This is a genomic window from Microbacterium nymphoidis, from assembly GCF_021044885.1.
GTDB classification, from domain to species: Bacteria; Actinomycetota; Actinomycetes; order Actinomycetales; family Microbacteriaceae; genus Microbacterium; species Microbacterium nymphoidis.
Genome location: NZ_JAJNOD010000001.1, coordinates 396,250 through 857,622, shown reverse-complemented (window position 1 = coordinate 857,622; position 461,373 = coordinate 396,250). Strand labels below are relative to the sequence as shown.

Sequence of the window (461,373 nt, the reverse complement as noted above, 5' to 3'; positions counted from 1 at the left end):
GCGGAGCGGCGCGCGCTGGGCTACTCGCCTCTGCCGGCGAGCCTGGATCACGCGCTGGAGTACATGGAGGAGTCGGAGCTGGTCGCCGAGACGCTCGGCGAGCAGGTCTTCCAGTACGTGCTGAACAACAAGCGCAAGGAATGGGCGGACTACCGCGCTCAGGTCACCCCGTTCGAGCTGAAGACCAACCTCGAGATGCTCTGAGGCCGCTGTGGAGCGGGAACGCGTCCTGTCACTGACGGAGCTGGCCCGACGCGGCTTCACCGAATTGAGCGAGGCGCGCGACGCGCTGGCGGAGCTGTCCCGGCTCACCGGGATCGACACCGTGGATCTCGCCGCATCCGCGGGCGTCGCGGCGGACGCGGACGCCGCGCTCCGCGGCTTCCTGCGCGTCGCGCGTCGTGACCCTGAGGCCGCACGCCGCGCTCCGCGCACACCGGAGCGGATCGAGGCGCTCTGGCGGGTTCTCGGTGCCTCGGAGGGGCTGAGCGACTTCGTGTTCCGCAGGCCTGCGGAGTTCGCCGGTCTCGCCGAGGTCCCCGAGCGGCTCCCCACCGCCGATGAGCTGCGGGACGAACTGCTCGACGCCGTGGGTGCTGTCGACGGGTTCGCTGCTCGCGGCGACGAGTCAGCATGGATCGACCTGCGAATCCGCTACCGCCGCATGCTGGCTCGCATCGCCGCCTTCGATCTTGCGGCCCCCGACGCTGTCGCCGTTCTCGACGACGTCGCCGCAGCCCTGGCCGATGCGGCCGCCGCCGCCCTCGAAGCATCGCTTGCCGTAGCTCGCACCCGCGTGAGCGGCGGATCGTTCGCGGCCTTCAGCCATGACCAGATCGCCGCGACGCGGCTCGCGATCGTCGGCATGGGAAAGACCGGCGCCCGTGAGCTCAACTACGTCAGCGACGTCGATGTCATCTTCGTCGGCGGCACGAGCGACGAGGACGTGATCTCCGAACCCCGGGCGATCGACGCCGCGACGCGGCTGGCCGTGGAGACGATGCGCGGCCTGTCCGGAACCGAGGCGGAGCCGGCGCTCTGGGAGGTCGATGCGAACCTGCGCCCTGAGGGCAAGCAGGGCGCACTCGTGCGCAGTCTCGAATCCCATCTCACGTACTACGAGCGCTGGGCGAAGAGCTGGGAGTTCCAGGCGCTGCTGAAGGCTCGTGCGATCGCCGGAGATCTGGAGCTGGGCGAACACTACGTCTCCGCGCTCGCACCGCAGGTGTGGAGCAGCGCGGCGCGGGAGAACTTCGTCGAGAGCGTGCAACGGATGCGTGAGCGCGTCATGGAGCACATCGCCGCCGAGGACCAGGGCTACCAGCTCAAGCTCGGCGCCGGGGGGCTCCGGGACATCGAGTTCACGGTGCAGCTCCTCCAGCTCGTCCACGGGCTGAGCGACGCGGCCGTGCGTCAGCGCGGAACCGTCGCGGCCCTGGACGCACTCGTGGCCGAAGGGTACATCGGCCGCGAGGACGCCGCCGCGTTCGCTCGCGACTATCGCGTGCTGCGGGTGTGGGAACACCGACTGCAGCTGCATCGTCTGCGTCGCACCCATCTCATGCCGCGCACCGCCGAGGGCCTGCGCTTCCTCGCCCGTGCTTCGCGTCTCGCCGAGACCGGCGAGGAGATCCAGTCGATGTGGGAGCAGCTGGGACGGCAGGTGCGGGAGATCCACGTACGCCTGTTCTACCGGCCGCTGCTGAGCGCGGTGGCGGGGCTCAGCGCCGACGAACGTGCCCTCACCGCCGATGAAGCACACAGCCGTCTGGCTGCCATCGGCTTCCGTGATCCTGCCGGAGCGCTGCGGACCATCGGCGCGCTCACCTCAGGGCTCAGCCGGAAGGCCACCATCCAGCGGCACCTGATGCCCGTGATGCTCCGCTGGTTCAGCGAGGGGATCGACCCCGACTACGGGCTGCTCGCGTTCCGGCGGATCTCGGAGCGGCTGGGCGACACGCCCTGGTTCCTGCGCATGCTGCGCGACTCGTCCCAGGCCGCCGAGCACCTGACGCGCGTGCTGACCTCCTCACGGTACGCGGGCGAGCTCATGGAGTGGATTCCGGAGTCGGTCGCGTGGCTGGACAACCCGGAACTGCTGCGCCCGCGCTCGGGCCAGGCTCTCCTGGACGAAGCACGCGCCATCCAGGACCGGCACAGCACGAGCGAGGAGGCGATGAAGTCGGTGCGCGCTCTGCGCCGGCGGGAGCTGCTGCGCACCGCGATGGCCGCGCTGCTCGATGTCACCACCATCACGGAGCTGGCCGAGTCCCTCACCGCGATCACGGAGGCGACCATTCAGGCGACCCTCCGGGCGGCCCGACGTGAAGTCGTGGCCATCGAGGACGCATCGCTGGACTTCTCCGTGATCGCGATGGGCCGCTTCGGCGGACGCGAGCTCGGCTTCGGCTCTGATGCCGACATCATGTTCGTCTACGACCCACAGGGGCTGCCCGGCGAACGTGCCACTCAGCTCTCGCTGAAACTGGTGTCGGAGCTGCGCCGGCTGAGTGAGGATCCGCGGGTTCCTCTCGATCTGGACGCGGACCTGCGCCCCGAGGGGCGCAACGGACCGATGGCGCGCTCGCTCGACGCGTACGGCGAGTACTACGGGCGCTGGTCGCATCCCTGGGAGGCTCAGGCGCTGTTGCGGGCGCGGGGAGCCGCGGGCAGCCGCAACCTGATCGATGCGTTCTTCGCGCTGGCGGACGAAGTGCGCTACCCCGAGCGGGCGGACCCGGCAGCCGTCCGGGAGATCAAGCGGATCAAGGCGCGCGTCGAGAACGAGAGACTGCCGCAGGGCGTCGATCGCAAGCGGCACCTGAAGCTCGGCCCGGGATCCCTCAGCGACGTCGAGTGGCTGGTGCAGCTGTGGCAGCTGCAGTTCGCACATCGCGTGCCAGGCCTGCGTACCACCTCGACGCTCGACGCACTGGAGGTGGCACGGGCAGAAGGCATTGTCACCGATGCCAACGCCGAGCGTCTGCGGGCAGCCTGGCTGCTGTCGAGCCGGTTGCGCTCCGCGAACACGCTGCTCACCGGGCGCACCAGCGATGTGCTGCCCGTCGACCGCCGCCAGCTGGACGGGATCGCCCGTCTGCTCGGGTATCCGCCGAGATCAGCTTCGCAACTGGAGGAGGACTACCTGGCCGCGACCCGCCGCTCCCGCCGGGTGTTCGAGAAGCTGTTCTACGGGTGAGGGGCGCCCGTTCCCACCCACCGACCGAGGAGAGACGATGACCACGCTGACTGCCCGGGGCTTCCTGTTCGACATGGACGGGACGCTGGTGGACTCCACGGCCGTCGTGGAAGCGGTCTGGGCGGAACTGGCCGCGCAGTACGGGCTGGACCTCGCCGAACTGCACGCATTCGGTCATGGGCGCCAGTCCCGGACGACCATCCACCACTTCCTCGCCGACCGCGGGGCAGATGTCGCTGCCGCAGCGCTCCGGTTCGTCGACACCGAAGAGGAGACCCGTCTCGACGGCGTGGTGGAGATCCCCGGTGCCGCAGCGCTCCTCGGTGCACTCCGGGAACAGGGAGCGCCGGTGGCTCTGGTGACGAGTGCGAGCCTGCCGCTGGCTCTCGCGCGCATGGGCGCGGCGGGTGTGCCGATGCCGGACGTCATCGTCACCGCCGAGCGGGTCGAGCACAGCAAGCCGCACCCCGACGGCTACCTTCTCGGGGCATCACTCCTCGGGCTTGCCGCCGAGGACTGCGTTGGTTTCGAGGATGCCGATGCCGGGGTCGCCGCGGTGCGGTCGGCGGGCGCTCAGCTTGTGGTTGTCGGGGAGACGAACCTGCGCTCGACGGTGGACGCCCCGCGCGTCGCGGACCTCAGCCGCGTTCGTGTGACGGCGGGGGAGGCACCGGGCACCTACACGCTCTCGGTGTGAGCGAACATCCTCACGTCTCGTAGAACCCCGCAGCCTCCAGCGCCGCGACCGCTTCGTCACGCCCGTCGACGCCGAGCTTGCGATAGACGGCGAGCGCCTGACTCTTCACGGTGCTGGGCGAGACGAACAGCTCCTGAGCGATCGAGGGGAAGCTCAACTCCGTGCGGAGATAGTGCGCCACCACCTTCTCGCGCTCCGAGAGACGGGGAAAGGAGCCGTAGGGCGACTGGGCACCGCCGGAGCGGGCCAGGGTGAGACGGAGCTGGGCGGTGTCGACCACGTCCGGCATCGTCGCATCGATCGCGTCCAGGAGCTCTGCCACTTCATTGCCCGGCAGGAACGAGAACATCACGGACAGATCCGCGCGGCGTCCGTACGCCGCAGCCGCTGCTGCTTCACGGAGCCCGGCCAGAGTGTTGCCCAGCCGGACGTGCGCGATCGCCCGGCAGAGGAGCACGAGCGGCAGCAGCCAGAGGTTGTGCTCGAGTCGGCGTTTCACGCAGTCACCGGTGTCCCGGAGCGCCGCGCGATAGTCGCCGACGGTGATGTGCGCCACCGCACGGAGACTTCCCGGGCAGATGAGGTGGAATTCACCCGCTTCCATGCCCTCCAGGACGCTCAGCGTACGAAGCGGCTCGCCCATGCGCAGCAGGATGAAGGCCTGCAGAAGCCTGCTGTACTGCGTGACGAGTCTCGGTCCGTTGGGGAGGGAGATCCCCTGGGCGACGCGCGTGGCTATCGCCATGGCGGTATAGGGATCGCCGTTGAGCGCCCAGGAGAGGCTCTCCATGACGTCCGCGAGGGAAACGGTGATCGGCTCGAGTCGCGACAGGACGCGCAGGCGTCGCGCCACACGGGAGGCTCGTTCGGCATCCATCGACATGAGTGCGAGGATGCCCTCGGCGACACCGCCCATGTAGTCGGCGCAATCCGGATCCCAGCCCTGTTCCGCGATGAGCGCCGTCATGCCCGCGAGCGCGGCCTCGGCCTCGTTGTGATCGCCGTTAAGTGCTGCGGCCGCCGCCAGGAGGCCCAGGGTGCGGTAGCGCCACTTCGGCTCGGCGGAGAGATCGAGTTGCGCGAGAGCAGAGGAGTGCCGCAACGACTCCGACGGGTTACCTGCCGCGAGGTAGGCCTCCGCGAGCGCAGATAGGACGGGAATCGCTGATCGCGCGGTGAGCGGGCCGTTGGCGGCAAGGCGAAGGTCGGTCTCCAGTCGCTCGGCCGCAGCCTTCGCGTCTGAGACGTGGCCGAAGCGCGAGAACGTGGTGAGGCGTGCGCTCTCGACGAGCCGACGGGAATCTCGGTCCAGCGCGGCGATCTGCGCGGGTGTGGCCGCCCTCACGATCTCGTAGTCCTGGATCGAGGCGGGCGGCGTGTCGACCAGCATCGCATCCACGATCGCCGTGGCTGACGCACGCAACATCGTTACCTCCTGCGTCCACGCGCCGTCGGATGACGCGAGGGAAGTGTGCGAGACGGGTCGGGTCCGCCTCCCAAGTGGAGGTCAGTCTATGTGGGTGGATGATCCCTTCCCGCACGATGCCGCTCTCCCGCTTCGCACGGCCTGCTCGTCAGACGGTGCAGCGCTGTGGGGGAGCGATAAGTGCGGGGCGGTCGAATGTCGGGTGGAATATTCCCGCTCCGCTCGCTCTCGGTCGCGTCGAGGGTTGTCGGCCGCGGTCCGGGACGGTATGTTCAGTGGAATCGATGTGTCAGGGGTGGCAGATCGATGTCCTTTCCGCGTCGACCCGAGACGTGGGAATTGCTCGTTCGTCCCGACTTGCGAACGCGAACTCCTTGGGGGGAGAAAAATGAAAACTCGTCACACACGCCGTGCCGTCGTCGCTTCCGCGGCCGTCGCGCTCGCCGCGGTACCCGTGCTCGTCTCCGTGCCCGTGAACGCTGCGGAATCCGATATCTCGGTGACCTACAGCACCCAGAACGCGGATCCCGCGCCGATCGACGGCAGCTACACCGTCCATGGCCGCGTCGGCCAGACCCGTGACGACATGAAGGTGGTCTACACGATCCAGAGCGACGCCGTGGCGTACCCGATGCCGGTGATCGACTACACCGGTGACTTCACCGACACCGCCGATGCCGTCTACACCTTCCGGTTCGATTGCGACACCACCCTCGATCCGGTGGCCTGTGAGCGCTACGCGCCGATCATCGCCGCGATGAACGCGGAGGCGTCGGCGCTGGATGGCCATTCCATCGCGGACTTCACCACAGACGTCGAGCCGATCATCCTGCAGTACGGCGGATCGGTGCCGCGCGGCATTCGGGGCACCGTGACGGTGTCCGTCAACTCCGATGTGCCGGGCGAAGGGCAGCTGTCCTTCTACCTGAAGGAGGGCACCGCCGCCGATGCGCTGCACCTGTCGCCCACCGCGGTGACGCCGCTGTCGATCACCCGGCCCGAACTCGAGCTGGCCTTCTCCGGCGAGTTCTGCGGGGCGGATCTGACCGAGTACGAAGAAGACGGCTACCGGTACACTCCCACGGACTTCGGGCGCGATCTCTTCAACCTGACGGCCTGGGTCCGTGACGACGGCATCCTCCCGGACGACGTCACCCCGGTGGGGTCGGACCCCAGCACGATCACCGTCTCCGTGGACGGGGCGACGCCGGGAACGGCCGACGCAGCGGAGACCGCGGTGCTCGCCGCTCCTGCCGGCGCGAGCTCCACTCTGGTGACCGAGTACACCGCGCCGGACGGTGTCGCCGCGCTGCCCGTGACCACGGTCATCCCGGTGCTGCCCGCATCCGACGAGCGCTGCTGGACGAAGACCGCGATCGTGACGCCGACGCCGACCCCGACGCCGACGCCGACGCCGACGCCCACTCCCACTCCCACTCCCACTCCCACGGTGACCCCCGAGCCCACGCCGACCGTGACCCCCGAGCCCACGCCGACCGTCACGCCCGAGCCCACGTCGACCTCCACCGCGGTGCCGCCCGTCCCGCGCCCCACGGTGTCCGTCGCACCTCACCTCCCGCAGACGGGATCTGAGGATGCTTCCGGCGCTGCGGGCGTCGCCATCGGCATCATCGCGGCCGGCGTGCTCCTGGCCGGTGTCGCAACTGCTCGACGTCGTTCGACTCGCTCGTGAGAGAGCGCCGCAAGGCCAGCACCGTCATCGCGGTGCTGGCCGCAGCAGCGAGCCTGCTGATCGCCCTGCTCGTGCCCACGGCCGCCGTTGCGGCGCCGACTGGCGCGTTTCAGTCCGTGCAGTTCGACAACGTCGCCGACGGCTTCTCCTTCACGAACAATCCTGTGGACTCCTCGAACGACAACGGCATCGTGGCTGTGCGCGATCTCGTCGAGTTGCGCATCCAGGCCACCACGACGGATGCGGTGGGGGAGTCCACCATGACCCTCACCAAGCCGCCCTGCTGGCTGTGGGATGGGTCTCTGGACAGCGCCCTCACCTGGAATCTGGACGGCGGACAGTCGACCGGAGCCGTCTCCCACCCGGACGCCGACACCATCCGGGTGACCTGGTCACAGGCGCCGAGTGGCACCGTGCGGGTGTCGTTCAAGGTGAAGGCCGGCGAAGGGTGCGCTGATGGCAGCACCTGGGCGCCCAGCCTCCAGGTGACGGACTCCGCGGGGACTCACGCGTATGACGTCACCCCCATCACGGTGCGATCGGTGGCGAGCGCGGACATCTCCATCCAGGCCGTTGGTCAGCCCACTCAGGAGCCCAGCTGGTGGTTCAGCGGTGGCGCGACTGAATGGGGCGGCACAGGAGGCGCCGGACCAGCACTCGCACAGCGCTGGGATGTGGCTCTGCGCCCGGACACGATCGCCAAGACCGGCTATGCCGATCCGCAGGGCAACATCACCTTCACGGTGGCGTACACCGGCCCGCGATCACAGTTCCAGATGCCGCGCACGGGTTCCGGTACGCCGAACGTCCAGGGCGCGGGGTGCTGGGTGTACGTATCGCCGTCGGCGACGAACAACAACCAGTACTACCCGTCGTCCTCCGCGCAGACGGTCACCATCACCATGAAGAAGAGCCCGGCGTGCGACGCGATGCTCGCGGACAACGGCAACAAGCTCGTGATCTACTCGTACACGCCGCAGCAGGTGCTGGCCGACTCCTACGGATGCAGTGCCGATCTTCGCGCGACTGTCGCACCGACGGCCGGTTGGCAGGACGGCCAGGGACGTCCGATCGCGGACTCCGATCCCACCAACAACACCGCCGCGGTTCATCTGGCGTGCCAGAGCGTGGTGTACGACTCGAACTGGGGATCGGCGTACTTCACGCCCCAGACACCGACCGCTTCGCTGAGCGCGGCCTACCCCGAGAACAGCACGGGCCACCCCATCGTGGCATCGGCATCCCAGAACGATTGGGCATTGCTCTCCACCGGTACCGGGACATCAGGCGGGTTCATCGGTGTCGGTGGCTCCTTCACCAGTGAAGCGGCTCTCTCTCCGTCGGCACCGACGCTCACCGACCTGACCAGCGTGCATCTGTGGAATCCCGCGGTGCAGCGCATCGACACGGCTCACCTCGACGGTGCCGTGCTCGGCGCGATGCGCCCCGCGAGTTCTGCACCCGCATCGCGTGCCCTCGATCCGTCGACGTACTCGCTGATGTGCACCACCGACTACGACGGGACGAACGCGACGTCCACCGCGACGATGACCTGGGCGGATTGCGCCACGCTCGATCCGGCGCTCATCAGCGGTGCGCGGTTCCTCCGCCCTGGAGTGTTCACGGGCGAGAACTTCAATGCGAACTTCCCGCAGTCCAGGCTGATGTTCTCCCAGGTCCCCATGCTCGTCGTCGGGCAAGTGGGCGACGTGCTGCCCACGCGCACCATCTGGCAGGCGACGGAACTGGCGAAGACAACGACCTACGACGTCGCAGCCACCGTGATCGGCAACGTGCTGCGGATCGCGAAGGACGCACAGCAGTCCCAGGTGATGCCTGAGGGGACGATCGACTACGTCATCCAGCCCACGGTCACCACCCCCGCGGGTACCTTCCTGCCGGGAGAGGTCCCTGACCTGCATGTGGTCGACCGGCTCGACATCGGAGTGGTGGGGGTGGACCTTTCCTCTCTGGACCCGTTCTGGACGGTGACGCAGACGCCCGCCGACTATGGCCCGGATGCTGTCCCCTACACGGCGGACGACGTGCGCGGGATCACCCTGGACTTCACGCCGGCATCCGCCATCACCAGCGACGCCCTACTGCCGCCGATCGCCTATGCCGCGACGATGGGGGTGCTCCTGCCACCGCCCGGTGACCCGTATCGCGCCACGGTGACCAACACCGCCACCGTGACGGCCACCGGGTCTGATCCGGAGGTGGGCGCCGGAGTGTTCCCGAAGAGGCACTCGGACACCGCGACCGTGGTTGCCACGACCCCGGAAGCCGCGTTCTTCTCGAAGCAGCTGATTTCGGACCCCGAGATCGAGGTCGAGGACGAACCCGCCGCGTGGCGGGTGCAGTGGGTCAACTACAACAACTACGACCTGGGGCAGGGAACCTTCGTCGACGTGTTTCCCTATGACGCCGATGGTCGTGGCTCCGCATTCCACGGCTCGGCGCAACTCGTCGGGCTCGAACGCCTGGGCTCGGCTCTGCAGCCGGGAACGCGGGTCCAGCTGACCACCGCGCCGCCCGCCACCGTGGGTGCGGCGCCGGCCAGCGGGGTCACCTGGACGACGGTGAACCCCGCGGACCCCGCGTCCTGGCCCGCAGGTGCGACCGCGGTGCGCGTGATCGTTCCGAACATCGAGGCGAGCACTCAGGGATACGGCGCCATCGACCTCCGGTTCGCGGTGTCGGGACAGCTGAAGGGCGACGAGTACCACAATGACGCATCCGGGCTGGTCTATGACCCGCAGCGCGATCAGACGATTCCGCTGGGGGTGCGCACCGCGGACCCCGTTCGCGTGGTCGCCAGCTCCATCGCCGGTCTCGCGTGGATCGATGCGAACGCAGACGGCGTCAGGCAGGCGGACGAAGCGATCCTCGCGGGAGTGCAGGTGAAGCTCTACCGCGACGGTGACACCGCAGCGTTCCGCACCGCGGTGACCGGACCGGATGGTCGCTACCGCTTCGATCAGTTGCACAGCGCGGACTATCAGGTGATCTTCGACCGGGATGATCTCGCGGCGAAGGGGTATCGCATCACGGATCCGCTGGTCGGGGACGACTCCGCCACCGACTCGGACGCCGACCCCGCCACCGGCGCAGTGGCACCGGTGGGTCTCGCACGGAGCGAGGACATCGGAGCTCTGGACGCGGGGGTGATTCCGGTGCGGATGCAACTCGTCGTCGACGCGCAGGCGTCGCTCACGCGGACGTTCGCCTGGGACATCGCCAAGCACGTCACCACGCCGGCGCCGATCCGTCCCGATCCCACGTCCGGTGTCGCGCGAATCGAGTACGAGGTCGAGACGACGGCCACCACGGTGCGCGATACCGACGCCCGCCTGGGGGGAACCATTCGTGTGGTGAACCCCGCAGACGCGGTGACCCGCACCGTGACCGTGACGGCGGCGACCGACGGCGCCGGTCTCACATGCACCGTCACGGACGGCAGCGATCGAGTCATCGCCGCGGGGGAGGAGCTCGTGCTCGACTACTCCTGCGCGGGATCTCCGGGGTCTGACCTCGACCGCACGGTGACCGCGACGGTGTCGTCCGGATCGGCGTCCGAATCGGGCTCGGACGATGTCGTCTACGGCATCACCGAGATCGGTCGTACTGCGACGGTGACCGACGTCGCCACGGCGGACACCGTCGCGATCGGCGATCGTTCGTTCGGTCCGTACACCTGGGCTGAGGGCGCCGAATTCACGGAGAACTACACGCTCGACGTCCCCGTAGGTGCCGGTGAGTGCGTGGCGGTGAGCAACACGGCGCGCCTGGACTCCGGGGCCGACAGCAACACCGCGACGCGCGTGTGCGCCGGACCGGAGCCGACCCTCACGCCGGAGCCCACCGTCACGCCGGAGCCGACCGTCACGCCGGAACCGACCGTGACCCCGGAGCCGACCGTGACCCCGGAGCCGACCGTGACCCCGGAGCCGACCGTGACCCCGGAGCCGACCGTGACCCCGGAGCCGACCCTCACGCCGGAGCCCACCGTCACGCCGGAGCCGACCGTCACGCCGGAACCGACCGTCACGCCGGAACCGACCGTCACATCCACGCCCTCGCGGCTCCCACAGACCGGCTATGACGCGAGCGCGTCGGCCGCGCTCGGTGGCGTCGGCATGGGGGTGCTCTTGCTCGGCATGATGGTGCTGCTGGCACGGCGACGTACACAGGTCTGATCTGGAGACAGGAGGCGCACGCGGCGAGAGCTGCGTGCGCCTCCTTTGCGCCCGCCGGAGGTGCCGATGCGGTTTGCCGCCGGACATGCGACGGCGAAATGTCCGCAGGGGATGTGAGGGCGAAGCGCCCGCAGGGGATGTGAGGGCGAAGCGCCCGCAGGGGATGCGAGGGCGGAACGTCCGCAGCAGGATACGACGGCGAAGCGTCCGTCGGAGAGGTCGCACAACGTGTCCGCTGGAGGTGCAGCGCGACTGGTTCGAAGGAGTGTCAGCGCACCTTGCTCGAACGAGGAACCAGGTTGCTCGAACGAAACGTCAGGGCACGTTGCTCGACGGGGAGGCTCGCGGGAAAGGGATGCCAGCGCCGGGCACGGGGGCGTCTCGGCGCCGAGGAGAGGGCGTGTGCGCCTGAGAAGAGGTGGAGGGCTCGGCGCACACGCCATCGTCCGTCAGGTGTTCCGATACACCCTGGTGCACTTCCCCCGAAGCGGCACCCCCCTATGATCCCCCCGGATCAGGTTTCGGACTCCTTCATCCTATGAGGTGCAACGGGCGGATATCCCTGATCGGGAGTCTTTTCCACCCGCGCCTCGACCGGCTGCGAGCAAGCCTCCCACTCGAGGGCGCGCGAGCGCAATCGCTCCGTCGGTGCGGCGGGTGAGCGGCCCGTCAGCCGGGACGTCGAGCCCCCTCGGTGCGGTCCCCGTAACGTGCACAGCCGTGGCGTCGCGAGCGACAGCCGTCGGTTGACGGGATAGACGAGAACCCGCCTCGGCGCGATGCCGAGGCGGGTTCATCTGGGCTCGTCGGGCGGACCCAATGAGTGCGTGCTGGCGATCAGACGCCGTAGTAGAGCTCGAACTCGTAGGGGTGCGGGCGAGCGGCGATCGGCTTGATCTCGTTCTCGATCTTGTAGTTGATCCAGGTGTCGATCAGCTCCTGCGTGAACACGCCGCCCTCCAGCAGGAAGTCGTGGTCCTCGCGGAGGGCCTCCAGCGAGTCCAGCAGCGAGTTCGGCACCTGCGGGATGTTCGCGGCCTCCTCGGGGGGAAGCTCGTACAGGTCCTTGTCGATCGGCTCGAGCGGCTCGATGCGGTTCTTGATGCCGTCGATTCCGGCCATGAGCTGGGCCGCGAAGGCGAGGTAGGGGTTACCCGACGCGTCCGGGACGCGGAACTCGATGCGCTTGGCCTTCGGGTTCGAGCCCGTGAGCGGGATGCGGATGGCGGCGGAGCGGTTGCCGGCGGAGTACGCCAGGTTGACCGGAGCCTCGAAGCCCTTCACCAGGCGGTGGTAGGAGTTCAGCGACGGGTTGGTGAAGGCGAGGACGGCGTTGGCGTGCTTGAGCAGTCCGCCGATGTACCAGCGGGCGATGTCGCTGAGCTGGCCGTAGCCCTTCTCGTCGAAGAAGAGGGGCTTGCCGTCGAGCCAGAGGGACTGGTGGGTGTGCATACCCGAGCCGTTGTCGCCGAACAGCGGCTTCGGCATGAACGTGACCGTCTTGCCCCACTCCTCGGCGGTGTTCTTCACGATGTACTTGAACTTCAGGATGTCGTCGGCCGCGGACACCATCGTGTCGAAGCGGTAGTTGATCTCCTGCTGTCCGGCGGTGCCCACCTCGTGGTGCGAGCGCTCCAGCTCGAACCCGGCGTCGATGAGACGCAGCGTCATGTCGTCGCGGAGGTCGGCCGTCTTGTCGACGGGAGCCACCGGGAAATAGCCGCCCTTGAAGGGGGTCTTGTTGCCGAGGTTTCCGCCCTCTTCCTTGCGTCCGCTGTTCCACGCGGCTTCTTCGGAGTCCACCTTGTAAAAGCTCTCACCGGCGGTGATCGAGTAGCGCACGTCGTCGAAGATGTAGAACTCCGCCTCGGGAGCGAAGTACGCCGTGTCGGCGATCCCGGTGGAGGAGAGGTACTTCTCCGCCTTCTTCGCCACCTGACGCGGGTCCTTGCTGTAGATCTCGCCGGTGCGCGGGTTGTAGATGTCGAACACCATGACCAGAGTGCTCGCCTCACGGAACGGGTCGATGTACGCCGTCGTCACATCGGGGATCAGCTGCATGTCCGACTCGTGGATCGACGCGAACCCCCGGATCGAGGAGCCGTCGAAGAGCTGGCCGTTGGCGAAGAAGTCCTCGTCCACGGTGGCAGCGGGAATGTTGAAGTGCTGCTGCACGCCGGGGAGATCGGTGAAACGGATGTCAAGGAACTTGACGTCGTTCTCCTTGATGTAAGCCAGTACCTCGGATGGTTCGCGGAACATGCGCACTCCAGATTCGTTTTTTCGAGCGGCCCTGAGAGGGGAGCTGAGGATGAAGTTAGCGGCACGGGATTGCTCACGCGTATCCCGGATGTTTCCGGCTTGTTACAGAGCGCTTCATAGACTGGTGAAGTGAGCGCTTCTCCCCAGACCTACCCCGGCGAACGCCTCGGAATGCCGCAGCAGGGACCGGGCAGCATCGCTCGTGCCGGGCGCCGGCTCGTGGCGCTGCTGATCGACTACCTGTGTGCGGTCATGATCACGATCGCGTTCTTTCCTCCGCTGGACAGAGGGGCCGGCGTCGAGCCGATCCCGTTCCTCGACTTCAACCCGTCGATCGTCATGGCGATCTTCGCTGTCGTCCAGATTCTCTTCATCCCCACGCTCGGCGGCAGTCCGGGACACCGGGTCATGGGCATGCGCCTGATCCGCGCTGACGGCGCCTGGACGGGCCTCTGGCGCCCGATTATCCGCACGGTCCTGCTCGTCCTGGTTATCCCCGCGGTCATCTGGGATGCCGATCAACGCGGTCTGCACGACAAGGCAGCCGGAACGATCCTCATCTGCACCCGCTGAGGTTCCAGGCATACGACGAGGCCCGCACCACATGGTGCGGGCCTCGTCGTATGCCTGGAACCTCAGCGCGGTCGGGGTGCGCGCACCTTGGTGGGATCGATGCCCTTCGGGATCGGCATCGAGGCCAGACCCGTCTGCATGGACGCCAGCCGCTGGATGACCGCCACGCGCGTGGCCTTGTCGGTGGATTTGGGCAGGGCCTTGATCGCCTTCGCGAGATCCTTGAGCGCGAGGCCCTCCTCGTCGTGACCGACGTAGAGCACGTGAACGGGAACGTTGTGCGCAACGCGGTCCGCCTTCTTGCGCTCCTCGTTGATGAGTCGCGTGAGGCGTGAACGGCTGCCCTCGCCCACGAGCACGATGCCACCCTTACCGACGGTGCGGTAGACAGCCTCCTGCGTCTTGGCGTTGACCTGCACCGGCTCATCGCTGGCCGTCCATGAGCGGCCGAGGCCCGTGCTGAGCACGTGCCCGGTGGCGCCAGGGACGCCCTCGAGCTTGCGGTACATCGCCTGCGTGGCGAAACGGGTGAGGGTGATCATTGCGCCGAGCACACCGAGCATGAGGCCGGTGATGCCCCAGAGGATGATGCTCCAGATTTCTGCCGGCGGGATCAGGAAGCCCACCACGACGCCGAGCGCGGCACCGAGGACCAGGATGCCGATGAGAACCCACGGCAGCCAGGGGAAGACGTCCTTGGTGAAGGTGAAGAGCGTCTTGATCTGGGAGAAGAAGCCCTGACGTTTCTCAGGGGCTGTGCTGCGTGCGGCCATGCTCCCAGAATACCGGGCGACGGCACCCGTTCCTCCCCACCCGTATGCCCGGTCGCGTTCGTGCACGACGCGCAGCACGGCGCAGGAGCCCGGGAGCGCCGACGCGCACAGTGGGGCGATGATGCAGAACCCACTGGACAGTACTTACCGGCCGATCCGCCGCATTGCGCCACCGGACGTCCCGATCGCGGGCGTCCTCGCCGCGCAAGGCGAGAATACGGTGCTTCTCACAGACGTGGACACCGTGCCCACGCAATGGTGGCGAGACGCGCCGGCGGCACATCTGCTTGCACCCCGCGATGTGGCCCGGCGTGCGGACGGTCACGATGCGGTGCTGCCGTGGTGCGTGGTGACCGTCGGATCGTATCTTCGCGCCCGGGCGGATGAGCCGTTGTCCGGGGGAGAGGGGGTCACTCTGGCGGTGAGTCTCATGCGCGGATGCGCCGAGGCCGCTCTGCCCGCGCGATTCGGTGACGACCCCATTGCGGTGCCGCACGGCCGATGGTGGCTCACGGACCAGGGCAAGCCGCTGTTCGCGGTCGGAGAAGGCGCGGCGGCGCGAGAGGAGACGGCGGAGCTGCTGGGCATACTCGCGAGCACCTGTGCGGATCGCGTCGTCGCCCGACTGGCCACCGAGGCAGCGGATTCCATTCGGGTGCGTTCGCCGGTCGCCGTTCTTGTCCGGCTCGAGGAGAGCATGTTCGAGGCGTGTGCGCCCCGGCCTCTGCTCGTCCGTATCGCGGATCCCCTGACACTGCGCCCTCTCGGCGCGCGGGAGCTGAGGCCGCAGGGGGAAAGCGACGGTGAGGTCACCGCGCCGCGATTCATCGGTGCCGGCGAGGGACAGCAGTCTCGCTCAGGCTCGGCGGCGCGCTGGTGGGACGGGGCGCGGGCGGCGGGGACGCGGTTGCTTCACCGCGGGGATCGACGAAGAGAGCCTCACCAGCGCTCCCGTCGCACGCCCCTGCTGGTCGGGGCGTCACTGGCCGCCACGATCCTCGCCGTCGGTCTGCTGTGGCCGCAGCCAGATGGCGACAGCGGTGAGAACGCGGCTGCAGCGGCCTCGGCTCCGCCCTCTGCGGGGCCAGGCAGCACTGCTCCGGACGCATCGCCGGCGGAGCCGCAGGTGACGTCAGCGACCGTGATCGAGGGCGCAGAGGGCACGCCCGGCGGCGAGGGCCGCCCGACAGACGGCGCTTCGGCATCCGAAGCCGAGCCGACAGCGATTGTGCCGACGGCCCCCGAGCCGGCGCCCTCGCTGCCCGCGGAAGATGGTGCTGGCTCGACATCGTCCCGGGATGCGGAAGTGGTCGCCACCGCGGCGGCACTCCTCGCTGCTGTCGCAGAGTGCCGCCCGCAGCAGAGCTGTGGTCCGCTCCTTGCCGAAGGCGTCGATATGGCCCGGGTGCCGGCGGGTGGCGAGATCCAGCTCCTCGAGGACTTCGGCGGCGTCGCCGTGCTGCGCGTGGTTGCGGATGACGCGGTGGCGAGCCTGATCAGCATCGAGCGGGTGGATGGGGCATGGCGGGTCAGGGAAGCGACGACCGTGACGGGGTGACCGCCTCCGCCGCTCCCGCGGCGAGACTGTCCGCCCGGCACGGTTACGGCGGCGGGTGACCCGTGGGGGATAACCCCCGCAAGTGTTCCGGGTTCCCGGGCTGTACGGGGACGGCGTGCCGCCTAGCGTGGAGATATGAAGAAACGACTCGCGCAAGACGCGCTGGCCGCGGGCCACCTGGCCGCCCTGGGCTTGATCGGACCCTTCGTGCTCGCTCTGTTGGGCGTGTTCGTCGGCTTCGGCATCGGATTCCTGCTGGTCCTGGGTATCGGGCTGTTGTTCCTCGCGCTGTTCGCGGTGTGCCTTCCCGGGGTGGCGCGCTTCGAGGAACTGCGCGTCAGCGGGCTGTACGGCTTCGACCTGCCGCCGCGGGCTCTGCGCCGTTCGCCGCGGACCGACTGGCTGCGGGTGCCCCACACGTTGTGGCTCCAGGTCACGGACGGCCGCAACTGGCTCGGTCTCCTGCACTTCCTGATCATCACCTTCCTCGGCGGAGTAGCCCTCTGGCTCCTCGGCGGTGTGGCCTCCTACCTCGTGTACGCCATCCGTGGGTCCTTTGCCGCTGATCCCCTCATGCTGCCGAACAGCACGCTCTTCCCACCGACCTGGGCCGCCGCGCTCATCGGCATCGGTGCGATCCTGGTCTGCCTGGCCGGGGTGTGGGGTCTGACGCGGGCTCATCGCGGGATCTCCACTGCCATGCTGGCACCGTCGCGTATCCATGAGCTCGAGCGCACCGTCGCCACGGAGACACGGCGCCGTGACGACGCGGTCAGCGCAGCGAGCATCGAGCGCACCCGCATCGAGCGGGATCTGCATGACGGTGTCCAACCGCGGCTGGTGTCCATCGGCATGACCCTGGGCCTCGCTCGCACCAAGGTCGAGTCGGACCCGCAGGCCGCGATCGATCTGATCGATGAGGCGCACACGTCAACGAAGGCCGCGATGACCGAGCTGCGACAGCTGGCACGGGGCTTTCACCCGGCGGTGCTGGAGGATCGTGGATTGGATGCCGCGCTGTCTGCGCTGGCGGCGCGCAGCCCGATCCCGGTCACGCTGGACGTTCGCGCACCACACCGCTACTCGGCCCAGGTCGAGTCCGCGATGTACTTCGCGGTGGCCGAGAGCATCACGAACATCGCCAAGCACTCCGGTGCCACCCAGTGCCGTGTCACGGTGCTGGAGCGGCCGGGCGGGATGCTCTGGGCGCGCATCGAGGATGACGGTCGCGGTGGCGCGCGTCGTGTGCCTGGCGGTGGCATCGACGGCATCAGCGGCCGGATCGCCGCGGCCGGGGGAGTGCTCACCCTGAGCAGCCCCGTCGGAGGGCCCACCACCATAGATGTGAGCCTGCCGTGCCAGGCATGATCCCCTCCATCCGCATACCCTCAACCGGAGAGCAGCCATGCGCATTCTGATCTGCGAGGACTCGGGCCTCATCCGCGACGGCCTGATCCGCATCCTCGAAGACTCCCAGCACACCGTGGTGGCGGCGCTGGCCGACACGCACGGCCTCGATGACGCTGTGGTCGATGGTGCCCCGGATCTGGTGATCCTCGACGTCCGGCTGCCGCCCACGTTCACCGACGAGGGCATCCGCGCGGCCATCAGCCTGCGGGCACGCGATCCGCGGCTGCCGATCCTGGTGCTCAGCCAGTACGTCGAGGAGCGCTACGCGACGGATCTGATCGCTTCCAGCACCGGAGGGCTGGGGTACCTGCTGAAGGATCGGGTCACCGATGTCGCGGACTTCCTCGAGTCCGCGGCGACGGTCGCCGCGGGCGGGACCGTTCTCGACCCAGAGGTCGTCTCCCAGCTGCTCACCCGCCGCCGTCAGGACAGCAGATTCGACCGGCTGACTGACCGAGAGCGTGAGACTCTGGCCCTCATGGCCCAGGGACGCAGCAATCAAGCCATCGCTCGTGCCCTTCACATCTCGGAGGGTTCCGTCGAGAAGCACATCTCGGCGGTCTTCACCAAACTCGACCTCGACCAGGACGCCGCGGGCAACCGCCGGGTCCTCGCCGTGCTCGCCCATCTCGACGCCACCTCCTGAGGAGTAACACCATGACTGATTTCCCGGCCAACCCCACACCGCCCGCTCCGGGCGGACACACAGCACCGGCGCCTGCCGGCCCACATCGCGGCCGTGGTGTCGCGATCGGCATCGGCGTGGTGGGCGCGGTCATCGTCGCCGGCGCCATCGGCACCAGCGCGGTGGCGGCCGTCGCCTCCCCGGCGGGCCCCGGCGCGTACTCCACCAGCAGCGCGGTCGATGGCGTCGAAGAGGTGGACATCGAGATGAATGCGGGGACGGTGAGCGTGCGCTTCGACGACGTTCGCGAAGCCACGCTGGACGTCTCCTCCAACGGCTCACGCGCCGCTGACGGATGGCGGATGCACGTGCGCGACGGTGAGCTCGTGATCGCGCAGGACGACGGGTGGCGTGGCTGGCGCTGGTTCGGCTTCCGCAACGACGGCGACGTTCACGCAGACATCGTGCTGCCCCGATCGCTGGAGAGCCAGGTGGACGCGTCCGTGACCCTGAACGCCGGCCGGGCCACTGTCACGGGCGAGTTCGGTGAGCTCGATCTCACGGTCAACGCCGGCGAGCTCACGTACGATGGCTCCTCGCGGGACCTGTCGACGACCGTCAATGCGGGAAGCGCGAAGGTGGCGGTCAACGATGCGGACGCGCTGGACTTGTCGATCAGCGCCGGGCGCCTCGTCGCGGACGTCACGGGGACCGTCCCCGGTGAGACGAGCGTGAGTGTCACCGCGGGCAGTGCCGAGGTGCGCATTCCTCGCGGAACTTACGACGTGGAGCGGGACGGTGCGTTCGGAGATCTGACGGTGGATGTGGACACGTCCGACTCGTCACCCAACTCGCTGCAGCTGAGCGTCGCCGCCGGTGACCTCACGGTCGGATACGCCCGCTGAGACGACGGAAGGCCGGCCCGTTCTGCACAGAACGGGCCGGCCTTCTGCGTTGGCCGCGATGAATGGGCTTCCTCGCGAACAACGAGAAGGGCCCCGTGGCGGATCGCCACGGGGCCCTTCTCGTTGCTCAGATGCCGAGGTCGGCCGCGAAGTTCGCCTCTTCGAGGCGGGCCTTCACCGCGCCCAGGAAGCGCGCCGCGTCGGCGCCATCGATGGTGCGGTGGTCGTACGACAGCGCGAGGTAGACGTACGAGCGGACCGAGAACGCGTCCTTCCCGTCCACCGTGACCACGCCGGGGCGCTTGACCACGACGCCGGTGCCGAGGATCGCAGACTGCGGCAGGAACACCACGGGGGTGTCGAACAGCGCACCACGCGAACCGGTGTTGGTCAGCGTGAACGTGCCACCCGACAGCTCGTCCGGCTTCAGCTTGTTCTCACGGGTACGACCCGCCAGATCGGCGATCTCGTGCGCGATCTGGGCGATGTTCTTGTCCCCCGCGTCACGCAGCACCGGGGTGAGCAGACCACGCTCGGTGTCGACGGCGATGGAGAGGTTCTCCGTAGCCGGGTACACGATCTCGTTGTTCTCGTTCACCGTCGAGTTGATGATCGGGAACGCCTTCAGCGCCTCGGCCGCAGCCAGAGCGAAGAACGGCAGGAACGACAGCTTGTCGCCCGTCTTGGCGACGAAGTCGCCCTTCACCTGGTCGCGGTAGTTCGCAAGCTTGGTGACGTCGACCTCGACCACCGTGGTCAGCTGGGCGGTCTGCTGCATCGATGCCACGGCGCGCTCGGCGAGCACCTTGCGCAGGCGGCTCATCGGAGCGGTCGTGCCACGCAGCGGCGACGCCTCCAGCTTGACGGCGGCGGGAGCGGCTGCAGCCGGGGCTGCAGCCGGGGCGGCCGGAGCAGCCGCTGCGGCGAGCACGTCTTCCTTGCGGATGCGTCCGCCCACGCCCGTGCCGGTGACCGACGCGAGGTCGACACCCTGCTGCGCAGCGAGGCGGCGCACGAGGGGAGTGACGTACACCTTCTCATCACCCGACGAAGCCGGCGCCGCGGGTGCCGGAGCAGCAGCAGGCGCGGGTGCGGCGGCGGGTGCCGGAGCGGCGGCGGGTGCCGGAGCAGCAGCAGGCGCGGGTGCGGCGGCGGGTGCCGGAGCAGCGGCGGGTGCCGGAGCAGCGGCGGGTGCCGGAGCAGCGGCGGGTGCCGGAGCAGCGGCGGGAGCCTCGGCGGCAGGAGCCGGAGCAGCGGGAGCCTCGGCGGCAGGAGCCGGAGCAGCGGGTGCGCCGCTGCCGACGAGGGCGAGCACTGCGCCCACCTCGACGGTCTCGTCCTCGTTCACGAGGATCTGCTGCAGCGTGCCGGCGACCGGCGACGGGATCTCGGTGTCGACCTTGTCGGTTGAGATCTCCAGCAGCGGCTCGTCCACGGCCACATCGTCGCCGACCTGCTTCAGCCAGCGGGTGACGGTGCCCTCCGTGACGCTCTCGCCCAGTTCGGGCAGCTTCACGGGCGTGGCGTCACCGGCGGGGGCAGCCGCCGGAGCCTCCGCTGCGGGAGCCGGTGCCTCCGCCGCGGGGGCGGGTGCCTCCGCTGCGGGAGCCGGCGTTGCGGCGGGCTCCTCGGCGGCGGGTGCGGGGGCAGCGGCCGGTGCGGCACTGCCATCGCCGATCTTCGCCAGGACGGCGCCGACCTCGACGGTCTCGTCTTCCTGAACCAGGATCTCCTCGATCACGCCGCTGACGGGCGACGGGATCTCGGTGTCGACCTTGTCGGTCGAGATCTCCAGAAGACCCTCATCCGCCTGGACGGTGTCGCCCACCTTCTTGAGCCAGCGGGTGACCGTACCCTCAGTCACGCTCTCACCGAGAGCGGGGAGGACGACGGATGTGCTCATGTCGATTTCTCCTTCAGAAAATGCAGAACGTCTATACCCAGCTTAGTGATGCCCTGGTGCAGTCGGCGACCATTCACAGCGCGTGGAGCGGTTTTCCGGACAGCGCGAGGAACGCCTCTCCCAGGGCTTCGCTCTGGGTCGGGTGCGCGTGCAGCAGCGGTGCGAGATCCTCGGGGAACGCCTCCCACGCCACGGCGAGCTGTCCTTCGGTGATGAGCTCGCCGACGCGGTCGCCGAGCAGATGGATGCCGATCACCGGGCCATCGACCTCGCGGATGACCTTCACGAATCCACCCGTCCCGATGATCTCGCTCTTCGCGTTGCCGGCGAGGTTGAACTCATAGGCGCGGATGCGATCGGCTCCGAGCTTGTCGGCCGCCTGCGCCTCCGTGAGGCCGACGGAGGCCACCTCGGGGTGCGAGTACGTGACCTTCGGCACCTGCGAGTCAGGCACGGCGACGGGATCGAGTCCGGCGATGCGCTCCGCGACCGCGATGCCCTGCTGGAATCCACGGTGTGCCAGCTGCAGGCCCGGGGTGATGTCGCCCACTGCCCACACGCCGGGCACGTTGGTGTGCAGACGCTCGTCGACGATCACGAATCCGCGATCCAGCGTGATCCCGGCCTCCTCGATGCCGAGGTCCGCGGTCGCGGGGCCGCGGCCCACGGCGACGAGCAGATAGTCGCCGTCCAGCGTCGTCCCGTCCTCGAGGGTGACCGTGACGCCCTCGTCGGACTGCTGTACGGACTGGAAGCGCACCCCCAGCTTCTGGGCGATGCCTCGCTTGCGGAACGCGCGCTCCAGGCCCTTGCTCACGGCCAGATCCTCGTTGGGAACCAGGTGGTCGAGCGCTTCGATGATCGTCACATCGGAACCGAAGGAACGCCAGACGCTGGCGAACTCGACACCGATCACCCCGCCGCCCAGCACGAGCACCCGCTCCGGGATCACCTCGAGCTCCAGTGCCTGCTCACTCGTGAGCACACGCCCGCCGATCTCGATGCCCGGGAGGGTCCGGCTGTAGGAGCCGGTGGCCAGGATCAGCTCGGTGCCGGTGTACAGGTCATCGCCCACGCGCACCGTGCGCTCGCCTTCCAGTCGGCCCGAGCCGCTCACAGTGGTGATCTTGCGGGCTGACAGCAGCCCTTCCAGCCCCTTGTGCTTCTTGGCCACGATCCCGCGGCGATAGGCCGCTACCCCCGCGGGGTCGATCGCGTCCAGCTGCGCCGTGACACCGTACTGGGTCGCTTCACGTACCGTATCGGCCACTTCCGCAGCGTGCAGCAGGGCCTTGGTCGGGATGCAGCCGCGGTGCAGACAGGTGCCGCCGACCTTGTCGCGCTCGATGAGGGCGACGGTCTTGCCGAGCTCGGCGAGGCGCAGCGCGGCGGCGTATCCGCCGCTCCCGGCGCCGAGGACGACGACGTCGAAGGTGTGGGTTGTCATGGGATCTCCAGTTCGCACTCGCGCGGCTTGTGGCTAGCGCGAGATCAGCTCGAGGATCGACCGGACGGTCGCTCCGGTGACGCCCTTGTCGGTGTAGCCGAACGGGGCGGAGTCATTCAGGGACGATGCAGCGATGTCCAGGTGTACCCACGGGATGCGAGGCGCGTCCTCTTCGTCGGACACCGGACCCACGAAGCGGCGCAGGAACAGCCCGGCAAAGAGCGCTCCTCCGTTGCGGCTGCCCATGTTCGCGTTTCGCATGTCGGCGATCGGGGAGTCGAGGTCGCTCTCCATGAAGTCCGGGAGCGGCATCGGCCAGGCGTCTTCGCCCGCGGCGGCAGCGGCATCGAGGAACGCCTCCACGGCCTCGTCATCGCCGAACACACCGGTGTGGCGGTTGCCGAGCGCCACCATGATCGCTCCGGTCAGCGTCGCGACATCGATGATCAGGTCCGGGTGCTCCTCGCTGGCGGCCACCAGGCCGTCGCCCAGGACGAGGCGTCCCTCTGCATCCGTGTTGAGCACCTCCACCGTCTGGCCGCCGTACATGCGCAGCACGTCACCGGGGCGGATGGCGCGGCCGGACGGCATGTTGTCTGCGATGCACATCCAGGCGGTGACACGGGTGGACAGCCGCTGCTGCGCGGCAGCGCGGATCACGGCGAGCACCGTGGCCGCACCGCACATGTCGTCCTTCATGCCCACCATCGACGATGCGGGCTTCAGCGAGAGTCCGCCGGTGTCGAAGGTGATGCCCTTGCCGACGAGGGCGACGTGACGCGTGGCGTCCGCCGGCGAGTAACTGAGCCGCACGAGGCGGGGCGGGCGGTCGGAGCCCTGACCCACACCGAGGATGCCGCCGAATCCTTCTGCGGCCAGGCGCTCCTCGTCCCAGACGGTCACCTCGACCGGCAGCCCGTCGACGGCGGCGAGGGCCGACTCGGTCAGCTGCTGAGGGCTCTGCCACTCCGCGGGGGTGGTGGTGAGGTCCTTCACCAGGGCGACGGCCTCCGCGATGCTCACCGCTGCTGCGGTGTCCACCTGCTCCGTCGTGTGAACGGTGATGCTGGTGGCACGCTCCGTGCGACCCGACGTCTTGAAGGAGTCGAACGTGTAGGCGCCCAGCAGTGCGCCCTCGGCGGCGGCGGTGGCGGTGCCTGCGGGCGCGGCGTCCAGGTGGACGTGCACGGAGGAGAAGCCGGTCAGGGAGCGCACTCCCGCGCCGACTGCATCACGCACGCCTGCAGCGTCCGTGCGATCGCCGAGTCCGACCACGGCGAGGGGCTTGTCGGTGAGCGACAGCAGCGGCACACGCGTGAAAGCTGCGAACGATCCCGAGAAGCCGATCGCCGTGAGGGCATCGGCGAGTCCGGGCCAGGCGGCGAGGGCATCGGGGGCCGGCAGCGCCGGGACGAGGACGAGAGTCGCCTCGGCCTCCGGTTCGAATGACAGGGACGAGGACAGCTGAATCTCGGGAACCGACATGCCCCCATCCTAGGGAGAGCACGGTCTCGTCGCGTCGGTGTGTTCGCTGACAGCGGTCGGGGCACCGGCCCTCGGTGGCCGTGGTCCTCGTAGCATGGAAGGATGCCCCAGCCCTCCGAGATCTTCGAACGCGTTCTTCCTCCGCGTGCCGTTCCGGCCGGCCTTCCGCTGGTCGTTCTGATGACCGGCTTCACGGATGCGGGCGGCGCCGTGGCGGGCCTGATCAACCGCTTCCGTGAGGATGGCACCGCAGACGTGCTCGGGCGCTTCTCCAACGATGTGCTGCTGGACTACCGGGCGCGTCGACCGATCGTCACCTTCGTGCGCGATCACCTCACCGACTACCGTCCGCCGCGGCTGGAGCTCTCACTCGCCCACGACGTGCTGGGCCAGCAGTTCCTGCTGCTGTCCGGCTACGAGCCGGATTTCGCCTGGGAGGCGTTCGCCGACGTGGTGCTGGACCTCGCCGCCGAGCACAGGGTGTCCGGTGTCACGTGGGTGCACGCGATCGGCATGCCGGTTCCGCACACGCGGCCCATCGGTGTCACGGTCTCGGGGAACCGGGAGGATCTCATTGCCGCGCTGTCGGTCTGGCAGCCCGAGACGCAGGTTCCCGCCACAGCGGGACACCTGCTCGAGTACCGCCTCGCAGAGAACGGCACCTCGATCGCCGGGCTCGTCCTCCTCGTTCCGCACTATCTGGCCGACACCGAGTACCCCGGTGCGATGCTGGTCGCACTGGAGAAGATGACGGCCGCCACCGGACTGGTGTTCGCGACCGATCCGATCGTGGAGGCGAACCGCGACTTCCTGGGCAAGGTGGAGGAGCAGATCGCCGACAACGAGGAGCTGCAGCGCATGATCGCCGCTCTCGAGGTGCGCTACGACGCGTATCGAGCGGGTCAGTTCCACGAGATGGAGCGGGGGGAGTACACCAGCGAGACGCTTCTGGACGGTGCTCCTCTTCCGAGCGCCGACGAACTGGCGGCCGAACTGGAGCGATTCCTCGCCAACCGGCCCGGTGACGAGGACAAGGGTGCTTCCGGTCTGGGCTGAGCCCCGACACGCCGCAGCATGACCACGATCCCCGGGAATACCGGGGACCGCGAACGCGTTTTCCTGAACGCGTCGATTGGTGTTTCCCCGCGCCGACGTGTGAGACAATAGGGGACCGACCCGTTGTCGACCCCACGAGCTGAAAGGCTCAGGGACTTGACAAGGGTCTTACGTGTGTGTGAAACATCCGGAGCACGCCGGTGAAAGGTGAACCGTGACCCCTGCCACGACCAAGACCACGCGGACCGCAGCGAAGGACACCGAGACGGACGAGACCGCCACGGCGGCCGCAGCCAAGCCCGCCGCCAAGCGCGGGGCGGCTGCGAAGACGACCGGAAAGGCCGCCGCGACGCCTGCGGCCAAGAAGCCTCGCGCGACCACCGCGAAGGCGGCCGGCGGACGCAAGAAGAAGTCCGAAGAGGACGAGCCCGACGAGGACGATGCGGAAGACGTCGACGTCGAGGCGGAGATCGTCGACGACAAGTCGGATGACACCACCGAGGAGAAGGACGACGAGGAGGGGGCGACCAAGCCCGTCGCCACCGAGCCGCTGCCCACGGGCGCCATCGTCATCTCCTCCTCCGACGAGGACGATGTCCCCGTCTACTCCACTCAGATCTCCGGCGCCACCGCCGACCCTGTCAAGGACTACCTGAAGCAGATCGGTAAGGTCCCGCTCCTGAACGCGGAGCAGGAGGTCGAGCTGGCCATGCGCATCGAGGCGGGCCTGTTCGCCGAGGAGAAGCTGTCCAAGATGTCCGCGGCGGAGAAGTCCAGCCAGCTGGGCCTGGACCTGCAGTGGGTCGCCCGCGACGGTCAGCGTGCCAAGAGCCACCTGCTCGGCGCCAACCTCCGACTCGTGGTCTCGCTCGCCAAGCGCTACACCGGTCGTGGCATGCAGTTCCTGGACCTGATCCAGGAGGGCAACCTCGGCCTCATCCGCGCCGTGGAGAAGTTCGACTACACCAAGGGCTTCAAGTTCTCCACCTACGCCACGTGGTGGATCCGCCAGGCCATCACCCGCGCCATGGCCGACCAGGCTCGCACCATCCGCATTCCGGTGCACATGGTCGAGGTCATCAACAAGCTCGCCCGCGTGCAGCGCCAGATGCTCCAGGACCTGGGTCGCGAACCCACGCCCGAGGAGCTGTCGCGTGAGCTCGACATGACCCCCGAGAAGGTCATCGAGGTGCAGAAGTACGGCCGCGAGCCGATCTCGCTGCACACGCCCCTCGGTGAGGACGGCGACAGCGAGTTCGGTGACCTCATCGAGGACACCGACGCGGTGGTCCCCGCGGACGCGGTGGGCTTCACCATGCTGCAGCGCCAGCTGGAGAGCCTGCTGGACTCGCTGAGCGAACGCGAGGCGGGCGTGATCCGCATGCGCTTCGGCCTGGGCGACGGTCAGCCCAAGACCCTGGACCAGATCGGCGACACGTTCGGTGTCACGCGCGAGCGCATCCGTCAGATCGAATCGAAGACGATGGCGAAGCTTCGCCACCCGAGCCGCTCACAGTCGCTCCGGGACTACCTGGAGTGATGGGAAAGAGCATGGCAGAGGCGAACGAAGGCAAGAACCTCCTCATCGAGGTCGACGGCGAGCAGTTCCAGCGGCTTCCGATCAAGACGCATGTCGTCATGCCGGGAGACGACCTGGATGCATTCATCCAGCAGTACGTCACCGAGGGCACCCTGGTGCCCGGCGACACGCTGTTCGTGACCGAGAAGATCGTCGCGATCACGCAGGGGCGCTCCTACCTGGTGGAAGACATCACGCCGCGAAAGCTGGCGCACTTCCTTTCCAAGTACGTCACCCGCACCCCGTACGGCATCGGTCTCGGCATGCCCGAGACCATGGAGATGGCGCTGCGCGAGTGCGGCACCCCGAAGATCCTGTTCGCTGCGGCCGTCGCCGCAGTGACCAAGGCGTTCGGGCGCAAGGGCGACTTCTACCGCATCGCGGGAGACAAGGCACGAGCGATCGATGGGCCCACCAGTGGCACCATCCCGCCCTACAACAAGGCCGTGGTCCTCGGACCGGAGCGTCCGGCCGAGGTTGCGGCGCACCTCAAGGCGCTGCTGAAGACTCCGGCCGATGTGGCCGTGGTCGACATCAACGACCTGGGTGGCAACATCCTGGGCTCCACGCTGTCGAAGGCGGGGGAGCAGCGCCTCGTGCGCATCCTCAAGGACAATCCGCTGGGCCAGGGACACCAGTCCACGCCGCTCGGCGTGATCCGCAAGGCCTGAGAACGCAGAAGGGGCTCCGTCACTCGTGACGGAGCCCCTTCTGCGTTTCTCGGTGCCTCAGATACCTGTGGCCGCGCGATAGCGTTCGCGGTGTCCGGTGCGGATGCCGCTCACGCTCGGCTTGTTCTCGTACACGCCGGCCGCCCAGTTGCCCTCGATGACGACAGGCCCGTTCGGGGTCACCACGATGTCCCAGCCCACGTAGGGGATCGACGGGATCACGCGCGCGATGCGGTCCACGTACGCGACGACTTCATCCCACATGGGCAGCTGGAAGTCGGCGATGCGTTTGTGGGTGTCGGGGTGGAGTTCGTGGACGTTCTCGTGCGAGTCGTAGCCGGCGCTGCGGGCGTGACCGTTGTCGTCGAGCATCGTGTAGAAGCCGCCGAACGACATCTGGTCACTGACCGCGCCGCGTCCGAACTTCTGGGCCGCTGCGAGGATGTGGGTCTTGGTGCCGTCGAAGTACGCCGTGACGCGGGTCGTGTTCACGGTTCCGGGGCAGTACGCTGCGATGTCCTCGTGCTGGAGGATGACCTCCTCGATCAGCAGCTCACCGCGTCCGACGAGCTCCGCAGTGAAGGCCTTCCAATCGGACACCTCCGCGGCCTGGTAGCGGTGCACCCCGAGACCTGCGGAGCCCTGCGGGGTCTTGGCGATGAACGTGGGGTGGCGCTCGGCGAACGCCTGGAGCGCGTCCGTGTCCGACGCGGGGTTCTCACCCAGCACGAGCCACTCGCGGCCCAGGTACGGTGCGAACGCGCGGTTGAACGCGATCTTGTCGTGGAACGTTGCGCGCCCCTCCGGCTTGTCGAGCAGCTGCGACATGCGGTTCGAGATCGGGTGCGTCATGTAGGTGGCGCGCTCGGCACGGCTGAGGATCGCGAAGTCGTAGTCGACGTAGTCCTGGAAGCCGACGTCGTGACGAGCCGCGGACCACAGCATGTCCAGCACCACGGCGGGGACCGCACGGTGGTGGTGCGCGGCGGTCTCCTTGGCGCGCGCGATCAGCGATCCGGTGTTGATGCGCAGCGCGCGATCGACCGCGTACTTGACGCGCACCGGGAGGGATGAGGCAGACGAGGCCATGGTGCTCCTTTGATTTCTCGCCCTCAGTTTACCGGCGGGTATCGCGCGCCCCTGAGCATCCGGGCAGGATCCACAGGGGCTGCGGAGCGGTGGCGACTAGGATCGACGGCGGTGTCCGCACGGCGGATGGACCGGAGATCCGCCATTCGGCGCCCGGTCCCGAAGCGCATCCGAAAGGCTCCTATGCACGACAACGCCCCCTCCGAACGCACGGAAGGCCGTATGCGATGACCTCCGCGCACGACCTCATCGGCCGCACCCATCCCATCCTGCGCGTGTCCCGCTCCGCCGTGGCCGCGAACCTCTCCGGTCATCCCCGTGAGGTGTACGCCGACGCGCGCCACGACGGGTGGGGACTCGGCGCCGAGCTGATCACCGCCGTGGCTCGGGAACAGTCGCTGGCGGGCATCGTGGATGACGCAGGGCCCTCGGCCTTCGCGGGTGAGGTTCCGCCCACCTTCGCTGTGGTGACGGCGGCCGTCGCCGCGGGAGCCCTCCCGCAGACCCGGCCGGCGGTCACGCTGAGCGGCGACGTCCTGGGTGTGAAGGTGTTGCGCGCGGGTGAGAGCGTGTCCTACGGCTACACGTTCACGGCGTCCGAGGACACCCGGGTGGCGCTGGTGACCGGCGGCTATGCGCAGGGCATCGTGCGCTCGCTCGGCAATCGCCTGGCGGTCACGGTGAACGGTGACCGCCGCCCGATCGTGGGGCGCGTGGCGATGGACGTCTGCGTCGTCGACGTCGGGGCGTCCGATGTCGCGCCGGGCGGCGAAGTCGTGTTCCTCGGCGACCCGGACCGCGGAGAGCCGGCCTGGGCGGAGTGGATCTCCCTCACGGGGCTCGGTCTGGAGGAGCTGTTGCCGGCGATCGGCAACCGGGCGCGTCGGGAGGTCGTGGCGTGAGTGCAGAGTTCGTGGTCGATCTGGCGGCGCTGTCGGCCAACATCCGCACCGTGCGGGAGCGCGTTGCCCCGGCGGAGGCGATGCTCGTGGTGAAGGACGACGCCTACCGGCACGGTCTCGACAGCGTCGTGAGCCGCGCCGTCGCCGAGGGCGTCACGTGGTTCGGCGCTCTGGACGTGTGCACGGGTGTGGCCGTTCGCGCCCTGGCGCCCGACGCGCGCGTGTTCGCGTGGATGCTGGCGGGACGGGACGATGTGGCTGACGCACTGGGGGCGCGTCTGGACATCGGGGTCGGCTCCGCCGCGCTCCTGGAGGATGTGGCTGCTGTCGCTCAGACCCGGGCCGTGACCGCAGATGTGCATCTGAAGATCGACACCGGGCTGCACCGCAACGGCGTGCGGCCGCAGGAGTGGCCCGTGTTCGTGGATCGCGCGGCCCAGCTGGAGGCCCTCGGGCTGGTACGGGTCGTCGGCATCTGGTCGCACATCGGCGAAGCCTCGGATGCCGATGACGACGACGCTCGGGCGGTGTTCGATGCTGCCGTGGCTCAGGCGCGTGCTGCCGGGCTCGCCCCGCAGAAGCTGCACCTGGCGGCGAGCGCCGCCGCCTTCGCCCGCCCCGAGTTCCGATATGACATGGTGCGCATCGGTGCCTTCCACTACGGCATCCGCTCAGCCGACGGTCCGTCGGAGGCCGAGCTGGGGCTGGCGATCGTGGGATCGCTCCAGGCGGAGGTTGAGAAGGTCGGCCGCAAGGACACGATCATCGGTGCAGGCTACGTCACCGGGCTCATGTCGACAGCTGCCGGGGTGCTGACCGCGGCGACCCCGGGGGGACGGCTCCCCGTGACGGAGATCGCGGCCGAGACGCTGCGCATCCCGCACTGGGACAACGCGGAGGCGGGACAGGTGGTCACGCTGTTCGGTACGGCGCCGGCGGATTCCGCCACCGATCTCGCGGAGCGTCTGGGCACGATCGGCGAGGAGATCGTCCTTCGGCTCGCATCGGACCTTCCGCGCACCTACCGCGCATGAGCATCCGGATATGAGAAAGGGGCTCCCGCCGCAGCGGGAGCCCCCTTCTTCGTGAGTCAGTTGGCCTCGGCGAGACGCGCGGTCTCATCGTGCCAGGACGTGGCGACCTCGCGGAGCTTGGCCTCGTACTTGCGCCCGTGGTGGGCGCAGAAGAGGAGCTCTGAGCCGTTGACCTCGGCGGCGATGTAAGCCTGGGCGCCGCACGAATCGCAGCGGTCCATCGCGGTGAGCCGGTAGACCGTCGGCTCGGCGGGGGTGAGCGTGGTGTTCATCGCGGGTGCCTCCTTGATCGGGTGCGCGGCTGAAGACTGCTTTCAGTCAACCACGTGCGGCGTCTGCGGGGCCCGTCCGGCCGCGTGTTTCGCTCACCGCGTACGCGTCGTTCCGCGGGAATACGCGGGCGCGGCGCAGATCCGCGCGCCTGGCGGGCGGCGTCGGCGGTGCGAATTACGATGGGGATCGTGACTGCCGAGTACTCCGCTCATCATCTCCAGGTGCTGGAAGGCCTCGAAGCCGTCCGCAAGCGCCCCGGCATGTACATCGGATCCAACGGATCGCCGGGGCTCATGCACTGCCTCTGGGAGATCATCGACAACGCGGTCGACGAAGCGGTCGCCGGAAACGGCGCCGACATCGATGTGATCCTGCGCGATGACGGCAGCGTCGAGGTCCAGGACCGCGGTCGCGGCATCCCCGTCGATGTCGAACCCCGCACCGGTCTCACCGGCGTTGAGGTCGTCTTCACGAAGCTGCACGCGGGCGGCAAGTTCGGCGGCGGCTCCTATGCCGCCTCCGGTGGTCTGCACGGCGTGGGTGCGTCGGTCGTGAACGCGCTGTCTGAGCGACTCGACGTCGAGGTGGACCGCGATGGCAAGACCTACGCGATGTCGTTCCGCCGCGGCGAGCCCGGCACGTTCGCCGACGCGGGGGAGCCTCGCCCCGACGCCCCGTTCACGCCGTTCGCGGACGGCAGCGAGCTGCGTGTGGTGGGCAAGGTGCGCAAGGGCGTCAGCGGCACGCGCGTGCGGTACTGGGCGGACCGTCAGATCTTCACGAAGGACGCCGCCTTCCAGCTCGCCGAGCTGGAGACGCGTGCGCGACAGACCGCCTTCCTTGTCCCGGGGCTGGGCATCCGCATCGTCGACAAGCGCGCCGAGGGTGGCAACGAGTCGCTGCACCGGTACGAGGGCGGCATCTCCGAATTCGTCGAGTTCCTCGCCTCCGATGCCCCCATCACCGACACCTGGCGGCTGCAGGGGTCGGGCACCTTCCACGAGACCGTCCCCGTGCTTCAGCCGGACGGCTCCATGCAGGCCACGGACGTCGAGCGCGAGTGCTCGGTGGACATCGCACTGCGCTGGGGCACGGGCTATGACACCACGACGCGATCGTTCGTGAACATCATCGCCACGCCCAAGGGCGGCACGCACCAGCAGGGCTTCGAGCAGGAGCTCCTCAAAGTGATCCGCGCCCAGGTCGCCGCCAACGCGCGGCGCCTGAAGTCCGGCAGCGACAAGCCGGAGAAGGACGACGTGCTGGCGGGCCTCACGGCGGTGCTCACCGTCACCGTTCCGGAGCCGCAGTTCGAAGGACAGACCAAGGAAGTCCTGGGGACGCCCGCCGTGCGTCAGATCGTGGCGCGCGTGGTCGCGAAGGAGCTCGGAGCGCGGTTCTCGTCCACGAAGCGCGACGACAAGAACCAGGCCTCGCAACTGCTGGACAAGGTGGTCTCCGAGATGAAGGCGCGCATCTCCGCGCGCGCACACAAGGAGACCCAGCGGCGCAAGAACGCCCTGGAGTCGTCCTCCCTCCCGGTCAAGCTCGTCGACTGCCGCTCCAGCGATGTCTCCCAGTCCGAGATGTTCATCGTCGAGGGCGATTCGGCTCTCGGCACGGCGAAGCTCGCCCGTGACTCCGAGCACCAGGCGCTCCTGCCGATCCGCGGCAAGATCCTCAACGTGCAGAAGGCCTCCGTCTCGGACATGCTGGGCAACGCGGAGTGCGCTGCCATCATCCAGTCCATCGGGGCCGGGTCCGGGCGCACGTTCGATATCACGCAGGCGCGCTACGGGAAGATCATCCTGATGAGCGATGCCGACGTGGACGGCGCGCACATCCGTACGCTTCTGCTCACCCTGTTCTTCCGGTACATGCGCCCGCTGGTGGAGGCGGGCCGGGTGTACGCGGCCGTGCCGCCACTGCACCGCGTCATCGTGATGAACCCCGGCTCCAAGCCGAACGAGACGATCTACACCTACTCCGAAGCGGAACTCCATGGCCTGCTCGCCAAGCTCACCAAGGCCGGCAAGCGCTGGCAGGAGCCGGTGCAGCGCTACAAGGGCCTCGGCGAGATGGACGCGGATCAGCTGGCCACCACGACGATGGACAAGCGCGGCCGGCTGCTGCGACGGGTGACGCTTGCCGATGCCGACGCCGCGAACCAGGTGTTCGAGCTGCTGATGGGCAATGACGTCGCCCCCCGCCGCGAGTTCATCATCGACTCGTCGGATCGGCTGTCTCGCGAATCCATCGACGCCTGATCCGCGTTCATCGCGCGCGAATGGCGCCAATTCGGCGTGTTGAGGAGCCAATCGCGCGCAATGAATCCAGATCGGCGGGCGATACGGTGGAGGCGTGACTGAGATGACGCGCCTGCAGCTGGACCGTGACGGCTGGTTCTGTCTCATCGATCCGCACGCTTTCGCGTCCTATGTCAGTGAGGCGCCGACGCTCGCCGATCAGCTGACGCGATATGCGGCCGAACGGCAGCACGAGCACGGGATCGTGATGCACCTCGGCCCCGGCGCCGCGCTGGACGTTCTCGCACCGGCGGAGAGCCGTCCGGATCGTCCGATCCGCACGTTCACGCATACGATCGTGGCCTCCCACGGCGTTCTCGCCGTTCCCACGTTCAAGGAGCTCACCGGTGCCGCGGGGTTCTCGGGCCGACGGCTCGTGACGGAGGCGACGCCGCGCATCGGGCGCCCACCGGGACGGTACCTCGTGGTCGTGGCCCAGTACCAACAGTCGCCACGGATCACGCTGTCGATCGCGCCCGCCGTACGCCCCGCCGCCGACCCCGCCGTCCTGGCGAACATGGTCCCGTGGATCTGAGCCCGGTCCATTGTGCGCACCTTGCTCTCATTCGATGAGGATTCGAGCGATGTGCGCGCGATGAAGCAGCGTCAGGCGATCGCGGTGCCGACCCAGGCGATGGCGGACTCCAACGGCACACCGGACCCGTCGCGCTTGGCGCCCCCGGCGGGGAGCTGACGCACTGCACCATCGGCGCCGATCGCCCGCGGGTCTTCGCCCACCCATGCCAGGGTCAGGCGATCCTCGCCCTTCAACAGTGCCTGGGAACGCACGCCACCCGTGGCGCGTCCCTTGCCCGGGAACTCGGCGAAGTCGCTCACCTTCGCCCGCCCCGCGTCGGTGCCGGCGAGCATGGCGTCAGAGCCGGAGACGGTGACCACCTGTGCGGCAGCTCCGGGAGCCACCGCGCCGAAGAAGATGACGGATGCACCCGCGCCGAGCTTGATGCCCGCCATACCGCCCGCGGGGGCACCCTGAGGCCGCACGCTCTCGGCGGGGAAGTGCAGTAGCTGCGTGTCACTGGAAACGAGCACGAGCTCCGCGTCGTCGGGTGCTGGAACGGCGCCGACGACCATGTCCTTGGTCTTCAGCGAGATGATCTCCAGCTCCGGACGGACGGGGAGTGCGGAGGGGATGACGCGCTTGACGACGCCGTCGCGGGTGCCGAGCGCCAGGGGAGTGTTGTCGTCGAAGCGGATGAGCGCGAGGATGCGCTCGGCCTTGTCGGTGATGCCGAGGTAGTCCTTGAGCGCCACACCCGCGGCGAGCTGTACCGACGCCGGCGGCACCGAGGGCAGGTCGACGGGGGAGAAGCGCAGCACACGCCCGTGGGAGGTCACCGCGCCGATCTCGCTCCGAGTCGTCGTGTGCAGGCGTGCGAGCACCGCATCGTGCTTGCTGCGTCGCGTCGGCGGCGTCAGCGGGGTCTCGCCGTCGCCGTCCACGCGCACCGCGCGGCCGGACGCGGACAGCAGCAGCAGCGTCGGCGCGTCCGCGAACTGCAGGTCGGCAGCGGCCGCTGCCCGTGCCGTGCGGGCCTTCGGCGGTGCGGCGTTGAGCAACAGCGTGCGCCGTGGCGTCCCGTAGGCTTCCGCGGCAGCGTCGAGCTCGCGCGCGACCTGGCCGCGCAACAGCACCGGGTCACCGAGCAGGCGTTCGAGCTCTTCGATCTCGGCCGTCAGCTTGTCCCGCTCGGTTTCCAGCTCGATCCGGGAGAACTTCGTCAGGCGCCGCAGGCGCAGCTCCAGGATGTACTCGGCCTGACGCTCGGAGAGATCGAACACCTGCTGAAGTCGCGAACGAGCCGCATCCGAGTCATCGGAGGTCCGGATGACCTGGATGACCTCGTCGATGTCGAGGATCGCGATGAGCAGGCCCTCGACCAAGTGCAGACGTTCGCGTCTCCGGTCGAGGCGGTACTGGCTGCGCCGTGTGACCACTTCGATCCGGTGGTCGAGGTACACCCGCAGCAGCTCTTTGAGCCCCATCGTCTGGGGCTGACCGTCCACCAGGGCGACGTTGTTGATCGAGAACGAGTCCTCGAGCGGTGTGAAACGGTAGAGGGCCTCCAGCACCGCGGCGGGATCGAACCCGGTCTTGACGGTGATCACCATCCGGAGACCGTGGTTGCGGTCGGTGAAGTCGTGGACGTCGCTGATGCCCTGCAGCTTCTTCGCCGTCACGGCGTCCTTGAGCTTCTCGATCACCCGCTCGGGACCGACCTGATAGGGCAGCTCGGTGACGACGATGCCGGTCTTGCGCGGGCCCAGCGACTCGATCGACGTCTTGGCGCGCACCTTGAACGCGCCGCGCCCGGTGGCGTAGGCGTCCTTGACGCCGTCCAGACCCATGACGATGCCGCCGGAGGGGAAGTCGGGCCCCGGCACGAACTCCATGAGCTCTTCGGTGGTGGCCTCGGGGTTCTCCAGCAGGTGGACCGCCGCGGCGACGACCTCGATCAGGTTGTGCGGCGCCATGTTGGTGGCCATGCCCACGGCGATGCCGCTCGCGCCGTTCACGAGCAGGTTCGGGAATGCGGCAGGCAGCACGGCCGGCTGCTGGTACTGACCGTCGTAGTTCGGGATGAAGTCGACGACGTCCTCGTCGAGGCTCTCCGTCATCGCCATCGCGGGGGGCGCCATGCGCGCCTCGGTGTACCGGGAAGCGGCGGGCCCGTCATCGAGGGAGCCGAAGTTGCCGTGACCGTCCACCAGCGGGACCCGCAGGGAGAACGGCTGCGCGAGACGCACCAGGGCGTCGTAGATGGCTGAGTCGCCGTGCGGGTGCAGCTTGCCCATGACATCGCCGACCACGCGCGCGCTCTTGACGTGGCCACGGTCGGGGCGAAGGCCCATCTCGGCCATCTGGTACAGGATGCGGCGTTGCACCGGCTTCATCCCGTCGCGGGCATCGGGCAGAGCGCGAGAATAGATGACCGAATAGGCGTACTCGAGGAATGATCCCTGCATCTCCGCCGAGACATCGACGTCTTCGATGCGCTCGACGACGGGCTCGATATCGGTCGACTTGCGTGCCATGCGGTGTGGATCTCCGGAGACTCGGGTGGAGGGAAACGCCCTGACAGCAGGGGTGCATCGGGGAAATGTGCGAGACTGGGCCCCGATGTCCCTCATGCTACCTGCCGCGCCCGCGCACGCTCGGAGCATCACCGGGGTGGCGTCGGATGTCCTGGAATCGCTGGGGAGCGAGGGACGATTCGGTTCCGCACGCTCCGGGGTGCTCTGTGTCGTCGACGGTCTCGGCGCCCTGCAACTGCGGGCCCACACCGGGCACGCGCGGCGCCTCGGCTCGCTCATGCGGCGCCGGGATGTGGCGCGGTCGGTCTTCCCATCCACCACGGCGGCCGCCCTGACCTCGCTGCTCACCGGATCCGACCCCGGGCAGCACGGGCTCGTGGGCTACAAGGTCCTCGATCCCGGCTCCGACATGCTGGTCAACCAGCTCAGCGGCTGGGAACGCGAAGGTGTCGATCCGCGCACCTGGCAGCGCAGCGAGACCGTGTTCGAGCGCGCAGCGTCCGAGGGACGTCCGTCGTTCGCGGTCGGACCGGGGGAGTATGCCGACTCCGGCTTTACGCGCGCCATTCTGCGCGGGAGCGAGTACGTGGCTGTCGACAACATCTCCAACCGGGTCTCGGTGGCTGTGCGCCTTGCCGCGCAGCACGAGGGTGCACTGGTGTATTGCTACCTGCCGGAGGTTGACAAGGCCGGCCACAAATTCGGTGTCGCCTCGCCGCAGTGGCGCGCGGCTCTCGAAGACGTCGACGGCGCCTTCATGGTTCCGATTCCGGACGACATCGGTCTCGTCATGACGGCTGATCACGGCATGATCGACGTGCCGCGATTCCGCCACGTGCTCCTCGGGGAGGACGACCCGCGCTGGGACGGGGTGGCGCACGTCGGCGGCGAGCCGCGGATGCTGCACGTCTATACCGAATCGGGCGCCGACCGGTCTCGCGTTCATGCCCGCTGGGCGGCCGATGCGCAGAACACGGCCGATGTGATCACGCGCGACGAGGCGATCGCGCTCGGTCTGTTCGGCGAGGTCCATCCCGAAGTCGCGCCGCGAATCGGTGATCTGCTCGTGGTCAGTCGCGGGATCTGGGCCTACTACGACGATCGCGGAACCGACACCCGTCCCCAGAAGATGGTCGGCCAGCACGGCGGCATCACGCCGGAGGAGACGATCGTGCCGCTCATCCGCGCCGGAGCCTTCGCGGTCTGAGCGCGGGTCAGTCCTCGGTACGTGCGCCGAAGACGATCTCGTCCCAGCTGGGCATCGACGTGCGTCCGCGCCGCCCCTTGCCGTTGTCACGCTCGGCGGCCGCCTGCTTCTCCGCGACGATCTCGGCGTCGTCCCCGGCCTCCACCGGGGCGGGCGCCGGCGCGGGTGCTGCCGGAGTGGCATCGATGCGGGCCAGCGGGGCGGGTGCTGTGACCAGTCCCGGACCGGCGCCCTCGTCTTCCAAAGCGGGTGCGGGCTCGCGCTGACCACGGCGGCGCCGTAGCGCTTCCAGAAGGTCAGCGGTGTCGGGGTGCGTGGGGCGGTCGGGCTCCGGGGCGCGATTCATGGCGGCGTCCACGGCCGTGCTGGGCCGCTGCGGGGTCTCGGCGCCGTCCCCGGCGTCGGACGGTGCAGGATCGGGCAGGCGCCGGGGGCCGAAGGCGCCGCTGTCGAAGCGGGACTCGTCCTTCCATGGCGTCGCTGTCGTCGCTGCCGCCGTTGCGGGCGTCGTGTCCAGCGCCCGCAGGCGGGGGATGAGGCCCTCGGGGAGCGACCCCTGACGCGACAGCTGCGTCGCGGCGGAGTTCTGCGGGGACAGCGTGCTGCGCCGCGGATCGAAGCCCCAGCGTGCGTCGTGCTCGACCTCTCCGGAGACGAACTCGAGCTTGACGATCCAGCCGTCCTCGCCCTTCCAGCTGGTCCAGCGCTCACCGGAGGCCTCCGCTTCGGCGAGCTTGGCCCGGATGGCCATGCCGAAACTCAGCGTTCCATCGGGTTCGACTTCGCTGCCGACCAGCACCGGGACCGCCAGCGCCTGGCTCACGATGTGCTCGCGTTCGGCCAGCACCGGGCCTTCGTAGCGCTGCACTGCCTCCACGGTGGTGCCCAACAGCTCCGCCACCTCTGTGGTGGACAGACCGGCGCGGATGTGGGTCTGGATGTCGCGGGGGCTCGCATGCGGCGCCTCCGGGGCGGCTTCCCGGCGCGCGGCCTTCTTCAGCTCGGTCCGCAGGACGTCATCGATGGCGAGCGCATAACGGTCGCCGGCCTCGGTGACCAGGACGAGTCGTTCGCCCTCGGTACCGATGATGGTGAGCTGTTCCATTTCGCCACGCCTCTTCCGCTGTGTGGGTTCGTTTCATGCTCCCACGCGCACCGGCAGAGGCGGGGAATACCGCGGGCGTGCCGCGAGTTTGATCGGCTGCGAGGGATGCATGGCGAAGCTGGGAAAACACCCATTTGCGAAACTTCCCACGGTCATGCAAACTATCGCCGCCTGTTCACACAGGTGACCCCCACATTTACGGAAGAAGAGATATACCCGTCATGGCCACCGATTACGACGCACCCCGCAAGAACGAGGACGAAAGCGAGTCGATCGAGGCCCTCAAGGAACGCGTACCCGACAAGGCGTCCGGGTCGATCGATTCCGAGGATGCAGACAACCCCTCAGGGTTCGAGCTCCCCGGCGCCGACCTCTCCGACCTCGAACTCGACGTCGTCGTGCTTCCCCCCCAGGAGGACGAGTTCACCTGCGTGAGCTGCTTCCTGGTCAAGCACCGTTCCCAGCTGGACCACGAGACCGCTTCCGGTCCTATCTGTCGGGAGTGCGCTGCGTAAGCTGCGCAGCGACGATCGCCGCAGCCAGGCGATCCGGTGTCCGGGAGGACACCACCCAGACCGGCGTCGGGTCGGCGGGATCGATCACGGGAATCGTGACGATGCCGTCGATCCCGCCCCGGATCAGATGCCAAGCCCGCGCATCGAGGCCCTGACCTCGAGCAGCGCGGGCTTCGTCGTTCACGGCGTGTGCGGGAGTTCCCAGCAAGTCCACGGGAATGTGAGCGCGACCCGCGCGCAGCTCGCCGCCGGAGATCTCCACGCGAGGGGAAAGCGCGATCAGGGCGCAGATGATGGCGAAGCCGACGGCAGCTCCGATGGCCAATGCGATCGTCGGCTCCACGCGGACGAACACCAGCGCCACCATGGGTGCAACCACCGCTGCGGACAGCAGGATCCAGAGGGAGGGCGTGAGACGCTCGCGGTAGGTGGGGGTGGAGGTCATTCTTCGCCCTGCATTCTGCATTACCCTCGTGGGGTGACCGATTCCGTTGACGTCCTCATTGTCGCATCCGAGCCTCCGAGCTACGCCCACCCCGGTGACGCCGGCGCCGACCTGCGCTCCGCGGTGGCTCTGCGACTGGAGCCGGGTGAGCGGGCCCTCGTTCCCACCGGCGTCTCGATCGCCCTGCCTGACGGCTATGCGGCCTTCGTGGTTCCTCGCAGCGGTCTTGCTGCCAAGCACGGGATCACGATCGTCAACTCGCCCGGGACCGTCGATGCGGGCTATCGCGGCGAGATCAAGGTCTCCCTGCTGAACACCGATCGCAAGGCCGCGTATGACGTGGCCGTCGGCGACCGGATCGCTCAGCTCATCGTCATGCCGGTCACCCGTGCCACCTTCATCCCCGTGGCGGAGCTTCCCGGCTCCGCGCGAGGCGAGGGCGGATTCGGATCCACCGGTTACGGCACACAGACAGGAGTGAACGCATGAGCGACGAGACGCCCACGTCGGCCGAGAAGTCCGCACCCGAGGACCGCGCCACCAGCGGCCCGTTCGACGAGTCGGAGGCGAACCCGGTTCGCCCCTACATCGATCTCGGGGGCATCAAGGTGCTGCCGCGCGAAGGGCTCAACCTGCGCCTCGAGGTGGAGGAGCAGAGCAAGCGGATCGTCGCGGTCGGGCTCGACTACGCCGACTCGTCGCTGCAGGTGCAGCCTTTCGCGGCGCCGCGCACCACGGGACTCTGGGAGGAGACCCGCGCGCAGATCAGCGAGCAGGTGCGCCAGCAGGGCGGGCGAGTGGAGGAGCGGGAGGGGCCCCTCGGTCCCGAGCTTCTCGCCGAGGTGCCCGTCGTGGCGGGCAGCTCATCCGAGATGCGGCTGGCTCGGTTCGTCGGAGTCGACGGCCCGCGCTGGTTCCTGCGCGGTGTCATCGGCGGTGCTGCCACCAATGACACGGCGGCGGCCGAGCAGGTCGAGGACCTGTTCCGCTCGATCGTCGTGGTGCGCGGCGGCTCGCCGATGCCGCCGCGCGATCTCATCCCGCTGAAGATGCCGGCAGCGCCGGGAGCGGCGTGACCGACAAGCAGGGGAGCGGCTCCACGTCTGACGGCGGATCCACCGCTGACAGCGAGGGCACCGCGCTGACGCCGCCCGAGCCCTCCGCCTCGGACCTGCTGAGCGCCGCGCTCGGCAATGCGGCGCGCCAGGCCGGTCTTGATCCCTCGCGGCAGGCATCCACCGGACACGTGGTGTGGGCGGCCATGGGGGGCTGGCGCGGGATCGCCGAGAGCGTGCTGCCGAGTCTCGCCTTCATCCTCGCCTTCACGCTGTGGACCGGCGACAGCATGCAGAAGCTCATCCCGGCCCTCATCATCTCTGTCGGCCTGGCGGTCGTTTTCACGGTGCTGCGGCTGATGGCGCGCTCCACGCCCACGGCGGCGATCGGCGGGCTGATGGCTGCGGTCGTCGCGGCGGCTCTGGCGCTGTTCACCGGCAATGCATCGAACAACTTCGTCCCCGGACTCATCACCAACGCCGCCTACGGGCTGGCGCTGCTGGTCTCCGCGCTGATCGGCTGGTCACTCATCGGGCTGGCAGCGGGGTACCTGATGGGAGAGGGCACCGCGTGGCGACGTTCCAAGCGCAAGCGGCGAGTGTACTTCTGGCTCGCCATCGCCTGGGCGGCGCTGTTCTTCCTGCGCCTGGCCGTGCAGTTCCCGGTCTACCTGGCGTCGCTGCAGCCCGGAAGCGAGTCCAGCGCGGTCGCGCTGCTCGGCACACTGAAGCTCGTGATGGGGCTGCCGCTGTTCGCCCCGCTGGTGGCCGTGACGTGGCTGACCGTCCGCGCCTTGTACCGTCGCGCCGATGCCGGATCCGCCGACGGCCCCGCCGCTGCAGCGCCCGCCACGGACTGATCCGACGGCGACACGCCGCAGTGGGTACGACCGGTCGGTCGCACCCACTGCGGCGTTGTGGCGTGGCTGCCGAGCGGCGGCCCGCATCGTGATAGATTTATCTTGACGTCAAGATAAATTCCCTGCTGTTGCGAGCGGCGTTCGCGGCGCACACTGGTTAGGCGGGCCTTGCTAGCCCTGATCGGTTCGGCGCTCCAAGATGGAACGCAGCGGTGACGAAAGACGCTAAGGAGAGAACCTCGTGTCAACGGTGAACAGCTTCGGTGCACAGAGCACCCTGACGGTCGGCAGCACCGACTATGAGATCTTCCGGATCGATCAGGTCCCGGGTTACGAGAAGCTCCCCTTCAGCCTGAAGGTGCTGCTGGAGAACCTCCTGCGCACCGAGGACGGCGCGAACGTGACCAAGGAGCAGATCCAGGCTCTCGGCTCCTGGAACCCGGATGCCGATCCCGACACCGAGATCCAGTTCACGCCGGCCCGCGTTGTCATGCAGGACTTCACCGGTGTGCCCTGCATCGTGGACCTCGCCACCATGCGTGAGGCTGTCACCGCCCTCGGCGGCGACCCGAGCAAGATCAACCCGCTCTCGCCCGCCGAGATGGTCATCGACCACTCGGTGATCGCGGACCTGTTCGGCCGGCCCGACGCCATCGAGCGCAACGTCGAGATCGAGTACGAGCGCAACGGCGAGCGCTACCAGTTCCTGCGCTGGGGCCAGACCGCCTTCGATGACTTCAAGGTCGTTCCCCCGGGCACCGGAATCGTCCACCAGGTCAACATCGAGCACCTGGCGAAGGTCATCTACGACCGCAACGTCAACGGCGTGCTGCGCGCCTACCCCGACACCTGCGTCGGCACCGACTCGCACACCACGATGGTCAACGGCCTGGGTGTGCTGGGCTGGGGCGTGGGCGGCATCGAGGCCGAGGCCGCCATGCTCGGCCAGCCCGTCTCCATGCTGATCCCGCGTGTGGTCGGCTTCAAGCTGACCGGGGAGATCCCCGCGGGCGTCACCGCGACGGACGTGGTCCTCACGATCACCGACATGCTGCGCAAGCACGGCGTGGTCGGCAAGTTCGTCGAGTTCTACGGTGAGGGCGTCGGCTCGGTGCCGCTGGCCAACCGCGCCACCATCGGCAACATGTCGCCGGAGTTCGGCTCCACCGCGGCCATGTTCCCGATCGACGACGTGACGCTGGACTACCTGCGTCTCACCGGTCGCGACGAGCACGCCGTGGCTCTCGTCGAGGCGTACGCGAAGGAGCAGAAGCTCTGGCACGACGCCGCGAACGAGCCCTCGTACTCCGAGTACATGGAGCTGGACCTGTCGACGGTCGTCCCGTCCATCGCCGGCCCGAAGCGTCCGCAGGACCGCATCCTGCTGTCCGAGGCCAAGACCCAGTTCGAGCAGGACATCCTGAACTACGCCGAGGCCACGCCCGTGGACGTGGCGGACGCCGGATCGTTCCCCGCCTCCGACGCTGGTTCGGTCCCGGGTGAGGAGGTCGAGATCGAGGCGGCCGTGACGGCGCCCAAGGTGCTCGCGTCCTCCGCGGCCCCGCAGGCCTCCAACCCGGTCGAGGTCACCACGCCCGAGGGCCAGAAGTACATCCTCGACAATGGCGCGGTCACCCTCGCCGCCATCACCTCGTGCACCAACACGTCCAACCCCTCGGTGATGATCGCCGCGGGTCTGCTCGCACGCAAGGCGCGCGAGAAGGGCCTGAAGCAGAAGCCGTGGGTCAAGACCACGCTCGGCCCGGGCTCGAAGGTCGTCACCGACTACTACGAGAAGTCCGGACTCGACAAGGACCTCGAGGGTCTCGGGTTCTACACCGTTGGCTACGGCTGCACCATCTGCATCGGTAACTCCGGTCCGCTCATCCCCGAGGTCTCGGGCGCCATCAACGACCACGACCTTGCTGTCACGGCCGTGCTGTCCGGCAACCGCAACTTCGAGGGTCGTATCAGCCCCGACGTGAAGATGAACTACCTGGCCTCGCCGCCGCTGGTGGTCGCCTACGCTCTGGCCGGCTCGATGCACTTCGACTTCGACAACGACGCGCTCGGTGTCGACGGCGAGGGCAACGACGTGTTCCTCAAGGACATCTGGCCCGCCCCGGAGGAGGTGCAGGAGATCATCGACTCCTCCATCTCGCGCGAGCAGTTCATCACCCAGTACGCCACCGTTTTCGACGGCGACGAGCGCTGGAAGAGCCTGCCCACCCCGACCGGTCCGGTCTTCGAGTGGGACGCCGATTCGACCTACGTGCGCAAGGCGCCGTACTTCGACGGTATGACGATGGAGCTCACCCCGGTGACCGACATCGTCGGCGCGCGCGTGATGGCGACGCTGGGCGACTCGGTCACGACCGACCACATCAGCCCGGCCGGAAACATCAAGGCGGGTACGCCCGCCGCGCAGTACCTCACCGAGCACGGTGTGGCCCAGAAGGACTTCAACTCCTACGGCTCGCGCCGTGGAAACCACGAGGTGATGATCCGCGGCACGTTCGCGAACATCCGCCTGAAGAACCAGCTGGTGCGTGCGGTCAACGACGGCGCCGAGGTGGAGGGTGGCTTCACCCGCGACTTCACCCAGCCCGGTGGTCCGCAGTCCTACATCTACGACGCGTCGCAGAACTACCAGGCACAGGGCACGCCCCTCGTCGTCTTCGGCGGCAAGGAGTACGGTTCGGGTTCGTCGCGCGACTGGGCTGCCAAGGGCACCAGCCTGCTGGGCGTCAAGGCGGTCATCACCGAGAGCTTCGAGCGCATCCACCGCTCCAACCTCATCGGCATGGGTGTGGTCCCGCTGCAGTTCCCCGCCGGTGAGAGCTGGGCATCGCTCGGCCTCGACGGCACGGAGATCGTCTCGATCGAGGGCCTGGAGGCGCTGAACGAGGGCGTCACCCCGAAGACGGTCAAGGTCACCGCGACCCCGAGCGAGTTCTCGCCCGAGGGCAAGCAGGAGGTCGTGTTCGACGCCGTGGTGCGCATCGACACCCCCGGTGAGGCCGACTACTACCGCAACGGCGGCATCTTGCAGTACGTGCTTCGCGGACTTGCCGGTAGTTGAGTTTCTGCTCGCAAATGAGTCGGCCTGAGACGCGGTAGCTTGCTGCTTCGTTAGTTGTTCCAGAGTCTCGCACGTGTGCGTCGCCGAACCTAGGTTCGGCGACGCACACGTGTGTACGAGGCCGATTGAATCGGCCTCACGTCGGCCTCCAACGGTTCCAGGTGGATCAAGACAATTCGGCCTGCGGTGTGTCGGACTGTGGCGGTGGCCCCGTGCGAGCGGACAATCGCGTGCGATCGACGAACGGACCACACAATGATGATCCCGTCGATCAGGTCGGTCTCGTCATCCCGACGGTCATGGTGATTCCGAAGCCTGACGTTCGACGGAGGGGACTGCTGCACGGATAGGTGACATCTGATCAAGCTTGCCCGGAGTGTGTAAGTCGATGTCGGAGCGGGCATGTATTGTCCTGCCTATGAGCACGGAGCGTCCCGGGGAGCATCGCGACGACGAAATCGACGGCGGTGATCGCATCGAACTCGTAAGTGACGGGGAGAACATTCTCGTCGTTGGGGCTGATCGAGGCATCGTGCAGCGGGCTCTGGACGCCTACGGGCTCATGAAGGGTGCCAGCGAGGTGGGCCTCGAAAGGCTCTCACCGATGATCCAGGTCGGTGCTTCGCTCGCGCAGGAAGCGACGAAAGCGGCCGGTGGGTTCGGCATGTGGCTCAAGGTCACGCCTGAGTCCGCCAAAGCGATCCAAGACGCTGGCCTGATCGACACGGGTGTCAAGGGTGTGAAGTACGCCATGGTTGGCGTGCCGGGGAAAGTGCAGTCCTGGGTCTCGGTGGAGACCGGCGTTGGGGCATCGCCCACCAACCCGGCGGTGCTCGCCGGTGCCGCGGGCGTCCTCGCCCAGGCCGCGCGGCAGCGGGAGGTCGCCCAGCTCAAGGCGTTGCTCGAAACGATCGACGGCAAGCTCGATGCGGCGCTCCGCAACCAGCGCGACGAGCTTCTGGGCGACCTCGAAGGCATCGAGGACGAACTGCGCGAGGCTTTCGTCATCCGCGACCGTGAGGGCCGCGCGGACGAGATCGCCTGGTCGAAGGTCCAGGGCGAGTCGTCGGCCATCAAGAAGACGCTGAGGAAGGCGTTACGCAGGCTCGGCGGACTGGCGGAGGACCTCGAGAGCAAGAAGAGACTCAAGGACATCTCCGTCAGCATCCCAGCCATCCAAGGCGAAGCCGAGTGCTGGCTGTCGGTCGTGGTGCGCTGCTTCCAGCTCCAGGATCAGATGGCCGTGCTCGAGGTCGATCGAGTGCTTGAGATCGATCCCGGCAACGTGAACAACCGTCGTTTGTCCCTTGAAGAGTTCAGAGACGAGCACCGAGCCCAGGTGTTCGAGACTGCGTCGGAGCTCATACGGCGCATGGACGCGGCTGCGACGCGCGCAGACCGGCAGGGGATCTGGCATAAGAACAAGGCACTCGCGGCCGTACAGGCGATCGATGTGACCAAAAAGTCGATCACCGGCTTGGTGAAATCCATCGGCGTGGAGCTGGCGCTGGACGTGATCCGGAGCACCGACTGGAAAGAAGCGTTCAAGAGCAAGGAACATCTGAAGGCGGCCGGCAAGGAAGCGGGAATCACGGCGCTGAAGGGCCTCGGCGCGGCAGCCGTCACTGTGGTGGCCCTCGTCGTATCCAAGGACAAGGTGGGAGACCTCCTCGGCGGCAAGGGATCCTCTGCGTGAGTGCCCGGCCGTGGTCTCCGACCTGACCCGAGCGTCGCGCCAAGACGCCGGAGGCGTCACTGGCACCCGTGGTGCGTAGAGTGCTGACCTGGGCACACTCCTAAAGGGGAAGTGTTAAGTACCTGGTACTTATCACTTTCTATCGGGAGCACTTGATGAGTGCCTTCTCTCAAGTCAGTCCTCGGTGCGCGCGTGCGCGAGATCCGGCAGGCCCGCGGGCAGACGCAAGAGGCCCTGACCGAGCATCTCGGGGTCACCCAGCGGTACCTCGCCGGCATCGAGCGCGGCGAGCGGAACCTCACGCTGGACTCGATCGAAGCGCTGGCGGCGCAGCTCGGGGTCGGCGCAGCGTCGTTGCTTCTGCGAACCGAGTGAGTCCGCACGACTAACGCCGCCGAGGTCTGCGGAGGGTCATCTCTTCCGGCGATGTGCGTCGCAGATGATTGCTTATCGCGCCACGACGGAAGCCTGACGGCGACCTGCCGCGTCATCCAGGGCTCGGACGTACTGACTGACGATCTTGATGGCTTTCGGCACCGTCCCCTCGGTGCAAATTACCTTGTCACCGTCCGCGTACGCGCCTAGCTTCCTCTCGAAATCGGCTAGAAGGGAGAGCTGCTTGGCGAGGCTCTTTCTCTGCAGATGAGTGATTCTGCCGCCTCCGTGGGCGATCGCATTGCGCAGATCGACGATCAGATCGAAATCCTGCGAGACGCTCTGCCCGGACAGGGCGACGCCGAACGTGTTCAACCACTTGCGTCGCTCGGACCAGCTCTGGCGCAGTTGGGTGCCCACGAGATCCGCCACGGCGCGTTCGAAGGTCGTCGTGTCGCTGAGGTGTCGGGAGGAGAGCGCTTCGAGGAGTTCGTCGATGTAGACTTCGGCGATCGAGCTGACGCGCAGAATCGCGTATTCGGGCTCCGCGGTCGAGTCCGCGTCCGCGATGCCGATCAGCGCCCGCTCCGCGAACTCGCTAAGCACCGGGGGCATCGGCTTTGCTTCCCCATTCGTGCGCTGCCTTGAACAATGGTGACGCGCCGATGATCGACTTCGTCAAGCTGGTGCTTTGCGATGCGCCTGAGCGCCCGAGCGCCGCGGCCAGTCCAGGTCTGGTGATCCGGGTCGCGCGACCGAAGAGGTCCCCGAGGTGATGTTCTGGCAGCGAATCCCAACCCGCCAGAACCCAGGCGGCTTCGGCTCGCACGATCTCGTGCTCGTCTTTGAGCTGTGCGACGACCCAGTCTCGCAAGGCGGTCCACTCGGCAGAGTCGTCGATAATCGATGCCTCCGCTGCGCTCAGGAGCCAGATCTTCCCCCACGGGCTCTGGCGTTCCATCGCCGCCAGTTTAGCCAGCGACTTCAGATTCTCTACGGCTTCGTCGCTTCGCCTGCTGAAGTAGGCGATGATGCTGCTGAGCTTGAGCGGATCTATCCAGACCATCTGCGCCAGCACGTCATCGTTGATTCGTGTGCTCGCCGGGCCGAGCGATCGGATGGCTTTGGAGACCAGTCGAGGAGGGACGCCCGAATCCCTTGGGTCGGTGGTCCAATCCAGGAGGAGCCGGCGAAACGCCTCGTGCAGCGCCTCGGGCTCGGTCGGCTCGATCTCGATCTCACCCGGCTCGCCGTACCAGTCCATCACGTCGTCGAAGACGGTGAGGTCAGCCATCGCTTCTTTGAAGTACTTTTCCACCAAGGCCTGCAGCGCATCTTCGTCCTCACGGAGGGTCGACGCGAGTCTCACCGTGGTCTTTTCGGACGACAGCACGAGCCCGATCGACCGAGCGGCTTCAGCGGCGTGTTCGATGATCCGGTGCGCTTCGCCCCAGGACTGCGCGAGGACGCGGAAGTCATCGGCGTAGCGCGCCAGCTCATACCCTTGCCGAAGCAGCTCTCGTTCCAGTATCCCGAGGTAGACGTCGCCGAGAAGGTCGCTTGACGAGGTCATCTGAGGCAGCCCCCGAGCGAAGCCGAAGGCTTCTCCGAGAAGATCGATGATCGCCTCGACGGACGGGCGGTCGAGCGTTTGCACGAGCAGCTCGCGCTTGAGCACTTGATGGTCCACGTATTCGTACATCGATGCGATGTCGATGGACACGACGTACTTCGGAGAAGCCTCGTCCTGGGGGAGTCCGAACTTGCTGAACGCGGCCCAGTTCTCCGTGCCTCGCGACTCCGACGGCAATGCGGGACGCAGACGGTCCACCAGGGCATCGAACAGCGCGCGGTCACGCCCTGACAGCACGGTCACGGGACGTGGGCCAAACCCCTTCCTGGGCATGCTGAAGGTAGCGGAGGAGACCCGAGTACCAGAAGAGAAGTCGGCGTTGACGGAACCCGCGAGCTTGCCTGTCGTCTCGGTGAGCGCCCGCTCCGAGATGAGCACGGGGAGGCGATCCAGGCTCTTGGTCGTCACCTGAGCGGCTGCCTCCTGCAGCTTGAGGCTCTTCAGCAGGTCGGGACTCAGTTTCACGGATGCTCTCCCAAAGACGGGCGACGTTCTCCAAAGGAGATGTCAGCTCTTGTAGTGGTCGTTTGCCCAATCGGCGACGCGGTTGACCCTGCAATCGGCGGTGTCTGCCGGCTGCGGCTCTGCTCAGTCGTCAAGGCCGAACTCGTCGGTTACCTGCTCGATGGTGAACTTCTGTCGCAGTTTCGCCGCGGTGTTCTGGTTCGCGAACATCCCGTTCTTCCATACCGCCTGCTCGCGTGGCACCGTCCTCGTCCATTTGACGGGCACGACCCACTCCGCACTCTCGTCCTCAATGTCGCCCTCGTGGCGATAGTTGCCGATGAGCGGGAGGCTCTGCAGCGGGCTCTCGACGCCGTCGACATCGACCAGGGACTCGTCGAAGCGGCGGGCCTCGCCGATCACGGTCCCGACGCCGACGTAGCCGGCCTTGGGGATGTGGACGAAGACGCGCGCGCCGATCGGTAGGTTCTTCAAGGTCCGGGAGAACCACGCGCCGCCGCCGCCCGAGACGAAGCCGTACTTCTGCCCGTCGGCCCACTGGCGGGTGCCGCTGTCCTCGCCGAACGCGACGTACCAGTCGCTGCCGTTCCATGCCTCGCGGGTCTTTGGCTGCCGGGCGAGAGCCGCGCCGGGAGCCTGCTGGCCCTCGTTCTCGACCAGCCAGGTGCGGGCGAGGTATTTCGCCCCGTTGTCTTCGAAGTGGCGGAAGAAGACGACGTTGATCGGCACGGCGAATCCCTCGTTGAGAAACCGGACGATGCGCTCGGTGGCCGCGTCGACGCTCGCGGCGACGATGGTGAACGTCTGTGTGCTGTTGACCTCCTCGGGAGGGTCTCGTTGAAGCACTCCGCGAAGGCTTCCTCGAGCGCGACCCCGGGCTTGTACGCCTCGAAAATGGCCTGGATCTGGGAGCGGCCTAGCCCCGCGACCCAGGATCCGTAGTCCAGAGCCTGCGCGGTGACGTCGCGCGGAGTCTTGTCCCGCTTGAGCTCGATGACATGCACCGCGGCGGTCTCATCGAGCGCGAGCAGGTCGATGAACCCGCCGAAAGCTGTGGGGACCTGGCGGCCGATGATGAGCAGCGCATCGCCGAGCATCGAGGGGTCGGACTCGATGTAGGTCTCGAGCTGTGACTCGAGTCCGATCGAGGTCGGGACGATGCGGCTGAGCCGACCGCCGTCCGCGCGCCACAGGCCCATTTCAACTGCCACGATTACTCCGTTCGACCAGTTTCTGCTCTACCCGGTCATATTCGTAGTCGACGATCTCGCCGGACATGATCATGGCAACGGCTTGGTTCACGACGTTGCGCGGGACAACGAACCACTCCGACGGATCGTAGTCGTGGCCCTTCCGGTCGATCTGCGTCAAGTCCAGCCGCACGTCGGCGAACACGCGGTGCAAAAGGTTCTCGAGAGCCGAAGCCTTGATGTTGTAGACGCGATAGTCCGCGACGATCTCGACGGGGGCCATCAGGTACGTCGGTGACGTCGACGCCCCCTTCACACGTTGCTCCACGCTCGTCGTCGAGAAGCCGATCTTGTGCAGGTCCGTGATGTTCGCGATCACCGGATCCTCCGAGAGGGACTGCAGGACGTAGATGTGACCACTCTCGATGTCAGCGTCCAGCACGTCACTCACATCGTGCCCTGTCCGCGCCAGAACCTGCCCCTGAGCCTCGTAGAGGCGCGTCATGAGGCTCTGCCGATACATGGCCGATTCCGTGCCGTTCTCGAACACGACGCGGAGCCGCTGCTTCTGCGTGCGCTTTCCGCCGACGACGAGATCGACGTTCTCGCCGACTTCGGCGACGAAGCACATCACTCCGCTCAGCACGAAGAACACACCCTCACGGATCAGATCCATACCCGTGAACGGCCTGAGCGTGAACGTTCCGTCCTTCAACTCAGCGTGCTTCGCTTTGAACAGCGGCTCAAACTGCTCGAAGTCATTCGCCTTGACGCGCTGGGCCACGGAGTCCGCTGATTCGGGGCGCTTGATCACTGGCAGGTCCGACACATCGAGGATCCCTGCGTCGTCGTCCAAGAGCTCGTCGAGGTCGTCGCCCTCCAGCAGGTCGTCAATGGACGCCGGCGCGGCAGGGGCCTCGAGGAGCCCGAACTCGTCGAGGTGCTTGACGGCCTCAGCTTTCGCTTCGTTGGCCAGGAATCCGTCCAGGCGAGCTCCAAGCTTGCGCTCGGCGATCTCGCGCGTCTGCGAGCTGGGTAGCCGCCCCTCGGTGCGTCGGAACTCCTGGATCTCAAGGAAGGCTCGTTCCAAGCGATCTGACGAGGTGAGCTTCTTCGGCTTTTCAGGCGCATTCAGCATCTCGTCGTCGAGAATGTCGTCAAGGGTGATGACGAGATCCTCGTTGGACGTGAAGTCGACTGGCGTCATGACGGTTCTCCTTTCTCCGTCGCAGCTTTCTCCGCCTTGCGCTGTGCTGCCAACTTCTGCAGGAACAACAGGGCCGCGGCCAGCCGCTTCTCGGTGGGATCGTCGGAGCGGATATCCGGGTTCTTGCCGTGTACCTGCTTCCAGGTCTTGATCTTCGGGAACAGCGCCAGGGCCTCTTCCTCGGAGAACTCGATCTTCGTCGACGTGATTGTGTCCTGGATCAGGCGCAGCACTGACGGCGTGACCGACTTGGATAGCACCTCGAATGCGCGCTGGAATGGGTTCACCGAGTCGATGAGGTTGATGTTCAGCTCGTCGATGTTCACGAACTTCTCGGCCATCTTGATGAACCGCTGGTCCCCAACAGGCCTCACTTCGCTGTTCTTGATCACCGAGTCCACGACGACCTGCTGGCGCACCTCCTCGACCTGCTCCTCGGAAAGGTCCGGGTATTTCTCCCGAATGATCTTCGGGATCAGCACCTTGTTCGTCGTCTCGGCATCGACCGACCCCGCTGCGGCCCTGGCGAACGTGTCGTCTTGCAGGATCACCGCCTTCAGGTCGTTTAGGTCTGTCGCGACGATCTGCTTCACGCGATCACTAGTGGGCTCCTTAAAGCCCTTGATCTTCAGCTCGCCCTTCTTTGCGGGCTCGTCGTCGAACTTCTTCGTCTTGAAGTTGAAGTTCGGCGCGAGGACCTGCTCCATGAGTAGCGAGGCGGTGATCGCCTTCAGCATGTTGTTCACTGACACCTTGACCTCGCCCTGCGAAGCATCCGGCTCGGCGATCAGGTTCGTGAACTGCGCATGCGACTTGCCGGGGCTGTCACGGGTGACGCGTCCGATTATCTGGATGACTTCGGTGAGAGACGCACGGTAGCCGACCGTCAGAGCGTGCTCCGCGAATGGCCAGTCGAAGCCCTCCTTCGCCATGCCCAGCGCGATGATGATGTCGACGCCGTCGCGCTCCTTCGATGCCGTGTGCGACAGATAGTGCAGCGTGTCGCCGCGCTTCTTCTGGTCGGTGTCGTCGACGAGGTCCGCGACCCGCACGATCTCCCCGGTGTCCTCGCGGCGCACGCTGATGATGCCCGTCTCGGGATCGGTCGACTCGACGTGGCCGATCGCGTCGATGATGCGGCCGACTTCCTCGATCTTGTCCTTCGTTGACTCGCCGGAGTTCACGCTCGGGATGTGCACGATCGTCTTCTTGTTGAGGGCGAGCACCTCGTGGATCGCGTCGGTGTACCGGCCCTGGTAGAAGTGGTGCCCGATGCCGAGCGACCGCAGGTGCTCGTAGCCGTTGAGCTGGTCGTAGTAGTTGAACGTGACTGGCGTGAACTTCGCTTCATCCTCAGGCGACAGTACCGGCACCGAGTCGCCGCGGAAGTACGAGCCGGTCATCGCCACGATATGAACGTCCGACCCGTTCATCACGTCGCGGAGTAGGGCTCCCAGTCGTGACGTCTCCGTGTCGGCAGAGACGTGATGGAACTCGTCGATCGCCAGCACGGTGCCGTTGAACGATTCCGGAGCCAGCTTTTCGAACGCGAAGCGCAGAGTCGCGTGGGTGCAGACGAGCACCGCGTCGGGGCCCTCGAGGAACTCGATGAACGCGTCGACCTTGCCTGCCGATGAGCCCGCGTCACACAGGTTGTTCTCGTCCTTGATCTCCCAGTCCGCCCAGAATCCATGCTTGGTCAGCGCCGTCGACGCGAATGACGCACCGATCGAGCGTTCCGGCACCGCGACGATGACCTTCTTGCGGCCCTGGTTGTAGAGCTTGTCCAATGCCACGAACATCAGCGCGCGCGACTTGCCTGACGCCGGCGGGGCCTTCACCAGCAGATGCTGGGCATCGCGCTGCTCGAAGACGCGCTGCTGCATCTCGCGCATTCCCAGGGCGTCGGTGTTCACCGAGGCCTTCGTCTGCGCGTACGTGACGTCGACGATGTTGACGGGCTTGTTGATCGCGTTCACTTCGCAGTCCTCCGGGTCTTCTTCGCCGGGGCCTTCGCGGCCTCCTCGGCAGTCATGCGCTCGTACATGGCGAACAGGTCCGACAGCCGCTGCTCGTCAGTCTCATAGGGCTTCTTCGAGTAGATCGAGTCGACCACCGCATCTACCGCCTGGTGCGCTTGACGGAGATCCTGCGGCATCTTGTCGGGGTCGTAGAGCTCGGCCAGCGTCTGCTCGCAGTGGTACTCGCGCACGTCGAGCACGCGCAGAGCCGCGACCGTCAGCTTCTCCTTCATTGCCTCCGACAGGGGTGGGACTGGGAAGTTGTTGTAGACGATCGTGTTGGAATACCGATAGTCGGTTTTCATCTGGCCGCCGACGGCCGCGGTCCAGGCCATGTGCATCTTGGACGTCAGGAGACTGAAAAGCCAAGGTTCAGCGTCGTACACCGCGAAGGCTGCATTTGAGATAACTGTGTCGGGGCCGAGGTAGCCAATCGGGATGTACTCCCGCCGAGCCGAGGAAACGCTCGGTACGATGATCGAGTCAGTCGGCTTGTAGCTGATCTGTACAAACCGATGAGGCTGGGCTGCGAACGCCACTGTGCTCGACGCTTTGCTTTCGGATCGTTCATCGGCCACGCGTCGAAGCCGCGCCGCCACAGAAGGAATCTTACGTGCGGTCGCGGCTTCATGATCTGTGATCCACAGACAGTACCGTTCGCCATCGTTGATTGCTTCAGACGAGCCGACGTATCGCTTTATGAACGGCTCGGCTTCGGGATCACCCGCCAGCAACTCTGCCCGCTCGCTCGGCGATAGGATGAGCCCACCGCCGTCACGGGGCATCGAGCCGAACGCCATCTCGGGGAGTGGACCGAGCGGCGTCTTGCGTCTCTCGATGAAAATCATCGCGCCGTCCGCGAGATATCCGTTGATGGTGCGCGCCGCGATCTGCAGATCATCCGTGTAGATGTACTTCGGATCCGCCGACGTATTCCGCAGGCCGATGACCGCAACAGTCACGCCCGCGTTGCGCTTCGCGTTGTTCTCCCATTTGAATGATGTATAGGCGAATCCGATCTCGATGCCCTTGGCGAAGATCATCGGGAACATCAGCGCGACGTGCTCACCCTGCGCCACCGAGTTCGTTGTGACGAACGCCAAAGTGGCAGATGTGCCTTCGATGTAGTCGCTTCCTTTGACGAACCAGAGAGCGATGTAGTCGAGGTTCTTCGAGTGCGGGCGACCCTTGAACACGAAGTCGTAGTCCGCCTTCTGCTCTTTGGTCTGAGTCTTCGCCCCCGCATACGGCGGATTGCCGATCAGGTAAATCTCCGACTCGCCGTCGTTCGGGCAGACGTCGTTCCAGTCCACGCGCGTTGCGTTGCCGGCCTTGATCTGCCCGGTCTCCTTCAGCGGGATCAGGGGGATCTCGACGCGGAACTTCTCGCGGAACTCGCGGTTCATCTGGTGCTTCGCGATCCACAGCGACAAAATTGCCACCTCCACGGCGAAGTCGTCGATCTCGATGCCAAAGAAGTTCTCGATGCTGATCGTCGAGTCGGCCCAGAGCACCTGGTGCGACGGGCTGAGCTCGGCGAGCCGCTCCAGGATCGCGTGCTCCAGCTTGCGCAGCTCCTTGTAGGCGATGACGAGGAAGTTGCCCGATCCACACGCAGGGTCGAACACTTTGATATCCGTGATGCGGTCGAGCAGGCGCATCAGCCGCCGCTCGCTGTCTTGAGCCTCGTTGAGCTCGGTCTTCAGGTCATCGAGGAAGAGCGGCTCGATCGTCTTCAGGATGTTCGGCACAGAGGTGTAGTGCTGGCCCAAGTCACTGCGCTTGCCCGGCGTCACGATCGCCTGGAACATTGAGCCGAAGATGTCGGGGTTGATGTCGCGCCAGATGAGCGTGCCTGAGGCGATGAGCTCGTCTCGCGCCTGCTTCGTGAAGCGCGGCACGACCTGATCGTCTTTTACCGTGAACAGTCGGCCGTTCACGTAGGGGAACTCGGCGAGGTGCTTCGGCTTGTCAGCCGTGTTCTCTGTATCGAGTGCCTTGAATAGGTCGGTCAGGAACTCAGCGAGGTCCGAGCCATCGGACTGCGTCTGGGAGCCGATCGCGTTCGTGAACTGGTTGTCGCCAAAGATGCCCGTGTCTTCCGCGAAGAAGCAGAACAACAGACGAGTGAAGAAAATGTTGAGCGAATGACGACCTCGCTCGTCGTCGAAGATGCCGGGGTTGGCCTGCAGCAGCTCGTCGAACAGCTTCCCCATGCGCTCGGCGGCTCTGACGTCAGCGTGAGACTCCGCCACGTACTGTGCCTTCTCCATGCCGGCCCACGGCAGGAAGAAGGTGAAATGCTGGTCAAGTTCGCGGATCGGAAAGCCGATCGTCTCGTTCGTCTTGATGTCGTGAGCGACCAACTCGGCGTAGTCGGTGACAATGACGAAGCGGGTGCTGAAGCGGACCACCGCGGGACTCGACTTGAGATCTTCGATGACCTCGAGCGGGTCGCTGGTCGTCTCCTTGAAGTAGACGACGTTCTTCTGTGCGACCTCAGTCGACGGATCGATGGCCACGTTGAGCGAGCCGTTGCGCAGCCTCGTGACGTTGCCCTGGGGCTTCCCGTATGCGAGCAGCAGGTCGAAGATGAACTCTCGATCGTACGTCTCTCGGGCGGCTAGTGGAGCGACGCGCTCCTCGACAGCCTTGAGGCTGAGTCTCGCCATAGGGATGTCCTACTTTCACGCATATCGCGTCGGGGAAGCCATTTAGGGCACTTTCTGCCCTCCCCAGGTCCCAGGCATCGGTGCGTGTTTATCCTATCGACGGGGCACGACGGCGTACCTGGTCGGCACGCTCGCGGAGTATTGATGGCGAGTCGGCGCGGACCTCATCTGAAGTCGCTGAACGGGTCGACCAGGCTCTGACCCCGTGCTCGGGGCCCACGAACGCGATCGTCGCGCCCGTGCCGTCGGCGCTCAACGCATTGTCCGGCTCGCAGTCGCTTCCGCATACCGAGCATGTGCGGTAGCCGTCGCTCGCAGGCACGCGCATTGGCACGCCATCGACGTCGCCGAGGTCCTCGTAATCTATGACTTTGAGTCGATGCGTGGTGACCTGTGCCCCGTCAAGCGTTCTGCTTCCGCCGCTCACGTAGGACTTTGGCCTGAGCATCGGCAGCGGCCGACCAGCGTGCGCGGACCCGGATCAGTCGGCCTTCCCGCGCCTCTCTGCCACCCAGGTGTCGAACAACGCCCGCACCTCCGGCTCAGTGAGCGGGCGCGCGGTGCGCGTGACGTAGTAATCAACGAACCTGCGCACGTCGGACGGGTAGTAGACGGGGCCGTCCGGTCCCATGGCGTGGGCCTTCATCATTATGTAATCGTGAAACTGCAGCATGTGCTCGCCGAGGACATCAGCGAGAAGTTCCTCCGAGTACCCGAGCTCATGGTCGGGCTCGGGGAGCGGATCCGCATCGTGCATTGCCATGGTCCAATTCTCGCTTTGTCTACCGACTCTCGGGAGTGCAGCGTGGGACCGAGCGGCTCTGCCCGGAGGTAGAGCCGCTCGGCCTCCAGCTCGATGCTGCGCCGCTGTGTCGACGGGGGTCCCGTGTGTCCTGGAGGCCGTGAGTCCGTGTGGAGATGCTGCCTTGGCGGTACTTGCCCGTCGGATCGCCGAATCCGCATGTATACATGCTGCGGTAGCGGTAGTTCGTCTTGGGTTAGGAATTATCGCTTGACCTGGAATTTGATGATGCCGAGGTTATTCCTGAGGGCCCAAATGCTCGAACTTGCGTGTGTGGCGGCATCTTGCAGTACGTGCTGCGTTCGCTGGTCTGATCTCGCTCGTTCGCAGGCCCCCGGTGCTTCGGTGCCGGGGGCCTCGTCGTTGCCTCGGTGGGATCCGGCGACGATCAGTCGTCGTAGGGGGAGACCCAATCGGTGACCAGATCCGCATCGAGCGTCAGGACATCGCCGGGCTGGATCTCACCGGACGGATAGCCGTTGAGGGTGCCGAGTGCGATGCCGTTGTAGATGCAGAAACGGTCGCCGATGATGTCCAGGACGTCGCCGGGGGCGACGGTGTAGGTCGCCGGGCGGCCTTCGCTGTCTGTGGCGGCCTCGCCCGTCGCGAACTCCCGCACGCCCCTGTCCACCAGCTCGGCGCCGAGCATCTCGGCGTGCATGGGGCCGCCGTCGATCGAACCGATCCAGATGTACGCCGGTTCCGCACAACCCTCCGGCCTGCCTGCGGGGATCAGCATTCCGTTGCCGAGGTTGACGAAGTCCACGGGACCGTCGGTGACTTCTTCGGGTGTTGGCCCGGGGGTGGGCGGAGAGCTGAATGCGGGGGTCTGCGCCGGCTGAGATGTGGTGACCGCGGTAACGGTGTCCGGCGTCTCGGAGATGGGCACAAGCAGGGGCGTGACGGCGAGCGCGCACAGGCCTGCGACAACGACGCCGGACAGGACGCACGCGACCACCGCGGGTGTTCTCATCGCGCCAGCCTCCCAGACTCCCGTCTCCATCGCCACCATGGCACCGCGAAACATGCGCGTTCCCAGACGCGGACGGGAGCGCCCGCTTAGACTGGGAGGATGCACGGGACGCTTCCTGCGTCCCGAGAAGGAGTGAAGCATGGCGATCCTGCCCTCCATCTCCGGACCTCGTGATCTGGACCGGCTGAGCCCACGCGAACTGGCCCAACTGGCGGCCGAGATCCGTGAGTTCCTGGTGCAGAACGTCGCGCGCACGGGCGGGCATCTGGGACCCAACCTGGGTGTGGTGGAGCTCACCATCGCGGTGCACCGGGTGTTCGACTCCCCGCGTGATCCGATCATCTTCGACACGGGACACCAGTCCTACGTGCACAAGCTTCTGACGGGCCGCCAGGACTTCTCCGAACTGCGTGCCCGAGGCGGTATCGCGGGGTATCCGCAGCGTTCCGAGAGCGAGCACGACGTCGTCGAATCGTCTCACGCGTCCAGCTCGCTGAGCTGGGCCGACGGTATCTCCCGCGCGTTCACCCGCACGGGTCGCGCTGACCGTCACGTCGTCGCGATGGTGGGCGACGGCGCCCTCACGGGAGGCATGACGTGGGAGGCGCTCAACAACATCTCCGATGACAACGATCGCAACCTCGTCATCATCGTCAACGACAACGGCCGCTCCTACGCTCCGACGATCGGCGGGATGTCGCGCTATCTGAACCGGGTCCGCACCGCGTCCGCCTACAAGGACCTGCACCGCAAGTCCGATCGGTTCTTCCGCGCATTCGGGCCCGTGGGCCGCGCTGTCTTCCGCGGTGTCCGCGGCGGCACTCACGGGTTCCTCTCCCGCTTCACCAACAATGTGGCGCTGTACTCGAATCTCGACATCAAGTATCTCGGCCCCGTCGACGGGCACGACCTGCCCATGCTCATGGAGACGCTGGAGCAGGCGAAGTCCTTCGGCGCTCCGGTGATCGTGCACGTCATCACCGAGAAGGGACGCGGCTACGCGCCGGCCCGCAACGATGAGGCGGACCAGTTCCACGCCGTCAACCCGATCGACCCGCGCACCGGAGCGGCGCTGAAGCAAGCGCGCACGGGGTGGACGGACGTGTTCTCCGAAGAGCTCGTGAACGTCGGCCAGGAGCACCCCAACGTCATCGGGATCACGGCGGCGATGCTGCGTCCCACCGGCCTCGCGGCCTTCGCCGAGCGCTTCCCCGACCGCGTCTACGACGTCGGCATCGCGGAGCAGCACGCGGTGGCTGCGGCCGCGGGAATGGCCTACGGCGGCTTGCATCCCGTCGTCGCGCTGTACGCCACCTTCATGAACCGCGCCTTCGATCAGGCCCTGATGGATGTGGCACTGCACAAGGCGGGTGTCACCTTCGTGCTGGATCGCGCCGGCATCACCGGACCGGACGGCCCCAGTCATCACGGCATGTGGGACCTGGCGATGCTGCAGATCATCCCGCACATCCGCATCGCCGCCCCGCGGGACGCGGAGCGCCTGCGTGAGGCGTTGCGGGAGGCCGTCGCGATCGATGACGCCCCCACCGTCATCCGTTTCCCCAAGGGAGCGGTGGCCGAAGACCTGCCCGCCGTGGAACGACTGGCCGATGGCGTGGATGTGCTGGCGCGCCCGGAATCGGAGGATGTGCTGCTGGTCGGCATCGGCCCGTTCGCCCACCTCGCGATGGAGGTGGCGGACCGGCTGCGTGCTCAGGGCATCGGCGCAACGGTGATCGACCCGTGCTGGGTCGTTCCGGTTGCCCCATCGCTGGTCGATCTGGCCGCCCGTCACCGACTGGTGATCACGATGGAGGATGGAATCCGCGTCGGTGGCATCGGAACCCGCATCCGTCAGGTGCTGCGCGAGGCAGGCATCGACACCGCGGTGGACGAACTGGGCGTGCCGGATGAGTTCATCGACCACGCGACGCGTGAGCAGGTGCTGGAGGACGCCGGCCTCACCGCCGCGAAGATCGCCCAGGACGTGGTCTCCCAGGTGCTCGGGACGCGCGTGCCGATGGCGCGGCCGCATCCGGACGGCGCGCTGTGGACGGGTCAGATCACCACCCAGACCGGCTCCACCGGCATCGTCCGCTGATCAGCGCAGGCTCGGCAGCATCGCGGAGGTGAGCGCAGCGGAATCCTCGCCGCGCTCACGCATCGCCGTCGCGAGCAGGTAGCCATCGGTCAGGGCATCGCCGGTGACCATCACGCGCAGCAGCTCGATGCCGCACTCGGCGCGCACGCGTTCTCTGCATGCGTCCACCACGGCGGGCGAGAGCAGCTCGTTGACCGGGAGGGCGTGGCCGGGAAGGCTTCGCACGATATCGCGCAGTGCGGCACTGACGATGTTGCCGGCTCGCTCCTTGACGCTGACGACGTCGAGCTCGAAGACTCTGAGGTCGTGACCCGTCGGGAGCGGACGCCAGTCGAAGGAAGCGTGCACGCGGTGCTGTGAGCCATCGGCTCCCGTGAGCTCGCGCACCGGGAGATCGGTCGAGCGGGTCCGAACGTCGATCATCCGGTACCACCACAGCAACGGGAACGCCGCGTGGCTGCCGGGGGAGAGCACGACGACATCGCCCGCGGAACCGCGTCGCGTGTCGGTTCGGCGGATGATCGGCTTGCCGTTGCGGGTGCGAATCGCCGCGGATCCTTCGTCCACGGTGACGAGGAACAGCTTGATGAGCGCGGGGATGACCAGCAGGGTGCCGGCGATTGCCGTTCCCGTCTTCAGGAGAGTGGCCACTCCGCTTCCGGAGAGGAGTCCGTTCAGTGCGTCGAACATGCGGTGTCCTGGGGGATGGGCTGCTGCACAGCACCATCATGTCGGCTGGGGTAGTACCGCCGACGCGTGACTCGTGTGTACGAGCCAGCGTTCACCTGTGGTTGGTCGAGTGTTCGCTCACTCGCCGAGCTCGGCCACGTCCGCCAAGAGGGGGAGGAGCGCACGTCGCACCGGCGGGAGCTTCAGCGCCGGCAGAGCGACGGCGAGCAGGCGTGTGCCGTTGTCGATCAGGCGGCGAGTCCGCGCCCGTCCCGGAGACGTGTCCTGCACCCAGGCGAGGGTGAGCGCCAGATAGATGCGGTAGAGCGCCTGCGGTGCCAGCTCGGCGACCTCCGCGGGAAGACGATCGGCCGACCCCTCCACCGTTTCCCGCAGCAGCGCGATCACGCTCTCGCGCGCTGTGCTCGACTCCGGTGAGAGCGGACTCGCGTCCGACCCCGGTGCTAGTGCTGCGAGGGCGAACTCGCTGGCGTGATCGCCGAATGGTTCCAGCTGGTCGAGGCCCGTGTGCAGGAACGCTCTGAGGCGCGGTGCGAGCTTCGTTTCCTGTGCCAGCAGAGGCGCCGCTGCAGCGCGGTGATCGGCCTGCACCTCGACATAGAGCTCCTGGATCAGGTGGCTTTTGCTGGGGAAGTGGTAGTAAGCGCTGCCGACCGACATCCCGAGTTCGTCGGCGAGGAGGCGGATGGTGGTGGCGTCGAAGCCGCGCTGACGGAACGACGCCATTGCCGCATCGCGGATCGCAGCCCGCGTACGCTCGCTCTTCGGGGTGGACATCATGATGCTCCTCGGGAGGCGTTTGCGAGGGGCCCCGCGCGCCGTGAATCGAACATGTTCGAAAATATCCCGGTCCGCGCGTTCACCGCAAGGAGCGGGCCACGCCGACGTCGGCGCGCCGGATTCGGAACGCGGTCGGCGCCCGGCACAAGCCCGGATCAGGGTGTGAGCGATGCGAGCGTCTCGGCGACCAGCTCCACGACGGCGGGGGCGGCGGCGTCACGGTCGGCGGGAACCAGTCCGATGCGGGTGCGGCGATCGAGGACGTCATCGGCGGTCAGCGCACCTTCGGCGCGCACCGCGAATTCGACCTCGGCGCGCAGGACATCGACGCCGGGCACGATCATCGATGACGGGTTGCCGAGTTGTGCCATAGCGAGCACGGTCGCTGCATCCGCGCCGAAGCGCTGCCGCAGCTGTGGTGGTGTGTCGCCGGGAGTGGCGCCCGTGGCGCCGACGAGCGGCAGTGCTGCCGTGACGCTCGGCCCCGCCGCGAGCCCGAAGGTGTCGCGCGCGAGGTCGACCGCTTCCTCCGCCATGCGTCGGTATGTGGTGAGCTTGCCACCGAGCACGTTCACGAACCCGGCGGGCGAGAGGGTCACCATGTGCCGCCGCGAAATGTCGGCGCTCGCACCTCTGGCGCCGCTGTCGATGAGAGGACGGAGTCCGGCGAACGCGCCGATGACGGCCTCGCGCGGCAACGGGCTGCGAAGCGCTGGATTGATCGTCGCGAGGAGGAAGTCGATCTCCTGCTCGGTGGGCGTCGGCGTCGCGGCGACGGGTCCGGGCGCGTCTTCGTCGGTGAGCCCGATGATGACTCGTCCGAGCTGGGCGGGCAGGGCGAAGACGAACCTGCTCAGTGAGCCGGGGTGGGGGACCATTACGGCAGCGCTCGGATGTTCGAGGCTTGCCGCACTCACCACCAGATGGGTGCCGCGACTGGGACGCACACGGATACTGTCGTCGATCGCGCCGGCCCACACGCCGGTGGCGTTGATCACCGCTCGCGCCCGGATCTCCAGACGCTCGCCGGAGAGCTGATCGATCGCCACGGCACCGTCACGATGCAGGTACTCTGCGCGGGTTCGGGTGATGATCGTGGCACCGTAGGCGGTCGCGGTCCGGGCGGCGGTGACGACGAGGCGGGCGTCGTCCACGAGCTGGCCGTCGGCGCCCAGCACGCCGCCGCGCAGGTGTCGCTCATCCAGGGCGGGGGCAAGACGGCGCGCCGTAGTCGCGCGGACCATGCGGGGCCGGGCCAGCACACTGCGTGGTGTGCCTGCGCGCACGCGCAGCAGATCGCCCATCGCCATGCCGGCCGTTCCGCCGAGTCGCTGTCTCCAATCCACGGCTGTGCCGAACGGAATGAGCTGGGGGAGTGAACGGATCAGGTGGGGTGCGATCCGGGTCATCAGCAGATGGCGTTCGTGCGCGCTCTCCACCGCGGTCGCGAAGTCGCCCGTCGCGAGGTAGCGCAGTCCGCCGTGCACGAGCTTGGAGCTCCACCGACTCGTGCCGAAGGCCAGGTCCTCGGCCTCGATCAGCACGACGCGAAGCCCGCGCGCGGCAGCGTCCAGGGCCACGCCCACCCCGGTGATTCCGCCTCCGACGACGAGGACGTCCCACATGCCGTCTGCGGCATGTTGCAGCGCGCGGCGGCGGCTGCCGGCGTGGGGCAGCGCGGAGGATCCCCGGCGGTCTGTCATGGCCGGAGGTGGCCGTCCAGGGCGAAGCGCAGCTCGCGTCGCCATGCCGCGGCATCGAGGAGGACCGAGACGGTCCCATGGGAGAGGATCGCCGACTGCGTGATGAGGAGCAGCATGGTGGCGATCTCTGCGGGGTCCCCCGAACGCACCGAGCCCTGTTCCTGGGCGCGGGTGATCGACTCGGCGAGCCAGTCCAGAATCGCAAGCTGGCTGCTGCCGAACCGCTGCAGCGTGTAGCGGGTGAACACTTCGGGCTCGCGCTCGAGGAGCGCCGTATACATCGCGTCAGCGCGGAAGCGTCTCGCGAACTCCAGCACATCGGCCACCAGTTCCTCGCGCGTGGTGGCCGGGGTGAAGCCGGAAAGCAGATCCAGGACGCGCCTCAGCAGCGCCGCCCGAACCACATCGTCCGCGCCCTGCCAGCTGCGGTACACCGTGGGGCGGCTGAAGCCCGACGTGCGAGCGAGCTCTGCGATGGTGAGCCCGCCCACACCTCGCTGGGTGATCAGGAGCTCGGCGGCGTCGAGGATCTGCAGTTGCGTCTCGTCCCAGCGAGCGGTGCTGCGTTCGAGAACCGGTTGACGTTTTTCCATGATGTGTCACACTGTAACGCGTGAAGCAGAGTCGCGAAACCACCCCCGACGATCCGCAGATGCTCTGGAACGGGTGGGGCGATCCTGCTCGGGCCACCGGCCTTCCTCTCGCCGTCCGGGCACTCCTGCCTGCGCTCCTGGGCCGCCTGCAGCGGCCAGACGCGGCACCGGAGCTGGCGGACGTGGCGGTGGAGCCGTCGCGGTTGTCGCCCGAGCAGCGCGTCGCGCTGGAGGGGATCGTCGGCCCGGGCGGCGTCGATGTCACCGCTGAGGCTCGACTGCGTCACGCGGGTGGTCGTTCGACACCCGACCTGCTGCGGCGTCGAGCGCGCGCGCAGCGTGTCCCCGACGCGGTGGTTCGGCCGGCGGACCACCCCGAGGTCGCGCGGCTCGTGGCTGAAGCTGCGAACATCGGCATCGCGGTGGTGCCGTTCGGCGGGGGAACCAGCGTGGTGGGCGGGCTGGATCCCGAGCGGGGAGTGCACTCCGCTGTCATCGCGCTGGATCTCGCTTCCCTGAGCGGGCTCATCGCCCTGGACCCCGTGAGCCGGGAGGCGACCTTGGGCGCCGGTACGCGCGGCCCTGAGGCCGAGCGGCTGCTCGCCGCGCACGGCTTCGAGCTCGGTCACTATCCCCAGAGTTTCCGCTACGCGAGCATCGGCGGCTTCGCGGCTGCGCGCTCGTCGGGGCAGAACTCGGCGGGATACGGGCGCTTCGATGCGATGGTCACCGGGCTCCGCGTCGCCACGCCGACGGGCGAGCTCACCCTCGGGCGCGCACCGGGGTCGGCCGCGGGGCCCGACCTCATCCGTGTTTTCCTCGGCTCCGAGGGGGCGTTCGGCGTCATCACCGAGGTGCGTGTCCGCGTGCATCCGATACCTGCCGAGCGCATCGTCGAGTCGTGGACCTTCCCCGACTTCACCACCGGCGTGGAGGCGCTGCGCCGGGTGGTGCACAGCGGCGCGCAACCCACCGTCATCCGCCTGTCGGACGAGGCGGAGACCGGCGTCAGCCTCGCACAGGTGGGCAAGATCGGTCGGGTGCTCGCTCGTGGTGCCAGCGCCGTGACGGTCTTCGAGGGGGAGGACAGTGACGCCCAGCGCGAACGCACCGCTGCCGTTCTCTCCGCAGCCGGCGGCACCAGTTCGGGCCGGACCGCCGCTCAGGAGTGGCTGGACGGCCGATTCGACGGCCCGTACCTGCGTGACTCGCTGCTGGCGGCGGGGGTCTTCTGCGAGACGCTGGAGACCGCGACGACCTGGGCGAACCTGCATCGCCTGCGCGATGCCGTCACCGCCGCGCTCCGAGAGGGGTTCGCCGCCGCGGGGGCGAAGAGCTTCATCATGTGCCACATATCGCACGTCTACCCCACAGGCGCCTCGCTGTACTTCACGGTGCTGGCGGGCGTGCGCGGTGACCAGCTGGCGGTCTGGGAGCCCGTGAAACGCCGGGTCGGTGACACCATCATGTCCGCCGGCGGCACCATCACGCACCATCACGCCATCGGCCGCGATCACGCCCCCTGGCTGGTGGATGAGATCGGCGAGACCGGTGTGCGCATCCTCCGGGCGATCAAGCGGGAACTCGACCCCTCCGGGGTGCTGAACCCCGGCGTCCTGGTCGCGGATCGTGACTGAGCCCGCTCGCCGGGTGGCGGTCCTCGTCAACCCTCACTCGGGCAAGGGCCGCGGCGCAGCCATCGGAGATGCGGCGGTCGCACATCTGCGTCGCCGGGGCGCGCTGGTGAGCGAACGACGTGGCGACGATGCGTCTGAGGCGCGACGGTTGCTGATCGAGCTCCTGGCGGACGCGCCGGACGCAGTGGTGGTCATCGGCGGGGACGGGACTCTCTCCGCCCTCGCGGAACCCCTGGTGAGCGACGGCACCCCCGTCGTCCTGGTGCCGGCTGGCACCGGAAACGACCTCGCTCGCGCGCTGGGCATCCCGCGCGATTCGCCTGAGAATGCGGCGGACGCGGCGATCAGCGGCGCCCCGCGGCGGATCGATGTCGGGGTGATCGAGGCGGTAGACGGACAACGCCTCTTCCTCACCATTGCTGCGCTCGGCTTCGATGCCAAGGTCAGCGAGCGCACGAATCGGCTTCGATATCCGCGCGGGCGGGTCCGCTACTTCCTGGCCATCGCCATCGAGGTGCTTCGCGTGCGCCCCATGCGGTTCCGCCTCGGCATGAACGGCGAGACGGTGACCGAGCAGCCCGGCACCCTCATCGCCATCGGCAACACCGCGAGCTACGGCGGCGGGATGCCGATGTGCGTCGGTGCTGACCCGGCCGACGGCGTGCTTGATGTCGTGCATGTGGCACCGCTGTCGATGTTGCGCCTGATCCTGCTGCTGCCGCGGCTGCTGGCAGGCACTCACCTCGATCGCCCGGAGGCCCATCGCTGTCGGGCGCGCGCGATCGAGGTGTCGGCGCCCGATCTCGTCGTGTACGCGGACGGCGAGAGGATCGCGCAGGGCGCGTGCCGGGTGAGCGTCCTGCCGGGCGCCCTGACGATGTTGGTGGGGAAGGAGTCGAGGTGACCGAGTTCGATGAGGACGTAGTCGTGATCGGTTCGGGCTTCGGCGGGGCGGTGAGCGCGCTGCGATTGTCGGAGAAGGGCTATCGCGTCCGTGTGTACGAAGCGGGTCGCCGCTTCGCGGACGAAGATTTCGCGAAGACCTCGTGGGACGTGCGTCGATACCTCTGGGCACCTCTGCTCGGCTGCTTCGGGGTGCAGCGCATTCACCGGCTGCCGCACGTGATGGTGCTCGCCGGCGCAGGTGTCGGAGGCGGATCACTCAACTACGCGAACACGCTCTATCAGCCGGGGCCGGCGTTCTTCGCCGATCCCCAGTGGCCGGCGGGACGGGACTGGGAGGCCGAGCTGCACGCCTCGTACGAGACGGCGCGACGCATGCTCGGCGTCGTCGAACACTACCCCCATACCGGCGTCGTGGAACGCATCATGGCGGGCGCTGCCGCGGACCTCGGCGTGGCCGACACCTTCCGGCAAGCGCCGGTGGGCGTCTTCCTCGGTATGCCCGGCGTGCGGGTACCCGATCCGTACTTCGGCGGAGACGGACCGGATCGCACCGGGTGCACGCTGTGCGGCAACTGCATGGTCGGCTGCCGGGTGGGCGCGAAGAACACGCTCGTGAAGAACTACCTCGCCCTGGCGGAGCGTCGCGGTGCGCGTATCGAAGCGCTGCGGACCGTGGTCGACGTGCGTGAGGACTCCGCAGGGGGCTTCCTCGTCACCACACAGCGCACCGGGGCCTGGTTCGCTCGGGAACGCCGGACGATCCGGGCGGAACACGTGGTCGTGTCCGCGGGGACCTGGGGGACTCAGCAGCTCCTGCATCGTATGAGAGCCGCGGGCTCGCTGCCGCGGTTGTCGGATGCGCTCGGCAGGCTCACGCGGACGAACTCCGAAGCGCTCGACGGCGCGGTCGCCACACGCGTGCCGGAGGGCGCGGGCCTTGCCGACGGTGTGGCCATCACGACCTCCTTCCATGTGGATGAGCGCACGCACGTGGAGAACGTGCGCTACGGGCCGGGCTCCAACCTGATGGGCATGCTCGCCACGGTACTGGTGCCCGGGGACCGGAACCTGGCGGGACGCATCCTGGCGCTGGCGGGGAAGGTGATGCGTCATCCGATTCGTGAACTGCGCCTCGCCTCGCTCCACCGCTGGAGCGAGCGGGGGATCATCGCCCTGGTGATGCAGACAGCGGACAACTCGCTGACGCTGTCGCTGCGCCGGCGGTTCGGCCGCTTCGTACTGACGAGCCGGCAGGGACACGGCCAGCCGAACCCCTCGTATCTGCCGGAAGCTCATCGCGCGACCGAAGCCATCGCGGCGCAGATCCGCCAGCACACCGGTGCACCCGCGGCTGCGCGAGGCAGCTGGCCCGAGGTGTTCGGGATTCCCCTCACCGCGCATTTCCTAGGCGGCGCGGTGATCTCCTCTTCCCCGGCAGAGGGCGTGGTCGACGAATATCACCGCGCGTGGGGGCACCCCGGCCTGCTCGTCGTCGATGGTTCGGCGGTTCCGGCCAATCCGGGAGTGAATCCGTCGCTCACGATCACCGCACTCGCGGAGCGCGCCATGTCGTTCTGGCCGGACAAGGGCATGCCCGACGAGCGGCCGCCGCAGGCTTAGAGCACGTCGGCGGCCACAGCCGCCCGCAGCTCCCGCACCAGGGCGTGGCGAGCATCACGGGGGAGTCGTTCGGAGACGACCGCACTCAGCTGCAGCGTCCCGGGGGATGCCAGTCCCGGTACCGGGGCGAGTCCCGGCTCATGGCGGTGGGATCGGGGAAGCGCTGTCATGCCCTCGCCTGCGCGTACGGCCATCAGGAGGCCGGTCAGATCGATGCTCTCGCGGACGAGATCGAGCCCGCGCGCCACGGGGGAGGCGAGCAGCGTCTCGCGCACCAGGCACGGCGCCGTGAATGCGACGAGCGCATCCGTGCGCGGGTGGGCGGCGGAGGTGAACCAGTCCAGCTCGACGCGGCCGATGGGCACGCTGTCCGCACCGAACCGGCCGTAGCCGAGCACCACATCCGCTGTGCCGGCCCGGGCGAACCCCTCCAGATGCACGGTGCGATGGAATCGGACGGAGACACGCTGCCCGGGAGCATGGGCGGCGAGCACACGAGAGACCGTGCGGAGGGTCCCGACTCCGGCCATGTTCGTGGACGCGACGACGAGATCTGAGCCGATGCGTCCGCGGGCGCGATCCAGGGCGTCGTCGTGTGCCGCGATGATCCGGTAGGCATCGGCGACGAGAGTTTCGCCGGCCGCCGTGAGGGCGATGGTGCGGCCCCGGCGGACGATCAGCGGTGCACCCACCTCGGCCTCCAGACGTCGCAGGTGTCCGGTGACGGCCGGCTGAGACAGGTGCAGCGCCTCTGCGGCGCGTCCCACGCCGGCGAAGGCGGACACCGCGAGCAGACTTCTCAGTTCCGGAATGCCGAGGACGCTCATCATCCCAGTGTGATGCCGGAATCCCGACTCGGCGGCGATCCATCACGATTCGTGATCCGGATTCGGCACCGCAACGCTGTGGGCGCACCGTCGAAGCATGCTCAAGCCCTCAGTGCTCGTCGCGGCTGCTGCGACCATCGTCCTATACGCGCTCAACTACGTGCTGAGCGCCGTCGCGGTAGGCGCCGTCGCTCCCTTCCTCGTGCTCGCCCTGCGCTGGATCGTGATCGCGATCGTGCTGTGGACGGCAGTGCTGGTCATGCGTATCCGTCTTCCGCGCGGGCGCGCGCTGCGCGATGTCATCGGTGTGAACGTCCTCACTCAGGGTGCGCAGTTCATCGCGTCCTATTGGGCGCTCGGCCATGGCGCGGGTGCGGGCATCGTCGCGCTCGTGATCGCCATGAACCCCGTGATGACAGCGGTGGCGACGTCGGTGATCCTGCGGCGGCGGCAGGGCGCGCGCGTGTGGTGGGCCGTTGCGGTCGGGGCGGCGGCTGTGACGAGCGCCTGTGTCCCGAAGATCGTCGCGGACGCGCGGGTGGGTTCCGCTCTCGCGGTGGTGATCCTGGCGCTGCTGGGACTGTCGCTCGGCTCGCTCTGGCAGGGAGAGCGACTACGCGCCGAGAGTCCGATCGCGGTGAACGCCATCGGAGCATGTGTGGGTCTCCCTCTCCTCGTCCCGTTTCTCCTCACCGCACCGCTGCAGATGCCCGCGGGCGGCGACGTCTGGGGGCTGATCGTGGTCATCGGACTGATCGGCGCGGCCGGCACGACCTGCTACTCGTGGCTGGTCCGTGCCGTCGGCGCGGGGGAGGCGTCGATCGTGTTCTCCATGATTCCCGCCGTCACCGCGGTGATCGCCTGGGCGGTCATCGGTGAGGAGATCACGGCACCGGTGGTGGTCGGCCTCGTTCTCGGGGCACTGGCGTGCCTGCTGCGGGTGCAGCCCGCGAAGCGCGTGGCGACGGTGCCGGCAGCGCGCTGGCGGTGACGGGGGTGTTCGAGATGGCGGTGGGATGCTGCGCCCGGAAGGGGAGTGCGGCCCCTGATCCGGGGATTACCCCGCCGTTCGTCGTCGGGTTTGGGGCTCGGTCCGCGATCTCCGCGTATCGCCGGACGCGGGATCACATGCTCTTCTCATGTGGATAACTCGAACAAAGCTTCGAATCTTGAGACAATGGATCATGCTCACATCGACCGCCACGACACCGCCCGCGGAGGAACTCGCCGGGGTGAAACCGACCCTCGATGTGTCCGCGATGCTGGTGCGGCTCTCGGGCGTGCGACCTGCTGCGGATCCTTCGGCGATGTCTCCGGCATCCGATGCCGCGGCTGCCGACCTGGCGCGCATGCTGGAGCAGGCGCGGCGTCTGCAGCGGGTGATGGCGATGCTGGCCGCGACGCAGGCGACCCTGCTATCGCAGGTGTTGTGCCGGGTGGTGGGTCCGGAGGCGTCCGGTGATCACTCCTCGGCGTCTTCCGAGTTGGCCGTACGCTCTGTTGCGGCGGAGTTCGCCGCTGCTCTTCACCTCAGCGATGCGCAGGTCCAGCGCCAGTTGAGCGATGCGTACACGCTCGTGACTCGATTCCCCGCGACGCATGCCGCGTTGGATGGCGGATCGATCACGGCCGCGCACGTGCGGGTCATCGTCCAAGCGGGGGCGGCGATCTCAGACGACTCGGCTCGGGCGAGGTACGAGGCGGCGGCGGTGGAGCAGGCCCAGTCCACGACCCCGTGGCGACTCAAGAACTCCCTCGCCGTGCTCGCCGAAGAGGCCATGCCCGTCTCCGTGAGCGATCGTCATCGTGAGGCGCGTCGGGCACGATGCGTCACCGTCACAGACGATGCCGACGGTATGTCGCGCTTGGCAGTGTTCATGCCCACCCTCCTCGCGCATGGTGCGTTTGACCGCATCATGGGAATGGCCCGCTCCATCAAGCACGATCCCGCGGGCCAGGGCTCTTTCGGAGATCCGGCGGCACCTGACCTGGGACAGAGCAGCACAGGCGCATGTTCTGGGTGTGCCGGGCGTCCGGGGTCGTCGACGGGCCCTGCCGGTTCGTTCGCGAGATGTTCTGATGGCTCTGCGCCTGGCGGACGGCCCCGAACGGCGAGCACCGCAGGCGCGATCCCGGATATGCGTACGCTCCCGCAGATCGCCGTCGATGTGCTGTGCGATCTGTTGCTCGGCGCCGCACCGACGACAACGTCGCAGGCCGTTGCCGCGATCCGTGGTCGGGTGCAGGTGACGGTCCCGGTGGCAACGCTTGCCGGACCTGACGACACGGGGGCCACGCTCACCGGAGTGGGCCCGATCGATGCGGACAGCGTGCGGGAGCTCGCTGCACATCAGCCGGGATGGGATCGCCTCGTGACCGATGCGGTCACCGGCGATGTGCTGGCCGTCGATCGGTACACCCCGTCAGCGGGGATGCGTCGCTTCCTCGCCGCACGGGATGAGCGCTGCCGCTTCCCCGGATGTCGACGACCCACCCACCAATGCGATCTCGACCACACGCTGGCGTGGGACGACGGCGGCGAGACTCGCATCGACAACCTCGCTCACCTCTGTCGCCGACACCATGTCCTGAAACACAACTCCGCCTGGAAGGTCGAGAGCCTCGGCGGCGGGGTGCTGCGCTGGACCAGTCCCCTCGGTCACGAGTACATCGATACCCCACCTCGCCACGCCGTGAGCTTCACTCCCGTGGCGTCGGATGTCGCCTCGCCGGTACCCAGCTCGACGGACGCCAGAGCGGCGACCCACGTCGCCGTGAACCACCTCCCGGGTCTTTCCCCAGCCGACCCGCCGCCGTTCTGACGGACGAACTCTCCCTGATGTTCTTCATGCGCCCGGTGCCGTAGCGCGATTCTCACCTGACCGATGCTGTGGCGCGGTTCTGTCGGGACTACGACTTCGCGCATGCCGCCGGCCACGTACCGACGGGAACGAACGAGAGGGCGACGGCCATCGCGGGTCGCGTCGCTGAGGACGAGTAGCTATTGCGCCGGCATCCCGCTGAGACGCACCGCAGCTCGCCCGGACCCGGCACTGCCGCTGAGAACAACGAGGCGGGCGGCCCCGAAGGACCGCCCGCCTGCGCACGATGTACGATCAGCGATTCCCGATGCCGCGGATCTCCGGGGAGTGGAACGCGCCGCCCGCGGCACGCTGCGAAGCGCCCTCGCGGTCCAGGTAGGGCGTGATTCCGCCATCGATGAACGGGTAGCCGGCGCCGAGGATGAGGCAGAGGTCGATGTCCTGCACCTCGGGAACCACCTCGGTGTCGAGCATGATCCGGATCTCCTCGGCGAGGCCATCCTGTACCCGGCGAAGAATGGTCGCTTCATCGGTCGGGGTCTTGCCCACGGCGGGCTTCAGAACCTTCTCCGCAGCCTTCGTGAAGCCGGTGACGCGGCCGCCCTTGTCCTTCTCCACGATGTCGGACAGCTCCGCCAGCTGGTGGAAGTTCTCATTCGCATAGAAGCGGTCGGGGAAGGCGCGCACCATCGTGTCCTGCACGTGGGCTGCCACCTTCCAGCCCACCAGGTCGATGAGCTGGAACGGGCCCATCGGCAGGCCCAGTGGGCCGAAGGCCTTCTCGACCTTCTCGACCGGGGTCCCCTCGTAGACCGCCCGCGCAGCTTCGCCCATCACCTTGGCGAGGAGCCGGTTCACCACGAAGCCGGGGGCATCGGCGGTGAGCACAGCGTTCTTGCCGAGCCCGCGCGCAACGACGAACGCGGTCGCGAGCGCCTGCTCGTTGGTGGTGTCCGTCTTGACGATCTCGATCAGCGGCATCACCGCGACCGGGTTGAAGAAGTGGAACCCGACGAGCCGTTCGGGGTGAGCGAGCTTCGCACCGATCTCGGCGACCGACAGCGATGACGTGTTGGTCGCGATGATCGCGTCCTCGGCGATGATCGGCTCGATCTCGGCGAACACCTGCTGCTTGACGCCGACCTCCTCGAATACCGCCTCGATGACGAAGTCGCAGTCCGCGTACTCGCTCTTGTCCGTGGTGCCGTGGATCAGGCCGCGCAGCTTGTTCGCGGTGTCGGAGTCCAGACGACCCTTGGTCTCGAGCTTCGCGATCTCCTCGTGGATGTACGCCAGGCCCTTGTCGACGCGCGCCTGGTCGAGGTCGGTGATGAGCACCGGCACCTGGAGCTTGCGGACGAACAGCAGGGCGAACTGGCTGGCCATGAGACCTGCGCCGATGATGCCGACTTTCGTGACCTTCTTGGCCAGGGCCTTGTCTGGTGCGCCGACCGGACGCTTGGCGCGCTTCTGCACCAGATCGAAGGCGTACATCGAAGCCGCGAACTCGTCGCTGGTGATGAGTTCGGCCAGAGCCTCGTCCTCGCGCTCGAAGCCCTCAGCCCGCGTGCCGGATTTGGCCTTGTCGAGAAGTTCCAGAGCCTTGTACGGCGAGCGGGGCATGGTGCCGATCTTCGACTCCAGCATCCCCTTGGCCATCTTGATGGCGATGGGCCACTTGGTGAGACGCTCGATCTTGCCGGGCTCATTCTTGCGCTCCACCGTGATGGAGCCGCTGAGCACTCCGTCTGCCCACACGAGGGAATCCTCGAGGAAGTTCGCGGCGGGGAAGATGGCGTCCATCATGCCGAGCTCGAACGCCTGCTGGGGCTTCAGCATGCGGTTCTGCTTCAGCGGGTTGGAGACCACGACCTCCAGCGCGTTCTCGATACCGATGAGGTTGGGCAGCAGGTAGGCGCCGCCCCAGCCCGGGATGATGCCGAGGAACACCTCGGGAAGCGCGATCGCCGCTGCGGAGGCGTCGACGGTGCGGTAGTGGGAGTTCAGCCCGATCTCCACGCCCCCGCCGAGAGCCAGACCGTTCACGAAGGTGAACGAGGGCACGCCCACCTCAGTGATCGAGCCCAGCACCTTGTGACCCAGCTGCGCGATCAGCAGCGCGGCTTCGCGGTTCGGGATGTTCGCCACCTCGGAGAGGTCGGCGCCGGCGGCGAGGATGAACGGCTTGCCGGTGATCCCGATCGCCTGGATCTCGCCCCGTGATGCGCGATCCTTGAGCCCGGCGAGAGTTTCGCCGAGCTCGGTGAGAGAGACGGGACCCAGCGTGTTGGGGCGGGTGTGGTCGCGACCGTTGTCCAGCGTGATGAGGGCGAGCACCTTGCCAGAGGGCAGAGTGACGTCGCGCACGGGGGAGTGCGTGACGACCTCATCGGCGGCGAAAGCCTGCAGGGGCGAGAAGTCGATGGCGTCGTAGTTGGTCATCGGGTCACTTCTTTCCGGTGTAGTTCGGGTTCTCCCAGATCATCGATCCGCCCTGGCCCAGGCCGACGCACATCGCGGTCAGGCCGTAGCGGACCTCCGGATGCTCGGCGAACTGCGCCGCGAGCTGGATCATCAGGCGCACGCCGGAGGCTGCCAGCGGGTGACCGAGCGCGATCGCACCACCCCAGGGGTTGACGCGCGGGTCGTCATCGGCGATGCCGTAGTGATCCAGGAACGAGAGCACCTGAACCGCGAACGCCTCGTTCAGCTCGAATGCGCCGATGTCGTCGATCGTCAGTCCGGCCTTGTCGAGGGCCTTCTGGGTGGAGGGGATCGGGCCGATCCCCATGACCTCGGGCTCGACGCCGGCGAAGGCGAAGGAGACCAGGCGCATCTTCGGCGAGAGTCCCAGCTCCGACACCGCGTGCGATCCGGCCAGCAGGCTCATCGTGGCGCCGTCGGTGAGCGGCGAGGACGTTCCGGCCGTCACGCGCCCGTGCGGACGGAACGGGGTCTTGAGCGTGGCGAGCCCCTCCATCGTGGTCTCGGGGCGGCGTCCCTCGTCAGCGGTGGCCAGACCCCAGGCACCGTTCGCGTCGCGAATGGCGACGGAGACCAGATCCGGCTGGATCTTGCCGGCCTGATATGCGGCCTCTGCCTTGAGCTGGCTCTGCATCCCGAAGCGGTCGGCGCGCTCCTTGGTCAGCTGCGGGAACCGGTCGTGCAGGCGCTCGGCCGTGATGCCCATGTTGAGCGCGTCCGCGGACACCAGCTTCTCGGTGAGGAAGCGGGGGTTGGGGTCTGCGCCGACACCGAGCGGGTGGTGCCCCATGTGCTCGACGCCGCCGGCAAGGGCGAGGTCGTACATGCCGAAGCCGATGGAGCCGGCCATGGTGGCCACCGAGGTCATCGCCCCGGCGCACATGCGGTCGATCGCGAAGCCCGGTACCGACAACGGCAGGCCCGCCAGGATGGCGCCGGTCCGTCCGAGAGTGAGGCCCTGGTCGCCCTGCTGGGTGGTCGCTGCGATGGCGACGTCATCGATGCGCTCGCCCGGTACCTGCGGGTTCCGCTCCATCACACCCATGATCGCCTTGACGACGAGGTCATCTGCGCGGGTGTTCCAGTACATGCCCTTCTCGCCGGCTCGCCCGAAGGGCGTACGCATGCCGTCGATGAAGTAGACGTCCGAGTTCTCGGCCACTCTGCCTCCAATGTCGTGAGATTGAGTCCAGCATATTGTGGAACTCAGGTTCACCGGAAGCCGTTGGGGTGTTTCTACGAATCGGCTTCCAGCTGTCCTCTGAGCCTTGCACGCTTTCGACAATCACGGGCCGGTGCCGCGTGAACGAGAGCGGAACGCCGTCCACGAAAGGCGGACGGCGTTCCGCTCGTGCGGTGAGGGTGGGCGGCTCCGGGGAGGGCCGGGATGGACGCACCGGCGATCAGCCGTGCGGTCTGGCCCGCATCATTCGGCGGCGGCGGTGGCGGTCGCCGACGGCTCGGCGGGAGGACCCGCGATGAATGCGGCGGAGATCAGCGGTGCGGTCTGCTCGATCTGCCACTCGCGCGCGCCGAGGGCGCGCAGCGCTGCCGAGATCGAGGCGACGTCGTCGCCCGGATGATCCCACGACACCCGCCGGAGGAAGTCGGGGGTGAGCAGGTTCTCGTTGGGCATCGTGAGCTCGCGCGCGTGCTCCTCGAGGACCGGGCGCGCTGCCTTGTAGCGCAGATCGGCTGCGGGATTGCGGTCCGCCCACGCCCGGGGCGGCGGGAGCGTGTCCGAGGCCACGCGATCCGGCGGGAGCTCGCTGGTGGCGCGCCCGGCCTCGATCGCAGACCACCAGCGGTCCAGCTGCGTACGACTGGCGCGGCCGGTGAACTCCTTGAGAGACGCGAGCGCTTGCTTCGTGGCGGGCTCCGCGCGTACCGCCGCGACGATCGCCCGATCCGGAATCAGGCGTCCGGGCGCCACGTCCTGCTCCTGGGCGTAGGCTTCGCGGGCCTCCCACAGTGCGCGGGCCACGGCCAGGTTGCGGCGGCCCCGGACGGTGTGCAGGCCACTGAGGCGGCGCCACGGGTCTTCGCGCAGCGGCTTGGGGGCCTTGTCGCGAACCGCGTCGAACTCCTCGCGAGCGAAGCGGGTCTTTCCCTGTTCCTCCAGCTCGGCGACGAGCTTCTCCTGCAGGTCGATGAGGTGCAGCACGTCGAGCGCCGCATACTCCAGCCAGGACTGGGGGAGAGGCCTCGTGGACCAGTCGTCGGCGGAGTGCGCCTTCTCCAGCGTGATGCCCAGCTCCTCCTCGACGATCGCGCCGAGACCGACGCGCTGGTGTCCGAGCAGACGCGCCGCGAGCTCGGTGTCGAAGAGGGTGGCCGGGTACAGGCCCAGCTCGTGCAGGGATGGCAGGTCCTGGCTCGCGGCGTGGAACACCCACTCGACCTCGCCGATCGCGTCCTGCAGTGCGCGGAAATCGCCGATGGGCGGCGGATCGAACAGGAAGACGCCTGAGCCGCGCCGGTACACCTGGATCAGGTAGGCACGCTGCGAGTAACGGAACCCCGAAGCCCGTTCCACATCGACGGCGACGGGGCCCACGCCGACGCGCAGCCGTTCGATGGCGGCGTCCAGTCCCGCCGAGGTGTCGATCACCTGGTACTCAGTCACACTCACTCCGCCGTGCTCCGCATATGCCGTGCTCCGAAAATCTCGATCTGCTCCGAGCCCGGCGGGAGTCCCGCGAGCATGCAGACCAGCTCAGCCCATGCTCGCACGTGTCCGTCCACCGCTCCGGACGGCGACCAGGAGGCGCGCAGCTCGATCTGTGCGCCATCCCCTTCCGCCGCCAGCGATCCAAAGCCGGTGGAGATGGTCTTGGTGGCCGTGCCCGAGACGGCGTGAGCCTGCGCCTCGTGCGACGTCAGTGCATCACGCAGCCAGGACCAGGCGACGCTGGCCAGGAGCGGGTCCGCGCCGATCTCCGGCTCCATCGGGGCCTGCGCGAAGCACACGATCCGCCACGGCCCCTCCCAGGCATCTGGAGACGACGGATCGAACAGGAGCACGAACCGGCCGGTGCCGTATGCCGACTCACCCTCCTCGGCGGGGCGGACGTCACCGGCGAGCGCGATCGCGTACGGGGCGAGGCCCTGGGGTGCGGGAATCTCCCGGACCGAGAAGTCCTCGCGGAACGTCACCGCGCGCAGCAGTTCCTGCGCCTGCGCGAAGATCGCGTCTACTGGTGAGTCTCCCGTCACGCCGACAGACTAAAGTGAGTGGGCGATGAACACTCCCAGGCGCGCCGTCCCAGCCGGTACCCTCACTGTCCTCCGCATACTGATCGCGGTCCTCGCGGGGACGCTGGCAGTGGTACTCGGTGCCCTCTTCGCGCTCGTGCGCACCGTCGCGCGCCGGGTGGTCGTGCCGGCGAACCGGGAGAACGACACGCGGATCGTGCGCTTGGACCTCAAGGCGCAGACCATCACGCTTCAGAGCACCCCGGACACCCGCCTGCCGGGTCGCTACGGGCTTTTCACGACGGGAACCGTCGACTACATCAAGCTCGGCACCATCCTCGCTCAAGACGAGCACACCGTCACCCGCAAGCTCCTCACCGAGGTGGACGGCGCGATGCGGCTCGGTCGCGACGCCGCCTTCAGCGGCTGGTACTTCGACGCGCCCGATCAGCTGCAGTTGCCCTATCAGCCGGAGCTGATCGGCACCGCAGCCGGCCCCGCCCCGGCCTGGATCTTCCCGGGCGGCGACACCTGGGTGATCCAGGTGCATGGGCGCGGAACGCGGCGGGCCGAGTGCCTGCGCGCCGTGCCGGTGTTCCACGACGCCGGGATCACGTCCCTCATCGTGTCCTACCGCAACGATGGAGAGGCTCCGCGCAGCCGCTCGGGAATGTACGCGCTGGGGGAGACGGAGTGGCGGGACGTTGACGCAGCGATCGGCTACGCGAAGCGTCACGGGGCCGCCCGCGTCATCCTGATGGGATGGTCTATGGGTGGGGCCATCGTGCTCCAGGCGGCGACGCGCTCTGCCTATCGCGAGCTGATCGCCGGGATCGTGCTGGAATCGCCCGTGATCGACTGGCGGAGCGTGCTGACCTATCAGGCGCAGGAGAACCGCATTCCGGCACCGCTCGGAAATCTCGCGGTCTCCTCCCTGCAGGGCGGGTGGAGCGCACGCGCGATGGGTGCCGGGGCCCCGATTCCCTTCGACCGCCTGGACATGGTGGCCGGCGCGGACAGGCTCCATGTCCCGGTGCTCATCCTCGCGTCCGACGACGACGGCTTCGTCCCGTCCGACGGGGCGCATGCGCTGGCCGAGGCGCGGCCCGACATCGTGCAGCTGGACGTCTTCTCCGTCGCCCGGCACACCAAGCTCTGGAACTACGATCAGAGCCGCTGGGACGGCGACATCCGCTCCTGGCTGGCGGAGCGCGGCTTCACGGCCTGAGCGCTCTCAGCGCTTCTCGCGAACCTGACGCTTCGCACGCATGAGCATGCCGGACACGCTTCTGATATCCGAGGACGAATTCGCGAGTTGATCGGGGTAGATTCCCCGCCGGATGTGCTCAGCGCTTTTCGCGAACCTGACGCTTCGCACGCATGAGCATGCCGGACACGCTTCTGACTTCCGAGGACGAATTCGCGAGTTGATCGGGGTAGATTCCCCGCCGGATGTGCTCAGCGCTTTTCGCGAACCTGACGCTTCGCACGCATGAGCATGCCGGTCATTCCCGCGATCCGCAGGGGCGAGACCGCGCGGGTGAGTCCGATGGTCTGGGGGAAGTCATCGGGGATCGCCAGGACCTCGTCGGCGGTGAGACCGGTGATGCCCTGCGACAGGATGCTGGCGAACCCGCGTGTGGTGGGTGCTTCGGCCGGTGCGGTCGCGTGCATCGAGACCACGCCGTCCTGATCGACGTCGACGATGATGTACACCGGCGACTGGCACTCGATCACGCGCTCAGCCAGCTCGGGATGTCCCTGGTACTCCTCGGGAAGATCCGGCAGCTCGTTGGAGAACTCCAGCAGCAGCTCCAGGCGATCGGACTCGTCGAGCTCGAGGAACTCGTCGCGGATCTCGGCGAGTGTGGCGGGAAGTTCTGCAGCATTCATCCCCTCCATCCTCCCACGCGGTGGCGCACTCGGGTCCGCGTGCGCAGGGACGACGATGCCCCGCGGGCGAAAGCCGGCGGGGCATCGGGAGACGAAGGTCAGCGCGCGGGGATCTCGCCCGGCTCGGTGCCGGTGACGATGGGCACGCGCACGGCGCTTCCCCACTCGGTCCAGGAACCGTCGTAGTTGCGCACTCCCTCGAAACCGAGCAGGTAGGTCAGCGCGAACCAGGTGTGCGCCGAGCGCTCGCCGATGCGGCAGTAGGCGATGATGTCGTCGCCATCCTTCAGACCGGCACCATCGCGGTACAGGGCGTCCAGCTCGGCCCGGTTGCGGAACGTGGCGTCCTCGGCGGCGGCCTTCGCCCACGGCACGCTCTGCGCCGACGGGATGTGGCCACCGCGAAGCGCGCCCTCTTCGGGGTACGCGGGCATGTGAGTGCGCTCGCCGCTGTACTCCTCGGGGGAGCGCACATCGATCAGCGGCTTGCCGAAGTGAGCGAGCACGTCCTCCTTGAAGGCACGGATGCTGGAGTCGTCGCGCTCCACCACGGGGTACTCGACCGCCTCACGGACCGGCTTGTCGGTGGTGAGTTCACGACCCTCGGCGATCCACTTGTCGCGGCCGCCATCGAGGAGGCGGACGTCCTCGTGACCGAACAGCGTGAACACCCAGAGGGCGTATGCAGCCCACCAGTTGTTCTTGTCGCCGTAGATGACGATGGTGTCGTCGCGGGAGATGCCCTTTCCGCCGAGCAGCGCGGCGAACTGCTCACCGGTGAGGTAGTCGCGCACCACCGGGTCGTTGAGCTCGGTGTGCCAGTCGACCTTCACGGCACCGGGGATGTGGCCGGTCTCGTACAGGAGCACGTCCTCGTCGGACTCGACCACGACGAGTCCGGGCTCGTCGAGATGCGCGGCGAGCCAGTCGGTCGTCACGAGGCGCTCGGGGTGTGCATACTCGCTGATCTTCTCGGACGACGTGTCGAATTCGACGGCCACGGGTTCTCCTTCGTGCGGGCGGGCTGGGTGCGGACGGCGTAGGGTATTCACCGTCCCTTCCAGCCTATTGCGGGTTGGGGACGGGAGAGCCGTTTCGTAAGACAACGACATGTCCGCTCTTCACCGCCCAGTCCTCGACGACACAGACACAGGAACCCGATGACGTCCGCCGCGAGCAGCACAGTCGTGCACCTCACCGACCGCAACCCTCAGCTCACCGGCGACGAGATGGTAGCGAGCCTCGTGCCGCCGCCCCAGTTCGACGGCGCGACGTTCGAGACCTATCGCACCGACGACGCCTACCCGTCGCAGCGTGAGGCGAAGGAACTGCTGATGGCCTTCTGCGCCCCGTCCTCGACGGCCAAGCGCGGCGGCCTCTTCTCACGTCGCAAGGCGCCGAAGGAAGCCGAGCTGAAGCCCGGCGTGTACCTGGATGGCGGCTTCGGAGTCGGCAAGACCCACCTGCTCGCGTCCGTCTTCCATGCGTTCCCCGCCCGGCGGAAGTACTTCGGCTCATTCATCGAGTACACCGCTCTCGTCGGTGCGCTGGGCTATCGCAACGCGGTCGACCTCTTCCGGGGCACGGGTCTTCTCTGCATCGACGAGTTCGAGCTGGACGATCCGGGCGACACGATGGTGATGACCCGCTTCCTCGGCGAGCTCGTCGCCGGAGGCACACGGATCACGGCGACGAGCAACACGCCCCCCAACGCGCTCGGTGAGGGACGCTTCGCGGCGCAGGACTTCCTGCGCGAGATCCAGGCGATGTCAGACAGCTTCCAGACGGTGCGCATCGACGGCGTCGACTACCGTCAGCGCGCGCTCGACGGCACGGCTGTGACCCTCGATGATGCGGCGTACACGGCAGCGCTGGCCGCGGCCGGCACCGCCTCCGATGACGATTTCGACGATGTGATCCGCCACCTGGCCAGTGTCCATCCTTCTCGCTATGTCCGGCTGGTGACCGGACTCGACGCCGTTGGCCTGCGAGACGTCCGCCAGCTCACTGATCAGTCCGAGGCGCTGCGCTTCGTCGCACTCGTCGATCGGATCTACGACGCCCAGATCCCGATCCGCGCCACGGGGCTGGCACTCAACGACGTCTTCAGCGAGGAGATGGTGGGGGGCGGCTACCGCAAGAAGTACCTGCGCGCGGTGTCACGCCTGAACGCTCAGACCCACAGTTGAGCGCTCCCGGAACCGTGCGGCGAAACACGCTGTTCACATAACGAGCGCATTCGTAACCTGCGTGTCACGAGGTGCGTCATCGGCGGAAACGCCGATCCATCATCGTGGGGGAATCCGGCGCGAACGCTGCCGGCCCTCACGAACGGAGCCTCGAATGGACAGCGGCAACCTCGCGTGGGCGCTCACCGCCACCGCACTGGTCCTCTTCATGACGCCGGGCGTCGCCTTCTTCTACGGCGGCCTGGTGCGTGCGAAGAGCGTCATCAGCATGATGATGATGAGCTTCGGAGCGATCGCCCTGATCGCCGTGCTGTGGATCCTGTACGGCGCGAGCATGAGCAGCGTGAGCTCGCCGTGGGAGTTCGCAGGAAACCCGTTCGGTGACCTGGGGCTGGCCGGTGCGGACAACGACCGGCTCGTGTCGACCGCGTTCAGCGCGACCTTCGCGATCATCACCGTCGCGCTGATCTCCGGGGCCATCGCCGACCGCGCGAAGTTCGGCGCCTGGATGGTGTTCGTGGGAGTCTGGTCGACGCTCGTGTACTTCCCGGTTGCCGCGTGGGTCTGGGGCGGCGGCTGGGCGATGAAGCTCGGCGAGATGCTGGGCCTGGATCACACCGTGATCGACTACGCCGGTGGCACGGCGGTGCACATCAACGCCGGTGCCGCAGCGTTCGCGCTGTGTCTGCTGCTGGGCAAGCGCGTGGGTTTTGACCGCAGCATCAACAAGCCCCACAACGTTCCGCTCGTGCTGCTCGGTGCCGCGATCCTCTGGTTCGGCTGGTTCGGCTTCAACGCCGGTGCCGAAGGCACTGCTGGGCTGCTCGGAACCGGTGACTCGCGGGCCGGTCTGATCATCATCAACACGATCGGCGCGACCGCAGCCGCGATCCTCGGCTGGATCGTCGTCGAGAAGATGAAGGCGGGCAAATCCACCAGCGTCGGTGCCGCATCCGGTGCCGTCTCCGGACTCGTCGCCATCACCCCCGCCTGTGCCGACCTCACGCCCGGATGGTCGCTGCTGCTGGGCCTGCTGGCCGGTGTCATCTGCTGCTTCGCGGTCGAGCTGAAATGGAAGCTGGGCTATGACGACTCGCTGGATGTGGTGGGCATCCACCTCGCCGGTGGCATGCTCGGAACGCTCTACCTCGGCTTCTTCGCGACCGGCACCGGTGTGTTCGTCGGGGGAGACCTGTCGCAGCTGTTCATGCAGTTCGTCACCGCCGCAGCCGTTCTCGTGTACTCCTTCGTCGCCGCGTATGCGATCGGCTGGGTGATCGATCGGACCATGGGCTTCCGCATCACGAAGGAGGACGAGATCGCCGGTATCGACACGGTCGTGCACGGCGAGGAGGGGTACTTGCTGGACGCGCGCGTCTGAGCTGAGGAACGGATACAGCGGGTCGACGATGGCGTCGGCCCGCTGTGTCGTGCGGATAGGGTGGCGTGGTGAGTTCTGGACGCGGGTTTCTGGTCGAGGTGGCGAACGTGGTCGGGCAAGTGCTGCGAGCACTGCTGCTGAACCGCGGCGGCGGGAGCGTCACGAAATCGGAGCGGTCCTCGCGTCCTTCATCGGCGGAGTCTCCGCAACCGGCGACGAAGCGACCGACCATCAGGACGCAGCCGTCGACCTCCGCCCGGACCCGCTCCGGCACCGCGGCCACACGACCGGCGACCACGAGTCAGCGTCCGACCGAGAAGGCCGCGCCGCCCTCGGATGAGACGTTGTCATCCGCACGACGCGCCGAGCTGGCGGCGCGCGAGCGGTTGCTGGAGGGGGAGCCGAGCCCGGGGCAGTTGGGCGCAAGCGCGACATTCGAGGTCTCGCACCGGAGCGTGGGCGCGATCACGGTGTCTTATTCCCCGGAGAAGGACGGCGCGCCAGACGCTGGCGAGGTCGTCTGGACCTGGATTCCCTACGAGGAGGCTGACGGACGCGGTAAGGATCGTCCCGTGCTCATCATCGGCCGGCGGGATGCCGAGCATGTCTACGCCGTGCGGCTCACCAGCAAGTCCCACGATGGCGAGCGCGACTTCATCTCCATCGGCAGCGGGGATTGGGACGGGCAGGGTCGCGAGAGCTGGGTGGATGTCGATCAGCTCTACGAAGTGCATGAGCGTGGTCTTCGACGGGAGGCGGCCGTGCTTGATCGGAGGCGGTTCGGGGATGTCGCCGCGGTGCTTCGCGAACGGTACGGGTGGAGGGTGTCTGTGTGAGCTCGCCGGCGACGACCGACGGGCGATGGGTGGGCACTGCCGTGCGCTTTGGGTCTTCCTGGACGACGGGCCGCGCGTTCACGATGCGTGTCGTCCTCAGTGTCATTGTCATCGCCCTCTTCTTCTGGGCGATCGCCGTATGGCGTCTGAGTGACGACGATTCCGCGGGGATCCTCGGCCTCGCCGCGCTGGGGCTCGTCGTGATCGCGTTGCCGTACTGGATTCCGCTGGTGATGCATCGCGGTGACACCGAGGTTTCCTTCGTCGATGGCCGTGTGCGGGTCCGCGTGGGCGACCGTGAGCTCCTCGACATGGCGCTCTCGGAGATCCGGGAGGTGCGTTTCGCGCGCACGGGCGCGGCCTCGCGACTCACCGTGCGCCCCGCGCGCGGTACACGCGTCGTGTGCTCGATCGGTGAGCTTTACCGCGAACACCGGGAAGGCAACGTCCCGATCGAGCGCATCGCACCGGTGCCGGCCGAGGTGATCGCTCAGTTGGAGTCGGCGGGGTTATCCGTGCGCAGCTGGCGCAAGCGTGTCGCGAACGTCACGCTCGCGAGCCGCTGACCGTCAGGACGCGGCCGGGCTCGCCCGAGAAAGCGCCGACGCGAAGATGATGATCGCGGGTGTTCATGCCCCCAGCGCGTCAGGTGAACTCTGCTGTGCCATCCACTGCTCGCGGGTGATCTCATACTGGCGATAGTGCGACGGCACGCCGAGGAACCTGGCATCGTCGCCGCGCCGGAGGAACCTCATCCCCGACTTCTCCAGAACCCGAACCGACGCGCTGTTGGCCTCGACCGCCTCGGCCCAGATCCGCTCGAGCCGCAGGCTGGTGAAGCCGTGCTTGAGCGCGGCCCGCGCGGCGGCCGTGCCCAGCCCCCGACCCCACAGAGACGACGGCGCGATCGCATAGCCGAGCTCTTTCTCCTGCGCATCGTCGCCCTGAAAGTCGACGTAGCCCACCGGGTCATCGCCGACGAAGGCCATCACGCGGACCAGGTCGTCGGAGGGAGCATCGGCCAGGCGCTCGGCCCACGCGAGCATCCGGTCCGGGTCGCTCGGATACGCCCATCCCTCGTGCGCGCAGTAGACCTCATCCAACGCGTACGAGGCGAGAATCGGCGCGTGCTCGCGCGAGTACGGACGGAACTGGATCTCGGGGCTCATGATCCTCCATGCTCGCACCTCGTTGCAGCGTTGAGGACCCCAGCGGCCAGCAGCAGCTGTGTCTTAGCACGTTCGGCCGGGGCTTGTCAGCGGAGGGGCGCAGGCTCCGCTCGCTTGCCATGATGTCGCAATGACGACACGTTCTTGCAGTCGGGGTCCGAGACGTCGATCACTCGGCGTCCTGATCGTGGTCGCTGGGGTCCTGGCGTTGGTGGGGTGCGGGATCACGGTGCCGGCAGATCCGGAGGGCACCCTGGATTCTGTGCGGGGAGGAGAGCTTCGCGTCGGAGTGAGCGCCGATTCCGGGCTCGTCGAGACACACGGCGACGGGGCGTCCGGGCCGCTGGCCGAGCTCGCCATGGAGTACGCCGCGTCGCTGCACGCGAAGGTCCGCTGGACGGCGGGCAGCGAAGAGACGCTGGTGATGTACCTGGAGGAGCGCAAACTCGATCTGGTGATCGGCGGGATCACCGACCAGACGCCGTGGCTGGATCACGTGGGAGTCACGCGCGGGTACGCCGGTATCGAAGGTGCGGACGGTCGCAGCATCGTGATGCTGGTCCCACCGGGGGAGAACGCGTTCCTCTCCGACCTCGAACGCTTCCTCGACGAGGAGGTCGGGTCGTGAGCTCGCATCAGTTCGGCAGGCGTGATCTTCCCGCGCAGCAACAACACGCGCTGCGGCTGGCGGTGCGCTGGGAGATCTTCACGATCTGCTACACGGCGGTCACGATCGCCGTCGTGGCGTTCGTCGTCGGCAACTCACAGGCGATGCGAACGGCGTGGATCGAGGACATGCTGTCGCTGATTCCGCAGATCGCGTTCCTCACAGCGCTCATTTTCGTGAGGCGCCGGCCGACCGTCGCTCACCCGTATGGCCTGCACCGGGCGATGGGTGTGGGGCACCTCGTCGCCGGCGTGGCACTCCTCGCCGTCGGCGTCAACCTCGCCGTCGAATCCGCGGCAGGGCTCATCGCGGGTGAGCACCCGACGATCGGCACGGTGCAGGTGTTCGGGCACACGGTCTGGCTCGGGTGGATCATGATCGCCGTCATGGCGGTCATCGTGGTGGGACCGGTCTTCATATACGGACCGGCGAAGGCGAAGCTGGCGCCGGTGCTGCACAACAAGCTCCTCTACGCCGACGCTGACATGGCGAAAGCGGACTGGCAGACCAACGCCGCATCGATCATCGGGGTGCTGGGTATCGGACTCGGGATCTGGTGGCTCGACGGTGCCGCCGCGGTGTTCATCTCGCTCGGGATCATCGCGGACGGGCTGCGAAACACCAAGGGCGCCATCGTCGATCTGATGGACCAACGTGCCCGGACGCACGACGACAAGCGCCCGCACCCGCTCGCCGGGCAGATCGTTCGTTACCTGAATCGGCAGTCATGGGTGACAGAGGCGGCGGTTCGGATGCGAGATCAGGGGCAGGTCTTCCACGTCGAAGCGTTCGTCGTGCCACGCCGGGGCCGCGTTCGAGTCGCCGACATCGACTCCGTGTCGAAAGGCATCGCCGCGTTGGACTGGAAGATCCAGGACGTCGTTGTCGTCCCGGTGTCCGCTTTGCCGCAGGAGGCGGATCGAGTCTCGTCAGAGCCGGGTCGCGCAGCGACAGCTCTCTCCCGATAGCGGGCTGTCCGCTCCCGATCACGGGCGTGTCCAGGGATGCGTTTTCCATGCTCGCCCCACGTTTGCCCCACGCCGACGGGAGGCAACGAAGAAGCCCCGTCAGGACTGTCGTCCTGACGGGGCTTTCTCTCTGTGGGCGATACCGGACTCGAACCGATGACCTCTTCCGTGTGAAGGAAGCGCGCTACCAACTGCGCCAATCGCCCTCATGCTCTCGCGAGCACTCTTCGATACTAGCGGATCATTTGGGGCACTTTTGACCAAAACGGGCGACACGCGCGAACCGGTTCCAGTTTGGTCTGCGCGCGGGTCTCGGGTAGTGTTGTCCGAGTCGCAAGGGCAACCGAGCGGCAACGCGGATGTAGCGCAGTTGGTAGCGCATAACCTTGCCAAGGTTAGGGTCGCGAGTTCGAGTCTCGTCATCCGCTCGAGTGGGATGGATCCTGGAGGATCCGCTCACGTGGCTTGAGCCACATGGTGACATGGCCGAGCGGCTAGGCACCGGCCTGCAAAGCCGTTTACACGGGTTCGAATCCCGTTGTCACCTCGATCACAACTGAACAGCCTTCGGGCGCGATTGGCGCAGCGGTAGCGCGCTTCCCTGACACGGAAGAGGTCACTGGTTCGATCCCAGTATCGCGCACAGAAGACGAAGCCCCCACGGGAGATCGTGGGGGCTTCGTCGTTTCAGCGCGGTGCGTCCGACTCACCCGGGCGGGGCGCGTGTTCGGTGGTCGGCTGATCGTCGGGTAAAGTGGAGGAGTCGTCGCAGGACGGCATGCGGATGTAGCGCAGTTGGTAGCGCATAACCTTGCCAAGGTTAGGGTCGCGAGTTCGAGTCTCGTCATCCGCTCGGCGGGAGAGATCCCCCATAACTGAACAGCCTTCGGGCGCGATTGGCGCAGCGGTAGCGCGCTTCCCTGACACGGAAGAGGTCACTGGTTCGATCCCAGTATCGCGCACAGACGAAAACCCGCAGATTTCTGCGGGTTTCTTCGTTTATGCGCGGGAAACGCGCCTGGGTAGAAGAAGCGGGGAACATCGTTTTGCCTCCTGTTCGGTACTTTCAGGCAAGTCTCAGACGTGGCTCGTAGCCGCAACACGCGGATTGAGGACGGGAAGTCGTTGGTTGCTAGGATGCGCTCATCGGATTAGAGGGAACCTTGGGGTCGGGCTCCTGGCGCGACGGCGATACCGGGGCTCAGGCAGAGGCAACTCGCCGAGAGATTCGGCGTCACCCCTCGCTATCTGGCGGTGCTGGAACGCGGCGAGCGGAGCTTAACGCTCGACGTCTTCGACGAATACACGAAGATTTTTGGCCAGGACACGCGCTCTCGGTTGAGGGGAGAGCTGTGTCGCGAGTTGTGGTAGCAGAGGGACCGACCGGCTGACGCAAACCCGAAGGCAGTGCCGGACGCCCATCGGACACCAGCGCCACGGTCCGGTCGCACAGCTAGCGGCGCCCTAGGCCGCCGGCTGCCCGAGCTGTAGGATGCATGTACTCGCATAGGGCATCACCAAAGGCGGAAAATGCAGCGTTTCTCGGACTACTTCAACCTTGGCCTGACTCAATCATCGCTGGACTTCGTCAACATAGATGTCAGGGAAGACTCTCCGGTATACATCGACCCTCATGCCATACGAACTCAGCAGGGTGAGTGGATCGCTTCCTGCCAGGTATCGATCACTACCTACTTTGATTCTCTGCTCGATGCAGTTAGAAAAGGAGATTCCGCCCGAGTTCGCGAGCTCATCGTTCCGCTCTCTGAGCCCAACGAGACGCATCTAGGGGAAAGTGAAGGCAAATCTCGCGGTAGATCGCTCGGTAGTGAGAAAAAGGCCCGGGAGCTCATTGCTGCGCTCCAGCGGAGCCGCGCGATCAAAAGCGGTCTTCTGGCGGATCTTGAGGAGAGCATCCTCTTCGTCGATGGCATCGGTGTCGATATCCTGAGCGACATAACGACATGCCTCATCCGTACCGAATTGATCGTCTATACGAAGAACCAGTGTGAATTTCATGGCGTCAAGACTGAGCTGCAGATCTCCGACCCAACCTGGGATGTGACCGCTCGCGCGTGGCTTCCCGGTGCGGAACATGATCTGCCTCGCGGCCCTGATGGCGCTCTCCTCTTGGTCCCGAGGTCGATCGTAAGGATAAAGCCGGAACTGGACAAGGACAAGTTCTTCAGAAACTACATCCGCCCATTCTATGTTGACTCGGAACTGAGGAAGGGTGTTGCTTCTGAATTCGTGAAGCTCGTTGCTGCAGGAAAACCGAACGCGCACCTGAAGGTCAAGCTCGGAGAGCTAGAAGGTCACCTGGGCACGTCTAAAGCAGCTATTGCGAAGCATGCGGAAGTGTATCCCGAGGGTATGGAGAACTACCGTGCCAACAACACCGAACCAAAGGTCGGTCTCGACAACGCCCAACTGTCCGAGCGGGTGGGCGATGAAGTCCCCGATCTGAACGAGTTGTTAGATACCGTTCGCGCAATTCAGCCAGGGAGAGCCGGGGCCACTCCCTACCATCGCGCGGTAGCGGCGCTACTAACGGCCGTTTTCGCTGCGAGCCTCGGCAACGAACGTCTTGAGACTCCGCAGCACGGCGGACTGAAACGCATTGATATTACCTACGACAATGTCGCTGGTGATGGCTTCTTTCGGTGGCTATCGCTCAACTATCCCAGTGCTGTTATCGCCGTCGAGTGCAAGAACTACGAAGAGGACCCCGGAAACCCGGAGGTCGATCAAATCGCTATGAGGCTCGGGCCGAGCCAAGGCAAAGTGGGGTTCCTTGTAGCGCGGAGTATCGGGGACCGGGCGCGCATGGATGCTAGGTGCAGGAACGTGTCTGCTGATCAGCATGGATTCGTCATCGCGCTCGACGACGAGGACTTACAGCAGATTGTTAACGACGTTCAAGAGGCGCTAGATAGTGGTCGAAACCCTCGTGAGTTTCCGCTACTTCGGACCCGGTTTGGCCATCTGATTGGTCAACGATAACGAGACTCACGCCCTCGGCACCGGGTATGCTAGTTCGCCCCTACTGTTGAATGTGAGCAGGCACTGTCGGCTGGTCAATCTAGTCAGCTATGCCCACATTCGGTTCGGTGTGATCCAAGCTGGATTTCCAGCAGAAGGACGTGTGAACGCCGTGCCCGATGGGAGCCTGAGTAATCCATCCGCCGGGCAAGTTCGCTGCTCTACCAATGGTCTGCGCATGGGGGGAGTTGGTTGAGACCCCGGGCGCAGCTATGCACCAAGGTGTGCACACCCTTCAGCTCCGGCGCGCCGATGCGGTGCGTGGTTCAGACGTGGCCCGGCGCGGCGGTGCGCATGTGAGCGATGGGCGCCGGGCCTGCTGCGCGTTTGGGTGAACGCTGGGAGAACGCCCGGCAGGTCTCTTCCGTGAATCGCGTTCCTCTCCTACGGTCGGAGGCAGGTCGTGCCTGTCTCGCAGCGGAGCGCGATCGTGCACCGATCGGTGCGCCCACCGACCATGGAGGAACACGTGAACCACCCCGAAACGGGCGACGTTCGGCGTGCGCTGGAAGCGCCGCCGAGTCCACGCCACCGACGCCTGACCCTGTTCGCCGCCGCCACCGTGACCGCGCTCGTGGCCGGTCTCGGTGGCGGCCTGGCCGCCGGACCCGCCCTCGCTGCCGACGCAACGCACACGATCGCGGAGGTGCAGGGCACCGGAAGCGCGTCGCCGCTGAGCGGTCAGACCGTGACCGTACAGGGCATCGTCACCGGCGACTACCGCCAAGGCGGCTACCGCGGCATCGTCATTCAGACGCAGGGCACCGGAGGCGACACCAAGACGGCGGGTGCCTCGGACGGCATCTTCGTGTTCCTCGGCAACAACGCTGTCACCCTGGAGCGCGGTGACCTCGTCTCGGTCACGGGCAAGGTGAGCGAGTACTTCGAGCAGACGCAGATCTCGGTGACCTCTTCGGCCGGCGTCGAGGTGCTCACCCCGGGCGTCGGTGTTCCGGCTCCGGTCACCCTGACCGACGCGGTTCTCGGTGCCGACCGGGAGGAGTACGAGAACATGCTCGTCGCTCCGACCGGGACGTACCGGCTGACCTCGAGCCACGAGCTGTACAACTACGGCACTCTCTGGCTGAGTGCGGGGGAGGACCTCGCGGTCAAGTCCACCGAGCTTGCGCGCCCGGGAACGGACGCGACTGCGATCACCGCCGACAACGCCGCGCACCGCATCCTGCTCGATGACGGCTGGTCGGCGCAGGTGACCAACGCATCGCACCCCGGAGAGCAGCCGTACTTCACCCAGGACGAGGTCGTCCGCAACGGCGACGCGGTGCAGTTCCCGACCGAGGGTCTCATCCTCCAGTACGGATTCGACAAGTGGCGCCTGCAGCCGGTCGTTCCGATCGATGACAGCAGTGACGCGTCGCACAAGCCGACGTTCGTCTCGGCGGGTGAACGTCCCGCCTCCCCGCCGAGCGTGGGAGGAGACCTCACCGTCGCCACCTACAACGTCCTGAACTACTTCACCACGCTTCGCAGCGAGGACTCGAACGCCCGGGGTGCAGCCACCCCGGAGCTGTTCCAGATCCAGCGATCGAAGATCATCGCCGGTATCCAGGGGCTCGACGCCGACATCGTCGGACTGATGGAGATCGAGAACGGCATCCGTTTCGGCAAGCCGGTCGACACCGCCGTGGCCGACCTGGTCGCGGGCCTGAACGAGGCCGCCGGAGCGGACGTGTGGGCCTACGTCTCCACACCAGCGGCACTGCAGGATCCCGCGATCACCGATGTGATCACGACGGCCATCATCTACAAGAAGGCGTCGGTTACGCCCGTGGGTGACAGCGTGACCGTCCCGGTCGACGAGACGGTGTGGGGCAACGCCCGTGAGCCCATCGCGCAGACGTTCCAGGCGCAGGGCAAGACGTTCTCGGTGATCGTCAATCACCTGAAGTCCAAGAGCCCGCCGGACAAGACCACCCCGGAGCCGGCAGACGAGCAGGGCTTCTTCAACGCCGATCGCGTCGCACAGGCCCAGCAGGTTCTGCAGCTGGCCAGCGCGGTCGAGGCGGCGTCGGGAAGCTCCGACATGCTGCTCCTCGGTGACTTCAACGCCTACGCTCAGGAGGACCCGATCCGCGTGTTCGCGGACGCGGGATGGACGGACCTCGTGCCGGCCCTCGCTCCCGGGCAGCACACCTACACGTTCAACGGCGAGCTGGGGTCGCTGGATCACATCCTCGCATCCCCGTCGTTCGCGGAGTCGGTCTCCGGCGCAGGCGTGTGGAGCATCAACTCCCCGGAGTGGGGCGACCGCGCATACAACTACGCGGCGACCGACGCGGGCACGCCGTTCCGCTCCAGCGACCACGATCCGGCCCTCGTCGGCCTCACTCTGGCATCCGCTCCCGCGGAGCCGGTCGACATCCAGGTGGCCACGATCAACGACTTCCACGGCCGGATCGAGGCCGGCGGTGCGTCCGCCGGTGCAGCGTCCCTCGCCACAGCGGTGAAGGAGCTGCGCGCGGAGAACCCCAACACGATCTTCGCCGCTGCCGGTGACCTCATCGGGGCCTCGACGTTCACGTCGTTCATCCAGAAGGACGAGCCCACCATCGACGCGCTGAACGCCGCGGGCCTGGACGTCAGCGCCACCGGAAACCACGAGTTCGATCAGGGCTGGGCGGATCTTCGCGACCGCATCCAGGACCGGGCTGACTGGGAGTACATCAACGCGAACGTGTTCCTCAAGGGCACCGACGACCACGCTCTGGCGCCCAGCTGGGTGAAGGAGATCGACGGCGTCAAGGTCGGGTTCATCGGAGCGGTGACCGAGGACCTGCCCACGCTCGTGAGCCCGGCCGGCATCGCCGAGCTTGACGTGCGCGACATCGTGGACTCGGTGAACGCGGTGGCTGCTGATCTCACCGACGGTGATGACAGCAACGGGGAGGCCGACGTTCTCCTCTTGCTGGTGCACGAGGGCGCAACGACCACCGACGTGTCCAGCATCACGCCGGAGTCCGCGCTCGGGCGCATCGTGTACGGTGTCTCGCCGGCCGTGGACGCGATCGTGTCCGCGCACACCCACCTCGCCTACAACCACGTGATCGACGGTCGCCCCGTGATCTCGGCCGGCCAGTACGGCGAGAACATGGGTGTCATGCAGATCCAGGTCGACCCCTCGACGAAGGAGCTGCTGTCGATCACCAACGAGGTTCGACCGCTGACGAAGGACGGTGCGCCGATCGCAGCGCCGGATCCCGAAGTGCAGAAGATCGTGGACGACGCGAAGACGGAGGCGGACAAGCTCGGCTCGGTCAGCGTCGGCGCCATCACGGGCGACTTCAACCGAGCCGTGCGATCCGACGGCACCAGTGAGAACCGCGGCGGGGAGTCCACCCTCGGCAACTTCGTGGCGGACGTCCAGCGGGAATCGACGGGCGCCGACATCGCCTTCATGAATCCCGGTGGACTGCGCACGGACTTGCGCTATGCCTCCAGCGGCGCGGGTGATGCTGACGGAAACGTCACCTATCGCGAGGTCGCCACGGTCCAGCCGTTCGCCAACACGCTCGTGACCCTGACGCTCACCGGGGCCCAGGTGCGTGCGGTGCTCGAACAGCAGTGGCAGCCCGCGACGGCGTCCCGGCCGTTCCTCAAGCTGGGCGTGTCGAAGGAGCTGACGTACGTGTACGACCCGGCGGCACCCGCCGGCGCGCACATCGGCGAGATTCTGCTGAATGGCGAGAAGCTCGACGAATCGGCCAGCTACCTCGTCGCGGTCAATGCCTTCCTCGCCTCCGGGGGAGACAACTTCACCGTCTTCGCCGAGGGCGCAGGCGCCGCGGACACCGGGCGCACAGACCTGCAGTCGATGGTGGACTGGTTCGCCGAGAACAAGACCGCCACGCCGGACCTCGCCCAGCGCGCCGTCGGTGTGACCATGCCCACGGCTCCCGCCGGCGGGTACCTCCCGGGAGCGACGTTCGACATCGCACTGTCCTCCCTGTCCTTCAGCACGACCGAGACGAAGCCCGCCACCGTGCAGGTCTCACTCGGAACCACAGTGGTGGGAACGGCAGAGGTGGATGTGACGCCGGTCGACGCCACCGACGAGGTCGGGCGCGCCAACGTCACGGTGACCGTCCCCGCGGGCGCGTCCGGAACGCAGGAACTCGTCGTCACGGCTGGTGACACGGTCTTCACACTGCCGGTCGAGGTGGCTGCGGTCGCCCCGGCTCCGGTGCTCAGCCTGAGCGCAGCGGAAGTGCGAGCGGGGGAGTCGGTCACCGTCAACGGCAGCGGTTTCGCCGCGGGTGAGGTGGTGGCGCTCGAGCTGCACTCCGAGCCGGTCGCACTGGGCGAGGCCACCGCCGATGCGGCGGGCGCGTTCAGCGTCGACGTGACGATCCCGGCGGAGACGAGTGCCGGCGATCACTCGATCGTGGCACTGCGCGCTGATGACACCACGGTATCCGTGCCGCTCGTCGTCCTGGCCGCGGTGACGCCGACGCCGACTCCCACGCCGACGCCGACGGAGACGACAGGCCCCACGCCCACGCCGACGCCGACGGAGACGACGGGACCGACGCCCACGCAGACCGCGGGCCCTGCTCCGACGTCGACCGGCGCGCCGACCGCGCCGGTGCCGGTTCCCTCGGCCACAGGCTCGCTGCCGACCACGGGAACCAATCCGTACCCGGCACTGGCGATCGGGCTGCTGGTGCTCGCCCTCGGTGCGGGGATCATGATGGCTCGCCGTCGCGCGCAGCAGGGCTGACCGCTGCCCGGGTGATGCCCCGTCGACCTGGTCGGCGGGGCATCACCCGTTGCTGGCGCGACACGCTCGGCGTCTCGGCGATGTCCGCCTCACCCGGCGGGATCGGGTAAGCTAGGGATGTCGCCGCGAGGCGGCGTGCGGATGTAGCGCAGTTGGTAGCGCATAACCTTGCCAAGGTTAGGGTCGCGAGTTCGAGTCTCGTCATCCGCTCAGTGAAAAGGCCCCTCGAATGAGGGGCCTTTTCCCGTTGGCATCGGAGCCCACGCGACGCGGGAGCTCAGAGCAGGAAGATCGATGCGATCGGAAAGGCTCCCGCTGCGACCACGCCCGCACCCGCGGCATAAGGCACCCAGCGCGGCACTGGCCGGAAGCTCTCCCACTTCTGTGCCGCGACCGCGGTGGCGGCCGGGGTCGCCAGATGCGCGTGGCCGTTCCACCAGGCCGAGACCTGCATCCGGCTGCTGACGACGACAGCGTCCACGAGAGCTCGTCCGCTGGAATCCGACGGCACCGCGCGGCTGCTGAGTCTCCGATACTCCTCGCGCACCCGCTCCACGTCGGTCACGATGACACGCGCGATCTCCGCGGCGTGGCGCTGCAGTCCCAGCCGATCCCGCTTGGGCAATGTGAGGTCGTTGGACCGCGCCTGCTCGTCGAAAGCCTGGGTGAGCAGCGCCGCCAGCTGATCGTGGTAGTGCCTGAGCGCATCCGCGTACAGGCGCCCATGGCGGGCGTGCGCGAAATCCGCCTCGTGCTGCAGCTCGCGCAGCGCGTCGTCGGCGGCGAGGAGCTCACCGTGCTGACTCATGCCGCCATTCTACGAAGTCCGTGAGGCCGTGTCTCCCGATCGGGAAGCTCCGCACGATCTCCTCAGCGTCGGTCCCCGCGGGAGAGGAACAGATTGATCACGGCGCACAGCAGCACGAGGACCGCCGCGACGAATGGCGCCCACTGTGCCAGAGCGGTGCCCTGCTCGTCCGCGAGCACACCCACGATCGCGGACGACGAAGACTGGCCGACGATCACGCCTGACCCGACCATCGTCATCAGGGTCGCACTGCGTCCCGCCGGGGTTCGCAGGGCGGCGAAGGTGTAGACGGTCACGATCAGCGGCCCGATGCCGATGCCGGTGACTGCCAGCGCCCAGATCATCTGATCCACCGTGCGCGCCGAAGCGATGAGCGCGGCGCCGCCCACGAGAATGAGCGCGAACACGAGCCAGCGGTAGCGGGGCGTGAAGCGGGCGGGGAACACCGCCACCGCGAGCGCGAGGATCGCTGATCCGACACCCATCACGCCGTAGAGGAGGCCGGCAGCCTCCTTGTTTCCTGCGTCCACCATGAAGGAGGTGAGGGAGGTGAGGGTGGAACCGAAGAAGAAGCCGATTCCCAGGACGCCCGCTACGAGCACCAGAACCCGAGGATGGAACAGCTCGCTCACCGGGGCCTGCACGAGCGGAGCGTCGGCGTCGACATGCGTGGTGGTGCGTCCCGACGGATGCAGCGCGAAGGCACCGACGAAGACGAGGGTGAGGATCGCAGCGCCGATCATCGGTGCGGCCGGATTCAGCGTGGTGGCGAGCAGTCCCACCAGCACCGGTCCGAAGACGAACACGATCTCGTCCGCCGAGGACTCGTAGGCGAGAGTCGCAGACAGGGTCTTCGCGCGGCGATCGCGGGCGATACGGCGATCGATGATCGTGACCAGGCGGCTGCGCGACATGGGGGACACCTGCGGGGCGGTGGCGCCCACGAGGATGGCGGTGGCCAGCACCCACGCATCGGCCACGGGGGCGAAAGCGACCCAGGCCATCAGCAGGAGGGCGAGGCTGTTGCCGATTCCGGCGGCCAGCAGCACCGGCCGTTGACCGAAGCGGTCGGCGGCTGCTCCGAGCAGCGGGCCGATGAGGGCGGTGCCGAGACCGACCGCTGCGGAGGTCAGCCCACCGAGAGTGAGGGAATCGCGTGCGGCCACGACGAGGGTGAGCACACCCACGACGTTCATGGCGAACGGAAGGCGGGCGAGGAAGGCGACCGGGAAGTAGGCCAACCCGGCAGCGCGGATCAGGCTGGGGGCCGGGGCGGTTGCATCGGACGGCGCGGACGCCGGCTGAGCCGTGTCTGACATCGTTTCTCCTGGGAGTTTCGGCGCGGCTTGTGCCGCCGTGCCGCCGTGAGCGGAGGTAGATACACCGGGTGTCAGGTTGCATGGCCGCGGAGGATGCAACGGCACCAGTGTACCGGGTGCGCTCTGTGCGGCTGCCCTGCGGGGGATCACGCCAGTACGCTCATCCTGTGAGAACGCGCATCCGTGCCGGCTGGCGCTGGCTTCGAACCGCCATCGCCGAACCCAGCCTGCAGCGCATCGAGGCGATCGCCCTGCTGGCCGCCGCGATCGGCGGTGTGATCGCCGGCCTGCTGGCTCTGCTCACCTTCGCCTTCCGCAGTGTGTCGATCGCCGGCGCCGGATCGATCGGTCAGTTCGCTGCGGCGACGTCGGCCGTGGTGGCCGTCCTGGCCTTCGCCCTCGCGTCCTGGCTCGGGTACCTGCGTACCCGTGAGCGCCCGAAGTTCCTCGATGTGGTCGATGGTGCCGCCCTCGCGCTGGCCTACGCCGTGATCTCCGCGCTGTCGTGGTCGCTCGTCGCTGACATCCTGGCCCGCGGGTTCGTCGATGCCGACGTGTACACGGTGCCCTCCGCACTGATCGCCGCGTCGGTGGCGGCGATCACCGGGTACGTCGTCTTCATCTCGGCCTCGCAGCTCGATCTCACCCAGTTCGCCCTGATCCTCGCCGTGTTCCTGGTGCAGGGGGTGCTGGCCGCCACGCTCTCCGCCGACGATCCGCACTGGTGGCAGGACAACCTGTCTGCGCTGGGCATGGTGGGGGAGACCTCCTCCACACTGTTCAACCTCACGGTGATCGTGGCGGGGATACTGGTGACCGCTCTCGCCCGCTACGCGACGCGGGAGCTCTGGGTGCGCGACCCGCGCGGCACGCGGAACGTGCGTGTCGGGCTGATCGTCATCGGGTGTTGCCTGATGGTGGTCGGCCTGGTGCCGGTGAACGTGTCCTTCCTGGTGCACACCGGCTTCGCGAGCGGAATGCTCGTCGTCTTCGCGGTCATGATCGTGATGATCGGGCGGTGGGTGCCGGGGATCGCACGCTCGTTCGTGGTGCTCGGCTGGACGTTCCTCGCCATCAGCGCGGGGCTCGTGCTGTTCTTCCTGGTGGGTTACTACACGCTGACCGCGGTGGAGATCGTCGCCGGGGCTCTGGTGTTCACCTGGATTCTGCTGCTGATCCGCACCATCGATGCGCTGGTGCGCGACAACGCGCCCGACGCGCCCGACGCGCCCGCGCTGGAGTCACTGGCGTGAACGGTGCCGAGCTCGCTGCGGTGATCACGTCGGCGCTGCGCGCCGAGGCCGACCCCGAGCGCGCCCCCGGGCAGCAGGCCTACATGAAGTCGTCGTTGCCGTTCTTCGGCGTGCCAGTGCCGCGTGCGCGACGGATCACCACGGGGGCGGCGCGGGGCATCCGCGACTCGGGGACGTTGCGGGACGCCGCCGTTCAGCTCTGGGACCACGCAGTGGCGCGCGAGCAGTGGTACGCCGCACTCGCGCTCCTCGCCCTCCGACCGCATCGGGGAGATCTGGCGCTGCTTGCCCTCATCGAGCGGTTCGTGCGAAGCGCGCAGTGGTGGGACGTCACCGATGAGCTCGCGCATCGCGTGGCGGACCTGCTGGACGTGCATCCCGTCGCTGTCTCGGCGTTCGTTCGCGAGTGGATGACGGACGAGAACCTCTGGATGCGCCGGCTCGCGATCCTCAGCCAGCTGGGCCGGAAGGACCGGGTGGATCGGGCACTGCTCACCGAGACCATCGAGGCGAACCTCGGCGATCGCGACTTCTTCATCAGGAAGGCGATCGGGTGGGCGCTACGCGAGGTGGCACGGACCGACCCCGCGGGAGTCCGGCACTTTCTTGACGAGCACCCGGCCCTGAGCCCGTTGAGCGTGCGCGAGGCATCCAAGCACCTCACGCAGTGAGAACGGCGTGTACAAAAGAGCAGCGTGCCGAGGAGGCACTGCGTGCACGGTTGTGATCACAACGGGATCCTCGCCGGGCTGAAACCGACGCAGACTCACCGAATTGCCCCGTGTCGGCTTGCGCGGTGACCTCACGGAGGCCACGATGTTCGCCGGGAGGGGACGCATGAGCGATCACACTGAGGGTTTCTACCGGCACGGACTGAGCCGGATGTCGGGACGCAGCACCACGGAACACGGGCGAGTCGCATCACCGCTGGAGCTGTTGTTCGACCTGGTCTTCGCGGCCGCGTTCGGCGTGCTGGGAACGCAGTTCGCTCACGGCATCGCCATCGATGAGGTGATGCCGGCGCTGGGCGCATTCCTGTTCGGTGGCGCTGCGATCATCTGGGCCTGGATCAACTACTCCTGGTTCGCCTCGGCCTTCGACACCGACGACTGGGCGTTCCGCCTCATGACCATGCTGCAGATGGCGGGGGTCATCGTGCTGGCGATCGGGCTGGCGCCCATGTTCGCGTCGCTCGAGCACGGCCAGCCGATCGACAACCAGGTGATGGTGGCGGGCTACATCGTCATGCGCGTGGCGATGATCGGCCAGTGGCTGCGAGCCGCCAGGAGCTCCGTCCACCGTCGCACGGCGCTGACCTACGTGGTGTGCATCGCGCTGGCGCAGGTCGGCTGGGTCATCGTGGCGTGGGTGCCGATGACGCTGTCCGGCACGCTCATCGCCGCGGCGCTGTGCTGGGTCGTGGAACTGCTCGGCCCGGTCATCGCCGAGCGTCGCTCCGCCACCGGAGGCACCCCCTGGCACCCGCACCACATTTCCGAGCGATACAGCCTGCTCGCCATCATCACCCTCGGCGAGACGGTGATCGGCACGATCGCCGCCGCTCAGGAGGTGACCGCGGAGGAGGGATGGAGTGCGAACTCCATCGTGGTGATCGCCGCGGGCATTGCGATGACCTTCGCCCTGTGGTGGACCTACTTCCTCCTGCCGTCGGCACCGATCCTGGCGGCGCACCGCAGCCGTGCCTTCGTGTGGGGGTACGGACACGCGGTCATCTTCCTCGCGATCGCGGCGGTGGGGGCAAGCCTCCACCTGATCGGGTACGTGTTCGATCCCGAGGTGCACATGCCCACGGTCACGGTCATCACCTCGCTGGCCGTGTCCGTGATCATCTACAGCCTCGCGATCTACGCGATCCACGCCTGGCTCACCCGGGAACCCACGAAGAACATCGCGCTCCAGCTGCCGAGCGTGCTGCTGCCCGCGCTGGCCATCGTGCTCGCGGTCGCCGGACTCCCGCTGTGGCTGTGTCTGCTGGTCGTCCTGGCTGGGCCGGTCGGTGTGGTCCTGGCATACGAGACAGGCGGATGGCGGGGAATCGATGCGCAGTTGCACCGCGCAGTGACGGCGGGCAGCACCACCGGGGCGTAGACTCTTCGCATGGATTTCGCCCGGCTGACCCGTACGAGCGACGACACCGTCGTACTCGCCGTCACCGGCACGCGAACGACCCAGGCCTGAGCGGGCGGGGCGCGCGAGCGTCCGAAGCTGAGTTGCCGACATCCATTGCTAACTGGAGAATCTTCGTGTCTGAGAACCCCCAGCCGTCCTATCCCTGTGACGGATTCGCCCTCTTCACCGATCGTTCCGTCGTCGCCATGCACGTGAACGGGCAGCAGAAGGACCTCGCGACCATCGTCACCGAGACGGACGTCGTGGAGCCGATCACCGTATCGAGCCCGGAGGGTCTGGCGATCCTGCGGCACTCGACGGCGCACGTGCTGGCTCAGGCCGTGCAGAAGCTCAATCCGCAGGTCGATCTGGGCATCGGCCCGCCGATCACCGACGGTTTCTACTACGACTTCGGCGTCGAGAACCCCTTCACCCCTGAAGACCTCAAGGTCATCGACAAGGAGATGCAGCGCATCATCCGCGAGGGACAGCGCTTCGTGCGTCGTGTGGTCACGGAGGACGAGGCGCGCGCGGAGCTGGCCGATCAGCCCTTCAAGCTCGAGCTCATCGGTCTGAAGGGCGGGGGTGCCGAGGGCGCCGACGTCGAGGTCGGCGAGGGCGAACTCACCATCTACGACAACGTCCGCAAGGACGGTGAGGTGGCCTGGAAGGACCTCTGCCGTGGCCCGCATGTGCCCAGCACCCGGATGGTCGGCAACGGCTGGTCGCTCACTCGCACCGCGGCGGCGTACTGGCGCGGCTCGGAGAAGAACCCGCAGCTGCAGCGGATCTACGGCACCGCCTGGCCCACCAAGGACGAGCTGCGCGCCTACCAGGAGCGCCTCGCCGAAGCGGAGCGTCGCGATCACCGCAAGCTCGGTGTCGAGATGGACCTCTTCTCCTTCCCGGACGAAATCGGATCCGGGCTCGCGGTGTTCCACCCCAAGGGCGGAATCATCCGGTACGAGATCGAGGAGAACCTGCGCAAGCACCTGCTGCGCAACGGGTACGACCTCGTGAACAGCCCGCACATCACGAAGAAGGACCTCTTCATGACGTCGGGTCACCTGCAGACCTACGCGGACGGCATGTTCCCCCCGATGCACCTCGACGAGGTCGTCGACGAGGAGGGCAACGTCACCCGCCAGGGCCAGGACTACTACCTCAAGCCGATGAACTGCCCGTTCCACAACCTGGTCTTCCGTGCCCGGGGTCGTTCCTACCGCGAGCTGCCGCTGCGCCTCGCGGAGTTCGGCACCGTCTACCGCTACGAGAAGAGCGGCACGCTGTCCGGGCTCACCCGGGTGCGCGGACTCACCCAGGATGACGCGCACATCTACGTCGCCCAGGACCAGGTGCGCGAGGAGCTCGCCACCAACCTGAACCTGGTGCTGTCGCTGCTGCGCGATTACGGTCTCAACGACTTCTACCTGGAACTGTCGACGAACGAGGAGGGCAACCCGAAGTTCCTGGGTGAGCCCGAGCAGTGGACCACCGCCATCGAGACACTGCGTGAGGTGGCGCTCGAGTCGGGTCTCGAGCTCGTGGCCGATCCGGGCGGAGCGGCCTTCTACGGCCCGAAGATCTCGGTGCAGGCTCGTGACGCCATCGGCCGGACCTGGCAGATGTCGACCATCCAGCTGGACTTCAACCAGCCGGAGCGTTTTGAGCTGGAATACACCGGACCGGACGGTGCCAAGCACCGCCCCGTCATGATCCACCGCGCCCTGCTGGGATCCGTCGAGCGCTTCTTCGCCATCCTGCTCGAGCACTACGCCGGCGACTTCCCGCTGTGGCTGGCCCCGGCACAGGTGGTCGGCGTCCCCGTGGCGGAGCAGTACGCCGACTACCTCGACGAGGTGGTCGCGACGCTCAAGGCCGCGGGCGTGCGTGCGGAGGTCGATCACTCGGATGACCGGATGCAGAAGAAGATCCGTAACCACACCACCGCGAAGGTGCCGCTGATCCTCATCGCCGGCGAGCAGGACCGGGCGGCGGGCACGGTCTCGTTCCGGTTCCGCGACGGCACGCAGCTCAACGGTGTTCCCGTTGCCGACGCGGTTGCTCGCATCTCCCAGGCGATCACCGATCACGCGCGCATCATGACGGAGTCGGATTTCGCATGAGCGATGATGTGGAGCTCGGACTGGCGGCCGACTTCGCCGGTGTTCCCGACGAGTTCCAGCGGCTCTGGGTCCCGCACCGCATGGTGTACATCGAGGCGGGACCCGAGCCGCACGTCGCCGACTGCCCGTTCTGCTATGCCCCCACCCGGCCGGACGAGAAGACGCTGATCGTCCACCGGGGCAAGACCGCGTACGCACTGCTGAATCTCTTCCCCTACAACTCCGGACATCTCCTGGTGTGCCCGTATCGCCACATCGCGATGTACGACGAGGCGACCGAGGAGGAGGTCGCTGAGATCGGATCCATCACTCAGACCGCGATGCGGGTGCTCCGCGACGTGGCGCGCTGCGACGGCTTCAACCTGGGCATGAACCAGGGCGCGATCGCGGGGGCCGGGGTTGGCGGTCACCTGCACCAGCACATCGTGCCGCGATGGGGAGGCGACGCGAACTTCCTCCCGATCATCGCGAAGACCAAGGCTCTGCCGCAGCTGCTCGGCGAGATGCGCGACACGATCGCGCTGGGCTGGCCCGAGGACTGACCTTCCCGCCACCCCCGAGAACCTCGTGCGCGAGGTCTTCGGGCGGTAGATTCGTAGCGCGCGGACGACCCGTGCGAGGACGTCAGGGGGCGCCATGTCAGAGCGTGATCAGACGCCGGGGCAGGAACCGGCATCAGGGCAGAACGGGACGCCGGGGCAGGCGGGGGAGCAGCCGTCTTCCGGGGCCGATCTCAACCCGACCGAGGCTCAGCCGGATGCGCGCCAGGCGTATGCCCCGCAGTCGGAGCCGCAGGTGCAGTCCCAGCCGCAGTCGCAGGTGCCGTCGCAGCCGCAGCCGCAGCCGCAGGTGCAGTCCCGGCCGCAGCCGCGGGTGCAGGCCCAGTCGCAGGTACCGTCCCCGCCGCAGGCGCAGCCGGAGCCGCAGGTGCCGTCCCAGCCGCAGTCTTCGTGGTCGGCCTCCGCTTCGATGAACGCGCCGGCGCTTTCTCAGTCGCCACACCAGCCGCCGCCCGCGGGGCAGCCTCAGCCCGGTTCAGCGCACGGATATCCGGCGTCCCCTCAGCAGGCACCGTCCGGTCCGGGGCACCCGACGGAGGGATTCGGGCAGGCGCACGCAGCTCCGGGGTATCCCCAGGCTCCGGTCCAGGGTCAGGGATACCCGTCTCAAGGTCAGGGATACCCGTCCCAGGGGCAGGGATACCCGCCCCAGGGGCAGGGATATCCGCCCCAGGGGCAGGGATACCCGTCTCGCCCGCCGCAGGGCCAGGTGCAGCGTCAGGCGCACCCACCGCAGACCCCGGTGCAGGCTGCGGGATACCTGTCGCGCCCGCCGCAGGGTCAGGCGTCTCCAGCCCAGGGCTATCCGCAGGCGTCGGTACCGGGGTATCCGCAGGCTTCGGGCCCGGGATACTCGCAGGCTCCCGCACCGGGGTATCCGCAGGCGCCTGCACCGGGCTATCCGCCGTCTTCCGGCCCGGGGCACTCGCCGGCTTCCGGCCCGGGGTATGCGTCGGTCGTGGCCAGTGCGTCCGGTGCGCTGGCAGCACGCTCCCGCCGCATGGTGTGGCCGTGGCTGGTGGGTGGCGGCGCGGTGCTCGTCGTCGCTCTGATTGCCGTCTTCACTATTCCGCCACTGCTGGCCACGCCCGGTCAGCCCATCGCGGCGACCCCCTCTGCTTCACCGCTGCGAAGCGAACCGTCTCCGGCCACACCGAGTGACCCCGCGAATACACCGACGACGTCGGAGCCGGATCCGACGGCGACCGCGGGTGACCTGGAGGGGGTGTTCGCGGAACGCGACGCCTTCTTCGCCGCCCAGCAGCAGCCGATGGACGGGTCCGAGCTCACGCCGAAGACCGCGGAGCAGAAGGCGTTCATCGCCGATCAGACGGCGTGGGTCGAGCAGAACGGCGGTGCCGTGACGTCCCAGGCGGTGAGCATCTGGCTGGCGCTGGCCATCGACGGATGCGAGACCGCCATCCTGAACGCACATGACGTCGATTCCTCGATCTTTGCCATGCATGTGAGCACCTCGCCCCTGATCAGCACTCTGGTGGCTCAGTCCGAGAACCCGGACGCGGAGGCGAACCTCGCTCAGACCATGGTGTTCGGAATGGGGTACATCTGCCCGAGCGACGGGGAGCAGTGGTCGGCTCTGTGGGACGAAGCCTACGGCGGATGATCAGTGCAGTACGGCCAGCAGGACGCCGACCGCGATGAAGAGAGCGCCGAAGATCCGGTTGAGGGTGCGCTGCCCGCGCGCCGTGCGCGTGAAGCGCCGGAAGCCCTGAGCGGCGACGGCGAAGAACCCCCACATCACGGCGATGTCGACGACGACGCAGGTGACCGCGACGATCACATACTGCGGCAGCTGGGGGAGGTCGGGCTTGACGAACTGCGGCAGGAAGGCGAGGAAGAACACGATCGCCTTCGGGTTGAGCAGATTCACCCACAGGCCGCGGCGGAACATCGCCCACCGCGACTCCGTCCGCGCTGCGGCGGGCGTCTCCGCCGCATCGTCCGCGGGGTCCGGCTCGACCTTCGCCAGAATCTGCCGGATCCCGAGGTAGACGAGGTAGGCGGCACCGGCGTAGCGGATGATGGCGAAGGCGATCGGGGACGAGGCGACCAGGAGCCCGACGCCGGCGGCGACGATCGCGATATGGATGACGAGCGCAGCCTGCTGTCCGAGGATTCCCCAGATCGCGCGACGGTGCCCGTGGTTCAGGGCGTTTCCCATCGTATTGATGGCGCCGGCGCCCGGAGTGAAACTGATGACCAGACAGGCCAGCAGCAGGGTGATCCACAGCGAGAGCTGCACGTCGGGGTCCGTTCAGCTCGCCGCAGCGATGGCTGAGACGAGATCGGAGATGAGTGCAGCTCGCTCATCGCGATCGAGCTCGTGCACCGTGAGACGGAGGTGGTGCGACGGCGCGTCGGGCACGAGGCGGAACTCGTCCCCCGTGCGCGCCAGCCAGCCGCGGCGCATCAGCTGCTCGGCCGCCGCGCGAGCGGGCACCGGAAGGGGGAGCCAGACGTTCAGCCCGTCCGACGCGGCCACCGGAAGACCGGCGGACACCGCAGCATCGGCGAAGGCGCTGTTGCGAGCGGCGTAGTGGGCGGCTGCGGCGTGGATCTCGGCGAGAACGTCGGGATTCGTCACCAGCCCCACCACCAGCCGCTGGAGGATGTGGCTCACCCAGGTGGTTCCCGGGCTGAGACGCAGGCCCAGACGCGCGGCCGTGTCCGGATCTGAGGCGGTGACGGCCAGGCACATGTCGGGGCCGAGGAACTTCGACATGGAGCGGACGAGGGCGAAACGGCGATGTCCTGGTCCGATCAGTGACTCATAGGGCGTGCGAGACAGCATCGAGAAGTGGTCGTCCTCGACGATCAGCACATAAGGATGATCTGCCAGCACGGCGCGCAGAGCGGCAGCACGGTCGGGGGAGAGACTCGCCCCCGTGGGGTTCTGAGCCCGGGGCGTGACCACGATGGCCCGGACGCCCGCGTCCAGGGCTGCACGCAATCCCGAGACGGTCATCCCTTCATCGTCTACGGGCACCGCGATGGCGCGGTAGCCGCCGAGGCGCACGGTGTGAATGCTGGCGAGGAAGCACGGGTCCTCCAGGGCGACGGCGTCGTCACGCACGAGGGCCTGGGCGAGCAGGCGTTCCACGGCATCCACCGCCCCGCTCGTGATGGTGAGTGCGAAATCGCTGGGCTGCAGGTCGGATCCCATCCACTCGCGCGCCCAGCGTTCGAGATCGGGATCGACCACGGCTTCGCCGTACAGGATCGGGCGACCGACCGCGTGTGCGAGGGCGTGTGACGGGTCGGGGATGCGGCCCGGGTCGGGGTTTCCCGACCCGATGTCACGCAGCACGCTGTCGGGCGCGAATCCCTCCTGAGCGGAACGTGCGGTGCCGGTGACGCGAGTGCCCGCCCGGCCACGAGACTCCACGAGTCCGCCGCCAGCCAGCTGGCGGTAGGCCGCGACGACCGTGTTGCGGTTCATTCCGAGGAGGTCAGCGAGCGCCCGCACCGGGGGGAGCGCGACGCCGGGAGCGAGCGTCCCGCGCTCGATGAGCGTGCGCAGCTCGTCTGCGAGCTCGGCTGCCGTGGTTCCCTGCAGGCCGCTGAAGTGGTCGTCCATCGGCTCGATCCTATCGTCCGGCCACCATCGACGTATTGGCCTAGGTCAAAACGTGTATTGTCTTGATCGTGCGGCGAGAGGCGCCGCGAGAGGAGCCCCCATGACCGAGAATCGCACGGCAACCACTCGCGTGAAGCGAGGTCTCGCCGAGATGCTGAAGGGCGGCGTCATCATGGACGTCGTCACCGCGGAGCAGGCCCGCATCGCGGAGGACGCCGGCGCGAGCGCGGTCATGGCGCTGGAGCGGGTGCCGGCCGACATCCGGGCCCAGGGCGGGGTGGCACGCATGAGCGATCCCGACCTGATCACCGACATCCAGGCGGCCGTGTCGATCCCCGTGATGGCGAAGGCCCGTATCGGTCACTTCGTGGAGGCGCAGGTGCTCCAGAGCCTCGGCGTGGACTACGTCGACGAGTCGGAGGTGCTCTCGCCGGCCGACTACGTCAATCACATCGACAAGTGGAACTTCGAGGTGCCCTTCGTGTGCGGTGCCACCAATCTGGGTGAGGCGCTGCGTCGCATCACCGAAGGCGCCGCCATGATCCGCTCGAAGGGCGAAGCAGGAACCGGAGACGTTTCGGAGGCGACGCGTCACATCCGCACGATCACCGCGGAGATCAACGCGCTGAAGGCCAAGACCACTGACGAGCTGTACGTCGCCGCCAAGGAACTGCAGGCCCCGTACGACCTGGTGCGCGAGGTCGCGGAGACCGGGTCGCTTCCCGTCGTCATGTTCGTCGCCGGAGGCGTGGCCACGCCGGCCGACGCCGCGATGATGATGCAGCTCGGCGCGGATGGCGTGTTCGTGGGCTCCGGCATCTTCAAGTCCGGTAACCCCGCTGCGCGCGCGGCCGCCATCGTGAAGGCCACGACCTCGTTCGAAGACGCCGCCCTCATTGCACAGGTGTCCCGCGGCCTCGGTGAGGCGATGGTCGGCATCAACGTCGCGGACGTGCCCGCACCGCATCGTTTGGCCGAGCGCGGCTGGTGAAGCGGGAGACGCGATGACCACCATCGGGGTGCTGGCCCTGCAGGGTGGCGTGCGCGAGCACGCGACGATGCTGCAGGGACTCGGAGCGACGGTCCGTCTCGTCAAGAAGGCGAGCGATCTGACGGGGCTCGACGGGCTGGTGATCCCCGGTGGGGAATCGAGCGTGATCGACCGGCTAGCCCGGTCCCTCGGGCTGGCCGATCCGCTCCGTCTCGCGATCCGCTCCGGTCTTCCGGCGCTCGGCACTTGTGCTGGCCTCATCCTCTTGGCCGAGCAGGTGGAGAATCCGGCACCGGGTCAGCAGACGTTCGGCGGCCTGGACGTGACCGTGCGTCGTAACGCGTTCGGGTCGCAGCGGGATTCGTTCGACGCATCGATCCCCGTCGCGGGAGTCGAGGGGGAGGTCGACGTCTCGTTCATCCGCGCACCCATCGTCGTCTCCCACGCTCCGTCGGTGGAGGTCATCGCGCGCACGCGCGGTGCCATCGTCGGGGTTCGCCAGGGATCGGTGACCGGGCTGTCCTTCCATCCGGAGGTCACCGGCGATGATCGGATCCATCGGCAGTTCCTCGCGGGGATCGCGAACCGCGGCGGTTAGCGTGTGAGGATGCGACTTTCCATCGGATCCGTGGACGTCAGCGCCAGCGGCGGCCGCATGCAGCTCGTCGGGCGCCGTGGTGAGGGGTGGCAGCAGATCGCCGAGTCGCCGATCACGCTGGCCGAAGCCCTCATCCGCCTGCGGCGCGACCGAGATCTGGACGCTCATGCCGACCCGCTGGCCCACGATTCGGTTGTGTCGGGGGAGGAGAACGCCCCGCGGTTCCGGACCGGGGAGAGCATCCTGTGGCGCTACGACCGCTACATCGAGGCCGTACGAGTGATCCGCGACGACGAAAGAGCGCTCGTGGTGTGGATCCCGTCCGGCTCCGCACGGCTGGAGGCGGCTCCGGCGGACGGGAGGCGGGTGCGGGACGTTCCCATCGACGAGCGCTTCAGCGTGCCGTGGCGGATGCAGGAGTCCACCTGGCGCGGACCGGGGGTGGTGCGCGTGGCGCCGACCGGCATGCCGTGGTCGCTGTGGTTCTTCCGCGGAGCGGACGGCTCGGCCGATGGCGTATATGTCAACCTCGAGCTCCCGCACCGTCGCGCGGTGGACGACGACGGGACCGGCGCAGTGTTCACCCGCGACCTGGTGCTGGACCTCTGGATCGACGCGGAGCACGTCGGCACCGAAGACGTCTGGCTGAAGGATGCGGACGAACTCGTGGAGGCCGTGCAGCAGGGCAGGTTCACCCCGGAACAGGCGGACGCGGTGCGCGCTCTCGCCGATCTCGCGCACGAGCAGTTCATCGCGGACGGCGCGTGGCCCCTGGACGAGGGATGGGGGATCTGGGTCCCGGACGTCGAGATGGATGTGCCGGTCCGGCTCCCCGAATCGGCCTCGATCGCGGCGGCGCGAGCGCGATCGGGGCGCACCAGCGGCGAGGGCTGAAGCGGGTTCCGCAGGTCGGGACTCGAAAACGCGTAGACTTGAGGGCGCAAAACGCGCGAAACGAGCGGGAGACATATGTCAGGGCATTCCAAGTGGGCCACCACCAAGCACAAGAAGGCCGTCATTGACGCGCGTCGTGCGAAGTCGTGGGCCAAGCTCATCAAGAACATCGAGGTCGCGGCGAAGCTCGGCGGAGCCGACCTCGCCGGTAACCCGACACTGTTCGACGCCGTCCTCAAGGCGAAGAAGACCTCGGTCCCGAAGGACAACATCGACCGCGCCATCAAGCGCGGCGCCGGGATCGGCGGCGAATCGGTCGAGTACACCTCGATCATGTACGAGGGCTACGGCCCCAACGGCGTGGCGCTTCTCATCGAGTGTCTGACCGACAACAAGAACCGTGCCGCAGCCGAGGTGCGCACGGCCATGTCGCGCAACGGCGGAAACATGGCCGACCCGGGCTCTGTCGCATACAACTTCTCGCGCAAGGGCGTGATCGTGGTTCCTGCCGAGGGCACCACCGAGGATGACGTGATGATGGCGGCGCTGGAGGCCGGTGCCGAGGAGGTCACCAACGAGGGCGACACCTTCGAGGTCATCACCGAGGCGACCGATCTGGTCGCCACCCGCACCGCGCTGCAGGAGGCCGGCATCGAGTACGACTCGGCCGATGCGGCGTTCGTCCCGAACCTCAAGGTCGAGATCGACGCGGAGACCGCCCGCAAGGTGTTCCGCCTGATCGACGCTCTGGAGGACAGCGACGACGTGCAGAACGTCTACAGCAACTTCGACCTCTCCGCAGAGGTCCAGGCCGAGCTCGAATCCGACGAGGACTGAGCCACGCACAGGACGAAGCCCGCATCCTCCGAAAGGATGCGGGCTTCGTCGTTTTCCGTGTCGTCGGCGGTGCGGAGCGCGCCTCGTGGTGGGCGGCGTAGCGTGGACGGGTGTCTGGACTGCGCGTACTCGGAATCGACCCCGGCCTCACCCGCTGCGGCGTCGGCGTCGTCGATGTCGCTCGCGACCGCTCCGCGCGCCTGGTGCACGTGGGGGTGGTCCGTTCCTCCCCGGATGAGCAGCCCGGAATGCGCCTGGCCCGAATCGCCGCGGGCATCCGGGAGGTGCTCGATGCGCATCGGCCCGACGTGGTGGCCGTCGAGCGTGTGTTCGCTCAGCAGAACCGATCCACGGTGATGGGCACAGCGCAGGCCTCGGGGGTGGCTCTCATGCTGGCGGCCGAACGAGGGCTGCCCACGGCCACGCACACGCCGAGCGAGGTCAAAGCAGCCATCACCGGCTACGGCTCTGCGGACAAGCTGCAGGTGCAGACCATGGTGGCACGGGTCCTCCGCCTGGATGCGCTGCCACAGCCGGCCGATGCCGCTGACGCACTCGCCATTGCCCTGTGCCATGCCTGGCGCGGGGGCCCGGTGGCCGCGGGCGCACCGGAGCGTGCGCTCACTCCGGCTCAGCGTGCCTGGGCCGAGGCCGAGAAGCGCAGCCGCCGATAGGCGGGGGAGTGTCGCTCGAAACTTTGTACGATGCCCCCGCTAGGGTGGGATGGTGATCTCCTCCCTGCGTGGCGCCGTGCTCCACATCGGCTCCGAATCTCTCGTCGTCGAGGTGGGCGGCGTCGGCTTCTCGGTGGCGGTGCCGCCGGATGTCGCCCGCACGACCCATCGCGGCGACACGATTGCGCTGCACACCCACCTCGTGGTGCGCGAAGATGCGCTGAGCCTGTTCGGCTTCGCCACGCGCGAGGAACTGGAACTGTTCACGATCTTGATCGGCGTCACCGGCGTGGGTCCGAAGTCAGCGCTCGGCATCCTCTCGGCACTGACGGTCGACCAGATCGCGATCGCCGTGGCGAACGACGACGACGCCCCATTCCGGAAGGTTTCCGGCATCGGCCCGAAGACGGCGAAGCTCATCTCGGTGCAGCTGGCGGGCAAGATCGCCCCGCCGTCCCCGGTAGCTGTGGTGGGAGGCGCCGTCGCGCCCGATGTCACCACGCAGGTCGTCGCCGCGCTCACGGGTCTCGGGTGGAACGAGCGCACAGCCGCGGATGCGGTGGCGCAGGTCGCCGGCTCCGCCACGGAGTCGGAGCGCTCCAACGTGCAGGCGCTGCTGCGGCGGACTCTGGCCGCTCTCGGACCGGGAGCGGCCCGTGGCTGACGAATTCCCGCTGGATGCGGCACCACAGGACGCCACCGAACTCGCGATCGAGGGTGCACTGCGGCCGCAGTCGCTTGAGGCGTTCATCGGTCAGCAGAAGGTCCGCGACCAGCTGCAGCTCCTCCTGGAGGCCGCGCGCATCCAGCAGCGGTCGGCCGACCACATCCTGATGTCGGGCCCTCCCGGGCTCGGCAAGACCACGCTGGCCATGATCATCGCGCACGAGAGCGGCCGGCCATTGCGCATGTCGAGCGGACCCGCGATCCAGCATGCCGGTGACCTGGCGGCCCTGCTCTCGAGCCTCATGCCGGGAGAGGTGCTCTTCATCGATGAGATCCACCGCATGGCACGCTCCGCGGAAGAGATGCTGTACCTCGCGATGGAGGACTTCCGGATCGACATCATGGTGGGCAAGGGTGCCGGAGCCACCAGCATCCCGCTGGAGCTCGCACCGTTCACTCTCGTGGGAGCGACCACGAGATCGGGAATGCTCCCCAACCCACTGCGTGACCGCTTCGGTTTCACGGCGCATCTCGAGTACTACGACGCCGCCGAGCTGGAACAGGTCGTCGAGCGATCGGCGCTGGTGCTCGGCGTCGAGCTGTCGAGTCAGGCGCTCGGGGAGATCGCCCGCCGCTCCCGTGGCACCCCGCGTATCGCCAACCGTCTGCTGCGCCGTGTGCGTGACTATCTTCTGGTGAACTCCGACACCGCGGACGTCGCCGCCGTCCGCGCGGCGCTCGAGCTCTACGACGTCGACCCGATCGGCCTGGACCGGCTCGACCGCGCGGTCCTCGACATGCTGGTGCGGCGCTTCCGTGGTGGCCCGGTGGGCTTGAACACCCTCGCGGTGGCCGCGGGGGAGGAGCCCGACACCATCGAAAGCGTCGTGGAGCCGTATCTCGTGCGCATCGGGTTCATGGGACGCACGCCCCGTGGCCGCATCGCCACGCCGGAGGCCTATGTGCACCTCGGCATCCCGCATGCCGACGTGGCGCTGAGATTCGATGACTTGTGATCCCGTGGGTGAGTTTGTGATTTCGTGGAGGACCCGCCTGTCTGTACCTGGGTATGCCGCATGCCGACGTGGCGCTGAGATTCGATGACTTGTGATCCCCTGGGTGAGTTTGTGATTTCGTGGAGCACACGCCTGTCTGCACCTCGGCATCCCGCATGCCGACGTGGCGCTGAGATTCGATGACCTATAATCGCTGAAGACCTCCGGGTCTCCTCTTCGCGCCTCGCGCACCCCACCCCGAAAGGTTGTCTGCCTCATGCCCATGGACATTCTTCTGCTCGTCGTCCTTGCGGCGCTCGTCGTCTTCATGTTCTGGAACTCGCGCAAGCGCATGAAGAAGATGAAGGAGGAGCAGGAGGCCAAGGCGCGTCAGACCGTTCCCGGCGTCGAGGTGATGCTCAACGGCGGCATCTTCGGCACCATCGTCAGCTACAACGCAGACGACCTGGACGAGCCTGCCCAGATCGAGGTCGCGCCCGGCGTCGTCATCCGCGTCCACACGCAGGCGATCGCGCGCATCATCACGCCCTCCGACGTCGAGCCCGACGAGACTGCTGAGGTGGAGCACTACGAGGACGTCGAGGTCCCGGACGACGCCTCCTCGCTGACCCCGCCCGCCGCCGACGGCGAAGACGCTCCGCGCATCGAGACCGCTGAGGAGACGCGCCGCCGTCTCGAAGGCAACGACAAGCACTGATTCCGCCGCCTCAACGACTGAGGCGTTTCGAGAAAGCTGACCCGACTCCGTGGCCACATCAACGCCCGTCCGGCACGCATGGCGTGCACTGATCGGACTCCTCGCCATCATCGCCGTATTGTTCGGCATCAACTCGCTGGGCGTCTACGCCTTCGAGAAGAGCTCGTGGACGCCTGAGCTCGCGCTGGACCTCCAGGGCGGTACGCAGGTGATCCTCAAGGCCAACACCGAAAGCGGTGAGCCGAGCTCCGAGCAGATGAACCAGGCCGTGACGATCATCCGCCAGCGTGTCGACGCGTCCGGTGTGGGTGAGGCCGAGGTGACCACCGAGGGCAACTCGAACATCGTGGTGGCCGTGCCCGGCAAGCTCGATGACGCGCAGCGGGCCCGTATCGAATCGAGCGCGCAGATGGAGCTCCGCTCCGTGCTGCTCGCCACCGGCGCCGCAACGACCTCCATCGGTGAGGACGGCAAGGCAACGCCCGATCCGGCCGACCCCACGCTGGAGGCGACGCCGACGGCCTCGCCGACCGACGGCTCCGACAACAGCTGGATCACGCCGAAGCTGCAGGCCGAGTTCCTCGCGTACGACTGCTCCAAGCCGGCCGACCTCTCGAACGCGCCGAAGGACCAGCCGCTGGTCACCTGCGACGTGGCCGACAAGGACGATCCGGTCGCGGTCGCCCAGCAGCAGAAGTACATCCTCGGACCGGTGGAGCTCACCGGAAACGAGATCACCGACGCCAGCAACGGCTACGACCAGCAGCGCGGTCTCTGGATCGTCCAGCTGAACTTCAACGGCGACGGCGCCAGCAAGTTCGCCGAGGTGAGCAAGCGTCTGTACGGATACACCACCGCGGGCGACACTCAGCGCAACCGCTTCGCCTTCGTGGTCGACGGTGAAGTGATCTCGGCTCCCACGATGAACGGAATCATCTCCGACGGCCGCCCCCAGATCTCGGGCACCTTCACCCAGGAGACCTCCAAAGTCCTCGCCGACCAGCTGAAGTTCGGTGCGCTGCCGCTGTCGTTCAGCGTCCAGTCGAACCAGGTCATTTCGGCCACGCTCGGCACGCAGCAGCTGCAGATCGGCCTGATCGCCGCCCTCATCGGTCTCGGCCTCGTCGCGCTGTACTCCCTGCTGTCCTACCGCGCTCTCGGCTTCGTGATCATCGCATCGCTGGCCGTGATGGCCGTGATCACCTACATCGTGCTGTGCATCCTGGCCTGGCGCATGGGCTTCCGCCTCTCGCTGGCCGGTGTGGCGGGTCTGATCGTCACGATCGGATTCACAGCGGACTCGTTCATCGTCTACTTCGAACGCATCCGAGACGAGCTGCGAGACGGCAAGTCCGTCACCGCCGCCGTGGAGGACGGCTGGGACCGCGCCAAGCGGACCATCTACATCTCGAAGTCGATCAACATCCTCTGCGCCGTGGTGCTGTACATCCTCGCCGACGCCACGGTGAAGGGCTTCGCGTTCACGCTCGGTCTGACCACTCTGATCGACATCCTGATCTTCGTGCTCTTTACGCACCCCGTCATGCAACTGCTGGCCCGCACCCGGTTCTTCGGCAACGGTCACACCCTTTCGGGCATGAACTCCGAGGCGCTGGGCGCCGTGTACGCGGGACGCGCGCAGTTCAAGGCGGTTGAGACCACCACCTCCGTGCGTGGCAAGGCCGCGCGCGACGCGAAGAGCAGGGGTGAGGCCGCGCGCCGGCAGACCATCGCCGAACGCAAGCAAGCGGAGGCGCTCGCCGCCCGAAACGGCTCCGACTCGAAGGGAGGCGACGCCTGATGGCCTCGATGAACCAGCTCGGTAACGATCTCTACACCGGCAAGACCAGCGTCCCCTTCGTCGGCAAGCGGAACCTGTGGTTCCTGGTCGCCGGACTCCTGGTGCTGGCGTCCATCCTCGTGGTGTTCATCCGTCCGCCGCAGTTCTCGATGGAGTTCACCGGTGGCACGCAGTTCACCGTCAGCGGAGTGGCCGCCGAGAACCTCGACCAGGCCAAGGCCACCGAGGCGGTTCACTCCATCGCGGGTGACGTGGCCACGAAGGTCACCACCGTCGGATCGGACGGAATCCGTGTCCAGACAGAGGCGATTGATGCGGAGACCACCGACGGCTCGTCCCCGGTGAACCAGATCAGCGCCGCGCTGGCGACTGCCTACGGAGTGGACGCCGGAGAGGTGTCCTCCTCGACGGTCGGCGCGAGCTGGGGTGCGGACGTCACGCGTCAGTCGTTGTGGGGCCTGGGCATCTTCCTCGCCCTCGCCTTCGTGATCCTCGCCCTCTACTTCCGTACGTGGAAGATGTCGGCCGCGGCGATCATCGGTCTGCTCGACGTGCTCGTGATCACCTTCGGCGTGTACGCGCTGTGCGGCTTCGAGATCTCGCCCGCGGCCGTGATCGGCTTCCTGACCATCCTCGGCTACTCGCTCTACGACACCACCGTCGTGTTCGACAAGATCCGGGAAACCACATCCGAGCAGGGATCGGCCTCGCACCGCACGTTCGGCGAGTCGGTGAACCTCGGTGTGAACCAGACGCTGATCCGCTCCATCAACACCTCGGTGGTGGCGGTCCTCCCGGTGGCTGCGATTCTCTTCATCGGTGCTCTTGGCCTCGGCGCACAGACGCTCGCCGACATCTCACTGTCGATCACGGTGGGAATCATCGTGGCGGCGTACTCGACGCTGTTCGTGGCTGCGCCGCTGTACTCGCTGTTCCGCGAGAACGAGCCCAAGATCAAGTCGCACGACGCGAAGGTGGCCCGCGCGCGGGAGCGCGACGCAGACGTCGCCTGATCGATACACAGCACTGCCTACGGCGTGCGCGGCTGCAGCCGCGCACGCCGTAGGATTATCTGAACGCAGCAGGAGGTGAGCAGGTGACTGAGACGCTTCCCCCTGCATCGCATCAGCCGGGCAGCCTTCGATGGATGGTTCCCCGCATCTTCTCCCGGTCGGTCCGTCGTGACGACCTCGAGCATCTGCTGCGTACGGTGCGATCACATCATCCGCGCGGAGACCTCACGATCGTCGAGCGCGCCTACACGACCGCCACGAAGTGGCATGAGGGCCAGAAGCGGCAGAGCGGCGAGCCATACATCACGCACCCCGTGGCCGTGGCGCAGATCCTCGCCGAGCTCGGCCTCGGGCCCCGCGCCGTCGCGGCTGGCCTGCTGCACGACACCGTTGAGGACACCGGCTACAGCCTGGAGCAGCTGACCGCCGACTTCGGTGACGAGGTGGCCCTCCTCGTGGACGGCGTCACCAAGCTCGACAAGGTGAAGTACGGCGACGCCGCGCAGGCTGAGACCGTCCGCAAGATGATCGTGGCGATGTCCAAGGACATCCGGGTGCTCATGATCAAGCTGGCAGACCGCCTGCACAACGCGCGCACGTGGGGGTTCGTCCCGCCGGAGAAGGCCGCCAAAAAGGCGACCGAGACCCTGGAGATCTACGCACCGCTGGCACACCGCCTCGGAATGCAAACGGTGAAGAGCGAACTCGAAGACCTCTCGTTCGCCGTCCTGCACCCCAAGGTGTACGCGGAGATCGAGGGCCTGGTCAAACAGCGCACGCCGCAGCGTGAACAGTATGTGCGTCAGGTGATCGCCGCGGTCGATGAGGACCTGCGCGGTCTGCGCATCAAGGGCAAGGTCATGGGCCGGCCCAAGCAGATGTATTCGATCTATCAGAAGATGATCGTTCGCGGCCGCGACTTCGACGACATCTACGACCTCATCGGCATCCGTGTGCTGGTGGGTACGGTGCGTGACTGCTACGCGGTGCTCGGCGCGATCCACGCCCGTTGGACTCCGCTTCCCGGCCGTTTCAAGGACTACATCGCCACGCCGAAGTTCAACCTGTATCAGTCGCTGCACACCACGGTGATCGGCCCGGGTGGCCGTACGGTGGAGATCCAGATCCGTACCCACGAGATGCACGAGCAGGCCGAGTTCGGCGTCGCCGCGCACTGGGCGTACAAGGAGCGGATGAGCGGCGGCAAGGGTGATGTCAAGGCGAGCGACGCCGACATGGCCTGGATCAAGCGGATCTCGGACTGGGAGGCCGAGACCGCCGATCCGGGCGAGTTCCTGGACTCGCTGCGGTTCGAGATCGGTGCCAAGGAGGTCTACGTCTTCACGCCGAAGGGGCGCGTGATCGGCCTGCCCGCCGGTGCCACGCCGGTCGACTTCGCGTACGCCGTGCACACCGAGATCGGCAATCGCACGATGGGTGCGAAGGTCAACGGGCGCCTCGTCCCGCTCGAGTCTGAACTGCACTCCGGCGATGTGGTCGAGGTCTTCACATCCAAGAACCCCGACGCCGGGCCGAGCCAGGACTGGCTGACCTTCGTCAAGTCTTCCCGCGCGCGCAACAAGATCCGCGGCTGGTTCACGAAGGAGCGGCGCGAGGAGGCGATCGAACAGGGCAAGGAGGCGATCGCCCGCGCGATGCGGCGCCAGAATCTTCCCCTGCAGCGCCTGATGAACCAGGAGTCGTTCGCCGAGGTCGCGCGCCTCATGCGCTACGAGGACGTGTCCGCGCTCTATGCCGCCGTCGGTGAGGGGCACATCTCCACGCAGTCCGTGCTGGAGAAGGTGACGGCGCTCATCAACGCCGACGACACCACCACCGGGCCCATCGAGCTCCCCACCGTGGGGCGCCACCACCGCGCACCGCGTAACGCCGATTCCGGCGTCCTCGTGCGCGGCGCCCCGGACATCCTCGTGAAGCTGTCCAAGTGCTGTACGCCGGTTCCGGGAGACCAGATCGTGGGATTCGTCACGCGCGGCAGCGGCGTCAGCGTCCACCGGGCCGACTGCACCAACGTGAAGTCCCTCATGGCCGACAAGGACCGTCTCATCGAGGTGGAGTGGGCACCGACGACGAAGAGCGTCTTCCGGGTGCAGATCCAGGTGGAGGCTCTCGATCGCTCCGGGCTGCTCTCCGACGTCACCCGCGTGCTCAGCGAGCACCACGTGAACATCTTGTCGGCCACGGTGCAGACCACCACGGAGCGTCTGGCGCTCAGCCGGTTCCAGTTCGAGATGGGCGATATCGTGCACCTCGATCGGGTGCTGAACGCGGTTCGGCGCATCGACGGCGTGTACGACGTGTACCGCGTGACCTCGGGCTGACCCGATCGACGTGACCTCGCGCTGACCCGATCGGCGTGACCCGATCGGCGCTCAGGCCGCGTGGCGGAGCAGCGCGCGAGCCGCGCGGATGCCGGGCCGGTGAGCGTGGGTGTCCAGCCAGGTGACCGCGGCGTGCAGCGCCGACGGGTACTCGGCGACAAGAGCCGTGAACGCAGGATCCTCCGGCGCCTCGCGTGCGAGGTCTGCGATGGTCCGGGCGACGGAGGACACCGCGACGTCGCCGAAGACGTCGAGGTCTGCGGACGGGATGCGAACATCGCGATAGGACAGGCGACGTGAGGGGATGATCTTGCCTCGTCGCGCGCTGCGTCGCTGCACCTCCAGTCGTACCGGGGGAGTGTCGATCACACCGTGCACCCATGCCGCGGTCCTCAGCGTGGCGGCGAGGTCGGATCCGAGCACCGGCGCCAGAGAACGAGCCCGCATCCAGGAGGTCTCCGGAACATCCGCGGGGATGTAGCCCTCGCCCACGGCGACGAGGTGACCGTCCAGGCAGGCCGCGCTGAGTTCTGCGGTGCTCAGATCGTCGCCGGGGAAATAGTGGAACCGTGGCATGTCCCGAGTGTGGCGGGCGAACGCGTCGCGATTCGCTCGGCGTCCACAGTGTCGCCCTGGGGAGGAACGATGAAGCCCTCGCGCCGGGCGCGAGGGCTTCATCGTTCAGATCGTCGGTCTCAGCCGCCGATGGCCTTCAGCCATGCACGGCGCGCCTCCAGCGCTTCGCGGGCTTCAGCGGCCTTCTTGGTGTTGCCGGCTGCCTCTGCTGCGGCCACCTCGGACTCGAGCTTCTCGATGGCATCGAGCAGCTGACGGTTCATGCCATCTGCACGAGCCTGGGTCTCCGGGTCGTTCTTCTTCCAGTCGACATCCTCGCGAGCACGCAGCGCCTGCTCGATACGACGCATCTCATCGTCCAGCTGACGCTCCTTGTCGCGCGGGAAGATGCGACCGACCTCATCCCACCGGCGCTGAATGCCGGTGAGAAGCTGGCGGGCCTTGCGCAGGTCGGATTCGTCCGCGACGGCCTTCGCCTCCACCAGCAGCGCCTGACGCGCTTCGATGCGGGGCTGCGACTCGGCCTGCTCGGCGGCGTCTCGCTCGCTGCGTGCGCCGTAGAGGGCGTCACCGGCGGCCTTGAAACGGGCCCACAGTGCGTCATCCACCTTGCGACCGGCACGGCCGGCGTTCTTCCACTCGTCCAGGAGCGCGCGGTAGGCGGGGATGCCCTCTTCGCCACGCGCCACCAGGGCCTCGGCACGCTCGACCAGCTTGGTCTTGCCATCGCGAGCGGCCTTGTGCGTCTCATCGAGCTTCGCGAAGAACTCGCGGCGGTGCTTCTCCACCGTGCTGCGCGCGGTGCGGAATCGCTTCCAGAGCTCCTGGGCGGTGTTCTTCGGCAGGCGCGGGCCGTTGGCCTGCTGAGCCTGCCACTCGTCGAACAGCGCGGACAGGTCTGCGGAGGTCTGCTTCCACTGCACCGTCTGCGGGTCGCGGGCGGCCAGCGCTTCGGCCTTCTCGACGACGACCGTGCGGTCGGCGATGGCCTGAGCGACGGCTTCGCGCTGCGCCTTGGCCTCCTCTGCGCTGGCCTCGCTGAGCGCGGCGATGAGTGCCTCCAGCCGGCCGGCGAGACCGAGGAGGTCACCGACGGCGTCTGCCCCGCGCACCTCACCGAGCAGGTGGCGCGACTGGCCCGTGAGCTCGGATGCAGCGGCGCCGCCACCGGCGTGGCGCTGCTCGAGGTTGCGGACCTTGAACTCCAGGTCGTCGAACTTGCGACGGAAGTAGGCGAGGGCCTCGGCGGGCGTCCCGTCGGGGTACTGACCCACGACTCGCCACTGGTCTCCCTCGAGCACCGAGACGGTTCCGTCCGCCTCCGCGCGACCGAACTCCGACGAGTCGGAGCCCGCCGGAGCGACCGGGCGCGGGCGGATCGATGCCGGGGACGGCACAGCGCGCGGTCCGGGTGCGGGTGCGGGGGCGGGGGCCTCGGTCCCCGCCGCGTCCGCTGCCGGGGCTGCATCGCTGGAGGACGAGCCCTCCGTGGGTGCGGCGTCCTCGGTGGGTGCGGCGTCCTCGGTGGGTGCGGCGTCCTCGGCGGGTGCGGCGTCCTCGATGGGTACTGCGGCGTCGGCGGGAGCTGCGTCCTCTTGTGCGGGAGCTGCGTCCTCGGCGGGCGCTGCGTCCTCTTCCGCGGGTGTGGCGTCCTCGGCGGGCGCTGCGTCCTCTTCTGCGGGAACTTCGGCGGCAGGGGCGGCAGCTGCCGCATCGGTGTCGACGGTCTCGGCCTGATCACCTGCTTCGAGCGGGGCGTTCTCCAGCGAAGCGTTCTCGACAGAGGCGTCGGCGGCTTCGGTGGCCGGGGTCTCGTTGTTGGCGGAATCTGTGGCAGACACGTGAAACTCCTTGCGCGGCTGTGCCGTGTGGAGGCGGAAAGGACCACACCAGCCTAATACGAGCATCCGCTCGCGCACAGTGCGCTGGGCGCGTCGGAACGAACCGGCCCATCGCGTCCGTGGCTTTTCATGCGCGAGTTTGTATCAGTGCCGGCCCCCGACGGGTGCAACCGACGCATCGTGACGGCGCCCGACGACGATGTCCGTGCGGTTTCGTCGGCGAGCTCTTCGTGCCGACGTCGGCGGCGAGGTCTTCGTGCCGACGTCGGCGGGCAGGCCTTCGTGCCGGTTTCGCCGGCGAACTCTTCGTGCCGACGTCGTCGGTGCGGTGGCGGTGTTACTTCGTCGGTGAGGGGCTCGCGGTCGGCTTCGGTGATGTCGACGGAGCGGGCGTCGAGGACGGCGTGGGGGCGGTCGTCGGCGAAGCGCTCACCTCTGGGCTGGCGACGGGTGTCGGCTCACCGCTGGGAGCGGGCGAACCGCTGGGAGCGGGCGAACCGCTCGGAGCGACGCTGGCGGTCGGTGACGGCGTGGGAACCGGTGCGCCCGGGCCGGCGACGAAGTACGCGGCCTGTGAGCCGAACACTCCCAGCACGATCAGGCCGCCGACGATGCCGGCGATGATGTTGTCGCGGCGACGGCGGGCAGCACGCTGCTGGTGGACCTGAACACGCGCCTCGTAGACGCGAGCGCGCTCCCGTGCCGCACGCTGACGGTCGCGCTCCTCACGAGCAGACTTGCCTCCAGACGCCACGCGCCACCTCCTGTAGACGGCGCCCCGGCGGGCGCACTGGGCATGAGCCTACTGAGTGGCACGGCGGGGCGGCAAAACGCCGGTGCGTCTGCTCGGGACGGGTCGGCCGGCGCCGGCTGCCGGGCCCGGTGTCGGTGACCCGGACTAGCCTGGGAGGATGAACCGACCCACCGCGCTGCACCAGGGGCAGACGCCGCTGGCCGTGCGGATGCGGCCCACCTCGCTGGACGAGGTCGCCGGCCAGCAGCATCTCCTGCGCCCGGGCGCCCCGCTGGTGAAGCTGGCCGACCCGGATGCCAGTCCAGGCGCGGTCTCCGTGATCCTCTGGGGGCCTCCGGGCACCGGGAAGACCACGCTCGCGCAGGCCATCGCGCGCTCTTCCGGCCGACGATTCGTGGAGCTCTCCGCCATCACCGCCGGGGTGAAGGACGTTCGCGAAGTCATGCAGGAGGCGCTGGACCAGCGCGACCTGTACGGTCGCACCACCATCTTGTTCCTGGATGAGATCCACCGCTTCACCAAGGCGCAGCAGGACGCGCTGCTGCCTGGCGTCGAGAACGGCTGGGTGATCCTGATCGCAGCCACGACGGAGAACCCGTCCTTCTCGATCATCTCCCCGTTGCTCTCGCGCTCTCTGCTGCTCACTCTTCAGCAGTTGACCGACGAAGACCTCGCCGTCCTCGTGCGCCGCGCCGTCACGGACCCCCGCGGTCTGGCGGATGCGGTTCGCATCGAGGATGACGCGGTGGCCGCCCTCGTACACCTCGCCTCGGGAGATGCCCGTCGCGCGCTCACCGCGCTGGAGGCTGCTGCCACGGTGGCCGAGGTGGGAGAAGACGGCACGGCCGTGGTCACCGCCGACGTGGTGGCGCAGGCAGTGGATCGGGCGCTGCTGCGGTACGACCGCCAGGGCGACGAGCACTACGACGTGATCAGCGCCTTCATCAAGTCGATCCGGGGGTCGGACCCCGACGCCGCCATCCACTACCTCGCCCGCATGATCGAGGCGGGGGAGGACCCGCGCTTCATTGCCCGTCGTCTCGTGATCTCCGCCGCCGAGGACATCGGCCTCGCGGATCCGCAGGCACTGCAGATCGCGGTGGCCGCCGCCGATGCCGTGGCGTTCATCGGCATGCCCGAGGGGCGTATCCCGCTCGCGGAGGCAACCATCTACCTCGCCACCACCGCGAAATCAAACGCCGCGTACACGGCGATCGACGCGGCCATCGCCGATGTGCGCGGGGGCGGTTTCGGGCGCGTGCCCCTGCATCTGCGCGATGCGCACTATGCCGGTGCGAAGCGTCTCGGACACGGCAAGGGCTACGTGTATCCGCACGACACCGAGGTGGGGGTGGCCGCCCAGCAGTACCTTCCCGACGAACTCGTGGGGAAGCGCTACTACAACCCGAAAGCCCTCGGCGCGGAGCGGGATGTGCAGGCGCGTCTCGAGCGCATCCGGCGCATCCTCGAGGGATGACGGCCCCTGCCGACGCCGTAGCAGGCGTTCTCGATCTGGTAGAATCGATCGGCTCGATCTACCGATATCGGGCATCCCCTTCCTCTGCATCACCGTATGGCGCGCCCCGGCGTGCGCACCAGGCGGGCGAGGGAGTGGAGATACGTCCGTGAGTCGTGAACGTCACGACCACGTCCCAGGAAAGGAGACTTCGTGTCGACGAAGTCCCGTACCCGTAGCAAGGCGCGCCTGTCGCGCTCGCTCGGCATCGCCCTCACCCCGAAGGCCGCCCGTATCCTCGAGAAGCGTCCCTACGCTCCCGGTGAGCACGGCCGCACCAAGCGCAAGGCTGACAGCGACTACGCCGTCCGTCTGCGCGAGAAGCAGCGTCTGCGTGCCCAGTACGGCATCCGCGAGAAGCAGCTTCGCATCGCCTTCAACGAGGCTCGCCGCATCGAGGGCCTGACCGGTGAGAACCTGGTCGAGCTCCTCGAGGTCCGTCTGGACGCGCTCGTGCTCCGTGCCGGTTTCGCCCGCACGACCGCACAGGCCCGCCAGCTTGTCGTGCACCGTCACATCCTCGTCGACGGCAAGCTCGTCGACCGCCCGTCCTTCCGCGTGAAGCCGGGTCAGACGATTCACGTCAAGGCCAAGAGCGAGGGCCTCGAGCCGTTCCAGGTCGCAGCCGCCGGCGGTCACGCCGACGTCCTGCCCCCGGTTCCGGGCTACCTCTCGGTGGAGCTCGACAAGCTGCAGGCGAAGCTCGAGCGTCGCCCGAAGCGTGCCGAGGTTCCCGTGACCTGTGAAGTCCAGCTCGTCGTCGAGTACTACGCAGCTCGCTGATCACAGCACCTTCGAAGGGGCGTCGGGATATCCCGGCGCCCCTTCGTCGTCCGTGGCCCCATCGCCGTCTACGATGGAGGGATGCCGCGGGTCACCCGCTCCTCGTGCCATCGTGCACGGACGAACACATCGAAAGGCGAATCATGAAGAAGCTGCTCTGGTTCCTGGTCGGAATCGCGGCGGGCTTCGTCGCCGCGCACTTCGTCAACAAGGATCCCCGCGGGCGTGAGGCGCTCGCCGAGCTGGATGCCCGGATCACCGAGTTCACGGAGCGCATGAGCGAGGCGTACCGCGAGCAGGAGGCGGAGCTCGTGGCCATCGTCGACGAGGCCAAGCGCAACGCGGACTGAGCCGGCTCCGGCCGATGCAGACATTCCCACTGAAGAACTAAAGGACGAGCCCTTTTCCATGAAGACCGCTGAGATCGCCCAGCGCTACCTCGACTACTTCGAGCGTCAGAACCACACCATCGTTCCGTCGGCCTCCCTGGTGAGCGACGACCCCTCGATCCTGTTCACGATCGCGGGCATGGTGCCGTTCATCCCGTATCTGACCGGAGTGGTTCCGGCGCCGTACCCGCGCGCGGCCGACGTGCAGAAGTGCATCCGCACGAACGACATCGAGGAGGTCGGCAAGACCGCGCGCCACGGCACGTTCTTCCAGATGCTCGGCAACTGGTCCTTCGGCGACTACTTCAAGGAGGGCGCGATCCGCTTCGCGTGGGAGCTGCTCACCTCCGCCGAGGAAGACGGCGGTCTGGGCTTCGCCCCGGACTCGCTGTGGGTGACCGTGTTCGAGACCGATGACGAGGCCGCTGAGCTCTGGCAGAGCATCGCGGGACTCCCGCCAGAGCGCATCCAGCGCATGGGCAAGGAGGACAACTACTGGCACACCGGTCAGCCCGGCCCCGGTGGTCCGTGCTCGGAGATCTACTACGATCGCGGTCCCGCATATGGCCCCGAGGGCGGTCCGCTCGTGGACGACACGCGGTACCTGGAGATCTGGAACCTCGTGTTCATGCAGGACCTCATCGCCAATGTCCGCTCCAAGGTCGACTTCGACATCGTGGGCGAGCTGCCGCACAAGAACATCGACACCGGCATGGGCCTGGAGCGTGTCGCCTTCATCAAGCAGGGCGTCGAGAACATGTACGAGACCGATCAGGTTCGTCCCGTGCTCGACAAGGCGGTCGCGCTGAGCGGCCGCGCGTACGGCGCCTCGCACGAGGACGATGTCCGCTTCCGTGTGGTGGCCGACCACGTGCGCTCCGCTTTGATGCTGCTCTCCGACGGCGTCACGCCGTCCAACGAGGGCCGCGGATACATCCTTCGCCGCCTCATGCGCCGCACGATCCGCTCGATGCGCCTTCTCGGCGTGGACGGCCCCACCTTCCCGGAGCTGTTCCCGGTTTCGCGGGATGCAATGAAGGCCGGGTACCCGGTGCTGGAGAGCGACTGGGAGCGCATCTCGACGTACGCCTACGCGGAGGAGGAGACCTTCCTGCGCACGCTGGCTGCGGGCTCCGCCATCCTCGACGAGGCCGTCGCCGAGACCAAGAACGCCGGAAAGTCCGCTATCGCGGGCGACGAAGCCTTCCTGTTGCACGACACCTACGGGTTCCCGATCGACCTCACGCTGGAGATCGCGGAGGAGGCGGGCCTCACCGTGGACCGCGGCGCCTTCGACACGCTCATGCAGGAGCAGCGCGCCCGCGCCAAGGCGGACGCGAAGTCACGCAAGCGTGCCATCGCCGACGTGTCGGTGTACCGGGAGTACCGCGCCCAGGGCGAGACCGTCTTCACGGGCTACACCGAGATGGAGACGGGCTCGCGGGTGCTGGGCATCCTCGTGGACGGGCAGAGCGTCGACCGCGCCTCGGCCGGCCAGATCGCCGAAGTGATCCTCGCAGAGACCGCGCTCTACGCCGAGTCGGGCGGACAGGTCGCCGACAAGGGCACCATCGTCGGCCCCGGCTATGAGCTGGACGTCCTGGACGTGCAGAAGCCGGTTCCCGGTCTGATCAGTCACACGGTGGAGGTCGTCAGCGGCGAGGTGTCGGTGGACGCCCCCGCCACCTCGGTCGTGGACGCGCTGAATCGTCGTGCCGCGCGACAGGCGCACTCGGCCACCCACCTCGTGCACGCTGCGCTGCGCGACACCCTCGGCAAGTCGGCCACGCAGTCCGGCTCGCTCAACCGTGCCGGCTACATGCGCTTCGACTTCTCGTGGAGTCAGGCCCTCTCCGCCGAGACGAAGACGGAGATCGAGGAGATCACGAACAACGCGATCAGCGACGGGCTGGAAGTCACCACGCGCATCATGTCGCTGGACGAGGCCAAGGCTGCCGGTGCGATGGCGCTGTTCGGCGAGAAGTACGGCTCCGAGGTGCGGATGGTCGACATCGGCGGTCCGTGGTCTCGCGAACTCTGTGCCGGTACTCACGTGTCCAACAGTGCCGAGATCGGGCTGGTCAGCCTCATCGGCGAGTCCTCGGTCGGTGCTTCCAACCGTCGCGTCGAGGCTCTCGTCGGGCGGGATGCCTTCCGCGAGCTCACGGCTGAGCGCGCTCTCGTGGCTGAGCTCACCAGCACGCTGAAGGCGCCCCGCGATCAGGTTCTCACCCGGGTCGCCGAGCTGTCTGCGGGGCTGAAGGCCGCCGAGAAGAAGATCGCGGCCTTCGAAGCTCGCGCTCTCGCCGACCGTGTTCCGGCGCTGGCGGAGACGGCGACGACGGTGGGATCGTATCGCGTGGTGACCGCCGATGTCGGTGCGGTCGGCTCGGCGGACGATGTGCGTGCGCTCGTGAACAGCGTGCGCGAGCGTCTGGGTGCCGCCCCGGCGGTCGTCGCGCTCGGCGGCATCGCGGGTGATCGCCCCGTCGTCATCGTGGGTACCAACCAGGCCGCACGCGACGCCGGCGCTCGCGCAGGCATCCTCGCGAAGGCGGCTGCCGGTGTACTCGGTGGTGGCGGCGGCGGGCGTGATGACCTCGCACAGGGTGGCGGCACCGACGCTTCGGCACTGCCGTCCGCGCTCCAGGGCATCCGCGACCAGCTCGGGCGGGCATGACCGGCTTCCGACGCGGCGTACGCGTGGGCGTCGACGTGGGCAAGGCCCGCGTCGGCGTCGCGCGCTGCGACCCAGACGGCATGCTGGCCACCCCGGTGGAGACCGTTCCTCGCGACGAGCACAGCGTGTCGCGTGTTCTGGCCATCGCCGACGAACTGGCCGCGATCGAGATCGTCGTCGGGCTCCCCTTGAACCTTCGCGGGGAGGACACCCCCTCCACCGCGGATTCACGGGAGTTCGCGACCGCGCTGGCCGCCGGTGAGACACCGGTGCGTCTTATCGACGAGCGTCTCACCACGGTGACCGCGCACAGCCAATTGCGCAGTTCGGGTCGCAAGCAACGTGACACCCGTGGCATCGTTGACCAGGTCGCCGCCGTCGTGCTGCTGCAGCAGGCGATCGACACCGAGAAGCGCTCCGGCACTCTTCCCGGCTTCCCTGTACCCCGTCCCCAGGAGTCTGTGTGACCGATCCGGCTGGCCACGAGCCCGAGTCCGCCCCGATGTCGCGTCGTGAGGCGCGCGCTGCCGCGGCCCGATCGCAGAGCGGATCGGAGGGCCAGCCCGCGGGCGAAGCGCCGGTGCCGATGACGTCCGGCCCCTCCGCTGGCGATGCGGCTGCTCCTGCAGACCCGCAGTCCGGCGCGCCCGCGGCACAGCCCGGGGTCCAGCCTGGGACACCGGCACAGCCCGGGGCACAGGCACAGCCCGGGGCACAGGCACAGCCCGGGGTATCGGCACAGCCCGAGGCGTCGGCACAGCCCGAGGCATCGACACAGCCGACACGGCGCGCTGCTGCCGGGACTGCGGATACGCGGGACGGCCTCACCGACATGGCAGACCTGTTCGCGGCGGAGCCCGTTCCGGCCGCGGATGTGAAGCAGAAGCGTCGCAAGCGCCGCCGCGGCTGTCTCGTGGGCCTCATCGTGATGCTCGTCGTACTGGGAGGCATCATCGCGGCGGGCGTGACCGTGTACAACGTGTTCGGCGATCAGATCCGCGATGCGCTCGGCATGAGCGAGCCCGCGGACTTCGAGGCCGGAACCGAGGGCGAGCCCGTGATGATCAGCATCGGCGCGGGAGAGACGGGCCTGGACATCTCCAGCACGCTGTACAACGCGGGCGTCACGAAGACGAGCGGGGCGTTCTACGACTACGTGCGCGGCCTGTCGAACCCGGAGGAGTTCTACCCGGGGCTGTACGAGCTGAAGAGCCACATGACGTCCCAGGCCGCCTACGAGGCTTTGATCAACCCGGAGAACAAGCGGGAGAACACGCTGCTGATCCGCGAGGGTGAGCCCACCGCACTGATCTACGAGGAGCTGGCGAGCGTCCTGGAGATCAGCGTGGATGAGGTCAAGGCGGCCGCGGCCGACCCCTCGCAGTTCGGCGTGTCCGCCGCGTCGCTGGAGGGGTGGCTGTTCCCGGCGACGTACACGCTGGAGCCGGGCACCTCGGCGCACGACGCCATCCAGACCCTCGTGAACCGCATGGTCCAGGCCCTCGACGAGGCTGGCGTGCCGGCGGAGAAGCGCCAGGAAATCCTGACGATCGCGTCGATCGTGCAGCGAGAGGGCCGCACGGACGACTTCCCCAAGGTCGCGCGCGTCATCTACAACCGCCTCGAGCCGTCGAACACCGAGACGCATGGACTGCTGCAGATGGACTCGACTGTGCAGTACGGCGTCGGGAAGCTGACCCTTGGGGTGGTGTCCACGAGCGATGCGGATCGTGAGAACGACAACCCCTACAACACCTACCTGCACCCGGGCCTGCCAGCGGGTCCGATCTCCAGCCCCGGCGATGCGGCCATCGCGGCAGCGCTGAACCCGGCCGAGGGGCCGTGGTTCTACTTCGTGACCGTGAACCTCGACACCGGCGAGACCCTGTTCGCCACGACGTACGCCGAACAGCAGGCGAACGAGGAGAAGTGGCACCAGTGGTGCGAGGAGAACCCCGACAGCGGGTGCTACTGATGCAGCGCCTCGAAGTCTGGGGTGACCCCATCGCCCACAGCAGGTCTCCCCAGTTGCACCTTGCCGCATATCGGGCGCTGGGCCTGGACTGGGAGTACGGCCGTCGACAGGTGAATGAGGTGAGCTTCGACCGGGAGCTCGTGACGGCGCGCCGGGAGCTGCGCGGTCTGTCGCTCACGATGCCGCTTAAGGAGTCGGCGTGGCGGACCGCGGGATCGCGGGACGCCCGAGCCATGCGCACCGGCGTCGCCAACACCCTGCTGCTCACCGGTGATGAGCCGGCCGCCTTCAACACGGACATCGGCGGCTTCATCGGAGCGCTGCGCGAGAACGGCGTCGAGGCGCCTGAGCGGGCCCGCATCATCGGGGCCGGTGCCACTGCGGTGTCGGCCGTGATCGCGCTGGCCGAGGCCGGCGCGCGGGAGCTGGAGATCGTCGCCCGACGCCCCCAGAAGGCGGCTCCGCTTGTGGATCTGGCCGCGGACATGGGCCTGTCGGTTTCCGTGCGCCCGCTCGACGCCCACGCCGGCCTCGGCGACGTGGACGCGACCATCGCCACGCTGCCGGGAGGCACGCACATCGACGATACGATCGCCGGCCTGCTCGCCCAGCACGGTGGTGCGCTCGTCGACGCCGTGTATGCCCCGTGGCCCACGCAGCTGGGGGAGGCCTGGATGACGTTGGGGCTCCCCGCCGCGTCCGGGGTGCAGATGCTGCTGCATCAGGCGCTGCTGCAGGTACGGATCTTCGTCACCGGTCAGGTGGCCGAGCCACTGGAGTCGGAGAGCGTCATCTTGGACGCGATGCGCTCGGCGCTCATGGGAGACTAGGGGAATGCTTCGCGTCCTCACCGCCGGTGAATCCCACGGTCCTGAACTCGTCGCCATGATGGAGGGCCTGCCCGCGGGCGTCCGCATCGATCTGGACGACATCCGCGGCGACCTCGCTCGCCGCAAGCTCGGCTACGGCCGCGGTTCGCGCATGAAGTTCGAGGCGGACGAGTTGCACCTGTCCGGTGGTGTTCGTCACGGCTATTCGCTGGGCAGCCCCATCGCCGTGCGCATCGGCAACACCGAATGGCCGAAGTGGACCGAGGTCATGAGCCCTGAGCCGGTGGAGCTCACCGAGATGTCACGGGGCCGCGGCGCCGCGCTCACCCGTCCGCGTCCGGGACACGCGGACCTGGTGGGCATGCAGAAGTACGGCTTCGACGAGGCGCGTCCCATCCTGGAGCGCGCGAGCGCACGCGAGACGGCTGCCCGGGTGGCCCTCGGCGCGATCGCGAAGTCCTTCCTGTCCGATCTCGGCATCCGTCTCGTGAGTCACACGCTGTCCATGGGGCCGGTCCGCGTACCCGAAGGGGCCGCCCTGCCGACGCCGGACGATGTCGCCGCCCTCGACGCGGACCCGTTGCGGTGCTTCGATGCCGCGACCTCCGAGCGGATGGTGGCTGAGGTCGACGACGCCAAGAAGAAGGGCGACACGGTCGGCGGCACCGTCGAAGTGCTCGCCTACGGTCTGCCGCCGGGCCTGGGCTCGCACGTCCAGTGGGACCGCCGGCTCGATGCGAAGCTGGCACAGGCGGTGATGAGCATCCAGGCGATCAAGGCGGTGGAGATCGGTGACGGGTTCGTCACCACGACCCGCCGTGGTTCAGCCGCTCACGACGAGCTGTACGCTGCGCCCGACGGCATCACCCGGAGCTCCGACAAGGCCGGTGGGGTCGAAGGCGGCATGTCGACCGGCACCGTTCTTCGAGTGACGGCAGGCATGAAGCCCATCGCCACGGTGCCGCACGCTTTGCACACCATCGACGTGACCACGGGTGAGGAGTCCTCGGCCCACCACCAGCGCTCGGACATCTCCGCGGTGCCGGCGGCAGGAGTCGTCGCCGAGGCCATGGTCGCGATCACTCTGGTGGACGTGATCCTCGAGAAGTTCGGCGGAGACTCGGTGGCGGAGACCCGCCGCAATCTGGACAGCTACCTCGCCGCCGTCCCGGAGAACCTTCGTACCGCGGGCGTCAGCGACCCGTCGCTGGCCGGCGGTGTCTGAGCCGACGCCCCGCGCCGTCGTGCTGGTCGGCCCGATGGGGGCCGGGAAATCCAGCATCGGCAAGAAGCTGGCGAAGGTGCTGGAGCGCACGTTCACCGACACGGATGCCGTGATCGCGCGCGAGCACGGGCCCATCCCCGACATCTTTGCGGAACACGGCGAGGCGCACTTCCGGGAACTCGAACGCCTCGCCGTGGCCGCGGCCGTGGCAGGGGGTGGCGTGGTGGCGCTCGGGGGCGGAGCCGTCCTCACCGCCGCGACGAGAGAACTGCTGGGCGAGCACGACGTCGTGCTGCTGACCGTCGAGCCGCGCGTCGTCGCGGGCCGGATCGCGGGAGGCGGACGCCCGCTCCTGGCCGGTGAGGACCCGATGCAACGCTGGCTGCGCATTCGCGACGAGCGCCGGCCGCTCTACGAGGAGGTCGCCGACGTGACCTTCGACACCTCGACGGGGCGTATCCAGGCCGTCGTCGAGCGCATCGCCGACTGGGTGAGAGGAAACCGTTCATGAGTACCACCACGATCCACGTCTCCGGTGAGCCCGGCTACGACATCTCGATCGGTGAGGGACTGCTGGCCGACCTCGGCACGGTGCTGCCGCCCAACGCCCGCAAGGTGCTCATCATCCACCCGCCGACCCTGGGCGCCCAGGCCGAGAAGCTGCGCCAGCAGCTGATGGCAGATCGCGAGGTGCTGCTGGCCGAGATCCCCGACGCCGAGCAGGGCAAGCGCATCGAGGTGGCCGCCTTCTGCTGGCAGATCCTCGGGCAGAGCGATTTCACGCGCACCGACGCGGTGGTCGGCTTCGGCGGAGGTGCGGTCACGGACCTCGCCGGCTTCGTCGCCGCCACGTGGCTGCGCGGCGTCCCCGTGGTGCAGGTGCCGACGACGGTGCTGGGCATGGTGGACGCGTCCGTCGGCGGCAAGACCGGAGTGAACACGGCCGAGGGCAAGAACCTGGTCGGATCGTTCTGGCCGCCCTACGCCGTGGTGGCGGACCTCGAGCTGTTGCGCTCGCTGAGTCGCAACGAGGCGGTTGCCGGCTACGCCGAGGTCGTCAAGGCTGGATTCATCCACTATCCCGAGATCCTCGACATCGTGCGTGCAGACCCCGAGCGTGCGACCGACGTGACGAGCGCTGAATTCCGCCGCAGCATCGAGCTCGCCATTCAGATGAAGGCGGACGTCGTGGGGGAGGACCTGCGCGAGGCAGGACTGCGTGAGATCCTCAACTACGGCCACACGCTCGGTCACGCGATCGAGCACGCTGAGCGCTACCGCTGGCGCCATGGCGCAGCGATCTCGGTGGGCATGATGTTCGCTGCCGAGCTGTCACGGCTGGCCGGACGACTGAGTGATGACGCGGTCGCCGTGCACCGCGACATCTTCGAGAGCCTCGGGCTGCCGACCACCTACCTCGCCGGCCGCTGGCCATCGCTGCTGTCCACGATGCAGCGCGACAAGAAGTCGCGCGGCGGAATGCTGCGCTTCATCGTCCTCGACGACATCGCCCGGCCCACCGTGCTGCAGGCTCCGGATGAGTCGCTCCTCTTCGCCGCCTACCAGGAGATCTCCGGCTGAGCGGCGTGCCCGTGGATGGGGGATGTTCAATGTCGGTGGTCCGGCGTACCCTCAGAGCCACGAACGGCGGGAGGCCCTCATGCGGAAGATCATTCCCAACATCTGGTGTAACGGCACGGCCGAGGAGGCGGGCCGGTTCTACGCGGACGCTCTTCCGGGCGGCTCGGCGCAGGTGACGAGCAGGTACCCCACGGAGGGGCTGCTCGACTTCCAGGAGCCGTTGGCCGGCGACGCCCTGACGGTGGATGTCACGGTGGGCGACTTCCGGTTCACGCTGATCAACGCGGGGCCCGAGTTCCGCCCCAACCCGTCGATCTCCTTCATGGTGAACTTCGACCCCCTGATGTTCGATGGCGATCCCGCTGCCGCGCGCGAGGCCCTCGACGCCGTCTGGGCGCGTCTGAGTGAAGGCGGCGAGGTGCTGATGCCGCTCCAGGAGTACCCGTTCAGCCAGCGATACGGGTGGGTGCAGGACAAGTTCGGCTTCACCTGGCAGCTCATGCTCACCGACCCCACGGGCGATCCGCGCCCGTTCATCATCCCGTCCCTCACCTTCGTCGGCCGCTCGGATGGGCGCGCACGAGAGGCCGTGGAGCGCTACACCTCGCTGTTCCCCGATGCCGCGGTGGGAACCGTGGCACCGTACCCGGGAGAGGACCGGGTGATGTTCAGCGAGTTCCGCATCGGCGATCAGTGGTTCACGGCGATGGACGGCGGAGCCACCGATCACGAGTGGTTCTTCGACTGCGGAGTGTCGCTCGAGGTCCGCTGCGCCGATCAGACGGAGATCGACACCTACTGGAACGCCCTCAGCGCCGTGCCCGAAGCTGAGCAGTGCGGGTGGCTGGCGGATGAGTTCGGAGTGAGCTGGCAGATCGTTCCGGAGAACATGGGCGAGCTGATGGAACGACCGGGAGCCTTTGAGCACATGCTGCAGATGAAGAAGCTGGTGATCGCCGACTTCTGATGTCGATGTGAGGATAGGGAGATGAGCATCCGGCGCCCCATCCCCGTTGTCATCCGTCCGGTGTGGGGGGAGTCGGAGTTCCCGGCTCTCGTGGAGATCTGGGCGGACGCCGTCCGCGACACGCACGACTTCCTCGACCCGGTCGACTTCGCCCGGATCCAGGGCAACCTCGCCACCGCGTACTTCCCCGCGGTCACGCTGGTGGTGGCTGAGCACGAAGGGCGGCCGCTCGGATTCGCCGGCGTACTCGATGGCGGCCTGGAGATGCTGTTCGTGTCCCCGCACGCGGCGGGACAGGGCGTCGGCTCGGCCCTGCTCGAACATGCGCTGGACGAGCACGGTGTGGTCCGCGTAGACGTGAACGAGCAGAATCCGGCGGCGTTGGGCTTCTACGTACGCCGTGGATTCGAGGTGGTCGGCCGCAGCGAGACCGATGGTGATGGACGCCCGTACCCGATTCTTCATCTTCGTCGCGCGGCGGTCGGAAGAGTTCCTGGCACCGAGGCGACCCAGAGCTCATGACCTTCGGAATGCTTGCGACGCCCTGAGCCTGTTTTCCACCGCCTGACCGGCAGCGAGGAGCCGGTGACTATCGATCAAGGAACGCGGACGCGACCTCTGCAAATCGTGGGTGATCCTGAGCGCGATGACCATGTCCCGGGAGCACGACGTGTGAGGCGCCGGCATCGACGAGCCGGCCGGCGATCGCTTCGTACTCGTCGTTCCAACCGCCGGTCACAACCAGGATGCGCGGCGCGTTGAGGTGCTCTGCTCGTAAGCCGTGCCCCCAGGGGAGAGTGCGCCGCGCGAACTCGGCGGCCGCGGCGCGTTCCTCCTCCCACGTCACTTCCTGCGCTGGCCCGCCGAACATCAGCGGCCGGATGGCCGTCCAGTAGCCCCAGAGATCGCCGGCGGCGAGCTGCAGGCGTGCATGTTCGATGGTGCTGATGTGGGACTCGATGTCGCGGTGCCCGCGGGCGATGTCGTAAAACGCGGGCTCCACCAGCACCAGTGCCACGGACGACTCCCGGACCGCGAGGGCCGCGGGGATCGCGAGGTAGGAATGGGCGAACACGGCTTCCGTGCTGTCGTCGAGGCCGACCTTCGCCAGTTCGGATGCCGCGTCACGGGCGGGCTCATCGGCGCGCAGCGCGATGAAGCGTGCGTCTCCCGGCGCCGACGGCCAAGCGCGGGGGCCGGAGCGTCCCGGGCTGTGGATGTGGAGTCGCATGGGCACACCCTACTGCCGAGGATCAGCCGCCGGCTCCTCAGGTGCGCAGCCGGCGGCGGCGAGCGCACGAAGCAGGATCTCGCGGAGCGCGGTCTCCTTCCTCGCGTTGTACTCCATGACTCGTTCGCCTGCCGCGGTGGCTGCTGCCGCCGCCGCGCGCTTTGCGTCGGCGTAGCGTTCCCTGTCCCGGGGATTCGCTCGCAAGTGATCGCGCAGAATGATGTGCTTCCACGGTTCGGGAGCTGAGGGGGAGAACACGTGCAGGTTCACGTCGGGGTTGTCGTAGATGAACATGCGGTGCTCGTGCCACCACGGCTCACGCACCGACAGCACGAAACCCGCGGCCGTCAGAGCCGGGACGTAGTCGGATTCGCGATCGGGTCTCGCAACGATCAGGTCCAGGTCGATCAGTGGCTTCGCGGGAAGGCCGGGGACCGCGGTGGATCCCACGTGCTCGATCCGGAGGCAGCCTGGTCCCAGGGCGCGGCGTACGGTGGCGATGACCTGCTCGGCGGTCTGCGGCCAGCGCGGATCCGGTTCCGCGATCACGATGGGCGCGACGGGCCGGCGAAAGACGAAGGGATCCGCTCCGGCGGGAGGCTCGTCCTCATGGAAGCTGGCGATCTCGGCGGCGGTGGGGGACATCCTTCGAGGCTATGCGATGCAGCCGCATCCATCTCGCTGATAGCCTCCGAACATGACCGCACCTCGTCGCCTGCTGCTCGTGAACGGACCGAACCTCAACCTCCTCGGCACCCGGCAGCCGGAGGTCTACGGCACCGACACCCTTGCCGATGTGGAGGCCCTGGTTCGCACCACGGCAGCAGCGCGCGGCTTCGATGTGCGCGCGGTGCAGTCGAACCATGAGGGCGTCATCATCGACGCGATTCACGACGCTCGCCTGGATTGCGCAGGGATCATCATCAACCCCGGCGGGCTGACGCACACGTCCGTGGTGCTGCGGGACGCGTTGGACAGCGTCAGCATTCCCGCGGCCGAGGTGCACATCTCCGATATCAACAACCGCGAGGAGTTTCGCAGGTTCTCGTATGTGCGAGACGTGGCTGCCGTACACGTGATCGGTGAGGGCGTGGCGGGGTACGCACGCGCCGTCGAGCGACTGTGTGACGTGCTGGAGGGACAGGCGGAGGGCTGACGAATCGCGTCGCCCAGGGGATCACCGGGTGCGTCCGATAGAATGACGAGTCGGCCACCGCCGGCCACTCCCACAGACGAAACGGAATCACTTCCCATGGCATCCACCGCGGACATCAAGAACGGCGTCGTCCTCAAGATCGACGGCCAGCTGCTGAGCGTCGTGGAGTTCCAGCACGTCAAGCCGGGCAAGGGCGGTGCGTTCGTTCGTACCAAGCTCAAGAACGTCGTCACCGGCAAGACCATCGACCGCACCTTCAACGCCGGTGCCAAGGTCGAGATCGAGAACGTCGACCGCCGCGACTTCCAGTACCTCTACAACGACGGCGAGAACTTCGTCTTCATGGATGTCGACGACTACGACCAGCTCACCGTCGCCGCCGCTACCGTCGGTGACGCCGCGAACTTCATGCTCGAGAACCAGATGGTGCAGATCGCGCTCAACAACGGCAACCCGCTGTACGTCGAGCTTCCCGCCTCCGTCGTGCTCGAGATCACCTACACGGAGCCCGGTCTGCAGGGCGACCGCTCGTCGGCCGGCACCAAGCCCGCCACCGTGGAGACCGGCTACGAGATCCAGGTCCCGCTGTTCCTGGAGACCGGAACCAAGGTCAAGGTGGACACGCGCACGGGTGACTACCTCGGCCGCGTCAACGACTGATTCGCTGAATGTCCGCACGCACCAAGGCGCGCAAGCGCGCGCTCGACATCCTGTTCTCGTCCGACGTCCGTGGTGACGCGCTCGACGTGACGCTTGCCGCGGAGGCGCAGCGCGCTGCCGGGGAGCCGGCGCGCGAGGCCTCCTGGCTGTACGCTCGCGAGATCGTCGACGGCGTGCTCGATCACCGCGACGAGATCGACGAGCAGATCGTGACGCACGCGCGCGACTGGAAGATCGACCGCATGCCGGCCATCGACCGCGCGCTGCTGCGCATGGCCAGCTGGGAGATCCTCTTCAACGACGAGGTCCCCGCGGCCGTCGCGATCGACGAGGCCGTGGAACTCGCGAAGGAGTACTCCACCGATGACTCCGGCGCCTTCGTGCACGGTGTCCTCGCCCGTATCGCCCGCTCGAGCTGATCACCGCTGAAACGCCCGTCCCGCGAGGGACGGGCGTTTCGCATATCCGGGAGCCGTCGCACGGGGCGTTCGTCGGGTGCGCACGGCACGCGCGCCTGGAGGGGGAGGTGGCTGGGAGTCGACGAGCATGGCGTGCCGAGGCGCCGCCGGGGTCGGAGACGAAGGGCGCAGCGTAGCGTGGGGGTGTGGGATCGGGAAGGAAGCTCCTGGGCGGGGGATCGCTGCTCATCGCGCTGGCCGCGCTCGGCTGGGGGCAGTGGGAGGCGTGGCGCGCGACGGGACGCCACCTCGGCACGGCGACCGTCGGCAGCCGGTCTGTGGTCATCGTGCTGGGATTCGGCAACCGCGGCGGACGGGCCAACCTCATCAACCGATGGCGGGTGCGCGCCGGGCTGCGCACGCTGCGGAGCATGCCGGTGCCGCGCGCTCTCATCGTGTCCGGCGGACGGGTGCACTCCGACACCGCTGAAGCGGAGATACTCGCCGCCGAGGCTCGCCGTCAGGGATGGCGCGGCGTGATCCTTCGAGAGGCGCAGAGTCGCAGCACGGCTGAGAACATCGCCTTCACCGCACCGCTCCTGCGCTCGGATGACCTGATCGCCATCGTCTCCGACCCGGTCCACGCCGTACGCGCTCGGGCGATGCTTCTCACCGACCGACCCGAGCTGGGTGCGCGACTCGTGCGGGGGCGCGAGTGGCGCTTCGGCGAGCGGCCCCTGGTGACGTTCGTGGCCGCGGTGCGCTCCCGCTGGCACGGCAGGCGGCGCTGACAGCGAGTCGCGCGGGTCGGTGCGATCGGCTCCTGCTGTCGCGGCGTTCCCCTCATCTGGCGCGCGGGGGTTCTCGCCGAGAGCATCGGCGATCGTCGCCGCGCGGGGTCAGCGGACGGCGTGGGCCTGGATGAACTCCCGGAGTGCCTGCTCGTCATTGGCCATGCGGACCACGCGTTGCGGGGCGTCCATGAGCTCGCGCACGGCGGCGGGCGGCTCCGGCGTCTCGCCGAGGGCTTCGGCGATGGTCTCCGGGAACTTGCGCGGCTTGGCGGTCTCCAGCACGAGCATCGGCACGCCGTCCTCGACGAAGTCGGCCGCGACTCCGGCACCGTCCGCCGTGTGGGGATCGATGACGACGCCGCTGCGCTGGAACACCTCGCGGATCACGCGGATGCGGTCCTCGTGGGTGGAGGTGCCCGAGGCGAAGCCGAACTCCGCGCCCAGGCGCGGCTGCTCGGTCGTCAGATCGAACGAGCCGGTCTCGGCCAGCGTGCGCCACGCGCCCGCCGTGCGCTGGGCGTCGCGGCCCAGGAGATCGAAGACGAAGCGCTCCAGGTTGGACGCCTTGGACACATCCATCGAGGGGCTGGACGTCGCCAGCGTCTCTGCGGACGTGCGCGGGCGGTATACGCCGGTGCGGAAGAAGTCATCCAGCACGTTGTTCTCGTTGGAGGCCAGCACGAGGCGTCGCACGGGAACACCCAGCAGCTTGGCGTAGTAGCCCGAGAGGATGTTGCCGAAGTTCCCCGACGGCACCGCGAACGACACCTCGAACGTCGCCCGTTCCTCGGCCGGTACGGCATCGGTTGTGCGCAGCCAGGCCCACACGTAGTAGACGATCTGTGCGGAGATCCGCCCGAAGTTGATCGAGTTGACCGCGCCCAGGTGCTGCGCGTCCTTGAACGCCAGGTCCTCGGAGAGAGTCTTCACCAGGTGCTGGCAGTCATCGAAGACGCCCTCGACCGCGATATTGTGCACGTTCTCGTCCTGCAAGGAGTACATCTGCGCGCGCTGGAACGCGCTCATGCGCCCCTGCGGCGAAAGCATGAAGATGCCGATGCGGTCGCGTCCCCGGAATGCGTACTCGGCGGCCGAGCCGGTGTCGCCGGAGGTCGCACCCAGGATGTTGAGGATGTCCTGGTTCTTCGCGAGGGCGTACTCCATCGCCTCCCCGAGGAACTGCATCGCCATGTCCTTAAAGGCCAGGGTGGGCCCCTCAGAGAGGCCGACGAGGGTCATCCCACCACCGATGTCCGTGAGCGGGACGATGTCGTCGGCCTCGAACTTCGACCCCTCATACGCCGCGCCCGTCAGGCGGGCGAGGTCCTCGCGGGGAATGTCCGTGGCGAAGAGCCCGATGACCTCGGTGGCCAGCTCCGGATACGACAGCGCCCGCCAGGACTCGAAGGTCGCGGCGGGGACGGCGGGCACCTCCGCAGGGACGGCGAGTCCGCCATCGGGGGCGAGGCCGGCGACGAGGACGTCGGTGTACTGTCCGAGAGCGGTGCCACGGGTGGAGATGTACTGCACGGGATTCCTTCGACGGAGCGGGCGGAGGTCGTGCCCTCCAGCCTAGAGGGCGCGGGATGCGCCGGTCGGCCACGTGACGCGTGCATTTCTCACGGCGGGCCACAGGTGCGCCCAAGCGGGCGCCACGTAGAATCGACGGGTTCCAATGAGAAGGAGAGCCATGCGGATCACGGGACTCGGCCACGCCGGCATGTTCATCGAGACCACCGGGGGAAACGTCCTCTGCGACCCCTGGGTGAAGCCGGCGTTCTTCGGATCCTGGTTCCCCTTCCCGGACAACCGTGGCCTCGACTGGGAGCGCTTCGGCCGTGAGGCCGACTTCCTCTACGTCTCGCACCGTCACCGTGACCACTTCGATCCATGGCTGCTGGAGACCTATGTCCGCAAGGACATCGAGGTGCTGCTCCCTGACTACCCGACGGACGATCTGGAACAGGATCTGCGCAAGCTCGGGTACCACAACATCACCTACACGCAGGCGGGCGAGGTGCTCGAGCGCGGTCCGCTGAAGATCATGGTGACGCCGCTGCGCGCGCCGAGCGACGGCCCCATCGGCGACTCATCGCTGTCGCTGGACGACGGCACCGCGTCGGTGCTGAACCAGAACGACTCGCACCCGCTGGACCTGGAGGCACTGCTCTCCTTCGGCAAGCCGGACGCCTACTTCACGCAGTTCTCCGGCGCCATCTGGTGGCCGATGGTCTACGACCTTCCGCTGGACGCCAAGCAGAACTTCGCCCACCTCAAGCGGGAAGCGCAGCACAAGCGCGCGATGTTCTACATCGAGAAGGTCGACGCGCCACACGTGTTCCCGATGGCCGGGCCGCCGATGTTCCTGCGCGACGACGTGTTCGATTCGAATGGACTCGGCCGAAATGACTCGGTCGGGATCTTCACCGATCAGGTGGAGTTCATCGCCCGGATGAAGGAAGAAGCGCCGAAGTACGACGGTCACGTCTTCATCCCCGGCACAGTCGTCACGATCGTGGACGGTGAGGTCTCCGTCGAGCAGACGTTCTACACCCAGGACGAGATCGACCGCATGTTCGCCGACAAGTGGGGCTACCTGGAGGAGCAGCGCGCGTCGCGCCAGCAGGAGATCCGCGACGAGGAGGCCTCGCGTGCGGCCGTCCTCGAGCCCGCGGTGATGCTCGAGAAGCTCAAGGAGTGGTGGGAGCCGCTGCTTCGTCGCGCCCGGATCATGCGAAACGGCGTGGGCGGACCGGTCCGCTACACGATCGGCGAACTGGACATGGTCGTGGACTTCCCGAAGGCGAAACTGCGCGAGTATGCGGGGGAGGAGTGCAACTTCTGGTTCCGCATCCCCGCCGATCTCGTCTCCACGAACATCGCCGACGGTGAGATCGACTGGTCCAACTCGATCTTCCTGTCGATGCAGTTCCAGACGGCGCGTATCGGCAAGTTCAACGAGTTCATCTACACCTTCATGAAGTGCCTCTCGCGCGATCGCATCGAGTACACGGAGAACTGGTACGCCGAGCAGTCCGACCAGACCGAGGACGCGCAGATCGGCGACTGGGTGGTGCAGCGCCGCTGCCCGCATCTGCGCGCCGATCTCACCAAGACCGGCAAGATCGATGAGGACGGTGTGCTCACCTGCTCCCTGCACGACTGGAAGTGGGACCTCAACACCGGGAAGTGCATCACCTCGTTCGGTCACCCGATCCGTGCGTCGAAGGCGGGGGACGACCTCACCCTGGCGGCGACGGCACCCGCCGACCTCAGCGAGGCCTGACACCCGCGGCCACCGGTTCGGCGACGCCGGGCACCGGCGGTAGACTCGTCTCAGTCGAAAGCAACCTTTAACCCCGTCCCGTGAGGCGGAGAAGGGAGCGGCCATGGGCACTCGAACTGTGCTCCACGAAGCCGACATCACGCGGGCACTGACCCGTATCTCGCACGAGGTGATCGAGTCGCATCGCGGCGTCGATGGCATCGTCCTTCTGGGAATCCCCACGCGCGGCGTCACGCTGGCGAAGCGGATGTCCGTGATCATGAGCGACATCGCCGGCGTCCCCGTGCCGGTCGGATCGCTCGATGTCACGCTGTTCCGCGATGACCTCGCCCGCCAGCCCACGCGCTCGCCCGGCCCCACGGAGATCCCCTCCGGTGGCATCGACGGCCGCACGGTGGTGCTCGTCGACGACGTGCTGTTCTCGGGGCGCTCCATTCGCGCCGCCCTCGATGCACTGCAGTCGATCGGGCGTCCCTCCGCGGTGCGACTGGCGATCCTGGTGGATCGCGGGCACCGTGAGCTGCCGATCCGTCCGGACTTCGTGGGCAAGAACCTGCCCAGCGCCCGCGAGGAGCGCGTGCACGTCCGGCTCGCGGAGATCGATGGCGTGGACGAGGTGACGATCGAGTCATGAGGCACCTTCTCGACACGCAGTCCCTCTCCCGCGAAGACGCCCTCCGCATCCTGGACGTGGCCGAGGACATGTCCGACACGCAGTCGCGCGAGATCAAGAAGCTTCCGACGCTGCGCGGGAAGACGGTGGTGAACCTCTTCTTCGAGGACTCCACGCGCACCCGCATCTCGTTCGAGGCGGCGGCCAAACGGCTGAGCGCCGACGTCATCAACTTCGCCGCAAAGGGGTCGTCGGTCTCCAAGGGCGAGAGCCTGCAGGACACCGCTCAGACCCTGCAGGCCATCGGTGCGGACGCCGTCGTGGTCCGCCACGGTGCCTCGGGCGCGCCCCGCACGCTCGCCACCAGTGGATGGATCTCCGCCGGCGTGGTCAACGCGGGTGACGGCACCCACGAGCACCCGACGCAGGCGCTGCTGGACGCGTTCACCATCCGCAAGCGCACGTTCGGCGCCGACAGCCGGGGGAGGGATCTCGCCGGAATCCGCGTCACCGTCGTCGGCGACGTCCTGCACTCCCGTGTCGCCCGATCCAATGTCTGGTTGTTGCACACGCTCGGCGCGGAGGTGACCCTGGTCGGCCCGCCCACCCTGCTCCCGCAGAACGTGTCGATGTGGCCGGTGACCGTGGAGTACGACCTGGACCGGGCGATCGCCGCCGCGCCCGACGCGCTGATGATGCTGCGCATCCAGTCCGAGCGCATGCATGCCGCATATTTCCCCAACGAGCGCGAGTACTCCCGACGCTGGGGACTGGATCCGGAACGTCTGGCCCAGCTTCCCGGGGCTACGATGGTGATGCACCCCGGCCCCATGAATCGCGGCCTGGAGATCTCCGCCGCGGCGGCCGATTCACCCCGATCGACCGTCCTCGAGCAGGTCGCGAACGGCGTCGCCGTGCGCATGGCCGTGCTCTACCTGCTGCTCGCTGGAGAACGCCCCGGCGACGAACGAGAGGACCTTTCATGAACGACGGCCTGCTCATCGTCGGAGCCTCCCTGGAGGGCGGAGACCGCACGGACATCCTGGTTGCGGACGGACGCATCGCCGAGGTCGGCACGGGACTCAGCTCTGCCGGTGCCCGGCGCATCGACGGCGACGGTCTGGTCGCACTTCCTGGTCTCGTCGACCTGCACACCCACCTCCGCGAGCCCGGCTACGAAGCGTCCGAGACGATCCTCACCGGTACCCGCGCCGCCGCGGCCGGTGGCTTCACGGCGGTCTTCGCAATGCCGAACACCTCGCCGGTAGCCGATACTGCCGGTGTGGTCGAGCAGGAGCTCGCCCTGGGCGAGGCCGCCGGATACGCCACGGTGCAGCCGATCGGCGCCGTCACGGTGGGCCAGAAGGGTGAACGGCTCGCCGAGCTCGGCGCGATGGCCGAGTCCCGCGCCCAGGTCCGCGTCTTCAGCGACGACGGCTTCTGCGTGTTCGATCCGCTCATCATGCGTCGTGCTCTCGAGTACGTGAAGGCGTTCGACGGTGTGATCGCGCAGCACGCGCAGGATCCGCGCCTCACGGAGGGCGCCCAGATGAACGAGGGCGTCGTCTCCGCCGAGCTCGGTCTCGCCGGCTGGCCCGCGGTGGCGGAGGAGTCCATCATCGCTCGGGACGTGCTGCTGGCCGAGCACGTGGGCTCGCGCCTGCACGTCTGCCACCTGTCCACGGCGGGTTCCGTGGACATCATCCGCTGGGCGAAGAAGCGGGGCATCAACGTCACCGCCGAGGTCACGCCGCACCACCTCCTCCTCACCGACGACCTGGTGCGCGGCTACGACGCTCGGTACAAGGTGAACCCGCCGCTGCGCCGGGAGGAGGACGTCCTCGCGGTGCGCGAGGGTCTGGCCGACGGCACGATCGACATCGTCGCCACCGACCACGCTCCGCACCCCGCCGAGAACAAGTCCTGTGAATGGGCGGCCGCGGCCAACGGCATGGTGGGTCTGGAGAGCGCGCTGCGTGTCGTCCACCTCGCCATGGTGGAGACCGGCCTGCTCGGCTGGGACGACGTCGCGCGCGTGATGAGCCGTACGCCCGCCCGCATCGGACGCCTCACCGGGCACGGCACCCCGCTCGTTGCGGGGGAGCCGGCGGAACTGGTGCTGTACGATCCGAGCGCCGGCGGCACCTTCACCACCGAGGATCTGCGCGGTCGCGGCGTCAACTCGCCCTACCTGGGACGTGAGCTGCCGGGAAGCGTGCGGTGGACCATCCACCAGGGCGCAGCCACGGTGGCCGACGGTGTGCTGCGGGAGGTCGGAGCATGAGCCGCGAAGGCGCCCTCCTGGTCATGATCGCCGTGGCCGTGCTGCTCATCGGCCTGATGCTCTGGGGCTGGCGACGACGAACGCGGCGAGACGCCGCCCTCGTCGCCCCGGTCACAGCGATCGCGGGTACCGAGCGGTATCAGGCATCGGGACTGTATGTCGCGACCACGGCACACGACGACGCCCTGAACCGTCTCGCGATCAAGCACCTGGCCTACCGCGCTCGCGCCACGGTCACGGTGCTCGACGAAGGTGTGCGACTCGCACTCACGGGTGAGCCCACCGTCTCCATCCCGCGCAGCGCGCTGGTGTCCGTCGGGACTGCCACGGTCACGATCGACAAGGTCGTGGAGCGCGACGGACTGGTGCGCCTGGTCTGGCTCATCGCCCCCGGTCAGCCGGTGGACTCCTACGTCCGCCTGCAGCAGACCTCTCCCCAAGAACTCATCGCCGCGATCGACTCCCTGATCCCGGCTCCCGCATCGACTGGAACAGAAGCATGACCCTGCTCTCCCTCGACCCGGCCGTCCTCGTTCTCGAAGACGGCACCCGCCACGCCGGCAACGCCTACGGCGCGCGCGGCACGACCCTCGGCGAAGTGGTCTTCACCACCGGCATGACCGGATATCAGGAGACGATCACCGACCCCTCCTACGCGGGACAGATCGTCCTGCAGACCGCCCCGCACATCGGCAACACCGGAATGAACGGCGAGGACGACGAGTCCCGCCGCATCTGGGTGTCGGGGTACGTGGTGCGAGACGCCTCCCGCGTGGTGTCGAACTGGCGTGCCACCGGCTCGCTGGACGACTCGCTCGAACGCGACGGCATCGTCGGCATCTCCGGCATCGACACGCGCGCCGTGACGCGCCACATCCGCTCCGCGGGTTCCATGCGCGGTGGCATCTTCTCCGGAGAGGCAGCCGCTCTCGACCCGCAGGAGCAGCTGCGCATCGTCCGCGAGGCCCCCGAGATGGCGGGGCAGAACCTCTCCGCCGAGGTCTCGGTGACCGCGCCGACTGTCGTCCCCGCCACGGGGGAGCGCCTCGGGAGCCTGGCCGTGCTCGACCTCGGTGTCAAGCAGGCCACGCTCGACAACCTCGCCGCGCGCGGCTTCGACGTCCACGTCCTGCCGCAGGCGAGCACGTTCGCCGACATCCAGGCGATCGACCCGGTCGCGGTGTTCTACTCGAACGGTCCCGGTGACCCTTCCGCTTCGGACGCCCAGGTGGCCGTGCTGCGCGAGGTTCTGGACGCGCGCCTGCCCTACTTCGGGATCTGCTTCGGCAACCAGCTGTTCGGCCGCGCGCTCGGCCTCGGCACGTACAAGCTCACCTTCGGCCACCGCGGCATCAACCAGCCGGTGCTCGACAAGGCCACCGGCCGCGTCGAGATCACCGCGCACAACCACGGCTTCGCGGTCGACGCCCCCGTCGAGGGGACGTTTGAGAGCCCCAACGGGTACGGACAGGTCGAGGTGAGCCACGTCGGGCTTAACGACCAGGTCGTCGAAGGCCTGCGCGCCATCGACATCCCCGCCTTCTCGGTGCAGTACCACCCCGAGGCCGCAGCCGGCCCCCACGACGCCAACTACCTGTTCGACCGCTTCCGCGACCTGGTCATCGCGCACCTGACGAAGAAGGACTCCGAGTAATGCCGAAGCGCGAAGACATCAATTCCGTCCTGGTCATCGGATCGGGACCCATCGTCATCGGCCAGGCGGCCGAGTTCGACTACTCCGGGACGCAGGCGTGCCGTGTGCTGCGCGAGGAGGGCGTGCGCGTCATCCTCGTCAACTCCAACCCGGCCACGATCATGACGGACCCCGATTTCGCCGACGCGACCTACATCGAGCCGATCACCCCCGAGGTCATCGAGTCGATCATCGCCAAGGAGAAGCCGGACGCCATCCTGCCGACGCTCGGCGGTCAGACCGCGCTGAACGCCGCGATGACCCTGGACCGTCTCGGGATCCTGGAGAAGTACGGCGTGGAGCTAATCGGCGCCAAGGTCGAGGCGATCCAGAAGGGCGAGGACCGCCAGGTCTTCAAGGAGCTGGTGATCGAGGCTGGTGCCGACGTCGCCGCTTCGGTGATCTGCCACTCGATGGACGATCTGCTGGCTGGCGCCGAGAAGCTCGGATACCCCCTGGTGGTGCGCCCCTCCTTCACGATGGGTGGTCTGGGCTCCGGATTCGCCTACAACGAGGAGGACCTGCGCCTGATCGGCGGTGCGGGCCTGCACGACTCGCCCACCAACGAGGTGCTGCTGGAGGAGTCCATCCTCGGCTGGAAGGAGTACGAGCTCGAGCTCATGCGCGACACCGCGGACAACACCGTGGTGATCTGCTCCATCGAGAACGTCGACCCGGTCGGTGTGCACACCGGCGACTCGATCACGGTGGCCCCGGCGCTCACGCTGACCGACCGCGAGTACCAGAAGATGCGCGACATCGGCATCGACATCATCCGCGCCGTGGGCGTCGACACGGGCGGGTGCAACATCCAGTTCGCCGTCGACCCTGACAACGGCCGCATCATCGTCATCGAGATGAACCCCCGCGTGTCGCGTTCGTCCGCGCTGGCATCGAAGGCCACCGGCTTTCCGATCGCGAAGATCGCCGCCAAGCTCGCCATCGGCTACCGCCTGGATGAGATCCCCAACGACATCACGCAGGTCACGCCGGCGTCGTTCGAGCCCACCCTCGACTACGTCGTGGTCAAGGCCCCGCGCTTCGCGTTCGAGAAGTTCCCCGCGGCCGATGCCACCCTGTCCACGACCATGAAGTCGGTGGGCGAGGCGATGGCCATCGGACGCAACTTCACCACCGCACTGCAGAAGTCGCTGCGCTCGCTCGAGAAGCGCGGATCGGCGTTCCACTGGGGTGACGAGGATCGCTCCGTCGAGGAGCTGCTGGAGATCTCGAAGATCCCCACCGATGGTCGTATCGTCACGCTGCAGCAGGCGCTGCGCAAGGGCGCGACGCCGGAGCAGGCCTTCGAGGCTACGAAGATCGACCCGTGGTTCCTGGACCAGATCGTCCTCATCAACGAGGTGGCCGAGCACGTGGCCGGCGTCGCCGAGCTGGATGAGGCCTCGCTGCGCCTCGCGAAAGATCACGGGTTCTCCGACGTGCAGATTGCACAACTGCGCGGCCTCACCGAGGCCGAGGTGCGTGAGCTCCGTCACTCCCTGGGTCTGCGCCCGGTCTACAAGACCGTCGACACCTGCGCCGGCGAGTTCCCCGCGCTCACGCCGTACCACTACTCGTCGTACGACACCGAGACCGAGGTCGCCGCCTCCGACCGCACCAAGGTCGTCATCATCGGCTCCGGACCGAACCGCATCGGTCAGGGGATCGAGTTCGACTACTCCTGCGTGCACGCCTCGTTCGCGCTGGCCGATGCCGGGTACGAGACCATCATGGTCAACTGCAACCCGGAGACGGTCTCCACCGACTACGACACCTCCGACCGGCTGTACTTCGAGCCGCTGACGCTGGAGGACGTGCTGGAGATCCTCGACGCCGAGTCCCAGTCGGGCACCATCCTCGGTGTGGTCTGCCAGCTCGGCGGCCAGACCCCGCTGGGTCTCGCGAAGGGTATCGAGGCGGCGGGCTACACCATCCTCGGCACCAGCCCCGCCGCCATCGACGCGGCGGAGGAGCGCGGTCTGTTCTCCGAGATCCTCGACGCGGCCGAGCTCGTGGCGCCGCGCCACGGCACCGCCATCGATGCCCCCGGCGCCGTGAAGATCGCGGAGGAGATCGGATACCCGGTGCTGGTGCGCCCGAGCTTCGTGCTGGGCGGCCGTGGCATGGAGATCGTCTACGACACCCCGAGCCTGCGCGACTACTTCGTCCGCAACGAGGGGCAGGTCGTGATCGGCGAGGGCTACCCACTGCTGGTGGACCGCTTCCTCGACGACGCCATCGAGCTCGACGTCGACGCGCTGTACGACGGCGAGGAGCTCTTCATCGGCGGTGTCATGGAGCACTTGGAGGAGGCCGGCATCCACTCCGGCGACTCGTCCTGCACGCTGCCTCCGATGTCGCTCGGCCGCTCGGACATCGACCGCGTCCGCGAGGCGACGCTGGGCATCGCCCAGGGAGTCGGCGTGCGCGGACTGCTGAACGTCCAGTTCGCGATCTCCGCCGACGTGCTCTACGTGATCGAGGCCAACCCGCGCGCCAGCCGCACGGTTCCGTTCGTGTCCAAGGCGCTGGGCATCCCGCTGGCCAAGGCCGCCGCCCGGATCATGGCCGGGTCCTCGATCGCCGACCTCAAGGCGGAGGGCCTACTGCCGGAGACCGACGGCTCCCGCGTTCCGCTGGACGCCCCGGTCTCGGTCAAGGAAGCCGTGCTGCCCTTCAAGCGGTTCCGCACCAAGGACGGCCACACCGTGGACTCCGTGCTCGGCCCGGAGATGCGCTCCACCGGTGAGGTGATGGGCATCGACCGCGACTTCCCGACCGCATTCGCGAAGAGCCAGGACGCTGCCTACGGCGGTATCCCGCGCACCGGAACCGTGTTCATCTCGGTTGCCGACTCGGACAAGCGTGCCGTGCTGCTTCCTGCGCACCGCCTCCAGCAGCTGGGCTACCGCCTGGTGGCGACGGAGGGCACCGCAGAGGTGCTCGCTCGCAACGGCATCGCGGTGGAGGTCGTGACGAAGTTCAGCGAGACGCAGGACGGCGGAGACAAGCGCGGCGAGCGCAACATCGTCGACCTGATCAACGCCGGTGAGATCGACATCGTCGTGAACACGCCGTCGGGGATCTCCGCCCGTGCCGACGGCTACGAGATCCGCGCTGCAGCGGTGGCGGCCGACAAGGCGCTGTTCACCACGATGGCCGTCCTCGGCGCCGCCGTCACCGCGCTGGACGCCATGGGTAAGCCCTTCGAAGTGCGCAGCCTGCAGGAGTACGCGAGCGACCGGGCGGCCCGGTGACCACGACGCAATCCTTCGGTTCCCGCGTCCGCGATGCCATCGCGACGCGGGGACCGCTGTGCGTGGGAATCGACCCGCATGACGCCCTCCTCGAACAGTGGGGACTGCCCGTCTCCGCCGCCGGGGTGCGGGAGTTCTCGCTCCGGGTGATCGAGGCGAGCGCGGGCGAGGTCGGCATCGTGAAGCCGCAGGTGTCGTTCTTCGAACGGTACGGGGCCGCCGGTTTCACCGTTCTGGAGGACGTGATCCGCCAGGCGCGCGCGGCCGGCCTGCTGGTCATCGCCGACGCGAAGCGCGGCGACATCGGCTCGACCACCGAGGGCTACGCGCAGGCGTGGCTCGCTCCGGGGGCGCCGCTGGAGAGCGACGCACTGACGGTGAGTCCCTATCTCGGCGTGGGCGCGCTGGAGCCCGCGTTCGCCGCCGCCGCGCAGTACGGCAAGGGGCTCTTCGTGCTGGCCGCCACCAGCAACCCGGAGGCGATCGCGCTGCAGAGCGCCTTCGACGCCGACGCCCGCACGGTGACCGAGCAGGTCATCGGCGAGGTATCCGAGCGCAACAGACGGACCACAGAGCCTGGGGGGTGGGGGAGCTTCGGCTTCGTCATCGGGGCGACGGTGGATCTGGCCGCGCGCGGCGTACCCGCGCATCTGGACCCGCCCGCGCCGATCCTGGCGCCCGGGTTCGGTGCGCAGGGTGCGCAGCTGCGCGACTTGGGGGACATCTTCGGCGCCCTGGCGCCGACTGTCATCGCGAGCGAAAGCCGCGGCATCCTGCGTGCCGGACCTGCCGGCCTGATCCCCGCGATCCGCACGCGCAACGAAGAACTGGAGATCGGTCGTGGCTGAAGGCCAGCGTCCCCCCGAGGTGGATCGAATCGCGGCATCGCAGAAGGCGGTGGCCGCACGTCGCGCGCGTGCGTCGCTGAAACGCGACCTGAGCACACGCGTCGTCTCGCCGCAGGAGGTGCTGCGTCGCGCCCTCGCGGATCCGGCCACGCCCTCCGGAACCATGCGTGTCACCGAGTTCCTGACGGCGATCCCGGCGATCGGCGTGGGAAAGCGCGACCGCATCCTCGACGAGCTCGGTATCTCGCCCGTCAAGCGCCTCGGCGGGCTGGGTGCTCGTCAGCAGCGCGAGCTGCAGGCGTGGCTGGACTGGCGGGTGCCGCAGGGGCGTGCCCGCCACGGGCGCAGCCGCCTGCTCGTCCTGGCCGGGCCCACGGCCGTGGGCAAGGGGACGGTGGCCGCAAAGATCCGGGAGGAGCACCCGGAGATCATGCTCTCCGTTTCGGCGACCACCCGCGCGCCGCGTCCGGGTGAGCAGGATGGTGTGCACTACTTCTTCGTCGACGACGCCGAGTTCGACCGGATGATCGAGGCGGGCGAACTGCTGGAGTGGGCAACGGTCCATAACAAGCACCGCTACGGTACTCCGCGTGGTCCCATCGAGAAGGCGCTGGCCGAGGGGCGCAGCGTGCTGCTCGAGATCGATCTGCAGGGGGCGCGCCAGGTGCGCGAGAACGACCCCAGCGCAACCCTGGTGTTCCTGCTGCCGCCGTCCTGGGACGAGCTGGTGAGCCGCCTGGTCGGTCGCGGCACCGAAGACGCCGAGGAACGCGCCCGGCGGCTGCGCACCGCGAAGACCGAGCTGGCCTTCCAGAACGAGTTCGACTTCCGTGTCGTCAACGAGGATGTCGCCACGGCGGCGCGCGAGGTCGTAGACTTGTACGAGGCACCGGCGCGCTGATATTTTCGCGCGCCCACCAACGCATTACGCATCCGTCGCCGCATCCAGGAGGTTTGCCATGGCCGGACACAACGGCGGGATCATCGATCCCCCCATCGACAACCTGCTCAACAAGGTCGACTCGAAGTACCAGCTCGTGATCTACGCGTCCAAGCGCGCGCGTCAGATCAACGACTACTACTCGGACCTGCAGGAGGGCAACCTCTTCGACAACGTCGGCCCCCTGGTCGACTCGTCGGTGGAGGACAAGCCGCTCACCATCGCCCTGCACGAGATCAACGAGGACAAGCTGCGCCTGCGCGCCGCTGAGTAAGTCCGCGTATTGCCCGCCGTCCCGGAATGTCCGTGACGGCGGGCATACTCGTTTTCCGACCCTTCCCGCCCCGACCGCTCGGAGTCACGATGACCGACCTTCGCCTGTTCACCTCGGAATCCGTCACGGAGGGCCACCCCGACAAGATCTGCGACCAGATCTCGGACGCCATTCTCGACGACCTGCTCCGACAGGACCCGGGAGCCAAGGTGGCTGTGGAGACGATGGTCACCACCGGTCTGGTGCACGTCGCCGGCGAGGTGCGCACCGACTCCTATTCGGACATCACCGGTATCGTGCGCGAGGTCATCACCGACATCGGCTACCGCTCCAGCGACACCGGCTTCGACGGAGACTCCTGCGGTGTGTCGATCTCCGTCGGCGAGCAGTCCAGCGACATCCACGCGGGCGTGTCCACGGCTCTGGAAGCGCGTGAGGGCTCGGGCGACCTGCGTGATGAGCAGGGCGCCGGCGACCAGGGCATCATGTTCGGCTTCGCCACGAACGAGACGGCGCAGCTCATGCCGGCGGCATCGTGGATCTCGCACCGGATGGCGGAGCGGCTGGCCGCGGTTCGTCACGAGGGCGAGCTCATCCCGTGGCTGCGCCCCGACGGGAAGACGCAGGTCACGCTCGGCTACGACGGCTTCACGCCGAAGACCGTGGAGGCGGTGGTGCTGTCCACGCAGCACGGACCCGAGATCTCCCAGGAGGCCCTGCGCGACCTCGTCAAGCAGCACGTGATCGACCCGGTGCTGGCGGAGTCCGGACTCGACATCTCCGACTACCAGCTGTACTTCAACCCGGCGGGACCGTTCGTCATCGGCGGCCCCAAGGGCGACGCCGGCCTGACCGGACGCAAGATCATCGTCGACACGTACGGCGGGGCCTCCCGTCACGGTGGCGGGGCGTTCAGCGGGAAGGACCCGTCGAAGGTCGACCGGTCGGCCGCCTATGCGATGCGGTGGGTGGCCAAGAACGCGGTGGCGGCCGGACTCGCGGAGCGCCTCGAGGTGCAGGTGGCATACGCGATCGGCAAGGCCGCTCCGGTGGGCCTGTACGTCGAGACGTTCGGCACGGGCGCCGTGGCCGATGAGGTCATCACGCGCGCCATCTCGCAGACGTTCGACCTGCGCCCTGCCGCCATCATCGAAGAGCTCGACCTGCTGCGTCCGATCTACCGCCGGACGGCCGCATACGGCCATTTCGGTCGCGAGCTGCCCGACTTCACCTGGGAGCGCACCGATCGGGTCGACGACCTGCGCCGCGCCGCCGGCCTCTGAGCGCAGCAGAGATGCCCCGGAGCGCTTCGCGCCCGATCGCCCGGGTGCTGATCGACTCGCCGCTTCCGCAACTGGATCGGCTCTTCGACTACGCCATTCCGGACGAGCTCGTGGAGGCTGCGCGCCCCGGCGTGCGGGTGCGCGTCCCGCTGCGCTCGATGGGCCGCGTCGTCGACGGGTTCATCGTCGAGCTGGATGTGGAGGAAGCTGCCGAGCGTGCGCTCTCGGACCTGGAGGAGGTCGTCTCCGACGCTGTCGTGATGCCGGCGCGGCTGTTCACGCTCGCGCGGCGCGTCGCGGATCGGGCCGCGGGCTCGGTGAGCGACATCCTGCGTCTGGTCGTGCCCAAGCGGCAGGTGCGCGTGGAGAAGGCGTGGCTGGCCCAGCGCGCGGCCGATCCCGGGGCGAACAGGGAGACGCCCTCGCTGTCCCCGGACGCCCGCACGCGGGCGACGCAGGCCCTGAGCGCGTTTCCCGGCCTGGCAGAAGCGTTGCGCGAGCGGCAGCGGATCGTCCTGGATGCCCCCGCCCGTCCTGAGACGGTGGCGGATGGCCAGTCCGTGCCCGCCGGCATGGTGCTCCTCGCCGCGGCCGCCGCGGAAGTCTGGGCCTCCGGGCGCAGCAGTGTGCTGGTGGTGCCGGACTATCGCGATCAGGACGCTCTCGAACTCGCGCTGGCGCAATTCGTCCCTCCCACGGTCGTGGTGCGAGTGGATGCACGCCAGAGCGGTCCGGAGCGCTACCGTGCCTTCCTGAGAACGCTGGACGGCGCACCGTGCATCGTCGTCGGTAATCGTTCGGCGGTGTACGCGCCGGTGGATGCCGGACTCGTCGCGGTGTGGGACGACGGCGACGCTCTGCTCGACGAGCCCCTCGCTCCCTACGTCCACGCGCGGGATGCCGCTCTGGTACGCCAGGAGCTGTTCGGTCATGCCCTCCTGTTCGTGGCCCATTCCCGGTCGGCCGATACCGAACGGCTGGTGGGCCTCGGATACCTTCGCGAGATCGCCGCATCCCGGAGGTACGCGCCCCGCGTCGTCCTGTCATCCACGATCCCGGGGGAGCGGCCCGGTACACGAGTGCCGTCCACCGCTTTCCGCGCCGCTCGTGAGGCGCTGCAGCACGGGCCGGTGCTGGTCCAGGTCGCCCGTCCCGGGTACGCACCGGTGCTGGTGTGCGCGGAGTGCCGCACCGCTGCGCGGTGCACACACTGCTCCGGTCCACTGTTCGCCGCGTCCCGTGGCGCCGCTCCGGTGTGCCGCTGGTGCGGTCGCACCGCGCACGGCTGGCGCTGTGGCAACTGCGACTCCGATCGCGTGCGGCTGGCCTCATCGGGGTCGGAGCGCACCGCGGACGATCTCGGCCGGGCCTTCGCCGACACCCGGGTGATCCTCGCCGACGGCGATCATCCCGTGGAGCGAGTGGATTCCCGTCCCGCACTCGTGGTGGCCACCCGTGGTGCCGAGCCGCGTGCGGACGGCGGGTATGCAGCCGTCCTGCTGCTGGACGGCGATCGTATGTTGATGGCCGATGATCTCCGTATCGCCGAGTCGTGTCTGCGATGGTGGTCGAACGCCGCCGCTCTCGCTGCTCCCGGCGCCCCGGTCCACCTCGTCGGGGTGACGGGGGCCGTCGCACGCGCTCTCGCCACCTGGACACAGCCTGCGTTCGCCCGCGCCGAGGTCGCCGAGCGCCTGCCCCTGCGCATGCCGCCCGCTTCGCGCGTCGCCGTGATCGAGGGGGACCCGTCCGCGGTGGACGACGCGCTGCGCGTTCTTCACGAGGACGTTCCGGCGCTGGCTCCCGATGCGGTGGTCGGACCCGTGCGCGTCGACGAGGACGACACGCCCCGTTCGCGTGCGCTGCTTCGCTTCGAGTACGGTGTCGGGACCGCCGTCGCCGCGTCCTTGCGTGCAAGCGTCGTTAGCGCAGCACTGCGCGGACGGCGAGGTCGCGCCCGCGCCATCCGTGCCACCACTCTCCGAGTGCGACTCGACGTCGCCGATCCCCAACTGTGAGGAGCGCCATGCGCATCGTCTTCGCCGGTACCCCTGAGGCGGCCGTGCCGTCCCTCCGTGCTCTCGCCGCCTCGGATCACGAGGTGGTCCTCGTCGTCACGCGCCCCGACGCGCCGCTCGGGCGCAAGCGCGTGCTCACCCCGTCGCCGGTCGCGGCGGCCGCCGATGAACTGGGGCTTCCAGTCCTGAAGGCGGCGCGTCTGGATGCGGAAGCCACGGCCGCGATCCTCGCGACCGAGGCCGACCTCGGCGTCATCGTCGCCTATGGCGCGCTGGTACGCGAGCCGCTGCTCACCGGGCTCGGGGCCGGGTGGGTGAACCTCCACTTCTCGCTTCTTCCGAAATGGCGGGGGGCCGCACCGGTGCAGCGCGCGCTCATCGCCGGGGACAGCGACCTGGGCTGGGCGGTGTTCCAGCTGGTCGCCGAGCTCGATGCGGGTGCGGTGTACCGGCAGGAGTCGTACACGCCGGAACCCGCGGCCACGGCCGCGGACGTGCTGGCTGCCCTCGCCGAGATCGGCGGAGCGGCTCTGCCGGACATCGTCACCCGGATCGGCGCCGGTGCGACACCGGTCGATCAGGTGGGTGAGCCCAGCTACGCCCACAAGCTCACATTGTCCGACGGCCTGCTGGATCCCGCCGCCGGCTCGGCTGCGGTTCTCGCCCGCTACCGCGGTGTCACCCCCGAGCCCGGCGCCCACGTCCGCATCGAGGGCGCGACGCTCAAGACCTCTCAGCTGGCCATCGCCGACACCGACGCCGCGGTTCCTGCCGGCGTCATCCGGATGGAGGCGAAGCAGGTTCTGCTGGGAACCGCGGATCGGCCGGTCCGGCTGGTTCGCGTGCAGCCGGCGGGAAAGCAAGCCATGGCGGCAGGGGACTGGTGGCGAGGTCTCCGAGTCGACCAGCTCAGCATCGATCCGCTTCCCGCGGCGCCCGAACCTCCTACCGAAGGAATTACCCGATGACCCGCATCTCACCCGCACGACTGGTGGCGTACGACGTGCTGCGCGCCGTCTCGGGATCCGACGCCTACGCGAACCTGCTGCTTCCCACCGCGATCTCCCGCGCTGGGCTATCGGGATCAGACGCGGGCCTCGCCACGGAGCTGACCTACGGAACCCTGCGCCGGCAGGGGACCTATGACGCGGTGATCGAGATCGCCGCCGACCGTGCGATCGGTCGCATCAAGCCCGAGGTCCTGGATGCGCTCCGGCTCGCCGTGCATCAGCTCTTCGCCACGCGCGTGGCCAGCCACGCCGCCGTGAACGAGTCGGTCGAGCTGGCACGATCGGCCGGCGGAGCCAAAGCGGCCGGCTTCGCGAACGCCGTGCTGCGCCGCATCTCCGCGGAGAGCGCCGACACGTGGATCGCGCGCTTGGAGGAGCTGTCACGCAGCGACGACGAACGGCTCGCCGTCACCAGCTCGCACCCGGTGTGGATCCTGCGCGCGATGCGCCGTGCTCTCAAGGCAGAGGGGCGTGAGCAGGAGCTGCCCGATCTCCTCGACGCCGACAACGCCTCGCCAGCGGTGACCCTCTCCGCCCTTCCGGGACTGGCTGATGTCCCGGAGGACGCCGAGCAGACTCCGTATTCGCCGATCGGATTCCGTCACGCGGGCGGTGCGCCCGATCCGGTGGTGCGCGCCTCGGGTGGGCGACTGCGTGTGCAGGACGAGGGATCGCAGCTGGTCGCGCTCGCGCTGACCGGGCTCCCGGACATGCCGGGGGCGAGGGAGCGCTGGCTGGATCTCTGCGCCGGCCCTGGCGGGAAGACCGCCCTCCTCGCCGCGCGGGCCCGGGAGCTCGGGGCGTCTCTCGACGCGAACGAGATCACGCCGGCGCGCGCCGGACTGGTGCGCCAGGCGATCGCGGGTGTGCCGCTGGACGTGGCGGTGCACGAGCAGGATGGTCGCGACTTCGCCGCCGCGCATCCGCAGGTCTACGACCGCATCCTGGTCGACGCTCCGTGCACCGGGCTGGGCGCCCTGCGGCGGCGCCCCGAGGCTCGCTGGCGCAAGTCGCCCACGGATGTCGGCGATCTCGTCGGGCTTCAGACGGAGCTGCTCGACGGCGCGATCGGTGCGCTGAAACCCGGCGGCGTTGTCGCCTATGTGACGTGCTCGCCCCATCTGGCGGAGACGGCCGGCGTCGTCGCGGATGTGCGGCGCATCTGGGGTGACGGCGTGGAGGAGCTCGATGCGCGAGCGGCGCTGCAGCGGGTGTCGCGCGGCGTCCTCGACCTGCCCGTACCGTCCGATGGCTCGGGCCATGCGCAGCTGTGGCCGCACCGGCACGGCACCGACGGCATGTTCCTGGCCCTGCTCCGCCGACGTCCGTGACCGCTGGACATAATGGGAGGGTGACCGACGCGCGCATCAACCCCAGCATCCTGGCCGCCGACTTCGTCAACATGCAGGCAGAGCTCGCTCGCATCGCGACGGCGGACTTCGTGCACGTCGATGTCATGGACAACCATTTCGTCCCGAACCTCACCTTCGGCACGCAGATGGTGGAGCGCATCCAGGCGACCAGCCCGGTGCCGCTGGACGTACACCTGATGATCAGCGATGCCGATCGGTGGGCACCCGCCTATGCCGAACTGGGTGCGGCGAGCGTCACATTCCACGTGGAGGCTGCCAGTGCTCCGGTCACCCTGGCGCGGCGGCTGCGGTCCATCGGCTCGCGGGCGGGGGTGGCCGTCAAGCCGACCACCCCGGTCGAGCCTCTCTTCGACGTGCTGGACGAATTCGATCAGATCCTCGTGATGACCGTGGACCCGGGCTTCGGCGGACAGGCGTTCATGGCAGATCAGATGGGCAAACTCTCCCGGCTCGCGGACGAAGCGCGCCGCCGGGGTTCCGAGGTCTGGCTCCAGGTGGACGGCGGGATCTCGGCGTCCACCATCGAACAGGCCGCTGCCGCCGGTGCCGATACCTTCGTGGCGGGCTCCGCGGTGTTCGGCGCAGACGACCCCGAGAACGCGATCGCGGCCCTGCGCACCGCCGCGGGGCGTCACACGCACGCGCGCACCCGGTAGCCTGGGGGTGTGAAGAGTTTCGACGACCTGTTCGGTGAACTGACCGCGAAGGCCCAGGCGGGAGAGCCCGGTTCGCGCACGGTGGAGCTTCTGAACGGCGGCGTCCATACCATCGGCAAAAAGATCGTCGAGGAAGCAGCGGAGGCCTGGATGGCCGCCGAGTACGAGTCCGACGACGACACTGCGCTCGAGATCTCGCAGCTGCTGTATCACGCGCAGGTCCTGATGATCGCCAAGGGACTCACCCTGGCCGACGTCTACCGCCACCTCTGAACCACCTCCCCTGAAAGCGATCCATGCTTCGCATCGCCGTGCCCAACAAGGGCGCACTGTCCGAGACCGCATCCGCCATGCTCGCCGAGGCCGGGTACGCCGGTCGGCGCGACCCCAAGAGCCTCCACCTGATCGACCCGGACAACGAGGTCGAGTTCTTCTTCCTCCGTCCGCGCGATATCGCCACCTATGTCGGATCCGGCGCGCTGGATGTCGGCATCACGGGTCGCGACCTGCTGCTGGATTCCGGCAGCGAGGCCACCGAGATCCAGGAGCTGGGTTTCGCCCGCTCCACCTTCCGCTTTGCCGCTCGTCCCGGGCGCTTCACCACGCTGGAGGACCTGAACGGCGTGCGCATCGCCAGCGCCTACGCCGGACTGGTGCGCTCCTACCTCGCCGAGAAGGGGATCGACGTCACGGTCGTTCCGCTCGACGGTGCGGTCGAGTCGGCGGTCGAGCTCGGCGTGGCCGATGCCATTGCTGATGTCGTCGAGACCGGGACCACGCTCCGAGCAGCGGGGCTGGAGATCTTCGGCCCGGTGATGCTCGAATCCGAGGCCGTCCTGATCTCTTCGCCTGCCGGCGCCGAGGGCGTGGACACGCTGCTGCGGCGGCTTCGCGGTGTGATGATCGCGCGCCGCTACGTGCTGGTCGACTACGACCTGCCCGCGGGGCTCGTCGATGCGGCCGTCGCGATCGCGCCGGGACGCGAGTCCCCGACGATCTCCCCGCTCCAGGACCCCGCCTGGGTGGCCGTGCGCGTCATGGTGCCCCGAAAGGGCATGAACCTCGTGATGGACAAGCTCTACGCGATCGGCGCGCGCGCCATCCTGGTGAGCGCGATCGAGGCGGCGAGACTCTGATGACCGTCACCACTCGGGTCATTCCCTGTCTGGACGTCGCAGACGGCAAGGTGGTCAAGGGCGTCAACTTCGAGAACCTGCGGGAGATGGGTGACCCGGTTGAACTGGCCGCGCGCTACTTCGAGCAGGGCGCGGACGAGATCACGTTTCTCGATGTGACCGCAACGGTCGACGAGCGCGCCACCACGTACGAGGTGGTTCGTCGCACGGCGGAACAGGTCTTCATCCCGCTCACCGTTGGTGGCGGCATCCGCTCCGCGGAGGACGTGGCTCGCCTGCAGGGCGTGGGCGCCGACAAGATCGGCGTCAACTCCGCCGCGATTGCACGACCGGAGCTGCTCAGCGAGATCGCGGACCGTTTCGGTTCGCAGGTGCTCGTGCTCTCGCTCGACGTCAAGCGCTCCGCATCGACCGCATCGGGCTTCGTCGTGACGACGCACGGTGGCCGCACGGAGACGACGCTGGACGCGCTCGCCTGGGCGCGCGAGGCCATCGAGCGCGGGGCGGGGGAGCTGCTCGTCAACTCCATCGACGCCGACGGCACCCGGGAGGGGTTCGACCTCGAACTGGTCCGCCTGATGCGCGAGCTATCGTCGGTGCCGGTGATCGCCTCGGGCGGTGCGGGCGCCGTGGAGCACTTCGCGCCCGCCGTGCACGCGGGTGCCGACGCCCTGCTGGCGGCAAGCGTGTTCCACACCGGCGCGATGACCGTCGGAGAGGTGAAGGACGCGCTGCGCTCTGAGGGAGTGCTGGTTCGATGAGCGAGCTGTATCCCCAGGTCGCCTTCAACGCGGACGGCCTGGTGCCGGTCATCGTGCAGCAGTACGACACCCGCGAGGTGCTGATGCTCGCGTGGATGAACGAGACCTCACTCCAGCTCACGCTGAGCGAGGGGCGGGCGGTGTACTGGTCCCGGTCGCGGCAGGAGCTGTGGCGCAAGGGCGACACGTCCGGTCACACGCAGTCCGTGCACGCCGTCTCCTACGACTGCGACGGCGACACCTTGCTCATGCTCGTCGATCAGACCGGTGCCGCCTGCCACACCGGTTCACGCACCTGTTTCGACGACCGTTTCCTGCCGCTGAGCGCAGGGGAGTCGTCATGATCGAGCGTGCTCGCTCGCTCTCGGTGCTCGCCATCGTCCTGGGCGGTGGCCTGGGGCTCATCGCGGCGACGCAGACCTGGCTGAACGTCGTCGTCGACGATGGTGCGAATCAGGCGCTGGAGGTGACGGGGTCCGCGGCGCTGCCGCTCCTCACGCCGCTCAGCCTTGCCGCGATGGCACTGGGGGTGGTGCTCTCCCTCGCCGGACGTATCCTGCGCTACGTCTTCGGCGTGATTGCCGTGATCATCGGCGCCGCCCTGCTGGTGCAGACGATTCCGCTCCTGACCGGTGTACCCCTGGCCGCCGTCGCTCCCGCTATCACGGCCGCAACGGGCATCTCGGGCGATGACGCCGTCTCGGCGCTCGTCGGCTCGGTCACGCTGACGGCCTGGCCGATTGTGGCGCTCGTCGCCTGGGTCCTGCTCGTCGTGTCGGGCGTGTTCGTGCTTCTGACCGGTTCCCGCTGGAGGACCGGGAGCTCTCGCTATCGCAGCGGTGCTCCGCAGCACCACGCAGAGGGGCCGCTGGATGCCGTGGACAGCTGGGACGAGCTCAGCCGCGGCGACGACCCCACCTCGTGATCCTCCGCCCCGCGCCGGATTCCAGTTCGCCGGGGCGGACTCGATAGACTGAACCGAACACTCGTTTTCCTGGAGGAGATTTCCATGAGCAACCCCATCGCTGACCCCGGCCACGGACACTCGCCCGCGGCGTGGACCGCAGTGGTGATCATGCTCCTGGCCTTCACGCTGGGAACGATCTTCTTCGCGATGGACATGCCCGTGGGCGTGTACGCGTCGGCCGGTCTGCTGGTGGTCGGGCTGATCGCCGGCTGGGCGATGGCGAAGGCCGGTTACGGCGTGAAGGGCCCGAAGTACGTCGCGAAGCAGCACTGATGGTGCTCGCCGACCTGACGGCCGGCTCCGTGGCGGATGCCCGCACGCGTGAGCTGATCCGCCCGCTCGACCGGGTGCGTCAGGACGCAGCGGATCGTGCTCCGGCGCTCGACGTGCAGGCTGCGCTGGCGCCCGCGAAGGGCGTCAAGATCATCGCCGAGGTGAAGCGCGCTTCGCCATCACGCGGCCACCTGGCGGAGATCCCGGATCCCGCACATCAGGCCGCACTCTACGAGCAGGGCGGTGCCTCGGCGATCAGTGTGCTGACCGAGGAGCGCAAGTTCCGTGGCAGTCTCGCCGACCTCGAGGCGGTTCGCACCCGGGTCACGCTCCCGGTGCTGCGCAAGGACTTCATCGCCACCGACTACCAGGTGTATGAGGCACGCGCCGCCGGCGCCGACCTCGTGCTGCTCATCGTGGCGGCCCTCGATGATGACACCCTGCGCCACCTGTACGAGCTGATCCTCTCGCTGGGGATGACACCGCTCGTGGAGACGCACTCCGCTGAGGAGGTGGAGCGAGCCCTGGCCCTCGGCGCGAAGCTGATCGGCGTGAACGCCCGCAACCTGTCCACGTTCGAACTGGATCGAGACCTGTTCGGCTCGCTGGTGCACATGTTCCCCGCCGATGTGATCAAGATTGCCGAGTCCGCCGTTCTCTCACCCGAGGACGTGCGCCACTACCGCTCCGCCGGCGCCGATGTGGTGCTCATCGGAGAAGCCCTCGTCACCGGTGACCCGGTGGCAACCCTCACCCAGTACCTCCAGGCCGGTGCGTTCGTCGCATCGGCAGACGGGAGTCCGACACCGTGAGCCTGCGCGATCAGCACGGTCCGTTCTTCGGCGACTTCGGGGGCCGGTACATGCCGGAGTCCCTGATCGCCGCAATCGATGAGCTCACCGGGGTGTGGGAGTCCGCGATGGCGGACGAAGCCTTCTGGGCGCGGTATCGCGAACTGCTCACGAGCTACGCGGGTCGTCCGTCGCCGATCACCGAGGTTCCGCGCTTCGCGGAGCACGCCGGGGGTGCGCGGATCTTCCTGAAGCGCGAGGATCTCAACCACACCGGATCCCACAAGATCAACAACGTCATCGGTCAGGCGCTGCTCACCCAGCGGCTCGGCAAGACCCGCGTGATCGCGGAGACCGGAGCGGGCCAGCACGGCGTCGCCACGGCGACGGCGGCCGCACTGTTCGGCTTCGACTGCACCATCTACATGGGCGAGGTGGACACCGAGCGACAGGCGCTCAACGTCGCACGCATGCGCCTGCTGGGCGCCGAGGTCATCCCCGTGAAGACCGGGTCACGGACACTGAAGGACGCCATCAACGAGGCCTACCGCGACTGGGTCGCGAGCGTGGAGAACACCAACTACATCTTCGGCACGGCAGCGGGGCCGCACCCGTTCCCGGCGCTCGTGCGGGATTTCCAGAAGGTGATCTCCGAGGAGGCCCGTGACCAGCTGCTGACGCAGGTCGGACGCCTTCCGGATGCGGTCGTCGCCGCGGTCGGCGGGGGTTCGAACGCCATCGGGATGTTCGACGCTTTCCTCGATGACGCGTCCGTCAAGCTCTACGGCGTGGAGGCGGCCGGTGACGGCGTCGACACCGACAAGCACGCCGCTTCGATCGAACGGGGCCGTCCCGGAGTCCTCCACGGCGCGAGGACCTTCGTGCTGCAGGATGAGGACGGTCAGACCGTCGAATCGCACTCCATCTCCGCGGGGCTCGACTACCCGGGCGTCGGTCCGGAGCACTCGTGGCTCGCGTCCATCGGACGCGCCGAGTACATTCCCGCCACGGATGACGAGGCGATGCAGGCGCTGCGTCTGCTCAGTCGCACCGAGGGCATCATCCCGGCGATCGAGTCCGCGCACGCGCTGGCCGGAGCGATCCGGCTCGGCAAGGAGCTGGGACCGGACGCCCTGATCGCGGTGTGCCTCTCGGGACGTGGCGATAAGGACATGGACACGGCGGCCCGGTACTTCGGGCTGTACGACGACGCTGCGGGGGAGCAGGAATGAGCCGCGTCGAAGACGCCATCGCACGTGCCGAGGCCGAGGGGCGCGGCGCGCTGATCGGGTACCTCCCCGTCGGATTCCCCGACATCGAGACCAGTGTGGAAGCCGCGGTGGCGCTCGCCGAGAACGGTGCCGACATCCTGGAGCTCGGACCGCCCTACTCGGATCCGGTCATGGACGGCATCGTCATCCAGGAGGCCACCCAGCAGGTACTGGCCGCCGGGTTCCGGCTCGCGCAGCTGTTCCCGATCATCCGCGCGATCGCCGATCGTGTCGACGTGCCCATCCTGGTGATGACGTACTGGAACCCCGTGCTGCAGTACGGCGTCGACCGGTATGCCGACGACCTGCTGGCCGCCGGCGGTGCGGGTCTCATCACCCCGGACATCACTCCGGAGGCTGCGGGCGAGTGGATCGCCGCCTCGGAGCGCACGGGGCTGGATCGCGTCTTCCTCGCCGCGCCGACCAGCACCGATGAGCGACTGCGCATGGTGATTGAGAAGTCGACCGGCTTCGTCTACACCGTCTCGACGATGGGCACCACCGGTGAGCGGGCGTCGCTGGATTCGGCGGCGCGCACCCTGGTGGCTCGCCTGCGTGAGCAGGGTGCACGTCGCGCGTGTGTCGGTATCGGCATCTCCAATGCCCAGCACGTGGCAGGAGTGCTGGAGTACGCCGACGGCGCGATCGTCGGCACGGCGCTCGTACGCGCGCTGCGCGACGGCGGGGTGGACGCTCTCGCTGCGGAGGCACGGGCGCTGTCTGCGGGCACTCGCCGCTGATCGCCGGCCGGGTGGCGGGCACGCTGCGCCACGGCGTCGTCGTCGTGCGCTCTGGTTGCGTATGCCCTCTCGTTGTGCGCGCCCACGGACTGGGCGGGCGCGCGTTCTGCCCATGCGTTTCGTCGCGGTGACGGGGGAGCGGCCCGGGGCATCGTAGACTCGTAACCATGCTGCTTTCCGCCCTGGCCCTGCCCGCGAGCATTCCGAGCCCGGAGATCAACTCGTTCGACTTCACGCTGTTCGGGTTGCCGTTCTCGATCAAGTTCTACGCGTTGTTCATCATCCTGGGCATCGTGATCGCGACGTTCGCAGCCAACCGCACGCTGACCCAGCGTGGCGCGGAGCGCTGGGTGATCGTGGACGTGCTGCTGGTCACCGTTCCGATCTCGATCATCTGCGCGCGGCTGTTCCACGTCTTCACACACTTCGGCTTCTACTTCAACGCCGGACGCGAGTGGTGGAACCCGTTCGTCAAGGACGCGATCTGGAACATCTGGGACGGCGGCATCGCGATCTACGGTGCCCTGATCGGCGGCGCGATCGGCGCCTGGCTCGGCTGCAAGTGGACGGGCCTGCGGTTCTGGACCTTCGCGGACGCCATCGCGCCGTGGATGCTGCTTGCACAGGCGATCGGGCGCCTGGGCAACTACTTCAACCACGAGCTGTTCGGCCTTCCCACCGACCTCCCGTGGGGCCTGGACATCCCGCGTCCGAACTCGGCCATTCCGGTGGGCCTCAGCGACGACACGCTGTTTCACCCGACGTTCCTGTACGAGATCATCTGGAACGTGATCGGCGTGGTCGTGCTCCTCATGCTGCGCAAGAAGATCGCCATGCAGTGGGGCCGCCTGTTCGCCGTGTACCTCATCTGGTACTCCGCCGGCCGCGTGGTGTGGGAGTCGATCCGCATCGACCCGAGCGACATCATCCTGGGCCTGCGCACCAACGTGTGGTCGGCCATCCTCGGCATCGTGGTCGGTCTGGTCATCCTGATCGTGCAGTCGCGCCACACGGGCCAGGAGCCCTCGCCCTACGTTGTCGGCCGTGGCCCGCAGAATGCTGTAGGCTCGTCCGCAGCCACCCCGGAATACGTCGACGTGAGCGAGCCACCCGCACAGTCCACGGACGATTCCGAAGCCGCCACGAGCGGAACGCCCGCCGCAACCACGCCGGTTGCCGGCGCCTGATACCCTCCTCGCGGGCCGACGTCGTCCCACGAACCCCTTGAGAGAAACCGGGGACGACGCCATGTCATCGACCCTTCCCACCGGCCTAGCCGGCTTCCCCGCCCAGCAGGGCCTGTACAACCCGCGCTTCGAGAAGGACGCGTGCGGCCTCGCCATGGTCGCGACCCTTCGCGGTGAGGCGGGCCATGACATCGTGAGTCTGGCCCTGGAGGCGCTGCGCAACCTGGAGCACCGCGGTGCGATCGGCTCCGACGCCGGAACCGGCGACGGCGCGGGCATCCTGACCCAGATGCCCGACGCGTTCTTCCGAGCCGTCGTCGACTTCGACCTCCCGGCGGCCGGCGAGTACGTCGCCGGCGCTGCGTTCCTGCCCCTGGAGGAGGAGCCGCGCCTGGCGCAGAAGTCCGCCATCGAGGAGATCGCCCGTTCCGAGGGCCTCGAGGTGCTGGGCTGGCGTGTCGTCCCGACCGCCCCGGAGAACCTCGGCAAGCTCGCCTACAACGCCCGCCCGCAGGTGGAGCAGCTGTTCCTGTCGCGCCCGGCCATCGGTGGCGCTCCGGCTGAGAGCCGCCTGGGACTCGACCGTCTCGCCTACCGCCTCCGCACACGCGCCCGCACCGAGCAGGGCGCGTATTTTGTTTCCCTGAGCTCGCGCACCATCGGCTACAAGGGCATGGTCACCACGCTCCAGCTGGAGCCGTTCTATCCGGACCTCCAGGACGAGCGCTTCGCCTCGAAGCTGGCCGTGGTGCACTCGCGCTATTCCACGAACACCTTCCCGTCGTGGCCGCTCGCGCAGCCGCTGCGCATGCTCGCGCACAACGGTGAAATCAACACCGTCGGCGGCAACCGCAACTGGATGCGCGCCCGCCAGTCCCAGCTCGAGTCCGAACTGCTGGGCGACATGGCGCCACTGCTGCCGGTGTGCACCGACGGCGTGAGCGACTCCGCCTCGTTCGACGAGGTGCTGGAGCTGCTGACCCTCACGGGCCGCAGTCTGCCGCACGCGATCATGATGATGGTCCCGGAGGCGTACGAGAAGCAGTCCGACATCGATCCGAAGCTGCGGGCGTTCTACGAGTACCACGCCATGCAGATGGAGCCGTGGGACGGCCCGGCCGCGCTGCTGTTCACCGACGGCACACAGGTTGGCGCCACGCTCGATCGCAACGGACTGCGTCCGGGGCGCTGGACGGAGACCCGCGACGGTCTCGTCGTGATCGGCTCGGAGACCGGCGTGCTGGAGTTCGAGCCGGAGCGCATCAAGCGTCGCGGCCGCCTGCAGCCGGGGCGCATGTTCCTGGTCGACACCGAGCAGCGTCGCATCATCAGCGACGACGAGGTGAAGACGGAGCTGGCGAACCTGGAGCCGTGGGAGGAGTGGCTGACCGGTGCCGTACGCCTGGCGGACCTTCCGGACCGCGAGCACATCGTGCACCCCGTCGCCTCGATCACGCGTCGTCAGCGCACCTTCGGCTACACGGAGGAAGAGGTCACCAAGATCCTCGCGCCGATGGGGCGCACCGGAGCGGAGCCGCTGGGCGCCATGGGCTCCGACACCCCCATCGCGGTGCTGAGCGATCGTCCGCGTCTGCTGTTCGACTACTTCACGCAGCAGTTCGCCCAGGTGACCAACCCGCCCCTGGACTCCATCCGCGAGTCCGTGGTGACGAGCCTGCGCATCGGCATCGGGCCGGAGAAGAACCTGCTCTCGTGGGGCCCGGAGCACGCCCGCAGCGTGACCCTGGACTTCCCGGTGATCGACAACGACGAGCTGGCGAAGATCCAGCACATCGCCAAGGCCCTGCCCGGTCGCTCGTCGGCCACCATCCGCGGCCTGTACCACTTCGACGCCGGCCCCGGCACGCTCGCGAAGCGGATCGAGGAGATCTACGACGAGGTGGACGCGGCGATCGCATCGGGTGCGGAGTTCCTCATCCTGTCGGATCGCGACAGCGACAAGGACCTCGTTCCGATCCCCTCGCTGCTGCTCACCAGCGCGGTACACCACCACCTGATCCGCCGCGAGACGCGTATGCGCGTGGGTCTGATCGTCGAAGCGGGCGACGTGCGCGAGGTGCACCATGTCGCGACGCTCATCGGGTACGGCGCCTCCGCGGTGAACCCGTATCTGGCGATGGAGACGGTCGAGCACCTGGTGCGCACCGGTTTCATCGAGGGCGTCACCGAGCACGAGGCCGTGCACAACCTGATCCACGCGCTCGGCAAGGGCGTGCTGAAGATCATGTCGAAGATGGGCATCTCGACGGTGCGCTCCTACGCGGGTGCGCAGGTGTTCGAGGCCATCGGGCTGTCTCAGGAGGTGATCGACGCGTACTTCCGGGGCACCGAATCCAAGCTCGGGGGCGTCGACATCGAGGTCATCGAGGCCGAGAACCAGCAGCGCCACGACTTCGCCTATCCGAAGGACGAGGCGGCGCGCGTGCACGAGCGGCTGTGGACCGGCGGCGAGTACCAGTGGCGCCGCAACGGCCCGCCGCACCTCTTCAACCCCGACACCGTCTTCCGTCTGCAGCACTCGACCCGCACGCGCCGGTACGACATCTTCCGCGAGTACACGAAGGCGGTGGACGACCAGGCCGCCGAACTGAAGACCCTGCGCGGCATGCTCGGCCTGCGGTTCGGCGTGCGCCCGCCGGTGCCGCTGTCCGAAGTGGAGCCGGTCTCCTCGATCGTGAAGCGGTTCTCGACGGGCGCGATGAGCTACGGCTCCATCTCCCGCGAAGCACACGAGACGCTGGCCATCGCGATGAACAGCATCGGCGGCAAGTCCAACACGGGCGAGGGCGGCGAGGATGTGGAGCGTCTGCTCGATCCGGCGCGCCGCAGCGCCATCAAGCAGGTCGCGAGCGGCCGCTTCGGTGTGACGAGCCTGTACCTCACCGAGGCGGATGACATCCAGATCAAGCTGGCACAGGGGGCCAAGCCCGGCGAAGGCGGCCAGCTGCCGCCGGAGAAGGTGTACCCGTGGGTCGCACGCACGCGTGGCGGCACGCCGGGTGTCGGCCTCATCTCCCCACCGCCGCATCACGACATCTACTCGATCGAAGACCTCAAGCAGCTGATCTTCGACCTGAAGCGGGCCAACCCGTCAGCGCGGATCCACACCAAGCTGGTGTCGCAGTCCGGCATCGGCGCAGTGGCGGCCGGTGTGGCCAAGGCGCTGTCCGATGTCGTGCTTGTATCCGGACACGACGGCGGTACGGGTGCGAGCCCGGTGAACTCGCTGAAGCACGCGGGAACGCCGTGGGAGCTGGGACTCGCGGAGACGCAGCAGACCCTGATGCTCAACGACATGCGCGACCGCGTGGTGGTGCAGGTCGACGGCCAGCTGAAGACCGGGCGAGACGTCATCATCGGCATGCTGCTGGGCGCCGAGGAGTTCGGCTTCGCCACGGCGCCCCTGGTCGTCAGCGGCTGCATCATGATGCGCGTGTGCCACCTCGACACCTGCCCGGTCGGCGTCGCGACTCAGAACCCGGTGCTGCGCGAGCGCTTCACGGGCAAGGCGGAGTACGTCGTGAACTTCATGGAGTTCATCGCCGAGGAGGTGCGTGAATACCTCGCCAAGCTCGGTTTCCGTTCCATCGACGAGGCCGTCGGCCACGCCGAGCTGCTCGACGTGGAGAACGCTGTTCGCCACTGGAAGACGCAGGGGCTGGATCTCACCCCGATCCTGGCAGGTCCCGACCTGCCGGCAGACGCGCCGCGCAAGCACGGGCGTGAGCAGGACCACGAGCTGGAGAAGCACTTCGACGTCGAGCTGATCAACCGCTCGCGCTCGGTGATCGCCGACGGCGGGACGATCACCATCGACCTGCCCATCCGTAACACCGAGCGGGCGGTGGGGACGATGCTCGGGCATCAGGTGACGAAGGCGCGCGGGCAGTACGGCCTGCCCGCCGACTCCATCACCGTGAATCTGCAGGGTTCCGCCGGTCAGTCGCTGGGCGCGTTCCTGCCCTCCGGCATCACGCTCAACCTCGTCGGCGACGCGAACGACTACGTCGGCAAGGGCCTGTCGGGCGGTATCGTCACCGTGCAGCCGCCCGCGGCGGTGCGCTTCGACGCCTCCCGCAACGTCATCGCGGGTAACGTCATCGGCTACGGCGCGACCTCAGGTGAGCTGTACCTGCGCGGCGTCGTGGGGGAGCGGTTCCTGGTGCGAAACTCCGGTGCCACGGCGGTCGTCGAAGGCGTGGGAGACCACGCTCTGGAGTACATGACCGGTGGTCTCGCCGTGATCCTCGGCGCGACCGGCCGCAACTTCGGTGCCGGCATGAGCGGTGGAACGGCCTACGTCTACCGCCTTCGCCGCGAGCTGGTGAACCAGGATGCATTGCGCAGCGGCGAGCTGCGCGTGGAGTCGCTGGGCGCTGCAGACGAAGAGATCCTGCGAGACCTCCTCAGTCAGCACGTCGAGCGCACCGGGTCCACCCGTGCGGCCTCGCTGCTGGCCAACTTCCACGACGAGGCGCCGCAGTTCGCCCGCGTGGTGCCGCGCGACTACGCGGCCGTTCTCAAGACCCGCCAGGATGCGGAGGCCGCGGGACTCGACCCCGACGGCGATGTCGTCTGGCACCAGATTCTGGAGGTGACCCGTGGCTGACCCCCAGGGATTCCTGAAGACCACGCAGCGCGAGCTGCCCCGCCGCCGCCCGGTCCCGGTGCGCATCATGGACTGGCGGGAGGTGTACGAACCCGGCGACACTGCGGTCGTGCGCCGCCAGGCCGGCCGCTGCATGGACTGCGGTGTGCCGTTCTGCCACCAGGGCTGCCCGCTGGGCAACCTCATCCCGGAGTGGAACGACCTGACCTGGCGCGGCGAGGGCCGTGCCGCGATCGACCGGCTGCACGCCACCAACAACTTCCCGGAGTTCACCGGGCGGCTGTGCCCGGCCCCGTGCGAGAGCGCGTGCGTGCTGGGGATCAACCAGCCCGCGGTCACGATCAAGTCCATCGAGCAGACCATCATCGACGAGGCCTTCGGCAACGGCTGGGTGCAGCCACAGCCGCCGGGACGTATCACGGGCAAGACAGTCGCCGTCGTCGGTTCGGGACCCGCGGGGCTCGCCGCAGCCCAGCAGCTCACCCGCGCCGGGCACACGGTGGCGGTGTTCGAGCGCGACGACCGCATCGGCGGGCTGCTGCGCTACGGGATCCCGGACTTCAAGATGGAGAAGCACCACTTGGAGACCCGGCTGCGCCAGATGCAGGACGAGGGCACCCGCTTCCGGGCCGGTGTGGAGATCGGCCGAGACATCACGTGGTCGGATCTGCAGGACCGCTACGATGCGATCGTCGTCGCCACGGGTTCCACCGTGCCGCGCGATCTCGCCATCCCGGGACGTGACCTCGCCGGCGTGCACTTCGCCATGGACTACCTCGTGCAGTCGAACAAGGTGGTCGCGGGTGACACGGTGGCCAACCAGATCAGCGCCGAGGGCAAGCACGTCGTCGTGATCGGCGGTGGCGACACCGGTGCGGACTGCATCGGCACCGCGCACCGTCAGGGAGCCCTGAGCGTCACGAACCTCGCGATCGGACGCCAGCCCGGTTCGGAGCGCCCCGAGCACCAGCCGTGGCCCATGGACCCCACTGTCTTCGAGGTCTCCTCGGCCCACGAGGAGGGCGGTGAGCGGGTCTTCCTCGCCTCCACCGTCGAGTTCCTCTCCAACGAGGCCGGCGAGGTGCGCGCCCTGCGTGTCGCTGAGACCGAGTTCGTGGACGGCCGCCGTGTGCCCAAGAATGGGACTGAGCGGGAGATCCCCGCCGACCTCGTGCTGATCGCGATGGGCTTCACCGGGCCCGAGCGCTCCGGCATCGACGCGCAGCTGAACGCGGTCTTCACGGAGCGAGGCTCCCTCGCCCGCGAGGACGACTACAGCACCACCACGCCCGGGGTGTTCGTGGCCGGTGATGCCGGTCGGGGTCAGTCCCTGATCGTGTGGGCGATCGCCGAAGGGCGCGCCGCGGCAGCAGCCGTGGATGCGTACCTGATGGGAACGACCACGCTCGCCGCGCCCGTCCGGGCCAGCGAAGTCGCCATCGGCCTGCCATCCGCGTAGGCTGGCAGCGGCCATCGGCCCGAAAACCCCCACCCAGACAACCGGAGCACATACGGATGAGACGCGCGAAAATCGTCGCAACCCTGGGACCTGCAACATCCACCTATGAGAGTGTCCGCGCCATTATCGACGCGGGCGTTGACGTCGCCCGACTGAACCTCAGTCACGGCGACTACTCGGTGCACGACGCGAACTACGCGAACGTACGCCGGGCAGCCGACGACGCCGGTCGCGCCGTCGCCATCCTGGTGGACCTGCAGGGTCCGAAGATCCGTCTTGCGAAGTTCGCAGACGGACCGCACTACCTCGAAGTCGGGGACATCTTCAAGATCACGACCGAAGACGTCCCCGGAACCAAGGAGATCGTCGGCACGACGTTCAAGGGCCTGCCCCAGGACGTCAAGCCCGGCGATCACCTGCTGATCGACGACGGCAAGGTCCGTGTGGAGGTCGTGGAGTCCGACGGGACGACCGTGACCACCCGTGTGATCGTGGCCGGAAACGTGTCCAACAACAAGGGCATCAACCTTCCCGGCGTCGCCGTGAACGTCCCCGCACTCAGCGAGAAGGACGAGCAGGACCTGCGCTGGGCGCTCAAGACCGGCGCTGACCTCATCGCTCTGTCGTTCGTGCGCAACGCCGCCGACATCGAGCGCGTGCACGAGATCATGCGTGAGGAGGGCAAGTTCCTGCCCACCATCGCGAAGATCGAGAAGCCGCAGGCCGTCGATGCGCTGGAAGAGATCGTCGACGCGTTCGACGGCATCATGGTGGCCCGCGGCGACCTGGGTGTCGAGCTTCCGCTCGAGGCCGTCCCGATCGTGCAGAAGCGCGCCGTGGAGCTGGCCCGCCGTATGGCGAAGCCGGTCATCGTGGCGACGCAGATGCTCGAGTCGATGATCTCCAGCCCCGTTCCCACGCGCGCGGAGACCTCCGACGTCGCCAACGCCGTCCTCGACGGTGCCGACGCGGTCATGCTCTCGGGCGAGACCAGCGTGGGCGACTATCCGGTGATCGTCGTCCAGACCATGGCGCGCATCATCGAGTCGACCGAGGATCACGGTCTGGAGCGCATCGCGCCCATCGGCACGAAGCCGCGCACCCAGGGTGGCGCGATCACGCTGGCTGCGGCCGAGGTGGCCGACTTCGTCGAGGCCAAGTTCCTCTGCGTGTTCACGCAGTCGGGTGACTCGGCTCGTCGCATGTCCCGGCTGCGCTCGAAGATCCCGATGCTGGCGTACACGCCGGATCCGGCCATCCGCCGCCGTCTGTCGCTGACCTGGGGCATCCGCACCACCCTGGTGGACACGGTCACCCACACGGACGCGATGTTCGCACAGGTCGACGACCACCTGCTGTCGTCTGGCCTCGCGCAGGTCGGCGACAAGGTTGTGGTGATCTCCGGTTCCCCTCCCGGGATCGTCGGCTCGACCAACGACCTGCGGGTGCACAAGGTCGGCGACGCCGTCCAGGGTGCCGCCCCCGCGTACCAGTCGTAACCGTCCCGCGGCTGTGCCGCGTGACCCGGATGGCCGGTCCCTCGGGACCGGCCATCCGGCGTTTCCGGCGACGCCCCACTCAGAGGAACAGCAGCACGCCGAAGAGGGCGAACAAGGCCATGTGGACTGCGCCGTGGGTCGCGGTCACGCGCTTGCCGAGGAAGGTCGCCGCGGTCGTCAGGACGGTGGTGGCCACGAGCACCAGCATGATCGGGGACTCGGCAAGGACGACCGTCTGGCCCGTGACCAGGCCGATGATCAGTACCGACGGGATCGTCAGCCCGACGGTGGAGACGAACGCACCGAGGCAGAGGTTGACCACACGCTGAATCTCCCCGGCACGTGCTGCTCGCACCGCGGTGAGGGTCTCGGGCGTGAAGACGATCAGTGCGATCACGACGCCGGAAAGCGCAGCAGGGGCACCGATGGCGTCGAACGCGACATCGAGCAGCGTCGCCAGGTGGTGCGACAGCAGCACGATGGGGACCATGGTCGCGATCAGCAGCGCCGTGCGCATCGCCAGTTCCCCGCCGTGCTGACGCACGGTCTCGTGGAGCGGAGCGTGAGACGCAGCCGCGGACTCACCCACTTCGCGATAGTCGCCGGCCTGCGGCCCGGTCTGGCGCCACAGGAAGAAGCCGTATAGGGCGATGGTGATCACGCTGATCGCGACGGCTCCCGCCGCCGGGTAGGCGCCGCCGGGCAGCGCGGCCGGAACCACCAGCGCGGTGGCGGAGAGTACAGCGATCAGAGCGACGTAGGCACCCGCTCCCGTGCGGTTCGGGCGCATCGCGCCGTGACGCAGTCCGCCGACCAGGAGACACGTGCCGACGACGAGGTTCAGGATGATCATCATGACGGCTGTGACGGAGTCGCGGGCGATGGTTGCGTGCTCGCCCGGGCCGAGCATCACGGCGGAGATGAGGATCACCTCGATCAGCACGATGCTGAGGGTGAGCACGAGCGTCCCATAGGGATCGCCGAGGCGGCGCGCGAGGGCCTCCGCCTCGTGCACCACCCCGAATGCGGCGACGAGGATCACGGCCACGATGAGGCCCAGCACGAGCCAGACCACGGCTGGGGCCAGCTCATGGGGAAGGAGCGCGGCGGCGATCACCGCGGCCCAGGGCAGCGACAGGCGGAGCAGGGCTGCGGGGGAGAGGATCCGACGGATCTGCGAGACGGTCACGAGTGTTCCGTGCTTCCGCGAGGTCGTCCTCGCACATCGTGCTCGACCGGGTCGTCCCGATCGCGATCTGACGCCCCCCACTCTATCGCCGCTTCATTGACAAGCCCTGTGCGAGGCGAGAGCATGCCCTATGGGCAACGTTGTGACCGACATCGTCATCTGGATCATCGTCGCGGTGGCGGTCGTCAGCTTTGTCATCGTCGCGGTGCTGCGGTGGCGCGGCCGACCGCTGACGGGGGACACGCTCGATCCGGGTGCGCAGGCAGAACGCCCCGACCAGCGCACCCGACCGGGCGCCGAGTACCGCCCCATCGCCGACACGAAGGCGACCGGCGGGGGCGGTCTCGGCATCTGACTCAGTCAGCCAGCAGGTGATCCTGCTGGCTGAAGAACGCCAGCTCGTGATGTGCGGCCCCGACGAATGCCCGCTCCGCCGCGAGGCGCTCATCGGCCCCCGCCACTGCACAGGCGGCTCGCACATAGGCCGCAGCCTGCCGGGTCGCGGCGGCGAAGGCGGTATCCGCATAGGTGGCGAGCCATGACGAGTACGGGTGATCCGCATGGTTGCGCCCGGCGAGCCGGTTCCCGACGTCCTGGTAGATCCAGTAGCAGGGAAGTACCGCGGCGACGACCACGGCGTATCCCGGCCCCGCCGCGAGCAGGTGATCGAGGTAGGCACGGGTGGTCGAGGACATCTCGCTCACGGCGGGCTCTTCACCGAGGAACCGCGTGTGCAGCTCGAGCTCGCCGGTGATCGCCGCGGTCGCGGCATCCGACCAGAACGTCTGCTCCTCGCGTGTGGGCGCGAGCGCACTGGCGCGGGCGAGCACGCGTGCGTAGTCGCGCAGATACAGCGCATCCTGCTTCACGAAGTGGCGGAATGCGGCTGGCGCCAGTGTCCCGTCGCCCAGCGCGCGGACGAAGGGGGAAGCATCGATGCGATCGCGCACCGCCGCCGTGAGCGCCCACCACCGCGCGGGCTCATCGGCCGCACGGGTGCGCACGAAGTGGTCCACCGGACCGTGCCCACCTCCCACCCCGAGCGCCGGTCCCGCCGCGATGGCCTCGGTCAGCCAGCTCTTCGTCTCCCGGAGTGCTCCGTCCAACGACTCGCCGCGGGCGAGGACGGTGGCCAGCGCGCTGGAGAGCGAGCAGCCGGTGCCGTGGGTGTTCGTCGAGTCGAGGCGCGCTGCGTCGACGACCACGACCTCCTCGGTGCGCGCGTCGACGATGGCGTCGGGTGAGCGCTCACCGGCGAGGTGTCCGCCAGTGATCAGCACGACGGTCCCATCCCGCCGCGACACCCGGCGAGCCTGATCCAGGGCGGCGTCCCAGTCCGTCGCCGCCGGTTCGTCGGCGAGCACCGCGAGTTCGGGCAGGTTCGGCGTGACCACGTCGGCGAGCGCGCTCAGCGCCCGCAGCGCTATTTCTGCTGGCGGCTCCAGCAGACGATCGCCGCTGGTGGCGACCATGACCGGGTCGAGCACGACGACGGGCGGCCGGTGGGAGCGCAGCCAGTCGGAGACGACGTCGATGCCGGCGATCGTCCCCAGCATGCCGATCTTCACGGCGTCGATGGCGACGTCGGCGGACAGGGCGTCCAGCTGGGCGCGGATCATCTCCGGCGGGACCGCGTGCACGGCCGTCACACCGCGTGTGTTCTGCGCGGTAAGCGCGGTGATCGCTGCCATCGCATATCCGCCGAGGGCGCTGATCGACTTGATGTCGGCTTGTATCCCGGCACCGCCGCTCGGGTCGGATCCGGCGATCGAGAGCACGCGGGGGATCATCGCCCTTCCCCCGCCGACGTCCAGGCCGTCAGGAGGTCGGCCGCTGCTCGTCCGGGGTCATCGGACGCACAGACGGCGGAGGCCACCGCGATTGCGCTCGCGCCGGCGCGACGAAGCGCGGCGACATCCTCGACGGTGATGCCGCCGATGGCGACGCAGGGGAGAGGGGCGTCGGCCGCGAAGTCGGCGAACCCTGCCACCCCGAGCGGTGCCGGATGGTCGGGCTTGGTGCTGGTGGGGTGGATGGCGCCGACGCCGAGATAGTCGATGCCGGCGGCCTCGTCGAGCGCTGACAGGTGGGCACGGGTGTCGGCTGTGAGGCCAAGGACGCTATCGCGCCCCAGAAGCGCCCGGGCGACGGCCGGCGGGAGATCGCTCTGCCCCAGATGCGCGCCGTCGATTGCGACGCCGGACGCACGCGCAGCCAGGACGACATCGACGCGGTCGTTGACCAGCAGCCGGGCGCGCCCGGCGATGACGTCCGCAGTCGCCCCCGTGAGATCGAGGAAGTCGCGCGCTGAGACGTGCTTCGCGCGCAGCTGCACGGTCTCCACGCCTGCGTCGACGGCGGCGTCGATGACATCCAGCAGGCTGGTGCCCGGTGCGGGTTCGCTGGTGACGAGGTAGATGCCGCTGACGGTCATGACAGCACCGCCTGATCACGAACGTCGGCGGACGTCAGCGTCGCCAGGCCATCCAGCAGGGCGACCGCGAAGCTGCCGGGAGCGGGGGCTGCGACCGCGGCCGTCTGCGCAGCGATCGTGTACACGGAGGTCGCCGCGGTGGCGGCGAGCAGCGCGTCCTCGGTCAGTGCCGCGAAGGCCGCCATGACCGCGCCGAGCGCACACCCGCCCCCCGTCACCCGGGTGAGGAGCGCCGTTCCCGTGCCGACGCGCACCAGTCGATGCCCATCGGTGAGGTGATCCACGGCGCCACTCACCGCGACGACGGCGCCGGTGCGGTTCGCGAGCTGGTGAGCAGCCTGCGTGGCGGCTTCGACGTGGTCCGACGCGTCGACGCCACGACCTCCTCGTCCGTCCCCGGCGAGCGCCAGGACCTCGCTCGCATTGCCGCGAACGATCGTGGGCCGGAGTGCAAGCAGATCGGCAGCGAGAGGAGTGCGCACCGGCAGGAAGCCCACCGCGACCGGATCCAGCACCCAGGGCACCCCCGAGGCATGTGCCGCAGTCGCGGCTTCGCGCATCGCGTGGCGCTGATCCGTGTGCGGCGTCCCGAGATTGATGAGCAGGCCATCGGCGACGGTGGCGAAGGCTCCCGCTTCCTCGGGGACGTCCACCATCGCCGGCGACGCGCCGAGTGCCAGCAGGACGTTGGCGGTGAACCCCGTCACCACGCTGTTCGTGATGGCCTGGACGAGCGGCGCGCGCTCTCGAAGGCGGTCGAGCAACTGTGCGCAGTCCTCGATGGAAACGGACGCATGGACGAACGACGTCATGGTGACATCCCTCCGCTCGTGTGAACGAGATCAGGTTCGACGGGTGTGATCTCAGCGCCCCTCGTGGGCGCACCCCGTGTCGCCGGCCAGCCTAGCGCGCGCCGTGCACGATGCGCGAAGCACGGGAGGGGTGCGGTAGTGTCGAGGGGTCTTCGACGCACTTGCCGGTGTGGCGGAATGGCAGACGCGGAGCACTCAAAATGCTTTGTCCGAAAGGGCGTGCGGGTTCGAGTCCCGCCACCGGCACCACCTCCTCGTTTTCCTCGCCCGCATCACCGCCGTAGCCCCGGCAGAGCGCGCCTGTCCGGGTGAATCACGGATGTATGCCATAGAATCGGCAGGTGACCGATCAGGACCAGACCGAAATTCCGGCCGCTCCCGCACCCCGTCGTGTGGTCGTAGCGGAAGACGAATCGCTCATCCGTCTCGACATCGTCGAGATCCTGCGCGACAACGGATTCGACGTCGTCGGTGAGGCCGGCGATGGCGAGACCGCCGTCGCCCTGGCTACCGAGCTGCGCCCGGATCTGGTGATCATGGACGTGAAGATGCCGCAGATGGATGGCATCACCGCGGCTGAGAAGCTCAGCAAGAACCACGTCGCGCCCGTCGTCCTGCTCACCGCCTTCAGCCAGAAGGAACTCGTCGAGCGCGCCAGCGAGGCCGGTGCGCTCGCCTACGTCGTGAAGCCCTTCACCCCGAACGATCTGCTTCCGGCCATCGAGATCGCCCTCGCGCGCTACGAGCAGATCATCACGCTCGAAGCTGAGGTCGCCGACATGGTGGAGCGCTTCGAGACCCGCAAGCTCGTCGACCGCGCGAAGGGGCTGCTCAACGAGAAGATGGGCCTGTCCGAGCCGGAGGCGTTCCGCTGGATCCAGAAGGCGTCGATGGATCGCCGGCTCACGATGCAGGATGTGGCCAAGGCCATCATCGACCAGCTCGCCCCCAAGAAGGGCTGACCCCGACATCACGAAGGCCGCCCCTTGGGGCGGCCTTCGTCGTTCCGACGAGTCTCAGCGCGCGTCGCGGAGCATGTTCGTGATGCGCAACGTGGAGTTGCGGCGTCCTCGCTCGTCCGTGATCGCGATCTCGTGCACGGCGAGCGAACGACTCACGTGCACCGGGGTGCAGACCCCGGTGACGAAGCCCTCGGTGATGGACGCGGTGTGCGTGGCGTTGATGTCGATGCCTACGGCGTAGCGGCCGGGTCCGGCGAGCAGCGTCGCGTGCATCGAGCCGAGCGATTCGCCGAGCACGACGTACGCACCGCCGTGCATCAGTCCGAGAGGCTGTGTGTTGCCCAGCACCGGCATCGTGGCCACGACACGCTCGGCGGTGAACTCGACCAGCTCGATGCCCATCTTCTCGGCGAGGGCTCCGAGCCCCCGCTCGCGTGCCCATTCCAGGGGGCTCTTCTCGATCTCCGCGGCGCCTTCGCTCATGCTCTCCTCGCTCCATGTCGGTGCCCCTCATTAGGCTGGAGGGGTGACGGACTCCGCAAAGCCTACCCTCCTGGTCGTCGACGGCCATTCGCTCGCTTTCCGCGCGTTCTTCGCGCTGCCGGTCGAGAACTTCACCACCAAGGACGGGCAGCACACCAACGCCGTCTACGGGTTCCTCTCGATGCTGGTGAACCTCATCAAGGCGGAGCAGCCGAGCCATATGGCCGTCGCCTTCGACCTCTCGCGCCAGTCCTTCCGCACGCGGGAGTACGCCGAGTACAAGGGCACGCGTGCGGAGACGCCGAAGGAGTTCTCGGGGCAGATCCCACTCATCCAGGAGGCGCTGGCCGCCATGGGGATCACGGTGATCACCAAGGAGGACTTCGAGGCGGACGACATCCTGGCCACCCTGTCGGTCCAGGGGCGCGAACAGGGCTATGAGGTGCTCGTGGTCTCCGGAGACCGGGACTCCATCCAGCTCGTCAACGATGACGTCACCCTGCTCTACCCCTCGGTGCAGGGCGTCTCCCAGCTCAAGCGGTACGACCCGGCCACGGTGGTGGAGCGCTACGGTGTGCCGCCCGAGCAGTATCCCGATATCGCCGCGCTCGTCGGCGAGACCAGCGACAACCTTCCCGGCGTGCCGAAGGTGGGCGAGAAGACGGCCGTGAAGTGGCTCACGCAGTTCGGGTCGCTGGACGCCGTCCTCGAGCGGGCCGGCGAGATCAAGGGCGTCGTCGGAGGCAATCTGCGCGAGCACCTGGACGATGTCCGCCGTAACCGCAAGCTCAACCGGCTGGTGACCGACGTGGAGCTCCCGGTCGGTCCGGCTGACCTCGTGGTCCGCCCGCTCGACGGTCCGGCGGTGCGAGATGTGTTCGGTCGCCTGGAGTTCCGCACGCTGCTGCCGCGCGTCTTCGAAGCCGCCGGCGGAGACGCCGGTGACGTCGAGACACACACGGCGGTGGAGGTTCCTCCGGCTCGCGAGGTCACGGTCGCGGAGGCGGTGGCGTGGGTGCGTGCTCGCGAGGACGCCCCGGTGGCGCTCACCCTCACGGTGAACGGCCTGACGCCCCTGCGTGCCGGTGTGGCCGACGCCAGCGAGGCGATCGAGTTCGACTGGTCCGACGACGCCGATCTGGCGGCCTGGCTCGCATCGCCCGCGGAGAAGGTGTTGCACGATGCGAAGCCGCAGCTGAAGGCTGTGCGGGCCGCAGGGGGTGATCTGGCGGGCATCGTCTTCGACACCAACCTGGCCGGCTGGCTGGTGCGGCCGAGCTACCCGGACAAGTCACTCGCGGATCTGGTGGAGCGTTACCTGGGGGAGAAGCTGCCGGAGGCCGACCCGAGCCAGCTGGTGCCGGAGACCGAAGGCGCGACGCCCGGTCAGTTGTCATGGTTCACGCTGCGCACGGCCGAGGCCATCCGCGAGCAGATGCCGGAGGGCGTCGTCTCGGTCCTCCAGGACATCGAGCTGCCCACCCTGGCTGCCCTGGCAGACATGGAGCTGGCCGGCGTCCAGGTGTCGCACGAGAAGCTCTCGACGTTCTCTGCTGAACTCGCCTCGCGTGCCGACGTGATCGCCCAGGACGCGTACGCCGCCATCGGCCGCGAGGTGAACCTCGGGTCGCCGAAGCAGCTGCAGGAGGTGCTGTTCGACGAGCTCGAGCTCCCCAAGACCCGCAAGACGAAGACCGGGTACTCGACGGACGCCGCGTCACTCGCCGACCTGCAGGAAAAGGCGCCGCACCCGTTCCTCGAGCTGCTCTCCCAGCACCGCGAAGCCACCAAGCTGCGCCAGATCATCGAGTCGCTCGACGTGGCGATCAAGCCCGACCACCGGGTGCACACCACGTACGTGCAGACCGGGAGCCAGACGGGCCGGCTCTCCAGTACGGATCCCAACCTGCAGAACATCCCGGTGCGGACCGAGGAGAGCCGTCGCATTCGCGCCGCCTTCGAGGTCGGTGAAGGATACGACACGCTTCTGACCGCCGACTACTCGCAGATCGAGATGCGGATCATGGCGCATCTGTCGGGCGATCCGGGTCTCATCGAGGCGTTCAACACCGGCGAGGACCTGCACCGCTACGTCGGCGCACACGTGTTCGGTGTCGAGCCGGCGGATGTCACCAGTGCCATGCGCTCGAAGGTGAAGGCGATGTCGTACGGTCTCGTGTACGGGCTGTCCGCGTTCGGGCTCTCCAAGCAGCTGCGCATCGAGCAGGCAGAGGCCAAGCAGCTGATGCTGGACTACTTCGCCCGCTTCGGGGCCGTGCGCGACTACCTGCGGGAGTCCGTGGGCAAGGCCAAGGTCGACGGCTACACCGAAACCATCTTCGGCCGCCGGCGCCCGTTCCCCGATCTGTCGAGTCCCAACCGGGTGCTGCGCGAGAACGCAGAGCGTGCAGCGCTGAACGCCCCGATCCAGGGGAGCGCGGCCGACATCATGAAGATCGCCCTCTTCCACATCCATCAGGATCTCCGTGCCGCCGATCTTCGTTCGCGCGTGCTGCTGCAGATTCACGACGAACTCGTCGTGGAGGTCGCCGCAGGGGAGTGGGATGCCACAGAGGCCATCGTGCGCAATCGCATGGGTGATGCTGCTGAGCTGTCCGTGCCGCTCGACGTTCAGGTGGGGCGTGGCGCGAACTGGGACGAGGCGGCACACTAGGCCTCCACACTGTGGCCGACCGCAGCACTGTGGCCGGCCGCAGTGCTGCGGTCGGCCGCATACGGACCTGCCACCGCGCCACGTTTTCGCCAGTGGCTGCGGTGGGATCGGACGTCCACGACCTAAACTGAAGGGATGACTGAACCCCGAATCCCCACGCCCATCGACGGCGTCGCCGAGGCCTGGGTAGACACAGTCGCGGATCTGTACCCCTCGATCGCGACCTACATCGGCCGGACGGAGCACAACGCCCGTCTGGACGACCTCAGCCTGGCCGGACACGAGCGTGCCGCGGAAGCGACGCGTGCAGCGCGCGATGCACTCGCCGCACTCGAACCCGTCGACGCCATCGACCAGGTCACCCAGACAGACCTGCTCAGCTCGCTGAACCTCGATCTGGAGATCCGCGACGCCGGATGGCACCTGCGCGATGTGAACGTCATCGCCTCTCCCGTCCAGAGCGTTCGCGAGGTCTTCGACCTCATGTCCACCGACAGCGTGGAGGACTGGGCCGTGATCTCCACGCGCCTCGCCGCCGTCGCCGGTGCACTCAGCGGGTACGAGGAGACGCTGCGCGAGGGCCTGCGTCAGGGCATTGTGCCGGCCCGTCGTCAGGTCATCGAGGCGATCGGTCAGATCGATCGCATCCAGGCCGATTCGGGCTTCTTCGCCGAGTTCGCGGGCAATGCTCAGCCCGCGGAGGGGCAGCTGCCCGCATCGTTGGCGCGCGAGATCGCCGACAACGCCAACGCGGCACGCGTCGCGTATCAGGAGCTCGGACAGTTCTTCTCCCGCGATCTGCTCGCGGGCGCGAGCGAGCGCGATGCCGTCGGGCGCGACCTCTACGCCTTGATGTCGCGATCGTTCCTCGGGGCGACCATCGACCTCGACGAGACGTACGAGTGGGGACGCGAAGAGCTGGCTCGCATGGTGGCCGAGCAGACCGCCATCGCGAACGAGATCCTGCCGGGCGCATCGGTGGAGGAGGCCGTCGCATTCCTCGAGAAGGACGAGTCGCTGAAGCTCCACGGCACGGAGGCGCTGCAGGAGTGGATGCAGCGCACCAGCGACCAGGCCGTCGCCGAACTCGGCCGCACCCACTTCGACATCCCGGAGGAGATCCGCAAGCTCGAGTGCATGATCGCCCCCACCCAGGAGGGCGGGATCTACTACACGGGCCCGACCGACGACTTCTCGCGTCCCGGTCGGATGTGGTGGTCCGTGCCTGAGGGCGTCACGACATTCGACACCTGGCGTGAGCTCACCACGGTGTACCACGAGGGTGTCCCCGGTCACCACCTGCAGATCGCGCAGGCCACCTACAACCGGGCAGAACTCAACTCGTGGCGCCGCTTGCTTGCGGGTACGTCGGGTCACGCCGAGGGCTGGGCTCTGTACGCGGAGCGCTTGATGGAACAGCTGGGCTACCTGAACGCCCCTGCTGACCGGCTCGGGATGCTCGACGGCCAGCGCATGCGCGCAGCCCGTGTGGTGCTGGACATCGGTGTGCACCTGGAGAAGCCCCGTCTGGACGGCACCGGCACGTGGGACGCCGACTACGCGCTGGACTTCATGCGCGCGAACGTCAACATGCCCGACGAGTTCGTGAAGTTCGAGGTGAACCGCTACCTCGGCTGGCCGGGACAGGCTCCCTCCTACAAGGTGGGCCAGCGGATCTGGGAACAGGTACGTGACGAGGCGGCCGCACGCGCCGGCGATGCGTTCTCCATCAAGGAGTTCCACCGCACCGCGCTCAACATGGGTGGCGTGGGCCTCGACACCCTGCGGACGGCGATCCTCGGCGCCTGAACCAGGAACGGCGAAACGGGCGGGATCTGCGGATCCCGCCCGTTTCGCCGTTCCGGGAATGCCACCGCCTGCGGCGCGTTGTATGCACGTGGATGAAAGGAGCCCCCGTGGCTGACATCGAACTCGGTCTGGACACCTTCGGCGACATCAGCCGGAATCTGGACGGCACTCTGCTCACCGATGCGGAGACACTCCGGAATGTGATCGCGCAGGCCGATCTCGCGGAGAAGGTCGGAGTCGACTTCTTCGGCGTGGGCGAGCACCACCGCAAGGAGTTCGCGGTGTCGGCTCCGGAGATCGTGCTGGCGGCCATCGCAGGCCGGACTGAGCGGATCAAGCTCGGCACCGCCGTGACGGTGCTGAGCTCGGACGATCCGGTGCGCGTCTACGAGCGCTTCGCGACGCTGGATGCGCTCTCGAACGGCCGCAGTGAGGTGATCCTCGGGCGCGGCAGCTTCATCGAATCGTTCCCGTTGTTCGGCTTTGACCTCGCCGACTACGAGACGCTGTTCGAGGAGAAGCTGGAGCTGTTCTCGCGGCTGCGCGAGGAGAAGCCGGTCTCCTGGAACGGCCGTACGCGCGCGGAGCTCGTGAACGCCGACGTGTTCCCCAAGACGGCCGGGGGTGTGCGTGCCTGGGTCGGCGTGGGCGGGTCACCGGAGTCCGTCGTCCGCACCGCGCGGCACGGCTACGGACTGATGCTGGCGATCATCGGGGGAGCCCCCGAGCGCTTCCGGCCGCTGGTGGACCTCTTCCATCACGCTGTCGCCGAGTTCGGTCACGCGCCCCTGCCGGTGGGCGTGCACTCGCCGGGCCACGTGGCGGCGACGGACGCGGAGGCTCAGGAGCAGACCTACGAGGGACTGAAGGTGATGAACGATACGATCGGTGCCGAGCGCGGCTGGCCGCCGTACTCCCGGGACCGCTTCCTGCAGGAGGTGGGGCCGGATGGCTCGCAGTACATCGGCTCACCCGACACCGTCGCGCGCAAGATCGCACACACGGTCTCGGTGCTCGGCGCACAGCGATTCGACATGAAGTTCGCGTCGGGGACCACGCCCCACGAGCACCTGATGACCAGCATCGAGCTATACGGCACGGAGGTCATTCCCCGGGTGCGGGCGCTTCTGGCCGACTGAGTCGCGCAACGTCATACGGGCCGCCGGCGGTCGAAGAGCTCGCCGGCGGCCCGATACGATGAGCGAATGACCTCAGCCCCCCGCGAGGACGACGTCGCGACGCGTCTCGATCGGCTCCCGTTCACCCCCAAGCTCGGCCGGGTCCTCACGGGATCGGGGCTGGGATGGGCTCTGGACGCGATGGACGTGGGACTGATCTCGTTCATCATCGCCGCGCTCGGCGCCCAGTGGCAGCTCGGCAAAGAAGAGCTGGGCCTGATCAGCTCGGTGGGCTTCGTCGGCATGGCCGTCGGCGCGAGTCTGGGCGGCCTCCTCGCCGACAAGTTCGGCCGTCGTCAGGTGTTCGCGCTGACCCTCCTCGTCTACGGCGTCGCAACCGGCGCGAGCGCCCTTGTCGGCGGACTCGCGCTCCTGCTTGTGCTGCGCTTCATCGTGGGGCTCGGGCTCGGCTCAGAGCTCCCCGTGGCGTCCACGTATGTGAGCGAGTTCGCCCCCGCCCGCATCCGTGGTCGAGTCGTCGTGCTGCTCGAGGCGTTCTGGGCGGTCGGCTGGCTTGCCGCAGCCGTGATCGGTGTGTTCGTGGTGCCCAGCTCCCCGGACGGCTGGCGCTGGGCATTCGCGCTGGGCGCGATTCCCGCGGTCTATGCGCTCATCGTCCGTTGGGGGCTACCGGAGTCGGCCCGCTGGCTGGAATCACGCGGGCGCCACGCGGAAGCCGACCTCATCGTGCGCCAGTTCGAGGTGTCGGTGCGAGGACGGACGGTTCCCGCTTCCGCAGCCGTGGCGGCGACGACGGAGCCGGCGGGCCCGAAGGAGAACATCCGCGGACGGCTCCGGGCGCTGTTCGCCCCCGAGTTCCGCGGCCGCACGCTCTCGCTCTGGCTCGTGTGGTTCTGCGTCAACTTCTCCTACTACGGCGCGTTCATCTGGATTCCGTCGCTGCTGGTGGCCCACGGGTACACGCTGGTGAAGTCGTTCGAGTTCACCCTGATCATGACCCTCGCACAGCTGCCGGGATACGCGGTCGCCGCCTGGCTGATCGAAGTGTGGGGCCGCCGCATCACGCTCTCGGTGTTCCTCATCGGCTCGGCCGTCGCCGCCGTGCTCTACGGGACAGCGGGCGATCCCACCGGCATCATCATCGCCGGCATGCTCCTGTCGTTCTTCAACCTCGGAGCGTGGGGTGCGCTGTACGCCGTGTCACCCGAGACCTACCCCACCTCGCTGCGTGCGACCGGTTCCGGCTGGGCCGCGGGAGTGGGCCGAATCGCGTCGATCGTTGCGCCCCTGGTGGTGCCGTGGGTACTCGGGTGGGGGAGCGTCCCTATCCTGTTCGTGGTGTTCGCTGTGTTCTTCGCCATCGCGGCGATCGCGACATGGGGCCTCAGCGACCTCCGGGGTCGCGCACTCGACAACCGCTGACGGTCGTAGGCTGGAGCGGTGAATCAGATCCGTTTCGTGGCCATCGGCGATTCCTTCACGGAGGGAGTCGGCGATGAGGATGCGAACGGCATCCCGCGCGGCTGGGCGGACCTGGTCGCGCAGGGCTGGGCGCGTTCCCGCGGCGCGGAAATCGAGTACGCCAACCTCGCCATCCGCGGCAAGCTGGCGTGGCCCGTGGTGGAAGAGCAGCTCGAACCGGCGCTGGCGCTCAAGCCGACGCACCTCTCGTTCAACGGCGGCGGCAACGACATGCTCCGCCCGGCGACTGACGTCGAGCACATCGCCGACGCCTTCTCCCGGGTGCTCCGGCGGTGCGACGAGGAAGGCGTTCAGCTGGTGATTCTCTCCGGCGCGAACCCGTCGGCCGGCCTGCCGCTGTCGTCGCTCATCCAGCGCCGTGGCGACCTGCTCTCTGACGCCGTGATCTCCCGCATCGCCCACCGCCCCGATGTGATCCGGGCACTCAACTGGCCGGATCGCGAGCTGTCCGGCGCGGGCTACTGGGCCGAAGACCGCCTGCACATGAATGCACGGGGGCACCACCGCGTGGCCGCCCGCGTACTGCGCGCGCTGGGCGAGCGCGTTCCGGATGGATGGTGGTCCCTCCCCGTGGTCGACACCACGCCCGCGCTGCGCGACGCGTCCTACTACCGTGAGCACGTGCTGCCGTGGATCAAGCGTCGTCTGACGCGCACCAGCTCCGGCGACGGCCGCCTCCCGAAGTTCGGTGACTGGATCACCGTAGAGCCGACCCCGTGAGCGCGCAGGCCGCTGTGCTGCCGCTCAGGGCCAGGCGCGCTGGTCTCGGCGTTCGACGTGCTCGGGATGAGTCGCGATCCTGCGATATTCCCCGCGGAGAAGCCCACTGGCTCGTCCGCTCAGCGCCTCGAGGAGAGCGTGCCGCCCGCAACCGTTCGTACGCCGCTGCGAGCGCCTTCTGACGAAGGCACCCGCGCGGCGGGTGGTCTTCATTCCCGCGTACGTGCCGTCGCGCGACGCAGGAGGGCTTCTGTGCCGCTGATCGCACACACGACGAGCATTCCGATGACCGCGCCCAGCGCGGTTTCCGCCGCGCGATCGACGATCAGCTGAGAGCGTGGGACGGGCGCGGCCAGCTGGGTCATGATGAGGATCATTGGGGTGAAGAAGACAAGCGCCGCGGCGTAGTGACGGCTCATCAGAGCCTCGGTGGGGATGATCAGGACGATGACGACGATCGCGAGGAAGCCTGGTGGCGGCGTCCCGACGAGGACCGCTGCGGTGACGATCAGCCCGGCGAGGGTTCCGATGATGCGATGCAGTCCTCGCCCGATGCGGCCGGGCAGATCTGCAGCCGCCAGCGGCACGGCCGCAGAAGCCATCGCCCAGTAGGAGTGGCCCCAGCCCAGGACGTAGCCGGCGGTGCCCGCGCTGAGGACGACCAGCGCGTACTCCATCGCGCGTGCTCCGGCGCTGCGGGGGACCGCCGGAGCTCGGCCGCCGACCGCCTGATCGCCGTTTCTGGCGCAGCGCACCCACGCATCGACCGCCGTGACGGCGAGTGCGAGAGCCGCCGTGCCCGTCGTGATCAGGATGGCGTACGCCGGAGGATTCGGAGGGTGATGGACGCACAGGCGCCGAGGGCGAAGATCCCGAAGAACGGGCCCCTCGGGTTCAGCGAGGTGCGGTCGGCCCAGCATGATCCCGCTGCGGCGTATGCGGTCTCGACGAGAAGCACAACCGGGAACGGAGCGCCCGCGGCCGCCAGCAGCACGCCGGTCCCTGCCCCGACCGCGATGAGGCCGGCGCCAGCGAGCTGTGAGCGCAGGCGTTCAGGCCACGCCGCGCCTCGTCCGTACATGCCGGTGAACGCCCCGAACGCTGCATAGACGATCAGGTGCGGCTGATCTCGGAGCAGCAGGACCAGCACCGGGACGGCGATGCTCGCCGCCACCCGGAACTCGGCGGTGCGGTCCGGGTCTCGAGGCTGCAGGATGCCGATGACGGGCTTGCGGGGCATAGGAGATCCTCGATTGCGGCGCGGCGAGTACGTGTCGCGGGTGCCCCAGGGAACCCGCGACACGAGAGGTACGTCAGGACTGCTGTTTCGGCTGCTGGGCGTAGGAGTGGGCGCCGACGCCCTGATAGCTGCCGCCGGCCACGACGAGGTACTCGGGCCGGATCGGCTCGCCCGCGAACCAGCATTCCAGGATCTCGCGAGTGCCCGCCGCGTAGCGTGCCTGACCGGACAGCGAGGTCCCCGACGTGTGCGTGGTCATCGCGTTGTGGGGCATGCGGCGCCAGGGGTGATCGGCCGGTGCCGGCTGCGGGGTCCAGACATCGCCGGCGTACCCGGCGAGATGACCGCTCTCCAGAGCGCGCACGATCGCGTCGCGGTCGGCGATGGCCCCGCGCGCGGGGTTGACGATGTATGCGCCTCGCGGCATGGTGGACAGCAGCGCGTCATCGAGCAGCCCGCGCGTCTCATCCGTGAGCGGGGCGTGAACGGTGAGGATGTCGATGTCTGTGACGAGCTCCGTGATGCTCTCGTGGTACGTGAGCGAGTACTTCTCCTCGTACTCCGCCGGCAGCCGGAACCGATCGGTGTAGGCGAGCCGCACGCCGAACGGCGCGAGCCGCTCCATCACCGCCCGCCCGATGCGGCCCGCTCCGAACACGCCGACCCGCATGCCCTCGACATCGTAGGAGCGCGATACCGCGTCTGCGATGTTCCATCCGCCGTCCACAGAGATCTGGTGCTGGGTCACGAAGTCCCGCACCAGCACCAGCACCTGCATGACCGTGTGCTCCGCGACGCTGATGCTGTTGCTGTACGTGACCTCCGCCACGGTGATGTCGCGGGCGTTGGCGGCGTTGAGGTCTGTGTGGTCCGAACCGATTCCCGCGGTGATCACCAGCTGGAGCTTTTCGGCGCGATCCATCAGCTCGGCGGTGAGGTATGCCGGCCAGAACGGCTGGGAGATGACGATGTCAGTGTCGGGCAGCTCACGCTGGAAGACGGAGTCGGGTCCTTCCTTGTCGCTCGTCACGACGACCTGGTGGCCTTCCGACCTCAGCCACTCGACGAGCCCGAGGCCACCGGACACCGAACCGAGGAGCTGGCCGGGGACGAAATCGATCGACTTCGGCGACGGAAGCGATGCTCCGCCGGGGTACGAGGAGATCGCGGGGATGCTGTCCCGGGCGTACTCGGGCGGATAGCCGCTCACCGGGTCGGGGTAGAGGACGATGAGAACTTTGGCCATGATGGCTCCTCTGATCAGTGGCGCAGCGTGTCTCGTGCGCCCAGTTCTCAGCGTAGAAACGGCGATCCTCCACCAGAACGACGATCTGGTGGTGATGCCACAACGTCAGGTTGTGCGTAGACTCGGCTCGTGTTGAGCGATGACCTTCCGGACCTGCGGACGCTGGACCTGCTCGCCACGATCGCCCGTACGCGGTCGATCAGCCTCGCCGCTGACAAACTCGCGATCTCCCAGCAAGCCGCCTCCATGCGCCTGCGACGGCTCGAGCAGCGTCTCGGTTCTCAACTGGTCGTGCGCGGGTCGCGCGCTTCCGAACTCACTCCGGCCGGGAGGCGACTTCTGGACCTTGCGGGACCGCTGTTGCAGGCCGCGCAGTCCCTCGACCGTTCGCTGACGGATTTCGCGGCCACGGATCGCAGCGTGCGCGTCGCGTCGAGCATGACCATCGCGGAGTACTTCCTGCCTCGATGGATCAGCACCTTCGTCCGGCAGGGGCACGACGCCCGCGACGTGCGGGCCATCACGACGAACACGCGCGATGTCATCCGCCTGGTGTCTGAGGGAGCGGTGGACCTCGGATTCGTCGAGGGGGATGAGCCGCCACGCGGCCTGTCCTATCGGTTTCTGGCCAATGATGAGCTGGGTGTCTACGTGTCGCCGCGTCACCCCTGGGTGCGTCGTGCCTCGATCAGCGCTTGGACTCTGGCGCAGACGCCGCTGGCGACTCGCGAAGCCGGCTCGGGCTGCCGGGCGGTCATGCGATCCGCTCTTCGCTCGCACGGTGTGACCGACGAGGCGATCGCGGCACCCGCGGTGGAGCTGTCCAACAACACCGCCGTGCTGGAGTCCGCCGCAGCCGATGTGGCGCCGGCGGTCATCAGCACACTTCCGGCGAAGCGATATGTCGACGAGCGGCGGCTTGTGCGGGTTGCGGTCGAAGGCACGGAGTTCCGCCGCCAGCTCGGTGCCGTCTGGAAGCAGGGAACCGAGCCGGCGATCACGGCGGCGCGCGCCCTGCTCGCAGCGGCCGCTCGCGCCGCCTGAGGGCGAGCGGAGCCGCCGGAATGATCGTCCGCCCGCGTCCTGGAAGGTCTCCGCCGCGTAGGACTTCCGTTGCCGGTCGGCCTCAGCCGCCGGTGAGAGTGCGATGCGGTTGGGACTCAGCTGCCGGTGGGGCGGAAGACGGCGACGAAGATGTTGAGCACCGTCAGAGCCATCAGCGCGGGAAGCACCCAGCCGGCGAGCTTCGCCTTCTTGCGGTTCATCAGCGCGATGACGACGATCACGAGCAGGATCACGACCTTGATCGCGAGCCAGATGTGGAACTCCGCACCCGGCTTCCACTGCATCTCGGCGATGCCCACCATGATCAGTCCGGTGGCGAGCATGGTCCAGGCGCCGTGCATGATCGCCGGCAGGATCGTCGTCTCGCCGGTCTTCATCTTCTTCATCTGCACGAGCATGCCGCCGAGGAGGCTGGCGACGCCGATGATGTGCAGGGCCAGCAGAATGTTCATGAGGATGTCCATGTCGGCAGTTTATCCGACACTGTGTCGGGAAAACAGCTGGCTCAGGACGCGGGCGCGACGCCGATGCCGTCGAGCACCATGCGGGTCGCGATCTCGGTGACCTCCGGTGCCGGTCGTCCGGCCGTGGCCAGCTTCATCGCGCTGCCGAGCAGGCCGTGAATCAGCGGTGCTGCGGTGCGGGCTTGCGGGCCGACCAGCTCGCGCAGGATCTCGCCGAGGGGGTCATCCAACGCGGTGTGCAGTGCGACGATGTCCGCCTGGGACTTGGGGGAGAGCGATACTCCGCGCAGCACTGTGGCGAGGTCGTGCCTGCCGTCGGCTGCGAGACGGATCGTGGCGGCGATGTAGGCACGCAGCTGCTCACGGCCGGGCTCGGCGAGGGCGACGGACTGTGCCAGCTCCTTCGTCCACAACTCGAACGCCTCTCGCGCGAGAGCCACCAGAAGGTCGTCCTTCGAAGGGAAGTACTCGTAGAAGGTCGAACGCGCAAGGCCGGCCCGCGACGTGACCGCGCTGGGCGTGACAGCGTCGATCCCGTCGCTCAGCAGCAGCTCCTCGGCCGCCGCGAGCAGCGCCGCGTGCTGCGCGGTGCGGTGCTCGGCAACGGTCGCGGCGGAAATCTTCGGCATAGATCGATTATGCCCGCGCCCGCATTTGCACGGCCATCGCGCCGTTCCCGCGCGTGGCGCAACGCAGAGAGCGTCAGAAGAGCCGAGTCCCGGGATGCGCCAGCGGGATTCGGTGATGCTCCCGCCATGAACCCGCGTCGGATGTGTAGGAGCCCAGCACGACCTCGCGCACGCTCGCAAGGAAGGGTCCGAGGGCGGTTGCCGCGAGGGGATCGACCTCGCCGATCGTGAGGTGCGCAGTGATGCCGTCATGGATGCCGCCGTAGGGAGGGAAATCCGGGAACGCGGCAACGATCCGTGTAATCAGGCGCACGAACGGGGCCGGATCATCCGGTGCTAGCCACTGCGTGCCGTCCGGGAACCGTTCAATGCGTGAGAACCGAGCCGCGAACGGCGATGTGGACGCGAGCAGGTCACGAAGCCGCGGCAGCATGGGCGGTGCCCACCGATCCCGTGGCACGAAGGGGGTGAGCAGAGTGAGGTGGGGCGGCACTCCCAGCCGGCGGCCCTCCGAGAAAGCGCCCGGCAGAGAAGCGAGCCGGCGTGCGTCCGGGATCTCGACGATCAGCGCTGTTCGTTCCTCGCTCACGGGCGCTCTGCGACGATCACGGTGAACACGTTGTCGTCCACCAGCCTTCCGTCCGCGCGCGCGACGGGGGCGAGCGCTTCGCGGAGCCGGGACTCGAAGCGCGTGTGAGCTCGTCCGAGCACCGCGCGGGAGGCGAAGGAGGACGAGCGTAGCTCGCCGAGGATGTCCTCGACGGTCAGCGTGCGCCGGAAGGGGAACTCCACAGTCACGACGTTCTGCAGTCCGCTTGCGCGGATGTCCTCGACGAAGGGACGGGCGGGTGGCTCGTAGAAGCCGTCCCCGGCGCGGCGCCGCGGGCCCAGGAACTCCGTGATGACGCCGATCACGGCGGACTTCCATGGCTGGTCGTCCGACCACACGCTGCGGTCACTGAGCACCGCCAGGCTCGCACCGGCGTTCATCACGGGCGTCACCCGCTCCAGGAAGGCGGGACGGTCGAACCAGTGGAATGCGCGACAGACGGTCACGAGGTCTGCCTGCCAGCCGGCCGGCACCGTGAACGCCTCGGCAGGCTGCGCGCGCAACTCCACGTCGGCGCCGCTCGCACCGCCGGAAAGCGTCGCCGCCGTGCGATCGAGCAGGTGCGCATCGGGATCGATGCCGATGGCCGACGAGACGGCGGGCAGGAGAGGCAGCAGGGCGGCCCCGGTACCCGTCCCCACGTCCAGGAGCCGGCCCCGGCGCCCCGACGGCAGCAGCGCACGCAGGTAGGAAACGACATCCTCGGGCAGCGGAGCACGATGGGCCGCGTACGCGTCAGCGGTGCCGGCGAACGTCGAACGACCACCGCCGAATCCCCGGGCGGGGTCGAAGGTTCTCCGCGGGGACGAATCCGCGGCCGCGCCGAACGACGATGCCGCACCTGCAGCCCGGGCCGGCCCGGAAGCCGGTGATCCGCTGAACGTCGACGGATCGAAGCTGGGGTACGGCATCGGTCAGATCTCAGTCGCGGCGGTGACGCGGCTTGCGATCGCCGTAACCGCGGTCGTCGTGACGGTCGCTGCGGCCGCCACGGCGGTCGTCGCGGTCACGGTAGCCGCCCCGGCGGTCGTCACCGTCGTCGTTGCGCCGACGACCGGGCGCTCCACGGTCCGGCTTGATCTCGATCAGGCGGCCCGAGATGCGGGTGTCGCGAAGTTTGTCGAGCACGTCGGGGGAGAGGTTCGCCGGCAGCTGCACGATGGAGAAATCCGGACGGATGTTGATCGCGCCGAAGTCATCGCGGCGCAGGCCGCCCTCGTTCGCGAGTGCGCCGACGATCTGACGCGGCTCGACACGGTGGCGTCGTCCCACTTCGATGCGGTACGAGGCGTAGTCGGCGGCGTCCCGCGAACGGCGCGGCTCGCGCGTGCCGCGGTCGCCACCATCACGGGGCGCCCGCTGCTTGCCCCGCTCCAGCGAGGCGAGCTCGTCCTGGAACGCGCGGTCCTCGTCCTCGTCCAGCAACAGGGGCGTCTCGCCCTGTGCCACGATCGCGAGAGCTGCGGCCACGTCCACTTCGGGGACGTCATGGTTGCGCACGTAGTGAGCGATGATGTCGCGGAACCGCTCGACTCGACCGGCGTCCTCCAGGGCGGCTGTGATGGAGTCGTCGAAGCGCTCCAGTCGCGTGGAGTTGATCTCCGCCAGTCCGGGCAGCTGCATCTGAGTGGGTGCCTGGCGCGTGGCGCGCTCGATGTGCGCGAGCAGGTAGCGCTCGCGTGGCGTCACGAAGCTGATGGCGTCACCCGTGCGACCGGCGCGGCCGGTCCGGCCGATGCGGTGCACGTAGGACTCGGTGTCGGTCGGGATGTCGTAGTTGACCACGTGGCTGATGCGCTCCACGTCCAGACCGCGCGCGGCGACATCGGTGGCCACGAGGATGTCGAGCTTGCCCGACTTCAGCTGATTCACGGTCTTCTCACGCTGGATCTGCGTGACGTCACCGCTGATCGCGGCGGCGCTGTAGCCGCGGGCGCGCAGCTTCTCGGCCAGCCCCTCGGTCTCGCTCTTGGTGCGCACGAAGATGATCATCGCGTCGAAGTTCTCGACTTCGAGGATGCGGGTCAGTGCATCCACCTTCCGCTGCCACGAGGTGATCAGGTAGCGCTGGGTGATGTTGGTGTTCGTGGTCGTCTTGCCAGCGATGGTGATCTCACGCGGCTCGTGCAGGTACTTCTGCGACATGCGGCGGATCTGCGGGGGCATCGTCGCGGAGAACAGCGCGACCTGCTTGGTGTCCGGCGTTTCTGCGAGGATCGTCTCCACGTCCTCCGCGAAGCCCATTTTGAGCATCTCGTCCGCCTCGTCCAGCACGAGGTAGCGAAGCTCGGACAGATCGAGCGTGCCCTTGGCGAGGTGGTCCATGACCCGGCCCGGCGTGCCGACGACCACCTGTACCCCGCGACGAAGGGCGGACAGCTGTACACCGTACCCCTGGCCGCCGTAGACGGCGAGGACGTGCACGCCCTTCATCCGCGCAGCGTAGCTCTCGAACGCCTCCGCCACCTGCAGTGCGAGCTCGCGCGTGGGGGCGAGCACCAGGATCTGCGGGGTCTTCTGTGCAGCATCCAGCTTCTGCAGTGCCGGCAGGGCGAATGCTGCGGTCTTGCCCGTGCCCGTCTGGGCCATGCCGACGACATCGTGACCCTCCAGCAGCACCGGAATGGTGGCCGCCTGGATCTGTGAGGGGCGCTCGTAGCCCAGATCGCGGATGGCATGAAGGACGGGGCCGTCGATGCCGAGGTCGGCGAAGGTCGGAAGGATCTCGCCCTCGGTGTCGGGCGCGGATTCGGTCGTGGGGGTGTCAGACGTCACCAGCCGACTTTACCGGCTTTTCCGGGGAATTGTGGGGGAGCGTCGGCGGGCCGTCGACACGATCGCGCGCGGCGACGGCCCGCCGGCGCGGCTCATCGCTCCAGCACCTCGGCGAGAAGCACCCGCCGTCCCTCTTCAGCGGAGAGCACGGCGGCCTCCACCATTGCGAGGCTGACGATGTTCGCGTGCACCTCGGTGTCCGGCGTCCGTCCGGTGCGCACGGCATCGACGAAGTCCTCCAGTGCGCCCGCGATCTCCTCCCGCTCGCTGCCTGCGACATGCGCGGGTTCGGGCGGGCCGGTCAGCACTGGGTCGCCCGCACCGTCCCAGCGAGCCGTGCCGTGCTCGCCGCTCACGAACCAGTCGCCGTTCCAGCTCGTCTCGTCGCCGGGGGCGCACCAGCTGCCGTCGTACGTGTACGTGCTGCCGTCGGCGAACTCGAACACCGCGACGGCGTTGGCGCCGTGCGCGAACCAGCTCCAGGGCGGGTTCGACTCGCGGCAGACCACGGCGACCGGGTCACGTCCGGTCAGGTAGCGGACGGCATCGAAAGCATGGATGGCCATGTCGACGAGGAGGACGTGGCGCATCTCCTCACGAAACCCACCGAAGTGCGGGGCCTTGAAGAAGCGCGTGGACACGGCACCCACCGGGCCGAGGGCGCGGATCTGCTCGCGGAAGCGGGCCAACGCCCGGTAGTACCGCCGCGACTGGCTCGTCATCAGGAGCCGGCCGGTCTCTCTCGCCACGCGCGCCTGTTGCCGCGCGTCCGCCACCGTGGGGGCGATCGGCTTCTCGCACAGCACGGGCAGTCCCGCACGCATTGCCGTGATGTTGACCTCGGAGTGCGCCACGGGAACCGTCACGTCCACGACGGCCTCGGGTGCGGTGCGCCGGATGGCGTCCTCCAGAGAGTCCGTGATGACGATGCCGCTGATGCCATGATCTGCGGCGGCCTGGGTGGCGGCAGAAGCGTTCAGATCGACGAGTGCCACCAGCTCGACGTCGGGGCTCTCGGTGATGGTCCGCAGCCACGCGCGTCCCATCGCGCCGGCCCCGACCTGAACCAGGCGGAGAGGGCGGGGGGTCATCGCGCCATCGCTCCGCGGTAGCCCTGTCCGTTCCAGAAGTCCTCGGTCTCGTACCGCAGCAGCACCGGGATCTCGCGCTCGGGGCGCAGCGTCTGTGCCCATTGCACGCCGTTGGCGATCACGCGGCGCACGTGCTCATGGAAGTACACCGGGTAGTCCTGGTCGCCGGGGGAGAAGTAGAAGATCTTCCCGTACCCGCGCCGGTAGGTCATTCCGCTGCGGAACACCTCGCCCCCGGAGAACGTGGACAGGAACACCAGTTCGTCGGGTGCCGGCACGTCGAAGAACTCGCCGTACATCTCCTGCTCCGGGATGATGAACGGGTGCGGCACGCCCTGGGCGATGGGATGGGTCGGGTCCACTGTCCAGACGATCTCCCGGTCGTGCTTGGAACGCCAGCGCAGGGTGCATGTGGTGCCCATGAGTTTCTGGAAGATCTTCGACCAGTGTCCCGAGTGCAGCACCACCAGCCCCATGCCCTCCAGCACGTGTCGATGGACGCGATCGACCACCTCGTCGGCCACTTCCGCGTGTGCGGCGTGGCCCCACCACACCAGTACGTCCGTGGCGGCGAGCACGTCCTCCCTGAGGCCGTGTTCCGGATCGTCCAAGGTGACGGTGGTCACGGTCGCGCCGTCCCCGAGGTTTTCGCGGATGCCGGCGGCGACCGCACCGTGCATGCCGTCGGGATAGCGCTCTGCGACGTCGGGTTCCAGCTGTTCGTGGCGGTTCTCGCCCCAGACGAGGACGCGGATGGGTCGGATGTTGTCAGTCATGTCGGGTCTTTCTCTTTCACTTCACGGCACCGCCGGCGGCACCGGCGGCGACGAACTTCTGGGCGAGGACGAGGAGGAGGATGGCGGGGATGGAGGACAGCACGGCGGTCGCCATCACCGCACCCCAGTTCGCCACCTGGGTGCCGAGGTAGGTGTAGATGCCCAGTGTGACCGGACGCACCTCCTCGGTGGTGGTCAGCGTGAGGGCGAACAAGAAGTCGCTCCACGAGAACAGGAACGAGAAGAGGGCCGCGGTGATCACGCCGTTGCGCGCGACGGGGAGCGCGATCGCCGCGAACGCCCGCCAGAGGCCGGCGCCATCCACCCGGGCGGCCTCGACGATCGAGACGGGAACCGCAGCCATCGCCGTACGCAGAATGAGGATCGCGAAGGGGATCGCCGTGGTGGAGTCGGCCAGGATCAGCCCGGCGATCGAGTTGAGCATGTCGAGATCGTTGTACGCGGTATAGAGCGCGTTCGCGATCACGATGTGCGGGATCATCTGTGAGATCAGGATCGCCAGCAGCACGCCGTCCACCCATCGACCGCGGAACTGTGCCAGCGCATAGGCCGCCGGTGCGGCGATCGCCAGGCTCACCACGACCACTCCGAGTGAGATCACCAGGCTCGTCAGCAGATTCACGCCCTGATCCCGGATGGCGATGGCATAGCCGTCCAGGCTCGGCTGCGTCGGGAAGAACTCGCTGTTGAGGGTGTTGCCCGACGGCTGGAACGACATGTTGATCATCCAGTAGACCGGGAACAGCATCACCGCGAGGATCACGATGCCGACGGCGGTGTAGACCCACGTGCGCGCGGATCGCGGCGCCCTCCGGTGGTGCGCCTTCGGTAGCACCACCCGCGAGGTCGCTGAAGACATGACGGACATCACGACCTCCTCATTCGTCCACCGGGCGCCGAGATGCCCGGAGGTAGATGATGGCGAACACGAGAGAGATGACGATCAGGATGTTGCTGAACGCCGCACCCAGCCCGAAGTCGAAGTTGACGAACGTCTCCTGGTAGGAGCGGACGGCGATCGTCTGAGTCGCATTGGCGGGGCCGCCGTTGGTCAGGCCCAGGATGATGTCCAGGACCTTGATCGTGTAGACCACGCCGAGCACCAGCACGACGCTGAGCACGGGACGAAGGTTCGGCAGTGTGATGTGCCAGAACGCCTTCCACTTCGTCGCGCCATCGAGAGCTGCCGCCTCGTAGAGCTCTCCGGGGATGTCCTGCAGCCCGCCATAGAGGATCGTTACGTTGAACGGGATGCCGATCCAGATGTTCACCATGATCACCGCGATCAGTGCGAATTGCGTGCTGGTGAGCCAGGGCACCGCCTGAAGGCCGAGCGACGTGAGGAACTGGTTGAGCACTCCGCTGTCCTTGTCCAGGATCGATCGCCACACCGCGCTGGAGACGATCAGCGGGAGCAGCCAGGGAAGCAGCAGGAGCGAGCGCAACAGTCCTGACAGCGGGAATCGCTTCGTGAAGAACGACGCCAGCGCGAGCCCGATGATCAGCTGTCCCGCGATCGAGCCCGCCGTGAACAGCAGGGTGTTCCACAGCGCCGGCACGAACAGCTGGCTGGACGTGGCGGTCGCGTAGTTGGCCAGCCCCACCCAGGGTGCCTCGCCGGTGAAGAACGTCTTCTGCGTGTAGTCCTGGAAACTCATCGTGACGTTCTTGACCACCGGGTAGCCGAAGAACAGCACGAGGAAGAGGACAGCCGGCGCGATGAACAGGAGTTGAGTCAGGCGCTCACCTCGAAGCCCGCCGCGTCGCCGCTGTGCATCCGAGCGCGCCGGGGCGCGCAGAGTGACCGCGGTCATCGGGTCAACCCGCCGCGGCCTGAGCGAACGCGTCCTCGGCCGTCGCCTGCCCGGTGAGCGCGAGCTGGATCGCGGTGTAGATCTGGGTCGCGGCCTTCGGCCATTCCTCGCCCAGCTCGCCCGTACGCGAACGGGCGTTCTCGACCTGCGTGACGAACGCCTCCATCGACGGCATCTCGGCGACGTAGTCTCCGGCGAGGCTGGTGCGCACGGGCACGGTGAAGCGCTGGGTAGCCAGCTTCATCTCGGTGTCGTCCGAGGTCAGGCACTCGACGAGCTGGGCCGCGTTCGCCTGCTTCGCTTTGTCACCGGTCTGCGGGATGGTCCACAGTTCGCCACCCAGCGGGGCAACCGGGGTCTGACCCGCCTTGTTGACCGGGACCTGAACGCTTCCCCACTCGATGGAGGCATCGGCGTCGAGCGCGGGGATCTGCCAGGGGCCGTTGATCATCATGGCCGCCTTGCCCGCGAGGAACTGGTCCTTCACGTCGCTCTGGGACCAGTTGATCACCCCGTCGGATGCGGAACCGGACTTCACGAGGTCGACCCAGAGCTGGAGTGCCTCGGCGACCTCCGGCGAGGTGAGATCGGTCTCGTCGCCGCCGTTGGTCCACATGAACGGGAGGAACTGCCAGGAGCCCTCGTAGGTCGCGATCGCGGAGAAGGCGACGCCGTACTGGTCGCCGGAGGTGAGTGCCGCCGCCGCGGACTTCAGTTCGTCCCAGGTGGCCGGCGGAGTGATGCCCTTCTCGGCGAGGAGCTTCTTGTTGTAGAAGAGCCCGAGCGTGTTCGCCGTGGGTGCCAGCCCGTACAGCTCGCCCTCGTAGGTGCCGGCATCGATCATGCCCTGGGCGGATCCGGAACCATCGAGTCCGAGCTGGCCGAACGGGGTGAGGCCGCCGGTGGCGGCGACCTGCTGGACGTCGGGGTTGTCCAGCATCAGGACGTCGGGCAGCGTCTTGCTCGACGCCTGCTGGAGGACCTTCTGGATGAGGTCCTTGCCCGGCACCGTGGTGCGCTTCACGGTGATCCCGATGGTCGCAGCGCACTCGTCGATGGCCTCACCGATCATGGTCTTGTCCGGCTCGTTGTTGTAGTAGTCCATCACCGTGATGGTGTCGGCATCCCCGCCGCTGCTCGGGGTGCTCCCGCTGCAGCTCGCCAGGGCGAGTGGAAGGGCGAGAATCGCGGCGGATGCGATTGCTGTGGACTTCTTCATCACGGGCTCCTTTGCCAATACTCGGAAGACGGTAAACCGGTTAACCGGCCCCGTTGCTAATGAGTGTGACCAAGATGGCCGCTATTGTCAACCCTGAGTTAAACGGTTTACGATCATGCCGTTTAGTAGGGCATGATGGGGGAGCGGTCCACGCAGCCGCAGGTTCGAGGCGGGGGAGATCATGGCAAACAACGCAGTCACCATGCGCGACGTCGCGCGCCTTGCCGGGGTGTCGGTAGCGACGGTCTCGTTCGTGATCAATGGCTCGAAGCCGGTCTCGGAAGAGACTCGTCAGCGCGTGGAGGCCGCGATGGCGCAAGCCGGATACCGCCGCAACGTGATAGCCCGTGCGCTCGCCTCACGGCGCACCCGCGTCATCGGCCTCCTCTACCCGACGGGCGAGCGTGCCGTTCAGGGGTCCGCATTCCAGTTCTTCACGAGCGCGGCCGCGCAGGCCCAGGCGCAGGGCTACACCCTCGTGGTCTCGCCGACCGTGGGGTCGGATGCCGAGCTCGGCGAGTTGACGGGTGCGGGTCTCATCGAGGGCCTGGTCGTGATGGAGGTGTGGGCCCAGGACCCGCGTGTCGACTTCCTGCGCTCGAACGGTGTGCCGTTCGCACTGGTCGGGAGGACGGACGACGTGTCGGGCCTCGCCTACGTCGACATCGACTTCGACGCGACCGTCGCCGACGCGCTCGCCCGGCTGAGCGCACTGGGACACCGCGATGTGCTGCTGCTGGACACCGTGACGGATCCGGATGATCACGGCGGCTACGCCCCGCCGCTGCGCGTGCGGGCCGCGTTCGAGCGGACGGGGCAGGAGCTGGGCATGCGCACCGCCGCATTCGGGGCTGCGCGTACGGCTGACGCCGGGTTCGCGGCCGCGGGCCGGCTGGTGGCGCAGCATGGGGCCGTGACCGCTGTGCTGGTGCACGACGAGCTGCTCGCCGCCGGATTCGTCGCCGGTCTGCGCGCCCTCGGCGCACATGTTCCGGAGGACGTCTCCGTCGGCCTCATCGACTCCACGGTGGAGATCGCGTCGATGATTGATCCGCGGCTGGATGTCTGGGCCGTTCCCGGCGAAGAGCTGGGACGCCAGGGCGTGTCGGCGTTGATCGATGTGCTGGAGCGCGGAAGCGTCGCCCCGAGTGCACAGAACCTGGTGGCCTGTCGACATGTGGCCGGCGCATCGTTGGCGGCGCCGCGCGCCGGGATGCTGAGCCGCCCCGGGGAGTCGCACTGACCTGTAGGTTGCAATCTTGACTAGTTAGACAGACAATCTAGTCATGGTGGCACCCTCCTCGTCCGACTCCGCTCGGTCCGCGCCGTGGCCGAGCGACTGGCTCCGGGCCATGCTCGGTGCGTTCACCCTGCGCGCCCTGGAGAGCGGACCGTCGTACGGCTACGCGATCATCACGCAGCTCGAGGCGAGCGGGTTCGGGGTGGTGAAGGGCGGAACGCTGTATCCGCTGCTGAGCCGCTACGAGGCGGCGGGGCTGGTGCGAGCCGAATGGCGGCCGGGGGATGCGGGGCCAGGGAGGAAGTTCTTCGCGCTGACGGAGGAGGGCCGGTCTGAGCTCAACCGCGTCCGAACCATGTGGCTGCAGTTCGCCACGGTGAGCGCCGCCTACATGACCGAGCCGAGAGCTGACACGGGGGAAGAATCATGAGCACCACTCAGAACGACGAGACCTGGATCGAGCTGTTCATCATCGAGCTGCGGCTGCGCCGCGTGCCGGGGCGCGCGATCGGTGACGCGGTCGCCAGCGTTCGCGAACTGGTCGAGGACAGCGGGCAGTCGGCGGAAGAGGCGTTCGGGCCGGCGCGGGCCTACGCGGCATCGCTCGACATGCCGGTGGGTGGCGCGCGCGAGCAGGCCCTGCGCACCGTGCTGCTGCCCGTGGTCGGACTCTTCGCATTCATCGTGTTCTCGCTGGCCGCGAGCGCGCTGTTCGCCGGGGAGCCGATCCTGCTGTCACTGCCGCAGTTGCTGGTGCTGTGTGTCCCGCTGCTGCTGACCCTGTTGTTCGCCTTCCCGTTCTACCCGCGCGCCGTGATGCGCCAGCGCTGGCTTCCCGTCCTCCTCGTGCTCGCGGCGGGGGCGTCCGGCGCGGTCGGCGCGCTCCTGGCGCCGTCGTCGGCTGCCGATGCGTGGTTGGTGATGCCGGCGCTGCCGATTCTGCTGGTAGCGGCCGGGGTCCTCGTCGCTCTGAGTGTGGCCGGGAGCCTGGCCACCGTGCGTAGCGCAGACGCCGATGAGATCGCCGATCCTCGAAGCGGCGGGGTCAGGCCGAGCACGCAGCGCAATCGACTCGCGTTCCTTCTGCTCGTGGATTGGCTCTTCCCGCTTCTTGCCCTCCTGATGCTGAGCGTGACGTGGGCACTGCACGCTCTCGCCCGGTGACCGCGTAGCGTGGTGCCGGGAAGGAGCGTGCATGGGTAAGCGGAAGACACCGGAGCAGATCGCGGACGAACAGCGGCGCCATGCGCTCGCCAGCGGCGCACACACGGCAGAGGAATTCGAGGTCCTCCTCACCGACCCCAATCAGTCGATCCGAGCGGTGGCCGCCGCGAATCCGGATGCGGATGACGATGTCCTTGCCCGTTTCGCGCGGGATCGGTTCTGGGGCGTGCGTATCGAGGTGGCCGCGCACCCGGGTGCATCACGCAAGACGCTCCTGAGCCTGCTGGAAGCCGATCCCCGCAAGCGCGGCGTCGTCCATCACGCTGCACGCGAGCGCCTCGAGTCGGAGGGCGTCGTCTTCGACGATTCCGGGCTTCCCCTGCCATGACGGGCGTGGCGAACGATCCGAGGCCCACGGCCGACGCGCCGCGCGGCGCCCGCATCCTGGTCACCGGCATGTCCGGCACCGGCAAGAGCACTCTCCTCGCCGCGTTGGCCGCTCGCGGACACCGCACGGTGGATACGGACTACGACGGGTGGACGCTCGCCGACGGCACGTGGGACGAAGCCCGCATGGACCGACTCCTCGACACCGACGGCGCTCTCGTGGTGTCCGGAACCGTCGAGAATCAGGGCCGCTTCGCTGATCGATTCGAGCAGATCGTGCTGCTCAGCGCTCCGGTCGAAGTCCTGATCCATCGAGTGGCGCATCGGACGACCAATCCGTACGGGCGATCCGCCGAGGATCAGGCGCTCATCCGCCGGCATGTCGCGGAGGTCGAGCCGCTGCTGCGTGCTCGCGCCGATCGTGAGCTCGATGCGCGACGTCCCGTGGGAGAGCTCGTGTCGGAGATGGAGGCCCTATTGCACGATCTTGCTGCCCGTTGCGGGCGCAAGAAGGACGGGGCAGATCATGACTGATCCGTTCAGCGAGAAGCTGCAGGCGTGGCAGCAGTACACGCGCACGCCGTGGGCGCGGATCCGCTACGCGGTCGTGGCCGAGATCCTCCGGCGGGAGGCGAGCACGCTCGGCGCGGGCCTGCGAGTCCTCGACGTTGGTGGGGGCGACGGAATGGACGCGCTGCCGCTCGCACGCGCGGGACACGACGTGACGATCGTCGATCCGTCCGAGTCCTGGCTCGCCGAGGCGCAACGGCGCGCTCGCGCGGAGGCCACCACCATTTCGACCATCCGCGGCGGACTGGACGACCTACCGGAGGGGGAGTGGGACCTCGTGCTCTGCCACTTCGTGCTGCGATACCGGCCCGCCGATGGTGGTGACATCCCCGCGTTGGCCCGACGAGTCCGTCGTGGCGGACGCCTGTCGGTGATGGACGTGAATCCGGCGGGCCGCGTGCTGCGAACGGTGGTGAGCGACGGTCCGGCAGCCGCGATGGCCGAGCTTCAGGCCGATACCCTCGCGGTGCACACCTTCAACACGGAGGTCCGGAAGGTCGAGGCGGATCGCATCAGCGATGAAGCGCGCGCGGCCGGGCTCGTGCAGGTGGGGCACTACGGCAACCGCATCGCGAACGACCTTCTGGTCGACGACCTCCCGAAGCACGACGAGTCTTACTTCGACGACCTCCTCGCCCTCGAACTCGAACTGAGCGGGCGCGAGCCGTTCAATCGCATCGGCTTCGCCTGGCAGCTCGTCTTCGCCCGCTGACAGCGCCGCATCCCGTGCTGCGGTAGCGGCGGAGTCAGTGTCGCGATCCGCTCATTCGCTGCTGCACGCCGCGGCTGAGATCCGCGAGATGGTGCGGATTTGCTCAGGTCGAAACGGCAAACGAACGTCGGGCGCAGGACACTAGGCGCTGGTGAGTTCGCTCAGGAGGGCGACGACGCGCGCGCGGATGTCGTCGCGGATCGCGCGGACGGCCTCGATGCCCTGCCCGGCTGGATCATCCAGTTCCCAGTCCTCGTAGCGCTTTCCAGGGAAGATGGGGCAGGCGTCGCCGCACCCCATGGTGATCACGACATCCGCCTGCTGCACGGCGTCGACGGTGAGCAGTTTGGGGGCACCGGTCGTGATGTCGATGCCGACTTCCGCCATGGCGACCACGGCGACCGGGTTGATGCTGTCCTTCGGCTCGGAGCCTGCCGAGCGGACGTCGACGCGGCCGGCCGCCAGATGCTGCACGTAGCCCGCGGCCATCTGCGAACGTCCCGCGTTGTGGACGCAGACGAACAACACGGTGGGGATGGGGGCGGTCATGCCACCATTCTCCGACAGTGTTGCCCCGCGCCCGAGCACGCAGCCGGGAAAGCGAAAGCGCGAACTGATTCGCCCCGGGTGAGGGGGATCCCGAGTGAGCGTCGGATCGACGTGCTGCAAGGTCTCGTGCTGGAAGTGATGCGATCGTCGACGGTCACGGGGGAGTGGCACAGCGGGCAGCACGACGCGTACGACACGGTTGATCCCGCGCCGCGTCCGTGACACCCCGGCGCAGGGCCCCGGCTTCCCGGAGGAGTTCGGGCTTGCCCGTAGGATCGGACGGTGAGAACTCGTGGGACCTCTCGATTAGCCGCCCTGGTCGGCGGAGGCCTTCTCGTGACCACGATGATGCTGAGCTTGACCGGCTGCATCGGCTGGAGCGTTTCGACGGTCGGCCCGACGGGAGCAGTGGAAGGAGCCGCCGGCAACTCTTCGCTGAGCGACGCCGGGGCGGAACAGATCCGGAGGGCCGGGAGCGCGAGCTTCGACTGGAGCAGTGGCCGGCTCCTCCTGCAGGATGTCGGACTGACCGGCGCCGGCGATTTCGCGAACGGCGTGAGCGCGAGCGATCCCGCCCATCCGATCGCGGTCACGATCCACGCACCCAGCGGCACCATCGAGGTGCCGAGCGACCGCATCCTGCCGTATGTCGCCGAGGGCTCCGAGGAGATCGATGAGCTGTGGCTGACGGTGAGCGCCTCGGACGACGAGCAGTTCCTCTCATTCGTGCGCGAATACGCATCGACCGCGGGCATCGAGAGCGAAGGTCTCACCGAATGGGTCGCAGCGTACGCGGCTGATCCGGCATCGACCTGCACCTCCCTCGGCTACAACACCCCCGTGGGCACTGCCACCGGTCTCGACCTCTGGCTCGAGATGTCGTGCACCTGGGACCAGGACCCGCGACGCTACGTGGCTGTGCACATCACGCCCCCGCAACTCTGAGGCGGTTCGGGTGGGGGAGAATCAACAGATGCCAGGTTCACCGAAGTACTCCGGTCTCGGCTATTGGATCACGCAATTCGCGTTCTCCGCGGTGCTCGCGATCCTCGGTCTCGCGGGCGGGATCTACATCCTGATCGACAGCGGGAACCCGGACTCGACCAGTTCGACCGGTGCCGGTGAGGGTGCGATCGTTCTGCTGGTGGGAGTCGTCTTCCTGCTCCTGCTGATCTGGCTGGTGGTGAGCTTCGTCGCGCAATCCCGTCAGCAGCGGGCCGTGTATGCCTGGGCGATCATGCAGGACTACGTGTCCCGCAACCCCGGCGCCCGGCCCGTGCGTCCCGGCCGCGCGGTCCGGGGCGACATCGCCTCGATGACGACCGCCGCCCGTGCCCGCGACGGCATGCTCAGTTACGAGGAAGTGCTGCGCCTGCAGGCGCTTCGGCCCGATGTCCCGTATCCGGGCGATCTTGAGGCGCTCCAACAGGCGTCCGCTGCGACACCGGGAACCACCCTGGACCCGCAGGAACGTGAGCGACGGCGTGCAGCGTGGGCCGCAGACGACGCCGCGGCGCGCGCACGGCTCGAGGCCGCGGGGCTCGGACAGCCGGGTCCCGTACGGACCATTCGCATCGTCACGCGGGTCGTCGGCTGGGCGGCCGTGGCCGTGTTCCTCCTCTCCGCCTGGCTGCAGAGCCCGGCCCCGGTGATGACGACGTACCTGGCGCTCATCGGGCTGTGGGTGGCGCTGCGCCTCGTCACTGGGATCGTTCAGGACCGGCGAACCCGGCGGGGACGAACTCTCGCGCACGCGTGGCTCACCGAGGCCGGCGCATCCCACCGCGGCTTGCCGACGCCGTTCATCGAGTTCTTCTCGGTGTCGCTCGGTGCGTGGTGGATGCGCTTGCTGACACCCATGATGTTGCTCGGCGTGTTCTTCATCATCGGGGGAGGCGCGAACATCGGGCGCGCGGGCGACAGCGTGGAGCGTGATGTCTTCGTTGGCATGGCGTGCGTTGCAGCGTTGCTCTTTTTCGCCAGCATCGCGCTGCGAATCGTCGCTGCTCGGCGGTCCGCCGCCGACCGGACTCTCCTTCGCGCGCTGCGACGGGGGAGAGGGGCGGCGGCTCCGGGGATGGACGGGGAGGAGTGACGAAACGATGACCGTACAGACCGTGGTGTGGGGTTGCTGGGCGGCGTTCGTGCTGATCATGGTGACGGTGACCGCATTCGGGTTCCGGTCGTACCGCCGTCGGGCGCGGGCCATGCGCACCTGGCCCCAGGTCACGGCCGTCGTCGTGGGTCATCGGGAGGTCGCGGACGCCTTCCCATCCGGTGACGCGGGTCAAGGCCAGATCTCCTCGGCCCTCAGCAGGTACCGGTACACCGGACCCGACGGCCAGATCTATGAGGGGAAGACCTCCCAACCACGGCTCAACCCACCGTCGATCGGCCAGCAGATCGTCGTGTGCGTGAATCCGGAGCGACCCGCGCAGTCATACCCGGTGGAACCCACGAACCCGTTCGTGCTCGGTTGTGCGCTCACCCTCGTCGGCGTGTTCTGCGTGGCGTCGTTCTTCTTCGTGAGGCTTCTGACCGGGTAGCTAGGCGTCGATCCGCCGGGACGGCGAGTCGTGGAGGCCGAGGTCGGAGAGGATGGCTGACACGAGATCCGACGTGGAGGCGTCTCTGCCGACGCGGGTTTCGTCGTACCAGGGGAGGGGCTGCCACCCGTCGTACCACTCCCGGATCTTCTCCTCGCCGAATTTCTGCGACAGCGGTCGTGCAGCGTGACGCCGTATGGTTTTCTCCAGTCCCACGTCGAACTGGTAGATCGGGTCCGTCCTCGATGGTCCTGGAACAGACGCTCGAACAGCGTCGAGTAGTCTCGCAGAGGGAAGATTCCATCCAGGATCACGTCGTATCCGAAACTCAGCGCTCGTCGAGCGGCGCCGACGATGAGGATACTGGCGTCACGGGATCGCTGCAGCCTGTCGTCATTGCTCAGGAGCTCACGGCGAAAGTAGTCCTGGTGGATAAGAGTAGCCTTCGAGCTCAGTCGTCCGCGCAGGGCCAACGCTGTTGTTGTCTTTCCGGACGCGGCATCTCCCCGGAGAATCACCAGCCGAGTGGATGGGGTTCCGACAGAGGTCACGCCCACATCCTCACACGGGGAGGGGCGATCCTGGCCCGCGGCGAAGAAACGAGACCCGCGATCTCGATGTGAACTGACATAATGTGCATTATCGGCAATTCTGATCTCAGTGATCAGGATCCACGTGAGCTCGCGTTTCGCTGACGAACAGCCCTGAGCCTGGCATCGAGGGTGAATGACAGCACCCGCCGGCGGTACGAATCGCTGTATCGCCGCGCCGTGGTGCCGCGCCAGCAATCGGCTCACGCACGTGCGCGAAGCGATTCAGCGTGTGAGTGCGGCGTCGATCGCATCCGTCAGATCGCTGAGCTTCGTGAGTTCCAGCGGCTTGCCGTCGAGGACGAAGGTCGGCGTTCCGCGAACGCCCGCCAGCTTGCCGTCGTTCACGTCCTCTTCGATGCGCGAGCGAGTCGCCGGGTCGCTGATCGCAGCGTCGTATGCAGCGAGGTCGAGACCGAGCTCTTCGGCGTAGCCGCGGAACGTGTCCGCGGCAGATGCCTGCTGCTCACCCCAGGCCGCCTGCGTGTCGAACATCATGTCGTGCATCTCGAGGAACTTGTCCTGACGGGCCGCGGCTTCCACGGCAAGTGCCGCGTTCATCGAATTGAAATGACCGGCCAGCGGGAAGTACCGCACGACGTAGTTGATGCGGCCGTCATAGTGCTCGCGCAGCTCCGTGACCACCGGATGGAAGGCCGCGCAGGCCTCGCACTCGAAGTCCAGGTATTCCACCAGCGTCGGGGCGTCCTCCCCCACCCGATCGATCACGTGCGAGTTCGCACGTGTGCCCGGCAGCGCGCCGCTCGTCTCCGCCGACGTGGGTGCAGTCGGTCGATTCAGCAGCACGATGAACACGGCGGCGACGACGAGCACGACGACAACGCCGACGGAGATGAGGGCTGCCTTGACGGATGTCTTCATAGGGTCGGCTCCTGGGGGTCGACGACGGGACAGGATCATCGGCGATCCGATGTGACCGACCCTACGAGTCGTCTCTGAGCAACCGCCCACACGAACCGCCAGGTGCAGCGGTGGGGTGTCTCAGAGGCTTCGGACCAGGCGCCGGATAGGCTTCTCGCTGGCGATTAAGGAGACCACGAGTGCCACAGACCATCGGATTCGACCGCGACGAGTACCTGCGGATGCAGTCGGAGCACATCAACGCCCGACGCGCCCAGTTCGGCGGAAAGCTCTACCTCGAATTCGGCGGCAAGCTGTTCGATGACTTCCACGCCTCTCGTGTGCTGCCCGGGTTCACGCCGGACAACAAGATCGAGATGCTCATGACGATCGCCGACGAGGTCGAGATCGTAATCGCGGTCTCCGCGAAGGATCTCGCCTCCAGCAAGGTGCGCGCGGATCTCGGCATCTCGTACGAGGCCGATGTGCTCCGGCTGATCGACGAGTTCCGTGCGAAAGGTCTCTTCGTCGGCAGCGTGGTCATCACCCAGATCGGGGATGGAGACCGCGCGTCCAGCGCGTTCAAGCGCAAGCTCGAGCGACTGGGCCTGAAGGTCTACCGCCACCACCTCATCAAGGGCTATCCGAACGATGTCCGCATGATCCTCAGCGAGCAGGGCTTCGGGAGAAACGACTACATCGAGACGTCGCGCGACGTCGTGGTGGTCACCGGCCCCGGGCCCGGCTCCGGGAAGATGGCGACCTGCCTCTCGCAGATGTTTCATGACCACGCCCGCGGCGTCAATTCGGGATACGCGAAATACGAGACGTTCCCGATCTGGAGTCTTCCGCTGAACCATCCGGTCAACATCGCCTATGAGGCGGCGACGGCGGATCTTGACGATGTGAACATGATCGACCCGTTCCACCTCGCGGCGTACGGCGAGCAGGCCGTGAACTACAACCGTGACGTCGAGGTGTTCCCGGTTCTGAACCGTCTGTTCGAAGAGCTCACCGGCTCCTCGCCGTACCGCTCCCCCACCGATATGGGCGTGAACATGGCGGGGCACTGCATCAGCGACGACGAGGTGTGCCGCGAAGCCAGCCGGCAGGAGGTGCTCCGTCGCCATTTCAAGGCACTCGTCACCGAGCGCCGCGAGGGGCTGGACCCCGATGCATCGGATCGGATCGCGCTGCTCATGGGGCAGCTGGGTATCTCCCAGACGGATCGGCCGGTGGTGCAGCCCATACGCGATCTCGCCAAGAGTTCACGCGGCCCAGCCGCAGCGATCGAGCTCCCGGACGGCACGATCGTGACCGGTCGCACCTCTCCCCTGCTCGGCGCGAGCTCCGCCGTGTTGCTGAACGCGCTCAAGGTGCTCGCCGATCTGGACGACGAGGAGGCCCTCCTCGCCCCGGAGACCATCGAGCCCATCCAGGCCCTCAAGACCCGTCATCTCGGCAGCCGGAACCCGCGTCTGCACACGGACGAGGTGCTGATCGCACTCGCGGTGGGAGCGACGACGAATCCGGCGGCGCGCGCGGCGCTGGACCAGCTCTCGCGGTTGCGGGGCTGCGAAGCACACACCTCGGTGATTCTGGGTTCGGTGGACGAGGGCATCTTCCGCAGCCTCGGCGTGAATGTGACAAGCGAGCCGGAGTATCAGACGCAGAACCTCTACCGGAAGCGCTGACCGGCCGACCGGCTCGCGCAGCCGGTTCGCACAAGCCCGAACAAACACGGCGCGGGCCGTGCCTGAGTTTCCGCTGAGAGTGTAACGTTCGTCCTACTCCCGGAAAGGACGCAACATGTCTGACAACACTCTCTCCGACCGCGTGCAGTCGACAGCCAAGCGGGTCCGCCTGTGGCTGGGTATCGGCGGCGCTCTGGCTCTGATCACGGGCATCATCATGCTCGTCTGGCCTGGAAGTGCCGTCGTCGCGGTGACGATGGTGCTCGCCTTCTACACGCTGCTCACCGGCATCGTGTACGCCGTGATCGGCTTCACGGCGCCCCTCGCGGGCGTGTGGTCCCGCATCGGACACGTTCTGGTGGGCGTGCTCTTCATCGTGGCCGCCATCGTGGCGTTCGCGAACCCGTCGACGACATCTGTGATCGTCGGCGTCATGGTGGTGACCTTCATCGCTATCGCGTGGATCTTCGAAGGTGCAGCAGCGCTCGCGTCTCTGAACCTGTCGCCCTCGAAGGGGTGGACAGTGTTCTACGCGATCGTGTCGATCCTCGGTGGTATCGCCCTGCTGTTCTCCCCGCTGATCGGCCTCCAGGTGATCGTGCTGTGGATCGCGATCACCCTGATCGTCATGGGCATCGTGCAGATCGTTCGGGCCTTCACCCTCGGTCGCGGCTGATCGCGCCGACGAAGAAGGCGCTGTCACCATACGGTGACAGCGCCTTCTTCGTGCCGGTGCCGGTGCCGGTTACTCCGCGACGAAGCCGCTGGCGTCGCCCGTCAGGCGCGTGTGGTCCGCCGGAACGGGCTCGACGGCCGCGCGAGCGACCTCCGCCGCGAACTCGGCGACGTTGAGCAGCTTGCCTGCGGACTCGCGCCGTGCCTCGATGGCCCCGGGGTTCGCACGCTCCAGGAGGGTTGCGGTGATGGTGCCCTCGATCATGTCGCCGGAGACCACGACGAACTCGAAGCCGCGCTCCTCGATGGCCGGGATGAGCTCGCGCAGCGCGTCTTCACCTGCGCGCTTGGACAGCGCCACGCCCTCGTACTCGGGCATCGTGGGCGTCGTGCGGATGAAGTGCGCCTGGTGGCTGGTGACGAAGACGATGCGTGCGCCGGGGTTCAGAACATCCAGCGCCGCCGTCAGAGCATTGACCTGGGCGTCACGGTTGAGCTTCAGGGCGTAGTCCTCGGCCATGCCGCCCTCCATGCCGCCGGACGCGTTGAGCACGAGGATGTCGATCCCCCCGAACACGTCCTTTGCCGCACCGAGCATGTCCGCGACGGCAGCGTCGTCGGTGAGGTCTGCTCCGGCCACGAGCGTGCCGACGCCGAGCTCCGCCAGCTCGTTCGCGAGCTTCTGAGCGCGCGGGGCCTTATTGCGGTAGTTGATGACGACGTTCGCGCCGGCCTCCGCGAAGTAGCGCACGGTGTCCGCTCCGATGCCACGGGACGAGCCGGTGACCAGGGCGGTCTTCCCATCGAGAGAGCCGGGGGCGAGGATCTGGGACACGAGTACTCCTTGGACGTGTGCGGGTGCGCGATCGCGCGTGAACACCACGCTATCAAGAGGCTGCTGCACCCTCGGGGACCGCGGCCATCTGATAGTTTCCTGTAGGAGAGGGGGTTCTCCCAATGGACATCACCACACTGCTCCAGTTCGCCTGGGTCGCCTGGCTCGTGCTCATCGTTCTCTTCCTCGTCATCGAGATGTTCACGCTCGAGTTCACGTTCCTCATGCTGGGCATCGCCAGCCTGCTCGGGCTCGTCACGGCCCTGTTCGGCGGACCGCTGTGGCTGCAGCTCGTGCTCGCCGCCGTCGCCGGCCTGCTGCTGATCCTGCTGCTCAAGCCGCCGCTGCTGCGACGCCTGCGACGCGGTGCGGACGAGGCGAAGAGCAATGTCGATGCGCTCATCGGCATGGCAGGCATCGTCGTGCAGACGACGACGGCTACCGAGGGGCGCGTGAAGCTCAGCAACGGTGACGTCTGGACCGCTCGCACCCACGGGTTGCCCCTTGCGCCCGAGACACCGGTGACGGTGACCGTCATCCGCGGCGCACTCGCCGAAGTGGTGCCGGCACGCGTCGAGGGCACGTACGCCTGACGCGCCGATTACTCGAAAACACGCCCCCGAACAGGTCTCGTCGCGTCTGACGAGGCAGAACCCCGAGGAAAGGAGGGCGCACTCATGAACGACATCTCCGTCGGTACGGTCGTCGGCATCATCGTCGGCATCGTGCTCGTCATCGTGGTCATCGTGATCATCGCCCGATCCATCCGGATCATCCCGCAGGCCACAGCCGGCATCGTGGAGCGCCTGGGGCGCTACCACAAGACGCTCAGTCCTGGTCTGAACGTGCTCGTGCCGTTCATCGACCGTCTCCGCCCGCTCATCGACGTCCGTGAGCAGGTCGTCTCGTTCCCGCCGCAGCCGGTGATCACCGAGGACAACCTGGTCGTCTCCATCGACACGGTGGTCTACTTCCAGGTCACCGACGCGCGCGCCGCCACCTATGAGATCGCGAACTACCTGGGCGCTGTCGAACAGCTCACCACCACGACGCTGCGTAACGTCGTCGGTGGCCTCAACCTCGAAGAAGCGCTCACCAGCCGCGATCAGATCAACGACCAGCTGCGTGCCGTCCTCGACGAGGCGACGGGCAAGTGGGGTATCCGCGTGTCCCGTGTCGAGCTGAAGGCCATCGACCCGCCCGTCTCGATCCAGGACTCCATGGAGAAGCAGATGCGTGCCGAGCGTGATCGCCGCGCCGCGATCCTCACCGCAGAGGGAACGAAGCAGTCGGCCATCCTCGAAGCGGAGGGCTCTCGCCAGGCGGAGATCTTGCGCGCAGAGGGTGACAAGCAGGCTGCGGTGCTCCGGGCACAGGGTGAAGCAGAAGCTATCGAGACCGTGTTCAACGCGATCCACGAGGGTCAGCCGGACGACAAGCTCCTGGCGTACCAGTACCTGCAGACCCTCCCGAAGATCTCCGAGGGCTCGGCCAACAAGCTCTGGATCATCCCGAGCGAGCTCACCGAGGCGGTCAAGGGCATCGCCACGGGGTTCACGGGCGGCGCCTCTCCGTCTTCGTGGACTCCCCCGAAGCCCAAGCCGAAGCCGACGGCTCCGGGATCGGCACAGGCTGCCCCCGCTACGCGCGCTGAGGCGGCCGCGCAGGCGGCTGCGGACACTCCGGTGGTGCCTCCGTCGGCCCTCCCGCCGTCGGAAGCGGTCGTCGACGGTGTCGTGCAGGATCCGGTGATCCCCGAGCCCGAGGTCATCCCGCCCGTGGATGAGCCGCCCGCGATCGACTTCGGTCAGAACCCGCCGGCATGACCCATCCGTATCTGCAGTTCGCGCCTCAGCCGCGCGTTCTCGCCCACCGAGGCCTCGTCACACCAGACGAGGCCTCGGCCGGTGTTGCGGAGAACACGCTGGCCGCGGTCGCGGGCGCCCAGGCCGCCGGAGCGCACTACGTCGAGCTGGACTGCCACCTCACCGCGGACGGGGAGGTGGCAGTCTTCCACGATCAGAAGCTCACCCGGGTGACCGGCGACGATCGTCGGGTGCGCGATGTGACGCGGGCGGAGCTCAGCGCCATCATGGCCGACCGCGGTGGCCTGATCACCCTTCGCGATCTGCTGGAGACCTTCCCGGAACTGCGATTCAACGTCGACGTGAAAGTTCCGGAAGCCGCGGAGCCAGCCGGACGCATCATCGCTGCGCACGCGGACCGCGTGCTGCTGACCAGCTTCGACGACGCGGCGCGACTGCGGGCGCTGGCCGCCTGTCGTAGTGTCGGCGGCTCCCCCGCCACCTCGCCGGGACGATCGATCATGATCCAGCTGGTGCTCGCCCTCGCCCTGCGCCAGGGCGCACGGGTGCGGCGGATTCTCGCACCGCTGGATGCTCTCCAGATCCCGGTGCGGATGAGCGGCGTCGCGGTGTTCACGCCCCGGCTGCTGCGCGCCGCGCATGATGCTGGTGTCGAGGTGCACATCTGGACGATCAACGACGTCACCGAGATGCGCCGTCTCATCGCCTCCGGCGCTGACGGCATCGTCACGGACCGCGCCGACCTGGCGCTGCGCGCTCTCGGCTGAGATCCGGGCATTTGAGCGCTTATACCCCGAACATCCTTCGCTGGAGCTGTACGTAGGCTGGGAGTTCTGCGGTGGTTCCTCCCCTTCCGACCATCCGCCCAGGCTGAAGGGCTATACCTGAGTGTCGAGGAGAGGATTCACCATGGCAGAACGCAGCCTTCGCGGTATCCGACTCGGCGCCCAGAGCCTCCAGAGTGAGGACGGCGTCGTGCTGATGGACCGCGCACAGTTCACCTACAAGTGCACGCAGTGCGATCGTGACACCACTCTGACCTTCGCAGCCGACGCTGAGCCGCCGGCGACGTGGGAGTGCCGTACCTGTGGTGCCGAGGCGCGCCTGCAGGTCAACGGCAAGGCCGTGGAGGTCGAGCAGGCCGATGAGAAGGCCGCTCGTACCCCGTGGGACATGCTGCTGGAGCGCCGCACGATCGAGGAACTCGAAGAGGTGCTCGCAGAGCGTCTGGAGTTCGTGCGCCAGCGCCGCGGCGGTGCCGCAGCCTGATCGGCCCGAGCCGAGAAGAGAAGTCACGAGGCGTCGCCCCCAGGGCGGCGCCTCTTCTCATGCTCGCCGACGGACGCGTGCGATGAGTCCGGCGACGCCGAGCGTGAGAAGGCTATCGGCGAACAGCACGAGCTGGATCGTCGATCCGAAAAGGACGGCCGGGGTGAGCCCCGTCCGGAGCGGAACGTCGGTGATCATGGCACCGGCCTCGGCGGCGGGGAGCTGATCGAGGGTGGCTCCATCGGGAGAGATCACCTGACTGGTGCCGACGGTGCTGATGTTCACCACGCTGCGCCCCGTCTCCACGGCCCGCATGCGGGCGAACGCCAGCTGCTGGAGGTTCTCATCCGTGCCACGGAAGTCCGCGTTGTTGGTCTGGAACATGAAGACCTCGGCACCGTCTGAGGCACCCTCCCAGATGACGCTGTCGTAGATCACGTCGAAGCAGATGGCGAGGCCCACTCCCACACCGTCGACGTTCATGTAGGGGGGATTCGTGCCGGGTGTGTACTCCCGCCCGATGAGGCCGATCAGGTCCGGCACGATCGCCTCGTAGAACGCGCGATCGGGCACGTACTCGCCGAAGGGCACCGGGTTGCGCTTGTCATGCAGTTGGACGGCGCCGGCGTCACCGTCCCAGAGCATCGACGTGTTGAAGATGTCATCGCCCCGCGTGGTGGCGGCGTTCACCAGCAGCGGCGCATCGATGCGTGTGCTCAGCCGGCTGAGCACCCGAGCCGTGGTGTCGTTGTTGAGCGGGTCGGAGTCGATCCCGCCCTCCGGCCACAGCAGCAGATCCACCCGGTCCTTCAGCACCGGTGCGGTGGCATGCAGCTGCGCCTGGATCACCGCATTCGGGGTGCGATCATCGAAATAACCGGTGGGTCCGTTGCCCTGCACGCTGCCGACGCGCATCGCACCGGCGTCGCTCGTGGGGAACTGCGGGACCGCGAAGAGCACCACCAGGCCCACGGCCACAGGGACCAGGGATACCGGCCGGAACCCGAACGTGCGGTGAACGCGGACGACCTCGATCGCCGCCGAGGTGACCGCGACCATCAGGAAACTGAGCCCGCTGACCCCGACCCAGCTCACCAGGTGGGCCAGGGGGCTCTCGGACTGGCTCATGCCGATTCGCGCCCATGGGAACCCCGTGTACGGCCAGGATCCCTGGAAGAGCTCTCTCGCTGTCCAGAGTCCACCGACGAGGAGCGGAAGCGCGACGAGACGCCCCCAGCGTCCGGGAACAACACGCGGCAGCCATCGATAGGCGAGTGAGATGAGGACGGATCCGGCCGCGACGAGCGCGGCCTCCAGCAGCGCCAGTGCGAACCAGGGAATCGGACCGAGGTAGCGGGTGATCCACATGATGTGGACGAGGAAGAAGGAGGTTCCGAAGACGAAGCCCACGAGCAGCGCCGCCCACGCCCCGCGGCCGATCAGCGGGAGCAGGGAGAGCCCGATTCCGAGGAACGCCACAGGCCAGATCCCGAGGGACGGATAGGCGGCATCCAGGACCGGTCCCGCCACCGCCGCGACGACAAGGGCTGCCCAGAGCGGGAGCACGGGGTGGCCGACGCGCTGGCGCCGGGCGTCGCGACGTGCCGTTCTGCGATCCGCGCGATCCACAACGTCGGAAGCATCGGCGGGCGCAGCAGTTTCGGGCACCGCAACAGCCTAGGCTGATCCGCTCAGAGACCGGTGTACGCCACGATGCCGCGGCGGATGGCATCCAGAGCCCGTCGCGCGGTCGTGGCGAGCTCACCGTCGGCCACCATGCCGATCTGGTCGAGCAGGTCGATGGTCTGCTTCGTCCAGCGTACGAAGTCGCCGGCGGCGAGGTCGGCCTCGTCGAGCACGCGGTCCAGCAGCGCGCCACGCGCCCAGGAGTGCATCGCCTGGGCGATGCCCGTTGCGGGCGGTTCCGACCCAGGCAGCTGGTGGTCGCGTTCCAGGTCATCCAGCTCCGCCCACAGCTTCTGCGTCTCGGTGAGCGCAATACGGAATGCACCGCGGGGCAGCCCGCGCTCCGAGCCGCCTTCCTCACCGCGTCGCGGCTCGTACACCAGCGTGCTGGCCAGGGCCGCCAGCGAGGGGGCGTCAAGATTTCGCCAGAGGCCGGTTCGCAGGCACTCCGCCACCAGCAGGTCACGTTCACCGTAGATCCGCTGCATCCGTGCACCAGCGTCGGTGATCACGGCCTGACCGTCATCGTCGGTGCGGACGTAGTCCATGATCTCGAGGACATCGACCACGCGGTCAAAGACGCGGGCCACGGTTCCGGTGCGCGTGGCGATCTGCTTGCGCATGCGGTCCACATCGCGTTTGAGCTTCCAGTACCGTTCTGCCCAGCGCGCGTGGGCCTCGCGATCGGGGCAGCTGTTGCAGGCATGCCGCTGCATCGCGGTGCGGAGGCTCGCGATGCGCTTGAGACGCTTCTCCCGCTTGCCTCGAGGCGCGGTCACATCCGCGCGGTTCTGCTTCTCGAGGTCGCTGAGCTCACGGCGGATCGACGAATACTGCAGGAAGTCACCGCGATCGCAGGTCATCGCGCTGCGGTATCCCGCGAGCGACTCCTCCGCCTCACGGACCTTCGCGGCCACACCGACGACCGACCGATCAGCCTGGAACTGCGCGAAGGACGACTCCAGGATCTCCCGCGCCCGCCCGCGACCGAACTGGTCGATCAGGTTGACGGCCATGTTGTAGGTGGGGCGGAACGAGGAGTTGAGCGGATACGTCCGTCTCGAAGCGAGAGCCGCGACCGATTGCGGGTCCAGCGCGTCATTCCACTGGATCACCGCGTGTCCCTCGACGTCGATGCCTCGCCGTCCGGCTCGTCCGGTGAGCTGGGTGTACTCCCCCGAGGTGATGGCCACCCGCGCCTCGCCGTTGAACTTCTCGAGCTTTTCCAGCACCACCGTGCGCGCCGGCATGTTGATCCCCAGGGCCAGCGTCTCCGTGGCGAAGACCACCTTCACGAGCTTGCGCTGGAACAGTTCCTCGACGGTCTCCTTGAATGCAGGCAGCATGCCGGCATGGTGCGCGGCGACACCCCGCTCGAGGTCGTTCAGCCACTCGAAGTAGCCGAGCACGCCGAGGTCCTCGTCGGGGAGCGATCGGGTGCGCGCCTCGACCACACGGCGGATCTCAGCGCGCTCCTCCCCCGTTGTCAGCCGGATACCCGAACGGCGGGTCTGGGCGACCGCGGCATCACAGCCCACACGGCTGAAGATGAAGAAGATCGCGGGTAGCAGTGAGTCGCGCTCCAGCAGCCGGATCACATCCGAACGGTCGAGCCGGTCGGCGCGCGCGGTGCTGTGGCGCTGGTAGGTGGGTTTGCCGCGCCGGCCCTGCGACTTCCCGTGCTGCGTGCGGCGGTTGTTCTCGTACAGGGCGCTGCGACCCTGCCGAAGCAGTTCCCGGTTCACCTCGTGGGCGGCGGCGGAGCTTCGCTCGTCGAACAGCGGGATGAGGTCCCCACGGAACAGGACATGCTGTTCCAGCGGTACGGGGCGGATCTCCGACACGATGACCTCGGTGTCACCGCGGACGGTGTCGAGCCAGTCCCCGAACTCCTCGGCGTTGGAGACGGTTGCGCTGAGTGCGACCACCTTCACCTCGGTCGGGAGGTGGATGATCACTTCTTCCCAGACGGCGCCGCGAAAGCGATCAGCGAGGTAGTGCACCTCGTCCATGACCACGTACCGCAGGTCCTGGAGCGCCGGCGAATCGGCGTACAGCATGTTCCGCAGCACCTCTGTGGTCATGACGACGATGCGTGCCCCGGCGTTGATGTTGGTGTCTCCCGTGAGCAGACCGACGTTGTCGGCTCCGTAGACGTCCTGCAGCTCGCGGAACTTCTGGTTCGACAGCGCCTTCATCGGCGTGGTGTAGAACGCCTTGTCGCGCGAGGTGAGCATCGCCAGATGGATGGCGAACTCCCCCACGATGGTCTTGCCGGCCCCCGTCGGCGCGGCGACCAGTACGCCGTGACCATCCTCCAGCGCCTCACATGCCGCGATCTGGAACGGATCGAGCGCGAAGCGCTGCAATGCGGCGAAGGACCGGGTGAGGGGGTGCGGCCGGCCGGCGGCCGCACCGGCGGAGATCTCCGAAGGGGAACTCACGCAGGCGACTCCGCGGCCATGAAGGCATCCATTCGTTTGCGCTTCCGCCGATCGAACAGCAGGCACACCAGCGCGGCCAGGAAGTACAGCACGATCAGGATGCCCGCGAGCAGAAGCATCGAGGTGACATCGGCGCCCGGCGTGGTGACCGCCGCGAAGATCGTGGCGATGAGGATCGCCACGCGCCACCCCTTGAGGATGTCGCGACCGCTCATGATGCCGGTGAGGTTGAGAGCCACCAGGAACACCGGAATCACGAAGGCGACGCCCACCGCCAGAAGCAGCTTGAACATGAAGTCGTAGTAGTACGCATAGTCGTACAGCGCGTTGACGCCTTCGGGCAGGAACGAGGCCATGATCTCGACCACATGGGGCGCGACGGAGAATCCGACGTAGCAACCGAGGAAGAACAGCGGCACCGCGGCGAGCGTGAAGCCGAGCGTGTAGCGCTTCTCCTTCTTCGTCATCGCCGGCATGATGTACGCCCAGATCTGCCACAGCCACACCGGTGCCGCGAGGAAGATCGCGATGGAGAAGGCGACCTTCATGCGGAGATCGAATGCACCGGTGACGGTCTGGATCATGAGTCCGGTGGAACCGGGATCAGTGTCGCCGCGATTCTCCCGGACGAGCTCGATGGGACGCGAGAGCACGTCCAGGACGAGGCCGCTGAAGATAAAGCCGATGACCGCAGCGATGAGAATCGCCGCCGCGCAGATCATGATGCGACGACGGGCCTCGCGGAGGTGCTCCCCCAGCGACATGCGCTTCTCGCCAGGGGGCGCCTCGACCGCGGCGTCGTCGATGGGCGGTGTCGCCATAGGGCGTCAGGCCGCGGGATCGGTGGGCTTCGCAGCCGTTCCGTTGATGACAGTGCCGTCGGAGACGCCGTTCAGCGTGGCTCCGGGGGTGGCGTTCGGTGCCGGCGTGTCGGCCTGGGAGGCTGCGCGCTGCGCGTCGTCTTCCTTCATCGCGTTCATTTCGCCCTTGAATGCACGCGCCGACTGACCCATGCTCTTGGCGAGCGCGGGAAGCTTGGCAGCTCCGAACAGCAGCAGGATGACGGCGAGAACAAGCAGCAGGTGCCATCCGGTGAGGTTACCGAGCATGTGTGGTCTCCGTTCGTGAAGTCTGTGTGCAGTCTAACCCGCATCCTCGCCGACATGCCCGGACCGGGCAGATGGAAAGGAACTAGATCGCGTACTGATCAAGTGCGGCGCGCGCCCACTCTGCGGTGGCGGCCCGGGCCGCGGGCGGTGCGACCACCTCGACGGCGCCGCCCCGGCGTGCTGCCAGGCGCTTGAGTGAACGCGGGTCGCCCACGTTGACGCGCGCGGTCGTGACGCCCGAATCGCTGGACGCCTCTGCGCGGGAGAGATAGTCGCCCACCAGCGGTGCCGTGTCCGTCGCGAATCGAATCGTGGCCGCAACGTCTTCGGACGCCGATGACTGGGACTCGTTCATCCCGCCGAACAACTCGCTGGCGTGCTCCGCGCCGTGCTCGGCCGCAAGATCCAGGAGCACCGGTTCGCTAGCCCGGGCCAGGTGGAAGGTGCGCATGGCACGACGGAGGTGGCACCAGCCCTGGAGGTACCACTCGCCGCTGGTCATGTGCACCTTCACCGGGTCGACCGTGCGCACCAGCGGTTCGGCGTCCGGGGCACGGTAGGTGAACTGGATCGCGTGGCGGGTGCGCAGGGCCTCGGCGACCACCCGTCGGACGTCATCAGTGGTGGAAGGCGCAACGATCACGTCGGCAGGAGCGGCGGATGCACCGCGTGAGAGCTTCTCGATGAGCCCGGTGACGACACCGTCATCGTCCATTCCGGGAACCTCGCGTGCCAGGCGCAGACCGGACAGCAACGCCGCGGCTTCCCGCGCGGTGAACCTCGGGACCCGTCGCAGCGCGACCGTGTTGGTCAGCTCGATGACATCCTCCCCCTCGAGGAGGTCCCAGTTGATGTTGAAGAGGTCCTGGTCCAGCTGCCAGTAGCCGTCTTCCCCCGGAAGTCCGATCACCGTGAGCTTCTGCACCATGCGGCGCATATCCTCCGGGGTCACATCGAAGTCTGCGGCTGCCTCTGTGACCGTCACCTGCCCGCGTTCTGCCAGGTAGGGCACGAGCGACAGGTAGAGCTTCACGCGGTCGGGCGCCAGCAGCGGCTGTGTGCGACGGGCCATCAGTTCCTCACCTCGTGCAGTTCCAGGACGGCGCGCAGCCGGGCGATCACGGCGTCACGTAGTCGCGCGGGCTCGATCACCCGCACCTCCGGCCCGTAGGAGGCCAGCTCGTCCGCGAAGATGGACTCGTCGAGGTACGGAACCTCGATTCCGCGCGCGGCCGGGCGCGACCTCCGGCTGAGGCGCAGCGCCGCCTCGGTGCCGGGGTTCACCTCCAGGTGCGCCACATTGCGATCCAGTACCTCGCGGAGACCGGCCAGTCCACGCTCTCCCGCCCCGGCCCGAAGACCGGCGTCGAAGTGCTCCCCCGTCGGGGTCACGTCGCTGACGATGCGGGACAGCAGGAACGTCCGCTCTTCATCGATGTCGGCATCGATGCCGTACACGTGCCAGCGGTTCTCCGCGTCGATCAGAGCCAGTGGCTTCATGCGCCGCAGCCGTGCCGCGTCGTCGCCGGGCTTCAGGTAGCTGAACGTGACGACGTCCGCGTTCTCGATGGCCAGCTGCAGCGGTGCGAAGGCGGGCGCCGTGAGATCCAGGCGCGGCGCGAAGCCGATGATCGGCTCGTCGACGTCGATCCCCAGGGCCCGGATCTTGCGCAGTCCCGATCGTGCGTCTCGTGAGAATGAGCCATCGCGCCACACCGTACCCGCGAGACTGAGCACGGCCAGCTCAGCCGGGGTGAACGTGATGTCTCCCGGGAGGTCGTACTCCGCCTGGGGGACGCGGTAGCGCGCCTCACGAAGGTCGTTGGGATCGGCCAGGTCGCCGAGGGTCTCGATCGGGATGCCGAGAGCGCGCAGGTCGTCCTTGTCGCGCTCGAACATCTTCTCGAGAGCGGTGGTCACACCGCTCTGCTCGTACCGCTGCCGGTAGCCCGACACCGATTCGAGGATCTGCTGCTTCGTCAGGCCGATCTCGGTTGCCATGAGAGCGACGACGAGGTTCGTCAGCCGCTCTTCCGGGGGAATCTTCTCAGCCACCTCAACATCCTATGGGCGCTGCAGGCGACGGGGCGGGAGGCGCGTCAGCGCCCGCCACCCGATCAGGAGGCGGGCAGAGTGCCGAGCACGTCCACCACGTAAATCAGTGCGGTGTCCTTCGGCGCCTTGGCGTCGGCCGAGTCGCCGGCGGCGGCATCCGCCGGCACCACGACCATGATCTGGGATCCGACCGTGACGCCGACGAGCGCGTCGGCCACCGCCTTCGGCAGATCCCCCGCGCTGGACACCACGGGCGTGCCGTCGTCGATCGAGGAGCGGAACTGGGTCTTACCCGTCCAGCTCACCCCGAGAACGTTGAGGATCGCCGCGTCGTCCGCCGTCAGGGCCGCACCGTCGCCGCGCACCAGTGTCTCGACCGTGGTGGCGGTCGGAGCCTTGCCGTCCGGGACGACGACACCGGAGCGTCCATCGGGCGCACGCACCACGGAGGGCAGACCCCATGCGCCGTTGAACACCTCGGTGCCCTCCGGACGATCCGGGAGCACCTCGGTGACGTCGATCGCCATGAGGTAGCCCTCGTTGGCTCCCAGCCCGTTCTGGGCGGCGACAGCGGGGTCGAGCGCGTTCGCCGGCAGCGACGCCAGGATGCGATCGCCCTGTCGGGCGCACATCAGCTGCTCGTCGAGGGTCGGCACCACCTGAGACAGCTTCGAGACGATGGCCGGTCCCACCGGCTGGGCGGGCGCGGAGGCTCCGTCGCTCGTGCGCACCAGTGAGTAGCTGAAGCTGACGACCTGATTCGCCGAGACGATCTGCGGACCGTCGCCGGCGATGATCACGTCACGCTCTTGAGCGGTGACATTCATCGCGCTGGGCGCCTCGATCGTCGGGTCCGTGCCGAAGTCACCGGTCACGGAGACGGCGTCTGCGATCGGCCCGGACGACGCGAGGGGCGTGCAGCCGAAGGAGTTGGCCGAGCCCGCTGCGGGGGCGCAGCCGACGAGGGCGACCGCAGTCAGAGCGATGACGGGGATGACGGCAGAGATCTTGCGCACCATGTCAGTCTACGATCCCGTTCAGGCTTCGCCGGACGCGTCCCCGCGCGCGATGCGCGCTCCGGCGGCGCCCTTCTCCGCTTCGCGCACGCGCTTGCGGAGATTCTTGTCGGTGATGGAGCGGTCTCCCACGGCTCCCGGCGTCCACAGTTCGACGTCCTCATCGGAATAACTCGACTTGGACGCCCGGCGGCGGACCTCGGGGGCGACCGTGCCGGGCGCCAGGCGGCGCGCCGTCAGCAGGAAGCCCGTGTGGGCGATCATGCGGTGATCGGGTCGCACGGCGAGCCCCTCGACGTGCCAGCCGCGCACCATCGTCTCGCTGGCCTCCGGGTCGGTGAAGACGCCCATGCCGCGGATGTACTCGGCCACGCGTGACAGCTGGGTAGCGGTGGCGACGTAGCAGATCACCACGCCGCCGGGTGCGAGGGCATCGGCGACGGCATCCATGCAGTCCCACGGCGCCAGCATGTCGAGCACGACGCGGTCGACGGAGCCCGAGGACACCGTCTCCGGCAGCGCCTCCGCGAGGTCGCCGAGCGTGATCGACCAGTTCTCGGGCACCGCCCCGAAGAAGGTCTCCCCGTTCGCACGGGCGACATCGGCGAACTCCTCGCGGCGCTCGAACGAGTACAGGCGGCCTTCCGCGCCGATCGCGCGCAGCAGGGACAGCGAGAGCGCCCCGGAGCCGACTCCGGCCTCGACCACGACAGCGCCCGGGAAGATGTCGGCCTGCGACACGATCTGTGCAGAGTCCTTCGGATAGACGATGGCGGCGCCGCGCGGCATCGACATCACGAAGTCGCGCAGCAGCGGGCGCAGCGCCAGATACTCGTGCCCGTTGCTGTTGAGCACGACGGACCCGTCCGGCAGGCCGACGAGGTCCTTGTGCGCCAGCACACCGTGGTGGGTGTGCAGCTCGCCGCCCTCCTTGAGCGTGACCGTGTGCATCCGGTTCTTCGGGCCGGTCAGCTGCACCCGGTCGCCGAGGCGGAAGGGACCGGTGGGGCGTGCGGAAGTCATCGGGTGAACCTTTCGTGCACACCGCGGAGATCATCCGGGGTGCGGTCAGCGAGAGTGGGCCAGAGCACGGTGGCACCGAGCCCCTCCAGGGGAACCATGTGGGGAACGCCGATCGTGGCGATTCCCGCAGCGACACCCGAGCGGGTGCCGCCCGGGGAATCCTCGATCACCACGGCTTCCTTCGGGGCGACGCCGAGAGCGTCTGCGGCCTGAAGGTAGGGATCGGGGAACGGCTTGGGTCGGGCGACCTCGTCTCCCCCGACCACCAGATCGAAGGTGTTCTCGGGGAGCAGGCCCGCGACGACCAGCGCCATGCGCCGGTGCGACATCGTGACCAGTGCATTGCGGAGGCCTGCGGCGCGATTCGCGGCGAGCAGCTCGCGAGCGCCGGGCCGGTACACCACGTGCCCCTGGCTCAGCTGCGACATCACGGCGTCGGTGAGGTGATCGATGATCGCGTCCTCCGACATGCGCACACCGGCGTCCTGGAGAATGCGGGCCGAGGTGTCCAGTCCCATGCCCACGAGCTGGAGCGCCTGTTCGTGATCCCAGCTGCCCCCGAACGATTCCACCAGTGCCGTCTCCGCCGCCATCCAGAGCGGTTCGGTGTCGACGATGGTTCCGTCCATATCCCAGAGCACAGCGGAGAGAGAGGGCGCGGTCACCGCACCAGCCTAGCCGGTGCCGCCCCGGCCGCCCGGCACCTGCCTAAGCTGGAGCGATGACGAACAGGCATCGCCCTCTCCACGGGCTCGGATCACGGATCCTCGTCGCCGCGTTCGACGGCTGGAACGACGCGGGCGAAGCGGCCACGAGCGCGCTGACCGCACTCCGGGAAGCCGGGTCGTACGAGAAGGTCTGGTCGGTGGACCCCGAGCTCTACTTCGACTACCAGTACACCCGTCCCGCCATTTCTTACGGCGCCACGGGTGAGCGCACGCTCACCTGGCCGGGAGCGTCCCTCTGGCGCCCGGTGGGCGCTGCGACGCCCGAGGTCTGGCTGCTCTCGGGTACCGAGCCCGCTCGGGCATGGCAGGGGTTTGCCTCCGAGATCGTCGATCAGGCGCTGGCCGCGGACGTGACGGGCTTCGTGACCCTCGGCGGCATGATGTCCGACGTGCCGCACACGCGGAAGGTGCCGGTCCATGCCTCCAGCGACAACGCCGACATACGCGGCGAATCCGGCTTCGAACGCTCGCAGTACGAGGGTCCCGTTGGCATCCTGTCGGTGCTGTCGCTCGCGATGGAGAAGGTCGGCGTTCCCGGCCTGAGCCTCTGGGCGAGCCTGCCCCATTACACCGCGGGACAGGGCCCCAGCCCCCTGGGAGCGCTCGCCCTCATCTCTGCGATCGGGGAGATCACCGGTACCGAGCCGTCGCACGGGTCCCTCGAAGCCGAGGGGCGTCGATGGGAGGCCGCGGTGGATGCGGCCGTTGCGGAAGACGAGGAACTCGCGGCCTACGTGAGCGAGCTGGAGCGCGCCCGGGACGAGTGGGACTCCCCCGAGGCCACGGGCGATGCGCTCGCCCGCGAGTTCGAGCGCTATCTGCGCCGAGACGGCGATGGCCCGCAGCGTCCGTGACGTCGCGGGCCATCGAGCCGAGAGGATCAGGCCGATATCGCGGGGATCACTCCGAACCCGAGCAGGATCATGAGCACGACCCCGAGCACGACGCGGTAGATCACGAACGGCAGGAAGCTGCCCTTCTTGAGGTACTGCATCAGGTACTTGATCACGAGGATGCCGACCACGAAAGCCACCACGGTCGCGATGGCCGTGTCGCCCATGGAGTACGTCTGGCCGGTCTCGTCAAAGCTCTTGTACAGCTCGTACAGGCCTGACCCGAAGACGGCCGGAATGGCCAGCAGGAAGGAGTACTCGGCCGCGGCCGTGCGGGAGAAGCCGAGCGCCAGCCCCATCGTCGTGGTCGCCCCGGAGCGGGAGACGCCCGGGATGAGGGCGAGCACCTGGGCGAGACCGAACGCCAGACCGCTCGGGTAGGTCAGATCCTGCAGCTCGCGGTTCTTCTTGCCGAGATAGTCCGCAAGTCCGAGGATCAGACCGAAGACGATGAGCACGCCGGCCACCAGCCACAGGTTGCGGAACGGCCCGCGGATCTGCTCCTGCGCCAGGAAGCCGACCACACCGATCGGAATGGTGCCGATGATCACCAGCCATCCCATGCGGGCATCCGGATCGTTGCGCGCCACCTTCCCGGTAAGCGATTGCGCCCATCGCGAGATGATGCGCATGATCGTGCGCCAGAAGAAGATGATGACAGCCAGCTCGGTTCCGAGCTGGGTCACGGCCGTGAACGTCGCACCCGGGTCGGCTCCACCGGGCAGCATGAGCCCCACGACGCGCAGGTGTGCGCTGGAGGAGATGGGTAGGAACTCGGTGAGACCCTGGACGATGCCCAGGATGATCGCCTCGAGAACGTGCATGTATCAGTAGCTCCGCAGAAGGTCGATCAGCACTTGCTGACCGAACACGAGTGAGTCGACAGGCACTCGCTCATCGACTCCATGGAACATACCCGTGAAGTCCAGATCGGCAGGGAGGCGCAACGGGGCGAAACCGTATCCGGTGATGCCGAGCCGGCCCAGCGCCTTGTTGTCGGTGCCACCGGAAAGGAGGTACGGCAGGACGGGGGCTCCCGGATCGTGCCGGCCGAGCACCGCGACCATCGCCTCGACGAGCTCTCCCGCGAACGGCGTCTCCAGCCCGACGTCCCCCACGACGGTCTCGACGGTGATGTCCTCCCCCAGCAGTTCGCGCAGCTCCACGAGGAACTGCTCCTCCGTGCCGGGAAGCACGCGAACGTCGATGAGCGCTTCCGCGTGGTCGGGGATCACGTTGTGCTTGTAGCCGGCGGTGAGACCCGTGGGATTCGTGGTGGTGCGCCAGGACGAACGCAGGAACCGCTGGGCAGCCCCCGCGAACGCAGCGAGCTCGTCGGGGTCGGTAGTGTCCGCACCGGCGATCTCGCGGATCCGAGCGACCAGCTCGCGCGTGGTGTCGGTGAGCACCACCGGCCAGTCGCGTTCGCCGAGGAGTGCGACCGCGCGCGCCAGCTTCGTCACGGCGTTGTCACGGTGGTAGCCACTGCCGTGCCCTGCGGTTCCGGATGCGCTGAGGCGCAGCCACAGCAGGGCCTTCTCCCCCACCTGCAACAGGTACGACCGCTGTCCTGCCACGTCGACGGAGTACCCGCCGACCTCGCTGATGGCCTCGGTGGCGCCATCGAACCACTCGGGACGCTCCTCCACCACCCGGGCCGACCCGTACTCGCCGCCGGCCTCCTCGTCGGCGAAGAACACGACGATGAGGTCGCGCTCCGGCTGCTCGCCCGCGCGGACCAGCTCGGCGACCGCGGTGAGGATCATGGCGTCCATGCCCTTCATGTCGACGGCGCCGCGGCCCCACAGGAGCCCGTCGCGGATCTCGCCGGCGAACGGGTCGACACTCCAGTCAGCGGCGACGGCCGGCACCACGTCGAGGTGCCCGTGCAGCACGAGGGCGGGCTTGGACGCATCGCGGCCGGCGATGCGGGTCATCACGCTGGTGCGACCGGGCGCCGACTCGTACGTCTCGGTCTGCAACCCCAGCGCACCGAGGTAGGCGACCACGTACTCGGCTGCTTCGCGCTCGCCGTTGGCACGCCCCTCGCCGTAGTTGCTGGTGTCGAATCGGATCAGATCGGCGGCGATGCGCGCGACCTCGGGAGTCTCATCCTGGGCCATGGTTCCACGGTACGGCACGCCCGAGGTCGCCCCGTGTTCGCGACGTCACGAACAGTCGTGCTAAAGTCGTATCTTGTCGGAACGGGCCGGAAACGGATCGGGAAGACGGCAACAAAACATCACGCGCGGGTGGCGGAATAGGTAGACGCGCTAGCTTGAGGTGCTAGTGCCCGATAGGGCGTGGGGGTTCAAGTCCCCCTTCGCGCACGTGATGAGCCCCGGAGATTCTGAGTGATCAGACCTCCGGGGCTCTTTCTGTTTCTGGAGTTTTGCGATGCCGCTCGCAGAGATGGACATCGCATCCCGCGCCGGTGTACGCGACGTGGTGTGCACCTTCCAGCGGGCGGCGACATACACGGCGACCGATAGCCTCGGAGGATGCGCGAGGCGGCGAAGCGAAGACCCGAGGTGCTGCGCGATCCCCCGTTCGCGTTCTTCTGGGGCGCCACCACCCTTCGGGCATTCGGCGGGGCCGTGGCGGGCGTCGGCTTCCAGATCCTCATCGTCACCGTGCTGCATGCGAGCCCTGGCGAGATCGGCGTGCTGACGGCGCTCGGCGTGGTGCCCTACCTGTTCCTCGGATTGATCATCGGTGCGCTCATGGATCGCTGGCGACGCCAGCGCACCCTTGTGGTCACGACCCTGGGTCGAGCAGTCGTCCTCGGCGCCGTTCCGGTGCTGATCCTCACCGGCGCACTGAATATCTGGACCATGGCAGCCGTGTCCCTTGCCCTGGGCGTCCTCACACTGTTCACTGACTCAGCCGCCCAGCCGCTCCTTCCCCGCATCGTCCCACGGGCATCGCTCGTGGCTGCGGATGCGCGCGTGGGACAGAGCAACACCGTGGCGGAGACCGCCGGACCCGCACAGGGCGGCCTCCTGCTGAGAGTGATCGGTCCGTCCTGGCTGTTCACCTGGACGGCCTCGTCAACGTTGTCGCAGCCGTCCTCCAGTCGCGGATCCGGGTGCACGAGCCGCGTCCGGCACGGCGCGGCGCGGGCAGGCACGTGGGCCACGACATCGCCGACGGGGTGCGCTTCACCTACCGGCACCGCACGCTTCGCCCGCTCGCGCTCTCCGTGCACGTCTGGTTCCTGGGAAACAGCATCATGACCACGACATTCGGCGTGTACGCCCTGCGCCACCTCGGACTGCCGGACTGGGGGTTCGGTCTCGTTCTCGCGGCCGGCGGCGTCGGTGGCTTCCTCGGCGCTTTCCTTGCACCGCGCCTCGGGGCGGTCCTCGGTGCCGGGCGGGCGATTCTGTGCGGCCGAGCGCTCATCGTGCTGCCCTGGCTGGCGCTCGCGCTCCTCCCCCTGTCCGCGACAACGGATCTCCGTCTCGGCTTGCCGGTGGTGGCCGGTGCACTGTTCCTCTCGTCGCTCGCGATGGGCATCGAGGACACCAACGACATCTCCTACCGACAGGCCATCGCGCCCGACGAGATCCAGGGCCGGATGAACGCCACGATTCGCACGGCCAATCGCGTCGTGTTCTTCTTCGGGGCTCTCGCGACCGGCGTTCTGATGACGCTGCTGGGCTTCACGGCGACGATCGGCATCGGTGCGCTCGTGTTCATCCTGGCAGCGGCGATCGTGCTCTTCTCGCCACTGCGGACGGTCCGGCACGAAGACGAGACCGATCGCTGAACTGCGGCGACCTTTGTCAGGCGCGCGTGTCCGGGGCCGAACGCGCGGACGATCCCAGACGATCAAACCAGGAATCGTCGTCGTCCGCGGCGAGCTTCGGCATCACACCGATAGCGAGCAGCAACCAGGGCAGCACCTGTTGTCCCACACGCCCGGCGAGCGACGGCCGATAGCTGGTGGTCACGATCACGCGCGTCGAATCGGGAGCGATGTGCTCCAGGCGGCGGTCGATAGTCATCCGGATCCCGCGCTGCCAGAGCTGAAGCACCTGCCGGACTGCGGTCTCGGATTCCGCCACCCGGACAGGAACTCGATCGCTGCCGCAGGACGGCTCGTGCACCTCCACCCATCGCGACCCCGCCAGCGCCGGATCACCGCTGGGCTCGACGATGTCGACGGGATGATCATCAACGGCCACCATGGCGGCCGGGTCGGTCAGAACCCGCCAGACCTCCGCGGGCGACGCCGGGACGACGCCCTCCTCCCGCACCGTGCGGTACGTGGTCTTCACCAGCATGTCGCCGCTCCCTCTTGCCAGGATGTCTCATTCACAGGATGACCTGTCCGTCGACGCACGCGAGCCTTGTCCGCCGGTCCAGAGCAGTACCCGCTTGCCAGGATGTCTCATTCACAGGATGACCTGTCCGTCGACGCGGCGAGCCTTGTCCGCCGGTCCAGAGCAGTACCCGCTTGCCTGGATGTGTCGTTCACAGAGTGACTTCTCCGTGGACGCAGACGACCGCGTGTCCGCCGATCCAGATCCGATCGCCCTCGTAGCTCACCTTGACGCGTCCCTCGTGACCGATCGCCGTACCCTGCGCCGCGGTGTAGCCGCCGCCGACCGGTTCCCCGGACTCGCGCAGCCAGTGAGCGAGTCCAGCGTTCAGGCTGCCGGTGATCGGGTCCTCCCAGACCGGATCACCGCCGAGAAACGCGCGAACCTCGAAGCGAGCATCGTTGCCGGGTGCGTGCTCGCCGACGACACCGATGCAGAGAGAGCCGAGATCAGCGGGATCCGGGCGAAGCGCCAGCACCTCCGCGGCGTTCGCGAGCCGCACACCGATCCACCCGGGCCCGTTCACCAGCCAGGATGCATCCACGATCCGGGACCGTTCGATGCCCAGCGCTCCCGCGACCTGTTCCAGCTCCGGCTCCCCCACTGGTTCGAACCGCGTGAGCGGCGGTGCCTCGAAGGCCAGCATCTGTTCGTCGACGCGCACGCGCACGAGTCCCGCGCCACACTCCTGCACGACCTCGCCCGGACGTTGTGGAACGCCACCGCCTCGCAGCCACGCGAGCGCCGACCCGAGCGTCGGATGCCCCGCGAACGGGAACTCCTGCGTGGCAGAGAAGATGCGAACGCGGTAGTCCGCAGCCGCTGTGGTCGGCGGGAGTAGGAATGTCGTCTCGGCGAGGTTGGTCCACTTCGCGAAGCGCTGCATCTGCTCTGAGGTCAGTCCCTCGGCGTCGTGCACGACCGCCACCGGATTGCCGAGGAATGCCACCGGGGAGAAGACATCGACCTCTGAATATCTCCGCGTCACTCAGTCACCGTAGCAGCGCAGGAGCCGGTGCGCGGGTCGGCCGGCATCCGCGGGATGCAGGCAAAGTCGCGTTCATGCCGTACTCTTCGACAATCCGAGTAGTAGCCGGGGGGATTGGGGAATCTATGGTTACTGACGACTGCGTGCTCGCGAGCACCGGTTCCGACAGCGCACTTCCGTGGGGCATCATCGCTCTTGTTCTCATCGTCGGCGGTATCGCGCTGATGGTCTCGCGGACGCGGAGCAGATCCGCCGTCCTCGCCGCGGGCACGGTGCTCGTGCTGGGCTTCGCCGTCAGCGGCATCGTCATGACAGGGCCGGCCGCAAACGCCGCGGGGCCGTGTTCAACGCCGTCGGCGAGTCCGTCGCCGATACGCACCGCGAGTCCGTCGCCGCTGCCCACAGTCAGCCCGACGCCGACACCCACAGTCAGCCCGACGCCGACGCCCACCGTCAGCCCGACGCCGACGCCCACGCCCACAGTCGGCCCGACGCCGACGCCCACCGTCAGCCCAACGCCAACGCCAACCATCAGCCCCACACCCACACCAACGTCGACGCTGGCACCCGACCTCACGCCGAACGTGATCGTTCCGGACCGGGCGCTGCAGACGGCGACGGACGTCGTCGTCGAGATCACGAATGTGGGTGAGGCCCAGACGAGCGGCACCATCGCCTTCGCCGTCGAGATGCCCGGTGCGCCGGGCTTCCACACCGATTTCGACCCTGGTCAGACCACCGCCCAGGTGGACGGCGCGGTCTACGCCGTGATCAACGACCAGGTCATGATCTCGGGAACCGGCACGGTGACGGATCCGTTCCGCGTGATCGCCGCTGTGGTGCTCGCGCCCGGGCAGACCCTGCGCATCAGCTTCGTCGTGACCCCAATCGAGGGGAACACCGGGGCCCCGGGCGTAGCGGCCGCCGTCGTGGATGCCGGGACCGGCGGGGGCGAGACTCCCGTGACGAACAACAGCGCCACTGCGACACTCCAGGCCGACCCAAGGGCGTGCTTCGTGGTGAACGACAAGTCGCTTACCCGGGATACCGACGCCGACGGCGTGGTCGACCGGTGCGATCTGGATTCGGACAACGACGGAATCCTCGACACCGAGGAGGACGTGAGCCACAACGGCGTGTTCGGCGACGACGATCACGACGGCGACATCCTCATCCTGCCCGTCCTCGGCGACGGAGTGCCCAGCTACCTCGATCTCGATTCTGAGAACGACGGCGTGCTCGACCTCATGGAGGGCCGTCCGTTCACCCGTGCTCAGATCGATGCGTTCGATGCAGACCACAATGGCGTGTTCGATGCGACGCTGTCGTTCGGCACGAACGGTCTGCTCGATGATCTCGAGACCGCTCCCGATTCGGGGGTCTTGCGTTCCGAGTTCCTCCTGCAGCGCAACCTCGATGGCGATTCTCTCCCGGACAGCAACGATCCGATGAGCGACGGATCGCATCTGGACCTGTACGAAATCGGGCGCGCTGATCTCGATCAGCTCGGCGGCGGATTCATCACACCCATCGATGATTCCGACGGGGACGGCATCATGGCGGGTGCCGACTCAGGCCTGGCGATGCGCGGCTCTCCCGGGTCGCCCTACTCGCCTTATCAGCCCTGACACCAGCGGTGCCGGTGTCGCGGACGTCTGTCCGCGGCACCGGCACCGCTCGTTCACACCCACCGGCGGGTTCGCTTCTGCGCCCCCGCCGGAACCGATCAGGGCGCCTTGCGCCCTGTCAGCGACCGGATCAGCCAGGCGATCACGGCCAGTACCAGCAGCACCAGTCCAACCCAGAGCAGGAAGTTCAGGGACTGCACCAGTCCGCCCGTGATGGCGAGCACGATCGCGATAACCACGATCACGATGAACAGGATGTTCATGAGGGACTCCTTCCGTGGTCGCGGGTGCGACCGGGCCTTCACGCTATGGTCATGCGCACCCGGGGCGGAGGGGGTTGACTCCGCGTCCCCGAGGTGCCATGGGCCTGGTCACTGACGGTCCAGACGGTCCTCGATCTCGTCCTTCGCGTGCTCAGCCGCGTCGTGTGCCTTGTCGACACCCTGCTTGAGCTTGGCGTTCTGCTCCTCGGCGAAGCCGCGGGCCTCCAGGTCCTCGTTACCGGTCACCTTGCCAGCGGCGTGCTTGGCCTTCCCGGCGAGCTCCTCAGCCTTGTGCTGTGCCTTGTCTCCGATAGCCATGGGGCGTCCTTTCGTCGATCGTCGACGCGGATGCGCCGACTCCCCCACGCTCACCCGGGCGCGACGCGGCACGCAACCGGGTTGACACCGGCGTGAGGACGTGATGACCTCCAGCGTCCGGCGGGTGGTCACCTCCGGGCGAAGCACCCTGGATGACGGCGAAGGATCTCCCCCCGACGGAGACGTTCTCGTGCGGCGCGACGTTCTCAGGCGACGGAGACGTTGAACACCAGGCCGAGCACGTAGGTGACGGCCGCGGCGCCGAAGCCAATCAGGAGCTGGCGCAGAGCGCGACGCAGCGGGGACGCCCCGGAGAGGATCCCGACCATCGCCCCGGTCGACATGAGCGCGATGCCCACCAGCACCAGAGCGATCACGACGGCCAGCAGCCCGGTCGCGCCGAAAAGCCAGGGCAGCACGGGAATCACCGCGCCGGAGGCGAAGAAAAGGAAGCTCGAGATCGCCGCGCCCCATGCAGAGCCGACCACTTCGTCATCCTCCTGCACCTCTCGCTGGGGTTTGGTGCCCGCGTGCGAGGCTTCGAGCACACTACGCGCCCGCGCCATGGCCTCGTCCTCGGGAATCCCCCGAGTGCGATAGATGAGCGCCACTTCGTTGGCGTCGAGATCCAGGTCGAGGTAGGCATCATCGCCCAGATCGCTGGGCTGTGTGGCATCCAGAAGCTCACGCTGGGAGCGCACCGAGACGAACTCGCCCGCCCCCATCGACAGCGCACCAGCGAGCAGACCGGCGAGACCACTGAAGAGGACGAACTGCGGTGCGACACCGGTCGCGCCGATACCCATGATGAGGGCCAGGTTGCTGACGAGGCCGTCGTTCGCGCCGAAAACCGCCGCACGGAACGTGCCCGCCAGACGGCGACGCCCCCGCGCAGCGAGGCCGCGGACGACCTCATGGTGGACCTTCTCATCGGCCGCCATCGCCGCTGTCGCGAACTCCTCATCCGCGTACGGCGAGCGAGCCTCGGCCTGCTGCGCAAGAGCGAGCGTGAAGATCGAACCAAAGTTGCCGGCCATCCACCCGAGCAGGCGAGTGCGCACGCCCGCGCGCGGCAGTCGCGCGGGCTCTCCACCGAGGAGGGCCAGCCAGTGCGACTCGTGACGTCCTTCGGCGTCGGCGAGGGCCAGCAGGATGTCGCGCTCCTCCCCCGTCTTGCGTTCGGCGAGGCGACGGTAGACGTGTGCTTCGGCACGCTCGTCGGCCAGGTACTTCGCCCAGCGGCGTCGGTCGGCGTCGGTGGGGGCAGGGGCGGCGGGGGCAGGCGCAGACATCGTTCTCCTCGGGACGGCAGCTTCCACCGTAGATGTCGGCGCGCCCGGAAACCGCGGAATCTCGCGGATTACCAGCATTTCGGGCCGCCGAACGGCGGCCCGATCATCAGGAACGCACCCGGCGCCGAATGACCTCGATGCGCTTCTGCAACTGCGCCACCGTCGCGGTACCGACCGCCGGACCGCCGCATTCTCGCCGGAGCTGAGCGTGGACCACCCCATGGGGCTCCCCGCTCTGGCGCGCATAGAGTCCGACGAGCGTGTTCAGCAACTGACGCTGCTCGCGGAGGGTGCGGTGCAGCGGTTCGGGAAGAGAGGTCTCCCGCTCCCCGCTGGACTTCTCGCGGGCCTCGCGGGCCTCGCGATGCTTGGCCTGTTTCGCCTGGTGCTGCATGAGCAGCTCGTGGACGTGCTCGGGTTCGAGAAGCCCCGGAAGGCCGATGAACTCCAGCTCTTCGGCCGTTCCAGGCTCGGCGAGCTGGCCGAACTGCTGCCCTTCGAAAACGATCGAATCGAAATGCGCCGTCGAGGCGATCGGCTGGTACTGGAATTCCTCGGTGAGAGCGTCTTCCGCCTTCTCCTCGCGGTTCGCCGCATCCAGCAGCGAGTCCTCCAGCCCGTCTTCATCCTTGGTCTGCCGGTCCAGCGCATGATCGCGCTGCTTCTCCATCTCGTTGGCCAGCTTCATCAGGGGCGGCACATTCGGCAGGAAGACACTCGCGGCCTCGCCACGACGGCGAGCGCGCACGAAGCGTCCGATCGCCTGGGCGAAGAACAGCGGCGTGGAGGACGAGGTGGCGTACACGCCCACGGCGAGGCGCGGCACGTCGACGCCCTCCGACACCATGCGGACGGCGACCATCCACCTGCTCGTCGACTCGGCGAACTTCTCGATCCGTGCCGACGCATCGCTCTCGTCGCTGAGGACGATGGTGGGGTGCTCACCGCTGATACCGTGCAGCAGCTTCGCGTACGCGCGCGCCACGGTCTGATCCGTGGCGATCACCAGCCCGCCGGCATCCGGCACGTGCTTGCGGATCTCGGTCAGCCGGTCGTTCGCGGATCGCAGGACCACCTGCATCCACTCGCCCTCGGGATCCAAGGCGGTACGCCATGCCTGGGCATTGACGTCCTTGGTGTTCTCCTGCCCGAGGTTCGCCTCCAGCTCGTCGCCCATACTGGTCTGCCACCGCATGGTGCCCGCGTACACGTGGAACAGCACCGGGCGGACGACGCCATCCGCGAGGGCGCGACCGTAACCGTAGTTGTAGTCGGTCGTGGACACTCGTCCCCCCGACTCATCGGGGTGGTACTCCACGAACGGAATGGGCGCGGTGTCGGAACGGAACGGTGTGCCGGAGAGGGAGAGCCGGCGGGTCGCGGGGCCGTACGCCTCACGGATCGCGTCCCCCCAGCTGAGCGCGTCGCCGCCGTGGTGGACCTCGTCCAGGACCACCAACGTGCGTGCAGACTGCGTCAGACGACGGTGCACGGATGCACGTGCGGCCACCTGCGCATAGGTGACGACGACGCCATGGTAATAGCGCGCGGGAGCCACATGAGAGTTGCGGAACACCGGATCGAGACGGATGTGCAGGCGAGCTGCGGCATCGGCCCACTGGGTCTTCAGATGCTCGGTGGGTGCCACCACGATCATCTTCTCGACCACACCGGTGCGCAGGAGTTCCTGGGCCAGTGTCAGCGCGAAAGTCGTCTTTCCTGCGCCTGGGGTCGCGGCCACGAGGAAATCGCGCTTGTCCTGGGCGAAGTACTGTTCCAGGGCTTCCTGCTGCCACGCTCGGAGCTTTCCCGCGGTACCCCACGGGGCTCTCTGCGGATAGGACGGTGACAGCACTCGGTCAAGGATAGTCGCCTCCACCGACACTGCTCCCCGGGACTCGGACGACACCCTCGGATGCCGCTGTTATGCTTCCGGGTGCCCCGCCGGTGGGCGCGGCCCGACGCGGAAAGCAGGCGATCATGACGAAGCGCGACGAGAAGGACGACGTGCGGCAGAACCCGCCGCACACCGCCCGCGACAACGACGGCCCGCACCCCTGGCGCCGTTATGTGGCCATCGGGGACTCCTTCACCGAGGGCGTCGGAGACCCGGAGCCCTCGGCTCCCAACGGTCTGCGGGGGTGGGCCGACCGGGTCGCGGAGGTCCTCGGAACCGGCACGGAAGACTTCGCGTACGCCAACCTTGCCGTCCGCGGCAAGCTCATCCAGCAGATCATGGACGAGCAGATCGACGCCGCCCTCGAACTGAAGCCGGACCTCATTACCTTCTGCGCGGGCGGCAACGACGTCATCCGTCCGGGAACCGACCCCGACCACATCGCGGAGCTCTTCGACGAGTCGGTTGCACGGCTCAGTCGCGACGGCGCCACGATCGTGGTGTTCACCGGCATCGACGTCACCTTCACGCCGGTGTTCCGCCCGTTCCGCGGGAAGATCGCGATTTACAACGAGAACATCCGGGCGGTCGCCGAGAAGTACGACTGCATCGTGGCGGACCAGTGGGCGCTCAAAGAGGTCCAGGACCCCCGGTTCTTCGCGGAGGACCGCCTCCACATGAACCCGCTGGGCCATCACGAAGTGGCCCGGATGGTGCTGCGTGCCCTGAATGTGCCGAACGATCTCGTTCCCATGCAGCCAGACGCGATCGTTCCCCGGACCTGGCGCGAAGCGCGGGTCGGCGACATCTCCTGGGCGCGAGAGCACCTGGTTCCCTGGGTGCTGCGACGTCTTCGGCACCAGTCCTCCGGCGACACCATCTCCGCGAAGCGTCCGGAGCCGCTCCCGGTGAGCCTCCTCGGCGACAGCCCCGACTGAGCGCGCTCAGTCGCGCGCGCCCACCAGGTGCCACAGTGCGATGGCGCTCGTGGCGGCGACGTTCAGCGAGTCGACACCGGCCGTCATCGGGATCATGACGACGTCGTCCACTGCGTCGATGATCTCGGATGCGAGCCCCGGGCCCTCAGCTCCCAGCACGAGGGCCACCGGCCCCGCGGGGCGGTAGTCCTGCAGTTCGACCGCGCGGGGGTCGAGAGCCAGCGCCGCGGTCGTATAGCCCGCAGAGGCGAGCGCCTCGAGCAGCCCCCGCCATGACGACGCGCGCGCCCACGGCACCTGGAACACGGTTCCCATGCTCACGCGGATGCTGCGCCGGTAGAGCGGATCGCCCGTGGTGGGCGTGAGGACCACGCCGGCGGCACCGAGCGCCGCCGCGTTCCGGAAGATCGCACCGATGTTCGCCTGGTCGGTGATGTTCTCCAGCACGACGAGCGGCCGGCCGTCCAGAAGCGTGTCCAGCGCACGCGGAGCGGGACGCTCCACCACGGCGATCACGCCTCGATGCATGTCGAACCCCGTCACAGCGGCCAAGAGGTCCGGCGCGCCCACGAAGACGTCGACGTCCGGCGCCGCGAGCTGCTGGATCTGCTCAAGCCACCGCGGCGCGATCAGCATCGTTCGCACGCGATGACCGGCGGAGATCGCGCGTTCCAGCACCGGCAGCGACTCCGCGACGTACGTGCCATGAGCGGCGTCTGCTGCGCGACGATGGGCGGCGTCGGTCATCGATCGCAGTGGCGCCAGTCGGGGATCTGCGGGGTCGAAGCGCTCGTGCACGGGCATCGCTCCATCATCGCGCAGGTTGTCCACAGGCGCGGCGACGCGGTGTCCACACGGATCGCGACGCCGGGCATACCGGAGCGCCTCGCGGTACTGTGGGCTCACTCAGAAGGGGGAGTTCATGTCTCATTCACAACAGCCGGGCGCTCCGGCCGAAGCGCGCCCCGCCGCCGGTCTCAACGTGAGCCGGATCGCGATGTGGCTGGCCATCGGCATGCTCGTTGCCGCAGCGCTGCTCGGCGGCTTCTTCATCATCGTCGGCGATCAGTCGAACGTGGCGGGCAGGGCCTGGCTCACTCTGCTGCTCGTCGGAGCGTTCGCGGGCGCGGTCTTGATCGACACGGCTATCACTCGTGGCAAGGATCCCTGGTACCTGGGCGCCTCCACCGTGGTCAACGTGGTGATCATCGCCATCGGTCTTCTCAAGATCTGGAATGGATGGGGTCAGCCGGCCGACACGGCTGACGAGGTCGTCTGGTCCGTGCAGATGTTCCGCCTGCTGGGCGTGCTGCTCCTCCTGCGTGCGGCCCTCGGCATCACCCAGCTCTACGTGCCGTTCACCCGCAGGCCGACGACACCACAGGTGTCGCGGATCGCCGGCTACGGAGCCATCGCCTTCGGCTGGCTCACGGCGCTGGTGCTCGCGATTCCGGCCGCCTTCCCGGCCCCCGAATATCCGGACTGGTGGTGGCGGGTCGCGGGAGCGACCGCGCTCATCGCGGTCGTGCTCACGGTGATCCCGCTGATCATCCGCGCGTTCCAGCCTCGGGACGACGCCGCGAACGCCACGCCACCCGCGACGTACGCCCAGCCCGGCTACCCGACGGCGCACGGCCAGTCGGCCCAGCAGGGGTACGCCGCTCCCGCATCGCAGCCGTACCCGGCGCAGCAGGGATACCCGGCCCCGGCACAGCAGGGATACCCGGCCCCGGCACAACAGGGATACCCGGCCCCGGCACAACAGGGATACCCGGCCCCGGCACAACAGGGATATCCAGCACCGGCGCAGCAGGCCGGCCCCGGCTACGCACCTCCGCAGGCTCAGCCGGCTTCGCAGACTTACCCTGCTTCACAGGGGCAGCCGGCTTCACAGGGTTACCCCGCTTCACAGAGCTACCCCACTTCACAGGGTTACCCGACGGCCGGACAGCACCCTGGTCAGCCTCCGTACGGCGCTCCCCCGGCGTACCCGGTGCAGGCCGCCCCGCAAGCGCCTCCGGTTCCGCCGGTGCCGGGCGGGTTCCCAGCCCACCCCGCGCCTTCCGGTTCCCCGGCACAGCCCGCCCCGCCTGCCCCGCAGCCGGCATCACCGAACGCGCCAGACCAGTCGGCGCAGCAGCCTCCAGCCTCGCCCGATCAGACGCGCATCCAGGACGGAGACGGCTCGGCGAGGTCGTGACGCGTGACGGATGAGCAGTGAGGCCGTGGGCGATGTTCGCTCACGGCCTCACTCGTCATCGCACGGGTAACGCTGCAACCGCCGCGTGCCGGATCTACGCGCCTAGGCTGAAGATGTGAACGCTGCTTCCTTCTCGGTCGCCGACATCTTCCGCGCGGCCGACCTCCTCGCCGGCCACCGCATCGCGATCATCACGGGAGCCGGCATCTCCACGGAGTCGGGAATCCCCGACTATCGCGGTGAAGGCGCTCCGGTACGCACGCCGATGACTCACGAACGATTCCTCGCTCAGGACGATGCGGATCGCCGTCGCTACTGGGCCGGAGGCGAACTGGGCTGGAAGGACTTCTCCACCCGCTCACCGAACGCCGGTCACCGTGCGGTCGCCCGTCTGGAGAACGACGGACTCGCCACCGGTGTGGTGACGCAGAACGTCGACGGATTGCACCAGGCGGCGGGAAGTCGTCGCGTCGTGGAACTACACGGGACCGGTCGCCGCGTGCGATGCCTCACCTGCGGCCAGGTGTTCGATCGCCGCGCGGTGTCAGCGCGCATTCTTCGTGACAATCCGTTCTTCGACGCGAGCACGAACGTCACGCTCGGACCAGACGGCGATGCCATCCCGACTGACACCACCGACTTCGTGGTCCCGGACTGCACGGTGTGCGGCGGGCTCCTCCGTCCGGATGTGGTGTTCTTCGGAGAGTTCGTCCCCGCCGAGACGTTCCGCCTCGCCGCGGGGATCGTGGCTGCTGCGGATGCCGTGCTGGTGGCCGGCTCCTCCCTCGTGGTCAACTCGGCGACGCGTCTGCTGGAGCGCGCGCGACGGCGGAACCTGCCGCTGGTCATCGTGAATCGCGGTCGGACGCGGTGGGACGACCGCGCGTCTCTGAAGCTGGACGGCGCGACCGGTGAGGTGCTCCCGGCTCTGGCACAGGCCCTCCTGGACTGAGGGGCCGGTCCGGGGCGGAGTCACAGCGAGGGCGCGTTACGCTCACACGGTGACTCTCATCACTCTCGTGCGCCACGGCCAGACCGACTGGAATCTCGCCCGCCGTATCCAGGGCTCAACGGACATCCCTTTGAACGACACCGGTCGCCGCCAGGCCCGTGAGGCAGCGGCGGAGCTGGCGATCCCGGACCCGGTCCTCCTCGTCTCCAGTGACCTGTCCCGCGCGGAAGAGACCGCTCGCATCATCGGCGAGGCGCGAAGCTGGGGCGGGCCGCAGACGTTCGCGGCATTGCGTGAGCGCAACTACGGCGTGGCGGAGGGCATGACCGACACCGAGCTCGTGACGCGGTTCGGCTCGTGGCACACGGCGGAGATCCCCGAGGCCGAGCCACGCGAGCAGGTTGCTGAACGGGCGCTGCGTGCGCTGCTCGAGATCGCCGAGGGAGTGGATGCGGAGACCCACGTCGTCGCCGTATCGCACGGGGGTGTGATCGGATCGCTGCTGCGGCATCTGACGGGAGAGCCGTTGCCGGGCCTGCGCATCGCCAACGGCTCGGCACACACGCTGCGCATCCAGGGCGGAGTCGCGCTCGTGCACGAACCGCATCTGCTACCCGTCGGCTGAGCGCGGCGCACCACACCTGGCTCAGGATCTGCTCCGGCCGAAGTTCTCACTCCCCTGCTCGGCGCAGCACCTCGCGTGCCTGGCGGAGCACCGGCTCATCCACCATGCGCCCATCGAATCGGAAAGCGCCGGCTTTGGCGTCCGCCGCCTCCAGCACCCGCCGTGCGGCGTCGATGTCCGCGTCCGCCGGACGGTAGGCCCGGCGCACCACCTCCACCTGCGACGGGTGGATGCACGCCGTGGCGGAGAATCCGCTCGCGGCCGCGTCGCGGCACTCCGCTTCCAAGCCGGGGAGATCGGGGATGTCGACGTGGACGGCGTCGATCGCTCGCCGTTCATACGCGCCCGCAGCCAGCAGCACACGGGATCGAGCGTGTCGGGCCACATCGCGATAGCCGCCGTCGGCTCGTCGGCTTGATGATCCGCCGAGCGAGGCGATCAGATCCTCGGCGCCCCACATGAGAGCGACCACATTGGGGTGGGCGGCAATCGCATCGGCTGCGATCACACCGCGCGCCGTCTCACACAACGCGATGATGCTCAAGCCGTCTCCGATTTCATCCAGCTGTGCTGCGGATTCGGTCTTGGCGAGCATCACGGTGCGAAACGGGCTCCGGCGTACCGCAGCGAGGTCGTCCCGGAAGTACCCGGTATCCGCCGCGTTCACGCGGACGATGACCCGATTCGGATCCAGCTCCGCGGAGCTCATCCGGAGACGGGCTTCGTGCTTCCCCGCGGGCAGGACGGCGTCTTCCAGATCCAGGATGACGGCATCCGACCGATCCAGCGCCTTGCTGAAGCGGTCGGGGCGGTCTGCCGGACAGAACAGGAGCGCCGGGCCGTTGCTGAGGACGTCGCCGCTCATGCCGCGTCCCGCATCCGTACGAGCACGGTGCGCGTCGCTCGGGCCACCACGACACCGTCCTGATTCGTGCCGGTGTGCTCGATGCTCACCACTCCCTGCCCCGGACGTGATGCCGAGGGACGCTTGCTGACGACAAGTGAGGAGACGCTGAGCGTATCTCCGGCGAACAGCGGCGCGGGGAAGACGATGTCACTGAGGCCCACCTGTGCGATGAGCGTGCCCTGCGTCAGCTGGGTCACGCTGAGCCCGACCATGGTCGACAGCGTCCACATGGAGTTGATCAGCCGCTGACCGAACCCACTCTCGCCCGCCGTCTGCGCGTCGAGGTGCAGAGCCTGCGTGTTCATGGTCAGCGTCGTGAACAGCACGTTGTCAGCCTCCGTGGCCGTCCGGCCCGGCCGATGGACGTAGCGGACGCCTTCCTCGAACTCCTCGAAGAAGAGACCACGCTGCTCGATGATGCGCTCCTCGGTCACGATGCCACCCCGAGCGCCCGGGCGATGATGAGCAACTGCACCTCGCTGGTGCCCTCACCGATCTCCAGGATCTTCGAATCACGGTAGTGGCGTGCCACCGGGTACTCGTTCATGAAGCCGTTGCCGCCGAACAGCTGCGTCGCATCGCGCGCGTTGTCCATTGCGGCCTCGCTGGAGACGAGCTTGGCGATAGCCGCCTCCTCGCTGAACGGCCGCCCGGCGTCTCGCAGTCGCGCCGCGTGCTGCCACGCGAGGCGGGACGTGTGCACGCGGGTCCGCATCCGCGCGAGCAGGAACTGCACGTGCTGCCGGGTGGAGAGCGCGGAGCCGAACACGTTGCGCTTGCCCACATAGTCGATGGCAGCCTCGAGGCACCCCTCGGCGGCCCCCGTTCCCAGGGCCGCGATCGCGATGCGTCCTTCGTCGAGAATCTCCAGGAAGTTGCGGAACCCCCGTCCGCGTTCGCCGAGGAGGTTGCCCTCCGGGACGCGCGCGGAGACGAACGTCAGGGGGTGCGTGTCGGACGCGTGCCAGCCGACCTTGTCGTACGCCGGTTCCACGGTGAAGCCCGGGGTCCCGTTCGGCACGATGATCGTGGAGATCTCGCGCTTCCCGTTGGGGGTGGTGCCGGTCACCGCGGTGACCGTGACGAAGCGGGTGATCGCGGTGCCGGAGTTGGTGATGAACTGCTTGCTGCCGTCGATCACCCACTCCCCTCCCTCGACGCGCGCCGTGGTGCGCGTCGCGCCGGCGTCGGAGCCGGCTTCGGGCTCGGTCAGCCCGAAGCCCGCGAGCGCCCGTCCGGCGAGCAGGTCAGGCAGAAGTTCTGCCCGCTGGTCCGGCGTGCCGAACTTGAAGACGGGCATGGCTCCCAGGCTCACTCCCGCCTCCAGCGTGATCGCCAGCGACTGATCTGCGCGTGCGATCGCCTCGATCGCCAAGCCGAGCGCGAAGTAGCTGCCGCCCTGACCGCCCACATTCTCCGGGAACGGGAGACCGAACAGGCCGAGCTCTCCCATCGCCGCCACCACATCGAGCGGCAGCGTGTGGGTCCGATCGGCCTCGTAGGATGCCGGCGCGACGACCTCCTCGGCGAATGCCCGCACCAGCCCGGCGAGCTCGCGCTCCTCCTCGGTCAACTCCATGGTCATGCGGACTCCTCTGATTGCTGGTGACTGAAGTGGGCGACGATCTGATCACGGCGCACGTGGTCGCCCACACGCGCGTCGACGGTGACGGTCCCGTCGGCCGGAGCGAGCACCGGGTGCTCCATCTTCATCGCCTCGATCACGACCACCCGCTCCCCTGCGGCGATGACGCCTCCCGGGTGGACCGCCACCACGTTTCCCGGCATGGGAGCCTTGAGCGCCGGATCGACGGATCCGGGCGCTCGATCACGCTCGCTGCGCGTCTTCTCCCCCAGCTCCCGTCGCCCGATCGGCTGGAACCGCGCGGTGGTCCCGTCGGCGTACGCCCACACACCGCCCTCCGCGTCCGTCGCGAATGCGGCGCTCGCGGGAGCTGCGGTGTCGAGCGGGACGGTGTGAACCTCGCCGTCATCCGCGATGAGGGTGACCGCGCCCCGGTGCTCCGGAAGACCGAGCCGGAAGCCGCTCAGCGCCCGCCACGGGCCGGCGGGGGCGAGCTCGGCCTGCGATGGCACGGCCGCCGCAGCAGCCCGCAGCACATCGAGCGTGGGTGCCGGGTCGCGGTACGCAGGTAGACGGTCGATGAGTCCCGTATCCATATCGCCCGCGCGCACGCGTTCATCGTTCAGGAGTGAGCGGAGGAAGCCGATGTTGGAGTCGACCCCGAGCAGCACCGTGTCCGCCAGCGCATCACTCAGGCGCGCCACGGCCGCTTCCCGGTCTGCGGCCCAGGCGATCACCTTGGCGATCATGGGGTCGTAGTCGGCCGTCACCGCGGATCCGGTCTCCACGGCGGAGTCCGTCCGGACGTGCTCCGCGGTACGCCACAGCAGAACGTCGCCCGTGGCCGGGAGGAAGCCACGGGCCGGGGACTCGGCGTACACACGCGCTTCCACGGCGTGGCCGGTGAGCACGACGTCGTCCTGAGCGAGCGGCAGCGGCTCGCCTGCTGCGACGCGAAGCTGGATGTCGACGAGATCGAGCCCGGTGACCATCTCGGTGACGGGGTGCTCGACCTGCAGACGTGTGTTCATCTCGATGAAGAAGAACTCCTCCGGACGATCAGCGGCGACCAGGAACTCCACCGTTCCGGCGCCCACGTAGTCGACGCTGGCGGCCGCACGACAGGCAGCGGCGCCGATGCGCTCCCGCGTGGCGTCGTCGATCAGCGGTGAGGGCGCTTCTTCCACCACCTTCTGATGCCGGCGCTGGAGCGTGCACTCGCGTTCGCCGAGGTGGATGACGTTGCCCTGCCGGTCGGCGAAGATCTGTACCTCGATGTGCCGTGGCCGCTCGATGAGACGCTCCAGCAGCAGTGAATCGTCCCCAAACGACGCGGCGGCCACACGGCGTGCAGTCACCAGGGCGTCCTCCAGCTCCGCTGCGTCCCGCACCACCTGCATACCCTTGCCCCCGCCGCCCGCGGACGGCTTCACCAGCAGGGGGAAGCCGACGTCGAGTGCCCGGACACGGATCTCCTCGTCGTCGAGCCCTCGTGCGCTGAAGCCCGGCACCGTGGGAACGCCGGAGGCGGCGACGTGCTCCTTCGCACGGATCTTGTCCCCCATCACGTCCAGCGCCTCCTCGCCGGGGCCGATGAACACCAGCCCCGCCGCAGCGCATGCGTGCCCGAAGGCGACATTCTCGGAGAGGAAGCCGTAGCCCGGATGGATCGCCTCGGCACCGCTGGCACGCGCCGCCGCGATCACGGCATCGATGTCGAGATAGCTTTCCGCAGCAGGGGCGGGACCGAGGCGCACAGCGGCATCGGCTTCGTGCACGTGCGGGGCCATCGCGTCCGCATCACTGTAGACGGCGACGGAGCGAATGCCCAGGCGCCGCAGCGTGCGGATGACCCGGCGCGCGATCTCACCGCGGTTGGCGACGAGTACCGTGCGAAACGGTGGAGTGGTCAGCGTCATCATGGTCGTCACATCCGGAAGAGGCCGAAGCGGCTGTCGGCGAAGGGAACTCGCCCCACGACATCGAGCGCCAGCCCGAGCAGGTCACGGGTCTGGAGGGGATCGACGATGCCGTCGTCCCAGAGTCGCGCAGTGGCGTAGACGGGGTTGCCCTGGCGTTCGTACTGCTCACGCACGGGTGCGCGGAACGTTTCCTCCTCCTGGGTGGTCCATTCCCCGCCGCCGGCCTCGATCTGGTCGCGCTTGACCGTGGAGAGAACCCGCGCCGCCTGCTCCCCGCCCATCACGGAGATCCGGCTGCCGGGCCACGCCCAGAGGAAGCGCGGCGAATAGCCCCGGCCGCTCATCGCGTAGTTGCCTGCACCGAAGGAGCCTCCGACGATCACCGTCAGACGCGGCACCCGGCAGGTCGCGATAGCGGTGACCATCTTCGCTCCGTCTTTGGCGATTCCGCCTGCTTCGGCGTCTCGGCCCACCATGAACCCGGTGATGTTCTGCAGGAACAGCAGTGGTATGCCCCGTTGATCGCACAGTTCCACGAAGTGGGCTCCCTTGAGAGCCGAATCGCTGAGAAGCACGCCGTGGTTGGCGACGATGCCGACAGGGTGGCCATGGATGTGAGCCCATCCGGTGACCAGCGTCGTGCCGTACTCGCTCTTGAACTCCGTGAATTCCGAGCCGTCCACCAGGCGGGCGATGACCTCGCGGGGGTCGTACGGCTGATTGACATCCACCGGGACCACTCCATACAGCTCCTGTGCGTCCACCTCCGGATCCCGGGGAGCCGACACCTCCCAGGCGAGCGGAGCGGGCGGCGGTAGCGTCGCGACGATGTCGCGGACGATCTCCAGCGCATGGTCATCGTCGTCGGCGAGGTGATCCACCACCCCGGAGCGCCGCGCATGAACCTCTCCGCCGCCGAGCTCCTCCGCGGTCACGGTCTCACCGATCGCCGCCTTCACGAGCGGCGGGCCGCCCAGGAAGATCGTCCCCTGCCCGCGCACGATCACCGTTTCGTCGCTCATCGCCGGCACGTACGCGCCACCCGCCGTGCTCGAGCCCAGTACAGCAGCGATCTGCGGGATGCGCTGCGCGCTCATTCGTGCCTGGTTGTAGAAGATCCGACCGAAATGGTCCCGGTCGGGGAACACCTCGTCCTGCTGGGGCAGGAAGGCACCCCCGGAGTCGACGAGCGAGATCACCGGGAGCCGGTTCTCCTCGGCGATCTCCTGCGCGCGCAGGTGCTTCTTCACCGTCAGCGGGTAGTACGTGCCGCCTTTCACCGTGGCGTCGTTGGCGATCACCATCACGTGCCGACCGTGGACCAGCCCGATCCCCGCCACGACCCCCGCGGAGGCGGCCTGACCGTCGTACAGCCCCTCGGCAGCCAGCGCACCGATCTCCAGGAACGGGCTGTCTACGTCGAGCAGTCGATCGATGCGATCGCGGACGAGGAGCTTGCCGCGCGAGAGATGTTTCTCCCGCGCTGCCTCCGAGCCGCCGCGCGCCACGCGGGCGAGCCGTGCGGCGAGATCGTTGCGCAGTGCCTGCTGGGCCGCGGCGTTCTCCTGGAACGCCTGATCGTGAACCACTGCGCTGGTGAGCCGGGTCATGTGTCCTCGCGATCGTGGCTGGTCTGCCGGTGTCGGTGGGATTTGAGTTAATATTCACTAACTGGAATGAACGGTAACGCGGAAGATGCACGATGACAAGACCCACCACGCACCGCGATCGCGCCAAGGCCGAGCGGCGGGCCTCGCTCGTTGAGGCCGCCGCACGATTGTTCGCCGAGAACGGCTACGCCGCTGTCACCATCGAGCAGCTGGGCAGCGCCGTCGGCATCAGTGGTCCGGCGGTCTACCGACACTTCTCCGGCAAGCAGGCGGTGCTCGAAGAGCTGCTCGTCGGCGTGAGCAGCCGCCTGCGCCAGGGAGGCCGCGCCGTGTGCACCGCGGGATCGGCGCCGGCGGACACCCTGCGAGCGCTGATCGCGTTTCACACCGACTTCGCCCTCACGGAGACCGATGTCATCCGTGTGCAGGACCGCGATCTACCCTCGCTTGCCCCCGTGGCACGTGACCGGGTCAGGGCATTGCAGCGCGGCTATGTGGATGATTGGGTCGCCGCGCTGCGCGCGTGCTCCCCGGCGTTCTCGGACGCCGTCGCCCGGCTGCGCGTACACGCCGTCTTCGGGTTGCTCAACTCCACGCCCCATGCCCTTCGGGGCTCCCGCGCCGATCAGGCCGTGGCGGCATCGGAACTGGAGGCTGCCGCCTGGGCGGCGCTCACCGTCCCCTCACCGGCCGTGGAGGGCGGCGCGTAGGCTCAGACCGTGCACGCGAACTCCTCCCCCACGTCGCCACAGAACGAGCCCGCTCCCCGAGCCCCGCGCGGAACGTCGCGGCGTCAGTTTCTCCGCGGCGGTGCGGTGGGCGTCGCGGGCGCGGCGCTCGGCGGCATCGGTGGCTACGCCTGGGGCGCACGCTCGACGGAGGAGACCTTCGCTCCGGAGGCCGCCGACCCCGCGCGTGCGTTCGATCACCTCGTCGTCCTCATGGGTGAGAACCGATCCTTCGACAACCTGCTCGGCTTGCTGTACGACCGGGAGTCACTGCCGTCGGGCAGCCGATTCAACGGGCTGGCTTTCGGCAGCTATGCCAACGTGGCGCCCGATGGTCGTCGGGTCGCCGCGCACGTCTACGCGGGGACCACCGATGAGGTGATGGGGATGCCGGCGCCGGACCCCGGAGAAGAGTATCCGCACGTCAACACACAGTTGTGGGGAGAGGTGCTCCCGGTGACAAACGCGACACTCGGTGTGGCGAAGATGACCAGTCCGTACAACCTCCCGCCGAACCCCGGTGTCCCGACGATGTCGGGGTTCATCACCGACTACGTCAACACCGCGACACGAGAGGTGGGATCGCCTCCCCCTCCCGAGGTGGTGGATCAGATCATGGGCGGGTTCTCCCCCGATATGCTGCCCGTGCTGTCCACGCTGGCGCGGGAATTCGCGGTGTTCGACAACTGGTTCGCGGCGGTGCCGACCCAGACGTACGCCAACCGCTCGTTCTTCCATGCGTCCACCTCGCACGGATTCGTCACCAACCACGGCGGTGGCTACCGCAAGTGGCTCGATGCGGACGCGGCACCCACGATCTTCAACCGCCTGGAGGAAGCCGGCCTGAGCTGGCGCATCTACTTCGACGAGGATCAGCTGCTCTCCCTGACTGGCTTTCTTCACGCACCCGCGCTGGAGCAGTACTGGAAGAGCGCCCACTTCGCCGTGATGAGCGACTTCTACACGGATGCTGCGCAGGGGACGCTGCCGGCGTACGCCTTCATCGAGCCGCGCATGATCTACAACCACAACGACTTCCACCCGCCCTTCGGGGAATACCGCACCGTGCAGGCCGACGACACCACACTCGTCGACTCCGCGGTGTCCGACGTACGCGCGGGCGAGGCGCTCGTCGCCGACGTCTACAACGCCGTGCGAACGGGGGCGACAGCTCACGGATCCAACGCCACGAACACGGCGCTGCTCATCACGTTCGACGAACATGGGGGCACCTACGACCACGTTCCGCCCCCGGCGGCGGTCCCGCCTGACGGTCCGGCTGCGACGGAGATGGACTTCGCCTTCGATCGCCTCGGGCTCCGCGTCCCGGCGATCCTGGTCTCGGCGTACACCGCGGCCGGCACCATCGTGAACGAGGAGATGCATCACGCCGCCGTGATCGCGACGCTCTGCCATCAGCACGGTCTGGCTCCGCTCACCGATCGGGATGCGGACGCGCGTGATCTCCGCGAAGCGCTGAACCTCTCCACCCCGCGCGACCCCGCCACCTGGCCCTCCGTGGTTCCGATGTGGACCCCGCCCAACCCGGACGCCACGCTGGATGCCGCAACGATGAAGTCCAGCAAGACGGCGCTCACGCCGCCCGCACGAGGACTGCTGGGCCTGCTGATGGAACGCGAGGGACTCGGCGACGGCAGCGCGCCGCGAACCTATGCCGACGCCTTCGCGCTGCTCGAACGGCACGGACACGGGCTGTTCGGGGACCGCTAGGACGGGCCGCGGACGACTCGTCCGCGGCCCGTCGATCAGGCGACGAGAAGCGCTCGCGCGGGATCTTCCAGGATCCGCGCCACGTCGACCAGGAACCGCGCCCCCTGTTCGCCATCGACCAGACGGTGGTCGAAGGAGAGGCTCAGGGTCATCACCTCGCGCAGTGCGACCTCACCCCCGTGTTCCCAGGGCCGCCGCAGTGCTGCGCCCACGGCGAGGATTCCGGCCTCCCCGGGGTTGAGGATCGGAGTGCCGGCCTCGATGCCGAAGGTCCCGATGTTCGTGATGGAGAACGTGCCGCCGGACATGTCGGCCGGCGCCGTGCGCCCCTCACGTGCGGTGGCTGCCAGATCCCGGATCGCGTCGGACAGAGCCGGCAGGCCGAGTGAACCGGCGTCCCGGATCACCGGGACCACCAGCCCGCGGGGCGTCGCCGCTGCGATTCCCAGGTTGATGCGCCGAGGCTGAACGATCTCCTGCGCTTCCTCGTCCCAGCGCGAGTTGAGCTCCGGGGTGCGACGCAGGGCGAGCGAGACCGCCTTCGCGACCACGGCGAGCGGGCCGATGCGGTGCTGCGCGAACTCGCGGTCGTCGCGGAGCCGGCGGACGAGTGCCATCGTCTCCGTGACATCCACCGTGTGGAAACACGTGACGTGAGGCGCCGTGAAGGCGCTGCGCACCATCGCGGCCGCCGTGTGCTTGCGAACGCCGCGGATCGGGATCCGGACCTCATCCGGTGACTCCGCAGCCTCGGACGGGCGCCGGTCGCTCGTGTTCGACACGGCCGCGGCGACGTCATCGCGGGTGATCAGGCCCCCGGGACCGGTGCCGCTGAGCTGAGTGAGGTCGACACCGAGGTCGCGGGCGAGCTTGCGCACCGGAGGAGTGGAACGCGGCCGCTCGGCCCGGTCCGTGCCGGGCTGCGGTTCCTGTGACGTGGGCGCCGGCGTGGGAATCGTCGCCGTGGCTGCGGATGTCCCGTCGCCGCCACCACGCCGTTTGCGGGCAGGTCGCGCCTTACTGGATGGTGCGGCGCCGTATCCCACGAGGTTCGGTGGGACCACCTCGTCCGCCGGCTCGTCCGGCGTCTCCTCCGTACCGGGCCCGTGAGTGGCCGCGTGGTCGCCGGCGGCCTCGCGAGCGCCGTCTCCGGTGTCGAAGGAGATCAGCACCGACCCCACCTCGACCACAGTGCCTGCCTCAGCATGGAGTGCGGCGACGGTGCCGGCATAAGGCGATGGAAGATCCACCACCGCCTTCGCGGTCTCGACCTCCGCGATGGGCTGGTTGATGGTGACGGTGTCGCCCACCGCGACGTGCCATTGGATGAGCTCCGCCTCGGGAAGGCCCTCCCCGAGATCAGGGAGGCGGAAGTCGGTGGTCGCGGTCACAGGGCGACCCCCGTCAGGCTGTTCGGGCGCCCAAGAGCGCGATCGACACCGTCGAGGATGCGATCCAGGTCCGGGATGTGGCTGTGCTCCAGCTTGGAGGGCGGGTAGGGCACGTCGTGCCCGGTCACACGCACCGGGGCCGACTCCAGGTACTCAAAGTCGCGTTCGGTGACCGAGGCGACGATCTCGGCGCCCACGCCCGCTTCACGTCCGGCCTCGTGGGTCACCACCAGGCGCCCCGTACGCCGCACCGATGCGTCGACCGTGTCGTAGTCGATCGGAGAGATCGACCGCAGATCGATCACCTCGATCGACACCCCCTCGTCCTCCGCAGCGACCGCGGCGTCCAAGGCGGTTCGCACCTGCCCGCCGTAGGTCACCAGTGTGACGTCCGTCCCCGGGCGGGCCACGCGCGCCAGCCCCATCGGCGCAGCATCGGCGAGGTTCGCGTCGAGATCGACCTCGCCCTTCGTGTGGTAGAGCCGCTTCGGCTCCAGGAACACGACGGGGTCGTCGCTCGCGATCGCCTGCTGCAGCATCACGTACGCGTCCTGGGGGTCAGAGACCGCAACCACGCGGAGCCCGGCGGTGTGGACGAAGTACGCCTCCGGCGACTCCGAGTGATGTTCCGCCGCGCCCACGCCGCCCGCCCAGGGCACCCGGATGGTCAGGGGCATCTTCACCCGGCCCAACGTCCGGTAGTGCAGCTTCGCCACCTGGCACACCAGCTGGTCGAACGCCGGATACATGAAGCCGTCGAACTGGATCTCCACGACGGGACGGAACCCGCGCATCGCCAGTCCCACCGCAGTGCCCATGATCCCGGCCTCAGCCAGCGGGGTGTCGATCACGCGCTTCGCACCGAACTCGTCCAGCAGGCCCTCGGTGATACGGAACACTCCGCCCAGACGCCCGACGTCCTCCCCCATCACGAGGACGCGCTCGTCGCGGCGCATCGCCGTGTGGAGGGCCGCGTTGAGCGATTTGCCCATCGTCATGGCGGTCATCGCGCATCCTCCTCGAAGCCGGCCAGGTAAGCGGCGAACTGGGCGCGCTGTCGCTCCAGTGCGGAGTGCGGCTCGGCGTACACGTGGTCGAAGACCTCGATCGGAGCGCGGTTCGCGATGCTCAGGCAGGCGGCTCGCACCTCCGCGCCGAGGGCGTCCGCCTGCGCCGCGACCTCGGCCGCGAACGCATCGTCGAACTCGCCGATCGAGCGGAGGAACGTCTCAATGCGGGCAAGGGGATCCCGCGTGCGCCACAGGTCCAGCTCCGCCTCGTCCCGGTACTTCGTGGGGTCATCGGACGTGGTGTGGGGACCCATGCGATAGGTGACGGCCTCGATGAAGACGGGCCCCTGTCCGGAGCGTGCCTGGCTGAGAGCCCAGCGCATCGCCGCGAAGCACGCCAGCACGTCGTTGCCGTCCACACGAACGCTGGGAATGCCGAACCCGGGAGCTCGCCCCGCGATCGGCGCCGCAGCCTGAACCCCAACCGGCTCGGAGATGGCCCACTGGTTGTTCTGGCACACGAAGACGACCGGCGCGCCGAACGAGGCCGCGAAGACCATGGCCTCGTTGACGTCTCCCTGGCTCGTGGCGCCGTCACCGAAGTACGCCACGGCGACCTGATCCTGGCCGTCGCGCTGGATGCCCATCGCGTAGCCCACGGCGTGCAGCGTCTGCGCACCGATGATGATCTGCATCGTCGCCGTATTGATCTCATAGGGGTCGTAGGTGGAGTTGCGCTCACCGCGCCAGGTGTTCACCAGGTCGCTCGCCGTGGCACCGCGCGCGTACACCACGCCGAGCTCCCGGTAGCTGGGAAACACGAAGTCATCGCTGCGCAGAGCGCGAGCGGTCCCCAGCTGCGCAGCCTCCTGACCGAGGCTCGGTGCCCAGAGCCCGAGCTGGCCTTGACGCTGAAGCGAGAATCCCTCGCTGTCGATGCGGCGAACCAGAGTCATGTCACGGTAGAGCTCGCGCAGGTCCTTCGCGGTGAGATCCGCCACGTACGAATCCAGGTCGACATCCGTCACCCGAGCGCCTTGCGCGGTGATGAGCGTATGAATGCGCCCGGTTCCCGTGGCGGGATCGGCCGCTGCTCCCAGCGTGTACACCATTGTGTGCCTCCTTCGCGCTTCGCCTCGTGAGCTCTGCGCGTCGACCGGCGACATTGCCGGATTGGGGCCAGCGTAGGCGCGCTCATCACCTCGCTCAACCAGATGTGACAGGCATGAGCAACATGCGCCATGCGCGCGATCTGAATCCTGCTAATCTTGCGCACTATGACAACTCTGGACCGCACCGATCTGGAACTGCTGGCTGCGCTGTCGGATGAGCCCCGTGCCACCGTCGTGGCCCTCGCGGATCGGCTGGGGCTCTCGCGGAACACCGTTCAGGCCCGCATGACGCGATTGGAGCGGGGCGGGGTCTTCCTGTCCTTCCAGCGCTCGATCTCCTCGACGGCGCTCGGCTTTCCGCTGGAGGCGGTGGTGAGCGTCGGCGTACGTCAGAGCGAACTCCCCCGGATCATCTCCGAGATCGCGCGCATTCCCGAAGTGGTCCAGGGTCATGGGCTCAGCGGCCAGGTGGATCTGCTGATCCGCGTCGCCTGTCGCGACGCGCGGCACCTGTTCGACACGGACGCGCGCATCCTCGCCATCGAAGGCGTCGAGCGCACGGAGACCTCTCTCGTCATGGGCGAGGTGATCCCGTATCGCCTGGGCGGTCTGATGGAGCTCGCCCGCCGCGACGCCTGAGGTCAGGGCAGCGCCAGGAACTCCCGAATCGCCCGAGCCGCCGGCTCCGGGGTCTCGTAGTGGATCAGGTGCCCGACGTCGGGGATCTCGACGAGGCGGGCATCGGGGAACATCCTCACCAGCTCCCGTTCCTTCTCGATCGGGGTGATGTCGTCGCGCTGTGCGGCGACGAGCAGCGTGGGCACCGAGATACGGGCCGCCGACTCCCGCACGTCGTGGGACACGCTCGTGACGAATGCATCGTGCAGCTGAGAGCGGTCCGCGAACGAGGAGAAGTACGTGTCGTGCTGATCGTGGATGAACCGTCGCAGTCCCGGATCGCGTGTCTTGGCCATCGTGATGCTCATGACCCGCACGATCAGGCGAGAGCGCAGCAGCCAGGTTCCGAGACGAGCCGGGAGGTGCGCACCGGCCCAGTAGTAGAACACGGCGAGCCGCGTCATGATCCCCCGTGGCCCTTCCAGAGCGGGAGCGCCGATCGGGTTGACCAGGATGAGGTGCGGTGTGCGCAGGCCTCGTGCGACAGCGGCGGACACCACGATGGATCCGAACGAGTGCCCGAGGATCACCGCTCCGGGTGCGACGCGCGCGAAGTCCAGCAACCAGTCCACGTAGGCATCGAGATCATGACGGCGACCCGGCAGCGGAGCCGTTTCTCCGAAGCCGGGAAGATCCGGTGCGATGAAGCGGACGCGTGGCAGCTGCGCGAACACGGGCTCCAGCCCGTGGTGCTCCCCGCGAAAGCCGTGCACGGCGATGATCGTCGTGTCCGCATCATCGGGCCCATAGGTCCAGTACGCGGTGATCCCGCCTGCCGCCGGCGCCTCGTGCCGGGTCACAGGGATGCGGGCGAGCTGTGCGGCGTACGGGGAGGACACGCTGTCGATCCTATCGACGGCACCTGCGCGACTCCCGGATGTCGGTGACCCACGGTAGCGTGCCGGCATGGACGCGATTCTGGTACCGGGCCTCTGGCTCGACGAACGCTCGTGGGACCCGGTGGTCCCCGCTCTACAGGAAGCAGGTCTCGCCCCGCGACCGCTCACCATGCCCGGCACCGGTCAGCCCGCCGAGGAAGTCGCGGACATCGGGATCGATGATTGGGTCGCCACCGTCGTCGCCGCGATCGACGCCGCTGATCAGCCCGTTGTTCTGGTGGGTCACTCCGGCGGCGGCAACGTCGTGTGGGGTGCGGCCGACCGGCGCCCCGAGCGCGTCGCACGGGTGGTCTTCGTGGATACGGTCCCTCCGGCGCCGGAGCGTGGAATCAGCGAGTTCGCGGTTGTGGACGGCCTGATTCCCTTCCCGGGCTGGGACTTCTTCCCTGAAGAGGACGTCTACGACCTCACACCCGAGCACCGCGCGGCCGCTTCCGGCCTCGTGGGCTCCATTCCGCCGCGGGTGCCCACCGACCCGCTGGCGCTGACCGACGACAGGCGACACCGGATTCCGGTCACCCTGCTGATGGGCTCGCTGGACGAAGGGATGCTGGAGGGCATGCTCGCCGAGTGGGGAGCGTACGCCGATGAGTACACCGCGATCGACGATCGCACCGTGGTCAAGCTGGGCACGGCGCACTGGCCGCAGTTCTCCGCCCCGGAGCGCCTCAGCGCGGCGCTCGTCGCCGCGATCCGCGCGTAATCACCCCAGACGCCTCACGGCAGGCGACGCCCCCACGGCAAACGACGAAGGGCCCGACCGGATGGTCGGGCCCTTCGTCGCGGCGATTACTTGCCGAAGTTCTTGAAGCGCTGGTTGAACTTCTCGACGCGACCGGCCGAGTCCATGATGCGCTGCTTGCCCGTGTAGAACGGGTGCGAAGCCGACGAGATTTCCACGTCGATGACCGGGTACTCGACACCGTCGAGCTCGATCGTCTTGTCCGAGGACACGGTCGAACGGGTGAGGAAGGTCTCGCCCGAACCCAGGTCGCGGAAAACGACGGGCTTGTAGTCGGGGTGGATGTCAGTCTTCATTGGATTCCTTGCGGGATGGGATGTGTGCGGAAGAAAAGTCTGTGGCGACGAGCGCCAAAGATCGAGTCTATCAGACTCAGGGCTCAGCTTGCCCGAGCGGCGTAGCGCCCCTCAGAGGACGTGAGCCGGATCGGCAGGCCGAATGTCTCACTGAGGTTGGCCTCGGTGAGGACCTCCGTGATGGGCCCCTGCGCCACGGCACGGCCATCGCGCAGTAGCAGGGCGTGGGTGAAGCCGACGGGGATCTCCTCGACGTGATGGGTGACCATCACCATCGCGGGAGTCATCGGCTCCTGGGCGTAACGAGACAGCAGCGCGAGAAGCTCCTCACGAGCCCCGAGGTCGAGGCTGGCGGTGGGCTCATCGAGCAGCAGCATCTCCGGATCCGTCATGGCCGCGCGAGCGATCTGGACGCGCTTCTGCTCGCCGTCGCTCAGCGTGCCGAAAGCGCGGTCGGCCAGAGCCGACAGCTTCCAGTCGGCCAGCACCTCCTCGGCACGGTCCGTGTCCATGCCGTCATACTGCTCGTTCCAGCGTCCGAGTACCGAGTACGCGGCCGTCATCACGACGTTGCGGACCGTCTCGTCACCGGGGATCCGCCGCGCCATCGCCGTGGAAGCGAAGCCGACGCGAGGACGGATCTCGAACACGTCCGAACGCCCGAGGGTCTCCCCCAGCACGTCCACCTCACCGGTGGTGGGGTGATCGATGGTGGCGGCCATGCGCAGGATGGTCGTCTTGCCGGCGCCGTTCGGGCCGAGCACCACCCAGCGCTCATCCTCTTCGACGGACCAGTCGAAAGCGTCGACGATGTGACGACCATTGCGACGCACGACGACGTCACGGAATTCGAGAACGCGGGACATGCTGTCAGCCTATCGGCTGGCGGCGATGACCTCCGCGTACAGCGCCCGCGTTTCGGCGGCGATCTGCGCCCAGCTGAAGCTCTCGGTCGCGCGCTTGCGCCCGGCCTCGCCGTAGGCGCGGGCGGTGTCGGGGTCTGACACGACCTCTGTCAGCACGCGCGCGAGGTCCGCCACGTAGCGTTCCGGATCCACCGGCGTGCCCGTGCCGTCCTGCACCTGCTCGATCGGCACCAGCCTCCCGGTCACGCCGTCGACGACGACCTCCGGGATTCCGCCGGTCGCGGCCCCGACCACCGCCGCCCCACAAGCCATCGCCTCCAGGTTGACGATGCCGAGGGGTTCGTACACGGACGGGCACACGAAGGTGGTGGCACTGGTCAGAATCGCGCACAACTCGTCACGTGGAAGCATGTCCTCGATCCACACCACGCCTTCACGCGTCTCGCGGAGACCAGCGACAAGTTCGCGCACCTCGTCCATGATCTCCGGCGTGTCCGGAGCCCCGGCGCACAGCACCACCTGGACGTCTTCCGGCAGCTGGGCCACGGCGCGCAGCAGATACGGCAGGCCCTTCTGACGGGTGATGCGACCCACGAAGACGACGGACGGGCGGGACGGGTCGATCCCGTACCGCGCGAGGACGGCGGCATCGTCGACGGGGCGCCAGGCGTCCACGTCGATGCCGTTGTAGATGACCCGGACCTTGGCCGGATCCAGCGCCGGGTAGGAGCGCAGGATGTCCTGGCGCATGCCTTCGCTTACGGCGATGACCGCGGCCGCACCTTCCATCGCGGTCTTCTCGATGTAGCTGGACACCGCATACCCGCCGCCGAGCTGCTCGGCCTTCCACGGGCGCAGCGGCTCGAGGCTGTGCGCGGTGGTGACGTGCGGGATGCCGTGCAGGAGCCCGGCGATGTGACCCGCGAAGCCCGCGTACCAGGTGTGGGAATGCACCACATCCGCGCCGGCGACGCCACCCACGATCTCGAGGTCAACGCCGAGTGTCTGGATCGCGGCGTTCGCGTCTGCGAGTTCCACCGGCGTGTCGTACGAGGTGGTGTCGGGCTCTGTCCGCGGCGCGCCGAACGCCCGCACCTGGACCTCGGTTCCGCCCTCTCGCAGCGATTTCACCAGCTCGGTGGCATGTACCCCCGCGCCTCCGTAAATGGCGGGCGGGTACTCCTTCGTCACAATGTCGACGCGCATGGGAGGAACGCTAGTACAGACCGGCCCCAACCCCTAGGTTGGTGTCATGCCAGCAGCTCCAAAGGTATTGGGAATCGTCCTCGCCGGTGGTGAAGGGAAGCGGCTGATGCCGCTCACCGCCGATCGGGCGAAGCCCGCGGTGCCGTTCGGCGGTCAATACCGCCTGATCGACTTCGCCATCTCCAACCTCATCAACTCCGGCCTGCGCCAGATCGTCGTGCTGACGCAGTACAAGTCGCATAGTCTCGATCGCCACATCTCCCAGACGTGGCGGATGTCGGCGCTGCTGAACTCGTACGTCGCGTCCGTGCCCGCTCAGCAGCGTCTCGGGAAACGGTGGTTCACCGGGTCCGCCGACGCCATCCTGCAGAGCCTGAACCTCATCAACGACGAGAAGCCGGACATCGTCGTCGTGATCGGCGCTGATCACGTCTACCGCATGGACTTCCGGCAGATGCTCGATGCTCATATCGCATCGGGAGCGCGAGCCACCGTGGCCGGCATCCGCCAGCCCATCGCGCTGGCCAATCAGTTCGGTGTGATCGACGTCGAGCCCGAGCAGAACGACCGCATCCGCGAGTTCCTGGAGAAGCCCAACGACGCTGTCGGGCTCGCAGACTCGCCGGGTGAGGTGCTCGCCTCGATGGGCAACTACATCTTCGATGCCGATGCGCTCGTCGAAGCAGTCGAGGCCGATGGCGAGGACACCACCTCAGGCCACGACATGGGCGGCGACATCATTCCCTACTTCGTCAACCGCGGCGAAGCCGGCGTCTACGACATGGTGCGCAACGAGGTGCCGGGATCCACACCGCGCGATCGGTGGTACTGGCGCGATGTGGGTACCATCGACTCCTTCTTCGATGCTCACATGGACCTCATCGCCACGCTGCCCATCTTCAACCTGTACAACACCGAGTGGCCCATCTATGCGCAGGCCCTGAACTCCCCGCCCGCGAAGTTCGTGCGCGACGGCGTCGGCCGGATCGGCAACGCCATCGACTCGATCGTCTCGCTGGGGTCCGTGCTGTCGGGAACGCACCTGGAACGCAGCGTGGTCGGGCCGTGGACGCTCGCCGGAGGCGGGTCCACGATCACCGACTCCGTGCTGTTCGACCGGGTGGAGGTGGGGCTGGGCGCGCGGGTGAACCGCGCGATCCTGGACAAGAACGTCGTGCTGGAAGACGGCGCCACGGTCGGTGTTGATCGGGAGCGGGATCTGGCCCGGGGCTTCACCGTGACCGACAGCGGGCTCACCGTGGTCGGCAAGGGCGTTCGCGTCACGCGCTGACGCACGCCAGGGCGGGGAGAGCGCGGAGCGCTCTGCCCGCCCTTCGTCGTTCACGGGCCGTCATGCAGCCGTCGCCCTCCCACCGGTGCCGATAGGCTCGCCCTATGCCGCGTGTTCTGGTCGTCCTCGATGCCGATTCCACTCTCATCCGCAACGAGGTGATCGAGCTCATCGCAGACGAAGCCGGCCGTGGCGCCGAGGTCGCCGCTGCCACGGAGGCGGCCATGCGCGGCGAGGTGGACTTCGCCGCCAGCCTGCGCTCGCGCGTTCAGCAGCTCGCGGGCGTCCCGGTCGCGGCGTTCGAGCGTGTGCTGGCCCGTATCGAGCCCACGCCCGGCGTGCGGGAGCTGATCGGTGCGGTGCACGAGCGTGGCGGTGTCGTCGGGGTGGTCTCCGGCGGGTTCCACGAGATCCTCGACCATGTCGCCCCGGCGCTCGGTGTGGACGTCTGGCGTGCGAACCGTTTGGTGGCCCACGACAACACCCTCACCGGCGAGGTGGACGGCCCTATCGTCGATGCGCAGGCGAAGGCGGACGGACTGCGCGCGTGGGCGGCCGAGTACGGCTGCGACCTCACCATCGCGATCGGAGACGGGGCGAACGATCTGCTCATGATGGCGGCTGCGGACCTCGGCCTCGCCTTCAACGCGAAGCCGCGCGTGCGCGCGGAGGCGGACCTCGTCATCGGCCCGGCATCGCTCGCCGAAGTGATTCCGCTCCTGCCCTGACCTCTTCATAGCGCGCAGATGGCTCCAGAACACCCGGTTCTGGAGCCATCTGCGCGCTATGACGGGAGTCAGTGCCCCATGCCGAGCCCGCCGTCGACGGGGATGACGGCACCGGAGATGTAGGCCGCGTCGTCCGAGGCCAGCCACGTCACCACACCCGCCACCTCGTCCGCGGCGGCGAACCGGCCGGCCGGGATGCTGCGCTTGTACTCCGCCTGCGTCTCCTCGGGAAGAGCAGCGGTCATGTCGGTCTCGATGAAGCCCGGCGCCACGACGTTGGCGGTGATGTTGCGGGCGCCGAGTTCCCGCGTCAGGGAACGGGCGAAGCCCACCAACGCGCTCTTGGACGCGGCGTAGTTGATCTGCCCGGCGGAGCCGTATAGGCCCACGACCGAGGAGATGAGGATCACGCGACCGTACTTGCGGCGGAGCATGTTCTTCGACGCGCGCTTGACCACGCGGAACGTGCCGCCGAGGTTGGTGCTCACAACGGAGTCGAAGTCATCCTCGCTCATGCGCAGCAGCAGCGTGTCCTTCGTGATCCCCGCATTGGCCACCAGGACATCGATCGGGCCCAGCTTGTCCTCGACCTCGGTGAACGCGGCGTCGACGGCGGCCGCATCGGTGACGTCGGCACGGACTGTCAGCGTGCCCTCCGGTCCCTCCCCAGAGCGGGCGGTGACGGCAACCGCGTAGCCTTCACGCACGAAGCGCTCGGCGATGGCGCGCCCGATGCCCCGGTTTCCGCCGGTCACCAGAACGACGCGTGCGGGAGCGGAATCGGTGGTCATGGAGCCTCCAGAATCATAGGAACGGGCATCCAGCTTATCGGCGCTGGATTGACATCACCGCCCGCCCGGACCACGCTGGAATCCGGCGATCACGCCGCGAAAGGACTTCTCATGAGCACGCCCGACGGCACCAACCCCTACGAGCCGGCCGCACCCAGCGCGCCGACCGACCCCTACGCTGCCGCCGCAGCCACACCGACGGAGCCCTCGGGGGCTCCGTCGGACCCCTATGGCCAGGCCCCGGCGGCGGACCCGTACGCAGCTCCGGCTGACCCGTACGCCTCCCAGCCCTATGGCCAGGCGCCGGCGGCGGATCCGTACGCAGCCCCGGCGGATCCGTACGCTGCCCAGGCCCCGGCGGCCGATCCGTACGCGGCTCCGGCCTACACGGACCCGTCGGCCGGTCAGGGGTACACCGCACCGACCGCAGACCCTTACGGCCAGGCCCCCACCGGTGGTTACGGTGCACCGGCCGCAGACGCGTACGCCGCATACGGCCAGCCGGCCTACGCCGCACCGGCGTACGGCGCCGCACCCGCGTACGGCTACCCGGCCGCGCCCCAGAACAACACGATGGCGCTGGTCTCGATGATCGCCGGCATCGTCGGCTGGACCGTGGTGCCCTTCCTGGGCTCGATCGTCGCCGTGATCTGCGGTCACATCGCGCGCAAGCAGATCGCTCAGACCCGCGAGGGCGGCTCCGGCATGGCGACCGCCGGTCTCATCATGGGCTACATCGCGATCGGCCTGTGGGCGGTTGTCGCCATCTTCGGCATCATCGCCCTCGTGATCGGGATCGCAGCCGCCAGCTCCTACAGCGGCTATTGATCCGCGCCTACGCCGCCGGTCTGCGATCGGCGGCGTAGGCTGGAGGGGCCGTGAACAAGAACCGCCTCTCCCCCTCCGCGACCTCGCTCCCGCGCTCCCCTCAGGATGAGGCGGCGTCGCGGCTGAAGCGCTATGCCGTGACGATGGGCATTCGCATCGCCTGCTTCCTGCTCATGGTGCTCATCCAGCCCTACGGCTGGTGGACGTGGGTGCTCGCCGCAGGAGCGATCTTCCTGCCCTACATCGCCGTGGTCCGGGCCAACGCCGGCGAGGAGAGCGACGCGCGCACCATCGAGTCCCCCGAGCTGTCTCTGGACGCACCCGCCGAGAAGGCCGCAGAGAGCGACACCACGCCCACGGTCATCCGGCTCACGGAAACGCGTCCCGGCAGTGCTCCCGCCGCGGACAGCGACGACTCGGCAGGGACGGCGCCGAGGTGACGAATGCTCGGTGACATCCTCGGCTCACTCGCCGGCGCTCCGGACGCGGACACCTGTTCGCGAGCAGGCTGCTCGGCGGCAGCGAAACACCGCGTCGTCTGGCGGAACCCGCGGATCCACACCGCTGAACGTCAGAAGGTGTGGCTGGCCTGCGATGAGCATGTCGGATACCTGCGCGACTTCCTTGCGGCTCGTGACTTCCCGGTGCGTGTCGAGGCGCATGACAGCGTGAGGACCGAGCCCCATCCGCCGACCGATGTGAGCGAGTCCGACTGATGCCCAAGAACACCGTCGCCCGTTGGAGCATCTACATCGCGATCGCCATAGTGTTCGCCATCGTCTGCGCGTTCCTGTCCCACTGGCAGTTCGATCGCAACGAGCAGCGCTCGCGCGCGAATCTTCTGATCGAGACCAACTACGACGCCGCGCCCGTGCCGCTTGCGGACCGTCTCCCGAGCGGCGAGGAGTTCGATCCCGCCGACGAGTGGGCACCCGTGCTGCTGACTGGCGAATACCTCACGGACGACACGGTACTGGCCCGCAACCGCCCGCTCGGCGGCACCAGCGCTTTCGAGGTGCTCGTCCCGTTCGCCACCGACGACGGACGGATCATCGTCGTGGATCGTGGCTGGATCCCGCCGGCGGAGGACTCCTCCCCCAGCGCGATCCCGGCGCCCCCGGCCGGCACGGTCACCGTCACCGTCCGCCTGCGTCCCGGCGAGATGCTGCCGCCCTCCGGGCGCGGCGCTCCCGAAGGCCAGGTCCCCACGATCAACCTGCCCGCGGTGGCGGAGGTGAGCGGGCTCGACGTCGAGACCTCGGTCTACGGACTGATGGCGGATGAGAATCCCGGCGTTGCTGAGCGCCCCCATGCACTCGAGAAGCCCACCGAGGATCCCGGTCCCCATCTCAGCTACGCGATCCAGTGGATCCTGTTCGCCATCATGGGGTTCGTCTTCATCTTCTACATGATCCGCACCGAGGTGCGCCATCGCCGCGAGGACGCGGAGGATGCCGCAGCGCTGGCGGAGGGGCGTGCCCCCGTGAAGCGACAGCAGAAGAAGCGGCGCGACCGCGATGCCGAAGAAGAGGACGCGATCCTCTCCACCTGAGCTGCAGTCCCGCCTCATGAGCACGCCCCCGGTCGAGGACCGGCGGGGCGTTGCCTCCGCGATCAGGCGAGCTCGATGAGGTCCTGATACTCCTGGTTCCAGATGTCCTCGACGCCGTCGGGAAGGATCAGCACGCGCTCCGGATTGAGGGCGGCCACCGCGCCGGGATCGTGCGAGACCAGCACGACCGCGCCCTCGTAGTGTGCCAGTGCTCCGAGGATCTCCTCGCGAGAAGCGGGATCGAGGTTGTTGGTGGGCTCATCCAGCAGCAGGAGGTTCGCACTGGAGACCACGAGGGTGGCCAGCGACAGTCGCGTCTTCTCTCCACCGGAGAGCACTCCGGCGGGCTTGAGGACGTCGTCACCCGTGAACAGGAACGATCCGAGCACCTTGCGCGCCTCGGTGGCGTTGATATCGGGCGCGGCCGACATCATGTTCTCCAGTACCGAGCGGTTGACATCGAGGTTCTCGTGCTCCTGCGCGTAATAACCCACCTTCAGCCCGTGGCCGGGCTCGATGGCACCGGTGTCGGACTTGTCGACGCCCGCCAGGATCCGCAGCAGCGTGGTCTTGCCCGCACCGTTCAGCCCGAGCACCACCACCTTCGAACCGCGGTCGATCGCCAGATCCACATCGGTGAAGATCTCGAGAGATCCGTAGGACTTCGACAGGCCGTTTGCCATGAGCGGGGTCTTGCCGCAGGCCGCCGGCTTCGGGAAGCGCAGCTTCGCCACGCGATCCTCCTGACGGACCTCCTCGAGACCGGACAGCAACTTCTCCGCGCGAGCAATCATCTGGTGCGCCGCGGCGGCCTTGGAGGCCTTCGCGCCGAACTTGGCCGCCTGCAGCTGCAACTGCGTCGCCTTCTTCTCGGCGTTGACGCGCTCCTTCTTGCGCCGCTCCTCATCGGCGGCGCGCTGGCGAAGATAGTTCTTCCAGTTCATGTTGTAGACGTCGATCACCTGGCGGTTGGCGTCCAGGTAGAACACCCGGTTCACCGTCTCGCCCACGAGTTCGATGTCGTGGGAAATGACGATCAGGCCGCCCTTGTAGTTCTTCAGGAACTCGCGCAGCCACACCACACTGTCCGCGTCGAGGTGGTTGGTGGGCTCGTCGAGGATCATCGAGTCCGCGTCGGAGAACAGGATGCGGGCGAGCTCGATACGACGCCGCTGACCACCGGAAAGCGTGCTCAGCGGCTGGTCGAGGATGCGGTCCGGAAGGGAAAGGTTGTGAGCGATGGAGGCGGCCTCCGCCTCGGCGGCATATCCTCCCAGCGATTCGAAGCGCTCGGTGAGGTTGCCATACTTGCGCATGGCCTTCTCCGCCACGGCGGCATCCTCCGACGCCATCGCGAGCGTGGCCTCCTTCATCCCCAGCGCGAGGGTTCCGAGCCCACGGGCATCGAGAATGCGGGTACGCGCGAGCATCGACGGGTCACCGGTGCGCGGGTCCTGCGGCAGGTAGCCGAGCTCGCCGCTGCGCGTCACGTTGCCGTCGGCAGGCAGCAGATCACCGGCGAGCACCTTCGTCAGCGTGGTCTTGCCGGCACCGTTTCGCCCGACCAGCCCCACCTTGTCTCCCGGGCTGACACGGAAGGAGACGCCCTCCATCAGCACGCGTGCGCCGACGCGGATCTCGAGGTTCTGCACGGCGAGCACGACGAAGCTCCTTCTGTGAGGGGATGCGGCCGATTGGCCAGCCTCCTACTCTATCGCCTCCGGCTGCACCCGGCCTCCGCGTCCATACTCCGGACAGGGTCAGAGCCCCCGCGCGCTGAGGCTGTCCGCCATCGTGTCGGCGTGCCGCAGCGCGACGACCAGGAGCGGAAGGACGAACCGAAGGCCCGGCCGCAGGCCACGCATGCGCTGGACCTCCCGGATCGTGCGCGCGCGACGCAACAACACGGGGACGGTGGTGATGGTCAGGGACAGCACGAGCGCGACGCGCTCCGGGTCCACCCCGAGCCTGCGCCACGGCCCGAGCACGGCGCGGATGACCGCCATCATCTCCCCCGCAGACACGGCCGCCCCCACGACCGCCGCTACTGCGAGCAGACCGACGACGCGCGCCGCCGCGACCACCGCCGCTTCGATGCCCGAGAACACCCCGACGGTGACCAGAACGAACACCGCCACCATCAGGAGCGACTTCAGCACACCCCGTAGCGGCAGCTGGTGACGAGGCGATCGCCACAACCAGCACAGCCCGGCCACGCCCGCCACCATCGCGAGGGTCGCGCCGGCCGCCGGCGGCGACAGCGAGACGAGGAGCGCCAGCAGGGCGAGTGCGGTGAGCAGGCACGCCGCACGTCGCTCTCCTGCCGCCCCTGTCACGACTCGTCCCGCTCGTACTTCGCCACGACATCCTCCGGAGGGCCACTGTCGACGAGCTCTCCGTGGTCGAAGCGAAGTGCGTGATCGCATCGACGAGCCAGCCCAAGGTCGTGCGTCACGAGCACCAGCTGCTCAGCCACCCGCGCCGCACCGCCTGCGGCACCGTCTGCCGCGTCGGAGTCGCCGAGCAGGAGAGCGCCCACGCGCCGCGAATTGCGCAGATCGAGCTGCGTGGTCGGTTCATCGGCGATCAGCACCTGTGGACGACGCACGGCGATGCCGGCGAGGGCCAGCAACTGCTTCTGACCACCAGAGAGCACGCTCACGGACCGATCGGCCTGGCCGACCAGCCCATACCGCTCCAGCGCCGTCTGGGCACTGCGCCCGCGCTCCACGCGGGACAGCCCCAGCGCACCGGCGGTGAGGGCGATGTCCTCCCGTGGTGTGGGCATCAGGATCTGCGCGTCCGGGTCGGAGAACACCATTCCGACCGTGCCACGCAGCCGGCGGGAGCGCACGTCGATCCCCATGACACTCGCGGATCCGCGCGACGGCTTCACCAGCCCCGCCAGAACACGCGCGAAGGTGGACTTACCCGATCCGTTCGCGCCGATCACGGCGACCCGAGGGTATGGGAGGGTGACCGTCACCCCGGTGAGCACGCGGGCGCCGTCCTCGCCGTCGACACCGAGGCCACGGACGTCGATCACGCGTTCGCCGGAACACCCGCGGCGACGTCCGGACGTGGCGAACGCAGAGGCACGAACGCGGCCGGGTATGCGCGCAGAAGCGCAGAGGCCACCGCCGTCGCGGCCGCGGCCTTGATGAGGTCGCCAGGGAGGAACGCGAGGCTCGTGAGCGCGGTCTGAGCTACCGGGACACCGGTGATCAGCGCCTGCAGGGGGATGCCGAGGGCGTAGACGCCGAGAATTCCTCCGACGACCGCACCGAGAGCGAATCGCCACCAGCTGCGCCGCCCCGAATGGGCGATGAGACCGGTGATCACGACACCGAACACCCAGCCGAGGAGGTACCCCACCGTCGGCCCGAAGAACACCCCGAGCCCGCCGCGGCCGCCCGACAGCACCGGCAGGCCGATGGCCGCGAGGAGGATCACGATGCCGACGGCGGCGGCGCCTCGTCGGGCACCCAGCACCAGGCCGGCGAGCATCACGCCCAGTGTCTGCGCGGTGATGGGCACGAGGCCGGGTACGGGGATCGGCCCGATGAGACCGAGCACAATGATGAGCGCGGCGAACACGGTGATGCGGGCGAGATCGCGGGTTTCGAATGGGGTGGACATACTGCCTCCTGAACGCTGTTCATTGAACGGTGTTCACTATAGTGATCACATGCCCTCCGAACGCAACTCGCGGGTGTCGCGCGTCGACCGCGACGCCATCGTTGCCACCGCACTGCGCATCCTGGACGACTTCGGCCTGGCCGACGTGTCGATGCGACGCCTCGCCAGCGAACTCGGCGTTCAGCCCAGCGCGCTCTACTGGCACGTCTCCAACAAGCAGGAGCTGCTCGCCGCCGTCGCCGATCAGATCGTGCCTCCGGCGCCCGTGCTGCTGGGCGAGGACCTCTCCGCTGCCTCGGTCGCCCGACGTCTGCGAAGCGCGTTGCTCACCCATCGCGACGGCGCCGAGGTCGTGCTGAGCACCTACGCACTCTCGCTCGGCACGAGCCCCGCAGCGGCCGCGCTGCAGGCCGCCCTCCGCCCCGCCGTAGCGGCAGAGCTGCGTCCGACGGTGGCAGCGGCGGTACTGCAGTTCGTGCTCGGCAACGCGTCGGTTCTTCAGCAGCGCCTTACCGCCGTGCGTTTCGGCGCGCTGAGCGGAGACGAGCAGGTGATGACCGCCGCTTCCGACGCGGAGTTCAGAGTGGGGCTGGACGCCCTGCTCGCCGGCGTGACCCGGCGAGCAGATCCGCCGACGGCCCGGTCCTGATACGGGATGCGGGATGCGCGATACCGAGTGACCGTCAGGACCGTGCGGCCTCGCGGTGAGACGGTCAGGACCGTGCGGCCTCGCGGTGAGACGGTCAGGACGGTGCGGTGAGACGGTCGGGACGGTGCGGTGAGACGGTCGGGACGGTGCGGTCTGACGGTCAGGACCGTGCGGTCGCGCGGTCCCGACCGTCAGGACCGTGCCGTCTCGCCGATGTGACCGTCAGGACCGAGCGACTTCGCGGACGTGACCGAGGCGCGTACCGGGGAGGAACGCGACGAGCGCGAGGATCATGGCGAACGCGAACACGGCGGGGAACCCACCGCCGAGCGCCACGATGAGACCGAACACCGCGATCGCCGATGCCGTGGTCAGAGAATCCGCGATCGTGAGGGACGAGGACACGAATCCCTGAGTCTGCGGCGTGGAGTAGGCCAGGCCCAGCACGCTCAGCCGGGGATACATGAAGCCCATTCCGGCACCCGCTGCGGTCCAGGCGACGATGATCAGCCACGCCGGCGCGGCGACGAGTGAGACCAGCGCCACGGCGCCGATCGATGCCGACAGAATCGTCAGGCCGATCATCGCGGTCCGGAGGTTACCCACCCGGTCTCCGAATCGCCCTTGCAGTTCTGAGCTCAGGGACCACAGGATCGCGCCTCCAGTGAGGCCGAGACCTGCAAGAGTCGGCGTGAAGCCGTAATCCTCGCGCAGGACGTATGGCACGTACACCTCCGCGCCGAGCATCGCTGCGGCGATCAGTCCGCGCATCGACACCACCGCGGGCAAACCCGGACGCGCACGCAGCGTGCCTCGCGGGATGAGCGGTCGCACCACGACGGCGATCAGTACGAGCAGTCCGATGGCGCTCACCAGGAGCACCGGGGCCGGAAGCTCCCAGTCCCCGAGCATGCTGAGTGCCGTCGCCGCCACAGCAACGACGACCGCCGCCGTGATGCGCCCCGCGATGCCGGCGTTGGATGCGAGCTCGGTCGGACCGCCGATCGTGTGCAGGCGCGCGAAGACCATGCCGAAGGCGAGTGCGGTGAGCACCGCGACACCGAGGAACACCCAGCGCCAGTGCAGCTGGTCGGCGACGAAACCTGCGAGGAACGGCCCGATGAGAGAGGGAACCACCCACGCGGCGGAGAAGGCTGCGAACACGCGACCGTGGAGTGCGCCCGGGTAGGCACGCGCCACCACCACATACAGCGCCACGGTCTCACCGCCACCGCCCAGACCCTGAACCAGTCGCCCCAGCACCAGTGTGGGCATCTCGGTTGCGACCCCCGCGATGAGCAGTCCCGCCACGAAGACGATCACCGAGGTCGCAACCGGCCACAGGGGCCGGGCACGGTCGCACCAGATGCCGACGACGATCATTCCGATCACGCTCGCCGCCATCGTTCCGGCGAAAGCCACCGAGTACAGCGAAGCGCCGTCGAGGTCCTCGCTCACGACGGGCATCACCGTCGTCACCGCGAGGGATTCGAAGGCGGCGAGGAAGATGAGCGCTACGGCTCCGGCCGTCGTCCAGACGTAGGTCGGCGACCAGATGGACGCCTGACGCTGCTCGCGGCTCACGCGAGCGAGCCGAGTCGCGCGAACGCGTCCTGCAAAATCTCGGGCGAGGTCGCGAAGTTCACGCGGATGAAGCCGCGGCCCTCGTCGCCGAACGTGGGTCCGGGGTTGACCGCGACCCGCGCGTTCTCCAGGATCCACTCCGCGGCGTCATCGGCCCAGCCCAGCGGACGCACGTCGATCCAGGCGAGATAGCCCGCATCCGGCACGAGATACCGCGCACCCGGAAGGTGCTGCTCGACGAGCGAGCCCACCAGCTCGCGGTTCAGATCCAGCCGCGCCCGCACGGCATCCAGCCACGCATCGCTCTCCGGAGCGTAGGCGGCGACCCCGGCGATGACGCCGAACCAGCCCGTCCGCCACTCGACTTCCACCGGAAGCTCGTCGACCACGCGCGTCGTACGGTCCGAAGCGGTCACCATGAGGGCGCATTTGAGACCGGCCAGGTTGTAGGCCTTGCTCGCGCTGGTGACGGTGAAGCCCACCTCCCGCGCATCCTCACTCGCGCTGAGGAAAGGCGTGAACGCCACACCCTCGCGCACCAGCGGTGCGTGGATCTCGTCGCTGATCACGACGGCGCCACGGGTCCGAGCGATCCGTGCGAGTTCGACCAGAGTGTCGCGATCGTGCACGGTGCCGGTGGGGTTGTGGGGGTTGCAGAGGAGCATCGCCCGTGCACCGGCGGCAAAGGCCGCGTCGATGCCGGCGAGATCCAGACTCCACCCGTCAGGACCGGAGAGAAGCGGGACGCGCACCACCTCGCCGCCGGCCTCCGGCACGGCGTCGTAAAACGGCGGGTAGACGGGCGGCGTGATGATCACGCCATCGCCGGGTGAGATCACCCCGCGCATGATCTCGACGAGACCCATCACCACATCTGCGGTGGTTCGGACGCGCGCCGGGTCCACCTCCCAGTCGTGACGTCGGGCCGAGAAGTCCGCGAAGGCAGCCTGCAGCGGATGAGCCGGCGGCGTGTAGCCCGTGTCGCCGAGCGCTACGGCCTGCGCCAGAGCCTCGGTGATCGCCGGAGCCAGAGGGAAATCAGACTCGGCCACGAAGAGCGGTAGCACGTCCGCGGGATACTTCGCCCACTTCGTGCTTCCTCGGCGCCGAAGCGTCTCGATCGGCAGAGCGTCGATCGGGTCCGTCATGTCAATTGTCCAATCCGAGCGCGTGGATGAGGGGTGCGGGAGAAGGTGACCGGCGCCGGTCGCGTGGCCTGGAGATCTCTCAGCCGCACCGGGGAACAGCGGCACCGCTCCTCGAATCTACTCCCCCGCGTAGGGGTACATCGAAGGGCGAACCGCCCGATCGAGACGGACGAGCCCCGGTCAGGCTTCTGACCGGGGCTCGTCCGTCTGTAAGAGATCAGATCGCGAAGCCGAGCGCACGCATCATGTCGCGCCCGTCGTCGGTGATCCGCTCCGGACCCCACGGCGGCATCCACACCCAGTTGATGCGGAACTGCTCGACGACACCGTCCAGCGCTTCACCGGTCTGCGCCTCCAGCACATCCGTCAGCGGGCAGCCGGCGCTCGTGAGCGTCATGTGGATGACCAGAGCGTCGTTCTCCTCGTCCCAGCCCAGATCGTAGATCAGGCCGAGATCGACGACGTTGACGTTGAGCTCAGGGTCCATGACGTCCTTGAGCGCTTCGGTCACCTCGTCGTACTTCTCGGGAGTCAGTGTCGCGGTCATGATTCGACCTTACGCCTCGATGATCTCGCCGGGGGCGAAGAAGCGGTCATAGCCCTCGTTCTCGAGACGCTCGGCCAGCTCCGGGCCACCTTCCTCCGCGACCTTGCCCTTGACCAGCACGTGCACGTGGTCGGGCTTGATGTAGCGGAGGATGCGCGTGTAGTGCGTGATGAGCAGAACACCCATGCCGGTGTTCTCCTTCGCGCGGTTGACGCCCTCGGAGACGATCTTCAGCGCGTCGACGTCCAGACCGGAGTCGGTCTCGTCGAGGATCGCGAACTTCGGCTTGAGCAGCTCGAGCTGGAGGATCTCGTGGCGCTTCTTCTCACCGCCGGAGAAGCCCTCGTTCACGTTGCGCGACGCGAACTTCGGGTCCATGCGCAGGCCCTTCATGGCCTCCTTCACGTCCTTGGTCCACGTGCGGATGGCGGGAGCCTCGCCGTCGATGGCGGTCTTGGCGGTGCGGAGGAAGTTGGTCACCGTGACGCCGGGGATCTCCACCGGGTACTGCATCGCGAGGAACAGACCGGCGCGAGCGCGCTCGTCCACCGTCATCTCGAGGACGTCTTCGCCGTCCAGCGTGATGGTGCCGCCGGTGACGGTGTACTTCGGGTGACCGGCGATCGTGTAAGCCAGAGTCGACTTGCCCGAGCCGTTCGGACCCATGATCGCGTGGGTCTCGTTCGTGTTGATCGTGAGCGAGACGCCGTTGAGGATCGGGGTGGTCCCCTCCTCCGTCTCGACGGTCACATGGAGGTCGCGGATCTCGAGAACAGCCATCAGTTGATTTCCTTCTTCACATTCGGATCGATGAGCACGTCGTCGCCGTCGATCACGACGTCGAAAACCGGGACGGGCTCGAAAGCAGGGAGGGTGAGCGGCTTGCCGCTGGTGAGCGAGAAGGCGGAGCCGTGTGCCCAGCACTCGATGGTCTCGCCCTCGACGAACCCGTCCGCCAGCGAGATGTCGCCGTGCGTGCAGGTGTCGCCGATCGCGTGGATCACGTCATCCGCGTCCTTGACGATGCAGATGGCCACATCGTCGATCACGACGCGCAGCGCGGAGTCCTGTTCCAGCTCGCTCACCGAGCAGGCGCGGGTTGCGGTCACTTGTCCGCTCCGCGATCCAGCTCCACCGTGATGGCGTCGAAGAGCTCCTGCTCCAGGGACTCGATGCCGATCTTCTGGACGATCTCGCCCAGGAAGCCGACGACCACCAGACGGCGCGCCTCTTCCTCGTCGATGCCGCGAGCCTGCAGGTAGAACAGCTGCTCGTCGTCGAAGCGCCCGGTGGCCGATGCGTGACCGGCGCCCTGGATGTCCCCGGTCTCGATCTCGAGGTTCGGGATCGAGTCGGCACGCGCGCCGGTGGTGAGCACCAGGTTGCGGTTGGCCTCGTAGGAGTCGGTGCCCACGGCGTCGGGGCCGATCAGAACGTCTCCCACCCACACCGTGCGGGCGGTCTCGCCCTGCAGCGCGCTCTTGTAGAGCACGTCACCCGTGGTGTGCGGACCCTTGTGGTGCAGGTACACCTGGCTCTCCAGGTGCTCACCGGGATCGGCAAAGGACACGCCGAACAGCTTGCCCTCGGACCCGGCGCCCGACAGCTCGACCGACGGGTTCACCCGCACGAGGCTGCCGCTGAGGCTGGCGACGATGTGCGTGAGCGTGGCGTCCTTGTCGACGCGGGCCTGGTGGGCCGCGACGTGGACGGCGTCGTCATCCCAGCGCTGCACCGAAACCACGGTCAGGTCGGAGCCGTCGCGAGCGATGATCTCGACGTTCTGGGCGTACTGGGCAGAGCCCTTGTGGTCCAGGACGACTGTGCCGCGCGCATTGGCGCCCGCCTCGATCACGATGTGACCGAAAGCACGCTTTTCTGCACCGGTGCCGAGCACGGGCAGGACGAGAGGAGCATCCAGCTCTTCTCCCGCGGGAATGCTGAGGTGGATGACGCCGGGTGCCTGCTTGAAAGCGATGGCGGCCATCCGGTCCTCGGGGCGGAAGAACTCGTCGCCGCTCGCGACCTCGTCGGCGGACAGGTGCGCCTCGACGCCGTCGAGGTCGTACTGCACGGCGCCCTCATCACCCGGCTCGTCCACCAGCAGACCGCGGAGGCGGTCCACCGGTGTGTGCAGGAAGTTCACCTCACGCCCGGTGGGCATGGGCAGCTCGTCCGGGATGAACGAGGTGGGGCGCTCGGAGCGCGTCTGGACGGGTACGAAGGGTCCGTCGCTGTGCGCGAGGGAACCCGGCACCACCTGGGGTGCCTCAGTGTTGGTCGTCATCTCAGCCGACCGATCCTTCCATGCCCATCTCGATGAGCTTGTTCAGCTCGAGGGCGTACTCCATGGGCAGTTCACGTGCGATGGGCTCGATGAAGCCGCGGACGATCATGGCCATCGCCTCGTCCTCGGGCAGTCCTCGGCTCTGCAGATAGAAGAGCTGCTCTTCGCTCACCTTCGAGACCGTGGCCTCGTGACCGAGCTGGACATCGTCCACGCGGATGTCGATGGCGGGATAGGTGTCCGACCGCGACATCGTGTCCACGAGAAGCGCGTCGCAGCGAACCGTGTTGGCGGAGTGGTGCGCGTTGGCGTCCACCCGGACCTCACCGCGGTAGCCGGCACGACCACCGCCCCGTGCGATCGACTTCGACACAATCGACGACTGTGTGTAGGGCGCCATGTGGATCATCTTCGCGCCGGCGTCCTGGTGCTGGCCGGGACCGGCGAAAGCGACGGAGAGGGTCTCGCCCTTGGCGTGCTCGCCCATCAGGTAGATCGAGGGGTACTTCATCGTCACCTTGGAGCCGATGTTGCCATCGACCCACTCCATGGTGGCTCCCTCGTGCGCGACAGCGCGCTTGGTCACGAGGTTGTAGACGTTGTTCGACCAGTTCTGGATCGTGGTGTAGCGAACGCGGGCGTTCTTCTTCACGATGATCTCGACCACGGCGGAGTGCAGCGAGTCCGACTTGTAGATCGGCGCCGTGCAGCCCTCGATGTAGTGGACGTAGCTGTCCTCGTCCGCGATGATCAGGGTCCGCTCGAACTGGCCCATGTTCTCGGTGTTGATGCGGAAGTACGCCTGCAGCGGGATCTCCACGTGAACGCCCTTGGGCACGTACACGAAGGATCCGCCGGACCACACCGCGGTGTTCAGCGCGGCGAACTTGTTGTCGCCCGCCGGGATCACGGTGCCGAAGTACTCCTCGAAGAACTCGGGGTGCTCCCGCAGCGCCGTATCGGTGTCCATGAAGATGACGCCCTGCTCCTCCAAGTCCTCGCGGATCTGGTGGTAGACGACCTCGGACTCGTACTGTGCAGCGACGCCGGCGACCAGACGCTGGCGCTCCGCCTCAGGGATGCCCAGGCGCTCGTACGTGTTGCGGATGTCCTCGGGAAGGTCCTCCCACGACTGCGCCTGCTTCTCCGTGGACCGCACGAAGTACTTGATGTTGTCGAAGTCGATGTCCGACAGGTCCGCTCCCCAGGTGGGCATCGGCTTGCGGCCGAACAGTTGCAGACCCTTCAGCCGGGTTTTGAGCATCCACTCCGGTTCGCTCTTGAGCGCCGAGATGTCGCGGACGACGGCCTCGTTCAGGCCACGCTTCGCGCTGGCGCCGGCGGCATCGGGATCGTGCCAGCCGAACTCGTACACCCCCAGCCCCTCGAGCTCGGGTCGGTCAATGAGCACATCAGACATGGCGTCACACTCTCCTCATGTGGCCCAAACGGTCTCATCCGTCCCGGCATTCCGAACGCCCGACGAGGTGGACGGGGTGGGGATGCCGCTTCGGGCCATTCTCAGGCGCCGGGATTCCGACGCCTAGACTGTGTAGTGATGCCGCGTATTGCACGCCGCATCTCGACCCCTCGATTCTACAGGTTTGCTCGGACACTGGGCGGACCTGCCGCGGTGCCGTCACCGATCAGCGCCGCCCGTTCGGAAGGCTGCGCATGTCGGCGTCCACCACCTCCGCCCCCACGCCCCTCGCGCGTTTCGCCGCTTGGCTGCCGGCCGTCCCCGATCGCCGGGTGCGCGTGATCGCGTGGCTGAACTTCATCGGCAACGTCGTCATCATCGCCACCGGCGGCGCCGTGCGCCTCACCGGCTCCGGCCTCGGGTGCCCGACCTGGCCGCTGTGCACTGCGGACTCCCTGGTGCCCGTTCCCGGGATGGAAGAGGGCTACCACAAGTACATCGAGTTCGGCAATCGCCTGATGAGCCCCGTGCTCGGCATCCTGGCGCTGCTCCTTCTCATCCTGATCTGGCGGATGCGGCAGCAGCGTCGCGACCTGTTCGTGCTCTCCTGGATCGTCATGGCGGGGATCCTCGCCCAGGCGCTCGTGGGCGGCATCACGGTGTGGACGGGACTGAACCCCTTCATCGTCGGCTTCCACTACGTCGCATCGCTGAGCCTGGTGTGCATCACTGCCGTGCTGCTCTGGCGTGTGTACTCCCCCGTCGGTCCGCGCAAGCGTGCCGTTCCCACCTGGTACCTCATCCTCACGCACGTGGCCACCCTTGCGATGGCGGTGAGCGTGGTGTTCGGCGTCCTCACTACCGGCGCCGGCCCGCACTCCGGCGATGACGACGTCCTGCGCCGCAACGGCTTCGACGCGACCCTGCTGGAGCACATCCACGCCTGGCCCGGATACGCCCTGTTCGCCCTGACGCTGGTGCTCGCTGTCGCCGCCTGGCGTCAGCAGCTGCCGACCCTGCGCTGGGTTTTGCTGCTGCTGGCGGTCGAGCTGGTCCAGATCGCCGTCGGCCTCTATCAGGCCCGCAACGGTCTGCCGCCGCTGGCGGTCGGCGTGCACATGGTCCTCGCCTCGCTGACTGCCGCCGCCATGGTCACCGTCGTCATGTCCCTGAAGCAGCCGGTGGCGACGACGCTCCTCACAGCCCAGGCATAGCCCGCGCATCGCGGGCTCGGATTCGGGGTTGTCACCCTTGTTCGAGCGGAGGCCGTCTCCGCTCGAACAAGGAGCTTGTACTCATGAAGAACCCCAGCGCCCTCAAGAGCGCACCGTTCTGGATCCTGCTGGTTGCCTCTGTGGGCGTCGCCGCCTACGGCGTGCAGGCGGCCACGAGCCGCATCGCCGCGATGGAGGCGGGCCTGACCGATGGATCGGCCACCACCGCACAGGTGTACGGCGGGCAGTCGTGGGTGGTCCTGGAGTCCATCCTGGCGGGTGCGGGAATCGTCGGCGTGCTCATCGCCTTCGCCGTGTGGGCGCTGGGCCCGCGCGCCGTAGCTGTCGCCCCCGTCGAACCCGCTCAGGCCAGCGCAGACGGCCCGGTCGCTGCAGAGCCGTCCTGGCGTGAGCAGAGCGCAGACGTCACGCACCCCATGACCGCGCAGCAGTCGCGGGTCGCAGACGCGCCGACAACGCCGGAGACCGCGGCGTCACCTCTGAAGGCCAGCGAGGATGAGAAGACCGAGGCTGAAACGACCGACACTGAGAAGACGACGGACCGTGATGCCGAAACGGAAGCTCCCACCTCTCCCAGCCTCACGCGCTGAACCACGCGGATGAATGCGAAATGCCCCGGATCGCTCGATCCGGGGCATTTCGCGTCGGCATTCAGAAGGCGATCGGGAACAGCGCGTCCAGCGCGATCGCGAGGAACAGGATGGTGCAGTAGGTGATCGAAGCATGGAACACGCGCATCGGAGCGGGTGCCTTCTCGCCCTTCACCGCCTGGTTGTACAGGCGATGCGCCTCGTAGACGAACCAGCCGCCGGAGACCAGGGCGGACACCGTGTAGATCGCGTGCATCGGGCCCGCCGGAACGAGCAGCAGGGAGCAGATGACGGTGGCCCACGTGTAGAGGATCACCTGCAGGCCCACCTGTGTGGTGCCGCGGGTGACGCCGAGCATCGGCACGGACACCGCTCCGTACTGATCCTTGTACTTCATGGACAGCGGCCAGTAGTGGGCCGGCGTCCAGAGGAACACGACGATGAAGAGGATTACCGGCGCCCAGGAGAAGCTCGGATCCACGGCGGTCCAGCCGATCACCACCGGGAAGCAACCGGCGATGCCACCCCAGATGATGTTCTGCTCGGTGCGGCGCTTGAGCCAGAGCGTGTAGATGACGACGTAGAAGAAGATCGCGATCACCGAGAACGCTGTGGCCACCCAGTTGGTGAACACCGCGAGCCAGACCGTCGAAAGCGCCGCCATGACCCAGGCGAACACGAGGGCGTTCCGCGGCGTGAGCTCGCCGGTCACCAGCGGCCGATCCTTGGTGCGCTTCATGTGCGCATCCATGTCGCGGTCGATGTACATGTTGAACGCCGCGGCGGAGCCGGCACTCATCGCGCCGCCGATGACCGTGGTGACCACAAGCCACAGGTCCGGCATGCCGTGCGCCGCGAGGAACATCACCGGCACAGTCGTGACGAGCAGGAGCTCCATCACACGCGGCTTGGTGAGGGCCACATAGGCTCGGATCTTTCGTCCGATTCCCAGCTTCTCGGTGAGCTGTTCTGTCGGCGTGGACGTCGCAGTCAGTTCGATCGCCCCCTTCGGACGTGTCGGCACGGGTCTTCTCAGTCTATGCCATCACTCCGCGCGGGCAGACGGCCGCGACCCGGGCACGATCCTCGCGCAGTGAATCGTCACAATCCCTCGATTCGACGCCGGGAACCCCCTACATGACTATGCTGGCAGAGAACCATACGTGCGCATTCGCGACCCGTTCTCCGTGCTGTAGCGGCCTGCGGACCGCCGATGCGTGCATCCAACTTCGCGGAAGGTGATCCGGTGCCGGAACTTCTTTGGGATGACGTCGACAAGCGCGCGGTGGACACCGCGCGTGTGCTGGCAGCAGATGCGGTGGAGAAGGTCGGCAACGGCCATCCTGGCACCGCCATGAGCCTCGCCCCGGTGGCGTACCTGCTCTACCAGCGCGTACTGCGTCACGACCCCTCCGACCCCACCTGGATCGGACGCGACCGGTTCATCCTGTCGGTCGGCCACTCCTCGCTGACCCAGTACATCCAGCTCTACTACGGCGGATTCGGTCTGGAGCTGGGCGACATCGAAAGCCTGCGCACCTGGGGGTCGCTCACACCGGGGCACCCCGAGTACGGCCACACCAAGGGCGTCGAGATCACCACGGGTCCGCTGGGCCAGGGACTTGCCTCGGCCGTCGGCTTCGCCTACGCGCAGCGCTACGAGCGTGGCCTGTTCGACCCGGAGGCGCCCGCCGGCACCAGCCCGTTCGATCACAACATCTACGTGATCTGCGGTGACGGCGACCTGCAGGAGGGCGTCACCAGCGAGGCGTCCTCGCTGGCTGGACACCAGCAGCTCGGCAACCTCATCGCGATCTACGACTCGAACCAGATCTCGATCGAGGACGACACCAACGTCGCCTTCACCGAGAACGTCGCCGAGCGCTACGAGGCCTACGGCTGGGACGTGCGCGTCGTCGACTGGAAGAAGACCGGCCAGTACGTCGAGGACATCGACGCACTGTACGCCGAGATCGAAGCGGCCAAGGGTGTCACCGACAAGCCGTCCCTGATCATCCTGAAGACGATCATCGGCTGGCCGTCCCCCGGCAAGCAGAACTCCGGCAAGATCCACGGCTCGGCCCTGGGCGCCGACGAGCTCGCCGCGGTGAAGAAGGTGCTCGGGTTCGACCCCGAGCAGCACTTCGTCGTGGAGGACGCCGTGATCGAGCGCGCGCGCGGCCTCGTGGCACGCGGCGCCGAGGCCCACGCCGCCTGGCAGCAGGACTTCGACGCCTGGGCCGAAGCCAACCCGGAGCGCAAGCAGCTTCTGGACCGCCTCGAGGCCCGTGCCCTGCCCGAGGACATCGAGGGCGCCCTCCCCGTGTTCGAGGCCGGCAAGGAGGTCTCCACCCGCGTCGCTTCGGGCAAGGTGATCAATGCGCTGGCGGCACGTCTGCCCGAGCTGTGGGGTGGTTCGGCGGATCTCGCCGAGTCGAACATGACCTCCATCACGGACGCCCCGTCCTTCATCCCCACCGAGTGGTCCACCCACGAGTGGAGCGGAAGCCCGTACGGCCGCGTGATGCACTTCGGCATCCGCGAGCACGCCATGGGCTCGATCCTCAACGGCATCGTGCTCTCCGGGCTCACCCGTCCGTTCGGCGGCACCTTCCTCATCTTCAGTGACTACATGCGCCCCGCGGTGCGCCTCGCAGCTCTCATGGGTATCGCGCCCGTGTTCGTCTGGACGCACGACTCCGTCGCCCTCGGCGAGGACGGCCCCACGCACCAGCCCATCGAGCAGCTCGCCTCGCTGCGCGTGATCCCGAACATGACGGTGGTCCGCCCGGCGGACGCCAACGAGACCGCTGTGGCCTGGCTGCAGGCTCTGCGCCACCACTCGGGCCCCATCGGGCTGGCGCTGACGCGTCAGAACGTGCCCACCTACGAGCGTGTCGACGGCCCGGCCAGCGGCGACTCGTTCGCCTCGGCAGAAGGCGTCGCCCGCGGTGCGTACGTCCTGCAGGAGGCTCCGGGCGGCACCCCGGACGTGCTGCTCATCGCAACGGGCTCCGAAGTACAGCTCGCCGTGGGAGCACGCGAGGTGCTCCGCGGCGAGGGCATCAACGCCCGCGTGATCTCCGCCCCGTCGCTCGAATGGTTCGCCCAGCAGGACGAGGAGTACCGCGAGAGCGTCATCCCGTCCGCCGTCAAGGCCCGCGTCTCCGTCGAGGCCGGTTCCGCTGCCAGCTGGTACCGCATCGTCGGCGACACCGGACGCACCGTTGCGATCGACCACTTCGGCGCCTCCGCCGACTGGAAGACGCTCTTCACAAACTTCGGGTTCACTGTCGACCACGTCGTGCAGGCAGCCCGCGAGACCGTTAAGGAGAACTCATGACCACCCCCACGGCAGATCTCACCGCAGCCGGCGTCAGCATCTGGCTCGACGACCTCTCGCGCTCTCGCATCACGTCCGGCAACCTCGCCGAGCTGATCCGGACCCGCAACGTCTCCGGCGTCACCACCAACCCCACGATCTTCCAGGGGGCGATCAGCAACGGCGGCGGTGACTACGCAGCGCAGCTGGAGGAGCTCGCGCAGGCCGGCGCCAGCGTCGACGAGGCGATCTTCGCCCTCACCACCGACGACGTGCGCAACGCGACCGACATCTTCCGTCCGGTGTACGACGCCACCGGTGGCGTCGATGGCCGTGTGTCCATCGAGGTCTCCCCCGATCTGGCGCACGACACCGAGGGCACCGTCGCGCAGGCGAAGGAGCTGTGGGCCGCGGTGGACCGCGAGAACACGCTCATCAAGATCCCCGCCACGAAGGCCGGTATCCCGGCGATCACGGCGACCCTTGCCGCGGGCATCAGCGTCAACGTCACGCTGATCTTCTCGCTGGAGCGCTACAACGACGTGATCGACGCGTACTACGCCGGCATCGAGCAGGCGCAGGCGAACGGTCACGACATCAGCCGTATCCACTCGGTCGCATCCTTCTTCGTGTCGCGCGTCGACACCGAGGTCGACAAGCGCCTCGCAGAGATCGGCACCGAGGACGCTCTCGCTCTCAAGAGCCAGGCGGGTCTCGCCAACGCGCGCCTCGCATACGAGCTGTTCGGGCAGAAGTCCGCGACCGAGCGCGCCCGGCAGCTCGCCGCCGCCGGTGCGAACCCGCAGCGACCGCTGTGGGCGTCCACGGGTGTCAAGGACCCCGCACTGCCGGCAACGCTGTACGTCACCGAGCTGGTCGCCGCCGACACGGTGAACACGATGCCGGAGAAGACGCTGGAGGCCACGTTCGCTGAGGGTGTCATCACCGGTGACACGATCACGCCGAATATCCCCGCCGCGCACGACGTGGTGGCCCGTCTGGCTGCCGTCGGCGTCGATTTCGCTGACGTCACGCAGCTGCTCGAGGATGAGGGCGTCTCGAAGTTCATCGCCTCCTGGCAGGACCTCAAGAGCACCGTGCAGACGGCGCTCGAGAGCGCGCGGTGACCTTCCGTCTGCGTCTCTCCGGCCACCCCCGTGAGGTGGCCGATGCGGTGGTACCCGCCCTCGTCGACGACCTCGTCGCATCGGGCATCGCAGATCAGAATCCCACGTTGTGGGGTCCTGGCGCACAAACCGACGCGGAGATCCGCCTCGGCTGGGTCCAGGCGGTCGAGATCTCGCGCCCACTCGTGTCGGAGGTCGTCGCCCTGCGCGACGACCTCCGCCGGCGGGGACTGGATCGCATCGTGCTGGCCGGCATGGGAGGATCATCGCTCGCCCCCGAGGTCATCACCCGCGGCGCAGACGTGCCACTGGTGATCCTCGACTCGACCGCTCCCGGCCAGGTCCTCGCCGCCATCGATGGGGACAGCGAGGATGATCTTCGCCGCACTGTGCTCGTCGTGTCGTCGAAGTCCGGTTCCACCGTGGAGACCGACTCTGCGCAGCGCGCATTCGAGGCGGCGTTCAGCGACCTCGGACTCGATCCGGCGGAACGGATCATCGTGGTGACCGACCCGGGCTCTCCTCTCGAAGCCCGTGCGGTGGAACGCGGGTACCGCGTCTTCACGGCACAGCCCACCGTCGGGGGGCGATTCTCCGCGCTGACGGCGTTCGGGTTGGTCGCCTCCGCGCTCGCCGGCGCTGACGTCGAAGCGGTCCTGGACGAAGCGGACGCCGTGCTCGCGGAGGTCGCGGTCGACAGTCCGGACAATCCCGCCCTCATCCTGGGAGCCGCGATCGCCGGCGCCACGGCGGAGTCGGTGCGCAAGGACAAGCTCGGCCTCATCGTGGAACCGGATGCCGGCCTGGACGGTCTGGCCGACTGGATCGAGCAGCTGGTCGCCGAGTCCACCGGCAAGGACGGAACCGGCATCCTGCCCGTCGTCCTCACCGAGGTGTCGCTCGAGGCGGAGGATCCGCAGGACGACCTGCAGCGCGTCCGGTTCGTGCAGGACGTCGACGATGTCGGCATCTTCGAGGACCACTACGACGAGATCCTGATCAGCGCGAGTCTCGGTTCCGCGTTCCTGGTCTGGGAGTACGCCGTCGCCGTCGCGGGGCGCATCCTCGGGATCAACCCCTTCGACCAGCCCGACGTCGAGGCCGCCAAACAGGCCGCGCGTGCGCTCCTGGAGGAACGTCCGCAGACCGGCGCTCCGGCGTTCGTGGAAGGCGGCATCGAAGTGCGCTCCACGGACGCGTCGCTGGTGTCCGCCGGTTCGGTTCGCGCCGTGCTCGACGCCCTGTTCGCACGGGCGGCGGACAACGGATACATCGCTATCCAGGCCTACGTCAACCGCGACGCGCTCCCCCAGCTGGCGGGACTGCGTGAACTCGCCGCCACCTCCTCAGCGCGACCGGTCACCTTCGGGTGGGGACCGCGCTTCCTGCACTCGACGGGCCAGTACCACAAGGGCGGACCCGCCAACGGCGTGTTCCTCCAGATTCTGGAGAGCACGGATGTCGACCTGGAGATCCCCGGTCGCCCCTACACCTTCGGGCAGCTGATCAACGCTCAGGCAGCGGGCGATGCCCGCGTCCTCGCCGATCTCGGCCGTCCCGTCGTCACCCTCACCCTCACCGATCCCCAGAACGATGTCGTCGACCTGTTCGACGACGCCGACTGACACAGGAGTTCTTCCCCCGATGACCGCATCGATCTCGCGCGGGCACAATCCGCTGCGCGACCCCGATGACCGGCGCCTCAACCGAATCGCGGGGCCCAGCGCCCTCGTGATCTTCGGCGTGACCGGCGACCTGTCCCGCAAGAAGCTCATGCCCGCCGTCTACGACCTCGCCAACCGCGGTCTGCTGCCACCCGGCTTCGCGCTGGTCGGCTTCGCACGCCGCGAGTGGGAAGACCAGGACTTCGCCCAGGTGGTGCGTGACGCGGTGAAGGCCGGCGCCCGCACCGAGTTCCGCGAGGACACCTGGAACCAGCTGTCACAGGGCATCCGCTTCGTCCAGGGAACGTTCGACGACCCGGACGCGTTCGCACGTCTGAAAGCCACCGTGGACGCTCTGGATGTCGAACGCGGCACGATGGGAAACCACGCGTTCTACCTCTCCATCCCGCCCAAGGACTTCCCCGTCGTCACCACCCAGTTGCGTGAGTCGGGCCTCGTCGACGGCACGCAGGACCCCGACCACTGGCGTCGCGTGGTGATCGAGAAGCCCTTCGGCGACGATCTCGCATCGGCACGCGCTCTGAACGAGGCGCTGGAGTCCGCCTTCCCGGCCGACTCGATCTTCCGCATCGATCACTACCTCGGCAAAGAGACGGTGCAGAACATCCTCGCGCTGCGCTTCGCCAACGAGCTGTACGAGCCGATCTGGAACCGCAACTACGTCGACCACGTGCAGATCACGATGGCCGAGGACATCGGCGTCGGCGGCCGCGCCGGCTACTACGACGGAATCGGCGCCGCCCGCGACGTCATCCAGAACCATCTGCTGCAGCTGCTGGCCCTCACCGCGATGGAGGAGCCGATCAGCCTGGAGGCCGAGCACCTGCGAGCCGAGAAGGAAAAGGTGCTCGCAGCCGTCGTCCTCCCCGAGGACCTCGGCGCGGCGACCGCGCGCGGTCAGTACGCCGGCGGCTGGCAGGGCGGTGAAGAGGTGCACGGCTTCCTCGACGAGGACGGCATGGACCCGCAGTCGACCACAGAGACCTTCGCCGCCATCAAGCTCGAGATCAACACCCGCCGCTGGGCCGGCGTCCCGTTCTACCTGCGCACCGGCAAGCGACTGGGCCGTCGTGTCACGGAGATCGCCGTCGTCTTCAAGCGCACCCCCGAGCACCTGTTCTCCCGCGCGCAGAGCGCGGAGCTGGGCCAGAACGCGCTCGTGTTCCGTATCCAGCCCGACGAGGGCGTCACCATCCGCTTCGGCTCGAAGGTGCCGGGTGCCGGCACCAACGTGCGTGATGTGACCATGGACTTCGGATACGGCCATGCCTTCACCGAGGCCAGCCCCGAGGCGTACGAGCGTCTCATCCTGGACGTGCTTCTCGGTGACCCGCCGCTGTTCCCGCGGCACGAGGAGGTCGAGCTCTCCTGGAAGATCCTCGACCCGATCGAGGAGTTCTGGGCTGCCGAAGGCGGTCCGCTCGAACAGTACGGCCCCGGCTCGTGGGGTCCCGCATCGGCCGACGCGCTGTTGGCCCGCGACGGACGTGTCTGGAGGCGCCCGTGATCGTCGATCTGCCCGAAACCACCGTGTCTGCGGTGGCCAAGACCCTCGTGAAGGTGCGTGAGGAGGGCGGCGCTGTCGCTCTCGGCCGCGTCCTCACCCTCATCATCGCGACCCGCGCCGAAGTGATGGAGGAGGCCATCGAGGCCGCCAACGACGCTTCGCGTGAGCACCCCATGCGGGTGATCGTCGTCACCACAGACCCCGAGGCGGCATCGCGACTGGACGCTCAGATCCGCGTCGGCGGCGACGCCGGAGCGAGCGAGGTCATCGTGCTGTCCGCGTCGGGTGCCGCAGCATCCAATGAGGAGAGCCTGGTCACCGGCCTGCTCCTGCCGGATGCACCGGTGGTCGTGTGGTGGCCGGACAACCCGCCGGCGGCCCCGGCTGAGTCCCCGCTGGGCCGGATCGCACAGCGGCGCATCACGGACGCGTCCACGCTCCCGCAGGACGTGGATCGCGTCTCGCTGCTGGGACCGTCCTACTCCCCCGGTGACACCGACCTGGCGTGGACTCGGCTCACACACTGGCGCGAACAGCTGGCAGCGGTGCTGGACCAGCCGCCGTACGAGTCCATCACGGCGGTGGAGGTGCAGGGAGCCGACGACTCCCCGTCGACCGGGCTCCTGGCCGCGTGGCTGAAGCTCAAGCTCGACTGCGATGTGGTCTGGCACTATCAGCCCCGCGACAGCTGGGGCGAGGGCATCAAGTCCGTCCGCCTCACGCGCGCCTCCGGCGATATCGTGCTCGAGCGCCCGGAGCCGGGAGTCGCGGTGCTCACGCAACCCGGCCAGCCCGACCACGAGCTGCTGCTTCCCCGCCGCACGGTGCGCGAGTGCCTCGCCGAGGAGCTGCGTCGCCTGGACGCGGACGTCTTGTATGGTCGAGTGATCAGCGACGGTTGGGCCCAGCTGGGTCCCGCCGCCACCGCGCAGAGGTAGGCATATGTCCGAGAAGAGAGTCGTCGTCGCCCCCGATGCGGCGACGCTCGCGACCAGCGTCGCGAGCCGGTTCCTGGGCAAGATCGTGCTCGGTCTCGCCGAAGACCGCGAAGTCCACGTTTCGCTCACCGGCGGCACCATGGGAATCGCCGTCCTGGCCGCGGCGGCACAGCAGCCCGCCGTGGCCATGATCGACTGGGATCGGGTGCACCTCTGGTGGAGCGATGAGCGGTTTGTCGCGCGCACCGATGGAGATCGCAACGCCGTGCAGGCTCGCGCGGCACTCATCGACGCCCTGCCGATCCCGGCTGCCAACGTCCACGAGATGCCGGCGGCGGACGACGGACGGGATCTGGACGCTGCGGCCGACTGGTACGCGCAGGAGCTCGCCCGGTTCGGCACCGACGAGCGCCCGTGGCCGACGTTCGACGTGACTCTCCTCGGCGTCGGGCCGGACGGCCACATCGCCTCCCTCTTCCCCGACCGCGATGAGGTTCGCGTGACGGATCGCACCGTCCTCGCGGTTCGTGACTCGCCCAAGCCCCCGCCCGAGCGCATTACGCTGACGCGTCCGGTGATCAACTCGTCCACCCGTGTGTGGATGGTCATCTCGGGCGCGGAGAAGGCCGGAGCCCTCGGGCTCATTCTCGCGGGCGCGAGCTATGCAAGCGTTCCCGCCGCCGGCGCGAAGGGCACTCACCGCACCATCATCATCACGGATGAGTCGGCCGCCGGCGAGGTTCCTCCTGAGCTCATCGACCCGGAGTTCTGAGCCACGGGCTGAGAACTCTGAAGGCCCCGCCGGCGTTTCACCGTCGGCGGGGCTTTCGTCCGTGCTGCCACAGACGCCGAAGGGGCGGCCATGATCGGTGGCCGCCCCTTCGGGTGATGCTGTCTGTTACTGACCGCGACGTTCGCGCAGTGCCGCGAGGGCGTCGTCGAGAAGCGAGACCGCCTCCTCCTCGGTGCGGCGCTCCTTCACGTAGGCCAGGTGCGTCTTGTACGGCTCCGGCTTCGCGATCATCGGAGGGTTCTCCTTGTCGCGACCAGCCGGCAACCCCGAATGGGGGCTGTCGATGGTCTCCGGGATCTCCTCGTCGGGAACGCCCGCTGCGAAGTAGCGAACCGTCTCGTTGCCCAGCGCATCCCAGTACGAGACCGCGATGCGCTCGGCGTGGAATCCGTGATCCTGCTCGCCCATCGGGCCGGCGCCGACGCGGCTGCCGCGGATGGCGTTACCTCCGGTCGCCATCAGAGACCGAACTTCGTCAGCAGACCGAGCGCGACGATCACGCCGAACCAGACCAGCGCCAGAATGATCGTGAGGCGGTTCAGGTTGCGCTCCGCGTACCCGGACGATCCCATGGCCGACGTTGTTCCGCCGCCGAACATATCCGACAGACCGCCACCGCGACCCTTGTGCAGAAGGATCAGAAGGGTGAGCGCGAGACTGGTGATGCCGAGCACCACCTGCAGCACGAACTGGAGAATTTCCACTTTGGTTGCAGCCTTTCGAGCGCGGCAGGAATCACCGCATGAACGTTCAGTATACGGGGCCGAGCGGAGCGGGCGCGAAGCCCGCGCCGTCAGACGCCGACGTGCTTCTGGTAGCGGGCGATCGCGGCGAACTCGTCAACCACGAGGCTCGCGCCTCCCACCAGTGCGCCGTCGACATCCGGCTCGCGCATGAAGGAGGCGATGTTGGCCGCCTTCACCGAGCCGCCGTACAGCACACGCGTGCGTGCTGCCGCGTCCGGTCCCAGCTTGTCGGCGATGACGCCGCGCAGGGCAGCGCACACGTCCTGAGCCTGCTGCGGGGTGGCCGCCTGGCCTGAGCCGATGGCCCAGACGGGCTCATAGGCGACGACGATGTCGGACTTCCTGTCCAGACCCTCGAGCACCGCGGCCAGCTGTGCGACCGGCACGGCGGAAGCGCCGTGCTTCTCCAGGTCCTCCGCGGTCTCGCCCACGCAGATCACAGGCACGATGCCGTGCTTGAGGGCCGCACGGGTCTTGGCGGCGACGACCTCATCGGTCTCGTTGTGGTACTCGCGCCGCTCGGAGTGGCCGATGATCACGTAACCGCACTGCAGCTTCGCGAGGAACGCTCCCGAGACCTCGCCGGTGTACGCGCCCGAATCGTGCTTCGAGATGTCCTGTGCGCCGAGCGCAAACGGGATCTTGTCGGCGTCGATCAGCGTCTGCACACTGCGGATGTCGGTGAAAGGCGGGAACACCGCGACCTCGACCGAGCCCTCTTCGAACTTCGCATCCTTCAGCGTCCAGTGCAGCTTCTGCACGAACGCCACCGCCTGGAGGTGATCCAGGTTCATCTTCCAGTTGCCCGCGATCAGCGGGGTACGAGCGCTCACGCCCATCCGAGGACCTCCAGTCCGGGAAGCTTCTTGCCTTCGAGGAACTCCAGGCTGGCGCCGCCACCCGTGGAGATGTGACCGAACTGGTCATCGGAGAAACCGAGCTGGCGCACCGCAGCAGCGGAGTCGCCGCCGCCCACCACGCTGAGCCCGTCGACCGCGGTCAGGGCCTCGGCGACCGCGCGGGTACCGTTCGCGAACGCGGGGAACTCGAACACCCCCATCGGGCCGTTCCAGAAGACCGTGCGCGAGCCACGCACCGCCTCAGAGAATGCGGCTGCCGTGACCGGACCGATGTCGAGGCCGATCCCGGCAGCACCGAAGCTCGTCGACTCGATGGCGTCCGCTGCGGCAACCTCGTGTGCGGCGTCGGCGGCGAACTTGTCCGCGACCACCACGTCGGTGGGGAGGACGAGCTCGACGCCGAGCTCCTTCGCCTTCGCGATGTACCCGATCACGGTGTCCAGCTGGTCCTGCTCGAGGAGGCTGGCGCCGACCTCGTGGCCTTCGGCCTTGAGGAAGGTGAACAGCATGCCGCCGCCGATGAGAAGACGATCGACACGCGGAAGGAGGTGGTCGATGACGCCGAGCTTGTCGCTCACCTTCGAACCACCCAGCACCACTGTGTAAGGGCGCTCCGGGTTCTCCGTGAGCCGGTCGAGGACCTCCAGCTCCTTCTCGATCAGCAGGCCGGCTGCCGACGGAAGGGTGCGGGCGAGCTCGTAGACGCTCGCCTGCTTGCGGTGCACGACGCCGAAGCCGTCGGACACCATCACGTCCGCGAGAGACGCGAGGCGGCCTGCGAACTCCTCTCGCTCGCCGGCATCCTTGCTGGTCTCCCCCGGGTTGAACCGGAGGTTCTCGATCACCGCGACGTCACCGTCGGCAAGGCTCGCCACGGCGTCGGTGGCGGACTCGCCCACCGTGTCGCGTGCGAAGGCCACCGGCTTGCCGAGCAGCTCCGAGAGCCGCTGAGCCACGGGGGCGAGGCTGTAGCGCTCGTCCGGAGCGCCCTCCGGGCGCCCCAGGTGAGAGCACACGACAACGCGTGCACCCTGGTTGATGAGAGCGTTCAGCGTGGGCAGGGATGCGCGCACGCGACCATCGTCGGTGATCACACCGTCCTTCAGCGGGACGTTGAGATCGCAGCGGATGATGACGCGCTTGCCGGCGAGATCGCCGAGCGAGGAGAGGGTTCGCAGGCCCATGGATTACATGCTCTCCGCGACGTACTCGGTCAGGTCGACGAGGCGGTTCGAGTAGCCCCACTCGTTGTCGTACCAGCTGGACAGCTTCACCTGGTTGCCGATCACGCGGATCAGGCCCGCGTCGAAGATCGACGAGTGCGGGTCGGTGACGATGTCGCTGGAGACGATCTCGTCCTCGGTGTACTTGAGGATGCCCTTGAGCGGACCCTCTTCGGCAGCCTTCTTGTACGCGGCCTTGATCTCCTCGACCGAGACCTCGCGCGATGCCTCGATGGTGAGGTCGGTGATCGAGCCGGTGGGGATCGGAACGCGCAGCGCGAAGCCGTCGAGCTTGCCCTTCAGCTCCGGCATGACCAGACCGATGGCCTTGGCGGCACCGGTGGAGGTCGGAACGATGTTCACGGCGGCGGCACGCGCACGACGCAGGTCGCTGTGCGGTCCGTCCTGGAGGTTCTGGTCGGCGGTGTACGCGTGAACGGTGGTCATCAGACCGCGCTCGATGCCGAACTCGTCGTTGAACACCTTGGCCAGCGGCGCCAGGCAGTTCGTGGTGCAGGACGCGTTGGAGATGATGACGTCGTTCTCGGGGTCGTAGGTGTTCTCGTTGACACCCATGACGATGGTGCGGTCCTCGCCCGACGCGGGGGCCGAGATCAGCACCTTCTTCGCGCCGGCAGCGATGTGCTTGCGTGCGTCTTCCGCCTTGGTGAAGCGGCCCGTCGACTCGATGACGATGTCGACGCCCAGCTCGCCCCAGGGGAGGTTCGCGGGGTCGCGCTCCTCGAACACGAGGATCTTGCGGTCACCGACGGTGATCGAGTTCTCGTCGTAGGTCACGTCCTGGTCCAGCCGGCCCGTGATCGAGTCGTACTTGAGGAGGTGAGCGAGGGTCTTGTTGTCGGTGAGGTCGTTCACCGCGACGATCTCGAGGTCAGCACCCTGCGCGAGAGCCGCGCGGAGGTAGTTGCGCCCGATACGGCCGAAGCCGTTGATACCGATCTTGACAGACACGTAGGTCTCCCTGAGAGATGAATGCGCTCGCGCGCGTTGATGGATTCAGATCGGGGACATCGGCGTCCCGGCGGGGTCGCCCCCGTCGGGACGCCGCGCCGCTTACGACAGTACCAGCAGGCCGTTCGTCTGCGTGCGCGCGACCTCGAAGCGCTGCTGGACGTTCTCCCAGTTGGCGATGTTCCAGAACGCCTTCACGTAGTCGGCGCGGACGTTCTTGTAGTCCAGGTAGTAAGCGTGCTCCCAGACGTCCAGCAGCAGCAGCGGCACGGAGCCCGCGGCGAACTGCGACTGCTGGTCGAAGAACTGCTGGATGATCAGGTTCTGGCCGATGGAGTCCCAGAACAGACCTGCCCATCCGGAGCCCTGCACGCCGAGAGCCGCGGCGGTGAAGTGCGCCTGGAATGCATCGAACGAGCCGAAGTGATCGGTGATGGCGGCCTCGAGGTCGCCCACCGGCTTGTCGCCACCGTTGGGCGAGAGGTTGGTCCAGAAGATGGAGTGGTTCGTGTGACCACCGAGGTTGAACGCGAGGTCCTTCTCGAGCTTGTTGATGTTCGCGAAGTCGCCCTTCTCGCGAGCGGCCGCCAGCTGCTCGAGCGCGGTGTTCGCGCCCGTCACGTACGCCTGGTGGTGCTTGGAGTGGTGCAGCTCCATGATCGCCCCGCTGATGCTGGGCTCCAGAGCCGAGTAGTCGTAGGTCAGCTCGGGCAGCGTGTACGTCGCCATTCTTCACTTCTTCCTGTCTGCGCCACGAGGGCGCTTATTCGCCCCGGGAGACCGGAAGGGCCGGGGCCGGACAAGTCTCATCCTAGTGAAATCCACCGGCGCGAGGGCCGCGGGCTTGCCAGATGACGCCCGGCGACGACGAACCCCGCCGATGCTGGGCACAGCGTCAGCGGGGTTCGTCAGGAGGGGTCTCAGTCGACCGCGCCCGTGGGCACAGCCGCTTCGGTGCCCGGCACCCCGTCTTGCTCCGCGCGCTTGTCGGCCATGGCGAGCAGGCGACGGATTCGTCCGGCGACGGCGTCCTTGGTCAGCGGTGGGTCGGCGCGGTGGCCCAGTTCGTCGAGGCTGGCGTCGCGGTGCGCGAGTCGCAGCTCGCCGGCCTGCTTCAGGTGATCGGGCACCTCATCGCCGAGGATCTCCAGCGCCCGCTCGATTCGTGCGCACGCCGCCACGGCGGCCTGCGCGGAGCGGCGGAGGTTCGCATCGTCGAAGTTCACGAGCCGGTTCACTCCGGCGCGCACCTCGCGGCGCTGACGCATCTCGTCCCACGCGGCAGCGGTGCGCTCAGCGCCCATGATCGCGAGGATCGCGCGGATCGCCTCGCCGTCGCGGACGACGACACGGGGAACGCCGCGGACCTCGCGAGCCTTCGTGGCGACCCCCAGCCGGCCGGCCGCGCCCACGAGGGCCATGGCGGCCTCCCCCGACGGGCAGCTGATCTCCACCGCCGCGGAGCGGCCCGGCTCGGTGAGCGTGCCGGCCGCGAGGAACGCGCCGCGCCAGATGGCGGCGAGATCGGCCCGCGAACCGGTCGTGAGACGGTTGGGCAACCCGCGCACCGGGCGGCGGCGCTGATCGAGCAGACCCGTCTGGCGAGCAAGCGTCTCACCGCCTTCGATGACGCGGACGGCGAAGTGATTGCCCGTACGGGCACTCGACGACTGGATATGGGCGACGTCCGGACGAACGCCGTAGAGCTCGACCAGGTCGCGGGTCACGCGACGGGCGAGCACTTCGGCATCGACTTCGGCTTCAACGGCTACTCGACCGGCGATCGAGTGCAGTCCGCCTGCGAAGCGCAGAATGGCAGTCAGTTCGGCTGCCCGGACGGTCGGCCGCGGATCGCGAATGGCGACGAGTTCGCCCTTGACGTCGGCGGTCAATGACACGATGTGATCCTCACATTCGACCGTTTCCGGTCAAGAAATCATGATTCAGGGTTGCGCGGTGGCGCAGAGGATCAAGCTTACTCGCGACCCCGGTCCCGATGCTTGAGGCGCACGGCCAGACCGGGGTGGGATGACAGCCGCCGGGCGAGTTCGATCGCCGTCGCCACCGAACGATGCTTGCCGCCGGTGCACCCGATCGCGATGGTCGAATGGGACTTGTTCTCCCGCTGATAGCCCTCCAGGGCGATCGAGACCGCCTTCTCGTACGCTTCGATGAACTCCTGAGCGCCGGGCTGGCCGAGGACATACTCGGAAACCGCGGCGTCCTCGCCTGTGAGGGGGCGGAGTTCATCGATCCAGAACGGATTCGGCAGGAAACGCATGTCGGCGACGAAGTCGGTGTCCGTGGGCACGCCGTACTTGAACCCGAAGCTCATCACCGTGAGGGTGTGCTTCGCGCTCCCCTCCTCGCTGAACAGATCCGACACCTGGGTGGCGAGCTGATGCACGTTGAAGGCCGAGGTGTCGATGACGATGTCCGACGCTTCCCGGATGGGCTGCAGACGCTCCCGCTCCAGCCGGATGCCGTCCAGGAGGGTGCCGTCGCCCTGCAGGGGATGGGGCCGACGAACCGACTCGAATCGTCGCACCAGAACCTCGTCCGATGCATCCAGGAAGACGAGGCGCACATCGCTGCGGTTGCGAAGCTCGCGCATGACTTCCGGGAGCTGGCGGAACAGATCCCGGCCCCGCACATCGGTGATCGCCGCCACACGCGGAAGCCCCGAGTTGCCGATCAGTGAGAGGTCGAGCAGCGGCTTGAGCATCTGGGGAGGAAGATTGTCCACGACATACCAGTCGAGGTCCTCCAGCGCGTTGCCCACGGTCGAGCGGCCGGCACCCGACATCCCGGTGACGATCAGGACCTCGCTCTGGCCGCCCGATTCCTCTTCGGGGTCCGCGGCACCGGTCACGCCAGTGCTCACGTGTTCGGCCTGGGGATCAGCCACGGGTTCTCCTTCGCTCACGACCATGCTACCGATCCGCGGCCGGCTCCTCAGCGGTCGTGGCAGGCGGCGCATCGAGGGTGAGATGCGAGTGGATGGTGCGAGCCAGCACGGGACCGATGCCGTTCACCTCGGCGATCTCGTCCGGCGTGGCCGAGCGCAACCGTGACACCGAGCCGAAGTGCTTGAGCAGGAGCTTGATCCGCGCCTCTCCCAGTCCGGGGATCTCGCTCAGTACCGTTGCGATGCCGCGCTTACGCTTGCGGCGCTGGTGGGTGATGGCGAACCGGTGCGCCTCGTCACGTAGCCGCTGAACGAGATACAGCGCCTCACTGGTACGCGGGAGGATCACGGGAAAGTCGTCATCGGGCAGCCAGATCTCCTCCAGCCGCTTCGCAATGCCGCACAGCGCGATGTCCGTGCGCCCGGAATCGCGGAGGGCGCGCGCGGCAGCGGCCACCTGGGGCTGACCGCCGTCCACGATCAGCAGCTGGGGCGGATAGGAGAACCGACGGCGTTTGCGCGGGGCCTCCTCTCCGTCCTCGCCCGCGGGTTCGGGCTCGACCGGCTCATCCAGCCGAGCGAGACGACGCATGAGCGTCTGGTACATCGAGTCCGTGTCGTCGGTGGTCTCGGTGATCGAGAACGTCCGGTACTGGTCTTTGCGGGGCAGCCCGTCCTCGAACACCACCATCGACGCCACCACGTTGGTGCCGGAGAGGTGAGAGATGTCGAAGCACTCGATCCGCAACGGCGCCTCGGCCATACCGAGCGCCTCCTGCAGGTCCGTGAGTGCTTGGGTGCGCGCGACGTAGTCGCTCGTGCGTCGCGTCTTGTGGAGGATGAGCGCCTGCTGCGCGTTCGTCGTCGCCGTACGCAGTAGGTCGGCCATGCGGCCGCGCTGGGCGACCTTCACGGACACGCGCTTGCCGCGCCGCTCCTCGAGCCACTGCTCCAGCTGCTCGGCATCCTCGGGGAGCTCGGGCACCAGGACTTTGCGGGGGATGTCGGCGGCGGCGACGTCTCCGTAGACGCGTTGCAGAAGCTGATCGACCAGCTCTGCCCCGGAGATGTCGATCTCCTTCTCGATGGTCGTGGCACGCACACCGCGTACACGGCCACCCCGCACGATGAAATGCTGCACTGCGGCCGACAGCTCGTCCTCCGCGATGCCGAACAGATCCGCGTCCTCGTTCTCGGCCAGCACCAGGGCGCTACGGCTCAGAACCGCGTCCACGGACGCGATGCGGTCGCGAAACACGGCGGCCGATTCGTAGTCCATCGCGAGGGCGGCCGCTGCCATCTTCTCGGTCAGATCCCGACGCACCCGCTGGTCGCCGCCGTTCATGAACGCGATGAACTCGTCCACGACCGCCCGGTGCTCCTCGATGGTCACCTTCATCGAGCAGGGTCCGCCGCACTTGCCGATCTGCCCCGGGAAGCAGGGCCGCCCCGTCTGCATGGCCTTGCGGTAGCTCGCGTCGCTGCAGGTGCGGATCGGGAAGATCCGGATCATCTGGTCGATCGTGTCGTGCACGGCCCACACCTTCGGGTAGGGGCCGAAATAGCGAGCACCGGGAATGCGGTGGTTGCGCGTGACGATCACCCGTGGCGCCTCGTCCGCCAGGGTGATCGCCAAGAACGGGTACGACTTGTCGTCCTTGTAGCGGACGTTGAAGGGCGGATCGAACTCCTTGATCCACATGTACTCCAGCTGGAGCGCCTCGACGTCGGAGTCGACCACCGTCCATTCCACGCTGGATGCGGTGGTGACCATGCGGCGAGTGCGCTCGTGCAGGGTGCGCAGCGGCGCGAAATAGTTCGACAGCCGCTGGCGCAAGCTCTTGGCCTTGCCCACGTAAAGGACCCGCCCAGAAGCATCCCGGAAGCGGTAGACCCCGGGATTGGTCGGGATCTCCCCCGCCTTCGGGCGGTACGGCAGTTCGTCGGCCATCAGCGCCCCGCGCGCTCGCCGTCGCGCTTGAGGACCTCGGCAAGGAACGCGCCGGTGTGGCTGCCCTCCGCCTTCGCGACCTGCTCAGGCGTTCCGGTGGCGATGATCTCGCCACCGCCCGAGCCGCCCTCGGGGCCGAGATCGATGATCCAGTCCGCCGACTTGATGACGTCGAGGTTGTGCTCGATGACGATGACGGTGTTCCCCTTGTCCACGAGGCCGTTGAGCACCTCCAGGAGCTTGCGGACGTCTTCGAAGTGCAGACCCGTCGTCGGCTCGTCCAGGACGTAGATGCTGCGTCCGTTGCTGCGACGCTGGAGCTCGGTGGCCAGCTTCACGCGCTGCGCTTCACCACCCGAGAGCGTCGTGGCGGACTGTCCGAGGCGCACGTACCCGAGCCCCACATCGACCAGCGTCTGCAGGTAGCGGTGGATCGCCTGGATGGGCTCGAAGAACTCGGCGGCTTCGGCAATGGGCATCTCCAGCACCTCGGCGATGTTCTTGCCCTTGTAGTGCACGGCCAGGGTGTCGCGGTTGTAGCGCTTGCCGCCGCACACCTCACACGCGACGTACACGTCGGGGAGGAAGTTCATCTCGATCTTGATCGTGCCGTCGCCGGAGCATGCCTCGCAGCGGCCGCCCTTGACGTTGAAGGAGAACCGGCCCGGCTGGTAGCCGCGCACCTTCGCCTCGGTGGTCTCCGCGAACAGCGTGCGGATGCGGTCGAACACACCCGTGTACGTCGCCGGGTTGGAGCGCGGAGTGCGACCGATCGGCGCCTGATCGACGTGCACCACCTTGTCGAGGTTGTCGAGTCCCGTCACGCGCGTGTGCTTGCCCGGCACCGTGCGGGCTCCATTCAGCCGCGAGGCCAGTACCCGATAGAGGATGTCGTTCACGAGCGACGACTTGCCCGACCCACTCACGCCGGTGACCGCGGTGAGGACGCCGAGCGGGAACGTGGCCGTGACGTTCTTCAGGTTGTTCTCACGCGCGCCGACCACGCTGATCTGTCGCTTCCTGTCGAGCTTGCGCCGCTTCTTCGGCGTCTCGATGCTGCGCCGGCCAGACAGGTAGTCGCCGGTCATCGACTCCTTCTCGGCGAGGAGTTCGGCGTAGGGGCCGGAGTGCACCACAGCCCCGCCGTTCACGCCGGCACCCGGACCGATGTCGACGATCCAGTCCGACGCCTCAATGGTCTCCTCGTCGTGCTCCACCACGATGAGAGTGTTGCCGAGATCACGCAGCTTGGCGAGCGTCTCGATGAGGCGGCGGTTATCGCGCTGATGCAGTCCGATGGAGGGCTCATCGAGCACGTAGAGCACCCCGGTGAGACCGGAGCCGATCTGCGTGGCCAGACGGATGCGCTGTGCTTCACCACCGGACAGGGAGCCGGCCGAGCGCGCCAGATTGAGGTAGTTCAGGCCCACCTGGATCAGGAACTCCAGACGCAGACGGATCTCCCGCAGCACCTGTGCGGCGATCTTCGCCTCACGCTCGGTGAGCTGCACGGTCTGAAAGTACTCGTAGGCGTCGGCGAGGCTCAGCCAGGTGATGTCGGCGATGGAACGGCCCGCCACCAGCACCGAGAGCACCTCGGGCTTGAGACGCGCACCATTGCAGACCGGGCAGGGCACCTCTCGGAGGTACTCCTGCCACCGCTGGCGGGCGCTGTCGGAATCGGCCGTGGCGAACTGCCGCTCGATATAGGGCACGACACCCTCGAAGCCGGACGAGTACTTCATCTCACGGCCGTAGCGGTTCTTCCAGCGCACCGTGACCTTGTAGTTGTCGCCACGCAGCACCGCTTCCTGGACGCTCTCATCGAGGTCCTTCCACGGCGTGTCCAGCGAGAAGCCCAGGTCGGATGACAACCCCTCGAGCAGGCGCTCGTAGTACTGGTAGAGACCCTTGCCCTGCGTCGTCCACGGGATGATGACGCCCTCGCGGATCGACAGGTCCTCGTCGCCGAGCATGAGGTCGGTGTCCACGGACATGCGGGTGCCCAGGCCCGAGCATGCGGGGCAGGCGCCGAAAGGTGCGTTGAAGGAGAACGTGCGCGGCTCGATCTCCGTGAGCTGAACCGCATGACCGTTCGGGCACGCCAGCTTCTCGGAGAAGGAGGTCCAGGCGGCGTCGCCTTCCTCGTCGACGAAATTGATCGCCACGATGCCGTCGGTGAGTCCAAGCGCCGTCTCCACGGAGTCGGTCACCCGGCCGAGAATGTCGGGGCCCGCCACCAGGCGGTCCACCACGACGGCGATGTCGTGCTTGTAGGACTTCTTCAGCGTGGGCGGCTCGGCGAGCTGGATCATCTCGCCGTCGACGATCGCACGAGAGAAGCCCTTCGCTCCGAGCTCGCGGAACAGGTCAACGAACTCGCCCTTCTTCTGGCTCACGACCGGCGCCACCACCTGGAATCGGGTTCGCTCGGGAAGTTCCATCAGACGGTCGGCGATCTGCTGAACGGTCTGTCGTTCGATGACCGCGCCACACTCGGGACAGTGCGGTACGCCGACACGCGCCCACAGCAGGCGCATGTAGTCATAGATCTCCGTGATGGTGCCCACGGTCGAGCGCGGGTTCCGGTTCGTGGACTTCTGATCGATGGAGACGGCGGGGCTCAGCCCCTCGATGAAGTCGACGTCGGGGCGGTCCACCTGACCCAGGAACTGGCGCGCGTACGCGCTCAGTGATTCGACGTAGCGGCGCTGACCCTCGGCGAAGATCGTGTCGAACGCGAGGCTCGACTTACCGGAGCCCGAAAGCCCGGTGAAAACGACCAGCGAGTCGCGGGGAATATCAAGATCGACGTTGCGGAGATTGTGGACACGAGCACCGCGAACGGTGAGTTTTCCCGGAGCGGAGACAGGAACGATAGGCACCGAACAAGTCTAGGCGGGGCCTCGGACATTGGATCCGGACGGCCGGAGCAGCCGGTGCAGCAGGGCGGCGAGCGCCGCACACCCGGCCACCGCGACCACCGCCGCAAGTGGTACGGCGCCTGTCGTACGGACAACCGGAACGATGCCGATGAGCAGGGCCACCGGCTGCGCCAGCACCTGAATCAGCAGCACGCGCCGAGTGGTGGGCATCAGCGCGCGCAGCGTGATCCATGCACGCCCGGGCACGGCGAGTAGCAGGGAGCCGAACGCGTGCGAGATCGAGATCAGCAGGATGATCACCGCCGTGCGCGCCGGGTCTGCCGGCGCGAGCAGACTGCCTGCGATGAGAGCGCCCAGCGCGATCCAGGTCCCGAGAGAGCGTGGGAGCACGGCTCCCGCAGCCGCCGTCACGACGGCCAGCCAGCCGAGAACAGGACCAGCGGGCATCCACCAGGCAGCGGCCCAGAGCACGAGCATCAACCCCAGGCGCAGGACCACGACCGGCAGCGCCGGGCCCGCCTGAAGCCGATGCAGCCGCGGTCTCATATCGTCACCCGGTCGCGTCGCGCTGCCGCGAGGTCGGCGGCGAAGCCCTCCCCCGACCAGGTGAGCACGGTGATCCCAGCGCGCGTGAAGTCCGCGAACGTGTTCGCTCGTTCCAGGAACAACGTGCGCGCCGCGAGCTGCTGGGACGCCGAGAGGCGGGACAGATCAGGCTCGGGGAGGATGTCCACCGCGATGACGCGATGACCCCCGGCCCGCCATTGTGCGGCAAGAGCCGCAGCCGAACCATCGAAGAACGTCGACAGCACGTACACCGTGGCGCCGGGTGGAGTGAGGGGCGAACGGCGGTACCGCTCGCCGATGGGACGCTGTCGCGCCGCGCTGATCGCGGTGAGCACCCGCGCACGCTGGCGCGCGCCAGAGCCGGTGCGGACGATCCGGCCGGCGGTCGCGAGCTCCTGGTACTGGACACGGTCGCCGCGGTCGAGTGCGGACTCCGTGAGCGCGCGGGCTGCCTCGCGACCGAGATCGAGTGAGGTGGGTCCGCTCTGCTCCTCGTCGCCGCTCCCCCACGTCGCAACCACCTGCCCGAGGTCGTCGGCGATGTCGAGCACGACGAGGATCGTCGCCTCACTCATCGCCTGGGTACGCCGCACGTACAGCTCACCCGGGCGACGTCCGAGACGCGCTGTCGCCCGCCAGTCCACACGACGCACCTCATCACCGGGGGCAAAGGGATGGATATCGCGGAAGTCGCCACCCGCTCCGGGACGGCGCCCGGCGTGGGCGCCATGCAGCCCACCGAGGCGCGAGCCGAGCGCCAGCTCTCCGATGGGGCGCAGGCGCGGCGGCGCGTTCCACTCCAGCGCCGGTGCCGCCACGGCGTCGGATATCAGGGCCCCGTCAGCGCCGAGCGCCCGCGCGCGCACATCGAGCAGTCGCGCCGGACCCGAGTGCAACAGGGTGCTCGATGCGCGGAGCACCTGCGCGGGCGTCACGATCACCTCACGCCGGTGACGGCGCCCCTGCAGCACCCACAGATCCACGAGCTCGACGTCGGCGTGCACGCGCACGCGCGAGTGGGGCTCGTCAGCGGGCTTCTCCGCGTCCTGTGACGCCTCGATCTGCATGGTGCTCGGTCTCTCCCGCTGGCGCAGCGCCAGCACGAGCCATACGGCGAAAGGCAGGCCGAACATGACCGTGTCGGGCCGGGCCAGCACGGCGCCAGCCGTCACCAGCACGACCGCTCCGGCTGCCGCGATCCCGAGTGCGGCTCCGTGGTGCCACCCCGGCTGCGAGCGGTCCTGCTTCATCGGGCGGCGCCCACGGTGGGCGGGACCGGGACCTGACCGATCACCGACTGCACGATCCGCTCCGGGGACACGCCCTGCGCCCACGCCTGCGGGGAGAGCGTCAGACGATGCGCCAGGACCGGAACCGCGACACGCTTCACATCGTCCGGACGCACGTACTCCCGGCCCGCCAGGGCGGCCAGTGCACGTGCCAGCAGCAGGAGAGCCTGCGAACCGCGCGGGGAGGCCCCCACCGCCACATGCTGCGCCGACCGGGTGGCGCGCGCGATGTCGACGCAATAGCGCGCGACGTCCTCGTCGATGTGGATGGCCTCGACCACCTGCTGCAGCGACAGCAGCTCCTGCGCCGTCGTCACAGCTGCGACGGAGGTGTCCTCCCGAGCGCGCCGTACGCGGCGCAGGAGAATCTCCGTCTCCCCCTCCGGGCTGGGATAACCGGCGCCGAGGCGCACCATGAAGCGGTCGAGCTGTGCCTCCGGAAGCGCGTATGTGCCCTCGAACTCGATGGGATTGGACGTCGCGAAAACATGGAACGGCTCCGTCAGCGGGTACCGCGTACCTTCCACGGTGACCTGTCGTTCCGCCATCGCCTCCAACATCGCCGACTGCGTCTTCGGTGTGGTGCGATTGATCTCGTCCGCGAGCAGCAGCCCGGTGAAGATCGGGCCGGGGCGGAAGCGGAACTCGCCCGAGTCGGGGGCATAGACGAACGATCCGGTCACGTCTCCAGGCAGCATGTCGGGCGTGCATTGCAGCCGCCGGAAGTCCAGGCCCAGCGCTGCGGCCAGGGATCGCGCGGCGACGGTTTTGCCCAGTCCCGGCACGTCTTCGAAGAGGACATGCCCTCCGGCGAGGACCGCGCCGAGCGCGAGCTCCAGACTCTCCTCCATCCCGACGACGACCTGGCGCACCTGGTCCAGGATCCGGGCCCCGGCATCCGCCACGTCGGCCACGGCGCGTGGCGCGGTCTCTGATGTCATATGTTCTCCTGTATCTCGGGAGCGAGCTTCTCAGCCGCGCTGACGGCAGCCTCGAGCGCAGCCACGCTCGGGTGCGGGGAAAGAAGGCCCGCGCGCACGCCCGCCCCCAGCAGCGCGTCGATGGGTGCGGCATCGTGTGGATCGTCGAGTTCGAGTCCGTGAACGCGCAACCGACGACGCAGGACGTCGGTGACCCGGAGTACCGCACTGCGGCCCGGGGCTCCCGACGCAGGGCTGATCGTCCACGCCAGCCGGGCCACATCGGAAACACCGACACGATCGTCCTCGGGAGGCTGCGGCGGCCAGGCGGGGAGGTCGCCGGGCTGGAACATGCGCAGGGCCCCGACCACGACGCTCACCGCGGCGCCCCACGCGAGTGCGAACATCAGCTCGACGCCGAAGAACGCGCAACCCGCGAACACCGCCCCTCCCACGAGAAGAGCGCCGGCGAAGGCCCCGGCAGACGGACGGATCACGACCAGACCGCCGCGATGCGCCCGAGCGCGGCCCGGGCGACGCGCAGGTCTGCATCGCCGATGCTCCGCTCCCCGAAGCGCACGTCCTCGTACAGGTGCAACAGCGTGTCCACGTCGGCAGCGGCGGCAGCATCACGCGCGAGGATCCGCGTCACGAACTCTCCCGCCGTCTCGGTCGGACTGCGCAGCAGCCCCGCATCGGCCGCCGATTCCTCCAGGCCGACCCACGCCGCGACGATCGCGTCCGAGGGGTGACGATCGGCATCCATTCGCACCAGGGCAGCGGCAATCCCGCGGCGGAGCGCCTGCACGTCGGCGGTGGGCTCGGGCATGCCACCACTGCTGGAGGCCACCGCGACGCCGGTGCGCGCGTAGACACGGCGCCCCCGAACCCACTGGACCAGCCGGCGGATGAGCCAGAATCCGATCACCGCGATCACGGCGGCGAGCAGGAGCGCCAGCACGAGCTGGATCGCTGCGGATACGCCGGGGTCGACCGGTGGTGCTGTCGGCAGTGCTCCCGGGGAGGTCGAGGGCGCCGGAGCGGCCGTGAGCGGGGGTGGCGACACGGCCGCGAAATCGGGGGGATCCACCCGTGGAACTCCTTGCAGAGTGCTGACGAGCGCGACGATCGCGATGAGGACCGTCACCAGCGCGACGGCTGCGGGAGCAGGCAACGCCCTCCGCGGGAGCTCGGTCGTCTCCGGGCGGCTGCGCATGCGCCCACCCTACGTCAGCGGCCCGCGCGGGGATGGAGGACACGAAGGGTGCGGCTCAGGGCCTGTCGTGACCGCCCGCGAAAGGACGCAGAGCTTCACGCAGCTCCCTGACCTGGTCCACGTCCATGTGGACGGCGTTCATGACGGCGGGCGGAACATCCAGTGCCCGCTCCCGCAATGCTCGCCCCTCCTCGGTGACGACGATCTCCAGGCGCCGTTCGTCCGCAGCGCTGCGCTGACGGAGCACGAGTCCCTGCGCCTCGAGGCGCTTGACCAACGGCGACACGGTGGCAGATTCGAGAGCAAGCGAATCGGCCAGCTCCCCCAGCGTGCGCGGAGACTGCTCCCACAGCGAGAGCATCACCAGGTACTGGGGGTGCGTGAGCCCCAGCGGCTCCAGGATCGGCCGGTAGATCGCGACCACGTTTCGCGCGGCGGTCACGAGCGCGAAGCAGAGCTGCGCATCGAGTTTCAGATACTCGTCCTTTTCAGCCATGGTTCGATCTTAGGTGGACAAATAGTTAGTACACTAAGAATATGAGCGACAAGCAGCGTCTGCGCGACCGTATCCGCGAGGCCGGGGGTCTTTACGCCTGGTTCAATTCCTCGCTGATCCGCTTCGCCGGGCCGGCAACGGTCGGACCCTACGAGAGTGAACCCCCGGCACCGCGTCAGAGCGCCCCGTGCCCGCTGTGCGGACACCCTATGTCCGAGCACACGTTCGACCGCTCCGGCCCGAAGCCCCTCATGCATTGCCCGTGACGGTGGCTCCCGCGCGTTCGGCACCCGCCGCGGTGAGGCGCGCGACAACGGACCAGGCGGCAGCGGACCTGGCGGCAGATGGCGAGAGCGAACAGCGCGGCAGATCGCGGAAGCGGACGGCGCGGCGGATCGCGTCAGCGGACGGCGCGGCAGATCGCGGCAGCAGACCGGCAAACCGGACGGCACACCGGCGGCAGATCGCGGCAGCAGACCGGCAAACCGGACGGCACACCGGCGGCAGATCGCGGCAGCAGACCGGCAAACCGGACGGCACATCGGCGGCAGATCGCAGCAGCGGATCACGCCGGGCCACCCCGGCGGGCCTGGCGCACGCCGCCAGATGCTCCCGGGGTCTGAGAACTCGCCGCGGCACTGACGAGCAACGCCAGCGCCGCGGCGAGTCACTCAGGCGTGACCCGCACGCTCAATCGCGCGCAGCTCCTTCTTCAGCTCCTGCACCTCATCGCGCAGTCGCGCCGCGAGCTCAAACTTGAGCTCGGACGCCGCTGTCAGCATCTGGTCGCTGAGATCCGCGATGGTCTGCTCCAGCTGCTCCGCCCCCTCGGCGCCGATACCCGCGCGCTTGGACTTGGTGCCGGACTTACCCTTCTTTGCACGCTCGAGCAGTTCCTTGGTGTCCGCCCCCTCCCGGGCGAGCACCTCGGTGATGTCCGCGATCCGCTTGCGAAGTGGCTGCGGATCGATGCCGTGCTCCAGGTTGTAGGCGCGCTGCTTCTCCCGGCGGCGGGTGGTCTCATCGATCGCCGTCTTCATGGAGTCGGTCATCACATCGGCGTACATGTGAACCTCGCCCGACACGTTTCGTGCGGCGCGTCCGATCGTCTGGATCAGGGAGGTGCCGCTGCGCAGGAACCCCTCTTTGTCTGCGTCGAGGATGGCCACCAGCGAGACCTCCGGCAGGTCGAGGCCCTCGCGAAGCAGGTTGATACCGACGAGCACGTCGTACACGCCCGCGCGCAGTTCGGTCAGCAGCTCGACACGACGCAGGGTGTCGACGTCCGAGTGCAGGTAACGCACCTTCACGCCGTGTTCGCCCAGGAAGTCGGTGAGCTCTTCCGCCATTTTCTTGGTGAGTGTCGTCACAAGGACGCGCTCGTCCTTCTCCACACGCAACCGGATCTGCTCCAGCAGGTCGTCGATCTGTCCCTTCGACGGCTTCACCACGATCTCCGGGTCGATGAGCCCGGTGGGGCGGATGATCTGCTCCACGATGCCATCGGCGATGCCCATCTCATAACGACCGGGCGTGGCTGACAGGTACACGGTCTGGCCGATCCTGTTCTTGAACTCGTCCCACCGCAGCGGGCGGTTGTCCATCGCCGACGGGAGCCGGAAGCCGTGCTCCACGAGCGTCCGCTTACGGGAAGCATCTCCCTCGTACATCGCACCGATCTGCGGAACGGTGACGTGCGACTCGTCGATCACGAGAAGGAAGTCATCGGGGAAGAAGTCCAGCAGCGTGTGCGGGGGCTCCCCGGCCCGCCTCCCGTCCATGTGACGGGAGTAGTTCTCGATACCCGAGCAGAAGCCGAGCTGCTGCAGCATCTCCAGATCGAAGGTGGTGCGCATCCGCAGGCGCTGCGCTTCCAGCAGCTTGCCCTGCCCTTCGAGTTCGGCGAGGCGCTCTGCCAGCTCCTCCTCGATGGAGCCAATCGCCCGCTGCACGACGTCCGTGGCCGCAACGTAGTGCGACGCCGGGAAGATGGGCACCGAGTCCAGCTTGTCGATGACGTCACCGGTGAGCGGATGGAGCCGGTACAGCGCCTCGATCTCGTCCCCGAACATCTCGATGCGGATCGCGAACTCCTCGTAGACGGGGATGATCTCGATCGTGTCACCGCGCACCCGGAAGTTGCCGCGCGAGAAGTCAACGTCGTTGCGGTTGTACTGCATAGCGATGAACTGGCGGATGAGGGCGTCACGGTCGTACCGCTCCCCCACCTGCAACGCAACCATCGCCCGCAGGTACTCCTCCGGCGCGCCGAGGCCGTAGATGCAGGACACCGTCGAGACGACCACCACGTCACGACGGCTCAGCAGCGAGTTGGTGGTGGAGTGGCGGAGCCGCTCCACTTCGGCGTTGACGGAGGAGTCCTTCTCGATGAAGGTGTCCGTCTGCGGCACGTACGCCTCGGGCTGGTAGTAGTCGTAGTACGAGACGAAGTACTCCACCGCGTTGTGCGGCATGAGATCACGGAACTCGTTGGCGAGCTGTGCGGCCAGGGTCTTGTTGTGGGCGAGCACCAGCGTCGGGCGCTGGACTTGCTCGATGAGCCATGCGGTGGTCGCCGACTTTCCGGTACCCGTGGCGCCAAGCAGCACAACATCCGTCTCACCCGCGTTGATGCGTGCCGCAAGCTCAGCGATGGCCTGGGGCTGATCGCCAGAGGGCATGTACTCGCTGACGACCTCGAACGGACGAACGGCACGGGTTGGTTGCATGAATCCAGCCTAGAGCGGGCCTCCGACATTGAGCTCGTCGTCCGCTCTCGGCGCACGGCGACACTCAGACCGGCGCGAGGAAGCCCATCGTCGTCGGCCGCCAGCCATCGAACACGGCGGACGTCTGCGCGCTGCTCAGCCCGACCGTCCCTTGCACCACCTCGCTCAGGAAGTCGCGGAAGTCGTTCGTGCCCGGCAGATCACCGGTCTCGAGCATCGCACTGTCGAGCCCGCGCCATTCGCCGTACACGCCACCGCGGACACCGCCGCCCATGGCGATCGCGAGGCCGCCATGGCCGTGGTCCACACCCCCGCTCGCGTTCTGATTCACCCGGCGCCCGAACTCGCTCATCAGGATGACCGTGGTGGTGTCCGCCTTCTCTCCGAGGTCGGTGAAGAATGCGGCGAGTCCATCGCCGAGCGCAGTCAGCATGTCCTTCATGTCTCCGCTACCCTCATCGCCGACCCCGGTGTGCATGTCCCAGCCGCCGAGGTCCACGGTCGCGACGCGCACGCCCATGTCATCCCGGATCAGCGTCGAGAGCATTCGCAGCTGCTGACCGAATTCCCCTTCGGGATAGATGTCCGGGCGCGAGTCCTGCGAGGCGGCGATCGTGGCCGCCTGTGCGTCCACGTCGAGCGCGATGCGGGCATGCACCGCGATCGGATGATCCAGCCCCGTGTACAGCACCGAGAGGGCATCGCGGGTCGCACCGCCCCATTCACGTGGCGAACGGAAGGTCAGATCCGACGGGTGCTCGGCCACGAGTGACCGGCTTACGCCGGCGAGCGAGCGCGTGAGGTTCGAGGTCATCGACATGGAGCGGAAGGTGGTCCCCTCTCCGCTGGCTTCCAGCACCCGATCAAGCCACCCGCGCGACGATGCGCCGCCGGAGCCACCGCGCTCCAGGCAGTCCTGCGCCTGGAAGTGGCTGCGCGTCAGCTGTGGCGTCGCGATGTCGGGGACCGCGGCCACGAGCCCCCGGTCGATCATGGGCTTCAGGGCGCCCAGGGCGGGGTGAAGTCCGAACCTCTCGTCCATCCGCATCAGATTGCCCGGGCGGACGGCGATATCGGGGCGCCAGACCTGCAGCTGCGGGTCGTCAGCCGGGACCAGCACGGACAGCCCGTCCATGCCGCCCCGCAGGAACACGACAACCAGGGTGCGTCGTGTACCCACCTCATCGGCGCCGTCCGCAGCCTGGGCATAGGACACACGGGTGGTCACCAGCTGCGCCCCCAGGGCCGCGACGCCGAAACCAAGACCGCCGGCGAGCACCTGCCGACGGGTGAAGCCCCGCCGCCACTGCTCGGGCCGCTCGTCGGCATCGGCGCGAACGGCCTCGCCCATCAGGCGGATCATCGCCTCGTCGTCGTTCGGACCAAGGTCTCGCCAGTCCGGGCAGTCCGGGTGCGGCATGAAGTCGTTGCTCATCGGGGTCCTATCGCAGGAGGTAGCGGGGTGAGTCGAAGAGCAGAGCAGCCACGCTCGCCTTCTGATTGGCATGGCGCGGCTCCACCACCGCGTCTGCGGACAGACCCAGGAAGGCGGTGACAGCCGCGAGGTCGCGGTCATCGATCGGAGCGCCGAGCGTGATGCGGCTCACCTGGTCCGCCCAGCTGCCTGCCGTCTGCCCGAGGCCCGGGGTGATGCCGGCGAGAAATTCCTCGGAGGGCGAGAAGGTGAGGCGGTCGCCGTTGATGAGTTCACGGTGATGATCCCAGCGCCCCGCGACCTGCCCGGCGCCGAGCCAGGCTTCGGCCACGTCCGGGTACCCGTTCGGTGGCCCCCAGCGCAGCGGCGCGTCGCCCAGGTTGTCGACGGTCCAGAACATGTGGCGCACTTCGTCGATGTTGGTGCGGTCGATGGTCATCCCGATGCACCGGATCACGCCGCACAGGTCGTCCGTCGGACGGCGCAGTTTCGTTCCCTGGGCATCCCAGAACTCATCACTGCCGAACAAGGCCACCATCACGGCCCTGATGTCCGTAGCCGTCGCCAAGTACACGTCCGCCAGCGCCGCGATCAGGTCCGCGGACGGCCGGTCGGAGACGAAGCGGACGGCGAGCTTGCGTGCCACGGTCTCCGCGGTACGCGGGTGGTGCGCCAAATGGGCGATGTACCGGTCACCGAGGTCGAGCCCGGCCGTGGGGTCCGCATTGTCATCGGTGAATCCCAGCACGCTCACCGGACCCAGAGCGTGATGCTGCGGTTCCCAGCTGAACGCCTGATCGGCGATCCGGCGACCGGACATGATCATCGACGAGCTGCGCACTTCCGCTTCCGTATACGCGCCATAGCCCACGGTGTGCAGTTCCAGCAGTTCGCGACCGTAGTTCTCGTTCACGTCGGCAGCGGTCGAACGCCGGTTGTCCAGTACCACCATCATCGCTGGGTGCCGGGCGGCGGCATGCAGCATGTCCGCGTATCTGCCCAGTGCGTGCGCGCGAATCACCGTCCGGTGGTAGTCGGCCACACTCCAGGTCATGCTGTTGCCGTAGGCCGGCGGCACATTGAGGGTGTTGGCGAAGACGTCGACGATCTGCTCGAAGATCTGACGGGATCCGAACATGCGTCGCGCCAGCGTGGACTGCTCGGTCTCGCTGGCCGCGGTGGGGTCGCCATCGTCCGCGAGCGTCTCGCGCGCCTGGTCAATGGTGAAGTAGGACGCGGGATACCACGCACGCAAGGTCGGCTCGATCACGTCCTCCACGGAAGGATCGAGCTGCTGAGCGATCCATGATTGCAGCCCTGCGCTCTCGATCTCGCCCAGCGCCCCCGCCCCCACCGCGAGTCCGGCCCGGCGCAGCAGGTGGCGGCGGGCCTCGGCGGTGTCCGCGACGGGAATGGTGAGCTGATCCGCAGGTCGTCGCGGAGGTGCGGGCTTGGCGGGGTCGGTCGGCTCGACAGGATCAGACGGACGCGTGGGCTCAGTGCTCGGTTCACCCGGGTCCTCCGGCGAGGCGGGATCGTCGGGATCTTCGGGATCGTCCGGAAGCAGGGGGGCGGGATTGCGCGGCAGCGGCGGATCGACCGGCTGCGGTGCTGCCGGCTCGGGCTCCGCACGCGTGAGTGAATCATCGCGATCCTTCGGGGCCTCCGGGCCGACACTGTCTTCCGGGCGCCGAATCGGCTGCGGGGTGCTCGTCGGATCCGGTACCCGAGACGGCTGGGGCACCGGCGATGACGGCACCGGGACGGGCGCACCGGCGGCACCGCCGCCTGGCGGCGTGCTCGGCCGCGGGGCCGTAACCGGGGCGGATCCCGGCTTCGGAAGGAGCAGCGCGGGCACACCCAGCCGAACGACGGCGCGCCGTGGAGGCGACGGCTCTGGTGTGCCGTCCGCCGCTCCTACGGCGTCGGCATCCCCACGCAGGCGACGCGCGTCGCGACGAGTGGCGGGGACGATGTCGTGCGGAACGTCCGCTTCGGGATGCATCGTGGGGTACCTCTGCAGCTGAATGAGATTCAACGAGGGGACGCAGGGAGGTATTTAGAGACTAGCGACTCAGCATGAATGCGGGGCGCAGGCCAGCATGAGGGTTCTCTCACGCTCATGAGAGCACGTTCACGCTGGATAGGCTGGCGGAGTGATCGAGACTCTCGTGGGTTCCTCACTCGCCGCTGCGGCGGGGCTGAACGCGTGGATCCCCCTCCTGGTGCTGGGCCTGCTGTCGCGGTTCACCGATCTCGTGCCCTTGCCTGCAACGTGGCAGTGGCTGTCATCCGATCTCGCGCTGTGGATCATCGGCGCGCTCCTGGTCGTGGAGGTGGTCGCGGACAAGATCCCTGCGCTGGACACGGTGAACGACATCGTCCACACAGCCATCCGTCCTGCCGCCGGTGGCATCGTCTTCGGCGCCGGGGCCAGCGCCGAGGTGCTGTCACTCGACGACGGCTCCTCGTGGGGCGCGATCGACTGGGGGCCGGTCATCACCGGTGTGGTCATCGCCCTGGTGGTTCACGGGATCAAGGCCACTGCGCGCCCGGTGGCGAACATCGCAACCGGCGGAGTCGCTGCGCCCGTCCTCAGCACGATCGAGGACGGGGTGTCGGCCGTGGTGTCCGTCCTGGCGATCCTGCTGCCGGTCCTCGCCATCCTCCTGGTCGTGGCGCTGGTCGTCGCGGGGGTGATGATGATCCGGCGCGGCCGGCGGCGACGGCGCGAGCTGCGAGCTGCTCAGGCCGGCTGAGTCAGCCGAGCCCAGAGCGCGTCGACCTGCGCACGGGTGTGATCGAGCGAACCGCTGGTGTCGATCACCACGTCCGCGAGAGCGCGGCGCTCATCGTCTCCGACCTGGGATCCAATGCGCCGCAGGGCGTCCTCCCGGGACATCCCGCGAAGGGACACGAGACGATCCGCCCGCACGTCAGCGGGAGCATCGGCCACGACGACCAGATCCCACTCTCCCGTGCCGCGCGCCTCGGCGAGCAGAGGCACGTCGTAGACGATCACGGCGTTCGGATCGTCGGCGCGTGCCTGCGCGAATCGCCGCTGCGACTCACGCTTCACCGCCGGATGCACGATCGCGTTGAGTTTCGCGAGCCGGTCTGGACGGCCGAAGACCGCCCGTCCGAGCCGCGCACGGTCGAGAACGCCATCGACCACCATGTCGGTCCCGAAGGCGTCGGCGATCTCGTCGAGAAGCGGCTGATGCGGGGCTTGGAGCTCGTGCACGATCGCGTCGGCATCGATGACGATCGCACCGTGAGATGCGAGGCGAGCCGCGACGGTGGACTTCCCGGACGCGATTCCGCCGGTGAGTGCGATCAGGGGCATGGGTCCATCCTGCCACCGCCCCGTGTGCACATACGGCAACGGGGCCGGGACCCGAAGGTCCCGACCCCGTTGTGTGAGGGCTGGATCAGGCGTTGCCCGCGAGCTTCTCGCGCAGAGCCGCGAGAGCCTCGTCGTCGGCCAGCGTGCCGGACGAGTTGGAGTCGCTCGTGAAGGACGAGGACGCGTCGAACGAGTCGTTCTGCGCCTCGGCCTCGGCAGCCTTGAGGACCTGAGCCTTGTGCTGCTCCCAGCGAGCCTGGGCAGCAGCGTACTCCTGCTCCCACTTCTCGCGCTGGGCGTCGAAGCCTTCCTTCCAGGCACCGGTCTCGGCGTCGAAGCCCTCCGGGTACTGGTACTCGCCGTTCTCGTCGTACTCCGCGACCATGCCGTAGAGGGCCGGGTCGAACTCGGTGCCGTACGGGTCGACCGACTCGTTGGCCTGCTTCAGCGACAGCGAGATACGACGACGGTCCAGGTCGATGTCGATGACCTTGACGAAGACCTCTTCGCCGACCGAGACGACCTGCTCCGCGAGCTCGACGTGCTTGCCGGAGAGCTCGGAGATGTGGACGAGGCCCTCGATGCCGTCTGCGACGCGAACGAACGCACCGAACGGAACGAGCTTGGTGACCTTACCCGGGGTGACCTGGCCGATGGCGTGGGTACGGGCGAAGACCTGCCACGGGTCCTCCTGCGTCGCCTTCAGCGACAGGGAGACGCGCTCACGATCGAGGTCGACCTCGAGGATCTCGACGGTGACCTCCTGGCCAACCTCGACGACCTCGGAAGCGTGCTCGATGTGCTTCCACGACAGCTCGGAGACGTGGACGAGACCGTCGACGCCGCCCAGGTCCACGAACGCACCGAAGTTGACGATCGAGGACACGACACCCTTGCGAACCTGACCCTTGTGCAGGTTGTTGAGGAAGTGCGTGCGGGTCTCGGACTGCGTCTGCTCCAGCAGAGCGCGGCGCGAGAGCACGACGTTGTTGCGGTTCTTGTCCAGCTCGAGGATCTTCGCCTCGATCTCCTGGCCCAGGTACGGGGTCAGGTCGCGGACGCGACGCAGCTCGATGAGCGAAGCCGGGAGGAAGCCGCGCAGGCCGATGTCGACGATGAGGCCGCCCTTGACGACCTCGATGACCGAACCTGTGACGACGCCGTCGTTCTCCTTGATCTTCTCCACGTCGCCCCACGCGCGCTCGTACTGCGCACGCTTCTTCGACAGGATGAGGCGGCCTTCCTTGTCCTCCTTCTGAAGAACGAGGGCTTCGACCTGGTCGCCGACGCTGACGACCTCGTTGGGGTCGACGTCGTGCTTGATGGAAAGCTCACGCGAGGGGATGACACCCTCGGTCTTGTAGCCGACGTCGAGCAGGACCTCGTCGCGGTCGATCTTGACGATCGTGCCCTCGATGATGTCGCCGTCGTTGAAGAACTTGAGCGTCTTCTCGACCGCGGCCAGGAAGTCCTCCGCAGATCCGATGTCGTTGATCGCGACCTGCTTGGTGGCCGGGGCGCTTGCGTTAGTCATGTAGTGGGTTGTCCTTGTGTGGATGTTTCTCGGGCCGCACGACGTCGATGACGTGCGAGCACGTCTCAGCCGCGAGGCGATTGGATGATTGTGTTGCTGATCACGGCGCGGCGAAACCGCCACAAATCCGTGACAGTCAACACTATCAGAAGGACGTAGCCCGCGCGCGTCGTGGCTCGCTCAGCGCGAACCCGCTTTCTCCGCACACGGCACGCAGCGCAGCGCGAACGGCAGAACGTCCAGGCGGCCGTGGGGGATCTCGCGGCCGCAGTCGATGCAGATGCCGTAGCGCCCCTCGGCAAGACGGGCTTGCGCGGCGGCGATCTCCCGGACCTCGTGTTCGGCCGCGTCGCGCTGCGCGACCAGCCGCGCCCACTCCTCCGACAACGGCACGCCCTCGGGGTCGTGCTCATCATCGCCGCCGGCACTGTCTCGAAGTCCGCCGAGGTGCGCGAGCACCTCGGCCACGCCGGCGGCCCGTTCCTCCGCTGCAATGCGCCGCTGCGCGAGAAGGTCGCCGGCGCGGGCCGGGTCATTCGGCTGCTGCACCATGTTCGTACCGTACCGCGCTCCACCGCAGCGTGGCCGTGCATCGACGGGCCCCGAACAGGGCATGATGGCCTCGTGACCCGCACGATGCTCCTTGACACCGCCTCGCTCTACTTCCGCGCGTTCTACGGTGTCCCCGACACCGTACGCGCTGCAGACGGCAGCCCGGCCAACGCGGTGCGGGGCCTGCTGGACATCATCACCAAGCTCGTGACCACCTACCGGCCCGATGGGATCGTCGCCTGCTGGGACGACGACTGGCGTCCACAGTGGCGGGTGGACCTCATCCCCACGTACAAGGCGCACCGGGTGATCGCTGAACGCACCGGTGAGCCGGATGTCGAGGAGACGCCGGACGACCTCACCGCGCAGATTCCGGCCATCCGCGCGATGCTGGATTCGCTGGGCATCCCGATCGTGGGTGCCGCCGGGTACGAGGCCGATGACATCATCGGCACCCTGGCCACACGCTCCTCCGGCGCCGTGGACATCGTCACGGGCGATCGTGATCTGTTCCAGCTCGTGGACGACGCGCGCGGCGTCCGTGTCATCTACACCGCACGCGGCATGAGCAACCTCGAAGTCGTGACCGACGAGACCATCGTCGCGAAGTACGGCATCCGCCCCGATCAGTACGCCGATTTCGCCACCATGCGCGGCGATGCCTCCGACGGTCTCCCCGGCGTCGCCGGGGTCGGCGAGAAGACGGCCGCAGCACTCCTTCAGCAGCATGGCTCGCTGGCGGGCATCCTGACCGCGGCGGAGAGCGGCACCGGCATGAGCGCCGGAGTGCAGAAGAAGATCCTCGCGGCGGCCGTCTACCTGGAAGTCGCCCCCACGGTCGTGGCTGTCGCCCGGGCCGTGGACATCGACGTCGTTGCGGGCTCCGTCGGTGCGCTGGGCGACGATCGGGCCGCCGCCGCGCGCGAACTCGCCGAGAAGCACGGCTACGCATCCGCCCTGGAGCGATACCTGGCGGCGATCAGCGCCTGATCATCCGCGCCGTGCCGTGAGGGCGGCGCCGATCAGCATGATCGCGTAGGCCACAGTCACGCCGACGAGCGACCACAGCGGCAGTGTCCAGCCTCCCGAGAGGTCGTAGAGCAGGCCCGTCAGGGGTGCACCGAGCGAGCTGATCACGTAGCCGACACCCTGCACCAGCGCGCTCATGCCAGCAGCCTCGGCGTCGGAGCGCGAGATCTGCACCATCATGGCGAAGATCGCCACGAAGCCGCCCGCCTGCGCGACGGCACCGACGCACATCCAGAGCAGCATGAGCTCGGGAGCGACGGCGAGCCCGAGCGTCGTGGTGACCCAGGTCGCACCGACCACGATCACCGGAACCAGCGGCGGCGTGTACCGGGCCAGCACCGGAACGAGGAAGGCGCCGATGATGGCCACGCCCTGGAACACCGAGGACATCGCGCCGGCGGCATTCGCGTCCAGCCCCAGCCGATCGGCGCCGATCGTCGGCAGCCACGTCGTCAGCGCGTAATAGGCCGCCGACTGACATCCGAAGGCGAGCATCAGCAGCACGGTGATCGGTCGCAGCACCCGCTGCCTCGATCCGGCACCGACGACGGGGGTGGGGCCTGTGATGGTCGCGACAGCATCACGTTCGGGAAGGGCGTCAGCCGCGGAGGGCACGATCGCGCGCCGGCGGGCCATGTGTGCACTCCACAGCAGGATCCCGATCACCGTCAGACCGCTCCAGGCCATGAGCGCCCACTGCCATCCGATCGCCGACGCCAGCGGCGCCGTCGCCAGGGAGGTGATCAGGGATCCGACGTTGAGCATCGCCGTGTAGGCGGCCGTCATCGTCGCCACGCGCGCCGGCGGGGCCTCGCGACGGATGATCACGGGGGCCACCACGTTGCCGATCGTGATCGAGCCGCCGATGATGATCATTCCGACCAGCATCCAGCCGAACCCGGGCAGACCGCGCACGAACGTGCCGATCAGCACGCCAACGAGCGTCGTCATCAGGGCGAACTCGGCACCACGACGGCGGATCACGAGTGCCGCGACCGGAGTCATCAGCGCGAACATCAGCACGGGTGCCGTGGTCAGCAGACCGGCCGTCCCCGCGTCGATGCCGAAATCGGCCGTGATGCGTGACATCACGGGAGTCGGTGCCACGATGGGCGACCGCATCGAGAGAGCAGCCACCATCACGCCCGCCAGTGCGAGCCAGGGAAGTGATCGGCGCACCGCTGAAGAGGACATCACTTCAGTCTAGGCGCGAGCCGCTTCGCCTCAGGCCCGCGCCAGCCACGCGCCAGCCTCGCCTGCAGGCGAGCGATCGGCCACGCCGCGGCTTCTGTCTCATCGCGAGCCGCTTCGCCTCAGTCGCGAGCGAGCCACGCCTCCAGGCGAGCGAGCGGCCAGGTGGTGACAATGCGCTGGGCGGGCACCGCGCAGGCCTCAGCGCGCGCCGCACCATGGTCCAGGAGCGAGACCTGACCCGGCGCGTGCGCGTCCGAATCGATGGCGAACAGGCACCCCTCCTCCAGGGCGACGGCGATGAGGTCGTCCGGCGGGTCGGCACGCTCCGGTCGGGAGTTGATCTCGACCGCGACACCGTGTTGGGCACACGCCGCGAACACGGCGCGGGCGTCCAGCTCGGAGGGCGGGCGCGTCCCCCGTTCACCGGTCACGAGACGACCCGTCACATGGCCGAGGACGTGCATGCGTCCCGAGCCGATCGCGCGCACCATCCGCCTGGTCATCTCTTCACGCGAGCTGCGCAGCTTCGAGTGCACCGAGCCGACGACGACGTCGAGGCGCGCGAGCATCTCGTCCGTCTGGTCCAAGGTGCCGTCCTCGAGGATGTCGACCTCGATCCCGCGAAGCACCCGGATGGGCGTCTGCATCCGCTCGATCACGTCGAGCTGGGCGGCCAGGCGCTCCGCGGTCAGCCCGCGCGCGACGCGCAGCCGTGGCGAGTGATCCGTGATCGCCTGATACTCGTGCCCCAGGGACGCGGCGGCGTCGATCATGGCCTCGATGCCCGCCGTTCCATCCGACCAATCGGTGTGAGCGTGCAGATCGCCACGCAATTGGGTGCGCAGCGTGCTCTCCGTCACGGCGTATCGTGCACGGAGCTCGGCGAGATAGTCCGGGACCCGACCCTCAAGCGACTGCAGGATCACCGTACGGCTCGTGTCCCCCACGCCCGGAATGTGTGCGGTGCGCAACCGGTCACCCAGTTCCGCCCCCGACAGTCCGTCGATGGCCGCTGCCGCCGAGCGGAACGCCTTCGACCGGTACTTCGAGGCGCGCTCCCGCTCCAGCAGGGTCGCGATCTCGGTCAGGGCGTCAACGGGTTCCATCGCCTGCTCCGCAGCGCCATCAGGCGGTCGCGAGCTCCCGTGTCACGTCGATCCACGAAGCAAGCTGCGCCTGCGCGGCACCGCTGTCGATGGCGGCGCGCGCGTCGTCCGCAGCCTCCGCCAGACGCTCGAGCATCGGCCGCTGGACCTGGGTCGCATCATGCGAGAGACGGTGCGCGACCATGCCGGCCGCAGCGTTCAGCACAACGATGTCCCGGACAGGGCCTGACGTTCCGGCGAGCACCGAGCGAACGACGCCGGCGTTGTGCTGCGGATCGCCGCCTCGCAGATCCGACAGCTGCGCGAAGGGGATGCCCAGGTCCCGCGGGTCGATGTCGTGCTCGTGGATGTCGCCGCGCGTGACCTCCCAGACACGACTGTGGCCGGTGGTGGTCATCTCATCCAGTCCGTCATCGCCCCGGAATACGAGCGCGGTGGCCCCCCGGGTCCGGAAGACTCCGGTGATCAGCGGGACGCGGTCGAGCTGCGCGACGCCGACCGCATTCGCCTCGGCGCGGGCCGGGTTGCACAACGGCCCGAGGATGTTGAAAACCGTCGGCACACCGAGCTGGCTGCGGGTCGCTCCGGCATGACGGAAGCCGGGGTGGAAGGCGGCCGCCCAGGCGAAGGTGAGCCCGGTGCGGGCCAGCACCTCCGCGACGCCGTCGGGCGAGAGCGAGAGATCCACGCCCAGTGCGGTCACCACATCCGAAGCGCCGGAAGAGGAACTCGCGGCTTTGTTGCCGTGCTTCACGACCGGAACACCAGCGGCCGCACAGACGATGGACGCCATCGTGGACACGTTCACCGTGCTGTGGCGGTCTCCCCCGGTGCCGACGATGTCGAGGACGTCGACCGGCACGGGCAGCGGCAGAGCGGCCTCGAGGATGGCGTCCCGGAAGCCCACGATCTCGTCGACGGTCTCGCCCTTGGCTCGCAATGCGACCAGGAATCCGGCGAGCTGGGCATCGCTCACCTCGCCCGCCATCACCTGCCGCATCGCCCACGTCGACTCCCACACGCTGAGGTCACGACGCTCCAGGAGAGCGGTCAGGAGGTCAGGCCAGGTGAGCGATTCGGTCATGTGCCGATCCTATAAGCGAGCGACACGCCGACAGTGCGTCGGCATCTTGGACGGCTTCCACGCAGGCGCTCGGCTGGTCCGCCCCTGATGCACTGCTGGTTCCCAGGGTCCGCGCACGCCCGCCTGAGTGTCGACCCCTGGCCCGAAAGGCGTCAACTGCGAAAACCCTGACAGAAAATCAGCAATAATGGGACTTGTGACGAGCACAGTGACGCATGCCCCCGTGGCGCGAACCATCAAGCGACCCGACCCCGTCTCCGTTGGCACCATCGTGTGGCTCGGTTCGGAGGTCATGTTCTTCGCAGGCCTTTTCGCGATCTACTTCACCCTGAGGAGCACCTCGGGCGATCTGTGGGGTAGCCGCACCGAGATGCTGAACGTGCCCTACGCGTTCGTGAACACCGCCATCCTGGTGCTGTCCTCGGTGACCTGCCAGATGGGCGTGTTCGCCGCCGAGCGTATGCAGCCGTACTCCACCAAGAAGCGCGGCATCCTCGGCTGGGGAATGGTCGAGTGGTTCTGGCTCACCTTCGTGCTCGGGGCCATCTTCGTCACCGGCCAGGTGTGGGAGTACGCCACGCTCGTCGCCGAGGGCATGCCCATCCAGGCCGACTCCTATGCGTCCGCCTTCTACCTCACCACCGGCTTCCACGCCCTCCACGTCACGGGTGGCCTGATCGCGTTCCTCCTCGTCATCGGACGCGCCTACGCCGTGAAGAACTTCCGCCACAAGGAGGCGACCACCGCAATCGTGGTCTCGTACTACTGGCACTTCGTCGATGTCGTGTGGATTGCACTGTTCATCGTCATCTACTTCCTCAAGTAAGAACCGGAGCTGATACCGACATGGCACGAGAGAAGAAGACTCGCGCGAAGGGTCGTCGTTCCCGCCTCGCCGCGGTGGCGATGATCGGCCTGGGCCTCATCGTCACGGGCGGCGTCTACGCCGGAGCATCCGCGGCCGTCGCCGCGACGACCGACACCAGCGCAGCGAGCACGCTGACCATCGAGGACGGCCAGAAGCTGTTCCAGGCCAACTGCGCCACCTGCCACGGCATGAACCTCGAAGGCAGCGAGAGCGGCCCGTCGCTCGTCGGCGTCGGCGAGCTGTCGGTCGAGTTCCAGGTCTCCACCGGTCGCATGCCCCTGCAGTTCCAGGGTCCGCAGGCGCCGCAGAAGCCGGTGCAGTTCACCGAGGACCAGATCAAGGCGATGGCCGCCTGGGTGCAGTCCGTCGCCCCGGGTGCTACGTACCCGGCCGACCACGTTCTCGACGGCGAAGGCGATGTCGCGCGCGGTGCGGAGTTGTTCCGCATCAACTGCGCCATGTGCCACAACGTCGCCGCCGCAGGTGGTGCACTCACGGAGGGCAAGTTCGCCCCGCCGCTGACGTCCACCAGCGCCCTTCACATCTACGCCGCCATGGTGACCGGTCCGCAGAACATGCCGGTGTTCAACAACATGACGCTCACCGATGAGGACAAGCGCGACATCATCTCCTCGCTGCTGTACACGCAGCAGGAGGTCTCCCCGGGAGGCGCGACGCTCGGTTCGCTCGGCCCCGTCTCCGAGGGTCTGTTCATCTGGATCTTCGGTATCGGCGCGCTCGTCGCCATCACCGTGTGGATCACGGCGAAGTCCAACTGACCCGGTCCGCAGAAGAAGTCACGTACGAGGAGCACAATGGCACACGAGGACGACTCGAAGGCGCTGGAGCACCAGCCCTCAGCGGGTCTCGCCGTCGAGGTCTCTGACCCTGCCCGCAACCCCGGACTCCCCCCACACCGGGAGCGGATGACGGACAAGGACCCGAAGGCCGAGAAGGCCGCGGAGCGCACGGTCTACACCCTGTTCTACCTTTCTCTCGCCGGCAGCATCTGGGCGGTCGCCGCTTACATGCTGTTCCCGATCGAGAGCGGGCGCCTCATCGATGTGCGCCACAACAACCTCTACATCGGTCTCGGCATCGCGCTCGCGCTGCTGGCGATCGGCATCGGCGCCATCCACTGGTCGAAGGCGCTCATGTCCGACCGGGAGTTCATCGAGGAGCGCCACAGCACCCGTGGCAAGGAGAGCACCCGCGAAGCTGCTGTCCAGGCGTTCGCGGCTGCCAACGAGGAGAGCGGCTTCGGCCGTCGCACGATGATCCGCAACTCGCTCATCGCGGCGGTGGCGGCCTCCATCATCCCCGGCATCACGCTGTTCCGCGGCCTGGCACCGCACTCCAGCGAGGAAGACCCCATCAAGGGCGACCCGGTGAAGCTTCTGCAGCACACCATGTGGAAGGAAGGCGAGTACCTCGCCAGTGACCCCGAGGGCATCCGCATCCGTGCGGCCGACCTCACCCTCGGCTCGGCCGTGCACGTGATCCCGGAGTCGCTCGCGAGCGTCTCCCACCACGACGGCTACCTCGAGGAGAAGGCCAAGGCCATCGTGCTCCTGGTGCGTCTGCACCCCGAGCAGCTCATCGAGACCGAGGAGCGCAAGGACTGGTCGTACAAGGGCATCGTGGCCTACTCCAAGGTCTGCACCCACGTCGGCTGCCCCGTCGCCCTGTACGAGCAGCAGACCCACCACCTGCTGTGCCCGTGCCACCAGTCGCAGTTCGACATCACCGAGCACGCCAAGGTCATCTTCGGCCCGGCGGCTCGTCCGCTGCCGCAGCTGCCCATCACCGTTGACGACGAGGGATACCTGATCGCGCGCAGCGACTTCACGGAGCCCGTCGGCCCGAGCTTCTGGGAGCGTCATTGAGCACCGCAAGCGAGCCTTTCGAGCAGAAGGCCAACGCCAACAAGCCTCTCGGCGGCAAGTTCGTCGGCGGCGTCGCGAACTACCTCGACGAGCGCACGAGCCTCTCCGGCTTCGTGAAGGAGCTCGGTCGTAAGATCTTCCCCGACCACTGGTCGTTCATGCTGGGTGAGATCGCGCTGTGGAGCTTCGTGGTCGTGTTCCTCTCCGGAACCTTCCTCACGTTCTTCTTCCAGGCCTCGATGGTCGAGACGCACTACTCGGGCGCTTATCTCCCGATGAACGGCGTCGAGATGTCCGCGGCCATGGACTCCACGCTGCGCCTGTCGTTCGACATCCGCGGCGGTCTGCTGGTTCGCCAGATCCACCACTGGGCGGCGCTCGTCTTCGTGGCAGGCATCGGCGTGCACATGCTCCGCGTGTTCTTCACCGGCGCGTTCCGCAAGCCGCGCGAGCTGAACTGGGTGATCGGCTTCGTGCTGTTCATCCTCGCGATGGCCGAGGGTTTCACCGGCTACTCGCTGCCGGACGACCTGCTCTCCGGTAACGGTCTGCGCATCATCGACGGCATGGTCAAGGGCATCCCGCTGATCGGCACGTGGACCTCGTTCCTCCTCTTCGGCGGCGAGTTCCCCGGCGACCAGATCGTCGGCCGCCTCTACACGCTGCACATCCTCCTGCTGCCGATGCTCGTCATCGCGATGGTGGGTCTGCACCTCGTGCTGATGATCATCAACAAGCACACGCAGTTCGCCGGCCCCGGCCGCACGAACAACAACGTCGTGGGCTTCCCGATGATGCCGGTCTACATGTCGAAGATGGGTGGTTTCTTCTTCATCGTGTTCGGTGTGATCGTGCTGGTGGCCTCGCTCTTCCAGATCAACCCGATCTGGAACTATGGCCCGTACGACCCGTCCCCCGTCTCCGCCGGTACTCAGCCCGACTGGTACATCGGTTTCGCCGACGGCATGCTGCGTCTCATCCCGCCGCACCTCGAGACGATCATCGGCAACTACTCGTTCACGTGGTACATCATCATCCCGATCGTGATCCTCGGCGGATTCATCGTGCTGGTCGCGCTGTACCCGTTCATCGAGGCCTGGGTCACCGGTGACAAGCGCGAGCACCACATCGCTCAGCGTCCGCGTCACGCGCCGACCCGTACGGCGATCGGTGCGGCCGGTGTCACGTTCTACGCGGTCATGTGGGCGGCGGCGTCGTCCGACCTCATCGCGACGCACTTCCACCTCACGATGGAGGGTGTGATCCACTTCCTGCAGGTCTCGCTCATCCTGGGCCCGATCCTGGCGTACTTCATCACGAAGCGCATCGCGATCGCCCTGCAGAAGAAGGACCGCGAGATCGCGCTGCACGGTTACGAGTCGGGTCGCATCGTGCGACTTCCCGGAGGCGAGTTCATCGAGGTCCACAAGCCGGTCGACGCCTACGAGCGCGTCAAGCTCGTGGACTACGAGACCTACGCTCCTCTCGTGGTTCGCCCGAACGCTCAGGGTCGCATCCCGTGGACGCAGAACCTCCGCGCGTCGCTGTCCCGCTGGTTCTTCGAGGACCGTCTCGCTCCGGTCACGCAGTCCGAGATCGAGGCCGCTGAGGCTCACGCAGCCCACGGCGTCGAAGGATCGCACGGCGACGAGCACGCCGCGATCGGCGCTGACGAAGACCACAAGTAAGCAGTAAGCATGAAGGGCCCCGACTTCGGTCGGGGCCCTTCACCGTTTCCGGATGCAGGCACTCGCTCCCCCCGCTCTCTCGCGGCCGCAGGAGCTGCACCGCGCGGCTCGCCTCCGCGCCCTCCGCCGCTTTCGGACGTCGCCCTCCGCCGCGTTCGAACGTCGCCCTTCTCCGTTTCCGGACGTCGCCCTTCTCCGTTTCCGAACGTCGCCCTCCGCCGCGTTCGAACGTCGCCCTTCTCCGTTTCCGAACGTCAGCATGCGCACCCCCGCTCGCTCGCGACGGCCACCGAACTGCACCGCGCGGATCGCGTCGCGGTACGGCGGATGGAAGATCAAACAACGCAGCTCGCGGAGTTTCTGCGCTGCGTTCTCTCTCGTGCGCGCGAACGGCCCGCGCCGGGATGTTGGGGGCCGACAGGAGAGCACGCAAAAGGGGCGGCGGAACGAGTCCGCCGCCCCGTGAACGGAGCGCGTCAGTTGAGGTCGAAGGAGACCAGGCCGGGGTTGTGGGCCGTGGCCACCTGAAGGGCACGGACCAGCTCGGCCCACTGCGGCATCGGCTGCACGTCGGGCTTCGCGGTCGCTGCGCCGTACGAGTACTTCTTGCGCACGCCGGTGGGACCCACCAGCTGCAGCCTGCGCTGCTGGTAGGTCTCCGGAGTCAGCCAGATGCGGCTGAGGCCCGAGTACGGGTACACGGTGCCATCGATGGTGATGCCCCCCGCGCTCACCTCGGTCACCTTGGGGTACTTGCGCCCCTCGGTCACGGTACCGAGCCAGACCAGCACGCACACCACGGCCACGAACCAGGCGATGAACGCCCCCATCAGCAGTCCGAAGTCATCGGGCGACTGCAGGCCGATGTACGTCAATCCCGCCGCGATCACCGCCACCACGGCGGCCACGATGAGCGCGATCCGGCCGCGCTTGCGCATGGGAGCGAGGTTCACCTCGAAGGTGCGCGGGAGGCCGGCTGCGGCCATGCCCTGCGCCGCAGCGAACTGCTGCGGCAGCGGCGCTGCGGCCGCATCGACCACCGGCTGCCCCGCGGCGGCCATCGCCTGGGCCTCGGCCTGCGCCATGGCGGCGCGGCTCTCCGCGGTCAGTAGCGCGTACATCTCGTTGAAGGCGTTGCGGCTCATGGCGTTGAACGTGACCTTCGTCTCGCCACCGGGATAGTGGGCGATAAGCGATCGCTCGGTGTTGGTGGGGATGCCGTTGGTGCTGTGCTTGACGATGTGCGTCGAGAACCCGGTGACCGAACGATCCCAGGTGTGCAGCACCTTGCCCGGTCGGCGCACCTCCACCGTCGTCGGGGTGACGACGACGCGCATATTCGTCCAGACCAGGGCGGAGCCCAGCATGAGGAATGCCACTACGGCGACCAGGACCCCGGCGACCGTGAACCGCAGGGCGTGCGTCATCGTGTTCGGGAGGAACTTCGGGATGAACAGGAAGGCAAGGACGGCGAGGATCGCGATCACGAAGATCGCGGAGATGATCTTTCGCGTCTGGGACTGCCGGAACACGCGTTCCGTCGGAGCCCCGCCGGTCGGGTATGAATGCATGAGTAGATGGTACTGACACACCCGTTCGTCGCCGGAATTGCGCGAGAATGAGACCATGGTGTCTTCATCTCCCGCCGTGGTGCTCCCCCGCGCGCAGTGGCGGGAGCTGCAGGAGGCCCACGTGTCCCGCGCGGATCAGCTCACTGCGGCGCATCGAGAGCGCGCGGCGCGTCGCGAGAAGCATCCAGTGTGGGACTTCCTCTTCACGTATTACTCGTACAAGCCGTCCGTGATGCGACGCTGGCATCCGGGCGCCGGTGCCATCCTGGAGGATGCGGCCGATTCCCCTCACGCCTCCTGGCGCTGGTATGCACCCACCCGTAATGGCCACGACCTCGGCGTCGACGTGGAATCATTCTGGCGCGATCGTGGCGAGAGCGCCCAGCAGGTGCTGGACCTTCTGTCAGCGACCTCGACACGACCGGCGCGATTCGGATGCTTCGGCATGCACGAATGGGCCATGGTGTACCGCCAGCGCGAGCACCGCCACGACGTTCCGCTACGGCTCGGTCAGACGGGTACCGACGCCGTGGTGGAGGCACACGAACTGCGATGCACCCACTTCGACGCGTTCCGCTTCTTCACGCCGGAAGCCGAGCCCCGCAACGAGCAGCTCCTGACGCGAGCCTCCCAGCCCCTCACCGAGCAGCCCGGATGCCTGCACGCGGGCATGGACCTCTACAAGTGGGCTCTGAAGCTCGGACCGCTGGTGCCGGGTCCCATCCTGCTGGACAGCTTCGAGCTCGCTCGCGATATCCGCGAGCTCGACATGCGCGCCTCCCCCTATGATCTCGCCGCGTGGGGGTTCCCCGCCGTCCCGGTCGAGACCCCCGAGGGCAAGGCGGATTACGTCCGCCAGCAGCGAGCATTCGCCGAGCGTGGCCAGCGTCTCCGCGATGCTCTCATCGCCGCGGTCCTCGCCTCGCGCCAGGCAGCCAGTGCCGGTGACGCCTCGCTCGTTCGCCGTTAGCCACCGCGGCGAGGCATCCGCGCGTCGAAGAACGTCAGTGCCTCCCACGAGCTGACGTTGCGCACCGGGCTGGACGAGGTGCGATGGGCTGCGATGAAGCTCCCCAGCGGGTTCGCATCCGACGATGCGGGATAGCCGGGGATGGCGATGGGCCGCATGGGGATCCCCCGACGGATGACGTACTCGCGGTAGACGAGCGTAGCCGCCAGTTCGGTCAGGCTCATCCCGTTGGCCGGCTCCGTGGTTCCCGCGCAGAAGCCGGCGGGCCACCCGTACCGCGATTGGTTCTGGGCCACTTGCACCGTGTAGAGCACGCCCGTGATGATGCGCTCCTGCTCCTCCCCGTACAGGTCGGTTCCCTGCAGGGAGGCGGTCTGTGCCGCGTTGACGATTGCCGCGAGCCCCATCGATGCGTGCCCGAAGTCCCGGCAGGACTCCTGATTCTGGCCATGCTGCACGGCCAGATTCGGGTCGGTCTTGGGACGTGTCTGGCACGCACTCGGCTTGTCCGCGAGCCAACGGCAGCTGAGCATCGGACGTGAATCGAAACGTCCGTCTCCGCCGACCGGGGTGATCGGCTGCGGGCCGTCCGAGCCGAGATGGATGTAGGCGCGGGTCGCCTCGCGCCACATCGCGACCGCCTGGTCGTAGAGCGCGCGATCGTCGAGGAAGACGGCGGCGTTCATGAGACCGTCCGCGGCCGACAGCTTCCAGTTGCCGTTGTTGCGGCCGTAGTCGAACGTCGTCAGCGTCGGCACCACACTCGCGCGCAGCATCGAGCTGAAGCCCTCGACGTCGAAGGCCGGCTGGCCCTTCCCCGGCGTGTACGTGTAGCGGATCAACTCGGCGCCGCGGATCATCTGCTCCGCCATCCAGGCGGTGAGCAGCGGCCCGTTGGAGCCCTCGCTGCCGCGATAGTGCGAGGCGTACCCGTTGAGGATGGCGATGGCGCGATGAGCGTAGACGCTCTTTCCGGTGTAGGAGTACATCAGCGACAGTCCGTAGACGGCGCGTCCGTCCGACTGCTGGAGGGAGCAACCGACGTCCGGCACGTTGAAGGAGCCGCAGTAAGACACACAGCCCCCGGGGTGTGCCGCGCTGCAGGGCGGCGCATCCGGCCCTGCGGCACCGGCGGGCGCGAACCCGGTGAAGTCCGGGGCGTCGCGGCCGAGATACGGAGATGCGCGCAGATCGTGGAACAGGGCAGTCCAGGGCGAATCCCCCGCCAGGATGTGGGCCCGCGTCGAAGCGAGTCCGGGGAGATCCACGAGCACGCCAGGGTGCGTGAAGCCCGCAGCCGACGTGAAGGGACGAAGGCCGTCGAGCCGGGCGATGGCGGCCGGAGTCGACGGCGAGGCGGGCGTCGGGCTGCTCAGAGAAGCTGCCGTGCTCGGCGTCGGGCTGGTCGTGGACGGCTGAGCCGTGCCGGTTCGCGTCGGCGTGCTCGACGAGGACGGGTCGGATGCGATGGCAGCACCGGCCTGGCCGTTGCCGATCATCGTGGCCCCGATGATGACGAGCACGAGGATGATCGCGGTCGCGATGGCGAGGGGTGCCGCCGACGTCTGGGAAGTCGATGCCGAGGACCGGTGTGTCATATGGCCTCCGAGGGGAACCCCGTCAGCCTAGGCATACGCGAGTGGAACTCACCTGGTGCCACCCCGTGCATCCCCTGACACCGTCAGTCGTTTCCGCGACGACACCGGCTGTTTCCTCACACCCACTATGATCCTGGCACCGCAGTGCCCCTGCGGCTTCGACAGAGTGAGGAACAGATGGCATCCACGGACAAGGCACGTCGCGCGACGACGGCGGCGGATTCTGCACTGGCGGCCGCGAAGAAGGCCGTAACGCTCTCGAAGTCGCTTCCGGACAAGCAAGCCCGGAAGCTGGCACCGCTCATCAAGGACGCGAAGAAGGCGGGCTCTGTCACCAAGAAGCAGCTGGAGGACAAGCCCCGTCGCATCGAGCGCACGGCAACGGATGCGATCCTCGCCCTCGCGGACGCCACTGCCAAGATCGAACGCCGCCTCGCGGAGAAGGCGGACGCGAAGAAGTCCGACGCGAAGAAGGCGGACGCGAAGAAGGCGGACGCGAAGAAGGCGGACGCGAAGAAGACCGACGCGAAGAAGACCGACGCGAAGAAGACCGACGCGAATAAGACCGACGCGAAGAAGACCGACGCGAAGAAGACCGACGCGAAGAAGACCGACGCCAAGAAGACCAGCGCCAAGACCGACGCCAAGAAGGCGCGGAAGCGGAAGTCCTCCCCCGTGCCGGCGGTGCAGGTGATCGAACCGGCGGCACCGGCACCCGCCGCAACCGAGCCCGTGACGGAATCTCGTCCCCTCCCCGACGTCAGGGCCAGCAACGGCGCCACGATCCTGCACAGCATGACGGTCGCGTCTCTGCGCGTGCGGGCGAAGGCAGAGGGACGCACAGGCTACAGCCGGCTGTCGAAGGCCGAGCTGATCGCTCTCTTCGTCTGACATGCAGGACTACCTCGACCGCGCAGCGGACGCCGCCCCCGCACGAACCCTGCTGGATGTGCTCCAGGCATCCGCTGCCGCATCCCCCGATGCCTCGGCCATCGACGACGGCGAGGCCGCCCTCAGCTATGCGGAGCTCCTCGCCCAGGTGTGGCGTACCGCGCAGCGGCTGCACGATGCCGGCGTGCGCCGTGGCGACCGGGTGGGCATCCGCCTGCCGTCGGGCGAGCGCTGGCTGTACATCGCGATCCTGGGCACCATCGCCGCGGGTGCCGCGTATGTGCCGGTCGACGTGGACGATCCGGACGAACGCGCCACCTTGGTGTTCACCGAGGCGGATGTCCGCGGGGTGATCGTCGCCGGCGGAACCTTCGTCACCGCACAGGGCGATCCGCTCACGCCGGAGTCGCTCTTCTCGGGAGACGACCCCCATCCGACCACGCGCGCGCTGCCGATCCTGGATCGGCCGCGACTGGACGACGATGCGTGGGTCATCTTCACCTCCGGCTCCACCGGCGTCCCCAAGGGCGTCGCCGTGTCGCATCGCTCCGCTGCCGCCTTCGTCGACGCTGAGCGTCGTCTCTTCCTGCAGTCCGCGCCAATCGGTGACGGTGATCGCGTGCTGGCAGGGCTCTCGGTCGCATTCGATGCGTCCTGCGAGGAGATGTGGCTCGCCTGGGGGCACGGCGCCTGTCTCGTTCCCGCTCCTCGCGCCCTGGTGCGCGCGGGATCGGACCTCGGTCCGTGGCTTCTCGGACACGGCATCACGGTGGTCTCGACCGTGCCCACCCTCGCCGCCCTCTGGCCGCAGGACGCCCTGGAGAACGTCCGCCTGCTGATCTTCGGTGGCGAGGCGTGCCCTCCCGAGCTGGCGGCGCGCCTGGTCGGCCCCGACCGGGAAGTCTGGAACACGTACGGCCCCACCGAAGCGACGGTGGTCGCCTGCGCGTCCCTGATGGACGGTTCGGTTCCCATCCGCATCGGTCTCCCCCTCGACGGCTGGGCCCTTGCCGTGGTGGACGCCGACGGTCATCGGGTCGCCGATGGCGAGTCGGGCGAGCTCATCATCGGCGGTGTCGGACTGGCGCGCTACCTGGATCCCGTCAAGGACGCCGAGAAGTACGCGCCGATGCCCTCGCTGGGCTGGGAGCGAGCGTACCGATCCGGCGACCTGGTGCGTGCCGAACCCGCCGGCCTGGTCTTCCTCGGTCGCGCCGACGATCAGGTCAAGGTGGGCGGGCGCCGAATCGAGCTCGGTGAGGTTGAAGCAGCGCTGCAGAATCTCCCCGACGTGTCTGCCGCAGCGGTCGCCGTCCGTCGTACGGACGCCGGGGTCCCGCTCCTGGTCGGCTATGTCGTGCCCGCAGCGGGCTTCGACCGGCAGCAGGCACGTGCACGGCTCGCCGATACCCTCCCGACGCCGCTGATCCCGCTCCTGGCGGTGATGAGCGACCTCCCGGTGCGCACCTCGGGAAAAGTCGACAAGGCAGCCCTCCCCTGGCCGCTCGACGACGGCGCGGATGAGGCGGCTTCCGGCTTCGCCGGGACCGCCGCGTGGCTTGCCGAACAGTGGTTCGGCGTCCTCGGGCAACGGCCAGCCGACGAGGACGCGGACTTCTTCGCCCTGGGCGGCGGTTCGCTCGCCGCGGCCCAGCTGGTGTCCCGCATCCGGCAGCGCGCCGCCGAGTTCACCATGGCCGACGTCTACGATCTGCCGCGTCTGGGCCGAATGGCGGCGGCGATCGAGGCCGACGAGGAAGCTCCCACGGCTGAGTCCTTCTCCCCGGCCGCACCGACTCCGCTCACGATGCGGATCGTACAGACCATCGCGGGCGGGCCATTGTTCGTTCTGAGCGGCATCAAGTGGGTGCTCTGGCTGCTCACGGCCTCGTGGCTGCTGCGACTCGTCCCGGGGTTCGGCTTCCTCCCTGCGGTACCCGGCTGGGTGCTCCTCACCGGGCTCCTCCTGTTCGCGACGCCGTTCGGGAGGATGGCTATCGCCGCGATCGCGGCCCGGCTCCTGCTCGCGGGCGTCCGTGGCGGCGACCACCCGCGTGGGGGCGGGGTGCACATTCGCCTCTGGCTGGCCGAGCAAATCGCGCAGCAGATCGATCCCGTCGGCTCCGCGGGTGCGCCCTGGGTAACCTACTACGCTCGCGCACTGGGCGCGAAGATCGGCCGCGACGTCGATCTGCACACTCTGCCGCCTGTCACCGGCATGCTCCAGGTGGGCGCAGGGGCTGCCATCGAGCCCGAAGTGGACCTCGCCGGCTACTGGATCGACGGCGACACTGTGCGTATCGGGGAGATCCGCATCGGGGCCGGCGCGACCATCGGGGCCCGGAGCACTCTCGCCCCCGGCACGCGCATCGGGCGCGGTGCGGAGGTGGCTCCCGGCTCTGCCGTCTTTGGTCGTGTCAGGGCGGGCCAGCGCTGGGCCGGGTCACCCGCCGTTCGCATCGGCGGGAAGTCCCGCCCTCTCGCCGCCGAGCGCCCACCCGTACGCCGCCGCTGGTTGTGGGCCTACGCCGCATCCTCGGTCGCGCTCGGCCTCCTCCCCCTGGTCTCGTTCGGTGTGGGCGGGCTCGTGCTCGCCGCGGGCACCCGCGGGGCTGACGACATCGCGGGGGCGGTTCCTGGCCTCCTCATCTGGCTCGTACCGGCAGTGCTGTCCGTCGGAATCACCTTCGCGCTGCTCGTCCTCGGCGGAGTACGGCTGCTGGCGGTCGGTCTCACCCCGGGTGTGCATCCCGTACGCAGCAGAGTGGCCTGGCAGGCGTGGAGTACCGAACGCCTGCTCGATGCCAGCCGGACCATCCTGTTTCCCCTCTACTCCAGCCTCGCCACACCGATCTGGCTGCGGGCGCTGGGCGCCACCGTGGGCCGGGATGTCGAGGCCTCCACCGTGCTGCTGCTCCCCTCGCTCACCACGATCGACGACGGTGCGTTCCTCGCCGACGACACCATGGTGGCCACCTATGAGCTCCGGGGCGGGTGGATGAGGCTGGCGCCGGCGCGCATCGGCAAGCGAGCGTTCCTCGGCAACTCCGGTATGGCGGGCGCGGGCCACAAGGTGCCGAAAGACGCTTTGGTCGCGGTGCTGTCGGTCGCTCCCGACAAGGCGAAAGCGGGATCATCCTGGCTCGGCTCGCCGCCGGTGCGACTGAGGCGCGTCGTCAACACGGCAGAGCTCGAACGCACCTACCGACCGCGTCCCGCGCTCCGCTGGGCACGAGCCGCATGGGAGCTGTGCCGCATTCTTCCCGTTGTCGTCTCGTGCGCCCTCGGACTCGCTGTTCTCGTCGTCCTGGCCTGGATCATCGAGAACAGCGCACTATGGGTCGCCGTCGTCGCCTCGGGCCCCGTACTGCTCGCCGCCGGTGCCCTGGCCGCCGTCATCACCACGGCGGCCAAGTGGCTGATCGTCGGTCCGATCCGTCCGGGAGAGCATCCCCTGTGGTCCAGCTTCGTCTGGCGCACCGAGGTGTCGGACACGTTCACCGAGATACTCGCTGCACCGTGGTTCGCCAACGCGGCAGCCGGAACCCCTGCCCTCGCAATCTGGCTGCGATCGCTGGGCGCCAAGATCGGCCGCGGTGTCTGGACCGACAGCTACTGGCTCCCCGAGCCCGACCTCGTGCGTCTTGAGGACGGCGCCGTGGTGAATCGCGGTTGTGTGGTTCAGACCCATCTGTTCCATGATCGAGTGATGAGCCTCGACACCGTCACATTGCAAGAGGGCGCCACGCTCGGCCCGCACAGCGTGGTCCTGCCCGCGGCGACGCTCGGAGAACACGCCACCGTCGGTCCGGCTTCCCTCGTGATGCGCGGGGAGACGGTCCCCGTCGGCAGCCGCTGGAGCGGCAATCCCATCGGTCCGTGGCGAGCGGTTCGCGTGCGGTCCTACCAGGACGCCGACGCGTGAGCGCGGACGACTACACACCGCACTCGGGAGATGCGGCCCTGGAGGTCTCGTCCTACGACCTCGACCTGGACTACAAGCCGTCCACGAACCGGCTGACCGGCACGGCCGTCATCCGCGGGAGCTTCCGGCAGGTCACCCGCACGATGAGTCTCGACCTCGTGGGACTCGCCGTGTCCAAGGTGAAAGTGGCCGGCGATGCCCGAGCGACGTTCACGCAGTCCGATCGCAAAGTGAAGATCTCGCTGAGCACGGAGTGTGAGCGCGGCGAGCAGTTCGAGATCACGATCTCGTACGGCGGGTCGCCACGGCCGCGCCGCACACGCTGGGGAGCACTCGGTTGGGAAGAGCTAGAGGACGGCGTCCTGGTGGCTTCGCAACCCACCGGTGCGGCCACCTGGTTCCCGTGCAACGACGTTCCCCGCGACAAGGCGCGGCACACCCTCGTGCTGACCACCGATCCGCTGTACACCGTCGCCACGGGAGCCCCCGCCACGCGGCGGCAGGCCAAGGGCCGGTCGGTGTGGACTTTCACGCCGGCCGCACCGATGGCGACCTACCTGTCCACCGTTCAGATCGGTCGCTATGCCCGCACCGACGTCCGTCTGGGGAGTACCACGGGAACCATCCTGTATCCCCCGCTTCTCCAAGAACGGGTATCCCGCGACTTCGCCGATCTCGATGCGATGATGCGCACCTACGAGACGCTGTTCGGCCCGTATCCGTTCGAGCGCTACACCGTCGTGGTGACCCCTGATGACCTGGAGATCCCGCTGGAAGCTCAGGCCATGGGCATCTTCGGTGCCAATCACATCGATGGGAACGGCGGACTGGAACGGCTCATCGCGCATGAGCTGGCCCACCAGTGGTTCGGCAACAGCGTGGGTCTCGCGCAGTGGCGCGATATCTGGCTCAATGAGGGGTTCGCCTGCTACGCCGAGTGGATCTGGTCGGAGGCCTCGGCGGGACCGACGGCACACCGCAAGGCGCTGGCCCACTACGCGCGGATGCTGACCGAGAGTCAGGACCTCGTCGTCTCCGATCCCGGGCCGGATGCCATGTTCGACGACCGTGTCTACAAGCGGGGCGCGCTCGCCCTCCATGCGGTCCGTGTGGCAGTGGGTGACGACGCCTTCTTCGCGATCCTCCGCGCGTGGACTCGTCGTTTCGCTCATGCCACAGCGACCACGCCGGACTTCATCGCACTCGCCGAGAGAGTGTCCGGGGTCGCCCTCGCGGAGCTCCTGCACCCCTGGCTCGACCGTCCCGAACTCCCGCCGATGCCTGATGCGTGGAGCCGTGACGAGCCCGCACCCCTGACGGAGGCGATCCTCCTGCCTCGTGGCATCTCGCAGCCCGACGGCCGGGAGCAGCCCCGACAGGGCGCGACCGCTCCCGATCAGCGGTAACGGTACGCGATCGCGGCCTGGAACGGCCCGGGCACGGGAAGCACCGTGCTGGACCAGGGCGGCGCGCCAGGGAAGCTCACGTGATCCCCGCTCACGACCGCCGTGGCAGGATCGAGCATCGACGCCCGCCCGTCAGCCTTCATGGCAGCCTCCAGCCGGGTCCAGTCCCGGAGGCAGACGCCGGAAATGGCTTCGGTCTCAGCAAGCCCCGCCTCGATGTCGATGCCGAGACCGTCGATCGCATCCCCGGGCGCGGCGGCGACGGCAACCGCGCCGGGAGCGTAGGACAGCGAGAGCACGACATCTCTCCGCGGCACCACCGGTCGCCCGTGGTCGGTCGCGCCACAGTTCGGGCAGAGCCGGCGCACCGCAGCCTCAGCACCCGTGAGTTCTCGGACGAGATCCGTCAGCAGCAGGGAGCCGGCATCCCGTGCGATCGGACTGCGACGAGCGCCATCGTGTTTCCGGACCGCCACGGTGATCGGCCCGACGCTCCAGCGATGCTCCACCGGATCAGCCTATGTCGAACGACCCTGTTCACCGGCTGCGGTCTGGACTGACAGGATGGTGCCGTGGGTATCGAGGAGGAGTCGGAGCGCCTGGTGGCGTGGGGTGCAGAGCTGCGGGCGGTACACACACGGTTGCGGGCCGCGCTCAGAGCGGTCAGGGAGGCGGACGGATCCGACGACGTGCCGGCGCGCGATCTCCTCCTCGTCTGTCACGGCTTCTGTGTCGCCCTGACAGAGCACCACGAGGGGGAGGATCGACACCTCTTCCCCGCCATCGCCGCGGCCCACCCCGCGTTGCGCGACACGCTCGAACGACTGCAGCAGGATCACGCCATGATCGCCTGGCTCCTCGCGGACCTGGCCGCCGCGGCGCCCACCGGCGAACGCGGATCGATCTCGCGTCACCTCGACGGGATCGCTGCCATCATGGAGTCCCATTTCGCCCACGAGGAGCGCGAACTCATCACGGTGCTGGACGCTCTCGCACTCGATGCCCGGCCGAGCGACGTGCTCGGCTCGCTGTAGCCGCCCACGGCGATAACACGAAAGCCCGGCGGAGAGCCGGGCTTTCGACGTGATGGTGGACCTGAGGGGACTCGAACCCCTGACCCCCTGCATGCCATGCAGGTGCGCTACCAGCTGCGCCACAGGCCCATCTCGTCCGGCGAACCGAACAGAGAATACGATAACCGAATCCGCGGGCTCGCGCACAATCGAGGCGCATCTCGCGCGCGTCGGGATGGCTGAGAGGGATGCCCGGCATACTGGTCCCATGAATCCCCTGCCGCTGCGCGACGCCAACGGTGAGTTCGCACCGGAGCGCTTCCGTATCGCCCACGACGACTACCACGCCCGCCACGTCGGGCGTACGGCGGACGGGCGCCAGTTCTTCGTCACCACCCCGTTCGTGTCGGCGAGTTCTCCCGGCGGTGGTGCCGAGTACGCGGCTCGCTATCTCTTCGATGACGATGGCGCACTCGTGGAGACGACGATCGTTCCCGTCGGCGGTCGCGACGGCGACGGCGCACTCCCGGGCAATGTCACCGCATTCCCCGCCCAGCAGTCCGCCATCGACCTGCTGCTGACGGAGGTGGGCCCGGTGACGTACGGCGACATCACGATAGCTCCGTTCAGCATCGTGCAGGACGGCGTGGAGTTCGGGCTGGTCCTGAACGGCCCGGACGACGACGAGGATGAAGACGAGGAGTGGTACTGGAACGTGACGATCGAACCCGGCGATTACATGGCGTTCTCCAGTCCCTGGGACAGCGGCGACTATGACACCTGACCGCACCGATTTGACCCTGCCACAGTGTCAGGGTGGAGCGTGATCCCATCATGTACACCATCGGAGAGTTCGCCGCGCTCGGCCACGTGAGTGTCCGCATGCTCCGCCACTACGACGCGATCGGGCTTCTACGTCCAGCCGAGGTCGACCCGCACAGCGGGTATCGACGTTACGAACCGGCACAGCTCGCTGACCTGCTGCGCATCGCGGAACTACGCGATCTGGGCTGTTCCCTGGACGATGCCGCAGCCGTGCTCGGCGCCGAGGACGCGAATGGCGCGCTCGTCGCGCTGCTCTCGCGCCGGCGCACCGAGCTGCGGGCCGTCATCGGCGAGGAACAGGGCCGGCTCACACGGGTGGAGCACCGACTCGCCGTTCTCGAAAGGAATCACCCCATGACCGCATCCACCACCGCTCGCATCGAGTATCGGCGCATCGAAGAGGTGACCGTCTACGCAGCGAGCGGCATCGCTCCGGGTGGCGAAGACGTGAGCGCGCTCGTCGACCGCATCCTGCCACCGCTGCATGATGCCCTCCAGGCCTCCGGCGTCGAGTTCCACGAGCCCGGCGTCTTCTGGTACGAGAACGTGCCCGGCACCGATGACCTCCGCGTCTGGGTCTCCTGGCTCGCCGGGGATTCTCCACGCGTCGACCCCGCGTGGGAGGTCATCACCTTGCCGGCCATCGAGCGCGCCGCTGTGCTGGCGTATCGCGGTGACATGGCTGGCATCGGCCGGGCATGGAACGAGCTGACCGCAGCCGTCCTCGCCGATGGCGAGGATCCCCTCGGCAGCTGCCGGGAGGTGTACCTCGAATCGGAGCCACTCCCCCAGTCCGAGTGGCTCACCGAGCTCGTCCAGCCGGTGCGCTGACGTATTACCCGGCACAACGGAAAGAGGCTCCCGCGCTGAGCGGGAGCCTCTGTGTGTGGACCTGAGGGGACTCGAACCCCTGACCCCCTGCATGCCATGCAGGTGCGCTACCAGCTGCGCCACAGGCCCGAAAGGGCGCTGGATGAACCAACCCCCTTAGCCTACAGCACCCGGTGAGGTGCTGCCGACCATCTGGCCGGATCGATCAGATCGACGCCGGCTGCGGAAGGGTGAAGTCGATGGTGGCGCCATCCTTCCAGAGGCGCTCCAGGTCGTAGTAGACGCGCTCCTGCTCGTGGAACACGTGCACCACGATGTCGCCGAAGTCGCTGAGCACCCAGCGGGCGTCCTGGCGACCTTCACGGCGCAGGCGCTTGTGGCCGGCCTCGAGAAGCTTCTCCTCCACCTCGTCGGCGATCGCCGCGACGTTGCGCTCATTGCGCCCCGTCACGATCACGAAGGCATCCACGAACGGAAGGGGTTCCGAGACGTCAAGCGCGACGATGTCCTCGCCGCCCTTCGCGTCCGCAGCCACGGCCGCGATCTGTACCATCTTGCGAGCTTGTTCGCTAGCGGTCATTGCATCATTCCTGTCAGGGCTGCCCCGACGATCACACCCACCAGGGCCAGGGCGAGAACGCCCGCGGTGATCGCGAGGACCAGCATCAGCTTGTTGCTCTTCTCCGGCACGGGAGGCTTGATGATCTCGCCGGGGGCCTTCGCCTGGCTCACCGCGGCCGTGGCGGCGATGGGGGTGGGCGAAGACGCGGCGGGCAGCTCTCCGTCGATGAGGACGGCGTCCACATCCTTGCCGTCGGCGACTCCGGGCGCGTGCCCCTGGGAGCCGAGCTCGGGGAGGTTGAATGTGCCGGTGACGAGCATCGCGCCGGTCGAGGTGACCGGTGCCGTCAGCGGCGGGAGGGTGGCGTCCGGGAGCACGAGCGAGTGACCCGCTGCCGTGGAGCCCCCGCTGTCGCGCGAGATGAGCTCGTCGAAGGACTGCTCGCCCGACGACGGCCCCGGGGCGACCTGAGCACCGAAGGAGGAGCTGAGGGTAGGGCCATCGCTGACAGCCGCGTGCTCTGCCGTGCCCTTCTCCGGCGTCTTCGCCTTCAGCGGCGCATCGAACGCCGGAGCCGGGGACGCGGTCTCCGCGGGCGGTGCCCAGGCGGGACGCGCGTGCTCCGTGACCGGAGCCGACACGTGATCCGTCGGCGCGGAGGCATCCGGCGCGGCAGCGCCAGCGTCGGCAGCGCCAGCGTCGGACTGCTCGTCGACGATGTGATCCGCCGCCGTCCCGTCCGCAGCGGGTTCCTGCGCGGCGACCTCAGCCGACACGGCGTTGTCCGCGACGGGGGCGTGCTCTTCCTCTGCGGAGGCCTCCTTTGCCTCGTCGGCCGAGGAGTCCGCTGCGCGAGACGCCTCTGCAGCGTCCACAGCGGCGACGGGCTCTTCAGCCTCGGCGAGGACGGCGGGCTCCACGGCGGGGGCGATGTCCGCAGCGGCCGCTGCAGGATCCGCAGCGTCATCCGCCGGACGGATCACCGGAACGGATGCGGTGCGCACGCGTTCCAGATCACGGAGCTCTCGCCGCGTGAGGCGATGCTCCGTCGCGCCGGCGGACGGCGCCGCAGGCGTCTCGGGAGCCGCCACGACGATCGGTTCGGCCGGCCGGGGCAGGGGGTTGTTGACCGGGGCGTCACGACGCGGCGGAACGGGGTCAGCGGGTGCGTTGTCCTCGACAGCCGCTTCGTCGGCAACCACGGGGGTCTGGCCGGTCAGCCGCAGCTCACGCAACTGGCGTCGGGTCAACTGCTCCCCGGAGTGATCAGTGGTAGTCATGCGGTGCTCCGATACAGGTGATGCTTCGCAATGTATTGGACGACCCCGTCGGGAACGAGGTACCACACGGGGTGTCCCTGCCGGACACGCTCGCGACAGTCCGTGGACGAAATGGCCAGCGCCGGGATCTCCAGCTGGCTCACGACCTCCGAGGGAAGACCCTCCGTGCTGAGGACATGGCCCGGCCGGGACACCGCGACGAACTGCGCGAGGTCCCACAGCTCATCATGATCCCGCCAGCTGAGAATCTGGGCGATGGCGTCGGCCCCGGTGATGAAGAACAGATCCGCATCGGGGCGCTGCGCGTGCAGATCACGCAGGGTGTCGATCGTGTAGGTGGGCCCACCGCGGTCGATGTCCACGCGGCTCACCGTGAAACGCGGGTTGGAGGCCGTGGCGATCACGGTCATGAGATAGCGGTGCTCGCTGCCCGTGACATCGGACTTCTGCCAGGGGTGCCCCGTGGGCACGAACACGACCTCGTCCAGGTCGAACCACTGCGCCGCCTCGCTTGCGGCAACCAGGTGGCCGTGGTGGATGGGATCGAAGGTTCCACCCATCACGCCGATCCGCGGTCGCCGTTCGCTCGTCATGCGGCAGGCCTCAGTGGCCGGCTCCGTGTCCTGCGCCGTGGCCCGACTCCGGGTTCTCGTGCGCGAACTTCGCTGCCTTCTCCGCGTGACGGTTGGCCACGTTGCGGTACGACAGCGTCACCATCGCGAGCAGGAAGAAGACGCACGCGGCGATCAGCGCTGCCGGGAAGGTGTGCAGCATGACGTTCTCGGCGTGCTCCTCTGCGGCTGCGACGACGAGCGTGGAGAGAGACATGGAAACTCCGATCGGGTTTGTTACAGGTATCAGTCTATTGCGGTCAGCCGCGAACCTGGCCAGAGCCACGCGCGAGCCACTTGGTGCTCGTCAGCTCGGACAGGCCCATCGGGCCGCGGGCGTGCAGCTTCTGGGTGGAGATGCCGACCTCGGCGCCGAATCCGAACTCGCCGCCGTCGGTGAAACGCGTCGAGGCGTTCGCCATGACCACGGCAGAGTCGACCTCGGCCAGGAAACGATCCGCATTGCGGCTGTCGGTGGTGATGATCGACTCGGTGTGGCCGGTGGAGTAGGTGCGAATGTGCTCGAGAGCCTCGTCCAGATCGGCGACGACATGCATCGCGATGTCCAGATCGAGGTACTCCGTGGCCCAGTCCGCTTCGGTCGCCGGCACGATCCCGGAGCTGAGAGACGCCACGACGTCATCGCCGTGGATGGTCACGCCCTGTGCCTGCAGGGCCGCCACGAGATCAGGAACCAGGCGCCCCGCAGCGCTCTCGTGAACCAGAACGGTCTCGACGGCGTTGCACACGCTCGGACGTTGCACCTTCGCGTTGACCACGATGTCCTGCGCCCAGTCCGCCGGGGCCGTCTCATCCAGGAAGATGTGGACGTTGCCGGCACCGGTCTCGATCACCGGAACGGTCGACTGCGTCACGACGGTCTCGATCAGCTGAGCGCTGCCGCGGGGCACGAGGACGTCCACGTAGCCGCGCGCATTCATCAGCGCGTTCGCACCGTCGCGACCGAAATCATCCACGGACTGGATCGCGTCCGGGGTGATGCTCCGCCCGGCCAGCGCATCGCGCATGACCTCCACCAGCACCATGTTCGACTCGCGCGCTGCGGATCCACCGCGCAACAGCACGGCGTTTCCCGATCGCAGCGCGAGGGCGGCGATGTCCACGGTGACGTTCGGGCGAGCCTCGTAGATGACGGCCACCACTCCGAACGGCACTCGGATCTGCTCCAGCGCCACGCCGTTCGCCAGACGGTGCCCGCCGACGACCTGACCCACCGGATCGTGCAGCGCGGCCACGTCACGGACGGCCGATGCCAGCGACGCGATGCGTGCCTCATCGAGCAGCAGACGATCCAGCAGCCCGGTGGCGATCCCCTCGGCGCGCCCACGCTCCAGGTCGACGGCATTCGCCTCGATGATCCGGGGTGCCGCGGCTTCGAGGGCGTCGGCGATGGCGCGCAGCGCCTCGGCCTTATCGCCGCTGGTGAGGCGCGCGACCGCACGCGAAGCGGTCTTGGCGGCGCGGAAGCGGTCCAGGAGTGCGTCGGGGGTGCTCACGCATCCACCTTAGCGATGGAGCCCGTCGCCGCCTGCGGTGTGACATCGGCAGGCTCGAACCATGTGCCGACATGCGCACCCGCGAGGGCCTGGGCCGCCTGGTCGGTGGAGGTGACCAGAACACCGATGCCCGCGGCCGCGGCGAGCCGAGCGGCCGAGACCTTGGTGGCCGCACCGCCCGTGCCGACGCTGTTCACGACCTTCGCGCCGAACTCCCATCCGGCGAGGTCGTCACCTGCGGCGATGACATCGAGAGGCTCGGCACCGGGCTCACCCGGCGGCCGGGTGTAGAGGTTGGCGATGTCGCTGAGCAGGACCAAGGCATCGGCACCGACGAGCTGTGCCACCAGTGCCGCGAGACGGTCGTTGTCACCGAATCGGATCTCGTGGGTGGCCACCGTGTCGTTCTCGTTCACGATGGGCAGGATGCGCAGGCTCAGCAGCCGCTCCATCGCGCGGCGCGCGTTCGAACGGTGGACGGGGTTCTCCAGGTCGCCTGCGGTGAGGAGCACCTGGCCGGCGACGATATCGAAGGGACGCAGCGCCTCCTGGTAGCGGTACACCAGGACGTTCTGCCCGACCGCCGCGGCGGCCTGCTGCGTGGCGAGGTCGGTGGGCCGGCTGTCGAGGTTGAGATACGGCATACCCGTGGCGATGGCGCCCGACGAGACCAGCACGACCTCCGTGCCCGATCGATGCGCCTCAGCGAGGGCGTGCACCAGCATCGGGATGCGCCAGGATCCCTCACCGGAGATCGAGGACGAGCCCACCTTGACGACCAGCCGGCGAATCCCGGGCAGGTCGGCCCGTGAACGTGCGGTCACCGCTCCTCCAGGTACTGCTCGTCGCGATACTTCTGGGCGACCCGTTCGGCCTCGAGCTCGGCACGAGCCTCCGCCTTCGCGTCCATGCGGTCGTGGTACTGCTCACGACGCTCGGAGGTGGTCCGCCGCGACGAGCCCGACAGACGCGGGTCCGTGCCCCGCGGGGCCGCGGTGAGCTCTGCCGCCGAGGACAGCGCGGGCTCCCAGTCGAACACGACTCCCCCGTCGCCGCCGATGACCACGGTCGATCCGGCGACGGCTCCGGCGCGGTAGAGCTCGTTCTCCACGCCGAGACGCTCGAGCCGGTCGGCCAGATAGCCGATGGCCTCGTCGTTGGTGAAGTCGGTCTGCGCCACCCAGCGCTCGGGCTTCGCACCCCGGATGCGGTAGACGTTGCCATACGTGCCGCCCTCGACGGTCACGGAGAACTCCTTCTCGGACGCCTGCGGACGAACGATGATGCGCTCGGGAGCCGGCGCGGCGGCCGTCTCGATGCGGTGCTGCTCGACGATCTCTGCGAGAGCGAAACTGAGCTCGCGCAGACCCTTGCGGGCCACCGTGGAGATCTCGAACACGCGGAAGCCGCGCGCTTCGATGTCCGGACGCACCAGATCGGCGAGATCCTGCGCCTCGGGCACATCGATCTTGTTCAACGCCACCACCTGCGGACGCTCCAGGAGAGGCGTCTGACCCTCGGGCACCGGATAGGCGGCGAGCTCGGCGAGGATCACGTCCAGGTCGCTGAGCGGGTCGCGACCGGGCTCCAGGGTGGCGCAGTCCAGAACGTGCACGAGGGCGGAGCATCGCTCCACGTGACGGAGGAACTCGAGACCGAGGCCGCGTCCCTCGCTGGCGCCCTCGATCAGTCCGGGGACATCGGCGACGGTGTAGCGGATGTCGCCGGCCTGCACGACACCGAGGTTCGGGTGCAGCGTGGTGAAGGGATAGTCCGCGATCTTGGGGCGGGCCGCGGAAATCGCCGCGATCAGGCTCGACTTCCCAGCGGACGGGTAGCCCACGAGCGCCACATCGGCGACGGTCTTGAGTTCGAGGACGACATCGCCCTCCCAGCCCGGCGTGCCCAGGAGAGCGAAGCCCGGAGCCTTGCGCTTCTGGCTGGCCAACGCGGCGTTGCCGAGACCACCCTGCCCACCGGGCGCAGCGACGAATCGCATACCGGGCTCGATCATGTCGACGAGCACCTCGCCGTTGGGATCCTTCACCACGGTTCCCACGGGAACCGGCAGCTCGAGCGGTTCTCCCAGCGCGCCGGAGCGGTGATCGCCCATGCCGAAACCGCCGTTACCTGCGCTGCGGTGCGGGCTGTGGTGGTACGACAGGAGGGTGGTCACCTGGGGGTCCGCGACGAGCACGATGTCGCCGCCATGCCCCCCGTTACCGCCGTCTGGGCCGGCCAGCGGCTTGAACTTCTCGCGGCGCACGGAGACGCAGCCGTTGCCGCCCTTTCCCGCGCGCAGGTGCAGGGTGACCTCGTCGACGAACGTGACCATCGGAATCCTCCGGATAAACAGGTCGGGGCGAGCCGAAGCCCGCCCCGATCAGAAAGCTTGCGACTTACTCAGCCGCGACGATGTTGACGACCTTGCGGCCGCCCTTGGTGCCGAACTCGACAGCGCCGGCCGACAGCGCGAAGAGCGTGTCGTCGCCACCACGACCGACGTTGACGCCGGGGTGGAAGTGGGTGCCGCGCTGGCGGACGAGGATCTCGCCGGCGTTGACGGTCTGACCGCCGAAGCGCTTGACGCCGAGGCGCTGCGCGTTGGAGTCACGACCGTTGCGGGTGGAGCTTGCGCCCTTCTTGTGTGCCATCTCTGCTGCCTCCGGTGCTTACTTGATTCCGGTGACCTTGACGCGCGTGAGGTCCTGACGGTGACCCTGGCGCTTCTTGTAACCGGTCTTGTTCTTGTACTTCTGGATGACGATCTTCGGACCACGGAGGTTGCCGATAACCTCGGCCGTCACCTTGATCTTCGCGAGCTTGTCCGCGTCGGTCGTGACGGTGTCACCGTCGACGAACAGAACCGCGGGGAGCTCGATCTTCTCGCCCTGAGCGGCCTGGACACGGTCGAGCTGCACGATCGTGCCGACTTCCACCTTCTCCTGCCGTCCACCGGCGCGCACAACTGCGTAAACCACTTGCCACCTTGTTTCTTTGGGGAACCACTTGTCGGGTTCCGGAACGTCTGAAAAGACTGTGCTTGCACTCCCGGAAAGGGACGCCCACGAGGGGCCGGCGCGGCTGCAAGTCTCTCGACGCCGCCCGGGGGCGGGCGACGCGGATGCGCACCAAGGGACCACTTTACCGGATGATCCTGTGTAGCGGCAAAAGGAACCGCTGCGTGTCGTCTTCCGTGTTCCATTCTGCCCCACCTGGCGCAGCGCGCCGCACCGGCGTCGGCGTAGCATCGGCAGAATGACCGTTCTCGTCGATGCCGCACGCTGGCCCGCCCACGGCCGCCTGTGGGCGCACCTCGTCAGCGACAGCAGCCTGGACGAGCTGCATGCGTTCGCGCGCGCTCAGCAGCTCCCGGAGCGCTCATTCGACCGGGATCACTACGACGTCCCCGAGGAGATCATCGAGAGGCTCGTCGCGGCCGGAGCCACTCCGGTCGACAGCCATGAGCTGGTACGCCGTCTGATCGCCTCCGGACTGAGAATCACCGCCCGCGAACGTCGCGGGCGGTGATTCTCACAGTCGAGCGGGAATGACGGTCGCTGTCACTCCCCTGCCGGGTCGGCACCTGCACCCGACACCGGGGCGGTCGATACCGGAGTGCCGGTGAGGGCGGCGGTCGTCACACGACGCCGGCCCCGTCCCTGGCCCGGGGCCTTCGGCTCGGGGAGCGCGTCGAGCACCGATTCGAGAAGCTGCTCCTTCTCGGTCTTGGGCTTGTCGCCGCCGTTGCCGCCGGCACCGTTCGAGCCGTTGCGCTTCTTCCGCGGTCGCTTCGCACGCTCCGCGCGTTCCGGGCGCTCAGACGCCTCCGGCAGCACGATCTCGGTGATGTCCGCCGGCGCCGCGTCGGCGGCTGCACCGCTGCGCGTGGAGGCTGCAATCTGAGCGAGCGCCGACTTGGCACCCTCGGTGATCACGTGGGTCGACACCTGAGGCGCCGGTGCCGCGGCACCACCACCGGAGTTCGAGCCGCCACGCGACCGGCGGGACGATCCGTTGCCATTCCCGTTTCCATTGCCGTTCCCGTTCGCGGAAGGGGCACGGTGCTTGACCACCGGGTCGTGGTGAACCACCACGCCGCGTCCAGCACAGACCTCGCACGGCTCGGAGAAGGTCTCCAGCAGGCCGAGGCCCAGCTTCTTGCGCGTCATCTGCACGAGTCCGAGCGAGGTGACCTCGGCAACCTGGTGCTTGGTGCGGTCCCGGCTCAGGCACTCGACCAGACGGCGCAGCACGAGGTCACGGTTGGACTCGAGCACCATGTCGATGAAGTCGATGACGATGATGCCGCCGATGTCGCGCAGCCGCAGCTGGCGCACGATCTCCTCGGCGGCCTCGAGGTTGTTCTTGGTGACCGTCTCCTCGAGGTTGCCGCCCGAGCCGACGAACTTGCCCGTGTTGACGTCCACCACGGTCATGGCCTCAGTGCGGTCGATCACGAGCGAGCCGCCCGACGGCAGCCAGACCTTCCGGTCCAGCGCCTTCTCGATCTGCTCGGTGATGCGGTACTCGTCGAACGGATCCCGATCGCCCTCGTAGCGCTCGACCCGCTCCAGGAGGTCGGGGGCCACACCGCGCAGGTAGCTCTCGATCGTCTGCTGCGCCTCATCGCCCTGGATGATCAGCTTCTGGAAGTCCTCGTTGAAGACGTCGCGCACGATCTTGACGAGCAGGTCGGGCTCGGAGTGCAGCAACTGCGGCGCATGGCCGGAGGCCGCCTGTGCCGCGATGTGCTCCCACTGCGAGGTGAGGCGCTGCACGTCGACGGTCAGCTGCTCCTCCGTGGCGCCCTCGGCGGCGGTACGGACGATCACGCCGCTGGATTCCGGGAGCACCTCCTTGAGGATGCGCTTCAGACGCGCGCGCTCGGTGTCGGGGAGCTTGCGGGAGATGCCGTTCATCGACCCGTTCGGCACGTACACGAGGTAACGTCCCGGGAGCGAGATCTGGCTGGTGAGGCGCGCGCCCTTGTGGCCCACCGGGTCCTTCGTCACCTGGACGAGGACCTTGTCTCCGGTCTTCAGAGCGAGCTCGATGCGACGAGGCTGGTTTCCGGTCTCGACGGAGTCCCAGTCCACCTCGCCCGAGTACAGCACGGCGTTGCGACCGCGGCCGATGTCGACGAACGCCGCCTCCATCGACGGCAGTACGTTCTGCACGCGCCCGATGTACACGTTGCCGATCAGCGATGCGTCCTGGTTGCGCGCCACGTAGTGCTCGACGAGGACCTTGTCCTCGAGCACGCCGATCTGGATGCGACCGTTCTTGGAACGGACGATCATCTGGCGGTCCACGGCCTCACGGCGTGCGAGGAACTCCGCCTCGGTCACCACGGCGCGGCGTCGACCGGCCTCACGACCGTCACGACGGCGCTGCTTCTTCGCCTCCAGGCGGGTGGAGCCCTTGATCGCCTTCGGTTCGGTGATGTACTCCACCGCGCGGGTGCGGCGCCGCCCCTCCCCGCCGTCATCGGGCTCGCCGCGACGGCGGCGACGCCGGGACGATCCGCCCTCGTCCTCGTCTGCGGGCAGAGCCGGAAGCGGAACGATCTCCGGCGCATAGAAGTGCAGCGCGGTGGACACCTGGGACACGAACACCTCGGGAAGCAGCCCCAGGCTCACCGCGGTGGGCAGCGGCTCCGGCTCCGGCTCCGCCTCAGGCGCGGGCTGGCGGAGGATGACGACGTCGTCGCCGAGCCCCAGACCGGCACCCGGTTCCGCTGCGGAGTCTTCGGCGGCAGCAGCTGAGCCGCCGTCGCCGGCGGACTCGGCAGTGGCCTGGCCCTCGTCCGTGGTCTCGGGCGCGGCCTCATCGCCACCGGATGTCGCATCCGCGGCATTCGGCGTGGCCTCATCGGTCACCACAATGATGCCGGCGTCCGACTCGATGACCGTCTCTCCGTCGTCGGGTGCGGAGCGCTCGGTGTCGTTCTCAGCCGTCGGCGCTGCCACCGGCTCCGTAGGGTCCGCATCGGCATCCGCAGCGGGTCCACCGAAAGCCGGAAGCGCCGTGTGGTCGCCAAACAGCTCCCCGTCGGCCCCCGCGGGCAGTCCCTGCTGGTCGTCGTTCGCTCCGGAATCGGAGGTACGGTCGTTCTCGCTCTTCGTCTCTGCCATTTCTGGCGCACTCCCTGCGGGCAACACCGCGCGTCGCCCGGCGAAATTCTCGTGCGGCGCCGCACCTGGCGGTGCCGCGAACTCACTCGGTCTGCGACCGGCTCAGCGGCTCTGGTCGCGGAGGCCGTCTTGGCCTCGAAGTCTTCTCCACTGCGTTCACCGGCGCGGCCGGTGGGTGCAACGACCTTCATTATCGCACCATCGAGCGGAAATGAGCCAGTAGCCTCTCATGCGCATGTCGGCATATGGCTGCTCTCAGGTTTTCTCCGGCCTGGTCGCATGACCCGGCGGGCATACTGAGGTCATGACCGAAACCCGCAAGCGTCCCGTCGGTGTGGCCCTCTGGCTCATCGTCACCGGCATCATCGGCTGGTACGCCGCGTTCGCCCTGACGATCGAGAAGTTCGAGAAGCTCGAGAACCCCGACGCCATCGCTTCCTGCGACTTCAGCCCTCTGGTCCAGTGCAGCACGAACCTCAACTCGTGGCAGGGCAGCGTTTTCGGCTTCCCCAACCCGCTGATCGGCATCGCGGCCTGGATCGCGCCGATTGTGGTGGGCTTCGCGATTCTCGCCGGCGCCCGCTTCGCCCGCTGGTTCTGGACGTTCTTCTGGCTCGGCTACGTCTTCGCGATCGGATTCGTCTTCTGGCTGGCGTTCCAGAGCATCTTCGCGCTGAACGTGCTGTGCCCGTGGTGCATGGTCACCTGGGTCATGGTGATTCCGTCGTTCTTCGTCGTCACCTTCCACGCGATGAAGCAGGGTGTGTTCGGGACGCGCGCAGCAGCCGCGGGCGAACGGCTGATGGGCTGGACGCCGCTCATGGCGGTCCTCGTGCTCGCCGTGATCGCCGTGGTCGCCGAGATGCGCCTGCACGTGCTGGCAACGCTCTTCTGAGCTCACACACGACTGAGGCGTCCTCCCGGCCGGGAGGACGCCTCAGTCGTGTGTGGACTCAGCCGAACCAGATGCCGAGCTCGCGCTCGGCGGATTCCACGCTGTCGGAGCCGTGGACCAGGTTCTGCTGAACCTTGAGACCCCAGTCGCGACCGAAGTCGCCACGGATGGTTCCGGGGGCCGCGGTGGTGGGATCCGTGGTTCCGGCGAGCGAGCGGAAGCCCTCGATGACCCGGTTACCGGCGAGACGGATTGCCACAGACGGACCGGACATCATGAACTCCAGCAGCGGCTCGTAGAAGGGCTTGCCCTCGTGCTCCGCATAGTGCTGCTCCAGGAGCGTGCGATCCGGCTGCACGAGCTTGAGATCGACGAGCGCGTAGCCCTTCGCCTCGATGCGCGCGAGGATCGCGCCGGTCAGTCCGCGAGCGACGCCGTCGGGCTTGACCAGGACGAGCGTTTCTTCGGTTGCCATGTCAGTCACTTTCTGTCGTGGAGGTGGCGGCCGGGCCCTTGCGGACCAAACGGGCCGACGTGATCATCGCATACGCCCACATCCCGCCGAAGACGAGGAAGACGAATACGAAGGCGAGGTTGAGGAATGCGGCGGCGAGGATGACGAACTGCAGCACCCAGCCTGCGGCGATTCCCCAGCGGAAGCGAGTGCACCCGGCGACGACGATCATCAACAGCGCCACAACGGCGCCCCCGACGATTCCCCACCACGGAGCGATCGTCTCGGGCAGAGCGCGCAGCCCGTAGACCACCAGGCCCCCGAGGAACGCGACGAACGCCTCGAAGATCAGCACGATTGACCCGAGCCGGGCCATCAGGGACGGGGTGCGAGAGGAGGCGCTCATCGGGCGGTGCTCCCCTTCCAGTCCTCATCCTCGGCGAGGCGGATGGCTTCGCCTGCGAGAACCACCGAACCGACGATGATGACGGCGCGACGGGGTGCCTCCGCCGCCCACTCCCGAGCGGACTCCGCGGCGTCGTCCAGGTTGGGGTGGACGCTCGCCCGCAGTCCCGCCGCCTCGACCAGATCCGCCAGGGCGTCGGCGTCGAGTGAGCGCTCCGAGTCCGGTTCGGTGACGAACACGTGCGCGGGGATCTCGCGGAGCGCCTCGATGATGCCTGCTGCGTCCTTGTCCGCGAGCACCCCGAGCACGAGACCCCACTCGTCGAAATCGAACGACTCGCGGAGGGCTGAGGCCAGCGCCCGTGCACCGTGGGGGTTGTGACCAGCGTCGACGAGCACCGTGGGCTCGATCCCGATCAGCTGCAGGCGACCGGGAGAAGTCGCCTCGGCGAGGCCCTCCGCCAGGACGTCATCCGCGATCGGCTGCGCGGCTCCGCCGATCAGGGATTCCACGGCCGCGATGGCGAGGGCGGCATTCTGTCCCTGATGGGCGCCATACAACGGCAGGTACACGTCCTCGTAGGCACCGGAGACGCCGCGGACGCTCACCTGCTGCCCGCCCACGGCGAGCTGCTGGCCGATGAGCGCGAAGTCCCCGCCCTCGAACGCGATACTCGCCCCATGGGCGGCGGCGGCAGCACGCAGCACGGCTTCTGCCTCGGCGCTCTGACGTGCGGACACCACGGCCGCGCCATCCTTGATGATGCCCGCCTTGACGGCGGCGATCTTCTCGATCGTGTCGCCCAGCCGGTCTGCATGATCCATATCGATCGGTGCGAATACGGCCACATCGCCGTCAGCGGTGTTCGTGGAGTCCCACGAACCACCCATGCCGACCTCGAGCACCAGCACATCGATGGGCGCATCCGCGAAGGCGACGAAGGCGAGCACGGTCAGCAGCTCGAAGAACGTCAGCGCGGCGTCGCCCTTCGCGGCGAGTTCGGCATCGACGATCCCGACGAACGGGGCGATCTCCTCCCACGCGTCGGCGACCGCCGCATCCGAGATCGGCTCGCCGTCCACGAGCATGCGCTCGGTGAAGCGCACGAGATGCGGGCTGGTGAACAGGCCAGTGCGCAGCCCATGAGCCCGCAGCAGCGACTCGATCATCCGCGCGGTGGAGGTCTTGCCGTTCGTGCCCGTGATGTGGATCACGCGGTACGTCCGCTGCGGGTCATCCAGCAGCTCGAGAACGCGGGCCGTGCGCTCGACCCGCGGCTGCACCCACTGCTCCCCCTGACGGGTGAGCAGTTCGGCGTAGACGGCGTCCGCCCGATCGCGATCGGTCATTAGCGCTCTCCTCGCTCGCCGGTACGTGCCACCGAGACCGTGAAGGCCGCGGTGTTCGCGTAGGTACCCGCCACCACATCGACGGTGTGCTCGAAGGAGGTTCCGGCCTCACCGCTCGCCAGCACCACCGTGCCGTCTCCCAGCACCGTGTAGCTCGTCGCCAGGGTCTCCCCCGCGACATCGGCGACGTCGAATGCGCTCGCCACGGCGGCCGCTTCGTCGGCACTCGCGAACGCGAGTTGCAGACGGATGCGGTCGCTCACGTCGAAGTCCGCCGCACGACGGGTGTCCTGCACGGCACGGATCACGTCGCGTGCGAGGCCCTCCGCCTCCAGCTGTGGGGTGGTCACCGTGTCGAGCAGCACGAAACCGCCGCCCGGCAGGAGCGCCAGCGCCGTACCGTCGGCACCGCCGGCGACTTCCAGAGCCAGCTCGTACTCGTTCGGCTGGAGCGCGATGCCCCCCGCCGTGACGACGCCGTCGACCTCGGTCCAGTCACCGCTCTTGGCGGCGCCGATGGCCTGCTGCACCTGCTTTCCGATGCGCGGACCGGCCGCCCGGGCGTTCACAACCAGGCGGCGGCTGATGCCGTAGCGCTCTCCGATGCCGTCTTCAGCCTCGACGAGCTCGACCGCCTTGACATTTAGCTCATCCCGCAGGATCCCCTCGAACTGCCCGAGCCCGGCCGAGTCGGCTGCGACCACGGTGAGCTTAGCGAGGGGCAGCCGGACCCGCAGGCCGTGCTGCTTGCGCAACGCGTTGGCGGTGGAGGAGATCTCCCGCACCGCATCCATCGCGGTGCGGATGTCGGATGCCGGGGCGAACGCCGCCGCATCCGGGAAGTCCTGCAGATGCACGCTTCGTCCGCCCGTGAGCCCCTGCCAGACCCGCTCGGAGACCAGCGGGATCAACGGTGCGGCGACCCGTGTGAGCACCTCGAGCACGGTGTACAGGGTGTCGAACGCCTCGCGGGAACTCTCCTCCTCGGTGACGCCCACCCAGAACCGGTCGCGCGAGCGACGGATGTACCAGTTGGTCAGCGCCTCGGCGAAGTCGCGGAGCTTTTCGGTGGCGCTGGTCGAATCGAGCCCGTCGAGGTCGGTCGTCACGCCCGAGACGAGGTCGCCGAGCAGCGCCAGGATGTAACGGTCCAGCACGTTGGTCGAGTCGGTGCGCCAGGTCGCCTGATAGCCACCGGGCTGTGCGGCATTGGCGTAGGTCGCGAAGAAGTACCACGAGTTCCACAACGGCAGCAGGAACTCGCGAACACCGCCGCGGATGCCTTCCTCGGTCACCGAGAGATTGCCGCCGCGGAGCACCGAGGAGGACATCAGGAACCAGCGCATGGCGTCGGAGCCGTCGCGGTCCAGGACCTCGGACACGTCGGGGTAGTTCCGCAGCGACTTCGACATCTTCTGCCCGTCGGAGCCCAGCACGATGCCATGGCAGGAGACGCCGGTGAACGCGGGCCGGTCGAACAGGGCCGTGGAGAGCACATGCAGCAGGTAGAACCAGCCACGGGTCTGGCCGATGTACTCCACGATGAAGTCGGCGGGCGAGTGCGAGTCGAACCACTCGCGGTTCTCGAACGGGTAGTGCACCTGCGCGAACGGCATCGATCCGGAGTCGAACCAGACATCCAGCACATCCTCGATGCGGCGCATGGTCGACTGCCCGGTCGGGTCATCGGGGTTCGGCCGGGTCAGCTCGTCGATGTAGGGACGATGCAGATCCGGCTCGCCCTTCTCGTTGCGCGGCAGACGCCCGAAGTCGCGTTCCAGCTCTTCGAAGGAGCCGTATGCATCGACACGCGGGTACTGGGGGTCGTCGCTCTTCCACACCGGGATCGGCGATCCCCAGTAGCGGTTGCGGCTGATCGACCAGTCACGCGCACCCTCGAGCCACTTGCCGAACTGACCGTCCTTGACGTTCTCCGGCACCCAGGTGATCTCCTGGTTGAGTTCGAGCATGCGGTCCTTGAACTCGGTGACGCGCACGAACCAGCTCGAGACCGCCTTGTAGATCAGAGGGTTCCGGCAGCGCCAGCAGTGAGGGTAGGAGTGCAGGTAGGAGGCCTCGCGCAGCAGGCGGCCGTTCGCCTTCAGCAGGCGGATCAGGGGACGGTTGGCGTCCATCCAGAGCTCACCCGCAACGTCGGTGACGGCAGGCAGGAAACGTCCGCTGTCATCCAGCGAGAGAATCGTGGGAAGACCCGCGGCATCGGCGAGGCGCTTGTCATCCTCACCGTAGGCCGGAGCCTGGTGGACGATGCCGGTGCCGTCTCCCGTGGAGACGTAGTCGTCCACCAGGATGCGCCAGGCCGTGCCGGTACCGTACGCCTCCTCATCCGCGTAGTAGTCGAAGAGACGGTCGTAATGGACGTCGGCGAGGTCGGCTCCGCGCACCGTCCGCTCCACCGCGGCCAGTGCTTCATCCGCCGACCCGTAGCCGAGGTCCTTGGCGTAGCCGCCGAGCAGCGCGGCGGCGAGCAGGTAGCGATGCGCCACAGCGGATTCCGCGGCATCGCCGGCGGCGACGTCCGCAGCGCCGGCGGGACCGCCCGGCACCACGACGTAGTCGATGTCTGGGCCGACGGCGAGCGCGAGGTTGGTGGGCAGCGTCCACGGCGTCGTGGTCCACGCCAGTGCGCGCACGCCCGTGAGACCGAGCGACTCCGCCTTGGCGCCCACGAGCGGGAAGCTCACCGTGACCGACGGGTCCTGACGCTCCTTGTACACGTCGTCGTCCATGCGCAGCTCGTGCGCCGACAGCGGGGTCTCATCACGCCAGCAGTACGGCAGCACACGGTAGCCCTCATAGGCGAGGCCCTTGTCGTAGAGCGTCTTGAACGCCCACAGCACGCTCTCCATGTACGACGTGTCCAGCGTCTTGTAGCCGCGCTCGAAGTCGACCCAACGAGCCTGGCGGGTGACGTAGTCGCGCCACTCCTGCGTGTAGGTGAGGACCGACTCCCGCGCCTTGGCGTTGAACGTGTCGATGCCCATGGCCTCGATCTCGCTCTTCTCCGTGATGCCGAGCTGCTTCATGGCCTCGAGCTCAGCGGGCAGCCCGTGGGTGTCCCATCCGAAGACGCGGTCGACCTTCTTGCCCCGCATGGTCTGGAACCGCGGGAAGAGGTCCTTGGCGTAACCGGTGAGGAGGTGCCCGTAGTGCGGCAGACCGTTGGCGAAGGGCGGGCCGTCGTAGAACACCCACTCATCGGCTCCGTCGCGCTGGGCGATCGACGCACGGAAGGTGTCGTCGCTTTCCCAGAAGTCGAGGATCTCGCGCTCGATCTCCGGGAACCGCGGGCTCGGCGTGACGGCCGCCGCCTGGTCGGCAGCGGGTCCGAAGGAGGATCGTGGGTAGGTCATCTCATCTCGCAGGTGCTCGTGATTCGCTCCTGCGGGGACGATCTCTCGACCGCGGTACCACCCCGCGTTGCCCCACGCCCGGCGGGCGGTGGACCACTTCATACTTCGGCTGTGACGGGCCTGCCCCGTTCGGTTCTACTGAGGCCACGGCCCGTTCTTCCGAATGCTCCCCGGTGATGCCGGATCTGTGCACGTTCCCCGATCATACCGCGCCGTCGTTCAGGATGCGCCGTCCAGCAGCACCGCGGCGGCGGCACGCGCCATCTTCTCCTGGTCATGGCCCACCCCCGGCACCTCCTGCACACGCCACCGGAACGCGACGCCGTCATCATGAGCCACCGCCTCAGCGCGTGCGAAGAACTCCTCCCCGCGTGCGAGGCGGGTCGCGCCCTGCCGCATCGCATCGTCGTCGGTACGCAGGTTGTCGGATCCGGTGTCGGCGGTGCCGAGCATCACGACCAGTCGCCGGCTGAAGGCGAGCGCGGGATCGAAGACCGGCGCAGCACCGCCCCCGAGCCCGAAGGGGAAGTCGGCCCCGTCGTCCGGCATCAGGTACCACCCCGCGTTCGCGGCGACGGCGAGCGAGACCGGGGCATCCGGAACGAGCATCACGTATCTATGGACGAACTGAGCGCCTGCCGAGTGCCCGAACATCTCGAACGAGTGCTGTTCCCCTCCGATACGATCGCGAGCCGCCTCGAACAAGGGCTGGATGTACCCGTACGACCCGGCGGTGACATCCGCAGGCTCCCCGGCATCGGATCCTCCGACCCCTCCGAGGTTGTAGCCCTCTGCGTCACCGAAGTCGGCTGCGGAGAACTGCGGCGCGAGCACGACGACGTCCCGGTCGCGCACCAGGTCGGTCCAGGAATTGCGGTAGTCCGCTGCGTTGCGCTCGACGCCGTGCATGACGATCAGGATGGTCGCGTTGCGCGTCGCGTGCTCGCCGCTGACGTAGTAGACGGGAATAGTGGGGCGTCCCGGAACGGCCAGCTCGAACTTCCCTCTCCCGCTCAGCCCGGAGGATGCGGGAGCCGTCGCCGCGCACGCGGGAACCGCGGCAACGATGAGCAGAGCCGCGAGCGCCATCCCCAGGCGGCGAACGACTGCCGTCGTACTCAAAACGTCACGCTCCCGACGTCACCGCTCCAGGCGACCCGTGGGCCCAGGATCTTCCGGGCTGGGCCGAGCTCGGCTCCGGTGACGGGACGGGCCACATAGTCCGTGAGAAGGTTGTCGGTCTCGATGACGCGAATGCTCAGCTCCCCTGCGCCGTCGTCAGCCCAGCGCAGACCCACGACGGCGCCGAGACCGGGACGGCCGTAGCTGGCGAAACGACCCGGCGCCCCGAAAACGAAGTTGCCCATGCTGTAGACCACCGGCATGTCGCCGATCACATCGACCGGCTGGAGGGTGTGCGAGCCGCTGCCGATCACCACGTCGTACCCGGCCTCCGCGAACAGCCCCGCCCAGTAGCGCTGCTGATCGTTCACGTCGGCGTAGTTGTCGCCCCAGTGGACGAACGCCACCACCCGATCGGCTCCGTTGTCCCGAGCCACGCGGATGCCTCGCTCGATACGGTCCGGTTTCAGCGGCAGCATTCCGGCGGAGACATCGGTGCTGCGCTGCAGGGGGCCGAAGTTCTCGCCGAACGACACGACCGCGACATCGAGCTGTCCGGAACGGACCATGAGAGGCATCGAAGCCTGCGCCTGATCCGCTCCCGCTCCGAACGCCGCGACCCCGGTGTCGGCTGCCGCCTGGAGCGTGTCGGCCAGGCCGACGGGGCCTCGATCCATGGCGTGATTGTTCCCCAGGTTGATGGCATCGACTCCGAGCGCGTGCAGGACGGGCAGGTACGCCGGATCGCTCGCGTAGGAGTACTTCGCACCGGGGTTATTCGGTGCTGTGCTGGTGGTGAACGGGACCTCGGAGTTGATGATCGTGAAGTCGAATCCGCTGAGCATCGGAGCCACGCCGGCCAGGACCGACTCCGGTCCTTCCTCGGTGATCTTCGACATTGCGCCGTCGCCCAGCATGGTGTCTCCGGTGAAGCCCAGGTCCAGCACGCCGTCCGAGAGGGGCGCTGCGGCCGCTTCGACCACCGGTTCCGGTGCCGGTGCCGCGAGCGCCAGCTGCCCTCCGACCGCGGCCGATGCGCCCACTGCCACGGTCAGGCTGAGTGCGATGATCCTCCGGTCACGGCGGAGGTGGCGTCCGGCCCGCTTCCGGGGCTGTGCCCGGCGTGCCGCGTTCATCGTTCGAAATGCCATCGTCGGTTCCGTTCACCTCGTTCGCGCCACAGCTGGGCGCGGTACTCCTCCCCGGTCTGGACCGTCACCGGGACGCCCCGCCCCATCACCCAGACGCTGTCAGCCAGCGCCAGAGCATCAGGATCCTGCGTCACCAGCAGCACGGTGCCGCGGTGACGGAGAAGGGCCTCGCGCGCTCGTGAGCGTGCCTCGGCGTCCAGGCCCATCAGCGGCTCGTCCAGCAGCAGTATCCGCGGCGTGCCCATCATGGCGCGCGCGAGCGCGAGCAGCTGACGATCGCTGAGCGTCAGATTCGAGCCTCCCTCCTGGACCCAGTCATGGATGTCCGAGAACCCGTGCTGGGCCAGCGATTCATCCAGCCCGAGCGTGCGCAGTATGCGCTGCACCTCGCCCGGCGCCACATGGCGTGCGGCATAGGTGGCGTTTCTCAGCACACTGCCTTTGAGCAGCGGGAGGTTGGGGCCGGCCACCCCCATCATGCGTCCCACCGACGAAGGGGCGGTCTGAGCCAGGTTCTGGCCGTCCACGATCACCGCGCCCGATACCGGCTCCGTCTGCCGGGCGACGAGCTCGAGCAGCGTTGATTTGCCGCTGCCGGACGGGCCGGTGATCACGACCAGCTCCCCGCGGTCCGCGACCGCGGTGAAGTCGGCGAGGGCCCCCGGCACGGTGACGCCCTGGAACTCGATTCGCCCTCCGCGCACGATGAGCGCAGGGAGATCCTCCTCGGCGGCGTCACGCGACGAACTCGTGAGGAAGTCGGTGACCTTCTGCCGCGACACCAGACCGCGATGCCAGTAGTCGTGAGTGAGGCCGAGCGTTCGCACCGGACGGGCGAGGTACCGGGCCAGCAGCGCTGCCACGATGACGACATCCACGCCCACCTGGCCACGCCGCGCCTCGATGACTCCCACCGCGAGCACCGCGGCGACGGAGACCAGCGAGACGGCGACGGCGATGCCGCGGAGGCGCCCGCGCAAACCCGCGACGCGGATGAGCGCGTCCGTCAGGGAGGCGTTCTGTCGAGACAGCCGGGAGAATTCGCCACGGGTCCGCCCCGACACCTGGCTGACCGCAAGAGTGCCCAGTTGCTCGTCGATGTTGCCCATCAGGAGCGAGCGCCGTCGGCGCATCGTCCGGGTCGCCTCGCGCATGGAGCGTCCGAAGACGAGGGACAACGCGCTTCCTGCAGCGAGCACCGCGATCACCGTGATCGCGAGCCACACGTCGAGCCAGCACAGCACGCCGATTCCCACGATCAGCACGATTGCGGCGGAAATCCCTTCGAGGACTCCACGGCTGAGCCACATGCGGAGCATAGAGAGATCACCGGTCAGACGCAGCAGCAACCCGCCCCGTGCCCGATGTCGCAGGTGCGCCGGCAGCATGCGCTGCAGATGCGCGTACATGGCCATCCGGAGCCGGCGCACAACGAGGTATCCGGCGCGCTCCGCAACGGTGAACTCGATGCTTCGTGCGATGCCGAGCACGACCGCGAGGGCCGCGAGCACCCCGCAACTCCATAGTGCGCGCTCGAAGGTGAGCTCCGCAGCCCGCCCGACGCCGTCGGGGACGAGTGCGTCGATGACCGTCCGCGTGACCAGCACGAACCCGGCGAGCGCGGCCGCCTGGATCAGGCCCAGCGCAGCCACGGTGATGATGTCGGAGGCCCTCAGGCGGAACAGCGTTCCGGTGTGGACATCGTCGTCATCTTCGAGCCCTTCCTGCATCCACTCCGGTTCGCCTTCCTCGCGCCACGCGTCCGCGGGGGCCCCACCTGTCGTCGTCATTGAGTCCGTCGTCGTCATGGAGAGGCGGTCCGTCATGGCATCACCGGACGAAACAGACCGGCTGCCGGCACGTCGGCACGCTCGGCCGCAGCCTGAGCAACGAGCTCAGCCGCCGTGTCGGAGCTCGCCACCGCGAGCGTCGCCTCCGGGTTCAGCATGTCCACGGGCCACGCGGGAAGCGGAAGCTCGGCGGGTTCATGCAGCAGCGATGCCGGGACCCCGAGCACCGGGGCAACCGCACGGGCATCGCCCAGCTCGGGGATCCCCCACACCGGGATGCCCAGAGCAGCTTCCGCCTCGCGGGCGGCCAGCGGGGATGCGGTCATCGTCCCGGAGGCGGCGACCACGTCGAAGCCGAAGTCCGTGAGGATGCTCACGCCCTGCACGGCTCCCATGGCATCAGAGGCGGCGAACACGACCGCATCGATCAGGTCGTGCAGGCGCTCGGACTGCAGCAGCCGGCGGTTGTCCTGCTGCAGCAGACCATCGGCGATCTCCACAAGGTTCACGCCGCATCCGCCGACGGTGAGATTGCCGATGAGCTGGGCCGTCACCTCCTCCAGCACGCTCGTCGGCTGACGAAAAGACGATGCGAGACCGGCATCGGTGAAGTCGAGCATCATGTGGGCGCCGGCATCGAGCATCACCCAGTAGTCGTTGCCGGAGCCGGTTCCGGTGACCTTCGTCACGCCGGGGCGGGCGCCGGCCCGCGCCAGTCCGTGAGCGAGGTGACGGATCGTGGTGGTCTTGCCCGCGTTCATCGCGGTGCCGAGGACAGCGATGGTTCGCGGTCGCTCCCCTGCGGTGTCGACCGTCGGCAGCCGGAAGTCCGCAACGTTGAGCGGCCGGCCCGCCTCGTCCCCGATCAGTCCGATCGGGACGATGTCGGTGGCGGCCCGGACGGCGCGGCTTCGCGTGTGCGCCTCGGAGGCGATGCCTCCGCTGGCCACGAGGTTGACCGGGCCCAGGTGACGCGGGACATAGGACTCGAACTGATCCGTGGCGTAGCGATCCGCGTAGGCCACGATGATCAGGTCGTCCACGTGCAGCGCACTCCGGCGACCGTGGGGCTGCTCGATGTGTCGATGATGTCCAAGCCGCGCGATACGCGCGAGCACGACGTCGCCGGGTCGTGGGCGAACGGCGCCGCCGACGAGCGTGCGCATCGATCGGGGCGGCACGCGTCGCACGGCGAACGATGATCGCGCCGCGGCGCGGAGCTCGGGTGCGAACTCCCTCACCCAGGTTTCACGCTGCACCGGACACCTCGCCCCTGGTACGCGTATGTGTGCAGGCGACACAGGACATACTTCTCCCCTCGTTCGGACTCGGGGAAACGCCAGGTGACGGCGGAGTCTATCTTTCGCCGCGACCCCGTCCTGCGATCGGAACGCGGGACGGAGAGGACGGCACTTGCACGACGACGATAATCCGTCTCAGACCCCGGAAGCGCGATATGGACATCTAGATGAGGGGAATCTCATTTAGGAAGGCGGCAGCACCGCCCGGGACGCGAGCAGTTCCCGCGTGAACGCATGCGCCGGTGCGGAGAAGATCTCAGTCGCCGTACCCTCTTCGACGACATGGCCGGCCCGCATCACCAGGATCCGGTCCGCGAGTTCCCCCACGACGGCGAGGTCATGGGAGACCAGTACCATGGCCGTCCCCTCATCCCGGAGCCGGCGCAGCACCGCCAGGATCCGCGAGGCCACGGACACGTCCAGGGCGGACAGCGGCTCATCCAGCAACAGCACGTCCGGCGCCACGGCGAGAGCACGCGCGATGGCTGCCCGCTGGAGCTGGCCTCCGGACAGTGTGCGGGGTCGCCGCCCGGCGAACGCGGGATCCAGTTCCACGCGCTCCAACAGCTCCGCGATGCGAGCGGCATGCTCTCGCCGGGGCACCCCTGCGGCCGCCAGCGCCTCGCCGATGGTGCGTCCGATCGTCCACGTGGGCAGGAAGGCACCGCGCGGATTCTGTGCGACGAGCTGGATCCGCGTGCGTCTGCTCCGGCGCGCCGACTCCGGGAGGGGCGACCATGCCGCCCCGTCGAGCGTCACGCGGCCCTCATCGGGCTGTTCCGCCCCCAGCAGCATCCGTACCAGCGTGGACTTGCCCGAACCGGACTCGCCGACGACACCGACGACCTCTGCGTTGTTCAGGCGGAGCGACACATCGCTTACCGCAGCCGTATGCGCGAACCGGCGGGTGAGGTTGTGCGCGCTCAGCAGCTCCCGGTCGCCGATCATCCGCCGCTCCGGTGCGCGACGGCGCGCTGACGTCAGCAGCTCGCGGGTATAGGGATGAGAGGGCGACGCGATCACACTCGCGGTGGCTCCGCTCTCGACCACGTGTCCGTCCCGCATCACCACGACACGATCCGCGATCGCGGACACGGCGGCGATGTCGTGGCTGACCAGCACCACCGCGCGTCCGTCATCCGCGAGCGAGCGCACCAGCTCGAGGACGCGACGCTGCACGGTGGCATCGAGGGCCGTGGTCGGCTCGTCGAGTGCGAGCACCGGGGGGTCCGCGGCCAGAGCGGACGCGATCAGGCTGCGCTGTCGCATGCCTCCCGACAGCTCATGGGGATACTGCGCAGCACGCAGGGCCGGTCGATCCACCGCGACGTCGGTGAGCAGCCCCACCGCGCGAGCACGTCGCGCCCGCCGGCGCAGGTCTGTGTGGATCGCCAGCGGTTCGGAGACCTCGTCGGCCACCCGTCGCAGCGGGTCGAGCGCGACGAGGGCGTCCTGGCCCACCAGGGCGATCCGCGACCCGCGAACGGCCCGCAGCTCCCGCTCCGAGGCTCCCGCGATGTCCACCCCGTCCACATCCATCCGTGCCGCGCTCACCTGCAGCGGCCGGGGAACGAGCCCCAGCAGCGCACGCAGCAGCAGCGATTTTCCGGCTCCGGACTCGCCGACGACGGCGACGCATTCCCCGGGGGCGACCTGGAGTTCGTCGACCCGGACGAGTTCGCGCGAGCGCTCGCCCGCGCCATCGGCGATGACAAGGCCCTGCAGGCGGATTCCGCTCATCGAAGGCCCTCCACTCGCTCACGCAGGGCCCGGCCGATGAGGCTCGCGCACACGACGGTCAGGGTGATCGCCAGGCCCGGAAACAGCGTGACCCACCACGCCCGCGCCAGCACGTTGCGTCCGCCGGCGAGCATCAGCCCCCACTCCGGCGCAGGCTCGCCAGCGCCGAGACCGAGGAAGCCAAGACCGGCCACGGCGAGGATCGTGCTTCCGATCCCGATCGTTGCGAGCACGGTGAGCCGACGCATGACGGCGGGCAGCACGTGACGCACGGAGACCGTAAGCGCCGGAAGGCCCAGCATGCGTGCCGCCTCCACATGTTCCTCCGCAGCGATGGCGCGCGTGTGACCGCGCGCGTACCGAACGTAGATCGGGATCACTGCCAGCGTCACCGCGACGGCCACGTTCCCCGCGCCCGGGCCGAGAAGGGCCACGACGACGAGGGCGACGAGGAACTCGGGAACAGCGAGAGCGAGATCGATCACGCGCATCACCACGGCGTCCACCGGGCGCGGTGCGCTTCCGATGAGCCACCCCAGCAGGGTGCCGATGACGAGTGCCACGATCACCGCGGAGACCCCCACGCCCAGCGACGACCTCGCACCGTGGACGACCCGCGCAAACACGTCACGTCCGCTCTGATCGGTTCCGAACAGGTGATCGGCGCTCGGCGGCAGGAGCCGGGAGCTCACGTCGGCAAGCAGCGGATCGGCCGTCGTGAAGAGCTGCGGCGCCACCGCCATGGCCACAAGGACGAGAAGGAAGACACCTGCAACGGCGAGGAGCGCGCGGCGGATCATGCGGCATCCTCCGCCGCGCGCGGGCGAGCCGAGCGTGCCCGCCGACGCGGGTCCAGGAGCGGAACGGCCAGGTCGGACAACAGCGAGACCACGACGAACACGGCGCAGCTCAGCAGCAGAACCCCGCTCAGCACGGGAGCGTCCCGGTCCATGATCGCCGCCAGCGTGACACGACCGAGGCCGGGGCGCGCGAACACGGTCTCCACGAGCACCGCGCCGCCGAGGAGCGAGCCGATCAGGTAGGCGACCATCGGCAGCGTCCCCACCGCGGCATGACGGAGCGTGTGGTGAGCGAACAGTCGCACGTCACCGGCGCCACGGGCGCGAACCGTCTCGGCGAACTCCGATCGCTCCGCCTGCTCCAGGCCGTCGCGCAGCAACTGGCCCAGCAGCGCTGCGGTGGGAAGGGCCAACGTGAGAGCGGGCAGCACGAGCGAGCCCGGGCGTGATCCCGAGACCGGGAACCAGCCGAGGCCGAACGCGAAGACCGAGAGCAGGATCAGTCCGATCCAGAACACCGGCATACCGAGCAGGACCTGCTCCACCGTGGCGGCCACCGCGCGGGTGCGGCGCGTGCGCGCCACGATCGCGACGATCAGCACCAGCGCCAGCGCGATTCCCAGCGCCGCGAGGGTGAGCTGGAGCGTGGCCCCGAGCTGCCGCCCGATCACCTCGGTGACCGGCAGCCGCAGCTGGAACGACTCGCCGAAGTCGCCGCGCAGCAAGCCGGCCAAGTAGTCCAGGTACTGCTGCGGCAGCGGACGGTCCAGGCCCAGTTGCTCGCGCAGGCGCTGCTTGACCTCTTCGGACACGTTCGCCTGCGGACCGAGCATGACGGCCACCGGATCGCCGGGGATCACCCGCATGAGCAGAAACGAGACCGTCGCGGCCACCCACAGCAGAAGCACTCCCCCGAACACGCCGATGGCGGCGCGACGGATCACTCCGTCGCGCCGCCGCCGCGGGGCCGTCCTGACCAACTCAGTCGATCGAGGCGTCGTAGAAGAGTGGGCGACCGTACAGGTCGAACGTCAGTCCTGATACCGACGGAGCACTCGCGCTGATGAGGGCAGGCACGTAGAGCGGCACGATCGCGACGTGCTGGGCGTTCCACTCCTGCAGTTCGGTGTAGACCGCGGCCCGCTCGGTCGGGTCGACCGTCTCGGCGCCCTTCGCGACGAGTGCGTCGACCGCCGGGTCGGACACCTGCGAGGCGTTCTGGAAACCGTCGGTCGCCAGATGCGAGCGCAGGTAGTCCGGGTCCACCCCCGAGAAGCCCCAGTCGGTGATGTCATAGGTCTTCGGGCCGTACTGCTCGTTGTAAGCACCGGGCTCGAGCGCTTCGCGAACCACCTCGAAGCCGATCTTCTTCAGATCCGACTGGATGGCGTTGCCGAGCGCCGTGCGGTCGTCGGGGATCGGAGTCCACGCGATCCAGCGGGCGCTGAGTCGCTTGCCGTCCTTGGTGCGGTATCCGTCGGCGTCCCGGCCGGTCCACCCGGCTTCGTCGAGGAGTGCCTCCGCCTTCTTCGGATCGAACGCCCACGTGCCCTCGATCGCCGCGTCGTACATCGGTGTGGTGGGGCCCAGCACGCTCCAGGCGCGCTCGAACTGGCCGTCGAAGATCGACTCGACAGCGCTGTCCACGTCGATCCCGAGCTCGAAAGCCTGACGGACCTTCTGATCGGCGAACACACCGTACTTCTCATTGAGGAACAGCGAGTACGGCATGCCCGGGTAGGCCTTGGTGTCCACGGTCAGGTCGGGGTTGAGCTCTGCGACCGAACTCGGGGGCAGCTCGCTCACCAGCTGAGCCTCTCCCGAGTTCGCCATTCCGGTGCGTACGGAGGGCTCGGGGACGAGGGAGACGCGCAGCGTCTGGACGGACGGCGTCTTCTGGCCCTGCGGCCCCCAGGCGTAGTCAGGATTCGCGGTGTACACGATCTCCTGATCAGCGGTGTACTCGCTCAGGACGTAGGGCCCCGTGCCCACGGTCACATCCGGACCCCCGGCCTTGAGCTTGTCGAGAGACTCGGTGAGCACACGGGGCGAGTAGAAACCGAGCAGCGGCGTGCTCGCAGCCTGCAGGAACGGCGCGTAGGGCTCGTGGAAGTCCACGCGAACGGTCGTGTCGTCGATGACGGTGGTTCCCGCGTAGTTCTCTCCGCCCAGCATGCTCGCAGCCTGCGCCGAAGCCGTGTCGGGGGCCACGATGCGATCGAAGTTCGCCTTCACCGCCGCGGCGTCGAACTTCTCGCCGTCCGTGAACGTGACGTCGTCACGCAGGGTGAACGTGTAGCTGCGTCCGTCCTCGGAGACCTCCCACGCGCTGGCGAGCCACGGCGAGAAGGAACCATCCGCGTTCTGGAAGACCAGGGAATCGAAGACGACGCGCTGCACCATGGCGGTCACATCCATCTGGCTCGTCTGCGGATCCATGTGTCCCTCGGACAGGGTGGCGCCGGCGATGGCCCAGGTGAGCTCACCCGAAGGGGCGGTCCCGTCGGCGGAGCCGGTCCCGCCCGATGCGGGCGCATCGGATCCGGCGCAGCCGGCGAGAACGATCGTCGCAGCGACGGTCAGAGACAGCGCGGCCAGCACTCGGCGGCCGACGGAACGAGCAGACATGCGGGATCCTCGGATTGCGGGTCAGGGATGCATCCAACCTACCGCATCCGCTACGGTTGTTGGACGCGGTGCAATTACCGCACCGGCCCTCCAGCGGCCGGACGTCGACGTGAGATCCTCCGCGACACGGTGCCGCGCCCGTTCGGGTCGGGCGCGGCACCCCTCCCGCTCGGTGTAGCGCAAGCATGAATCGTCGCCTCTCGCGCACGGCGGTTGCCACCGTCGCGATTCACGCAGTCCCCTGACCCCGGACCTCGACCCATTCCATTCCTTGTTTGTCCGATGCCGTCCCTAGACTGCCCGCATGGCTCGCACATCACGCCCTCTCCGCCCACCACAGGCTGCCGCTCCCGATCTCCCCGCCGAGTTCGAGCCCGGCCCCCAGCCGCGCCGTGGCATCACCGCGGAGGAGGTCGAGTGGGCCGACGCGCGCGGAGCATTCGACGCGCCGTACGCCGACCTCAGCGGCTCACGGTTCGCCGGAGGGACGATCGATCGCCTGGACGCAGCCCACGGCGGATTGCGCGACCTCGAGTTCGACACCGTTCAGATCGCGTCGCTTTCGCTGCGCGGCTCCCACCTTCGGCGCGTGCGGATTCGCTCCAGCCGCATCGGCAGTCTGGACCTCGCGGACGCCGAGATCTCCGAGTTGATCATCGAGGATTCCCGGGTCGACTACCTCAGCGCCGGGCGGGCCTCCGCCGCGGACGTCGAGGTGTCGCGTACTGTTTTCGGGTCGCTCGACGCGCCCGCCGCCTCGCTCACACGCGTACGGTTCGCCGATTCCCGCGTCGACGAACTCGACCTCCGTAAGACGCGCAACACCGACGTCGACCTGCGCGGTCTGGACATCGGGCACCATCTCGACCCGCGCGGGCTCGCCGGGGCGACGATCACCTCCCTCCAGGCCCAGCTCGCCGCGACTGCTCTCGCGACCGCTCTCGGCGTGTACGTGACGGACTGAGCGACGCACGAGCACGTAGACTGGTCTCTCCCAAACACTCAGGCACGCTCACACGGTGCCGCACATATCGCCTCTGGAGACCCCATGGCCGACGCGCAGATTCCCGACAAGCCCGCCCTCGAAGGTCTCGAGGCCAAGTGGTCCGAGCAGTGGGAGCAGACCGGTGTCTACCGGTTCGATCGCGGCGTGGCGTCCGCGCAGGGTCGCGCGTCCGTGTACTCCATCGACACCCCGCCGCCGACCGCTTCGGGCAGCCTCCACATCGGTCATGCGTTCTCGTTCACGCACACCGACATCAAGGCGCGCTTCGAGCGCATGCGCGGCAAGAGCGTGTTCTACCCGATGGGATGGGACGACAACGGACTTCCCACGGAGCGCCGCGTGCAGAACTACTACGGCGTGCGGTGTGACCCGTCGCTGCCGTACGACCCCGACTTCATTCCCCCATTCCGCGGCGGGGACAACAAGTCCTCCAAGGCTGCGGACCAGCAGCCGATCTCGCGCCGCAACTTCATCGAGCTGTGCGAAGAGCTGACCGTCGAGGACGAGAAGCAGTTCGAGGCGGTCTTCCGTCAGCTCGGTCTCTCCGTGGACTGGACGCAGACCTACCGGACGATCTCCGACGACACGATCCGCACCAGCCAGCTGGCGTTCCTGCGCAACCTGGAGCGCGGTGAGGCGTACCAGGACCTGGCGCCCACGCTGTGGGACATCGACTTCCGGTCGGCGATCGCACAGGCCGAGCTCGAAGACCGCGAGCAGCCGTCCGCCTACCACACGCTGGTCTTCCACGGCCCGAGCGGCGACGTCGAGATCGACACGACTCGACCGGAGCTGCTTGCAGCGTGCGTCGCGCTCGTAGCCCACCCCGACGACGAGCGCTACCAGCCGCTGTTCGGCAGCACCGTCACGAGCCCGGTGTTCGGCGTCGAAGTGCCCGTCCTCGCGCACCACCTGGCACAGCCTGACAAGGGCAAGGGCATCGCAATGGTCTGCACCTTCGGTGACGTGACCGACATCATCTGGTGGCGCGAGCTGGATCTGCCCAACCGCACCATCATCGGCAAGGACGGGCGCATCGTGGAGGAGCGGCCCGAGGCGATCACGTCCGAGGCCGGGATCGCCGCGTACGGCGAACTCGTCGGCAAGACGGTGTTCAGCGCCAAGAAGCAGATGGTGGAGCTGCTGCAGGCTTCGGGCGAGATGCTCGGCGATCCGCGGCCGTTCACCCACCCCGTGAAGTTCTTCGAGAAGGGCGACCGGCCGCTGGAGATCGTCTCCACCCGCCAGTGGTACATCCGAAACGGCGCCCGCGACCCGCAGTTGCGTGAGCGGCTCGTCGAGCTCGGTCGTGAGCTGAACTGGCACCCGGACTTCATGCGTGTGCGCTACGAGAACTGGGTTGGCGGCCTGACCGGAGACTGGCTGGTCTCGCGCCAGCGCTTCTTCGGCGTGCCGATTCCGGTGTGGTACGCCCTGGATGAGAACGGAGAACGGGACTACGGCCGGGTGCTCGTCCCCGATGTCGCGCAGCTGCCGATCGACCCGACCACGGATGTGCCCGCGGGGTACACCGAGGACCAGCGCGGCCAGGCCGGCGGCTTCGACGGCGAGATGGACATCTTCGACACCTGGGCGACGTCCTCGCTCACGCCCCAGCTGGCGGGTGGCTGGGAGCGCGACACCGAGCTCTGGGACCTGGTGTCCCCGTTCGATCTGCGACCGCAGGGCCAGGACATCATCCGCACGTGGCTGTTCTCCACGATGCTGCGCAGCACTCTTGAGGACGACCGCTCCCCCTGGACGGACGCTGCCATCTCGGGCTTCATCGTGGATCCGGACCGTAAGAAGATGTCCAAGTCCAAGGGCAACGTGGTCACCCCGGCCGACATCCTCACTCAGCACGGCACCGACGCCGTCCGCTACTGGGCAGCATCGAGCCGCCTCGGTGCCGACGCCGCGTTCGACCCGCAGAACCCGACGCAGGTGAAGATCGGCCGCCGCCTCGCCATCAAGGTCCTCAACGCGGCCAAGTTCGTGCTCTCCTTCGGCGACCCCGGCGACGCCGCCGTCACCGAGGCGCTCGATCTCAGCATGCTCGCCGGCCTCGACACCGTGATCGCCGATGCCACGCGCGCTCTGGACGAGTACGACCACGCTCGCGCGCTCGAGGTCACTGAGTCGTTCTTCTGGACGTTCTGCGACGACTACCTGGAACTGGTGAAGGAGCGCGCCTACGCGGGCGCCGCCACGGGCGCATCGGCCGTGGCGGCGCTGCGGATCGCGCTGTCGGCCCTGCTGCGACTGCTGGCACCCGTCATCTCGTTCGCCACCGAGGAATCCTGGTCCTGGTTCAACGAGGGATCCATCCACACCGCGCCGTGGCCCGTCCCGGGCGAGCGCGGTGGCGACACCGCCGTCCTCATCGCGGCGAGTGCGGCGCTGATCGGCATCCGCCGTGCGAAGACGGAGGCCAAGGCGTCCCAGAAGACGCCGGTGGCCCGCGCCATCGTCGCGGCGCCCGAGGCGGTGCGCGTCGCGCTGTCGAGTGCCGCCGTCGATCTCGCGGCGGTCGGCCGGATCGAGGACCTGCAGTTCGTCGATGGCGCGGAGCTCGCGGTCGTGGAGATCGAACTCGCTCCGACCCCGGAGGCATGATGCAGCTCGGCACCCGCTGGGCGGCAGGCACCGTCCCACCGCCCAGCGTGCCGGCCGCCCTGCGTGACGCGATCGCGCAGGCCGACGCAGACGCCCCCGCCGGGTCCCATTGGACGCTCACCTGGCTGGAGGGCCGGGCTGTGGCGGAACTCGACTCGGGTGTCGAGGTAGTTGAGCTCCCGGACGGCTCCGTGATCGGTCGCCCCTGGCAAGACTGATCCGCGAGAGTTCCCCTGTGGGCGAGAATCACCGCGTTGCGGCGGCTCTCGCCCACAGTCGCAATCGCCACGGACGCGAGTGCACTAGTTGCCGACGCCAGTCGGGTTGTCGCCGGTGCGAGCGGAGTTGTCGCCGGTGCGAGCGGAGTTGTCGCCGGTGCGAGCGGAGTGGTGGCCGTGACGAGGCCCGCGTCAGCGAGTGCCGAGGTAGCGCCAGGCCTCCGCGGCGGTCTCCCGATGCGCGTGGAGCGCGGATTCACGCCGGGCGCGAACCTCGACACGACGCGCGATCGCGCGCTGCACCGCGGCTGCAAGCGAGAGGATCCCGCGCTCACCGAGCGTCGCGCGATTCGTCCGCACCAGGGTCGGCGTGGTGAGCGGTCCGTACACCACGGGAATGATGGTGGTTCTGGGTGCGGCAACAGCGGTCATCAGTTCATCTCCTCGTTCGTCGTGGGGTGTTGCGGGTGGTTGTGACGCGACTCGGGCGCATCGTCCAGCACGAGCGGGAACACGTCGGTGCGCACCGAGTAGAGCACGCCTCCGGTCTCGCCGTTCTCTTTCGCCATCGCCTTGGCACGGGTGAGCACGGCTTCCAGTTCGTCGCGAAGTACCGCGAACTGCTCCAGCGTGAGGCGCATGTTCGAGGTCGCCAGAGTCGCGTCACGATCCGAGAAGTCCGCGCCGCCCCGGGTGCTCGCGCGGAGGAAGTCCATGAGCTGCGCGTTGCGACGCCGGAACATCTCCGTCGTCAGGATCTCCGCGGCAGCGCGCCCGGCGGGGGAAGTCGCCTCGGTGGCGATGTCCAGGCGGAGTCCGTCGGGATCCACGTCCCACCAACGCTCGCGAGCACTGCCGCGATCCGGGACCTCGACGACGATGCCGTGCTTGGCCAACGCTCGCAGGTGATAGCTGGTGGCGCCGGAGGACTCCCCCACCAGTCGCCCGAGGCTGCTCGCCGTCTGCGGCCCTCGCTGCCCGAGGATGTCGATGATCTCCACCCGCAGCGGGTGCGACAGCGCACGCATGGCCGCGCTCGACAGCGGCGCGATCTCCCGCCGTTCGGCGCCCTCATTGTTGCTCATAGTGCAAAGATATCTTTGCAAGTTCTTCTTTGCAAGCAGTTCTTTGCAATGACTTCTTTGGAACTGCACGCTCCTTGCTGGCCCGCGGCAACTCCGTCTGCGTGCGCGAGAATGCCAGCGTTGCGCCGATCGTCGCCCGCAGACGACGTCTCGCGGCACGGCGTCCAGCACCGCCGCAGCCTGTCGAGCACGGGCGGGGGCGCGCGTGCAGCGGCAAACGCGAGAGTGCGCGGATAGGGTGGCAGGATGACCGTCGACGCCAATCCCCTGCTCGTTCCGTCATCCCTCCCCTACGAAGTTCCGCCATACGACCGCATCCGGCCGGAGCACTACCTGCCGGCGTTCGAGGCGGCGTTCGCGCAGCATCGGGGCGAGATCGACGCGATCACACGGGTGCGCTCGATGCCGACGTTCGAGAACACGCTCGTGGCGCTGGAGCGCAGCGGCGGGATGCTGCGCCGGATTGCCAACGCCTTCTTCACCGTGAGCTCCGCGGATGCGACAGACGAGATCCAGGCGATCGAGGAGACGCTGGCACCGTTGATGTCGGCGCACTTCGACGCGATCACCCTCGACGCGCACCTGTACCAGCGCATCAGCACGCTGTGGGAGCAGCGCGAGTCGCTCGGCCTCACCGGCGAAGACGCCTACCTCCTGGAGCGGCGCTATCGCACGATGACGCACGCCGGTGCTGCTCTCGACGACGCCGCGAAGGCGGACCTGACGGCCCTGAACGCACGCTTGTCGGTCCTGACCACGCAGTTCGAGAAGAACCTGCTCGCCGACACGAACGATCTCGCCGTTCACTTCGACGATGCCGCAGATCTGGACGGCCTCACCGACGCGGAACTCGCAGCGCTGAAGGCCGCTGCCGACGAGCGCGGCCGGCCGGGCTACCTTCTGACCCTCATGAACTTCACCGGGCACCCGTCGCTCGCCGTGCTCACCGACCCGCAGACGCGCCGTCGCATCATGGCCGCGTCTCGTTCGCGCGGTCACCGTGGCAACGCGTGGGACAACGCGGATCTCGTGCTGGAGATCGTGCGATTGCGTGCCCGCCGTGCGGAGCTGCTGGGGTATCCGAATCACGCTGCCTACGTCACCGCCGACGAGACGGCCGGCTCTCCCGAGGCGGTCACTGCCATGCTGCGGCGGCTGGCACCGGCAGCGGCTCGCAACGCACGTGCGGAGCGTGAGCTGTTGCAGCAGATGCTGGATGCGTCCGAGGCAGCCCGGCCACTCGAAGCCTCGGACTGGGCGTTCTACACCGAGAAGGTCCGCGCAGCTGAGTATGACGTCGACACGGCCGCACTGCGCCCGTGGTTCGAGGCCACCCGCGTGCTGCAGGACGGCGTGTTCTACGCCGCCACCCGTGCATACGGCGTCACGTTCCACGAACGCGATGATCTTCCGACCTATCACCCCGACGTGCGGGTCTTCGAAGTCCGCGACGACGACGGGACGGTGGTGGGCCTCTACGCACTCGACCTCTTCACCCGCGACACCAAGCGCGGCGGCGCCTGGATGAATCCGATCGTCGAGCAGAGCGATCTCGAAGGCACCCTCCCGGTCGTGATGAACAACCTCAACGTCCCGAAGCCCACCGAGGGGCCCACTCTGCTCACCTTCGATGAAGTGTCGACGCTCTTCCACGAGTTCGGCCATGCGCTGCACGGCCTGTTCGCGCGAACGCGGTACCCGATGTTCTCGGGCACGAACGTGTTCCGCGACTTCGTCGAGTTTCCGAGCCAGGTCAACGAGATGTGGATGCTGTGGCCCGAGGTGCTCGACAACTACGCCCGTCACGTCGAGACGGGTGAGCCGATCGATCGGAGCGTCATCGATCGCCTGAACGCGGCCGAGACGTTCAACCAGGGCTTCCAGACCTCCGAGTATCTTGCCGCGGCCTGGCTCGACTTCGCCTGGCACTCGCTGAGTTCAGCGGAGGCCGAGATGGTCGACAGCATCGACGCGTTCGAGGCTGCGGCGCTCGCTGAGATCGGGCTGGCCTCGGACACGGTGCCGACACGCTACTCGACGGCGTACTTCTCACACGTGTTCGCGGGGGGCTACTCAGCCGGATACTACTCGTACATCTGGTCCGAGGTCATGGACGCCGACACCGTGGAGTGGTTCGCAGACAACGGCGGTCTGAGCCGCGCAGGCGGTGACCGCTTCCGGGAGCGCCTGCTGGGAGTCGGCGGCGCGAAAGATCCTCGCGAGGCGTACCGCGACTTCCGGGGCCGCGATCCGCAGATCGGCCCGCTGCTCGCGCGACGGGGGCTTGTGGACTGAGGCTTCCGCGGCGGCCGCGCATCCCGTAATGTCGGGCGCTGAGAAAGGACGACGATGACCCTGCTGCCCGCTTCGCGCGAACCGTTCACCGCCCCCACGATCGTGGAGGTCTCCGAGATCGCCACCGCAGTGATCCGCTTCCGCGGCATCACCATGGCGGCGCTGTCATCGATCTATGACGGCGCGTTCGGAGCGCTCCGCCAGGCGATCGCCGAAGGCGCGATGACGCCGAACGGAGCCCCGTTCGGCCGGTACATCGGCGACCCGCACGGCGAGTTCGATCTCGAGGTGGGATTCCCCGTCGAAGGTATGCCCACGATCTACACGACCGGCGATCTCACGGTGACCACCGGGGCGATTCCCGCTGCCCGGACGGCGATCCTGTCCGCGATCGGTCCCTTCGACCACCTCCCGTCAGCCTGGACGACGCTCACCGACTTCGCGTCCGCGCAGGGGCAGACGCGCGGAGACTGGACAGAGGTGTACGTCAGTGACCCGTCGGCGACCCCCGCCGAGGAGTTGCGCACGGACCTGATGCTGCCGCTGCGCTGAGCCGGGCGGCGATCCCAGCCGGTGCCGGCGGACAACGTCGCGCAGGTTGGCCGGACGGGCCGCCAATACAGCCGCAGCGGCGCGGGAACCCGACGCTGACGCTCCGCCGCTGATCGGAAACGACCGGCGCAGGCAACCTCCAGCCGACCGCACCAGCACGGGAACCGGAGCTGCGAGATCAGCTACCGCGGGCGAACAACTCTCACCGGGTGCCCCGGCGGCCCGCCCGCCGACCGCGCCGGCGCGGGAACCGGACGTGCGAAACTCAGCCCATGCGGGCGAAGTATGCGAACAATGAGTTCAGGAGCTGCGCGTCGGCGCACCCGAAGACGACCGAAGAGCTGTCCCGGAAGAAGGCGAGCACCACTCCGGGGCCACCGAAGAACTCGACCCCGCCGTAGAGGTCGGCAACGATTCCCCGAGCGGGGAGGAAGTCCCGCAGCCGACCCCATCCCTCACGGTCGATAGCGAGGAACTCTTCGCTCCAGTCTTCATATGCGTAGAGCCGCTGCAGATGCGCCTGGGCGGTCAGGAAGGTGCTCACGCAATCGCCCGTGGGTTCCCATTCCCCGTCGCGGAGGACCTGAACCGCCGGATCGTCCTCGACGCAGTCGGCGGCGAGGACGCCCCACTGCAGGGCCAGCTGATTCTCGACGTAGAAGACGAGCACGTCGGTGGCGTCGTCGCCGTCGATCCGGTACACGGTGCCGGGCGTGTTCGCTGGGGCGACAAGCTGATCCTGCGTATGGTTCATTCCGACGTGAGCGCCGAGTGTCGTGTAGTACTCGCGCAGCGCAGCCGGGACGGCACCGAAGCGACGCAGCCAGTCGTCGAGGACGTCGCCCGGGTAACCGATTCGCGCCGTGGACTCGATCTCCCAGAGCGCGCGAATCGCCGCGTAGCGCTCGCTCATGCGCTCTTGCGGTTCTCCTTGAGGATCACAGTGGGAGCGTCGCCATCGTCGACGGCTGCACGCGTCACGATCACCTTGGCGACATCATCGGCGGAGGGGATCTCGAACATGATCGGCCCGAGCACGTCTTCGAGGATCGCGCGGAGGCCGCGAGCTCCGGTCTTCCGTTCGACGGCGAGGTCGGCGATCGCGCGCAGCGCATCGTCGTCGAAATCGAGTTCCACACCGTCCAGCTCGAACATGCGCTGATACTGCTTGACCAGAGCGTTGCGCGGAACGGTGAGGATCTCCATCAACGCCTCCTGGTCGAGGGGCGACACCGATGCCACGACGGGCAGACGACCAATGAACTCCGGGATCAGACCGAACTTGTGCAGGTCCTCGGGCAGGACGTCCGCGAAGATGTCCTGGGTCGCGCTCTTGTCGTGCAGCGGTGCACCGAAGCCGACGCCGTGCTTGCCCACACGAGCGGACACGATGTCTTCCAGTCCCGCGAAGGCTCCCGCCACGATGAACAGCACATTGGTGGTGTCGATCTGGATGAACTCCTGGTGCGGATGCTTGCGACCGCCCTGCGGGGGCACCGACGCCACGGTGCCTTCGAGGATCTTCAGCAGAGCCTGCTGCACACCCTCGCCCGACACGTCACGCGTGATGGAGGGGTTCTCAGCCTTGCGGGCGATCTTGTCGACTTCGTCGATGTAGATGATCCCGGTCTCAGCCCGCTTGACGTCGTAGTCAGCCGCCTGGATGAGCTTGAGGAGGATGTTCTCCACATCCTCGCCCACGTAGCCCGCCTCCGTCAGCGCGGTGGCGTCCGCGACCGCGAACGGCACGTTGAGCCGCTTGGCAAGCGTCTGGGCGAGATAGGTCTTCCCGCAACCGGTGGGGCCGATCATCAGGATGTTGCTCTTGGCGATCTCGATGTCGTCGGCCTTCTGCTCGGCCGGCTGGAGGGCGCTGCGGGCGCGAACGCGCTTGTAGTGGTTGTACACGGCCACCGAGAGCGCACGCTTGGCCTGCAGCTGGCCGATGACGTACTCATCGAGGAACGAGAAGATCTCACGAGGCTTGGGCAAGTCGAACTCGGCGACGGTGCCGGAGGCCGACTCCGCCATCCGCTCCTCGATGATTTCGTTGCACAGCTCCACGCACTCGTCGCAGATGTAGACGCCGGGTCCGGCGATCAGCTGTTGCACCTGCTTCTGGCTCTTTCCGCAGAACGAGCACTTGAAGACATCGGCGCTTTCACCGATCCGTGCCATGTCGCCTCCCTGATCAACGATTGCTTCGAGCCTAACCGCACCCTCGGACATCCGAGGGGATATCCGACATGAAACGACGGATGCCCGGCCACACGGGCCGGGCATCCGTGGTGACTCACTTGGTGAGTGCGGGCGTCGTGCGCTTGCGCGACGTCAGGACCTGGTCGACGATGCCGTACTCCAGCGCCTGCTGGGCGGAGAGGATCTTGTCGCGGTCGATGTCCTTGTGCACCTCGGCAGCCGGACGGCCGGTGTGGCGCGCCATCGTCTCCTCGAGCCACGTGCGCATGCGGAGGATCTCCGCGGCCTGGATCTCGATGTCCGATGCCTGGCCGTGTCCGGCTTCGCCGACGGCGGGCTGGTGCATCAGCACGCGGGCGTTCGGCAGTGCCAGACGCTTGCCGGGCGTTCCGGCAGCGAGGAGCACGGAGGCCGCGGATGCCGCCTGACCGAGCACCACCGTCTGGATGTCGGGGGCCACGTACTGCATGGTGTCGTAGATCGCCGTCATCGCGGTGAACGAGCCACCGGGCGAGTTGATGTACATCGTGATGTCGCGGTCCGCGTCCTGGCTCTCCAGCACGAGCAGCTGCGCCATGACGTCGTCGGCGGAGGCATCGTCCACCTGCACGCCGAGGAAGATCACGCGGTCTTCGAACAGCTTGTTGTAGGGGTCCTGGCGCTTGTAGCCGTACGCCGTGCGCTCCTCGTACTGCGGGAGGATGTAGCGCGAGGACGGCATTGCCACGCCCTGCGGGAGGCCGAAGGTCGGCATGTTCATAGGAGTGTTCCTTCTCTCGGTCTCAGGCCTGGGTTCCGCCGCCGCCGTGCACGTCGGTGGCGTGCTCACGGATGTGGTCGACGAAGCCGTACTCCAGTGCTTCCTCGGCGGTGAACCAGCGGTCGCGGTCGCCGTCCTCGTTGATCTGCTCGACGGACTTGCCGGTCTGAGCTGCGGTGATCTCGGCGAGGCGGTTCTTCATCGAGATGATGAGCTGCGCCTGCGTCTGAATGTCGCTGGCCGTGCCACCGAAGCCGCCGTGCGGCTGGTGCAGCAGCACGCGGGCGTTCGGGGTGATGTACCGCTTGCCTTTGGTGCCGCTGGTGAGCAGCAGCTGGCCCATCGACGCGGCCATGCCGATACCGACGGTGACGATGTCGTTGGGCACGAACTGCATCGTGTCGTAGATCGCCATGCCCGCGGTGATCGAGCCGCCGGGCGAGTTGATGTAGAGGTAGATGTCCTTGTTCGGGTCCTCGGCCGCGAGCAGCAGGATCTTGGCGCAGATCTCGTTGGCGTTCTCGTCGCGGACTTCGGCGCCGAGCCAGATGATGCGGTCCTTCAGCAACCGGTCGAAGACGCTGGTCGCCATGAGGGGTTCAGCCATGAGTGCTCCCGTTTCGTGTTGGTGATAACGAATCTACCGGCGCGCTCGGGCGGCACCGGCCGTGTTCGCCCTCGGCAGACGTGCGTGGCACCTTCAGTCGCGCAACTGTGCCGCGTACGCGGTCACCGAGCGCTGATAGAGCTCCAGGTGGGGCGCGAGCGCCGTGAGGGCGACCGCCAGGGCGTCGTTCGGCTGACCGGCGGAGGCGAGCGCCAGCGCGTAGAACGCGGAGGCCTCATCATGAAGTGCACCCCCGCGGGTGAGGTCATGCTCGGCCGCCAGCAGAGCCAGCGCCTCGTCGACCTTCCCCAGATTGCGGATCGTGCTTGCGAGCTGGATCACGGCGCGCGTGCGGCGGCGGGGATCGAGCCCGGCTGCATGCGCCGCGCGGTAGAGGGGCTCCGCCTCCTGCTCCCGTCCGGCGCTGTCACGTGCCCCGGCACGCTCGAAGAGCGCGACCGGGTGATCCGCCCCCAGCTCCGACGCGAGCAGGTCGATCCGCTCGATCCGCTCCTCGTCCGAGAGCGAGCGGTCCTGCCACACGGCATCGATGCGCTCCTGCCACGCGGCGAATTCCGCCGAGTCGATCTCGATCATCTACTTCTCCTCCGGATACGACGAGGGGTGGATGACATCGTCATCCACCCCTCGGTCACGCGTGGTGATTACTCGGCGTCCTTCTTGGGCGCCGCCTTCTTGGCGGGAGCCTTCTTGGCGGGAGCCTTCTTCGCGGGCTTCTCCTCCGCTGCAGCCTCGTCGGCCGCGGCGGCCTTCTTGGCGGGAGCCTTCTTCGCGGGAGCCTTCTTGGCCGGCTTCTCCTCGGCGGGAGCCTCCTCGGCGGGGCTCTCCTCGGCGTCGTCCTCAATCGCGACGAAGTCGCTCAGATCGACAGCCTTGCCGTCGGTGTCGACGACCGTGACCTTGCCGAGCGCGACGGCGAGCGCCTTGTTGCGCGCGACCTCGCCCACCAGCGAGGGCAGCTGGTTGCCCTGCTGGAGGATCTCGACGAACTCCTGGGGCGCCATGCCGTACTGTGCGGCGGACTGCACCAGGTACTGGGTCAGCTCGTCCTGCGACACCTGGACCTTGGACTGCTCGGCGATGCGGTCGAGGATCACCTGCGTGCGGAACTGCTTCTCGCTCGCCTCGGTCACCTCAGCGCGGTGCTCGTCGTCCTCCAGACGCCCCTCCTGCTCCAGGTGCTGGTGCACCTGGTCCTCGACGAGGGCGGCGGGCACCGGGATGTCGGTGGCTTCGATGAGCGCCTCAACCAGCTTGTCGCGCGCGGCGGAACCCTGCGAGAAGGCACCCTGCGAAGCGACGCGCTCCTTCAGGCTCTCGCGCAGCTCGGCGATCGTGTCGAACTCGCTCGCGATCTGAGCGAAGTCGTCGTCGGCCTCAGGCAGCTCGCGCTCCTTGACCGCCTTGACGGTGAGGGAAACCTCCGCCTCGGAACCGGCGTGCTCGCCACCGATCAGCTTGGAGCGGAAGGTGGTGTCCTCGCCGGCAGTCAGCGATTCGACGGCCTCGTCGGTGCCCTCGAGCAGCTCGCCCGAGCCGACCTCGTAAGACACGCCTTCGGCACGGTCGATCTCGTTGCCGTCGATGGTGGCAACGAGGTCGAGCTCGACGAAGTCGCCGGACTTCGCGGGACGGTCCACCGTGACGAGCGTGCCGAAGCGGCTGCGCAGACGGTCCAGCTCCTCGGAGACGGCGTTCTCGTCGACCTCGACGGCGTCAACCGTCAGGGTGATGCCCGAAAGGTCCGGGAGCTCGAAGTCCGGGACGACGTCAACCTCGACGTCGACGATCAGGTCACCGGAGAAGTCCTTCTCCGCCGGCCACTCGATGATCTCCGCGGCCGGGCGACCGACGATGCGCACCTCGTGAGCGGTGACGGCCTCACGGTAGAAGCTGTCCAGGCCCTCGTTCACAGCGTGCTCGATGACGGCGCCACGGCCGATGCGCTGGTCGATGATCGGGGCGGGCACCTTGCCCTTGCGGAAGCCGGGGATCTGCACGTCCTGGGCGATGTGCTCGTAGGCGTGCTTGATCGAGGGCTGAAGCTCCTCGGGCGTGACCGTGATGTGCAGCTTCACCCGGGTCGGGCTGAGCTTCTCGACGGTGCTCTTCACCATGCTTGTGCGTCTCTTCCTTGTAGCGTTCCCGCACGCGTGGACGTGCGAGTTCTTCGTGCTGAGTCTTGAGGGGGCCGTTGGTCGGGGCGACAGGATTTGAACCTGCGACCTCCCGCTCCCAAAGCGGGCGCTCTACCAAGCTGAGCTACGCCCCGGGATTCCACGCCTGCGCGCGGGCACGAAACGGCCTCCAAAAGTCTAGCCGACGAGGTGGGTTCCGGTTCACACCCGGGTTACCGGGCGATTCTCGCCCCGACGCGCCCGGCCGTCGACGGTGTGCGAGAGCACGCACCAGATCAGGTAGAGTGGTCCCGCTGCTGCTGCAGTGCGGGGATGTAGCTCAATGGTAGAGCCCCAGTCTTCCAAACTGGTCACGCGGGTTCGATTCCCGTCATCCCCTCTTCGCCCCGGTTCGGCTCCACCCGAACCGGGGCGTTCTTCGTCTGAGAGCCGGATCCGTTTCGTTCAGGAATATGACGCCACGGCATCGCGCCCGCCGGCGCCGGCGCTAGCGTCGAGGCATGTCCGTTCTCGCTGACCTCGATCCCACCCGCCCGCTCGTCGTCGTGACGGGCGCCTCGTCAGGGATCGGCGCGGAGATCGCGGTCGACCTGGCACAGGACCGGACGGTCGTCGCGATCGGTCGCGACGACGCGCGGCTGGGCCAGGTGGCGGCACGCGCCGCCGCCGGGGCGATCATCCCGCTCGTTCTCGATCTGGGCGACCCGGCCGGCATCGAGGCGGCGCTGACCGCGCTCCCCCGCGTCGATGCGGTCGTGCACGGTGCGGCGCTCCTTCCCCACACGACCGCGGAGACTGCGACGGTCGACCTCTGGCGCGAGCTACTCGATGTGAACGTGGTGGCGCCGGCCGAGCTGACGCGCGTGCTGCTCCCGCGCCTCCGCGACACGCGCGGGAGCGTCGTGTTCATCGGATCCGGGGCGTCGCGGCGCGCTGCTGCCGGCCACGTCGTGTACGGCGCGACGAAGCATGCGCTCCAGGCCTACGCAGACGCCCTCCGGCAGGAGCTCGAGCCCGACGGCATCCGGGTCAGCACCGTCTCGCCCGGCCCGACCGCCACCGCCGGCGCACTGGCCGCAGAAGGCCTGACTCGCGACGAGGACGGCCGCCGCATCCTGCCCACGACGGTGGCTCGTTCGGTGCGCCACGTCATCGACGCGCCGGCCGACACGCAGATCACGGAGGTATGGGTGCGCCCCCGCGTGGAACTTCGCTGATCTGCGCCCGTCAGGGGCTACCGAAACCGGATCGAGACACGGACGTAACGCGTGCGGGCGACGGGTGCCGCTATGCTCAGGCAACAAATCTCCCGATGATCACGCAAGAGGTACACCATGAAGTTGCGTCAGTCCCTTCTCGCGATCGCCGTGCTCACCGCAGCCGGCTCGCTCGCACTCACCGGTTGCAGCACCGGTGGCACCCAGGCCGGTGGCGACGCCGGTTCGACGGCGTCGTCCGGCACGGATGCCGGCACCGGCAGCGGCCTGAAGACCGTCGTGGACGGCAAGCTCACCGTCTGCTCCGACATCCCCTATGAGCCCTTCGAATCCATGAAGGACGGGAAGGCGGTCGGCTTCGACATCGACATCACCGCGGCGATCGCCGAGGACCTGGGCCTCGAGCTCAACGTCGTCGACTCCTCGTTCGACGCGATCACGTCGGGTCTGTTCAAGACCGACTGCGACATCGCGGCGTCGTCGATCTCGATCACCGACGAGCGCAAGCAGAACGTCGACTTCTCGGACCCCTACTACGACGACGACCTGGTTCTCATCGCCAAGAAGGACTCGGGCATCACGTCCATCGAGACCGCGAAGGGCAAGGAGATCGGCGTGCAGACCGCGACGACCGGTGAGGCCTACGGCCAGGAGAACGGTCTGTCCACCATCGGATACGAGGACTCGGGCCTCCAGATCCAGTCGCTGAAGTCGGGTGCCACGGCGGGTTCGCTCGGCAACCAGTCGGTGCTCAAGTTCGCCATCAAGGGCGAGAGCGACTTCGAGGTGGTCGAGGAGATCAAGACCGGCGAGCAGCTCGGCATCGCGGTCCCCAAGGGCAACGCCGACATGCTGGCCGCGGTCAACAAGACGCTCGGCGAGCTGAAGAGCTCGGGCGACTTGGACAAGCTCGAAGCCGAGTGGTTCGGCAACTGACCGCGTGAACGGGCCGGTCCGCAACGACGCGGACCGGCCCTCTCTTCAGAAAGGCACAGCCGCATGGCTATGACAGCCCGTCAGCGGCGCACGGTGAGTCGCTGGATCCAGGTCCTCATCTTCGTCGTCGCGATCCTTCTCCTCGTCTTCCTGGTGAACTGGCCGCTGGTCGCGGACTCGTTCTTCCAGTTCGGCAAGACGCTGCCGATGTTCCCGGACATCATCCTCGTCGGCCTCCGCAACACCCTGCTGTACACGATCACCTCGTTCATCTTCGGCTTGGCGCTGGGCCTCGTGCTCGCGCTGATGAAGACAGCCAGCTTCCCGCCCTATCGGTGGGTGGCCACGATCTACATCGAGTTCTTCCGCGGCATCCCGGCTCTGCTGGTGCTGCTCGCTCTGGGCTACGGTCTGCCGCTGGCCTTCTCGGGGCTGAAATGGGACTTCTGGGTGACGGTCATGGTGGCGCTCGGGCTCGTCTCGGCCGCCTACATGGCCGAGACCCTGCGCGCCGGCCTGCAGGCGGTTCCCAAGGGACAGATGGAGGCGGCACGGTCGCTCGGCATGCCGCAGTGGCGGGCGATGATCTCGATCATCATCCCGCAGGCCTTCCGCATCGTGCTCCCGCCGCTGACGAACGAGCTCATCCTGCTGACGAAGGACACGTCTCTGGTGCAGGTGCTCGGCATGACGGCATTGGTCGTGGACCTCACCAAGATGGGACGCGACGGAATGCTCTCGCTCGGCGGCGGCATGACGCCGCTGCTCGTGGCCGGCCTGTTCTACCTGTGCATCACGATCCCGCTGACTTTCCTCGCCCGCTGGTTCGAGAAGCGGACCGCCCAGGTCTCCCGCCCGAAGCGTCAGAAGAAGGAGGTCGCGGCATGAGCGCTCCGATCACCGCCCCCATCGCCACCGCTGCCGGTGTGACCATCAAGGACCTCCGGAAGTCCTACGGCTCCAACGAGGTGCTCAAGGGCATCTCACTGGATGTCGCACCGGGACAGGTTGTCTGTCTCATCGGCCCGTCCGGCTCGGGGAAGTCGACACTGCTGCGCTGTGTGAACCTGCTCGAGACCCCCAACGCCGGTTTCATCGAGGTCGGCGGTTTCGTCGCCACCGATCCCGATGTGGACGTCGATGACATGCGCCGCCACGTCGGCATGGTGTTCCAGCAGTTCAACCTGTTCCCGCACCTGACCGTGCTGGAGAACTGCACGGTGGCCCAGCGGACGGTGCTCAAGCGCGACCGGGCCGAGGCCGAGCGGATCGCCCACGGGCACCTCACCTCGGTCGGACTGGCCGACCTCAGCCACCGCTATCCCGGCGAGCTCTCCGGGGGCCAGCAGCAGCGTGTGGCCATCGCGCGGGCGCTGTCGATGGACCCGGGCCTCATGCTGTTCGACGAGCCCACCTCCGCCCTCGACCCGGAGACGGTCGGTGATGTGCTCGCGATCATGCGCAAGCTCGCTCGCAAGGGCATGACGATGATCGTGGTGACCCACGAGATGGGATTCGCCCGCGAGGTCGCCGACCGTGTGGTTTTCATGGACGGCGGCGTCGTCGTGGAGGAGGGCCCCGCGGAGAACGTCATCGGCGCACCGCAGCACGAGCGCACGAAGAACTTCCTGCGACGTGTGCTCGATCCCACCAACGTCGATCTCGCCGACGAGGACTGACCAGCAGGCACCGTTGAGGGCGTCCGGCACGTGCCGGACGCCCTCCGTCTGCTCACCGGGCAGCGGCGTGCTCGGCGGACAGCTCCATGTACACGGCCGCGTTGCGCAGAAGCCCCGCGGTCTCGTCGGCGCTGAGTGTGCGCCGCACCTTCGCAGGAACCCCCGCTACGAGAGAGCCGGGTGGGATCACTTCACCGGCGAGCACCATCGCGCCGGCAGCGACGAGCGTGCCGGCACCGATGACCGCACCGCTGAGCACGACGGCACCCATGCCGATGAGGGAACCGTCCTCGATGGTGCAGCCGTGCACCACCGCGTTGTGGCCGATCGAGACGTCAGCGCCGATGTGGACCGGAGAGCCCTCGTCCACGTGGATCGAGACGTTGTCCTGCACGTTGCTCCGCGCGCCGATCCGGATCTCGGCGCGATCTGCGCGCACCACCGCGTTGTACCAGACACTGGCCTGCTCCTCGATCACGACGGCGCCGATGATGCGGGCTCCTCCGGCGACGAAGACGCTCTCGTCCAGCCGGGGCGTTCCGCTGGCGGTGCTGAGGATCTGTGCTGCTGCGCTGACGGTCATGGCCCTCACCCTAACGGGCGGTAAGCCGAGCCTCAGCTTGCTTGCGCGGGAATGTCAGATGAGTAGCGTTGGTTTCACACGACGAACCACATCGGAGGCAACCATGAGCAAGACCACCACCGTCACCGCCACTGCCAGCGACCCGACCGTCGCCGCTGCCGCAGCGCAGTTCCTCTCGCCCCTCGTGATCGGGCTGCAGGCTCTCACCCTGAACGGCAAGCAGGCTCACTGGCACGTCCGCGGCGCCAACTTCATCGGCGTGCACGAGCTTCTGGACACCGTCGTGGCCCACGCCGGAGACTGGGCGGACACGGCTGCGGAGCGCATCGTCGCCCTGGGCCTGCCGGTCGACGCCCGCGCGGCCACCGTGGCGACCAAGGCCGCCAACACCCAGGTGGGCGATGGTTTCGCCCAGTCCGACGAGATGATCGCGGCCATCGTCGCTGACATCGACGCGATCCTCGCTCAGACGCAGGAGGCCATCGACGGCCTGGACGAGATCGATCTCACCAGCCAGGACGTGGCCATCGAGATCCGTCGCGGTCTGGAGAAGGACCGCTGGTTCCTTACCGCGCACGTCGCACGCTGACCGCAATCACAACACGTCGAAGGGGCGGGCCCGGTCGGGCCCGCCCCTTCGACGTGTTCCTGCGGATCAGGACACGTGTGTGAAGCGGCCGCCCAGCATCGTGGCGCCCACCGTCATCGAGCGCAGGTGCTCCACCTCGGCCACGAACGGATCGGCGTCGCAGAACGCGATGTCGGCAAGAGCCCCCGGCAGCAACTCGGGCGCCGTCCGGGAACCGTGCTCGCTGGACGCGGCGAGAGCCGTCGTGGCATCGATCCCCTCCGCATCCTGCGGTCCCGGTTCGCCGGGCCGGGAGCGGCCCACCGCCGTCGCGATTGCGCCCCAGGGATCCAGCGGGGCCACCGGAGCGTCTGAGCCCAGCGTGAGGTTGGCACCGGCGTCGACCAGCGACCGCAGCGGGTAGGCCGCGGCACGCTGACCCGCCCACTCGTGCCGGGCGAGTTCGCGGTCATCGACCGCGTGCTGCGGCTGGACGCTGGCCGTGACCTCCAGACGGGCGAAGCGCGGCAGATCCGTGCGCGCGACGAGCTGGGCGTGTTCGAGGGAGCCATAGGCGCCGCTCAGCGCGAAAGCGTCCAGGGCTCGCGTGTTCGCCACGTCGCCGATCGCGTGCACGGCGACGGAGAAGCCCGCACCGGTCGCACGCAGGAGCAGATCGACGAGCTCGTCCGGCTGTACGGTGAGCTCACCATGGCCCCCGGAGGGATACGCCACGGAGCATGCCGCCGTACGCGTGCCCAGAGAGCCATCGGTGATCACCTTCAGCGACCCCACCTCGAGCAGGCCGGAATCATGCAGAGCCCCGCCGCTCGTCCACCCCTGCGCGATGGCCTTGTCCAGGTGCTGGGGATACACCCCGGCGCGCACGCGCCAGCTGTCGAATCCCGCCGCGCCGCGTCGCTGCCAGGCGCCGATGTTCCAGGCCATGTCGAAGTCGACGACGCCCACAATCCCCTGCGATGCCGCGCGCGCAGCCGCGGCCGCCACGGCGGCGTCGAGTTCGTCATCGCTGATGGCATCGAGCGACGCGTGCACACGGAAAGCCTCGGTTTCGCGCAGCATGCCGTCGTCCGGCACGGCGATCCCCTCGCGCCGCGCTGCCGCCGAATTCAGCAGCACGCAGTGCAGATCAGCGCCGATCACGTAGGTCGGAACGCTTCCGGTGGCCTCGTCGAACTCGGAGAGCGCGGGCCTGCGCCGCCACAGCCCGTCCCGCATCCCCACGCCGATTCGGATGCCGCGGTGATCCGGAGCCACCGCCGCCATGCGCGCGCCGACCTCCCGGGCACCGGTCGCGCTCGAGACGTCGACCCGACTCGAGAACAGCGCCCAGGGATTGACGTGCACGTGATGGTCCCAGAGTCCGGGAACGGCCCAGCGACCCTCCGCATCCCACACGGGGCCCGCTGCCCGCAGCGCCCCGGCCGGGGCGATGTCCGCGATCCGGTCGCCGTCGACGAGGATGTCGAGGGGCCCGCTCACGGGAAGGAACCGCGCGGTGGGACCGGGGATGTGCACGTTGCGGACGAGCGCCGGCCGAAGTGACACCTCGGCGCTCATTCGCCCTGCACGGCGGCACGCCGGGCAGCCTCGCTGCGCCGCATCTCCCGGGCCAGCTCCGCGTTGGCGTATGGTCCGTCGCCTTCCAGCCCGGTCAGGATCGTCTCCATGATCTCCGGAGAACGGTTCTGGCTCAGCTTGCGCTTGGCGGTCACGGAGGTCGGCGTCAGCCGGATGCCGACGGTGCCGCGCTCCAGCCGGCGGACGAACGCCTCGTCGTTGGGCACCTGCCACATCCCGCGCGGGTTCGGCTCCGCAGCTTCGAAATGCGTGACCAGACGGTCCAGCACCGCCAGGTTCTCCTCGGTGCTGAGGATCTCGGGAACACCGCGCAGGTGCACCGCCACGTAGTTCCAGGTGGGCACCGCCGGCACGTCGCCGTACCAGCGCGGAGTGATGTAGCCATGCGGGCCCTGGAACACCATGAGCAGTTCGCGATCCCCCAGCCCATGCAGAAGATCGTCGGGACGGCCGACGTGCGTCACGACGGTCAGATCGTCGCGCCCGTCCTCCAGCAGCACGGGGTAGTGCGAGGCGATCAGGCCGTCCGGGCCGTCGCTCATCAGGGTCGCCCAGGGATTGCGGGCGATCACGCGGCGTAGCTCGGCGACGTCCGTCAGCGCGAAGCTCGGGTTCTGTCTCATCGAGAGATCCTCTCGTGCGCTCAGGCCTGACAGGTGGGACACCAGTAGAGCTTGCGCCCCACCATGTCCTCCATCACGATGTTGGTCCCGCACGTCCGGCACGGCAGGCCCTCGCGGTGGTAGACCCAGTGTCGGTCGTCACGGCTGGCCATCGCTCGGCGGTAGGCCTCGGGATCCAGATCGTCCATGGTCATCATCTGACCGGTCTCGACGCCGATGTCCAGCAGCTGCACCCAGTCACGCCACAACGCCCGAAGGTTCTCCACGGGAACCGACTTTCCCGGCTTGTGCGGGTTGAGCCCGGCCCGGTACAGCAGTTCGGCACGATAGACGTTCCCGATTCCGCTCACCACCGCCTGATCCATCAGCAGCTGACCGATGGCGACGTTGCGGCGTCGAACTGCGGTGATGAAGCGCTCCTCCCCCTCGGAGGTGTCACCCACGAGCGGATCGGGTCCGAGCTTCGCGACCGTTGCGAGCATTTCATCCGGAGTCTGCAATTGGCACGCAGTGGGGCCGCGCAGATCTGCGCAGGTGAGGTCGGTGAGCAGCCGCAGACGCACCGCACCGACGGGCGGCGGCGGCCACTCGGTCAGCTCGGACGCGAGACCCTTGGTCTGCTCCGACATGCGGACGTTGACGCGCGCGCGACGGGGAGCACCGATCGAGTTGAGCGAGTTCTCCCCCGCGTCGTCATAGATCGCGGCGTCCTCGGCCGGCGCGGGGTCGAGGACCGTGCCTCGCTGGTTGGTCTGTCCCATCCGTCCGTTGGCCGACGCGATCGTGGGATCCACCAGGATCTCGCCGGCGAAGTCCCAGGCGCCGTAGAGGCCCAGGTGCACCCGCAGCCACAGGTCGCCTTCGAACTCGGTGAACATCTGCTTGCCGACCGCCTGCACGCCGATCATCTCGCGGCCGTTCAGCAGGGCCGCGCCTTCCGCGAAGCGCCCCTGCGGCGAGGATGCCGTGATGACACGACCCACGAAGTTGCGATCGAGCTGGCGTGCGATGCGATGGACGGAATGCCCCTCGGGCATCAGTGCCCCCGTGCGGCGCGGGGGTCGGGCAGCAGCGAGCCGTCCCGCTCGAAGTCCGCGATTTGAGCGATCCGGCGGATGTGGCGCTCCTCATTGCTGAAGGGCGTTGCGATGAAGGTATCGATGAGGAAGACGACCTCCTCGAACGTGTGCTGACGGGCACCGATCGAGATCACGTTGGCATCGTTGTGCTCACGGGCGAGCTTGGCCGTCGCCTCGTTCCACGCGAGCGCCGCGCGGATGCCGGCCACCTTGTTCGCGGCGATCTGCTCGCCATTGCCCGATCCTCCGAACACGATCCCCAGCGCCTCGACTCCCGAGCTCTGATCGGCCACGACCGCCTGGGCCGCGCGAATGCAGAAGGCGGGGTAGTCGTCGACGGCGTCGTACTCGATCGGGCCGTGATCGACGACGTCGTGACCTGCAGCGCGCAGGTGCTCCTGCAGGCGGGTGGAGAACTCGAGACCGGCGTGATCGGTGGCGATGTGGATGCGCATGGCTCAATCCTAGAGAGGCCGCGGGGCGTAGGCTGGTTTTCGTCTCCGCCCGCGCCACCGCGCCGGGCGCATCCGAGCGGCGGTCGCCGCAGAACCCCACAACACGGGAGAAACCCAGTGCCTGGAGAGAACCTCACACGCATCGAGGCGCAGGAGCGTCGCGCGATCGTCGACACGCAGACGTACGACATCGTCCTCGACCTCACCACCGGAGCGGAGGTGTTCCGTTCTCGTTCGACGGTGCGCTTCACCGCGACCGAAGGTGCCTCGACTTTCATCGACCTGATCGCCCGCACGGTGCACTCGATCACGCTGAACGGCCGCTCGATCGACCCGTCGACTGCGTTCGCGGACTCCCGCATCACCCTCGACGGCCTCGCCGCCGAGAACGAGCTCGTCATCGACGCCGACTGCCTGTACACCAACACCGGCGAGGGCCTACACCGTTTCGTCGACCCGGTCGACGGCGAGGTCTACCTCTACTCGCAGTTCGAGGTCCCCGACTCCCGCCGTGTGTTCGCCGTGTTCGAGCAGCCCGATCTGAAGGCGGAGTTCACCTTCACGATCACCGCGCCCGCCGCGTGGAAGGTCGTGTCCAACTCCCCCAGCCCGGAGCCCGTGCCCGCGGGAGACGGCATCGCCACGTGGAGCTTCGAGCCCACGCCGAAGATGTCCTCCTACATCACCGCGATCATCGCCGGACCCTACGAGTCGACACACTCCGAGCTGGTGAACGGCGACGGCCGCACCATCCCCCTTGGCATCTACGCCCGCAAGAGCCTGTGGGAGTACATGGACGCCGACTACATCTTCGAGAAGACCCGCGAAGGCTTCGCCTACTTCGGCGAGAAGTTCGACTACCCGTACCCGTTCGCGAAGTACGACCAGCTCTTCGTCCCTGAGTTCAACGCCGGGGCGATGGAGAACATCGGTGCCGTCACCTTCACCGAGGTGTACGTCTTCCGCAGCAAGCAGACCGACGCCGTCAAGGAGCGTCGCGTCGTCACGATCCTGCACGAGCTCGCGCACATGTGGTTCGGCGACCTGGTCACGATGAAGTGGTGGAACGACCTCTGGCTCAATGAGTCGTTCGCCGAGTGGGCCTCCACCATCGCCACCGCCGAGGCTACTGAGTGGAAGGAGGCGTGGACCACCTTCAACGCCATGGAGAAGACCTGGGCCTACCTCCAGGACCAGCTCCCCTCGACGCACCCGGTGGTCGCCGAGATCAACGACCTGGAGGACGTCCAGGTGAACTTCGACGGCATCACCTACGCCAAGGGCGGTTCGGTGCTCAAGCAGCTCGCCGCCTGGGTCGGCATCGAGCAGTTCTTCGCAGGCGTCGCCGCGTACTTCAAGAAGCACGCGTACTCCAACGCCGAGGTCGGCGACCTGCTTGTCGAGCTGGAGGCCACCAGCGGTCGCGATCTGTCCACCTGGGCGAAGAAGTGGCTCGAGACCGCGGGCGTCAACACTCTCGCCCCGGTCATCGACACGGACGTGGACGGCAAGATCACCCGATTCGCGATCACACAGACCGCGCCGGCGGATTACCCCACCATCCGCCCGCACCGCCTCGGTGTCGGCTTCTACGACGTCGTGGACGGCGAGCTGCGCCGCACCCACCACGTGGAGCTGGACGTGGACGGCGACCGCACGGATGTCGCCGAGCTGAAGGGCCTCGCGCAGCCCGATCTCGTGCTCCTCAACGACGAAGACCTCGCCTACGCGAAGATCCGTCTCGACGACCGTTCGCTGCGCACCGCGATCGAGCACCTCGGTGACATCGCCGATCCGCTCGCGCGCTCGCTGGTGTGGGGTGCCGCGTGGGATCAGACCCGCGACGCCGAGTCGAGCGCGACGGACTACATCGAGCTCGTGCTGGGCAACATCGGCCGTGAGACGGAGTCCACGACGGTGCGCACCACCCTCGCGCAGCTGCGTCTGGCCGCGAACTCCTATGTCGACCCCGCGACGCGCTCCGCCGCGCGCAGCCGCGTGGGCGAAGGCCTCTGGGAGCTGGCGCAGGCCGCCGAAGCCGGGAGCGACAGCCAGCTGCAGTTCGTCCAGGCGCTCGCCGCGAACGCCGCCACGCCCGAGCAGGTCGAGCGCGTGCGCGCCATCCGCGACGGCGAGATCGTCTTCGAGGGTCTGAGCATCGACACCGACCTGTCCTGGCAGCTGCTGGTCGCGCTCGCCGCCGCCGGCGCGGTGACGACCGCCGACATCGATGCCGCCCTTGCCGCCGACAACACCGCCAAGGGCGGCGAGTTCGCGGCACAGGCCAAGGCCGCGCTGCCTGGCGAGGAGGCGAAGCGCGCCGCGTGGAGTTCACTGATCGACAACGCCGATCTGCCGAACACCATCGTGCGCTCGGCAGCGCTGGGCTTCGTCAACCCGACCACCCGCGACGACCTCGCAGCCTTCGTACCGGCCTACTTCGAGATGCTGCTGCCGATCTGGGAGTCGCGCACGTACCAGATCGCGAACTACCTCATCACGGGCCTGTACCCGGCATCACTCGCCAACCGGGAGCTGCGTGACGCCACGCGCGCCTGGCTCGCGGAGAATGCCGACGCCCCCGCGGCCCTTCGCCGTCTCGTGAACGAGAACCTCGCCGTCGTCGAGCGCGCGCTCGCCGTGCAGGAGCGCGACGCCGAGTAACCTCCGCGAGAAGACCATCCGAGTCCGAGAAACCCTGCGTTGCGGGGTTTCTCGGACTCGTTTGGGTTTTTCGCAGGCGAGTCATCCTCTGGGATGACGCCGACGCGACGATCCCCTACCCGGGGCGGATTCGGGACGTACAGCCGGTTCATAGCCTGGGTTCATGATCGTCGCAGAGAACCTCACGAAGCGGTACGGCGCACGCACCGCGGTGTCCGACGCCTCCTTCGCCGTCCGTCCGGGCATGGTGACCGGCTTCCTCGGCCCCAACGGCGCCGGCAAGTCCACCACCATGCGCATGATCGTGGGTCTGGACCGCCCCACGTCGGGCCGCGCCACGGTGAACGGCCGCGCATACGCCACCTCGCCCTCGCCTCTCACCGAGGTCGGGACCCTGCTGGACGCCAAGGCCGTCCACACCGGCCGCTCGGCGCGCAATCACCTGCGCGCCATGGCCGCCACGCACGGCATCCCGGTGTCCCGCGTCGACGAGGTGCTGGAGATCACGGGCATCGCCAGCGTGGCCCGCAAGCGTGCCGGCGGCTTCTCCCTGGGCATGGGACAGCGCCTGGGCATCGCCAGCGCCATCCTCGGCGATCCCACCACCCTGATCCTCGACGAGCCCGTCAACGGTCTCGACCCCGAAGGCGTGCGCTGGGTGCGGGACTTCGTGCGCAGCTACGCGGCGGCCGGGCGTACAGTGCTCCTGTCCAGCCACCTCATGAGCGAGATGGCGCTGACCGCCGACCACCTCATCGTGCTCGGCCGGGGACGGGTGCTCGCGGATGCCTCCGTCGCTCAGCTCGTAGCGGCGTGGACGAAGGAGGACGTGGCGGTCGAGACTCCCCATGCCGACGCGCTGGCCTCTGCGCTCGCCAGCGACACCGTCACCGTCCAGCGCACCGGCGCGAACGCTCTGGCCGTCAGTGGCGCTCCCGCCGCCTGGATCGGGGACCGTGCGGCGGCCGCCGGCATCGCCATCCACCAGCTCACCACGCGCACCGGCTCGCTCGAAGAGGCATACATGGCCCTCACCGGCGATGCCGTCGAGTACAAGACCAAGGAGCTCGCATGACCATCACCGCCCCGCAGCAGGCACCGGCCGCTGCGCCCGCCGTTCCGTCTTCCGCGTTCCGTCTGAGCCTCGGACGAGTGATCCGCAGCGAGGGGATCAAGCTCGTCTCGCTGCGCTCCCCCTGGATCTCCGCGGCACTGACGATCGTCATCTCGCTCGGCATCACCACGCTCATGGCCATCTCGATGCGCAACTACCTGAGCGAGATGCCGGTCACAGGCGGCGGCAATGCGATGATCGCGCAGGCGGTCACCATGCCACTCGCCTTCACCGCTCTGCTGGTGACCATCACCGGTTCCATGCTCATCACCGGCGAGTACTCCACGGGCATGATCCGCTCCACCCTGACCGCAGCACCCGACCGCCTCCGCAGCCTGTTCGCCAAGGCGATCGTGCTCATCGGCTACACCGTCCTCGTCTCCCTGGTCACCAGCGTGCTGGGCGTCACTCTCGTGAGCGCGCTGTTCGCCGGAACGGACATCGCGCTGGACTTCGGCGATCTGGCCGGCGCCGTGCTGCCTTATGTGTACTCGGCCGTGTACCTGGTGGCCGCGGCGCTCCTCGGCCTCGGCTTCGGCTACCTGCTGCGCAGCGGAGCCGGAGCGATCGCCGTGGCGGTCGGCATTCTGTTCATCCTGCCCATCGTCCCGCAGGTGCTCGCGATGGCACCGGGCATGGAATGGGTCGCCGAGGCGGCGCGCTACCTGCCGAGCAATGCGGGCAACGCCCTCGTGCAGGGCAGCGGTGATGACGTCTGGCAGGGCGCTCTCACCCTCGCGGTCTGGGTCATCGCCGTGCTCGGTCTCGGTGCGATCGCGCTGAAGAACCGCGACGCCTGATCGACCCTGTCCGACGCGATCGGCCCCGCCACACGGCAGGGGCCGATCGCGTCCTCATGCTCCGCCGAGGTTCGGCTCGTAGGATCAGAGGGTGATGTTCCTCGCCGAGACGACCCCGCCGGACTGGGCGGACTGGATCCCCACCTGGGACAAGGTGCTGACGTTCCTCGGCGCGGCCGGGTGGAACATCGTGCGGGTCGTCGTGACGATCATCGTGTGCGCGGTGATCGGGTACCTGCTCAAGTTCGTCATCCGTCGCGTGGTCTCCCGCATCGTCAACGGCGCCAAGAGCAAGGCGAACGTCGACGACACCCAGGCTCTCGACCGGTCGCCGCTCGCGGCGGTGCGTCTCGTCCAGCGGACTCGTACGCTCGGCTCCATCCTGCAGAACATCGTCAACATCACCCTGGTGATCATCGCGATCGTGCTGACCGTGCAGATCCTCGCTCCGGACATCCTCGGCTCGCTCACCCTGCTCACCGCGGCCATCGGTGCCGGACTCGGTTTCGGCGCACAGAACATCGTCAAGGACGTGCTCAACGGCATCTTCATCGTCGTGGAGGATCAGGTGGGAATCGGCGATGTCGTCGACCTGGGGCTCGCGATCGGCATCGTCGAGTACGTCAGCGTGCGCGTCACCCACGTCCGAGACGTCAACGGCACCCTCTGGTACGTCCGAAACGGCGAGATCACCCGCATCGGCAACATGTCGCAGGGCTGGTCTCGCGTGATCGTGGACGTGTCCGTGCCCCGCGGGGCGGAGCTGGAGGCGGCGGAGGACGCGCTTCACGAGGCCGCGACCGCCCTCGCCAAGGAGCCGCGCTGGCGCTCTCGCATCGTCGGCAAGCCCGAGACCTGGGGTCTGGAGGCCGCCACCGCCGATTCTCTGATCATCCGCGTCGTGATGCGCACGCGTTCCGCATCGCGCGACGACGTCGCCCAGGAGCTCCGTGCTCGTCTCCTCGCCGCCGCCGACGGCGTGGAGCTCCCCGAGGCTGAGGACGGCGCGGCCCGTCCGGCGCTCGCCTCGGTGGTGCTCACCGGCAGCGAGGGAGCGTTCCGTGTCCGCGGCGCGAACCCACCGAAGACCAAACCCCAGCCGGTTCAGGCCACCGAGCCGAGCCGCCCGTCCTGGAAGCCGCGCAAGAGGCCCCAGAGCACCCCCGAGGAGAAGTCGTGACCGATGCACCCCTGAGCTTCTACGAGGAGATCGGCGGTCACGACACGTTCGCGAAGCTGGTCGACATCTTCTATGAGGGCGTGGCCCAGGACGACGTGCTCAAGCCGATGTACCCGGAGGAGGATCTCGGACCGGCAGCCGAGCGTCTGACGATGTTCCTCGAGCAGTACTGGGGCGGCCCCACCACCTATTCGGAGCGGCGGGGCCACCCGCGACTGCGCATGCGCCACGTGCCGTTCCACGTCAATCCCGATGCTCGCGATCGCTGGCTGAAGCACATGCGCACCGCCGTCGATGCCCTCGAACTCGCGCCCATTCACGAGGTCGCGCTCTGGGACTATCTGGAGCGCGCGGCCCACGCAATGGTCAACACCTTCGAACCCACCGGTGTCGGGCCCGCGTCCCAAGGGCGCCCCGATCTCGGCCTGACCCACTGACGGCGGAGGGCGCCGCGTCACGCGACGCCCTCCGTCACCTCATGCGGAGCGCACCACGTCCCGCGCCGCCACGAAGGCCGCGACGCAGCGATGGATCTCCTCCTCGGTGTGCGCCGCGGAGAGCTGTACCCGGATGCGCGCCTGCTCGCGCGGCACGACGGGGAAGCTGAACGCCGTCACGTAGACGCCCTGCCGCTGCAGTTCATCGGCCATGTCGGCGGTGAGCCGAGCATCCCCGAACATCACCGGGACGATGGCGTGCTCGCCGGGCAGCAGATCGAAACCCGCCGCGGTCATCAGTTCCCGGAAGAGAGCGGCATTGCGGCGCAGCGTCACGCGAAGGTCGTCCGACTCCGTGAGGAGTTCGAGTGTGCGCAGCGTTCCCGCCACGATCGAGGGGGCCAGGGTGTTGGAGAACAGGTACGGCCGCGCCCGCTGACGCAGCAGCGCGATGATCTCCGCGTGTCCGCTCACGTATCCCCCGGACGCACCGCCGAGCGCCTTGCCGAACGTGCCGGTGGTGATGTCCACACGACCCTCGACACCGCACAGCTCCGGCGTGCCGCGGCCCTTGTCCCCGACGAAGCCGACAGCGTGGGAGTCGTCCACGAAGACGAGAGCGTCGTACCGCTCCGCCAGATCGCAGATCTCCTGCAGCGGGGCGATGTAGCCGTCCATGGAGAACACGCCGTCGGTGACGATCACGCGGCGCCGCGCACCCGCGGTCTCCTGCAGCTTCGCCTCCAGATCGGCCATGTCGCGGTTGCGGTAACGCAGGCGCGCGGCCTTGGAGAGGCGGATGCCGTCAATGATCGAGGCGTGATTCAGCTCATCGGAGATGATGGCGTCCTCAGCGCCGAACAGCACCTCGAACACTCCGCCGTTCGCGTCGAAGCAGGAGGAAAACAGGATCGTATCGTCGTACCCGAGGAAGTCCGACAGCGCGCGCTCCAGCTGCAGATGCTGCTCCTGCGTGCCACAGATGAATCGCACGCTCGCCAGGCCGTATCCCCATTCGTCGAGCCCCGCCTTGGCAGCGGCCACGATCCGCGGGTCATCGGCGAGACCCAGATAATTGTTCGCGCAGAAGTTCAGTACCTCCGAACCTCCGACCTCCACCAGGGCACCCTGCGGTCCGCGGATGCCGCGCTCCCGCTTTGTGAGTCCGGCCTGCTCGATGCCGTCCAGCTCCTGCTGGAGCTGCTCTCGCATGGTCGTGTACATGTCAGATCTCCGTCCAATCGATGATGACCTTGCCGACGCCGCCCGAGGCCGCCACGTCGAACGCCTCACGCCAGCGTGAGGCCGGATAGCGGTCCGAGATGATCGACGAGAGCCGTTCGCGCAGCTGAGGACTCGACTGCAGCATCGCACTCATCGAGTTCCACGTCTCGAACATCTCCCGGCCGTAGATGCCCGAGAGGGTCAGCATGTGGGTGACGACCTTGCTCCAGTCGATCGGGAACGGCTCAGCCGGCAAGCCCAGCATGGCGATCCGCCCGCCGTGGTTCATGTTCTCGATCATCTCGCCGAGCGCCGCAGGCGATCCCGACATCTCGAAGCCGACGTCGAAGCCCTCCTTCATCCCGAGCGTGTGCTGCACGTCGGCGACCCGCTCGTGGGACACGTCCACGGCGGCATCCGCGCCCATGCGCAGCGCCATCTCCAGACGCGGCTGCGAGATGTCCGTGGCCACGACGAAGCGTGCGCCCACATGGCGGGCGACGGCGATCGCCATGAGGCCGATCGGGCCGCAGCCGGTGACGAGCACATCCTCACCCACGACGCCGAACTTCAGCGCGGTGTGGACGGCGTTGCCGAACGGATCGAAGATCGCGGCGACATCCGGATCGGTGCCGGGCTGGTGGACCCAGACGTTCTTCCCGGGGATGACGACGTACTCCGCGAAGGCGCCATCACGGTTGACGCCCACCCCCTTCGTCCGGATGCACATGTGGGCCCGTCCGGCACGGCAGTTCCGGCACATCCCGCATACGACGTGGCCTTCACCCGAGACCAGATCACCCACGGCGACATCGTGGACGAGGGAGCCGACCTCCACCACCTCGCCGCTGAACTCGTGGCCCGGGATGATCGGCGGCCGCAGCGTGCTCGCCGCCCAGTCATCCCACTTCTCGATGTGGAGATCCGTGCCGCAGATGCCGGTGCGCAGCACCCGGATCTTCACATCCGATGCTCCGGTCACCGGTTCCGGCACATCGGTTAGCGCCAGCCCCGGTCCGGGTTCGTTCTTGATGAGCGCCTTCATCGCCGCATCCATCTCCCATGTCTCGTGAACAGTCCGTCGTGCGCACGGGCGCGAGCGCGTGGTGGGCGCATACGACGAGAGGAACGAGGTCGATCGTATCGCGCGGGCCTGTTCCACTGAGTGCCCCACACCCGATAGCGTCAGGGGAAAGCCGCGGCCGAAGGAGAATCTGTGAGCGTTCACCGCACTGACGTCCTGATCATCGGCTGGGGTCTTGCCGGCCTCGTCGCCGCTCGGGAGGCCGCTCGTGCCGGCAAGCGCGTCACGATCGTCGATCAGGAACCACGAACCAACCTGGGCGGTCAGGCATGGTGGTCCTTCGGCGGGCTCTTCTTCATCGACTCCCCGGAACAGCGACGCATGGGGGTCCACGACAGCCTGGAGCTGGCACGGCAGGACTGGTTCGCCACCGCCGGATTCGACCGCCCGGAGGATCATTGGCCACGTGCCTGGGCCGAGGCGTACCTGCAGTTCGCCGCGGGCGAGAAACGCTCCTGGCTGCGTTCCCTGGGCGTAGGGTTCTTCCCCATCGTCGGGTGGGCGGAGCGGGGCGGCTACACGGCACTCGGGCCGGGAAACTCGGTACCCCGATTCCACATCACCTGGGGCACCGGACCCGGCATCGTCCAGCCGTTCACGGACTACGTGGACGAGGCCGAGATCGGGGGCTCCGTGACCGTCCTGCCCCGCCACCGGGTGACGACCCTGGCCGTGACCGACGGTGCCGTCACGGGAGCGTCGGGGGACATCCTCTCCCCCAGTGGCGCCGCGCGCGGAATCGCGACATCCCGCGAAGTGGTCGGCGCGTTCGACATCGTGGCCGATGCCGTCGTGATCGCCTCCGGTGGCATCGGAGGAAACCACGACCTCGTGCGTGCCGCCTGGCCGCAGCGCCTCGGAACTCCGCCGGTCGAAATGCTCACCGGAGTGCCCGCGTATGTGGACGGGTCGATGCAGGCCGTCGGTGCCGCGGCCGGCGGGAACCTCATCAACGGCGATCGGATGTGGCACTACGTCGAGGGAATCCGCAACTGGGATCCGGTCTGGCCCGGGCACGGCATCAGAATTCTCCCCGGGCCGTCCTCGCTTTGGCTGGATGCCACGGGACACCGCCTGCCGGTTCCGTTGTTTCCCGGTTTCGACACACTGGGCACTCTCGAGCACCTGCGGCGCACCGGCCACGATCACTCCTGGTTCATCCTGACCCAGAAGATCGTGGAGAAGGAGTTCGCGCTCTCCGGCAGCGAGCAGAACCCCGACCTCACGGGAAAGGACCTCAGACTTCTGGCCACCACGCGCCTCTCCGGCGGCGCGCCGGGTCCCGTGCAGGCGTTCCTGGACCGCGGCGAGGACTTCGTCGTGGAGTCCTCCCTCGACCGGCTGATCGATCGCATGCAGGAGCTTCCCGGAGGCGAGGCGCTCGAGCGCGACCAGGTGGTGCGCGAGGTAGAGGCTCGCGATCGCGAGATGGCGAACGACTTCACGAAGGACGCGCAGATCGCGATGCTCCGCTCCGCACGCGCATACCGCGGCGACCGGCTCATACGCACGGCAGCGCCGCACCGTCTGACGGATCCGGCCTCGGGACCGTTGATCGCCGTCAAGCTCCACGTGCTGACCCGGAAGTCGCTCGGCGGCTTCGAAACCGATCTCGACGGGCGTGTACTGGACGGCGCCGGTGAGCCGATCCGCGGTCTGTTCGCGGCGGGCGAGGCGAGCGGCTTCGGCGGGGGCGGCGTGCACGGCTATCGGGCTCTGGAGGGCACGTTCGTCGGCGGTTGCCTGTTCTCGGGGCGCCAGGTTGGGCGCGCGCTCGCCCAGCACTAGCGCCAGGCCGGAGAGATCCGCGGTCCGCTCCCCGATCTCCGCCATCGTCGTGTTGCCGCCACCGCTTCCGCGATGGCTTTGGGCTGTCCCGCCTGCATGAGCATCTCACCCTCGAGAGCGGCCCGATTCAACCCCACCAGACACCGACACCGCCCCGCTTACACGAGCGACTCCCCCTCAAGGCCGGCCCGATTCAACACCACCAGACGCCGACACCACTCCGCTTACACGAGCGACTCCCCCTCAAGGCCGGCCCGACTCAACACCACCAGACGCCGACACCGCCCCGACTACACGAGCGACTCCCCCTCGAGACCGCCCGATTCAACACCCCACCCGACGCCGACACCACTCCGCTTACATGACGGTCTCCCCTGCGAGACTGCCCGATTCAACACCCCACCCGACGCCGACACCGCCCCCGACGACGCCAGGTGGCTGTTCCGCGCGCATGTGCCGGCACTCGCCGCCGTGTGGCGCGGGCCAGCGCCGGGACCTCCGGCCCGGGAGACGTCAGACGGCGGCACCCGTCCGGCGAACATCGGTGAGGCCGACCCGCGCGGGCCCCCGCGAGAGCACGTGGCCTCCCGGCGTGGAGAAGCGGGTCCAGCGTCCCGCGCGGAAAACAGCGGCTTCCTCCCCTGGCCTCCGGGAGGAGATGAAGCCCAGCGCATCCGCGGTGAAAGCCACCCCGCGCGGCGCGTCGAACAGTGTGTCATCCAGCGGCCCCCAGACAGAGGCGCGAACCGAGCGGACGATCTCCTCGCCGGTGCCGGAGGGTACCCGTCCGGCCACGATGGAGATGCCGTGCGAGGCCAGAGCCGACAGATGCTCCGCCGAGATCGTTCCGATGAGCTCCCACCCGGCCTGCGGCGGTGCGACGCCCGTCCACGCCGGGTTCAGGGCCGTCTCCGGCAGTGCGATCGCCGCTTCGTTGACCGGGTCGCGCTGCAAGGACTGCGCGGGCACCGTGATGTCGCACACGAGCTCGGGATCCGCCGCGAGGATGCGCATGCCGATCACCGTGGGTGTCGCATCCAGGAGCCCTTGCGGTGCGAGGGTCGCCGCCGACATGCGCAGCACGCCACCTGCTGCTTGCAGCCGGATCCCTTCGTCCGCGATCCGCGCCGCGCGGCCCGCGAACGTGAGGAAATCGGCGGCCGTCTGAGTGTCGGCGAGAAGGAGGCTGTGGGGCACTTGTCTACACTAACAACGGTGCCTGAGACGGGCTCCGGAGGAGGACGAGTGAGCGATTACGACCCGGCGGCATCCGTCGCCGCGATGATCGACGTGCTGGATCTGGCGGGTTCCGACGCGCGGACCACGGAGGACATCTTCACCGGGCATTCGTTGCCGATGCCGCACGGCCGCATCTTCGGCGGGCAGGTGCTCGCGCAGTCGGTGGTGGCGGCGCAGCGCACGCTGGATCCGGGCCGCGTCGTCCACTCCATGCACGGCTACTTCCTGCGACCGGGCGATGCCGCGCAGGGACTCACCCTGGCCGTGGATCGGATCCACGACGGTCGCTCGTTCTCGACCCGTCGCGCGCAGGCGTATCAGGACGGGCGTCCGATCTTCTCCATGATCGCGTCGTTCCAGGATCCGGGGCCGGGCCTCGAACACCAGGAAGAAATGCCGTCCGGCATCGCGCAACCGGAGGATCTGCCCGATGCACTCGCCCTCGTGCGAGACCTGGATCCCGGAGATGGACGTCACCGCTTCTTCACCGAGCACCCGATCGAGACCCGCTACGTCGATGCACCGATCCACCTGCGCGTCGACGGCGCTCACGTCGCCCATCAGGCGCTGTGGTTCCGTGTACGAGCCACGATGCCCGACGACGACTGGCTGCACCGGGCCACGCTGGCGTTCATGAGCGACCTCACCATCCAGGATTCGGTCCTGCGTGCCCATGGTGTTCCGTGGGCCACTCCCGGATTGAAAGTGGCGAGCCTGGACCACGCGATGTGGTGGCACCGTGACGCCCGAGTGGACGACTGGCTGCTCTACGCCCAGGAGTCCCCGAGCGCGCGGGGCGGACGGGGCCTGTCCACCGGGCGCATCTACACGCGTGACGGACTGCTCGTCGCCACGGTGGCGCAGGAACTGATGGTGCGCGTCCCCGACACTGACACGCCCTAAGCCGGCACCGATCGCACAGGGGCACACGGCATCTACCCACGGCACAACTTCTGCTTGTCGCCTCGATGACCCAGAAACTGACGGTGAGCGTCCCCGACACTGACACGCCCTAAGCCGGCACCAACCGCACAGGGACACACGACATCCACCCACGGCACAGCTTCCGCTCGTCGCCTCGATGACCCAGGAACTCACGGTGCCCGTCCCCCACACCGACACGCCCTAAGCCGGCACCGACCGCACAGCGGCACACGGCATCCACCCACAGCACAACTTCCACTCGTCGCCTCGATGACCCAGGAACTCACGGTGCCCGTCGCCCACACCGACACGCCCTAAGCCGGCACCGACCGCACAGCGGCACACGGCATCTACCCATGGCACCACTTCTGCTTGTCGCCTCGATGACCCAGGAACTGATGGTGCGCGTCCCCGACGTTGACACGCGCTAAGCCGGCATCGACCGCACGGTAACGGACGAACCCCCGGGGATGATCTCTGCCCCGGGGGTTCGTGCATGTTCACCGTCGATGCGTGTATGTGATCGGTTCGCCAAGGTAGGGACTCCACGCGGCGCGCTGCTCATCGTCCAAGCGGACCGGCCGGCCCGACTCGGCGTCGACCATCACGACGACAGATGTGGCCCGCGCATAGAGCGTCTGATCCGCACCGTCGGCGGGCGAGTAGACCTCGTAGCAGATCTCCATGCTGGATCCGCCCAGCTTCGAGAACCACATCTGCACGTCGAGCGGATTGCGCTGATACGGCACCGGAGCGAGGTACTCGATCTCCTGCCGCGCGATCAGCGTGAGCAGTCCGGCGGAGATCCCCGAGTCCAGCACCGCCGTATCCGGCGCGTCCTCACCGGGACCCGGGCGCCAGAACGCCCGGACCCGGACCTCCTCCAGGAGCTTCAGCATCGACGTGTTGTTCACATGGTTGAACGCGTCGAGATCACCCCACCGGAGGTGGATGGGAACGTGCAGACGCACGCTGTCAGTCACGCGTGAGCTTCCGGTGCGTCGAGCGGTGCGGCTTGGCCGCGTCGGCACCGAGGCGGGCGATCTTGTTCTCCTCGTACGACTCGAAGTTGCCCTCGAACCAGTACCACTGGTCGGGCTTCTCGTCCGTGCCCTCGTAGGCCAGGATGTGCGTCGCGATGCGGTCCAGGAACCAGCGGTCGTGGGTGATGACCACGGCGCAGCCCGGGAACTCAAGCAGCGCGTTCTCCAGGCTCGAGAGTGTCTCGACGTCCAGGTCGTTGGTGGGCTCGTCGAGGAGCAGCAGGTTGCCACCCTCCTTCAGCGTCAGCGCCAGGTTCAGGCGGTTGCGCTCACCGCCGGAGAGCACACCAGCCTTCTTCTGCTGGTCCGGTCCCTTGAAGCCGAACTTGGAAACGTAGGCACGCGAGGGAATCTCGGTCTTGCCGACGGTGATGATGTCCAGGCCGTCAGAGACGACCTCCCACAGCGTCTTCTCCGGATCGATGTTCGCCCGGGACTGGTCGACGTAGCTGATCTTGACCGTCTCACCGATCTTCAGGTCACCGCCGTCCAGGGGCTCAAGACCGACGATCGTCTTGAACAGCGTGGTCTTACCCACACCGTTCGGGCCGATGACGCCGACGATGCCGTTCGGCGGCAGCGAGAAGCTGAGTCCGTCGATCAGCGAGCGGCCGTCGAAGCCCTTCTTCAGGTTCTTCGCCTCGATCACGATGTTGCCGAGACGCGGACCCGCGGGGATCTGGATCTCCTCGAAGTCGAGCTTCTTCGTCCGCTCCGCCTCGGCCGCCATTTCCTCGTAGCGGGCCAGACGCGCCTTCGACTTGACCTGACGGCCCTTGGCGTTCGAGCGCACCCACTCGAGCTCCTCGGAGAGGCGCTTGGCGAGCTTGGCGTCCTTCTTGCCCTGGATGGCCAGACGCTCCTGCTTCTTCTCCAGGTAGGTGGAGTAGTTGCCCTCGTAGCCGATCAGACGGCCACGGTCGACCTCGGCGATCCATTCGGCCACGTGGTCGAGGAAGTAGCGGTCGTGGGTGATGGCGATGACAGCGCCGGGGTACTTCTGCAGGTGCTGCTCCAGCCACAGCACGCTCTCCGCGTCCAGGTGGTTGGTGGGCTCGTCCAGGAGCAGCAGATCGGGCTTCTGCAGGAGCAGCTTGGCCAGGGCGACGCGGCGCTTCTCACCACCCGAGAGGTTCTTGATGTCAGCGTCCCCGGGCGGGGTGCGAAGCGCATCCATGGCCTGCTCGAGCTGCGCGTCGAGGTCCCATGCGTCGGCGGCGTCGATCTCCTCCTGCAGCTGTCCCATCTCGGCCAGCAGCGCATCGAAGTCGGCGTCGGGATCCGCCATGAGCGCGGAGATCTCGTTGAAGCGGTCGAGCTTGGCCTTGATGGCGACGCCGGACTGGATGTTCTCCAGCACCGTCTTGTCCTCGTCCAGCTCGGGCTCCTGCATGAGGATGCCCACCGAGAAGCCCGGGGTGAGCGTCGCGTCACCGTTGGACGGCGTGTCCAGCCCGGCCATGATCTTGAGGATCGTCGACTTACCGGCACCGTTCGGGCCGACCATGCCGATCTTGGCGCCCGGGAGGAACGCCATCGTTACGTCGTCGAGGATGAGCTTCTCACCGACGGCCTTGCGAGCTCGCACCATCTGGTAGATGTATTCAGCCAAACCTGGTTCACGTCCCTTTGTGTGATGGGTGTTGATCGCGCCGCACTGTCGCGGCGAAGTCTGCCGGTGCGCGACCAACCGCGCACCGGATCCGAGTCTACCGGCGCAGCCAGGGAAAGGCCCGGCGAGCCGGCCGCGCGTCCGCGCCGTCGATCACGACCCGGCTGCACCGCCGCAGCGGGACGGGCGCGGTCACCAGTCGATGGGTCGCGTTCCGCCGACGAGGCAGGCGCCCGTGCTCAGCACGGGGGCGATCACGGTGTGGGGCTCGCCCGTGGCCGGCCCGACCTGGCCGACCAGACACTCGCCGGCGAAGACCACCGAGAACTGGATACTCTCCGCCGGGTCGCCGATCGTGGTGCGGTCAGCAGTCACCTGCATCGCCGCCTTGTCGAATCCCACAGCCACGAGAGCGTCGATGTATGCCCGCCCCTGGTCCTTCGCATCCGATGCCCAGACTGCTGCAACCGTCTGGGTGAAGATGGGAAGGTTCGCCGCGGCGTTCCCATCGGGCACGAATGCGGCGGGAGCAGCAGGGGCAGCCGGCTCCTCGGACGCAGCCTCGCTCGGCTGCGCGGTTGCGGCGGCTTCCGGTGCGACGGTATCGGACGATGCAGGCGCGGGATCGGCACTCTCCGTGGGAGTGCAGCCGGCAAGCAGCAGCATCCCCGTGATCGCGATCACGGCGGGGAGAGCGGTGGCGGTCAGCGTTCGGCGCGGGAGACGAGTCACCCCGCGAGTCTATGGTTCCCACCCGTCAACCTGCTGAGCGCCGCTACCCGTGTCCCTTCGCACATCGCCGAGCGCCGCAACCCGTGTTCCTTCGCCCGGCACCAGCTCGTACTCGTACCGGGCCACGTCTCCCCCGCCCGGCCGCGCGCCCGCTCAGAACGGGGTTGCCGTCGCCGCCCACTGTTCCGCCTGCGCCCCCGAAGCTGCCGGCTCATCCTGGGCGTCGACCGGCGGAGCCTCGATGTCCGTCAGCGCCATCGAAGCGGGTGGCACGTCGATGCCTTCGTCCGGATCCGTCGCCGCCAGACGCCGTGCACGATGAAAGGTCGTCGTTCCCCAGCGCAGGTCGGGACCCATCGCGTCCGCGTCGATCTCGGCGGCCGTCCCCCGGCGATCCCCATCCGTCCACGCGCGTAGACGCAACCTGCCCGAGATCAGCACACGATCGCCCGTCCGGACGGAGGCGAGGGCGTTCTCGCCGAGGGCTCTCCAGACGTAGATCGTGAACCAGTTCGGCGTGCCGTCGATCCACTCTCCGGTCGCCCGGTCATACCTGCGGTTGTCTGTTGCGAGCCGGAACGAGGTGTACGTCGCCCCGGCTCCGCTGACCGCCTGTCGCGGCTCGGACGCAACGTTGCCGACCACGGTGATGTTCTCCGTCATTTCTCTCCCTTCAGGGCGGACCTTCCGCCGGTGATCCGGCGCCGTCGTGCCCGAGTCGGCGCCGGATCGGTTCCATGCTGCGCGCCCCGGCGAAGCGAACCGCCAGTGATCGGGGAAAGCGGGATCGATCGCCGCATCGGCCCGCCTGTGGAGGAGGGACGACGTCGGCCCGCGGCAATGTCCGAGGCCCCGCCTAACGTTGCCCTCAGAAGGGAGACGCACATGTCCGCCACCATCAGTTCCGCCCGGTTCGCGCCGCGCCTGCATACCACCGTCCGGGAGCGCTTGCTTCCCGTGGCCGAGAACGCCTGGCGTGTGATCGCGGCAGACGGTCGGGTGCTCGGGCAGATCCGGGCCGTTGCCCGTGCTGCGGGCACCCGTTTCCAGGCTCGCCGCTTCGACGCCGCCGTCGGCGGCTTCCGCGAGGTGGGCGAGTTCTGGAGCGCAGATGAAGCCTGCGACTGCCTGCGCTGGATGTGAAGTGGCCCTCATCGACACACTCGCGTCTGCGGTTCCGGGGGCGCACACCACGACGCCGGCAGCCGTTCACCGGCTCGTCGCCGGAACCGATACTCTGGTGGCACGACCCCCAGTAGCTCAGTGGATAGAGCAGCGGCCTTCTAATCCGCCGGTCAGGTGTTCGAATCACCTCTGGGGGACCACATCCCCGCCAGAAGCGCGTTCCAGGGCGGCCGTCTCTCGGCTGCCCGAATATGCCGCGACTAGGATGTGAGCATGGTTTCTGCTGCCGAGAATGACCGGCTCGTCTGGATCGACTGCGAGATGACGGGACTCGACCTCGCCGTCGACGAACTCGTCGAGATCGCGATCGTCATCACCGACTTCGAGCTCAATCTCATCGATCCCGGGTTCCGCGTGGTCATCAAGCCGAACGACTCGGCGCTGGCCAACATGAACGAGTTCGTCACCAACATGCACACCACATCCGGGCTGATCGAGGAGATCCCCGATGGCGTGAGCGTGGCCGAGGCCGAGTACCTGTCGCTCGAGTACATCCGCCGCTTCGTCCCGATGGAGGGCAAGGCCCCGCTGGCCGGGAACACCATCGGCACCGATCGTATGTTCATCGCCAAGTACATGCCCCGCGTCGACCGTCACCTGCACTACCGCAACGTAGACGTCTCCAGCATCAAGGAGCTCTCTCGACGGTGGTACCCACGCGCGTACTTCCAGGCCCCCGAAAAGGATGGTGGTCACCGCGCACTCGCCGACATCCTCGAGTCCATTCGAGAACTCGAATATTATCGTCGCGCCGTATTCGTGCCTGATCCGGGGCCAACTTCGGACCAGGCGAAGGCCGTGTCGGAAGCCGTCGTGTCATCGTTCGGTCCGAACCTGTGACAGAATAGACGAGTTGCCCCGCTGAGGCGGGGACACGGTGGGTATAGCTCAGTTGGTAGAGCGCCTGGTTGTGGTCCAGGAGGTCGCGGGTTCAAGCCCCGTTACTCACCCAGATGAATCCCCGGAGCCGTTCGGCTCCGGGGATTCTCCGTTTCAGAGGAGTCTCCCTTCCCAGGCCCGTGCGGCACGTCTCCGGTCAGCGAGACCCACTCTGAGTCCCCTCCGAGTCCGCGATGATCTCGTTGACCATACCGGCGAAGATCAAGCCGTGGAACGGCAGCATCGAGAGCCAGTAGAGCCGGCCCGACAGGCCGCGAGGGAAGAACACCGCACGCTGACGGTAGGTGGCGCCGCCGTCCGGCGTCGGGTCGACCGACAGCTCCAGCCAGGCATCGCCCGGCACCCGCATCTCCGCACGCAGTCGCAGGAGCCGCCCCGGTTCCACGGCCTCGACCCGCCAGAAGTCGATCGCATCGCCCACCCGGACCGTCAATCGCGACCGTCGCCCTCGTTGGAGTCCCACTCCCCCGAGCAGCCGGTCCATGACACCGCGCAGCGCCCACAGGATCGATGCTGAGTACCAGCCGCGCGCACCACCGATCTGACTGATCACGCGCCAGACCGCCGAGGGTGACGCCTGCGTCGTTCGTTCGCGAGCGTCGACGAAGACCGTGCGACCGGACCAGTCCGGGTCACTGGGCATGGGGTCACTCGGTGCACGCGGCACGCGCCCATCCACCCAACTGGTCTCCACGGCATCCATCTCGATGCGTCCCAGCGCCAGCCGAACAGCGTCTCGATAGGTGGTCAGACCGGCCGCCGGCGGCGGGATCAGCGTGTCGATCACGTCATCCTGCATGATGCACTCCTGCTGCAGCGACTCCACGAGCGGTCGGGCGATGCGCTGCGGCACCGGTGTCACCAGTCCAACCCAGAGAGACGCCAGGCGCGGCGTGAGTACCGGCAATGCGATGATCCGCCGTTGCGGAAGGCCCGCCACCACCGCATAGGCGTTCATCATCTGCCCGTAGCGGAGCACATCCGGACCGCCGATGTCGACGGCACGATTGACCGGTTCCGGGAGCTTCGCCGCAGCCAGCAGGTAGTGCAGCACGTCACGCACCGCGATCGGCTGTATGCGGTTTCGAACCCACCGCGGCGCCGGCATCACCGGAAGGACTTCGGTGAGATGGCGGATCATTTCGAAGGAGGCGGAGCCGGAACCGATCACCACGCCCGCTTGCAGCACCAGCGTCGGCGTCTCGGCTGCGAGGAGGATCTCCCCCACTTCGCGACGCGAGTTCAGATGCGGCGAGAGCGGCACATCGCGCGGGTGCAGTCCGCCGAGGTAGATGATCTGCTTCACCCCGGCTCGCTCCGCCGCTGCCCCCACCGCACGAGCGATGCGCCGATCGAGCTCCGCGAAATCCCGGCCGGCCGACATGGAGTGAATCAGGTAGTAGATGATGTCGACGCCATCGAGGGCGCGCGCCAGGGCGCCCGGATCGGTGGCGTCGCCGTCGACGACATCGACGTCGTCGCGCCAGGGGGCGCCTTCGAGGCGCGTGGCCCCCCGAGTGAGTGCTCGCACGCGATAGCCGGCAGCCAGCAGTCGTGGCACGAGGCGCCCGCCGAGATATCCCGTCGCACCGAGCACCAGCACGCGCGGTGCGGAGCCGTCCGCCCCGGTGCGCGCGCGGTACGTCTCCTCCGCACCGCTGGGCGTGCTCAGTGTCGCTGCCGTCTCTGTGTCCTCATCCCGCGCCCTCATCCAGCCATCGTAGGCAACGTCGCCGACAGTGTGGGGCCGCAGCCGCGCGAGCGACGACGCCGACCGCCGGATATGGGTACGCTCGAAGGATGATTGACCTCGACGCGACGGCGTTCGAAGCGCTCGTCATCGAAGAACTCGACCTTCTACCCGACGACATGGTCGACGGACTCGATAACGTGGTGTTCGTGGTCGAGGACCGCCCCGAGGACGGGTCTCTCGACCTGCTCGGCCTCTATGACGGCCTGGCGCTGACCGAGCGCGAGCGATACGGCCTGGGGGATCTGCCAGACCGGATCATCGTCTACCGTGAACCGCATCTGCAGGCCGTCGATTCACTCGCGGAGCTGCGCGACGAGGTCCACACAACGCTCGTCCATGAGATCGCTCACTTCTATGGCATAGACGACGAACGGCTGCATGAACTGGGGTGGGCATGACCGCACTCGCATTCCCGGACGTCGCCCAGCAGCAGGACGAGCGCACGGAGGAGACCGCATCACCGGGACGCCCCTGGCAGACAGTGGTGTGGGATGACCCGGTGAACCTGATGAGTTACGTCGTGAAGGTCTTCCGCGACTACTTCGGCTTCAGCGCCGAGAAGGCGAACACGCTGATGCTACGCGTGCACAACGACGGTCATGCCGTGGTGGCTGAAGGGGCACGGGAACAGATGGAGCTGCACGCGCAGGCGATGCACGACTATGGGCTCTGGGCGACAGTTCGGCAGGCACCGCAGTGACCCCCGGCCAGTTCACCCTGTCCGCGCAGGAGCGAGCGGTGCTCTCCGACCTCGTGGCTCAGTTCACCGATGTCTTGCAGCAGGGGTCAGCGGCAGATGATCCCGCTCTGGCGCGGCTCGCCCCGAGCGTCTACCCGGACGACGATGACGCCAGCCGGGAGTTCCGGCGGCTCACCGAGGCCGACAGCGTGACCCGGCGGCAGCACGACGCCACCGTCGTCGCCGATGCTCTGGCCGAGGCCGATCGAGCCTCAACGCAGGATCCTGCCGCGATCCTCCTCGATGCGCACACTGCGCCCGCTTGGATGCGCACTCTGTCCGCCCTGCGGCTCGTGCTGGCCTCACGGCTCGGGATCGCTGCAGGTGGTCCCGGGTCGGATCCCGCGCCTGCCGTGCTGGATCCGGACAGCCCCATTGTCGGCATCTACGAATGGCTCGGCTACCAGCTCGAGCAGGTCGTGGTCGCAAGCTCCTGACAACTCTCGCTACGATCGGCGCGCGGCCGGGTGTCTCAGGGGAGCGTGAGGACGAGATCGGCCAGCGCCTGCGGATCGTGACGGTGGATGTGCTCATCCTCCTGCGCCGCCCACCGGTCCCAATGGGGTCGGTACGCATCGCCGTCCCGATCGAGCGCACGCTCGCGCCGCGTCGCTGCGGGGGCTTCCAGCCAGACGGTCACGTCGGCGAGCGGCGCGGACTCGGCGCGCAGGATCCCGCACCCCTCGACGATGAGGCCCCGGTCGTGCGGCGCGGCGGAGAACCCCGCGGGCCGATCCTGTGCCCAGTCCCAGCCGCTCACTCGGCCATGCTCGCCGAGAGAGCGCGGCACAAGGATGTCGCGGATCACGGCCTCGGCTCCTGCGTCGAGACCGTCCCAGCCCGGGTAGACCGCGTCAAGAGGCAGCACGGTAGGCCGTGGCCGCGGCCAGGCATCTGCCAGCCGGCGAGACAAGCTGCTCTTGCCCGCACCGCTGCGGCCATCGATCAGAACACTTGCTCGCGACCGATCTCCCACGAGCGCCATCACGCTGGCCACGGCTCTGCGGAGCGCGTGATCCAGTGGATCCGGTTGCGACGCGGAAGTGTCAGCGCTTGAGGGCACGGATGATGCGTGCGAGGGCGCGACCAGCGACCCAGACGAACGGAATGCCCACCACCAGCAGCGAGATCAGATTCGCCTCGAAGCGGATGTCGTCGCCACGGCGGATGTAGGCGCCGACGGGAAGGGACACGCCGCCCCCACCGCCGCCGGAGCCCCTCTCCTCGTCCTCGCCCGCCCCGAAGCCGCTCCAGGTGGCGGCGACGGGGATGACGCGGACTCCGTCGACGTCCTGCTGCTCTCCGTAGACGCTGGCGACGCCCGAGGAGGCCGTGAGCTTGCCGAGTTCCAGTGCGAGGTTGGGCATGCCTCCACCGTACCCCGCACACGCCGTCGCCGCATCCGTGATCGCGGCGACGCGGGCCGCGGATCTACCCCTCGTCGAGGCTGCGTGCCTGCGGCTGGGCGTACCGATCACGGCGTCCCAGCGCAGAAGCCCGTGTCAAGGCGCCGTTTCCGAAGCGTGCCGTCGCTCCATCCAGTGCCGTGTCCACAGCGCGCCAGTCCGCGTCATCGTCCCAGAGGCCGAGGCCTCCGCCGCCGGCCTTCTGCAGCCTCTCCGCGCGGACGCCGATCAGGCGGACAGGGGCCTGCACATCGATCGAGCCGAACAGCTCGCACGCCGCTTCCCCGATTCTGCGCCCGACGTCGGTGGGCTCTGCGAGCGTCTGCGACCGGCTGAGGGTGGTGAAGTCATCGAAGCGCACCTTCACGGCGACCGTTCGCGCCTCAAGAGACGCCGAGCGCAGTCGCGCCGCGACACGATCCGCCAGGCGCCGGAACTCACTGCGCAGCAGAGCGTGATCGGTGACATCCTGCTCGAAGGTCTCCTCATGACCGATGCTCTTCTCCACGCGCTCCGTGGAGACCGGCCGCGGATCGATCCCGTGCGCCAGACGCCACACCTGCTCCCCCATGGCCTGGCCCAGCGCGCGCACGAGCTGGTGCTCCGTGCCCGCACGGATATCGGCCACCGTACGGATGCCGCGGGAGGACAGCGTCTCAGCCGCCTTCGGCCCGACTCCCCAGATGGCGCTGACGGGACGGGGTGCGAGGAACTGATCCGTGGCCCAGTCCGGCACGACCAGTAGGCCGTCGGGCTTGGCCACCGTCGAGGCCATCTTGGCCACGTGCTTCGTCGCGGCGACGCCGATGCTGCATGTGATGCCGGCTTCGCGTGCAACACGCGCCCGGAGGTTCTGAGCGATCTCGCGCGGTGAGCCCCACAACCGCCGAGCGCCGCGCACATCGAGAAAGGCCTCGTCGATGGAGAGGGGCTCGACCAGCGGCGTGACGTCGCGGAACATCGCCATGACCTGACGGGAGACCTCCACGAAGCGGTGGAAGTCCGGCGACACGACGATGGCGGACGGGCAGAGACGCAACGCCTGGCTCACCGGCATCGCCGCGCGAACGCCGAATCGTCGGGCCTCGTAGGAGGCGCTGGAGACCACCGACCGTCCCTCCGGCGCACCGATGATCAGGGGCTTGCCCGCGAGCGAGGGATCATCGAGCACCGCCACCGATGCGTAGAACGCATCCATGTCGACATGGAGGATGCCCGTGCCGGTGTCGTCGGCACGTGGTCCTGAGACCATGCGACCACTGCCATCACCTCGTCCCATATCTCCATCCTCCCTCGGGCCACCGACATCGGGCGGCGGCTGGAGAGACGATGCGGGGCCCGCCCTCAGGCGGACCCCGCATCGTGGGTGACGGGTCAGGCCTGGCCCGCGCGCTCCAGCACGAGTTCGCGCACGCGCGCGGCGTCCGCCTGGCCCTTCATGGCCTTCATGACAGCGCCGATCACGGCGCCCGCTGCCTGCACCTTGCCGTCGCGGATCTTCTCCAGGACGTCCGGCTGCGCGGCCAGTGCCTCATCGATCGCGGCGATGAGTGCGCCGTCGTCCGAGACGACAGCAAGGCCGCGTGCGTCGACGACCGTCTGCGGGTCGCCCTCGCCGGCGATGACGCCTTCCAGAACCTGGCGCGCCAGCTTGTCGGTGAGCGTACCCTCATCGACCAGCTGCTGGAGCGCGGCGACGTGCTCCGGCGACACCAGATCCGCCGCGTCGCGCTCCGACGCGTTGGCGATGCGGGTGATCTCACCCGTCCACCACTTGCGGGCTGATGCCGGAGCGGCGCCCGCGGCGATCGTGGCCGCGACCTGGTCGAGCAGACCACCGTTGCTGACGTCCTGGAACTCGAGGTCGGTGAAGCCCCACTCCGCCTTGAGCCGGCGACGACGGGCCACCGGGGCCTCAGGCAGCGCGGCGCGGAGGCGCTCGATCAGCTCAGCAGACGGCTGCACGGGGACCAGGTCGGGCTCCGGGAAGTAGCGGTAGTCATCGGCGTCGGACTTGGGGCGCCCCGCCGAGGTCTGACCGGTGTCCTCGTGCCAGTGTCGCGTCTCCTGGGTGATGATCCCGCCGTCGGCGAGAATCGCGGCCTGACGCTGGATCTCGTAGCGTACGGCACGCTCGACGGAGCGCATCGAGTTGACGTTCTTCGTCTCGGTGCGCGTTCCCAGCTTCTCCTGGCCGCGCGGACGCAGCGAGACGTTCGCGTCGCACCGCAGATTCCCGCGCTCCATACGCGCCTCAGAGATTCCGAGGGCCTTCGCGATGTCGCGGATCGTGGCGACATAGGCCTTCGCGTACTCGGGCGCACGGTGCTCGGCACCGAAGATCGGCTTGGTGACGATCTCCACCAGGGGCACACCCGCACGGTTGTAGTCGACGAGGGAGTACTCAGCGCCCTGGATGCGGCCGGTCGAACCACCCATGTGGGTGAGCTTGCCCGCGTCCTCCTCCATGTGGGCGCGCTCGATGGGGATGGTCACCAGCGTGCCGTCCTCCAGCTCGATCTCCACGGAACCCTCGAAGGCGATCGGCTCGTCGTACTGCGAGATCTGGTAGTTCTTGCCGAGGTCCGGATAGAAGTAGTTCTTCCGCGCGAACCGGCTCGACGGTGCGATCGAGCAGCCGAGGGCGAGGCCCAGGCTGATCGAGGACTCGATCGCCTGTGCGTTCACCACGGGCATGGATCCCGGCAGCCCCATGTCCACCGGGGCGACCAGCGTGTTGGGTCCGGCGTCGTGGTTGTCCGGATGTGCGGGATTCGGCGCCGAGGAGAACATCTTCGTGCGCGTGTTGAGCTCGACGTGCACCTCGAAGCCGAGCACCGGCTCGAACAGTTCGAGGGCTTTGTCGAAGTCCATCAGCTTGTCGGCCATCAGCGTGCCTCGCCTTCGTGAGTGATCTCGCCCGGCAGCCGCGGGGCGCGCTCCAGGAGCGGGCCGCCCCACTGGTCCACGAGCAGGGTCTCGAGTGCTGCGCCGACGCGGTAGAGACGGGCATCCTCACGGGCCGGGGCCAGGAACTGGATGCCGACCGGGAGGCCGTCGTCGGACGCGAGTCCGGACGGCAGGGTGATACCCGGTACACCCGCCAGGTTCGCCGGAATCGTGGTGACGTCGTTGAGGTACATCTGCAGCGGGTCGCCGATGCGCTCGCCCAGCTTGAACGCGGTGGTGGGAGCAGCCGGGGTCGCGATCACGTCGACCTTCTCGAATGCGTTGTCGAAGTCGCGCTGGATGAGCGTGCGCACCTTCTGGGCGCTGCCGTAGTAGGCGTCGTAATAGCCGGCGGACAGCGCGTACGTGCCCAGGATGATGCGGCGCTTAACCTCCTCGCCGAATCCGGCCTCGCGGGTGGCCGCCATGACGTCCTCCACCGTGGCGCCACCGTCGGGGGTCACCCGGAGACCGAAGCGCACCGAGTCGAACTTGGCGAGGTTGCTGGAGGCTTCTGCCGGAAGGATCAGGTAGTAGGCGGCGACACCGTACTCGAAGTGGGGCGCGCTGATCTCGACGATCTCTGCACCCTGAGCCTCCATGGCGGCCAGCGCCGAGCGGAACGACTCGGCCACGCCCGGCTGGAAGCCGCTGTCCGGCAGCTCCGTGATCACACCGACCTTGAGCCCCTTCAGCACGTCCCCGCGGGCGCCCTCGCGAGCAGCCGCGGCAAAGGAGGGCCACTGCTCGGCCAGCGAGGTGGCATCGTTCGCGTCGTGCCCGCCGATGATGTCCTGCAGCAGAGCAGAGTCGAGCACCGTGCGGGTGACCGGGCCGACCTGGTCGAGGCTGGACGCCAGCGCGATCGCGCCGTAGCGGCTGACCGCCCCGTAGGTCGGCTTCATGCCCACCGTTCCGGTGACGTGCGCCGGCTGACGGATCGAGCCGCCAGTGTCGGATCCGAGCGCCAGCGGCGCCTCGAACGCGGCCACGGCAGCGGCCGATCCGCCACCCGATCCACCCGGGATCCGCTCGAGATCCCACGGGTTGTGGGTGGGCCCGTACGCGGAGTGCTCCGTGGAGGAGCCCATGGCGAACTCGTCCATGTTGGTCTTGCCGATGGCGATCAGACCGGCCGCACGAGCACGCGCGACGACCGTCGCATCGTAGGGCGACATGTAGCCCTCGAGGATCTTCGATCCCGACGTGGAGGGCATGTCGGTGGTGACCAGCACGTCCTTGACGGCGAGGGGTACACCGGCGAGCTCGGGAAGCTCCTCACCGGCGGCCCGGCGCTGGTCGATGTCCGCCGCGTAGCGCTCGGCGTGCTCGTTGACGTGCAGGAAGGCGTGCACGTCGGTGTCGACGGCGGCGATGCGGTCGAGGTGGGCACGGGTGGCCTCCACCGCTGACACCGCACCGGCGCGCAGCTGCGCCGCCAGATCGGCGGCGGACAGGCGAATGATGTCGCTCACTGCTCTTCTCCCAGGATCGCGGTCACGCGGAAGCGGTCGTCGTCGGAGTCGGGCGCATTCTGCAGGACCTCCGCGACCGTCAGCGGCTGCTGCGGCTCGTCGGGACGGAAGACGTTGGCGAGCGGGATCGGGTGGCTCGTCGCGGGAACGTCGGGGGTTGCGACCTCCGACACCTTGGCGATGTTGTCGACGATGGCGCCGAGCTGACCGGTCAGTCGCTCGACCTCCTCGTCGGAGAGCTGGATCCGCGCGAGCACGCCGAGATGACGGACGAGTTCGGGGGTGATTTCAGACACCCGATCAGTCTAGTTCCATCGATCGGCTCTCTCTGCTGGCAGGTCACGGCCGGGTCACACTCCCCACACTCCCCACACTCCCCACACGAGGGTCCTCCCACCGCGCGGTTCGCACCGGGCGCGTCACATCGCGGTCGTAGGCTGAGCGGGTGAGCACTTACGACCCCCCTCGTCCCTGGATCGCCAGCTACGCCGCCGGTGTCCCCGCGGACCTCGAGCCCGTTTCCGGCTCGCTCGTCGACATCGTCATCGCGTCAGCTCGTGACTACCCGGAGGCTCCAGCGCTGGAGTTCTTCGGACGCGAGACCACATACGCGCAGCTGCTCGAGCAGATCGAACGCGCCGCGCAGGGGCTTCGCGATCACGGCGTGCGCTCCGGTGACACCGTGGCGATCATCCTGCCGAACTGCCCGCAGCACATCATCGCGTTCTATGCGGTGCTCCGCCTGGGCGCCGTGGCGGTGGAGCACAATCCGCTCTACACGCCGCGCGAGTTGCGCAAGCAGTTCGAGGATCACGGAGCCAAACACGCCATCGTGTGGAACAAGGTGGTGGCCGACGTCCAGGACTTCCCGCAGGACCTTGCCGTCTCCACCTTGATCTCGGTGGATGTGACCCGGGCGATGCCTGCCACCATGCGTCTGGCGCTCCGGCTCCCCGTCGCACGTGCTCGCGAATCGCGCGAAGCGCTCTATGCGCCGGTGCGCGGCACCGTGCCCTGGGAGAAGATCGTGTCGGCCGGGCGACTTCCGGGAAGCTGGGCACAGCCCGCCACCGACGACCTCGCGATCATCCAGTACACCAGCGGCACGACGGGAACACCCAAGGGAGCGGCGCTCACCCACCGCAACCTGCTCTCGAACGCAGCCCAGGCCCGAGCGTGGGTGCCCTCGATCACACGTGGCGACGGATGCGTCGTCTACGCCGTGCTGCCGATGTTCCACGCGTACGGTCTGACGCTCTGCCTCACGTTCGCGATGTCGATGGGCGCTCGCCTGGTGCTGTTCCCGAAGTTCGATCCGGACATGGTGCTCGACGTCATGAAGAAGCACCCCGCCACCTTCCTGCCCCTCGTGCCGCCGATCGCGGAGCGGCTGCTGGCCCGATCCATCGAGAAGGGAATCTCAATCCGGGGCACCGAGGTCGCCATCTCGGGCGCCATGGCGCTGCGCCACGAACTGGTCGTGCCGTTCGAGGCGGCGTCCGGCGGATTCCTCGTGGAGGGCTACGGGCTCAGCGAGTGCTCCCCGGTTTTGATGGCCAATCCGGTGGCGGACAACCGTGTCGCCGGGACCGTCGGGCTGCCTCTGCCGGGCACCGAGTGCCGCGTGGTCGACCCGGACAACCCGGCCCAGGACGTGCCCGCCGGCGCCGAAGGCGAGCTGGTGGTACGTGGTCCTCAGGTGTTCTCCGGCTACTACGGCAAACCCGAGGAAACCGAGGCCGCGTTCGTGGACGGCTGGTACCGCACCGGCGACATCGTCACCATCGACGAGGGCGGTTTCGTCCGCATCGTCGATCGCATCAAGGAGCTCATCATCACCGGCGGCTTCAATGTCGCCCCGACCGAGGTCGAGAACGCGCTCCGTCAGCATGAGGACGTCGAAGATGCGGCGGTCGTCGGGCTGCCGAGCGACCACTCCGGCGAAGAGGTCGTCGCAGCCATCGTCCTTCGCCCTGGGGCATCCGTGGACGTCGAGGCGATCCGCGAGTACGCCCGCGGCCTGCTGACGCCGTACAAGGTGCCGCGTCGCGTGTTCGTGGTCGACGAGCTCCCGAAGTCCATGATCGGCAAGGTCCTGCGTCGTCAGGTGAAGCAGCAGATCCTCGGTCTGACGACGGGCGGCTGAGCGGGCTCGCCGATCTTCGCGGGAGTCTCAGCGAGTCTCCCGCGAAGAACGGCGGGCAACCGTGAACGGATCAGTCGAGCGGCGGCAGCGCGTCCGGCCCCTCGGTGACGAGAATGTGGAACTGCGCCGCGTCGAGGATGCGGATTCCGAGTTCTTCGGCCTTCGCCAGCTTCGATCCGGCACCGGGACCGGCTGCCACGAAGTCCGTCTTCTTCGACACGCTGGAGGCCGCCTTCCCCCCGGCGCGGAGGATGGCCTCCTGAGCTCCCTCACGGGTGTACCCCTCGAGCGACCCGGTCGCGACCACGGTGAGTCCGTCCAGCACGCCGCCCTCGGCGGTAGCGGCGCCGGGTCCGGGGTGACCGGGGATGAACAGCTGCGCTCCGGCGGCCTCCCAGCGGGCGACGATCTCCTGGTGCCAGTCCACCTCGAACCAGTCGAGCAGCGAATCGGCGATGATCCCGCCGACTCCCTCGACCGCTGCAAGCTCCTCCCGCGAAGCGGCCCGGATCGCGTCGAGGGATCCGAACCATTGCGCCAGCGCGCGGGCGGCGACCGGACCGACGTGGCGGATGTTCAGTGCCACGAGGAATCGCCAGAAGTCCTTCGTTTTGGCCTTCTCCAGCTCGGCGAGCAGCTTGACGGCCTGTGCGCCAGGCTCGACGAGCGGGTAGTTCTTGGTCACCCCGGCGGCCCGCCGCTCGGCCGCGGTCGCGTTCTCGAAGCCGGGCGGGTAGACGCGGGTGACCTTCTGGAACGGCGCGCGGACCACGGGCTCGCCGTTCTCGTCGGTCTTGAGCTCCCCGGTCTCCGCGTCACGTACGTCGACCACGATGGGCACGAGCTCCTGGAGCGTCAGGTCGAACAGCCCGGCCTCGGTGTCGAGCACCGGACGCTGCGGATGACGTGGCTGCGTGAGCGCGGCGGCGGTGACCTCCCCCAGCACCTCGATGTCGAGACCGCCACGCGAGCCGATGTGCTCCACGCGGCCGCGAACCTGCGCGGGGCACGAACGGGTGTTCACGCAGCGCAGATCGATGTCGCCTTCCTTCGCGGGCAGCAGCGGGGCGCCGCACTCCGGGCAGGAGCTGGGCATGACGAACTCCCGCTCGGTCCCGTCACGGAGCTCCACCACGGGACCCAGCACCTCGGGGATGACATCCCCAGCCTTGCGGAGAACCACGGTGTCCCCGATGAGCACACCCTTCGCCTTGACAACGTCCTGGTTGTGCAGGGTGGCGAAGCTCACGGTGGATCCGGCGACGAAGACGGGCTCCATGACCGCATAGGGTGTGGCCCGACCGGTACGGCCGACCCCGATCGCGATGTTGAGGAGCCGGGTACGCACCTCCTCCGGCGGGTACTTGTACGCGATGGCCCACCGCGGCGCGCGCGAAGTGGCGCCGAGCTCGTCATGGAGGGCGAGGTCGTCGACCTTGACGACGATGCCGTCCAGTTCATGGGCGACATCGTGACGGTGCTCGCCGTAGTACGCGACGAACTCCAGAACGGCATCGATGTCGTCCAGCACCCGGGGGTAGGGACTCGTGGGCAGTCCCCACGTCTTCAGCAACTCGTAGACCTCGCTCTGAGACGCGACCGGCGGGTTCTGCCAGGCCCCGATACCGTGCACGAACAACCGCAGAGAGGCCAACCGCGCCTCACCCGCGGCCAGCTCCAGGCCGTCCTTCTTGTCGAGTTGCTGACGAAGCCCACCGCTGGCGGCGTTTCGCGGGTTGGCAAAAGCGGGGAAACGCCGTTGTGCGCTCTTCTCCGCCTTCTCCCTGCCCGAGCGCGGTGTCATGTCGGTGATCACCTGATCACGCATGCGGGCCTGGAGTGCGTTCAGCTCCTCGAACTCGGCGACGGGGATGAACACCTCTCCGCGCACCTCGACCAGGGCGGGGTGCCCGGAGCCGGCGAGCCGCGACGGAATCCCTGCCACACGAAGGGCGTTTACAGTGACATCCTCGCCGACACGCCCGTCGCCTCGTGTGGCGGCCGATGTGAGCACCCCGTTCTCGTAGCGCAAGGAGATGGCGAGTCCATCAATCTTGAGCTCGGTGAGCCAGCGCACGGTCGTGCCGGCGGACGCCGCCGTCTTCACGCACCAGTCGCGCAGTTCCTCCGGTGAGAAGACGTTGTCGAGGCTCAGCATGCGCTCGGCATGGGTGACCGGGGCGAGCATGCTGCCCTCGGCCGCGCCGACACTGAGCGTGGGAGAGTCCTGTCCCCGAACCTCGGGGAACGCGGCCTCGATCGCCTCCAGGGCGTGCATCCAGGAGTCGTAGGTCGCGTCGTCCACGGGCGAGGAGTCCGCCCCGTAGTACGCATCACGCGCATCGATGATGAGGGTGGTGAGGCGCTCCGCCTCTGCCCGAGCCTCGTCGAGGGTACGGGGTGTCACATCTGCAGTGCCGGTCACGCATCCAGCGTATTCGGTGCCTCGGACATCGGCACGGGAGCCGTTCGCCGCGCGTGCCGATCAGCCGACGGGAACCGCCGACTCGGTGCGGTCGATCGTGAACTGCCCGATCACGCGCGTGCCGTCATAGAGGACGGCGGTCTGGCCCGGAGCGACGCCGTCCAGCGGCTCGACCGGTGTGACGATGAGACCGTCCTCGCCCCGCACGGCCTGAGCGGGCACGGGATCGGCGTGCGCACGGATCTGCACGTCGCACGCGAACTCGTCGGTCAGCGGCTCCGCACCCGCCCAGCTCAACCGCGCCCCGGCGATGCGTCCGATCGCGAGCGCTTCCTTCGGCCCCACCACGACCGTGTTCGACACCGGGCGGACCTCAAGCACGAATCGCGGCTTGCCGTCGGCAGCGGGGACGCCCAGGTGGAGCCCGCGTCGCTGTCCGACGGTGTAGGCGTGCGCGCCCTCGTGCGAGCCGACCACGTGCCCCTCGCGATCGACGATGTCGCCCGTAGCCGTTCCGACCTTCTCCGCAAGCCATCCGCGGGTGTCGCCATCCGGGATGAAGCAGATGTCGTGGCTGTCGGGCTTGGAGGCTACGAGCAGCCCGCGTTCGGCGGCCTCCGCACGAACGACGGCCTTAGACGGGGTGTCCCCCAGCGGGAAGTAGGTGTGCGCGAGCTGCTCGGCAGTCAGCACCCCCAGGACGTACGACTGATCCTTCGCGTCATCTGCGGCGCGGTGCAGCTCCAGCCCACGTTCGCCGTCGCGAAGGCTCGCGTAGTGCCCGGTGCACACGGCGTCGAATCCCAGCTCGATCGCCCGCTCCAGCAGCGCGGCGAACTTGATCTTCTCGTTGCAGCGCATGCACGGATTGGGCGTGCGGCCTGCCTGGTACTCCGAGATGAAGTCGGCGATGACGTCATCGCGGAAGCGCTCCGAGAAGTCCCAGACGTAGAAGGGGATGCCCAGCTTGTCGGCCACCCGCCGCGCGTCCATGGCGTCCTCGATGGTGCAGCATCCGCGACTGCCGGTGCGCAACGTGCCGCCCGCGCGGGAGAGCGCCAGGTGCACGCCCACCACCTCGTGCCCGGCATCGACCGCTCGCGCCGCGGCCACAGCCGAGTCCACGCCACCGCTCATCGCCGCCAGAACTCGCATGTCACCAGTCTACGAGCGCCGCGCGGCCCCGGTCGCTGCCGCGTAGGCGGACCCGATGTTCGCGATCACCGCGTCGACGTCCTCCGCCGTGCTCGTGCGGCCCACGCTAAAGCGCAGCACGCTGCGCGCATCCCGCTCGTCGCGGCCCATGGCGCGCACTACGTGCGAGGGCTCGGCAATTCCGGCCGTACACGCCGACCCGGTGGACACCGCGATACCGGCCCGATCCAGCAGGTACAGCAGCGACTCCCCCGATGCGCCGGGGAAGAGCAGGTGCAGGTTCCCGGGCAGTCGTTCCTGTGCACCGAGCACCTGGGCTTCGGGCACCGCCGCGAGGATGCCGCGTCGCAGCCGCTCCCGGAGCGCGGCGTCGTGGGCTGCCTCAGCCTCGCGGCCGGCGGCCATCGCCTCGGCTGCAGCGGCGAACGCCACAGCGCCCGCGACGTCCTGCGTGCCCGCGCGGAGGTCACGCTGTGCTGCACCCCCGTGATGGAGAGCCGCCAGACGAGCCGACCGCGACACCACGAGGGCCCCCGTCGCCGGCGGTCCCCCGATCTTGTGCGCGGACACGCTCATCGCGACGATGCCTGCGCCGCCCTCGCCGCGCAGCTGCGCGAACGACAGCGGGAGATGCCCGAAGCCGGCGACAGCGTCAATGTGAAGGGGCACTCCCGCATCCTGCGCCACTGCGCCGAGCTCCGCGACGGGGTTCAGCGTTCCCACCTCGTTGTTGGCGAGCAGCGCCGTGGAGATCACGACGTCGGGGCCGAGGGCGACCCCGAAGGCGGCTGGCTCGATACGCCCCTCCAAGTTCAGGGGCACCGGCCGGACCCGAGCCGCCTGCTCGCTGCGCAGCCACTCCACGCTGTCCATGGTGGCGTGATGCTCGCCGTCCGGGAGCACGATGACATCGCGATCCGCCGGGCGCGACCACCACGCGCCCTTCAGCGCGAGGTTGATGGACTCGGTGCCGCCGGAGGTGAAGACCACCTCGATGGGGTCCGCGTCCACGACGCGCGCGATGACCTCGCGCGCGTCCTCCAGAACCCGGCGGGCATGCTGTCCCGCGCCGTGTATGGATGAGGGGTTCGCCAGCTCACCGACAGCGGCGACCCAGGCGTCGCGGGCCTCGGGCCGCATGGGGGTCGCGGCAGCGTGATCCAGGTATGCGCTCACCCCTCCACTCTCCCACGCGGGGGAAGGACGCAGGTCGGCGACCGTGTATGGCACACACTCCGATCCGCCGCCGGGACGCCGGGGGAACGGTGGATGAATGAACGCGCACGGTGGCATTCTCGCCGTACTCTGGGGGGATGGACAGCTCCGACCCGACGCAGCCGCCCGCGTTCCTCGACGCCGCCCTGGATGGGCTCGGCGTCCGCCTGGCGAACGGCATCGCCACGATTCGCGTGCACTCCCACGACGCCACCGCCGTCGAACTGCTCGTCTTCAACGACGACGATCTGGACTGGGTGACCGACACGGTCACCCTCACCCGCGGTCCCGCCGGAGTGTGGAGCGCGACCACCGACCTCCTGCATGTCGGCAGCCCGTACATGCTGCGCGCATCGGGCCCGGCCGGGTCGCGCTTCGACAGCGAACGCATGCTGATCGACCCGTACTCGCGCGGTCTGATCCCCGGTGACGGCTACGAGGACTTCCGCAGCGTCGTCATCGACGAGACCTTCGACTGGGGCGGCGTCGCCAAGCCCGCCATCCCGCTGGACGAGACGATCATCTACGAAGGCCACCTCAAGGGTCTGAGCAAGCGGCACCCCGACGTGCCGCCGGCGCTGCACGGCACCTATGCCGGACTCGCCCACCCGGCGATGATCGAGCACTTCCGATCGCTCGGCATCACCGCGGTAGAGCTGCTGCCCGTCCACGCGTTCAGCTCGGAGCCGCGCCTGCTGAATCTCGGTCTGTCGAACTACTGGGGGTACAACACCGTCTCCTTCTTCACTCCGCATGCCGCGTACGCCACGGCCGATGCACGTCGTGCTGGCCCGGCGGCGGTGCTACGCGAGTTCAAGGGAATGGTGAAGCTCCTACACCAGGCGGGGATCGAGGTCATCCTCGACGTCGTCTACAACCACACCTCCGAAGAGGGCCCCGGCGGCCCGACGACGAGCCTGCGCGGTCTGGACGATGCCACGTACTACCGGCAGGGCGACGACGGCTCCTACATCGACACCACCGGTTGCGGCAACACGCTCAACACGTCCGCACCGGCCGCTGCGCGACTCGTGCTCGACTCTCTGCGGTACTGGGCGCAGGAGGTCGGCATCGACGGGTTCCGCTTCGACCTGGCGACCTCGCTCGGCCGCGATGCCGGGCACGAGTTCACCCCGGACCACCCGCTGCTACAGGCGATCCGCACCGATCCCGCACTCGCGGGTGTGAAGATCATCGCCGAGCCGTGGGACGTCGGCATGGGCGGCTGGCAGACGGGCAACTTCGGACCGGGCTGGCAGGAGTGGAACGACCGCTACCGCGACCGGGTGCGCAACTTCTGGCTGAGCGACATCGACTACGCGCGCCGCGCGGGCATCGCCCCCACCGGCATCGGCGGGTTCGCCACCCGCCTCGCGGGCTCGTCGAACACGTTCTCCAACGAACGCGGACCGCTCGCGAGCGTCAACTTCGTCACCGCACACGACGGGTTCACGATGCGCGACCTGGTCTCCTACGGCACCAAGCACAACCTCGCCAACGGCGAGCACAATCGCGATGGCGCCGATCAGAACCGGTCCTTCAACCACGGTGCGGAGGGTCCCACAGACGACGCCGCGATCCGCGCGACACGGCGCAAGGCGATCCGCAACCTGTTCGGCACGCTGCTGCTGTCGGCCGGCACGCCGATGATCACCGCGGGCGACGAGACCGGACGCACCCAGCACGGCAACAACAACGCCTACTGCCAGGACTCCCCCATGACCTGGCTCAGCTGGCAGCACGAGCCCTGGCAGGAGGAGCTCCGTGCGCATGTGTCGGCGCTCACCCGTATCCGGCGGGAGAACCCCGCTCTCCGCCCGAGCCGCTATGCCGTGCTCGGAGAGCACGTCGAGGGCGCGAGCGAGATGGAGTGGTTCGACGAGAACGGCGAGACGATGTCGGCAGATCGCTGGCAGAACGCCGGCCACCGCACCCTGCAGTATTTCGCGGCGGAGAACCTGCATGACGGCGAGCCGCGCAACAAGATCCTGCTCATGATTCACGGAAACGAGTCGCCCATCGTGGTGCGACTGCCGCGGATTCCCGGGGTCACGCGATATCGCTCACTGTGGTCCAGCGAGGAGGAGAGCCCGCAGCCCGAGCGGCTGACATACGCCCCGGGTGACACCGTCACGCTGACGAGCACGGCGATGCACCTCTTCGGCGTCGACTCTGACGATGAGCGGGTGACGGATGAGGCCATCGACGCCGCAGCGCACGCCGTCGCGGCCGCCGACACGCCGGCCGCCGATGCCACGGACCCCGCCGTCGCGGGGCAGGAAGACGCCGCAACGCAACAGTGATGTGGCGAGGGCGGGGTGCGCGGTAGGTTGCTCATGTGGCTGCCAAGAACCGCTCTCTGACCCGCCCGTGGCGAAGCACCCGGCCCGTGCCGGTCCGCTCGCTTCCGATCACCGCGTCCGTGGGAGCGGATGCCGACACCATCTCGGGACGCATCCCGGTGCAGGACGTGCATCCCAGCGCTCCGGGAGGCTTTGCCCCCTCGGCCTACGCCGGTGAGGCCGTTCCGTTCCGGGCGACGGCCTTCCGGGAGGGGCACGACCTGATCGGAGTCCAGCTGCGGCTCTGGTCCCCCAGCGGCGAGGAGTCACTGCACCGGCTGACCTCCACCGGCGACGGTCTGGACCACTGGGAGGTCCAGGTGGTGCCGCTAGAGCAGGGGATCTGGCGATTCCGCGTGGAGTCCTATGCGGACGAGTGGGCGAGCTGGCACCACGCAGCAGCAGTGAAGATCCCCGCCGGAGTCGACGTCGCGGTGATGCGCGAGCTGGGTGCAGCCCTGTTCGACCGCGCTCGTTCGGAGAAGAAGCTCCCGGCCGGTGCGAAGGCGCGGCTTCAGGCCGCGGCCAAGACCCTGCGCGCTGCGAGCGCATCCGCGGAGGACGTCCTCGCCGTGGTCGAAGATGCCGCGCTCGCGTCGTTCTTCGCCGACTTCCCCGTGCAGTCGTTCATCACCGTCTCCGCGGAGCGCACCCTTCTCGTCGAGCGCGAACGTGCCGGGTACGGCGCCTGGTATGAGTTCTTCCCCCGTTCGGAAGGCGCAGTCCGCCACGCGGACGGCTCGGTGTCGTCCGGAAGCTTCGTCACCGCGCTCGATCGCCTCCCCGCCGTCGCGGCGATGGGCTTCCAGGTGCTGTACCTGCCACCGATCCATCCCATCGGGCGCACGAACCGGAAGGGCCCGAACAACACCCTCGATGCCGGACCGGACGACCCCGGATCGCCCTGGGCGATCGGCGCCGCCGAAGGCGGACACGACACGGTTCACCCGGATCTCGGAACCCTCGCCGACTTCCGCGCGTTCGTTGCGGCTGCTCGCGACCGGGGAATCGAGGTGGCACTCGACCTGGCGTTGCAGGCGAGCCCCGATCACCCCTGGGTCACCTCCCATCCGGAGTGGTTCACCACGCTCCCGGATGGCACCATCGCGTACGCGGAGAACCCCCCGAAGAAGTACCAGGACATCTATCCCGTCAACTTCGACAACGATCCGCTGGGTATCCGCGCCGAGGTGCTACGCATCGTGGAGCACTGGATCGCGCAGGGCGTGCAGATCTTCCGCGTCGACAACCCGCACACGAAGCCGCTGGCCTTCTGGGAGTGGCTGATCCGTACCGTGAACGCGAAGCATCCGGACGTGGTCTTCCTTGCGGAGGCGTTCACCCGGCCGGCGATGATGCGCTCGCTGGCCGCCGCGGGGTTCCAGCAGAGCTACTCGTACTTCACCTGGCGGAACACCCGCGCTGAGCTGGAGGAGTTCCTCACCTCGGTATCGCACGAGACCGCTGATTTCCTGCGGCCCAACCTCTTCGTCAACACTCCCGACATCCTGACGGAGTACCTCCAGTTCGGAGGCAGAGCGGCCTTCGCCATCCGGGCCATCGTCGCGGCGACCGCAGCCCCGCTGTGGGGCGTGTACGCGGGCTTCGAGCTGTTCGAGAACGTGGCCCGCCCCGGCGCCGAGGAGAACATCGACAACGAGAAGTACGAGATCAAGACGCGCGACTGGGCCGAAGCCGATGCCACCGGCCGCACTCTCGCGCCACTCATTACCCGCCTGAACGAGATCCGCGCCGCCCACCCCGCGCTCCGGCAGCTGCGCAATCTCCGCCTCCACGGCAGCGATGACGATGCGATCCTCGTCTTCAGCAAGCATCTGCCTGCGGAGCTCTCCCCGGACGGAACCGCCGACACCATCATCGTGGTGGTCAACGTCGATCCGCATTCGGTGCGGGAGACCACCGTCCATCTGGACACGACCGCGTGGGGCGTGCCGCGTGGCGAGGCGTTCACGGTGGAGGACCTGCTCTCCGGCGAGGAGTGGCAGTGGACCGACCACGCGTACGTCCGCCTCGACGCCTTCACGCGCGCTGCACACATCCTCCGGGTGAAGGGCTGACATGAGCGAGACGATTCCCACCGAGACCCTGCGCGCGGTCGCCGAGGGCACCCATCACGCTCCGCACGACGTGCTGGGCATCCACCCCTGCACCGACGGCGTCGTGGTGCGCGCACGCCGCCCTCTGGCAGTCACCGTGGCCGCACAGTTCGCCGACGGCACCTCCCTCCCCCTCACGCACCGCATCGACGGCGTGTGGGAGGGCTTCACCGCAGGTGAGCCCCGCGCCTACACCGTGGAGACCACGTACCGCGACGGGACGGCCTGGGTCGCGGATGACCCCTACCGCCACACCCCCACCCTGGGAGAGCTCGACCTGCACCTGATCGGCGAGGGCCGGCATGAGGAGCTGTGGCGAGTGCTCGGCGCGCACGTGCGAACACACGATGCGGTCGAGGGCGTCGCGTTCAGCGTCTGGGCGCCGAACGCCCGGAGCGTGCGTGTGGTGGGCCCCTTCAACGACTGGGATGGCCGCAGTCATGCGATGCGCTCCATGGGCGGTAGCGGTGTCTGGGAGCTGTTCGTCCCTGCGCTCGGTGAGGGAACGATCTACAAGTACGAGATCCGCACCGAGCGGGGTGACTGGATCCTGAAGGCGGATCCCATGGCACAGGCGGCGGAGACGCCTCCGGCGACCGCATCACGCGTGACCCGTTCCCACTACGTCTGGAACGATGCCGAATGGATGGCGCGTCGTGCGGCGACCGATCCCTCGGTACGCCCGATGTCGATCTACGAGCTCCACCTGGGATCGTGGCAGCCCGGCCTGTCGTACCGCGACGCCGCCGACCCGCTCATCGAGCATGTGCTCGGACTCGGGTTCACCCATGTGGAGTTCATGCCGCTCGCGGAACACCCGTTCGGGGGGTCATGGGGTTATCAGGTCTCCGGCTACTACGCGCCGACAAGCCGGTTCGGCACTCCCGACGACCTGCGATACCTGATCGACCGCCTGCACGGTGCGGGCATCGGCGTGATCATGGACTGGGTGCCCGGTCATTTCCCCAAGGATGCGTTCGCTCTCGGCCGCTTCGACGGGCGGGCCGTGTACGAGCACGCCGATCCGCGCCGTGGCGAGCACAAGGACTGGGGCACCTACATCTTCGACTACGGCCGCAATGAGGTGCGCGGCTTCCTCGTGGCCAACGCGCTGTACTGGCTGGAAGAGTTCCACGTCGACGGACTCCGGGTGGATGCGGTGGCGTCGATGCTCTACCTGGACTACTCGCGTCAGGACGGCGAATGGGAGCCGAATGTCCACGGCGGGAGAGAGAACCTCGAGGCGATCGCTTTCCTGCAGGAGGTAAACGCCACCGCCTACAAGCGCAATGCGGGCATCGCGATGATCGCGGAGGAGTCCACGAGCTATCCCGGTGTCACCGCCAGCACGGACTCCGGCGGCCTGGGGTTCGGTTTCAAGTGGAACATGGGGTGGATGAACGACTCCCTGCAGTACGTGTCCCGCGACCCGCTCTATCGCGGCCACCACCACGGCGAGATCACCTTCTCCTTCCACTACGCATTCAGTGAGCAGTACGTGCTGCCCATCAGCCACGACGAAGTGGTTCACGGCAAGGGCACGCTGCTGAGCCGGATGCCCGGAGACCACGCCACGAAGCTGGCCGGCGCGCGGGCATTCCTCGGCTACATGTGGGCGCACCCCGGAAAGCAACTGCTGTTCATGGGGCAGGAGTTCGGTCAGCTGTCCGAGTGGAGCGAAGGGCGCGGTCTGGATTGGTGGATGCTGGATCAGCCCAGCCATCGGCAGTTGCAGTCCTTCGTCGGCGCGTTGAACCGCACCTACCGCGACCAGCCCGCTCTGTGGGAGCGCGACCGTGACGGAGCGGCCTTCTCGCTGCTCGGGGCGCCGGCCTGGAACACCAACATCGTCGCTTTCGATCGCGTCGATGCGCAGGGTCGGCACGTCGTGTCCGTGACCAACTTCTCCGGCTCCGTGATCGCCAACCTGCCGTTCATTCTCCCCCGGCCCGGGCTCTGGCGTGAGGTGCTGAACTCAGACGCCGCGGAGTTCGGAGGCGGTGGCGTCGGCAACTTCGGCAGCGTGACCGCGGACGACTCGGGGCTCACCAGCGTGACCGTCCCGTCCCTCGGCACGATCTGGCTCACGCAGGAGTGACACGAAGAAGGAGCACCCGGTTTCGGGTGCTCCTTCTTCGTGGTCGTGTGGTGCGCGTCAGAACAGCATCGACGACAGGCGGGCTCGGGCGCGGGTCACTCGCGCATCGCTATCGCCGACCAGCCCGAACAGCTCCAGCAGACGCTCGCGAACCGGGGTGCGCTCGTCGGCGGGCAGCACGGCGAACAGCTCGAGAAGCCGATCGAAGGCGTCCTCGACGTGTCCGCCCGCAAGATCCAGGTCCGCCACCGAGAGTTGCGCGTCGACGTCGGCCGGATCCGCGGCCGCCGCGGCTCGCACGGCCTGCAGGTCGGCATTCTGAACACGCTGCAGCAGCTTCACCTGCCCCAGACCGGCACGCGCTTCCTCATCGCGCGGGTTCTCGGCGAGTGCCGCCTCGTAGGCGGTGACGGCCCGAGCGTAGTCGCCGGCCTCGATGGCGTCATAGGCCTCGGCATGCAGCGGCGGGAGGGGCTTCTCGGCGGGCGCAGCGGACTCCGCTTCCCCGGCGCCCGCCTCCACCGTCCCGGTGACGCCATTCTGAGCGGCCACCTGCAGCAGCTGTGCGAACACCTCGCGCACCTGCTGGTCATCGGCGGCACCGTTGAACATCGGGAGCGGCTGCCCGGCGATCACGGCGACGACGAAAGGCACCGACTGAGCGCCGAAGGCACGGACGATCCCGGGGTTGGCGTCGGCATCGACGTTACCGAGAACCACACGGCCCGCGAGAGCGCGCACCACGGCCTCGAGCGTCGCCCCGAGCTGCTGGCTCGCCTCACTGCGTGCGGACCAGAGGTTCACGACTACCGGCACTGACCGTGAGAGCTCCAGGAGCTGCGGGAACTCGGCCTCGGTGACGGTTGAGATCAGCTCAGCCGCCCCTTGTGCCGCGGCCGTCTGCTCCGGGCTCGGACGGTTGCGGAGGGAGGACAGGTCAACAGCACCACGCAGCACGGCGCCGGGGGCATCGCTCACGGGAGAACCTCAGCCTTCAGGATGTCGCTGGAGAATCCCAGCAGTCGGATCTTCTCCCCCGAGGACTGGCCGGGGACGAAGAAGAACAATTGGTCGGAGTACGTGGTCTGGAAACCGGTCTGCGACTGGGTCACGCCCGTGAGGGCGGTCACCTTCGGGTTGCCATCGAGCTTGATCACCGCGTCGGCGACCGTGGGCTTGGAGGTCTCCGTCTCCTCCACGTTGACGGCCACGATGGCGCCGTTGTCCACCGTCATCAACGCCACCGGTGCGGATGCACCCGCGCGCGCGGCGAACTCCAGCGTTCCGGTCTGGCCCTCCGCCGTCGCGTTGAAGGTGTTGAGCTGTTCCTGGCGGCCCGCCGTGATCTTCGGCAGGAAGGTGTCAACGTCCAGGTTGAAGCTCGGTGCGAACTCGCTGGCGGTGCCCTTGTCGAGCACATCGGAGTATGCGGCCGCGACCTGATCGGGCGCCATCACCAGGAGAGACGAATCGGGACGCACGAGATTGGCGCCGAGCTCGGCCGGTGCCAGATTGGGCGTCTGAGCCGACGCCTCCAACTGCGCGAGATAGGACACCTTGTACGGGCTCCAGGCGTCGTTCTGCGTGGCGATGAGGATGCGCGGCGCCACGGTCGTGTCCGCCTCGTCCTGCCACACCGCGAGGATCGTGCGCGGCCACCCCGACTTCGCCTCAGGAACGATGATCTGGTACGGCTTGGACGGAACAGCGGTGAGGGCGGGAATGTCGGGCAGAGTGGTGCGCAGCGTGTAGTTGGTGGCACGGGCCGCGAGGACGGCGTCGGAAAGGCGCGTGGACGCGACGTCGATGCTGAGCGAGCTGTCGGCGGCAGCCGCAGTGGTCGCGATGCGATCGAGGATCTTCTCCGCCTGCTGCTCGGTGACCGAGGGCGTCTCCTGGTCCTCGGGGACGATCACCGTGGGCGTGGGAGACGGAGTAGCCGTGGGTTCGTCGAACTTCGGCCAGGCATCCGCCGTGCAGCCGCTGAGCAGCGCGCCCGAGACGACGAGCGCCGGGATCGCGATGAAAGTCCGGCGGCCGCCGCGCTTCTTCGTGCCCGAGCTGATCACGCCCTTGCCCGCGGCGTCATCCGCGTCCAGCTCGCCAACGCTGATCGGCTGGGTCTCCGGCAGCGGCGGAACTCCGCGTCGACGCGGACCGCGCGATCGACGCATGTGACGGATGCCCAGTACATACAGCAGGATGCCGACGATGAGCGCGATGCCGCCGAGCACGACCAGCGGACCCGCCCACGGCGTCGAGTTGTCGATCGCCCAGGAGAGCGCGATGTCGCTCGGCGCCGGATTCTGACCGTCTGCGGCGACCAGAACCGCCATGGTGTCGGGAAGCCGGAGCTTGCGGATCATCGAGTCGTCGCTGGTGAACTCGTCCGTCCAGAGGTCGGAGCCCACGGGCGTCGCCGCGTTCGGCGTGATGAGGCCGGCCGTCGTCGCTGCGTCGATGCCCTTCTGGACGCTCTCATCCACCGCCGGAGCCTCTTGGGCCGGTGCGACCACCGTCGAGGTGATCGTGCCGTCGTCGGCGAGGGTGACGTGATTGTACGAGCGGTCAGCGAGCCAGGCGGCAACGTCGTCCTTCGCCGCGATCGCACCGAAGATCTGCCCGTTGCCGACGATCTGGAGCGTTTGCACACCCGGCAGCTTGTTGAAGACCTCGCCGTCGATCATCGTGTACGGCTGGTCGGCGGAGACACCGAGCTCAGCGCGCTCGGTGTTGGGACCGAGGAACACGGTGCGCTGGGCAATACCGCCAGCGATGAGAACGGCGGCGATCACGAAGGATGCGACAGCCCAGACAAAACGCACGAAATTTCTCCTCACATCTCCGCACGGGGCGCGGAGCGGATAGACACTCGACCAAACAGACTACCGAACCTGACTGAAAGTTGTCCTGACAGTGGCGGGTTACCGGGTTCGCGGGCCTCAGCGCACTATGTTGATCGGGAGCACTCCGACCGCCGAAGGAAACATGAAGCTGCAATACCCGTTCCGAACCGCGCTGGTCGCGACACTGGGCGTGGGCGTCGGCATCGCCCTCATCACCGGAGTCCAGAGCCTGGGTGCCGTGCTCCTGTACGTCGGCACCGCGCTCTTCCTCAGCCTCGGGCTGGATCCGGTCATCTCGTTCCTGGAGCGCAGGCGCGTTCCGCGTTGGGCTGCGGTACTGATCACCGTCGTGGTCGTGCTGGGGGTGTTCGCCGGGATCGTTGCGATCGTGCTGCCGCTGATCATCAACCAGGTGACTCTCCTGGTCAATCAGGTCATCCGCATCATCACGATGCCGGATCTGATCGGGGAGCTGGAGAAGTGGCTCACCGCCCTGTTCCCCAACCTCCGCGTGCAGGACGTGCTCGATCAGGCACAGGAGTGGGCCTTGTCGAGCATCGGCGATTTCGGAACGCAGGTGGTCAACCTGAGCCTCGGGGCGATCCAGGGCCTGTTCGGCGCGTTCATCGTGCTGATCCTCACGATCTACCTCACCGCCTCCACCCCGGCGCTGAAGGCGTCCGTGTACCAGCTGGTGCCGGCGTCTCGACGGGCGCGGTTCATCGATCTCGCCGAGCAGATCATCGACTCCGTCGGCTACTACGTCATGGGTCAGGTGACGCTCGGCGTCATCAACGGCGTGCTGAGCTTCTTCTTCCTGTCGATCATCAACGCGCCGTTCAGCGCGGTGCTGGCGGTCATCGCATTCTGCGGATCGCTGATCCCGCTGGTGGGAACGCTGACGAGCTCGGCGGTCATCGTCGTCGCGTGCTGGCTGATCCCGGACGGCGGATCCGTCACCACCGCCATCATCGCCGCGGTCTACTACCTCATCTACATGCAGATCGAGGCGTACGTGATCTCGCCGCGCATCATGAACCGCGCGGTCTCCGTGCCGGGCGCCGTGGTTGTGATCGCCGCCCTGGCCGGTGGCGCTCTCGGCGGCCTGCTCGGGGCGCTCGTGGCGATCCCCGTGGCGGCGAGCCTGCTCATCATCTACCGCCAGGTGATCATCCCGCGACAGAACGAGCGCTGAGCCTGCTCGGGGCGCTCGTGGCGATCCCCGTGGCGGCGAGCCTGCTCATCATCTACCGCCAGGTGATCATCCCGCGACAGAACGAGCGCTGAGCCTGCTCGACGCGCTCAGTCGTTCCACTCGGTCGGGAGCGGCAGCGCGGCCGGATTTGCGGCACGGACGATTTCGGTGAGCACCCGATAGGTCTGGTTCTCCCCCACCCACAGGTGGCGTCCGCCCTCGACGGCGATCAGCCGCGCTTCGGGAATGCTCGAGAACCTCTCCCGCGCCTCCCCGGGCCGAAGGTAGTCGTCCAGCTCCGGAACGAGGATGACCACGTGGCAGTCCTCGTCCGCCCACGCGGCGACCTCGTCGGTGGTGGCCCGGTGCAGCGGGGGCGAGAGCAGGATGATGCCCTCGATGTCGTGGTCGCGCCCGTACTTCAGCGCCAGCTCGGTGCCGAAGGACCAGCCCACCAGCCAGGGACGCGGAAGGCCGCGCTCGGTCACGAACGCCATGGCGGCCGCGACGTCCGCTTCTTCGCCGATGCCCTCCTCGAAGGTGCCCTCGCTCGTTCCGCGTGGCGACGACGTGCCGCGCGTGTTGAAGCGGAGCACGGCGAGGTTCGCCAGTGCGGGAAGGCGTGCGGCTGCCTTGCGGAGGATGTGGGAATCCATGAAGCCGCCGGCCGTGGGCAGCGGATGCAACGTCACGAGTGTGGCGACGGGTGCCGCGTCGAGCGGGACGGCCAGCTCACCCACCAGTGTCAGTGCGTCCTGCGTGCGCAGGGTAATGTCCTCGCGGCGAGCCGGAAGCTCGACCGCGCCACGGATCTCCATCAGCTGATCCTCCAGCAGTGCGTGTGCCAATGGCGCCGGGCGCCCAGGTCAGCGGTGTCACCGAGCACGCCGTCAGCGCGCCAGGCCACGAGGTGGGAGACACCGACGCCGACGATGCGCCCGCAGCCGGGGCAGGTGTACTCCTTCTGAGCCTGATGCTCGGAAACGGGCTGTACGTACCACTCCTGGCCACGGCGCACCTCGGTGCGTTTGAACCCCGCGATCATGCGGGCAAGGGAGTCCTCAGCGCGAGGATCCTCCGGTCGACGTCGATTCGATCGGGGCATGGTGAGACAGCGTCACCACCAGTGGTTGTTGACCCAGAAGTTGTACGCCTCGGCCCACGAGCCATAGCGTCCAACGGCATAGCCGTTACCCCAGGTGAGGTTGGCCACCGGGTCGTACCCGCCACCGGGAACCTTGGAGCAGGGCAGCGCCTGGACGAGGCCGCACGCACCGGAACTCGAGTTCGTGGCGTTCGGGTTCCAGCCGCTCTCCTTGCTCACGATGTAGTCGACGTAGCCCCAGTCGCTCTCCGCGATCCCGGCTGCCGCCATCCACTCTGCCGGTGAACCGCCGCCGGAGTACTTGGGTGATCCGCCGCCGCCGCTCTTCTTCGTGCCACCGCTGTCACCGCTGCTGCCCTCGTCCACCGACGCGGGCTCGGGCGTCGGCGTGGGTGTCGGCGTGGGCGTCTGATACGACATGTAGGAGTCGCGGGAGACCTCACCGCTGACGACGGCGTCGGCGGCCGTGAATGCCTGCGCTCCGCTTGCCGACAGCTGGTACGCGGTGGAGGAGGTCGAGGTCGGGGCGGGTGCCGCCACCGGACCGGTGCTGGCGAGGGCGACCGGCGCCACCGTGGCGCCGACGAAGCCAACGGCGGCCAGAGCGGAGAACACCGCCATCGCACTGCGCCGACGAGCCTTCTTCACAACGGGCTGCGAAGCATTCGTCTGACGCTGCGCTGCGCGCTTGCCACCGCGCAGCTCCACGGGATTCGTCTCGTTAGCAGAAGTCACAATGGGATAACTATACCTGCAGGATCCCCGGAAGGCATCAGGTGGCGCTCAGCGGGTGGGCGTGACGGCGAGCATGACCTCGACCACGGCGTCGAGGACGGCATCGACCTGCTCCTCGGCATATCCGTTGCGCTGCATGCGGAAAGCCGCCGCACGCACCTGCTCCGGTGTGACCCGATCGCCGTGTTCGAAGTATCCGACGAGCTTGTCAGTGACCAGGTCGACCTCGTCGATGCGATAGCCGTATCGCAGCAGGCCGGCGCGACGGAAGCGCTGGGTACGAGGGCGGGAGATCCGTTCGAGAACGATCTGGGCGGTCGCGCGCGCCTGCTCCACCCAGCCGTCGACTCCGACCGCGCGAATGCGGGCATCGCGCTCCCGGGCCGCGAACGCGTCTTCGATGCGCCCGAGTGCCGCATCGACGGGTGCGATCTCATACCCGTCCCGCACGAGCGGGAACGCGGCCTGGCGGATGTCGTCCGCGGTGAGGGCGACAGCATCGGAACGACGCTCGAACGCCGAGCGTGCATGAGCGAGGAAGCTGTCGACAGAACGTCGCTCATAGCCCTTGGTGCGACCAGTGGTGCGCGGGAAAGGAGTCGAACTCACGAGAGAACCGCCAGAGGTGAGAGGAAATGATGAAGAGCGAGCACCGCCACGGCCGAGGGCAGAATGCTGTCGAGGCGATCGAGGATTCCGCCGTGGCCGGGAATCCAGGAACTCATATCCTTGATGCCGAGATCGCGTTTGATCATCGACTCACCGAGATCCCCCAGCGTGGCCGTCAGCAACAGCGCGAGCCCACAGACGAGGCCGGTCCACCAGGGCAGCCCCAGCAGGAAGATGCAGACGAGCGTTGCGGTCACCACCGCGAAAACGGCGGCTCCCCCCAGGCCCTCCCACGTCTTCTTCGGGCTGACGCGCGGTGCCATCGGGTGCTTACCGAGCCAGAGGCCGATCGCATATGCGCCGGTGTCTGCCGACACCACGACGGTGAGGAAGAGGATGATCCAGTTCTGCCCGTTCTCCTCGCGAAGGACGAGAAGGGCAAGGGTCGTGAGGAACGGGATGTACACCGGGATGAGGACGCTCGCGAGGATGTCCCCGAGCACCTCCCGGCGGACCCGTCCGTCCTGGGCGCTCATCTGTCCGATCAGACGCCACACGATGATGAGGCTGACGCCCGCGAACAGCAGCACCCACAGTGCCCACGTCTCGGCGACATAGGCCGAGCCGACCAGCGCGACCGCCGTCACCAGCTGCGGGATCAGATCGATGCGCCGGCCCGCGGTCTGGAAGGCACGCGCCAGTTCGTACACGGCGGCGCCGGCGGCCACGACCGCGAGGATCACGAAGATCCACTTCAGGAAGAGCAGTGAGCCCAGCACGACCGCGCCGAGCGCGAGCCCGATGAGAATCGCTCCGATCAGGTCGCGCCCGGTCCGGGCCTTGATGCGTTCCTGGGCCTCATCGAAATTCTCCCGAGCGTGCGCGACCTGCTTGTCGAAGTTCTCCCGAGCGTGGGCGACCTGCGATTCCAGTTCCTCGCGCCGCGCCTTGAGGTGCGCGGGGAACGCGCGAGCGCCGGTGTCCGACGAGACGTCGGTCACCGGCTGCTCGGGCTCGGAGTTCCCGTGGGGATCGGACGTCATGCCGTGTCAGACCTCGAGCAGTTCGGCCTCTTTGCGCTTGAGCGCCTCGTCGATGAGGTCGGTGTGCGCGCGGGTCAGAGCGTCGAGCTCCTTCTCGCCGCGGGCGACCTCGTCCTCGCCGACCTCGCTCTTGAGCGCGTCCAGCTCGTCCTTCGCCTTACGGCGGATGCCACGCACCTGAACCTTCGCGTCCTCGCCCTTGGTCTTGACGAGCTTCACGAACTCCTTGCGGCGGTCCTCGGTGAGCTCGGGAAGGGTGACCCGGATGACGTTGCCGTCGTTCGAGGGGTTCGCGCCGAGGTTCGGCATGTCGCGAATCGCGTTCTCGATGTCGCGCAGCGCTCCCTTGTCGTAGGGCGTGACGAGAAGAGTGCGAGCTTCAGAGGAGTTGATCGAGGCCAGCTGGGCCAGCGGCGTCATGGTGCCGTAGTAGTTGACCATGACCTTCTGGAACAGCTGGGGGTTGGCCCGTCCGGTGCGAACGGTCGAGAAATCCTCCTTGGCGGCCTCAACGGCGCGCTCCATCTTGGCCTTGGTGTCGGCGATCACAGCGGCGGCGGTCATGCCTGCTCCATTCATTGAGTACAGCTGATGTCAGTCTAGTGGGACGGCTTCTTCGTCCCTGTGAGGGTGCCCGCGCAGCGTCAGGCTGTGACGAGAGTGCCGATCTCCTCGCCGAGCAGCGCACGCGTGACGTTGCCGGCGGGCTCCATGCCGAACACACGCATGTTCATGCCGTTGTCCATGCACAGGCTGAAGGCGGTGGAATCGACCACCTTGAGGCCCTGCTGCAGTGCGTCGCTGTAAGTCACGTGGTCGAGCTTGACCGCATCCGGATCGGTACGAGGGTCGGCCGAGTAGACGCCGTCGACGCCGTTCTTGGCAACGAGAACCTCGGTGGCGCCGATCTCCAGCGCGCGCTGCGCGGCGACCGTGTCCGTGGAGAAGTACGGCAGACCCGCACCGGCGCCGAAGATCACGACGCGGCCCTTCTCCATGTGCCGCTCGGCCTTCAGCGGGATGTACGGTTCGGCGACCTGAGTCATCTGGATGGCGGACTGCACGCGCGTGGCTGCGCCGGCCTGCTCCAGGAAGTCCTGCAGCGCGAGTGCATTCATCACGGTGCCGAGCATGCCCATGTAGTCAGCGCGACCGCGCTCCATGCCACGCTGGCTCAGTTCCGCGCCGCGGAAGAAGTTCCCTCCGCCCACCACGATTGCAACCTCGACGGTATCGACGACCTCGGCGATCTCGCGGGCGATGGCGCTGACGACATCCGGGTTCACACCCAGCTGGCCACCGCCGAAGGCCTCACCGGAAAGCTTCAGCAGGACGCGACGGCGTCCGGTCTTCTCTGTCGTGGTCACGTTGTTCCTCTCGTCGCGCTCAACCGTAGCGCGCTGGTGTGTGTGCGTGAAGAAGGGCCCGGATCGTCACACGATCCGGGCCCTGAAAAAGGTCTTACGCGCCGACCTTGAAGCGGGCGAAAGCGGTCACCGTGATGCCGGCGTCCTTCGCCACCTGGGCGACCGTGAGCTTGTTGTCACGGGCGTAGTCCTGGTCGAGCAGGGCGACCTGCTTGATGAACGCGTTGACGCGACCCTCCACGATCTTCGGCAGGGCAGCCTCGGGCTTGCCCTCCTCGAGGGAGATCTTCGTGACGATCTCGCGCTCCTTCTCGATGTCCTCGGCCGGGACGTCGTCACGGCTCAGGAACGAGGGGTTCGCGAACGAGATGTGCTGCGCGATGGCGCGAGCGGCCTCGGCGTCGTCACCGGTGTACGCAACGACCACGCCGACCTGCGGCGGCAGGTCCTTGTTGGTGCGGTGCATGTAGACCTCGAACTTCTCGCCCGAGACGGTGCGCACCTGACGCAGCTCGACCTTCTCGCCGATGATGGCGGCCTCGTCGCTGATCAGCTCGGCGACCGTCTGGTCTCCGGCCGGAGCGGCGAGAGCGGCCTCGACCGAGTCGGCAGCGGCCGCCGCGGTGGCAGCCAGGACCTTGTCGGCGAGGGCGATGAAACGCTCGTTCTTCGCGACGAAGTCGGTCTCGCAGGCGAGCTCGATCATGGTGACCTTGCCGTCCTGCTCGGACGCGGCGATCAGACCCTCGCTGGTGGAGCGGTCGGCACGCTTCGCGTTGCCCTTGGCACCCTTGAGGCGCAGGATCTCGGTGGCCTTCGCGACGTCGCCGTCAGCCTCCTCCAGCGCCTTCTTGGTGTCGACCATGCCCGTGCCGAGCTGCTCGCGGAGAGCCTTGATGTCGGCGATGCTGAAGTTTGCCATTGTGTGGCTCCTCTGTGATGTAAGTGGCAGCTGTAATGGATGGGCAGCGGGTGGCGCTCACGCGCCACCCGCTGATGGCTTACTTGGCCTCGGTCTCCACGGCGGCGGCCTGAGCCTCGGCGCCGGCCTCGTCCGCAGCGGTCTCGTCGGCGACAACCTCGACCTCAGAGCCCTCGACGACCGGTGCGCCCTGCTCGAGGAGCTCACGCTCCCACTCGGCCAGCGGCTCAGCGGCCTGCTCGTCGGCCGGCTGGTGCTTGGCGATCAGGCCCTCGGCGGCGGCGTCGGCGATCACACGCGTCAGCAGCGCGACGGAACGGATCGCGTCGTCGTTGCCCGGGATCGGGTACTGCAGGTCGTCCGGGTCGGCGTTCGTGTCGAGGATACCGATCACGGGGATACCGAGCTTCTTGGCCTCGTCGATGGCGAGGTGCTCACGCTTGGCGTCGATGACCCACATGGCCGACGGCGTCTTGGTGAGGTGGCGGATACCGCCGAGCGACTTGTGCAGCTTGTCGAGCTCGCGCTTCTTGAGGAGGAGCTCCTTCTTGGTGAAGCCCGAAGCGGACGGGTTCTCGAAGTCGAGCTCCTCGAGCTCCTTCATGCGCGCAAGACGCTTGGAGACCGTGGTGAAGTTGGTCAGCAGACCACCCAGCCAGCGCTGGTTCACGTAGGGCTGGTTGACGCGGGTCGCCTGCTCGGCGACGACTTCCTGTGCCTGCTTCTTCGTGCCGACGAAGAGGATGGTGCCGCCGTGAGCGACCGTCTCCTTGACGAAGTCGTACGCGCGGTCGATGTAGGCCAGCGACTGCTGCAGGTCGATGATGTGAATGCCCGAGCGCTCGGTGAGGATGAAGCGCTTCACCTTCGGGTTCCACCGGCGGGTCTGGTGTCCGAAGTGCACACCAGCGTCGAGCAGCTGGCGAATGGTGACGACTGCCATGGTCGTTCTCCTGTTTCTGGGCGCGCGGGGCGCCGTTGTTGCGGTTGAATTCGTGGATACCCACTACCTGGTGCCAGACACAGCCCCGCCTCGAAAGGACCGTTGGGGATGTGTGCCACGACCGTGGTCGTGCAAGGCACGCGAAGTCACTCCGACATGCGAAGTGCCCTTTCAGTGTAGCAGTGCGCGGGGCCCGAGAGATGTGCGGCCATCGTGTGTCTGCACGTAGCCGACATGATCCTGTTCGTCCTCCCCAGGTCCGTATGCTGCGGGATCTCCTCGTCGCCCTGCTCGATGGCGCCCGCCGTGCGGACCGGATGGCGAACATGAGCGGATGAACCACCTCGGCATCGACCTCTCATGCTCGTTTGCACGGCTCTGGCGCCGCCGGAGGGCCGCTCGGTCCGCTCGTCACCGACGACGTCCTGCTCTGCTGGCGGGAGCGGTAGTGCTCCTGTTCCTCGGGCTCGCTGGCTGGCCGGACCCGTCCGTTGCAGCACCGACCCGCGCGCCAGTGACACACTTCCCACCCACAGCGGGCCAGGGCTCCGGGCATGTTCCGGGGTACGGGTCAGTTCCGGAACACGGGTCAGTTCCGGAACACGGGTCATTTCCGCGACACGGCTCGCTTCCGGGACACCGGCCACGTCCGGGACACGAGTTACCTCCGGGACACCGGCCACTTCCGGGACACCGGCCATTTCCGGGACACCGGCCACTTCCGGGACACGAGTTACCTCCGGGGCACGGGCTGCTTCCGGGACACGGGCTGCTTCCGGGACACGGGCTGCTTCCGGGACACGAGCAGATTTCGGCGCCCCGGTCGACTGTGGCGCGCGCGACCGAATCCACGGCGGCGTCATCACGGCTCGCAGGTGCCTCCCGGGTCACGATCCCGCGTGGTGAAGGGTGGTCCTGGCCGTTCGACGGCGGTGTCCGCGTCGTCGCACCCTTTCTCGCTCCCCCGCACGCTTACGGCGCGGGACATCGCGGCATCGACCTCCTGCCGCTCGGCGGGGGCACCGGGATACGGGCACCGGCAGAGGGCGTGATCGCCTTCGTCGGGACGGTGGTGGATCGCCCGCTCCTGACCATCGATCACGGCAACGGTCTGATCACCACCCTGGAGCCCGTCCGCTCCGAGCTCGCCGCCGGAACGTCGGTGCGCGGCGGCGACCCCATCGGGACCCTCGCGACGGGAGGTCATGCACCTGCCGGACAGCTGCACTTCGGCGTTCGCCTCAACGGCGAGTACATCAACCCGCTGCTCATGCTCGGCGGCGTGCCGAGGGCGATCCTTCTCCCCTGTTGTTCGGAGATCGGATAGCCGTGACCGAGATCCCGTTTACGACATCGGCCCGTCGAGAAGATAGGCCTCATGCGCGTGGGTGCGCGGTGCGGTACACCGCGGATAGGCGCTCGGAGGAGACATGGGTGTAAATCTGGGTCGTGCCCAGACTTGCGTGGCCGAGTAGTTCCTGGACTGCCCGCAAGTCGGCACCGCCGTCGATCAGATGCGTCGCCGCGGAGTGGCGCAGTGCGTGTGGCCCGACCGTGCGCTCTCCCAGGACCGGCCCGAGCTCGCGCGCCACGATGCCGTACACCGTCCGCGATCCGATACGGGCGCCGCGAGTGCCGAGGAAGAGGGCAGGGCTCGGCTCGGCACGGGCCTGCAACGCGGGCCGTGAGCGCACGAGATAGCCGTCGAGCGCGCGCAACGCAGGCGCACCGAAGGGCACCACCCGCTCCTTCGAACCTTTGCCGAGAACCCGCACCGTGGCTCGGTCTCGATCGACGTCGACGACGTCGAGTCCGCACAGCTCGGACACCCGGATCCCCGCCCCGTACAGCATTTCCAGCATCGCGTGATCTCGCAGGGCGGTCACGTCCCCCTCAGCCGCACGCGCGCCCAGCGCATCGAGCATGTCGCGAACTCCGTCCGCGGTCGCGACAGCCGGCAGTGTCTGCGGCTTCTTCGGAGTCACCAGACGCAGCGTGGGATCGTGCGGAACGAGCCCTTCCTCCAGGGCCCATGCGAAGAAGGTGCGAACAGCGGCCGTTCGCCGCGCGATGGTGCTGCGCGCGTCGCCGCGCTGGCTGGCACGCCAGAGCCAGTCCCGCAGTTCCTCGAGACCGACGTTCCGCAGATCAGTGTCCCCGGTCGCCGCGTGGAGATCGGCCAGGTCGCTGCGGTAAGCGCGCACCGTCGCAGCCGACAACCGCCGCACCCGCGCAAGGTGCTCGACGAAGCTCTCGGCTGCGGCACTCAGTTCCACACGACGATCCTCGCGGCCCTGTCAGCGCATGCCGAGATGCCATGCCGAAGAGCACCGCGGTTGGCCATACGCCCGCGCCACCCGCACGCCGAATCGCCCACATCAGCTCGACCTCCCGGAGCCTGCTTGTCGCGATCTCTGTGCTTCCCCCCGCATCCGTTCGCCTCTGGGCCTCCGCGCATCTTCCCGCGGCCCTCCGTCTCCCTGGGCCTCAGCGGCCCGCAGACTTCCGTGAGGCGCGCCATCCCGCCGTGTCTCGCTCGACGCGGCCCGTGAGCGTCCAGAGCCCGAGAAGTGCCTCCGCGTCGGCAACGGAGATCGTGGCGCGGGCGGCCAACTCCTCCGTGCTTCGCGCAACGCGCGTGGACAGCACCGCTTCCAGGCGGGCGGCTTCGGGCAGCTCCACCGACAGGTGGTCGAGGGGCGGCGACGCGGCTGCGCCGGGGAGTAGTTCGACCACATCGTCGGCACCCGTGATGCAGACGGCGTCGTACTCGCGGAGCAGTCGATGACAGCCGGAGGACGCGGCGGAGGTGACCGGACCGGGAACAGCGCCCAGGGGTCTGCCCAGGGCGGCCGCGTGACCGGCGGTGTTGAGCGAGCCGCTACGCCACCCGGCCTCGACCACCAGGGTCGCATCCGTCATCGCGGCGATGAGGCGGTTGCGCGCGAGAAATCGCCACTTCGTGGGCTCGCTGCCGAGGGGGACCTCGCTCACAACGGCTCCTGCGCGGGAGATGTCCGCAATCAAGGCGGCGTGACCGGCCGGATACACGCGATCCGCTCCCCCGGCCAGCACCGCGACCGTCGTTCCGTCACAGGCGAGAGTGGCGCGGTGCGCCGCGCCATCGATACCGTAGGCGGCTCCGGAGACGATCGCGATCCCCCGAGCCGCGAGCTCGCCCGCGATCTCCGCCGTGATGTGCTCGCCGTAGCCCGTCGCGGCGCGTGCCCCCACGATGGCGACCAGAGGCGCGGTGGCGAGTGCGTCGGTGTCACCGCGCACCCAGAGCAGCACCGGTCGCGACTCCTGAAGGTCGTCAAGACCGACCGGCCACTCGGGGTCCCCGGGAAGAAGGAGCGTCGCTCCGCACCGGCGCGCGCGCACCCATTGACGATCGACGTCGACGCCGGTGAGCCGCGGGGACCATCGGGCAGCGGCCTTCCGCCATCGTGCCGCTTCGCCCGCGGGAGCCTCCGCTGTCAGCGCCGCAGCTCCCCGTCTCACCAGCGACCATGCTTCCCGCGCACCGTGCCGGTCGATGAGCACGCCGGCATCGGCGTCCCCGGGTTCGATGATCTGGCTCCAGGAGACCCGGGCGTGAGCCTCGTCCGGCGGGTGCTGCCGGGTCTGGTTCTTCGTCGTCGCGGGACCTTCGTTCATCGCTGGGGCGGCCGACATGGCCGAGCCCCTCGAATCCCCGGAATCATCCGCCTTCCGCTGCGTCACAGGCCCACTCCCCTCTTCAACGCAAGCGCACGACCCACGTCTTCCAGTTCGGGTTCATGCGCGCCACGGAGATCGACGAGCGTCCAGGCCAGCCGCAGCACGCGGTCATACCCGCGCAGAGTGAGGGCGCCGCGCCGCAGCGCCTGATCCAGCGGAGCGGAGACTGCGGAGCCAAGACGCCGGGGACCGGTGCGCAGCCAGGGCCCCGCCACCTCCGCGTTGGTCTGCCACGGCGTGTCGGACAATCGCCGCCGTGCCCGCTCGCGAGCTTCCAGAACTCTGTCTCGGGCCTGCGCGGTTGTCACCCGCTCTCCCCCCGAGGCCACCGTCACGCGCGTGACAGGCAGTTCGATGTCGACCCGATCCAGCAGTGGGCCGGACAGCCGGGTCAGGTACCGGCGAACCGCAACCGGCGGGCAAGTGCACTCCGCGCCGCGCACACCGTAGTTGCCGCAGGGGCACGGATTGGTGGCGAGGATCAGCTGGAACCGCGCCGGGTAGGACGCGGTGGTTCCCGTCCGGTGGATCGTGATCGTCCCCGACTCCAGGGGCTGGCGCAGGGCGTCCAGCGCAGACGATGCGAACTCTGCCGCCTCGTCCAGGAAGAGCACGCCATGCGCGGCCCGGGCGATGGCTCCGGGACGGATCACCCCAGAGCCTCCGCCGACCAGTGACGGGATGGTCGCCGAATGATGCGGCGCCTCGAAAGGGGCGCGGCGCGGCAGGTGCAGAACCGACTCCCCGCACAGCGATCGCACGGATGCCACGTCGAGCGCCCGGTCTTCGTCTAGGTCCGGCAGCAACCCGGGCAGGCGCGCCGCGAGCATCGTCTTTCCGGCGCCGGGTGGACCGCTGAGGAGCATGTGGTGACCGCCGGCCGCCGCCACGATCAGAGCATCAACCGCGCTGCGCTGTCCCACAACGTCAGCCAGGTCGAGCCGGTCGGCCGGCTCGTCCGCGACGACCGAAGGTGTGGGCAGCGGCTCTTCCTCCCGCGGATCGATCAGAGCGCCATGGGCGCGCGCGACATCGGTCAGGTTCACCGCGGCGACAACGTCAGCTCCCGAGACCAGCTCGGCTTCTGCCCGGCAGGCCGCGGGCACGACGACCCGCTGCTTTCCGGCGCGTACCGCTGCGTGCACGGCAGGCAACACCCCGGGCAACGGTCGCAGGCGACCGTCCAGCCCGAGTTCCCCCACATGCGCCGTACGCGCCAGCGAGCCGGCATCCAGCGGAAGCTCGGTCGCCAGCGCGGTGATCGCCACCGCGACGTCGAAGCCCGCACCTCGCTTGGGCAGGCTGGCCGGCGAGAGGTTCACGGTGATTCTCCGGCGGGGAAGGGGAAGTCCCTGGTTCGCACAGGCGTTCTGCACCCGCCGCGCCGCCTCGCCCAGCGCTTTGTCCGGCAGTCCGATGAGATCGAACCCCGGCGTGTGAGCCGACAGATCCGCCTCCACCTCCACCATCGCGCCGTCGATGCCGTTCAACGCCACCGCCCAGGTCCGCGCCACACTCATCAGACATCCTCCAGGTGGGCGAGCGCCGCTGTGGCCGGGTCCTCCCCCGTGATACCGATCACGTCCACACGCAGCGTCCGGCCGCGGGCATGGTCTGGATGTCGTCGCATCCAGGCGAACGCGAGTCGCCACACCTGTCGGAGTTTGCGCGCATCGACGGCCGCCAGCGGGTCGCCGTAGTCGGTGGTGCGCCGTGCCTTCACCTCGACGACGACGAGGGCTCTTCCGCGCACCGCAACGATGTCGAGCTCCCCGGACGCGGTCCGCCAGTTGCGGTCGACGATCTCGAATCCTTGCGCCATCAGGTGCGCGCACGCGCGATCCTCGCCTGCTCGTCCTCGTTCATCCTTCGCTGCCATCCCCCGAGCATGGGGGCAGAGCGGACGTGCCGGACCGGCGGTCCCGTGACGCCGAATCGATCACACCGCCGACAGGTTTGGGGAGGAACGAAAGCTCGGTCCTCGTCGCCACCGACGAGCTCACAGAGACGTCGTCCCGCGCGCGCATCGGGGCCCGGGATCGGCCGATCGATCACGCTCGGCCCAGCCTCGCCGAGTGGGCGGACACGCGGGAGCTCCCTGCCCCCCATCGTCGATGAATCAATTGCGAGCGGATGGCTCGTCGGTCAGGGGGCGCTCAGCGCCATGAAATGGTGCAGCACTGCCTCCGGGATGTCGGTGGCGATGAACCGGGCGAACTGCCCCATCGGCATCGACGCGACGAGCGCGAGGTCGGCGGGCGGCTCGGCCGCCGGATCCGCTCCCATGGCACCGCGCAGTGCCGGACCGACGACCGGATGCGTGAACCACTCGCCCACTGTCGATGCAAGCGTCAGGGGCAGAACCACCGGTGCATCGCCCTCCAGCAAGACCTCCACCGAATCCACGATGTCCATCGACGAGCGACCGAGCTCGATCCGGTATCTCCCGGGGTCGACCCGGTACTCACTCGCCGCCTCGTCCCAGTACGCGAGCGTGCGCCGCTCCACCTCGATCTCGATCTCGATCGTCTCGCCCGGATCGAGCTCGACCTTGGCGAAGCCCGCGAGCGCGCGCAGCGGCCGACGGACGCGCGGTTCGATCTGACCGGCGTAGAGCTGGACGACCTCGGCGCCCCGGCAGGCGCCTGTGTTCGTGACCCGTACCCGCGCCCGGACGGCGTCCGTGCCCACCGACCGCGACTGCACCAGCGCGCTGGCGAAGCGGGTGTACGACAGACCGTGCCCGAACGGATAGCGGACGACGCGTCCGGTGGAGACGTGATGCCGATAGCCCACGAAGATACTCTCGCCGTACAGCGCGGTGCCCGACTCTCCGGGGAAGGACAGCGCGCTCGGGGTATCGCGCAGGTCCAGCGGGATCGTCTCGGCCAGCCGTCCCGAAGGGTTCACGGTGCCCGAGAGCACGTCGGCGACCGCGCCCCCGACCGCCTGACCCCCCGCCCAGGCCTCGACGATCGCGTCCACATCGTCGTGCCAGGGCTCGAGATCGACCACGCCCCCGTTCATCAGGACGACGACGGTTCTCGGAGCGATCGCGGCGACGGCACGGATGAGCGCCACCTGGTCAGCGGGCAGGCTGAGATCCGTGCGATCTCGTCCCTCGGTCTGATCAGACTCGTAGAGACCGGCAAACACGACCGCGACGTCCGCGGTCCCGGCCAACGCAGCGGCCTCCTCGCGGTGCGCAAGCGCATCACCGCCAGGACCGTACCCGATCGCGAAGTCCACACCCTCGAAGACGCTGCGGAGCTGCTCGAGCGGATCGTCCACGCACGTGGGAGTGACGTGGGAGCTACCTCCGCCCTGGAACTGCGGCGCGACGGCGAGGTGCCCGAACACGGCGATCCGCGACGTCGCGGCGAGCGGGAGCACGGCATGTTCGTTGCGCAGCAGCACGACCGACTCTCCGGCGGCGCGGCGAGCCAGCGCATGGTGCGCCGCGTGGTCGACGCCCGTGACGGCAGTCGGTGCGGTGCGATCCGCGAGCGCCGCCAGCCGGGAGACCGAACGGTCGAGCGCGGCCTCATCCAGCTGCCCGATGCGCACCGCGTCGAGCAGCGCCTGCGCGCCGGTGTCGCCCGAGGCCGGCATCTCCAGATCCAGCCCGGCGCGGAGCGCATCGACGCGATCCTTCACTGCGCCCCAGTCGGAGACGACCAGACCGGTGAAGCCCCACTCGTCGCGCAGCAGTTCCGTCAGCAGCCAGCGGTTCTCCGATGCGAACACCCCGTTCACCGCGTTGTAGGCACTCATCACCGTCGCCGGCTGCGCCTCCCGAACGATGCGCTCGAAGGCTGGGAGATAGATCTCACGCAGCGCCCGCGCATCCACGCGCGCGTCCACGCGCATACGGTCGGTTTCCTGGCTGTTCACGGCGAAGTGCTTAAGGGATGCCCCGACGCCCGTGCTCTGAAGCCCCTGCACCCAGGCGCTGCCGAGCACGCCGGTGAGCAGCGGGTCTTCGGAGAAATACTCGAAACCTCGTCCGCCGAGCGGCGAGCGCTTGATGTTCACTCCAGGACCCAGCACGACGTCGACACCGACCTCCCGCGCTTCCCGGCCGATGGCCTCGCCGACCTCGTGCACCAGCTCCGCGTTCCAGCTCGATCCGAGTGCGACTGCGGGCGGGAAGCAGGTGGCGGGTCGGCTGTCGTTCACCCCGAGGTGATCGGTCGCACCGTCCTGGTAGCGCAGGCCGTGCGGGCCGTCGACAAGAGTCAGCGCGCGCACGCCCTCTCCCTCGGCCGTCCGCCAGAAGCTGGCGCCACCGAGCAGTCGGGCCTTGGCCAGCACCCGCTGGTCGCGCTCGCGCTCGGCGCGGAGACCATCCAGCGCCGCGCCGGTCAGCTCGTCCTCCGCCGCCTGCGAGAAGGGCTCGCTCCAGCGGTGCTCACCGCTTCCCACCTCGGACGTGAAACCCGACGGCAGCGAGACCGAGGCTGTCACACCTTCGGGAATGCTGGCCACGACCTGCAGCGTCCCGTCTTCCACGCTCCAGCCCACGGCGATGCGCCCGTGGCGGGACTCGAATGCCGTCTCCGCCGACACCACCCCGGTGGCCGGGGGCCGGGGAGCGATACGCACCCGGGCGTACCCGGGAGCTGCCGGTGCGAGACCCGCCACGACCCGATGCAACCATGTCGCGACGGCGCCGAAGGCATAGTGGTTGAAGCTCGTCATCTCGCCCGGGTTGATCGTGCCGTCGGGGAGCATCGAATCCCACCGCTCCCACATCGTGGTCGCGCCCATCGTGACGGGATACAGCCAGGAGGGGCACCGTTCCTGCAGCAACAGCCGGTACGCCGTCTCCAGCTGCCCCGTGTCGGACAATGCGGTGAGGATGAAGGGCGTGCCTGCGAAGCCGGTGGTGATCACGTAGCCGGCATCGGCGACGAGCGCCGAGAGCCTGGCACCGGCGGCGGCCCGCTCGGCATCGTCGAGGAGCCCGAACACGATGGCGAGCGCGTAGACGGTGGGAGCGTCACTGTGGATCCGCCCGCTGCGCACCCAGTGAGTGGTGAAGCCGCCTCGGATCCGCGCAGCCAGGGCGTCGAATTCCGCGGCGTCGGCATCCTGACCGAGCACACGGGCAGCATCGCGGGCGATCACGATCGACCGGTAGACGCACGCCGTGGCGACCACGGCAGGGTCGGCCTTCGCCTGGTGCGGCGCGTCCGGGGGCGCGGTGGGATCCAGCCAGTCACCCAGCTGGAAGCCGCCCTCCAGCAGGTTTCGTTCAGACAGGGCCGCCTCCGTACGACGCACATGAGCGGTCATCGACGAGTACTGCTCCGACAGCACACGGAGGTCACCATAGGCCTCGTACATGGCCCAGGGAACCCAGCAGGCGGCGTCATTCCAGAGCGCGATCACGAGGCTGGCCCCCATCACAGCGGCCAGCGCACCGGTGTTCTCGTATTTGAGGTTGTCCGGCACGACGACCGGGATGCGCCCGTCCGCTGCTCGCTGCTCGGCGGCGAGGTCACGCAGCCAGTCGGCGAGAAAGGCCTCCGCATCGTAGAGATACACCGCGGTCTCGGCGAACGCGGCGAGATCCCCGGTCCACCCCAGACGCTCGTCGCGCTGCGGGCAGTCCGTCGGCACGTCGACGAAGTTGCCGCGCATGCCCCACACGACGTTCTCGTGCAGACGGTTGAGCAGCGGATGAGAGCTGCGGAACGTGCCCGTACGCGTGAGGTCCGATCCGATCACGACGGCGCGCACGGCGCCGGCGAGCTCCTCATCCTCGCCCGGCCACCCCGCGACCTCGACGTAGCGGAACCCATGGAAGGTCAGGGTCGGCTCGAAGACGTCGTCTCCCCCGGAGAGCACGAACTCGTCGGTCGCGCGTGCGCGCCGCAGTGGCCGTGTGCCGAGCTCGGCCTCGTCGAGTACTTCGGCGTGACGCACCGTGATCACCCGACCCGCATCTCCACGCGTGGTGAGCCGCGTCCACCCGACGAGGTTCTGCCCGAAGTCCACGAGCAGCGCGCCCGACGGAGAACGCCAGACCCGGACCGGTTCGAGCTCCTCCTGGCGGCGCACCGGCGGGGACTGATACGGAGTGAGACGGGTGTGATCGAACGGGATCACGCGCACAGCGGCCTCGCCGTCGACCGGCGCCGGCACGAACCTGGCCTCGTCGTCGATCCTGCGGTCGATCCGCTGACCGTCGTAGAGATCATCCGCGACCGTCGAGGTGGCCACGGACGTCCAGCGCTCATCGGTTCCCACCGTCTGGACGTGCCCGTCGGCGAAGGTGATCCTCAGTTCCAGGAGCGCGGCACGCTCGGAGCCGTACACCGCGCTGTTGCCCTCCCACCCGAGATGACCCGAGTACCAGCCGGCCCCGATGACGGCCTCGATGACCGCACGAGATCCGCGCGATGCCGTCAGCGCCTCTGTCGCATCCCAGGTGGCGTAGCGCAGTCGCCATTCGTAGCTCGTCCATCCGGGCGTGAGGAGATCGGCGGACACGAGGATGCCGTTCACCCGGACCTCGCACACACCGAGCGCCGTGGCATGCACCTCCGCGTGCGCGATCGGGCCATGGTTCTCGTCGAGACCGAAGACCCTGCGCAGCGCCGGTGCACCGTCGACCGGGTGGTCCGGGGTGATCATCTGGGCAGTGAGTGGTGTGGTCATGCTGTCCTTCTTCATCGCCGCCGGCTGGTCGCGGACGGACACGTGAGTGCTGACCGATCCACGAGACGATCGATCCGGCCTTCTCCCTCACCGTCACCCTGTGTCGCCCAGCGCATTAGTACTGACCGATCCACGAGACGATCCGGTGAACGCCGTCGCGCGCTCCCGGGGTCTCCGGCTGGGCGAGGTAGCCATGGAACGTGCCCGGCACGGTCTCGTGGCGGACGTCGACTCCGGCGTCCGCCAGAGCGGCAGCGAACACCGTTGACGAGGCCCGCAGTTCGTCCGCCTCCGCGTCCACGATGAAGGTCGGTGGCATGCGGTCGAGCGGGCCGAGCCCAGGAAAGGCCACGGGATCGTCGTGATGGCGAACGCCCGCCCAGTTGAGGTTGAGCATGCTCACCATGCGCGGCGTGAACCGAAACGGCGGCGGGGTTCGCTCCAGCGCGGCACGCACATCGTCCGGCAGCGGCGGCAGCTGGAAGTGCACGAGCGGGTAGGCCACCACCAGGGTCGCGGGCAGGTCCTCACCTGCGGCGATCAGTCGCTTCGCGACTCCGGCAGCGAGGTTCGCCCCGGCACTGGCACCGCCGAGGTGCAGGTGCTCCGGCGCGGTTCCGAGCCTGGACGACGCGTTCGCGCGCACCCAGCGCCACGCGGTGAGAACGTCGTCCGAGAGCACAGGGAAGGAGACTCGCCCGCGCACCTTGCGATAGTCGACCGAGGCGACGGCGATCCCCCGTGCCGCGATGGACATCGCGACCCAGTGCGCCTCCGGGGAGTCGAGCGTCCCGAACATCCATGCGCCGCCGTGCACCCAGACGAAGCCGGCGCTCGGTGTCTGTCCCTCGCGACAATACAGACGCACCGGTACCGGCCCGTGCGGCCCGGGCAGGGAGACATCCTCGACGCTCACGGAGCCGAGTTCGGGCTCGCGCGCCACGATCTCGGCGGTGCTCGTCCGATCCTCTCGCACGAGTCGCGCCGCGCTGCGCAGAAGTGCCCGCGCACGGAGCGCATTCAGCGCGGTCGGCCGGTATGGCGCCCGCATCTGACTCATTTCACCCTCCGGATCGGGAAGACGAGGAGCGCGGCGATCACGACGATGACGATCGCCACGATCCACAGGGCTGCGTAGCCGCCGGTGACCGCGACGACGACACCCGCGAGCAGGGGCCCGAGCGCCTGGCCCAGGTTGCCGCCGAGCGTGCTCACGCCGAGATCCCGAGCGGCGGCGTCCTTCTCCGGCAGCAGGTCGATGAACATCGCCTGATCGACAGTCAGGAACGTGCCGACGCCGAGGCCGGCCACCACCCCCTGGATGATCAGCGCCGGAAGCGTGGGGCTCAGCAGAGGGATGAACATGGAGCCGGCGATGAGGAACGTGGAGCCGATCACGAAAGGCTTGCGGCGACCCACCTTGTCGGACCACCAGCCCGCGACCAGCAGAGCGATCACAGTTCCGGGGATACCCACGAGCGCAAGAACGGGCGCGATTTGGGCCGCTTCTTGCGCTGAGAGCCCCGGACGGATGTAGCTCTGGAGCATGTACACCCCAAACGCACCGGACACACCACCGCCGAACAGCAACGCGACCTTGGCGATCCAGAGCCAGCGGAAGTCCCGATCGCGCAGTGCGACCGTGAACGAGGCGAGGAAGGCCGTGACGGACATGGGCGCGCGCTGCAGATCGCGAGAAGAACGGTCCCGAGCCATCAGGACGAACAGCACGGTGAAGACGATCACCGCGAGGGCGAAGGGGAAGTAGACGTCGAGGCCCATCACCGCGAACAAGGCGCCCGCCACGATGGAGCCGATCGCGCCGCCGATGAGAGTCGCGAAGCCCGATAGCGCAGACATGGTGCCGAGCCGGCCGGCGGGCACGCGATCGGCCACGGTCGCGTTCAGGGGCCCGGACGCGAGGTTGAGTCCCAGCTGCGCCAGCGAGTACGTGAGGAGCAGGATTCCGATCGTCGGCGAGAATCGCATCGCGATGAGAAGCGCCGCACCGATCACGGCACCGGCCACGATCCACGGGGCCCGACGGCCCCACCGCGAGCGGGTGCGATCGGAGAGGATCCCGGCGATCGGCTGGATCAGCATCGTGAGTATCGAGGACACGACGGCGATCGCGGACAGGCTGAGAGCGCGCGCGGCCTCGAACTCGGCCAGCAGCGCGAGCTGACGTTCCTGATCTTCGGTGGGCGTGGTGCTGCCGGCGTCGACCGCATACTTGAGTTCGGTGAGCGCCTGCAGATCGATTCCCGAGTCTGCCCCCGTGAAGAACTGTGCGAACTCGATCTGCTGCACGTGCAGTGGCAGCAGGATGCCGCCGACGGCACCCCAGATGGCAGCGATCGACAGCCCCGCCAGTACGTAGCTCAGGCGGTAACGACGAAACGCCGGTCCCCGCACATAGCGGACCGAGGTGCCGGGCCCATCGGCGGGCGGGCTGTCGGGGACGAGCGTCGGGTCGGCATTGACCATGGTGTCTCCAGGGCGTCGTGCGAGCTCCTGCGGCTCGGCTGAGACGACAGTAACAGAAAACCACCCACGTGGGTGGTTTTCTTTCGCCCCGTCCGCGTCGGGCATCGGCGGCTGGGGTAGCCTCGATGCGTGACCACTGATCCGGCTCCCGCGCCGCGGCGCTATGCGAAGGGCGAAGCCCGCCGGACGGCGATCCTGGAGGCCGCGCTCGAGGTGTTCGCGACCGCGGGCTATCGCAACGGCGGACTGCGCGAGGTCGCCGCGAAAGCGGGGCTGACGCACGCCGGCGTTCGCCACTACTTCCCGACCAAGCTCGAACTGCTGCACGCGGTGCTCGGCTGGCGCGACGAGGAGGCGATCCGCCGGATGTCCTCGCTCGATGACCCCATCGGGGTACTGCGGCAGTGGATCGACGCCGCGCGATACAACCAGAGCGCCCCGCGAATGGTGGAACTCCAGGTGGCCCTCGCCGCGGAGGCGACGTCAGCTGAACATCCGCTGCACGACTACCTGCGCGAGCGGTACGAGTTCGCGGTCGGGTTCCTGAGCGGCACGTTCGCAGCCCTTGCCGCTCGCGGTGAGCTCGCCGACGATGTTGACCCCGAATCCGCAGCCCGAGGCCTGATCGCGCTCACCGACGGAGTACAGACGCAGTGGCTCCTCGATCGCGACCACGTCGACATGGTGGCACTGGTGAGCTCCGGTATCCAGCGTCTCGTGACGGTCGAGATCTGACCCCGGATCGCCGCGGCGTTCACTCCCCGCCCGCGGCTCGCGTCACTGGTCCCCGTCGAGCGAGAGATCTGCCGGGAGCTGGAAGTCGCTGCTGGACAGCTCCTCGATGTTCACATCCTTGAAGGTGAGCACCCGCACCGACTTGACGAAGCGATCTGCGCGGTAGATGTCCCACACCCAGACGTCTTTCATCGTGAGCTCGAAGTAGAAATCATGCTCGGAGTCGCGTCGCTCCAGCTGGACGTCGTTGGCGAGGTAGAAGCGACGCTCGGTCTCGATCACGTACGTGAACTGGCGCACCACGTCGCGGTACTCGCGGAAGAGCGCCAGTTCGAGCTCGCGGTCGTAGTCGTCGAAAGCATCCTCATCCATATTGCCTCCATCCTATGCCGGGACAGCGGGCGGTGAGTGCGGCGCCGGGCACGATCAGAACAGCGTGTTCCCGCTGAACGACCATGATGCACGGTGGTGCACGGAGATGCCGTGCGCCTCGATCGCCTCGCGGTGGGCCTGGCTCGCATAACCCTTGTTGTGGTCCCACCCGTACACCGGGGTGTCGATGTGAAGACGCTCCATCAGCGCATCCCGCTCGACCTTGGCGATCACCGATGCCGCCGATGCCGACGCACAGTCGCGGTCCCCCTTGATCACCGGCCGGACGCGGTAGCCCCAGCCTCCGGCTGGCGAGATGTAGTCGTGGTTGCCGTCGAGGATCACGATCCCCTCGGCAGGGTCGAGATCCAGCGCGGCAAGCCCGTCGATCGCGCGGATGGCGGCGAGCCCCAGCGCACGCATGATGCCCACCTGGTCGATCTCCTGCGCCGATGCCCAGCCGAGCGCGCTCGCGCCGACCCAGGACGCCGCACGCTCGGCGACGTCGGCGCGCTTCTTCTCCACGATCAGCTTCGAGTCCCGCAGCCCCTCGGGGATGGGCTCGGACAGCCGAGACGCATCAAAGAAGGCGGCACCGACCGTCACGGGACCGGCAAGCGCGCCGCGCCCCACTTCATCGCACGCGATGACCCAGCGATGATCGCGAAGCAGTTCGCGCTCAAGATCGAGCGTGGGCAGGATCGGACTCATCCCGCCGTAGCCGCCGGGCTCGGGTCGATCACCGGCTCATCACCGGAGTCGCTGTCGGGCACCCCGGCGAACGAGTCACCCGTCGTCCCCAGCCCGCCGAAGCGATCGAACGGCCAGGTTCGCAGGAAGGCGCGGCCGACGACGTCCTCGCTGGGCACGAAGCCCTTGGCCGGCTGGTCCTGGTTGTACCGGGAGTCCCGCGAGCGATCCCGGTTGTCACCCATGACCCAGAACGAGTCGGCGGGAACGGTGACGTCGAACGGCACGACACTGGGCATCTTCTGGCCCGGCGCCAGCTTCACGTAGGCGGACTCCTCGAGAGGCACGCCGTTGACCTCGATCTGATCCAGCGCATTGCAGCACACCACGTGGTCGCCCGGCAGCCCGATGATGCGCTTGATGAGGTGATCCGAGCTGTCGGGGGCGGCCAGGCCCACGAGCGAGAGCATCCACTCGACACCGTCGACGAACGCGCTCTTGGACGGCGCCGGTGACTGCCCCTCCAGCCACCCACCCGGGTCGCGGAAGACGATGATGTCACCGCGCTGATAGTCCGTGAAACGCGGGGTCAGCTCGTCCACGAGAATCCGGTCCTGCACCTGCAGGGTGTTCTCCATCGAGCCCGAGGGGATGTAGAAGGAGCGCACCACGAAGGTCTTCACGAGGAACGACACCAGCAGGGCGATGAGCACGATCACGACGACGTCGCGGAGGAACACCCCCCAGCCACGCGAGCGGCTCTCAGCGTCATCGCGACGGGCACGCCGAGCGTCTCGGCGGGTGAGCGGGGCTGACGGCTCGGCAGTTGACATGACATCCTTCGTGGCGCGAGCAAGAATCCGCGCACCGGATCAATCGTTCCACACTCCGCGGTGTGGTCCCGGCGATTCGCGTGGCGGCGCGCCTGTGAAGGCCCTGATGCCGGTGCATGCGACACAAAGAACGGCACCCCGGACCGGAGTCGCGGGGTGCCGTCGGAGTGGCGCGATTCAGCTCTCGCGCTTCTCCTTGATCTTCGCCTTCTTGCCACGCAGGTTGCGCAGGTAGTACAGCTTCGCGCGACGCACGTCACCACGGGTGACGACCTCGATGTGGTCGATCACCGGCGAGTGCACCGGGAAGGTGCGCTCGACGCCCACCTGGAAGCTGATCTTGCGGACCGTGAAGGTCTCGCGAACGCCATCGCCCTGGCGACCCAGGACGACGCCCTGGAACACCTGGATACGAGAGCGCGAGCCCTCGACGATGTTCACGTGCACCTTGACGGTGTCACCGGGGAAGAAAGCCGGAATGTCGGAGCGCAGCGAGGCTGCGTCGACGGAGTCGAGGATCTGCATGATCTTCACTTCCTGCGCCCGCCACAGGTCAGCCGCATAAGAATGGGTAGCAATTGCTTTTTCGTGCGCCTTGCAGCCGGTACTCCCCTGTGGCGGAGTGTTCGCGTGGGCGCACCGAAGCGCGCGTGATCACGGCACAAGCGTCAATTATCGCATGTCGCCGAACGCGACGCCAAATGCTGCGCTGTCAGGAGTGTGCGGGATGCCCCGGACGCGACTCCTCGACGATCACGATGTCCTCAACACCAACCGAGCCGGCACCGCCGGGACGTACCCGATCGAACGTCTCCCGGATGAGCAGAGGGGCGCGCGCCGTCTTCGTGGTGGTCCACAACTGCCAGAGGCACAGCCACAGCACGCCGACCGCGGCGAGGATCGCCAGCACCAGGTTGAGGGCAAACAAGGGCTCGGCGTAGAAGCCCACGCCGATGGTGAGCAAATGCCAGATACCGAAGCCCGCGACGTCCCACCATGACAGCGCCCGCTGGGCACGCACACCGGGACGCGAGCGTACCAGCAGCATGAGGACGAGCTCGCTGACGAAAACGGCCGGCGCGAATATCAGGAGCACCGGCAGCAGCGCGAAACCGTTCTGGTTGAAGATGGCCCAGCCGATCAGCAGCCAGACGGGCAGGACGAAGGCCGCCGGAAGCAACCAGCTGTACATCGCGCGACGGATCACCATCTGGTCATGCTAGCCCCGTTCCCTCCGGTGTGGGGCTGGAATCCGAACGGCGTTCAGCACTCCCCCTGCCGATATGCGGAAGAATGAGAGCAACATCGAAGGGAAATCATGATCGAGCTGCGCACGCCCACCGAGATCGAGCAGATGCGTCCGGCAGGACGCTTCGTGGCGGAGGTGCTGGCGACGCTGCGCGACGAGACGAAGGTGGGCACCAATCTGCTCACCCTCGACCGTCACGCCCACGACATGATCCGCAAGGCCGGCGCCGAGTCCTGCTACATCGATTACGCCCCGTCTTTCGGCTCCGGCCCGTTCGGCAAGGTGATCTGCACGTCTATCAACGACGCCGTCCTCCACGGTGTCCCCTTCGACTACACGCTGCGCGACGGCGACCTCGTCTCGCTCGACTTCGCGGCCTCCGTCGACGGCTGGGTCGCCGACTCGGCCGTCTCGTTCGTGGTGGGGACCGCGCGCGATGAGGACCTCCGGCTGATCGACACCACGCAGCGCGCGCTCGCCGCCGCGATCGCCACCGCGACCACCGACAAGCGGATCGGCGACATCTCGGCCGCCATCGCGGAGATCTGCCACGCGGAGGGCTACTCGATCAACACCGACTTCGGTGGACACGGCGTGGGCCGCACGATGCACGGCGACCCGCACATCGCCAACAACGGCAAGGCCGGTCGCGGCTACCCGCTGCGCGATGGACTGGTCGTCGCCATCGAGCCCTGGCTGCTGGCCACCACCGACGAGCTCGTCACCGATGCCGACGGCTGGACCCTCAAGTCGGCCGACGGTTCACGCGGTGCGCACAGTGAGCACACCGTCGCGATCACCGCGGACGGCCCGATCGTCCTGACCGACCGCACCTTCCTCGGCGTCGACTGACCCGCCACGCTCCGCCATGGAGGCCTTCGACCCCGCTCTGCTGCCGGAATTCGAGGAGCAGGACAACGAAGAGATCGAGCACGACGGCCTGGCCCGGCCGCCCCTGCGCGGGCGGACATCGCCGCCGCAGGGCCTGAGAGACATCGACTGGACCTCGCTGGAAGACGCCTACGGTGCCGCGACGGAGACGCCGCTGTATCTGGAGGCGATCACCAGCGACGATCCCGGCGATGTCGCCTACGGCGCGCACGGTCTGTATGCGGCGACGACGCACCAGGGGTCGGTCTTCTCCGCGTCGGAGGCGGCGATCCCCTTCCTCGTCGAGCTGGTCGAACGCGACAACGCCACCGCGATGGCGTTCCTCGCCCGCATCGCCGTCGGTGAGACCCACTTCGTCAGGTCGCCGCGGGACATCGATGCGCGTACGGAGTACGCCGGAGCCGTGGCAGCGCATGAGGGGGCCATTCGGGCCTATGCCGACCGCACGGACGACCCGGAGGCCTGGCGCTTGCTCGCATTGCTGGGCGTGCTGCCGGGCGATGTCGCCATTGACCTGGACACGAATGATCCGGCGCTGCTCGCCGACCGGCTGGTGCTGGCTGGATTCCTGGCCGCATCGGACGACAGCTCCGACCGTCGGGCAGAGACCGATCGTGCCCGCGACCTCGTCCGGACATCTGCATCGCTGCTCGTGCGCTTGGCTGCAGCCGGCACGCTGGCCTTTGCCGGCGCGCACGATGACCACGCGCGACACGTGCTGGCACACCTCGCGGACTCGGAGGAGTACGTTTCGACGACCTGGATCACCGCCGTCGGCCCGTTCGCCGAAGCGGCGTGGCTGTTCTCCGCTGGAGACGACGAACTCACGCGGGCCGACGTGCCGCCATCACTGCGCGTCGCCGGCGTCGAGGAACGCCTCCGCCGCGCCTTGCCCGCCGGCTACGACGAGGATTCTCCGATCCCCGCCCGTGCGGTGTCCTCCGAGCTCCGGGCGATCCTCGCCCACGCCGTCGCTGCATCACCCGACCTGTTCGCCGGCGGCTCGCCCGATCTGATCAGCCGGGGACTGCCCGCGACCCGTCACGCGGTCGAACGCCTCGCCGGGCTTCGCAATGACGTTCTGTCAGAGGCCCCGGGCGCGAGTACTCTCGCTGAACTCATCGAGTCGGACCTCCGCGCTGGCGTCGCGCGTCCTGTCACGCTCGACGCCATCGTCGCGGCGGGTGCGTGGCCCGTTCTGGAAGCGGTGCTCTCCGGCAGCACCACGGTGAGCGAGCACACGACGCTCGACCCGCGTCTGCCGCGCTCGGTCGCGGACGACCCGATGCTGGTGACGCTCGTCCTGCTGCTCGGCGAAGCGCTCTCCCGCACCGATCTCGGGACTGCGGTGACCGCCCTCGACGACGCGCTCGCCAGCTCGGACCCGCCCGGCGTTCGAACGGCGGCGTGCCTCCTGGCGGTCGCGCTCGCTGGCCGGTTCGAGGATCGATTCGTTCCCCTCGTGCGCAGCTTTCACCGGTACCCGGAGTACTCACCGGCGCCCGTCCCGGTGTTGCGACGTGTCCGGGACCTCCTGCCGCCCCACCTCGCCGAGCAGGTCATACTCCCGAGCTGACCCTCGTCACACTCCCGAGCTGAGCTCAGTCCCCGGCCAGAAGATCAGGACGGCGCTGACGGGTGCGCTCCACCTGCTGTTCGTGGCGCCAGCGATCGACCGCGCCATGATTGCCGCTGAGCAGCACCGGCGGCACCTCGCGCCCGCGCCAGACAGAGGGCTTGGTGTAGGAGGGATACTCCAGGAGTCCGTCCTCGTGCGATTCCTCGACCAGGCTCTCCGGGTTGCCGACGACGCCCGGGATCAGGCGGCCGATCGCCTCGACCATGGCCATCACCGCGACCTCTCCCCCGTTGAGGACGTAGTCGCCGATGCTCATCAGGCGGACGTCGCCGAGCTCGCGTGCGTAGTCGAAGACGCGCTCATCGATGCCCTCGTAGCGGCCGCAGCCGAAGACGAGGTGGTCCGCGGTGGCCAGCTCGCGAGCCTTCGCCTGTGTGAAGACCTCCCCGGCAGGCGAGGGGAAGATGAAGATCGGGCGGGCGTCGCTGTCCTGGGCGATGGCGTCCAGCGCCTCACCCCAGGGCTCGGGCTTCATGACCATGCCCGCGCCGCCGCCGTAGGGAGTGTCGTCCACCGTGCGGTGGCGGTCATGCGTCCAGTCGCGGAGATCGTGTACGCGCACGTCGAGAATGCCGCTCTGCCGGGCCTTGCCCAGCAGGGAGACTTCCAGGACGTCGAAGAACTGCGGGAAGATCGAGATCGCGTCGATGCGCACGATCAGTCCTCGCCGTCCGCTTCCTGCGTCGGTGCGGAGTCCGCCTCGTCCGCCGCTTCGAGCTCCTCGAAGAGTCCCGGAGGCGGGGTGATCGTCACGCGACCGCCCCGGACGTCCACCTCAGGGACGATGGCGGACACGAAAGGCACCATGACCTCGTCACCCGCTGTGGTCTTCACGATCAGCAGGTCCTGGGCCGGCAGGTGCTCGACGCGGGCCAGACGGCCCACCACGGCGCCGTCACGCACGACGTCGAGGCCCACGAGCTGGTGGTCGTACCAGGCGTCGTCTTCGTCGGACCCCGCGTCGGCGTCCTGATCGATCCAGAGAATCGCACGCACGAGTTCGTCGGCGGTGTTGCGGTCGTCCACTCCCTCGAAGAAGACGACGGCGTGACTGTTCATCCAGCGGAACTCGCGAACTGTGATGGTCTTCCCGTGCCACGGAGAGGACTCGGGAACCTGCAGAGTGAATTCCGCGCCCGGGACGAAACGACCGTCCGGGTCATCGGTGTAGAGCTCGAGCTTGAACGCGCCCTTGAGTCCGTGCGCCTTGACCAGGCGGCCGACTCGGAGCTGCGTCTTGTCCTGACGCCCGGACATCAGTCGTCCGCGACGTCGACGCGGACACGGGCGCCATCGGCGAGGGCCGAGATCAGCGTCCGCAATGCCTTCGCGGTCCGTCCGCCGCGCCCGATCACGCGTCCGCGGTCCTCGGGATGCACGTGCACCTCCAGGACCTCACCTCGCGATGAGGTGGACGATGTGATCTTCACGTCCTCCGGGTGATCGACGATCCCCGAGACGATGTGGGTGAGCGCGGCGGACAGCACAGCGATTACTCGGCGTCGGCCGGGGCCGCGTCGGCCTCGTCCGCGGCGGGAGCCTCAGCAGCGGCGTCCTCAGCGGGAGCCTCCACCTTCTTCTCCGCCTTCGGCTTGATGACCGACTTCTTCGCGGCGTCCGCCACGAAAGCCTCGGCCTCGCCCTTGACCTTGACGGTGGACTTCGCGTCCTTGTCGCCCTTGAACTTGCCCCAGTCACCGGTGAGCTTCAGCAGCGCGGTGACCTGCTCGGTGGGCTGAGCGCCGACCGACAGCCAGTACTGAGCACGCTCGGAGTCGACCTCGATGATCGAGGGCTCCTCGGTGGGGTGGTACTTGCCGATCTCCTCGATCACACGACCATCGCGCTTGGTGCGCGAGTCGGCGACGACGATGCGGTAGTAGGGAGCCCGGATCTTGCCCAGGCGCTTGAGGCGAATCTTGACAGCCACAATTCTCCAAGAAATGTAGAAGAGGAATAACGAACCGATCGCCTGGAGCGTGGGGTGCACACCCGGCGGAAGCTCTGGGGTGGATGCGGGCTGGATAGAGGGTCGAGCACGCAATCCGAAGCTCTATTCTGCCAGATTCCGCCGCTGTGCGCGAAACGTGCACCAACCGTGTCGCGGCAGGCGATACGCGGATGCGTCAGCGACCGCGCCGCTGACCGCGGCGGAGGACATGTGTGAGCCGGCGACGCAGCCGCTGGACGATGAGCCACAGCGACATCACGACCAGCGCCACGATGAGCAGCATCTGCAGCCAGGGCCACGGAGCGACGACCACAACCCCGAGGAAGGCGACGGCGAGGATGAGGAGCATCTCGCGCAGCTCCGACCAGAACTGCGGGAGGCGGGCGGGGCGCACGCGAACCGTGGCGAGGGTCTGCCCGGCAATGCCCAGGCGGGTGCGCAGCTCCAAGTCCAGGAACGCGAGCGGAAGATCGGGACGCACCCCCAGGGTCTCCTCCGCGGCAGGGAAGCGCGCACCCCAGGTTCCACCGGTGATGCGCTGACGCGTGTCCTCGACCGACCCCGGCGCCTCGAACGCCTTGAGCATCACCGTCGGGATCTCCCCGGCCGGCGCGTCACCGGCTCCTGTGCCCGCCCCCTCCACGACGACGTAATCGCCGGGACCGACACCGAGGATGTCCAGCGCCAGCCGGCTCATGAGCACGACGTCGCGCTCCGCGGAGGCGGGGTCGGCGAGCGTCGTGCGCATCGTGAGGTAGGTGGGCTTGCCGACCACGCGATCACCGGCGGTGCCCCGCTCCAGCCGCACCGGGCGAAGGTCGGCGATCTCGCCGTTCTCCAGTCCGCACGCCATGCGCAGGACATGGTCGACTTCCACGACGTGGTCGGGGGCGGCATCGGGCGATTCCTCGCGGATCACCACGGCCGCGAGGGCGGACGGCGCCGCTGCCCCGTGCCCGGCCATGAGGGCATGGGAGCGGAGCTCCACGACGTCGGGACCTCCCAGCGACTCGTGCACCCGGCGCGAGATCGACACCACGGACTTGCCTCCGCGCTCGATTCCGGCAGGGGTGACCGTCGTGACGAGGGTGACGCTCCCCGGCTGGGCGGCGGGGATGTTCGACGCCGGTGGAAGCATCCCCCCGTAGGTGCGCGTGCTGGGGGTGCCGCTCTCATCGGCGAGCCGGGTGAACGGCGACGGAGGCGCGAGCAGGCCTGCGTCAGCGAGGACGGCGGCGCCACCGTCGGCCAGGGCGCCCGCGCGGGCGCGCAACGCCGTGGCATCGGAGCCCCACGCCTCGGCGAGGGCGCTGACAGCGGCGAGACGCTCGACCACGGCGATCTGAGACAAGCCGGCATCGGTGGGGCGCATCGCCGCGGGGATCACGGCCCCCGTCTCATCGCACAGCGCTCCCCCGCGAGCCACGTAGGCGTAGACACCGGGGAGCTCCTCCCCGGTCTCCAGCACCACGCGCACTCCGGATGACGCGTCGAGCCAGACGCGGCGGTAGTGGGGAGCCTCCGTGCGGTCGAGCCCGGCGAGCTGGCCCGGATCGGTGAACTGCACGTGGAGTTCGAGCTCGGCGGCGCTCGATGAGACGCCGTTCGACGAGACGCCGTTCGACGAGCCGACGTTCGACGAGACCGCGCCCGACGAGACCGACGAGACCGCGTTCGACGAGACCGCGCCCGACGAGACCGACGAGACCGCGTTCGACGGGATCGCGTTCGACGGGACCGCGTTCGACGAGCCCGCGTTCGACGGGACGATGGTGGCTGGCAGCGCTCCGTAGCCCGCAAAGAACCCCGCGTACGCGAGCGCAACGCCCTGAACGCGTGCCCGCACCGAGGGCAGGACGAGCGCGTCGGGAATCTCGCGGAACTTATGGCGAAGCTGCGACGGCGCCGCGTTCGATCCGATGGCGAGCACCGGCACCCGGGAATCCATGCCGACGACATGGAATCCCTCCAGAACGCGCGACAGCTGGGGAGCCGACCGCGCGCCATCGGTCACCCGAGCGCGTGTCTCCTCATCGACGGCGACGCGACACAGCCCGAGCCGGGTCGGTGAGGTCTGGCCCGCCTGCAGGGCGACGCCGTCGCGATCACGCAGCTCCCAGAGCCCCTCGGCTGTGACGAGCACGGAACTCTCCGGCCAGACCCCCGGATAACTGTCCGGGACCAGGCGCGGCGCGGAGTCGGCGGCGAAGCGGGGGTCGTCGATCATGCCGGCGGGAAGATCAGCCGTTGCCGAGCATCTTCTGCAGCTCGGCCAGATCCTCCGCGGTCGGCGTCTTTCCGCCGCCCAGACCGAAGCCGGAACCCGTGGGGGCCGCAGGAGCCGCGGCGATCTCGGCCTGCTGCGCGGCGCGCTTTGCCGGGTTGCCGGAGCGCGGAACGCCACCGCCCTTGCCCTTCTTGCCGCCGCGCTTGGCCGACGCACCCGGCTTACCGCCGGGGATCGGGCCCATGCCGGGGATGTTGGGCACACCGCCGCGGGCGACCGTCTTCATCATCTTGGCCGCCTGCTCGAAGCGCTGCACGAGCTGGTTCACATCGGTGACGGTCATGCCGGAACCACGAGCGATGCGCAGGCGACGCGAGCCGTTCAGCAGCTTGGTGTTTCGGCGCTCAGCAGGCGTCATCGAGCGGATGATCGCCTCGGTGCGTCCGATCTCGCTCTCGTCGAAATCCTCGAGCTGCTGCTTCATCGAGCCCATGCCCGGGAGCATCCCGAGCATCTTCTTCATCGAGCCCATCTTCTTGAGCTGCTGCATCTGCTCGAGGAAGTCCTCGAGGGTGAACTGCTCGGTGGCCAGCTTCTCGGCGACCTTGAGCGCCTCGGCTTCGTCGAACGCGGCCTGTGCCTGCTCGATCAGGGTGAGGATGTCACCGAGATCGAGGATGCGGCTGGCCATACGATCCGGGTGGAACGGCTCGACGTCATCGAGGCCTTCACCGGTGGAGGCGAAGATGATGGGCCGGCCAGTGACCGACGCCACGGACAGCGCCGCGCCACCACGCGCGTCACCGTCGAGCTTGGAGAGCACGACACCCGTGAAGTCCACGCCTTCCTGGAATGCCTTCGCCGTGTTGACGGCGTCCTGACCGATCATCGCGTCGATGACGAACAGCACCTCATCGGGCTGGATCTCGCGGCGGATGTCGGCCGCCTGCTTCATCAGCTCGGCATCGACGCCGAGACGTCCGGCCGTGTCGACGATCACCACGTCGTGCTGGTGGCGACGGGCGAACTCGACGCCGTCACGGGAGACCTTCACCGGGTCGCCGACGCCGTTGCCCGGCTCCGGCGCGAAGATGGTGGCCCCGGCGCGCTCGGCGACGACCTGGAGCTGGTTCACGGCGTTGGGGCGCTGGAGGTCGGCTGCCACGAGGAGCGGCGTGTGGCCGTCCTTCTCCAGCATCTTCGCGAGCTTTCCGGCGAAAGTCGTCTTTCCGGAACCCTGCAGACCCGCGAGCATGATCACGGTGGGCGCGGTCTTGGCGAACTGCAGGCGACGCTGCTCGCCGCCGAGGATGCCGATGAGCTCCTCGTTGACGATCTGCACGACCTGCTGCGCCGGATTGAGGGCGCGGTTGACCTCGTCGCCGAGCGCGCGCTCACGCACCTTGGCGGTGAACTCCTTCACGACCTCCAGGGCGACGTCCGCGTCGAGCAGGGCACGCCGGATCTCGCGAACGGTACCGTCCACGTCAGCGGGCGTGAGCTTGCCCTTGGTGCGCAGATTGCGGAAGGTCTCGGTGAGACGATCTGAGAGCGTGCCGAAAGTAGCCATGATGCTATGAGTTTACGCGAGGACTCAGCGGATCGTCGCCGCGCCGGGCATCGCGGCCACGATCGCCAGCGCCTCATCCAGCCGATCGGCCAGCGCCGTGCGTCCGGAGCCGTCCCGCGCCCACCGCTCCACGGCCGCGAGCACCGCGGAACCGTACGCGGAGCCGATCACCTGCGCTCGCAGGGGGGCCCAGCCAACGGCACGGAGTGCGGCCGTGACCGCCGCGCCGATCCGGGCTGCGCGGGCCGTGCCTTCCCGCTGGAGATCGGCGACGGCGCCCATGGCCTCATCGTTCGCGATCGCGAGCGCGAGGGAATCGGGCGCCAGCCCGTCGGAGAAGGCCGAGAACGTGGCGACCACCTCGGCGGGGGTCCGCTGCAACCGGTCCTCGAGAGCCGCGATCGCGTCGTCCACGCCCGCCCACAGCACGTCGTGCTTGGAAGAGAAGTAGTTGAAGAAACTGGACCGGCTCACGCCCGCACGAGCGGTGATGTCGGCCACATTCGTCGCCTCGTAGCCGCGTTCGAGAAACAGCTCGCACGCCGCCTCGGCGAGCGTCTCCCGCGACGACACGCGTGGTCGTCCCTGTCTGCTCTCCACACTCATCACCTCACTGTACCGAGACGCGCCCGATCGCACCCACGTCGCCCTGTGGCATTATTGGACGCAGTTCAATAATTGACCGCGAGGAGGATCAGATGGACGTGCATGTGGCGGGATTCGCCCCCGACGCTGTTCCGTACGCACAGGGGTGGGCGCTGCAGCGGATGATTCACGCGGAGGTGGTCGACGCCCGGCGTCCGGACACACTGATCCTCCTGGAGCACGAGGCGGTGTACACCGCCGGCAAGCGCACCGAGGCGCATGAGCGCCCGGACGACGGCACGCCGGTCATCGACGTGGACCGGGGCGGCAAGATCACCTGGCACGGGCCGGGCCAGCTGGTGGGATACCCGATCGTGCGCCTCCCCGACCCCGTGGACGTGGTGGAGCACGTGCGCGGGCTCGAGCGGCGCCTCATCGCGGCGCTGCGCGTGTTCGGCGTCGACGGCCGCCAGATCGAGGGACGCAGCGGAGTCTGGGTGAGCGAAGGCGGTCATGACGCGAAGGTCGCGGCGATCGGAGTGCGCGTGGAGCGAGGCGTGACCATGCACGGGTTCGCGATCAATGCCGACTGCGACCTGGAGGGGTTCGCCCACATCGTCCCGTGCGGAATCACGGATGCCGGCGTGACCAGCGTCAGCCGGATCACCGGTGGGCGCGTCGGCGTCCGCGACCTCGTCGCGCCCGTCCTGGCCTCCTTCGACGTGGACGTCACACCGGAGCTGCTGAAGACGGAGGTGGCGGCATGAGCGCGGCAGCCCCCGAGGGACGCAAGCTCCTCCGCTTGGAGATCCGCAACGCCGAGACGCCGATCGAGCGCAAGCCGGAGTGGATCCGTACGAAGGCCAGGACCGGCCCGGAGTATCTCGGGCTGCGATCGCTGGTGAAGGACGAGGGCCTGCACACGGTCTGCCAGGAAGCGGGCTGCCCCAACATCTACGAGTGCTGGGAGGACCGGGAGGCGACCTTCCTCATCGGCGGCTCCGACTGCACGCGTCGGTGCGACTTCTGTCAGATCTCCACCGGCAAGCCGGCCGAGTACGACACGGATGAACCACGCCGCGTGGCCGAGAGCGTCGCGAAGATGCAGCTGCGCTACGCCACCGTCACCTCCGTCGCCCGAGACGACCTCCCGGACGAGGGCGCCTGGCTCAACGCCGAGACCGTGCGTCGCATCCACCAGGACAACCCGGGTACGGGCGTCGAGCTCCTCGCCACCGACTTCTCCGGGCGTCCGGAGCTGCTCGACGAGGTGTTCGAGTCCCGCCCCGAGGTGTTCGCGCACAACGTGGAGACGGTACCCCGCGTGTTCAAGCGCATCCGGCCCGCGTTCCGCTATGAGCGCTCGCTCGGCGTCCTGACCCGTGCGCGAGCGGCGGGGCTGATCACCAAGTCCAACCTCATCCTGGGCATGGGCGAGACGGACGACGAGGTCAGCCAGGCGATGCGGGATCTGCACGATGCCGGCTGCGACATCCTGACCATCACCCAGTATCTGCGCCCCTCCCCACGCCACCTCCCGGTGGATCGATGGGTGAAGCCGGAGCGCTTCGTGGCGTTTCGTGAGGAGGCCGAGCAGATCGGGTTCCTCGGCGTGCTCGCCGGTCCGCTCGTGCGTTCGTCGTATCGCGCCGGCCGGCTGTGGGCGCGTTCCATGATCTCGAAGGGGCGCGACATCCCCGAGCAGCTGCGCCATCTGGCCGACGCGGACGAGTTCGCGCAGGCCGTCTGACGCACGAGGGGCCGCCCGAGCGATCGGGTGGCCCCTCGTCGCGGGTTCCGCCGCTCAGTCCGCGGAGGTCACCGAGAGAACCGACGCGTCGGAGGCGAGGTTGACCAGCAGCACGTCGTCCGTCGAGTCGGCATCCAGGGCATACTCGAGCACCGCGAACGGATCGGTGCCGCCGTGCTCGTCGGCGAGGATCGTGACGCTCATCAACCGCAGCGCCTTGATGATGTCGATGGCGGTGTCTCCCGACACATCGGTGAGGTAGTCCTCCAGATCGTCGCCGAGCGCTTCCTCCTGCGACACCACGTACTCGGTGACCTCACTGGTGCGATCCCCCAGCTGCCCCACCATTGCCTCACGGCAGCGGAGGTCAAGGTGCTCGAGCCCCGTGATCATCGCGGCGGCGATGTTGAGCGCGTCGGGCGCGACGTCGTTCTCGTCCGGAGCGGTGAGGTCGACGGTGACGGACTGGTCGCCGAATTCCACCGTCTCCGACCAGAAGATCGAGCCGTCTGGGCCCGATTCGAGCAATCCGAAGAAGTCGTGTTCGATCGCCATAGGGCTATGTAATCAGTCTCCGCGGGGCGAGGGAAGTCGCCACGGGCACGATCGTCGTCCTGCGCCGTGCGAAGGCGAAGCTCGGGCCCGACGCGAACGCACCCTGGGCCACGGCGGCCCGCTCCTCAGGAGACCAGTTGCTCGGCGAAGACGTGCGGCGTGAAGCCGGTGAGGTCGCCGATGCCCTCCCCCTGTCCGAGCAGCTTGACCGGGATTCCAGTGCGCTCCTGCACCGCGAGCACGAACCCGCCCTTCGCGGAGCCGTCGAGCTTCGTGAGCACCAGACCGGTGACGCCCGCATGCTGGAGGAAGGCCTCCGCCTGCATCACGCCGTTCTGCCCGGTAGTGGCGTCCAGCACCAGGAGCACCTCGCTGATGGGCGCCAGCTTCTCGACGACACGCTTGATCTTGCCCAGCTCGTCCATCAGGCCGCCCTTGGTGTGCAGGCGCCCGGCGGTGTCGATCAGCACGATCTCCGTGCCGGTCTGCTGCGCGTACTGAATGGTCTGGAACGCGACCGAAGCCGGATCCTGGCCTTCCTGCTGGGGACGCACGATGGCCGCTCCCCCACGCTCCGCCCAGGTGGCCAGCTGCTCGACGGCGGCCGCGCGGAACGTGTCCGCCGCTCCGACCACGATCGAGCGCCCGTAGCGGCGCAGGAAGTTGGCGAATTTGCCGATGGTGGTGGTCTTGCCCACCCCGTTCACGCCCACGACGAGAACGATCGCCGGACGCTCGGTGAGCTTCAGCGTGGTGTCGAACTTCGCGAAGTGCTCTTCCAGCGTCTCCACCAGCATGCGCTGCAGATCCTTCGGATCCGTGGTGCGGAATCGGTCGACCTTCTCACGCAGTTCGTCGATGATGCGCTCGGTGATGTCTGGACCGAAGTCGGCGGTGATGAGCGCCGTCTCCATGTCCTCCCACGTCGTCTCGTCGATCGTCGGCTTGACGAAGATGCCGCGCAGTGCACGACCCAGGGACCACTTTTCAGCCATGGGTCCAGCCTACCGACCGGCCGGCGCGCCGCCGCCGCTACACGCGCGCCGCGCGGTCGCCGACACGCTGCCCCACCACGGCGGAGACGCCGTCCTGGCGCATGGAGACGCCGTACAGCGCGTCCGCGATCTCCATCGTCCGCTTCTGGTGCGTGATCACGATCAGCTGGCTGGACTCGCGCAACCGCTCGAAAACGCCGAGGAGCCTTCCCAGGTTCGCGTCATCCAGGGCCGCCTCGACCTCGTCGAGGATGTAGAAGGGGCTCGGGCGCGCCATGAAAATCGCGGTGAGCAGCGCCACGGCTGCCAGCGATCGCTCGCCGCCGGACAGCAGGGACAGCCGCTCGATCTTCTTGCCCACCGGGCGCACCGACACCTCAATGCCGGTGGTCAGCATGTCACTCGGGTTGGTGAGCGTGATGGAGCCGGAGCCGCCCGGGAAGAGGATCGGGAACACCTCGTCGAAGGCCACACGGGTGTCCTCGAACGCGCTCGCGAAGATGGTCTGCATGCGTTCGTCGAGTTCCGCGATGATCGTCATCAGGTCGGCACGCGTCTGGGTCAGGTCGTGGAGCTGCTCGGTGAGGAACTTGTGCCGTTGTTCGAGCGCGGCGAACTCCTCCAGCGCCAAGGGGTTCACCCGGCCGAGCTGCGCGAGCTTGCGCTCCGCCTCCTGCAGCCGCTTCTGCTGAGCACGTCGCTCGAACGGCACGGGTTCTGCCTCGTCGTCTGCCTCGTCGGGAATCGGCTGGTCGGGCCCGTACTCGGCGATCAGGACGTCCTCGTCCAATCCCAGCTCGCTCTGCACTCGTTCCAGGAGGCTCGTGACGTGCAGACGCTTCTCGTGCATCTGCAGTTCCAGGGAGTGGACGCTCTCCGTCAGCGCAGCCAGTCGATCGCGAACGCTCTTGTCCTGCGCACGGATCTCGATGAGCTCCTGTGACTGCGCCGCGCGCGCCGCCTCCGCCTCGGCGAGCGCGACCCGCGCTTCGGAAACCGAGCGGTCGACGGAGGACAGCACGTCGGGAAGTTCGTCGATCACCCCCTGCGCGGCCTCACGCTGTGCGCGCCGGATCACGGCGCGCCGCGCGGCTTCTGCCGCCGCTTCGCGCTCCTTCTCGCGTTGACGCTCCAGGCTGACCGCTCGCGTTTCGGCCGAGCGGACGCGCTCCCGGAGGGTCTCGATCTCCAGTCGCGTGCGCACCTCGTTCTCCCGGGCGGCATCCAGGGCGGCCAGCAGGCCGTCGCGCGCCGAGGCGTCGAGGATCGGACGGGGTGCCTCCAGGGCGCGGGTGAGCTCGGCGCTGGCCGTCTCCGACTTCGACTCGGCGTCCGCGACGGCGGCCTGCGCCTGCGCGAGCCCCGCCGCCAGGCGCTCCGTCTCGGCAGCAGCGGCCTCCAGGCGGGAAGTGACCTTGCTGATCCGTTCGGCGTGAGCCGCAACGGCCGCATCGAACTCCCGCAGCGTCTGGAGTGCGTCGCGGGAGGCACGACGCGCTCGTTCCAGCACGTCCAGGGCGTCCTCGCGTGCATCGCTGAGACTGTCGACGATCACGCGGACCTCCGCCAGGCGTTCCACCGCCGCGTCGCGCTCGGCGGCCAGCTCCAGGCGGCTGGTCTGCCCCGACCCCGCGCGCAGTGTGAACGGTGTCCACACCTCTCCGGCGCGGGTGACGATCGTCACCGGGATGTCGATGTCGGCCAGCGCCGGTGCGGCGGCGGCAGCGGCGTCCAGGTCATCGGCGATCAGAACGCTGCGCAGCAGCCCCACGATTCCCGGCGGCGCGGTGACGACCGTCACAGCCGGCACCGTTCCCGGCAGCTGCGGAAGCTCGAGAGCCGGCGCCGCGGCGTCCGCGATCGCGATGTCGACGACGCCGAGGTCCTCGCCGCGCACCGCGTCCGCCATGCGGAGCGCGTGGGAGCGCGACTCCACCAGCAGTCCCTCGGCCAGCGGCCCGAGAACCGCAGCGATCGCCGACTCGTACCCGGCCGTCACGCCGATGGCGTCGGAGACCAGTCCGCGCACACCGTCGCCCGCGGACTCGGCGAGCGCCCCGGCGGCGTTGCGCACGGCGAGCGCGGAACTCAGCGCGGACGCCTTCGCCGTCAGGGCCTCGGCCTCGCGCTCGGCGGCGTGCAGGCGCTCCCGGATGCCCTCCACCTCGCTCTCAGCGGCGGTGA

416 protein-coding genes, 15 tRNA genes, 3 pseudogenes and 1 riboswitch (2 of these 435 cut by a window edge) are annotated in these 461,373 nt (G+C 68.1%); of the genes and pseudogenes, 211 read left to right on the top strand and 223 right to left on the bottom strand.

All coding sequences use genetic code 11. The annotated features are described in order from the left end of the window. The 3 genes in view from glnA (LQ566_RS04090) to LQ566_RS04080 are tightly spaced (at most 37 nt apart) and all read left to right on the top strand, a layout consistent with a single transcriptional unit that may run on beyond the window. Positions 1-204: the final stretch of a type I glutamate--ammonia ligase gene (gene glnA / locus LQ566_RS04090; RefSeq protein WP_231090310.1), read on the top strand. It extends 1,137 nt beyond the left edge of the window; the window shows 204 of its 1,341 coding nt (coding positions 1,138-1,341); its start codon lies off the left edge, out of view; it ends in the stop codon at positions 202-204. A gap of 7 nt (positions 205-211) precedes the next feature. Then, positions 212-3,199, top strand: a complete 2,988-nt coding sequence (locus LQ566_RS04085) for a bifunctional [glutamine synthetase] adenylyltransferase/[glutamine synthetase]-adenylyl-L-tyrosine phosphorylase (RefSeq protein WP_231090309.1) — start codon at positions 212-214, stop codon at positions 3,197-3,199. A gap of 37 nt (positions 3,200-3,236) precedes the next feature. Then, positions 3,237-3,896 (top strand): HAD-IA family hydrolase, encoded by a 660-nt coding sequence (locus LQ566_RS04080; protein ID WP_231090308.1) that lies wholly within the window; start codon positions 3,237-3,239, stop codon positions 3,894-3,896. 10 nt (positions 3,897-3,906) lie between these two features. On the opposite strand, the gene LQ566_RS04075 is transcribed toward LQ566_RS04080, so the two are convergent. Continuing rightward, on the bottom strand, positions 3,907-5,322 hold the full coding sequence (locus LQ566_RS04075; RefSeq protein WP_231090307.1) for a helix-turn-helix transcriptional regulator: 1,416 nt from the start codon (positions 5,320-5,322) through the stop codon (positions 3,907-3,909). A gap of 388 nt (positions 5,323-5,710) precedes the next feature. Between LQ566_RS04075 and LQ566_RS04070 the strand changes: the two genes are divergently transcribed. Next, positions 5,711-7,015, top strand: coding sequence for a hypothetical protein (locus tag LQ566_RS04070; protein ID WP_231090306.1), 1,305 nt, complete (start codon positions 5,711-5,713; stop codon positions 7,013-7,015). Continuing rightward, positions 7,012-11,214 (top strand): SdrD B-like domain-containing protein, encoded by a 4,203-nt coding sequence (locus LQ566_RS17605; protein ID WP_231090305.1) that lies wholly within the window; start codon positions 7,012-7,014, stop codon positions 11,212-11,214. The genes LQ566_RS04070 and LQ566_RS17605 overlap by 4 nt, the downstream gene beginning before the upstream one ends. A gap of 837 nt (positions 11,215-12,051) precedes the next feature. Here the strand turns inward: LQ566_RS17605 and glnA (LQ566_RS04060) are convergent. Beyond that, positions 12,052-13,476: a type I glutamate--ammonia ligase gene (gene glnA, locus LQ566_RS04060; RefSeq protein WP_231090304.1), complete on the bottom strand. Its 1,425-nt coding sequence runs from the start codon at positions 13,474-13,476 to the stop codon at positions 12,052-12,054. 171 nt (positions 13,477-13,647) lie between these two features. Here glnA (LQ566_RS04060) and LQ566_RS04055 point away from each other — a divergent pair, with 171 nt between their 5' ends. Further along, positions 13,648-14,049 carry an RDD family protein gene (locus LQ566_RS04055; RefSeq protein ID WP_269142931.1) on the top strand — a complete coding sequence of 134 codons (402 nt, stop codon included), beginning with the start codon at positions 13,648-13,650 and terminating at the stop codon, positions 14,047-14,049. Positions 14,050-14,111: 62 nt separating this feature from the next. On the opposite strand, the gene LQ566_RS04050 is transcribed toward LQ566_RS04055, so the two are convergent. Further along, entirely contained in the window at positions 14,112-14,822 is a 711-nt protein-coding gene (locus LQ566_RS04050; protein WP_231090302.1) for a DUF4191 domain-containing protein, read from the bottom strand. Positions 14,823-14,940: 118 nt separating this feature from the next. On the opposite strand from LQ566_RS04050, the gene LQ566_RS04045 reads away from it, so the two are divergent. The 4 genes from LQ566_RS04045 (at position 14,941) to LQ566_RS04030 (ending at position 19,320) form a co-directional block, all read left to right on the top strand. Further along, positions 14,941-16,380, top strand: a complete 1,440-nt coding sequence (locus LQ566_RS04045; protein ID WP_231090301.1) for a hypothetical protein — start codon at positions 14,941-14,943, stop codon at positions 16,378-16,380. A 135-nt stretch (positions 16,381-16,515) separates the two neighbouring features. Then, positions 16,516-17,748 carry a sensor histidine kinase gene (locus LQ566_RS04040; protein ID WP_231090300.1) on the top strand — a complete coding sequence of 411 codons (1,233 nt, stop codon included), beginning with the start codon at positions 16,516-16,518 and terminating at the stop codon, positions 17,746-17,748. A gap of 37 nt (positions 17,749-17,785) precedes the next feature. Continuing rightward, positions 17,786-18,436 carry a LuxR C-terminal-related transcriptional regulator gene (locus LQ566_RS04035; protein ID WP_231090299.1) on the top strand — a complete coding sequence of 217 codons (651 nt, stop codon included), beginning with the start codon at positions 17,786-17,788 and terminating at the stop codon, positions 18,434-18,436. A gap of 11 nt (positions 18,437-18,447) precedes the next feature. Beyond that, positions 18,448-19,320 (top strand): hypothetical protein, encoded by an 873-nt coding sequence (locus LQ566_RS04030; RefSeq protein WP_231090298.1) that lies wholly within the window; start codon positions 18,448-18,450, stop codon positions 19,318-19,320. A gap of 127 nt (positions 19,321-19,447) precedes the next feature. On the opposite strand, the gene sucB is transcribed toward LQ566_RS04030, so the two are convergent. The 3 genes from sucB to LQ566_RS04015 all read right to left on the bottom strand — a co-directional run bounded on the left by sucB (position 19,448) and on the right by LQ566_RS04015 (position 24,155). Continuing rightward, positions 19,448-21,223 carry a 2-oxoglutarate dehydrogenase, E2 component, dihydrolipoamide succinyltransferase gene (gene sucB / locus LQ566_RS04025; RefSeq protein ID WP_231090297.1) on the bottom strand — a complete coding sequence of 592 codons (1,776 nt, stop codon included), beginning with the start codon at positions 21,221-21,223 and terminating at the stop codon, positions 19,448-19,450. Positions 21,224-21,296: 73 nt separating this feature from the next. Next, positions 21,297-22,670 (bottom strand): dihydrolipoyl dehydrogenase, encoded by a 1,374-nt coding sequence (gene lpdA / locus LQ566_RS04020; protein ID WP_231090296.1) that lies wholly within the window; start codon positions 22,668-22,670, stop codon positions 21,297-21,299. A 33-nt stretch (positions 22,671-22,703) separates the two neighbouring features. Then, the gene (locus LQ566_RS04015) at positions 22,704-24,155 is read right to left on the bottom strand and encodes a leucyl aminopeptidase (protein WP_231090295.1); all 1,452 of its coding nucleotides are present in this window, start codon (positions 24,153-24,155) and stop codon (positions 22,704-22,706) included. A gap of 102 nt (positions 24,156-24,257) precedes the next feature. Here LQ566_RS04015 and LQ566_RS04010 point away from each other — a divergent pair, with 102 nt between their 5' ends. The 3 genes from LQ566_RS04010 to LQ566_RS04000 all read left to right on the top strand — a co-directional run bounded on the left by LQ566_RS04010 (position 24,258) and on the right by LQ566_RS04000 (position 27,461). Further along, entirely contained in the window at positions 24,258-25,211 is a 954-nt protein-coding gene (locus tag LQ566_RS04010; RefSeq protein WP_231090294.1) for a proteasome assembly chaperone family protein, read from the top strand. A gap of 214 nt (positions 25,212-25,425) precedes the next feature. After that, positions 25,426-26,751: an RNA polymerase sigma factor gene (locus LQ566_RS04005; RefSeq protein ID WP_231090293.1), complete on the top strand. Its 1,326-nt coding sequence runs from the start codon at positions 25,426-25,428 to the stop codon at positions 26,749-26,751. A gap of 11 nt (positions 26,752-26,762) precedes the next feature. Beyond that, on the top strand, positions 26,763-27,461 hold the full coding sequence (locus tag LQ566_RS04000; protein WP_231090292.1) for a coenzyme F420-0:L-glutamate ligase: 699 nt from the start codon (positions 26,763-26,765) through the stop codon (positions 27,459-27,461). 57 nt (positions 27,462-27,518) lie between these two features. Here the strand turns inward: LQ566_RS04000 and LQ566_RS03995 are convergent, their stop codons facing one another. Next, positions 27,519-28,550, bottom strand: a complete 1,032-nt coding sequence (locus LQ566_RS03995) for a sugar-transfer associated ATP-grasp domain-containing protein (RefSeq protein ID WP_231090291.1) — start codon at positions 28,548-28,550, stop codon at positions 27,519-27,521. Between the two features lie 227 nt (positions 28,551-28,777). Between LQ566_RS03995 and LQ566_RS03990 the strand changes: the two genes are divergently transcribed. Continuing rightward, positions 28,778-29,452 (top strand): alanine racemase C-terminal domain-containing protein, encoded by a 675-nt coding sequence (locus LQ566_RS03990; RefSeq protein ID WP_231090290.1) that lies wholly within the window; start codon positions 28,778-28,780, stop codon positions 29,450-29,452. Then, entirely contained in the window at positions 29,449-30,486 is a 1,038-nt protein-coding gene (locus tag LQ566_RS03985; protein ID WP_231090289.1) for an alanine racemase, read from the top strand. The genes LQ566_RS03990 and LQ566_RS03985 overlap by 4 nt, the downstream gene beginning before the upstream one ends. Positions 30,487-30,542: 56 nt before the next feature. Here LQ566_RS03985 and LQ566_RS03980 read toward each other — a convergent pair whose 3' ends face one another. Continuing rightward, positions 30,543-30,758: a DUF7455 domain-containing protein gene (locus LQ566_RS03980; protein ID WP_231090288.1), complete on the bottom strand. Its 216-nt coding sequence runs from the start codon at positions 30,756-30,758 to the stop codon at positions 30,543-30,545. Between the two features lie 180 nt (positions 30,759-30,938). Between LQ566_RS03980 and LQ566_RS03975 the strand changes: the two genes are divergently transcribed. Next, entirely contained in the window at positions 30,939-33,026 is a 2,088-nt protein-coding gene (locus LQ566_RS03975; protein ID WP_231090287.1) for a DNA gyrase/topoisomerase IV subunit B, read from the top strand. A gap of 94 nt (positions 33,027-33,120) precedes the next feature. Then, positions 33,121-33,600, top strand: a complete 480-nt coding sequence (locus LQ566_RS03970) for a hypothetical protein (RefSeq protein ID WP_231090286.1) — start codon at positions 33,121-33,123, stop codon at positions 33,598-33,600. Between the two features lie 71 nt (positions 33,601-33,671). Here the strand turns inward: LQ566_RS03970 and LQ566_RS03965 are convergent, their stop codons facing one another. Further along, positions 33,672-36,119, bottom strand: a complete 2,448-nt coding sequence (locus LQ566_RS03965; protein WP_231090285.1) for a DNA gyrase/topoisomerase IV subunit A — start codon at positions 36,117-36,119, stop codon at positions 33,672-33,674. Positions 36,120-36,255: 136 nt separating this feature from the next. Here LQ566_RS03965 and LQ566_RS03960 point away from each other — a divergent pair, with 136 nt between their 5' ends. Next, positions 36,256-37,326 (top strand): alkaline phosphatase family protein, encoded by a 1,071-nt coding sequence (locus LQ566_RS03960; RefSeq protein ID WP_231090284.1) that lies wholly within the window; start codon positions 36,256-36,258, stop codon positions 37,324-37,326. A gap of 7 nt (positions 37,327-37,333) precedes the next feature. Here LQ566_RS03960 and sepH read toward each other — a convergent pair whose 3' ends face one another. Continuing rightward, entirely contained in the window at positions 37,334-38,431 is a 1,098-nt protein-coding gene (gene sepH / locus LQ566_RS03955) for a septation protein SepH (RefSeq protein ID WP_231090283.1), read from the bottom strand. A 221-nt stretch (positions 38,432-38,652) separates the two neighbouring features. Between sepH and LQ566_RS03950 the strand changes: the two genes are divergently transcribed. Then, positions 38,653-38,946, top strand: coding sequence for a DUF4193 domain-containing protein (locus LQ566_RS03950; RefSeq protein WP_231090282.1), 294 nt, complete (start codon positions 38,653-38,655; stop codon positions 38,944-38,946). Here the strand turns inward: LQ566_RS03950 and LQ566_RS03945 are convergent. Continuing rightward, entirely contained in the window at positions 38,921-39,391 is a 471-nt protein-coding gene (locus tag LQ566_RS03945) for a DUF3093 domain-containing protein (protein WP_231090281.1), read from the bottom strand. The two genes, LQ566_RS03950 and LQ566_RS03945, sit on opposite strands and share 26 nt — an antisense overlap. Positions 39,392-39,424: 33 nt before the next feature. On the opposite strand from LQ566_RS03945, the gene dut reads away from it, so the two are divergent. The 6 genes from dut (at position 39,425) to LQ566_RS03915 (ending at position 46,459) form a co-directional block, all read left to right on the top strand. Beyond that, a complete protein-coding gene (gene dut / locus LQ566_RS03940) occupies positions 39,425-39,880 on the top strand; it encodes a dUTP diphosphatase (protein WP_231090280.1) in 456 nt (151 codons plus the stop codon). Then, positions 39,877-40,467, top strand: a complete 591-nt coding sequence (locus LQ566_RS03935; RefSeq protein ID WP_231090279.1) for a DUF3710 domain-containing protein — start codon at positions 39,877-39,879, stop codon at positions 40,465-40,467. The genes dut and LQ566_RS03935 overlap by 4 nt, the downstream gene beginning before the upstream one ends. Positions 40,468-40,532: 65 nt before the next feature. Then, positions 40,533-41,306, top strand: a complete 774-nt coding sequence (locus LQ566_RS03930) for a DUF3159 domain-containing protein (RefSeq protein WP_231091371.1) — start codon at positions 40,533-40,535, stop codon at positions 41,304-41,306. Positions 41,307-41,547: 241 nt separating this feature from the next. Beyond that, on the top strand, positions 41,548-44,388 hold the full coding sequence (gene acnA, locus LQ566_RS03925; RefSeq protein ID WP_231090278.1) for an aconitate hydratase AcnA: 2,841 nt from the start codon (positions 41,548-41,550) through the stop codon (positions 44,386-44,388). Positions 44,389-44,806: 418 nt separating this feature from the next. Beyond that, positions 44,807-46,084 carry a hypothetical protein gene (locus LQ566_RS03920; RefSeq protein WP_231090277.1) on the top strand — a complete coding sequence of 426 codons (1,278 nt, stop codon included), beginning with the start codon at positions 44,807-44,809 and terminating at the stop codon, positions 46,082-46,084. A 159-nt stretch (positions 46,085-46,243) separates the two neighbouring features. Then, positions 46,244-46,459 carry a helix-turn-helix domain-containing protein gene (locus tag LQ566_RS03915; protein ID WP_231090276.1) on the top strand — a complete coding sequence of 72 codons (216 nt, stop codon included), beginning with the start codon at positions 46,244-46,246 and terminating at the stop codon, positions 46,457-46,459. Between the two features lie 72 nt (positions 46,460-46,531). Here the strand turns inward: LQ566_RS03915 and LQ566_RS03910 are convergent, their stop codons facing one another. The 8 genes from LQ566_RS03910 to LQ566_RS03875 form a co-directional block, all read right to left on the bottom strand. After that, positions 46,532-47,074, bottom strand: coding sequence for a hypothetical protein (locus LQ566_RS03910; RefSeq protein ID WP_231090275.1), 543 nt, complete (start codon positions 47,072-47,074; stop codon positions 46,532-46,534). Further along, the gene (locus tag LQ566_RS03905) at positions 47,058-48,557 is read right to left on the bottom strand and encodes a reverse transcriptase domain-containing protein (protein WP_231090274.1); all 1,500 of its coding nucleotides are present in this window, start codon (positions 48,555-48,557) and stop codon (positions 47,058-47,060) included. The genes LQ566_RS03910 and LQ566_RS03905 overlap by 17 nt, the downstream gene beginning before the upstream one ends. A 123-nt stretch (positions 48,558-48,680) precedes the next feature. Beyond that, the gene (locus LQ566_RS03900; RefSeq protein WP_231090273.1) at positions 48,681-49,403 is read right to left on the bottom strand and encodes a DUF8606 domain-containing protein; all 723 of its coding nucleotides are present in this window, start codon (positions 49,401-49,403) and stop codon (positions 48,681-48,683) included. A gap of 354 nt (positions 49,404-49,757) precedes the next feature. Then, on the bottom strand, positions 49,758-50,954 hold the full coding sequence (locus LQ566_RS03895; RefSeq protein WP_231090272.1) for a GIY-YIG nuclease family protein: 1,197 nt from the start codon (positions 50,952-50,954) through the stop codon (positions 49,758-49,760). Beyond that, positions 50,951-52,933: a DEAD/DEAH box helicase gene (locus LQ566_RS03890; RefSeq protein ID WP_231090271.1), complete on the bottom strand. Its 1,983-nt coding sequence runs from the start codon at positions 52,931-52,933 to the stop codon at positions 50,951-50,953. Before LQ566_RS03890 ends, LQ566_RS03895 begins: the two co-directional genes overlap by 4 nt. Next, positions 52,930-55,647: a DNA methyltransferase gene (locus LQ566_RS03885; protein ID WP_231090270.1), complete on the bottom strand. Its 2,718-nt coding sequence runs from the start codon at positions 55,645-55,647 to the stop codon at positions 52,930-52,932. Before LQ566_RS03885 ends, LQ566_RS03890 begins: the two co-directional genes overlap by 4 nt. A gap of 481 nt (positions 55,648-56,128) precedes the next feature. Beyond that, positions 56,129-56,410 carry a hypothetical protein gene (locus tag LQ566_RS03880; protein ID WP_231090269.1) on the bottom strand — a complete coding sequence of 94 codons (282 nt, stop codon included), beginning with the start codon at positions 56,408-56,410 and terminating at the stop codon, positions 56,129-56,131. 427 nt (positions 56,411-56,837) lie between these two features. Continuing rightward, positions 56,838-57,422, bottom strand: coding sequence for a LysM peptidoglycan-binding domain-containing protein (locus LQ566_RS03875; RefSeq protein WP_231090268.1), 585 nt, complete (start codon positions 57,420-57,422; stop codon positions 56,838-56,840). Between the two features lie 139 nt (positions 57,423-57,561). On the opposite strand from LQ566_RS03875, the gene dxs reads away from it, so the two are divergent. Further along, the gene (gene dxs / locus LQ566_RS03870; RefSeq protein WP_231090267.1) at positions 57,562-59,523 is read left to right on the top strand and encodes a 1-deoxy-D-xylulose-5-phosphate synthase; all 1,962 of its coding nucleotides are present in this window, start codon (positions 57,562-57,564) and stop codon (positions 59,521-59,523) included. Here dxs and LQ566_RS03865 read toward each other — a convergent pair whose 3' ends face one another. From LQ566_RS03865 to LQ566_RS03850, 4 genes are all read right to left on the bottom strand, one after another. Beyond that, positions 59,524-60,213, bottom strand: a complete 690-nt coding sequence (locus LQ566_RS03865; protein ID WP_231090266.1) for an SPFH domain-containing protein — start codon at positions 60,211-60,213, stop codon at positions 59,524-59,526. Between the two features lie 117 nt (positions 60,214-60,330). After that, complete coding sequence (locus LQ566_RS03860) at positions 60,331-60,993, bottom strand: TetR/AcrR family transcriptional regulator (RefSeq protein ID WP_231090265.1); 663 nt, start codon at positions 60,991-60,993, stop codon at positions 60,331-60,333. 155 nt (positions 60,994-61,148) lie between these two features. After that, on the bottom strand, positions 61,149-62,696 hold the full coding sequence (locus LQ566_RS03855; protein ID WP_231090264.1) for a glycerol-3-phosphate dehydrogenase/oxidase: 1,548 nt from the start codon (positions 62,694-62,696) through the stop codon (positions 61,149-61,151). Beyond that, on the bottom strand, positions 62,693-63,289 hold the full coding sequence (locus tag LQ566_RS03850; protein ID WP_231090263.1) for a TetR/AcrR family transcriptional regulator: 597 nt from the start codon (positions 63,287-63,289) through the stop codon (positions 62,693-62,695). Before LQ566_RS03850 ends, LQ566_RS03855 begins: the two co-directional genes overlap by 4 nt. A gap of 20 nt (positions 63,290-63,309) precedes the next feature. Here LQ566_RS03850 and LQ566_RS03845 point away from each other — a divergent pair, with 20 nt between their 5' ends. Genes LQ566_RS03845 through LQ566_RS03835 form a run of 3 tightly spaced genes read left to right on the top strand, consistent with a single transcriptional unit; the run spans position 63,310 to position 67,452 of the window. Next, the gene (locus tag LQ566_RS03845) at positions 63,310-64,926 is read left to right on the top strand and encodes an FAD-binding oxidoreductase (RefSeq protein WP_231090262.1); all 1,617 of its coding nucleotides are present in this window, start codon (positions 63,310-63,312) and stop codon (positions 64,924-64,926) included. After that, positions 64,919-65,830 carry a YegS/Rv2252/BmrU family lipid kinase gene (locus tag LQ566_RS03840; protein WP_308070514.1) on the top strand — a complete coding sequence of 304 codons (912 nt, stop codon included), beginning with the start codon at positions 64,919-64,921 and terminating at the stop codon, positions 65,828-65,830. The genes LQ566_RS03845 and LQ566_RS03840 overlap by 8 nt, the downstream gene beginning before the upstream one ends. Then, positions 65,827-67,452 (top strand): GMC oxidoreductase, encoded by a 1,626-nt coding sequence (locus LQ566_RS03835; protein WP_231090261.1) that lies wholly within the window; start codon positions 65,827-65,829, stop codon positions 67,450-67,452. The genes LQ566_RS03840 and LQ566_RS03835 overlap by 4 nt, the downstream gene beginning before the upstream one ends. Here the strand turns inward: LQ566_RS03835 and LQ566_RS03830 are convergent. Further along, positions 67,449-68,279: a LysR family transcriptional regulator gene (locus LQ566_RS03830; RefSeq protein WP_231090260.1), complete on the bottom strand. Its 831-nt coding sequence runs from the start codon at positions 68,277-68,279 to the stop codon at positions 67,449-67,451. The two genes, LQ566_RS03835 and LQ566_RS03830, sit on opposite strands and share 4 nt — an antisense overlap. A gap of 97 nt (positions 68,280-68,376) precedes the next feature. Between LQ566_RS03830 and LQ566_RS03825 the strand changes: the two genes are divergently transcribed. Beyond that, the gene (locus tag LQ566_RS03825; protein WP_231090259.1) at positions 68,377-69,270 is read left to right on the top strand and encodes a DMT family transporter; all 894 of its coding nucleotides are present in this window, start codon (positions 68,377-68,379) and stop codon (positions 69,268-69,270) included. 193 nt (positions 69,271-69,463) lie between these two features. Continuing rightward, positions 69,464-71,101, top strand: a complete 1,638-nt coding sequence (locus LQ566_RS03820) for an HNH endonuclease signature motif containing protein (protein WP_231090258.1) — start codon at positions 69,464-69,466, stop codon at positions 71,099-71,101. A 294-nt stretch (positions 71,102-71,395) separates the two neighbouring features. Here the strand turns inward: LQ566_RS03820 and LQ566_RS03815 are convergent, their stop codons facing one another. From LQ566_RS03815 to LQ566_RS03800, 4 genes are all read right to left on the bottom strand, one after another. Next, complete coding sequence (locus LQ566_RS03815; protein ID WP_231090257.1) at positions 71,396-73,543, bottom strand: 3-hydroxyacyl-CoA dehydrogenase NAD-binding domain-containing protein; 2,148 nt, start codon at positions 73,541-73,543, stop codon at positions 71,396-71,398. A gap of 4 nt (positions 73,544-73,547) precedes the next feature. Next, the gene (locus LQ566_RS03810) at positions 73,548-74,747 is read right to left on the bottom strand and encodes a thiolase family protein (protein WP_231090256.1); all 1,200 of its coding nucleotides are present in this window, start codon (positions 74,745-74,747) and stop codon (positions 73,548-73,550) included. 264 nt (positions 74,748-75,011) lie between these two features. Continuing rightward, positions 75,012-76,211, bottom strand: coding sequence for a ribonuclease D (locus LQ566_RS03805; protein ID WP_231090255.1), 1,200 nt, complete (start codon positions 76,209-76,211; stop codon positions 75,012-75,014). 2 nt (positions 76,212-76,213) lie between these two features. After that, complete coding sequence (locus tag LQ566_RS03800; RefSeq protein ID WP_372459772.1) at positions 76,214-76,801, bottom strand: DUF3000 domain-containing protein; 588 nt, start codon at positions 76,799-76,801, stop codon at positions 76,214-76,216. A gap of 25 nt (positions 76,802-76,826) precedes the next feature. Here LQ566_RS03800 and LQ566_RS03795 point away from each other — a divergent pair, with 25 nt between their 5' ends. Further along, entirely contained in the window at positions 76,827-78,008 is a 1,182-nt protein-coding gene (locus LQ566_RS03795) for an alpha/beta hydrolase family protein (protein ID WP_231090254.1), read from the top strand. Between the two features lie 230 nt (positions 78,009-78,238). Here LQ566_RS03795 and LQ566_RS03790 read toward each other — a convergent pair whose 3' ends face one another. Next, entirely contained in the window at positions 78,239-78,673 is a 435-nt protein-coding gene (locus LQ566_RS03790; protein ID WP_231090253.1) for a SufE family protein, read from the bottom strand. Between the two features lie 98 nt (positions 78,674-78,771). Next, a complete protein-coding gene (locus LQ566_RS03785; protein WP_231090252.1) occupies positions 78,772-79,674 on the bottom strand; it encodes a sulfurtransferase in 903 nt (300 codons plus the stop codon). A gap of 159 nt (positions 79,675-79,833) precedes the next feature. On the opposite strand from LQ566_RS03785, the gene zapE reads away from it, so the two are divergent. The 4 genes from zapE to LQ566_RS03765 all read left to right on the top strand — a co-directional run bounded on the left by zapE (position 79,834) and on the right by LQ566_RS03765 (position 83,645). Further along, positions 79,834-80,862: a cell division protein ZapE gene (gene zapE / locus LQ566_RS03780; RefSeq protein ID WP_231090251.1), complete on the top strand. Its 1,029-nt coding sequence runs from the start codon at positions 79,834-79,836 to the stop codon at positions 80,860-80,862. A 154-nt stretch (positions 80,863-81,016) separates the two neighbouring features. After that, positions 81,017-82,243, top strand: a complete 1,227-nt coding sequence (locus tag LQ566_RS03775; protein WP_231090250.1) for an ammonium transporter — start codon at positions 81,017-81,019, stop codon at positions 82,241-82,243. Positions 82,244-82,311: 68 nt separating this feature from the next. Continuing rightward, on the top strand, positions 82,312-83,079 hold the full coding sequence (locus tag LQ566_RS03770) for a type II toxin-antitoxin system PemK/MazF family toxin (RefSeq protein ID WP_231090249.1): 768 nt from the start codon (positions 82,312-82,314) through the stop codon (positions 83,077-83,079). Next, positions 83,076-83,645 carry an LSm family protein gene (locus tag LQ566_RS03765; RefSeq protein WP_231090248.1) on the top strand — a complete coding sequence of 190 codons (570 nt, stop codon included), beginning with the start codon at positions 83,076-83,078 and terminating at the stop codon, positions 83,643-83,645. Before LQ566_RS03770 ends, LQ566_RS03765 begins: the two co-directional genes overlap by 4 nt. Before the next feature lie 63 nt (positions 83,646-83,708). Here the strand turns inward: LQ566_RS03765 and LQ566_RS03760 are convergent, their stop codons facing one another. After that, on the bottom strand, positions 83,709-84,248 hold the full coding sequence (locus tag LQ566_RS03760) for a GNAT family N-acetyltransferase (RefSeq protein ID WP_231090247.1): 540 nt from the start codon (positions 84,246-84,248) through the stop codon (positions 83,709-83,711). Between the two features lie 289 nt (positions 84,249-84,537). Here LQ566_RS03760 and LQ566_RS03755 point away from each other — a divergent pair, with 289 nt between their 5' ends. Together LQ566_RS03755 and LQ566_RS03750 are read left to right on the top strand one after the other, a co-directional pair. Further along, positions 84,538-84,876: a type 2 periplasmic-binding domain-containing protein gene (locus LQ566_RS03755; protein ID WP_231090246.1), complete on the top strand. Its 339-nt coding sequence runs from the start codon at positions 84,538-84,540 to the stop codon at positions 84,874-84,876. After that, positions 84,873-85,883: a cation efflux transmembrane domain-containing protein gene (locus tag LQ566_RS03750; protein ID WP_231090245.1), complete on the top strand. Its 1,011-nt coding sequence runs from the start codon at positions 84,873-84,875 to the stop codon at positions 85,881-85,883. The genes LQ566_RS03755 and LQ566_RS03750 overlap by 4 nt, the downstream gene beginning before the upstream one ends. A 133-nt stretch (positions 85,884-86,016) precedes the next feature. On the opposite strand, the gene LQ566_RS03745 is transcribed toward LQ566_RS03750, so the two are convergent. After that, positions 86,017-86,089, bottom strand: a tRNA-Val gene (locus LQ566_RS03745). A 149-nt stretch (positions 86,090-86,238) separates the two neighbouring features. Here LQ566_RS03745 and LQ566_RS03740 point away from each other — a divergent pair. The 9 genes from LQ566_RS03740 to LQ566_RS03705 all read left to right on the top strand — a co-directional run bounded on the left by LQ566_RS03740 (position 86,239) and on the right by LQ566_RS03705 (position 93,873). Next, positions 86,239-86,311, top strand: a tRNA-Gly gene (locus LQ566_RS03740). Between the two features lie 48 nt (positions 86,312-86,359). Then, positions 86,360-86,430, top strand: a tRNA-Cys gene (locus tag LQ566_RS03735). A 24-nt stretch (positions 86,431-86,454) separates the two neighbouring features. Next, positions 86,455-86,526 (top strand) — tRNA-Val (locus LQ566_RS03730). 137 nt (positions 86,527-86,663) lie between these two features. Then, positions 86,664-86,736: transfer RNA gene (locus tag LQ566_RS03725), tRNA-Gly, on the top strand. Between the two features lie 37 nt (positions 86,737-86,773). Continuing rightward, a tRNA-Val gene (locus LQ566_RS03720) sits at positions 86,774-86,845 on the top strand. Positions 86,846-87,074: 229 nt separating this feature from the next. Next, positions 87,075-87,254, top strand: coding sequence for a helix-turn-helix domain-containing protein (locus tag LQ566_RS17755; protein ID WP_372459790.1), 180 nt, complete (start codon positions 87,075-87,077; stop codon positions 87,252-87,254). A 159-nt stretch (positions 87,255-87,413) separates the two neighbouring features. After that, positions 87,414-88,886: a DUF8370 family protein gene (locus tag LQ566_RS03715; RefSeq protein ID WP_231090244.1), complete on the top strand. Its 1,473-nt coding sequence runs from the start codon at positions 87,414-87,416 to the stop codon at positions 88,884-88,886. A gap of 508 nt (positions 88,887-89,394) precedes the next feature. After that, positions 89,395-93,663, top strand: coding sequence for an ExeM/NucH family extracellular endonuclease (locus LQ566_RS03710; protein ID WP_231090243.1), 4,269 nt, complete (start codon positions 89,395-89,397; stop codon positions 93,661-93,663). Positions 93,664-93,800: 137 nt separating this feature from the next. Then, positions 93,801-93,873 (top strand) — tRNA-Gly (locus LQ566_RS03705). Between the two features lie 67 nt (positions 93,874-93,940). Here the strand turns inward: LQ566_RS03705 and LQ566_RS03700 are convergent. Together LQ566_RS03700 and LQ566_RS03695 are read right to left on the bottom strand one after the other, a co-directional pair. Next, complete coding sequence (locus LQ566_RS03700; protein WP_231090242.1) at positions 93,941-94,471, bottom strand: hypothetical protein; 531 nt, start codon at positions 94,469-94,471, stop codon at positions 93,941-93,943. Between the two features lie 62 nt (positions 94,472-94,533). Beyond that, entirely contained in the window at positions 94,534-95,790 is a 1,257-nt protein-coding gene (locus tag LQ566_RS03695; protein WP_231090241.1) for an MFS transporter, read from the bottom strand. A gap of 167 nt (positions 95,791-95,957) precedes the next feature. Here LQ566_RS03695 and LQ566_RS03690 point away from each other — a divergent pair, with 167 nt between their 5' ends. The 6 genes from LQ566_RS03690 to LQ566_RS03665 all read left to right on the top strand — a co-directional run bounded on the left by LQ566_RS03690 (position 95,958) and on the right by LQ566_RS03665 (position 103,483). Then, a complete protein-coding gene (locus tag LQ566_RS03690) occupies positions 95,958-97,043 on the top strand; it encodes a DUF998 domain-containing protein (RefSeq protein WP_231090240.1) in 1,086 nt (361 codons plus the stop codon). Then, positions 97,040-97,714: a DNA alkylation repair protein gene (locus LQ566_RS03685; protein ID WP_231090239.1), complete on the top strand. Its 675-nt coding sequence runs from the start codon at positions 97,040-97,042 to the stop codon at positions 97,712-97,714. Before LQ566_RS03690 ends, LQ566_RS03685 begins: the two co-directional genes overlap by 4 nt. Positions 97,715-97,880: 166 nt before the next feature. Next, the gene (locus tag LQ566_RS03680) at positions 97,881-99,152 is read left to right on the top strand and encodes a low temperature requirement protein A (protein WP_231090238.1); all 1,272 of its coding nucleotides are present in this window, start codon (positions 97,881-97,883) and stop codon (positions 99,150-99,152) included. A gap of 227 nt (positions 99,153-99,379) precedes the next feature. Then, positions 99,380-101,299: a threonine--tRNA ligase gene (gene thrS / locus LQ566_RS03675; protein WP_231091368.1), complete on the top strand. Its 1,920-nt coding sequence runs from the start codon at positions 99,380-99,382 to the stop codon at positions 101,297-101,299. Further along, the gene (locus tag LQ566_RS03670) at positions 101,296-101,841 is read left to right on the top strand and encodes an HIT family protein (protein WP_231090237.1); all 546 of its coding nucleotides are present in this window, start codon (positions 101,296-101,298) and stop codon (positions 101,839-101,841) included. The genes thrS and LQ566_RS03670 overlap by 4 nt, the downstream gene beginning before the upstream one ends. A 94-nt stretch (positions 101,842-101,935) precedes the next feature. After that, positions 101,936-103,483 (top strand): PAT1 family protein, encoded by a 1,548-nt coding sequence (locus LQ566_RS03665; RefSeq protein ID WP_231090236.1) that lies wholly within the window; start codon positions 101,936-101,938, stop codon positions 103,481-103,483. Here the strand turns inward: LQ566_RS03665 and LQ566_RS03660 are convergent, their stop codons facing one another. Together LQ566_RS03660 and LQ566_RS03655 are read right to left on the bottom strand one after the other, a co-directional pair. Then, complete coding sequence (locus LQ566_RS03660; RefSeq protein ID WP_231090235.1) at positions 103,484-104,122, bottom strand: LysE family transporter; 639 nt, start codon at positions 104,120-104,122, stop codon at positions 103,484-103,486. It abuts the gene before it with no gap. 12 nt (positions 104,123-104,134) lie between these two features. Beyond that, positions 104,135-105,457 carry an aminotransferase class I/II-fold pyridoxal phosphate-dependent enzyme gene (locus LQ566_RS03655; RefSeq protein ID WP_231090234.1) on the bottom strand — a complete coding sequence of 441 codons (1,323 nt, stop codon included), beginning with the start codon at positions 105,455-105,457 and terminating at the stop codon, positions 104,135-104,137. Positions 105,458-105,557: 100 nt separating this feature from the next. On the opposite strand from LQ566_RS03655, the gene pdxS reads away from it, so the two are divergent. The 11 genes from pdxS (at position 105,558) to LQ566_RS03600 (ending at position 116,986) form a co-directional block, all read left to right on the top strand. Then, positions 105,558-106,448, top strand: coding sequence for a pyridoxal 5'-phosphate synthase lyase subunit PdxS (gene pdxS, locus LQ566_RS03650; protein ID WP_231090233.1), 891 nt, complete (start codon positions 105,558-105,560; stop codon positions 106,446-106,448). 13 nt (positions 106,449-106,461) lie between these two features. After that, complete coding sequence (pdxT, locus tag LQ566_RS03645; protein ID WP_231090232.1) at positions 106,462-107,046, top strand: pyridoxal 5'-phosphate synthase glutaminase subunit PdxT; 585 nt, start codon at positions 106,462-106,464, stop codon at positions 107,044-107,046. 9 nt (positions 107,047-107,055) lie between these two features. Beyond that, positions 107,056-107,940 carry a ribonuclease FAU-1 family protein gene (locus LQ566_RS03640; protein ID WP_231090231.1) on the top strand — a complete coding sequence of 295 codons (885 nt, stop codon included), beginning with the start codon at positions 107,056-107,058 and terminating at the stop codon, positions 107,938-107,940. 75 nt (positions 107,941-108,015) lie between these two features. Next, on the top strand, positions 108,016-108,777 hold the full coding sequence (locus LQ566_RS03635) for a YebC/PmpR family DNA-binding transcriptional regulator (RefSeq protein ID WP_231090230.1): 762 nt from the start codon (positions 108,016-108,018) through the stop codon (positions 108,775-108,777). Between the two features lie 110 nt (positions 108,778-108,887). Beyond that, positions 108,888-109,451 carry a crossover junction endodeoxyribonuclease RuvC gene (gene ruvC / locus LQ566_RS03630; RefSeq protein WP_231090229.1) on the top strand — a complete coding sequence of 188 codons (564 nt, stop codon included), beginning with the start codon at positions 108,888-108,890 and terminating at the stop codon, positions 109,449-109,451. A gap of 52 nt (positions 109,452-109,503) precedes the next feature. Beyond that, entirely contained in the window at positions 109,504-110,115 is a 612-nt protein-coding gene (gene ruvA / locus LQ566_RS03625; protein WP_231090228.1) for a Holliday junction branch migration protein RuvA, read from the top strand. Then, entirely contained in the window at positions 110,108-111,133 is a 1,026-nt protein-coding gene (gene ruvB, locus LQ566_RS03620; protein WP_231090227.1) for a Holliday junction branch migration DNA helicase RuvB, read from the top strand. The genes ruvA and ruvB overlap by 8 nt, the downstream gene beginning before the upstream one ends. 256 nt (positions 111,134-111,389) lie before the next feature. Further along, positions 111,390-111,830, top strand: coding sequence for a preprotein translocase subunit YajC (locus LQ566_RS03615; protein WP_308070510.1), 441 nt, complete (start codon positions 111,390-111,392; stop codon positions 111,828-111,830). A gap of 49 nt (positions 111,831-111,879) precedes the next feature. After that, positions 111,880-113,631, top strand: coding sequence for a protein translocase subunit SecD (gene secD, locus LQ566_RS03610; protein WP_231090226.1), 1,752 nt, complete (start codon positions 111,880-111,882; stop codon positions 113,629-113,631). Next, positions 113,631-114,644 (top strand): protein translocase subunit SecF, encoded by a 1,014-nt coding sequence (gene secF / locus LQ566_RS03605; RefSeq protein ID WP_231090225.1) that lies wholly within the window; start codon positions 113,631-113,633, stop codon positions 114,642-114,644. The genes secD and secF overlap by 1 nt, the downstream gene beginning before the upstream one ends. Positions 114,645-114,778: 134 nt before the next feature. Then, positions 114,779-116,986 carry a RelA/SpoT family protein gene (locus tag LQ566_RS03600; protein ID WP_231090224.1) on the top strand — a complete coding sequence of 736 codons (2,208 nt, stop codon included), beginning with the start codon at positions 114,779-114,781 and terminating at the stop codon, positions 116,984-116,986. Positions 116,987-117,037: 51 nt separating this feature from the next. Here the strand turns inward: LQ566_RS03600 and LQ566_RS03595 are convergent, their stop codons facing one another. The 3 genes from LQ566_RS03595 to LQ566_RS17420 form a co-directional block, all read right to left on the bottom strand. Then, entirely contained in the window at positions 117,038-117,562 is a 525-nt protein-coding gene (locus LQ566_RS03595) for a type IV toxin-antitoxin system AbiEi family antitoxin (protein ID WP_231090223.1), read from the bottom strand. A 119-nt stretch (positions 117,563-117,681) separates the two neighbouring features. Then, positions 117,682-119,403 (bottom strand): DUF349 domain-containing protein, encoded by a 1,722-nt coding sequence (locus LQ566_RS03590; protein WP_308070509.1) that lies wholly within the window; start codon positions 119,401-119,403, stop codon positions 117,682-117,684. Positions 119,404-119,740: 337 nt separating this feature from the next. Continuing rightward, positions 119,741-120,157 carry a dioxygenase gene (locus LQ566_RS17420; RefSeq protein ID WP_269142776.1) on the bottom strand — a complete coding sequence of 139 codons (417 nt, stop codon included), beginning with the start codon at positions 120,155-120,157 and terminating at the stop codon, positions 119,741-119,743. 157 nt (positions 120,158-120,314) lie between these two features. Between LQ566_RS17420 and LQ566_RS03580 the strand changes: the two genes are divergently transcribed. From LQ566_RS03580 to LQ566_RS03525, 12 genes and pseudogenes are all read left to right on the top strand, one after another. Then, positions 120,315-121,634, top strand: coding sequence for a replication-associated recombination protein A (locus tag LQ566_RS03580; protein WP_231090222.1), 1,320 nt, complete (start codon positions 120,315-120,317; stop codon positions 121,632-121,634). Positions 121,635-121,826: 192 nt separating this feature from the next. Further along, entirely contained in the window at positions 121,827-122,456 is a 630-nt protein-coding gene (rpsD, locus tag LQ566_RS03575; RefSeq protein ID WP_231090221.1) for a 30S ribosomal protein S4, read from the top strand. A gap of 143 nt (positions 122,457-122,599) precedes the next feature. Beyond that, entirely contained in the window at positions 122,600-122,806 is a 207-nt protein-coding gene (locus LQ566_RS03570; protein WP_231090220.1) for an ATPase, read from the top strand. A 58-nt stretch (positions 122,807-122,864) separates the two neighbouring features. Next, on the top strand, positions 122,865-125,525 hold the full coding sequence (gene alaS / locus LQ566_RS03565) for an alanine--tRNA ligase (protein ID WP_231090219.1): 2,661 nt from the start codon (positions 122,865-122,867) through the stop codon (positions 125,523-125,525). After that, positions 125,522-125,992 (top strand): Holliday junction resolvase RuvX, encoded by a 471-nt coding sequence (gene ruvX / locus LQ566_RS03560; protein WP_231090218.1) that lies wholly within the window; start codon positions 125,522-125,524, stop codon positions 125,990-125,992. The genes alaS and ruvX overlap by 4 nt, the downstream gene beginning before the upstream one ends. Next, positions 125,989-127,500, top strand: coding sequence for an endolytic transglycosylase MltG (gene mltG / locus LQ566_RS17415; protein ID WP_308070507.1), 1,512 nt, complete (start codon positions 125,989-125,991; stop codon positions 127,498-127,500). The genes ruvX and mltG overlap by 4 nt, the downstream gene beginning before the upstream one ends. Then, a pseudogene (locus LQ566_RS17750) lies at positions 127,500-127,754 on the top strand (shikimate dehydrogenase); the annotation flags it as partial. The gene mltG and the pseudogene LQ566_RS17750, both read left to right, overlap by 1 nt. A 580-nt stretch (positions 127,755-128,334) precedes the next feature. Further along, the gene (gene aroC, locus LQ566_RS03545) at positions 128,335-129,555 is read left to right on the top strand and encodes a chorismate synthase (RefSeq protein ID WP_231090216.1); all 1,221 of its coding nucleotides are present in this window, start codon (positions 128,335-128,337) and stop codon (positions 129,553-129,555) included. Then, positions 129,548-130,066: a shikimate kinase gene (locus tag LQ566_RS03540; protein WP_231090215.1), complete on the top strand. Its 519-nt coding sequence runs from the start codon at positions 129,548-129,550 to the stop codon at positions 130,064-130,066. Before aroC ends, LQ566_RS03540 begins: the two co-directional genes overlap by 8 nt. Next, positions 130,063-131,136 (top strand): 3-dehydroquinate synthase, encoded by a 1,074-nt coding sequence (gene aroB / locus LQ566_RS03535; RefSeq protein ID WP_231090214.1) that lies wholly within the window; start codon positions 130,063-130,065, stop codon positions 131,134-131,136. The genes LQ566_RS03540 and aroB overlap by 4 nt, the downstream gene beginning before the upstream one ends. Before the next feature lie 79 nt (positions 131,137-131,215). Next, complete coding sequence (locus LQ566_RS03530) at positions 131,216-132,103, top strand: VOC family protein (protein WP_231090213.1); 888 nt, start codon at positions 131,216-131,218, stop codon at positions 132,101-132,103. Between the two features lie 21 nt (positions 132,104-132,124). Then, entirely contained in the window at positions 132,125-132,625 is a 501-nt protein-coding gene (locus LQ566_RS03525) for a GNAT family N-acetyltransferase (protein WP_231090212.1), read from the top strand. A 67-nt stretch (positions 132,626-132,692) separates the two neighbouring features. Here the strand turns inward: LQ566_RS03525 and LQ566_RS03520 are convergent, their stop codons facing one another. Beyond that, positions 132,693-133,334 carry an alpha/beta hydrolase gene (locus tag LQ566_RS03520; protein WP_231090211.1) on the bottom strand — a complete coding sequence of 214 codons (642 nt, stop codon included), beginning with the start codon at positions 133,332-133,334 and terminating at the stop codon, positions 132,693-132,695. Between the two features lie 9 nt (positions 133,335-133,343). Continuing rightward, positions 133,344-133,979 (bottom strand): GrpB family protein, encoded by a 636-nt coding sequence (locus LQ566_RS03515; protein ID WP_231090210.1) that lies wholly within the window; start codon positions 133,977-133,979, stop codon positions 133,344-133,346. A 52-nt stretch (positions 133,980-134,031) separates the two neighbouring features. On the opposite strand from LQ566_RS03515, the gene LQ566_RS03510 reads away from it, so the two are divergent. The 4 genes from LQ566_RS03510 to LQ566_RS03495 all read left to right on the top strand — a co-directional run bounded on the left by LQ566_RS03510 (position 134,032) and on the right by LQ566_RS03495 (position 136,339). Continuing rightward, the gene (locus LQ566_RS03510; protein WP_231090209.1) at positions 134,032-134,490 is read left to right on the top strand and encodes a type II 3-dehydroquinate dehydratase; all 459 of its coding nucleotides are present in this window, start codon (positions 134,032-134,034) and stop codon (positions 134,488-134,490) included. 96 nt (positions 134,491-134,586) lie between these two features. Next, the gene (gene efp / locus LQ566_RS03505) at positions 134,587-135,150 is read left to right on the top strand and encodes an elongation factor P (protein ID WP_231090208.1); all 564 of its coding nucleotides are present in this window, start codon (positions 134,587-134,589) and stop codon (positions 135,148-135,150) included. 8 nt (positions 135,151-135,158) lie between these two features. Next, positions 135,159-135,569: a transcription antitermination factor NusB gene (nusB, locus tag LQ566_RS03500; RefSeq protein WP_231090207.1), complete on the top strand. Its 411-nt coding sequence runs from the start codon at positions 135,159-135,161 to the stop codon at positions 135,567-135,569. A 185-nt stretch (positions 135,570-135,754) separates the two neighbouring features. After that, positions 135,755-136,339, top strand: coding sequence for a YdcF family protein (locus LQ566_RS03495; protein WP_231090206.1), 585 nt, complete (start codon positions 135,755-135,757; stop codon positions 136,337-136,339). A 108-nt stretch (positions 136,340-136,447) separates the two neighbouring features. Here the strand turns inward: LQ566_RS03495 and thrC are convergent, their stop codons facing one another. Further along, on the bottom strand, positions 136,448-137,872 hold the full coding sequence (gene thrC, locus LQ566_RS03490) for a threonine synthase (RefSeq protein ID WP_231090205.1): 1,425 nt from the start codon (positions 137,870-137,872) through the stop codon (positions 136,448-136,450). Between the two features lie 160 nt (positions 137,873-138,032). On the opposite strand from thrC, the gene LQ566_RS03485 reads away from it, so the two are divergent. The 28 genes from LQ566_RS03485 to pyk all read left to right on the top strand — a co-directional run bounded on the left by LQ566_RS03485 (position 138,033) and on the right by pyk (position 170,591). Further along, a complete protein-coding gene (locus tag LQ566_RS03485; protein WP_231090204.1) occupies positions 138,033-139,628 on the top strand; it encodes a Rieske 2Fe-2S domain-containing protein in 1,596 nt (531 codons plus the stop codon). A 103-nt stretch (positions 139,629-139,731) separates the two neighbouring features. After that, on the top strand, positions 139,732-140,262 hold the full coding sequence (pyrR, locus tag LQ566_RS03480) for a bifunctional pyr operon transcriptional regulator/uracil phosphoribosyltransferase PyrR (protein WP_231090203.1): 531 nt from the start codon (positions 139,732-139,734) through the stop codon (positions 140,260-140,262). Beyond that, entirely contained in the window at positions 140,259-141,227 is a 969-nt protein-coding gene (locus tag LQ566_RS03475) for an aspartate carbamoyltransferase catalytic subunit (protein WP_231090202.1), read from the top strand. The genes pyrR and LQ566_RS03475 overlap by 4 nt, the downstream gene beginning before the upstream one ends. After that, a complete protein-coding gene (locus tag LQ566_RS03470) occupies positions 141,224-142,525 on the top strand; it encodes a dihydroorotase (RefSeq protein WP_231090201.1) in 1,302 nt (433 codons plus the stop codon). The genes LQ566_RS03475 and LQ566_RS03470 overlap by 4 nt, the downstream gene beginning before the upstream one ends. Further along, positions 142,522-143,028, top strand: a complete 507-nt coding sequence (locus LQ566_RS03465) for a PH-like domain-containing protein (protein WP_231090200.1) — start codon at positions 142,522-142,524, stop codon at positions 143,026-143,028. The genes LQ566_RS03470 and LQ566_RS03465 overlap by 4 nt, the downstream gene beginning before the upstream one ends. Next, complete coding sequence (carA, locus tag LQ566_RS03460) at positions 143,025-144,179, top strand: glutamine-hydrolyzing carbamoyl-phosphate synthase small subunit (RefSeq protein ID WP_231090199.1); 1,155 nt, start codon at positions 143,025-143,027, stop codon at positions 144,177-144,179. Before LQ566_RS03465 ends, carA begins: the two co-directional genes overlap by 4 nt. After that, a complete protein-coding gene (carB, locus tag LQ566_RS03455; protein WP_231090198.1) occupies positions 144,179-147,475 on the top strand; it encodes a carbamoyl-phosphate synthase large subunit in 3,297 nt (1,098 codons plus the stop codon). The genes carA and carB overlap by 1 nt, the downstream gene beginning before the upstream one ends. Beyond that, complete coding sequence (gene pyrF, locus LQ566_RS03450) at positions 147,472-148,323, top strand: orotidine-5'-phosphate decarboxylase (protein WP_231090197.1); 852 nt, start codon at positions 147,472-147,474, stop codon at positions 148,321-148,323. Before carB ends, pyrF begins: the two co-directional genes overlap by 4 nt. Continuing rightward, positions 148,316-149,224, top strand: coding sequence for a guanylate kinase (gene gmk, locus LQ566_RS03445; protein ID WP_231090196.1), 909 nt, complete (start codon positions 148,316-148,318; stop codon positions 149,222-149,224). Before pyrF ends, gmk begins: the two co-directional genes overlap by 8 nt. 58 nt (positions 149,225-149,282) lie before the next feature. Further along, positions 149,283-149,537: a DNA-directed RNA polymerase subunit omega gene (gene rpoZ / locus LQ566_RS03440; RefSeq protein ID WP_231090195.1), complete on the top strand. Its 255-nt coding sequence runs from the start codon at positions 149,283-149,285 to the stop codon at positions 149,535-149,537. Between the two features lie 89 nt (positions 149,538-149,626). Then, on the top strand, positions 149,627-150,820 hold the full coding sequence (gene metK / locus LQ566_RS03435) for a methionine adenosyltransferase (protein WP_231090194.1): 1,194 nt from the start codon (positions 149,627-149,629) through the stop codon (positions 150,818-150,820). Between the two features lie 11 nt (positions 150,821-150,831). Beyond that, positions 150,832-152,838: a primosomal protein N' family DNA-binding protein gene (locus LQ566_RS03430; protein WP_231090193.1), complete on the top strand. Its 2,007-nt coding sequence runs from the start codon at positions 150,832-150,834 to the stop codon at positions 152,836-152,838. Positions 152,839-152,846: 8 nt separating this feature from the next. Next, on the top strand, positions 152,847-153,806 hold the full coding sequence (locus LQ566_RS03425; protein WP_231090192.1) for a methionyl-tRNA formyltransferase: 960 nt from the start codon (positions 152,847-152,849) through the stop codon (positions 153,804-153,806). Continuing rightward, positions 153,803-155,179 carry an RsmB/NOP family class I SAM-dependent RNA methyltransferase gene (locus LQ566_RS03420; protein ID WP_231090191.1) on the top strand — a complete coding sequence of 459 codons (1,377 nt, stop codon included), beginning with the start codon at positions 153,803-153,805 and terminating at the stop codon, positions 155,177-155,179. Before LQ566_RS03425 ends, LQ566_RS03420 begins: the two co-directional genes overlap by 4 nt. A 20-nt stretch (positions 155,180-155,199) precedes the next feature. Continuing rightward, positions 155,200-155,877: a ribulose-phosphate 3-epimerase gene (gene rpe / locus LQ566_RS03415; protein WP_308070504.1), complete on the top strand. Its 678-nt coding sequence runs from the start codon at positions 155,200-155,202 to the stop codon at positions 155,875-155,877. 9 nt (positions 155,878-155,886) lie between these two features. Next, a complete protein-coding gene (locus tag LQ566_RS03410) occupies positions 155,887-156,150 on the top strand; it encodes a phosphoribosyl-ATP diphosphatase (protein WP_231090190.1) in 264 nt (87 codons plus the stop codon). A 23-nt stretch (positions 156,151-156,173) separates the two neighbouring features. Beyond that, positions 156,174-157,013 carry an ATP phosphoribosyltransferase gene (gene hisG / locus LQ566_RS03405; RefSeq protein WP_231090189.1) on the top strand — a complete coding sequence of 280 codons (840 nt, stop codon included), beginning with the start codon at positions 156,174-156,176 and terminating at the stop codon, positions 157,011-157,013. Next, entirely contained in the window at positions 157,013-157,774 is a 762-nt protein-coding gene (hisF, locus tag LQ566_RS03400; protein WP_231090188.1) for an imidazole glycerol phosphate synthase subunit HisF, read from the top strand. Before hisG ends, hisF begins: the two co-directional genes overlap by 1 nt. Beyond that, complete coding sequence (gene hisI, locus LQ566_RS03395) at positions 157,771-158,118, top strand: phosphoribosyl-AMP cyclohydrolase (RefSeq protein WP_231090187.1); 348 nt, start codon at positions 157,771-157,773, stop codon at positions 158,116-158,118. The genes hisF and hisI overlap by 4 nt, the downstream gene beginning before the upstream one ends. Next, positions 158,115-158,699: a Trp biosynthesis-associated membrane protein gene (locus LQ566_RS03390; RefSeq protein ID WP_231090186.1), complete on the top strand. Its 585-nt coding sequence runs from the start codon at positions 158,115-158,117 to the stop codon at positions 158,697-158,699. The genes hisI and LQ566_RS03390 overlap by 4 nt, the downstream gene beginning before the upstream one ends. Before the next feature lie 84 nt (positions 158,700-158,783). Next, positions 158,784-159,014, top strand: a complete 231-nt coding sequence (locus LQ566_RS03385; protein ID WP_231090185.1) for a DUF6704 family protein — start codon at positions 158,784-158,786, stop codon at positions 159,012-159,014. A gap of 2 nt (positions 159,015-159,016) precedes the next feature. Then, positions 159,017-159,826, top strand: a complete 810-nt coding sequence (gene trpC / locus LQ566_RS03380; protein WP_231091363.1) for an indole-3-glycerol phosphate synthase TrpC — start codon at positions 159,017-159,019, stop codon at positions 159,824-159,826. Beyond that, entirely contained in the window at positions 159,823-161,037 is a 1,215-nt protein-coding gene (gene trpB, locus LQ566_RS03375; RefSeq protein ID WP_231090184.1) for a tryptophan synthase subunit beta, read from the top strand. Before trpC ends, trpB begins: the two co-directional genes overlap by 4 nt. Further along, positions 161,034-161,816, top strand: coding sequence for a tryptophan synthase subunit alpha (gene trpA, locus LQ566_RS03370; RefSeq protein WP_231090183.1), 783 nt, complete (start codon positions 161,034-161,036; stop codon positions 161,814-161,816). Before trpB ends, trpA begins: the two co-directional genes overlap by 4 nt. A gap of 167 nt (positions 161,817-161,983) precedes the next feature. Next, positions 161,984-163,003 carry a prolipoprotein diacylglyceryl transferase gene (gene lgt / locus LQ566_RS03365; protein WP_231090182.1) on the top strand — a complete coding sequence of 340 codons (1,020 nt, stop codon included), beginning with the start codon at positions 161,984-161,986 and terminating at the stop codon, positions 163,001-163,003. 61 nt (positions 163,004-163,064) lie between these two features. After that, entirely contained in the window at positions 163,065-167,633 is a 4,569-nt protein-coding gene (gene gltB / locus LQ566_RS03360; RefSeq protein WP_231090181.1) for a glutamate synthase large subunit, read from the top strand. Next, positions 167,626-169,092 carry a glutamate synthase subunit beta gene (locus LQ566_RS03355; protein WP_231090180.1) on the top strand — a complete coding sequence of 489 codons (1,467 nt, stop codon included), beginning with the start codon at positions 167,626-167,628 and terminating at the stop codon, positions 169,090-169,092. The genes gltB and LQ566_RS03355 overlap by 8 nt, the downstream gene beginning before the upstream one ends. A 56-nt stretch (positions 169,093-169,148) precedes the next feature. Then, positions 169,149-170,591, top strand: a complete 1,443-nt coding sequence (gene pyk / locus LQ566_RS03350; protein WP_231090179.1) for a pyruvate kinase — start codon at positions 169,149-169,151, stop codon at positions 170,589-170,591. A gap of 79 nt (positions 170,592-170,670) precedes the next feature. Here pyk and LQ566_RS03345 read toward each other — a convergent pair whose 3' ends face one another. Continuing rightward, positions 170,671-171,780 carry a calcium:cation antiporter gene (locus LQ566_RS03345; protein ID WP_231090178.1) on the bottom strand — a complete coding sequence of 370 codons (1,110 nt, stop codon included), beginning with the start codon at positions 171,778-171,780 and terminating at the stop codon, positions 170,671-170,673. Between the two features lie 130 nt (positions 171,781-171,910). On the opposite strand from LQ566_RS03345, the gene LQ566_RS03340 reads away from it, so the two are divergent. Then, positions 171,911-172,135: a hypothetical protein gene (locus LQ566_RS03340; RefSeq protein WP_231090177.1), complete on the top strand. Its 225-nt coding sequence runs from the start codon at positions 171,911-171,913 to the stop codon at positions 172,133-172,135. Position 172,136: 1 nt separating this feature from the next. Here the strand turns inward: LQ566_RS03340 and thiD are convergent, their stop codons facing one another. From thiD to thiM, 3 genes are all read right to left on the bottom strand, one after another. Then, complete coding sequence (thiD, locus tag LQ566_RS03335; protein ID WP_231090176.1) at positions 172,137-173,570, bottom strand: bifunctional hydroxymethylpyrimidine kinase/phosphomethylpyrimidine kinase; 1,434 nt, start codon at positions 173,568-173,570, stop codon at positions 172,137-172,139. Further along, a complete protein-coding gene (gene thiE / locus LQ566_RS03330) occupies positions 173,567-174,214 on the bottom strand; it encodes a thiamine phosphate synthase (protein WP_231090175.1) in 648 nt (215 codons plus the stop codon). Before thiE ends, thiD begins: the two co-directional genes overlap by 4 nt. Next, complete coding sequence (gene thiM, locus LQ566_RS03325) at positions 174,211-175,026, bottom strand: hydroxyethylthiazole kinase (RefSeq protein ID WP_231090174.1); 816 nt, start codon at positions 175,024-175,026, stop codon at positions 174,211-174,213. The genes thiE and thiM overlap by 4 nt, the downstream gene beginning before the upstream one ends. Further along, a riboswitch (TPP riboswitch) is annotated at positions 175,017-175,113 on the bottom strand. (Overlaps the previous gene by 10 nt.) Before the next feature lie 76 nt (positions 175,114-175,189). Here thiM and LQ566_RS03320 point away from each other — a divergent pair. Both LQ566_RS03320 and LQ566_RS03315 read left to right on the top strand, forming a co-directional pair. Then, positions 175,190-175,275 (top strand) — tRNA-Leu (locus LQ566_RS03320). Between the two features lie 92 nt (positions 175,276-175,367). Continuing rightward, positions 175,368-175,988 carry an ANTAR domain-containing response regulator gene (locus LQ566_RS03315; RefSeq protein ID WP_231090173.1) on the top strand — a complete coding sequence of 207 codons (621 nt, stop codon included), beginning with the start codon at positions 175,368-175,370 and terminating at the stop codon, positions 175,986-175,988. Between the two features lie 54 nt (positions 175,989-176,042). On the opposite strand, the gene LQ566_RS03310 is transcribed toward LQ566_RS03315, so the two are convergent. Continuing rightward, a complete protein-coding gene (locus LQ566_RS03310) occupies positions 176,043-176,471 on the bottom strand; it encodes a hotdog fold thioesterase (protein ID WP_231090172.1) in 429 nt (142 codons plus the stop codon). Between the two features lie 43 nt (positions 176,472-176,514). On the opposite strand from LQ566_RS03310, the gene polA reads away from it, so the two are divergent. The 5 genes from polA to LQ566_RS03285 all read left to right on the top strand — a co-directional run bounded on the left by polA (position 176,515) and on the right by LQ566_RS03285 (position 184,295). Beyond that, on the top strand, positions 176,515-179,145 hold the full coding sequence (polA, locus tag LQ566_RS03305; protein WP_231090171.1) for a DNA polymerase I: 2,631 nt from the start codon (positions 176,515-176,517) through the stop codon (positions 179,143-179,145). Positions 179,146-179,280: 135 nt separating this feature from the next. Continuing rightward, complete coding sequence (locus LQ566_RS03300; RefSeq protein ID WP_231090170.1) at positions 179,281-180,954, top strand: DUF885 domain-containing protein; 1,674 nt, start codon at positions 179,281-179,283, stop codon at positions 180,952-180,954. A gap of 92 nt (positions 180,955-181,046) precedes the next feature. Further along, positions 181,047-182,093 carry an LLM class flavin-dependent oxidoreductase gene (locus LQ566_RS03295; RefSeq protein WP_231090169.1) on the top strand — a complete coding sequence of 349 codons (1,047 nt, stop codon included), beginning with the start codon at positions 181,047-181,049 and terminating at the stop codon, positions 182,091-182,093. Between the two features lie 66 nt (positions 182,094-182,159). Next, the gene (locus tag LQ566_RS03290; RefSeq protein ID WP_231090168.1) at positions 182,160-183,515 is read left to right on the top strand and encodes an MFS transporter; all 1,356 of its coding nucleotides are present in this window, start codon (positions 182,160-182,162) and stop codon (positions 183,513-183,515) included. Positions 183,516-183,533: 18 nt separating this feature from the next. After that, positions 183,534-184,295: an SGNH/GDSL hydrolase family protein gene (locus tag LQ566_RS03285; protein WP_231090167.1), complete on the top strand. Its 762-nt coding sequence runs from the start codon at positions 183,534-183,536 to the stop codon at positions 184,293-184,295. Positions 184,296-184,504: 209 nt separating this feature from the next. On the opposite strand, the gene LQ566_RS03280 is transcribed toward LQ566_RS03285, so the two are convergent. The 3 genes from LQ566_RS03280 to LQ566_RS03270 all read right to left on the bottom strand — a co-directional run bounded on the left by LQ566_RS03280 (position 184,505) and on the right by LQ566_RS03270 (position 186,781). Beyond that, positions 184,505-184,972, bottom strand: coding sequence for an FUSC family protein (locus tag LQ566_RS03280; protein WP_231090166.1), 468 nt, complete (start codon positions 184,970-184,972; stop codon positions 184,505-184,507). 131 nt (positions 184,973-185,103) lie between these two features. Continuing rightward, the gene (locus LQ566_RS03275) at positions 185,104-185,535 is read right to left on the bottom strand and encodes a hypothetical protein (RefSeq protein WP_231090165.1); all 432 of its coding nucleotides are present in this window, start codon (positions 185,533-185,535) and stop codon (positions 185,104-185,106) included. Positions 185,536-185,608: 73 nt separating this feature from the next. Further along, positions 185,609-186,781, bottom strand: coding sequence for an NAD-dependent formate dehydrogenase (locus LQ566_RS03270; protein WP_231090164.1), 1,173 nt, complete (start codon positions 186,779-186,781; stop codon positions 185,609-185,611). A gap of 129 nt (positions 186,782-186,910) precedes the next feature. On the opposite strand from LQ566_RS03270, the gene LQ566_RS03265 reads away from it, so the two are divergent. Further along, a complete protein-coding gene (locus tag LQ566_RS03265) occupies positions 186,911-187,825 on the top strand; it encodes a LysR family transcriptional regulator (RefSeq protein ID WP_231090163.1) in 915 nt (304 codons plus the stop codon). 116 nt (positions 187,826-187,941) lie between these two features. Here the strand turns inward: LQ566_RS03265 and LQ566_RS03260 are convergent, their stop codons facing one another. The 10 genes from LQ566_RS03260 to LQ566_RS03215 all read right to left on the bottom strand — a co-directional run bounded on the left by LQ566_RS03260 (position 187,942) and on the right by LQ566_RS03215 (position 197,245). Continuing rightward, positions 187,942-188,310 carry a hypothetical protein gene (locus LQ566_RS03260; RefSeq protein WP_231090162.1) on the bottom strand — a complete coding sequence of 123 codons (369 nt, stop codon included), beginning with the start codon at positions 188,308-188,310 and terminating at the stop codon, positions 187,942-187,944. A 41-nt stretch (positions 188,311-188,351) separates the two neighbouring features. Beyond that, positions 188,352-188,939, bottom strand: coding sequence for a TetR/AcrR family transcriptional regulator (locus tag LQ566_RS03255; protein WP_231090161.1), 588 nt, complete (start codon positions 188,937-188,939; stop codon positions 188,352-188,354). 73 nt (positions 188,940-189,012) lie between these two features. Then, positions 189,013-189,528: a 2'-5' RNA ligase family protein gene (locus tag LQ566_RS03250; protein ID WP_231090160.1), complete on the bottom strand. Its 516-nt coding sequence runs from the start codon at positions 189,526-189,528 to the stop codon at positions 189,013-189,015. After that, on the bottom strand, positions 189,525-190,460 hold the full coding sequence (locus LQ566_RS03245) for a class I SAM-dependent methyltransferase (protein ID WP_231090159.1): 936 nt from the start codon (positions 190,458-190,460) through the stop codon (positions 189,525-189,527). Before LQ566_RS03245 ends, LQ566_RS03250 begins: the two co-directional genes overlap by 4 nt. Positions 190,461-190,470: 10 nt before the next feature. Next, positions 190,471-192,324 (bottom strand): DEAD/DEAH box helicase, encoded by a 1,854-nt coding sequence (locus LQ566_RS03240; RefSeq protein WP_231090158.1) that lies wholly within the window; start codon positions 192,322-192,324, stop codon positions 190,471-190,473. 92 nt (positions 192,325-192,416) lie between these two features. Beyond that, on the bottom strand, positions 192,417-193,415 hold the full coding sequence (locus tag LQ566_RS03235; protein ID WP_231090157.1) for a Gfo/Idh/MocA family protein: 999 nt from the start codon (positions 193,413-193,415) through the stop codon (positions 192,417-192,419). Further along, on the bottom strand, positions 193,412-194,191 hold the full coding sequence (locus tag LQ566_RS03230) for a ThuA domain-containing protein (protein ID WP_231090156.1): 780 nt from the start codon (positions 194,189-194,191) through the stop codon (positions 193,412-193,414). The genes LQ566_RS03235 and LQ566_RS03230 overlap by 4 nt, the downstream gene beginning before the upstream one ends. A gap of 16 nt (positions 194,192-194,207) precedes the next feature. Then, positions 194,208-195,071 (bottom strand): carbohydrate ABC transporter permease, encoded by an 864-nt coding sequence (locus tag LQ566_RS03225; RefSeq protein ID WP_231091362.1) that lies wholly within the window; start codon positions 195,069-195,071, stop codon positions 194,208-194,210. A gap of 19 nt (positions 195,072-195,090) precedes the next feature. Then, entirely contained in the window at positions 195,091-196,026 is a 936-nt protein-coding gene (locus LQ566_RS03220) for a carbohydrate ABC transporter permease (RefSeq protein WP_231090155.1), read from the bottom strand. 4 nt (positions 196,027-196,030) lie between these two features. Next, positions 196,031-197,245 (bottom strand): sugar ABC transporter substrate-binding protein, encoded by a 1,215-nt coding sequence (locus LQ566_RS03215; protein WP_231090154.1) that lies wholly within the window; start codon positions 197,243-197,245, stop codon positions 196,031-196,033. Positions 197,246-197,426: 181 nt separating this feature from the next. Between LQ566_RS03215 and LQ566_RS03210 the strand changes: the two genes are divergently transcribed. Genes LQ566_RS03210 through LQ566_RS03185 form a run of 6 tightly spaced genes read left to right on the top strand, consistent with a single transcriptional unit; the run spans position 197,427 to position 201,318 of the window. After that, positions 197,427-198,488: a LacI family DNA-binding transcriptional regulator gene (locus LQ566_RS03210; protein ID WP_231090153.1), complete on the top strand. Its 1,062-nt coding sequence runs from the start codon at positions 197,427-197,429 to the stop codon at positions 198,486-198,488. A 43-nt stretch (positions 198,489-198,531) separates the two neighbouring features. Next, positions 198,532-198,915, top strand: a complete 384-nt coding sequence (locus tag LQ566_RS03205; protein WP_231090152.1) for a PadR family transcriptional regulator — start codon at positions 198,532-198,534, stop codon at positions 198,913-198,915. After that, positions 198,912-199,649 (top strand): hypothetical protein, encoded by a 738-nt coding sequence (locus tag LQ566_RS03200; RefSeq protein WP_231090151.1) that lies wholly within the window; start codon positions 198,912-198,914, stop codon positions 199,647-199,649. Before LQ566_RS03205 ends, LQ566_RS03200 begins: the two co-directional genes overlap by 4 nt. 31 nt (positions 199,650-199,680) lie before the next feature. Next, positions 199,681-200,037 (top strand): hypothetical protein, encoded by a 357-nt coding sequence (locus tag LQ566_RS03195; RefSeq protein ID WP_231090150.1) that lies wholly within the window; start codon positions 199,681-199,683, stop codon positions 200,035-200,037. A gap of 5 nt (positions 200,038-200,042) precedes the next feature. Beyond that, on the top strand, positions 200,043-200,570 hold the full coding sequence (locus tag LQ566_RS03190; protein WP_231090149.1) for an AAA family ATPase: 528 nt from the start codon (positions 200,043-200,045) through the stop codon (positions 200,568-200,570). After that, positions 200,563-201,318, top strand: a complete 756-nt coding sequence (locus LQ566_RS03185) for a class I SAM-dependent methyltransferase (protein WP_231090148.1) — start codon at positions 200,563-200,565, stop codon at positions 201,316-201,318. Before LQ566_RS03190 ends, LQ566_RS03185 begins: the two co-directional genes overlap by 8 nt. Positions 201,319-201,459: 141 nt before the next feature. Here the strand turns inward: LQ566_RS03185 and LQ566_RS03180 are convergent, their stop codons facing one another. After that, on the bottom strand, positions 201,460-201,867 hold the full coding sequence (locus tag LQ566_RS03180; protein WP_231090147.1) for an arsenate reductase ArsC: 408 nt from the start codon (positions 201,865-201,867) through the stop codon (positions 201,460-201,462). 336 nt (positions 201,868-202,203) lie between these two features. Here LQ566_RS03180 and LQ566_RS03175 point away from each other — a divergent pair, with 336 nt between their 5' ends. Genes LQ566_RS03175 through LQ566_RS03165 form a run of 3 tightly spaced genes read left to right on the top strand, consistent with a single transcriptional unit; the run spans position 202,204 to position 204,413 of the window. Then, the gene (locus LQ566_RS03175) at positions 202,204-202,812 is read left to right on the top strand and encodes a hypothetical protein (protein WP_231090146.1); all 609 of its coding nucleotides are present in this window, start codon (positions 202,204-202,206) and stop codon (positions 202,810-202,812) included. A 28-nt stretch (positions 202,813-202,840) separates the two neighbouring features. Then, complete coding sequence (locus tag LQ566_RS03170; RefSeq protein WP_231090145.1) at positions 202,841-203,962, top strand: hypothetical protein; 1,122 nt, start codon at positions 202,841-202,843, stop codon at positions 203,960-203,962. Positions 203,963-203,969: 7 nt separating this feature from the next. Next, positions 203,970-204,413, top strand: a complete 444-nt coding sequence (locus tag LQ566_RS03165) for a DUF3592 domain-containing protein (RefSeq protein WP_231090144.1) — start codon at positions 203,970-203,972, stop codon at positions 204,411-204,413. Here the strand turns inward: LQ566_RS03165 and LQ566_RS03160 are convergent, their stop codons facing one another. Both LQ566_RS03160 and LQ566_RS03155 read right to left on the bottom strand, forming a co-directional pair. Further along, complete coding sequence (locus LQ566_RS03160; protein ID WP_231090143.1) at positions 204,414-204,629, bottom strand: P-loop NTPase family protein; 216 nt, start codon at positions 204,627-204,629, stop codon at positions 204,414-204,416. Between the two features lie 599 nt (positions 204,630-205,228). Next, positions 205,229-205,885: a DsbA family protein gene (locus LQ566_RS03155; RefSeq protein WP_231090142.1), complete on the bottom strand. Its 657-nt coding sequence runs from the start codon at positions 205,883-205,885 to the stop codon at positions 205,229-205,231. Between the two features lie 179 nt (positions 205,886-206,064). On the opposite strand from LQ566_RS03155, the gene LQ566_RS03150 reads away from it, so the two are divergent. Both LQ566_RS03150 and LQ566_RS03145 read left to right on the top strand, forming a co-directional pair. Then, complete coding sequence (locus LQ566_RS03150) at positions 206,065-207,558, top strand: DUF1846 domain-containing protein (RefSeq protein ID WP_308070502.1); 1,494 nt, start codon at positions 206,065-206,067, stop codon at positions 207,556-207,558. Positions 207,559-207,673: 115 nt separating this feature from the next. Further along, positions 207,674-208,234, top strand: a complete 561-nt coding sequence (locus LQ566_RS03145; RefSeq protein ID WP_231090141.1) for an HdeD family acid-resistance protein — start codon at positions 207,674-207,676, stop codon at positions 208,232-208,234. 69 nt (positions 208,235-208,303) lie between these two features. Here LQ566_RS03145 and LQ566_RS03140 read toward each other — a convergent pair whose 3' ends face one another. After that, the gene (locus LQ566_RS03140) at positions 208,304-209,068 is read right to left on the bottom strand and encodes an SDR family oxidoreductase (RefSeq protein WP_231090140.1); all 765 of its coding nucleotides are present in this window, start codon (positions 209,066-209,068) and stop codon (positions 208,304-208,306) included. A gap of 122 nt (positions 209,069-209,190) precedes the next feature. On the opposite strand from LQ566_RS03140, the gene LQ566_RS03135 reads away from it, so the two are divergent. The 4 genes from LQ566_RS03135 (at position 209,191) to LQ566_RS03120 (ending at position 212,163) form a co-directional block, all read left to right on the top strand. Beyond that, positions 209,191-209,661, top strand: a complete 471-nt coding sequence (locus tag LQ566_RS03135) for an NfeD family protein (RefSeq protein ID WP_231090139.1) — start codon at positions 209,191-209,193, stop codon at positions 209,659-209,661. A gap of 84 nt (positions 209,662-209,745) precedes the next feature. After that, positions 209,746-210,894 (top strand): SPFH domain-containing protein, encoded by a 1,149-nt coding sequence (locus tag LQ566_RS03130; protein ID WP_231090138.1) that lies wholly within the window; start codon positions 209,746-209,748, stop codon positions 210,892-210,894. Next, positions 210,891-211,661 (top strand): glycerophosphodiester phosphodiesterase family protein, encoded by a 771-nt coding sequence (locus LQ566_RS03125; protein WP_231090137.1) that lies wholly within the window; start codon positions 210,891-210,893, stop codon positions 211,659-211,661. The genes LQ566_RS03130 and LQ566_RS03125 overlap by 4 nt, the downstream gene beginning before the upstream one ends. A 142-nt stretch (positions 211,662-211,803) precedes the next feature. Beyond that, positions 211,804-212,163 (top strand): RNA polymerase-binding protein RbpA, encoded by a 360-nt coding sequence (locus tag LQ566_RS03120; RefSeq protein ID WP_231090136.1) that lies wholly within the window; start codon positions 211,804-211,806, stop codon positions 212,161-212,163. Positions 212,164-212,220: 57 nt separating this feature from the next. Here LQ566_RS03120 and lnt read toward each other — a convergent pair whose 3' ends face one another. The 9 genes from lnt to LQ566_RS03075 all read right to left on the bottom strand — a co-directional run bounded on the left by lnt (position 212,221) and on the right by LQ566_RS03075 (position 222,161). Continuing rightward, positions 212,221-213,792: an apolipoprotein N-acyltransferase gene (gene lnt / locus LQ566_RS03115; protein ID WP_372459788.1), complete on the bottom strand. Its 1,572-nt coding sequence runs from the start codon at positions 213,790-213,792 to the stop codon at positions 212,221-212,223. A gap of 62 nt (positions 213,793-213,854) precedes the next feature. Then, complete coding sequence (locus tag LQ566_RS03110) at positions 213,855-216,293, bottom strand: DEAD/DEAH box helicase (RefSeq protein WP_231090135.1); 2,439 nt, start codon at positions 216,291-216,293, stop codon at positions 213,855-213,857. After that, positions 216,290-217,114 (bottom strand): twin-arginine translocase subunit TatC, encoded by an 825-nt coding sequence (tatC, locus tag LQ566_RS03105; RefSeq protein ID WP_231090134.1) that lies wholly within the window; start codon positions 217,112-217,114, stop codon positions 216,290-216,292. The genes LQ566_RS03110 and tatC overlap by 4 nt, the downstream gene beginning before the upstream one ends. A gap of 6 nt (positions 217,115-217,120) precedes the next feature. After that, complete coding sequence (gene tatA, locus LQ566_RS03100) at positions 217,121-217,402, bottom strand: twin-arginine translocase TatA/TatE family subunit (protein ID WP_231090133.1); 282 nt, start codon at positions 217,400-217,402, stop codon at positions 217,121-217,123. Positions 217,403-217,484: 82 nt separating this feature from the next. Continuing rightward, positions 217,485-218,474 carry a helix-turn-helix transcriptional regulator gene (locus LQ566_RS03095; protein ID WP_231090132.1) on the bottom strand — a complete coding sequence of 330 codons (990 nt, stop codon included), beginning with the start codon at positions 218,472-218,474 and terminating at the stop codon, positions 217,485-217,487. Continuing rightward, the gene (locus LQ566_RS03090) at positions 218,474-219,457 is read right to left on the bottom strand and encodes a helix-turn-helix transcriptional regulator (protein ID WP_231090131.1); all 984 of its coding nucleotides are present in this window, start codon (positions 219,455-219,457) and stop codon (positions 218,474-218,476) included. Before LQ566_RS03090 ends, LQ566_RS03095 begins: the two co-directional genes overlap by 1 nt. Positions 219,458-219,519: 62 nt before the next feature. Continuing rightward, on the bottom strand, positions 219,520-220,473 hold the full coding sequence (locus tag LQ566_RS03085) for an FKBP-type peptidyl-prolyl cis-trans isomerase (protein ID WP_231090130.1): 954 nt from the start codon (positions 220,471-220,473) through the stop codon (positions 219,520-219,522). A gap of 21 nt (positions 220,474-220,494) precedes the next feature. Then, positions 220,495-221,496, bottom strand: coding sequence for a tRNA (adenine-N1)-methyltransferase (locus LQ566_RS03080; RefSeq protein WP_231090129.1), 1,002 nt, complete (start codon positions 221,494-221,496; stop codon positions 220,495-220,497). Next, positions 221,493-222,161 carry an HAD family hydrolase gene (locus LQ566_RS03075; RefSeq protein WP_231090128.1) on the bottom strand — a complete coding sequence of 223 codons (669 nt, stop codon included), beginning with the start codon at positions 222,159-222,161 and terminating at the stop codon, positions 221,493-221,495. Before LQ566_RS03075 ends, LQ566_RS03080 begins: the two co-directional genes overlap by 4 nt. Before the next feature lie 56 nt (positions 222,162-222,217). Here LQ566_RS03075 and LQ566_RS03070 point away from each other — a divergent pair, with 56 nt between their 5' ends. Then, positions 222,218-223,078, top strand: a complete 861-nt coding sequence (locus LQ566_RS03070; RefSeq protein ID WP_231090127.1) for a PAC2 family protein — start codon at positions 222,218-222,220, stop codon at positions 223,076-223,078. A 26-nt stretch (positions 223,079-223,104) separates the two neighbouring features. Here LQ566_RS03070 and LQ566_RS03065 read toward each other — a convergent pair whose 3' ends face one another. Both LQ566_RS03065 and LQ566_RS03060 read right to left on the bottom strand, forming a co-directional pair. Next, entirely contained in the window at positions 223,105-223,941 is an 837-nt protein-coding gene (locus tag LQ566_RS03065) for an undecaprenyl-diphosphate phosphatase (RefSeq protein WP_231090126.1), read from the bottom strand. A gap of 3 nt (positions 223,942-223,944) precedes the next feature. Next, a complete protein-coding gene (locus LQ566_RS03060; protein WP_231090125.1) occupies positions 223,945-225,240 on the bottom strand; it encodes a M20/M25/M40 family metallo-hydrolase in 1,296 nt (431 codons plus the stop codon). A 123-nt stretch (positions 225,241-225,363) separates the two neighbouring features. Here LQ566_RS03060 and LQ566_RS03055 point away from each other — a divergent pair. Both LQ566_RS03055 and LQ566_RS03050 read left to right on the top strand, forming a co-directional pair. Next, a tRNA-Leu gene (locus tag LQ566_RS03055) sits at positions 225,364-225,447 on the top strand. Between the two features lie 171 nt (positions 225,448-225,618). Then, positions 225,619-226,889 (top strand): annotated as a pseudogene (locus LQ566_RS03050) (MFS transporter). Between the two features lie 16 nt (positions 226,890-226,905). On the opposite strand, the gene LQ566_RS03045 reads toward LQ566_RS03050, so the two are convergent. Both LQ566_RS03045 and LQ566_RS03040 read right to left on the bottom strand, forming a co-directional pair. Further along, positions 226,906-227,406, bottom strand: a complete 501-nt coding sequence (locus tag LQ566_RS03045) for an SRPBCC family protein (protein WP_231090124.1) — start codon at positions 227,404-227,406, stop codon at positions 226,906-226,908. A gap of 190 nt (positions 227,407-227,596) precedes the next feature. After that, on the bottom strand, positions 227,597-228,433 hold the full coding sequence (locus tag LQ566_RS03040) for a PhzF family phenazine biosynthesis protein (RefSeq protein WP_231090123.1): 837 nt from the start codon (positions 228,431-228,433) through the stop codon (positions 227,597-227,599). Between the two features lie 125 nt (positions 228,434-228,558). Between LQ566_RS03040 and LQ566_RS03035 the strand changes: the two genes are divergently transcribed. Continuing rightward, positions 228,559-230,061, top strand: coding sequence for a thrombospondin type 3 repeat-containing protein (locus LQ566_RS03035; RefSeq protein ID WP_231090122.1), 1,503 nt, complete (start codon positions 228,559-228,561; stop codon positions 230,059-230,061). Between the two features lie 98 nt (positions 230,062-230,159). On the opposite strand, the gene LQ566_RS03030 is transcribed toward LQ566_RS03035, so the two are convergent. From LQ566_RS03030 to LQ566_RS03015, 4 genes are all read right to left on the bottom strand, one after another. Then, the gene (locus tag LQ566_RS03030) at positions 230,160-230,324 is read right to left on the bottom strand and encodes a hypothetical protein (RefSeq protein WP_231090121.1); all 165 of its coding nucleotides are present in this window, start codon (positions 230,322-230,324) and stop codon (positions 230,160-230,162) included. 108 nt (positions 230,325-230,432) lie between these two features. Next, positions 230,433-230,642, bottom strand: a complete 210-nt coding sequence (locus LQ566_RS03025; RefSeq protein ID WP_231090120.1) for a CsbD family protein — start codon at positions 230,640-230,642, stop codon at positions 230,433-230,435. A 206-nt stretch (positions 230,643-230,848) separates the two neighbouring features. Then, positions 230,849-231,934, bottom strand: coding sequence for a VIT1/CCC1 transporter family protein (locus LQ566_RS03020; RefSeq protein ID WP_231090114.1), 1,086 nt, complete (start codon positions 231,932-231,934; stop codon positions 230,849-230,851). Between the two features lie 106 nt (positions 231,935-232,040). Then, positions 232,041-233,789 (bottom strand): DEAD/DEAH box helicase, encoded by a 1,749-nt coding sequence (locus LQ566_RS03015; RefSeq protein WP_231090112.1) that lies wholly within the window; start codon positions 233,787-233,789, stop codon positions 232,041-232,043. Positions 233,790-233,914: 125 nt separating this feature from the next. On the opposite strand from LQ566_RS03015, the gene LQ566_RS03010 reads away from it, so the two are divergent. Then, positions 233,915-234,769: an SGNH/GDSL hydrolase family protein gene (locus LQ566_RS03010; protein WP_231090110.1), complete on the top strand. Its 855-nt coding sequence runs from the start codon at positions 233,915-233,917 to the stop codon at positions 234,767-234,769. 6 nt (positions 234,770-234,775) lie between these two features. Here the strand turns inward: LQ566_RS03010 and LQ566_RS03005 are convergent, their stop codons facing one another. Continuing rightward, positions 234,776-235,573 (bottom strand): TrmH family RNA methyltransferase, encoded by a 798-nt coding sequence (locus tag LQ566_RS03005; protein ID WP_231090108.1) that lies wholly within the window; start codon positions 235,571-235,573, stop codon positions 234,776-234,778. A 118-nt stretch (positions 235,574-235,691) separates the two neighbouring features. Here LQ566_RS03005 and LQ566_RS03000 point away from each other — a divergent pair, with 118 nt between their 5' ends. From LQ566_RS03000 to LQ566_RS02990, 3 genes are all read left to right on the top strand, one after another. After that, the gene (locus tag LQ566_RS03000) at positions 235,692-236,969 is read left to right on the top strand and encodes a hypothetical protein (RefSeq protein WP_231090107.1); all 1,278 of its coding nucleotides are present in this window, start codon (positions 235,692-235,694) and stop codon (positions 236,967-236,969) included. A 115-nt stretch (positions 236,970-237,084) separates the two neighbouring features. After that, positions 237,085-237,921 carry a Sir2 family NAD-dependent protein deacetylase gene (locus LQ566_RS02995; protein ID WP_231090101.1) on the top strand — a complete coding sequence of 279 codons (837 nt, stop codon included), beginning with the start codon at positions 237,085-237,087 and terminating at the stop codon, positions 237,919-237,921. Positions 237,922-237,970: 49 nt separating this feature from the next. Further along, positions 237,971-238,546, top strand: a complete 576-nt coding sequence (locus tag LQ566_RS02990; protein ID WP_231090100.1) for a histidine phosphatase family protein — start codon at positions 237,971-237,973, stop codon at positions 238,544-238,546. Between the two features lie 46 nt (positions 238,547-238,592). Here LQ566_RS02990 and LQ566_RS02985 read toward each other — a convergent pair whose 3' ends face one another. Genes LQ566_RS02985 through LQ566_RS02965 form a run of 5 tightly spaced genes read right to left on the bottom strand, consistent with a single transcriptional unit; the run spans position 238,593 to position 244,570 of the window. Further along, positions 238,593-239,411, bottom strand: a complete 819-nt coding sequence (locus LQ566_RS02985) for an HpcH/HpaI aldolase/citrate lyase family protein (protein ID WP_231090098.1) — start codon at positions 239,409-239,411, stop codon at positions 238,593-238,595. Continuing rightward, the gene (locus LQ566_RS02980) at positions 239,408-239,887 is read right to left on the bottom strand and encodes a MaoC family dehydratase (protein WP_231090096.1); all 480 of its coding nucleotides are present in this window, start codon (positions 239,885-239,887) and stop codon (positions 239,408-239,410) included. The genes LQ566_RS02985 and LQ566_RS02980 overlap by 4 nt, the downstream gene beginning before the upstream one ends. Then, complete coding sequence (locus LQ566_RS02975; protein ID WP_231090094.1) at positions 239,884-241,038, bottom strand: acyl-CoA dehydrogenase family protein; 1,155 nt, start codon at positions 241,036-241,038, stop codon at positions 239,884-239,886. The genes LQ566_RS02980 and LQ566_RS02975 overlap by 4 nt, the downstream gene beginning before the upstream one ends. Continuing rightward, positions 241,035-242,960, bottom strand: a complete 1,926-nt coding sequence (locus LQ566_RS02970) for an acetyl/propionyl/methylcrotonyl-CoA carboxylase subunit alpha (protein WP_231090092.1) — start codon at positions 242,958-242,960, stop codon at positions 241,035-241,037. Before LQ566_RS02970 ends, LQ566_RS02975 begins: the two co-directional genes overlap by 4 nt. Before the next feature lie 5 nt (positions 242,961-242,965). Further along, a complete protein-coding gene (locus LQ566_RS02965; protein WP_231090090.1) occupies positions 242,966-244,570 on the bottom strand; it encodes a carboxyl transferase domain-containing protein in 1,605 nt (534 codons plus the stop codon). Positions 244,571-244,662: 92 nt separating this feature from the next. On the opposite strand from LQ566_RS02965, the gene LQ566_RS02960 reads away from it, so the two are divergent. After that, positions 244,663-245,280 (top strand): TetR/AcrR family transcriptional regulator, encoded by a 618-nt coding sequence (locus tag LQ566_RS02960; RefSeq protein WP_231090089.1) that lies wholly within the window; start codon positions 244,663-244,665, stop codon positions 245,278-245,280. A gap of 9 nt (positions 245,281-245,289) precedes the next feature. Beyond that, positions 245,290-247,029 carry an alkaline phosphatase family protein gene (locus LQ566_RS02955; protein WP_231090087.1) on the top strand — a complete coding sequence of 580 codons (1,740 nt, stop codon included), beginning with the start codon at positions 245,290-245,292 and terminating at the stop codon, positions 247,027-247,029. A gap of 35 nt (positions 247,030-247,064) precedes the next feature. On the opposite strand, the gene LQ566_RS02950 is transcribed toward LQ566_RS02955, so the two are convergent. The 3 genes from LQ566_RS02950 to pdhA are packed head-to-tail and all read right to left on the bottom strand — an operon-like array spanning position 247,065 to position 250,542. Further along, a complete protein-coding gene (locus LQ566_RS02950) occupies positions 247,065-248,420 on the bottom strand; it encodes a dihydrolipoamide acetyltransferase family protein (RefSeq protein WP_231090083.1) in 1,356 nt (451 codons plus the stop codon). Further along, positions 248,417-249,427 (bottom strand): alpha-ketoacid dehydrogenase subunit beta, encoded by a 1,011-nt coding sequence (locus tag LQ566_RS02945; RefSeq protein ID WP_231090082.1) that lies wholly within the window; start codon positions 249,425-249,427, stop codon positions 248,417-248,419. Before LQ566_RS02945 ends, LQ566_RS02950 begins: the two co-directional genes overlap by 4 nt. Beyond that, positions 249,424-250,542 (bottom strand): pyruvate dehydrogenase (acetyl-transferring) E1 component subunit alpha, encoded by a 1,119-nt coding sequence (pdhA, locus tag LQ566_RS02940; RefSeq protein WP_231090080.1) that lies wholly within the window; start codon positions 250,540-250,542, stop codon positions 249,424-249,426. The genes LQ566_RS02945 and pdhA overlap by 4 nt, the downstream gene beginning before the upstream one ends. Before the next feature lie 165 nt (positions 250,543-250,707). Between pdhA and LQ566_RS02935 the strand changes: the two genes are divergently transcribed. Next, on the top strand, positions 250,708-251,181 hold the full coding sequence (locus LQ566_RS02935) for an Lrp/AsnC family transcriptional regulator (protein ID WP_231090078.1): 474 nt from the start codon (positions 250,708-250,710) through the stop codon (positions 251,179-251,181). A 2-nt stretch (positions 251,182-251,183) separates the two neighbouring features. On the opposite strand, the gene LQ566_RS02930 is transcribed toward LQ566_RS02935, so the two are convergent. After that, a complete protein-coding gene (locus tag LQ566_RS02930) occupies positions 251,184-252,059 on the bottom strand; it encodes an alpha/beta fold hydrolase (RefSeq protein WP_231090077.1) in 876 nt (291 codons plus the stop codon). Between the two features lie 67 nt (positions 252,060-252,126). Here LQ566_RS02930 and LQ566_RS02925 point away from each other — a divergent pair, with 67 nt between their 5' ends. Then, positions 252,127-252,822, top strand: a complete 696-nt coding sequence (locus tag LQ566_RS02925; RefSeq protein ID WP_231090076.1) for an alpha/beta fold hydrolase — start codon at positions 252,127-252,129, stop codon at positions 252,820-252,822. Between the two features lie 86 nt (positions 252,823-252,908). Here the strand turns inward: LQ566_RS02925 and LQ566_RS02920 are convergent, their stop codons facing one another. From LQ566_RS02920 to glgA, 3 genes are all read right to left on the bottom strand, one after another. Then, positions 252,909-253,157, bottom strand: coding sequence for a type B 50S ribosomal protein L31 (locus tag LQ566_RS02920; protein WP_231090074.1), 249 nt, complete (start codon positions 253,155-253,157; stop codon positions 252,909-252,911). Positions 253,158-253,240: 83 nt separating this feature from the next. Continuing rightward, positions 253,241-254,023, bottom strand: coding sequence for an ABC transporter ATP-binding protein (locus tag LQ566_RS02915; protein ID WP_231090070.1), 783 nt, complete (start codon positions 254,021-254,023; stop codon positions 253,241-253,243). 9 nt (positions 254,024-254,032) lie between these two features. Further along, on the bottom strand, positions 254,033-255,229 hold the full coding sequence (glgA, locus tag LQ566_RS02910) for a glycogen synthase (RefSeq protein WP_231090069.1): 1,197 nt from the start codon (positions 255,227-255,229) through the stop codon (positions 254,033-254,035). Positions 255,230-255,275: 46 nt separating this feature from the next. Between glgA and LQ566_RS02905 the strand changes: the two genes are divergently transcribed. Together LQ566_RS02905 and serB are read left to right on the top strand one after the other, a co-directional pair. Beyond that, positions 255,276-256,520, top strand: a complete 1,245-nt coding sequence (locus LQ566_RS02905) for a glucose-1-phosphate adenylyltransferase (RefSeq protein ID WP_231090067.1) — start codon at positions 255,276-255,278, stop codon at positions 256,518-256,520. Between the two features lie 104 nt (positions 256,521-256,624). Beyond that, positions 256,625-257,248, top strand: a complete 624-nt coding sequence (gene serB, locus LQ566_RS02900; protein WP_231090066.1) for a phosphoserine phosphatase SerB — start codon at positions 256,625-256,627, stop codon at positions 257,246-257,248. Positions 257,249-257,316: 68 nt separating this feature from the next. Here serB and fabG read toward each other — a convergent pair whose 3' ends face one another. Then, complete coding sequence (fabG, locus tag LQ566_RS02895; protein ID WP_231090065.1) at positions 257,317-258,039, bottom strand: 3-oxoacyl-ACP reductase FabG; 723 nt, start codon at positions 258,037-258,039, stop codon at positions 257,317-257,319. A gap of 111 nt (positions 258,040-258,150) precedes the next feature. On the opposite strand from fabG, the gene LQ566_RS02890 reads away from it, so the two are divergent. From LQ566_RS02890 to LQ566_RS02875, 4 genes are read left to right on the top strand one after another with little or no spacing between them, the layout of a single operon-like run. Further along, entirely contained in the window at positions 258,151-258,867 is a 717-nt protein-coding gene (locus LQ566_RS02890; protein ID WP_231090060.1) for a DUF4190 domain-containing protein, read from the top strand. Positions 258,868-258,917: 50 nt separating this feature from the next. Next, complete coding sequence (locus LQ566_RS02885) at positions 258,918-259,307, top strand: DUF3099 domain-containing protein (RefSeq protein WP_231090058.1); 390 nt, start codon at positions 258,918-258,920, stop codon at positions 259,305-259,307. A gap of 3 nt (positions 259,308-259,310) precedes the next feature. Further along, on the top strand, positions 259,311-259,583 hold the full coding sequence (locus LQ566_RS02880; RefSeq protein ID WP_231090056.1) for a hypothetical protein: 273 nt from the start codon (positions 259,311-259,313) through the stop codon (positions 259,581-259,583). Further along, on the top strand, positions 259,583-260,419 hold the full coding sequence (locus tag LQ566_RS02875; RefSeq protein WP_231090055.1) for an SURF1 family cytochrome oxidase biogenesis protein: 837 nt from the start codon (positions 259,583-259,585) through the stop codon (positions 260,417-260,419). The genes LQ566_RS02880 and LQ566_RS02875 overlap by 1 nt, the downstream gene beginning before the upstream one ends. Positions 260,420-260,481: 62 nt before the next feature. Here LQ566_RS02875 and LQ566_RS02870 read toward each other — a convergent pair whose 3' ends face one another. The 4 genes from LQ566_RS02870 to LQ566_RS02855 form a co-directional block, all read right to left on the bottom strand. Further along, positions 260,482-262,080: an ABC-F family ATP-binding cassette domain-containing protein gene (locus LQ566_RS02870; RefSeq protein ID WP_231090050.1), complete on the bottom strand. Its 1,599-nt coding sequence runs from the start codon at positions 262,078-262,080 to the stop codon at positions 260,482-260,484. A 99-nt stretch (positions 262,081-262,179) separates the two neighbouring features. After that, complete coding sequence (locus tag LQ566_RS02865; RefSeq protein WP_231090048.1) at positions 262,180-262,755, bottom strand: energy-coupling factor transporter transmembrane component T; 576 nt, start codon at positions 262,753-262,755, stop codon at positions 262,180-262,182. Beyond that, the gene (locus tag LQ566_RS02860; RefSeq protein WP_231090046.1) at positions 262,752-263,465 is read right to left on the bottom strand and encodes an energy-coupling factor ABC transporter ATP-binding protein; all 714 of its coding nucleotides are present in this window, start codon (positions 263,463-263,465) and stop codon (positions 262,752-262,754) included. The genes LQ566_RS02865 and LQ566_RS02860 overlap by 4 nt, the downstream gene beginning before the upstream one ends. Further along, entirely contained in the window at positions 263,462-264,058 is a 597-nt protein-coding gene (locus tag LQ566_RS02855; protein ID WP_231090045.1) for a biotin transporter BioY, read from the bottom strand. The genes LQ566_RS02860 and LQ566_RS02855 overlap by 4 nt, the downstream gene beginning before the upstream one ends. Positions 264,059-264,107: 49 nt before the next feature. Between LQ566_RS02855 and LQ566_RS02850 the strand changes: the two genes are divergently transcribed. Continuing rightward, complete coding sequence (locus LQ566_RS02850) at positions 264,108-264,707, top strand: TetR family transcriptional regulator (protein WP_231090044.1); 600 nt, start codon at positions 264,108-264,110, stop codon at positions 264,705-264,707. Between the two features lie 222 nt (positions 264,708-264,929). Here the strand turns inward: LQ566_RS02850 and LQ566_RS02845 are convergent, their stop codons facing one another. The 7 genes from LQ566_RS02845 to sufB form a co-directional block, all read right to left on the bottom strand. Then, complete coding sequence (locus LQ566_RS02845) at positions 264,930-266,291, bottom strand: MFS transporter (protein WP_231090043.1); 1,362 nt, start codon at positions 266,289-266,291, stop codon at positions 264,930-264,932. Next, a complete protein-coding gene (locus LQ566_RS02840) occupies positions 266,288-267,439 on the bottom strand; it encodes a MalY/PatB family protein (protein ID WP_231090042.1) in 1,152 nt (383 codons plus the stop codon). The genes LQ566_RS02845 and LQ566_RS02840 overlap by 4 nt, the downstream gene beginning before the upstream one ends. Before the next feature lie 217 nt (positions 267,440-267,656). Further along, a complete protein-coding gene (locus LQ566_RS02835) occupies positions 267,657-267,986 on the bottom strand; it encodes a metal-sulfur cluster assembly factor (RefSeq protein WP_231090041.1) in 330 nt (109 codons plus the stop codon). A 9-nt stretch (positions 267,987-267,995) separates the two neighbouring features. Beyond that, on the bottom strand, positions 267,996-268,766 hold the full coding sequence (gene sufC, locus LQ566_RS02830; protein ID WP_231090040.1) for a Fe-S cluster assembly ATPase SufC: 771 nt from the start codon (positions 268,764-268,766) through the stop codon (positions 267,996-267,998). After that, positions 268,766-269,095, bottom strand: coding sequence for a non-heme iron oxygenase ferredoxin subunit (locus LQ566_RS02825; RefSeq protein WP_231090039.1), 330 nt, complete (start codon positions 269,093-269,095; stop codon positions 268,766-268,768). The genes sufC and LQ566_RS02825 overlap by 1 nt, the downstream gene beginning before the upstream one ends. Then, on the bottom strand, positions 269,092-270,273 hold the full coding sequence (gene sufD / locus LQ566_RS02820; RefSeq protein WP_231090038.1) for a Fe-S cluster assembly protein SufD: 1,182 nt from the start codon (positions 270,271-270,273) through the stop codon (positions 269,092-269,094). Before sufD ends, LQ566_RS02825 begins: the two co-directional genes overlap by 4 nt. A 1-nt stretch (position 270,274) precedes the next feature. Beyond that, complete coding sequence (sufB, locus tag LQ566_RS02815) at positions 270,275-271,693, bottom strand: Fe-S cluster assembly protein SufB (RefSeq protein ID WP_231090037.1); 1,419 nt, start codon at positions 271,691-271,693, stop codon at positions 270,275-270,277. Between the two features lie 254 nt (positions 271,694-271,947). Here sufB and LQ566_RS02810 point away from each other — a divergent pair, with 254 nt between their 5' ends. Further along, positions 271,948-272,907, top strand: a complete 960-nt coding sequence (locus LQ566_RS02810; RefSeq protein WP_231090036.1) for a COX15/CtaA family protein — start codon at positions 271,948-271,950, stop codon at positions 272,905-272,907. Between the two features lie 83 nt (positions 272,908-272,990). Further along, positions 272,991-273,518 carry a hypothetical protein gene (locus LQ566_RS02805; protein WP_231090035.1) on the top strand — a complete coding sequence of 176 codons (528 nt, stop codon included), beginning with the start codon at positions 272,991-272,993 and terminating at the stop codon, positions 273,516-273,518. Between the two features lie 61 nt (positions 273,519-273,579). Here the strand turns inward: LQ566_RS02805 and LQ566_RS02800 are convergent, their stop codons facing one another. After that, a complete protein-coding gene (locus LQ566_RS02800; RefSeq protein WP_372459787.1) occupies positions 273,580-274,518 on the bottom strand; it encodes a heme o synthase in 939 nt (312 codons plus the stop codon). Positions 274,519-274,731: 213 nt separating this feature from the next. Here LQ566_RS02800 and tkt point away from each other — a divergent pair, with 213 nt between their 5' ends. The 6 genes from tkt to pgl are packed head-to-tail and all read left to right on the top strand — an operon-like array spanning position 274,732 to position 282,869. Continuing rightward, positions 274,732-276,861 (top strand): transketolase, encoded by a 2,130-nt coding sequence (tkt, locus tag LQ566_RS02795; RefSeq protein WP_372459771.1) that lies wholly within the window; start codon positions 274,732-274,734, stop codon positions 276,859-276,861. Then, positions 276,858-277,967, top strand: a complete 1,110-nt coding sequence (tal, locus tag LQ566_RS02790) for a transaldolase (protein WP_231090033.1) — start codon at positions 276,858-276,860, stop codon at positions 277,965-277,967. The genes tkt and tal overlap by 4 nt, the downstream gene beginning before the upstream one ends. Continuing rightward, on the top strand, positions 277,964-279,592 hold the full coding sequence (locus LQ566_RS02785) for a phosphoglucose isomerase-related protein (RefSeq protein WP_231090032.1): 1,629 nt from the start codon (positions 277,964-277,966) through the stop codon (positions 279,590-279,592). Before tal ends, LQ566_RS02785 begins: the two co-directional genes overlap by 4 nt. Positions 279,593-279,611: 19 nt before the next feature. After that, entirely contained in the window at positions 279,612-281,159 is a 1,548-nt protein-coding gene (gene zwf, locus LQ566_RS02780; RefSeq protein ID WP_231090031.1) for a glucose-6-phosphate dehydrogenase, read from the top strand. After that, positions 281,156-282,097, top strand: a complete 942-nt coding sequence (locus tag LQ566_RS02775; RefSeq protein ID WP_231090030.1) for a glucose-6-phosphate dehydrogenase assembly protein OpcA — start codon at positions 281,156-281,158, stop codon at positions 282,095-282,097. Before zwf ends, LQ566_RS02775 begins: the two co-directional genes overlap by 4 nt. A 4-nt stretch (positions 282,098-282,101) precedes the next feature. Next, positions 282,102-282,869, top strand: coding sequence for a 6-phosphogluconolactonase (pgl, locus tag LQ566_RS02770; RefSeq protein ID WP_231090029.1), 768 nt, complete (start codon positions 282,102-282,104; stop codon positions 282,867-282,869). A gap of 126 nt (positions 282,870-282,995) precedes the next feature. Here pgl and LQ566_RS02765 read toward each other — a convergent pair whose 3' ends face one another. The 16 genes from LQ566_RS02765 to LQ566_RS02690 all read right to left on the bottom strand — a co-directional run bounded on the left by LQ566_RS02765 (position 282,996) and on the right by LQ566_RS02690 (position 298,923). Continuing rightward, positions 282,996-283,349, bottom strand: a complete 354-nt coding sequence (locus LQ566_RS02765; protein WP_231090028.1) for an RNA polymerase-binding protein RbpA — start codon at positions 283,347-283,349, stop codon at positions 282,996-282,998. Next, entirely contained in the window at positions 283,349-283,594 is a 246-nt protein-coding gene (gene secG, locus LQ566_RS02760) for a preprotein translocase subunit SecG (protein WP_231090027.1), read from the bottom strand. The genes LQ566_RS02765 and secG overlap by 1 nt, the downstream gene beginning before the upstream one ends. 89 nt (positions 283,595-283,683) lie before the next feature. After that, positions 283,684-284,475: a triose-phosphate isomerase gene (tpiA, locus tag LQ566_RS02755; RefSeq protein ID WP_231090026.1), complete on the bottom strand. Its 792-nt coding sequence runs from the start codon at positions 284,473-284,475 to the stop codon at positions 283,684-283,686. Beyond that, positions 284,466-285,680, bottom strand: coding sequence for a phosphoglycerate kinase (locus LQ566_RS02750; protein ID WP_231090025.1), 1,215 nt, complete (start codon positions 285,678-285,680; stop codon positions 284,466-284,468). Before LQ566_RS02750 ends, tpiA begins: the two co-directional genes overlap by 10 nt. A gap of 3 nt (positions 285,681-285,683) precedes the next feature. Continuing rightward, on the bottom strand, positions 285,684-286,691 hold the full coding sequence (gene gap, locus LQ566_RS02745; RefSeq protein ID WP_231090024.1) for a type I glyceraldehyde-3-phosphate dehydrogenase: 1,008 nt from the start codon (positions 286,689-286,691) through the stop codon (positions 285,684-285,686). Positions 286,692-286,793: 102 nt separating this feature from the next. Beyond that, positions 286,794-287,420, bottom strand: a complete 627-nt coding sequence (locus LQ566_RS02740) for a superoxide dismutase (protein ID WP_231090023.1) — start codon at positions 287,418-287,420, stop codon at positions 286,794-286,796. Between the two features lie 191 nt (positions 287,421-287,611). Further along, on the bottom strand, positions 287,612-288,589 hold the full coding sequence (whiA, locus tag LQ566_RS02735) for a DNA-binding protein WhiA (RefSeq protein ID WP_231090022.1): 978 nt from the start codon (positions 288,587-288,589) through the stop codon (positions 287,612-287,614). A gap of 77 nt (positions 288,590-288,666) precedes the next feature. Continuing rightward, entirely contained in the window at positions 288,667-289,599 is a 933-nt protein-coding gene (rapZ, locus tag LQ566_RS02730) for an RNase adapter RapZ (RefSeq protein WP_443677114.1), read from the bottom strand. Positions 289,600-289,624: 25 nt separating this feature from the next. Further along, positions 289,625-291,550 carry an excinuclease ABC subunit UvrC gene (gene uvrC, locus LQ566_RS02725; protein WP_231090021.1) on the bottom strand — a complete coding sequence of 642 codons (1,926 nt, stop codon included), beginning with the start codon at positions 291,548-291,550 and terminating at the stop codon, positions 289,625-289,627. Beyond that, complete coding sequence (gene uvrA, locus LQ566_RS02720; RefSeq protein ID WP_231090020.1) at positions 291,550-294,435, bottom strand: excinuclease ABC subunit UvrA; 2,886 nt, start codon at positions 294,433-294,435, stop codon at positions 291,550-291,552. Before uvrA ends, uvrC begins: the two co-directional genes overlap by 1 nt. A 9-nt stretch (positions 294,436-294,444) precedes the next feature. After that, positions 294,445-294,981 carry a hypothetical protein gene (locus LQ566_RS02715; RefSeq protein ID WP_231090019.1) on the bottom strand — a complete coding sequence of 179 codons (537 nt, stop codon included), beginning with the start codon at positions 294,979-294,981 and terminating at the stop codon, positions 294,445-294,447. Beyond that, a complete protein-coding gene (locus LQ566_RS02710; RefSeq protein WP_231090018.1) occupies positions 294,978-296,252 on the bottom strand; it encodes a DUF58 domain-containing protein in 1,275 nt (424 codons plus the stop codon). Before LQ566_RS02710 ends, LQ566_RS02715 begins: the two co-directional genes overlap by 4 nt. Next, positions 296,249-297,232, bottom strand: a complete 984-nt coding sequence (locus tag LQ566_RS02705; protein WP_231090017.1) for an AAA family ATPase — start codon at positions 297,230-297,232, stop codon at positions 296,249-296,251. The genes LQ566_RS02710 and LQ566_RS02705 overlap by 4 nt, the downstream gene beginning before the upstream one ends. Beyond that, the gene (locus LQ566_RS02700; protein ID WP_231090016.1) at positions 297,229-297,708 is read right to left on the bottom strand and encodes a hypothetical protein; all 480 of its coding nucleotides are present in this window, start codon (positions 297,706-297,708) and stop codon (positions 297,229-297,231) included. The genes LQ566_RS02705 and LQ566_RS02700 overlap by 4 nt, the downstream gene beginning before the upstream one ends. Beyond that, positions 297,705-298,427: a DUF4129 domain-containing protein gene (locus LQ566_RS02695; RefSeq protein WP_231090015.1), complete on the bottom strand. Its 723-nt coding sequence runs from the start codon at positions 298,425-298,427 to the stop codon at positions 297,705-297,707. The genes LQ566_RS02700 and LQ566_RS02695 overlap by 4 nt, the downstream gene beginning before the upstream one ends. Before the next feature lie 55 nt (positions 298,428-298,482). Continuing rightward, positions 298,483-298,923 (bottom strand): MarR family winged helix-turn-helix transcriptional regulator, encoded by a 441-nt coding sequence (locus tag LQ566_RS02690; RefSeq protein ID WP_231090014.1) that lies wholly within the window; start codon positions 298,921-298,923, stop codon positions 298,483-298,485. Between the two features lie 41 nt (positions 298,924-298,964). On the opposite strand from LQ566_RS02690, the gene LQ566_RS02685 reads away from it, so the two are divergent. Next, entirely contained in the window at positions 298,965-299,189 is a 225-nt protein-coding gene (locus LQ566_RS02685) for a hypothetical protein (protein ID WP_231090013.1), read from the top strand. 405 nt (positions 299,190-299,594) lie between these two features. Here LQ566_RS02685 and uvrB read toward each other — a convergent pair whose 3' ends face one another. From uvrB to LQ566_RS02670, 3 genes are all read right to left on the bottom strand, one after another. Beyond that, entirely contained in the window at positions 299,595-301,652 is a 2,058-nt protein-coding gene (uvrB, locus tag LQ566_RS02680) for an excinuclease ABC subunit UvrB (RefSeq protein ID WP_231090012.1), read from the bottom strand. Positions 301,653-301,716: 64 nt separating this feature from the next. After that, a complete protein-coding gene (locus tag LQ566_RS02675; RefSeq protein WP_231090011.1) occupies positions 301,717-303,087 on the bottom strand; it encodes a DUF1501 domain-containing protein in 1,371 nt (456 codons plus the stop codon). 7 nt (positions 303,088-303,094) lie between these two features. Beyond that, positions 303,095-304,831 carry a DUF1800 domain-containing protein gene (locus LQ566_RS02670; RefSeq protein ID WP_231090010.1) on the bottom strand — a complete coding sequence of 579 codons (1,737 nt, stop codon included), beginning with the start codon at positions 304,829-304,831 and terminating at the stop codon, positions 303,095-303,097. Between the two features lie 412 nt (positions 304,832-305,243). On the opposite strand from LQ566_RS02670, the gene LQ566_RS02665 reads away from it, so the two are divergent. Continuing rightward, on the top strand, positions 305,244-305,846 hold the full coding sequence (locus tag LQ566_RS02665; protein WP_231090009.1) for a DUF4126 domain-containing protein: 603 nt from the start codon (positions 305,244-305,246) through the stop codon (positions 305,844-305,846). On the opposite strand, the gene coaE is transcribed toward LQ566_RS02665, so the two are convergent. From coaE to LQ566_RS02650, 3 genes are all read right to left on the bottom strand, one after another. Further along, entirely contained in the window at positions 305,834-306,433 is a 600-nt protein-coding gene (coaE, locus tag LQ566_RS02660) for a dephospho-CoA kinase (protein ID WP_231090008.1), read from the bottom strand. The genes LQ566_RS02665 and coaE overlap by 13 nt on opposite strands. An 85-nt stretch (positions 306,434-306,518) precedes the next feature. After that, positions 306,519-307,967: a 30S ribosomal protein S1 gene (gene rpsA, locus LQ566_RS02655; RefSeq protein WP_231090007.1), complete on the bottom strand. Its 1,449-nt coding sequence runs from the start codon at positions 307,965-307,967 to the stop codon at positions 306,519-306,521. Positions 307,968-308,147: 180 nt separating this feature from the next. After that, positions 308,148-308,519 carry a TraR/DksA family transcriptional regulator gene (locus LQ566_RS02650; RefSeq protein WP_231090006.1) on the bottom strand — a complete coding sequence of 124 codons (372 nt, stop codon included), beginning with the start codon at positions 308,517-308,519 and terminating at the stop codon, positions 308,148-308,150. Between the two features lie 84 nt (positions 308,520-308,603). On the opposite strand from LQ566_RS02650, the gene LQ566_RS02645 reads away from it, so the two are divergent. Next, a complete protein-coding gene (locus LQ566_RS02645; RefSeq protein ID WP_231091357.1) occupies positions 308,604-309,509 on the top strand; it encodes a 5'-3' exonuclease in 906 nt (301 codons plus the stop codon). Here the strand turns inward: LQ566_RS02645 and LQ566_RS02640 are convergent, their stop codons facing one another. The 3 genes from LQ566_RS02640 to trpD all read right to left on the bottom strand — a co-directional run bounded on the left by LQ566_RS02640 (position 309,510) and on the right by trpD (position 312,932). Continuing rightward, complete coding sequence (locus tag LQ566_RS02640; RefSeq protein ID WP_231090005.1) at positions 309,510-310,742, bottom strand: MFS transporter; 1,233 nt, start codon at positions 310,740-310,742, stop codon at positions 309,510-309,512. It abuts the gene before it with no gap. 119 nt (positions 310,743-310,861) lie between these two features. Continuing rightward, positions 310,862-311,848, bottom strand: a complete 987-nt coding sequence (locus LQ566_RS02635) for a PHP domain-containing protein (RefSeq protein ID WP_231090004.1) — start codon at positions 311,846-311,848, stop codon at positions 310,862-310,864. 19 nt (positions 311,849-311,867) lie between these two features. Next, positions 311,868-312,932 carry an anthranilate phosphoribosyltransferase gene (trpD, locus tag LQ566_RS02630; protein WP_231090003.1) on the bottom strand — a complete coding sequence of 355 codons (1,065 nt, stop codon included), beginning with the start codon at positions 312,930-312,932 and terminating at the stop codon, positions 311,868-311,870. A gap of 187 nt (positions 312,933-313,119) precedes the next feature. Here trpD and ctaE point away from each other — a divergent pair, with 187 nt between their 5' ends. From ctaE to qcrB, 4 genes are read left to right on the top strand one after another with little or no spacing between them, the layout of a single operon-like run. Further along, positions 313,120-313,758: an aa3-type cytochrome oxidase subunit III gene (gene ctaE, locus LQ566_RS02625; RefSeq protein ID WP_231090002.1), complete on the top strand. Its 639-nt coding sequence runs from the start codon at positions 313,120-313,122 to the stop codon at positions 313,756-313,758. A 20-nt stretch (positions 313,759-313,778) separates the two neighbouring features. Further along, positions 313,779-314,579, top strand: a complete 801-nt coding sequence (qcrC, locus tag LQ566_RS02620; protein WP_231090001.1) for a cytochrome bc1 complex diheme cytochrome c subunit — start codon at positions 313,779-313,781, stop codon at positions 314,577-314,579. Positions 314,580-314,615: 36 nt separating this feature from the next. Then, positions 314,616-315,686 (top strand): cytochrome bc1 complex Rieske iron-sulfur subunit, encoded by a 1,071-nt coding sequence (gene qcrA / locus LQ566_RS02615; protein WP_231090000.1) that lies wholly within the window; start codon positions 314,616-314,618, stop codon positions 315,684-315,686. Continuing rightward, complete coding sequence (qcrB, locus tag LQ566_RS02610) at positions 315,683-317,374, top strand: cytochrome bc1 complex cytochrome b subunit (protein ID WP_231089999.1); 1,692 nt, start codon at positions 315,683-315,685, stop codon at positions 317,372-317,374. The genes qcrA and qcrB overlap by 4 nt, the downstream gene beginning before the upstream one ends. A gap of 476 nt (positions 317,375-317,850) precedes the next feature. On the opposite strand, the gene LQ566_RS02605 is transcribed toward qcrB, so the two are convergent. Then, a complete protein-coding gene (locus LQ566_RS02605; RefSeq protein WP_231089998.1) occupies positions 317,851-318,945 on the bottom strand; it encodes a hypothetical protein in 1,095 nt (364 codons plus the stop codon). 55 nt (positions 318,946-319,000) lie between these two features. Here LQ566_RS02605 and LQ566_RS02600 point away from each other — a divergent pair, with 55 nt between their 5' ends. Continuing rightward, a complete protein-coding gene (locus LQ566_RS02600; RefSeq protein ID WP_231089997.1) occupies positions 319,001-319,915 on the top strand; it encodes a 3-methyladenine DNA glycosylase in 915 nt (304 codons plus the stop codon). On the opposite strand, the gene LQ566_RS02595 is transcribed toward LQ566_RS02600, so the two are convergent. Next, positions 319,912-321,513, bottom strand: a complete 1,602-nt coding sequence (locus tag LQ566_RS02595) for an alginate lyase family protein (protein WP_231089996.1) — start codon at positions 321,511-321,513, stop codon at positions 319,912-319,914. The two genes, LQ566_RS02600 and LQ566_RS02595, sit on opposite strands and share 4 nt — an antisense overlap. Before the next feature lie 177 nt (positions 321,514-321,690). On the opposite strand from LQ566_RS02595, the gene LQ566_RS02590 reads away from it, so the two are divergent. From LQ566_RS02590 to LQ566_RS02580, 3 genes are read left to right on the top strand one after another with little or no spacing between them, the layout of a single operon-like run. Next, positions 321,691-322,404, top strand: a complete 714-nt coding sequence (locus tag LQ566_RS02590) for a hypothetical protein (RefSeq protein WP_231089995.1) — start codon at positions 321,691-321,693, stop codon at positions 322,402-322,404. A 1-nt stretch (position 322,405) separates the two neighbouring features. Beyond that, on the top strand, positions 322,406-326,329 hold the full coding sequence (locus LQ566_RS02585) for a Pls/PosA family non-ribosomal peptide synthetase (protein ID WP_231089994.1): 3,924 nt from the start codon (positions 322,406-322,408) through the stop codon (positions 326,327-326,329). Continuing rightward, positions 326,326-327,735, top strand: a complete 1,410-nt coding sequence (locus tag LQ566_RS02580; protein ID WP_231089993.1) for a M1 family metallopeptidase — start codon at positions 326,326-326,328, stop codon at positions 327,733-327,735. The genes LQ566_RS02585 and LQ566_RS02580 overlap by 4 nt, the downstream gene beginning before the upstream one ends. Here the strand turns inward: LQ566_RS02580 and LQ566_RS02575 are convergent. Continuing rightward, entirely contained in the window at positions 327,726-328,244 is a 519-nt protein-coding gene (locus LQ566_RS02575; RefSeq protein ID WP_231089992.1) for a hypothetical protein, read from the bottom strand. The genes LQ566_RS02580 and LQ566_RS02575 overlap by 10 nt on opposite strands. Before the next feature lie 63 nt (positions 328,245-328,307). On the opposite strand from LQ566_RS02575, the gene LQ566_RS02570 reads away from it, so the two are divergent. Then, positions 328,308-328,769: a hemerythrin domain-containing protein gene (locus LQ566_RS02570; protein WP_231089991.1), complete on the top strand. Its 462-nt coding sequence runs from the start codon at positions 328,308-328,310 to the stop codon at positions 328,767-328,769. A gap of 53 nt (positions 328,770-328,822) precedes the next feature. Here LQ566_RS02570 and LQ566_RS02565 read toward each other — a convergent pair. Then, a tRNA-Ala gene (locus LQ566_RS02565) sits at positions 328,823-328,898 on the bottom strand. A gap of 118 nt (positions 328,899-329,016) precedes the next feature. Here LQ566_RS02565 and LQ566_RS02560 point away from each other — a divergent pair. Both LQ566_RS02560 and LQ566_RS02555 read left to right on the top strand, forming a co-directional pair. Continuing rightward, positions 329,017-329,532, top strand: coding sequence for a hypothetical protein (locus LQ566_RS02560; protein ID WP_231089990.1), 516 nt, complete (start codon positions 329,017-329,019; stop codon positions 329,530-329,532). A gap of 32 nt (positions 329,533-329,564) precedes the next feature. Further along, positions 329,565-330,404: a MerR family transcriptional regulator gene (locus LQ566_RS02555; RefSeq protein ID WP_231089989.1), complete on the top strand. Its 840-nt coding sequence runs from the start codon at positions 329,565-329,567 to the stop codon at positions 330,402-330,404. Positions 330,405-330,460: 56 nt separating this feature from the next. Here LQ566_RS02555 and LQ566_RS02550 read toward each other — a convergent pair. From LQ566_RS02550 to rplU, 10 genes are all read right to left on the bottom strand, one after another. Next, a tRNA-Ala gene (locus LQ566_RS02550) sits at positions 330,461-330,533 on the bottom strand. Between the two features lie 76 nt (positions 330,534-330,609). Beyond that, a complete protein-coding gene (gene rsfS, locus LQ566_RS02545; protein WP_231089988.1) occupies positions 330,610-330,984 on the bottom strand; it encodes a ribosome silencing factor in 375 nt (124 codons plus the stop codon). Next, a complete protein-coding gene (locus LQ566_RS02540) occupies positions 330,981-332,246 on the bottom strand; it encodes a ribonuclease E domain-containing protein (protein WP_231089987.1) in 1,266 nt (421 codons plus the stop codon). Before LQ566_RS02540 ends, rsfS begins: the two co-directional genes overlap by 4 nt. Further along, positions 332,243-332,839, bottom strand: coding sequence for a nicotinate-nucleotide adenylyltransferase (nadD, locus tag LQ566_RS02535; protein ID WP_231089986.1), 597 nt, complete (start codon positions 332,837-332,839; stop codon positions 332,243-332,245). Before nadD ends, LQ566_RS02540 begins: the two co-directional genes overlap by 4 nt. A 10-nt stretch (positions 332,840-332,849) precedes the next feature. Beyond that, entirely contained in the window at positions 332,850-333,074 is a 225-nt protein-coding gene (locus LQ566_RS02530; protein WP_231089985.1) for a hypothetical protein, read from the bottom strand. 43 nt (positions 333,075-333,117) lie between these two features. Further along, positions 333,118-334,374, bottom strand: a complete 1,257-nt coding sequence (locus LQ566_RS02525) for a glutamate-5-semialdehyde dehydrogenase (protein WP_231089984.1) — start codon at positions 334,372-334,374, stop codon at positions 333,118-333,120. Beyond that, complete coding sequence (proB, locus tag LQ566_RS02520) at positions 334,371-335,198, bottom strand: glutamate 5-kinase (protein WP_231089983.1); 828 nt, start codon at positions 335,196-335,198, stop codon at positions 334,371-334,373. The genes LQ566_RS02525 and proB overlap by 4 nt, the downstream gene beginning before the upstream one ends. Beyond that, positions 335,195-336,709, bottom strand: a complete 1,515-nt coding sequence (obgE, locus tag LQ566_RS02515; RefSeq protein WP_231089982.1) for a GTPase ObgE — start codon at positions 336,707-336,709, stop codon at positions 335,195-335,197. Before obgE ends, proB begins: the two co-directional genes overlap by 4 nt. 64 nt (positions 336,710-336,773) lie before the next feature. Then, the gene (gene rpmA, locus LQ566_RS02510) at positions 336,774-337,028 is read right to left on the bottom strand and encodes a 50S ribosomal protein L27 (protein WP_231089981.1); all 255 of its coding nucleotides are present in this window, start codon (positions 337,026-337,028) and stop codon (positions 336,774-336,776) included. Positions 337,029-337,046: 18 nt separating this feature from the next. After that, positions 337,047-337,355 (bottom strand): 50S ribosomal protein L21, encoded by a 309-nt coding sequence (rplU, locus tag LQ566_RS02505; RefSeq protein WP_231089980.1) that lies wholly within the window; start codon positions 337,353-337,355, stop codon positions 337,047-337,049. Positions 337,356-337,632: 277 nt separating this feature from the next. Here rplU and LQ566_RS02500 point away from each other — a divergent pair, with 277 nt between their 5' ends. Further along, on the top strand, positions 337,633-337,905 hold the full coding sequence (locus tag LQ566_RS02500) for a DUF4031 domain-containing protein (RefSeq protein ID WP_231089979.1): 273 nt from the start codon (positions 337,633-337,635) through the stop codon (positions 337,903-337,905). Positions 337,906-337,937: 32 nt separating this feature from the next. Here the strand turns inward: LQ566_RS02500 and LQ566_RS02495 are convergent, their stop codons facing one another. Next, positions 337,938-340,511, bottom strand: coding sequence for an Rne/Rng family ribonuclease (locus LQ566_RS02495; RefSeq protein WP_231089978.1), 2,574 nt, complete (start codon positions 340,509-340,511; stop codon positions 337,938-337,940). Between the two features lie 304 nt (positions 340,512-340,815). On the opposite strand from LQ566_RS02495, the gene LQ566_RS02490 reads away from it, so the two are divergent. After that, on the top strand, positions 340,816-341,406 hold the full coding sequence (locus LQ566_RS02490) for a vitamin K epoxide reductase family protein (RefSeq protein WP_231089977.1): 591 nt from the start codon (positions 340,816-340,818) through the stop codon (positions 341,404-341,406). A 58-nt stretch (positions 341,407-341,464) separates the two neighbouring features. Here LQ566_RS02490 and ndk read toward each other — a convergent pair whose 3' ends face one another. From ndk to LQ566_RS02430, 12 genes are all read right to left on the bottom strand, one after another. Then, positions 341,465-341,881 (bottom strand): nucleoside-diphosphate kinase, encoded by a 417-nt coding sequence (ndk, locus tag LQ566_RS02485; protein ID WP_231089976.1) that lies wholly within the window; start codon positions 341,879-341,881, stop codon positions 341,465-341,467. A 1-nt stretch (position 341,882) separates the two neighbouring features. Next, positions 341,883-342,266 (bottom strand): DUF4233 domain-containing protein, encoded by a 384-nt coding sequence (locus LQ566_RS02480; protein ID WP_231089975.1) that lies wholly within the window; start codon positions 342,264-342,266, stop codon positions 341,883-341,885. After that, a complete protein-coding gene (locus tag LQ566_RS02475) occupies positions 342,263-343,615 on the bottom strand; it encodes a bifunctional folylpolyglutamate synthase/dihydrofolate synthase (RefSeq protein ID WP_231089974.1) in 1,353 nt (450 codons plus the stop codon). The genes LQ566_RS02480 and LQ566_RS02475 overlap by 4 nt, the downstream gene beginning before the upstream one ends. Next, a complete protein-coding gene (gene ileS / locus LQ566_RS02470) occupies positions 343,615-346,989 on the bottom strand; it encodes an isoleucine--tRNA ligase (protein ID WP_231089973.1) in 3,375 nt (1,124 codons plus the stop codon). Before ileS ends, LQ566_RS02475 begins: the two co-directional genes overlap by 1 nt. Before the next feature lie 219 nt (positions 346,990-347,208). Beyond that, positions 347,209-348,111: a hypothetical protein gene (locus tag LQ566_RS02465; RefSeq protein ID WP_231089972.1), complete on the bottom strand. Its 903-nt coding sequence runs from the start codon at positions 348,109-348,111 to the stop codon at positions 347,209-347,211. Next, positions 348,108-349,262, bottom strand: a complete 1,155-nt coding sequence (locus tag LQ566_RS02460) for a CapA family protein (protein ID WP_231089971.1) — start codon at positions 349,260-349,262, stop codon at positions 348,108-348,110. The genes LQ566_RS02465 and LQ566_RS02460 overlap by 4 nt, the downstream gene beginning before the upstream one ends. After that, positions 349,244-351,052 carry an ABC transporter transmembrane domain-containing protein gene (locus LQ566_RS02455; protein WP_231089970.1) on the bottom strand — a complete coding sequence of 603 codons (1,809 nt, stop codon included), beginning with the start codon at positions 351,050-351,052 and terminating at the stop codon, positions 349,244-349,246. The genes LQ566_RS02460 and LQ566_RS02455 overlap by 19 nt, the downstream gene beginning before the upstream one ends. A 32-nt stretch (positions 351,053-351,084) precedes the next feature. Next, on the bottom strand, positions 351,085-352,311 hold the full coding sequence (locus tag LQ566_RS02450) for a P-loop NTPase family protein (RefSeq protein WP_231089969.1): 1,227 nt from the start codon (positions 352,309-352,311) through the stop codon (positions 351,085-351,087). 225 nt (positions 352,312-352,536) lie between these two features. After that, entirely contained in the window at positions 352,537-354,093 is a 1,557-nt protein-coding gene (locus LQ566_RS02445) for an ATP-binding cassette domain-containing protein (RefSeq protein WP_231089968.1), read from the bottom strand. After that, positions 354,090-354,893, bottom strand: coding sequence for an ABC transporter permease (locus LQ566_RS02440; protein WP_231089967.1), 804 nt, complete (start codon positions 354,891-354,893; stop codon positions 354,090-354,092). The genes LQ566_RS02445 and LQ566_RS02440 overlap by 4 nt, the downstream gene beginning before the upstream one ends. Further along, positions 354,890-355,837, bottom strand: coding sequence for an ABC transporter permease (locus tag LQ566_RS02435; RefSeq protein WP_231089966.1), 948 nt, complete (start codon positions 355,835-355,837; stop codon positions 354,890-354,892). Before LQ566_RS02435 ends, LQ566_RS02440 begins: the two co-directional genes overlap by 4 nt. 37 nt (positions 355,838-355,874) lie before the next feature. Beyond that, positions 355,875-357,521, bottom strand: a complete 1,647-nt coding sequence (locus LQ566_RS02430) for an ABC transporter substrate-binding protein (protein WP_231089965.1) — start codon at positions 357,519-357,521, stop codon at positions 355,875-355,877. Between the two features lie 304 nt (positions 357,522-357,825). Between LQ566_RS02430 and LQ566_RS02425 the strand changes: the two genes are divergently transcribed. The 3 genes from LQ566_RS02425 (at position 357,826) to LQ566_RS02415 (ending at position 361,361) form a co-directional block, all read left to right on the top strand. Further along, on the top strand, positions 357,826-358,485 hold the full coding sequence (locus LQ566_RS02425; protein ID WP_231089964.1) for a pentapeptide repeat-containing protein: 660 nt from the start codon (positions 357,826-357,828) through the stop codon (positions 358,483-358,485). A gap of 84 nt (positions 358,486-358,569) precedes the next feature. Continuing rightward, a complete protein-coding gene (gene valS / locus LQ566_RS02420) occupies positions 358,570-361,143 on the top strand; it encodes a valine--tRNA ligase (RefSeq protein WP_231089963.1) in 2,574 nt (857 codons plus the stop codon). Next, positions 361,143-361,361 carry a hypothetical protein gene (locus LQ566_RS02415; protein ID WP_231089962.1) on the top strand — a complete coding sequence of 73 codons (219 nt, stop codon included), beginning with the start codon at positions 361,143-361,145 and terminating at the stop codon, positions 361,359-361,361. Before valS ends, LQ566_RS02415 begins: the two co-directional genes overlap by 1 nt. A 192-nt stretch (positions 361,362-361,553) precedes the next feature. On the opposite strand, the gene LQ566_RS02410 is transcribed toward LQ566_RS02415, so the two are convergent. Next, the gene (locus LQ566_RS02410) at positions 361,554-361,793 is read right to left on the bottom strand and encodes a hypothetical protein (RefSeq protein ID WP_231089961.1); all 240 of its coding nucleotides are present in this window, start codon (positions 361,791-361,793) and stop codon (positions 361,554-361,556) included. Next, positions 361,793-362,446, bottom strand: a complete 654-nt coding sequence (locus tag LQ566_RS02405; protein ID WP_231089960.1) for an ArsR/SmtB family transcription factor — start codon at positions 362,444-362,446, stop codon at positions 361,793-361,795. Before LQ566_RS02405 ends, LQ566_RS02410 begins: the two co-directional genes overlap by 1 nt. A 246-nt stretch (positions 362,447-362,692) precedes the next feature. Between LQ566_RS02405 and LQ566_RS02400 the strand changes: the two genes are divergently transcribed. Both LQ566_RS02400 and LQ566_RS02395 read left to right on the top strand, forming a co-directional pair. Continuing rightward, a complete protein-coding gene (locus LQ566_RS02400) occupies positions 362,693-364,741 on the top strand; it encodes a M3 family metallopeptidase (RefSeq protein WP_231089959.1) in 2,049 nt (682 codons plus the stop codon). 54 nt (positions 364,742-364,795) lie between these two features. Beyond that, positions 364,796-365,293 carry a GyrI-like domain-containing protein gene (locus tag LQ566_RS02395; protein WP_231089958.1) on the top strand — a complete coding sequence of 166 codons (498 nt, stop codon included), beginning with the start codon at positions 364,796-364,798 and terminating at the stop codon, positions 365,291-365,293. Positions 365,294-365,558: 265 nt separating this feature from the next. On the opposite strand, the gene LQ566_RS02390 is transcribed toward LQ566_RS02395, so the two are convergent. The 7 genes from LQ566_RS02390 to LQ566_RS02360 form a co-directional block, all read right to left on the bottom strand. After that, positions 365,559-366,206: a hypothetical protein gene (locus LQ566_RS02390; RefSeq protein ID WP_231089957.1), complete on the bottom strand. Its 648-nt coding sequence runs from the start codon at positions 366,204-366,206 to the stop codon at positions 365,559-365,561. Next, the gene (gene clpX, locus LQ566_RS02385) at positions 366,203-367,471 is read right to left on the bottom strand and encodes an ATP-dependent Clp protease ATP-binding subunit ClpX (protein WP_231089956.1); all 1,269 of its coding nucleotides are present in this window, start codon (positions 367,469-367,471) and stop codon (positions 366,203-366,205) included. Before clpX ends, LQ566_RS02390 begins: the two co-directional genes overlap by 4 nt. Before the next feature lie 115 nt (positions 367,472-367,586). Next, complete coding sequence (locus tag LQ566_RS02380; protein WP_231089955.1) at positions 367,587-368,252, bottom strand: ATP-dependent Clp protease proteolytic subunit; 666 nt, start codon at positions 368,250-368,252, stop codon at positions 367,587-367,589. 22 nt (positions 368,253-368,274) lie between these two features. Further along, positions 368,275-368,859 (bottom strand): ATP-dependent Clp protease proteolytic subunit, encoded by a 585-nt coding sequence (locus LQ566_RS02375; RefSeq protein ID WP_231089954.1) that lies wholly within the window; start codon positions 368,857-368,859, stop codon positions 368,275-368,277. Positions 368,860-368,952: 93 nt separating this feature from the next. Then, positions 368,953-369,456, bottom strand: coding sequence for a tetratricopeptide repeat protein (locus tag LQ566_RS02370; RefSeq protein WP_231089953.1), 504 nt, complete (start codon positions 369,454-369,456; stop codon positions 368,953-368,955). 68 nt (positions 369,457-369,524) lie between these two features. Beyond that, positions 369,525-370,997: a trigger factor gene (gene tig, locus LQ566_RS02365; protein WP_231089952.1), complete on the bottom strand. Its 1,473-nt coding sequence runs from the start codon at positions 370,995-370,997 to the stop codon at positions 369,525-369,527. Between the two features lie 78 nt (positions 370,998-371,075). Next, positions 371,076-371,152, bottom strand: a tRNA-Pro gene (locus tag LQ566_RS02360). 174 nt (positions 371,153-371,326) lie between these two features. Between LQ566_RS02360 and LQ566_RS02355 the strand changes: the two genes are divergently transcribed. The 5 genes from LQ566_RS02355 to LQ566_RS02335 all read left to right on the top strand — a co-directional run bounded on the left by LQ566_RS02355 (position 371,327) and on the right by LQ566_RS02335 (position 374,850). Beyond that, positions 371,327-371,397 (top strand) — tRNA-Gly (locus LQ566_RS02355). Positions 371,398-371,518: 121 nt separating this feature from the next. Next, the gene (locus tag LQ566_RS02350) at positions 371,519-372,235 is read left to right on the top strand and encodes an SDR family NAD(P)-dependent oxidoreductase (RefSeq protein WP_231089951.1); all 717 of its coding nucleotides are present in this window, start codon (positions 371,519-371,521) and stop codon (positions 372,233-372,235) included. Positions 372,236-372,352: 117 nt separating this feature from the next. Continuing rightward, entirely contained in the window at positions 372,353-373,171 is an 819-nt protein-coding gene (locus LQ566_RS02345; protein WP_231089950.1) for an ABC transporter substrate-binding protein, read from the top strand. A gap of 63 nt (positions 373,172-373,234) precedes the next feature. Then, positions 373,235-374,059, top strand: coding sequence for an amino acid ABC transporter permease (locus LQ566_RS02340; protein WP_231089949.1), 825 nt, complete (start codon positions 373,235-373,237; stop codon positions 374,057-374,059). After that, positions 374,056-374,850, top strand: a complete 795-nt coding sequence (locus LQ566_RS02335) for an amino acid ABC transporter ATP-binding protein (RefSeq protein WP_231089948.1) — start codon at positions 374,056-374,058, stop codon at positions 374,848-374,850. The genes LQ566_RS02340 and LQ566_RS02335 overlap by 4 nt, the downstream gene beginning before the upstream one ends. A 52-nt stretch (positions 374,851-374,902) precedes the next feature. Here LQ566_RS02335 and LQ566_RS02330 read toward each other — a convergent pair whose 3' ends face one another. Beyond that, positions 374,903-375,433, bottom strand: a complete 531-nt coding sequence (locus tag LQ566_RS02330; protein ID WP_231089947.1) for a gamma carbonic anhydrase family protein — start codon at positions 375,431-375,433, stop codon at positions 374,903-374,905. A gap of 103 nt (positions 375,434-375,536) precedes the next feature. Here LQ566_RS02330 and LQ566_RS02325 point away from each other — a divergent pair, with 103 nt between their 5' ends. Further along, entirely contained in the window at positions 375,537-376,022 is a 486-nt protein-coding gene (locus LQ566_RS02325) for a Dps family protein (protein ID WP_231089946.1), read from the top strand. A 66-nt stretch (positions 376,023-376,088) separates the two neighbouring features. Here LQ566_RS02325 and LQ566_RS02320 read toward each other — a convergent pair whose 3' ends face one another. From LQ566_RS02320 to LQ566_RS02305, 4 genes are read right to left on the bottom strand one after another with little or no spacing between them, the layout of a single operon-like run. Continuing rightward, complete coding sequence (locus tag LQ566_RS02320; RefSeq protein WP_231089945.1) at positions 376,089-377,570, bottom strand: amidohydrolase; 1,482 nt, start codon at positions 377,568-377,570, stop codon at positions 376,089-376,091. 8 nt (positions 377,571-377,578) lie between these two features. Beyond that, entirely contained in the window at positions 377,579-378,226 is a 648-nt protein-coding gene (locus tag LQ566_RS02315) for an FMN-binding negative transcriptional regulator (protein WP_231089944.1), read from the bottom strand. Positions 378,227-378,246: 20 nt separating this feature from the next. Continuing rightward, on the bottom strand, positions 378,247-379,263 hold the full coding sequence (locus LQ566_RS02310; RefSeq protein WP_231089943.1) for an Fpg/Nei family DNA glycosylase: 1,017 nt from the start codon (positions 379,261-379,263) through the stop codon (positions 378,247-378,249). Beyond that, entirely contained in the window at positions 379,263-379,760 is a 498-nt protein-coding gene (locus LQ566_RS02305; RefSeq protein WP_231089942.1) for a ribose-5-phosphate isomerase, read from the bottom strand. The genes LQ566_RS02310 and LQ566_RS02305 overlap by 1 nt, the downstream gene beginning before the upstream one ends. A gap of 117 nt (positions 379,761-379,877) precedes the next feature. Here LQ566_RS02305 and pepN point away from each other — a divergent pair, with 117 nt between their 5' ends. The 5 genes from pepN to LQ566_RS02280 all read left to right on the top strand — a co-directional run bounded on the left by pepN (position 379,878) and on the right by LQ566_RS02280 (position 385,955). Then, complete coding sequence (gene pepN / locus LQ566_RS02300; RefSeq protein WP_231089941.1) at positions 379,878-382,424, top strand: aminopeptidase N; 2,547 nt, start codon at positions 379,878-379,880, stop codon at positions 382,422-382,424. A gap of 163 nt (positions 382,425-382,587) precedes the next feature. Beyond that, entirely contained in the window at positions 382,588-383,499 is a 912-nt protein-coding gene (locus LQ566_RS02295) for an ABC transporter ATP-binding protein (RefSeq protein WP_231089940.1), read from the top strand. Continuing rightward, entirely contained in the window at positions 383,496-384,338 is an 843-nt protein-coding gene (locus tag LQ566_RS02290; RefSeq protein ID WP_231089939.1) for an ABC transporter permease, read from the top strand. Before LQ566_RS02295 ends, LQ566_RS02290 begins: the two co-directional genes overlap by 4 nt. Positions 384,339-384,432: 94 nt before the next feature. Beyond that, the gene (locus LQ566_RS02285) at positions 384,433-385,518 is read left to right on the top strand and encodes a mechanosensitive ion channel family protein (protein WP_231091356.1); all 1,086 of its coding nucleotides are present in this window, start codon (positions 384,433-384,435) and stop codon (positions 385,516-385,518) included. Next, positions 385,515-385,955 carry a globin gene (locus LQ566_RS02280; protein WP_231089938.1) on the top strand — a complete coding sequence of 147 codons (441 nt, stop codon included), beginning with the start codon at positions 385,515-385,517 and terminating at the stop codon, positions 385,953-385,955. Before LQ566_RS02285 ends, LQ566_RS02280 begins: the two co-directional genes overlap by 4 nt. 39 nt (positions 385,956-385,994) lie before the next feature. Here the strand turns inward: LQ566_RS02280 and LQ566_RS02275 are convergent, their stop codons facing one another. Next, positions 385,995-387,179: a glycine C-acetyltransferase gene (locus tag LQ566_RS02275; protein WP_231089937.1), complete on the bottom strand. Its 1,185-nt coding sequence runs from the start codon at positions 387,177-387,179 to the stop codon at positions 385,995-385,997. Between the two features lies 1 nt (position 387,180). Beyond that, positions 387,181-388,224, bottom strand: a complete 1,044-nt coding sequence (gene tdh, locus LQ566_RS02270) for an L-threonine 3-dehydrogenase (protein WP_231089936.1) — start codon at positions 388,222-388,224, stop codon at positions 387,181-387,183. A gap of 156 nt (positions 388,225-388,380) precedes the next feature. Between tdh and LQ566_RS02265 the strand changes: the two are divergent. Next, positions 388,381-390,051 (top strand): annotated as a pseudogene (locus LQ566_RS02265) (FAD-binding dehydrogenase); the annotation flags it as partial. Between the two features lie 513 nt (positions 390,052-390,564). On the opposite strand, the gene LQ566_RS02260 reads toward LQ566_RS02265, so the two are convergent. Then, entirely contained in the window at positions 390,565-391,248 is a 684-nt protein-coding gene (locus LQ566_RS02260) for a DUF8185 domain-containing protein (protein WP_231089934.1), read from the bottom strand. A gap of 84 nt (positions 391,249-391,332) precedes the next feature. Between LQ566_RS02260 and LQ566_RS02255 the strand changes: the two genes are divergently transcribed. Then, the gene (locus LQ566_RS02255; RefSeq protein WP_231091355.1) at positions 391,333-392,193 is read left to right on the top strand and encodes an acyl-CoA thioesterase; all 861 of its coding nucleotides are present in this window, start codon (positions 391,333-391,335) and stop codon (positions 392,191-392,193) included. Between the two features lie 521 nt (positions 392,194-392,714). Here LQ566_RS02255 and LQ566_RS02250 read toward each other — a convergent pair. The 4 genes from LQ566_RS02250 to ssb all read right to left on the bottom strand — a co-directional run bounded on the left by LQ566_RS02250 (position 392,715) and on the right by ssb (position 396,264). After that, entirely contained in the window at positions 392,715-393,197 is a 483-nt protein-coding gene (locus LQ566_RS02250; RefSeq protein WP_231089933.1) for an acyl-CoA thioesterase, read from the bottom strand. Continuing rightward, positions 393,190-394,869, bottom strand: a complete 1,680-nt coding sequence (gene ettA, locus LQ566_RS02245; protein ID WP_231089932.1) for an energy-dependent translational throttle protein EttA — start codon at positions 394,867-394,869, stop codon at positions 393,190-393,192. The genes LQ566_RS02250 and ettA overlap by 8 nt, the downstream gene beginning before the upstream one ends. A 192-nt stretch (positions 394,870-395,061) precedes the next feature. Beyond that, positions 395,062-395,601, bottom strand: coding sequence for a DUF6993 domain-containing protein (locus LQ566_RS02240; protein WP_231089931.1), 540 nt, complete (start codon positions 395,599-395,601; stop codon positions 395,062-395,064). 153 nt (positions 395,602-395,754) lie between these two features. After that, complete coding sequence (gene ssb / locus LQ566_RS02235) at positions 395,755-396,264, bottom strand: single-stranded DNA-binding protein (RefSeq protein WP_231089930.1); 510 nt, start codon at positions 396,262-396,264, stop codon at positions 395,755-395,757. Between the two features lie 222 nt (positions 396,265-396,486). Between ssb and LQ566_RS02230 the strand changes: the two genes are divergently transcribed. The 4 genes from LQ566_RS02230 (at position 396,487) to LQ566_RS02215 (ending at position 397,736) form a co-directional block, all read left to right on the top strand. Then, complete coding sequence (locus LQ566_RS02230) at positions 396,487-396,744, top strand: hypothetical protein (protein WP_231089929.1); 258 nt, start codon at positions 396,487-396,489, stop codon at positions 396,742-396,744. 106 nt (positions 396,745-396,850) lie between these two features. After that, positions 396,851-396,926 (top strand) — tRNA-Arg (locus LQ566_RS02225). A gap of 73 nt (positions 396,927-396,999) precedes the next feature. Next, positions 397,000-397,626, top strand: coding sequence for an oligoribonuclease (gene orn / locus LQ566_RS02220; protein ID WP_231089928.1), 627 nt, complete (start codon positions 397,000-397,002; stop codon positions 397,624-397,626). Positions 397,627-397,663: 37 nt separating this feature from the next. After that, positions 397,664-397,736 (top strand) — tRNA-His (locus LQ566_RS02215). Positions 397,737-397,822: 86 nt separating this feature from the next. Here the strand turns inward: LQ566_RS02215 and LQ566_RS02210 are convergent. Then, positions 397,823-399,397, bottom strand: coding sequence for an SDR family oxidoreductase (locus LQ566_RS02210; RefSeq protein WP_231089927.1), 1,575 nt, complete (start codon positions 399,395-399,397; stop codon positions 397,823-397,825). 89 nt (positions 399,398-399,486) lie between these two features. Between LQ566_RS02210 and LQ566_RS02205 the strand changes: the two genes are divergently transcribed. From LQ566_RS02205 to LQ566_RS02195, 3 genes are read left to right on the top strand one after another with little or no spacing between them, the layout of a single operon-like run. Beyond that, positions 399,487-399,837 (top strand): metallopeptidase family protein, encoded by a 351-nt coding sequence (locus LQ566_RS02205; RefSeq protein WP_231089926.1) that lies wholly within the window; start codon positions 399,487-399,489, stop codon positions 399,835-399,837. Continuing rightward, on the top strand, positions 399,834-400,139 hold the full coding sequence (clpS, locus tag LQ566_RS02200) for an ATP-dependent Clp protease adapter ClpS (RefSeq protein ID WP_231089925.1): 306 nt from the start codon (positions 399,834-399,836) through the stop codon (positions 400,137-400,139). Before LQ566_RS02205 ends, clpS begins: the two co-directional genes overlap by 4 nt. Beyond that, positions 400,136-400,615, top strand: a complete 480-nt coding sequence (locus tag LQ566_RS02195) for a DUF2017 family protein (RefSeq protein ID WP_231089924.1) — start codon at positions 400,136-400,138, stop codon at positions 400,613-400,615. Before clpS ends, LQ566_RS02195 begins: the two co-directional genes overlap by 4 nt. 35 nt (positions 400,616-400,650) lie before the next feature. On the opposite strand, the gene LQ566_RS02190 is transcribed toward LQ566_RS02195, so the two are convergent. The 6 genes from LQ566_RS02190 to gatC form a co-directional block, all read right to left on the bottom strand. Further along, positions 400,651-401,163 (bottom strand): nucleoside/nucleotide kinase family protein, encoded by a 513-nt coding sequence (locus tag LQ566_RS02190; protein WP_231089923.1) that lies wholly within the window; start codon positions 401,161-401,163, stop codon positions 400,651-400,653. 61 nt (positions 401,164-401,224) lie between these two features. Beyond that, positions 401,225-401,545, bottom strand: coding sequence for a hypothetical protein (locus tag LQ566_RS02185; RefSeq protein ID WP_231089922.1), 321 nt, complete (start codon positions 401,543-401,545; stop codon positions 401,225-401,227). Between the two features lie 64 nt (positions 401,546-401,609). Next, positions 401,610-402,863 (bottom strand): DNA polymerase IV, encoded by a 1,254-nt coding sequence (gene dinB / locus LQ566_RS02180; RefSeq protein WP_231089921.1) that lies wholly within the window; start codon positions 402,861-402,863, stop codon positions 401,610-401,612. A gap of 95 nt (positions 402,864-402,958) precedes the next feature. Continuing rightward, complete coding sequence (gene gatB / locus LQ566_RS02175; protein WP_372459769.1) at positions 402,959-404,473, bottom strand: Asp-tRNA(Asn)/Glu-tRNA(Gln) amidotransferase subunit GatB; 1,515 nt, start codon at positions 404,471-404,473, stop codon at positions 402,959-402,961. Next, complete coding sequence (gatA, locus tag LQ566_RS02170; RefSeq protein ID WP_231089920.1) at positions 404,473-406,008, bottom strand: Asp-tRNA(Asn)/Glu-tRNA(Gln) amidotransferase subunit GatA; 1,536 nt, start codon at positions 406,006-406,008, stop codon at positions 404,473-404,475. Before gatA ends, gatB begins: the two co-directional genes overlap by 1 nt. Then, positions 406,005-406,304 (bottom strand): Asp-tRNA(Asn)/Glu-tRNA(Gln) amidotransferase subunit GatC, encoded by a 300-nt coding sequence (gatC, locus tag LQ566_RS02165; RefSeq protein WP_231089919.1) that lies wholly within the window; start codon positions 406,302-406,304, stop codon positions 406,005-406,007. Before gatC ends, gatA begins: the two co-directional genes overlap by 4 nt. Positions 406,305-406,453: 149 nt before the next feature. On the opposite strand from gatC, the gene LQ566_RS02160 reads away from it, so the two are divergent. Beyond that, positions 406,454-408,154, top strand: coding sequence for a long-chain-fatty-acid--CoA ligase (locus tag LQ566_RS02160; RefSeq protein WP_231089918.1), 1,701 nt, complete (start codon positions 406,454-406,456; stop codon positions 408,152-408,154). Positions 408,155-408,224: 70 nt separating this feature from the next. On the opposite strand, the gene ligA is transcribed toward LQ566_RS02160, so the two are convergent. The 3 genes from ligA to LQ566_RS02145 are packed head-to-tail and all read right to left on the bottom strand — an operon-like array spanning position 408,225 to position 412,910. Then, positions 408,225-410,579, bottom strand: a complete 2,355-nt coding sequence (gene ligA, locus LQ566_RS02155) for an NAD-dependent DNA ligase LigA (protein ID WP_231089917.1) — start codon at positions 410,577-410,579, stop codon at positions 408,225-408,227. Positions 410,580-410,639: 60 nt separating this feature from the next. After that, entirely contained in the window at positions 410,640-411,734 is a 1,095-nt protein-coding gene (gene mnmA, locus LQ566_RS02150) for a tRNA 2-thiouridine(34) synthase MnmA (RefSeq protein ID WP_231089916.1), read from the bottom strand. Between the two features lie 9 nt (positions 411,735-411,743). Then, positions 411,744-412,910 carry a cysteine desulfurase family protein gene (locus LQ566_RS02145; protein ID WP_231089915.1) on the bottom strand — a complete coding sequence of 389 codons (1,167 nt, stop codon included), beginning with the start codon at positions 412,908-412,910 and terminating at the stop codon, positions 411,744-411,746. Between the two features lie 137 nt (positions 412,911-413,047). Between LQ566_RS02145 and glgX the strand changes: the two genes are divergently transcribed. From glgX to glgB, 3 genes are read left to right on the top strand one after another with little or no spacing between them, the layout of a single operon-like run. After that, on the top strand, positions 413,048-415,252 hold the full coding sequence (gene glgX / locus LQ566_RS02140; RefSeq protein ID WP_231089914.1) for a glycogen debranching protein GlgX: 2,205 nt from the start codon (positions 413,048-413,050) through the stop codon (positions 415,250-415,252). Between the two features lie 35 nt (positions 415,253-415,287). Beyond that, the gene (locus LQ566_RS02135; protein WP_372459768.1) at positions 415,288-417,369 is read left to right on the top strand and encodes an alpha-1,4-glucan--maltose-1-phosphate maltosyltransferase; all 2,082 of its coding nucleotides are present in this window, start codon (positions 415,288-415,290) and stop codon (positions 417,367-417,369) included. A 1-nt stretch (position 417,370) separates the two neighbouring features. Continuing rightward, complete coding sequence (gene glgB, locus LQ566_RS02130; protein ID WP_231089913.1) at positions 417,371-419,506, top strand: 1,4-alpha-glucan branching protein GlgB; 2,136 nt, start codon at positions 417,371-417,373, stop codon at positions 419,504-419,506. Positions 419,507-419,563: 57 nt separating this feature from the next. Here the strand turns inward: glgB and LQ566_RS02125 are convergent, their stop codons facing one another. Next, positions 419,564-420,484, bottom strand: coding sequence for a tetratricopeptide repeat protein (locus LQ566_RS02125; protein WP_231089912.1), 921 nt, complete (start codon positions 420,482-420,484; stop codon positions 419,564-419,566). Beyond that, entirely contained in the window at positions 420,481-422,331 is a 1,851-nt protein-coding gene (locus tag LQ566_RS02120) for a DUF8094 domain-containing protein (protein ID WP_231089911.1), read from the bottom strand. Before LQ566_RS02120 ends, LQ566_RS02125 begins: the two co-directional genes overlap by 4 nt. A gap of 163 nt (positions 422,332-422,494) precedes the next feature. On the opposite strand from LQ566_RS02120, the gene LQ566_RS02115 reads away from it, so the two are divergent. Then, positions 422,495-423,547, top strand: coding sequence for an AI-2E family transporter (locus LQ566_RS02115; RefSeq protein WP_231089910.1), 1,053 nt, complete (start codon positions 422,495-422,497; stop codon positions 423,545-423,547). A 107-nt stretch (positions 423,548-423,654) separates the two neighbouring features. Here the strand turns inward: LQ566_RS02115 and LQ566_RS02110 are convergent, their stop codons facing one another. The 9 genes from LQ566_RS02110 to rpsB all read right to left on the bottom strand — a co-directional run bounded on the left by LQ566_RS02110 (position 423,655) and on the right by rpsB (position 430,271). Continuing rightward, positions 423,655-424,365: an alpha/beta hydrolase gene (locus LQ566_RS02110; RefSeq protein WP_231089909.1), complete on the bottom strand. Its 711-nt coding sequence runs from the start codon at positions 424,363-424,365 to the stop codon at positions 423,655-423,657. Further along, complete coding sequence (locus LQ566_RS02105; protein ID WP_231089908.1) at positions 424,365-424,652, bottom strand: Rv1322 family protein; 288 nt, start codon at positions 424,650-424,652, stop codon at positions 424,365-424,367. The genes LQ566_RS02110 and LQ566_RS02105 overlap by 1 nt, the downstream gene beginning before the upstream one ends. 12 nt (positions 424,653-424,664) lie before the next feature. Beyond that, positions 424,665-425,387, bottom strand: a complete 723-nt coding sequence (locus LQ566_RS02100) for an aggregation-promoting factor C-terminal-like domain-containing protein (RefSeq protein WP_231089907.1) — start codon at positions 425,385-425,387, stop codon at positions 424,665-424,667. Positions 425,388-425,435: 48 nt separating this feature from the next. Next, positions 425,436-425,996 (bottom strand): DivIVA domain-containing protein, encoded by a 561-nt coding sequence (locus tag LQ566_RS02095; protein WP_231089906.1) that lies wholly within the window; start codon positions 425,994-425,996, stop codon positions 425,436-425,438. Next, on the bottom strand, positions 425,993-427,039 hold the full coding sequence (locus LQ566_RS02090) for a phosphatidate cytidylyltransferase (RefSeq protein ID WP_231089905.1): 1,047 nt from the start codon (positions 427,037-427,039) through the stop codon (positions 425,993-425,995). The genes LQ566_RS02095 and LQ566_RS02090 overlap by 4 nt, the downstream gene beginning before the upstream one ends. Positions 427,040-427,045: 6 nt before the next feature. Further along, complete coding sequence (frr, locus tag LQ566_RS02085) at positions 427,046-427,603, bottom strand: ribosome recycling factor (protein ID WP_231089904.1); 558 nt, start codon at positions 427,601-427,603, stop codon at positions 427,046-427,048. Between the two features lie 80 nt (positions 427,604-427,683). Next, on the bottom strand, positions 427,684-428,406 hold the full coding sequence (gene pyrH, locus LQ566_RS02080; RefSeq protein WP_231089903.1) for a UMP kinase: 723 nt from the start codon (positions 428,404-428,406) through the stop codon (positions 427,684-427,686). Positions 428,407-428,500: 94 nt separating this feature from the next. Continuing rightward, positions 428,501-429,328: a translation elongation factor Ts gene (gene tsf / locus LQ566_RS02075; protein WP_231089902.1), complete on the bottom strand. Its 828-nt coding sequence runs from the start codon at positions 429,326-429,328 to the stop codon at positions 428,501-428,503. Positions 429,329-429,407: 79 nt separating this feature from the next. Continuing rightward, on the bottom strand, positions 429,408-430,271 hold the full coding sequence (gene rpsB, locus LQ566_RS02070; protein ID WP_231089901.1) for a 30S ribosomal protein S2: 864 nt from the start codon (positions 430,269-430,271) through the stop codon (positions 429,408-429,410). Positions 430,272-431,100: 829 nt separating this feature from the next. On the opposite strand from rpsB, the gene LQ566_RS17600 reads away from it, so the two are divergent. Beyond that, on the top strand, positions 431,101-431,598 hold the full coding sequence (locus LQ566_RS17600; RefSeq protein WP_231089900.1) for a murein hydrolase activator EnvC family protein: 498 nt from the start codon (positions 431,101-431,103) through the stop codon (positions 431,596-431,598). A 49-nt stretch (positions 431,599-431,647) separates the two neighbouring features. Here LQ566_RS17600 and LQ566_RS02060 read toward each other — a convergent pair whose 3' ends face one another. The 7 genes from LQ566_RS02060 to LQ566_RS02030 all read right to left on the bottom strand — a co-directional run bounded on the left by LQ566_RS02060 (position 431,648) and on the right by LQ566_RS02030 (position 443,147). Then, a complete protein-coding gene (locus LQ566_RS02060; protein ID WP_231089899.1) occupies positions 431,648-432,547 on the bottom strand; it encodes a tyrosine recombinase in 900 nt (299 codons plus the stop codon). Positions 432,548-432,758: 211 nt separating this feature from the next. After that, complete coding sequence (gene dprA / locus LQ566_RS02055; RefSeq protein WP_231089898.1) at positions 432,759-433,949, bottom strand: DNA-processing protein DprA; 1,191 nt, start codon at positions 433,947-433,949, stop codon at positions 432,759-432,761. A gap of 44 nt (positions 433,950-433,993) precedes the next feature. Beyond that, positions 433,994-435,514, bottom strand: a complete 1,521-nt coding sequence (locus LQ566_RS02050) for a YifB family Mg chelatase-like AAA ATPase (RefSeq protein WP_231089897.1) — start codon at positions 435,512-435,514, stop codon at positions 433,994-433,996. Further along, positions 435,514-435,873 (bottom strand): YraN family protein, encoded by a 360-nt coding sequence (locus tag LQ566_RS02045; protein WP_231089896.1) that lies wholly within the window; start codon positions 435,871-435,873, stop codon positions 435,514-435,516. Before LQ566_RS02045 ends, LQ566_RS02050 begins: the two co-directional genes overlap by 1 nt. Positions 435,874-436,139: 266 nt before the next feature. Next, positions 436,140-440,660 (bottom strand): family 78 glycoside hydrolase catalytic domain, encoded by a 4,521-nt coding sequence (locus LQ566_RS02040; RefSeq protein WP_231089895.1) that lies wholly within the window; start codon positions 440,658-440,660, stop codon positions 436,140-436,142. A gap of 115 nt (positions 440,661-440,775) precedes the next feature. Beyond that, positions 440,776-441,720, bottom strand: a complete 945-nt coding sequence (locus LQ566_RS02035; protein ID WP_231089894.1) for an alpha/beta hydrolase — start codon at positions 441,718-441,720, stop codon at positions 440,776-440,778. Beyond that, on the bottom strand, positions 441,717-443,147 hold the full coding sequence (locus tag LQ566_RS02030) for an MFS transporter (RefSeq protein ID WP_231089893.1): 1,431 nt from the start codon (positions 443,145-443,147) through the stop codon (positions 441,717-441,719). The genes LQ566_RS02035 and LQ566_RS02030 overlap by 4 nt, the downstream gene beginning before the upstream one ends. 129 nt (positions 443,148-443,276) lie before the next feature. Between LQ566_RS02030 and LQ566_RS02025 the strand changes: the two genes are divergently transcribed. Continuing rightward, the gene (locus LQ566_RS02025) at positions 443,277-443,882 is read left to right on the top strand and encodes a TetR/AcrR family transcriptional regulator (RefSeq protein ID WP_231089892.1); all 606 of its coding nucleotides are present in this window, start codon (positions 443,277-443,279) and stop codon (positions 443,880-443,882) included. Between the two features lie 42 nt (positions 443,883-443,924). On the opposite strand, the gene LQ566_RS02020 is transcribed toward LQ566_RS02025, so the two are convergent. The 5 genes from LQ566_RS02020 to LQ566_RS02000 all read right to left on the bottom strand — a co-directional run bounded on the left by LQ566_RS02020 (position 443,925) and on the right by LQ566_RS02000 (position 446,987). Beyond that, positions 443,925-444,254, bottom strand: a complete 330-nt coding sequence (locus tag LQ566_RS02020; RefSeq protein ID WP_231089891.1) for a DUF2469 domain-containing protein — start codon at positions 444,252-444,254, stop codon at positions 443,925-443,927. Between the two features lie 54 nt (positions 444,255-444,308). Then, positions 444,309-444,965, bottom strand: a complete 657-nt coding sequence (gene rnhB, locus LQ566_RS02015; protein WP_231089890.1) for a ribonuclease HII — start codon at positions 444,963-444,965, stop codon at positions 444,309-444,311. After that, on the bottom strand, positions 444,962-445,777 hold the full coding sequence (gene lepB / locus LQ566_RS02010) for a signal peptidase I (protein WP_231089889.1): 816 nt from the start codon (positions 445,775-445,777) through the stop codon (positions 444,962-444,964). The genes rnhB and lepB overlap by 4 nt, the downstream gene beginning before the upstream one ends. Positions 445,778-445,954: 177 nt before the next feature. Beyond that, on the bottom strand, positions 445,955-446,302 hold the full coding sequence (gene rplS, locus LQ566_RS02005; protein WP_231089888.1) for a 50S ribosomal protein L19: 348 nt from the start codon (positions 446,300-446,302) through the stop codon (positions 445,955-445,957). Positions 446,303-446,489: 187 nt separating this feature from the next. Further along, on the bottom strand, positions 446,490-446,987 hold the full coding sequence (locus LQ566_RS02000) for an MFS transporter permease (RefSeq protein WP_231089887.1): 498 nt from the start codon (positions 446,985-446,987) through the stop codon (positions 446,490-446,492). A 108-nt stretch (positions 446,988-447,095) separates the two neighbouring features. Here LQ566_RS02000 and map point away from each other — a divergent pair, with 108 nt between their 5' ends. Continuing rightward, on the top strand, positions 447,096-447,878 hold the full coding sequence (map, locus tag LQ566_RS01995) for a type I methionyl aminopeptidase (protein ID WP_231089886.1): 783 nt from the start codon (positions 447,096-447,098) through the stop codon (positions 447,876-447,878). Between the two features lie 16 nt (positions 447,879-447,894). After that, positions 447,895-449,493 (top strand): hypothetical protein, encoded by a 1,599-nt coding sequence (locus tag LQ566_RS01990; protein WP_231089885.1) that lies wholly within the window; start codon positions 447,895-447,897, stop codon positions 449,491-449,493. Between the two features lie 25 nt (positions 449,494-449,518). Here LQ566_RS01990 and trmD read toward each other — a convergent pair whose 3' ends face one another. From trmD to LQ566_RS01955, 7 genes are all read right to left on the bottom strand, one after another. Next, positions 449,519-450,211: a tRNA (guanosine(37)-N1)-methyltransferase TrmD gene (gene trmD / locus LQ566_RS01985; protein ID WP_231089884.1), complete on the bottom strand. Its 693-nt coding sequence runs from the start codon at positions 450,209-450,211 to the stop codon at positions 449,519-449,521. A 2-nt stretch (positions 450,212-450,213) separates the two neighbouring features. Beyond that, positions 450,214-450,813, bottom strand: a complete 600-nt coding sequence (gene rimM, locus LQ566_RS01980; RefSeq protein WP_231089883.1) for a ribosome maturation factor RimM — start codon at positions 450,811-450,813, stop codon at positions 450,214-450,216. After that, on the bottom strand, positions 450,813-451,043 hold the full coding sequence (locus LQ566_RS01975; RefSeq protein WP_231089882.1) for an RNA-binding protein: 231 nt from the start codon (positions 451,041-451,043) through the stop codon (positions 450,813-450,815). The genes rimM and LQ566_RS01975 overlap by 1 nt, the downstream gene beginning before the upstream one ends. A gap of 5 nt (positions 451,044-451,048) precedes the next feature. After that, positions 451,049-451,486 carry a 30S ribosomal protein S16 gene (rpsP, locus tag LQ566_RS01970; protein WP_231089881.1) on the bottom strand — a complete coding sequence of 146 codons (438 nt, stop codon included), beginning with the start codon at positions 451,484-451,486 and terminating at the stop codon, positions 451,049-451,051. A 196-nt stretch (positions 451,487-451,682) separates the two neighbouring features. Then, positions 451,683-453,734 carry a hypothetical protein gene (locus tag LQ566_RS01965; RefSeq protein ID WP_231089880.1) on the bottom strand — a complete coding sequence of 684 codons (2,052 nt, stop codon included), beginning with the start codon at positions 453,732-453,734 and terminating at the stop codon, positions 451,683-451,685. Between the two features lie 13 nt (positions 453,735-453,747). After that, positions 453,748-455,304 carry a signal recognition particle protein gene (ffh, locus tag LQ566_RS01960; protein WP_231089879.1) on the bottom strand — a complete coding sequence of 519 codons (1,557 nt, stop codon included), beginning with the start codon at positions 455,302-455,304 and terminating at the stop codon, positions 453,748-453,750. 24 nt (positions 455,305-455,328) lie between these two features. Then, positions 455,329-455,910 carry a TetR/AcrR family transcriptional regulator gene (locus LQ566_RS01955; RefSeq protein ID WP_231089878.1) on the bottom strand — a complete coding sequence of 194 codons (582 nt, stop codon included), beginning with the start codon at positions 455,908-455,910 and terminating at the stop codon, positions 455,329-455,331. A gap of 71 nt (positions 455,911-455,981) precedes the next feature. Between LQ566_RS01955 and lipB the strand changes: the two genes are divergently transcribed. Beyond that, positions 455,982-456,656 (top strand): lipoyl(octanoyl) transferase LipB, encoded by a 675-nt coding sequence (lipB, locus tag LQ566_RS01950; RefSeq protein ID WP_308070746.1) that lies wholly within the window; start codon positions 455,982-455,984, stop codon positions 456,654-456,656. Further along, positions 456,653-457,639: a lipoyl synthase gene (gene lipA, locus LQ566_RS01945; protein ID WP_231089876.1), complete on the top strand. Its 987-nt coding sequence runs from the start codon at positions 456,653-456,655 to the stop codon at positions 457,637-457,639. The genes lipB and lipA overlap by 4 nt, the downstream gene beginning before the upstream one ends. 54 nt (positions 457,640-457,693) lie before the next feature. Here the strand turns inward: lipA and LQ566_RS01940 are convergent, their stop codons facing one another. The 3 genes from LQ566_RS01940 to smc form a co-directional block, all read right to left on the bottom strand. Then, positions 457,694-458,194 carry a DUF2004 domain-containing protein gene (locus tag LQ566_RS01940; protein ID WP_231089875.1) on the bottom strand — a complete coding sequence of 167 codons (501 nt, stop codon included), beginning with the start codon at positions 458,192-458,194 and terminating at the stop codon, positions 457,694-457,696. Between the two features lie 125 nt (positions 458,195-458,319). After that, positions 458,320-459,189 carry a signal recognition particle-docking protein FtsY gene (gene ftsY, locus LQ566_RS01935; protein WP_231089874.1) on the bottom strand — a complete coding sequence of 290 codons (870 nt, stop codon included), beginning with the start codon at positions 459,187-459,189 and terminating at the stop codon, positions 458,320-458,322. A 37-nt stretch (positions 459,190-459,226) separates the two neighbouring features. Then, on the bottom strand, positions 459,227-461,373 hold the 3' portion of the coding sequence (smc, locus tag LQ566_RS01930; protein WP_231089873.1) for a chromosome segregation protein SMC. Its footprint extends 1,360 nt past the window's final position; the window shows 2,147 of its 3,507 coding nt (coding positions 1,361-3,507); the start codon falls outside the window, past its right edge; it ends in the stop codon at positions 459,227-459,229.

Bases quoted from the DNA above. Each gene is read 5' to 3' on its own strand.
- LQ566_RS04080 (WP_231090308.1), top strand. From the start codon at position 3,237: ATGACCACGCTGACTGCCCGGGGCTTCCTGTTCGACATGGACGGGACG.
- LQ566_RS04075 (WP_231090307.1), bottom strand. From the start codon at position 5,322: ATGTTGCGTGCGTCAGCCACGGCGATCGTGGATGCGATGCTGGTCGAC.
- LQ566_RS04070 (WP_231090306.1), top strand. From the start codon at position 5,711: ATGAAAACTCGTCACACACGCCGTGCCGTCGTCGCTTCCGCGGCCGTC.
- glnA (WP_231090304.1), bottom strand. From the start codon at position 13,476: ATGTTCCGCGAACCATCCGAGGTACTGGCTTACATCAAGGAGAACGAC.
- LQ566_RS04055 (WP_269142931.1), top strand. From the start codon at position 13,648: ATGCCGCAGCAGGGACCGGGCAGCATCGCTCGTGCCGGGCGCCGGCTC.
- LQ566_RS04050 (WP_231090302.1), bottom strand. From the start codon at position 14,822: ATGGCCGCACGCAGCACAGCCCCTGAGAAACGTCAGGGCTTCTTCTCC.
- LQ566_RS04045 (WP_231090301.1), top strand. From the start codon at position 14,941: ATGATGCAGAACCCACTGGACAGTACTTACCGGCCGATCCGCCGCATT.
- LQ566_RS04040 (WP_231090300.1), top strand. From the start codon at position 16,516: ATGAAGAAACGACTCGCGCAAGACGCGCTGGCCGCGGGCCACCTGGCC.
- LQ566_RS04035 (WP_231090299.1), top strand. From the start codon at position 17,786: ATGCGCATTCTGATCTGCGAGGACTCGGGCCTCATCCGCGACGGCCTG.
- LQ566_RS04030 (WP_231090298.1), top strand. From the start codon at position 18,448: ATGACTGATTTCCCGGCCAACCCCACACCGCCCGCTCCGGGCGGACAC.
- sucB (WP_231090297.1), bottom strand. From the start codon at position 21,223: ATGAGCACATCCGTCGTCCTCCCCGCTCTCGGTGAGAGCGTGACTGAG.
- lpdA (WP_231090296.1), bottom strand. From the start codon at position 22,670: ATGACAACCCACACCTTCGACGTCGTCGTCCTCGGCGCCGGGAGCGGC.
- LQ566_RS04015 (WP_231090295.1), bottom strand. From the start codon at position 24,155: ATGTCGGTTCCCGAGATTCAGCTGTCCTCGTCCCTGTCATTCGAACCG.
- LQ566_RS04010 (WP_231090294.1), top strand. From the start codon at position 24,258: ATGCCCCAGCCCTCCGAGATCTTCGAACGCGTTCTTCCTCCGCGTGCC.
- LQ566_RS04000 (WP_231090292.1), top strand. From the start codon at position 26,763: ATGGCAGAGGCGAACGAAGGCAAGAACCTCCTCATCGAGGTCGACGGC.
- LQ566_RS03995 (WP_231090291.1), bottom strand. From the start codon at position 28,550: ATGGCCTCGTCTGCCTCATCCCTCCCGGTGCGCGTCAAGTACGCGGTC.
- LQ566_RS03990 (WP_231090290.1), top strand. From the start codon at position 28,778: ATGACCTCCGCGCACGACCTCATCGGCCGCACCCATCCCATCCTGCGC.
- LQ566_RS03980 (WP_231090288.1), bottom strand. From the start codon at position 30,758: ATGAACACCACGCTCACCCCCGCCGAGCCGACGGTCTACCGGCTCACC.
- LQ566_RS03975 (WP_231090287.1), top strand. From the start codon at position 30,939: ATGGGGATCGTGACTGCCGAGTACTCCGCTCATCATCTCCAGGTGCTG.
- LQ566_RS03965 (WP_231090285.1), bottom strand. From the start codon at position 36,119: ATGGCACGCAAGTCGACCGATATCGAGCCCGTCGTCGAGCGCATCGAA.
- sepH (WP_231090283.1), bottom strand. From the start codon at position 38,431: ATGGAACAGCTCACCATCATCGGTACCGAGGGCGAACGACTCGTCCTG.
- LQ566_RS03950 (WP_231090282.1), top strand. From the start codon at position 38,653: ATGGCCACCGATTACGACGCACCCCGCAAGAACGAGGACGAAAGCGAG.
- LQ566_RS03945 (WP_231090281.1), bottom strand. From the start codon at position 39,391: ATGACCTCCACCCCCACCTACCGCGAGCGTCTCACGCCCTCCCTCTGG.
- LQ566_RS03935 (WP_231090279.1), top strand. From the start codon at position 39,877: ATGAGCGACGAGACGCCCACGTCGGCCGAGAAGTCCGCACCCGAGGAC.
- LQ566_RS03920 (WP_231090277.1), top strand. From the start codon at position 44,807: ATGAGCACGGAGCGTCCCGGGGAGCATCGCGACGACGAAATCGACGGC.
- LQ566_RS03910 (WP_231090275.1), bottom strand. From the start codon at position 47,074: ATGCCCCCGGTGCTTAGCGAGTTCGCGGAGCGGGCGCTGATCGGCATC.
- LQ566_RS03895 (WP_231090272.1), bottom strand. From the start codon at position 50,954: ATGACGCCAGTCGACTTCACGTCCAACGAGGATCTCGTCATCACCCTT.
- LQ566_RS03885 (WP_231090270.1), bottom strand. From the start codon at position 55,647: ATGGCGAGACTCAGCCTCAAGGCTGTCGAGGAGCGCGTCGCTCCACTA.
- LQ566_RS03880 (WP_231090269.1), bottom strand. From the start codon at position 56,410: ATGGCAATGCACGATGCGGATCCGCTCCCCGAGCCCGACCATGAGCTC.
- LQ566_RS03875 (WP_231090268.1), bottom strand. From the start codon at position 57,422: ATGAGAACACCCGCGGTGGTCGCGTGCGTCCTGTCCGGCGTCGTTGTC.
- dxs (WP_231090267.1), top strand. From the start codon at position 57,562: ATGGCGATCCTGCCCTCCATCTCCGGACCTCGTGATCTGGACCGGCTG.
- LQ566_RS03865 (WP_231090266.1), bottom strand. From the start codon at position 60,213: ATGTTCGACGCACTGAACGGACTCCTCTCCGGAAGCGGAGTGGCCACT.
- LQ566_RS03860 (WP_231090265.1), bottom strand. From the start codon at position 60,993: ATGATGTCCACCCCGAAGAGCGAGCGTACGCGGGCTGCGATCCGCGAT.
- LQ566_RS03855 (WP_231090264.1), bottom strand. From the start codon at position 62,696: ATGACAGACCGCCGGGGATCCTCCGCGCTGCCCCACGCCGGCAGCCGC.
- LQ566_RS03850 (WP_231090263.1), bottom strand. From the start codon at position 63,289: ATGGAAAAACGTCAACCGGTTCTCGAACGCAGCACCGCTCGCTGGGAC.
- LQ566_RS03830 (WP_231090260.1), bottom strand. From the start codon at position 68,279: ATGAGCGTCCTCGGCATTCCGGAACTGAGAAGTCTGCTCGCGGTGTCC.
- LQ566_RS03825 (WP_231090259.1), top strand. From the start codon at position 68,377: ATGCTCAAGCCCTCAGTGCTCGTCGCGGCTGCTGCGACCATCGTCCTA.
- LQ566_RS03820 (WP_231090258.1), top strand. From the start codon at position 69,464: ATGCTCACATCGACCGCCACGACACCGCCCGCGGAGGAACTCGCCGGG.
- LQ566_RS03815 (WP_231090257.1), bottom strand. From the start codon at position 73,543: ATGACCAACTACGACGCCATCGACTTCTCGCCCCTGCAGGCTTTCGCC.
- LQ566_RS03795 (WP_231090254.1), top strand. From the start codon at position 76,827: ATGAACACTCCCAGGCGCGCCGTCCCAGCCGGTACCCTCACTGTCCTC.
- LQ566_RS03790 (WP_231090253.1), bottom strand. From the start codon at position 78,673: ATGAATGCTGCAGAACTTCCCGCCACACTCGCCGAGATCCGCGACGAG.
- zapE (WP_231090251.1), top strand. From the start codon at position 79,834: ATGACGTCCGCCGCGAGCAGCACAGTCGTGCACCTCACCGACCGCAAC.
- LQ566_RS03775 (WP_231090250.1), top strand. From the start codon at position 81,017: ATGGACAGCGGCAACCTCGCGTGGGCGCTCACCGCCACCGCACTGGTC.
- LQ566_RS03760 (WP_231090247.1), bottom strand. From the start codon at position 84,248: ATGAGCCCCGAGATCCAGTTCCGTCCGTACTCGCGCGAGCACGCGCCG.
- LQ566_RS03715 (WP_231090244.1), top strand. From the start codon at position 87,414: ATGCAGCGTTTCTCGGACTACTTCAACCTTGGCCTGACTCAATCATCG.
- LQ566_RS03700 (WP_231090242.1), bottom strand. From the start codon at position 94,471: ATGAGTCAGCACGGTGAGCTCCTCGCCGCCGACGACGCGCTGCGCGAG.
- LQ566_RS03695 (WP_231090241.1), bottom strand. From the start codon at position 95,790: ATGTCAGACACGGCTCAGCCGGCGTCCGCGCCGTCCGATGCAACCGCC.
- LQ566_RS03680 (WP_231090238.1), top strand. From the start codon at position 97,881: ATGAGCGATCACACTGAGGGTTTCTACCGGCACGGACTGAGCCGGATG.
- thrS (WP_231091368.1), top strand. From the start codon at position 99,380: ATGCACGTGAACGGGCAGCAGAAGGACCTCGCGACCATCGTCACCGAG.
- LQ566_RS03670 (WP_231090237.1), top strand. From the start codon at position 101,296: ATGAGCGATGATGTGGAGCTCGGACTGGCGGCCGACTTCGCCGGTGTT.
- LQ566_RS03665 (WP_231090236.1), top strand. From the start codon at position 101,936: ATGTCAGAGCGTGATCAGACGCCGGGGCAGGAACCGGCATCAGGGCAG.
- LQ566_RS03655 (WP_231090234.1), bottom strand. From the start codon at position 105,457: ATGGACGACCACTTCAGCGGCCTGCAGGGAACCACGGCAGCCGAGCTC.
- pdxS (WP_231090233.1), top strand. From the start codon at position 105,558: ATGACCGAGAATCGCACGGCAACCACTCGCGTGAAGCGAGGTCTCGCC.
- pdxT (WP_231090232.1), top strand. From the start codon at position 106,462: ATGACCACCATCGGGGTGCTGGCCCTGCAGGGTGGCGTGCGCGAGCAC.
- LQ566_RS03640 (WP_231090231.1), top strand. From the start codon at position 107,056: ATGCGACTTTCCATCGGATCCGTGGACGTCAGCGCCAGCGGCGGCCGC.
- LQ566_RS03635 (WP_231090230.1), top strand. From the start codon at position 108,016: ATGTCAGGGCATTCCAAGTGGGCCACCACCAAGCACAAGAAGGCCGTC.
- LQ566_RS03615 (WP_308070510.1), top strand. From the start codon at position 111,390: ATGCCCATGGACATTCTTCTGCTCGTCGTCCTTGCGGCGCTCGTCGTC.
- secF (WP_231090225.1), top strand. From the start codon at position 113,631: ATGGCCTCGATGAACCAGCTCGGTAACGATCTCTACACCGGCAAGACC.
- LQ566_RS03600 (WP_231090224.1), top strand. From the start codon at position 114,779: ATGGTTCCCCGCATCTTCTCCCGGTCGGTCCGTCGTGACGACCTCGAG.
- LQ566_RS03595 (WP_231090223.1), bottom strand. From the start codon at position 117,562: ATGCCACGGTTCCACTATTTCCCCGGCGACGATCTGAGCACCGCAGAA.
- LQ566_RS03580 (WP_231090222.1), top strand. From the start codon at position 120,315: ATGAACCGACCCACCGCGCTGCACCAGGGGCAGACGCCGCTGGCCGTG.
- LQ566_RS03570 (WP_231090220.1), top strand. From the start codon at position 122,600: ATGAAGAAGCTGCTCTGGTTCCTGGTCGGAATCGCGGCGGGCTTCGTC.
- alaS (WP_231090219.1), top strand. From the start codon at position 122,865: ATGAAGACCGCTGAGATCGCCCAGCGCTACCTCGACTACTTCGAGCGT.
- ruvX (WP_231090218.1), top strand. From the start codon at position 125,522: ATGACCGGCTTCCGACGCGGCGTACGCGTGGGCGTCGACGTGGGCAAG.
- aroC (WP_231090216.1), top strand. From the start codon at position 128,335: ATGCTTCGCGTCCTCACCGCCGGTGAATCCCACGGTCCTGAACTCGTC.
- aroB (WP_231090214.1), top strand. From the start codon at position 130,063: ATGAGTACCACCACGATCCACGTCTCCGGTGAGCCCGGCTACGACATC.
- LQ566_RS03530 (WP_231090213.1), top strand. From the start codon at position 131,216: ATGCGGAAGATCATTCCCAACATCTGGTGTAACGGCACGGCCGAGGAG.
- LQ566_RS03525 (WP_231090212.1), top strand. From the start codon at position 132,125: ATGAGCATCCGGCGCCCCATCCCCGTTGTCATCCGTCCGGTGTGGGGG.
- LQ566_RS03520 (WP_231090211.1), bottom strand. From the start codon at position 133,334: ATGCGACTCCACATCCACAGCCCGGGACGCTCCGGCCCCCGCGCTTGG.
- LQ566_RS03515 (WP_231090210.1), bottom strand. From the start codon at position 133,979: ATGTCCCCCACCGCCGCCGAGATCGCCAGCTTCCATGAGGACGAGCCT.
- LQ566_RS03510 (WP_231090209.1), top strand. From the start codon at position 134,032: ATGACCGCACCTCGTCGCCTGCTGCTCGTGAACGGACCGAACCTCAAC.
- efp (WP_231090208.1), top strand. From the start codon at position 134,587: ATGGCATCCACCGCGGACATCAAGAACGGCGTCGTCCTCAAGATCGAC.
- nusB (WP_231090207.1), top strand. From the start codon at position 135,159: ATGTCCGCACGCACCAAGGCGCGCAAGCGCGCGCTCGACATCCTGTTC.
- LQ566_RS03485 (WP_231090204.1), top strand. From the start codon at position 138,033: ATGCGGATCACGGGACTCGGCCACGCCGGCATGTTCATCGAGACCACC.
- pyrR (WP_231090203.1), top strand. From the start codon at position 139,732: ATGGGCACTCGAACTGTGCTCCACGAAGCCGACATCACGCGGGCACTG.
- LQ566_RS03475 (WP_231090202.1), top strand. From the start codon at position 140,259: ATGAGGCACCTTCTCGACACGCAGTCCCTCTCCCGCGAAGACGCCCTC.
- LQ566_RS03470 (WP_231090201.1), top strand. From the start codon at position 141,224: ATGAACGACGGCCTGCTCATCGTCGGAGCCTCCCTGGAGGGCGGAGAC.
- LQ566_RS03465 (WP_231090200.1), top strand. From the start codon at position 142,522: ATGAGCCGCGAAGGCGCCCTCCTGGTCATGATCGCCGTGGCCGTGCTG.
- carA (WP_231090199.1), top strand. From the start codon at position 143,025: ATGACCCTGCTCTCCCTCGACCCGGCCGTCCTCGTTCTCGAAGACGGC.
- carB (WP_231090198.1), top strand. From the start codon at position 144,179: ATGCCGAAGCGCGAAGACATCAATTCCGTCCTGGTCATCGGATCGGGA.
- rpoZ (WP_231090195.1), top strand. From the start codon at position 149,283: ATGGCCGGACACAACGGCGGGATCATCGATCCCCCCATCGACAACCTG.
- metK (WP_231090194.1), top strand. From the start codon at position 149,627: ATGACCGACCTTCGCCTGTTCACCTCGGAATCCGTCACGGAGGGCCAC.
- LQ566_RS03430 (WP_231090193.1), top strand. From the start codon at position 150,832: ATGCCCCGGAGCGCTTCGCGCCCGATCGCCCGGGTGCTGATCGACTCG.
- LQ566_RS03425 (WP_231090192.1), top strand. From the start codon at position 152,847: ATGCGCATCGTCTTCGCCGGTACCCCTGAGGCGGCCGTGCCGTCCCTC.
- LQ566_RS03420 (WP_231090191.1), top strand. From the start codon at position 153,803: ATGACCCGCATCTCACCCGCACGACTGGTGGCGTACGACGTGCTGCGC.
- hisG (WP_231090189.1), top strand. From the start codon at position 156,174: ATGCTTCGCATCGCCGTGCCCAACAAGGGCGCACTGTCCGAGACCGCA.
- hisF (WP_231090188.1), top strand. From the start codon at position 157,013: ATGACCGTCACCACTCGGGTCATTCCCTGTCTGGACGTCGCAGACGGC.
- hisI (WP_231090187.1), top strand. From the start codon at position 157,771: ATGAGCGAGCTGTATCCCCAGGTCGCCTTCAACGCGGACGGCCTGGTG.
- LQ566_RS03390 (WP_231090186.1), top strand. From the start codon at position 158,115: ATGATCGAGCGTGCTCGCTCGCTCTCGGTGCTCGCCATCGTCCTGGGC.
- LQ566_RS03385 (WP_231090185.1), top strand. From the start codon at position 158,784: ATGAGCAACCCCATCGCTGACCCCGGCCACGGACACTCGCCCGCGGCG.
- trpA (WP_231090183.1), top strand. From the start codon at position 161,034: ATGAGCCGCGTCGAAGACGCCATCGCACGTGCCGAGGCCGAGGGGCGC.
- lgt (WP_231090182.1), top strand. From the start codon at position 161,984: ATGCTGCTTTCCGCCCTGGCCCTGCCCGCGAGCATTCCGAGCCCGGAG.
- gltB (WP_231090181.1), top strand. From the start codon at position 163,065: ATGTCATCGACCCTTCCCACCGGCCTAGCCGGCTTCCCCGCCCAGCAG.
- pyk (WP_231090179.1), top strand. From the start codon at position 169,149: ATGAGACGCGCGAAAATCGTCGCAACCCTGGGACCTGCAACATCCACC.
- LQ566_RS03340 (WP_231090177.1), top strand. From the start codon at position 171,911: ATGGGCAACGTTGTGACCGACATCGTCATCTGGATCATCGTCGCGGTG.
- thiD (WP_231090176.1), bottom strand. From the start codon at position 173,570: ATGATCCCCCGCGTGCTCTCGATCGCCGGATCCGACCCGAGCGGCGGT.
- thiE (WP_231090175.1), bottom strand. From the start codon at position 174,214: ATGACCGTCAGCGGCATCTACCTCGTCACCAGCGAACCCGCACCGGGC.
- thiM (WP_231090174.1), bottom strand. From the start codon at position 175,026: ATGACGTCGTTCGTCCATGCGTCCGTTTCCATCGAGGACTGCGCACAG.
- LQ566_RS03310 (WP_231090172.1), bottom strand. From the start codon at position 176,471: ATGAGCGAAGGCGCCGCGGAGATCGAGAAGAGCCCCCTGGAATGGGCA.
- LQ566_RS03300 (WP_231090170.1), top strand. From the start codon at position 179,281: ATGACTGAACCCCGAATCCCCACGCCCATCGACGGCGTCGCCGAGGCC.
- LQ566_RS03295 (WP_231090169.1), top strand. From the start codon at position 181,047: ATGAAAGGAGCCCCCGTGGCTGACATCGAACTCGGTCTGGACACCTTC.
- LQ566_RS03290 (WP_231090168.1), top strand. From the start codon at position 182,160: ATGACCTCAGCCCCCCGCGAGGACGACGTCGCGACGCGTCTCGATCGG.
- LQ566_RS03280 (WP_231090166.1), bottom strand. From the start codon at position 184,972: ATGGAGTACGCGCTGGTCGTCCTCAGCGCGGGCACCGCCGGCTACGTC.
- LQ566_RS03275 (WP_231090165.1), bottom strand. From the start codon at position 185,535: ATGCCCCGCAAGCCCGTCATCGGCATCCTGCAGCCTCGAGACCCGGAC.
- LQ566_RS03270 (WP_231090164.1), bottom strand. From the start codon at position 186,781: ATGGCCAAAGTTCTCATCGTCCTCTACCCCGACCCGGTGAGCGGCTAT.
- LQ566_RS03260 (WP_231090162.1), bottom strand. From the start codon at position 188,310: ATGGACATCCTCATGAACATTCTGCTGGCCCTGCACATCATCGGCGTC.
- LQ566_RS03255 (WP_231090161.1), bottom strand. From the start codon at position 188,939: ATGCCGAAGATTTCCGCCGCGACCGTTGCCGAGCACCGCACCGCGCAG.
- LQ566_RS03245 (WP_231090159.1), bottom strand. From the start codon at position 190,460: ATGCCGTACCCCAGCTTCGATCCGTCGACGTTCAGCGGATCACCGGCT.
- LQ566_RS03235 (WP_231090157.1), bottom strand. From the start codon at position 193,415: ATGACCCCCCGCCCTCTCCGCCTGGTTCAGGTCGGGGCCGGCGCGATG.
- LQ566_RS03230 (WP_231090156.1), bottom strand. From the start codon at position 194,191: ATGACTGACAACATCCGACCCATCCGCGTCCTCGTCTGGGGCGAGAAC.
- LQ566_RS03225 (WP_231091362.1), bottom strand. From the start codon at position 195,071: ATGTCTTCAGCGACCTCGCGGGTGGTGCTACCGAAGGCGCACCACCGG.
- LQ566_RS03220 (WP_231090155.1), bottom strand. From the start codon at position 196,026: ATGACCGCGGTCACTCTGCGCGCCCCGGCGCGCTCGGATGCACAGCGG.
- LQ566_RS03215 (WP_231090154.1), bottom strand. From the start codon at position 197,245: ATGAAGAAGTCCACAGCAATCGCATCCGCCGCGATTCTCGCCCTTCCA.
- LQ566_RS03210 (WP_231090153.1), top strand. From the start codon at position 197,427: ATGGCAAACAACGCAGTCACCATGCGCGACGTCGCGCGCCTTGCCGGG.
- LQ566_RS03205 (WP_231090152.1), top strand. From the start codon at position 198,532: ATGGTGGCACCCTCCTCGTCCGACTCCGCTCGGTCCGCGCCGTGGCCG.
- LQ566_RS03200 (WP_231090151.1), top strand. From the start codon at position 198,912: ATGAGCACCACTCAGAACGACGAGACCTGGATCGAGCTGTTCATCATC.
- LQ566_RS03195 (WP_231090150.1), top strand. From the start codon at position 199,681: ATGGGTAAGCGGAAGACACCGGAGCAGATCGCGGACGAACAGCGGCGC.
- LQ566_RS03185 (WP_231090148.1), top strand. From the start codon at position 200,563: ATGACTGATCCGTTCAGCGAGAAGCTGCAGGCGTGGCAGCAGTACACG.
- LQ566_RS03180 (WP_231090147.1), bottom strand. From the start codon at position 201,867: ATGACCGCCCCCATCCCCACCGTGTTGTTCGTCTGCGTCCACAACGCG.
- LQ566_RS03170 (WP_231090145.1), top strand. From the start codon at position 202,841: ATGCCAGGTTCACCGAAGTACTCCGGTCTCGGCTATTGGATCACGCAA.
- LQ566_RS03165 (WP_231090144.1), top strand. From the start codon at position 203,970: ATGACCGTACAGACCGTGGTGTGGGGTTGCTGGGCGGCGTTCGTGCTG.
- LQ566_RS03155 (WP_231090142.1), bottom strand. From the start codon at position 205,885: ATGAAGACATCCGTCAAGGCAGCCCTCATCTCCGTCGGCGTTGTCGTC.
- LQ566_RS03145 (WP_231090141.1), top strand. From the start codon at position 207,674: ATGTCTGACAACACTCTCTCCGACCGCGTGCAGTCGACAGCCAAGCGG.
- LQ566_RS03135 (WP_231090139.1), top strand. From the start codon at position 209,191: ATGGACATCACCACACTGCTCCAGTTCGCCTGGGTCGCCTGGCTCGTG.
- LQ566_RS03130 (WP_231090138.1), top strand. From the start codon at position 209,746: ATGAACGACATCTCCGTCGGTACGGTCGTCGGCATCATCGTCGGCATC.
- LQ566_RS03125 (WP_231090137.1), top strand. From the start codon at position 210,891: ATGACCCATCCGTATCTGCAGTTCGCGCCTCAGCCGCGCGTTCTCGCC.
- LQ566_RS03120 (WP_231090136.1), top strand. From the start codon at position 211,804: ATGGCAGAACGCAGCCTTCGCGGTATCCGACTCGGCGCCCAGAGCCTC.
- tatC (WP_231090134.1), bottom strand. From the start codon at position 217,114: ATGGCGACACCGCCCATCGACGACGCCGCGGTCGAGGCGCCCCCTGGC.
- tatA (WP_231090133.1), bottom strand. From the start codon at position 217,402: ATGCTCGGTAACCTCACCGGATGGCACCTGCTGCTTGTTCTCGCCGTC.
- LQ566_RS03095 (WP_231090132.1), bottom strand. From the start codon at position 218,474: ATGGCCCGTCGCACACAGCCGCTGCTGGCGCCCGACCGCGTGAAGCTC.
- LQ566_RS03080 (WP_231090129.1), bottom strand. From the start codon at position 221,496: ATGACTTCCGCACGCCCCACCGGTCCCTTCCGCCTCGGCGACCGGGTG.
- LQ566_RS03070 (WP_231090127.1), top strand. From the start codon at position 222,218: ATGACGAACAGGCATCGCCCTCTCCACGGGCTCGGATCACGGATCCTC.
- LQ566_RS03065 (WP_231090126.1), bottom strand. From the start codon at position 223,941: ATGCACGTTCTCGAGGCGATCATCCTGGGCATCGTCCAGGGTCTCACC.
- LQ566_RS03060 (WP_231090125.1), bottom strand. From the start codon at position 225,240: ATGGCCCAGGATGAGACTCCCGAGGTCGCGCGCATCGCCGCCGATCTG.
- LQ566_RS03045 (WP_231090124.1), bottom strand. From the start codon at position 227,406: ATGCTGGTGAAGACCACGTACCGCACGGTGCGGGAGGAGGGCGTCGTC.
- LQ566_RS03035 (WP_231090122.1), top strand. From the start codon at position 228,559: ATGGTTACTGACGACTGCGTGCTCGCGAGCACCGGTTCCGACAGCGCA.
- LQ566_RS03030 (WP_231090121.1), bottom strand. From the start codon at position 230,324: ATGAACATCCTGTTCATCGTGATCGTGGTTATCGCGATCGTGCTCGCC.
- LQ566_RS03025 (WP_231090120.1), bottom strand. From the start codon at position 230,642: ATGGCTATCGGAGACAAGGCACAGCACAAGGCTGAGGAGCTCGCCGGG.
- LQ566_RS03020 (WP_231090114.1), bottom strand. From the start codon at position 231,934: ATGTCTGCGCCTGCCCCCGCCGCCCCTGCCCCCACCGACGCCGACCGA.
- LQ566_RS03010 (WP_231090110.1), top strand. From the start codon at position 233,915: ATGACGAAGCGCGACGAGAAGGACGACGTGCGGCAGAACCCGCCGCAC.
- LQ566_RS03005 (WP_231090108.1), bottom strand. From the start codon at position 235,573: ATGCCCGTGCACGAGCGCTTCGACCCCGCAGATCCCCGACTGGCGCCA.
- LQ566_RS03000 (WP_231090107.1), top strand. From the start codon at position 235,692: ATGTCTCATTCACAACAGCCGGGCGCTCCGGCCGAAGCGCGCCCCGCC.
- LQ566_RS02985 (WP_231090098.1), bottom strand. From the start codon at position 239,411: ATGAGCGGCGACGTCCTCAGCAACGGCCCGGCGCTCCTGTTCTGTCCG.
- LQ566_RS02975 (WP_231090094.1), bottom strand. From the start codon at position 241,038: ATGACCATGGAGTTGACCGAGGAGGAGCGCGAGCTCGCCGGGCTGGTG.
- LQ566_RS02970 (WP_231090092.1), bottom strand. From the start codon at position 242,960: ATGATGACGCTGACCACTCCACCGTTTCGCACGGTACTCGTCGCCAAC.
- LQ566_RS02965 (WP_231090090.1), bottom strand. From the start codon at position 244,570: ATGACCCGGCTCACCAGCGCAGTGGTTCACGATCAGGCGTTCCAGGAG.
- LQ566_RS02960 (WP_231090089.1), top strand. From the start codon at position 244,663: ATGACAAGACCCACCACGCACCGCGATCGCGCCAAGGCCGAGCGGCGG.
- LQ566_RS02945 (WP_231090082.1), bottom strand. From the start codon at position 249,427: ATGACCGCCATGACGATGGGCAAATCGCTCAACGCGGCCCTCCACACG.
- pdhA (WP_231090080.1), bottom strand. From the start codon at position 250,542: ATGGTGTACACGCTGGGAGCAGCGGCCGATCCCGCCACGGGAACCGGG.
- LQ566_RS02935 (WP_231090078.1), top strand. From the start codon at position 250,708: ATGACAACTCTGGACCGCACCGATCTGGAACTGCTGGCTGCGCTGTCG.
- LQ566_RS02925 (WP_231090076.1), top strand. From the start codon at position 252,127: ATGGACGCGATTCTGGTACCGGGCCTCTGGCTCGACGAACGCTCGTGG.
- LQ566_RS02920 (WP_231090074.1), bottom strand. From the start codon at position 253,157: ATGAAGACTGACATCCACCCCGACTACAAGCCCGTCGTTTTCCGCGAC.
- LQ566_RS02915 (WP_231090070.1), bottom strand. From the start codon at position 254,023: ATGTCCCGCGTTCTCGAATTCCGTGACGTCGTCGTGCGTCGCAATGGT.
- glgA (WP_231090069.1), bottom strand. From the start codon at position 255,229: ATGCGCGTCGACATTGTGACGAAGGAGTACCCGCCCGCCATTTACGGA.
- LQ566_RS02905 (WP_231090067.1), top strand. From the start codon at position 255,276: ATGCCAGCAGCTCCAAAGGTATTGGGAATCGTCCTCGCCGGTGGTGAA.
- serB (WP_231090066.1), top strand. From the start codon at position 256,625: ATGCCGCGTGTTCTGGTCGTCCTCGATGCCGATTCCACTCTCATCCGC.
- fabG (WP_231090065.1), bottom strand. From the start codon at position 258,039: ATGACCACCGATTCCGCTCCCGCACGCGTCGTTCTGGTGACCGGCGGA.
- LQ566_RS02890 (WP_231090060.1), top strand. From the start codon at position 258,151: ATGAGCACGCCCGACGGCACCAACCCCTACGAGCCGGCCGCACCCAGC.
- LQ566_RS02880 (WP_231090056.1), top strand. From the start codon at position 259,311: ATGCTCGGTGACATCCTCGGCTCACTCGCCGGCGCTCCGGACGCGGAC.
- LQ566_RS02875 (WP_231090055.1), top strand. From the start codon at position 259,583: ATGCCCAAGAACACCGTCGCCCGTTGGAGCATCTACATCGCGATCGCC.
- LQ566_RS02855 (WP_231090045.1), bottom strand. From the start codon at position 264,058: ATGTCCACCCCATTCGAAACCCGCGATCTCGCCCGCATCACCGTGTTC.
- LQ566_RS02850 (WP_231090044.1), top strand. From the start codon at position 264,108: ATGCCCTCCGAACGCAACTCGCGGGTGTCGCGCGTCGACCGCGACGCC.
- LQ566_RS02840 (WP_231090042.1), bottom strand. From the start codon at position 267,439: ATGACGGACCCGATCGACGCTCTGCCGATCGAGACGCTTCGGCGCCGA.
- LQ566_RS02835 (WP_231090041.1), bottom strand. From the start codon at position 267,986: ATGACCGCGACACTGACTCCCGAGAAGTACGACGAGGTGACCGAAGCG.
- sufC (WP_231090040.1), bottom strand. From the start codon at position 268,766: ATGGCTGTTCTCGAGATCCGCGACCTCCATGTGACCGTCGAGACGGAG.
- sufD (WP_231090038.1), bottom strand. From the start codon at position 270,273: ATGACGACCAACACTGAGGCACCCCAGGTGGTGCCGGGTTCCCTCGCG.
- sufB (WP_231090037.1), bottom strand. From the start codon at position 271,693: ATGTCTGATGTGCTCATTGACCGACCCGAGCTCGAGGGGCTGGGGGTG.
- LQ566_RS02810 (WP_231090036.1), top strand. From the start codon at position 271,948: ATGTCGGCGTCCACCACCTCCGCCCCCACGCCCCTCGCGCGTTTCGCC.
- LQ566_RS02805 (WP_231090035.1), top strand. From the start codon at position 272,991: ATGAAGAACCCCAGCGCCCTCAAGAGCGCACCGTTCTGGATCCTGCTG.
- tkt (WP_372459771.1), top strand. From the start codon at position 274,732: ATGCGTGCATCCAACTTCGCGGAAGGTGATCCGGTGCCGGAACTTCTT.
- tal (WP_231090033.1), top strand. From the start codon at position 276,858: ATGACCACCCCCACGGCAGATCTCACCGCAGCCGGCGTCAGCATCTGG.
- zwf (WP_231090031.1), top strand. From the start codon at position 279,612: ATGACCGCATCGATCTCGCGCGGGCACAATCCGCTGCGCGACCCCGAT.
- pgl (WP_231090029.1), top strand. From the start codon at position 282,102: ATGTCCGAGAAGAGAGTCGTCGTCGCCCCCGATGCGGCGACGCTCGCG.
- LQ566_RS02765 (WP_231090028.1), bottom strand. From the start codon at position 283,349: ATGGCGACCGGAGGTAACGCCATCCGCGGCAGCCGCGTCGGCGCCGGC.
- tpiA (WP_231090026.1), bottom strand. From the start codon at position 284,475: ATGGGCGTGAGCGCTCGTACCCCGCTGATCGCGGGCAACTGGAAGATG.
- LQ566_RS02750 (WP_231090025.1), bottom strand. From the start codon at position 285,680: ATGGGCCTGCGAACCCTCTCCTCGCTCGGCGATCTCGCCGGCAAGCGC.
- LQ566_RS02740 (WP_231090023.1), bottom strand. From the start codon at position 287,420: ATGGCGACGTACACGCTGCCCGAGCTGACCTACGACTACTCGGCTCTG.
- uvrC (WP_231090021.1), bottom strand. From the start codon at position 291,550: ATGGCCGACGAACTGCCGTACCGCCCGAAGGCGGGGGAGATCCCGACC.
- LQ566_RS02715 (WP_231090019.1), bottom strand. From the start codon at position 294,981: ATGAGACCGCGGCTGCATCGGCTTCAGGCGGGCCCGGCGCTGCCGGTC.
- LQ566_RS02710 (WP_231090018.1), bottom strand. From the start codon at position 296,252: ATGAAGCAGGACCGCTCGCAGCCGGGGTGGCACCACGGAGCCGCACTC.
- LQ566_RS02705 (WP_231090017.1), bottom strand. From the start codon at position 297,232: ATGACATCAGAGACCGCGCCACGCGCCGTGGCCGACGTGGCGGATGCC.
- LQ566_RS02695 (WP_231090015.1), bottom strand. From the start codon at position 298,427: ATGCGCAGCCGCCCGGAGACGACCGAGCTCCCGCGGAGGGCGTTGCCT.
- LQ566_RS02690 (WP_231090014.1), bottom strand. From the start codon at position 298,923: ATGGCTGAAAAGGACGAGTATCTGAAACTCGATGCGCAGCTCTGCTTC.
- LQ566_RS02685 (WP_231090013.1), top strand. From the start codon at position 298,965: ATGAGCGACAAGCAGCGTCTGCGCGACCGTATCCGCGAGGCCGGGGGT.
- uvrB (WP_231090012.1), bottom strand. From the start codon at position 301,652: ATGCAACCAACCCGTGCCGTTCGTCCGTTCGAGGTCGTCAGCGAGTAC.
- LQ566_RS02675 (WP_231090011.1), bottom strand. From the start codon at position 303,087: ATGAGCAACGACTTCATGCCGCACCCGGACTGCCCGGACTGGCGAGAC.
- coaE (WP_231090008.1), bottom strand. From the start codon at position 306,433: ATGCCCCTGATCGCACTCACCGGCGGAATCGCGTCCGGGAAGTCCACC.
- rpsA (WP_231090007.1), bottom strand. From the start codon at position 307,967: ATGACTAACGCAAGCGCCCCGGCCACCAAGCAGGTCGCGATCAACGAC.
- LQ566_RS02650 (WP_231090006.1), bottom strand. From the start codon at position 308,519: ATGGTGCAGCAGCCGAATGACCCGGCCCGCGCCGGCGACCTTCTCGCG.
- LQ566_RS02645 (WP_231091357.1), top strand. From the start codon at position 308,604: ATGCTCCTTGACACCGCCTCGCTCTACTTCCGCGCGTTCTACGGTGTC.
- LQ566_RS02640 (WP_231090005.1), bottom strand. From the start codon at position 310,742: ATGTCCTCTTCAGCGGTGCGCCGATCACTTCCCTGGCTCGCACTGGCG.
- LQ566_RS02635 (WP_231090004.1), bottom strand. From the start codon at position 311,848: ATGGAACCCGTTGACGCCCTGACCGAGATCGCGACCCTGCTGGAGCGG.
- trpD (WP_231090003.1), bottom strand. From the start codon at position 312,932: ATGACCGAATCGCTCACCTGGCCTGACCTCCTGACCGCTCTCCTGGAG.
- ctaE (WP_231090002.1), top strand. From the start codon at position 313,120: ATGGGACTTGTGACGAGCACAGTGACGCATGCCCCCGTGGCGCGAACC.
- qcrC (WP_231090001.1), top strand. From the start codon at position 313,779: ATGGCACGAGAGAAGAAGACTCGCGCGAAGGGTCGTCGTTCCCGCCTC.
- qcrA (WP_231090000.1), top strand. From the start codon at position 314,616: ATGGCACACGAGGACGACTCGAAGGCGCTGGAGCACCAGCCCTCAGCG.
- LQ566_RS02605 (WP_231089998.1), bottom strand. From the start codon at position 318,945: ATGCATTCATACCCGACCGGCGGGGCTCCGACGGAACGCGTGTTCCGG.
- LQ566_RS02600 (WP_231089997.1), top strand. From the start codon at position 319,001: ATGGTGTCTTCATCTCCCGCCGTGGTGCTCCCCCGCGCGCAGTGGCGG.
- LQ566_RS02595 (WP_231089996.1), bottom strand. From the start codon at position 321,513: ATGACACACCGGTCCTCGGCATCGACTTCCCAGACGTCGGCGGCACCC.
- LQ566_RS02590 (WP_231089995.1), top strand. From the start codon at position 321,691: ATGGCATCCACGGACAAGGCACGTCGCGCGACGACGGCGGCGGATTCT.
- LQ566_RS02585 (WP_231089994.1), top strand. From the start codon at position 322,406: ATGCAGGACTACCTCGACCGCGCAGCGGACGCCGCCCCCGCACGAACC.
- LQ566_RS02560 (WP_231089990.1), top strand. From the start codon at position 329,017: ATGAATCCCCTGCCGCTGCGCGACGCCAACGGTGAGTTCGCACCGGAG.
- rsfS (WP_231089988.1), bottom strand. From the start codon at position 330,984: ATGACCGCTAGCGAACAAGCTCGCAAGATGGTACAGATCGCGGCCGTG.
- LQ566_RS02540 (WP_231089987.1), bottom strand. From the start codon at position 332,246: ATGACTACCACTGATCACTCCGGGGAGCAGTTGACCCGACGCCAGTTG.
- nadD (WP_231089986.1), bottom strand. From the start codon at position 332,839: ATGACGAGCGAACGGCGACCGCGGATCGGCGTGATGGGTGGAACCTTC.
- LQ566_RS02530 (WP_231089985.1), bottom strand. From the start codon at position 333,074: ATGTCTCTCTCCACGCTCGTCGTCGCAGCCGCAGAGGAGCACGCCGAG.
- obgE (WP_231089982.1), bottom strand. From the start codon at position 336,709: ATGGTCACGTTCGTCGACGAGGTCACCCTGCACCTGCGCGCGGGAAAG.
- rpmA (WP_231089981.1), bottom strand. From the start codon at position 337,028: ATGGCACACAAGAAGGGCGCAAGCTCCACCCGCAACGGTCGTGACTCC.
- LQ566_RS02500 (WP_231089979.1), top strand. From the start codon at position 337,633: ATGACCGTTCTCGTCGATGCCGCACGCTGGCCCGCCCACGGCCGCCTG.
- LQ566_RS02495 (WP_231089978.1), bottom strand. From the start codon at position 340,511: ATGGCAGAGACGAAGAGCGAGAACGACCGTACCTCCGATTCCGGAGCG.
- LQ566_RS02490 (WP_231089977.1), top strand. From the start codon at position 340,816: ATGACCGAAACCCGCAAGCGTCCCGTCGGTGTGGCCCTCTGGCTCATC.
- ndk (WP_231089976.1), bottom strand. From the start codon at position 341,881: ATGGCAACCGAAGAAACGCTCGTCCTGGTCAAGCCCGACGGCGTCGCT.
- LQ566_RS02480 (WP_231089975.1), bottom strand. From the start codon at position 342,266: ATGAGCGCCTCCTCTCGCACCCCGTCCCTGATGGCCCGGCTCGGGTCA.
- LQ566_RS02475 (WP_231089974.1), bottom strand. From the start codon at position 343,615: ATGACCGATCGCGATCGGGCGGACGCCGTCTACGCCGAACTGCTCACC.
- ileS (WP_231089973.1), bottom strand. From the start codon at position 346,989: ATGACCTACCCACGATCCTCCTTCGGACCCGCTGCCGACCAGGCGGCG.
- LQ566_RS02460 (WP_231089971.1), bottom strand. From the start codon at position 349,262: ATGGCATTTCGAACGATGAACGCGGCACGCCGGGCACAGCCCCGGAAG.
- LQ566_RS02455 (WP_231089970.1), bottom strand. From the start codon at position 351,052: ATGACGACGACAGGTGGGGCCCCCGCGGACGCGTGGCGCGAGGAAGGC.
- LQ566_RS02445 (WP_231089968.1), bottom strand. From the start codon at position 354,093: ATGAGCGGAATCCGCCTGCAGGGCCTTGTCATCGCCGATGGCGCGGGC.
- LQ566_RS02440 (WP_231089967.1), bottom strand. From the start codon at position 354,893: ATGATCCGCCGCGCGCTCCTCGCCGTTGCAGGTGTCTTCCTTCTCGTC.
- LQ566_RS02430 (WP_231089965.1), bottom strand. From the start codon at position 357,521: ATGTCTGCTCGTTCCGTCGGCCGCCGAGTGCTGGCCGCGCTGTCTCTG.
- LQ566_RS02425 (WP_231089964.1), top strand. From the start codon at position 357,826: ATGGCTCGCACATCACGCCCTCTCCGCCCACCACAGGCTGCCGCTCCC.
- valS (WP_231089963.1), top strand. From the start codon at position 358,570: ATGGCCGACGCGCAGATTCCCGACAAGCCCGCCCTCGAAGGTCTCGAG.
- LQ566_RS02415 (WP_231089962.1), top strand. From the start codon at position 361,143: ATGCAGCTCGGCACCCGCTGGGCGGCAGGCACCGTCCCACCGCCCAGC.
- LQ566_RS02410 (WP_231089961.1), bottom strand. From the start codon at position 361,793: ATGACCGCTGTTGCCGCACCCAGAACCACCATCATTCCCGTGGTGTAC.
- LQ566_RS02405 (WP_231089960.1), bottom strand. From the start codon at position 362,446: ATGAGCAACAATGAGGGCGCCGAACGGCGGGAGATCGCGCCGCTGTCG.
- LQ566_RS02400 (WP_231089959.1), top strand. From the start codon at position 362,693: ATGACCGTCGACGCCAATCCCCTGCTCGTTCCGTCATCCCTCCCCTAC.
- LQ566_RS02395 (WP_231089958.1), top strand. From the start codon at position 364,796: ATGACCCTGCTGCCCGCTTCGCGCGAACCGTTCACCGCCCCCACGATC.
- LQ566_RS02390 (WP_231089957.1), bottom strand. From the start codon at position 366,206: ATGAGCGAGCGCTACGCGGCGATTCGCGCGCTCTGGGAGATCGAGTCC.
- clpX (WP_231089956.1), bottom strand. From the start codon at position 367,471: ATGGCACGGATCGGTGAAAGCGCCGATGTCTTCAAGTGCTCGTTCTGC.
- LQ566_RS02380 (WP_231089955.1), bottom strand. From the start codon at position 368,252: ATGAACATGCCGACCTTCGGCCTCCCGCAGGGCGTGGCAATGCCGTCC.
- LQ566_RS02375 (WP_231089954.1), bottom strand. From the start codon at position 368,859: ATGGCTGAACCCCTCATGGCGACCAGCGTCTTCGACCGGTTGCTGAAG.
- LQ566_RS02370 (WP_231089953.1), bottom strand. From the start codon at position 369,456: ATGATCGAGATCGACTCGGCGGAATTCGCCGCGTGGCAGGAGCGCATC.
- tig (WP_231089952.1), bottom strand. From the start codon at position 370,997: ATGGTGAAGAGCACCGTCGAGAAGCTCAGCCCGACCCGGGTGAAGCTG.
- LQ566_RS02350 (WP_231089951.1), top strand. From the start codon at position 371,519: ATGTCCGTTCTCGCTGACCTCGATCCCACCCGCCCGCTCGTCGTCGTG.
- LQ566_RS02345 (WP_231089950.1), top strand. From the start codon at position 372,353: ATGAAGTTGCGTCAGTCCCTTCTCGCGATCGCCGTGCTCACCGCAGCC.
- LQ566_RS02340 (WP_231089949.1), top strand. From the start codon at position 373,235: ATGGCTATGACAGCCCGTCAGCGGCGCACGGTGAGTCGCTGGATCCAG.
- LQ566_RS02335 (WP_231089948.1), top strand. From the start codon at position 374,056: ATGAGCGCTCCGATCACCGCCCCCATCGCCACCGCTGCCGGTGTGACC.
- LQ566_RS02330 (WP_231089947.1), bottom strand. From the start codon at position 375,433: ATGACCGTCAGCGCAGCAGCACAGATCCTCAGCACCGCCAGCGGAACG.
- LQ566_RS02325 (WP_231089946.1), top strand. From the start codon at position 375,537: ATGAGCAAGACCACCACCGTCACCGCCACTGCCAGCGACCCGACCGTC.
- LQ566_RS02315 (WP_231089944.1), bottom strand. From the start codon at position 378,226: ATGAGACAGAACCCGAGCTTCGCGCTGACGGACGTCGCCGAGCTACGC.
- LQ566_RS02310 (WP_231089943.1), bottom strand. From the start codon at position 379,263: ATGCCCGAGGGGCATTCCGTCCATCGCATCGCACGCCAGCTCGATCGC.
- LQ566_RS02305 (WP_231089942.1), bottom strand. From the start codon at position 379,760: ATGCGCATCCACATCGCCACCGATCACGCCGGTCTCGAGTTCTCCACC.
- LQ566_RS02295 (WP_231089940.1), top strand. From the start codon at position 382,588: ATGATCGTCGCAGAGAACCTCACGAAGCGGTACGGCGCACGCACCGCG.
- LQ566_RS02290 (WP_231089939.1), top strand. From the start codon at position 383,496: ATGACCATCACCGCCCCGCAGCAGGCACCGGCCGCTGCGCCCGCCGTT.
- LQ566_RS02285 (WP_231091356.1), top strand. From the start codon at position 384,433: ATGTTCCTCGCCGAGACGACCCCGCCGGACTGGGCGGACTGGATCCCC.
- LQ566_RS02275 (WP_231089937.1), bottom strand. From the start codon at position 387,179: ATGTACACGACCATGCGAGAGCAGCTCCAGCAGGAGCTGGACGGCATC.
- tdh (WP_231089936.1), bottom strand. From the start codon at position 388,224: ATGAAGGCGCTCATCAAGAACGAACCCGGACCGGGGCTGGCGCTAACC.
- LQ566_RS02255 (WP_231091355.1), top strand. From the start codon at position 391,333: ATGATCGACGTGCTGGATCTGGCGGGTTCCGACGCGCGGACCACGGAG.
- ssb (WP_231089930.1), bottom strand. From the start codon at position 396,264: ATGACGGAGAACATCACCGTGGTCGGCAACGTTGCGTCCGAGCCGCGA.
- LQ566_RS02230 (WP_231089929.1), top strand. From the start codon at position 396,487: ATGTCCGCCACCATCAGTTCCGCCCGGTTCGCGCCGCGCCTGCATACC.
- orn (WP_231089928.1), top strand. From the start codon at position 397,000: ATGGTTTCTGCTGCCGAGAATGACCGGCTCGTCTGGATCGACTGCGAG.
- LQ566_RS02210 (WP_231089927.1), bottom strand. From the start codon at position 399,397: ATGAGGGCGCGGGATGAGGACACAGAGACGGCAGCGACACTGAGCACG.
- LQ566_RS02205 (WP_231089926.1), top strand. From the start codon at position 399,487: ATGATTGACCTCGACGCGACGGCGTTCGAAGCGCTCGTCATCGAAGAA.
- clpS (WP_231089925.1), top strand. From the start codon at position 399,834: ATGACCGCACTCGCATTCCCGGACGTCGCCCAGCAGCAGGACGAGCGC.
- LQ566_RS02190 (WP_231089923.1), bottom strand. From the start codon at position 401,163: ATGGCGCTCGTGGGAGATCGGTCGCGAGCAAGTGTTCTGATCGATGGC.
- LQ566_RS02185 (WP_231089922.1), bottom strand. From the start codon at position 401,545: ATGCCCAACCTCGCACTGGAACTCGGCAAGCTCACGGCCTCCTCGGGC.
- dinB (WP_231089921.1), bottom strand. From the start codon at position 402,863: ATGGGACGAGGTGATGGCAGTGGTCGCATGGTCTCAGGACCACGTGCC.
- gatB (WP_372459769.1), bottom strand. From the start codon at position 404,473: ATGGCCGACAAGCTGATGGACTTCGACAAAGCCCTCGAACTGTTCGAG.
- mnmA (WP_231089916.1), bottom strand. From the start codon at position 411,734: ATGCGAGTTCTGGCGGCGATGAGCGGTGGCGTGGACTCGGCTGTGGCC.
- glgX (WP_231089914.1), top strand. From the start codon at position 413,048: ATGGACAGCTCCGACCCGACGCAGCCGCCCGCGTTCCTCGACGCCGCC.
- glgB (WP_231089913.1), top strand. From the start codon at position 417,371: ATGAGCGAGACGATTCCCACCGAGACCCTGCGCGCGGTCGCCGAGGGC.
- LQ566_RS02115 (WP_231089910.1), top strand. From the start codon at position 422,495: ATGAAGCTGCAATACCCGTTCCGAACCGCGCTGGTCGCGACACTGGGC.
- LQ566_RS02110 (WP_231089909.1), bottom strand. From the start codon at position 424,365: ATGGAGATCCGTGGCGCGGTCGAGCTTCCGGCTCGCCGCGAGGACATT.
- LQ566_RS02105 (WP_231089908.1), bottom strand. From the start codon at position 424,652: ATGCCCCGATCGAATCGACGTCGACCGGAGGATCCTCGCGCTGAGGAC.
- LQ566_RS02090 (WP_231089905.1), bottom strand. From the start codon at position 427,039: ATGACGTCCGATCCCCACGGGAACTCCGAGCCCGAGCAGCCGGTGACC.
- frr (WP_231089904.1), bottom strand. From the start codon at position 427,603: ATGACCGCCGCCGCTGTGATCGCCGACACCAAGGCCAAGATGGAGCGC.
- tsf (WP_231089902.1), bottom strand. From the start codon at position 429,328: ATGGCAAACTTCAGCATCGCCGACATCAAGGCTCTCCGCGAGCAGCTC.
- rpsB (WP_231089901.1), bottom strand. From the start codon at position 430,271: ATGGCAGTCGTCACCATTCGCCAGCTGCTCGACGCTGGTGTGCACTTC.
- dprA (WP_231089898.1), bottom strand. From the start codon at position 433,949: ATGTCGGCCGCCCCAGCGATGAACGAAGGTCCCGCGACGACGAAGAAC.
- LQ566_RS02050 (WP_231089897.1), bottom strand. From the start codon at position 435,514: ATGAGTGTGGCGCGGACCTGGGCGGTGGCGTTGAACGGCATCGACGGC.
- LQ566_RS02045 (WP_231089896.1), bottom strand. From the start codon at position 435,873: ATGGCAGCGAAGGATGAACGAGGACGAGCAGGCGAGGATCGCGCGTGC.
- LQ566_RS02040 (WP_231089895.1), bottom strand. From the start codon at position 440,660: ATGACCACACCACTCACTGCCCAGATGATCACCCCGGACCACCCGGTC.
- LQ566_RS02035 (WP_231089894.1), bottom strand. From the start codon at position 441,720: ATGAGTCAGATGCGGGCGCCATACCGGCCGACCGCGCTGAATGCGCTC.
- LQ566_RS02030 (WP_231089893.1), bottom strand. From the start codon at position 443,147: ATGGTCAATGCCGACCCGACGCTCGTCCCCGACAGCCCGCCCGCCGAT.
- LQ566_RS02020 (WP_231089891.1), bottom strand. From the start codon at position 444,254: ATGGATGAGGATGCTTTCGACGACTACGACCGCGAGCTCGAACTGGCG.
- rnhB (WP_231089890.1), bottom strand. From the start codon at position 444,965: ATGAGTCCGATCCTGCCCACGCTCGATCTTGAGCGCGAACTGCTTCGC.
- lepB (WP_231089889.1), bottom strand. From the start codon at position 445,777: ATGTCAACTGCCGAGCCGTCAGCCCCGCTCACCCGCCGAGACGCTCGG.
- rplS (WP_231089888.1), bottom strand. From the start codon at position 446,302: ATGCAGATCCTCGACTCCGTCGACGCAGCCTCGCTGCGCTCCGACATT.
- LQ566_RS02000 (WP_231089887.1), bottom strand. From the start codon at position 446,987: ATGGTGATCCGTCGCGCGATGTACAGCTGGTTGCTTCCGGCGGCCTTC.
- map (WP_231089886.1), top strand. From the start codon at position 447,096: ATGATCGAGCTGCGCACGCCCACCGAGATCGAGCAGATGCGTCCGGCA.
- LQ566_RS01990 (WP_231089885.1), top strand. From the start codon at position 447,895: ATGGAGGCCTTCGACCCCGCTCTGCTGCCGGAATTCGAGGAGCAGGAC.
- rimM (WP_231089883.1), bottom strand. From the start codon at position 450,813: ATGTCCGGGCGTCAGGACAAGACGCAGCTCCGAGTCGGCCGCCTGGTC.
- LQ566_RS01965 (WP_231089880.1), bottom strand. From the start codon at position 453,734: ATGATCGACGACCCCCGCTTCGCCGCCGACTCCGCGCCGCGCCTGGTC.
- ffh (WP_231089879.1), bottom strand. From the start codon at position 455,304: ATGGCTACTTTCGGCACGCTCTCAGATCGTCTCACCGAGACCTTCCGC.
- LQ566_RS01955 (WP_231089878.1), bottom strand. From the start codon at position 455,910: ATGAGTGTGGAGAGCAGACAGGGACGACCACGCGTGTCGTCGCGGGAG.
- lipA (WP_231089876.1), top strand. From the start codon at position 456,653: ATGAGCGCGGCAGCCCCCGAGGGACGCAAGCTCCTCCGCTTGGAGATC.
- LQ566_RS01940 (WP_231089875.1), bottom strand. From the start codon at position 458,194: ATGGCGATCGAACACGACTTCTTCGGATTGCTCGAATCGGGCCCAGAC.
- ftsY (WP_231089874.1), bottom strand. From the start codon at position 459,189: ATGGCTGAAAAGTGGTCCCTGGGTCGTGCACTGCGCGGCATCTTCGTC.